Source organism: Pseudomonas imperatae, assembly GCF_057128625.1.
Genome location: NZ_JBSKHP010000002.1, coordinates 1 through 433,968, shown reverse-complemented (window position 1 = coordinate 433,968; position 433,968 = coordinate 1). Strand labels below are relative to the sequence as shown.

Annotated in this window: 412 protein-coding genes, 1 tRNA gene, 2 pseudogenes and 1 riboswitch; of the genes and pseudogenes, 209 read left to right on the top strand and 206 right to left on the bottom strand. The window is 65.2% G+C overall.

Features of this window, described 5'->3' with window-relative positions; genetic code table 11:
* Positions 1-329 precede the first annotated feature (329 nt).
* Positions 330-1,529: a tyrosine--tRNA ligase gene (gene tyrS, locus ACWKWX_RS04670; protein WP_483827111.1), complete on the bottom strand. Its 1,200-nt coding sequence runs from the start codon at positions 1,527-1,529 to the stop codon at positions 330-332.
* Between the two features lie 212 nt (positions 1,530-1,741).
* Between tyrS and ACWKWX_RS04665 the strand changes: the two genes are divergently transcribed.
* Positions 1,742-3,184, top strand: a complete 1,443-nt coding sequence (locus ACWKWX_RS04665; protein WP_483827110.1) for an OapA family protein — start codon at positions 1,742-1,744, stop codon at positions 3,182-3,184.
* Between the two features lie 3 nt (positions 3,185-3,187).
* Positions 3,188-4,279, top strand: a complete 1,092-nt coding sequence (locus ACWKWX_RS04660) for an anhydro-N-acetylmuramic acid kinase (RefSeq protein WP_416427134.1) — start codon at positions 3,188-3,190, stop codon at positions 4,277-4,279.
* Between the two features lie 58 nt (positions 4,280-4,337).
* Here the strand turns inward: ACWKWX_RS04660 and erpA are convergent, their stop codons facing one another.
* On the bottom strand, positions 4,338-4,688 hold the full coding sequence (gene erpA, locus ACWKWX_RS04655; protein ID WP_416427135.1) for an iron-sulfur cluster insertion protein ErpA: 351 nt from the start codon (positions 4,686-4,688) through the stop codon (positions 4,338-4,340).
* Between the two features lie 102 nt (positions 4,689-4,790).
* A complete protein-coding gene (argC, locus tag ACWKWX_RS04650) occupies positions 4,791-5,825 on the bottom strand; it encodes an N-acetyl-gamma-glutamyl-phosphate reductase (RefSeq protein ID WP_416427136.1) in 1,035 nt (344 codons plus the stop codon).
* A gap of 139 nt (positions 5,826-5,964) precedes the next feature.
* Between argC and hemJ the strand changes: the two genes are divergently transcribed.
* The 6 genes from hemJ to coq7 all read left to right on the top strand — a co-directional run bounded on the left by hemJ (position 5,965) and on the right by coq7 (position 10,237).
* Positions 5,965-6,390: a protoporphyrinogen oxidase HemJ gene (gene hemJ, locus ACWKWX_RS04645; RefSeq protein WP_416427137.1), complete on the top strand. Its 426-nt coding sequence runs from the start codon at positions 5,965-5,967 to the stop codon at positions 6,388-6,390.
* Between the two features lie 29 nt (positions 6,391-6,419).
* Positions 6,420-7,379 carry an NAD(P)H-dependent flavin oxidoreductase gene (locus tag ACWKWX_RS04640; RefSeq protein ID WP_483827109.1) on the top strand — a complete coding sequence of 320 codons (960 nt, stop codon included), beginning with the start codon at positions 6,420-6,422 and terminating at the stop codon, positions 7,377-7,379.
* A 33-nt stretch (positions 7,380-7,412) separates the two neighbouring features.
* Entirely contained in the window at positions 7,413-8,204 is a 792-nt protein-coding gene (locus ACWKWX_RS04635; protein WP_416427139.1) for a DUF805 domain-containing protein, read from the top strand.
* Positions 8,205-8,316: 112 nt separating this feature from the next.
* On the top strand, positions 8,317-9,090 hold the full coding sequence (locus ACWKWX_RS04630) for an SDR family NAD(P)-dependent oxidoreductase (protein ID WP_416427140.1): 774 nt from the start codon (positions 8,317-8,319) through the stop codon (positions 9,088-9,090).
* 45 nt (positions 9,091-9,135) lie between these two features.
* Positions 9,136-9,474, top strand: coding sequence for a histidine triad nucleotide-binding protein (locus ACWKWX_RS04625; RefSeq protein WP_027980374.1), 339 nt, complete (start codon positions 9,136-9,138; stop codon positions 9,472-9,474).
* 115 nt (positions 9,475-9,589) lie between these two features.
* On the top strand, positions 9,590-10,237 hold the full coding sequence (coq7, locus tag ACWKWX_RS04620) for a 2-polyprenyl-3-methyl-6-methoxy-1,4-benzoquinone monooxygenase (RefSeq protein WP_416427141.1): 648 nt from the start codon (positions 9,590-9,592) through the stop codon (positions 10,235-10,237).
* A 40-nt stretch (positions 10,238-10,277) separates the two neighbouring features.
* Here the strand turns inward: coq7 and ACWKWX_RS04615 are convergent, their stop codons facing one another.
* Positions 10,278-10,700 (bottom strand): OsmC family protein, encoded by a 423-nt coding sequence (locus ACWKWX_RS04615; RefSeq protein WP_416427142.1) that lies wholly within the window; start codon positions 10,698-10,700, stop codon positions 10,278-10,280.
* 209 nt (positions 10,701-10,909) lie between these two features.
* Here ACWKWX_RS04615 and crp point away from each other — a divergent pair, with 209 nt between their 5' ends.
* On the top strand, positions 10,910-11,548 hold the full coding sequence (crp, locus tag ACWKWX_RS04610) for a cAMP-activated global transcriptional regulator CRP (RefSeq protein WP_416427143.1): 639 nt from the start codon (positions 10,910-10,912) through the stop codon (positions 11,546-11,548).
* Here crp and ACWKWX_RS04605 read toward each other — a convergent pair.
* The 14 genes from ACWKWX_RS04605 to ACWKWX_RS04540 form a co-directional block, all read right to left on the bottom strand.
* Entirely contained in the window at positions 11,545-12,249 is a 705-nt protein-coding gene (locus tag ACWKWX_RS04605; RefSeq protein WP_483827108.1) for a lipoate--protein ligase family protein, read from the bottom strand. The two genes, crp and ACWKWX_RS04605, sit on opposite strands and share 4 nt — an antisense overlap.
* Before the next feature lie 103 nt (positions 12,250-12,352).
* Positions 12,353-13,156, bottom strand: coding sequence for an indole-3-glycerol phosphate synthase TrpC (gene trpC / locus ACWKWX_RS04600; protein WP_416427145.1), 804 nt, complete (start codon positions 13,154-13,156; stop codon positions 12,353-12,355).
* The gene (gene trpD, locus ACWKWX_RS04595) at positions 13,153-14,202 is read right to left on the bottom strand and encodes an anthranilate phosphoribosyltransferase (protein ID WP_483827107.1); all 1,050 of its coding nucleotides are present in this window, start codon (positions 14,200-14,202) and stop codon (positions 13,153-13,155) included. The genes trpC and trpD overlap by 4 nt, the downstream gene beginning before the upstream one ends.
* A 9-nt stretch (positions 14,203-14,211) precedes the next feature.
* Positions 14,212-14,811: an aminodeoxychorismate/anthranilate synthase component II gene (locus ACWKWX_RS04590; protein WP_416427147.1), complete on the bottom strand. Its 600-nt coding sequence runs from the start codon at positions 14,809-14,811 to the stop codon at positions 14,212-14,214.
* Positions 14,812-14,822: 11 nt separating this feature from the next.
* Entirely contained in the window at positions 14,823-16,313 is a 1,491-nt protein-coding gene (gene trpE, locus ACWKWX_RS04585) for an anthranilate synthase component I (RefSeq protein WP_416427148.1), read from the bottom strand.
* A 72-nt stretch (positions 16,314-16,385) separates the two neighbouring features.
* A complete protein-coding gene (locus ACWKWX_RS04580; RefSeq protein WP_416427149.1) occupies positions 16,386-17,201 on the bottom strand; it encodes a phosphoglycolate phosphatase in 816 nt (271 codons plus the stop codon).
* The gene (gene rpe / locus ACWKWX_RS04575; protein ID WP_416427150.1) at positions 17,198-17,872 is read right to left on the bottom strand and encodes a ribulose-phosphate 3-epimerase; all 675 of its coding nucleotides are present in this window, start codon (positions 17,870-17,872) and stop codon (positions 17,198-17,200) included. The genes ACWKWX_RS04580 and rpe overlap by 4 nt, the downstream gene beginning before the upstream one ends.
* A gap of 152 nt (positions 17,873-18,024) precedes the next feature.
* On the bottom strand, positions 18,025-19,173 hold the full coding sequence (locus ACWKWX_RS04570) for an iron-containing alcohol dehydrogenase (protein ID WP_483827106.1): 1,149 nt from the start codon (positions 19,171-19,173) through the stop codon (positions 18,025-18,027).
* A gap of 92 nt (positions 19,174-19,265) precedes the next feature.
* Positions 19,266-20,090 (bottom strand): ABC transporter permease, encoded by an 825-nt coding sequence (locus ACWKWX_RS04565; protein ID WP_416427152.1) that lies wholly within the window; start codon positions 20,088-20,090, stop codon positions 19,266-19,268.
* Between the two features lie 13 nt (positions 20,091-20,103).
* Entirely contained in the window at positions 20,104-21,351 is a 1,248-nt protein-coding gene (locus tag ACWKWX_RS04560) for an ABC transporter permease (RefSeq protein WP_476301379.1), read from the bottom strand.
* 66 nt (positions 21,352-21,417) lie between these two features.
* Positions 21,418-22,452 (bottom strand): ABC transporter substrate-binding protein, encoded by a 1,035-nt coding sequence (locus ACWKWX_RS04555; RefSeq protein WP_416427154.1) that lies wholly within the window; start codon positions 22,450-22,452, stop codon positions 21,418-21,420.
* Between the two features lie 51 nt (positions 22,453-22,503).
* Positions 22,504-23,613: an ABC transporter ATP-binding protein gene (locus tag ACWKWX_RS04550; RefSeq protein WP_483827105.1), complete on the bottom strand. Its 1,110-nt coding sequence runs from the start codon at positions 23,611-23,613 to the stop codon at positions 22,504-22,506.
* A 261-nt stretch (positions 23,614-23,874) separates the two neighbouring features.
* On the bottom strand, positions 23,875-24,504 hold the full coding sequence (locus ACWKWX_RS04545; protein ID WP_416427156.1) for a response regulator: 630 nt from the start codon (positions 24,502-24,504) through the stop codon (positions 23,875-23,877).
* Positions 24,501-26,894, bottom strand: a complete 2,394-nt coding sequence (locus ACWKWX_RS04540) for a PAS domain-containing sensor histidine kinase (RefSeq protein ID WP_483827104.1) — start codon at positions 26,892-26,894, stop codon at positions 24,501-24,503. Before ACWKWX_RS04540 ends, ACWKWX_RS04545 begins: the two co-directional genes overlap by 4 nt.
* A 92-nt stretch (positions 26,895-26,986) precedes the next feature.
* Here ACWKWX_RS04540 and ACWKWX_RS04535 point away from each other — a divergent pair, with 92 nt between their 5' ends.
* Entirely contained in the window at positions 26,987-27,967 is a 981-nt protein-coding gene (locus ACWKWX_RS04535; RefSeq protein WP_416427158.1) for an alpha/beta hydrolase family protein, read from the top strand.
* Positions 27,968-28,073: 106 nt separating this feature from the next.
* Here the strand turns inward: ACWKWX_RS04535 and ACWKWX_RS04530 are convergent, their stop codons facing one another.
* From ACWKWX_RS04530 to ACWKWX_RS04520, 3 genes are read right to left on the bottom strand one after another with little or no spacing between them, the layout of a single operon-like run.
* Positions 28,074-28,841 carry a TerB family tellurite resistance protein gene (locus ACWKWX_RS04530; RefSeq protein ID WP_416427159.1) on the bottom strand — a complete coding sequence of 256 codons (768 nt, stop codon included), beginning with the start codon at positions 28,839-28,841 and terminating at the stop codon, positions 28,074-28,076.
* Between the two features lies 1 nt (position 28,842).
* Positions 28,843-29,511 (bottom strand): N-acetylmuramate alpha-1-phosphate uridylyltransferase MurU, encoded by a 669-nt coding sequence (gene murU / locus ACWKWX_RS04525; protein ID WP_416427160.1) that lies wholly within the window; start codon positions 29,509-29,511, stop codon positions 28,843-28,845.
* On the bottom strand, positions 29,508-30,533 hold the full coding sequence (locus ACWKWX_RS04520; RefSeq protein WP_473004669.1) for an aminoglycoside phosphotransferase family protein: 1,026 nt from the start codon (positions 30,531-30,533) through the stop codon (positions 29,508-29,510). Before ACWKWX_RS04520 ends, murU begins: the two co-directional genes overlap by 4 nt.
* 129 nt (positions 30,534-30,662) lie before the next feature.
* On the opposite strand from ACWKWX_RS04520, the gene ACWKWX_RS04515 reads away from it, so the two are divergent.
* The 11 genes from ACWKWX_RS04515 to ACWKWX_RS04465 all read left to right on the top strand — a co-directional run bounded on the left by ACWKWX_RS04515 (position 30,663) and on the right by ACWKWX_RS04465 (position 44,656).
* On the top strand, positions 30,663-33,449 hold the full coding sequence (locus ACWKWX_RS04515; RefSeq protein ID WP_483827103.1) for an LPS-assembly protein LptD: 2,787 nt from the start codon (positions 30,663-30,665) through the stop codon (positions 33,447-33,449).
* Complete coding sequence (locus ACWKWX_RS04510; RefSeq protein WP_416427163.1) at positions 33,430-34,758, top strand: peptidylprolyl isomerase; 1,329 nt, start codon at positions 33,430-33,432, stop codon at positions 34,756-34,758. The genes ACWKWX_RS04515 and ACWKWX_RS04510 overlap by 20 nt, the downstream gene beginning before the upstream one ends.
* Complete coding sequence (gene pdxA / locus ACWKWX_RS04505; protein ID WP_416427164.1) at positions 34,755-35,744, top strand: 4-hydroxythreonine-4-phosphate dehydrogenase PdxA; 990 nt, start codon at positions 34,755-34,757, stop codon at positions 35,742-35,744. Before ACWKWX_RS04510 ends, pdxA begins: the two co-directional genes overlap by 4 nt.
* Positions 35,741-36,547: a 16S rRNA (adenine(1518)-N(6)/adenine(1519)-N(6))-dimethyltransferase RsmA gene (rsmA, locus tag ACWKWX_RS04500; protein WP_416427165.1), complete on the top strand. Its 807-nt coding sequence runs from the start codon at positions 35,741-35,743 to the stop codon at positions 36,545-36,547. Before pdxA ends, rsmA begins: the two co-directional genes overlap by 4 nt.
* 106 nt (positions 36,548-36,653) lie before the next feature.
* Positions 36,654-37,034, top strand: coding sequence for a Co2+/Mg2+ efflux protein ApaG (gene apaG / locus ACWKWX_RS04495; RefSeq protein ID WP_416427166.1), 381 nt, complete (start codon positions 36,654-36,656; stop codon positions 37,032-37,034).
* Positions 37,034-37,882 (top strand): symmetrical bis(5'-nucleosyl)-tetraphosphatase, encoded by an 849-nt coding sequence (locus ACWKWX_RS04490; RefSeq protein WP_483827102.1) that lies wholly within the window; start codon positions 37,034-37,036, stop codon positions 37,880-37,882. Before apaG ends, ACWKWX_RS04490 begins: the two co-directional genes overlap by 1 nt.
* 126 nt (positions 37,883-38,008) lie before the next feature.
* Positions 38,009-38,338, top strand: coding sequence for a thiosulfate sulfurtransferase GlpE (gene glpE / locus ACWKWX_RS04485; RefSeq protein ID WP_416427168.1), 330 nt, complete (start codon positions 38,009-38,011; stop codon positions 38,336-38,338).
* Positions 38,339-38,617: 279 nt separating this feature from the next.
* Entirely contained in the window at positions 38,618-40,540 is a 1,923-nt protein-coding gene (locus ACWKWX_RS04480) for a PrkA family serine protein kinase (RefSeq protein ID WP_158153224.1), read from the top strand.
* 124 nt (positions 40,541-40,664) lie between these two features.
* Positions 40,665-41,939: a YeaH/YhbH family protein gene (locus ACWKWX_RS04475; protein WP_416427169.1), complete on the top strand. Its 1,275-nt coding sequence runs from the start codon at positions 40,665-40,667 to the stop codon at positions 41,937-41,939.
* Complete coding sequence (locus ACWKWX_RS04470; protein WP_473004674.1) at positions 41,936-43,498, top strand: SpoVR family protein; 1,563 nt, start codon at positions 41,936-41,938, stop codon at positions 43,496-43,498. The genes ACWKWX_RS04475 and ACWKWX_RS04470 overlap by 4 nt, the downstream gene beginning before the upstream one ends.
* A 66-nt stretch (positions 43,499-43,564) precedes the next feature.
* Positions 43,565-44,656 carry a tRNA nucleotidyltransferase/poly(A) polymerase-related protein gene (locus ACWKWX_RS04465; RefSeq protein WP_483827101.1) on the top strand — a complete coding sequence of 364 codons (1,092 nt, stop codon included), beginning with the start codon at positions 43,565-43,567 and terminating at the stop codon, positions 44,654-44,656.
* A gap of 88 nt (positions 44,657-44,744) precedes the next feature.
* Here the strand turns inward: ACWKWX_RS04465 and folK are convergent, their stop codons facing one another.
* Together folK and folB are read right to left on the bottom strand one after the other, a co-directional pair.
* Positions 44,745-45,254: a 2-amino-4-hydroxy-6-hydroxymethyldihydropteridine diphosphokinase gene (folK, locus tag ACWKWX_RS04460; protein ID WP_483827100.1), complete on the bottom strand. Its 510-nt coding sequence runs from the start codon at positions 45,252-45,254 to the stop codon at positions 44,745-44,747.
* Positions 45,245-45,598 carry a dihydroneopterin aldolase gene (gene folB / locus ACWKWX_RS04455; protein WP_416427173.1) on the bottom strand — a complete coding sequence of 118 codons (354 nt, stop codon included), beginning with the start codon at positions 45,596-45,598 and terminating at the stop codon, positions 45,245-45,247. The genes folK and folB overlap by 10 nt, the downstream gene beginning before the upstream one ends.
* A 75-nt stretch (positions 45,599-45,673) precedes the next feature.
* Here folB and plsY point away from each other — a divergent pair, with 75 nt between their 5' ends.
* Entirely contained in the window at positions 45,674-46,243 is a 570-nt protein-coding gene (gene plsY / locus ACWKWX_RS04450) for a glycerol-3-phosphate 1-O-acyltransferase PlsY (protein ID WP_416427174.1), read from the top strand.
* A gap of 12 nt (positions 46,244-46,255) precedes the next feature.
* Here the strand turns inward: plsY and tsaD are convergent, their stop codons facing one another.
* Positions 46,256-47,281, bottom strand: a complete 1,026-nt coding sequence (gene tsaD / locus ACWKWX_RS04445; protein WP_416427175.1) for a tRNA (adenosine(37)-N6)-threonylcarbamoyltransferase complex transferase subunit TsaD — start codon at positions 47,279-47,281, stop codon at positions 46,256-46,258.
* Between the two features lie 201 nt (positions 47,282-47,482).
* On the opposite strand from tsaD, the gene rpsU reads away from it, so the two are divergent.
* From rpsU to ACWKWX_RS04420, 5 genes are all read left to right on the top strand, one after another.
* The gene (gene rpsU / locus ACWKWX_RS04440; RefSeq protein ID WP_002551877.1) at positions 47,483-47,698 is read left to right on the top strand and encodes a 30S ribosomal protein S21; all 216 of its coding nucleotides are present in this window, start codon (positions 47,483-47,485) and stop codon (positions 47,696-47,698) included.
* A gap of 384 nt (positions 47,699-48,082) precedes the next feature.
* Complete coding sequence (gene dnaG / locus ACWKWX_RS04435; RefSeq protein ID WP_473004677.1) at positions 48,083-50,065, top strand: DNA primase; 1,983 nt, start codon at positions 48,083-48,085, stop codon at positions 50,063-50,065.
* A gap of 67 nt (positions 50,066-50,132) precedes the next feature.
* Positions 50,133-51,980 (top strand): RNA polymerase sigma factor RpoD, encoded by a 1,848-nt coding sequence (rpoD, locus tag ACWKWX_RS04430; protein ID WP_416427177.1) that lies wholly within the window; start codon positions 50,133-50,135, stop codon positions 51,978-51,980.
* A gap of 165 nt (positions 51,981-52,145) precedes the next feature.
* Positions 52,146-55,880, top strand: coding sequence for a bifunctional diguanylate cyclase/phosphodiesterase (locus tag ACWKWX_RS04425; protein WP_483827099.1), 3,735 nt, complete (start codon positions 52,146-52,148; stop codon positions 55,878-55,880).
* A gap of 15 nt (positions 55,881-55,895) precedes the next feature.
* A tRNA-Ile gene (locus tag ACWKWX_RS04420) sits at positions 55,896-55,972 on the top strand.
* A gap of 54 nt (positions 55,973-56,026) precedes the next feature.
* Here ACWKWX_RS04420 and ACWKWX_RS04415 read toward each other — a convergent pair.
* Complete coding sequence (locus ACWKWX_RS04415; protein WP_416427179.1) at positions 56,027-56,971, bottom strand: NAD-dependent epimerase/dehydratase family protein; 945 nt, start codon at positions 56,969-56,971, stop codon at positions 56,027-56,029.
* Between the two features lie 28 nt (positions 56,972-56,999).
* Positions 57,000-58,154, bottom strand: a complete 1,155-nt coding sequence (locus tag ACWKWX_RS04410) for an acyltransferase family protein (RefSeq protein ID WP_483827098.1) — start codon at positions 58,152-58,154, stop codon at positions 57,000-57,002.
* Positions 58,155-58,396: 242 nt separating this feature from the next.
* On the opposite strand from ACWKWX_RS04410, the gene ACWKWX_RS04405 reads away from it, so the two are divergent.
* The 27 genes from ACWKWX_RS04405 to ACWKWX_RS04275 all read left to right on the top strand — a co-directional run bounded on the left by ACWKWX_RS04405 (position 58,397) and on the right by ACWKWX_RS04275 (position 89,383).
* The gene (locus ACWKWX_RS04405; protein WP_268147755.1) at positions 58,397-58,609 is read left to right on the top strand and encodes a CbtB domain-containing protein; all 213 of its coding nucleotides are present in this window, start codon (positions 58,397-58,399) and stop codon (positions 58,607-58,609) included.
* A 19-nt stretch (positions 58,610-58,628) separates the two neighbouring features.
* Positions 58,629-59,357 (top strand): CbtA family protein, encoded by a 729-nt coding sequence (locus ACWKWX_RS04400; RefSeq protein ID WP_416427182.1) that lies wholly within the window; start codon positions 58,629-58,631, stop codon positions 59,355-59,357.
* 273 nt (positions 59,358-59,630) lie between these two features.
* Positions 59,631-60,092, top strand: a complete 462-nt coding sequence (locus ACWKWX_RS04395) for an Lrp/AsnC family transcriptional regulator (protein WP_416427480.1) — start codon at positions 59,631-59,633, stop codon at positions 60,090-60,092.
* 143 nt (positions 60,093-60,235) lie between these two features.
* The gene (locus ACWKWX_RS04390; protein WP_483827097.1) at positions 60,236-61,918 is read left to right on the top strand and encodes a flavin monoamine oxidase family protein; all 1,683 of its coding nucleotides are present in this window, start codon (positions 60,236-60,238) and stop codon (positions 61,916-61,918) included.
* 10 nt (positions 61,919-61,928) lie between these two features.
* Positions 61,929-62,729 (top strand): carbon-nitrogen hydrolase family protein, encoded by an 801-nt coding sequence (locus tag ACWKWX_RS04385; protein ID WP_483827096.1) that lies wholly within the window; start codon positions 61,929-61,931, stop codon positions 62,727-62,729.
* Positions 62,730-63,388: 659 nt separating this feature from the next.
* Positions 63,389-64,159, top strand: coding sequence for a hypothetical protein (locus ACWKWX_RS04380; protein ID WP_416427185.1), 771 nt, complete (start codon positions 63,389-63,391; stop codon positions 64,157-64,159).
* 48 nt (positions 64,160-64,207) lie between these two features.
* A complete protein-coding gene (locus ACWKWX_RS04375) occupies positions 64,208-65,323 on the top strand; it encodes a DegT/DnrJ/EryC1/StrS family aminotransferase (RefSeq protein WP_416427186.1) in 1,116 nt (371 codons plus the stop codon).
* Between the two features lie 5 nt (positions 65,324-65,328).
* Positions 65,329-66,846: an oligosaccharide flippase family protein gene (locus tag ACWKWX_RS04370; RefSeq protein WP_483827095.1), complete on the top strand. Its 1,518-nt coding sequence runs from the start codon at positions 65,329-65,331 to the stop codon at positions 66,844-66,846.
* Entirely contained in the window at positions 66,843-67,772 is a 930-nt protein-coding gene (locus tag ACWKWX_RS04365) for a glycosyltransferase family 2 protein (RefSeq protein ID WP_416427188.1), read from the top strand. Before ACWKWX_RS04370 ends, ACWKWX_RS04365 begins: the two co-directional genes overlap by 4 nt.
* A gap of 7 nt (positions 67,773-67,779) precedes the next feature.
* Positions 67,780-68,226 carry a low molecular weight protein-tyrosine-phosphatase gene (locus ACWKWX_RS04360; RefSeq protein WP_416427189.1) on the top strand — a complete coding sequence of 149 codons (447 nt, stop codon included), beginning with the start codon at positions 67,780-67,782 and terminating at the stop codon, positions 68,224-68,226.
* A 2-nt stretch (positions 68,227-68,228) separates the two neighbouring features.
* Entirely contained in the window at positions 68,229-70,439 is a 2,211-nt protein-coding gene (locus ACWKWX_RS04355; protein ID WP_416427190.1) for a polysaccharide biosynthesis tyrosine autokinase, read from the top strand.
* A 70-nt stretch (positions 70,440-70,509) separates the two neighbouring features.
* Positions 70,510-71,022, top strand: a complete 513-nt coding sequence (gene rfaH / locus ACWKWX_RS04350) for a transcription/translation regulatory transformer protein RfaH (protein ID WP_416427191.1) — start codon at positions 70,510-70,512, stop codon at positions 71,020-71,022.
* Between the two features lie 36 nt (positions 71,023-71,058).
* On the top strand, positions 71,059-72,060 hold the full coding sequence (locus ACWKWX_RS04345) for a glycosyltransferase (protein ID WP_473004685.1): 1,002 nt from the start codon (positions 71,059-71,061) through the stop codon (positions 72,058-72,060).
* Complete coding sequence (locus ACWKWX_RS04340; RefSeq protein WP_416427193.1) at positions 72,057-73,304, top strand: glycosyltransferase family 4 protein; 1,248 nt, start codon at positions 72,057-72,059, stop codon at positions 73,302-73,304. Before ACWKWX_RS04345 ends, ACWKWX_RS04340 begins: the two co-directional genes overlap by 4 nt.
* Entirely contained in the window at positions 73,273-74,595 is a 1,323-nt protein-coding gene (locus ACWKWX_RS04335; RefSeq protein WP_416427194.1) for a hypothetical protein, read from the top strand. Before ACWKWX_RS04340 ends, ACWKWX_RS04335 begins: the two co-directional genes overlap by 32 nt.
* Positions 74,596-74,601: 6 nt before the next feature.
* On the top strand, positions 74,602-75,912 hold the full coding sequence (locus tag ACWKWX_RS04330) for a glycoside hydrolase 5 family protein (protein ID WP_483827094.1): 1,311 nt from the start codon (positions 74,602-74,604) through the stop codon (positions 75,910-75,912).
* Between the two features lie 31 nt (positions 75,913-75,943).
* Positions 75,944-77,050, top strand: coding sequence for a glycosyltransferase family 4 protein (locus ACWKWX_RS04325; protein ID WP_473004688.1), 1,107 nt, complete (start codon positions 75,944-75,946; stop codon positions 77,048-77,050).
* Positions 77,051-77,092: 42 nt separating this feature from the next.
* The gene (locus tag ACWKWX_RS04320; protein WP_483827093.1) at positions 77,093-78,295 is read left to right on the top strand and encodes a glycosyltransferase family 4 protein; all 1,203 of its coding nucleotides are present in this window, start codon (positions 77,093-77,095) and stop codon (positions 78,293-78,295) included.
* Positions 78,296-78,310: 15 nt separating this feature from the next.
* A complete protein-coding gene (locus tag ACWKWX_RS04315; protein WP_483827092.1) occupies positions 78,311-79,723 on the top strand; it encodes an undecaprenyl-phosphate glucose phosphotransferase in 1,413 nt (470 codons plus the stop codon).
* 52 nt (positions 79,724-79,775) lie between these two features.
* Positions 79,776-80,852: a polysaccharide biosynthesis/export family protein gene (locus ACWKWX_RS04310; protein ID WP_483827091.1), complete on the top strand. Its 1,077-nt coding sequence runs from the start codon at positions 79,776-79,778 to the stop codon at positions 80,850-80,852.
* 866 nt (positions 80,853-81,718) lie between these two features.
* A complete protein-coding gene (gene pqqF, locus ACWKWX_RS04305) occupies positions 81,719-84,172 on the top strand; it encodes a pyrroloquinoline quinone biosynthesis protein PqqF (protein ID WP_483827090.1) in 2,454 nt (817 codons plus the stop codon).
* A 172-nt stretch (positions 84,173-84,344) separates the two neighbouring features.
* Positions 84,345-84,416 carry a pyrroloquinoline quinone precursor peptide PqqA gene (gene pqqA, locus ACWKWX_RS04300; protein WP_010209364.1) on the top strand — a complete coding sequence of 24 codons (72 nt, stop codon included), beginning with the start codon at positions 84,345-84,347 and terminating at the stop codon, positions 84,414-84,416.
* A gap of 84 nt (positions 84,417-84,500) precedes the next feature.
* On the top strand, positions 84,501-85,412 hold the full coding sequence (gene pqqB / locus ACWKWX_RS04295; protein ID WP_416427201.1) for a pyrroloquinoline quinone biosynthesis protein PqqB: 912 nt from the start codon (positions 84,501-84,503) through the stop codon (positions 85,410-85,412).
* Positions 85,413-85,422: 10 nt separating this feature from the next.
* On the top strand, positions 85,423-86,178 hold the full coding sequence (gene pqqC / locus ACWKWX_RS04290; protein WP_416427202.1) for a pyrroloquinoline-quinone synthase PqqC: 756 nt from the start codon (positions 85,423-85,425) through the stop codon (positions 86,176-86,178).
* Positions 86,175-86,450: a pyrroloquinoline quinone biosynthesis peptide chaperone PqqD gene (gene pqqD / locus ACWKWX_RS04285; protein WP_416427203.1), complete on the top strand. Its 276-nt coding sequence runs from the start codon at positions 86,175-86,177 to the stop codon at positions 86,448-86,450. The genes pqqC and pqqD overlap by 4 nt, the downstream gene beginning before the upstream one ends.
* Positions 86,422-87,582 carry a pyrroloquinoline quinone biosynthesis protein PqqE gene (pqqE, locus tag ACWKWX_RS04280; protein WP_416427204.1) on the top strand — a complete coding sequence of 387 codons (1,161 nt, stop codon included), beginning with the start codon at positions 86,422-86,424 and terminating at the stop codon, positions 87,580-87,582. Before pqqD ends, pqqE begins: the two co-directional genes overlap by 29 nt.
* Positions 87,548-89,383, top strand: coding sequence for a S9 family peptidase (locus ACWKWX_RS04275; RefSeq protein ID WP_483827089.1), 1,836 nt, complete (start codon positions 87,548-87,550; stop codon positions 89,381-89,383). The genes pqqE and ACWKWX_RS04275 overlap by 35 nt, the downstream gene beginning before the upstream one ends.
* A 297-nt stretch (positions 89,384-89,680) precedes the next feature.
* Here ACWKWX_RS04275 and ACWKWX_RS04270 read toward each other — a convergent pair whose 3' ends face one another.
* Together ACWKWX_RS04270 and ACWKWX_RS04265 are read right to left on the bottom strand one after the other, a co-directional pair.
* Positions 89,681-89,839, bottom strand: coding sequence for a YqaE/Pmp3 family membrane protein (locus ACWKWX_RS04270; RefSeq protein ID WP_008365129.1), 159 nt, complete (start codon positions 89,837-89,839; stop codon positions 89,681-89,683).
* A 279-nt stretch (positions 89,840-90,118) separates the two neighbouring features.
* Complete coding sequence (locus tag ACWKWX_RS04265; RefSeq protein ID WP_483827088.1) at positions 90,119-90,619, bottom strand: hypothetical protein; 501 nt, start codon at positions 90,617-90,619, stop codon at positions 90,119-90,121.
* Positions 90,620-90,721: 102 nt separating this feature from the next.
* On the opposite strand from ACWKWX_RS04265, the gene ACWKWX_RS04260 reads away from it, so the two are divergent.
* A complete protein-coding gene (locus tag ACWKWX_RS04260; RefSeq protein ID WP_416427209.1) occupies positions 90,722-91,615 on the top strand; it encodes a LysR family transcriptional regulator in 894 nt (297 codons plus the stop codon).
* 226 nt (positions 91,616-91,841) lie between these two features.
* Here ACWKWX_RS04260 and ACWKWX_RS04255 read toward each other — a convergent pair whose 3' ends face one another.
* From ACWKWX_RS04255 to bioB, 9 genes are all read right to left on the bottom strand, one after another.
* Positions 91,842-93,620, bottom strand: a complete 1,779-nt coding sequence (locus ACWKWX_RS04255; RefSeq protein ID WP_483827087.1) for an acyl-CoA dehydrogenase C-terminal domain-containing protein — start codon at positions 93,618-93,620, stop codon at positions 91,842-91,844.
* 150 nt (positions 93,621-93,770) lie between these two features.
* Positions 93,771-95,042, bottom strand: a complete 1,272-nt coding sequence (locus ACWKWX_RS04250; protein ID WP_483827086.1) for a GGDEF domain-containing protein — start codon at positions 95,040-95,042, stop codon at positions 93,771-93,773.
* A 174-nt stretch (positions 95,043-95,216) separates the two neighbouring features.
* Positions 95,217-97,022, bottom strand: coding sequence for a phenylacyl-CoA dehydrogenase (locus ACWKWX_RS04245; protein ID WP_416427212.1), 1,806 nt, complete (start codon positions 97,020-97,022; stop codon positions 95,217-95,219).
* Between the two features lie 317 nt (positions 97,023-97,339).
* The gene (locus ACWKWX_RS04240; RefSeq protein WP_476300570.1) at positions 97,340-97,636 is read right to left on the bottom strand and encodes a pyrroloquinoline quinone biosynthesis protein PqqE; all 297 of its coding nucleotides are present in this window, start codon (positions 97,634-97,636) and stop codon (positions 97,340-97,342) included.
* A gap of 107 nt (positions 97,637-97,743) precedes the next feature.
* Positions 97,744-98,424 carry a dethiobiotin synthase gene (bioD, locus tag ACWKWX_RS04235; RefSeq protein WP_416427214.1) on the bottom strand — a complete coding sequence of 227 codons (681 nt, stop codon included), beginning with the start codon at positions 98,422-98,424 and terminating at the stop codon, positions 97,744-97,746.
* A 1-nt stretch (position 98,425) separates the two neighbouring features.
* A complete protein-coding gene (bioC, locus tag ACWKWX_RS04230) occupies positions 98,426-99,250 on the bottom strand; it encodes a malonyl-ACP O-methyltransferase BioC (RefSeq protein ID WP_473004698.1) in 825 nt (274 codons plus the stop codon).
* Positions 99,243-99,977 (bottom strand): alpha/beta fold hydrolase, encoded by a 735-nt coding sequence (locus tag ACWKWX_RS04225; RefSeq protein ID WP_473004699.1) that lies wholly within the window; start codon positions 99,975-99,977, stop codon positions 99,243-99,245. The genes bioC and ACWKWX_RS04225 overlap by 8 nt, the downstream gene beginning before the upstream one ends.
* Positions 99,970-101,142: an 8-amino-7-oxononanoate synthase gene (gene bioF, locus ACWKWX_RS04220; RefSeq protein WP_483827085.1), complete on the bottom strand. Its 1,173-nt coding sequence runs from the start codon at positions 101,140-101,142 to the stop codon at positions 99,970-99,972. Before bioF ends, ACWKWX_RS04225 begins: the two co-directional genes overlap by 8 nt.
* Before the next feature lie 6 nt (positions 101,143-101,148).
* On the bottom strand, positions 101,149-102,207 hold the full coding sequence (gene bioB / locus ACWKWX_RS04215) for a biotin synthase BioB (RefSeq protein ID WP_416427218.1): 1,059 nt from the start codon (positions 102,205-102,207) through the stop codon (positions 101,149-101,151).
* Between the two features lie 93 nt (positions 102,208-102,300).
* On the opposite strand from bioB, the gene ACWKWX_RS04210 reads away from it, so the two are divergent.
* From ACWKWX_RS04210 to rarD, 5 genes are all read left to right on the top strand, one after another.
* Complete coding sequence (locus tag ACWKWX_RS04210) at positions 102,301-103,038, top strand: double zinc ribbon domain-containing protein (RefSeq protein ID WP_483827084.1); 738 nt, start codon at positions 102,301-102,303, stop codon at positions 103,036-103,038.
* A 63-nt stretch (positions 103,039-103,101) separates the two neighbouring features.
* On the top strand, positions 103,102-103,866 hold the full coding sequence (locus tag ACWKWX_RS04205; protein WP_483827083.1) for a TOBE domain-containing protein: 765 nt from the start codon (positions 103,102-103,104) through the stop codon (positions 103,864-103,866).
* Positions 103,867-104,003: 137 nt separating this feature from the next.
* Complete coding sequence (locus tag ACWKWX_RS04200; protein WP_483827082.1) at positions 104,004-105,872, top strand: PhoX family protein; 1,869 nt, start codon at positions 104,004-104,006, stop codon at positions 105,870-105,872.
* A 64-nt stretch (positions 105,873-105,936) separates the two neighbouring features.
* Entirely contained in the window at positions 105,937-106,911 is a 975-nt protein-coding gene (locus tag ACWKWX_RS04195; RefSeq protein WP_473004705.1) for a serine/threonine protein kinase, read from the top strand.
* A 52-nt stretch (positions 106,912-106,963) separates the two neighbouring features.
* Positions 106,964-107,851, top strand: a complete 888-nt coding sequence (gene rarD, locus ACWKWX_RS04190; protein WP_416427223.1) for an EamA family transporter RarD — start codon at positions 106,964-106,966, stop codon at positions 107,849-107,851.
* Positions 107,852-108,064: 213 nt separating this feature from the next.
* Here rarD and ACWKWX_RS04185 read toward each other — a convergent pair whose 3' ends face one another.
* Positions 108,065-108,583: a glycine cleavage system transcriptional repressor gene (locus ACWKWX_RS04185; protein ID WP_416427224.1), complete on the bottom strand. Its 519-nt coding sequence runs from the start codon at positions 108,581-108,583 to the stop codon at positions 108,065-108,067.
* Between the two features lie 408 nt (positions 108,584-108,991).
* Here ACWKWX_RS04185 and ACWKWX_RS04180 point away from each other — a divergent pair, with 408 nt between their 5' ends.
* On the top strand, positions 108,992-111,169 hold the full coding sequence (locus ACWKWX_RS04180; protein WP_483827081.1) for a malate synthase G: 2,178 nt from the start codon (positions 108,992-108,994) through the stop codon (positions 111,167-111,169).
* A gap of 125 nt (positions 111,170-111,294) precedes the next feature.
* Here the strand turns inward: ACWKWX_RS04180 and ACWKWX_RS04175 are convergent, their stop codons facing one another.
* Positions 111,295-111,738, bottom strand: coding sequence for a response regulator (locus ACWKWX_RS04175; protein ID WP_416427226.1), 444 nt, complete (start codon positions 111,736-111,738; stop codon positions 111,295-111,297).
* 215 nt (positions 111,739-111,953) lie between these two features.
* On the opposite strand from ACWKWX_RS04175, the gene ACWKWX_RS04170 reads away from it, so the two are divergent.
* The 8 genes from ACWKWX_RS04170 to ACWKWX_RS04135 all read left to right on the top strand — a co-directional run bounded on the left by ACWKWX_RS04170 (position 111,954) and on the right by ACWKWX_RS04135 (position 120,786).
* On the top strand, positions 111,954-113,891 hold the full coding sequence (locus ACWKWX_RS04170; protein WP_483827115.1) for a putative nucleotidyltransferase substrate binding domain-containing protein: 1,938 nt from the start codon (positions 111,954-111,956) through the stop codon (positions 113,889-113,891).
* The gene (locus tag ACWKWX_RS04165; protein ID WP_473004708.1) at positions 113,888-114,595 is read left to right on the top strand and encodes a 3'-5' exonuclease; all 708 of its coding nucleotides are present in this window, start codon (positions 113,888-113,890) and stop codon (positions 114,593-114,595) included. Before ACWKWX_RS04170 ends, ACWKWX_RS04165 begins: the two co-directional genes overlap by 4 nt.
* Positions 114,596-114,766: 171 nt before the next feature.
* Positions 114,767-115,285 (top strand): RNA polymerase sigma factor, encoded by a 519-nt coding sequence (locus tag ACWKWX_RS04160; RefSeq protein ID WP_416427229.1) that lies wholly within the window; start codon positions 114,767-114,769, stop codon positions 115,283-115,285.
* Entirely contained in the window at positions 115,282-116,262 is a 981-nt protein-coding gene (locus ACWKWX_RS04155) for a FecR domain-containing protein (RefSeq protein WP_483827080.1), read from the top strand. Before ACWKWX_RS04160 ends, ACWKWX_RS04155 begins: the two co-directional genes overlap by 4 nt.
* An 89-nt stretch (positions 116,263-116,351) precedes the next feature.
* The gene (locus ACWKWX_RS04150; RefSeq protein WP_483827079.1) at positions 116,352-118,787 is read left to right on the top strand and encodes a TonB-dependent siderophore receptor; all 2,436 of its coding nucleotides are present in this window, start codon (positions 116,352-116,354) and stop codon (positions 118,785-118,787) included.
* A 62-nt stretch (positions 118,788-118,849) separates the two neighbouring features.
* The gene (locus ACWKWX_RS04145) at positions 118,850-119,950 is read left to right on the top strand and encodes a PepSY-associated TM helix domain-containing protein (RefSeq protein ID WP_483827078.1); all 1,101 of its coding nucleotides are present in this window, start codon (positions 118,850-118,852) and stop codon (positions 119,948-119,950) included.
* Positions 119,947-120,120, top strand: coding sequence for a hypothetical protein (locus ACWKWX_RS04140; RefSeq protein ID WP_416427233.1), 174 nt, complete (start codon positions 119,947-119,949; stop codon positions 120,118-120,120). Before ACWKWX_RS04145 ends, ACWKWX_RS04140 begins: the two co-directional genes overlap by 4 nt.
* 39 nt (positions 120,121-120,159) lie before the next feature.
* Positions 120,160-120,786, top strand: a complete 627-nt coding sequence (locus ACWKWX_RS04135; protein ID WP_416427234.1) for a glutathione S-transferase family protein — start codon at positions 120,160-120,162, stop codon at positions 120,784-120,786.
* A 12-nt stretch (positions 120,787-120,798) separates the two neighbouring features.
* On the opposite strand, the gene rloA2 is transcribed toward ACWKWX_RS04135, so the two are convergent.
* Positions 120,799-121,302 (bottom strand): retropepsin-like aspartic peptidase RloA2, encoded by a 504-nt coding sequence (gene rloA2, locus ACWKWX_RS04130; RefSeq protein WP_473004711.1) that lies wholly within the window; start codon positions 121,300-121,302, stop codon positions 120,799-120,801.
* Between the two features lie 148 nt (positions 121,303-121,450).
* Between rloA2 and ACWKWX_RS04125 the strand changes: the two genes are divergently transcribed.
* A complete protein-coding gene (locus ACWKWX_RS04125; protein ID WP_483827077.1) occupies positions 121,451-122,341 on the top strand; it encodes a 1-acylglycerol-3-phosphate O-acyltransferase, YihG family in 891 nt (296 codons plus the stop codon).
* An 87-nt stretch (positions 122,342-122,428) separates the two neighbouring features.
* On the opposite strand, the gene ACWKWX_RS04120 is transcribed toward ACWKWX_RS04125, so the two are convergent.
* A complete protein-coding gene (locus ACWKWX_RS04120; RefSeq protein WP_416427237.1) occupies positions 122,429-122,971 on the bottom strand; it encodes a DUF2780 domain-containing protein in 543 nt (180 codons plus the stop codon).
* Between the two features lie 194 nt (positions 122,972-123,165).
* On the opposite strand from ACWKWX_RS04120, the gene ACWKWX_RS04115 reads away from it, so the two are divergent.
* Both ACWKWX_RS04115 and ACWKWX_RS04110 read left to right on the top strand, forming a co-directional pair.
* Complete coding sequence (locus tag ACWKWX_RS04115) at positions 123,166-123,708, top strand: sigma-70 family RNA polymerase sigma factor (RefSeq protein ID WP_416427482.1); 543 nt, start codon at positions 123,166-123,168, stop codon at positions 123,706-123,708.
* Positions 123,705-124,379 carry an anti-sigma factor gene (locus ACWKWX_RS04110; protein ID WP_476299757.1) on the top strand — a complete coding sequence of 225 codons (675 nt, stop codon included), beginning with the start codon at positions 123,705-123,707 and terminating at the stop codon, positions 124,377-124,379. The genes ACWKWX_RS04115 and ACWKWX_RS04110 overlap by 4 nt, the downstream gene beginning before the upstream one ends.
* Before the next feature lie 82 nt (positions 124,380-124,461).
* On the opposite strand, the gene fdhA is transcribed toward ACWKWX_RS04110, so the two are convergent.
* The 7 genes from fdhA to glyA form a co-directional block, all read right to left on the bottom strand.
* Positions 124,462-125,661, bottom strand: a complete 1,200-nt coding sequence (gene fdhA, locus ACWKWX_RS04105; RefSeq protein WP_027980277.1) for a formaldehyde dehydrogenase, glutathione-independent — start codon at positions 125,659-125,661, stop codon at positions 124,462-124,464.
* A 108-nt stretch (positions 125,662-125,769) separates the two neighbouring features.
* Positions 125,770-126,627 (bottom strand): formyltetrahydrofolate deformylase, encoded by an 858-nt coding sequence (purU, locus tag ACWKWX_RS04100; RefSeq protein WP_416427239.1) that lies wholly within the window; start codon positions 126,625-126,627, stop codon positions 125,770-125,772.
* Between the two features lie 86 nt (positions 126,628-126,713).
* Complete coding sequence (locus tag ACWKWX_RS04095; RefSeq protein ID WP_416427240.1) at positions 126,714-127,346, bottom strand: sarcosine oxidase subunit gamma; 633 nt, start codon at positions 127,344-127,346, stop codon at positions 126,714-126,716.
* Between the two features lie 60 nt (positions 127,347-127,406).
* Positions 127,407-130,424 carry a sarcosine oxidase subunit alpha gene (locus ACWKWX_RS04090; protein WP_483827076.1) on the bottom strand — a complete coding sequence of 1,006 codons (3,018 nt, stop codon included), beginning with the start codon at positions 130,422-130,424 and terminating at the stop codon, positions 127,407-127,409.
* Positions 130,421-130,717 carry a sarcosine oxidase subunit delta gene (locus tag ACWKWX_RS04085; protein ID WP_027980273.1) on the bottom strand — a complete coding sequence of 99 codons (297 nt, stop codon included), beginning with the start codon at positions 130,715-130,717 and terminating at the stop codon, positions 130,421-130,423. Before ACWKWX_RS04085 ends, ACWKWX_RS04090 begins: the two co-directional genes overlap by 4 nt.
* A gap of 18 nt (positions 130,718-130,735) precedes the next feature.
* Positions 130,736-131,986: a sarcosine oxidase subunit beta family protein gene (locus ACWKWX_RS04080; protein ID WP_416427242.1), complete on the bottom strand. Its 1,251-nt coding sequence runs from the start codon at positions 131,984-131,986 to the stop codon at positions 130,736-130,738.
* A 16-nt stretch (positions 131,987-132,002) separates the two neighbouring features.
* Positions 132,003-133,256, bottom strand: a complete 1,254-nt coding sequence (gene glyA / locus ACWKWX_RS04075; RefSeq protein WP_416427243.1) for a serine hydroxymethyltransferase — start codon at positions 133,254-133,256, stop codon at positions 132,003-132,005.
* Positions 133,257-133,585: 329 nt separating this feature from the next.
* Here glyA and ACWKWX_RS04070 point away from each other — a divergent pair, with 329 nt between their 5' ends.
* Positions 133,586-134,623: a threonine aldolase family protein gene (locus tag ACWKWX_RS04070; protein WP_416427244.1), complete on the top strand. Its 1,038-nt coding sequence runs from the start codon at positions 133,586-133,588 to the stop codon at positions 134,621-134,623.
* 3 nt (positions 134,624-134,626) lie between these two features.
* On the opposite strand, the gene ACWKWX_RS04065 is transcribed toward ACWKWX_RS04070, so the two are convergent.
* The 4 genes and pseudogenes from ACWKWX_RS04065 to ACWKWX_RS04050 all read right to left on the bottom strand — a co-directional run bounded on the left by ACWKWX_RS04065 (position 134,627) and on the right by ACWKWX_RS04050 (position 137,216).
* The gene (locus ACWKWX_RS04065; RefSeq protein WP_475502981.1) at positions 134,627-135,355 is read right to left on the bottom strand and encodes a methyl-accepting chemotaxis protein; all 729 of its coding nucleotides are present in this window, start codon (positions 135,353-135,355) and stop codon (positions 134,627-134,629) included.
* A gap of 135 nt (positions 135,356-135,490) precedes the next feature.
* Positions 135,491-136,399 (bottom strand): annotated as a pseudogene (locus tag ACWKWX_RS04060) (HAMP domain-containing protein); the annotation flags it as partial.
* A 287-nt stretch (positions 136,400-136,686) separates the two neighbouring features.
* On the bottom strand, positions 136,687-136,989 hold the full coding sequence (locus ACWKWX_RS04055) for a cell division protein ZapA (RefSeq protein ID WP_416427245.1): 303 nt from the start codon (positions 136,987-136,989) through the stop codon (positions 136,687-136,689).
* Positions 136,986-137,216 (bottom strand): hypothetical protein, encoded by a 231-nt coding sequence (locus ACWKWX_RS04050; protein ID WP_416427246.1) that lies wholly within the window; start codon positions 137,214-137,216, stop codon positions 136,986-136,988. The genes ACWKWX_RS04055 and ACWKWX_RS04050 overlap by 4 nt, the downstream gene beginning before the upstream one ends.
* A gap of 195 nt (positions 137,217-137,411) precedes the next feature.
* On the opposite strand from ACWKWX_RS04050, the gene ACWKWX_RS04045 reads away from it, so the two are divergent.
* Complete coding sequence (locus ACWKWX_RS04045; RefSeq protein ID WP_483827075.1) at positions 137,412-139,127, top strand: methyl-accepting chemotaxis protein; 1,716 nt, start codon at positions 137,412-137,414, stop codon at positions 139,125-139,127.
* 111 nt (positions 139,128-139,238) lie between these two features.
* Here the strand turns inward: ACWKWX_RS04045 and gbcB are convergent, their stop codons facing one another.
* Positions 139,239-140,339, bottom strand: a complete 1,101-nt coding sequence (gene gbcB, locus ACWKWX_RS04040) for a glycine-betaine demethylase subunit GbcB (protein WP_416427247.1) — start codon at positions 140,337-140,339, stop codon at positions 139,239-139,241.
* Positions 140,340-140,623: 284 nt separating this feature from the next.
* Here gbcB and gbcA point away from each other — a divergent pair, with 284 nt between their 5' ends.
* The 4 genes from gbcA (at position 140,624) to ACWKWX_RS04020 (ending at position 146,376) form a co-directional block, all read left to right on the top strand.
* Positions 140,624-141,919, top strand: coding sequence for a glycine-betaine demethylase subunit GbcA (gene gbcA / locus ACWKWX_RS04035; protein WP_473004716.1), 1,296 nt, complete (start codon positions 140,624-140,626; stop codon positions 141,917-141,919).
* Between the two features lie 793 nt (positions 141,920-142,712).
* On the top strand, positions 142,713-142,973 hold the full coding sequence (locus ACWKWX_RS04030) for a hypothetical protein (RefSeq protein WP_483827074.1): 261 nt from the start codon (positions 142,713-142,715) through the stop codon (positions 142,971-142,973).
* A 530-nt stretch (positions 142,974-143,503) separates the two neighbouring features.
* Positions 143,504-144,703: a YcaO-like family protein gene (locus ACWKWX_RS04025; RefSeq protein ID WP_483827073.1), complete on the top strand. Its 1,200-nt coding sequence runs from the start codon at positions 143,504-143,506 to the stop codon at positions 144,701-144,703.
* Positions 144,700-146,376 carry an ATP-binding cassette domain-containing protein gene (locus ACWKWX_RS04020; RefSeq protein WP_483827072.1) on the top strand — a complete coding sequence of 559 codons (1,677 nt, stop codon included), beginning with the start codon at positions 144,700-144,702 and terminating at the stop codon, positions 146,374-146,376. The genes ACWKWX_RS04025 and ACWKWX_RS04020 overlap by 4 nt, the downstream gene beginning before the upstream one ends.
* A 91-nt stretch (positions 146,377-146,467) precedes the next feature.
* Here ACWKWX_RS04020 and etfB read toward each other — a convergent pair whose 3' ends face one another.
* From etfB to ACWKWX_RS03990, 6 genes are all read right to left on the bottom strand, one after another.
* Positions 146,468-147,238, bottom strand: coding sequence for an electron transfer flavoprotein subunit beta (gene etfB / locus ACWKWX_RS04015; protein ID WP_473004718.1), 771 nt, complete (start codon positions 147,236-147,238; stop codon positions 146,468-146,470).
* Between the two features lie 7 nt (positions 147,239-147,245).
* On the bottom strand, positions 147,246-148,466 hold the full coding sequence (etfA, locus tag ACWKWX_RS04010; protein WP_483827071.1) for an electron transfer flavoprotein subunit alpha: 1,221 nt from the start codon (positions 148,464-148,466) through the stop codon (positions 147,246-147,248).
* The gene (dgcB, locus tag ACWKWX_RS04005; protein ID WP_483827070.1) at positions 148,466-150,412 is read right to left on the bottom strand and encodes a dimethylglycine demethylation protein DgcB; all 1,947 of its coding nucleotides are present in this window, start codon (positions 150,410-150,412) and stop codon (positions 148,466-148,468) included. Before dgcB ends, etfA begins: the two co-directional genes overlap by 1 nt.
* Positions 150,413-150,571: 159 nt before the next feature.
* Complete coding sequence (dgcA, locus tag ACWKWX_RS04000) at positions 150,572-152,632, bottom strand: dimethylglycine demethylation protein DgcA (RefSeq protein WP_027980259.1); 2,061 nt, start codon at positions 152,630-152,632, stop codon at positions 150,572-150,574.
* A 15-nt stretch (positions 152,633-152,647) separates the two neighbouring features.
* The gene (locus ACWKWX_RS03995) at positions 152,648-153,178 is read right to left on the bottom strand and encodes a DUF5943 domain-containing protein (RefSeq protein WP_483827069.1); all 531 of its coding nucleotides are present in this window, start codon (positions 153,176-153,178) and stop codon (positions 152,648-152,650) included.
* Positions 153,179-153,229: 51 nt separating this feature from the next.
* On the bottom strand, positions 153,230-154,207 hold the full coding sequence (locus tag ACWKWX_RS03990; RefSeq protein ID WP_416427254.1) for a dipeptidase: 978 nt from the start codon (positions 154,205-154,207) through the stop codon (positions 153,230-153,232).
* 19 nt (positions 154,208-154,226) lie between these two features.
* On the opposite strand from ACWKWX_RS03990, the gene ACWKWX_RS03985 reads away from it, so the two are divergent.
* The 4 genes from ACWKWX_RS03985 (at position 154,227) to ACWKWX_RS03970 (ending at position 156,752) form a co-directional block, all read left to right on the top strand.
* Positions 154,227-155,159 carry a hypothetical protein gene (locus ACWKWX_RS03985; protein ID WP_483827068.1) on the top strand — a complete coding sequence of 311 codons (933 nt, stop codon included), beginning with the start codon at positions 154,227-154,229 and terminating at the stop codon, positions 155,157-155,159.
* Positions 155,160-155,287: 128 nt separating this feature from the next.
* Positions 155,288-155,713 carry a lysozyme inhibitor LprI family protein gene (locus ACWKWX_RS03980; protein WP_483827067.1) on the top strand — a complete coding sequence of 142 codons (426 nt, stop codon included), beginning with the start codon at positions 155,288-155,290 and terminating at the stop codon, positions 155,711-155,713.
* Between the two features lie 24 nt (positions 155,714-155,737).
* The gene (locus ACWKWX_RS03975; RefSeq protein WP_416427257.1) at positions 155,738-156,157 is read left to right on the top strand and encodes a DUF3010 family protein; all 420 of its coding nucleotides are present in this window, start codon (positions 155,738-155,740) and stop codon (positions 156,155-156,157) included.
* A gap of 334 nt (positions 156,158-156,491) precedes the next feature.
* Positions 156,492-156,752, top strand: coding sequence for a hypothetical protein (locus ACWKWX_RS03970; RefSeq protein ID WP_416427258.1), 261 nt, complete (start codon positions 156,492-156,494; stop codon positions 156,750-156,752).
* A gap of 184 nt (positions 156,753-156,936) precedes the next feature.
* Here ACWKWX_RS03970 and ACWKWX_RS03965 read toward each other — a convergent pair whose 3' ends face one another.
* Positions 156,937-158,103, bottom strand: coding sequence for an ATP-binding protein (locus ACWKWX_RS03965; protein WP_483827066.1), 1,167 nt, complete (start codon positions 158,101-158,103; stop codon positions 156,937-156,939).
* A 67-nt stretch (positions 158,104-158,170) separates the two neighbouring features.
* Complete coding sequence (locus ACWKWX_RS03960) at positions 158,171-159,118, bottom strand: GlxA family transcriptional regulator (protein WP_416427260.1); 948 nt, start codon at positions 159,116-159,118, stop codon at positions 158,171-158,173.
* A 166-nt stretch (positions 159,119-159,284) separates the two neighbouring features.
* Between ACWKWX_RS03960 and choX (ACWKWX_RS03955) the strand changes: the two genes are divergently transcribed.
* The 8 genes from choX (ACWKWX_RS03955) (at position 159,285) to ACWKWX_RS03920 (ending at position 166,508) form a co-directional block, all read left to right on the top strand.
* A complete protein-coding gene (gene choX, locus ACWKWX_RS03955) occupies positions 159,285-160,229 on the top strand; it encodes a choline ABC transporter substrate-binding protein (protein WP_483827065.1) in 945 nt (314 codons plus the stop codon).
* Positions 160,230-160,356: 127 nt separating this feature from the next.
* A complete protein-coding gene (cdhC, locus tag ACWKWX_RS03950) occupies positions 160,357-161,244 on the top strand; it encodes a 3-dehydrocarnitine:acetyl-CoA trimethylamine transferase CdhC (RefSeq protein WP_416427262.1) in 888 nt (295 codons plus the stop codon).
* A 9-nt stretch (positions 161,245-161,253) separates the two neighbouring features.
* Positions 161,254-162,219 (top strand): L-carnitine dehydrogenase, encoded by a 966-nt coding sequence (locus tag ACWKWX_RS03945; RefSeq protein WP_473004729.1) that lies wholly within the window; start codon positions 161,254-161,256, stop codon positions 162,217-162,219.
* Positions 162,216-162,671: a thioesterase family protein gene (locus tag ACWKWX_RS03940; protein WP_483827064.1), complete on the top strand. Its 456-nt coding sequence runs from the start codon at positions 162,216-162,218 to the stop codon at positions 162,669-162,671. Before ACWKWX_RS03945 ends, ACWKWX_RS03940 begins: the two co-directional genes overlap by 4 nt.
* Before the next feature lie 137 nt (positions 162,672-162,808).
* The gene (locus ACWKWX_RS03935; protein ID WP_483827063.1) at positions 162,809-163,618 is read left to right on the top strand and encodes a hypothetical protein; all 810 of its coding nucleotides are present in this window, start codon (positions 162,809-162,811) and stop codon (positions 163,616-163,618) included.
* 257 nt (positions 163,619-163,875) lie between these two features.
* Complete coding sequence (locus ACWKWX_RS03930; RefSeq protein WP_416427266.1) at positions 163,876-164,136, top strand: hypothetical protein; 261 nt, start codon at positions 163,876-163,878, stop codon at positions 164,134-164,136.
* A 166-nt stretch (positions 164,137-164,302) separates the two neighbouring features.
* A complete protein-coding gene (locus ACWKWX_RS03925) occupies positions 164,303-165,670 on the top strand; it encodes an MFS transporter (RefSeq protein ID WP_473004734.1) in 1,368 nt (455 codons plus the stop codon).
* A 7-nt stretch (positions 165,671-165,677) separates the two neighbouring features.
* The gene (locus tag ACWKWX_RS03920; protein ID WP_483827062.1) at positions 165,678-166,508 is read left to right on the top strand and encodes an amidohydrolase family protein; all 831 of its coding nucleotides are present in this window, start codon (positions 165,678-165,680) and stop codon (positions 166,506-166,508) included.
* A gap of 94 nt (positions 166,509-166,602) precedes the next feature.
* On the opposite strand, the gene gbdR is transcribed toward ACWKWX_RS03920, so the two are convergent.
* Both gbdR and ACWKWX_RS03910 read right to left on the bottom strand, forming a co-directional pair.
* Positions 166,603-167,706, bottom strand: a complete 1,104-nt coding sequence (gene gbdR / locus ACWKWX_RS03915) for a choline metabolism transcriptional regulator GbdR (RefSeq protein WP_416427269.1) — start codon at positions 167,704-167,706, stop codon at positions 166,603-166,605.
* Positions 167,707-168,082: 376 nt separating this feature from the next.
* Positions 168,083-169,459 (bottom strand): L-serine ammonia-lyase, encoded by a 1,377-nt coding sequence (locus ACWKWX_RS03910; RefSeq protein WP_416427270.1) that lies wholly within the window; start codon positions 169,457-169,459, stop codon positions 168,083-168,085.
* 446 nt (positions 169,460-169,905) lie between these two features.
* On the opposite strand from ACWKWX_RS03910, the gene choX (ACWKWX_RS03905) reads away from it, so the two are divergent.
* The 3 genes from choX (ACWKWX_RS03905) to choV all read left to right on the top strand — a co-directional run bounded on the left by choX (ACWKWX_RS03905) (position 169,906) and on the right by choV (position 172,943).
* Positions 169,906-170,853: a choline ABC transporter substrate-binding protein gene (gene choX / locus ACWKWX_RS03905; protein ID WP_483827061.1), complete on the top strand. Its 948-nt coding sequence runs from the start codon at positions 169,906-169,908 to the stop codon at positions 170,851-170,853.
* Positions 170,854-170,922: 69 nt separating this feature from the next.
* Positions 170,923-171,768, top strand: coding sequence for a choline ABC transporter permease subunit (gene choW / locus ACWKWX_RS03900; protein WP_416427273.1), 846 nt, complete (start codon positions 170,923-170,925; stop codon positions 171,766-171,768).
* On the top strand, positions 171,765-172,943 hold the full coding sequence (gene choV, locus ACWKWX_RS03895) for a choline ABC transporter ATP-binding protein (RefSeq protein ID WP_416427274.1): 1,179 nt from the start codon (positions 171,765-171,767) through the stop codon (positions 172,941-172,943). Before choW ends, choV begins: the two co-directional genes overlap by 4 nt.
* Positions 172,944-173,002: 59 nt before the next feature.
* Here choV and ACWKWX_RS03890 read toward each other — a convergent pair whose 3' ends face one another.
* On the bottom strand, positions 173,003-174,562 hold the full coding sequence (locus ACWKWX_RS03890) for a BCCT family transporter (protein WP_483827114.1): 1,560 nt from the start codon (positions 174,560-174,562) through the stop codon (positions 173,003-173,005).
* A gap of 334 nt (positions 174,563-174,896) precedes the next feature.
* Here ACWKWX_RS03890 and betI point away from each other — a divergent pair, with 334 nt between their 5' ends.
* The 7 genes from betI to yccS all read left to right on the top strand — a co-directional run bounded on the left by betI (position 174,897) and on the right by yccS (position 185,484).
* A complete protein-coding gene (betI, locus tag ACWKWX_RS03885; RefSeq protein ID WP_416427276.1) occupies positions 174,897-175,490 on the top strand; it encodes a transcriptional regulator BetI in 594 nt (197 codons plus the stop codon).
* Between the two features lie 53 nt (positions 175,491-175,543).
* Positions 175,544-177,016, top strand: a complete 1,473-nt coding sequence (gene betB, locus ACWKWX_RS03880; protein WP_483827060.1) for a betaine-aldehyde dehydrogenase — start codon at positions 175,544-175,546, stop codon at positions 177,014-177,016.
* A gap of 133 nt (positions 177,017-177,149) precedes the next feature.
* Entirely contained in the window at positions 177,150-178,844 is a 1,695-nt protein-coding gene (betA, locus tag ACWKWX_RS03875) for a choline dehydrogenase (protein WP_483827059.1), read from the top strand.
* Positions 178,845-178,989: 145 nt separating this feature from the next.
* Entirely contained in the window at positions 178,990-180,411 is a 1,422-nt protein-coding gene (gene mdtD / locus ACWKWX_RS03870; protein WP_416427280.1) for a multidrug transporter subunit MdtD, read from the top strand.
* A gap of 105 nt (positions 180,412-180,516) precedes the next feature.
* Positions 180,517-181,854 (top strand): ATP-dependent RNA helicase DbpA, encoded by a 1,338-nt coding sequence (gene dbpA / locus ACWKWX_RS03865; protein WP_416427486.1) that lies wholly within the window; start codon positions 180,517-180,519, stop codon positions 181,852-181,854.
* 141 nt (positions 181,855-181,995) lie between these two features.
* Positions 181,996-183,174 (top strand): BaiN/RdsA family NAD(P)/FAD-dependent oxidoreductase, encoded by a 1,179-nt coding sequence (locus tag ACWKWX_RS03860; RefSeq protein WP_483827058.1) that lies wholly within the window; start codon positions 181,996-181,998, stop codon positions 183,172-183,174.
* 117 nt (positions 183,175-183,291) lie between these two features.
* Positions 183,292-185,484, top strand: coding sequence for a YccS family putative transporter (gene yccS / locus ACWKWX_RS03855; protein ID WP_483827057.1), 2,193 nt, complete (start codon positions 183,292-183,294; stop codon positions 185,482-185,484).
* Here yccS and ACWKWX_RS03850 read toward each other — a convergent pair whose 3' ends face one another.
* The gene (locus ACWKWX_RS03850; RefSeq protein ID WP_483827056.1) at positions 185,485-186,225 is read right to left on the bottom strand and encodes a substrate-binding periplasmic protein; all 741 of its coding nucleotides are present in this window, start codon (positions 186,223-186,225) and stop codon (positions 185,485-185,487) included. It lies immediately after the preceding gene.
* Positions 186,226-186,382: 157 nt separating this feature from the next.
* Between ACWKWX_RS03850 and ACWKWX_RS03845 the strand changes: the two genes are divergently transcribed.
* Positions 186,383-186,838 carry a GNAT family N-acetyltransferase gene (locus ACWKWX_RS03845; RefSeq protein ID WP_416427285.1) on the top strand — a complete coding sequence of 152 codons (456 nt, stop codon included), beginning with the start codon at positions 186,383-186,385 and terminating at the stop codon, positions 186,836-186,838.
* Between the two features lie 82 nt (positions 186,839-186,920).
* Here the strand turns inward: ACWKWX_RS03845 and ACWKWX_RS03840 are convergent, their stop codons facing one another.
* The 3 genes from ACWKWX_RS03840 to ACWKWX_RS03830 are packed head-to-tail and all read right to left on the bottom strand — an operon-like array spanning position 186,921 to position 189,901.
* Positions 186,921-187,217, bottom strand: coding sequence for a winged helix-turn-helix domain-containing protein (locus ACWKWX_RS03840; RefSeq protein WP_483827055.1), 297 nt, complete (start codon positions 187,215-187,217; stop codon positions 186,921-186,923).
* Positions 187,218-187,234: 17 nt separating this feature from the next.
* Entirely contained in the window at positions 187,235-187,732 is a 498-nt protein-coding gene (locus tag ACWKWX_RS03835) for a YgjP-like metallopeptidase domain-containing protein (RefSeq protein WP_473004743.1), read from the bottom strand.
* A 48-nt stretch (positions 187,733-187,780) separates the two neighbouring features.
* On the bottom strand, positions 187,781-189,901 hold the full coding sequence (locus tag ACWKWX_RS03830; RefSeq protein WP_476299811.1) for a putative bifunctional diguanylate cyclase/phosphodiesterase: 2,121 nt from the start codon (positions 189,899-189,901) through the stop codon (positions 187,781-187,783).
* A 335-nt stretch (positions 189,902-190,236) separates the two neighbouring features.
* Between ACWKWX_RS03830 and ACWKWX_RS03825 the strand changes: the two genes are divergently transcribed.
* A complete protein-coding gene (locus tag ACWKWX_RS03825; RefSeq protein WP_473004744.1) occupies positions 190,237-190,908 on the top strand; it encodes a polysaccharide lyase family 7 protein in 672 nt (223 codons plus the stop codon).
* A 48-nt stretch (positions 190,909-190,956) separates the two neighbouring features.
* Here the strand turns inward: ACWKWX_RS03825 and ACWKWX_RS03820 are convergent, their stop codons facing one another.
* The 7 genes from ACWKWX_RS03820 to tkt form a co-directional block, all read right to left on the bottom strand.
* A complete protein-coding gene (locus ACWKWX_RS03820) occupies positions 190,957-191,973 on the bottom strand; it encodes a PI-PLC domain-containing protein (protein WP_483827054.1) in 1,017 nt (338 codons plus the stop codon).
* Between the two features lie 161 nt (positions 191,974-192,134).
* Complete coding sequence (gene fba / locus ACWKWX_RS03815; protein ID WP_416427291.1) at positions 192,135-193,199, bottom strand: class II fructose-bisphosphate aldolase; 1,065 nt, start codon at positions 193,197-193,199, stop codon at positions 192,135-192,137.
* Between the two features lie 103 nt (positions 193,200-193,302).
* Positions 193,303-193,626 (bottom strand): MliC family protein, encoded by a 324-nt coding sequence (locus ACWKWX_RS03810; protein WP_416427292.1) that lies wholly within the window; start codon positions 193,624-193,626, stop codon positions 193,303-193,305.
* Between the two features lie 99 nt (positions 193,627-193,725).
* A complete protein-coding gene (locus tag ACWKWX_RS03805; protein ID WP_416427293.1) occupies positions 193,726-193,944 on the bottom strand; it encodes a hypothetical protein in 219 nt (72 codons plus the stop codon).
* Positions 193,945-193,977: 33 nt separating this feature from the next.
* On the bottom strand, positions 193,978-195,141 hold the full coding sequence (locus tag ACWKWX_RS03800; protein WP_483827053.1) for a phosphoglycerate kinase: 1,164 nt from the start codon (positions 195,139-195,141) through the stop codon (positions 193,978-193,980).
* A 12-nt stretch (positions 195,142-195,153) separates the two neighbouring features.
* On the bottom strand, positions 195,154-196,212 hold the full coding sequence (gene epd / locus ACWKWX_RS03795; RefSeq protein WP_416427295.1) for an erythrose-4-phosphate dehydrogenase: 1,059 nt from the start codon (positions 196,210-196,212) through the stop codon (positions 195,154-195,156).
* A 169-nt stretch (positions 196,213-196,381) separates the two neighbouring features.
* Positions 196,382-198,379, bottom strand: coding sequence for a transketolase (gene tkt, locus ACWKWX_RS03790; protein ID WP_483827052.1), 1,998 nt, complete (start codon positions 198,377-198,379; stop codon positions 196,382-196,384).
* Positions 198,380-198,638: 259 nt separating this feature from the next.
* On the opposite strand from tkt, the gene ACWKWX_RS03785 reads away from it, so the two are divergent.
* From ACWKWX_RS03785 to ACWKWX_RS03765, 5 genes are all read left to right on the top strand, one after another.
* The gene (locus ACWKWX_RS03785; RefSeq protein WP_473004747.1) at positions 198,639-199,634 is read left to right on the top strand and encodes an ArsR/SmtB family transcription factor; all 996 of its coding nucleotides are present in this window, start codon (positions 198,639-198,641) and stop codon (positions 199,632-199,634) included.
* A gap of 18 nt (positions 199,635-199,652) precedes the next feature.
* Positions 199,653-200,843 (top strand): methionine adenosyltransferase, encoded by a 1,191-nt coding sequence (gene metK / locus ACWKWX_RS03780; protein ID WP_416427299.1) that lies wholly within the window; start codon positions 199,653-199,655, stop codon positions 200,841-200,843.
* Positions 200,844-200,953: 110 nt separating this feature from the next.
* Entirely contained in the window at positions 200,954-201,202 is a 249-nt protein-coding gene (locus ACWKWX_RS03775; protein ID WP_416427300.1) for a hypothetical protein, read from the top strand.
* 90 nt (positions 201,203-201,292) lie between these two features.
* Complete coding sequence (gene ligB / locus ACWKWX_RS03770) at positions 201,293-202,933, top strand: NAD-dependent DNA ligase LigB (RefSeq protein ID WP_483827051.1); 1,641 nt, start codon at positions 201,293-201,295, stop codon at positions 202,931-202,933.
* A gap of 155 nt (positions 202,934-203,088) precedes the next feature.
* Positions 203,089-203,487 (top strand): DUF1090 domain-containing protein, encoded by a 399-nt coding sequence (locus ACWKWX_RS03765; protein ID WP_416427302.1) that lies wholly within the window; start codon positions 203,089-203,091, stop codon positions 203,485-203,487.
* Between the two features lie 7 nt (positions 203,488-203,494).
* Here ACWKWX_RS03765 and ACWKWX_RS03760 read toward each other — a convergent pair whose 3' ends face one another.
* From ACWKWX_RS03760 to ACWKWX_RS03750, 3 genes are read right to left on the bottom strand one after another with little or no spacing between them, the layout of a single operon-like run.
* Entirely contained in the window at positions 203,495-203,944 is a 450-nt protein-coding gene (locus ACWKWX_RS03760; protein ID WP_473004751.1) for a c-type cytochrome, read from the bottom strand.
* Positions 203,945-203,954: 10 nt separating this feature from the next.
* Positions 203,955-204,341 carry an MAPEG family protein gene (locus ACWKWX_RS03755; protein ID WP_416427304.1) on the bottom strand — a complete coding sequence of 129 codons (387 nt, stop codon included), beginning with the start codon at positions 204,339-204,341 and terminating at the stop codon, positions 203,955-203,957.
* A 15-nt stretch (positions 204,342-204,356) separates the two neighbouring features.
* The gene (locus tag ACWKWX_RS03750) at positions 204,357-205,190 is read right to left on the bottom strand and encodes an EamA family transporter (RefSeq protein WP_416427305.1); all 834 of its coding nucleotides are present in this window, start codon (positions 205,188-205,190) and stop codon (positions 204,357-204,359) included.
* A gap of 202 nt (positions 205,191-205,392) precedes the next feature.
* Here ACWKWX_RS03750 and ACWKWX_RS03745 point away from each other — a divergent pair, with 202 nt between their 5' ends.
* On the top strand, positions 205,393-206,649 hold the full coding sequence (locus ACWKWX_RS03745; protein WP_416427306.1) for a cation:proton antiporter: 1,257 nt from the start codon (positions 205,393-205,395) through the stop codon (positions 206,647-206,649).
* 121 nt (positions 206,650-206,770) lie between these two features.
* Here ACWKWX_RS03745 and ACWKWX_RS03740 read toward each other — a convergent pair whose 3' ends face one another.
* On the bottom strand, positions 206,771-207,172 hold the full coding sequence (locus ACWKWX_RS03740) for an acyl-CoA thioesterase (protein ID WP_416427307.1): 402 nt from the start codon (positions 207,170-207,172) through the stop codon (positions 206,771-206,773).
* 210 nt (positions 207,173-207,382) lie between these two features.
* On the opposite strand from ACWKWX_RS03740, the gene ACWKWX_RS03735 reads away from it, so the two are divergent.
* The 7 genes from ACWKWX_RS03735 to rhlE2 all read left to right on the top strand — a co-directional run bounded on the left by ACWKWX_RS03735 (position 207,383) and on the right by rhlE2 (position 215,118).
* Positions 207,383-207,889, top strand: coding sequence for an inclusion body family protein (locus ACWKWX_RS03735; protein WP_416427309.1), 507 nt, complete (start codon positions 207,383-207,385; stop codon positions 207,887-207,889).
* A 60-nt stretch (positions 207,890-207,949) separates the two neighbouring features.
* The gene (locus tag ACWKWX_RS03730) at positions 207,950-208,396 is read left to right on the top strand and encodes a hypothetical protein (RefSeq protein WP_483827050.1); all 447 of its coding nucleotides are present in this window, start codon (positions 207,950-207,952) and stop codon (positions 208,394-208,396) included.
* 99 nt (positions 208,397-208,495) lie between these two features.
* Positions 208,496-208,600: riboswitch (S-adenosyl-L-homocysteine riboswitch) on the top strand.
* Positions 208,601-208,621: 21 nt separating this feature from the next.
* Positions 208,622-210,031, top strand: coding sequence for an adenosylhomocysteinase (gene ahcY, locus ACWKWX_RS03725; RefSeq protein ID WP_416427311.1), 1,410 nt, complete (start codon positions 208,622-208,624; stop codon positions 210,029-210,031).
* A 122-nt stretch (positions 210,032-210,153) separates the two neighbouring features.
* Positions 210,154-210,999 (top strand): methylenetetrahydrofolate reductase [NAD(P)H], encoded by an 846-nt coding sequence (gene metF, locus ACWKWX_RS03720; RefSeq protein WP_473004755.1) that lies wholly within the window; start codon positions 210,154-210,156, stop codon positions 210,997-210,999.
* An 80-nt stretch (positions 211,000-211,079) separates the two neighbouring features.
* The gene (locus ACWKWX_RS03715; RefSeq protein ID WP_483827049.1) at positions 211,080-212,144 is read left to right on the top strand and encodes a hypothetical protein; all 1,065 of its coding nucleotides are present in this window, start codon (positions 211,080-211,082) and stop codon (positions 212,142-212,144) included.
* 51 nt (positions 212,145-212,195) lie between these two features.
* Positions 212,196-212,978, top strand: coding sequence for a substrate-binding periplasmic protein (locus ACWKWX_RS03710; RefSeq protein ID WP_416427315.1), 783 nt, complete (start codon positions 212,196-212,198; stop codon positions 212,976-212,978).
* 220 nt (positions 212,979-213,198) lie between these two features.
* A complete protein-coding gene (rhlE2, locus tag ACWKWX_RS03705; protein ID WP_416427316.1) occupies positions 213,199-215,118 on the top strand; it encodes an RNA helicase RhlE2 in 1,920 nt (639 codons plus the stop codon).
* 161 nt (positions 215,119-215,279) lie between these two features.
* Here the strand turns inward: rhlE2 and ACWKWX_RS03700 are convergent, their stop codons facing one another.
* Together ACWKWX_RS03700 and ACWKWX_RS03695 are read right to left on the bottom strand one after the other, a co-directional pair.
* Entirely contained in the window at positions 215,280-215,876 is a 597-nt protein-coding gene (locus tag ACWKWX_RS03700) for a YceI family protein (RefSeq protein ID WP_158152935.1), read from the bottom strand.
* A gap of 29 nt (positions 215,877-215,905) precedes the next feature.
* On the bottom strand, positions 215,906-216,457 hold the full coding sequence (locus ACWKWX_RS03695) for a cytochrome b (protein ID WP_416427317.1): 552 nt from the start codon (positions 216,455-216,457) through the stop codon (positions 215,906-215,908).
* A 267-nt stretch (positions 216,458-216,724) separates the two neighbouring features.
* Between ACWKWX_RS03695 and ACWKWX_RS03690 the strand changes: the two genes are divergently transcribed.
* Positions 216,725-218,131: an adenosylmethionine--8-amino-7-oxononanoate transaminase gene (locus ACWKWX_RS03690; protein ID WP_416427318.1), complete on the top strand. Its 1,407-nt coding sequence runs from the start codon at positions 216,725-216,727 to the stop codon at positions 218,129-218,131.
* A gap of 102 nt (positions 218,132-218,233) precedes the next feature.
* Positions 218,234-218,953, top strand: a complete 720-nt coding sequence (locus ACWKWX_RS03685) for a 16S rRNA (uracil(1498)-N(3))-methyltransferase (RefSeq protein ID WP_483827048.1) — start codon at positions 218,234-218,236, stop codon at positions 218,951-218,953.
* Here the strand turns inward: ACWKWX_RS03685 and trhA are convergent.
* On the bottom strand, positions 218,950-219,567 hold the full coding sequence (gene trhA / locus ACWKWX_RS03680) for a PAQR family membrane homeostasis protein TrhA (protein ID WP_416427321.1): 618 nt from the start codon (positions 219,565-219,567) through the stop codon (positions 218,950-218,952). The genes ACWKWX_RS03685 and trhA overlap by 4 nt on opposite strands.
* 64 nt (positions 219,568-219,631) lie before the next feature.
* Between trhA and ACWKWX_RS03675 the strand changes: the two genes are divergently transcribed.
* Positions 219,632-220,552 carry a LysR family transcriptional regulator gene (locus tag ACWKWX_RS03675; RefSeq protein ID WP_483827047.1) on the top strand — a complete coding sequence of 307 codons (921 nt, stop codon included), beginning with the start codon at positions 219,632-219,634 and terminating at the stop codon, positions 220,550-220,552.
* A 3-nt stretch (positions 220,553-220,555) separates the two neighbouring features.
* Here ACWKWX_RS03675 and madM read toward each other — a convergent pair whose 3' ends face one another.
* From madM to pilG, 15 genes and pseudogenes are all read right to left on the bottom strand, one after another.
* Entirely contained in the window at positions 220,556-221,323 is a 768-nt protein-coding gene (gene madM, locus ACWKWX_RS03670) for a malonate transporter subunit MadM (RefSeq protein ID WP_416427323.1), read from the bottom strand.
* 1 nt (position 221,324) lies between these two features.
* The gene (gene madL, locus ACWKWX_RS03665) at positions 221,325-221,732 is read right to left on the bottom strand and encodes a malonate transporter subunit MadL (RefSeq protein WP_416427325.1); all 408 of its coding nucleotides are present in this window, start codon (positions 221,730-221,732) and stop codon (positions 221,325-221,327) included.
* A gap of 42 nt (positions 221,733-221,774) precedes the next feature.
* A complete protein-coding gene (mdcH, locus tag ACWKWX_RS03660) occupies positions 221,775-222,701 on the bottom strand; it encodes a malonate decarboxylase subunit epsilon (RefSeq protein WP_483827046.1) in 927 nt (308 codons plus the stop codon).
* Positions 222,698-223,297 (bottom strand): malonate decarboxylase holo-ACP synthase, encoded by a 600-nt coding sequence (locus ACWKWX_RS03655; protein ID WP_483827045.1) that lies wholly within the window; start codon positions 223,295-223,297, stop codon positions 222,698-222,700. Before ACWKWX_RS03655 ends, mdcH begins: the two co-directional genes overlap by 4 nt.
* The gene (mdcE, locus tag ACWKWX_RS03650) at positions 223,288-224,079 is read right to left on the bottom strand and encodes a biotin-independent malonate decarboxylase subunit gamma (RefSeq protein ID WP_483827113.1); all 792 of its coding nucleotides are present in this window, start codon (positions 224,077-224,079) and stop codon (positions 223,288-223,290) included. Before mdcE ends, ACWKWX_RS03655 begins: the two co-directional genes overlap by 10 nt.
* Before the next feature lie 12 nt (positions 224,080-224,091).
* Positions 224,092-224,892, bottom strand: a pseudogene (locus tag ACWKWX_RS03645) (biotin-independent malonate decarboxylase subunit beta); the annotation flags it as partial.
* A complete protein-coding gene (locus ACWKWX_RS03640; protein ID WP_416427328.1) occupies positions 224,885-225,184 on the bottom strand; it encodes a malonate decarboxylase subunit delta in 300 nt (99 codons plus the stop codon). The gene ACWKWX_RS03640 and the pseudogene ACWKWX_RS03645, both read right to left, overlap by 8 nt.
* Positions 225,184-226,056 carry a triphosphoribosyl-dephospho-CoA synthase gene (locus tag ACWKWX_RS03635; protein ID WP_483827044.1) on the bottom strand — a complete coding sequence of 291 codons (873 nt, stop codon included), beginning with the start codon at positions 226,054-226,056 and terminating at the stop codon, positions 225,184-225,186. The genes ACWKWX_RS03640 and ACWKWX_RS03635 overlap by 1 nt, the downstream gene beginning before the upstream one ends.
* Positions 226,056-227,732, bottom strand: a complete 1,677-nt coding sequence (gene mdcA / locus ACWKWX_RS03630; RefSeq protein WP_416427330.1) for a malonate decarboxylase subunit alpha — start codon at positions 227,730-227,732, stop codon at positions 226,056-226,058. Before mdcA ends, ACWKWX_RS03635 begins: the two co-directional genes overlap by 1 nt.
* 169 nt (positions 227,733-227,901) lie before the next feature.
* Positions 227,902-228,360 carry a chemotaxis protein CheW gene (locus tag ACWKWX_RS03625; protein ID WP_483827043.1) on the bottom strand — a complete coding sequence of 153 codons (459 nt, stop codon included), beginning with the start codon at positions 228,358-228,360 and terminating at the stop codon, positions 227,902-227,904.
* Positions 228,353-234,181, bottom strand: coding sequence for a hybrid sensor histidine kinase/response regulator (locus ACWKWX_RS03620; RefSeq protein WP_483827042.1), 5,829 nt, complete (start codon positions 234,179-234,181; stop codon positions 228,353-228,355). The genes ACWKWX_RS03625 and ACWKWX_RS03620 overlap by 8 nt, the downstream gene beginning before the upstream one ends.
* A 26-nt stretch (positions 234,182-234,207) precedes the next feature.
* On the bottom strand, positions 234,208-236,259 hold the full coding sequence (locus ACWKWX_RS03615) for a methyl-accepting chemotaxis protein (protein ID WP_483827041.1): 2,052 nt from the start codon (positions 236,257-236,259) through the stop codon (positions 234,208-234,210).
* Positions 236,260-236,289: 30 nt separating this feature from the next.
* On the bottom strand, positions 236,290-236,823 hold the full coding sequence (locus tag ACWKWX_RS03610; RefSeq protein ID WP_416427335.1) for a chemotaxis protein CheW: 534 nt from the start codon (positions 236,821-236,823) through the stop codon (positions 236,290-236,292).
* 9 nt (positions 236,824-236,832) lie between these two features.
* Positions 236,833-237,198 (bottom strand): twitching motility response regulator PilH, encoded by a 366-nt coding sequence (pilH, locus tag ACWKWX_RS03605; RefSeq protein WP_416427336.1) that lies wholly within the window; start codon positions 237,196-237,198, stop codon positions 236,833-236,835.
* A 20-nt stretch (positions 237,199-237,218) separates the two neighbouring features.
* A complete protein-coding gene (gene pilG / locus ACWKWX_RS03600; protein WP_416427337.1) occupies positions 237,219-237,617 on the bottom strand; it encodes a twitching motility response regulator PilG in 399 nt (132 codons plus the stop codon).
* A gap of 186 nt (positions 237,618-237,803) precedes the next feature.
* Between pilG and gshB the strand changes: the two genes are divergently transcribed.
* The 7 genes from gshB (at position 237,804) to ACWKWX_RS03565 (ending at position 243,700) form a co-directional block, all read left to right on the top strand.
* The gene (gshB, locus tag ACWKWX_RS03595) at positions 237,804-238,757 is read left to right on the top strand and encodes a glutathione synthase (protein ID WP_416427338.1); all 954 of its coding nucleotides are present in this window, start codon (positions 237,804-237,806) and stop codon (positions 238,755-238,757) included.
* A gap of 111 nt (positions 238,758-238,868) precedes the next feature.
* Entirely contained in the window at positions 238,869-239,774 is a 906-nt protein-coding gene (locus ACWKWX_RS03590) for an energy transducer TonB (RefSeq protein ID WP_416427339.1), read from the top strand.
* A gap of 65 nt (positions 239,775-239,839) precedes the next feature.
* Positions 239,840-240,409, top strand: a complete 570-nt coding sequence (locus ACWKWX_RS03585) for a YqgE/AlgH family protein (RefSeq protein ID WP_416427489.1) — start codon at positions 239,840-239,842, stop codon at positions 240,407-240,409.
* Positions 240,409-240,849: a Holliday junction resolvase RuvX gene (gene ruvX / locus ACWKWX_RS03580; protein ID WP_416427340.1), complete on the top strand. Its 441-nt coding sequence runs from the start codon at positions 240,409-240,411 to the stop codon at positions 240,847-240,849. The genes ACWKWX_RS03585 and ruvX overlap by 1 nt, the downstream gene beginning before the upstream one ends.
* 54 nt (positions 240,850-240,903) lie before the next feature.
* Positions 240,904-241,416, top strand: a complete 513-nt coding sequence (gene pyrR, locus ACWKWX_RS03575; RefSeq protein ID WP_483827040.1) for a bifunctional pyr operon transcriptional regulator/uracil phosphoribosyltransferase PyrR — start codon at positions 240,904-240,906, stop codon at positions 241,414-241,416.
* An 11-nt stretch (positions 241,417-241,427) separates the two neighbouring features.
* Positions 241,428-242,432, top strand: a complete 1,005-nt coding sequence (locus ACWKWX_RS03570) for an aspartate carbamoyltransferase catalytic subunit (RefSeq protein WP_483827039.1) — start codon at positions 241,428-241,430, stop codon at positions 242,430-242,432.
* Positions 242,429-243,700, top strand: coding sequence for a dihydroorotase (locus tag ACWKWX_RS03565; RefSeq protein WP_483827038.1), 1,272 nt, complete (start codon positions 242,429-242,431; stop codon positions 243,698-243,700). Before ACWKWX_RS03570 ends, ACWKWX_RS03565 begins: the two co-directional genes overlap by 4 nt.
* Positions 243,701-243,751: 51 nt before the next feature.
* Here the strand turns inward: ACWKWX_RS03565 and ACWKWX_RS03560 are convergent, their stop codons facing one another.
* The gene (locus tag ACWKWX_RS03560) at positions 243,752-244,171 is read right to left on the bottom strand and encodes an NINE protein (RefSeq protein WP_483827037.1); all 420 of its coding nucleotides are present in this window, start codon (positions 244,169-244,171) and stop codon (positions 243,752-243,754) included.
* Positions 244,172-244,420: 249 nt separating this feature from the next.
* Between ACWKWX_RS03560 and ACWKWX_RS03555 the strand changes: the two genes are divergently transcribed.
* Complete coding sequence (locus tag ACWKWX_RS03555; protein ID WP_416427345.1) at positions 244,421-245,107, top strand: C40 family peptidase; 687 nt, start codon at positions 244,421-244,423, stop codon at positions 245,105-245,107.
* 1 nt (position 245,108) lies between these two features.
* Here ACWKWX_RS03555 and ACWKWX_RS03550 read toward each other — a convergent pair whose 3' ends face one another.
* Positions 245,109-246,239 carry a PilT/PilU family type 4a pilus ATPase gene (locus ACWKWX_RS03550; protein WP_483827036.1) on the bottom strand — a complete coding sequence of 377 codons (1,131 nt, stop codon included), beginning with the start codon at positions 246,237-246,239 and terminating at the stop codon, positions 245,109-245,111.
* Positions 246,240-246,262: 23 nt separating this feature from the next.
* Positions 246,263-247,297 carry a type IV pilus twitching motility protein PilT gene (locus tag ACWKWX_RS03545; RefSeq protein ID WP_416427347.1) on the bottom strand — a complete coding sequence of 345 codons (1,035 nt, stop codon included), beginning with the start codon at positions 247,295-247,297 and terminating at the stop codon, positions 246,263-246,265.
* A gap of 66 nt (positions 247,298-247,363) precedes the next feature.
* Between ACWKWX_RS03545 and ACWKWX_RS03540 the strand changes: the two genes are divergently transcribed.
* The 9 genes from ACWKWX_RS03540 (at position 247,364) to ACWKWX_RS03500 (ending at position 254,037) form a co-directional block, all read left to right on the top strand.
* Entirely contained in the window at positions 247,364-248,053 is a 690-nt protein-coding gene (locus ACWKWX_RS03540; protein WP_483827035.1) for a YggS family pyridoxal phosphate-dependent enzyme, read from the top strand.
* Between the two features lie 34 nt (positions 248,054-248,087).
* Positions 248,088-248,906, top strand: coding sequence for a pyrroline-5-carboxylate reductase (gene proC / locus ACWKWX_RS03535; protein ID WP_483827034.1), 819 nt, complete (start codon positions 248,088-248,090; stop codon positions 248,904-248,906).
* A gap of 9 nt (positions 248,907-248,915) precedes the next feature.
* Positions 248,916-249,506 carry a YggT family protein gene (locus ACWKWX_RS03530; RefSeq protein ID WP_483827033.1) on the top strand — a complete coding sequence of 197 codons (591 nt, stop codon included), beginning with the start codon at positions 248,916-248,918 and terminating at the stop codon, positions 249,504-249,506.
* A gap of 179 nt (positions 249,507-249,685) precedes the next feature.
* Entirely contained in the window at positions 249,686-250,825 is a 1,140-nt protein-coding gene (gene metX, locus ACWKWX_RS03525) for a homoserine O-succinyltransferase MetX (RefSeq protein ID WP_416427352.1), read from the top strand.
* A 7-nt stretch (positions 250,826-250,832) separates the two neighbouring features.
* Positions 250,833-251,453, top strand: a complete 621-nt coding sequence (gene metW / locus ACWKWX_RS03520) for a methionine biosynthesis protein MetW (protein ID WP_416427353.1) — start codon at positions 250,833-250,835, stop codon at positions 251,451-251,453.
* A gap of 24 nt (positions 251,454-251,477) precedes the next feature.
* The gene (locus ACWKWX_RS03515) at positions 251,478-251,915 is read left to right on the top strand and encodes a DUF4426 domain-containing protein (protein WP_416427354.1); all 438 of its coding nucleotides are present in this window, start codon (positions 251,478-251,480) and stop codon (positions 251,913-251,915) included.
* Positions 251,912-252,505, top strand: coding sequence for an RdgB/HAM1 family non-canonical purine NTP pyrophosphatase (rdgB, locus tag ACWKWX_RS03510; protein ID WP_416427355.1), 594 nt, complete (start codon positions 251,912-251,914; stop codon positions 252,503-252,505). Before ACWKWX_RS03515 ends, rdgB begins: the two co-directional genes overlap by 4 nt.
* Positions 252,502-253,704 carry a radical SAM family heme chaperone HemW gene (gene hemW / locus ACWKWX_RS03505; protein WP_483827032.1) on the top strand — a complete coding sequence of 401 codons (1,203 nt, stop codon included), beginning with the start codon at positions 252,502-252,504 and terminating at the stop codon, positions 253,702-253,704. Before rdgB ends, hemW begins: the two co-directional genes overlap by 4 nt.
* 9 nt (positions 253,705-253,713) lie before the next feature.
* Positions 253,714-254,037, top strand: a complete 324-nt coding sequence (locus tag ACWKWX_RS03500; protein WP_416427358.1) for a DUF3392 domain-containing protein — start codon at positions 253,714-253,716, stop codon at positions 254,035-254,037.
* A 91-nt stretch (positions 254,038-254,128) separates the two neighbouring features.
* Here the strand turns inward: ACWKWX_RS03500 and trmB are convergent, their stop codons facing one another.
* From trmB to ACWKWX_RS03480, 4 genes are all read right to left on the bottom strand, one after another.
* Positions 254,129-254,776 (bottom strand): tRNA (guanosine(46)-N7)-methyltransferase TrmB, encoded by a 648-nt coding sequence (gene trmB, locus ACWKWX_RS03495; RefSeq protein ID WP_416427490.1) that lies wholly within the window; start codon positions 254,774-254,776, stop codon positions 254,129-254,131.
* A 101-nt stretch (positions 254,777-254,877) separates the two neighbouring features.
* Positions 254,878-255,672: a thiazole synthase gene (locus ACWKWX_RS03490; RefSeq protein WP_027980163.1), complete on the bottom strand. Its 795-nt coding sequence runs from the start codon at positions 255,670-255,672 to the stop codon at positions 254,878-254,880.
* Positions 255,673-255,718: 46 nt separating this feature from the next.
* Positions 255,719-255,919 carry a sulfur carrier protein ThiS gene (thiS, locus tag ACWKWX_RS03485; RefSeq protein ID WP_416427360.1) on the bottom strand — a complete coding sequence of 67 codons (201 nt, stop codon included), beginning with the start codon at positions 255,917-255,919 and terminating at the stop codon, positions 255,719-255,721.
* 83 nt (positions 255,920-256,002) lie between these two features.
* On the bottom strand, positions 256,003-256,380 hold the full coding sequence (locus ACWKWX_RS03480; RefSeq protein WP_483827031.1) for a DUF423 domain-containing protein: 378 nt from the start codon (positions 256,378-256,380) through the stop codon (positions 256,003-256,005).
* Between the two features lie 69 nt (positions 256,381-256,449).
* Between ACWKWX_RS03480 and mtgA the strand changes: the two genes are divergently transcribed.
* Positions 256,450-257,175 carry a monofunctional biosynthetic peptidoglycan transglycosylase gene (gene mtgA, locus ACWKWX_RS03475; protein WP_483827112.1) on the top strand — a complete coding sequence of 242 codons (726 nt, stop codon included), beginning with the start codon at positions 256,450-256,452 and terminating at the stop codon, positions 257,173-257,175.
* 72 nt (positions 257,176-257,247) lie between these two features.
* On the opposite strand, the gene ACWKWX_RS03470 is transcribed toward mtgA, so the two are convergent.
* The 6 genes from ACWKWX_RS03470 to ftsY all read right to left on the bottom strand — a co-directional run bounded on the left by ACWKWX_RS03470 (position 257,248) and on the right by ftsY (position 262,172).
* A complete protein-coding gene (locus ACWKWX_RS03470; RefSeq protein WP_483827030.1) occupies positions 257,248-257,541 on the bottom strand; it encodes a type II toxin-antitoxin system RelE family toxin in 294 nt (97 codons plus the stop codon).
* Positions 257,531-257,770, bottom strand: coding sequence for a type II toxin-antitoxin system RelB/DinJ family antitoxin (locus ACWKWX_RS03465; protein ID WP_483827029.1), 240 nt, complete (start codon positions 257,768-257,770; stop codon positions 257,531-257,533). Before ACWKWX_RS03465 ends, ACWKWX_RS03470 begins: the two co-directional genes overlap by 11 nt.
* 178 nt (positions 257,771-257,948) lie before the next feature.
* On the bottom strand, positions 257,949-258,803 hold the full coding sequence (rpoH, locus tag ACWKWX_RS03460) for an RNA polymerase sigma factor RpoH (protein ID WP_027980159.1): 855 nt from the start codon (positions 258,801-258,803) through the stop codon (positions 257,949-257,951).
* Positions 258,804-258,931: 128 nt separating this feature from the next.
* Positions 258,932-259,957: a permease-like cell division protein FtsX gene (gene ftsX / locus ACWKWX_RS03455; protein WP_416427362.1), complete on the bottom strand. Its 1,026-nt coding sequence runs from the start codon at positions 259,955-259,957 to the stop codon at positions 258,932-258,934.
* On the bottom strand, positions 259,954-260,625 hold the full coding sequence (gene ftsE, locus ACWKWX_RS03450) for a cell division ATP-binding protein FtsE (RefSeq protein ID WP_416427363.1): 672 nt from the start codon (positions 260,623-260,625) through the stop codon (positions 259,954-259,956). The genes ftsX and ftsE overlap by 4 nt, the downstream gene beginning before the upstream one ends.
* Positions 260,622-262,172 (bottom strand): signal recognition particle-docking protein FtsY, encoded by a 1,551-nt coding sequence (ftsY, locus tag ACWKWX_RS03445; protein ID WP_483827028.1) that lies wholly within the window; start codon positions 262,170-262,172, stop codon positions 260,622-260,624. Before ftsY ends, ftsE begins: the two co-directional genes overlap by 4 nt.
* Before the next feature lie 232 nt (positions 262,173-262,404).
* Between ftsY and ACWKWX_RS03440 the strand changes: the two genes are divergently transcribed.
* From ACWKWX_RS03440 to ACWKWX_RS03415, 6 genes are all read left to right on the top strand, one after another.
* The gene (locus ACWKWX_RS03440) at positions 262,405-263,760 is read left to right on the top strand and encodes a M16 family metallopeptidase (protein WP_416427365.1); all 1,356 of its coding nucleotides are present in this window, start codon (positions 262,405-262,407) and stop codon (positions 263,758-263,760) included.
* Complete coding sequence (locus ACWKWX_RS03435) at positions 263,753-265,210, top strand: M16 family metallopeptidase (RefSeq protein WP_473004779.1); 1,458 nt, start codon at positions 263,753-263,755, stop codon at positions 265,208-265,210. The genes ACWKWX_RS03440 and ACWKWX_RS03435 overlap by 8 nt, the downstream gene beginning before the upstream one ends.
* Positions 265,210-265,800 carry a 16S rRNA (guanine(966)-N(2))-methyltransferase RsmD gene (gene rsmD / locus ACWKWX_RS03430; protein WP_476300176.1) on the top strand — a complete coding sequence of 197 codons (591 nt, stop codon included), beginning with the start codon at positions 265,210-265,212 and terminating at the stop codon, positions 265,798-265,800. The genes ACWKWX_RS03435 and rsmD overlap by 1 nt, the downstream gene beginning before the upstream one ends.
* A 189-nt stretch (positions 265,801-265,989) precedes the next feature.
* The gene (locus tag ACWKWX_RS03425) at positions 265,990-266,133 is read left to right on the top strand and encodes a hypothetical protein (protein WP_483827027.1); all 144 of its coding nucleotides are present in this window, start codon (positions 265,990-265,992) and stop codon (positions 266,131-266,133) included.
* Positions 266,134-266,193: 60 nt separating this feature from the next.
* On the top strand, positions 266,194-267,198 hold the full coding sequence (locus ACWKWX_RS03420; protein ID WP_416427369.1) for a hydrolase: 1,005 nt from the start codon (positions 266,194-266,196) through the stop codon (positions 267,196-267,198).
* Positions 267,177-268,037 (top strand): helix-turn-helix domain-containing protein, encoded by an 861-nt coding sequence (locus ACWKWX_RS03415; RefSeq protein ID WP_483827026.1) that lies wholly within the window; start codon positions 267,177-267,179, stop codon positions 268,035-268,037. The genes ACWKWX_RS03420 and ACWKWX_RS03415 overlap by 22 nt, the downstream gene beginning before the upstream one ends.
* Here the strand turns inward: ACWKWX_RS03415 and ACWKWX_RS03410 are convergent.
* Together ACWKWX_RS03410 and ACWKWX_RS03405 are read right to left on the bottom strand one after the other, a co-directional pair.
* Positions 268,010-268,864 carry a sulfurtransferase gene (locus ACWKWX_RS03410; protein WP_476300183.1) on the bottom strand — a complete coding sequence of 285 codons (855 nt, stop codon included), beginning with the start codon at positions 268,862-268,864 and terminating at the stop codon, positions 268,010-268,012. The two genes, ACWKWX_RS03415 and ACWKWX_RS03410, sit on opposite strands and share 28 nt — an antisense overlap.
* Before the next feature lie 32 nt (positions 268,865-268,896).
* Positions 268,897-269,568 (bottom strand): TetR/AcrR family transcriptional regulator, encoded by a 672-nt coding sequence (locus tag ACWKWX_RS03405; protein WP_483827025.1) that lies wholly within the window; start codon positions 269,566-269,568, stop codon positions 268,897-268,899.
* 196 nt (positions 269,569-269,764) lie between these two features.
* Here ACWKWX_RS03405 and ACWKWX_RS03400 point away from each other — a divergent pair, with 196 nt between their 5' ends.
* From ACWKWX_RS03400 to ggt, 6 genes are all read left to right on the top strand, one after another.
* Positions 269,765-271,192 carry a coniferyl aldehyde dehydrogenase gene (locus tag ACWKWX_RS03400; RefSeq protein WP_483827024.1) on the top strand — a complete coding sequence of 476 codons (1,428 nt, stop codon included), beginning with the start codon at positions 269,765-269,767 and terminating at the stop codon, positions 271,190-271,192.
* 10 nt (positions 271,193-271,202) lie between these two features.
* Positions 271,203-271,721 (top strand): twin-arginine translocation pathway signal protein, encoded by a 519-nt coding sequence (locus tag ACWKWX_RS03395; protein WP_483827023.1) that lies wholly within the window; start codon positions 271,203-271,205, stop codon positions 271,719-271,721.
* 24 nt (positions 271,722-271,745) lie between these two features.
* Positions 271,746-273,347 (top strand): GMC family oxidoreductase, encoded by a 1,602-nt coding sequence (locus tag ACWKWX_RS03390; RefSeq protein WP_416427377.1) that lies wholly within the window; start codon positions 271,746-271,748, stop codon positions 273,345-273,347.
* Positions 273,348-273,627: 280 nt separating this feature from the next.
* Positions 273,628-274,107, top strand: a complete 480-nt coding sequence (gene coaD, locus ACWKWX_RS03385; RefSeq protein ID WP_416427378.1) for a pantetheine-phosphate adenylyltransferase — start codon at positions 273,628-273,630, stop codon at positions 274,105-274,107.
* A 105-nt stretch (positions 274,108-274,212) separates the two neighbouring features.
* Complete coding sequence (locus ACWKWX_RS03380) at positions 274,213-274,464, top strand: YfhL family 4Fe-4S dicluster ferredoxin (protein ID WP_003195146.1); 252 nt, start codon at positions 274,213-274,215, stop codon at positions 274,462-274,464.
* Between the two features lie 26 nt (positions 274,465-274,490).
* Positions 274,491-276,176, top strand: coding sequence for a gamma-glutamyltransferase (gene ggt, locus ACWKWX_RS03375; protein WP_483827022.1), 1,686 nt, complete (start codon positions 274,491-274,493; stop codon positions 276,174-276,176).
* Between the two features lie 12 nt (positions 276,177-276,188).
* Here the strand turns inward: ggt and ACWKWX_RS03370 are convergent, their stop codons facing one another.
* The 3 genes from ACWKWX_RS03370 to ACWKWX_RS03360 all read right to left on the bottom strand — a co-directional run bounded on the left by ACWKWX_RS03370 (position 276,189) and on the right by ACWKWX_RS03360 (position 278,276).
* The gene (locus tag ACWKWX_RS03370; RefSeq protein WP_416427380.1) at positions 276,189-276,533 is read right to left on the bottom strand and encodes a multidrug transporter; all 345 of its coding nucleotides are present in this window, start codon (positions 276,531-276,533) and stop codon (positions 276,189-276,191) included.
* Positions 276,534-276,620: 87 nt separating this feature from the next.
* Entirely contained in the window at positions 276,621-277,433 is an 813-nt protein-coding gene (gene mutM, locus ACWKWX_RS03365; RefSeq protein ID WP_416427382.1) for a bifunctional DNA-formamidopyrimidine glycosylase/DNA-(apurinic or apyrimidinic site) lyase, read from the bottom strand.
* Between the two features lie 30 nt (positions 277,434-277,463).
* On the bottom strand, positions 277,464-278,276 hold the full coding sequence (locus ACWKWX_RS03360) for an HDOD domain-containing protein (protein WP_416427493.1): 813 nt from the start codon (positions 278,274-278,276) through the stop codon (positions 277,464-277,466).
* Between the two features lie 344 nt (positions 278,277-278,620).
* Between ACWKWX_RS03360 and ACWKWX_RS03355 the strand changes: the two genes are divergently transcribed.
* The 4 genes from ACWKWX_RS03355 to ACWKWX_RS03340 all read left to right on the top strand — a co-directional run bounded on the left by ACWKWX_RS03355 (position 278,621) and on the right by ACWKWX_RS03340 (position 281,749).
* Complete coding sequence (locus ACWKWX_RS03355; RefSeq protein WP_008364826.1) at positions 278,621-279,817, top strand: class I SAM-dependent rRNA methyltransferase; 1,197 nt, start codon at positions 278,621-278,623, stop codon at positions 279,815-279,817.
* 131 nt (positions 279,818-279,948) lie between these two features.
* Complete coding sequence (locus tag ACWKWX_RS03350) at positions 279,949-280,167, top strand: hypothetical protein (protein ID WP_483827021.1); 219 nt, start codon at positions 279,949-279,951, stop codon at positions 280,165-280,167.
* Positions 280,164-280,427 carry a hypothetical protein gene (locus ACWKWX_RS03345; protein WP_483827020.1) on the top strand — a complete coding sequence of 88 codons (264 nt, stop codon included), beginning with the start codon at positions 280,164-280,166 and terminating at the stop codon, positions 280,425-280,427. The genes ACWKWX_RS03350 and ACWKWX_RS03345 overlap by 4 nt, the downstream gene beginning before the upstream one ends.
* A 155-nt stretch (positions 280,428-280,582) precedes the next feature.
* Positions 280,583-281,749 carry an MFS transporter gene (locus ACWKWX_RS03340; RefSeq protein ID WP_483827019.1) on the top strand — a complete coding sequence of 389 codons (1,167 nt, stop codon included), beginning with the start codon at positions 280,583-280,585 and terminating at the stop codon, positions 281,747-281,749.
* Between the two features lie 107 nt (positions 281,750-281,856).
* Here ACWKWX_RS03340 and mgtE read toward each other — a convergent pair whose 3' ends face one another.
* A complete protein-coding gene (gene mgtE, locus ACWKWX_RS03335; RefSeq protein ID WP_473004794.1) occupies positions 281,857-282,903 on the bottom strand; it encodes a magnesium transporter in 1,047 nt (348 codons plus the stop codon).
* A gap of 462 nt (positions 282,904-283,365) precedes the next feature.
* On the opposite strand from mgtE, the gene ilvD reads away from it, so the two are divergent.
* Entirely contained in the window at positions 283,366-285,207 is a 1,842-nt protein-coding gene (ilvD, locus tag ACWKWX_RS03330) for a dihydroxy-acid dehydratase (RefSeq protein ID WP_416427386.1), read from the top strand.
* Positions 285,208-285,313: 106 nt separating this feature from the next.
* Here the strand turns inward: ilvD and ACWKWX_RS03325 are convergent, their stop codons facing one another.
* The gene (locus ACWKWX_RS03325) at positions 285,314-286,369 is read right to left on the bottom strand and encodes an HAD family hydrolase (RefSeq protein WP_416427387.1); all 1,056 of its coding nucleotides are present in this window, start codon (positions 286,367-286,369) and stop codon (positions 285,314-285,316) included.
* 245 nt (positions 286,370-286,614) lie between these two features.
* Here ACWKWX_RS03325 and ACWKWX_RS03320 point away from each other — a divergent pair, with 245 nt between their 5' ends.
* Positions 286,615-288,006, top strand: coding sequence for an L-cystine transporter (locus ACWKWX_RS03320; RefSeq protein ID WP_483827018.1), 1,392 nt, complete (start codon positions 286,615-286,617; stop codon positions 288,004-288,006).
* A 92-nt stretch (positions 288,007-288,098) separates the two neighbouring features.
* Here the strand turns inward: ACWKWX_RS03320 and ACWKWX_RS03315 are convergent, their stop codons facing one another.
* On the bottom strand, positions 288,099-288,611 hold the full coding sequence (locus ACWKWX_RS03315) for a dihydrofolate reductase (protein WP_483827017.1): 513 nt from the start codon (positions 288,609-288,611) through the stop codon (positions 288,099-288,101).
* Between the two features lie 71 nt (positions 288,612-288,682).
* Between ACWKWX_RS03315 and ACWKWX_RS03310 the strand changes: the two genes are divergently transcribed.
* Both ACWKWX_RS03310 and ACWKWX_RS03305 read left to right on the top strand, forming a co-directional pair.
* Positions 288,683-290,056: a DUF2868 domain-containing protein gene (locus ACWKWX_RS03310; RefSeq protein ID WP_483827016.1), complete on the top strand. Its 1,374-nt coding sequence runs from the start codon at positions 288,683-288,685 to the stop codon at positions 290,054-290,056.
* A complete protein-coding gene (locus ACWKWX_RS03305) occupies positions 290,040-291,404 on the top strand; it encodes a DUF3482 domain-containing protein (RefSeq protein WP_473004800.1) in 1,365 nt (454 codons plus the stop codon). The genes ACWKWX_RS03310 and ACWKWX_RS03305 overlap by 17 nt, the downstream gene beginning before the upstream one ends.
* Before the next feature lie 102 nt (positions 291,405-291,506).
* Here ACWKWX_RS03305 and ACWKWX_RS03300 read toward each other — a convergent pair whose 3' ends face one another.
* The 6 genes from ACWKWX_RS03300 to ACWKWX_RS03275 form a co-directional block, all read right to left on the bottom strand.
* The gene (locus tag ACWKWX_RS03300; protein ID WP_483827015.1) at positions 291,507-292,658 is read right to left on the bottom strand and encodes a TIGR03364 family FAD-dependent oxidoreductase; all 1,152 of its coding nucleotides are present in this window, start codon (positions 292,656-292,658) and stop codon (positions 291,507-291,509) included.
* 18 nt (positions 292,659-292,676) lie between these two features.
* Complete coding sequence (locus ACWKWX_RS03295; RefSeq protein ID WP_416421410.1) at positions 292,677-293,702, bottom strand: putative 2-aminoethylphosphonate ABC transporter substrate-binding protein; 1,026 nt, start codon at positions 293,700-293,702, stop codon at positions 292,677-292,679.
* Between the two features lie 41 nt (positions 293,703-293,743).
* Entirely contained in the window at positions 293,744-295,456 is a 1,713-nt protein-coding gene (locus tag ACWKWX_RS03290) for a putative 2-aminoethylphosphonate ABC transporter permease subunit (RefSeq protein ID WP_476296481.1), read from the bottom strand.
* Between the two features lies 1 nt (position 295,457).
* Positions 295,458-296,519: a putative 2-aminoethylphosphonate ABC transporter ATP-binding protein gene (locus ACWKWX_RS03285; RefSeq protein ID WP_473004803.1), complete on the bottom strand. Its 1,062-nt coding sequence runs from the start codon at positions 296,517-296,519 to the stop codon at positions 295,458-295,460.
* Between the two features lie 215 nt (positions 296,520-296,734).
* Positions 296,735-297,604: a LysR family transcriptional regulator gene (locus ACWKWX_RS03280; protein WP_476296477.1), complete on the bottom strand. Its 870-nt coding sequence runs from the start codon at positions 297,602-297,604 to the stop codon at positions 296,735-296,737.
* Positions 297,605-297,614: 10 nt separating this feature from the next.
* Positions 297,615-299,876, bottom strand: coding sequence for a heavy metal translocating P-type ATPase (locus ACWKWX_RS03275; protein ID WP_483827014.1), 2,262 nt, complete (start codon positions 299,874-299,876; stop codon positions 297,615-297,617).
* Positions 299,877-299,958: 82 nt separating this feature from the next.
* Between ACWKWX_RS03275 and cadR the strand changes: the two genes are divergently transcribed.
* Positions 299,959-300,408: a Cd(II)/Pb(II)-responsive transcriptional regulator gene (gene cadR, locus ACWKWX_RS03270; protein ID WP_416421415.1), complete on the top strand. Its 450-nt coding sequence runs from the start codon at positions 299,959-299,961 to the stop codon at positions 300,406-300,408.
* Here cadR and ACWKWX_RS03265 read toward each other — a convergent pair.
* Both ACWKWX_RS03265 and ACWKWX_RS03260 read right to left on the bottom strand, forming a co-directional pair.
* The gene (locus ACWKWX_RS03265) at positions 300,379-301,152 is read right to left on the bottom strand and encodes an OmpA/MotB family protein (RefSeq protein WP_483827013.1); all 774 of its coding nucleotides are present in this window, start codon (positions 301,150-301,152) and stop codon (positions 300,379-300,381) included. The two genes, cadR and ACWKWX_RS03265, sit on opposite strands and share 30 nt — an antisense overlap.
* On the bottom strand, positions 301,149-301,961 hold the full coding sequence (locus tag ACWKWX_RS03260) for a motility protein A (protein WP_416421417.1): 813 nt from the start codon (positions 301,959-301,961) through the stop codon (positions 301,149-301,151). Before ACWKWX_RS03260 ends, ACWKWX_RS03265 begins: the two co-directional genes overlap by 4 nt.
* Positions 301,962-301,976: 15 nt before the next feature.
* Between ACWKWX_RS03260 and ACWKWX_RS03255 the strand changes: the two genes are divergently transcribed.
* From ACWKWX_RS03255 to ACWKWX_RS03235, 5 genes are all read left to right on the top strand, one after another.
* Positions 301,977-302,162, top strand: coding sequence for a hypothetical protein (locus ACWKWX_RS03255; RefSeq protein ID WP_416421418.1), 186 nt, complete (start codon positions 301,977-301,979; stop codon positions 302,160-302,162).
* 40 nt (positions 302,163-302,202) lie between these two features.
* Positions 302,203-303,294 carry a FliC/FljB family flagellin gene (locus tag ACWKWX_RS03250; RefSeq protein WP_416421419.1) on the top strand — a complete coding sequence of 364 codons (1,092 nt, stop codon included), beginning with the start codon at positions 302,203-302,205 and terminating at the stop codon, positions 303,292-303,294.
* A 110-nt stretch (positions 303,295-303,404) separates the two neighbouring features.
* Positions 303,405-304,283 (top strand): hypothetical protein, encoded by an 879-nt coding sequence (locus tag ACWKWX_RS03245; protein ID WP_473004812.1) that lies wholly within the window; start codon positions 303,405-303,407, stop codon positions 304,281-304,283.
* A gap of 36 nt (positions 304,284-304,319) precedes the next feature.
* Positions 304,320-305,504 carry a tetratricopeptide repeat protein gene (locus ACWKWX_RS03240; RefSeq protein ID WP_483827012.1) on the top strand — a complete coding sequence of 395 codons (1,185 nt, stop codon included), beginning with the start codon at positions 304,320-304,322 and terminating at the stop codon, positions 305,502-305,504.
* Positions 305,501-305,905: an adenylyltransferase/cytidyltransferase family protein gene (locus ACWKWX_RS03235; protein WP_483827011.1), complete on the top strand. Its 405-nt coding sequence runs from the start codon at positions 305,501-305,503 to the stop codon at positions 305,903-305,905. Before ACWKWX_RS03240 ends, ACWKWX_RS03235 begins: the two co-directional genes overlap by 4 nt.
* An 84-nt stretch (positions 305,906-305,989) precedes the next feature.
* On the opposite strand, the gene ACWKWX_RS03230 is transcribed toward ACWKWX_RS03235, so the two are convergent.
* The 13 genes from ACWKWX_RS03230 to fliE form a co-directional block, all read right to left on the bottom strand.
* On the bottom strand, positions 305,990-306,685 hold the full coding sequence (locus ACWKWX_RS03230) for an RNA polymerase sigma factor FliA (RefSeq protein WP_476296465.1): 696 nt from the start codon (positions 306,683-306,685) through the stop codon (positions 305,990-305,992).
* Between the two features lie 161 nt (positions 306,686-306,846).
* Positions 306,847-307,320, bottom strand: a complete 474-nt coding sequence (locus ACWKWX_RS03225; protein WP_416421424.1) for a hypothetical protein — start codon at positions 307,318-307,320, stop codon at positions 306,847-306,849.
* On the bottom strand, positions 307,313-309,496 hold the full coding sequence (flhF, locus tag ACWKWX_RS03220) for a flagellar biosynthesis GTPase FlhF (RefSeq protein ID WP_483827010.1): 2,184 nt from the start codon (positions 309,494-309,496) through the stop codon (positions 307,313-307,315). Before flhF ends, ACWKWX_RS03225 begins: the two co-directional genes overlap by 8 nt.
* Positions 309,496-311,586 carry a flagellar biosynthesis protein FlhA gene (flhA, locus tag ACWKWX_RS03215; protein ID WP_416421426.1) on the bottom strand — a complete coding sequence of 697 codons (2,091 nt, stop codon included), beginning with the start codon at positions 311,584-311,586 and terminating at the stop codon, positions 309,496-309,498. Before flhA ends, flhF begins: the two co-directional genes overlap by 1 nt.
* The gene (flhB, locus tag ACWKWX_RS03210; RefSeq protein WP_416421427.1) at positions 311,583-312,752 is read right to left on the bottom strand and encodes a flagellar biosynthesis protein FlhB; all 1,170 of its coding nucleotides are present in this window, start codon (positions 312,750-312,752) and stop codon (positions 311,583-311,585) included. Before flhB ends, flhA begins: the two co-directional genes overlap by 4 nt.
* 121 nt (positions 312,753-312,873) lie before the next feature.
* Positions 312,874-313,683 (bottom strand): flagellar motor protein MotB, encoded by an 810-nt coding sequence (gene motB, locus ACWKWX_RS03205; protein WP_416421428.1) that lies wholly within the window; start codon positions 313,681-313,683, stop codon positions 312,874-312,876.
* Entirely contained in the window at positions 313,680-314,555 is an 876-nt protein-coding gene (gene motA / locus ACWKWX_RS03200; RefSeq protein ID WP_483827009.1) for a flagellar motor stator protein MotA, read from the bottom strand. The genes motB and motA overlap by 4 nt, the downstream gene beginning before the upstream one ends.
* 139 nt (positions 314,556-314,694) lie before the next feature.
* Positions 314,695-315,249, bottom strand: a complete 555-nt coding sequence (flhC, locus tag ACWKWX_RS03195; RefSeq protein ID WP_416421430.1) for a flagellar transcriptional regulator FlhC — start codon at positions 315,247-315,249, stop codon at positions 314,695-314,697.
* Positions 315,242-315,589 (bottom strand): flagellar transcriptional regulator FlhD, encoded by a 348-nt coding sequence (gene flhD / locus ACWKWX_RS03190; protein WP_233270906.1) that lies wholly within the window; start codon positions 315,587-315,589, stop codon positions 315,242-315,244. Before flhD ends, flhC begins: the two co-directional genes overlap by 8 nt.
* Before the next feature lie 182 nt (positions 315,590-315,771).
* On the bottom strand, positions 315,772-316,143 hold the full coding sequence (locus ACWKWX_RS03185) for a flagellar protein FliT (RefSeq protein ID WP_473004822.1): 372 nt from the start codon (positions 316,141-316,143) through the stop codon (positions 315,772-315,774).
* A complete protein-coding gene (fliS, locus tag ACWKWX_RS03180) occupies positions 316,121-316,546 on the bottom strand; it encodes a flagellar export chaperone FliS (protein WP_416421432.1) in 426 nt (141 codons plus the stop codon). Before fliS ends, ACWKWX_RS03185 begins: the two co-directional genes overlap by 23 nt.
* 24 nt (positions 316,547-316,570) lie before the next feature.
* Positions 316,571-317,983: a flagellar filament capping protein FliD gene (fliD, locus tag ACWKWX_RS03175; protein ID WP_416421433.1), complete on the bottom strand. Its 1,413-nt coding sequence runs from the start codon at positions 317,981-317,983 to the stop codon at positions 316,571-316,573.
* Between the two features lie 363 nt (positions 317,984-318,346).
* A complete protein-coding gene (fliE, locus tag ACWKWX_RS03170) occupies positions 318,347-318,667 on the bottom strand; it encodes a flagellar hook-basal body complex protein FliE (protein WP_416421434.1) in 321 nt (106 codons plus the stop codon).
* A gap of 276 nt (positions 318,668-318,943) precedes the next feature.
* Between fliE and fliF the strand changes: the two genes are divergently transcribed.
* The 13 genes from fliF to fliR all read left to right on the top strand — a co-directional run bounded on the left by fliF (position 318,944) and on the right by fliR (position 329,848).
* Positions 318,944-320,641 (top strand): flagellar basal-body MS-ring/collar protein FliF, encoded by a 1,698-nt coding sequence (gene fliF / locus ACWKWX_RS03165; protein ID WP_416421435.1) that lies wholly within the window; start codon positions 318,944-318,946, stop codon positions 320,639-320,641.
* A 1-nt stretch (position 320,642) separates the two neighbouring features.
* Positions 320,643-321,629: a flagellar motor switch protein FliG gene (fliG, locus tag ACWKWX_RS03160; protein ID WP_483827008.1), complete on the top strand. Its 987-nt coding sequence runs from the start codon at positions 320,643-320,645 to the stop codon at positions 321,627-321,629.
* A complete protein-coding gene (locus ACWKWX_RS03155; RefSeq protein WP_483827007.1) occupies positions 321,622-322,341 on the top strand; it encodes a flagellar assembly protein FliH in 720 nt (239 codons plus the stop codon). Before fliG ends, ACWKWX_RS03155 begins: the two co-directional genes overlap by 8 nt.
* A complete protein-coding gene (gene fliI / locus ACWKWX_RS03150; protein ID WP_483827006.1) occupies positions 322,338-323,708 on the top strand; it encodes a flagellar protein export ATPase FliI in 1,371 nt (456 codons plus the stop codon). Before ACWKWX_RS03155 ends, fliI begins: the two co-directional genes overlap by 4 nt.
* A 12-nt stretch (positions 323,709-323,720) precedes the next feature.
* Positions 323,721-324,173 carry a flagellar export protein FliJ gene (gene fliJ, locus ACWKWX_RS03145; protein ID WP_483827005.1) on the top strand — a complete coding sequence of 151 codons (453 nt, stop codon included), beginning with the start codon at positions 323,721-323,723 and terminating at the stop codon, positions 324,171-324,173.
* A gap of 8 nt (positions 324,174-324,181) precedes the next feature.
* A complete protein-coding gene (locus ACWKWX_RS03140) occupies positions 324,182-325,438 on the top strand; it encodes a flagellar hook-length control protein FliK (protein WP_483827004.1) in 1,257 nt (418 codons plus the stop codon).
* Positions 325,439-325,645: 207 nt separating this feature from the next.
* Positions 325,646-326,101: a flagellar basal body-associated FliL family protein gene (locus ACWKWX_RS03135; RefSeq protein ID WP_416421441.1), complete on the top strand. Its 456-nt coding sequence runs from the start codon at positions 325,646-325,648 to the stop codon at positions 326,099-326,101.
* 3 nt (positions 326,102-326,104) lie between these two features.
* Positions 326,105-327,157: a flagellar motor switch protein FliM gene (gene fliM / locus ACWKWX_RS03130; protein ID WP_416421442.1), complete on the top strand. Its 1,053-nt coding sequence runs from the start codon at positions 326,105-326,107 to the stop codon at positions 327,155-327,157.
* Entirely contained in the window at positions 327,150-327,629 is a 480-nt protein-coding gene (gene fliN, locus ACWKWX_RS03125; protein WP_473004830.1) for a flagellar motor switch protein FliN, read from the top strand. The genes fliM and fliN overlap by 8 nt, the downstream gene beginning before the upstream one ends.
* On the top strand, positions 327,626-328,006 hold the full coding sequence (gene fliO, locus ACWKWX_RS03120; RefSeq protein ID WP_416421444.1) for a flagellar biosynthetic protein FliO: 381 nt from the start codon (positions 327,626-327,628) through the stop codon (positions 328,004-328,006). Before fliN ends, fliO begins: the two co-directional genes overlap by 4 nt.
* 101 nt (positions 328,007-328,107) lie before the next feature.
* Complete coding sequence (gene fliP, locus ACWKWX_RS03115; RefSeq protein WP_416427494.1) at positions 328,108-328,755, top strand: flagellar type III secretion system pore protein FliP; 648 nt, start codon at positions 328,108-328,110, stop codon at positions 328,753-328,755.
* A 25-nt stretch (positions 328,756-328,780) separates the two neighbouring features.
* Entirely contained in the window at positions 328,781-329,050 is a 270-nt protein-coding gene (gene fliQ, locus ACWKWX_RS03110) for a flagellar biosynthesis protein FliQ (protein WP_416421445.1), read from the top strand.
* 6 nt (positions 329,051-329,056) lie between these two features.
* Positions 329,057-329,848 carry a flagellar biosynthetic protein FliR gene (fliR, locus tag ACWKWX_RS03105; protein WP_416421446.1) on the top strand — a complete coding sequence of 264 codons (792 nt, stop codon included), beginning with the start codon at positions 329,057-329,059 and terminating at the stop codon, positions 329,846-329,848.
* Positions 329,849-329,854: 6 nt separating this feature from the next.
* Here fliR and flgL read toward each other — a convergent pair whose 3' ends face one another.
* The 11 genes from flgL to flgB all read right to left on the bottom strand — a co-directional run bounded on the left by flgL (position 329,855) and on the right by flgB (position 339,863).
* Positions 329,855-331,054 carry a flagellar hook-associated protein FlgL gene (gene flgL / locus ACWKWX_RS03100; RefSeq protein WP_416421447.1) on the bottom strand — a complete coding sequence of 400 codons (1,200 nt, stop codon included), beginning with the start codon at positions 331,052-331,054 and terminating at the stop codon, positions 329,855-329,857.
* Between the two features lie 16 nt (positions 331,055-331,070).
* Entirely contained in the window at positions 331,071-332,681 is a 1,611-nt protein-coding gene (flgK, locus tag ACWKWX_RS03095; RefSeq protein WP_483827003.1) for a flagellar hook-associated protein FlgK, read from the bottom strand.
* A 171-nt stretch (positions 332,682-332,852) separates the two neighbouring features.
* Positions 332,853-333,737, bottom strand: coding sequence for a flagellar assembly peptidoglycan hydrolase FlgJ (gene flgJ, locus ACWKWX_RS03090; RefSeq protein ID WP_483827002.1), 885 nt, complete (start codon positions 333,735-333,737; stop codon positions 332,853-332,855).
* Entirely contained in the window at positions 333,737-334,858 is a 1,122-nt protein-coding gene (gene flgI, locus ACWKWX_RS03085; RefSeq protein WP_483827001.1) for a flagellar basal body P-ring protein FlgI, read from the bottom strand. The genes flgJ and flgI overlap by 1 nt, the downstream gene beginning before the upstream one ends.
* 11 nt (positions 334,859-334,869) lie before the next feature.
* On the bottom strand, positions 334,870-335,529 hold the full coding sequence (locus tag ACWKWX_RS03080; protein WP_416421451.1) for a flagellar basal body L-ring protein FlgH: 660 nt from the start codon (positions 335,527-335,529) through the stop codon (positions 334,870-334,872).
* Positions 335,530-335,537: 8 nt separating this feature from the next.
* The gene (flgG, locus tag ACWKWX_RS03075) at positions 335,538-336,320 is read right to left on the bottom strand and encodes a flagellar basal-body rod protein FlgG (RefSeq protein WP_416421452.1); all 783 of its coding nucleotides are present in this window, start codon (positions 336,318-336,320) and stop codon (positions 335,538-335,540) included.
* Between the two features lie 18 nt (positions 336,321-336,338).
* Positions 336,339-337,094 carry a flagellar basal body rod protein FlgF gene (locus tag ACWKWX_RS03070; protein WP_416421453.1) on the bottom strand — a complete coding sequence of 252 codons (756 nt, stop codon included), beginning with the start codon at positions 337,092-337,094 and terminating at the stop codon, positions 336,339-336,341.
* Positions 337,095-337,096: 2 nt separating this feature from the next.
* Positions 337,097-338,266 (bottom strand): flagellar hook protein FlgE, encoded by a 1,170-nt coding sequence (gene flgE / locus ACWKWX_RS03065; protein ID WP_416421454.1) that lies wholly within the window; start codon positions 338,264-338,266, stop codon positions 337,097-337,099.
* Between the two features lie 83 nt (positions 338,267-338,349).
* Entirely contained in the window at positions 338,350-339,033 is a 684-nt protein-coding gene (locus ACWKWX_RS03060; protein ID WP_416421455.1) for a flagellar hook assembly protein FlgD, read from the bottom strand.
* Between the two features lie 3 nt (positions 339,034-339,036).
* Entirely contained in the window at positions 339,037-339,435 is a 399-nt protein-coding gene (gene flgC, locus ACWKWX_RS03055; protein ID WP_483827000.1) for a flagellar basal body rod protein FlgC, read from the bottom strand.
* 14 nt (positions 339,436-339,449) lie between these two features.
* Positions 339,450-339,863: a flagellar basal body rod protein FlgB gene (gene flgB, locus ACWKWX_RS03050; protein WP_416421457.1), complete on the bottom strand. Its 414-nt coding sequence runs from the start codon at positions 339,861-339,863 to the stop codon at positions 339,450-339,452.
* 162 nt (positions 339,864-340,025) lie between these two features.
* Here flgB and flgA point away from each other — a divergent pair, with 162 nt between their 5' ends.
* From flgA to ACWKWX_RS03035, 3 genes are all read left to right on the top strand, one after another.
* The gene (gene flgA, locus ACWKWX_RS03045; RefSeq protein ID WP_483826999.1) at positions 340,026-340,724 is read left to right on the top strand and encodes a flagellar basal body P-ring formation chaperone FlgA; all 699 of its coding nucleotides are present in this window, start codon (positions 340,026-340,028) and stop codon (positions 340,722-340,724) included.
* Positions 340,725-340,810: 86 nt separating this feature from the next.
* Positions 340,811-341,101 carry a flagellar biosynthesis anti-sigma factor FlgM gene (gene flgM, locus ACWKWX_RS03040; protein ID WP_416421459.1) on the top strand — a complete coding sequence of 97 codons (291 nt, stop codon included), beginning with the start codon at positions 340,811-340,813 and terminating at the stop codon, positions 341,099-341,101.
* Positions 341,082-341,570, top strand: coding sequence for a flagella synthesis protein FlgN (locus ACWKWX_RS03035; RefSeq protein WP_416421460.1), 489 nt, complete (start codon positions 341,082-341,084; stop codon positions 341,568-341,570). The genes flgM and ACWKWX_RS03035 overlap by 20 nt, the downstream gene beginning before the upstream one ends.
* Here the strand turns inward: ACWKWX_RS03035 and ACWKWX_RS03030 are convergent.
* Positions 341,556-341,987, bottom strand: coding sequence for an ANTAR domain-containing protein (locus ACWKWX_RS03030; RefSeq protein ID WP_416421461.1), 432 nt, complete (start codon positions 341,985-341,987; stop codon positions 341,556-341,558). The two genes, ACWKWX_RS03035 and ACWKWX_RS03030, sit on opposite strands and share 15 nt — an antisense overlap.
* Before the next feature lie 102 nt (positions 341,988-342,089).
* Positions 342,090-342,713: a LysE family translocator gene (locus ACWKWX_RS03025; protein ID WP_483826998.1), complete on the bottom strand. Its 624-nt coding sequence runs from the start codon at positions 342,711-342,713 to the stop codon at positions 342,090-342,092.
* A 128-nt stretch (positions 342,714-342,841) separates the two neighbouring features.
* On the opposite strand from ACWKWX_RS03025, the gene ACWKWX_RS03020 reads away from it, so the two are divergent.
* Positions 342,842-343,327, top strand: a complete 486-nt coding sequence (locus tag ACWKWX_RS03020) for an Lrp/AsnC family transcriptional regulator (RefSeq protein ID WP_416421463.1) — start codon at positions 342,842-342,844, stop codon at positions 343,325-343,327.
* Positions 343,328-343,410: 83 nt separating this feature from the next.
* Here ACWKWX_RS03020 and ACWKWX_RS03015 read toward each other — a convergent pair whose 3' ends face one another.
* Both ACWKWX_RS03015 and lgt read right to left on the bottom strand, forming a co-directional pair.
* A complete protein-coding gene (locus ACWKWX_RS03015; RefSeq protein WP_416421464.1) occupies positions 343,411-344,244 on the bottom strand; it encodes a thymidylate synthase in 834 nt (277 codons plus the stop codon).
* Between the two features lie 79 nt (positions 344,245-344,323).
* The gene (gene lgt, locus ACWKWX_RS03010; protein WP_416421465.1) at positions 344,324-345,136 is read right to left on the bottom strand and encodes a prolipoprotein diacylglyceryl transferase; all 813 of its coding nucleotides are present in this window, start codon (positions 345,134-345,136) and stop codon (positions 344,324-344,326) included.
* A 217-nt stretch (positions 345,137-345,353) separates the two neighbouring features.
* On the opposite strand from lgt, the gene ACWKWX_RS03005 reads away from it, so the two are divergent.
* Complete coding sequence (locus tag ACWKWX_RS03005; RefSeq protein ID WP_483826997.1) at positions 345,354-346,100, top strand: NRDE family protein; 747 nt, start codon at positions 345,354-345,356, stop codon at positions 346,098-346,100.
* A gap of 123 nt (positions 346,101-346,223) precedes the next feature.
* Here the strand turns inward: ACWKWX_RS03005 and ptsP are convergent, their stop codons facing one another.
* Complete coding sequence (gene ptsP / locus ACWKWX_RS03000; protein WP_416421467.1) at positions 346,224-348,503, bottom strand: phosphoenolpyruvate--protein phosphotransferase; 2,280 nt, start codon at positions 348,501-348,503, stop codon at positions 346,224-346,226.
* Positions 348,504-348,525: 22 nt separating this feature from the next.
* The gene (locus ACWKWX_RS02995) at positions 348,526-349,005 is read right to left on the bottom strand and encodes an RNA pyrophosphohydrolase (protein WP_008364786.1); all 480 of its coding nucleotides are present in this window, start codon (positions 349,003-349,005) and stop codon (positions 348,526-348,528) included.
* Positions 349,006-349,146: 141 nt separating this feature from the next.
* Between ACWKWX_RS02995 and ACWKWX_RS02990 the strand changes: the two genes are divergently transcribed.
* Complete coding sequence (locus ACWKWX_RS02990; protein WP_483826996.1) at positions 349,147-349,803, top strand: histidinol-phosphatase; 657 nt, start codon at positions 349,147-349,149, stop codon at positions 349,801-349,803.
* 68 nt (positions 349,804-349,871) lie between these two features.
* Here ACWKWX_RS02990 and ACWKWX_RS02985 read toward each other — a convergent pair whose 3' ends face one another.
* On the bottom strand, positions 349,872-350,321 hold the full coding sequence (locus ACWKWX_RS02985; RefSeq protein ID WP_416421469.1) for a DUF2269 family protein: 450 nt from the start codon (positions 350,319-350,321) through the stop codon (positions 349,872-349,874).
* Positions 350,322-350,364: 43 nt separating this feature from the next.
* Positions 350,365-351,879: a threonine ammonia-lyase, biosynthetic gene (gene ilvA / locus ACWKWX_RS02980; protein ID WP_483826995.1), complete on the bottom strand. Its 1,515-nt coding sequence runs from the start codon at positions 351,877-351,879 to the stop codon at positions 350,365-350,367.
* A 123-nt stretch (positions 351,880-352,002) separates the two neighbouring features.
* Here ilvA and rpiA point away from each other — a divergent pair, with 123 nt between their 5' ends.
* The gene (gene rpiA, locus ACWKWX_RS02975) at positions 352,003-352,671 is read left to right on the top strand and encodes a ribose-5-phosphate isomerase RpiA (RefSeq protein ID WP_416421471.1); all 669 of its coding nucleotides are present in this window, start codon (positions 352,003-352,005) and stop codon (positions 352,669-352,671) included.
* A 127-nt stretch (positions 352,672-352,798) separates the two neighbouring features.
* Here rpiA and ACWKWX_RS02970 read toward each other — a convergent pair whose 3' ends face one another.
* The 3 genes from ACWKWX_RS02970 to ACWKWX_RS02960 form a co-directional block, all read right to left on the bottom strand.
* Positions 352,799-353,725 carry an SdiA-regulated domain-containing protein gene (locus ACWKWX_RS02970; protein ID WP_416421472.1) on the bottom strand — a complete coding sequence of 309 codons (927 nt, stop codon included), beginning with the start codon at positions 353,723-353,725 and terminating at the stop codon, positions 352,799-352,801.
* A gap of 107 nt (positions 353,726-353,832) precedes the next feature.
* Entirely contained in the window at positions 353,833-354,498 is a 666-nt protein-coding gene (locus ACWKWX_RS02965; protein WP_483826994.1) for a fumarylacetoacetate hydrolase family protein, read from the bottom strand.
* An 18-nt stretch (positions 354,499-354,516) separates the two neighbouring features.
* The gene (locus ACWKWX_RS02960; RefSeq protein ID WP_483826993.1) at positions 354,517-355,911 is read right to left on the bottom strand and encodes an FAD-binding oxidoreductase; all 1,395 of its coding nucleotides are present in this window, start codon (positions 355,909-355,911) and stop codon (positions 354,517-354,519) included.
* A gap of 173 nt (positions 355,912-356,084) precedes the next feature.
* On the opposite strand from ACWKWX_RS02960, the gene serA reads away from it, so the two are divergent.
* Positions 356,085-357,314 carry a phosphoglycerate dehydrogenase gene (gene serA / locus ACWKWX_RS02955; protein ID WP_416421475.1) on the top strand — a complete coding sequence of 410 codons (1,230 nt, stop codon included), beginning with the start codon at positions 356,085-356,087 and terminating at the stop codon, positions 357,312-357,314.
* Between the two features lie 59 nt (positions 357,315-357,373).
* On the opposite strand, the gene ACWKWX_RS02950 is transcribed toward serA, so the two are convergent.
* The 3 genes from ACWKWX_RS02950 to ACWKWX_RS02940 form a co-directional block, all read right to left on the bottom strand.
* Entirely contained in the window at positions 357,374-357,811 is a 438-nt protein-coding gene (locus ACWKWX_RS02950; RefSeq protein WP_416421476.1) for a DUF4399 domain-containing protein, read from the bottom strand.
* A 183-nt stretch (positions 357,812-357,994) separates the two neighbouring features.
* Positions 357,995-358,489: a 2-thiouracil desulfurase family protein gene (locus ACWKWX_RS02945; protein ID WP_416421477.1), complete on the bottom strand. Its 495-nt coding sequence runs from the start codon at positions 358,487-358,489 to the stop codon at positions 357,995-357,997.
* Between the two features lies 1 nt (position 358,490).
* Positions 358,491-359,123 carry a 2OG-Fe(II) oxygenase gene (locus ACWKWX_RS02940; RefSeq protein WP_416421478.1) on the bottom strand — a complete coding sequence of 211 codons (633 nt, stop codon included), beginning with the start codon at positions 359,121-359,123 and terminating at the stop codon, positions 358,491-358,493.
* A gap of 142 nt (positions 359,124-359,265) precedes the next feature.
* Between ACWKWX_RS02940 and ACWKWX_RS02935 the strand changes: the two genes are divergently transcribed.
* Complete coding sequence (locus ACWKWX_RS02935; protein ID WP_473004848.1) at positions 359,266-360,030, top strand: DUF2059 domain-containing protein; 765 nt, start codon at positions 359,266-359,268, stop codon at positions 360,028-360,030.
* Between the two features lie 235 nt (positions 360,031-360,265).
* Positions 360,266-360,967: an Abi family protein gene (locus tag ACWKWX_RS02930; RefSeq protein ID WP_483826992.1), complete on the top strand. Its 702-nt coding sequence runs from the start codon at positions 360,266-360,268 to the stop codon at positions 360,965-360,967.
* 46 nt (positions 360,968-361,013) lie between these two features.
* Here ACWKWX_RS02930 and bipL read toward each other — a convergent pair whose 3' ends face one another.
* Positions 361,014-361,937 (bottom strand): phospholipase BipL, encoded by a 924-nt coding sequence (gene bipL, locus ACWKWX_RS02925; protein ID WP_483826991.1) that lies wholly within the window; start codon positions 361,935-361,937, stop codon positions 361,014-361,016.
* Between the two features lie 96 nt (positions 361,938-362,033).
* Here bipL and ACWKWX_RS02920 point away from each other — a divergent pair, with 96 nt between their 5' ends.
* Complete coding sequence (locus ACWKWX_RS02920) at positions 362,034-362,612, top strand: DUF6436 domain-containing protein (RefSeq protein WP_483826990.1); 579 nt, start codon at positions 362,034-362,036, stop codon at positions 362,610-362,612.
* Between the two features lie 22 nt (positions 362,613-362,634).
* Positions 362,635-365,010: a penicillin acylase family protein gene (locus ACWKWX_RS02915; RefSeq protein ID WP_483826989.1), complete on the top strand. Its 2,376-nt coding sequence runs from the start codon at positions 362,635-362,637 to the stop codon at positions 365,008-365,010.
* A 62-nt stretch (positions 365,011-365,072) separates the two neighbouring features.
* Here the strand turns inward: ACWKWX_RS02915 and ACWKWX_RS02910 are convergent, their stop codons facing one another.
* From ACWKWX_RS02910 to ACWKWX_RS02880, 7 genes are all read right to left on the bottom strand, one after another.
* A complete protein-coding gene (locus ACWKWX_RS02910) occupies positions 365,073-365,963 on the bottom strand; it encodes an ABC transporter permease subunit (RefSeq protein WP_416421485.1) in 891 nt (296 codons plus the stop codon).
* On the bottom strand, positions 365,960-366,877 hold the full coding sequence (locus ACWKWX_RS02905; protein ID WP_416421486.1) for an ABC transporter permease subunit: 918 nt from the start codon (positions 366,875-366,877) through the stop codon (positions 365,960-365,962). The genes ACWKWX_RS02910 and ACWKWX_RS02905 overlap by 4 nt, the downstream gene beginning before the upstream one ends.
* The gene (gene potA, locus ACWKWX_RS02900; RefSeq protein ID WP_416421487.1) at positions 366,874-368,016 is read right to left on the bottom strand and encodes a polyamine ABC transporter ATP-binding protein; all 1,143 of its coding nucleotides are present in this window, start codon (positions 368,014-368,016) and stop codon (positions 366,874-366,876) included. The genes ACWKWX_RS02905 and potA overlap by 4 nt, the downstream gene beginning before the upstream one ends.
* Positions 368,017-368,392: 376 nt before the next feature.
* Positions 368,393-369,490, bottom strand: coding sequence for a polyamine ABC transporter substrate-binding protein (locus tag ACWKWX_RS02895; RefSeq protein ID WP_473004854.1), 1,098 nt, complete (start codon positions 369,488-369,490; stop codon positions 368,393-368,395).
* A gap of 149 nt (positions 369,491-369,639) precedes the next feature.
* Positions 369,640-371,004 (bottom strand): aspartate aminotransferase family protein, encoded by a 1,365-nt coding sequence (locus tag ACWKWX_RS02890; protein ID WP_483826988.1) that lies wholly within the window; start codon positions 371,002-371,004, stop codon positions 369,640-369,642.
* Between the two features lie 34 nt (positions 371,005-371,038).
* Positions 371,039-372,397 (bottom strand): glutamine synthetase family protein, encoded by a 1,359-nt coding sequence (locus ACWKWX_RS02885; protein WP_416421490.1) that lies wholly within the window; start codon positions 372,395-372,397, stop codon positions 371,039-371,041.
* 14 nt (positions 372,398-372,411) lie between these two features.
* Positions 372,412-373,191 carry a gamma-glutamyl-gamma-aminobutyrate hydrolase family protein gene (locus ACWKWX_RS02880; protein WP_483826987.1) on the bottom strand — a complete coding sequence of 260 codons (780 nt, stop codon included), beginning with the start codon at positions 373,189-373,191 and terminating at the stop codon, positions 372,412-372,414.
* Positions 373,192-373,468: 277 nt separating this feature from the next.
* Here ACWKWX_RS02880 and ACWKWX_RS02875 point away from each other — a divergent pair, with 277 nt between their 5' ends.
* On the top strand, positions 373,469-374,845 hold the full coding sequence (locus ACWKWX_RS02875; RefSeq protein WP_416421492.1) for a glutamine synthetase family protein: 1,377 nt from the start codon (positions 373,469-373,471) through the stop codon (positions 374,843-374,845).
* Between the two features lie 159 nt (positions 374,846-375,004).
* Positions 375,005-375,631: a TetR/AcrR family transcriptional regulator gene (locus ACWKWX_RS02870; RefSeq protein WP_416421493.1), complete on the top strand. Its 627-nt coding sequence runs from the start codon at positions 375,005-375,007 to the stop codon at positions 375,629-375,631.
* 72 nt (positions 375,632-375,703) lie between these two features.
* Here ACWKWX_RS02870 and ACWKWX_RS02865 read toward each other — a convergent pair whose 3' ends face one another.
* The 15 genes from ACWKWX_RS02865 to ACWKWX_RS02795 form a co-directional block, all read right to left on the bottom strand.
* On the bottom strand, positions 375,704-376,858 hold the full coding sequence (locus tag ACWKWX_RS02865; RefSeq protein ID WP_483826986.1) for a glutathionylspermidine synthase family protein: 1,155 nt from the start codon (positions 376,856-376,858) through the stop codon (positions 375,704-375,706).
* 6 nt (positions 376,859-376,864) lie between these two features.
* Positions 376,865-377,614 carry a DUF1190 domain-containing protein gene (locus ACWKWX_RS02860; RefSeq protein WP_416421495.1) on the bottom strand — a complete coding sequence of 250 codons (750 nt, stop codon included), beginning with the start codon at positions 377,612-377,614 and terminating at the stop codon, positions 376,865-376,867.
* 14 nt (positions 377,615-377,628) lie between these two features.
* The gene (locus tag ACWKWX_RS02855) at positions 377,629-378,057 is read right to left on the bottom strand and encodes a DUF350 domain-containing protein (RefSeq protein ID WP_416421496.1); all 429 of its coding nucleotides are present in this window, start codon (positions 378,055-378,057) and stop codon (positions 377,629-377,631) included.
* Positions 378,058-378,077: 20 nt separating this feature from the next.
* Entirely contained in the window at positions 378,078-378,728 is a 651-nt protein-coding gene (locus ACWKWX_RS02850; RefSeq protein ID WP_476296401.1) for a DUF2491 family protein, read from the bottom strand.
* A 1-nt stretch (position 378,729) separates the two neighbouring features.
* Positions 378,730-379,275: a rhomboid family intramembrane serine protease gene (locus tag ACWKWX_RS02845; RefSeq protein ID WP_416421498.1), complete on the bottom strand. Its 546-nt coding sequence runs from the start codon at positions 379,273-379,275 to the stop codon at positions 378,730-378,732.
* A gap of 123 nt (positions 379,276-379,398) precedes the next feature.
* Complete coding sequence (locus ACWKWX_RS02840) at positions 379,399-380,103, bottom strand: PspA/IM30 family protein (protein WP_416421499.1); 705 nt, start codon at positions 380,101-380,103, stop codon at positions 379,399-379,401.
* Positions 380,104-380,121: 18 nt separating this feature from the next.
* Complete coding sequence (locus ACWKWX_RS02835; protein ID WP_416421500.1) at positions 380,122-380,778, bottom strand: YjfI family protein; 657 nt, start codon at positions 380,776-380,778, stop codon at positions 380,122-380,124.
* 160 nt (positions 380,779-380,938) lie between these two features.
* Positions 380,939-381,154 (bottom strand): TOBE domain-containing protein, encoded by a 216-nt coding sequence (locus tag ACWKWX_RS02830; protein ID WP_027980095.1) that lies wholly within the window; start codon positions 381,152-381,154, stop codon positions 380,939-380,941.
* 31 nt (positions 381,155-381,185) lie between these two features.
* Positions 381,186-382,001, bottom strand: a complete 816-nt coding sequence (gene ssuB, locus ACWKWX_RS02825; RefSeq protein ID WP_483826985.1) for an aliphatic sulfonates ABC transporter ATP-binding protein — start codon at positions 381,999-382,001, stop codon at positions 381,186-381,188.
* Positions 381,998-382,780 (bottom strand): aliphatic sulfonate ABC transporter permease SsuC, encoded by a 783-nt coding sequence (gene ssuC, locus ACWKWX_RS02820; RefSeq protein WP_416421502.1) that lies wholly within the window; start codon positions 382,778-382,780, stop codon positions 381,998-382,000. Before ssuC ends, ssuB begins: the two co-directional genes overlap by 4 nt.
* A 9-nt stretch (positions 382,781-382,789) precedes the next feature.
* Positions 382,790-383,938 (bottom strand): FMNH2-dependent alkanesulfonate monooxygenase, encoded by a 1,149-nt coding sequence (ssuD, locus tag ACWKWX_RS02815; protein ID WP_483826984.1) that lies wholly within the window; start codon positions 383,936-383,938, stop codon positions 382,790-382,792.
* Positions 383,939-383,996: 58 nt separating this feature from the next.
* Positions 383,997-384,962, bottom strand: coding sequence for a sulfonate ABC transporter substrate-binding protein (locus ACWKWX_RS02810; protein ID WP_416421504.1), 966 nt, complete (start codon positions 384,960-384,962; stop codon positions 383,997-383,999).
* Between the two features lie 160 nt (positions 384,963-385,122).
* Positions 385,123-385,716, bottom strand: coding sequence for an NADPH-dependent FMN reductase (gene ssuE / locus ACWKWX_RS02805; protein WP_416421505.1), 594 nt, complete (start codon positions 385,714-385,716; stop codon positions 385,123-385,125).
* Positions 385,717-385,961: 245 nt separating this feature from the next.
* The gene (locus ACWKWX_RS02800) at positions 385,962-386,600 is read right to left on the bottom strand and encodes a peroxiredoxin (protein ID WP_416421506.1); all 639 of its coding nucleotides are present in this window, start codon (positions 386,598-386,600) and stop codon (positions 385,962-385,964) included.
* A gap of 174 nt (positions 386,601-386,774) precedes the next feature.
* Entirely contained in the window at positions 386,775-388,148 is a 1,374-nt protein-coding gene (locus ACWKWX_RS02795; RefSeq protein ID WP_483826983.1) for an OprD family porin, read from the bottom strand.
* A gap of 416 nt (positions 388,149-388,564) precedes the next feature.
* Here ACWKWX_RS02795 and tauA (ACWKWX_RS02790) point away from each other — a divergent pair, with 416 nt between their 5' ends.
* From tauA (ACWKWX_RS02790) to tauD, 5 genes are all read left to right on the top strand, one after another.
* A complete protein-coding gene (gene tauA / locus ACWKWX_RS02790) occupies positions 388,565-389,530 on the top strand; it encodes a taurine ABC transporter substrate-binding protein (RefSeq protein WP_483826982.1) in 966 nt (321 codons plus the stop codon).
* Positions 389,531-389,713: 183 nt separating this feature from the next.
* Positions 389,714-390,688: a taurine ABC transporter substrate-binding protein gene (gene tauA / locus ACWKWX_RS02785; protein WP_483826981.1), complete on the top strand. Its 975-nt coding sequence runs from the start codon at positions 389,714-389,716 to the stop codon at positions 390,686-390,688.
* A gap of 124 nt (positions 390,689-390,812) precedes the next feature.
* Complete coding sequence (gene tauB / locus ACWKWX_RS02780) at positions 390,813-391,604, top strand: taurine ABC transporter ATP-binding subunit (protein ID WP_473004865.1); 792 nt, start codon at positions 390,813-390,815, stop codon at positions 391,602-391,604.
* Positions 391,601-392,434 carry a taurine ABC transporter permease TauC gene (gene tauC / locus ACWKWX_RS02775; RefSeq protein WP_473004867.1) on the top strand — a complete coding sequence of 278 codons (834 nt, stop codon included), beginning with the start codon at positions 391,601-391,603 and terminating at the stop codon, positions 392,432-392,434. Before tauB ends, tauC begins: the two co-directional genes overlap by 4 nt.
* 34 nt (positions 392,435-392,468) lie before the next feature.
* The gene (tauD, locus tag ACWKWX_RS02770) at positions 392,469-393,302 is read left to right on the top strand and encodes a taurine dioxygenase (protein ID WP_483826980.1); all 834 of its coding nucleotides are present in this window, start codon (positions 392,469-392,471) and stop codon (positions 393,300-393,302) included.
* Positions 393,303-393,394: 92 nt separating this feature from the next.
* Here tauD and ACWKWX_RS02765 read toward each other — a convergent pair whose 3' ends face one another.
* The 5 genes from ACWKWX_RS02765 to ACWKWX_RS02745 all read right to left on the bottom strand — a co-directional run bounded on the left by ACWKWX_RS02765 (position 393,395) and on the right by ACWKWX_RS02745 (position 399,676).
* Positions 393,395-393,637, bottom strand: coding sequence for a hypothetical protein (locus tag ACWKWX_RS02765; protein ID WP_483826979.1), 243 nt, complete (start codon positions 393,635-393,637; stop codon positions 393,395-393,397).
* 311 nt (positions 393,638-393,948) lie between these two features.
* Entirely contained in the window at positions 393,949-394,872 is a 924-nt protein-coding gene (locus ACWKWX_RS02760; RefSeq protein WP_476296382.1) for a sulfonate ABC transporter substrate-binding protein, read from the bottom strand.
* 51 nt (positions 394,873-394,923) lie between these two features.
* A complete protein-coding gene (gene mgrA, locus ACWKWX_RS02755) occupies positions 394,924-395,961 on the bottom strand; it encodes an L-glyceraldehyde 3-phosphate reductase (protein WP_483826978.1) in 1,038 nt (345 codons plus the stop codon).
* A gap of 140 nt (positions 395,962-396,101) precedes the next feature.
* Positions 396,102-397,430, bottom strand: a complete 1,329-nt coding sequence (locus ACWKWX_RS02750) for an LLM class flavin-dependent oxidoreductase (RefSeq protein ID WP_483826977.1) — start codon at positions 397,428-397,430, stop codon at positions 396,102-396,104.
* Between the two features lie 2 nt (positions 397,431-397,432).
* Entirely contained in the window at positions 397,433-399,676 is a 2,244-nt protein-coding gene (locus ACWKWX_RS02745; protein WP_483826976.1) for a TonB-dependent receptor, read from the bottom strand.
* 216 nt (positions 399,677-399,892) lie between these two features.
* Between ACWKWX_RS02745 and ACWKWX_RS02740 the strand changes: the two genes are divergently transcribed.
* Complete coding sequence (locus tag ACWKWX_RS02740; protein WP_483826975.1) at positions 399,893-400,918, top strand: LacI family DNA-binding transcriptional regulator; 1,026 nt, start codon at positions 399,893-399,895, stop codon at positions 400,916-400,918.
* A 75-nt stretch (positions 400,919-400,993) separates the two neighbouring features.
* Here ACWKWX_RS02740 and ACWKWX_RS02735 read toward each other — a convergent pair whose 3' ends face one another.
* The gene (locus ACWKWX_RS02735; protein ID WP_483826974.1) at positions 400,994-401,887 is read right to left on the bottom strand and encodes a LysR family transcriptional regulator; all 894 of its coding nucleotides are present in this window, start codon (positions 401,885-401,887) and stop codon (positions 400,994-400,996) included.
* A gap of 115 nt (positions 401,888-402,002) precedes the next feature.
* On the opposite strand from ACWKWX_RS02735, the gene ACWKWX_RS02730 reads away from it, so the two are divergent.
* The gene (locus tag ACWKWX_RS02730; RefSeq protein WP_483826973.1) at positions 402,003-402,731 is read left to right on the top strand and encodes an SDR family oxidoreductase; all 729 of its coding nucleotides are present in this window, start codon (positions 402,003-402,005) and stop codon (positions 402,729-402,731) included.
* Positions 402,732-402,816: 85 nt separating this feature from the next.
* On the opposite strand, the gene betT is transcribed toward ACWKWX_RS02730, so the two are convergent.
* Both betT and epsC read right to left on the bottom strand, forming a co-directional pair.
* Positions 402,817-404,781: a choline transporter BetT gene (gene betT, locus ACWKWX_RS02725; protein ID WP_416427495.1), complete on the bottom strand. Its 1,965-nt coding sequence runs from the start codon at positions 404,779-404,781 to the stop codon at positions 402,817-402,819.
* Positions 404,782-405,037: 256 nt separating this feature from the next.
* Positions 405,038-405,973, bottom strand: coding sequence for a serine O-acetyltransferase EpsC (gene epsC / locus ACWKWX_RS02720; RefSeq protein WP_416421523.1), 936 nt, complete (start codon positions 405,971-405,973; stop codon positions 405,038-405,040).
* 245 nt (positions 405,974-406,218) lie between these two features.
* Between epsC and ACWKWX_RS02715 the strand changes: the two genes are divergently transcribed.
* From ACWKWX_RS02715 to ACWKWX_RS02670, 10 genes are all read left to right on the top strand, one after another.
* Positions 406,219-407,217 (top strand): D-cysteine desulfhydrase, encoded by a 999-nt coding sequence (locus tag ACWKWX_RS02715; protein ID WP_483826972.1) that lies wholly within the window; start codon positions 406,219-406,221, stop codon positions 407,215-407,217.
* 121 nt (positions 407,218-407,338) lie between these two features.
* Complete coding sequence (gene tcyJ, locus ACWKWX_RS02710) at positions 407,339-408,136, top strand: cystine ABC transporter substrate-binding protein (protein WP_416421525.1); 798 nt, start codon at positions 407,339-407,341, stop codon at positions 408,134-408,136.
* Positions 408,133-408,801, top strand: coding sequence for a cystine ABC transporter permease (gene tcyL / locus ACWKWX_RS02705; protein WP_416421526.1), 669 nt, complete (start codon positions 408,133-408,135; stop codon positions 408,799-408,801). The genes tcyJ and tcyL overlap by 4 nt, the downstream gene beginning before the upstream one ends.
* Positions 408,802-408,805: 4 nt before the next feature.
* Positions 408,806-409,549: an L-cystine ABC transporter ATP-binding protein TcyN gene (tcyN, locus tag ACWKWX_RS02700; protein ID WP_473006915.1), complete on the top strand. Its 744-nt coding sequence runs from the start codon at positions 408,806-408,808 to the stop codon at positions 409,547-409,549.
* Between the two features lie 182 nt (positions 409,550-409,731).
* Positions 409,732-410,439 (top strand): hypothetical protein, encoded by a 708-nt coding sequence (locus ACWKWX_RS02695; RefSeq protein WP_483826971.1) that lies wholly within the window; start codon positions 409,732-409,734, stop codon positions 410,437-410,439.
* A 102-nt stretch (positions 410,440-410,541) separates the two neighbouring features.
* On the top strand, positions 410,542-411,903 hold the full coding sequence (locus ACWKWX_RS02690) for an LLM class flavin-dependent oxidoreductase (RefSeq protein ID WP_483826970.1): 1,362 nt from the start codon (positions 410,542-410,544) through the stop codon (positions 411,901-411,903).
* A 105-nt stretch (positions 411,904-412,008) separates the two neighbouring features.
* Complete coding sequence (locus ACWKWX_RS02685) at positions 412,009-412,800, top strand: MetQ/NlpA family ABC transporter substrate-binding protein (RefSeq protein ID WP_416421529.1); 792 nt, start codon at positions 412,009-412,011, stop codon at positions 412,798-412,800.
* A gap of 2 nt (positions 412,801-412,802) precedes the next feature.
* Complete coding sequence (locus ACWKWX_RS02680; protein WP_483826969.1) at positions 412,803-413,921, top strand: methionine ABC transporter ATP-binding protein; 1,119 nt, start codon at positions 412,803-412,805, stop codon at positions 413,919-413,921.
* Positions 413,911-414,555, top strand: coding sequence for a methionine ABC transporter permease (locus ACWKWX_RS02675; RefSeq protein ID WP_476296359.1), 645 nt, complete (start codon positions 413,911-413,913; stop codon positions 414,553-414,555). The genes ACWKWX_RS02680 and ACWKWX_RS02675 overlap by 11 nt, the downstream gene beginning before the upstream one ends.
* Positions 414,556-414,595: 40 nt before the next feature.
* Positions 414,596-415,228, top strand: a complete 633-nt coding sequence (locus ACWKWX_RS02670) for a class I SAM-dependent methyltransferase (RefSeq protein WP_483826968.1) — start codon at positions 414,596-414,598, stop codon at positions 415,226-415,228.
* A 389-nt stretch (positions 415,229-415,617) separates the two neighbouring features.
* On the opposite strand, the gene ACWKWX_RS02665 is transcribed toward ACWKWX_RS02670, so the two are convergent.
* The 11 genes from ACWKWX_RS02665 to ACWKWX_RS02615 all read right to left on the bottom strand — a co-directional run bounded on the left by ACWKWX_RS02665 (position 415,618) and on the right by ACWKWX_RS02615 (position 429,849).
* Entirely contained in the window at positions 415,618-418,668 is a 3,051-nt protein-coding gene (locus ACWKWX_RS02665) for an efflux RND transporter permease subunit (protein ID WP_483826967.1), read from the bottom strand.
* Positions 418,665-419,735 carry an efflux RND transporter periplasmic adaptor subunit gene (locus tag ACWKWX_RS02660; protein WP_483826966.1) on the bottom strand — a complete coding sequence of 357 codons (1,071 nt, stop codon included), beginning with the start codon at positions 419,733-419,735 and terminating at the stop codon, positions 418,665-418,667. The genes ACWKWX_RS02665 and ACWKWX_RS02660 overlap by 4 nt, the downstream gene beginning before the upstream one ends.
* Positions 419,732-420,823, bottom strand: a complete 1,092-nt coding sequence (locus ACWKWX_RS02655) for an efflux RND transporter periplasmic adaptor subunit (protein ID WP_483826965.1) — start codon at positions 420,821-420,823, stop codon at positions 419,732-419,734. Before ACWKWX_RS02655 ends, ACWKWX_RS02660 begins: the two co-directional genes overlap by 4 nt.
* A 389-nt stretch (positions 420,824-421,212) precedes the next feature.
* Positions 421,213-421,995, bottom strand: a complete 783-nt coding sequence (locus ACWKWX_RS02650; RefSeq protein ID WP_416421536.1) for a MetQ/NlpA family ABC transporter substrate-binding protein — start codon at positions 421,993-421,995, stop codon at positions 421,213-421,215.
* Positions 421,996-422,153: 158 nt separating this feature from the next.
* Complete coding sequence (locus ACWKWX_RS02645; RefSeq protein WP_476296347.1) at positions 422,154-423,104, bottom strand: sigma 54-interacting transcriptional regulator; 951 nt, start codon at positions 423,102-423,104, stop codon at positions 422,154-422,156.
* A 54-nt stretch (positions 423,105-423,158) separates the two neighbouring features.
* Entirely contained in the window at positions 423,159-423,740 is a 582-nt protein-coding gene (locus tag ACWKWX_RS02640; RefSeq protein ID WP_416421538.1) for an alpha/beta hydrolase, read from the bottom strand.
* Positions 423,741-423,946: 206 nt separating this feature from the next.
* Positions 423,947-424,348, bottom strand: a complete 402-nt coding sequence (locus ACWKWX_RS02635; RefSeq protein ID WP_416421539.1) for an ExbD/TolR family protein — start codon at positions 424,346-424,348, stop codon at positions 423,947-423,949.
* A gap of 1 nt (position 424,349) precedes the next feature.
* Positions 424,350-425,075, bottom strand: coding sequence for a MotA/TolQ/ExbB proton channel family protein (locus ACWKWX_RS02630; RefSeq protein ID WP_483826964.1), 726 nt, complete (start codon positions 425,073-425,075; stop codon positions 424,350-424,352).
* Between the two features lie 27 nt (positions 425,076-425,102).
* Positions 425,103-425,918 carry an energy transducer TonB gene (locus ACWKWX_RS02625; protein WP_416421541.1) on the bottom strand — a complete coding sequence of 272 codons (816 nt, stop codon included), beginning with the start codon at positions 425,916-425,918 and terminating at the stop codon, positions 425,103-425,105.
* A gap of 227 nt (positions 425,919-426,145) precedes the next feature.
* A complete protein-coding gene (locus ACWKWX_RS02620) occupies positions 426,146-427,480 on the bottom strand; it encodes an aryl-sulfate sulfotransferase (RefSeq protein ID WP_416421542.1) in 1,335 nt (444 codons plus the stop codon).
* Between the two features lie 17 nt (positions 427,481-427,497).
* Positions 427,498-429,849: a TonB-dependent receptor gene (locus ACWKWX_RS02615; protein ID WP_483826963.1), complete on the bottom strand. Its 2,352-nt coding sequence runs from the start codon at positions 429,847-429,849 to the stop codon at positions 427,498-427,500.
* 178 nt (positions 429,850-430,027) lie between these two features.
* Between ACWKWX_RS02615 and ACWKWX_RS02610 the strand changes: the two genes are divergently transcribed.
* The 3 genes from ACWKWX_RS02610 (at position 430,028) to ACWKWX_RS02600 (ending at position 433,843) form a co-directional block, all read left to right on the top strand.
* Positions 430,028-430,978 (top strand): LysR family transcriptional regulator, encoded by a 951-nt coding sequence (locus ACWKWX_RS02610; protein WP_483826962.1) that lies wholly within the window; start codon positions 430,028-430,030, stop codon positions 430,976-430,978.
* A gap of 194 nt (positions 430,979-431,172) precedes the next feature.
* Entirely contained in the window at positions 431,173-432,222 is a 1,050-nt protein-coding gene (locus tag ACWKWX_RS02605; RefSeq protein ID WP_483826961.1) for an ABC transporter substrate-binding protein, read from the top strand.
* Between the two features lie 16 nt (positions 432,223-432,238).
* Positions 432,239-433,843: an alkaline phosphatase family protein gene (locus ACWKWX_RS02600; RefSeq protein ID WP_483826960.1), complete on the top strand. Its 1,605-nt coding sequence runs from the start codon at positions 432,239-432,241 to the stop codon at positions 433,841-433,843.
* Positions 433,844-433,968: the final 125 nt, after the last annotated feature.

The following is a 433,968-nucleotide window of genomic DNA, read 5'->3' as shown; positions in this document are numbered from 1 at the left end:
CAGAGAATCTCTAACAACTTCAACCACTTGGCTCGCTTCGATCTCTCGTTAGCGGGAGGCGAATTCTACAGCAACTTGCGTTGCTGTCAACTGCCTTTTTCGCCGCTTTCGACGTTGATATCGAAACCTTCCAGAATCGCTTACTTCGGTTAACTCGTTGAATTTCAAGGAGTTTTCCGTTTCGGTTGCGCCGGAAGTGGGGCGAATTATAGAGAGATCCAGGAGCGGGTCAAGCGTTTATTTCAGAAATGTTTCAGCGTGGCTTTCGAGGCCGCCGATAAGCAAAAAGGCGGGCCTGCCGGCCCGCCTTCTATATAGCTAAGCAGCAATCAGCCCTGCTTGAGGGTAATCCGCGCGAAAGCCTTCTTGCCGGCCTGGCAGACATGGGTCGCTCCCAGCGCAAAGACAAAACCACGGTCAACCACCTCACCATCGATACGCACACTACCCGCCGACAACAGATCGCGAGCAGCCGCCGAGTTCTTCACCAGGCCAGCCTGGTTGAGGATCGCGGCGATAGGCATGTCTTCACCACCCGTGAGCTCCACCTCTGGGAGATCTTCCGGCAGCTCGCCATCCTTCATGCGGTTGCCCGCACCACGGTGCGCGTTGGCAGCGGCTTCTTCGCCATGGAAACGCGCGACGATCTCTTCCGCCAGCTTGATCTTGATATCGCGCGGGTTGGCACCGGCCTCGACCTCGGCCTTGAAGGCATTGATCTCTTCCATGGAGCGGAAGCTCAGCAGCTCGAAGTAACGCCACATCAGCGCATCCGGGATGGACACCAGCTTGCTGTACATAACGCCCGGCGCTTCCTGGATGCCGACGTAGTTGCCCAGGGACTTGGACATCTTCTTCACGCCGTCCAGGCCTTCGAGCAGCGGCATGGTCACGATGTTCTGGGCTTCCTGGCCGTAGGCGCGCTGCAGCTCACGCCCCATCAGCAGGTTGAACTTCTGGTCGGTGCCGCCCAGCTCGACGTCTGCCTTCAGGGCAACCGAGTCGTAGCCCTGCACCAGCGGGTAGAGGAACTCGTGGATGGCGATGGACTGGTTGGACTTGTAGCGCTTGTCGAAGTCATCGCGCTCGAGCATCCGCGCCACGGTGTATTGGGACGACAGGCGAATGAAGTCCGCCGGGCTCATGGCGTCCATCCAGATGGAGTTGAACGCCACCTCGGTCTTGGCCGGATCGAGGATCTTGAACACCTGGGCCTTGTAGGTCTCGGCGTTGGCCAGCACCTGCTCGCGAGTCAGCGGCGGGCGCGTGGCGCTCTTGCCGCTGGGGTCGCCGATCAGGCCGGTGAAATCCCCGATCAGGAAGATCACGTGGTGCCCCAGCTCCTGGAACTGGCGCAGCTTATTAATAAGCACCGTGTGGCCCAGGTGCAGGTCAGGCGCCGTTGGGTCGAAACCAGCCTTGATACGCAGCGGCTGCCCGCGCTTGAGCTTCTCGACCAGTTCAGCCTCGACCAACACCTCTTCCGCACCACGCTTGATCAGCGCTAGCTGCTCTTCAACCGACTTCATAACCTACCCGCAAGGCTTGGATTCAAATGGGGCCAACGATACAAGATCAGACACCAATTACAAGTTTTTGACTTGCGTGTGACCCCGGGGGCGGGTCGAGGCGTCTGCGAGCTTGCTTTGGCAAGGATTTGGTTATATTTTATACAGTTATTTCATCTTTATCATGTCATTCATCTTTTCCATTTCATCTTTTTTCAAAGTCAAAATTACCTATGACCAGCGAACCGCCTAAAGCGCCTCCGCTTTATCCGAAGAGCCACCTGCTGGCTGCAAGCGGCATCGCCGCCCTGCTCAGCCTAGCCATGCTGATATTTCCCTCCAGCGAAGTGGAAGCCAAGCGCAACTCCACGCCGCTGGAGCTGGAGACCCCAGCCGACCAGCTCAAGCAGGCGCAGAAAGACGCGCCAGCCACCGACCTTGGCGAAGAACAGGCCGCGCCAGCGCCCTTCGCGCATATAGACAACGAAGACGACCAGGACCAGGACACCGCACAAGACACCCCGGACAAGCCGGAACCGGTCGCCAGCGCCGCCGCCGACGCCCCCAAGAAGGGCCCGAACCACCGCGAAGTCACCGTGCGCAAGGGCGACACCCTGTCCAAGCTGTTCGACGAAGCCGGCCTGCCCGCCTCCGCAGCCCAGGAAGTCATGGCCAGCGACAAACAGGCCAAGCAGTTCGCCCAGCTCAAGAACGGCCAGGTGCTGGAGTTCGAGATCGGCCCGGACGGCCAGCTCGCCAGCCTGCACACCAAGCTCAGCAACACCGAGACCATCCGCCTGGTGCGCGGCGCCAAGGGCTTCGCCTTCAACCGCGACGTGATCAAGCCCGTCATGCGCGAGGCCTACGCCCATGGCGTGATCAAGAACTCGCTGTCGCTGTCCGGCCAGCGCGCCGGCCTGTCGCACAACCAGGTCATGGACCTGGTGCGCATCTTCAACTACGACGTGGACTTCGCCCAGGATATCCGCCAGGGCGACGTGTTCGACGTGATGTACGAACAGAAGGTGCTGAACGGCAAGGTGATCGGCACCGGCAACATCCTCGCCGCGCGCTTCAGCAACCGTGGCAAGACCTACACCGCGGTGCGCTACACCAACAAGCAAGGCACCACCAACTACTACAGCGCCGAGGGCAACAGCCTGCGCAAGGCCTTCGTGCGCTCGCCGGTGGACTTCGCCCGTATCAGCTCGCGCTTCTCGGTGGGCCGCTTCCACCCCATCCTGAACAAGATCCGCGCGCACCAGGGCGTGGACTACGCCGCCCCGCGCGGCACGCCCATCAAGGCCACGGGCGACGGCAAGGTCGAACTGGCCGGGCGCCGTGGCGGCTACGGCAACACCGTGATCATCGAGCACGGCAAGACCTACAAGACGCTGTACGCGCACATGCAGGGCTTCGCCAAGGGCATCCACGCAGGCTCGGTAGTGAAACAGGGCCAGGTCATCGGCTACATCGGCACCACCGGCCTGTCCACCGGCCCGCACGTGCATTACGAGTTCCAGGTGAACGGCGTGCACGTCGACCCGCTGGGGCAGAAGCTGCCCATGGCCGACCCGATTGCGCGCAACGAGAAGAGCCGCTTCATGCAAATCTCGCAGCCGCTGATCGCCCACATGGACCAGGAGAAATCCACCATGGTCGCGAGCAAGAAGTAAGTCATGGCCCTTTATATCGGCGTGATGTCCGGCACCAGCCTCGATGGGCTGGATATTGCGCTGGTTGAGCAAGGCGCCAGCGTGCGCCTGCTGGCCAGCCGGTACCTGCCGATGCCCAGCGGGCTGCGCGGCGACCTGCTGGCCCTGTGCGCCAGCGGCCCGGACGAGATAGCCCGCGCCGCCCTGGCGGAGAACCAGTGGGCCACCCTGGCCGCCGAGGGCATCCATACCCTCTTGCAACAACAGCACCTCACCCCTGCGGATATCCGTGCCATCGGCAGCCACGGCCAGACCGTGCGCCACGAACCGGCACGCGGCTTCACCGTGCAGATCGGCAACCCGGCGCTGCTGGCCGAGTTGACCGGCATCACCACCGTCGGCGACTTCCGCCGCCGTGACGTGGCCGCCGGTGGCCAGGGCGCGCCGTTGGTGCCCGCCTTCCACGATGCCATCTTCGCCAGCCAGGGCCGGCACCTGGCCGTGCTCAACGTAGGTGGTTTCAGCAACCTGAGCCTGATCGAGGCCGACAAGCCGGTCAGCGGTTTCGACTGCGGCCCCGGCAACGTGTTGCTCGACGCCTGGATCAATGCCCGCCAGGGCCTGGACTACGACCGCGACGGCGCCTGGGCTGCCAGCGGCAGCGTGCACCCGGCGCTGCTGGCCGAGCTGCTCAGCGACCCGTTCTTCGCCGGCACCGGCCCCAAGAGCACCGGCCGCGAGGTGTTCAACCTGCCCTGGCTGCAGGCACACCTGGCGAAGGTAAACGACGTGGCCGATGCCGACGTGCAGGCAACCCTGCTGGAGTTGACCGCCCGCACCATCGTCGACTCCCTACGCCACGCCCAGCCTCACACCGACGAGCTGCTGGTGTGCGGCGGCGGCGCCCACAACCGCGCGCTGATGCAACGCCTGGCGCAGCTGTTGCCCAACACCCGCGTCGACAGCACCGCTGGCCACGGCGTGGACCCGGACTGGGTGGAAGCCATGGCATTCGCCTGGCTGGCCCATTGCTGCCTGGAAGGCATCCCCACCAACCGCCCCAGCGTTACCGGCGCCCGTGGGTTGCGTGTGCTTGGGGCCATCTACCCCGCCTGAACGCCAGACAGCAAAACGCCGCGTATGAACGCGGCGTCTGGCCTTGCCCTGCAGGTGATCAGATCGAGAACGACTGACCGCAACCGCAAGTGGTAGAGGCATTAGGGTTGTTGATAACGAAACGCGAACCCTCCAGGCCTTCCTGGTAATCCACTTCAGCACCTGCCAGGTACTGGAAGCTCATTGGGTCGACCACCAGGCTCACGCCTTCGCGCTCGACAATGGTGTCATCCTCGGCCACATCTTCATCGAAGGTGAAGCCGTACTGGAAGCCCGAGCAACCGCCACCGGTCACGAAAACCCGCAGTTTCAGACGCTCATTGCCTTCTTCGTCGACCAGGCTCTTCACCTTGTGCGCAGCACCGTGGGTGAATTGCAAAGCCGTGGGTGTGAAGGATTCGACGCTCATGCTGACTCTCTCCCGGCGTAAGCCGCCATAAAACGTAATGGCAGCATTATCCGCTTCTCCTAGAAAAAGGGTCAACAATTGTGCGCTGACCGGCTTCGGGGCTTACGGCAGCATGCCGGCGTGGGACAGGCCCAGGCGCTCGTCGAGGCCGAAGAGGATGTTCAGGTTCTGCACGGCCTGGCCCGACGCGCCCTTGACCAGGTTGTCGATGACCGACAGCACCACCACCAGGTCACCGCCTTGTGGGCGATGCACGGCGATGCGGCAGACGTTGGCGCCACGCACGCTGCGGGTCTCCGGGTGGCTGCCGGCCGGCATCACGTCGACGAACGGTTCATCGGCATAACGCTTCTCGAACAGCGCCTGCAGGTCCACGGCCTTGTCCACCACGGTTGCGTAGAGGGTGGAATGGATACCGCGGATCATCGGCGTCAGGTGCGGCACGAAGGTCAGGCCCACGTCGCCACCGGCAGCGCGGCGCAGCCCCTGGGTGATTTCCGGCAGGTGACGGTGGCCCTTCACCGAGTAGGCCTTCATGCTTTCGCCGGCCTCGCAGAACAGCGAGCCCACGGCAGCGCCACGGCCAGCGCCGCTGACACCGGACTTGCAGTCGGCGATCAGGCGCGAGGCATCGGCCAGGCCAGCTTCCAGCAGCGGCAGGAAGCCCAGTTGGGTGGCGGTTGGGTAGCAGCCAGGCACGGCGATCAGGCGGGCGTTGCGGATCTGCTCGCGGTTTACTTCCGGCAGGCCGTACACGGCGTCCTTCAGCAGCTCAGGCGCGCCGTGAGGCTGGCCGTACCACTTGGCCCACTCTTCGGCGTCCTGCAGGCGGAAGTCTGCCGACAGGTCGATGACCTTGGTGCCCGCGGCCAGCAGCTCGCCCGCCAGGGAGTGCGCGACGCCGTGTGGGGTGGCGAAGAACACCACGTCGCAGGCGCCCAGGGTCTTGGTGTCCGGCACGCTGAAGGCCAGGCCATCGTAGTGGCCGCGCAGGTTGGGGTACATGTCCGCCACGGGCACGCCCGCCTCGGAGCGCGAGGTGATGACGGCGACTTCCGCCTGCGGATGCGACGCCAACAGACGCAGCAGCTCGACCCCGGTGTAACCCGTGCCGCCGACAATACCGACCTTGACCATATACCTGCCCCTTTCAACGAACCGACTAGGAAACCGCTGATAATACGGGGCCAGAGCATCTGCTAACAACCGTTGAGGTGACGTGCGGCAGCCTGGGGCACTACTATCGGCGCTACCGTGAACCTGGAAACTTCAAAAAATGCTCTATCTATGGATCAAAGCCCTGCACATCATCAGCATGGTCTGCTGGTTTGCCGGCCTGTTCTACCTGCCGCGCCTGTTCGTCTACCACGCCAGCAGCGAGGACGAGCCCAGCAAGCAACGCTTCATGGTCATGGAGCGCAAGCTGTACCGCGGCATCATGGGCCCCTCGATGATCGCCACCCTGGTGTTCGGCGCCTGGCTGCTGTACCTGCTCCCCGGCTATTTGAGCCAGGGCTGGTTGCACGCCAAATTGACCTTCGTGTTCCTGCTGATTGGCTACCATCATATGTGCGGCGCCCAGGTGAAGCGCTTTGCCCGTGGCGAAAACACCCGCAGCCATGTCTTTTATCGCTGGTTCAACGAAGTTCCCGTGCTGTTTTTGCTGGCTATCGTAATTCTGGTGGTGGTGAAACCGTTCTAGGATCAACCCAACCCACAAGAGAACCCATCATGTCGCTGCCCCCCTCGCTGGACCAACGCCTGCGCCTGCCCGTGGTGGCGGCACCGATGTTTCTCATCTCCAACCCGCAACTGGTGCTGGCCTGCTGCCGCAACGGCGTGGTCGGCAGCTTTCCCGCGCTGAACCAGCGTGACAGCGCCGGCTTCAAGGCCTGGCTGGTGGAAATCGAGGCAGGCCTGGCGGCGCTGGACAAGCCGGCGCCCTATGCCGTCAACCTCATCGTGCACAACAGCAACCCCCGCCTGGAAGCCGACCTGGCGATTTGCATCGAACACCAGGTGCCGATTGTCATCACCAGCCTGGGCGCGGTGAAGGAAGTGGTGGATGCCGTGCACAGTTATGGCGGCCTGGTCTTTCACGACGTCACTACCCGGCGCCACGCCGAGAAGGCCGCCCAGGCCGGCGTCGATGGCCTGATTGCCGTGGCCGCCGGCGCCGGTGGCCACGCCGGGACCTGGAGCCCGTTCGCGCTGGTGGCCGAGATTCGCCAGTTCTTCGACAAGACCCTGCTGCTGGCCGGCTGCATCAACCATGGCCGCGAGATTCTTGCCGCGCAGCTGCTGGGCGCCGACCTGGCGTACCTGGGCACGCGCTTTATCGCCTGTCAGGAAAGCCACGCACCCGCAGCCTATAAAGACATGCTGCTGGCAGCCCATGCCGCCGATATCATCCATACCCCGGCGGTGTCCGGGGTGCCGGCCAGTTTCATGCGCAAGAGCCTGGAAGATGCCGGTTTCGACCTGGCCACCCTCGCGGCTGCCGGTGCCCAGGCCAAGCTCAAGCCCATCGATGACGAGGCCAAGGCGTGGAAGACCATCTGGTCCGCCGGCCAGGGTGTCGGCGAGATCGACGATATACCCAGCGCCGATGAACTGATCGAGCGCCTCGACAACGAATACCGCAAGGCGCTGGTACGGGCCTGCCGCTTGCCCGACCACTGGCCGCGCTGAACCGGCCGCCACTTTCACGACAAGGATGCCAGCATGACAACACTGTTCAAGATCGTCTTCGAAGGCAGCACGCTGCCGGGGGTCGCCCTGGAAACTGCCAAGGCCAACCTGGCCCAGCTGTTCCGTAGCGATCTGTTGGCCGTGGAAAAACTGTTCACCGGGCGCAAAGTGGCGCTCAAGCGCAACCTGTCCCAGGAGACGGCCGAGAAGTACCTGGATGCGTTGCACCGTGCCGGCGTGGAGGCACGTCTGGAGGAGGAAGCGCCGTTGGAGCTGAGCCTGGAAGAAATAGAGCCCAGCCCTGCCCCGCCACCGTTTTCACCCTATGCGCCGCCGCAGTCGGAGGTCGGGCCACCAATTGCCGTCTACGGGCCGCTGAAAGTCATGACCGTACAGGGGCGCATCGGCCGGGTGCGCTACCTGGGCTGGACCATGGCCTTGGTACTGGCTGCTTGCGCCGCCGCGCTGGTGTTCATTCTGCTCATGTCGATTTCCCGCTACCTGGGCATAGGCTTCGGTGCCATCGCCCTGGCCGCCTTCATGACCATCAACGTGCAGATCACCGTGCAGCGCCTGCACGACGCCGGCTGGAGCGGCTGGCTGTGGCTGTTGAACCTGGTACCGCTGGTAGGCAACTTCTTCCCCATCGTGATCATGGCGGTTCCCGGCAACCCGGGCACCAACCAATATGGCCCGCCGGCGCCGCCCAACACCAAGGCGGTGAAAGTGCTGGCCTGGTTGTGGGTGGCCTTCCTGGTCCTGATGTTTATCATTGGCCTGAAGGGCGGCTTCAATTCGCTCGCCCATCATGCGCAGGCCGTGTAAGGACTCGGCACAACTGCGCGGCGCACGGTAGACTAGCGCCCCTGAGTAGACGCCCCTGTGCGCCCCGCCTCATCGACGAGCCGGGGCCGGGGGCGTTCGTATGGAGATTTGCATGACCCGTTACGCCTTGATCACTGGCGCCTCCCGAGGGCTGGGCCTGGCGCTGGCCGAGGCCCTGGCCCGGCGCGGCCGCAACCTGATCCTGGTAGCCCGCCAGCGCGACCCACTGGAAGCGGTGGCCATCGAGCTGACCCAACGTTTTGGCGTGGAGGTGCTGTTCCGTGCCTGCGATTTGAGCGAACCCCTGCGCCTGTCCGGCCTGCTGATGGAGCTTGAGGAAAGCGGCCGCCATATCGATCTGCTGGTGAACTGCGCCGGGCTGCGCTCCTACGGGCATTTCCTGGCCCAGGACTGGATGCAGGAGCAGGACCTGATCGAGGTCAACATCCTCGCCCTGGCGCGACTGTGCCATGTGGTCGGCAACGCCATGGCGGTGCACGGCGGCGGGCAGATCCTCAACGTCGCCTCGCTTGCAGCTTTTCAGCCTGGCCCGTGGATGAGCAGCTACGCGGCCAGCAAGGCCTATGTGCTGAGTTTCTCCGAAGGGCTGCGCGAGGAACTGCGCCAGTCGGGGGTCAAAGTGTCGGTACTGTGCCCTGGCCCGGTGCGTTCATCGCAGCGGGTGATAGAACGCCTGAACAACAGCCAACGCGTGCTCAGCCCGGAGGAAGTGGCGCTGTTCACCGTGCGCGCCCTGGCCCGCAACCGCGCGGTGATCATCCCCGGTCGGCGTAACCGCCTGCTCACCTACGGCGCCCGCCTGGGCTCGCGCTGGCTGGTGCGCAAGATCGCCGGCGCCATCAACCTCGCCTACCGCCCACGTTGAGCATTGAGTACACTCGAGCCCGACGTCAAACATGGAGCAACCGTTGTGGATACTCTGTTCACCAAGATCATCAACAGAGAAATACCCGCGAAAATCATCTACGAGGATGACCAGGTACTGGCCTTCCACGATATCGCACCCCAGGCACCGGTTCATTTCCTGGTGATCCCGAAGAAGCCGATCCGCACCCTCAACGACCTCACCGAGGAAGACAAGGGCCTGGCCGGTCACATTCTGTTCACCGCCCAGCGCCTGGCCAAGGAACTGGGCTGCGAGGAAGGTTTCCGCGTGGTCATGAACTGCAATGAATTGGGCGGCCAGACGGTCTACCACATTCACATGCATGTGCTGGGGCAGCGCCAGATGCACTGGCCGCCGGGCTGATCGCCTTGTGGCCGCTGCCTCGGGCAGCGGCCACAGGATTGTGTTGACGTGCCGCAGGCTCTGGCACGGTATTTTGAGTTAAACTGCACCCCGTGATTCTATCCGGAGGTGCCCAATGGCTACCGAACGTCACTACTCCCCCCTCGACCGACTGCTGCTGCAGGCCGACACGGCCATGCGCACGCTGCTGCCTTTCAGCGGCCAGCCGTCGCGGCCGTCCCCGGCCATTGTCCAGCCGGACCCCAAGCTCAGTGATGACGAAACCCGCCATGTGGCCGGCCTGATGCGCATCAACCACACCGGTGAAGTGTGCGCGCAGGCGTTGTACCAGGGGCAGGCGCTGACCGCCAAGCTGCCGCAGGTGCGCAAGGCCATGGAACATGCCGCCGAGGAAGAAGTGGATCACCTGGCCTGGTGCGAGCAACGCATCCGCCAGTTGGGCAGCCACCCCAGCGTGCTGAACCCGTTGTTCTACGGCATGTCGTTCGGCATAGGTGCCGTGGCCGGACTGATCAGCGACCGTGTCAGCCTGGGCTTCGTTGCCGCCACTGAACACCAGGTGTGCAAGCACCTGGATGAACACCTGGAGCAACTGCCCGTGGAAGACGAGAAGTCACGCGCCATCCTCGAACAGATGCGCGTGGATGAAGAGCAGCACGCCGATTCGGCGCTGGACGCCGGCGGGTTCCGCTTCCCGGCGCCGGTCAGGTTCGGCATGAGCCTGGTGGCCAAGGTCATGACCAAGAGCACCTATCGCATCTGACCAGCCCTGTGGGGGCGGGCCCTGCCCGCTCCCACACGCTTCAACCCAGCTCGACGATCTCGTAGTCGTGGGTGATCTCCACCCCGGCACGGCCCAGCATGATCGAGGCCGAGCAGTACTTCTCAGCCGACAGTTCCACTGCCCGCTTCACCTGGGCTTCCTTCAGGCCGCGGCCCTTGACCACGAAATGCAGGTGGATCTTGGTGAATACCTTGGGGTCCTCGGTGGCACGCTCGGCTTCCAGGAAGGCTTCGCAGCTTTCCACCGGCTGACGCGACTTCTTCAGAATGCTGACCACGTCGAAATTGCTGCAGCCACCCAGGCCCAGCAACAGCATTTCCATGGGGCGCACGCCCAGGTTGCGACCGCCGCTCTCGGGCGGGCCGTCCATCACTACCACATGACCGCTGCCCGACTCGCCAAGAAACATGGCTTCGCCTGCCCACTGGATACGTGCCTTCATCACCAGGACTCCACTGTAAAAAAGGCCGCCAGCTTAGCACAGCAGTTTGCATAAGCCCTGTAGCCCAGCCGTTGCCTGCCGATAAGGTGGTTAGTAAATTGCCTGATACAAACTTGCGTGTCTGATAAGCTGGCGCCAAATCAATGGCGCCTACGCCAGCACTCCTTACCGTTCACTTGCCGTAGACAGTCTTGCCCCGGGATTCAGCCATGGTTGCGCTCACGCGTCCGATCCAGAACATCGATAAACTCTTGGCTCATTGCCAGCGCCGCCGCTATGGCGCCAAGAGCAATATCATCTGCGCCGGCGACCAGTCCGAAACCTTGTCCTACATCATCAAGGGCTCGGTGACGATTCTGATCGAGGACGACGACGGCCGCGAAATGATCATTGCCTACCTCAACGCCGGCGACTTCTTCGGCGAGCTGGGGCTGTTCGAGTCGCCCAACCACGGGCCGCTGCGCAGCGCCTGGGTACGGGCCAAGACCGAATGCGAAGTAGCGGAAATCAGCTACGGCAGGTTCCGCGAAGTGGCGGTGCAGCATCCCGATATCATGTTCGCCCTGGGTTGCCAGATGGCCCAGCGCCTGCGCGACACCACGCGCAAGGTCGGCGACCTTGCGTTCTTCGACGTCACGGGCCGGGTGGCGCGCTGCCTGCTGGAACTGTGCAAGCAACCCGACGCCATGACCCACCCGGACGGCATGCAGATCAAGATCACCCGCCAGGAGATCGGCCGTATCGTCGGTTGCTCGCGGGAAATGGTCGGGCGGGTACTCAAGGACCTCGAAGAGCGCAACCTGGTGAACGTGAAGGGCAAGACCATGGTGGTCTTCGGCACACGCTAGGTCTTGGCGCGAATTTCGGCCAGCAACCGGCCATAGGCCTGGGCCAATTCGGCCAGCAGTTGCGGCGCTGGATAGTGTTCATGCAAGGCCACATGGCTCTGCGGGTCACAACGCTGGGGCAGGTCGCACGCCTGGTTGAAGCCATTCACCGCCGCCACCATCGACTCGCGCTGGTTGTCCATGAGCATCGCGCCGTGCACCAGCACTACCGGCCGCGTGCCGCTCAGGCCCTGGCGCCAGCGCTGCGCCGTGCCCACCCATTTGCGCCCACCGATGTTGACGTTGTAGCGACCATCGCAGAACGCCCCCGCCACCTCGCCCACCGACGCCTGCCCGCCCAACGCCGTGACGGCGTCGCACAGCGGCTGACACAGGCGCTGATAAGCGGTTTCGATGCGGTTTTGGTCGCCTTCGCTGCGCGGTGCCACGTACACCAGCGCGACATTGATGGTGGCCGGCGATTGCGGCACCGGCTCGCCGCCGGTTTCACGCAGCAGCACCGGCCAACCGGCTGCGGCCGATGCCGCGCAGGCGGCATCGAACGCCGGCAGGCGGTTCATGCGCCGGGGCATGACCAGGGTTTGATCAGTGGATTGCCAGAACAGCAGGCCATCAGGCTGCTCGCCGCGGCAAACGGCGGCAAGCAGCTCCTGTTCGGCCTGCAGCCCCGCCTGGGTGTCGATTCGCAGAGGGTGTTGCATGAGACCTCCGTAGCAGCGGCCGCGAGGCCGCGTCATGGGCCGCGCGATACATGACATCGTCCTGGCACCCCGACGCGGCCTGGCGGCCGCTGCTACGGGCGGGTCAAGACTGGAAGAACAGCCGTTGCAGCTCTTCGCCAGGATGCTCGGCGCGCATGAACGCCTCGCCCACCAGGAACGAATACACCTCGTTGATTTCCATCAGCTCCACGTCGGCGCGGTTGAGGATGCCGCTTTCGGTCACCACCAGGCGCTCACGCGGGATCAGCGGCAGCAGGTCGAGGGTGTTTTCCAGGCTGACTTCGAAGTTGTGCAGGTTGCGGTTGTTCACCCCCAGCAACGGCGACTTCAGGTGCTTGAGCGCACGCTCCAGCTCCTCGGCGTTGTGCACTTCCACCAGCACATCCAGGCCAACACCAAAGGCGACGGACTCCAGCTCGGCCATCTTCGCGTCGTCCAGCGCCGCGACGATCAGCAGGATGCAGTCGGCGCCCAGCGCGCGGGATTCGACGATCTGGTACGGGTCGACCATGAAATCCTTGCGGATCACCGGCAGGCTGCAGGCCGCACGGGCCTGCTGCAGGTAGGCGTCGGCGCCCTGGAAGTAATCGATGTCGGTGAGCACGGACAGGCAGGTAGCGCCGCCCTTCTCGTAGCTCTGGGCGATTTCGGCAGGCACGAAGTGCTCACGGATGACGCCCTTGCTCGGCGAGGCCTTCTTGATTTCGGCGATGACCGCCGGCTTCTTGGTCGCCGCCTGGTCGATCAACGCCTTGGCAAAGCCACGCGGTGCATCGGCGGCAGCGGCCAGGCGCTCCAGTTCGGCATAGCTGACACGCTGCAGGCGTTCGGCAACTTCCTGGGCCTTGCGCGCCAGAATCTTCTCCAGAACTGTCGGCACACTCATCCTTCATTCTCCTGCTTGAATACCGCGGTAAAGGCGCCCAGCTCGTCGAGCTTCTCGCGGGCCAGCCCGGTGTGCAGCGCATCGTGGGCCAGGGCCACGCCTTCCTTCAAGGAAGACGCGTGGTCGGCGGCATACAGGGCAGCGCCAGCGTTGAGTACGATCATTTCAGCGGCTTTCTGGCCGTTTTCGGTCTTGCGCCGGCCCAAGGCGTCGCGGATCAGTTCCAGCGAAGCCTGCGGGCTTTCCACGGCCAGGCCGTGCAGGGTCTGGCTCTTTATACCGAGGTCTTCGGGTTCTACCCAATACTCGGTTATTTCGCCATTTTTCAGCTCGGCCACGAAGGTTGGCGCGGCCAGGCTGAACTCGTCCAGCCCGTCCTTGGAATGCACCACCAGCACATGCTTGCTGCCCAGGCGCTGCAGCACCTCGGCCAGCGGCCGGCACAGCGCCTGGCTGAACACGCCGACCACCTGGTGCCTGACGCCCGCCGGGTTGGTCAGCGGCCCGACCATGTTGAACAGGGTGCGCAGACCCAGGTCGCGGCGCGGCCCGGCGGCGTGCTTCATGGCGCCGTGGTGCGCCTGGGCGAACATGAAGCCGATGCCCACGCTGTCGATGCAACGCGCTACCTGCACCGGCGTGAGGTTGAGGTACACGCCGGCGGCTTCCAGCAGGTCGGCGCTGCCGCTCTTGCCGGACACCGCGCGGTTGCCATGCTTGGCCACGGTGCAGCCGGCCGCCGAGATGACGAAGGCCGAAGCCGTGGACACGTTGAAGATGTTGGCGCCGTCGCCGCCGGTGCCGACGATGTCGACCACGCCGTCGAGGGTCTTGAGTTCAACCTGGCCTGCCAGCTCGCGCATCACCGAGACGGCACCGACGATCTCGTCGATGCTCTCGCTCTTCATGCGCATGCCCATCAGGAAGGCACCGATCTGTGCGTCGGTGCATTGGCCGGTCATGATCTGGCGCATCACATCGCGCATCTCATCCGTGCTCAGGTCCAGCTGCCCGACGATGCGGGTCAGCGCGCTCTTGATATCCATGATGGTTCCTTAGCCCTGACGGCTGCCGCCGGTCTGCTTGAGAAAGTTGGCGAACAGCTCGTGGCCCTGCTCGGAAAGAATCGACTCGGGGTGGAACTGCACGCCCTCGACGTTCAGCGTCTTGTGGCGCAGGCCCATGATCTCGTCCACGGAGCCATCGGCGTTGGCGGTCCAGGCGGTCAGTTCCAGGCAGTCGGGCAGGGTTTCGCGCTTCACTACCAGCGAGTGGTAGCGGGTCACGGTCAGCGGGTGGTTCAGGCCTTCGAACACGCCCTTGTCTTCGTGCACCAGCGGGCTGGTCTTGCCGTGCATGGCAACGCGGGCGCGCACCACGTCACCGCCAAAGGCCTGGCCGATGGACTGGTGGCCCAGGCACACGCCCAGGATCGGCAGCTTGCCAGCAAAGTGCAGGATGGCCTCGATGGAGATGCCCGCCTCGCTCGGCGTGCACGGCCCCGGGGAGACGACGATGCGCTCGGGGTTCATGGCCTCGATGTCGGCGATGGTCACCTCATCGTTGCGCACCACTTTCACGTCCGCGCCCAGCTCGCCCAGGTACTGCACGACGTTGTAGGTAAAAGAGTCGTAATTGTCGATCATCAGCAACATGGTCTGCTTCCTCAGGCGTCTTTCGGGGAGGTTTGTTCGGCCAGCGCTACAGCGCGGAACATCGCGCGGCGCTTGTTCAGGGTTTCCTCCCACTCCAGGGCCGGCACCGAGTCGGCGACGATACCGCCCCCGGCCTGCACATGCAGTTCACCGTTCTTGATCACTGCGGTACGGATCGCAATGGCGGTGTCCATGTTGCCGTTCCAGGCAAAGTAGCCAACCGCGCCGCCGTAGACGCCGCGCTTGACCGGTTCCAACTCGTCGATGATTTCCATGGCACGGATTTTCGGCGCACCGGACAGGGTGCCCGCCGGAAGAATCGCGCGCAGCGCGTCCATCGCAGTGAGGCCGCTCTTCAGCTGCCCGGTGACGTTGGAGACAATGTGCATGACGTTGGAATAGCGCTCGATGACCATCTTCTCGGTCAGTTTCACCGAGCCGATTTCCGAGACCCTGCCCGTGTCGTTGCGGCCCAGGTCGATCAGCATCAAGTGCTCGGCCAGTTCCTTGTCGTCGCTGAGCAGGTCCTTCTCCAGTGCCAGGTCAGCCTCGGCAGTGGCGCCGCGCGGACGGGTACCCGCGATCGGGCGCACGGTGATCTCGTTGTCTTCCACCCGCACCAGCACTTCCGGCGAACTGCCCACCACGTGGAAGTCGCCAAAGTTGAAGAAGTACATGTAGGGCGTGGGGTTGAAGCAACGCAGTGCCCGGTACAGGTCGATGGGCGCGGCCTTGAAGTCGATGGACATGCGCTGGGACGGCACTACCTGCATGCAGTCGCCGGCGAGGATGTATTCCTTGATGGTGTCGACGGCGCGCTCGTAGTCACCTTGGGTGAAGCTTGAGCGGAACACCGGATCCGCGGCAGGCGGACGATCCAGCTCCAGCCCACGACGCGGGGTGATCGGCTGGCGCAGTTTTTCCATCAGCTCATCCAACTGCGCCTGGCCTTGCTCGTAGGCCTCGGCCTGGGCCGGGTCGGCCAGCACGATGGCGTGCATCTTGCCGGCCAGGTTGTCGAACACCACCACGGCGTCGGAGACCATCAGCAGGATGTCAGGCACGCCGATCGGATCGGGGTTGGGGCACTTGCCCAGGCGCTTCTCGACGTAGCGCACGCAGTCGTAGCCGAAGTAACCCACCAGGCCGCCGTTGAAGCGCGGCAGGCCGGGGATGGTTGGCACGTTGTAGCGGGCCTTGAAGACCTCGACGAAATCCAGCGGGTCCTCGACATGGTCGTGGCGCTCCACTTCGATGCCGTCGCGGGTAATGATCACCTGATGGTCATGCACCCGCAGCACGGTGCGGCACGGCAGGCCGATGATGGAATAGCGGCCCCATTTCTCGCCGCCCTGCACCGACTCCAGCAGGTAGGAGTTGGGCGCATCGGCCAGTTTCAGGTAGATCGACAGCGGGGTGTCGAAGTCAGCCAGGGTTTCGCGGGCAAGCGGAATGCGGTTGTAGCCGGCAGCGGCCAAGCGCAGGAATTCTTCGCGGATCATGATCAGCCTCGTGGCATGAGGGACAAAACGGTCAGGTATGCAAACGCGCCGGCAGGGCCGGCCAGGTAAAAGTCAGGCGCGCCAACGCCAACGGGCCAGGGCCTTGATGACTTTCATCCAGAGTTTGCGAGTGACCACCACGATGGAATCTCTGCGAGGGGTAGGTGTGATATCCCCCAACGTTATCTCAGCTGTGGGATCTAAGCAACTGATCAGGCCCCGCAGGTTGTCAACAACCATTGCCGGGGACTCTTCGGCGATGGGCCTGCCGTGGTTGTAGCCATAGCTCAGGGCCACGCAGGCCACGCCCGCGGCCTTGGCTGCCAGCACGTCGCTGCGCGAATCACCGACGAACAGGGCATCGGCAGGTTTCACCCCGGCCATCTTCATCACGAACAGCAGCGCCGCTGGGTCGGGCTTCTGCTGGGGCAAGGTGTCGCCGCCGATGATCCACTTGAAGAAGCGCCCCAGTTTCAGCTCGTCGAGCAGCGGCGCGACGAACTGTTCCGGCTTGTTGGTGATCAGCGCCATCTTCACGCCGCGCTTCTGCAGCCATTTCAGGCTCTCGCGCACGCCGGGGTAGACCTTGGTCAGCGCGTGGCTGCCGGCATAGGCGTCCATGAACAGCGCCAGCGCCTGGTCGGTGTCGGCCTCGCCTATGGCGGCGTGGTCCATGCCGCCAGCCAGGCCACGGCGCACCAGCACCCGGGCGCCGTTGCCGACGTAGGTGCGGGCGGCGTCGAGGCCGGCCGGCGCGCGGCCGAGCTTGAGCAGCGTGGTGTCCAGGGCAGCCGCCAGGTCGGGGACCGAATCGATCAGGGTACCGTCCAGATCGAACATCACCAGGCGTGGCAGCTTGCCCGGGAACAGCTGCTCGAAGCCGCTCATGGGCGTGCCAGGGCCAGTTCGGCGCGCATCTTGTCGATGACTTCCTTGTAGTTCGGCGCGTTGAAGATCGCCGAACCGGCCACGAAGGTGTCGGCGCCGGCGGCGGCGATCTCGCGGATGTTGTTGACGTTCACGCCGCCGTCGATTTCCAGGCGGATGTCACGGCCACTGGCGTCGATCAGGGCGCGCGCCTCGCGCAGCTTGTCGAGGGTGCCAGGAATGAACTTCTGCCCGCCGAAGCCTGGGTTCACGCTCATCAGCAGGACCATGTCGACCTTGTCCATCACGTACTTGAGCACGTCCAGCGGCGTGGCCGGGTTGAACACCAGGCCGGCCTTGCAGCCGCTGTCGTGGATCAGTTGCAGGGAACGATCGACGTGCAGGGTGGCTTCGGGGTGGAAGGTGATGAAGCTGGCGCCGGCCTCGGCGAAGTCGCCGATGATGCGGTCGACCGGGCTGACCATCAGGTGCGCGTCGATGGGCGCGGTGATGCCGTACTTGCGCAGCGCGGCGCAGACCATCGGGCCGATGGTCAGGTTGGGCACGTAGTGGTTGTCCATGACATCGAAGTGAACGATGTCGGCGCCAGCGGCCAGGACATTGTCGACTTCCTCGCCCAGACGGGCGAAATCTGCGGAGAGAATGGACGGAGCAATTGCAAAGGGCTGCATGACGCACCTTTCTGGGCTGGAATCACGGTGGCGCGCATTGTACATCAGCTTGTAGGGATGGGGGCGCCAAGGTCGACCACCAACCCCGTAGCAGCTGCCGAAGGCTGCGTCCGGGCCCTGGACGCGGCCTGCGGCCGCTGCTACGGGGGTTGTCAGTAGGCGCTGCGGTAGATCTGCTCGATATCCCTGGCGCTGAGCTTGCGCGGGTTGTTGCGCATCAGCCGGTCGATGCCGCTGGCCTCCCGCGCCATGTCGGGGATGGCTGCCTCGGGCACGCCGAAGCTGCGCAAGCCCTTGGGTATTTCCACCGCCGCGCACAGCTCGGCCATGGCCCGCACCGCCGCGTCGGCGGCTTCCTGGTCGGACAAGCGCGCCACTTGTAGCCCCATGGCCACGGCAATATCCCGAAACCGTTCCAGGCAGGCGAGTTTGTTCCAGGCCATGACATAGGGCAGCAACAACGCGTTGCTTACCCCATGGGCGATGTTGAACTGCCCGCCCAGGGGGTACGCCAGGGCATGCACCGCCCCTACCCCGGCGTTGCCGAACGCCATGCCGGCCATCAGGCTGGCGGTGGCCATGTCCTCGCGGGCCTGCAGGTTGGCCGGGTTGGCGTAGGCCTTGGGCAGGGCGCGCACGATCAGGCGGATGGCGCCCAGCGCCAGCGAATCGGTGATGGGCGAGGCGTTCACCGAGATATACGACTCGATGGCATGCACCAGCGCATCGACGCCACTGGCGGCGGTAACCCCGCGCGGGCAGGTCAGGGTCATCTGCGGGCTGACCAGCGCCACGTCGGGCAGCAGGTAATCGCTGACGATGCCTTTCTTCAGGTGCGCGGCCTTGTCGGACAGGATCGCCACGTTGGTCACTTCCGAGCCAGTGCCGGCCGTGGTCGGAATGGCGATCAGCGGCGGCCCCTTGCGCGGCACCAGGCCCACGCCGAACAAGGCCTCCAGCGGGCCGTCGTGGCCGGCATAGGCGGCCACGCTCTTGGCGATGTCGATGGCACTGCCGCCGCCCACGCCAATCAGGCCGTCATGGCCGCCCTCGCGGTAGGCCTGCATGCAGTCCTCGACGATGGCGATTTCCGGCTCCGGACGCACGCGGTCGAACACGCCATGGCGGCGGCCGCCCAGTTGCGCCAGCGCCAGGGCGACAGTGCCGGACTCCACCAGGATGGCATCGGTGACAATCAGCGGGTTATGCACGTTCAGGCGGGTCAGTTCGCCATCCAGTTGCTCGATGGCGGCAGCGCCGGTGAGCAGTTTGCTGGCGATCTTGAAAGCGGAGAGGGTCATGAATACGGCCTTTTTTCCAGACAAGGGCTGTATTCAGACTAGCCGGGGTAGCCGGCCAACGAAGGATCATTGGCCGGCGTGATGACAATCGATCAGGCCTGGGCAGTACGCAGTTTCTCGCTGCGGCCGCGCAGCCATTCCAGGGTCAGCAACAGCACCACGGAGAAGGCGATCAGCAAGGTAGCCGCTGCGGCAATGGTAGGGCTGAGGTTCTCACGGATGCCGCTGAACATCTGCCGGGGCAAGGTGGCCTGTTCCGGGCCGGCCAGGAACAGCGTCACCACCACTTCGTCGAACGAGGTGGCGAAGGCGAACAGCGCACCGCTGATCACCCCCGGGGCGATCAACGGCAGGGTCACCCGGCGAAACGCGGTCAACGGCGAGGCGCCCAGGCTGGCCGCGGCGCGCACCAGGTTGTGGTTGAAGCCCTGCAGGGTCGCCGACACCGTGATAATCACAAACGGCACGCCCAGCACCGCGTGCACCAGAATCAGCGAAGTGAAGCTGTTGCCCAGCCCCAGCGGCGCGAAGAACAGGTAGCTGGCAACGCCGATGATCACCACCGGCACCACCATGGGCGAGATCACCAGAGCCATCACCAGCGACTTGCCGGGGAAATCCCCACGGGTCAGGCCGATGGCCGCCAGGGTGCCGAAGACCATGGCCAGCACGGTGGCGGCCGGGGCGACGATGATGCTGTTCTGCAGGGCGCGCATCCATTCGGGCGAGGCGAAGAAGTCCTGGTACCAGTGCAGGGAAAAGCCCTGCAACGGGTACACCAGGAAGCTGCCGGCGTTGAACGACAGCGGGATGATCACCAGCACCGGCAGAATCAGGAACAGCAGGATCAAGCCGCAGAGAATACGCAGGCTGTAGAACCACACCCGCTCCACGGGGGACATGTAAGGGCTCAGCATTTTCCTATTCTCCTCAGCTCAGGCGCAGGCGGCTGGCGCCCACCAGCTTGCTGTACACCAGGTACAGCAACACGGTGGCCAGCAACAGCAGGCCGCCCAGCGCGGTGGCCATGCCCCAGTTGATGCTGGTGTTGGTGTAGAAGGCCACGAAATAGCTGACCATCTGGTCGTTGGGGCTGCCCAGCAGCGCCGGGGTGATGTAGTAGCCGATGGCCAGGATGAACACCAGCAGGCAGCCAGCGCCCACGCCTGCATAGGTCTGCGGGAAATACACGCGCCAGAAGCTGGCGAACGGATGGCAACCCAGCGAGATCGCCGCCCGCATGTAGGTGGGCGAGATGCCCTTCATCACGCTGTAGATGGGCAGGATCATGAACGGCAGCAAGATATGCACCATGGAGATGTACACACCGGTGCGGTTGAACACCAACTCCAGCGGTTTATCGATGACACCCATGGCCATCAGCGCGCTGTTGATCAGGCCACCCGACTGCAGCAACACGATCCAGGCCGCCACGCGTACCAGGATCGAGGTCCAGAACGGCAGCAGCACCATGATCATCAACAAGTTGCTCTGGCGTGCCGGCAAGTTGGCCAGCAGGTAGGCCAGCGGGTACGCCAGCAGCAGGCAGATGACGGTGATCACCAGGCCCATCCAGAAGGTGCGAGCGAAAATATCCAGGTAGATGGCCTGGTCCGGGGTGGCCGGGGCCACTTCGCCGAGGTCGTCGATACGGTGGTCGACGGCCGCCAGCAGGTAATAGGGGGTGACGTTGCTGGTGTTGCGGCGGATGGCCTGCCAGTACGCAGGGTCACCCCAGCGCTCGTCGAGACTTTCCAGCGCATCCTTGTAAGAAGCCGGCGCAGGGGTGAACGGCAACGCCCGGGCGGTTTTCGACAGCAGGCTGCGGTAGCCGGCCAGTTCCATGTTCAGGCGCTTGGACAGGTCGCCCAGGGTCTGATTCTTGCGCGCGTCCACCAGGTCATCGCTCAAGGCCTTGAACACCGCCTCGTCGGGCAGGCTCTTGCCATCCCAGGCCTTCACCGCCACGACGGTACGCGGCAGGCCCTCGACCACTTCCGGGTTGCCGACGCTCTTGTACAACAGCACCGCAATCGGCACCAGGAACACCAGCAGCAGGAACAGCACCAACGGTGCTATCAGCGCCTGGGCCTTGAGACGGTTGAAGCGTTCGGCCCGGGCCAGGCGCTGTTTCAGGTTAGGGCTGGCGACCTCTTTGAGGGGCACTGCAAGGGCCATGGTCAACTCCGCGAATCTTTGAACTGAAGGCGCGCCACCCACCGGTGGCGCGCCGCCTGCTTGGGCTTACTTGGCAGCCCAGGCGTTGAAGCGCTGTTCCAGTTGCTCACCGTTGTCAGCCCAGAAGCCCACGTCGATCTGCACCTGGTTGGCGATGTTCTCCGGGGTGGTGGGCATGTCCTTCAGGATGCCCTTGTCCAGCAGCGGCACTGCCTGGCTGTTGGCCGGGCCGTAGGCGATGTTCTCGGAGTAGATCTTCTGCTGCTCGGGCTTGACCGTGTAGGCGATGAACTTGCGCGCCTCGTCGGCGTTCTTCGCGCCCTTGGGGATGGCCCAGGCGTCGAAGTCGTAGACGCCGCCGTTCCACACCACCTTCAAGTTGCTCTCTTTCTGCACCGCGGCGATGCGGCCGTTGTAGGCCGAACTCATGACCACGTCACCGGAGGCCAGGTACTGCGGCGGCTGGGCGCCGGCTTCCCACCACTGGATGCTGGGCTTGAGTTCGTCGAGTTTCTTGAAGGCGCGGTCCTGGCCTTCCTTGGTGCCCAGCACCTTGTACACATCCTTGGGCGCCACGCCGTCGGCCATCAGGGCGAATTCCAGGGTGTACTTGGCGCCCTTGCGCAGGCCGCGCTTGCCCGGGAATTTCTTCACGTCCCAGAAATCGGCCCAGCTGGTAGGCGCGGTCTTGAGCTTGTCGGCGTTGTAGGCCAGCACTGTGGACCACACGAAGAAGCCCACGCCGCAGGGCTGGATGGCGCCCTTCACGTAATCCGATTCCTTGCCGAACAGCGCCGGGTCGAGCTGTTCGAACATGCCTTCGTCACAGCCACGGGCCAGCTCCGGCGACTCCACTTCCACCAGGTCCCAGGACACGCTCTTGGTGTCGACCATGGCTTTGACCTTGGCCATCTCGCCGTTGTACTCACCGGCGACGATCTTGCCCTGCCCGGACTTTTCCCACGGCTGGTAGAAGGCTTTCTCCTGGGCGGCCTTGTTGGCGCCACCGAACGAAATCACGGTCAGGTCGGCCGCCGCCATGGCCTGGCCCGCGCCCATCAGGCCCAGGGCCAGGGCGGTGAACTGCAAGTGCTTGAGCATGTGTTGTTCTCTCCACAGGGTTAGTGTTGCTTCGGGCGATTGGGCTCGCCTCTAGTCGACTGACAACGGATCCAGCGCACGCGCGTGCTCGACCTGCCAGCCGAGCGGTACCACATCGCCCACCGCCAATGCCGGGTCCAGCTCGGCGATTGGCTGCTTCACGAAGAAATCCGACTTGCCGCACACCTCCAGGCGCACGCGTACGTGGTCGCCCAGGTAGATGAACTCGGCAACCCGGCCAGAGAATCGGTTGCTGCATTGCTCGCTGTGGCCGTTGAGGGACACCCGCTCCGGGCGAATCGACAGGGTTACCGGGTCGCCCGGTTCGCCGACGTTCACCGCCAGGGCGTGGATCTTCTCGCCACGCTCCAGGCCGACGATGCAACGGTCGCCGTCCTGGGTGATCAGGCGGCCGTTGAGGCGGTTGTTCTCGCCGATGAAGTTGGCCACGAAGGTGTTGCGGGGCTCTTCATAGAGCGTGCGCGGCGGGGCGATCTGCTGGATCTCGCCCTGGTGGAACACCGCCACGCGGTCGGACATGGTCAGCGCCTCGCCCTGGTCGTGGGTGACGTACACCACGGTGACGCCCAGGCGCTGGTGCAGGTGCTTGATCTCCATCTGCATGTGTTCGCGCAGCTGCTTGTCCAGCGCGCCCAGCGGTTCGTCCATCAGCACCAACTGCGGCTCGAACACCAGCGCCCGGGCCAGGGCCACGCGCTGTTGCTGGCCGCCGGACAGCTGCGCCGGGTAGCGCTGGGCGAACTTGCCCAGCTGCACCATGTCCAGCACGCGCTTCACCCGCTCGGCGATGTCGGTCTTGCTCAGGCCGCGCACCGACAGCGGGAACGCCAGGTTCTCGGCCACGGTCATGTGCGGGAACAGCGCGTAGTTCTGGAACACCATGCCGATATCGCGCTTGTGCGGCGGCACGTTGTTGATGGAGCGCCCGCCCAGCAGGATCTCGCCGGCGGTGGGTGTCTCGAAGCCGGCCAGCATCATCAGGCTGGTGGTCTTGCCCGACCCGGAGGGCCCGAGCAAGGTCAGGAATTCGCCCTTGCGAATGTCCAGGTTGAGGTCTTTGACGATCAGCACTTCACCGTCGTAGCTTTTCTGCACGCCACGGAAGCTGACCAGCACATCGCTCGAATTCACCTCGCTCATACCCCACGCCCTATGTGTTTGACTGCCGTGCATTAAGCCTAGTGAAGGCTGCAGGCCGCGCAAATCGGGGGCTGGGAGAGAATCGCCTCAGGGCGATGGAAGGCTTGCTGTAGGGATTGCCCTACACAGCTGGCGGGGATAGATATGTTTTTCCAGCAATGCCCTGAAACCGGCATTCGCCCTTGTCGCGAACAGACAAATCCCCCGTAGCAGCTGCCGCAGCCGGCGTCAGCAAACACCGCGGTGCGGGGCCGGGTGGCATCACACCAACTTGTGCTCCATGGCGTATTTCACCAGCTCCGCCAGGGAGCTGACGTTGAGCTTCTGCATCAACCGGGCCTTGTGGGTGCTGATGGTCTTGCTGCTCAGCGCCAGCTGCTGGGCAATGTCGTTGACGTTGGCGCCCTGGGCCAGGCGCTCGAACACCGAGAATTCGCGTTCCGACAGCAGCGAGTGCAGCGGCCGCGAGTCGGTGAGGCCCACTTCGAAGACCATGCGGTCGGCCAGGTCCGGGTCGATGTAACGCCCGCCATTGGCCACCCGACGAATGGCGGTCAGCAGCAACGCGGGGTCGCTGTCCTTGGTGGCATAGCCAGCGGCGCCCACCTTCAGCGCCCGCGCTGCCATCTGCGCTTCGTCGTGCATGGACAGCACCAGGATCGCCGGCGGGTTGTTCAGCGCGCGGATACGCGGTATCGCTTCCAGGCCGTTGACCCCGGGCATGGAGATATCCAGCAACACCACGTCGCAAGGCGTGTGCCGCAGCGTGTCGAGCAACTGCTCACCGTTGCTGGCCTCGCCCACCACTGCCAGATCCCGGGCCAGCCCGATCAACTGCTTGATGCCCTCGCGCACAATCGTGTGATCTTCCGCCACCAGTACCCGAATCACTGCCCTACCCCCGCTGCCACTCGCTCATGAACCGGTACGCGAACCCGCAGGGTGGTGCCCTGCCCTGGTTCGCTGTGCAACTGCAATTCCCCACCCAGCATCAGCACACGCTCGCGCATGCCCACCAGGCCAAACGAGGTGGAGGGCCCGTTGCCCACCACGAAGCCGCGGCCATCATCGCTGATGCTCAGCGCCAGCCAATCCTCTTCGACTTCCAGGGTAATGTCGACTGTGTGTGCCTGCGCGTGGCGCATGACGTTGGTCAGCGCCTCCTGCAGGATGCGGAACAGGCCCACGGCCTTGCCGTCGGACAAGGCCGGCACCTGTTCGGGCACCTGCACCAGGCAAGGGATCTGCGTGCGCGCCTCGAAGCGCCGGGCCTGCCATTCGATGGCCGAACCGATGCCGGCATCCAGGATCGGCGGGCGCAAGGCGGTGGCCACGTCGCGCACCAGCTGGAACAACTGGGCAATCAGGCGCTTCATGCTGTTGAGGCGCTCCTGCAGGCCCGGGTCGAGGCTGGCGTAGGCCAGTTCGCACATGGAGGTCTCCAGCTTGAGCACCGTGAGCATCTGCCCCAGTTCGTCATGCACCTCGCGGGCGATGCGCGCCTTCTCTTCCTCGCGCACGCTCTCCAGGTGCGCCGACAATTCGCGCAGCTGGTCCTGGGAACGCGCCAGCGCCAGCTCGGCCCGTTTGCTTTCGCTGATGTCCCAGACAATACCGTCCCACACCCGGCCCTCGCCCTGGCCCCGGGAGATGGCCTTGATCTCGGCCCAGCGCTCCAGCCCCTCGCGGGTGAGGATACGGCCCTGCCACGACCAGTCGCTGTCGGTGTCCAGCGCCTGGTCCTGGGTGCGGTGGTAGCTGGCGCGGTCCTGGGGGTGGACTAGGTTGCGCAGGCCCATGTCCGGGTGGCGCAGGGCCGCCGGCGAGTAGCCCACCAGGCTCTCGCTGCCCTCACTGATGTAGGCAAACTCCAGCAGGCCGCCAGCCTGCAGGCGCTCCAGGCGGAACACCAGGCCCGGCACGTTGGCGGCAATGCCCTGCAGGCGCGCCTCGCTTTCCTGCAGGGCGGCCATGGCCCGGCGGCGCTCGGTGACATCGGTGAGGTAGACCACCAGGTACTCGGCATCATGAAAGCGCAGGAAGCTCAGGGACACGTCCGCCGGCAGCCAACTACCGTCGCCCCGCAGGCACTGGCTCTCGAAACTCAGCGGCTCGCCATCGCTGGCGCGGGCGCGCTTCCACAGGTTCAGCCAGCGGTCCATGTGCAGGTTGGGCTCGAAATCGATCAGCGGGCGGTTCAACACGCCGCCCGCCGCATACCCCAGCATGCTCTCGGCGGCGCGGTTGGCGTAGCGCACGTGGCTGTCCCAGTTGACCCAGAGGATGCCCACGGTGCTCTGGTCGATGGAGAACTGGGTCAGGCGCAACGCTTCCTCCCCCGCCTGGCGCCGGGTCAGCTCATCCCGGGCTTCCATCAGGCGCCCCTCCAGCCAGTGCTGCTGGCGCCGCTGCCAGAACACGATGGCGATCGCCGAAAGGCCCAGCACCGCGAACAGCAGGCTCAGGTTCTGCCAGAAGCCTGGGGATTCGGTGAGCCTTGGGTAGCGCGGCTGCAACCAGCGGCCATGCAGTTGTTCCAGGTCCTTGCCGGGGATGGCCTGCAACGCAGCCTGCAGCACTGCGGCCAGCTGCGGCCAGTCGCGCCGCGAGGCAATGCGCAGTAGTTGCGGCAAGCCGATGTCGCCGACCACGACCAGGTCGGCAAAATCGCTTTCGCCCGACAACCGTCCCAGCTGCGCCTCATCGATGACCGCGTAGCGCGCCTGCTGGCCGACCAACAGCTGCAAGGCCTGGCGCTCCATGGGCACGCCCTGCAGGTTGAGGTTGGCGTAGGTGCTGCGCAGGTAGTCGGCCACTGCGCTGGGCATGCGCACCGCCACGCGGTCCTTGCTGTCGAGTTTTTCCAGGTCCACGGCCACGGCGCCAGTGCGCTCGCCCACCACCAGTTGCGGGATGCGCATGTAGGGGTCGGAGAACAGCCAGAGGCGCAGCCCCGCGGGGGTCTGGGTCAGGCCGGGAGCCAGGTCGATCTCGTCGTCACGCAGGGCCTGCTCCAGGGCGGCCTGGTCGGGGAAGTTGCGCCAGTGCAGCTCCAACTGCAGGCTCTTGGCCAGCCAGTTGATCACCTCCACGTTCACCCCGGACAGTTGCTGCAGGCGCCGGTCGTACTGGGCGAACGGTGCCTGCAGCACCACGCCCACGCGCAGTTCGCGGTGCTGGTCCAGCCACGCCTGCTGCTCGGACGTCAGCGTCACGGGGGCACCCCGGGCGATCAAGGGAATGAGCAAACAGCCGATAAGCACGCAGCACAGTCGAATCATCGCAACTCTCATCACCCATGAACGACGCTACATTTGGCGGTTCGGGACAAATACCATTAGGCTGCCAGCACTACCCTGGCGTGGAAAATCCGATGTCTTCAATCTACCGCACAACGCTGCCAGCGTTTTGCCTATCGCTGATGTTGCCCCTGGCACTGCCGGCGATGGCCGACGATGCGGCGCAGAAACCGGCCACCGAGAAGGCCGCCGAGCAACCGAAAGTCGAGCGTCAACCGCTGCTGGAACGCAGCCAGGAAGACGCCCTGGCCCTGGAGCGCCAGTTGCCCCAGGACGAACAGCAGCAACTGCAAGCCGGCAGCGACAGCTTCCTGGCCCTGTGGAAGCCGGCCAACAGCAGCAACCCGGCCGGCGCCGTGGTGATAGTGCCAGGCACTGGCGAGACCGCCGACTGGCCCAACGCCGTGGCCCCCATCCGCAATAAACTGCCGGACGCCAACTGGAGCAGCCTGAGCATCAGCCTGCCGGACCTGAGCACCGACGCTCCGCAGCCACGGGTCGAGGAAAAGCCGCCCGCGCCCAAGGAAGCCGACAGTAAATCAACGCCGCCGGCCAACCCGTCCGTGGAACAAGCCACTGCCACCGAACCGGACAAGGCTGCGCCGCAGTCGCCTGACGAGCTGGCCAAGGCCGACGCCGAGCGCATCTTCGCGCGCATCGATGCCGCCGTGACCTTCGCCCAGCAGCAGAAGTCGCGCACCGTGGTGCTGCTCGGCCATGGTACCGGCGCCTACTGGGCAGCCCGCTACCTCAAGGAACGCCCGCAGCCCCATGCCCAGCGCCTGGTCATGGTGGCGCCAATGACGCCGAACAATGCCAGCAAGACCCTGCAGGAACTGGCGCCCAGCCTGAAAGTGCCGACCGCGGACATTTACTACGGCGACAGCCCTACCGCCCAGGACGCCGCCCGCGTGCGCCTGCAGACCAGCAAGCGGTTGAAGGACACCGGCTACACGCAGATTTCCCTGAACGCCCTGCCAGCAGACAAGGCCGCCGAGCAGGAACAGCTGTTCCGCCGCGTGCGCGGCTGGCTCAGCCCCAAGCCTGTGGATTGATGCGGGCCTGTTGTGGGAGCGGGCTCTGCCCGCGAAAAGAACCCCGCGTTCCGTCAGACATATCGCGGTGTAACCTTCGCGGGTAGAACCCGCTCCCACAGGGCGCTCAACGAAAATCCCGACGCTCGCGGATCAAGGCATAGGCGCTCTGCAATTCCCGGGTACGCTCGGTCGCTTCACGCACCTGAGCCGGGGTCGCCCCGCTGCCCGCCAGCTTGTCCGGGTGGTGGCGGCTAAGCAGCCGGCGGTAGGCCCGCTTGATCTGCGCCGGCTCAGTGGTCGCCCCTACCCCCAGCAGGCGCATGGCCTCTTGATAGCTGCCGCCACTGGTGGCCAGCGGCTTGCGCGCCGGCTCGTAATCGGCGGACAGGCCCTGCACCTGCACTGAACTCCAGCCCAGCCACTTGCCCCATTGCAGGATCAGCTCGCGCTCGCTGCGGCTGGCCTTGCCATCTGCCCACACCATGCGCCAACAGGCGCGCAGCACGCCCTCCGCCGAATTGGGCTGCTGCCCCAGGCGCTGCAGGTGATGCTGCAACCGGTCGCGCCCGCCCTTGCCACGGTTGAACGCGGCAATGGCCACCCGCTGCTGCGCCTCGTTCAGCCCCAGCAGACGCATTTCGTGGCGCGCCTGCTGGATATGCTGCTGCACCACCCGTCCATCGCACTTGGCCAGGCGGCCCAGCAGCACGAACAGCACCTGGTCATCGCGCAGCTTCGGCTTGCCGCGCAGCCGGTCGAACAGCTCGCCCCAACTGTGCAACTGCAAGCGCCGGTCGAGCGCCTGCCCCAGCAAGGCGCCCAGCAGCGCCCCGGGGATGCTGGCAATGGCAAAGCCGGCGCCGGCGCCCACCACGGTCCCTGGCCAGAGCATCTCAGCGCTGCCCTTGCACTAGCGCTTCGACTTCCGCCAGGCGCTCGTGGGTGCCGACGTCCACCCAGTGGCCGGTGAAGCGTTCGCCACTGACCTTACCGCCGGCCATGGCCTGGCGCAGCAACGGCGCCAGCTTGAAGGCTCCCGCCGAGCAGCCGGCGAACAGCGCCGGGTGCAGCACGGCGATACCGCTGTAGGTAAAGCGCGCGCCGTCGGCCGTGTCGCTGACCGCCCCGGCCTGCAGCGCGAAGTCGCCGCCCGGGTGGTGCGCCGGGTTATCCACCAGCACCAGGTGCGCCAGGCCTGCCAGCGGCTGGCGCAGGCGGCTGAAGTCGTAGTCGGTCCAGATATCGCCGTTGACCACCAGGAACGGCTCCACACCCAGCAGCGGCAGGGCCTGGAAGATGCCGCCGCCGGTCTCCAGCGGCTCGCCCTCGGAGGAGTAGACAATGCTGAGCCCGAACTGCGACCCATCGCCCAGGTGATCCTCGATCTGCTGGCCCAGCCAGGCATGGTTGATGACGATCTCGGTGAACCCTGCCGCCGCCAGGGCGCGCAGGTGGTATTCGATCAACGGCACGCCACCGGCGCACACCAGCGGCTTGGGGGTATGCAGCGTCAGCGGGCGCAGGCGCTCGCCCTTGCCCGCCGCCAGGATCATCGCCTTCATGCCCGCGCCTCCGCGGCCGCGCGCAGGCTGGCGAGCAGTTCGCCCAGCTCGGCCAGCTCCGGCCGGCGGGCCAGCACTGCTTCTATATAAGCAAAGAAGCGCGGCACGTCGGCCACATAGCGGGGCTTGCCATCCCGGTGGCAGATGCGCGCGAAGATACCGATGACTTTCAGGTGGCGCTGCACGCCCATCAGGTCGCTGGCGCGCAGGAAGTCTTCGAACTGCTCCTGCACCGGGATGCCTGCGGCGCGGGCCTGCTGCCAGTAGCCCAGCAGCCAGGCGTCGACCCGCTCCAGTGGCCAGCTGAGGAAGGCGTCCTTGAACAGGCAGGTGATGTCATAGGTGACCGGGCCATACACAGCATCCTGGAAGTCCAGCACGCCGGGGTTGGGCTCGCTGCGCATCAGGTTGCGGGGCATGAAGTCACGGTGCACCAGCACCTTGGGCTGGGCCAGGGCGCTGTCGATCAGCAGGGCGCTGGCGCGTTGCCACTGTTGCTGCTGGGTTGCGCTGAACTGCAGGCCCAGCTCGCGCGCCACGTACCATTCGGGGAACAGCTCAACCTCGCGGCGCAGCAAGGCCACGTCATAGCTGGGCAGCGGCGCGTCCATGGGCAGCTGCTGGTAGGCCAGCAAGGCATCGATGGCGTCCTCGAACAGTGCGTCGGCATTGTCGCTATCGATCACGTCCAGGTAGGTCTGGTTGCCCAGGTCGTTGAGCAGCAGGAAGCCGCGCTCCAGGTCCTGGGCGTAAATATGCGGCACATTGATGCCGGAAGTCGCCAGCAGGGCAGCGATATCCACGAACGGTTTGCAGTTTTCCTGCGGGGGCGGTGCATCCATGACGATAAAACTGCGGCCACCACCTTCCCAGCGAAAATATCGGCGGAAGCTCGCATCGCTGCTAGCAGCGGTCAGCGAAGACGGGGGTACAGGGCCCCAGCCCCCGGCCACAAAGAGTTTCGACAGTTGCTCGGCGAGCCATGGCTGGAGCTGTTGCAGGCGTACATCTTGATCGGGCATTACAGAGGTCTCCGACGGCGCTAGCCGTCAAGCGGGTCATGCTTTATTATCCAGCATCTTTTTCAGACCATCGAGAGGCGTGCGGCCCCACCGCGGGCAGATGGCACGCAGGAAGCCCGGACTAATAAGATGGCATTGAAATCCCCCGCGTTTCGTAAAAAATTCCCGTTGCTGGTCACCGGCGGTTTGCTGGCGATGCAACCCCTGGCCGTGCCGTTCGCGGTGGCCGCCGAGCAGTATGACTGTACTGTCTCCGCGGCGGGAGCCTGGGATTGCAAACCCAAGGCCCCCGTTGGCGTCCTGCCGCCTCGCCCTGTCCATGACGGCAGCGCGGAATCGTCGGCGCCTGAAAGCGCCGGCGAGACCAAGCCTGGCGCCGAGGACAAGGCCAAGGGCCCGATGCTCGTTACCGAGAGCAAGGGCCGTGGCCTGAAATCGCGCAGCGCCGACTACAGCCATCTCGATTGGGTCCCCCGGGACAAGCTCACGGCCGCCCAGCTGGCCGAGACCGGCCCGTACTGCGAAGGCGCCTATGTGGAGCCGATCCGGCCCGGCATGGACGACAAGACGGCGAAGAAAGACGCGCCGACCTTCATTGGTGCCAAGGTATCGCGCTACGACCAGGAGCAGCAGACCGCTACCCTGGCCGGTGACGTGGTGATGCGCCAGGGCAGCATGCAGGCCGAAGGCGACGAGGCCAGCCTGCACCAGGCCGAGAACCGCGGCGAGATCACCGGCAACGTCAAGCTGCGCGACCAGGGCGCCCTGCTGGTGGGCGACCACGCCGAAATCCAGCTGGACACCGGTGCCGCCCAGGTCGACAACGCCGAGTACGTGATGCACAAGCAGCGCATCCGCGGCAGCGCCCTGTACGCCAAGCGTGGCGAGAACGCCATCATCCGCCTCAAGGACGGTACCTATACCACCTGTGAGCCGGCGAGCAACGCCTGGGAAATCAAGGGCAACAACATTACCCTGAACCCGGCCACCGGCTTCGGCACGGCGACCAACGCCACCCTGCGCGTGCACGACATCCCGGTCCTGTACACGCCGTACATCTACTTCCCGATCGACGATCGTCGCCAGTCCGGCTTCCTGCCGCCGAGCATCGGCAGCAGCAGCAAGACCGGCTTCTCGCTGGTCACGCCGTACTACTTCAACCTGGCGCCCAACTACGACGCCACGTTGTACCCGCACTACATGAGCAAGCGCGGCATGTTGACCGAGGGCGAGTTCCGCTACCTGACGCCGACCAGCGAAGGGCAGTTCGGTGGCGCGTACCTGAGCGATTCAGATACCGAGCGCCGGCAGCAGTCGGATTACTCGCAAGATCGCTACATGATCAACTGGCAGCACAAGGGTGACCTGGACAAGCGTCTGACCTACAAGGTCGACTACACCAAGATCAGCGACCCCTACTACTTCCAGGATCTGGAAACGAACCAGATCGGCGTGAAGAACGAGGACTTCCTGAACCAGCAGGCCGCTGCCTACTACCGCAGTGACAACTGGACCGCAGGCCTGAACGTACAGGGCTACCAGCTGACCACCGTGTCAGACATCACCCCGTACGACCGCCTGCCGCAGATCACCTTCAACGGTTCGTTGCCATACCACCCTGGCGGCCTGGATTTCACCTATCAGACCGAGGCCGTGCGCTTCCAGCGCAGCCTGCAGAACGGCACCTACAGCGACGAAGACGGCAACATCTCGTCGCGGATCGACAATAACGTCCAGGGCCTGGCTCGCGCCAACGGCGACCGCCTGACCCTGGCACCGGCAATGGCGCTGCCGATGACCGCCTCGTGGGGCTACATCAAGCCTTCCGTGCGTTTCATCTACACCGACTACCAACTTGACCTGGACAGCCAGGGCAAGCAGACGCTGGTGAACAACGGCGTGCAGACCGAGGTGTATCACAGCAACCTCGACCGCTCGATCCCGATCTACAGCGTCGACAGTGGCCTGTACTTCGACCGCAATACCTCAATGTTCGGCACCAACTACCGCCAGACACTCGAGCCGCGTGCGTACTATCTGTACGTGCCGTACGAAAACCAGAACAACATTCCGGTCTTCGACACCGCGGAAAACCAGTTCAGCTACTCTTCGCTGTGGCGTGACAACCGCTTCTCCGGCTATGACCGCATCGGCGACGAGAACAAGATCTCGCTGGGTGCTACCACCCGCTGGCTGGAAGACAACGGTTTCGAGCGCCAGAAGTTCAGCTTCGGTGAAGCCTTCTACATGCAGGACCGCAAGGTCCAGCTGCCAGGCATCTACTACAAGGACCGCGCCGAGGCTACCGCCAGCCGTTCCCCGTATGCCCTGGAGTACGAGTACCACTTCAACCGCGACTGGCGCTTCAATTCGGACTTCAACTGGGACCCGGACACCCACAGCACCCGTTCGGGCAGCGCGATGTTCCACTACCAGCCTGAGGACAACCCGAACAAGGTCATCAACGTCGGCTACCGCTACCGCGACGATATCGTTCACTACGATTCGGCCACCGGTAAATGGGGCTTCGGCGGCGACTACGGCACTCCGGGTACCGCGGACTACATCAAGGACTACTACAAGATCCAGCAGCATGACTTCTCGATCATGTGGCCGATCGTTCCGCAGTGGAACGCCATCGCTCGCTGGCAGTACGACTACAACCGCAGCCGTACACTGGAATCCTTCGCCGGTTTCGAGTACGACAACTGCTGCTGGAAACTGCGCTTCATCAGCCGCTACTGGGTCGACTACGACGACTTCAGCCAGTCGCTGCCGCAGAACGAAAAAGGCGACCACGGTGTCTTCCTGCAAGTCGTGCTCAAAGGGCTCGGCGGCGTAGTGGGCAATAAAGTCGAGTCTTTCCTCGACAAGGGCATTCAGGGTTATAAAGAACGTGAAGAGCAAGCTTACTAATTGTTTGCGCCCGCTGCTTCTGGGCGCACTGTTGTTGAGTGGCGCGGCTCATGCCGAGGTTCAACCGCTTGATAGCGTGGTGGCCATCGTCGATAACGACGTGATCATGAAGAGCCAACTGGACCAGCGCGTCCACGAGGTCCAGCAGACCATCGCCAAGCGTGGCGGCGCCAACATGCCGCCTACCGACGTGCTGGAGAAGCAGGTGCTGGAGCGCCTGATCGTCGAGAACCTGCAGCTGCAGATCGGCGAGCGCTCCGGCGTTCGCATCACCGACGAAGAGCTGAACCAGGCCATCGGCACCATCGCCCAGCGCAACAACATGAGCGTGGCGCAGTTCCAGGCGGCCCTGGCCCACGACGGCCTGTCGTACCAGGACGCCCGTGACCAGGTGAAGCGCGAGATGATCATCAGCCGCGTGCGCCAGCGCCGCGTGGCCGAGCGCATCCAGGTGTCGGAGCAGGAAGTGAAGAACTTCCTCGCCTCGGACCTGGGCAAGGCCCAGCTGTCTGAAGAGTTCCACCTGGCCAACATCCTGATCGCCACCCCGGAAAGCGCAAGCTCGGAAGCGATCCAGGCGGCGGCCCACAAGGCAGGCGACATCTACACCCGCCTGAAACAGGGTGCCGACTTCGGCCAACTGGCCGTGGCCAACTCGGGCAGCGACAACGCCCTGGAAGGCGGCGACATGGGCTGGCGTAAAGCTGCCCAACTGCCACCGCCGTTCGACGCCCAGGTCAGTGCCCTGAGCCAGGGTGACGTCACCGAGCCAACCCGCACCCCAGGCGGCTTCATCATCCTGAAGCTGCTGGAAAAACGCGGTGGCGGTACCGTTACCCGTGATGAAGTGCACGTGCGCCACATCCTGCTCAAGCCCAACGAAGTACGCAGCGAAGCGGAAACCAAGGTGCTGGCGGACCGTCTGTACGACCGCATCAAGGGCGGTGAAGACTTCGCCGAACTGGCGAAGAGCTACTCCGAAGACCCGGGTTCGGCCCTCAACGGTGGTGACCTGAACTGGGTCGACCCGCAGTCGCTGGTGCCCGAGTTCCGCCAGGTCATGGCTGACAGCCCGCAAGGCGTCGTGTCCAAGCCGTTCAAGACCCAGTTTGGCTGGCACATCCTGGAAGTGCTGGGCCGTCGTGCCACCGACAGCACCGAACAGGCGCGCGAGCAGCAAGCCATGATGATCCTGCGTAACCGCAAGTACGACGAAGAGCTGCAGAGCTGGCTGCGCCAGATCCGCGACGAAGCCTACGTCGAGATCAAGCTGCCTGGCGCCGAACAGGCTGCCCAGGCCGACCAGTGAAGCCCACGCGCTTCGCGCTGACGCCCGGCGAGCCGGCGGGCATAGGTCCTGACCTGTGCCTGCTGCTGGCCGCGCAACGCCAGCCACACCCCCTGATTGCCATTACCAGCCGCGACCTGCTCCTTGAGCGGGCCGCGCAACTGGGCGTGGCCGTCAGCGTGCTGGCGGTCGACCCCGATGCCCTGCCCGCCCAGCCCGCCGACGCCGGTAGCCTCTACGTGTGGGACACGCCACTGGCGGCGCCCGTCGTCACCGGCCAGCTGGACCGTGCCAACGCAGCCTTCGTCCTCGAAACCCTGACCCGCGCGGGCCAGGGCTGCCTGGACGGCCGTTTCGCCGGCATGATCACCGCCCCGGTGCACAAGGGCGTGATCAACGAGGCCGGCATCGCCTTTTCCGGCCACACCGAATTCCTGGCCGAGCTGACTCACACCGAACAGGTGGTGATGATGCTTGCCACACACGGCCTGCGCGTGGCCCTGGTGACCACTCACCTGCCCCTGCGCGCGGTAGCCGATGCAATCACCGAAGAACGCCTGGAGCGGGTGACCCGCATCCTGCACGCGGATCTCAAGGACAAGTTCGGCATCGCCCAGCCCCGCATCCTGGTCTGTGGGCTCAACCCGCATGCCGGCGAAGGCGGCCACCTGGGCCGTGAAGAGATCGAGATCATCGAACCGACACTGGAACGCCTGCGCAGCGAGGGCATGGACCTTCGCGGCCCGCTGCCAGCCGACACTCTGTTTACCCCCAAATATCTGGAGCATTGCGACGCAGTGCTGGCGATGTACCATGACCAGGGGCTGCCCGTACTCAAGTACAAAGGCTTTGGCGCCGCGGTGAATATCACCCTGGGCCTGCCGATCATCCGCACGTCGGTGGACCACGGCACTGCCCTGGACCTGGCCGGCAGCGGCCGGATCGACACCGGCAGCCTCAAGGTCGCGCTGGACACCGCCTACCAGATGGCCGAGACCCGTATATGACCGAGCAATACCAACACCGGGCGCGCAAGCGCTTCGGCCAGAACTTCCTGCACGATGCCGGCGTCATCGACCGCATCCTGCGTTCCATCCATGCCCGCGAAGGCGAGCGCATGCTGGAAATCGGCCCGGGCCAGGGCGCCCTCACCGAGGGCCTGCTGGGCAGCGGCGCACAGCTGGACGTGGTGGAACTGGACAAGGACCTGGTGCCTATCCTCAACCGCCAGTTCGCCGGCCGTGGCAACTTCAACCTGCACCAGGGCGACGCCCTTAAGTTCGACTTCACCACCCTGGGCGCCGCTCCCGGTACTCTGCGCGTGGTCGGCAACCTGCCGTACAACATCTCCACGCCGCTGATCTTCCACCTGCTGGCGAACGCCGAGCTGATCCGCGACATGCACTTCATGCTGCAGAAGGAAGTGGTCGAGCGCATGGCCGCAGGCCCTGGCGGCGGTGACTGGGGCCGCCTGTCGATCATGGTCCAGTACCACTGCCGCGTTGAGCACCTGTTCAACGTTGGCCCCGGCGCGTTCAACCCGCCGCCCAAGGTCGACTCGGCCATCGTCCGCCTGGTGCCGCACACCACCCTGCCGCACCCGGCCAAGGACCACCGCCTGCTGGAGCGCATCGTCCGCGAAGCCTTCAACCAGCGCCGCAAGACCCTGCGCAACACCCTCAAGGCCCTGCTCAGCAGCGAAGCCATCGAAGCCGCCGGCGTCGACGGCAGCAAGCGCCCGGAACAGCTCGACCTGGCCGCCTTCGTGCGCCTGGCCGACAAGCTGTTCGAGCAGACCAGCGCCAGCTGATCGCCCTCATCGTGCGTCCCGGACTACTGCCCGGGCGCACGATGGCCTAGACTCAAGACACCGGCACCCCGAATGCCCTTCGTTTTTTGCAATAAGGCCCCCTTGCATGTCCGATCCCCGCTATCAGATCGACGTCAGCGTCGTCACCCGCTTCCTCGCCGAACAATCGCAGCCTGAACACCAGCGGTTCGCGTTCGCCTACACCGTTACCGTGCGCAATAATGGCCAATTGCCGGCCAAGTTGGTCTCGCGGCACTGGGTCATCACCGACGGCGACGGCAAGGTCGAGGAAGTGCGCGGTGCCGGCGTGGTTGGCCAGCAACCGCTGATTGAAGCTGGCCAGAGCCACACCTACAGCAGCGGCACGGTCATGGCCTCCCAGGTCGGCACCATGCAGGGCAGCTACCAGATGGTGGCCGAGGACGGCAAACACTTCGACGCCATCATCGCGCCCTTCCGCCTGGCCGTGCCCGGGGCCCTGCACTGATGGCGGTGTACGCGGCCGGAGACCTGCAAGGCTGCCTGCAACCGCTCAAATGCCTGCTGGAAAAAGTGCGCTTCGACCCGGCCCACGACCGCCTGTGGCTGGTGGGCGACCTGGTCAACCGTGGCCCCGAGTCCCTGGAAACCCTGCGCTTCCTGTATGGCATGCGCGAGTCACTGGTGTGCGTGCTGGGCAATCACGACCTGCACCTGCTGGCCGCCGGCCGCAACATCGAGCGCCTGAAGAAAAGCGACACTCTGCGCGAGATCATCGAGGCGCCGGACGCGCCAGTACTGCTCGACTGGCTGCGCCGGCAAAAGCTGATGCACTACGACGAACAGCGCGACATGGCCCTGGTGCACGCCGGCATTCCACCCCAGTGGTCGCTGAAGAAAGCCCTGCGCTGCGCCGAAGAGGTGGAACAGGCGCTGCGCGACGACAACCTGTTCCCGCCGTTCCTGGACGGCATGTACGGCAACGAGCCGGCCAAGTGGCACAACGACCTGACTGGCGTCGAGCGGCTGCGGGTGATCACCAACTACTTCACCCGCATGCGCTTCTGCACCCCCGAGGGCAAGCTCGACCTCAAGGGCAAGGAGGGCGCCGACACCGCGCCACCGGGCTACGCGCCCTGGTTCAAGATTCGCGAGCGCAAGACCCGCGGCCTGAAGATCATCTTCGGCCACTGGGCAGCACTGGAAGGCAAATGCGACGAACCTGGCATCTTCGCCCTGGACACCGGCTGCGTGTGGGGCGGCGCCATGACCCTAATGAACGTCGACACCGGCGAACGCCACGGCTGCGCCTGTGACGAGCACGGCAACATACGCGGCTCGATAGGGCAACCCTGACGCGGTAGAATCGGTAACAAACGACCTGTGGGAGCTGGCTTGCCAGCGAGCTTTTCGGCGGCACAAAAAGCTCGCTGGCAAGCCAGCTCCCACGGGCTACAAGCCGATCATACCCAGGAGCCTGTCATGACCGAATTCAAACGCATCCCGCCGCAAACGGCCCATGAGCTGCTCGCCAATGGCGCGGCCATCGTCGACGTGCGCGACGCCCAGACCTTCGCCGCCAGCCACATCCCCAACGCGCAGCACCTGGACAACCACTCGGTGCAGGACTTCATCCGCGGCGCCGACCTCGACAAGCCACTGGTAGTGGTCTGTTACCACGGCAACTCCAGCCAGGGCGCCGCCGCCTACCTGGTCAGCCAGGGCTTTGCCGAGGTGTACAGCCTGGATGGCGGCTTCGAGCTGTGGAAAGTCACCTACCCCGAGCAAACCGCGCAAGGCATCGCGGAATAAATTTTTTCTGACGCCAAGCCCCCGCCCCACGGGGCTTCGCGCGGCCTGACGAACGGTCGGCCCATAACATATCGCTCATTGCACCTTGAAGTCTGAGATTCCCAACTATCCTTAGGTTCAGGCCATCCAAAACAGGGGAGAGCCGGTACACCGACGCGCGGGTCATCGGTAGCGACTTAGAGGTGTTCTGGGGGGTATACAGCGGCCGATCGTTTCGACTGCTGCCAGCATCAACTGATTGATCCGACGTCGGCTCCACGTATCGAGCGAGGTGACGTCATGAGTATTTTTAGCCACTTCCAACAGCGTTTCGAGTCCACTCGTCAGGAAGAACTCTCGCTGCAGGAGTATCTCGAGCTCTGCAAAAAGGATCGCAGTGCCTACGCTTCTGCCGCCGAACGCATTCTGATGGCAATCGGGGAACCGGAGTTGCTCGACACGTCGACCAATTCACGGCTGTCGCGCATCTTCTCCAACAAGGTGATCCGGCGCTATCCAGCCTTCGAAGACTTCCACGGCATGGAGGAGTGCATCGACCAGATCGTCTCGTACTTCCGCCACGCCGCGCAGGGCCTGGAAGAGAAGAAACAGATCCTCTACCTGCTGGGCCCGGTGGGCGGCGGCAAATCGTCCCTCGCCGAAAAACTCAAGCAACTGATCGAGAAAGTACCCTTCTACGCCATCAAGGGCTCGCCGGTGTTCGAATCGCCCCTGGGGTTGTTCAACGCCACCGAGGACGGTGCCATCCTGGAAGAGGACTTCGGCATCCCGCGCCGCTACCTCAACACCATCATGTCGCCGTGGGCCACCAAGCGCCTGGCCGAGTTCGGCGGCGACATCAGCCAGTTCCGCGTGGTGAAGCTCTACCCGTCCATCCTCAACCAGATCGCCGTGGCGAAGACCGAGCCGGGCGACGAGAACAACCAGGACATCTCCGCGCTGGTGGGTAAAGTCGACATCCGCAAGCTGGAGGAATACCCACAGAACGACGCCGACGCCTATAGCTACTCGGGTGCGCTGTGCCGGGCCAACCAGGGCCTGATGGAATTCGTCGAGATGTTCAAGGCGCCGATCAAGGTCCTGCACCCCTTGCTCACCGCCACCCAGGAAGGCAACTACAACAGCACCGAAGGCCTGGGGGCCATCCCCTACTCCGGCATCCTGCTGGCCCACTCCAACGAATCGGAATGGCACAGCTTCCGCAACAACAAGAACAACGAGGCGTTCATCGACCGGATCTACATCGTCAAGGTGCCGTACTGCCTGCGCGTCAGCGACGAGATCAAGATCTACGACAAGCTGCTGTTCAACAGCTCCCTGTCCAAGGCCCATTGCGCCCCCGACACCCTCAAGATGCTGGCCCAGTTCACCGTGCTGTCGCGCCTCAAGGAGCCGGAAAACTCCAACATCTACTCGAAGATGCGCGTCTACGACGGCGAGAACCTCAAGGATACCGATCCCAAGGCCAAGTCGATCCAGGAATACCGCGACAGCGCCGGCGTGGACGAGGGCATGAACGGCCTGTCGACCCGCTTCGCGTTCAAGATCCTGTCCAAGGTGTTCAACTTCGACCCGCATGAAATCGCCGCCAACCCGGTGCACCTGCTGTACGTGCTGGAACAGCAGATCGAGCAGGAGCAATTCCCGGCGGAGGTGCGCGAACGCTACCTGCGCTACCTGAAGGAATACCTGGCGCCGCGCTACATCGAGTTCATCGGCAAGGAAATCCAGACCGCTTACCTGGAGTCCTACAGCGAATACGGCCAGAACATCTTCGACCGCTACGTGCTGTACGCCGACTTCTGGATTCAAGACCAGGAATACCGCGACCCGGAAACCGGCGAAATCCTCAACCGCGTGGCCCTCAACGAAGAACTGGAGAAAATCGAGAAGCCGGCCGGCATCAGCAACCCGAAGGATTTCCGCAACGAGATCGTCAACTTCGTGCTGCGCGCCCGGGCCAACAACAACGGCAAGAACCCCACCTGGCTCAGCTACGAGAAGCTGCGGGTGGTCATCGAGAAGAAAATGTTCTCCAACACCGAGGACCTGCTGCCCGTCATCAGCTTCAACGCCAAGGCCAGCAAGGAGGACCAGCAAAAACACAACGACTTCGTTACGCGAATGGTCGAACGCGGGTACACCGACAAACAGGTACGGCTGCTCTCCGAGTGGTACCTGCGGGTCAGAAAGTCGCAGTGAAGCAGCGGTAAGCTTCAAGCTGCACGCCTTGGGGCACCGCCACCGCGCCGGTGCCCCGAGGTCGCGGCCTGTAGCTTTTGACTTGCGGCTTGCAGCTTAAGGCTTGCAGCTGCCCGGAGGGCCTATGAGCTACGTGATCGACCGACGCCTGAATGGCAAGAACAAGAGCACGGTGAACCGCCAGCGTTTCCTGCGGCGCTACCGTGACCACATCAAGAAGGCGGTGGAAGAGGCGGTCAGCCGTCGCTCCATCACCGACATGGAACACGGCGAACAGATCAGCATCCCCGGCCGCGACATCGACGAGCCGGTGCTGCACCATGGCCGCGGCGGCAAGCAGACCGTCGTGCACCCCGGCAACAAGGAATTCACCGCCGGCGAGCACATCGCCCGGCCCCAGGGGGGCGGCGGCGGTGGCAAGGGCCCCGGCAAGGCGGGCAATTCCGGCGAAGGCATGGATGAGTTCGTGTTCCAGATCACCCAGGAAGAGTTCCTGGAGTTCATGTTCGAAGACCTTGAACTGCCCAACCTGGTGAAACGCAACCTCAGCGGCACGGACACCTACAAGACCGTGCGCGCGGGCATCAGCAACGAGGGCAACCCCTCACGCATCAACATCATCCGTACCCTGCGTTCGGCCCATGCCCGGCGCATCGCCCTGTCGGGCAGCAGCCGTGCCAAGCTGCGCGAGGCCAAGGCAGAACTGGAGCGGCTGCGACGGGAAGAGCCGGACAACTTCGGCGATATTCAGGAAATGGAGACGGAAATCGAACGTCTCAGCGCGCGCATCCATCGCGTGCCGTTCCTTGATACCTTCGACCTCAAGTACAACCTGCTGGTCAAGCACCCAAACCCCAGCTCCAAGGCGGTGATGTTCTGCCTGATGGACGTGTCGGGGTCCATGACCCAGGCCACCAAGGACATTGCCAAGCGCTTCTTCATCCTGCTGTACCTGTTCCTCAAGCGGAACTACGACAAGATCGAAGTGGTGTTCATCCGCCATCACACCAGCGCCCGCGAGGTGGACGAGGAAGAGTTCTTCTATTCCCGGGAAACCGGCGGCACCATCGTCTCCAGCGCCCTGAAGCTGATGCAGGAGATCATGGCCGAGCGCTACCCCACCAATGAATGGAACATCTACGCGGCGCAGGCTTCGGACGGCGACAACTGGAACGACGACTCGCCCATCTGCCGCGAGATCCTGACCAAGCAGATCATGCCGTTCGTGCAGTACTACACTTACGTGGAGATCACCCCGCGCGAACACCAGGCATTGTGGTTCGAGTACGAACGCATCGGCGAAGCCTTTGCCGACACGTTCGCCCAGCAGCAACTGGTATCGGCCGGGGATATCTACCCGGTCTTCCGTGAACTCTTCCAGCGCAGGTTAGTGACATGACCGCCAGAGAGCAGAAACGCCAACCCCTGTCCACGGGCTCCGAGTGGACCTTCGAACTGATCCAGGCCTACGACCGGGAAATCAGCCGGATTGCCGAGCGTTATGCGCTGGATACCTACCCCAACCAGATCGAGGTGATCACGGCTGAACAGATGATGGATGCCTACGCCTCGGTAGGCATGCCCCTGGGCTACCATCACTGGTCCTACGGCAAGCACTTCCTCAGCACGGAAAAATCCTACACCCGTGGGCAGATGGGCCTGGCCTACGAGATCGTCATCAACTCCGACCCGTGCATCGCCTACCTGATGGAGGAAAACACCATCTGCATGCAGGCGCTGGTGGTGGCCCATGCCTGCTATGGCCACAACAGCTTCTTCAAGGGCAACTACCTGTTCCGCACGTGGACCGACGCCAGCTCGATCATCGACTACCTGGTGTTCGCCAAGCAGTACATCATGCAGTGCGAGGAACGCCACGGCATCGACGCGGTGGAAGACCTGCTGGACTCCTGCCATGCCTTGATGAACTACGGCGTGGACCGCTACAAGCGCCCCTACCCGATCTCTGCCGAAGAGGAACGGCGGCGGCAGAAGGACCGCGAGGAGCACATGCAGAAGCAGATCAACGATCTGTGGCGCACCATCCCGAAAAGCGCGGACAAGAACAGCGAGCGTGACAACGCCCGCTTCCCGGCCGAACCCCAGGAGAACATCCTCTACTTCATCGAGAAACACGCGCCGCTGCTGGAGCCCTGGCAGCGCGAGGTGGTGCGCATCGTGCGCAAGATCGCGCAGTACTTCTACCCGCAGCGCCAGACCCAGGTGATGAACGAAGGCTGGGCGACGTTCTGGCACTACACCCTGATGAACGACCTGTACGACGAAGGCCTGGTCACCGACGGCTTCATGATGGAATTCCTGCAGTCGCACACCAGCGTGGTGTTCCAGCCCGGCTTCGACAGCCCCTACTACAACGGCATCAACCCCTACGCGCTGGGCTTCGCCATGTACCGCGACATCCGCCGCATGTGCGAAGAACCAACGGAGGAAGATCGCCGCTGGTTCCCTGAAATTGCCGGCACGGATTGGCTTTCTACCATCAAGTTTGCCATGACCAGCTTCAAGGACGAGAGCTTCATCCTGCAGTACCTGTCGCCCAAGGTCATCCGCGACCTGAAACTGTTCAGCATCATGGATGACGACCAGCGCGATGACCTGTTGGTGCCGGCCATCCACGATGAGGGCGGCTACCGCATCATTCGCGAGACCCTGGCCGCGCAGTACAACCTGGGCAACCGCGAACCCAACGTGCAGATCTGGAGCATCGACCGCCGTGGCGACCGCTCGCTGACCCTGCGCCATCAACAACATGACCGCAAACCGCTGGGCGAGTCCACCGACGAGGTGCTCAAGCACCTGCACCGGCTGTGGGGCTTCGACATCCACCTGGAAACCCTGCAGGGCGACCAAGTCATGAAGACCCACCATGTTCCCCCAAAGACGGAACACAGCGAAGGTGACTACGGACGCCTTGACCTCGCTGTCGTTCACCTCTAACCAAGGCATCTGACCTCCCCGGGCCCGGCAGACAGGTTATCCTGTCGGGTCTACGGAGGTTTTTTCATGCAGATTTTCAAAGTCGGCGGCGCGGTGCGCGACCGTCTCCTGGGCCGCCCGGTCACCGACATCGATTGGGTGGTGGTGGGCGCCACCGCCGAGCAGATGCACGCCCTGGGCTACCGGCCGGTGGGCGCGGATTTCCCGGTGTTCCTGCACCCGAAGACGGGCGAGGAATACGCCCTGGCGCGCACCGAACGCAAGAGCGGCCACGGCTACGGCGGCTTTGTGTTTCACGCAAGCCCCGACGTTACCCTGGAGCAGGACCTGATACGCCGTGACCTGACCATCAACGCCATGGCCGAGGACGATGACGGCAATGTGGTCGACCCCTACCACGGCCAGGCCGACCTCGAACAACGAATTTTACGCCACGTTTCCCCGGCGTTCGCCGAAGATCCCCTGCGCGTGCTACGCGTTGCCCGCTTTGCCGCGCGCTACGCCGAGACAGGGTTCACCGTCGCCGCCGACACACTGGAATTGATGCGCGAGCTGAGCGAATCGGGTGAACTGCAAGCACTGACCGCCGAACGCAGCTGGAAGGAAATCGCCCGGGCGCTAATGGAAAACCAGCCACAGGTGTTTATCCAGGTGCTGCACGACTGCGGCGCCCTGAAGCAACTGATGCCGGAACTGGACGCCCTGCCAACTGTACGCCTGGGCGCCCTGGAACAGGCTGCACGCCACGAACAACCACTGACCGTGCGCTGGGCATGCCTGGCAGGTGGCCTGGGCAAGGCCATCAACGAACGCTTCAAGGTGCCCCGCGACTGCCAGGAGCTGGCGATGCTGGCGGGCCAGTACGGCGAGGATGGCCGCCGCGCGCTGCAACTGGAAGCCGCACAGCTGCTGGAACTGCTGCAGGGCTTCGACGTGTACCGTCGGCCGCAGCGCTTCGAGGAGTTCATCAGGGTGGGCGAGATGGAGGCGCTCGCCCGCGGCGAAAGTTGTCCACAGGCCGATTATCTACGCGGCGCAGCGGATGCAGCGCGCGGGGTAGCGGTGAAACCCCTGGTGGAAGCCGGATATACCGGGCAACAGCTGGGCGAGGCGCTGAAAGCCGAACGCCTGAAGGCCTTGCAGGCCTACACGGTTTGAAACCGTATCGCCTGCATCGCGACCAAGGTCGGCTCCTACCCAAATCGGCGTAGGAGCCGACCTTGGTCGCGATACAGGCGACGCCAATTCAGAGACAGGTCAACTGCCGGCCGCGCCACTCGAACGGCGCCGGTGCCAGCACCTGGTCAATCTGCGCCTCGGCCCACACCTGGGCCATGGACTTGCCCACGCCCGGGTGCAGCACATCCGGCGCAATCAACGCCAGCGGCCACAGCACGAAGGCGTTCTTGAGAATCTCCGCCCGTGGCAGCACCAGGCCGTCGAAATTGCCTGCCAGGTCGCCGTACAGCAGCACGTCGATGTCCAGCGGCAAGCCCTTGCGCTCCGGCGCATAGCGGCCGTTGTCGACCTCGATGAACTTCAGCCGGCGGTCCAGCTCGATCAACGGCAGGTCGGTCAGCGCGCTGACCACCAGGTTGAAGAACGGCCCGCTCTTGATGCCCACCGGCTGGCTTTCGAACACCGCCGAGCAGTGCATGTCCTGGAGGAAGCCGGCCAGCGCATCGAGGCCGGCGCACAGGTGCGCCTCGCGGTCGATGTTGCTGCCCAGGCCCAGGTAAATCCGCGTCAGCGACATCCGCGCTCGATCTCCACGCCAACGCCCTTGGCGGCCGCAACGGCGCCAGGCTTGGTCAGTTTCAGGTGCAGCCAGGGAATATTGAATTCGCTCATCAGCACCTGCGCCAGGCGTTCGGCGAAGGTTTCCACCAACTGGAACTGGCTGGCCTCGGCAAAGGCCTGGATGCGCGTGGAAACACTGGCATAGTCCAGCGCCAGGGTCAGGTCGTCGCCTGCGGCGGCCGGGCGGTTGTCCCAGGCAAAACTCAGGTCCAGGCGCAGGCACTGACGGATGCCACGCTCCCAGTCATAGGCACCGATCACGGTGTCGACTTCCAGACCTTCGATAAACACTCTGTCCAAGCACTTCTCTCCGCAGCACGACAAGGGCGCAATGCGCCGTTAGAATCAGGGGCGTCCTCGCCCGGAATAGTTAGCATGTTTTGGTTACTGGCGATTCTCGCCTACCTGCTCGGCTCGCTGTCCTTCGCCATTGTGCTTAGCCGCGTGACCGGTAACCCTGACCCGCGCATGAGCGGCTCCGGCAACGCCGGCGCCACCAACATGCTGCGCCTGGCCGGCAGGAAACTCGCCATCCTCACCCTGCTGGGCGACCTGTGCAAGGGCCTGCTGCCCGTGCTGGTGGCCCGCCTTGCCGGGCTCGACCTGCAAGCCCAGGCCTGGATCGGCCTGTGTGCGGTGCTCGGCCACATGTTCCCGCTGTATTTCCATTTCCAGGGCGGCAAGGGCGTGGCCACTGCCGCCGGCATGATCCTGGCGCTCTACCCGCCCGCCGCGTTGCTGGCGGTGGCCGCCTGGGCGCTGACGTTCTACCTCACCCGCACCAGCTCGCTGGCCTCGCTGATCGCCACGCCCCTGACCCTGCCATTGCTGGCCTGGCAGGAGCCCCAGGCGCTGCTGCCCATGAGCGTGCTGACCCTGCTGATCGTGTGGCGCCACCGCGGCAACCTGCGCGACCTGCTGGCCGGCCGTGAACGGCATTTCTGAGCCGGACGACGGTTACAGCGCCGGCAATTGTTCCATGGGCCAGCGCGCCTGCACGCTGATGGCCAGGCTTTCGTGCTGGCCGGCCTGCAGGCGCTGGCAACCGGCGTAGGCGATCATCGCGCCGTTGTCGGTGCAGAACTGCGGACGCGCGTAGAACACCTTGCCGTTGAACTCGCCCAGCATGCTGTCCAGCGACTCGCGCAGGGCCTTGTTGGCGCTCACGCCACCGGCGATCACCAGGCGGCTGAGGCCGGTCTGTTTCAGGGCACGGCGGCACTTGATGGTCAGAGTGTCCACCACCGCCTGCTGGAACGCCAGCGAGATGTCGCTACGGGTCTGATCGCTGTCGTCCCCAGCTGCCTGACAGTGCTGCCAGGTGTTCAGGGCCGAGGTTTTCAGGCCGCTGAAGCTGAACGTCAGGCCCGGGCGATCGGTCATCGGCCGCGGGAACGTGAACCGGCCGGGCACGCCCTGGGCGGCCATACGCGCGATCTCGGGACCGCCCGGGTAATTGAGGCCGATCATCTTCGCGGTCTTGTCGAACGCCTCGCCAGCGGCATCGTCCAGGGTCTCGCCCAGCAGCTCGTACTGGCCAATGCCGTCGACGCGCACCAGCTGGGTGTGGCCACCGGAAACCAACAAAGCGACGAACGGGAATTCCGGCGGTTGCGCCTCCAGCATGGGCGCCAGCAGATGGCCCTCCATGTGGTGCACGCCAAGGGCCGGGATACCCCAGGCGAACGCCAGCGCCTGGGCGCAGGACGCCCCCACCAGCAGCGCGCCCACCAGGCCCGGGCCGGCGGTGTAGGCAATGGCGTCGATCTCGGTGGCCACGCAGTCGGCCTCGGCCAACACCTGGCGGATCAAGGGCAGCATGCGCTTCACGTGGTCACGGGAGGCAAGCTCGGGCACCACGCCGCCATAGGCACGGTGCAGGTCGATCTGGCTGAACAGCGCGTCGGCCAAAAGCCCGCGTTCGCTGTCATAGAGGGCGACGCCGGTTTCGTCGCAGGATGTTTCCAATCCCAGTACTAACATGGGTCATGGCCTTGTTGAGGCTGAATTCGAAGGCGCGCATGATAGTCGCCACTCAGGGCCCCGGCCAGCGGTTTTCGATCAGAGGCTTTGCATTCCGGGCGGGTAAGGGTTAACATCCGCAACCCTTAAAAACCGACGTACTTCAGCGCATGTTTTTGCCATTGGCACGTCGATCCCGGTAATGAATGAAGGTAGCTCTAGATGCCAGCCGTCAAAGTTAAAGAGAACGAACCCTTCGACGTAGCTCTGCGTCGTTTCAAGCGCTCCTGCGAAAAAGCCGGTGTACTGGCTGAAGTTCGTAGCCGCGAATTTTACGAGAAGCCGACTTCCGAGCGTAAGCGCAAAGCAGCTGCTGCTGTTAAGCGTCACGCCAAGAAAGTTCAGCGCGAACAGCGCCGCGCCGTTCGTCTGTACTAATACAGACTGCGTCGCAAGCTTCTGCCTCGCCCGGCCCAAAGCCGGGCTGCCGGCAGTTGTTGCTGTTGCAAGAGCCGTTGTTGCAACACCCCGTTCTGGCCTGGCCCGAGCGGCTGCCGAGGTCGCCTTGTGCGCCGAAGCAAACCTGCCTGAAACGTCAGACCTGGCCTCATCGCCAGCGTGCACGTCAGAACTGACGAGCCTTCACGGGCTGCAGACGAGCACACCCCCTTTTTCCTGTTTTCAACGTCCCGCTTCGACACCAGCCCCGGCTGATCGGATGCGACGCCGTTTCCGACAAACAAACAGGAAGGCGATACCGGCACCACGACCGGGGCGCAGTTACACTCCAGCAATGCTTCCTAGCCTGATGATGAGAGAACCATGGCCGGGCTGATTCCCCAGGGCTTCATTGACGACCTTCTGAACCGCACCGACATCGTCGACGTGGTGACTTCGCGCATCCAGATGAAAAAGGCCGGCAAGAATTATTCTGCCTGCTGCCCGTTCCACAAGGAAAAGACCCCCTCCTTCACCGTCAGCCCCGACAAGCAGTTCTACTACTGCTTCGGCTGCGGCGCCGGCGGCAACGCCCTCGGCTTCATCATGGACCACGACAACCTGGACTTCCCCCAGGCCGTGGAGGAACTGGCCAAGGCCGCCGGCATGGAGGTGCCCCGCGAAGAAGGCGGGCGCGGCCACAAGCCCCGGCAGCCTACCGACTCGCCGCTTTACCCGCTGCTGACCGCCGCCGCCGAGTTCTATCGCCAGGCGCTCAAGGGCCACCCGGCGCGCCGCGCCGCCGTGGACTACCTCAAGGGCCGCGGGCTGTCGGGTGAAATCGCCCGCGACTTCGGCCTGGGCTTCGCCCCGCCGGGCTGGGACAACCTGTTCAAGCACCTGGCCAGCGACACCCTGCAGCAGAAGGTGATGATCGACGCCGGCCTGCTGATCGAGAACGCCGACTCCGGCAAGCGCTACGACCGCTTCCGCGACCGGGTAATGTTCCCCATCCGCGACAGCCGCGGCCGGGTGATCGCCTTCGGCGGCCGGGTGCTGGGCGACGACAAGCCCAAGTACCTCAACTCCCCGGAAACCCCGGTGTTCCACAAGGGCCAGGAGCTGTATGGCCTGTACGAGGCACGCAAGCACAACCGCAACCTCGACGAGATCATCGTGGTCGAGGGCTACATGGACGTCATTGCCCTGGCCCAGCAGGGCCTGCGCAACGCCGTGGCGACCCTGGGCACGGCCACCAGCGAGGAGCACCTCAAGCGTCTGTTCCGCGTGGTACCCAGCGTGCTGTTCTGCTTCGACGGCGACCAGGCCGGCCGCAACGCCGCCTGGCGCGCCCTGGAAGCTGCCCTGCCGAGCCTACAGGACGGCCGCAAGGCGCGCTTCCTGTTCCTGCCCGAGGGCGAAGACCCGGACACCCTGGTGCGCGCCGAAGGCACCGACGCCTTCAAGGCGCGCATCAACCAGCACGCCCAGCCGCTGGCCGACTATTTCTTCCAGCAGCTGACCGAGGAAGCCGACCCGCGCTCGCTGGAAGGCAAGGCGCACATGGTCACCCTGGCAGCGCCGCTGATCGACAAGGTGGCCGGCGCCAACCTGCGCCAGTTGATGCGCAACCGCCTCGGTGAAATCACCGGCCTGAGTGGCGAAGCCGTCAAGCAGATGGCCCAGAGCGCCCCGGCCGAGGCCCCGCCACCCAGCTACGACCCGGGCTTCGACTACGACTCGGTCCCCGACTACAGCCCCGACTACGGCGATTTCCACGCCCAGCACGCGCCCCAGGAGTTCCAGCCGCAACAGCAGCAGGCCTGGACACCCAACAAGGGCGGCGGCAAGAAAGACTGGAAAGGCAACAAGGACTGGAAGGGCAAGGGCGGTCGCAATTTCGAGCCCCGGGTGCCGCCACGCGTGCCGACTTCGGTGGAACCGCCCACCCTCAGCGCCCTGCGCACCCTGCTGCACCACCCGCAGCTGGCCGAGAAGGTGGAGAACGCCAGCCACTTTGCCGACGAAGAGCACGTCTACGCCCAGCTGTTGGTGGCCCTGCTCGAAGCCCTGCAAAAGAATCCTAAGCTACGCTCTCTACAGTTGATCGCGCGTTGGCACGGCACCGAGCAGGGCAAGCTGCTGCGCGCATTGGCCGAGAAAGAGTGGCTGATTGATGCCGATAACCTTGAACAACAGTTTTTCGACACCATTACTAGCTTGTCCGCTCGCCAACGCGAGCGCTGCCTGGAACATCTGCTCAGGAAAGCTCGTCAAAGTGAATTGAGCGCAGAAGAGAAAAATCAGCTGCGCGAGCTGTTAACTCGCAATGTTCACGCACAAACCCCGACCTCAACTGGCGCGTGAGGTCCTAGCTCGGGTATAATCCTCGGCTTGTTTTTTGCCCGCCAAGACCTTCAGTGGATAGGGTGTTATGTCCGGAAAAGCGCAACAGCAGTCTCGCATCAAAGAGTTGATCACCCGCGGTCGTGAGCAGGGCTACCTGACTTACGCGGAGGTCAACGACCACCTGCCAGAGGATATTTCAGATCCGGAGCAGGTGGAAGACATCATCCGCATGATCAACGACATGGGGATCAACGTATTCGAGAGTGCTCCGGATGCGGATGCCCTTTTGTTGGCCGAAGCCGATACCGACGAAGCCGCAGCTGAAGAAGCTGCCGCGGCGCTGGCTGCCGTGGAGACCGACATCGGTCGCACCACCGACCCGGTGCGCATGTACATGCGCGAAATGGGTACGGTAGAGCTTCTGACCCGCGAAGGCGAAATCGAAATCGCCAAGCGCATCGAGGAAGGTATCCGTGAAGTGATGGGCGCAATTGCGCACTTCCCTGGCACGGTCGACTACATCCTCGGCGAATACGATCGCGTCACCAGCGAAGGTGGCCGCCTGTCCGACGTTCTGAGCGGCTACATCGACCCGGATGACGGCATCGCGCCGCCGGCCGAAGTCCCGCCGCCGATCGACACCAAGGCGCCTGCCAAGGCCGAGTCTGACGACGAAGACGAAGAAAGCGAAGGCAGCGACGACGAGGAAGAGGCCGAAAGCGGTCCGGACCCAGTCGTGGCCGCCCAGCGTTTCGGTGCCGTGTCCGAGCAGTTGGACATCACCCTGAAGGCGTTGAAGAAGCACGGTCGCGACAGCAAGCAAGGCATCGCCGAGATGCTGGCCCTGTCCGAGCTGTTCATGCCGATCAAGCTGGTGCCAAAGCAGTTCGAAGTGCTGGTAGAGCGCGTTCGTGGTGCCCTGGACCGCCTGCGTCAGCAAGAGCGTGCCATCATGCAGCTGTGCGTGCGTGACGCTCGCATGCCGCGTGCCGACTTCCTGCGCCTGTTCCCCAGCAACGAAGTCGACATGACCTGGGCCGGTGACCTGGCCAAGCGCAGCACCAAGTGGGCCGAAGCACTGGGCCGCCTGAACGCCGACATCGTGCGCTGCCAGCAGAAGCTGGTCGACCTGGAGACCGAAACCGGTCTGACCATCGTCGAAATCAAGGACATCAACCGTCGCATGTCGATCGGTGAGGCCAAGGCCCGCCGCGCGAAGAAAGAGATGGTTGAGGCCAACCTGCGTCTGGTGATCTCGATCGCCAAGAAGTACACCAACCGTGGCCTGCAGTTCCTCGACCTGATCCAGGAAGGCAACATCGGCCTGATGAAGGCGGTGGACAAGTTCGAATACCGTCGCGGGTACAAGTTCTCGACGTACGCCACCTGGTGGATCCGTCAGGCCATTACCCGCTCGATCGCCGACCAGGCGCGCACCATCCGTATTCCGGTGCACATGATCGAGACGATCAACAAGCTCAACCGTATTTCCCGGCAGATGCTGCAGGAAATGGGTCGCGAACCGACCCCGGAAGAGCTGGGCGAACGCATGGAAATGCCTGAGGACAAGATCCGCAAGGTGCTGAAGATCGCCAAAGAGCCGATCTCCATGGAAACCCCGATCGGTGACGACGAAGACTCGCATCTGGGCGATTTCATCGAAGACTCCACCATGCAATCGCCGATCGACGTGGCGACCGTGGAAAGTCTGAAGGAAGCCACCCGCGAAGTGCTCGGCGGCCTGACCGCACGCGAAGCCAAGGTGCTGCGCATGCGTTTCGGCATCGACATGAATACCGACCACACGCTGGAAGAGGTCGGCAAGCAGTTCGATGTAACCCGTGAGCGGATTCGTCAGATCGAAGCCAAGGCGCTGCGCAAGCTGCGCCACCCGACGAGAAGCGAGCACCTGCGCTCCTTCCTCGACGAGTAACACCAGAACCCCCGGCCCTGCCGGGGGTTCTGCATTGTGGGAGCTGGCTTGCCAGCGAGCTTTTTGGCCCCCATAAGGCTCGCTGGCAAGCCAGCTCCCACAACTCCGCACTCGCTCATCTGCCGTCTACACTCGAAGAACCTTTCCCGGTGCAACGAGGCCCACATGCGCGTGCTGCTATTGCTGCTCCTGCTGTGTTGGACAGCAACAGCCGATGCCCTGACCCTGACCGATCAGGAACGGGCCTGGCTCAAGGACCATCCCGAGTTGCGCCTGGGCGTGGATGCGTCGTGGCCACCGTTCGAGTTTCGTGATGCCAGCGGCCTTTACCAGGGCCTGGCTGCCGACTACATCCACCTGGTGCAGCAGGCGTTGGACGTCAAGCTCACCCCCATCGAACCCACCAGCTGGACCGAAGTGCTGCACCTGGCGCAGAAAGGCCAGGTGGACCTGCTGCCGGGCGTGATGTCCACGCCCGACCGCCAGACCTACATGGCGTTCACCCGCCCCTACCTGGATTTCCCCATCGTCATCCTGGCGCGCAAGAACGGCGCCCAACCGCGCAACCTGACCGATCTCTACGGCCTGAAGGTAGCCGTGGTGGAGAACTACGCCCCCCACGAACTGTTGCGCACCCACCACCCGGACCTCAACCTCGACCCGCAGCCCAACGTCAGCTCGGCCCTCGAAGCCTTGGCCACGGGCCAGGTGGACGCGGTGGTGGGCGACCTGGCGTCCAGCGTCTGGAGCCTGCGGCAGTTGAAATTGCAGGGTATCTACGTCAGCGGCGAGACGCCCTACCGCTACCAGTTGGCCATGGGCGTGCCGGCGGACGAGAAAATCCTCGTGGGCATTCTCGACAAGGCCCTGGCCAGCCTGACCCCGGCGCAACTCAACCAGATCCAGGAGCGTTGGGTGGGCCAGGTCATCGACCACCGCACCCTGTGGCGCGACTACCTCACCTACGGCCTGCCCGCGCTGCTGCTTATCCTCGCCGTGCTGGCCATCGTCATCCGCATCAACCGCCGCCTGAGCTCCGAGATCTCACGGCGGGTAGCCCTGGAACAGGAGCTGCGCGCCAGCGAATATCATTACCGCGGGCTGGTGGAAAGCCTGTCGGCCATTGCCTGGGAGGCGCGCACCAGCGATTTCACCTACAGCTATGTATCGCCCCACGCCGAGGCGCTGCTGGGCTACCCGCTGACGGACTGGCTGAAACCGGGCTTCTGGCGCAGCATCCTGCACCCCGCCGATGCCGCCGGGGCCGAGACCTACTGCACCCGCGAGACCGAGGCCGGCCATGATCACGTGGTCGACTACCGCGTGGTCACGGCGGACGGCCGCCACCTGTGGGTGCGCGATATCGTCAGCATGATCCGCCAGGGCCACCAGCCGGTGATGCGCGGCCTGATGATCGACATCAGCGAGATGAAGCGCACCGAGGAAGCCCTGCGCCAGTCGGAGCAGAAATTCGCCTCGGTGTTCCGCCAGTGCCCCGACATCCTGGTGATCGCGCGCCTCAGCGATGGCTGCCTGCTGGAGGTGAACAAGGCCTTCGAGGAGCAGATCGGCCTGTACGCCACCGACGTGGTGGGGCGCACCGCCACCGACCTGAACATCTGGGGCATCGACGGCGCTGGCCCGGGCCTGCTGCAGCGCCTGCAGGCCGGCAGCATCCGCAACCTGGAAATGCCGTTCCGGCGCAGCAACGGCGACATGTTCACCGGCTTGATCTCCGCCGAACCCTTCGAGTTGGACACCATCCCGGCGCTGGTGGTGGTGGTGCGCGACATCAGCCAGCTGAAGGAAACCCAGAAGCAGCTGCAGATCAGCGAGGAAAAGTTCGCCAAGGCCTTTCACGCCTCGCCCGATGGCATGCTGCTGACCCGCCAGCGCGACGGCGTGCTGCTGGAGGTGAACGAAGGCTTCACCCGCATCAGTGGCTACGCCAACCATGTGTCCATCGACCACTCCACGCTCGACCTGGGCCTGTGGGTGGACCTTAACGAGCGCAAGCGCCTGCTCGACATCCTCGAACGCGACGGTTTCGTGCGCGACTTCGGCTGCCTGATGCGCCGCAGCGACGGCGCCATTCGCCTCTGCGAGGTGTCCACCAGCCCGCTGCCCATCGGCGGCGAGCCGTGCATGCTGACCATCGCCCGCGACATCACCGACCGCCACCTGATGCAGGAAAAGCTGCAACTGGCCGCCACCGTGTTCGAGAGCACTGCCGAGGGCGTGCTGATCACCGACACCCGCCAGCGCATCACCGCAGTGAACCGCGCCTTCACCGAGATCACCGGCTACAGCGAAAGCGAAGCCCTGGGCGCCACCCCTACCCTGCTCGCCTCGGGCCAGCACGACAGCGCCTTCTACGTCGCCATGTGGCACCGCCTGACCGCCGAGGGCCATTGGCAGGGCGAGATCCACAACCGGCGCAAGAACGGCGAGCTCTACCCCTGCTGGCTGACCATCAGCGCCGTGCGCAACCCCGACTCGGCGCTGACCCATTTCGTCGCCGTGTTCGCCGATATTTCCAGCCTCAAGCACGCCCAGGCCCGCCTCGACTACCAGGCCCACCACGACCCGCTCACCGGCCTGCCCAACCGCACCCTGTTCGAGAGCCGCCTGCAGGCCTCGCTCAACCGCGAGCACGACGTCAGCGGCCAGGGCGCCGTGCTGTTCCTCGACCTGGACCGTTTCAAGCACATCAACGACAGCCTCGGCCACCCGGTGGGCGACCTGCTGCTCAAAGGCATCGCCCAGCGCCTCAAGGAACAGGTGCGCGACATCGACACCGTGGCGCGCCTGGGCGGCGACGAGTTCATCATCCTGCTGCCCGGCTTGCAGCAGGCGGCAGACGCCGAGCACATCGCCAACAAACTACTGGCCTGCTTCGCCGCGCCGTTCCAGGCGGGCGAGCACGAGTTCTTCACCAGCGCCAGCATCGGCACCAGCCTCTACCCCCAGGACGGCACCGACGTGCCCACGCTGATCAAGAACGCCGACGCCGCCATGTATCGCTCCAAGGCCAAGGGCCGCAACCGCGTCGAGTCCTACACCCGCGACCTCACCGCCCAGGCCAGCGAGCGGGTCGCGCTGGAGCATGAACTGCGCCGGGCCGTCGAGCGCGGCGAACTGAGCCTGGCCTACCAGCCCAAGTTCAGCGTGCACGACCACAGCCTGGTCGGCGCCGAGGCGCTGATTCGCTGGGCGCACCCCACCTTTGGTGACGTGCCACCCGAACGCTTCATCCCCCTGGCCGAAGAGAACGGCATGATCCTGCAGCTCGGCGACTGGGTGCTGGACCAGGCCTGCCGCCAGCTGCACGCCTGGCAGCAGCTGTACGACGGCTTCGGGCCGCTGTCGGTCAACCTCGCCGGCGGCCAGCTGCGCCAGCCCAACCTGCTCAAGCGCATCGACCAGCTGCTGCGCCAGCACCACCTGGCCCCCGGCTGCCTGCAGCTGGAGATCACCGAGAACTTCATCATGAGCCAGGCGGAGGAAGCCCTGGCGGTGCTGCACGACCTCAAGCGCCTGGGCGTGCAGCTGGCCATCGATGACTTCGGCACCGGCTACTCCTCGCTCAGCTACCTCAAGCGCCTGCCCCTGGACATCCTCAAGATCGACCAGTCCTTCGTCCGCGGCCTGCCCGCCGACCCCCATGACGCCGCCATCGTGCGGGCGATCATTGCCCTGGGCCGCAGCATGCAACTGACCGTGATCGCCGAGGGCGTGGAGAACGACGCCCAGCAACAATTCCTGGCCCGCGAGGGCTGTGAACAGATCCAGGGCTTCATCTACAGCCTGCCCCTGAACGCCGACGAATTCGCCGCGCGGTTTCTTCGTATGCGTCTTTGTGACTTTTCGGATGGCACTGGCGCGAAACCGTCGTTATAATCCGCGACCTACTGGGGGCCTATAGCTCAGTTGGTTAGAGCAGGGGACTCATAATCCCTTGGTCGCAGGTTCGAGTCCTGCTGGGCCCACCACCTACGAAAAAGCCGCGCATCTGCGCGGCTTTTTGCGTTTCAGGCCAACGCTTTTCAGCCCAGCTGCTTATACGCCCTGCCCGTCTTGTGCAGCGCCTGCTCCAGCGTCAACGGGGGCACCCAGCCCAACAATCGCCGCGCCTTGCCCGAATCTACCTGCAGCGAGGCACACAAGGTGGTGTACATGTTCTGCTTGCCCGCCAGCCTGGCCCCCCACCGCATCAGCCCATCGGGCACCGGCACCAGCCGGGGCGAGCGGCCCATGCTGGCGGCCAGGTAGCGGACGATCTGCGCCGTGGAGGCATCCTCGCCATCGGATATCAGGAACAGCTGGTTGCCCGCCGCCGGGTGGCGGGTGCACAGCACGATGAAGTCCACCAGGTTCTCCAGGGCCACCATGCTGCGGCGGTTGTCCACCGCCGCAAACGGCAGCGGCAGGCCGGAGTCCACCAGCTTCAACAGCCGCGGGAAGTTGCGCCGGGCGTGGGCGGCGTAGATCAGCGGCGGGCGGATGATGACCACGTCCATGGTCGTGCCCTGCGCCAGCGCCCGCAGGCCCTCCTCGGCTTCGAACTTGGAAATGGCGTAGTCGCCGTCCGGCACCGGTACCGAGGTTTCGTCAAAGGGCGTGCCGGTGGTGAAGGAGCCATTGACCCCTACCGAACTGATGAAGATCAGCCTTCGCACGCCGGCTGCCAGCGCCTGGCGCGCCAGGGCCAGGGTGCCTTCGAGGTTGGTGCGGCGGTATTCGGCCAACGGGTCGGGACTGGTGTCGCCCTGCAAGTTGAGGCGCGCGGCGATGTGCACCACCACCTCGATGCCCTGCAACGCGCCGGACCAGTCGGTTGCAGCGGCGATATCACCCACGGCAACCAGCGGCACGGGCCCTGCGCCCGCCGAACGGCTGGTGCCCAGCACCTGGTTGTCGTGCTGCGCTGCCAAGGCCTCGCAGACCGCCTGGCCGAGGAAGCCGGTGGCCCCCGTGACGAGTATGTTCATGGCGCTCCTGAAACCTGTTGATTGAAAATCATGATCCACGTTCCTGCACCCCCACCTCGGTGACGCCCTTGCTGGGGGCCCGCTGCGCCAACCGTGCGCCCAGTTGCTGGCCCTTCAGTTCCACGTAGCGATACGTGAGCAAGGACAGCCCTACCACCATCAGCAGCACCGCCACTGCCAGCAGGTTGTTGAGCAACACGCTGCCGGTGTCCACGTAGCGCTTGGGGCCAATGAACGGGGCGAACGGCGTGCCGGTGAGCTTCTGCAGCACCATGAAGCAGGACACCACGCAGAACCACACTGCCGCGTGGGTCATGTAGATGGAGTAGGAAATCTTCCCGATCAAATGAAAGACCCGCCCCTGCAACAGTCGGGAAACGGCACCACCGTCAAACGCATACACAACCACCACCGCGCAGAACAGCACGCGGGCCAGCGGCATTTTGTTGTCGAGGCTGGAGATGAGTAACGCCACCACCAAGGCCACGGACAACAATTCAAGCCCGGTGAAGCAGGCAAAACCGGCGCGGATCCGCGTGCTCAGCCGGCGGTAGGCCATGTAGGCCAACGCCCCTCCGAAGAAGCACAACAGCCCACGCAGGGCCTTTGGCGTCAGCCCGCCGAGTTCCAGGTACAGCGCCAGCGCGGCCAGCGCGGCGATGGCTGCCCAGCCCCACAGCCGCGCGCTGCCGCGCAGCAACAACGCCGCCAGGAACACCATGTACAGGTAGTACTCGATGCTGATGCTCCAGGCCGGATAGTTGAACGACAGCGCTTCGGTAAAGCCGGTCCACGACTGGACCAGCAGGGCGTTGGGCAATATTTCCGAGAGCGCGGTGGCCCCGCTGAACGGCTTCGAGTTGAACGCGAGCCCCTTGCGCCAGGCAATCGCCTTGCCCACCTCCAGCACGATGAACACCAGCAGCATCACCCAGTGCAGCGGGAACAGGCGCAACGAGCGGGTGATGAAGAAACGGCTGAAGTCCACGCGGTCCTTGCTGCCGTAGGCGTGGGCCAGCACAAAGCCGCTAAGCACGAAGAAAAATTCCACGAACAGGTCGGCGTTGCGGAAAAACTCCAGTTCGGTGAAGCTGCCCGGCAAGCCGATGTGGTACGTCACCACCGCCAGCGCGAACAGGCCGCGAAAGCTGTCCAGCGCCTGGAACCTGTTTGCGCCTTGCATGGCTGCGCCCCATGTGGAACCTGCAAGCCAAGCGTAGCCGCTCAGGCCTGCCTCGCGCGGCCAATCTTCACGACGTTCATCGGGCAAACAGGTACACTGACGCAGCTGTATCAATGTGTTTCGAAAAAAGAAGACGGTCAAAAACCGCCGCGGTCGCGCCACTGTAGTCGGCACCATGCCGTAAGCCAGACCTTTTTTCGACCTATCCACCGTAACCGGGACGCGTAATCCCTGAGGTAATCATGGCCTATAGCACTACTTCGCAAACCGACATCTCGATTCCGACCATTCCCCTGGGTGAGATCCTGCCCTGGGCGATCTTCGGCGGCCTGCTGCTGATGCTGGCAATCTACTTCGTTGGCGCTGAACAAGGCGCCACCGCGCTGTTCAAGGGCATGTACGTCCACGAGTTCGTGCACGACGGTCGCCACCTGCTGGGCTTCCCCTGCCACTGATCCCTTCGAGGTGTTTCACATGACTGGTCGTTTACTCGTCAGGGGCATGCTCGTCGGTCTGTTGGCCGGCATCCTCGCCTTCGGTTTTGCAAAAATATTCGGTGAACCCCAGGTTGACCGTGCCATCGCCTTCGAAGAAGGCATGGCGCACATGCACGGCGACGCCGAGGAACCCGAGCTGGTCAGCCGCGAGGTGCAGAGCACCTTCGGCCTGCTGACCGGCGTGGTGGCCTACAGCGTTTCCCTGGGTGGCATCTTCGCCCTGGTGTTCGCCTACTCCCTGGGCCGCATCGGCAAGGTCGGCCCGCGTGGCCTGTCGGCGCTGCTGGCCCTGGCGGCCTTCGTGGTGCTGATCCTGGTGCCGGAAATCAAATACCCGGCCAACCCGCCGTCGGTAGGCAACCCCGACACCATCGGGCTGCGCACCCAGGTCTTCTTCATGATGCTGCTGGTATCGGTGGTGGCCGCGGTCATCGCCGTCAACGCCGCGCGCAAGGTCATCGCCACCTCTGGCGTGTGGGCTGGCGCCATCGCCGGCGTGGCCCTGTACCTGGTGATCATGGCCGTGGCCGGTGCGCTGTTCCCCACCATCAACGAAGTGCCGGCGAACTTCTCGGCCGACGTGCTGTGGAAATTCCGCACCTCGTCGCTGGGCATCCAGCTGGTGCTGTGGACCACCGTCGGCCTGGTGTTCGGGCCGGTGGCGGAGCGGTTGCTGCAACCCAAGGCGCGCTTTGCCCACGCCTGATCCACGCTGCTCGAAGAGAACCGCGCTCCGGCGCGGTTTTTTTATGCCTGCAGTCTCGCCCGGCTACCTCCCCGTAGCCGCTGCCGCAGGCTGCGCCGGCCCTAAGCCTCGACGCAAGCTCTCCAGCGTACGACATGGCCAGCGCAGCCTGCCGGCAGCGGCTACGGAGTGCAATCTGGACAGTGAGCCGATTAGCTGACTTAATCGGCTCACAAAATGAGCCGATTAGGGCGTCATTCAAGCCAGTATGGATGGCATATCCGCCACTACAACATGACCGACCTACGCACCCTCCCCCTCGACGAAATCGACCGCAAGCTGATCGCCGCCCTGCAGATCAACGCCCGCGAAAGCGTGGCCGTGCTCGCTCGCCAGCTGGGCATCGCCCGCACCACGGTGACCTCGCGCCTGGCGCGCCTGGAGAAAGGCAAGGTCATCACCGGCTACGGCGTGCGCCTGGGCCAACGCCTCGCCGATGGCGGCCTGCAGGCCTACGTGGGCATCACCGTGCAGCCGCGTTCGGGCAAGGAGGTGGTGCGCCGCCTCAGCGCCATGGGCCAGGTGCAACAGCTGTGCGCGGTGAGTGGCGAGTTCGACTACGTGGCCTGGCTGCGCACCGACTCGCCGGAGCAACTGGATCAATTGCTCGATCAGATCGGCAGCGTCGACGGGGTGGAAAAAACCACTACGTCGATCATTCTCAGCAGCAAGGTCGACCGCGGGCAACCAGTCTGATCAAGGCTTTCGTCATATTGCAGCGAATCACGTCATTACGACGACAATCTGCGCCTTAATTACGACACGACCGCTCCCTAAAATGGCTGGCATCCCTTTCCTATACTGAAAGATCCGCTCAGTAGCCGCCCATAAGGTCGACCATGACTCAGCACAACCGCCACCCCGCCGACGGCAAGAAGCCGATCACCATCTTCGGCCCGGACTTTCCCTTCGCCTTCGACGACTGGATCGAGCACCCGGCCGGCCTGGGTGTGATTCCCGCCGAGCACCACGGCGCCGAGGTGGCCATTGTCGGTGCGGGCATCGCCGGGCTGGTGGCGGCCTACGAATTGATGAAGCTGGGCCTCAAGCCGGTGCTGTACGAGGCCTCGAAAATGGGCGGCCGGCTGCGCTCGCAAACGTTCGAGGGCACCCAGGGCATCGTTGCCGAACTGGGTGGCATGCGCTTTCCGGTGTCCTCCACGGCGTTCTACCACTACGTCGACAAGCTGGGGCTGGAAACCCGTCCGTTCCCCAACCCGCTGACCGCCGCCTCCGGCAGCACCGTCATCGACCTCGAGGGCCAGACCCACTACGCCCGCAGCATCGCCGACCTGCCAGCGCTGTTCCAGGAGGTCGCCGACGCCTGGGCCGACGCCCTGGAGGCCGGCTCGCAGTTCAGCGAGATCCAGCAGGCCATCCGCGACCGCGACGTGCCGCGCCTGAAAAGCCTGTGGAACACGCTGGTACCGCTGTGGGACGACCGCACCTTCTATGACTTCGTCGCCACCTCCAAGGCGTTCGCCAAGCTGTCCTTCCACCACCGCGAGGTGTTCGGCCAGGTGGGCTTCGGCACCGGCGGCTGGGACTCCGACTTCCCCAACTCGATGCTGGAAATCTTCCGCGTGGTGATGACCAACTGCGACGACCACCAGCACCTGGTGGTGGGCGGCGTCGAGCAGGTGCCCCTGGGCATCTGGCGCCATGTGCCGGACAAATGCGCGCACTGGCCCGCCGGTACCAGCCTCAGCTCGTTGCACCACGGCGCGCCACGCTCGGGGGTGAAGAAGATTGCCCGCGACCCGGACGGCCGCTTCGCCGTCACCGACAACTGGGGCGACACCCGCCATTACGCCGCAGTGCTTGCCACCTGCCAGAGCTGGCTGCTGACCACGCAGATCGAGTGCGAGGAGTCGCTGTTCTCGCAGAAGATGTGGATGGCCCTGGACCGCACCCGCTACATGCAGGCGTCAAAAACCTTCGTGATGGTCGACCGGCCGTTCTGGAAGGACAAGCACCCGGAGACCGGCCGCGACCTGATGAGCATGACCCTGACCGACCGCCTCACCCGCGGCACCTACCTGTTCGACCACGGCGACGACAAACCGGGGGTGATCTGCCTGTCGTACTCGTGGATGAGCGATGCGCTGAAGATGCTCCCGCACCCGGTGGAAAAACGCGTGAAGCTGGCGCTGGACGCCCTGAAGAAAATCTACCCTGACGTCGACATCGCCGGGCATATCATCGGCGACCCCATCACCGTCTCCTGGGAAGCCGACCCGCACTTCCTCGGCGCGTTCAAGGGCGCGCTGCCCGGCCACTACCGCTACAACCAGCGGATGTACGCGCACTTCATGCAGCAGGACATGGCGGACGAGCACCGGGGCATTTTCATCGCCGGCGACGACGTGTCCTGGACCCCGGCGTGGGTGGAAGGCGCGGTGCAGACTTCGCTCAATGCGGTGTGGGGCATCATGAAACACTTCGGCGGCCACTGCCACGCGGACAATCCGGGGCCGGGCGACGTATTCAATGAAATCGGCCCCATCGCCCTCGCCGAATAAGGAGCGCCCCATGCATGTAGCCTTGTGCCAATGCACGCCGCAGCCGCTGGCCGTGATCGACAACCTGGCCCGCCTGCAGGCCCAGGTGCGCGCCGCCAAGGCGCTGGGCGTGGAGCTGCTGGTATTCCCGGAGATGTTCCTGACCGGCTACGACATCGGCGTGGCCGCGGTGCAACGCCTGGCTGAAGCTGCCAACGGCCCGTCGGCCCATGTGGTCGCTGGCATCGCCGAGGCACATGGCATGGCCATCGCCTACGGCTACCCGGAGCGAGGCGCCGATGGCCAGCTGTACAACAGCGTGCAGTTGTTCGACGGGCGCGGCAACAGCCGGCTCAATTACCGCAAGACCCATCTGTTCGGTGAACTCGACCGTGCCCTGTTCAGCCCTGGTGGCGACCACTACCCGGTGGTGGACCTGGACGGCTGGCGAGTCGGCGTATTGATCTGCTACGACATCGAATTCCCCGAGAACGCCAGAAGACTGGCTCTGGCCGGGGCCGAACTGATACTGGTGCCCACCGCCAATATGCTGCCATTCGAGTTTATCGCCGACGTGACAGTGCGCAGCCGCGCGTTCGAAAACCAGTGCTTCGTGGTCTACGCCAACTACTGTGGCGCCGAAGGTTCCCTGCGCTATTGCGGCATGAGCAGCATCGTTGGCCCCGATGGCAAACGCCTGGCCGATGGCGGCGCAGGCCCGGCGCTGAGCCATGCGTTGCTCGATAGAGAGGCATTGTCAAATGCACGCCAGGCCAATGATTATCGCCAGGATCGACGCCCCGAGTTGTACCGTCCACTCAGCGCGCAGTAGTCAATATACCGCCAAGTGCCCAGCCCTCATTCCGAGGGCTTTCGTTTTTTTGGCGTCGGTAAACAATCCGTCGCTGGCGCCCGCCCCCAATGGCCTGCAAGCCAGATGGCACGCCGCCCCCAGCAAATACACGGGTGGCGCCCCCCGAAGTTGGGGAAAACAGGGCAAAGCGCCATGGATCGGTGAAAAAGCCAGCAAAACGCCAGCGTCAACTTTCCTACCTCTATACATATCAATAACTTAACCAGCCCTAACCACCGATTTTACCGGCCGGGCGCATTTTTTGACAAAAGCCATTGACAGCCTGTTGAAGACGGTCGATATATCTCTTCACCCACCGCCAAAAAGTTGTGGGAGAGCCGCACCGAAGAGTACGGCCAGGCAGCAGTCCTGAAGTACTTTGTGTAGTCCTGCCAACACTTAACCTTAATTGCCTTGACTCGCCTTTTCGCGGGTCCGTATGGGTTTTGACAACGCACTGTGCAACAAGCTTGTTTTCACGAGCGGGCGGTAGCTTTGTCCAAATAAAACGTTTTTCGAGTGGGCCGTAAGTGTCGGACCGGGCGGTAGCTTTGCCCACTGAAAGTTGCAAAACAATAAAAGCGTCGTTGTCCCGCCTTCGCGACCTTCCTAATAAAAACCGCAGCGAGTTTGTTGCCATGTCGCCACTGATCCATATCGATGAAGCCACCTCGGCCCGCTTGGTCAATGACATGAACACCCAGGGGCATGCCACCCTGGAGGGCGCCTTGACCGAGGACGGCTTGAACCAACTGCGCGCCTACGTCGAGCAGCAGGCCGCGCGCCACAACAACCAGTACTTCGCCTACCACGGCTACCCGGCGCTGGCCGGCAGTGCCCTGGCGGCGCTGGGCAAGTCCCCGGAATTCAAGGCCATGCTGGCCCGCCTGCACGCCCAGGGCACCGGCCGCGAGGCTGCCAGCGACGAGATCTTCCCGGTGCTGCGGTGCGTGCAGGGCGGCACCGGACGCAAGGAATCCAACGCCTTCCACTACGACGCCACCCTGGTGACCATGCTGGTGCCCATCTTCACCCCCGACCAGGGCGAAGAGCGCGGCGACCTGATCCTGTTCCCCAACCTGCGCAAGGTGCGCTCATGGGTATTGGTAAATGTACTGGAAAAAACATTATTCCAGAATGCACTTTGCAGAAAGTTCATAAGTGCTTGTATTGATCGAAAAATACTAAAACCAAGCACATTGAGAGTTGTCCCCGGCAACGTGTATTTCTTTTGGGGTTATCGCTCTCTGCATGCCAACCAACCGTGTGACCCGGCGTTCCGCCGGGCCACGGCGTTATTCCACTTTGGCGACCCGCATGCCGGCAGCCTGGTAACGCGGTTGATATTGAAGCTGAACCAGCATCGCGCTCGCAAAGTTGTAGCGCGCACCGATGCCCCACTGTCCTGAGTACGCCTTGACGCTGCCACCCTGGGTGGCCCTTGCCGGGAGAATTCCATGATTAACGTGACCAAGTCCTATCTGGGCAACATCGACAAGTTCAAGGCGTACGTGGACCTGATCTACGCCTCGCACTGGATGACCAACCACGGCCCGCTGTGCTGCGAGCTGGAAGAGCGCCTGAAAGAGTTCCTGGGCGTGCGCAACCTGATCCTCACCAACAACGGCACCCTGGCCCTGCAAGTGGCCTACCGCGCCCTGGGCCTGAGCGGCAGCGCCGTGACCACGCCGTTCAGCTTCGTGGCCACCAGCAGCACCCTGCAATGGGAAGGCATCCGCCCGGTGTTCGGCGACATCGACCCACGCACCTGGAACATCGACCCCGAGCAGATCGAGTCGCGCATCGGCTCCGACACCAGCGCCATCGTCGCCACCCACGTGTTCGGCAACCCCTGCGACGTGGAAGGCATCGACGCCATCGCCAAGCGCCGCAACCTCAAGGTGGTGTACGACGGCGCCCATGCCTTCGGCGTGCGCCACGCCGGGCAGTCGGTGTTCAACTGGGGCGACGCCAGCACCCTGAGCTTCCACGCCACCAAGCTGTTCCACACCATCGAGGGCGGCGCCATCGTCACCCAGGACGATGACCTGGCGCGCGAAATCCGCAAGCTGTGCAACTTCGGCATCACCGGCGTGGACCGCATCGAAGGCCTGGGCACCAACGCCAAGCTCAACGAATTCTCCTCGGCCATGGGCCTGTGCGTGCTGGACGACATCGCGCACATCTTCGAGCAGCGCGCCGAGATGGGCCACTACTACGAGGAGAAGCTGCGCGGCCACGTCGACCTGCAAGGCATCAACGACGACAACGACATCAACTACAGCTACTTCCCGGTAGGCCTGCAGAACCAGGCCGAGGCGCTGGCAGTGCGCGACGCGCTGCAGGCCCAGGGCATCAACCCACGGCGCTACTTCTACCCGTCGCTGGACACCCTGGACTACCTGCAGCCCCAGGCCGCGCAGCCACACTCGCGCGGCCTGAGCCAGCGCATCCTGTGCCTGCCGATCTACCCGGGCCTGGAGCGTGCCACCCAGGACCAGGTCATCGACACCCTGCTGCGCCAGCGCGACCAGGCGCAGCCGCAGGATGCGTCGCTGGCCCACGCGGTATAACGGCGATGACCAAGCGCTCGGTGGTGCACAACACCACGATCAGCTACCTGGGCCAGGCCTATGCGCTGCTGGTGGGGATCCTGATCATGCCGTTCTACCTGCGCCACCTGGGCGCCGAAGTGTACGGGGTGATCGGTTTCTACACCGTGCTGCAGGCCTGGCTGACCCTGCTGGACGCCGGCATGTCGCCGTCGCTGGTGCGCGAGGTCGCCCACCATCAGGGCGCGGCCCGTGAACAGCACCTGGCCGGCTGGCTGTTGCGCTCCTTCGAGCTGATCTTCCTGCCACTGGCGCTGCTGTGCGTGCTGGGCACCTGGCTGGCCAGCCCGTGGATCGCCGGCGAATGGTTGAACGCCCAGCACCTGGCCCCGCACACCCTGGCGTTGTGCGTGGCACTGATGGGCCCGCAAGTGGCCTGCCGGCTCTACGCCACCCTGTACAAGAGCGGCCTGCAAGGCCTGGAACTGCACGCCTGGCTCAACGGTGCCAACGTCGCGGTCGCCACCCTGCGCTACTTCGGCGGCCTGGCGCTGGTGGCCTGGGTGTCCCAGGACCCGGTGGTGTTCTTCGTCTTCCAGGCGGCGGTGGGTGTGTTCGAAGCGCTGCTGTTCGCCGCCAAGGCCTGGCGCCGCCTGCCACCGCCACGGCTGGCGAGCGGCTTCAATTGGGCGCTGGTCAAGCCGGTACTGCCGTTCGCCGCCAGCCTGTCGCTCGCCGCGGTGCTGTGGATTCTGCTGACGCAACTGGACAAGGTGCTGCTGTCGTCGGCCCTGTCCCTCAAGGACTACGGCTACTTCTCGCTGGTGGCGCTGGTCAGCACCGGCATCCTGATGCTGATCAACCCGCTGGTACAGACCCTGCTGCCACGCATGACCGCGCTGATGGCCCAGGGCCGCGAAGCCGACATGCAGCAGCTGTACCTGGCCGCGCACCGCTTCGTCGCCACCTTCATCGTGCCCCTGGGCGTGGTGGTGGCCCTGCACGGCGGGGCGCTGATCTACGCCTGGAGCGGCGACCGCGAGGCCGCCAACTGGGTGGCACCGATCCTGTTCTGGTACGCGCTGGGCAGCGCCATCCTCTGCCTCAGCGGTTTTCAGTTCTACCTGCAATACGCCCACGGCCGCATGCACCTGCACCTGCGCTACAGCCTGGTGTCGGTGGCGGTCACCGTGCCGGTGCTGATGCTGGCCGTGCATTACCAGGGCGCCCTGGGCGCCGCAATTGCCTGGTTCGTGCTGCGCCTGGTGGCATTCGCGGTGTGGCCGGCCTTCATCCACCGGCGCCTGGCCCCTGGCATCCAGCGGTCGTGGCTGCTGGACGTGCTGCGCATCAGCCTGATGAGTGCCCTGGGCGTGGCCCTGACCCAACCGCTGGTCAGCGCCCTGGTCGGTGACAACCGCCTGCAGACCTTCTTCGCCCTGGCCCTGTGCGGGCTGGTCACCCTGCTGCTGGTGGCCGGCAGCTACCGGCCCTGGCTGCAACGGGCGGTCCTGATCTTCAACAAACCGAGCACGCAACGATGAACAGCAGACTCGAAAGCGACATCATGAAAAACTGGGGCCCTGCTCGCGACCCGCTGCTGAGCATCGTCTGCCCTACCTACAACCACGAGCGCTTCGTGGCCCAGACCCTGGACAGCTTCCTGGCCCAGCAGACCGATTTCCCCTTCGAGATCGTCATCAACGATGACTGCTCCACGGACGGCACCGCGGCCATCGTCAGCGAGTACGCCAAGCGCTACCCGAACATCATCCGCGCGCTGCTGCAAAGCGAGAACCAGTACCAGCAGGGCAACCACCCTTGCCCCGGGCTGTTCCGCCTGTCGCGCGGCAAGTACATCGCCTTCTGCGAGGGCGACGACTACTGGACCGACCCCTTCAAGCTGCAGAAGCAGGTCGACTTCCTGGAAGCCCACCTGGACTACGTGCTGACCTACCACGACGCCATGGCCTTCAGCGACCAGGGCCTGCAGGGCATCCAGTTGCAAGGCAAGGGCCAGAGCGACGCCACCAGCCTGGAGCTGATGAAGGGCCGGCCCATTTCCACCCTCACCACCTGCTTCCGCAACGTGCTGCACGACATGCCCCGCGAGCTGCGCGGCGCGCCGCTCAATGACCTGGTGTGGTGGTGCCTGCTGGGTGCCCACGGCAAGGGCAAGTACCTGGGTGACATCGCCCCGGCGGCCTACCGGGTGCACAGCGGTGGCGTGTTCTCCATGCGCTCGGACAAGAAAAAGCTGCAGATGACCCTCAACACCTACGGCGCGCTGGCCAACTACTACTTCCGCATCGGCAACCAGCCGCTGTACGAGCACTGCCTGGTGCAGGTGTTCGGGCTGTCGCTGTCGGCGATCTCGCCGGTGAAGAAGCTGCTGGCCCTGGCGCTGATGGCCCGCAACATCAGCGTCAACCTGTTCCGGCGCCTCACCGCGTCCACGGCGCGGGGCTGAGACGGCCATGTTCAGCAATGTCCTGTTTGTCTGCGTCGGCAACATCTGCCGCAGCCCCATGGCCGCCGCGCTGCTGCGCCACCGGGTGGCCGGGCGCCTGGCCGTGAATTCGGCGGGCGTGCAGGCCCACAACGGCGCACACATGGACGTCGAGGCCCGGGCCGTGCTCAAGCAGAACCGCATCAAGGGCGGCGACCACCGCGCCTGCCAGGTTACCCCCGAACTGCTGCACTGGGCCGACCTGGTGCTGCTGATGGAACACGAACAACTGCACCGCGTTGTACGCCTGGCCCCCGAAGTACGGGGCAAGGCGTTCCTGATCGGCAAGTGGCAGAACGACCTGCAGATCGCCGACCCCTACCGTCGCCCCAAGAACGCCTTTCAGCAGACCTACACGCACTTGTCGCGCTGCGTCGATGACTGGATGCCCTACCTGAGTATCGAGGACCAATAAAAATGACTGCAATGAGCCGCTCTTCACTGGAGTACTACCAGGATACTCAGCTGGACCTGGCCACCATCCTGCGCACCCTGTTCGACCACAAGCGCCTGATCGCCTCCGTGGTCGGCAGCTTCGCCGTGGCCGGCCTGGCGTTCGCCATCCTGGCCACGCCGATCTACCAGGCCAACGTGATGATCCAGATCGAACCCAAGCGCGTGGGCCTGGACGCCACTCCGGAAATCAACACCAAGCCCAATGCCGTGTCCCAGGCCACCGCCGAGATCGAACTGATTCGTTCGCGCTCGGTGCTGGGCCAGGTGGTCAGCGAGCTGAACCTGGACATCGTCCAGCAGCCCAAGCGGGTACCCGGCATCGGCGGCTACATGGCCCGTCACTTCAAGCCAACCGCAGAACAGCCAGTGGCCGCGCCAGTGCTGGGCCTGGACAGCTTCGCCTGGGGTGGCGAGAAGATCGCCGTGTCCACCCTCGAAGTGCCGGACAGCCTGCTGGGCAAGAAAATGACCCTGGTGGCCGGTGACAACGGTCAGTACCGCGTGCTCGACAGCGACGACAACCTGCTGCTCAAGGGCCAGGTCGGCGTGCTGGCCAGCGCCGGCGATATCAGCCTGAAGGTCGACACCCTGCAAGCCCGCCCGGGCACCGAGTTCAACCTGGCGCGCAACCGCGCCCTGGTGACCCAGCTGGCCTACCAGAACAAGCTGAAGGTGGTGGAAGCCGGCAAGGACTCGGGCATCGTCTACCTGTCGCTGGAAGACCCTGATCCGGTGCAGGCTAACACCGTGCTCAACGACGTCAGCCGCCTGTACCTGCAACAGAACATGCAGCGCACCTCGGCCGAAGCCGAACAGCGCCTGCAGTTCCTGCGCTCGCAACTGCCCATCGTGCGTGGCGAACTGACCAAGGCCGAAGACGCCCTGCATGACTACCAGATGCGCAGCAAGTCGGTGGACATCAGCCAGGAAACCACCGCCCTGCTCAACCAGGTGGTGTCGGTGGACAACACCATTTCCGAGCTCAAGCTCAAACGCCCTGACCTGGACCGCCTGTATACCCGCCAGCACCCCACCCAGGTGGCGCTGACCAACCAGATCAACCAGCTGGAAGCACAGAAAGCCGCCATGCAGGCCAAGGTCCGCGTGCTGCCTGAAACCCAGCAGGAACTGCTGCGCCTGACCCGCGAGCAACAGGTCACCAACCAGACCTACACCCAACTGCTGAACAAGACCCAGGAACAGGACATCATCCGCGCCGGCAACATCGGCAACGTGCGCATCATCGACAAGGCCGACGCCAACGTCGAAGAACCGGTGAAGCCGATGCGCAAGCTGATCGTGCTGCTCTCGGTGCTGCTGGGCGGGCTGGTGGCCGTGGCCATCATCTTCATTCGCCAGGCCTTCGACCGCGGCATCGTCAACCCCGACGACATCGAGAACCTGGGCATCCCGGTGTACGCCTCAGTGCCACTGTCGCGCCTGCAGGAACGCCTGAACAAGGGCCGCCAGCCACGCAGCGGCGGCGCCGACGCCAAGCTGCTGAGCGTCGCAGAACCCACCGAACTGGCGGTCGAGTCGCTGCGCAGCCTGCGCACCAGCTTGCACTTCGCCATGCTCGAGGCGCGCAACAATGTGCTGATGATCTCCAGCCCCAGCCCGGCGGTGGGCAAGTCGTTCGTCAGCGCCAACCTGGCGGTGATCATCGCCCAGACCGGGAAGAAAGTGCTGCTGATCGACGCCGACATGCGCAAGGGCTACCTGCATAAAGTGCTGGGCCTGCAACCGCGCCACGGCCTGTCGGATGCCCTGGCCGCACGCCTGAGCAATCGCGAGGTGATCAACGCCACGGCGGTGGACAACCTGCACTTCATCTCCTGCGGCTTCGCGGCGCCTAACCCGTCCGAACTGCTGATGCACGACAACTTCCACAAGCTGCTGCGCGAGCTGTCGCCCAAGTACGACCTGGTGATCATCGACACCCCGCCGATCATGGCGGTCACCGACGCTGCCCTGGTGGGCCGCCAGGCGGGCACCACGCTGCTGGTGGCGCGCTTCGGCAAAAGCTCGATCAAGGAAGTGGAAAGCGCCAAGCGCCGCCTCGCGCAGAACGGCGTGCTGGTCAAGGGCGCCATTTTCAACGGCATCCAACGCAAGGCCGCCACGGCCGAATACGACTGCTCTGCCTACAACTACGGCCCCTCCAAGAAGTGACCGGCCAGCCATGACCCCAGGCCTTTGACACCCCCCGCGCCACCGCCGGGGGGCAAGCGAGAACAGCACCATGAGCCACTTCACTGACAGTTCCAATTGGTACCTGATCCAGACCAAGCCACGCCAGGAAGGTCGTGCCGAAGAACACCTGATTCGTCAGCAGTTCGAGTGTTTTCGCCCGCTCAAGGCCAACCCCGATAGCGCCCGCAAGGCACGCAAGGCCGTCGAGGAAGAGCTGTTCCCCGGTTACCTGTTCATTCGCCTGGAAGAAGGCGACAGCTGGTACCCGATTCGCTCCACCCGTGGCGTCTGCCGCATCGTGGCCTTCGGCGGCGCGCCCTGCCCGGTGCCCGCCAGCCTGATCGCGCAGATCCGCCAACGCCTGGCCGCGCCGCAACCGGTGCCCAGTTTCAACCAGGGCGAGGCCGTGATGGTGCGCACCGGCAACAGCGAGATCCAGGCCATTTTCCTCAGCGACGACGGCCAGGAACGGGCGGTGATCCTGCTCAACCTGCTGCAACGCGAACAGCGCGTCAGCCTGCCCAAGAGCAGCCTGTCGCGCGTGGCCCTGCCAGCCTGCTGAACCTGCGCCAGCCAAACAACAAGAGGGGGATCCGCCATGCTTGCGACTACCACCCTGGTCACCCTGACCTACGGGGACCGGCTTCACTACCTGACAACACTGATTGAGCGCTCGCTGGCCTGCGCCGAGATCGCCCAGGTGATCGTGGTCAACAACGCCGCCAGCGCCGACCTGGGCCAACTGCTGCGCCGCTGGCCCGTCCAGGTGCAGATCATCGACCTGCCCAGCAACACCGGCTCGGCCAACGGCTACGCCGTGGGCATCAACGCCGCGTTGCAGGCTGGCGCCGAATACATCTGGCTGATGGACGACGACAACGCGCCAACCCCCGGCGCCATCGAATTGCTGCATCAACGCCTGGCCGAGTGCTCGCGCAAGCTGGGCCGCGCCCAGGTGGCCGTGCAGGGCTTCCGCCCTACCCACCAGGCCGACATCGCCGCCGGCGTGCCACGGCGCTTCGCCTTCCCGCACCGTTCCAGCTGCTTCGGCTTCCACATCGCCCAGCTGCCCTACAAGCTGTGGCGGCGCCTGCCCTGGGGCAAGCCCCACGCCGACAGCCTGCACCACAGCCTGGTGAAGCTGCCGTTCGCCACCTATGGCGGCCTGCTGGGCCACCGCGCCATGTACGAGAACATCGGCCTGCCGCGCACCGACATGATCCTGTACGCCGACGACACCGAATACACCCGGCGCATCACCGCCAGCGGCGGGCACATTTTCCTGGTCACCGACGCCCAGCTCGAAGACCTGGAGCACTCGTGGAACATCAAGGCCCGCACCGGCAACATCTACGAGGCGTTCCTGCTCGGCGATTCCGACCTGCGCGCCTACTACACCGCCCGCAACCAGGCCTGGTTCGACAAGTTCGTGTGGGCCCGCTGGGGCTGGATGTACAGCCTCAACCGCGCCGTATTCATGACCCTGCTGCACCTGGTGGCCTGGCGCCGTGGCACCCACGCCCGCTTCGCCCTGCTGCAGCAGGCCATCGCCGATGGCGAGGCCGGCCGCCTTGGCCTCAACAAGTTGTTCCCGCTATGAACGTGCTCTTCCTTTCCAGCCTGTACTCGCCAAACATTGGCGGCGGCGCTGAAATCGTGCTGCAACGCACGGTCGAAGGGTTACACCGGCGTGGCATGAGCGTGTGCGTGCTGACCACCGGCGCCGCGGCCGGCCTGGTCGAGGACCAGGTCAAGGGCGTGAAGGTGTACCGCGCCGGCGTGCTCAACACCTACTGGCACTTCAGCGACCAGCGCCCCAACGCCCTGGCGCGCCTGGGCTGGCACCTGCGCGACCGCTACAACATGGGCATGCGTGCCTATGTGCGGCAGGTGATGCAGCAGGAAAGCATCGACCTGGTGGTGTGCCACAACCTGGGTGGCTGGTCGGTGGCGGTGTGGGATGAAATCGCCAAGGCCGACGTGCCGATCGTGCAGGTGCTGCACGACATGTACCTGCTGTGCCCCGGCAGCCTGATGTTCAAGAAGCGCCAATGCTGCAACGGCCCCTGCACCCTGTGCCAGACCTTGCGCCAGGGCCACGCCGAACGTTCGGCGCAGGTGGACGCGGTGGTGGGCGTCAGCCACTTCCTGCTCGACCGCCTGCACAACGCGCGGTTCTTCCGCAACGCCTCGTCCCATGTGATCTACAACGCCAGCCCGCGGGTGGAAGAAGTCATGCCGCACTGGCCCAAGGGCCGCCTGGCCCACAGCGAGCCGCTGCGCTTCGGCTTCCTGGGCACGCTGTCGGACCACAAGGGCGTGCGCTGGATGATCGAGCAGTTCAAGCGCCTGCCGTTCAACGCCACCCTGCAGATCGCCGGGCGCGGGCAACAGGACTACGAGCGCGAGCTGCGCCAGCTGATCGGCGATGCCGAGAACATTCACCTGGTGGGCTACCAGTCGCCCGAGAGCTTCTACCGGCAGATCGACGTCGCCCTGGTGCCGTCCCTGTGGCACGAGCCCTTCGGCCTGGTCGCGGTGGAAGCCTGCGCGCACTCGGTGCCGGTGATCGCCAGCCACCGCGGCGGCCTGCCGGAGATCATCCGCGAAGGCATCAACGGCCTGCTGTGCAACCCCGACGAGCCCGACTCGCTGGGCCTGGCCATGCTGCGCCTGTACCGCCAGCCCGAGCTGCGCCGGCAACTGGCCGGCCAGGCGCGGGCCAGCGTGGCCCCCCTGCTGGACATCGATCGCATGCTCGACAGTTACCAACAGCTGTTCTTCCAGGTTTACCAGAACCGAGGCGCCCATCATGCAAACCAGCCTGCCTCCGAATCGCTCTAGCCGCGCACCGCGCATCGCGCTCAGCAAGTCGCTGATCGTGGTGCTGGTGGCCATCAGCCTGATCGTGGTGGAGACGTTCTCCGGCGCCCTGCGCTTCTACCTCGACCAGGCCGGCGCCTCGGCGCTGCTGTACCTGCCCAAGGCCGCCTGCCTGGCGCTGTTCGCCGTGGAGCTGCTGACGTTCAAGGGCAGCCGCAGCTTCTGGATCACCCTGTTGCTGTTGGTCAGCGCGGCACTGCTGGGCATGCTCCACGGGGCAGCGCTGAACAACGTCGGCTTCGCCTTCTACATGTACGCCCCGTTCCTGTTCGCCCTGGTGTGCGGCACGCACCTGGAGCACCGCAAGCGCCTGCTGGCGGTGGTGGTACTGCTGTGCCTGGCGGCGTCGCTGGCAGGCCTGGCCCTGGACAAGTACACCGCGGTGCCCTGGAAGGGCTACAGCTACAGCATCGGCGACACCGAGGTCAGCGCCAACATGAGCTGGAATGAAAACGGCGTGGACCGCATCGCCGGCTTCACCCGCATGTCCACGGTGCTGTCGGTGATGATCGCCGTCTTCAGCCTGTACCTGACCGCCTTCATGCGCTCCAACATCCTCAAGCTGCTGATGTTCGGCACCTGCATGGTGGCCATCTACCTCACCACCAACAAGTCCACCGCCGTGGCCTACGCCTGCACCGTGCTGATGTTGCCCCTGCTGCAACACCGCCTGACCTGCCGGGTGATCTTCACGGTAGTGGTGGCCATGGGCATCGCCCTGCCGGTGATGGGCCTGATGATGACCTTCGACAACAACGCCGATTCGGCCCAGAGCGGCGTACTGGCGTCGTTTTACGACCGCCTGATGAACACCTGGCCGAACCTGGTGTTCAACCAGTGGAGCCAGGGCTGGACCTGGCTGGGCGCAGGCTTCGGCATGGTCGGCAGCACTGCCAGCGCCTTCCCCATCTACAGCGCCAGCGCGCCGGTGGTGGCCGACAACAGCGCGCTGTACCTGTGGGCCACCTTCGGTGCCGCGGGCCTGGTGGTGTACTGCCTGATGATCGCGCTGATGATCGGCCTGCGTGACAAGAGCACGCGCCTGTCCAGGGCGCTGGTCAGCGTGTGCTTCTGCCTGACCCTGGTCAGCTGGACCACCGACGTGCCCGAAGCCTCGGTCGCCGCACTGTTCCTGGGCTTCGCGGTGTCGGTGGCCCTGCGCCGCAAGGCCATGCCTGCCGCAGCCCGTCGCGCCAACCCGCTGCCCAGACTCCGACCCCCAGCCCTTGCCCTGCCCGTGCGAGCCCTGTGAGCGATCATGCGAAGACTGCCTCTCTATCTGGCCCTGGCCGTCCAGGGCGCCATGACCACCGGAGTGGTGGCAGCCGCCGAGCCGTTCATCGTCGGTACCACCACCCATTTGATGGACGGCTCGCCGCTGCTGGCGCACCAGTTCCAGCTGGCCAGCGAAGCCGGCATCAACTCTGTGCGCGAGGACGCGTACTGGGCCCGCGTGGAACTGGCCCCGGGGCAGTTGCAGTTCCCCACCAGCTGGCGCGAGTACGACGCGGCCAGGACTGGCCGGGGCATGGCCAACCTGGTGATCCTCGACTACGGCAACCAGTTCTACGAGAACAACGCGCTGCCGCGTACCCCGGCGGTCAGCAATGGCTTCGCCAGCTACGTGGACTTCGTCACCCGCGCCATGGCCGGGCGGGTGAACCTGTACGAGGTGTGGAACGAGTGGGACCTGGCCGGCGCGGGCGACCGCAGGCTGAGTGACGACTACCTGGCCCTGGTCAAGCTGACCAGCCGGCAGATCCGCCAGAACGACCCCAAGGCCAAGGTGCTGGCCGGCGCCGTCACCACTGCTGGCATCAACGAAGGGTTTGCCGACCGGCTGGTGCAGGGCGGCGTCGCGGACTGGGTCGACGGCCTGTCCCTGCACCCGTACGTGCACTGCTACGGCGAGAGTGACGTGCGCAAGACGCCGGAAGGCTGGATTCAGTGGATGACCGCGGTGGACCAGCGCCTGACCCGCCTGGCCGGCAAGCCAGTGCCGCTGTACCTGACCGAGATGGGCTGGCCGACCAACACCGGCAAATGCGGCATCGATGAAGACACCCAGGCCCAATACCTGGCCCGCGCCTACTTCCTGGCCAAGACCCGGCCCAACATCCGCGGCATGTGGTGGTACGACCTGGTCGAGGACGGCACCGACGCGGAAGAGTTCGAGCACCACTTCGGTCTGCTGCGCCCCAACCTCGCGCCCAAGCCGGCCTACAACGTGCTCAAGGCCATCAGCCCGGTGCTCACCCAGTACCGCTACGACAGCCTCAAGAGCCTGCAGGCCGGTGACCTCTACCTGCTCAATTTTGCCAAGGGCGACGAGCAGGTGCTGGTGGCCTGGACCGTCGGCCAGCCGCGCCAGGTAAAGATCGAAGCCAACGGCCGTCAGCAGGGCCCGGTACAGACCCTGGACACCCGCCACCCCGAGCGTGGCCGGGTCACTTCGGGGCAATGGCAGTGCCCCAAGGCTGAAGAAGAACACTGCACCACGGTCATCACGCTGGACGTTTTCCCCCGAATCATCAGCCTGGGCACAGCCAGTTGGCTGTTCACCCGCTGAGCGACAAGGCCAAGCCTTGAAGGAACGAACGATGGTTGTCATCAATGCTCGTTTTCTCACCCAGGAGCTGCGCGGCGTGCAGCGCTTCGCCGAACAGGTGAGCCTGGCCCTGCAGGCCCGGCGCCAGGACGTGGTGTTCGTCTGCCCCGACCGCATCCAGATGCACGACACCGCCCGGCGCCTCAATGTACAAACCGTCGGCCGCCATGGCGGCCACCGCTGGGAACAGCTGGAGCTGCCGCGCTACCTGCGCAGCCAGGGCTCGCCGCTGCTGGTGTCGCTGGGCGCCACCGCACCGCTGATGTACCGGAACCAGATCGCCACGCACCACGACATCACCTACGTGCGCCACCCCAGGAGCTACACCTGGGCGTTCCGCACCAGCTACCGGGTGATGACGCCGATTTTGCTGCGGCACCTGAAAAACCTGATCACCGTGAGCGACTTCTCGCGGCGGGAAATCTCAGAGTTCTATGACTTTCCCAAGGAACGCATCCTGGTGGTGCCCAACGCCGTCAGCGACGAATTCCAGCCCGGCGTTGCCGGCAAGCAGCGCAGCCCCTACCTGCTGGCCGTGTCATCGCCCAGCGAGCACAAGAACTTCACCCGCATGATCCAGGCCTTCCTGCAGCTGCGGGGCCACGAGCGCGTGCAGTTGCGCATCGTCGGCGGTGCCAACGGCATCTTCGCCGACGCCAACCTGGAGCGCCTGGCCAACAGCGACCCGCGCATTCGCTTCCTTGGCCGCCTCAGCGACGAAGAGCTGATCACCCAGTACCAGGGCGCCGCGGCCTTCGTCTTCCCCTCGCTGTACGAGGGGTTCGGCATCCCGCCCCTGGAGGCCCAGGCCTGCGGCTGCCCGGTGCTGGCCGCCAACGCCGCCTCGATTCCCGAAGTGCTGCAGTCCAGCGCGCTGTACTTCGACCCCCTGGACGTGGAGCACATCAGCCAGGCCATGAACCTGGTGCTGACCAACCAGTGCATCCGCCAGCAACTGCGCACCCTGGGCCTGCACAACGTGTCGCGTTTCGACTGGGAGCGCTCGGCGGCGCTGGTCAGCGAACGCATCGACACCCTGCTCGCCGAACCGCCCCCACACCGCGGCGCACTGCCCTTGAACGCCAGCGTACCCAAATAATCGCGGGGCCCCGGCCCTGCCATAACAACAATTGGTGGCATCATGAAAATCGCAATCGTCCATGACTGGCTGGTGACTTACGCAGGTGCCGAGCGCGTGTTGGCCGCACTGCTGAAAATCTGGCCCGACGCCGACCTGTTCTCGGTCATCGATTTCCTCAGCGACGAGGACCGCGCCCACCTGGGTGGCAAGCGCGCCCAGACGACCTTCATCCAGCACCTGCCCAAGGCCCGTACCCGCTACCAGCAGTACCTGCCGCTAATGCCGCTGGCCATCGAGCAACTGGACCTGTCGGGCTACGACCTGATCATTTCCAGCAGCCACGCCGTGGCCAAGGGCGTGCTCACCGGCCCCGACCAGCTGCACATCAGCTACGTGCACTCGCCCATCCGCTACGCCTGGGACCTGCAGCACCAGTATCTGAACGAGGCTGGCCTGAGCCACGGCCTCAAGAGCAAAGTGGCGCGCATGATCCTGCACTACATGCGCATGTGGGACCAACGCACGGCCGCCGCCGTGGACGAGTTCATCGCCAACTCGCAGTTCATCGGCCGGCGCATCGACAAGGCCTACCGCCGCCACTCCACGGTGATCTACCCGCCCGTGGACACCCAGGGCTTCGACCTGCAACCGGTGAAGCAGGAGTACTACCTGACCACCTCGCGCATGGTGCCCTACAAGCGCGTGCCGATGATTGTCGAGGCTTTCCGTGCCATGCCCGACAAGCACCTGATCGTGATCGGCGACGGCCCGGAAATGGAAAAATGCCAGGCCGTGTGCGGGTCCAACGTCACCCTGCTGGGCTACCAGCCCTTCGCCGCCCTGCGCGAGTACCTGCGCAACGCCAAGGGCTTCGTCTTCGCCGCCGAGGAAGACTTCGGCATCAGCCCGGTGGAAGCCCAGGCCTGCGGCACGCCGGTGATTGCCTTCGGCCGCGGCGGCAGCCTGGAAACCGTGCACGGCCTCGATCACGAGCAACCCACCGGGGTGTTCTACCACCAGCAGACCATGGCCGCGATCATCGAGGGCGTCTGCGAGTTCGAGCGCAATGCCCACCGCATCACCCCCCAGGCCTGCCGCGAGAACGCCGAGCGCTTCTCCGAACAACGCTTCGAGCGGGAAATGCGCCAGTTCGTCGAGACCCGCTGGGCCCAGGAGCATCCGCCCGTGGCCCTGCCCCTGGCCGCCAATGGCCCGCGCCTGAGCCTGGCCCCCGTGCTGGCTGCCAGCGTGAAAACCTTGTGAGTGGGGAGGTCTGTCATGGCAACACCCTTCAAAGGCATCCTCCAGGCCCACCAGTCGGCCTTGTCCCTGGCCCATCGTGCCCTCGACCTGGCGGTGATCGCGGCCTGCAGCCTGTGGTTCGCCTGGCTGCAGGACCGCCTGCACGACAGCGACACCTGGCTGCGCCTGATGGCCACGGTGATGATCTTCCACTGGCTGTGCGAGTACCACCAACTGTACGGCTCGTGGCGCGGCGAGCGGGTCAAGCGCGAGCTGATGCGGGTCTTCAACTACTGGGCGCTGACCTTCTGCTGCGTGATGCTGGCTGACTACCTGCTGACCGGGCCCGAGATTGTCCTGGACCGCCAGCGCATCGCCTGGTTCGCCCTGATACTGTTCGCCCTGTGCGGCTACCGCCTGCTGATCCGCAGCACCCTGCAGGCCTTGCGCCGCCGCGGCTTCAACACCCGCAGCGTGGCCATCGTCGGCACCGGCACCGTGGGCGAGCGGCTGGCCTGCTCCATCGCCGCGGCGCCCTGGATGGGCCTGCGCCTGCTGGGTTTCTACGACGATGCGCCGCAGCAGATGGCCCTGGACCAGCTCAATCGCCGGATCCCCGTGCTCGGCGGCCTCGACCAGCTGGTGCTGGACGCCCGCGCCGGGCGCATCGACAAGGTCTACATCACCCTGGCCATGAGCTGCGAGCCGTCGCTGTGCACCCTGGTCAAGGGCCTGAGCGACACCACGGCCTCGGTCTACCTGATTCCCGACGTGTTCATGTTCGACCTGCTGCATGCCCGCAGCGAAAGCATCAACGGCCTGACCAGCATCAGCCTGGTGGACACGCCGATGGACGGCTCCAGCCAACTGGTGAAGCGCTTCGAGGACATCGTCGTCAGCAGCCTGATCCTGGCGATGATCGCCCTGCCAATGCTGTTGATCGCCCTGGGCATCAAATTGACCTCCGCTGGCCCCGTGTTTTTCCGCCAGACACGCTATGGTTTAGATGGGCGACCGATCATGGTCTGGAAGTTCCGCAGCATGACCGTGCAGGAAAACGGCCACGAGGTGGTGCAGGCCAGCCGCAACGATTGCCGGGTAACGCCTTTCGGGGCCTTCCTGCGGCGCACGTCCCTGGACGAGTTGCCTCAGTTTTTCAATGTGTTGCGCGGCGACATGTCGATCGTCGGCCCTCGCCCCCATGCAGTGGCGCACAACGAGCAGTACCGCAAGCAGGTCAACGGCTACATGTTGCGGCATAAGGTCAAGCCCGGCATCACCGGCTGGGCTCAAGTCAACGGATGGCGCGGGGAGACCACGACCTTGGACAAAATGCAGAAACGCATCGAGTTCGACCTCGATTACATCGAACACTGGTCCGTCTGGCTGGACCTGAAAATCATTGTGCTGACCCTGGTGAAGGGTTTCGTGCACAAAAACGCTTTCTGACTCCTATAAGACCAATGCCGGAGAAAATGCCTTCTCCAAGGAAGACTTTGCCATGAAGCGATCGATACTCGGCGTGTTGCTCATTACCGCGCTGGTCCAAGGGTGCGCTTTCGCCCCCGGCCAGCACATGACCCCCGATGATGCGCAAGACCAGGACACCGGGCCGGTGACAGTGGTGCCGATTACCTCGGCCACCGTCAACCAGCAGCGAACCATCTACAAGCCGCAGCCCATACCCGCTGCCCTCACCAGCTACCGGCCCGGTGACTACCGCATCGGCCCGGGTGACAACCTGATCATCACCGTGTGGGAACACGCCGAGCTGAACTCGCCCACCACCCAGACCCAGGTCGAGGCCAGCGCCCGCGTGGTGCGCCTGGACGGCACGCTGTACTACCCCTACATCAACTCGATCAAGGCCGGCGGCCTGACCGTGCCGGAGTTCCGTTCCAACCTGCAGAAAGCCCTGGGCCAATACCTGGCGGGCGCCCAGGTGGATGTCAACATCCAGGCCTACGACAGCCAGAAGGTGATCATCTCCGGGGCGGTGAAAAACCCCGGGCCGCAGTCGCTGAACAACATCCCGCTGAACCTGGTGAACGCCATCAGCCGCGCGGGGGGCGAGACCAGCGACGCCAACCTGGCCAACCTGATCCTCAAGCGTGATGGCCATGAATACGTCATGGACATCGACACCCTGAACCGCACCGACTCGCGCCTCAACGAGATCTACCTCAAGGACGGCGACCAGCTGCACCTGGGCAACGACCACGCCAACAAGGTCTACGTGTTGGGCGAGGTGCAGAAACCCCAGGTGATGAACTACGGCACCAGCACCTTCAACCTGATGGAAGCCATCGGCAACGCCGGCGGCCTGAGCCAGGAAACCGCCAACGCCGAGGCCATCTACGTGATCCGCGGCGCGCAGGATGGCAACGGCCAGCCGCCGACGGTGTTCTACCTCAACGCCAAGAAGCCCACGGCTTTCCTGCTGGCGCGCCAGTTTGACCTACGCACTTCGGACGTGGTGTTCGTCGGGCCGGCCAACATTACTCGCTGGAACCGCTTCATCAGCCAATTGCTGCCGTCGGCTACTGTCGTAGGGACGACGGCGGCGTTCAGCCACTAAGGCAGATGCTGGCCCGCGACTGATCTAGATCTGCCGTTGATCTGGCTTTTGATCTGCTGTTGATCTGGCTTTTGATCTGCTGTTGATCTGGCTTTTGATCTTGATCTGGCTGTTGATCTTGATCTTGGCCCCGTTAAGCGCCCGGGCCGACTGGAGGCGTCGATCAACGGGCTGCCCGAAGGGCCGAGGCCGCAGGCCGAAGAGACGGTAACCCGCAGGCTTCTATAGCGGGTGCCGTCTGCCCGTTGAGCGGCGCCGGAAGGAGGGGACCCGTAGCGCAGCGGAGGGCCCAAGCAGGGGCGAGCCCTTTTTGGTGACTTTTTGGGGCGACTGCCAAAAAGTTACTCGCCGTAAGGGCGAAACGGTCGGTGGTATCCCCGCGAAAATGGATATGTTCGAAATCGCCGAAGCGGGATTCGAAAGCCCTATGTATATCCAGCATTCAGGGTGATGCCACTTCACCTTTCCGGCCTTACGCCGGCTCACTTTTTGTCAAACGCCACAAAAAGTAAGCAAAAAAGGCTTGCCCCTGCTTGGTCCCTCCGCTTCGCTGCGGGTCCCCTCCTTCCGGCGTCGCCCAAGCGGACGACGGCCCGGAATAGAAGCGCCTCCGGTTCCGTCTTCCCCGGCTACGCCAGGGACCGCTCGGCCAACGCCTCCAGTCGGCCCTGGCGCTTTACGGGGCACACAATCAAGATCAAAAGCCTCACGGAAGCAAAAGCAGCCGGCGGTGTTTCAGCAATCGCGGCTCTATTACAAACACTCCATCGAAAAGCCCGCCGGCAACCCGGCGGGCTTTTTGCGTTATATGCCTTGGCAAACTTCCGCTAGCATTAGCCACATACCGCAATGCCAACGGAACCGTCATGCCCGATGCCGCCCCCCCTGAATTCGCCTCCCTGGTGCTGGACAACGGCCTGCGCGTGCAGCTGCGCCACGACCCGCGTCTGAAACGCGGCGCCGCCGCCCTGCGCGTGGCGGCCGGCAGCCATGACACCGACCCGGCGTTCCCCGGCCTGGCGCACTTCCTCGAACACCTGTTCTTCCTGGGCACCGCGCGCTACCACGACGACAACGCGCTGATGCCGTTCGTCCAGCGCCACGGCGGGCAACTGAACGCCAGCACCCGCGAGCGCACCACCGACTTCTTCTTCGAGTTGCCCACCGAGTCCTTCCCCGGCGCCCTCGAGCGCCTGTGCGAAATGCTCGCCCAGCCACGCCTGGAGCGCGAATACCAGCTGCGCGAACGCGAAGTGCTGCATGCCGAGTTCATCGCCTGGAGCCGCGACCCCCAAGCCCGTCACCTGCAGTGGCTGACCGCGCCGCTTGCCGCCAGCCACCCGCTGCGCGCCTTCCACGCGGGCAACCGCTACAGCCTGCCGGTGCCGCGCGAGGCATTCCAGTACAGCCTGCTGGCGTTCTACCAGCGCTTCTACCAGACCGGGCAGATGACCCTGTGCCTGGCCGGGCCGCAGCCGCTGGACGAGCTACGGCAACTGGCGCACAAGGCCGGCGCGCAGCTGCGTGCCGGCAGCCTCAGCCCGCGCAAGGCCAGCCCGGCCCTGCTGGACACCACGCCTACGGCCATGGACGTCTTGGACCCCAGCCGGCTGAACCTGGTGTTCGCCTGCCATGAGGTGCCGGGCGACAGCGCTACCGCCATCGACTTCCTGGCCACCTGGCTGACGTCGCAGCAACCCGGCGGCCTGCTGGCCGAGTTGCAGCGCCGCGGCCTCGCGGAAGGCCTGAGCCTGACGCCGCTGTACTGCTTCGACGACCAGGCGGTGCTGAACATCGAGTGCAAGCTGACCGCCGCCGGCGAGCCCATGCGCCCGTTGATCAGTGAGCTGTGCCTGGCCTGGCTGGAGTTTTTCCAGTCCCACGACGACTGGCAGAGCCTGCGCGAGGAATACCGCCTGCTACGCCAGCGCCGGCAGCTGGTGAGCACCGCCCTGGAACTGGCGCGCCATGACAGCGAGCATTTCGGCCAGGGCCACGACCTGGGCATCGGCCAGGCCGCCATCAACGCCCTGCGCGCCCTGCTCGGCCAGTTGCGCGGCGACACCATTCTGCATGGCCCGCTGGCACGCCTGGCCACCGACACCGACGTCAAATGGCGCCTGCCCCAGCGCAACCGCTTCCTGCGCCCCAGCCGCCGCCCGGACCAGATGGTGCCGCCACCCGCCTGCCTGGACGTGGTCAACACACCGCAGTCGGCCAGCGCCGAGGGCTGCCTGTACCTGCGCTGGCGGGTCAAGTCAGCCCAGCGCGCCAGCCTCTGGCGGCTGCTGGACCACAACCTGGCCAAGCTGCGCGCAGAGGCAAACCAGGCCGGCGTGCAGATGACCTTCACCAGCCTGGGCGACGACTGGCAACTGCGCCTGTGCGGGGTGCAGGAGCCCATGCCGGCGCTGGTCGAGCAGGCGCTGGAAAACCTTACGCAGCCGGCCCCCGAAGTGTGGCGCCAGGCCAGCCAGCTAAGCGCGCCTGCGCCCCTGATTCCCATCCGCGAGCTGCTCAAGCGCTTGCCGGAGCACAGCCTGGGTTATTTCCAGGCGCCTTCACGCGGCCGCGACGAGCAACTGCAACCGCCGTTGCTGCAGCGCCTGTGGCACGAAGCCCGCTGGGACGGGCTGGCCGTGGGCCTGGGCATGGGTGTCAGCCAGGCCATCAACGTGGCGCTGCTGCGCATGCCCGGCCGCGCCGACGGCCATTTGTGCCAGCCCCCGCTGCCGCTGCACGGCCGCACCTGGAGCCAGGTGGCCACCGAGTCCAATGAGCAGGCACTGCTGCTGTTCTGCCCGGCGGCCGGCGAAGACATCATCGACCAGGCCGCCTGGCAGATGCTCGGGCAACTGTGCCAGGCGCCGTTCTATCAGCGCATGCGCGTCGAGCTGCAGCTGGGCTACGCGGTGTTCAGCGGCTTCCGGCAGATAGCCGGGCGCCCGGGCCTGCTGTTTGGCGTGCAGTCGCCCAGCACGCCGATGGCCGAGATCCTGGGGCATATCGAGACGTTCCTGGCCGCGCTGCCAGCGCTGATCCGGGCCCAGTCCGGCACCTCGTTGAGCAACCAGTGCCGCGACCTGGCCGCGCGCACCAGCCTGGCCGACATGGAACTGGGCCAGGCCGCCGAAAGCCTTTGGCAAGCGCGTCTGGGTGGCCATTCGTCCGATTTCATCGATCAACTGCGCAAGGCCTTCGGGCGCCTGCGCAGCGATTCACTGCTGCAGGCCGCCGGGCAATTGCTGGAGGCTCAAGCTGGCTGGTTGTGCCTGGCCAACGGCCCGGCGGTGGGCGCGCAGTGGCAAGTGGCGGAGTGATCATTACGCAGGCTGTAATGAGCTTTCTCAGCCGTGTTAATGCAATTTAACGTTTCAGTACACCGGAATTTAGTAAGATAGGGCCCTAAGCAGATGAACATCTCCCAGCGGAGATGGCTCTGATGTGTTGCACCCGTACCACTTTCATCCATCACCCAGAAGGAGTCACCCTATGTGGACCAAACCAGCTTTCACCGACCTGCGCATCGGCTTTGAAGTCACCATGTACTTCGCCAGCCGTTGATTTTTATCGCAGTACAGCGCCTCGGTCAGCCGGGGCGTTTTTATTTTTGCTGTCCATCCTGAAGTCAGACGTCACAGGCCTCCCATGTACATCCAGATTCTAGGTTCTGCCGCCGGTGGCGGTTTCCCCCAGTGGAACTGCAACTGCGTGAACTGCAAGGGCTACCGCGACGGTACCCTGAATGCCAAGGCGCGTACCCAATCCTCGATCGCCCTGTCCGATGACGGCGTGCACTGGGTCCTGTGCAACGCCTCGCCAGATATCCGCGCCCAGCTGCAGGGCTTTGCGCCCATGCAACCGGCCCGCGCCCTGCGCGACACCGGCATCAACGCCATCATCCTGCTGGACAGCCAGATCGACCACACCACCGGCCTGCTGAGCCTGCGCGAAGGCTGCCCGCACCAGGTGTGGTGCACCGACATGGTCCACCAGGACCTGACCACCGGCTTCCCGCTATTCAACATGCTCAGCCACTGGAACGGTGGCCTGCAGTGGAACCGCATCGAGCTGGAAGGCAGCTTCACCATCCCCGCCTGCCCGAACCTGCGCTTCACCCCGTTCCCGCTGCGCAGCGCTGCACCGCCCTATTCGCCGCACCGCTTCGATCCGCACCCGGGCGACAACCTGGGCCTGCGTGTGGAAGACCTGCGCACCGGCGGCAAGCTGTTCTACGCCCCGGGCCTGGGCCAGGTGGACGACACGCTGCTGGGGCACATGGCCGATGCCGACTGCCTGCTGGTGGACGGCACGCTGTGGGAGGATGATGAGATGCAGCGCCGTGGCGTGGGGACCCGCACCGGCCGCGAGATGGGCCACCTGTGCCAGAACGGCCCCGGCGGCATGCTGGAAGTGCTGGACGGGCTGAGCAAGCCGCGCAAGGTGCTGATCCACATCAACAACACCAACCCGATCCTCGATGAAGACTCGCCCGAGCGCGCCGAAGTGACCCGCCGCGGCGTGGAAGTCGCCTTCGATGGCATGAGCATCGAACTGTAGGAGTGTGAGCATGACCGACGCCAAGGCAATGTCCCCGGCCGAATTCGAGCAGGCCCTGCGCGCCAAGGGTGCGTACTACCACATCTACCACCCGTACCACGTGGCGATGTACGAAGGCCGTGCCACCCGCGAGCAGATCCAGGGCTGGGTGGCCAACCGTTTCTACTACCAGGTCAACATCCCCATGAAGGATGCCGCGATCCTGGCCAACTGCCCGGACCGTGAAGTACGCCGCGAGTGGATTCAGCGCCTGCTGGACCACGACGGCGCCCCGGGCGAGGACGGCGGCATCGAGGCCTGGCTGCGCCTGGGCCAGGCCGTGGGCCTGGACCCCGACCAGCTGCGTTCCCAGGAACTGGTGCTGCCCGGCGTGCGCTTTGCCGTGGACGCCTACGTCAACTTTGCCCGCCGCGCCAGCTGGCAGGAAGCCGCCAGCAGCTCGCTGACCGAGCTGTTCGCGCCGCAGATCCACCAGTCGCGCCTGGACAGCTGGCCACAGCATTACCCGTGGATCGACCCGGCCGGCTACGAATACTTCCGCACCCGCCTGGGCCAGGCCCGGCGTGACGTGGAGCATGGCCTGGCCATCACCCTGCAGCACTACACCACTGCCGAGGGCCAGCAGCGCATGCTGGAGATCCTGCAGTTCAAGCTCGACATCCTGTGGACCATGCTCGACGCCATGACCATGGCCTACGAGCTGAACCGTCCGCCCTACCACAGCGTCACCGACCAGCGCGTCTGGCACAAGGGGATAGCCTTATGAGTTTCGATCGCAACCTGACACCCAAATGGCGCCCCGGCTATCGCTTCCAGTACGAGCCGGCGCAGAAAGGCCACGTGCTGCTCTATCCTGAAGGGATGATCAAGCTCAACGACAGCGCCAGCGCCATCGGCGGCCTGATCGATGGCCAGCGCAACGTCGCCGCCATCATCGCCGAGCTGGACAAGCAGTTCCCCGGCGTACCTGAGCTCGGTGACGACATCGAGCAATTCATGGAGGTCGCTCGTGCAGAGCACTGGATCGAACTTGCCTGAGCTGCCGGCCAAGCCTGCGGTCGGCCTGCCCCTGTGGCTGCTGGCCGAGCTGACCTACCGCTGCCCGTTGCAGTGCCCGTACTGCTCCAACCCCCTGGACTTCGCCGCCCAGGGCAAGGAACTGACGACCGAGCAATGGTTCAAGGTATTTCGTGAAGCCCGGGAAATGGGCGCTGCACAGATCGGTTTCTCCGGTGGCGAGCCGCTGGTGCGCCAGGACCTCGCCGAGCTGATCCGCGAGGCGCGGCAGCTGGGGTTCTACACCAACCTGATTACTTCGGGCATCGGCCTCACCGAGCAGAAAATCGCCGACTTCAAGACCGCCGGCCTGGATCACATCCAGATCAGCTTCCAGGCCAGCGACGAGCAGGTCAACAACCTGCTGGCCGGCTCGAAAAAGGCGTTCAAGCAGAAGCTGGAGATGGCCCGCGCGGTAAAAGCCCATGGCTACCCCATGGTGCTGAACTTCGTCACCCACCGGCACAACATCGACAAGATCGACCGCATCATCGAGCTGTGCATCGCGCTTGAAGCCGACTTCGTCGAGCTTGCCACCTGCCAGTTCTACGGCTGGGCCGAGCTCAACCGCCTGGGCCTGCTGCCCACCAAGGAGCAGCTGGTGCGCGCCGAGCGCATCACCAATGAGTACCGGGAAAAGCTGGCGGCCGAGGGCAACCCCTGCAAGCTGATCTTCGTCACCCCGGATTACTACGAGGAACGCCCCAAGGCCTGCATGAACGGCTGGGGCAGCATCTTCCTCACCGTGACCCCGGACGGCACCGCCCTGCCCTGCCACGGCGCGCGGCAGATGCCGATCCAGTTCCCCAATGTGCGCGAGCACAGCATGCAGCACATCTGGTACGAGTCTTTCGGCTTCAACCGCTTCCGTGGTTATGATTGGATGCCGGAGCCATGCCGCTCCTGCGACGAGAAAGAAAAGGACTTCGGTGGCTGTCGTTGCCAGGCTTTCATGCTGACCGGCGATGCCAGCAATGCCGACCCCGTGTGCAGTAAATCGGCGGACCACGGGATCATCCTCAAGGCCCGTGAAGAGTCCGAGACTGCCACGCAGACGATCGAACAACTGGCCTTCCGTAATGAACGAAACTCGAGAATCATCGCCAAGGCCTGACCTGTTCAGCGCCGCCCAGGCCGTTGCCGCCGGTACCGACTTCGCCGAACTGGCGGTCGGCCCGGCGGGGCTGTTCTGGAACGAATTCCGCCCCCAGGATGCCGCCTGCCGGATCTGGCGGTGGCAGGGCGAACAAGCGCGCTGCCTGACGCCTGATGGCTTCAGCGTGCGCAGCCGTGTCTACGAATACGGCGGTGGCTCGTTCTGCCTGGCCGGCGACGGCCTGGTGTTCGTCAACGAAGCCGACCAGCAGCTCTACTTCCAGGACCTGGCGGGCACCGTGCCCCGCCGCCTCAGCCACAACGACTGCCGCTACGGTGGCCTGCAGGCCAACGCCGAGTGGGTATTCGCCGTGGAGGAAAGCCACCACGGCGCGCAGGTCGAACACCGCCTGGTGAGCCTTGCCCTGGCCGACGGCACGCGCCAGGTGCTGGCCGCAGGCGCTGATTTCTACGCCACGCCCAGCGTCAGCGACGATGGCCAACGCCTGGCCTGGGTGGAGTGGAGCCGGCCCCACCAGCCCTGGACCCTTACCCGCCTGATGACCTGCCGACGGCTGCCTTCGGGCGCCTGGGGGCAGCCTGAGCAAGTGGGTGGCGATCACGAACAATCGCTGCAGCAGCCGCGCTTCGATGCCGACGGCCGCCTGTGCTGCCTGTCCGACGTGGATGGCTTCTGGCAACCCTGGGGCGAGACGGCAAACGGCTGGGCCTTGTTGCCCTCGCGCCGGGCCGACCACGCCGGCGCCCCCTGGCAGTTGGGCGCCAGCACCTGGCTGCCACTGGCGGGTGAGCGTTTTCTCGCCACGTGGTTCGAGGACGGCTTCGCCCGCCTGGGCATCTGCCAGCACGACGGCGTGATCCACGACTACAGCGGCGACTTCAGCCGCTTCCGTTGCCTGGCCATCGACGCGCAGTTCATCTACGCCATCGCCGCCTCTGCCACCTGCCCGCCAGCGGTCATCGCCATCGACCGCGCCAGCCGTCAGGCACGGGTGCTGGCCGGTGGCGTGCTACCGCTGCCCGCCGATCAGGTCAGCCGCCCGCAACCGCTGCGCTATGCCAGTGGCGACGGCCATGCCCACGGCTTCTTCTACCCGGCCATGAACGGTGACCGCCAGCCGCCGCTGGTGGTGTTCATCCACGGCGGCCCTACCTCGGCCTGCTTCCCGGTGTTCGACCCGCGCATCCAATACTGGACCCAGCGTGGCTTCGCCGTTGCCGACCTCAACTACCGCGGCAGCAGCAGCTACGGCCGCGCCTACCGCCAGGCCCTGCACCTGCGCTGGGGTGAAATCGACGTGCAGGACGCCTGCGCGGTGGTCGGCCACCTGGCCGACCGCGGCCTGATCAACCCGCACCAGGCGTTCATCCGCGGCGGCAGCGCCGGCGGCTACACCACCCTGTGCGCCCTGGCGTTTCACGACGTCTTCCGCGCCGGTGCCAGCCTGTACGGCGTCAGCGACCCGGTTGCCCTGGGCAAGGCCACGCACAAGTTCGAGGGCGACTACCTGGACTGGCTGATCGGCGACCCGCAGCGCGACGCCGCCCGCTACCGCGCGCGCACCCCGCTGCTGCACGCCGGCAGCATCAAGGCGCCGGTGATCTTCTTCCAGGGCGAACTGGATGCCGTGGTAGTGCCCCAGCAGACCCGCGACATGCTCAAGGCCCTGCAGGACAACGGCCTGCCCGCCGAGGCGCACTTCTACCCGGACGAACGCCACGGCTTCCGCAAGGCGGCGAACCTGGCGCATGCGCTGGAGCAGGAGTGGGGGTTTTATCGGCGGGTGATGGAGGGGTGAGGCAGGCTTGTGTCAGCCAACCGTGAGGGTGAAAGGCTTGCCAATTCTGCTGAGCATCTCGCTTTTTCCGAAAGGGCCTTCAGCCGGACCGCCTCATCATGGGGAAACCCAAGATCGACGAAGACATTGCCGTCGGCTTCCGTGACATGACTGATTACATTATCTATTTTCACTTCTTGCCCGCCTCAAAAGGCTTCACCTCTGTCTTATCGGAGAGGTGGAGCCTAATCGCGGGGATCGAAAATGAATGTCAGCCAGTTCGAGTTAAATCGTCAGGCATTTCCCAAATGAACGATTTCAACGTTTCGCGATGATGTACACCGCATGTACGATCCCGGGGATGTAGCCGCACAGCGTCAGCAGGATATTCAGCCAGAAGGCACCGCCGAACCCCACTTGCAGGAAGACACCCAGCGGCGGCAGCAGGATGGCGACGATAATGCGGATAAAGTCCATGGTACGGCTCCTGGAGGTTGATAACCAACTGACATCACCGTGGGCGTGGGGTTCCTACAACAGGGCGTGTCGAGCACACAAGGCTCACAGCGCCAATCTCACAGGCTACGGCGCATCGCGACCAAGGTCGGCTCCTACCGTTTGCTGCAACGCGCCATCGCCTGATGGACAGGCGCCGACAGTCATGCTTGCTCGCTTTTGTTAACAAAAAAAAACGCCCCGACCCAAGGGGGAATCCAGGCCGGGGCGTTGCGTAAACACGCAGACGGTACAGGGAAATCAGTGCAGGCGGTGGCTGCGCGCTCGGGCGAATGCCAGGCCCAGGCGCTGGAACAGCGGCGGCGCGGCCACCTCGTCGGGCGGCGCAACAGGCGCGCTCAAGTCGTCGATGATCAACAGGATGTCCAGCGCGCGGCACAGCTGTTCCACGCCCTTGAGGTAGGCATCGGTGCCAGGGCCGGCGGTGGGCTGGAGCATGATGGCCACGGTCTGTGAATCAACCGCGGCGTGCAGGGCCGGCAGGTCGCCGAAGGCCAGCGCATCGCCGGGCGCGTCGTCGCCTACGCGGATGATCTGGCCCGCGCGGCGGCGCCGCATCGCGCCCCAGTCGAGGGCCAGGGCCATGGCGGCCTCTCGGGCGCGGGCATCAGTGCCCAGCAACAGGGCCTGGTCACAGGCGGTGGCGTGGCACAGCTGGGCGAGGCTCGGCGCCAGGTTGAGCACGTCGGCCGGCTGCGTGGTCTTTCCTATGTAAACGCCCAGTTGTCTGTGACTACCCATTGCCATCAACCTACCTGCAACCCCTGTCAATGGCGCGTAGACTAGGCGTTTGCCGGCCACTCGGCCATTTCGATTTTCGAGCTTTTTCGATAAGTAGAACTTATGGATTTCCGCCAACTGCGCTATTTCGTCGCGGTCTATGAAGAAGGCCACGTAGGCCGCGCCGCCGAGCGCCTGTCGCTGTCGCAACCGGCCCTGTCGCAGCAGATTCGCCAGCTGGAACACAGCCTCGACGTCAGCCTGTTCGAGCGTGGCAACAAGCGCCTGCTGCCGACCCTGGCTGCCCACACCCTCTACAACCATGCACTGCCGTTGCTCGACGGCATGCAGAAGGCCCGCGAGGCGTTGCTGGGTTTCCGTGGCCAGGCGCTGCGCACCCTGGCCATCGGGGTGCTGCAGACCGTGCACCCGGCGCTGGTGCCGCAGTTGCTGGAACGGGTGCGCAAGGCCCAGCCACACCTGGTGATCCAGATCTACGAGCTGTCGGGGCTGGAGATCGAGAAACGCCTGCTCAACGGCACCCTGGACATCGGCATCAGCTACCTGCCGCCACGCCAGCCGGGCATGCACGGCGTGCTGCTGTACGAGGACGAGCTGCAACTGGTGATACCGGCGGACCACCCGTTGCGTGAGTTCAAGAAGGTCTCGGTGCGCCAGGCGGCCGAGCTGCCCATGCTGTTGCTGGGCGAGGAGTTCCAGGTGCGGCAGATCTGGCAGGCGCAGCTGGCCGCCCTGGGCCGGCGCGCGCAAGTGCAGGCCGAGCTGAACAACATGGCCGGCATCCTCGACAGCCTGCCCTACATGCGCCTGGCCACGGTGCTGCCCGGCCGCGCCCAGCAGATCGGCGAAGACCCGGAGCTGCTGTGGAAACCCCTCAGCGAACCGCGGGTGCCCTTGCAGGTGGGCCTGGTGTACCGCGACGCCCAGCGCCAGCAGGCCTCGGTGACGCTGCTGCGCCAACTGCTGGAAGACGTCATCGCACCCGCCCTGGGCTGAGCCACCGCAGGTAATAAAAAACCCCGCCGGGGCGGGGTTTCGCAGACTGTATCCCTGAGGTCCTTTTCAGCCCGCCGTCCAGTGGCGGGTTCCTTGCGTGTCCGTGTTCTGTTGGGCGCTTCCTGCGCGACGTCCATGAGCAAAGATTACCCTCTGGATCCATGGCATCGAAAGCGCCTAAAGCCGTCACGGCATGTAGGAGAAAGCCTACATGCCTGTCGGACTTTTAGAACTGCTCTGCATCCAGCAGGAACAACGACTCGCTGCCGCCCTTGACTGACGCGGTCAGCGAGTGGATGCGCGGCAACAGGCGGGCGAAGTAGAAGCGCGCGGTGCCCAGCTTGCTGGCGTAGAAGTCTTCCTGCCCTTCCTTGCCCAGCGCGGCCTTGGCCATCAGGGCCCACATGTAGGCGTAGGCGGTGTAGCCGAACACGTGCAGGTACTCCACCGACGCCGCGCCGATTTCGTTCGGGTCGTTCTTGGCGCGGTCCAGCAGCCAGGCGGTGAGGTCATCGAGGTTGGCCAGGGCCGCCGCCAGCGGCTTGGTGAACTCGGCCAGGGCCGGCGCGGCGGTGTCGATGAAGTGGCGGATCTCGTCGGCGAACAGCTGGTAGTACGCACCACCGCTGCCGATCACCTTGCGGCCGACCAGGTCCAGGGCCTGGATGCCGTTGGTGCCCTCGTAGATCTGGGTAATGCGCACGTCACGCACCAGTTGCTCCTGGCCCCACTCGCGGATATAGCCGTGGCCGCCAAACACCTGCTGGCCCAGCACTGTGGTTTCCAGGCCCAGGTCGGAAAGGAACGCCTTGGCCACCGGGGTCAGCAACGCCACCAGGTCCTCGGCGCGCTTGCGCACGGCCGGCTCTTCGCTGAACTTGGCGGTGTCCAGTTGCATGGCCACGTAGGTGGAGAAGGCGCGGCCGCCCTCGTTGCTGGCCTTCATGGTCAGCAGCATGCGGCGCACGTCCGGGTGCACGATGATCGGGTCGGCGACCTTGTCCTTGGCCTTGGGGCCGGTGGGCGAACGGCTTTGCAGGCGGTCGCGGGCGTATTCCACGGCGCTCTGGTAGGAGCGCTCGGCCGACGCCAGGCCCTGGATGCCCACGCCCAGGCGTTCGTAGTTCATCATGGTGAACATGGCCGCCAGGCCCTTGTTCGGCTCGCCGACGATGTAGCCCACAGCCTCGTCGAAGTTCATCACGCAGGTAGCCGAGCCCTGCAGGCCCATCTTGTGCTCGATGGAGCCACAGCTCACGGCGTTGCGCGCGCCCAGGCTGCCATCGGCGTTGACCATGAACTTGGGCACCAGGAACAGCGAGATGCCCTTGGGCCCCGCCGGCGCGTCCGGCAGCTTGGCCAGCACCAGGTGAATGATGTTCTCGGTGAGGTCGTGCTCGCCGCCAGTGATGAAGATCTTCGTGCCGCTGACCTTGTAGCTGCCGTCCGCCTGGGGCTCGGCCTTGGTGCGGATGATGCCCAGGTCGGTACCGGCATGGGCTTCGGTCAGGCACATGGAGCCGGCCCAGGTGCCGGCATACATGTTCGGCAGGTAGGTCTGCTTCAGTTCCTCGCTGGCGTGGGCGTGCAGCGACAGGCAGGCGCCGGAGGTGAGCATAGGGTACAGGCCGAAGGCCAGGCTGGAGGAGTTGATCATCTCCTCGACCTGGGCCGACACGGCCTTGGGCATGCCCATGCCGCCGTAGGCCGGGTCGCCGCCCACGCCTACCCAGCCGCCTTCGGCGTAGGTCTGGTAGGCCTGGGGGAAGCCATCGGGGGTGCTGACCACGGTGTCTTTCCAGCGGCAGCCCTGCTCGTCGCTGTTGCGGTTCAGTGGCGCGATGCTGCGGCTGGAGACCTTGCCGGCCTCTTCGAGGATGGCTTCCACCGTGTCCGCGTCCACCACTTCCGCCAGGGCCGGTAGCTGGGCCCAGAGGCTGGCCACATCGAAAACTTCATTGAGGACGAAGCGCATATCGCGCAGGGGCGCTTTGTAGTCAGCCATGGCAACCTCGCAAAGGGGGACTGGGACAGTGGATAAATCCAGTGTACCCCAACAACTTTTGCGACACATAGGGTCGTCATGTGACTGAACAGTCACCAGCAGTCATGATTCATACCCCCCGTAGCAGCGGCCAAAGGCCGCGTCCACGACCTAAGCCGAAGCCTGAGTACGCACCGCACCACGGCGAGTCTGGCCGTAGCCCATCACACAGTTACGCCCCGCGCCCTTCGCGCTGTACAGCGCTTCGTCGGCAGACTTGAGCACTTCCTCCGGTGTACGGTGGTCGATCAGCCGCTCCGCCACGCCAATGCTGATGGTCACCGACACGCTGGACGCACCGGCGCCATGGCGGCGCTGGCGTCCCTGCTTGTCGTCCTGGGGGCGGTCGGGGTTGCGCAGCTGGATGTTGTAGCTGGCAATCGCCTCACGGATGGCCTCCAGGTGCGGCATGCACTCTTCCATGGTCTTGGCCGCGAACACCAGTGCGAACTCCTCGCCGCCGTAGCGGTAGGCGCGGCCGCCGCCCGTCACCTTGGACAGCTTGCTGGCCACCAGGCGCAGCACCTGGTCGCCGACGTCGTGGCCATGGGTGTCGTTGAATTTCTTGAAATGGTCGACGTCAGTCATGGCCAGCACGTAGTTGCGACCCAGGCGCTGCATGCGCTCGTTGAGCGCGCGCCGCCCGGGCAGGCCGGTGAGCTCGTCGCGGAACGCCATCTGGTAGGCCTCGTGGGCCACGGCCGAAGCAATCATCAGCATCACCTGGCTGCACATGATGTTCAGCGTGAACGGCAGGATGAAGGTCTTGGGCAGCATCCAGAACAGCCCCAGCAGCCCCACCAGCTGCGCCGCATGCAGCGGCCGCGGCTCACGCAGGTACTGCACCAGCAGCAGCACCGCCGCCAGGAAGAACACCGGGTAGGCCATCTGGATCAGGCTCATCCATTGCCAGTGCCACGACGGCCAGCGAATTTCCGCCAGCCAGTTGAGCAGGGGCACCGGGAAGCTCTGTTCAAGCCCCAGGGCAGTGCTGCCCACCGCCAGCAGCACGGCGAAGCGCGCCACCATGTCCTGGAACAGGTGGGTGCGCTCCTGCCAGCCGCCGAACAGGCCGAACAGCGCCGGCAACAGCAGGCAGCACAGGTGGAAGGTCACGGCCGCGTCGTCGCGCACCCGGCCGTGATCACGGTAGTAGTCGGTCTGGGTGTCGAGCAGGAAATAGGCGATGTACACCGTGACCATCAGGAACAGCTCGCGCTGGCGGCGATACACCGCGCAGTAAGCGCCACCCAACAGCAACACCAGGGTGGGCAGCACGTTGAACAGCGAGGTGAAGAATACGTTGAGGTCCCTTACATAGGCAGCCGCGAGCCCTGCCAGCAACAGCAGCAGTGACGGTAGGAAATGGCTGAAATGGAACATGGGTGAACGTGACAAAACGAAAATCCGATACCAGGACGAAATTGTGGCATTGTGCCTTCACCTGTATCGGCCGTGATGCGGATTGTTTAATGTCCAAAACAATATTTTGAACCTTGGCGCCAAAAAAAAAACCGCTGCCCGAAGGCAGCGGTTTTCATCCAAGCGCGTGGCCGCTTAGTAGCTGAGGCCGAAGTGCTCTTCGTTCATTTCCATCAGGTTGTTGGCGCCCGACAGGATCGCCGCCACGTGGGTACGGGTACGCGGCAGGATGCGCTGGAAGTAGAAGCGCGCGGTCTGCAGCTTGGCGGTGTAGAACGCTTCCTCGGTGGTGCCGGCAGCCAGCTTCTCGGCGGCCAGGCGCGCCATGTCGGCCCAGAAGTAAGCCAGGCAGGCGTAACCGGAGTACATCAGGTAGTCCACCGAAGCCGCGCCCACTTCCTCGCGGTCCTTCATGGCGGCCATGCCGATCTTCATGGTCAGCTCGCCCCACTCCTTGTTCAGCTGCGCCAACGGGGTGACGAACTCGGTGACCGCTTCGTTGCCTTCGTTGTTCTGGCAGAACTTGTGGACGATCTTGGTGAAGCCCTTCAGCGCCTCGCCCTGGGTCATCAGCACCTTGCGACCCAGCAGGTCGAGGGCCTGGATGCCGGTGGTGCCTTCGTACAGCATGGAGATACGGCTGTCGCGCACGTTCTGCTCCATGCCCCACTCGGCGATGAAGCCGTGGCCGCCGTAGATCTGCACGCCGTGGTTGGCCGACTCGAAGCCCACCTCGGTCATGAACGCCTTGGCGATCGGGGTCATGAAGGCCAGCAGCGCGTCGGCCTTCTTCTTCTCTTCCTCGTCGGTGCCGTACTTGACGATGTCCACCTGCTTGGCGGTGAAGTACACCATGGCACGGTTGCCTTCGGCGAAGGCCTTCATGGTCAGCAGCATGCGGCGCACGTCAGGGTGCACGATGATCGGGTCGGCAGCCTTGTCGGGGGCTTTCGGGCCGGTCAGCGAGCGCATCTGCAGGCGGTCACGGGCGTATTTCAGGCCACCCTGGAACGCCACTTCGGCGTGGGCCAGGCCTTGCAGCGCGGTACCCAGGCGAGCGGTGTTCATGAAGGTGAACATGCAGTTCAGGCCTTTGTTCGCCGGGCCGATCAGGAAACCGGTGGCCGCGTCGAAGTTCATCACGCAGGTGGCGTTGCCGTGGATGCCCATCTTGTGTTCGATGGAACCACAGGTCACGGCGTTGCGCGCGCCCAGGCTGCCATCGGCGTTGGGCAGGAACTTGGGCACGATGAACAGCGAGATGCCCTTGGTGCCGGCCGGTGCATCGGGCAGGCGAGCCAGCACGATGTGGACGATGTTGTCGGCCATGTCATGTTCACCGGCCGAGATGAAGATCTTGGTGCCGGTGACCTTGTAGGTGCCGTCGGCCTGTGGTTCGGCCTTGGTGCGCAGCATGCCCAGGTCGGTGCCGCAGTGCGGCTCGGTCAGGCACATGGTGCCGGTCCACTCGCCCGACACCAGTTTGGTCAGGTAGGCGTCCTGCTGCTCGGCGGTGCCGTGCTCGGAAATGGTGTTCATGGCGCCGTGGGACAGGCCTGGGTACATGCCCCACGACCAGTTCGACTCACCCACCATCTCGCTGACCGCCAGGCCCAGGGACTCGGGCAGGCCTTGGCCGCCGTGCGCCACATCGTGGGCCAGGCTTGGCCAGCCGCCTTCGACGAACTGCTTGTAGGCTTCCTTGAAGCCGGTCGGCGTCTTCACGCCCGACTCGCTCCAGGTACAGCCTTCGGTGTCACCCACCCGGTTCAGCGGAGCCAGTACCTGCTCGCAAAACTTGGCGCCTTCCTCAAGGATAGCGTCGACCATGTCCGGGGTAGCGTCCTGGCAAGCCGGCAGGCTTTGATAGTGCGCTTCATAGCCAAGCAGTTCGTCACGTACGAAGCGAATATCACGCAAGGGGGCCTTGTAGTCAGGCATAGCGATAAACCTCTGCTGATGAAACTGGAATGTGGTGACCGCAACAGACCAACCAGCGGTGGATGGCTCTCTGTCAAACAGTTGTTTGAAACATACGTTTACGCCGAAAAGTTGTCAAGCATCCTTCGACCAGACTACACCCGGTGGCCAGGAAATGCGCGCGCAGGGGGGTACGCCGCAGGCCAGGCACGGTGCGGTGAATGATGGAAGATCAGCGAGGGAAGGAATGCAGGAAATTGTGGGAGCTGGCTTGCCAGCGAGCTTTGGTGGCCCCCAAAAGCTCGCTGGCAAGCCAGCTCCCACAGATAAGGCAGGGGTCAGGCGTAGGTGTCGATCAGGGTGCCGAGGGTTTCGTTGGCGGCCTTCTCGACCTTCAGGCCGGCTTCCACTTCAAGCTTGCCCTGGGTCAGCTGCACGGCACTGCCGGCCAGGTCTTGCTGGCTGCGGTCGACGCTCAGCAGTTGCTGCGCCTGCAGGTTGGTGGACTGGTTGCCGACGGACGGGCGGTCGGCCGAGTTGCTGGCGATCTGCGCGGCCGCCTGGTCGACGCGGTTCTGGCCATTCTGGATGGTGCTCAGGCCGGCGTAGTAGGCGCTGCTTCCCGAGATTTGCATCGGCAGGCTCCGGTAGAAAAAATGTATATGGGCGCCATTGAAGCAGACGGCGCCAATAAACTCACGTCAAAAACCCTAATGGCCTATTGCCCTGTCATAGCCACAGCCTAATCCAGTAGGTCCAGCTGCAGGTGCTCGGCAACCATGGCCGCCGAGTTGATCTTCAGCCGCGGCACCCGCCCCAGGCACGGTGCGGGCAGGCATTCGGCCAGGGTGGCGAGGTTTTCCTCCAGGCGCGAGGTGCGCCCATCGATGACGTTGGCCACCCAACCGGCCAGCTGCAAGCCGTCACGGGCGATGGCCTCGGCGGTCAGCAGGGCGTGGTTGATGCAGCCCAGGCGCACCCCCACCACCAGGATCACCGGCAGCTTCAGGGCGATGGCCAGGTCGGACAGGTTGGCCTGGCCGGACAACGGCACTCGCCAGCCCCCTGCCCCCTCGATCAGGGTGAAGTCGGCCTGCTGGGCGAGAATCTCGCGCATGGGCTCCAGCAGGCCCTGCACGCTCAGGCTGACCCCGGCTTCCCGGGCGGCCAGGTGCGGGGCGATGGCCGGCTCGAAGGCGATCGGGTTGACCTGTTCGTAGGGCAACTGGATCGAGCTTTCGGCGATCAGCGCCAGGGCGTCGGCGTTGCGCAGGCCCTTGGGCGTCACGTCGCAGCCAGAGGCCACCGGCTTCGCCCCCAGGGTGCTCAGGCCATTGAGCCGCGCGGCGTGCAGCAGGCCGGCGGCGATGGTGGTCTTGCCGACGTCAGTGTCAGTGCCGGCGATAAAGTAGGCTGGGCCCATTTCAGTTTCCCCCGTCCAGCGGCTTGCGCAACACCGCGTAGACCACCTGGTAAGTAGCCGGCAAGCCTTGTGGCTGGCGGAATTGCTCGTATGCCTGCAACAACCCGGTCATGCGCGCACGGCCGGTAAGGCCGCCGGGGCGGCCCGGGTTGAGGTTGTGGGCGCCCAGGGCCTTGAGCTCATGGGTCAGCCCACGCACATCAGGGTAGTACAACACATGGGGAACCTGTTCCAGACTTATAACCTGCAGGCCACTGGCGCCACACAATTGCTGGTAATCCTCGAAACGGCGGAAGCGGTTGACGTGAACCATGCCGTCCACGGCCTGCCAGCTGTCGCGCAGCTCGCCCAGGGTGCCCACGCACAGGCTGGCGAACGCCATCACGCCGCCAGGCTGCAGGCTGCGCCGGGCTTCACCCAGCACGGCGGCGAAATCGCTGCACCACTGCACGGCCAGGCTGGAGAACAGCAGGTCGACGCTGGCACTCGCCAGCGGCAGGCGCTCGGCGTCGCCGACTACATAGGCGTGGGCACCGCCCAAGGGGCGGGCGTGCTGCAGCATGCCCTCGGCAATGTCCACCGCCACGCCATAGGCGTCGGCATAGGTGCCGGCCAGGGCGCGGCTGAAATAGCCGGTGCCGCTGCCCAGGTCCACCCAGCGCCGCGGTTGCAGGCCTTCGGGCAGCCGTTCGAGCAGCGCGTTGCCGACGTTGCGCTGCAGTTCGGCAACGCTGTCGTAGCTGGCTGCGGCGCGGGAAAAGGACGCCGCCACCTGACGCTTGTCCGGCAAGGCGCCGGGCAACGGTGGCGTGGAGAGATCAGTCATCGGGGGACTCGTGCAGAAAGGCCTGGATGGCAGCCGCCAGTTCGTGGGGGTCTTCCAGGGGGAAAGCGTGGCTGGCCGCTTCAATGAGGCCAACTTCAATATCCGGCAGCAGCGCCAGCACGTCGCCGGCCACTTCGGCCGGTACCAGCGCGTCGTGGCCGCCGTACAGGTGCAGCTGCGGCCCGGCGTAGGCTTGCAGGGCGGCGCGAATGTCCAGCTGGGCCAGCAGCTCCAGGCCGTGCAACAGGTGCGCGGGCAGGGTTGCCGGCGCGCCGGCGGCCAGCAGCTTCGACAGGCTGCGCGGGTCGTCCGCCGCGCCCTGGGCGCACAGCAGGCTGAAGCGCTTCAAGGTGCTCTGCGGGTTGCCGCTGCAACCGGCCAGGAAGGCGTCGAAGGTCTGCGCCGGCATGGCGTTCGGCCACTCGGCGCGGGCCACGAAGCAAGGGTTGCTGGCCAGGGTCACCAGGCCGCAGCAACGGTCGCCACGGCGGGCGGCCAGTTCGGCGGCGAGCATGCCCCCCAGCGACCAGCCACCCAGCCAGCAATCCTGCGGCACGCTGGCATCCAGGGCGTCGAGCCAGGCCGCCAGGTCACTGCTGCCCGGCTCGGGCAAAGGTTCGATGTGCACGTGCAAGTGCTCATCCAACCCCTGCAACGCAGCCACTAACGGTTGCAAGGGCGCCGGGCCCATGCCCCAGCCCGGCAACAGAATCAGGCGATCACGCATCGCACGGCTCCAGCAACGGATAACAATCAGCCAGTGCATTCAACAATAGCTGCACCTGGGCTTCGCTGTGGGCCGCCGACAGGGTCACGCGCAGGCGCGCGCTACCCGCCGGCACGGTGGGCGGGCGGATGGCGCTGACCATGATGCCGCGCTCGCGCAGCAGCTGCGACAGGCGCACGGCCCGGCCGGCGTCGCCGATCAGGATCGGCTGGATGGGCGTGAAGCTGTCCATCAGTTGCAGGCCGATCTGCTCGGCGCCCTGGCGGAACTGGCGAATCAGGCTGGCCAGGTGCTCGCGGCGCCAGTGCTCGGTGCGCAGCAGTTCCAGGCTCTTGAGCGTGGCGCAGGCCAGCGCCGGCGGCTGGCTGGTGGTGTAGATGTAGGGCCGGGCAAACTGCACCAGCGCCTCGATCAGGTCATCGCTGCCGGCCACGAAAGCGCCGGCGGTGCCGAACGCCTTGCCGAGGGTGCCAACCAGCACGGGGACATCTTCAAGGCCCAGGCCGAAGTGCTCGACGATACCGGCACCATGGGCACCCAGCGGGCCGAAGCCGTGGGCGTCGTCCACCATCAGCCAGGCGCCCTTGGCCCGGGCAGCCTTGGCCAGGGCCGGCAGGTCGGCGATGTCGCCGTCCATGCTGAACACGCCATCGGTGACCACCAGGGTATTGCCGGTGGCTTTTTCCAGGCGATTGGCCAGGCTGGCGGGCTCGTTGTGCAGGTAACGGTTGAAGCGCGCGCCGCTGAGCAGGCCGGCGTCCAGCAGCGAGGCATGGTTGAGGCGGTCCTGCAGCACCGTGTCGCCCTGCCCCACCAGCGCGGTCACCGCGCCGAGGTTGGCCATGTAGCCGGTGGAGAACAGCAGCGCCCGCGGGCGCCCGGTCAGTTCGGCCAGGGCCAGCTCCAGCTCGTGGTGCGGGCCGCTGTGGCCAATCACCAGGTGCGAGGCACCACCGCCCACGCCCCAGCGCTCGGCGCCAGCGCGCCAGGCGGCAATCACCTCGGGGTGATTGGCCAGGCCCAGGTAGTCATTGTTGCAGAAGGCCAGCAGCGGCTGGCCGTCCACCACCACTTGCGGGCCCTGGGGGCTCTCAAGCAGTGGCCGCTGGCGGTACAGGTCGGCGGCGCGGCGCTCGGCCAGCCGCGCGCTGAGGTCGAAGGCCACCGGCGCTTACGCCGACGCGGCGTCGTAGAACAGCTCGCCGCTCTTCTGCTCTACCAGGGCCTGCTCGATGGCGGCCTGGTGAACTTCGTCAGCGTGCTCTTCGCGGGCTTCGGGCTGGATGCCCAGGCGCGCGAACAGCGCCATGTCCTTGTCGGCCTGCGGGTTGGCGGTGGTCAGCAGCTTGTCGCCGTAGAAGATTGAGTTGGCACCGGCGAAGAACGCCAGGGCCTGCATCTGTTCGTTCATGGCTTCGCGGCCGGCGGACAGGCGCACGTGGGACTGCGGCATCAGGATGCGCGCCACGGCCAGCATGCGGATGAAGTCGAACGGGTCGACGTCCTCGGCGTTTTCCAGCGGCGTGCCGGCCACTTTCACCAGCATGTTGATAGGCACCGATTCCGGGTGCTCCGGCAGGTTGGCCAGCTGGATCAGCAGGCCGGCGCGGTCGTCCAGCGACTCGCCCATGCCCAGGATGCCGCCCGAGCAGATCTTCATGCCGGCGTCACGCACGTAGGCCAACGTCTGCAGGCGCTCGCTGTAGGTGCGGGTGGTGATGATGCTGCCGTAGAACTCGGGCGAGGTGTCGAGGTTGTGGTTGTAGTAGTCCAGGCCAGCCTCGGCCAGGGCTGCGGTCTGCTCCTTGTCCAGCTTGCCCAGGGTCATGCAGGTTTCCAGGCCCATGGCCTTGACGCCCGCGACCATCTTCAGCACGTAGGGCATGTCCTTGGCCGACGGGTGTTTCCACGCCGCGCCCATGCAGAAACGCGTGGAGCCGATGGCCTTGGCCCGCGCGGCTTCCTCCAGCACCTTCTGCACTTCCATCAGCTTTTCTTTTTCCAGGCCGGTGTTGTAGTGGCCGGACTGTGGGCAGTACTTGCAGTCTTCGGGGCAGGCGCCGGTCTTGATCGACAGCAGGGTCGAGACCTGCACGCGGTTGGCGTCGAAATGCGCCCGGTGCACGGTCTGGGCCTGGAACAGCAGGTCGTTGAAAGGCTGGGTGAACAAGGCCTTGACCTCGGCCAGGGACCAGTCGTGACGAAGCGTTGCAGTTGTGCTGGCGCTCATGGGCGATTCCTTGGTTATGCTTGGGCTGGCGACCGGGATAAGGGATATATCCACAGGCGCCACACGGATAATGGGCATATTTAAGGAAGACGCATGGACTGTCAACCTGGTCACGGAAGGCTGGTTTACAAGTGGTTAAATAACAACCAACAGTGTTTGTTGTGCGACGAGCACGCCGATCAGCCCTACCCCCTGTGCAGCGCCTGCGAAGCCGAGCTGCCGTGGCTGGACGAGCGCTGCCTGTGCTGCGCCCTGCCGCTGCCGATCAACGGCATGCTGTGCGGCCAGTGCGCGCGCCGGGCGCCGCCGTTCAACCAGGTGGAGGTGCCCTTTCACTACGGGTTTCCGCTGGACAGCCTGATCAGCCGCTTCAAGCACCAGGCGCGCTGGCCGCTGGGGCGCCTGCTCGGGCACCTGCTGGGGCAGTGGCTGCTGGCCCGTTTCGACGATGGCCTGCCCCGCCCGGACCTGCTGCTGCCAGTACCCATGGGCCGCAAGCGCCTGCGCCAGCGCGGCTTCAACCAGGCGGCAATGCTGGCGCGCTGGCTGGGGCCGCAGTTGGGCCTGGCGGTGGACGAGCACATGCTCTTGCGGCCCCATGAAACCCTTGCCCAGCAGGACCTGGACGCCCGCCAACGGCAGCGCAACCTGTTGCAGGCCTTCACCCTGGTGCCGCGCGCGCGGGTGCAAGGCCGCCACCTGGCGCTGGTGGATGACGTGATGACCACCGGCGCCACGGCCCGCGCTCTGGCGCAACTGCTGCTGCGCGCCGGCGCCGCGCGGGTGGATGTGTATTGCCTGGCGCGCACGCCGAAACCGGGCGCGGCTTGACTTGCCTGGCGTCGGGGTTCAACGTCGTGGGCTCAATAAAACCGACACAGCACCACTACCGCCATGCCTTTGCCCAGCCTGCTGACCCAACACATCGCCCGCCGCCCGCAGCGCATCACCCTGCTGCAGCACATTGCCGAACAGGGTTCGATCACCCGCGCAGCCAAGGCCGCGGGGCTCAGCTACAAGGGCGCCTGGGACGCCATCGACGAGCTCAACAACCTGGCCCACACGCCATTGGTGGAGCGCGCCGTGGGCGGCAAGGGCGGTGGTGGCGCGCGCCTGTCCAAGGAAGGCGAGCGGGTGCTGCGCCTGTACCAGCGCCTGCAGGCGCTGCAGGCCCAGGTGCTGGAAGTGGCCGAGAACGTCAGCGACCTCGACCTGCTCAGCCGCCTGATGCTGCGCACCAGCGCACGCAACCAGCTGCAAGGCCGGGTGTGCGCCGTCACCCCGCAGGGCCGCAACGACCTGGTGGAACTGGACCTGGGCGCGGGCCTGAAACTGAGCGCGCAGATTACCCACGAGAGCACCGAAACCCTGGAACTGGCGGATGGCGTGCAGGTCTTGGCGCTGATCAAGGCCGGCTGGCTGCGCCTGCACGACGCCGCAGGGCCTGCACCTGCGGGCGACAACGGCCTGGTGGGCCGGGTGGAGCAGATCATCGACGACCCCGAGGGGCCTACCGAGGTGCGCGTGGGGTTGGCCAACGGGCAGACGTTGTGTGCGCTGGAGCATGCGGCGCGGGTCGAGGAGCTGGGGTTGGTGGAAGGCAAGGATGTGTTGGTGGCGTTTGCGCCGACGTTTGTGTTGTTGGGTACACCGCTTTAGATCCTGCAACGGCCGGACGCGGCCTGCGGCCGCTGCTACATGGGGATACGCCGTCATTATGTTGCGGGGTGTGTACTGCAACATCCCTGTCACACCCCCTGCCTAGCGTGATCCCCCTAACCGCAGGGAGCCTGATCATGCACCTCTTACAAGACCAAGAACCCACCGACCTTGAACGCCTGACCGGCCTCACCCGCCGCCACTTCCTCGGCGCCGGCGCCCTGGGCGGCGCGGCGCTGTTCCTGGGCGGCAGCCTGCTGGCGCGCAGCGTCAACGCCGCCACGGGCAGCGGCACCTTGCTGGGCTTCGACGGCATCGCCGCCGCCACCGCCGACAGCATCAGCCTGCCCCCTGGTTACCAGGCCCAGGTCCTGATCAGCTGGGGCCAGCCGCTGCAGGCCGACGGCCCGGCCTTCGACCCCAGCGGCCACGGCAGCGCGGCCCATCAGGAACTGCAGTTCGGCGACAACAACGACGGCATGAGCCTGTTCCCGTTCAAGGACCAGCCCGACCGCGCCCTGCTGGCCATCAACAACGAATACACCAACTACCGCTACCTCTACGCCCACGGCGGCCGCCCGCAGTCCGCCGAAGAGGTGCGCAAGGCCCTGGCCAGCGAAGGCGTGTCGGTGATCGAGGTGCAGCGCCAGGGCGGCCAGTGGCGCTTCGTCCAGGGCTCGCCCTACAACCGCCGTATCCACGGCAACTCGCCCATCGCCTTCAGCGGCCCGGCCGCCGGCCACGCGCTGCTGCAGACCGCCGCTGACCCGCAAGGCCTGAAGGTGCTGGGCACCTTCCAGAACTGCGCCAACGGCAAGACGCCCTGGGGTACTTACCTCACCTGCGAGGAAAACTTCAGCGACTGCTTCGGCAGCAGCGCGGCCACGCCCAGCTTCGACGCCGCGCAAAAGCGCTATGGCCTGAGTGCCGCCAGCAAGGAAGTCGACTGGCACCCCCACGACCCGCGCTTCGACGTGGCGCACACCCCCAACGAATTCAACCGCCACGGCTGGATCGTCGAAATCGACCCGTTCGATCCGGCCTCCACGCCCATCAAGCGCACCGCCCTGGGCCGTTTCAAGCACGAGAACGCCGCCCTGGCGCAAACCCGTGACGGCCGCGCCGTGGTGTACATGGGCGACGACGAACGCGGCGAGTTCATCTACAAGTTCGTCAGCCGCGACCGAGTGGACAGCGGCCAGCGCGACCTGCTCGACCACGGCACCCTGTACGTAGCGCGCTTCGACGCCGGCAGCCAGCACAAGGGCCAGGGCCAGTGGCTGGAGCTGAGCCACGGCCAGCACGGCCTGGACGCCGGCAACGGCTTCGCCAGCCAGGCCGAGGTGCTGATCCACGCGCGCCTGGCCGCCAGCCAACGCCAGGCCACGCGCATGGACCGCCCCGAATGGATAGTGGTGAGCCCGCGCGACGGCCAGGTCTACTGCACCCTCACCAACAACAGCAAGCGCGGCGAAGACGGCCAGCCGGTGGGCGGCCCCAACCCGCGGGCGAAGAACATCTACGGGCAGATCCTGCGCTGGCGCGAACAGGGCGACGACCATGGCGCCATGGCCTTCGAATGGGACCTGTTCGCCGTGGCCGGCAACCCCGCGGTCCACGCCGGCACGCCCGAGGGCGGCTCCGCCAACATCAATGCCATGAACATGTTCAACAGCCCCGACGGCCTGGGCTTCGACGACGCCGGCCGGCTGTGGATACTCACCGACGGCGACACCAGCAACAGCGGCGACTTCGCCGGCATGGGCAACAACCAGATGCTCTGCGCCGACCCGCACAGCGGCGAGATCCGCCGCTTCATGGTCGGCCCGGTAGGCTGCGAGGTCACCGGCATCAGCTTCGCGCCCGACCAGCGCAGCCTGTTCGTGGGCATCCAGCACCCCGGCGAGAACGGCGGCTCGACCTTCCCCGAGCACCTGCCGGGCGGCAAGCCGCGCTCGTCGGTGATGGTCATCAGCCGCATCGACGGCGGTGTGATCGGCGCCTGACCCCACGCCGCGTCTGGTACGATAGCCTGCCGGACGCGGCCACCTGCCGCACGCAGGAGTCAGCATGTCCCACCCGTTTGAAACCCTCACCCCCGACCTGGTGCTCGATGCCGTCGAAAGCATCGGCTTCCTCAGCGACGCCCGCGTGCTGGCGCTCAACAGCTACGAGAACCGTGTGTACCAGGTGGGCATCGAGGACGGCCAGCCGCTGATCGCCAAGTTCTACCGCCCGGACCGCTGGACCGACGCCGCCATTCTCGAAGAACACAGCTTCACCGCCGAACTGGCCGACTGCGAAGTGCCGGTGGTGGCGCCGATGATCCACGAAGGCAAGACCCTGTTCGAACACCAGGGCTTCCGCTTCACCCTGTTCCCCCGCCGTGGCGGCCGCGCGCCCGAGCCCGGCAACCTCGACCAGCTGTACCGCCTGGGCCAACTGCTGGGCCGCCTGCATGCCGTGGGCGCCACCCGGCCGTTCGAGCACCGCGAGGCGCTGGGGGTGAAGAACTTCGGCCAGGACTCGCTGGACACCCTGCTGGAAGGCAACTTCGTACCGCGCAGCCTGCTGCCCGCTTACGAGTCGGTGGCCCGCGACCTGCTCAAGCGCGTCGAGCAGATCTACCGCGACACCCCGCACCAGAACATCCGCATGCACGGCGACTGCCACCCCGGCAACATGATGTGCCGCGACGAGATGTTCCACATCGTCGACCTCGACGACTGCCGCATGGGCCCTGCCGTGCAGGACCTGTGGATGATGCTGGCCGGCGACCGCCAGGAATGCCTGGGCCAGCTGTCGGAACTGATGGACGGCTACAGCGAATTCCACGACTTCGACCCGCGCGAACTGGCGCTGATCGAGCCGCTGCGCGCCCTGCGCCTGATGCACTACAGTGCCTGGCTGGCGCGCCGCTGGGATGACCCGGCGTTCCCGCGCAGCTTCCCCTGGTTCGGCACCGAACGCTATTGGGGCGACCAGGTGCTGGCCCTGCGCGAGCAACTGGCGGCGCTCAACGAAGAGCCGCTGAAACTGTTCTGAAACCAATAATCAGCAACACCGTGACCACTGCCTGGAACAACAAGGACGCTACATGCAAGCCGCCAACCCGCGCCGCGGGTACCTGCTGGGCCTGACCGCCTACACCTGCTGGGGACTGTTCCCGCTCTACTTCAAGGCGATCGAGAGCGTCCCCGCCCTGGAAATCATTGTCAGCCGCGTGCTCTGGTCGGCGCTGTTCGGCTCCCTGCTGCTGGCCGCCTGGAAGCACCCCGGCTGGTGGCGCGAGCTGCGCGACAACCCACGCCGCCTGGCCATCCTGGCCGGCAGTGGCGCGCTGATCGCGGCTAACTGGCTGATCTACGTGTGGGCAGTGAACAACGGGCGCATGGTGGAGGCCAGCCTGGGCTACTACATCAACCCGCTGGTGAACGTGGTGCTGGGCATGCTGTTGCTGGGCGAGCGGCTGCGGCGCCTGCAGTGGCTGGCCGTGGGCCTGGCCGCGGTGGGCGTGGCGCAGCAGGTGTGGCTGGTGGGCAGCCTGCCCTGGGTGTCGCTGGCGCTGGCACTGAGCTTCGGCTTCTATGGCCTGATCCGCAAGCAGGCGCCAGTGGCCGCGCTGCCAGGCCTGGTGGTGGAAACCTGGCTGCTGGTGCCCCTGGCACTCGGCTGGCTGGCGTTCAACCCCGGCGTACCCAGCGCCCAGCCAGACTTCTGGTTGACCACCGACGGCCTCTGGCTGCTGGCCGCCGGGCCGATCACCCTGGTGCCGCTGGTCAGCTTCAACGCCGCCGCGCGCCATCTGCCCTACACCACCCTGGGCTTCCTGCAATACCTGGCACCGACCCTGGTGCTGTTGCTGGCGGTGTTCAAATACCATGAACCGCTGGGCGCCAACGCGCTGGTCGCTTTCGGTTTCATCTGGGCCGGCCTGATCCTGTACAGCATCGATGCGGTGGTGAATCTGCGTCGCAAAGCCTGATCAAAAAACGCTCAAACCTCTGCAGGCCACGGTTCTCATGGCCTGCAACGGATTACCCCAAGGTTATCCACAGCACGATCCCCGCCGTTTGTGCACAAGCCCCTGAAATTGCTCATTTTTTGCTCATACAGCCAGGAAGCCCGGCCCGCGTGCGTCTGCGCGGTGTTCCCCCAGCTTATCCACAGGCAGGTGCAAGATAAACATGAACAACTTTCACGGCTCGGTGCGCAGCACCAGCTCCACCATCAAATCATCGGCCAGGGCTTCGAGCCGCTGCTGCAACTGCTCCACCGCCAGGGTCAGCGGCAGGCCCAGCACCGCTTCGGCGTGAAACAGCGGCTCGCTGCTCATGGGCGCCGGGCGCACGTCGGTCACCAGCCGCTCGACGTTGACGCCCTGCTCGGCGAGCAGGTGGGTGATGTCACGAACGATGCCGGGGCGGTCGTTGCCCACCAGTTCCATGGCGATGGGCTTCCAGGTGCAGCTCTGCTCGATACCGGTCTCGGCGATCAGTACGCGGATGCCCTTGGCCGCCAGCGCCTGCAGCGCTGCCAGCAGCTCTTCATGGCTTTCAGCCGGCACCGCCACCCGCAGGATCCCGGCGAACTGCCCGGCCAGGCGCGACATGCGGCTTTCCAGCCAGTTGCCGTTGTGGTCCGCAACGCATTGGGCTATCCGTTCGACCTGCCCGGGCTTGTCCGGGGCAAAAACCGTCAATACTAAGTGCTCCACGCTGGCACCCTCTCGTTGTAGTCGGTTGAGTATAGGCAAGGGCACGGGCGACGCGCGGGTAGCAGCTCAGACGAAAAGCTGTGTACTGTTTTTAGATTTATCTGGAACAATTGGCCAAAGTTTTGAGAACATACGATTCGCAGTGTGACCGGTAGTCCAAAAACGGTCGCGGATCGACGTATTTAGTCTGATTTTCACAACCGCAAATCATCATGTAGTATGCCGCAGCGCGGACTACATAATGACAATCGATGTCTGCCGAAGGCGCCTGTGAAAATACGTGAAGCCTCTGGCACGCGCTTGAGGGTCTGCCCAGCCGCCCGTCAGGGCACGTTCTGGCAGCGTATTTAGAGAAGCGCTACAGGCTTTAATACAAGAGCTGAATAGCTGAGCAGAGTGAGGCAAGCAATGACTGAACACGTTCAAGTCGGTGGCCTTCAGGTCGCCAAAGTCCTGTTCGACTTCGTGAACAACGAAGCCATTCCCGGAACCGGCCTTGCGGCCGAGCAATTCTGGGTCGGGGCGGAAAAGATCATCAACGACCTCGCTCCGAAGAACAAAGCGCTACTGGCCAAACGTGACGACCTGCAAGCCCGTATCGACGGCTGGCACCAGGCACGCCAGGGCCAGGCTCATGACGCTGCGGCTTACAAGGCCTTCCTGCAGGAAATCGGTTATCTGCTGCCAGAAGCGGCGGACTTCCAGGCCTCGACGCAAAACGTCGACGAAGAAATTGCCCACATGGCCGGCCCGCAACTGGTGGTGCCGGTGATGAACGCCCGCTTTGCCCTCAACGCCTCCAACGCCCGCTGGGGCTCGCTGTACGACGCGCTGTACGGCACCGACGCCATCAGCGAGGAAGGCGGCGCCGAGAAAGGCAAGGGTTACAACAAGGTTCGTGGCGACAAGGTCATCGCCTTCGCCCGCGCCTTCCTCGATGAAGCCACGCCCCTGGCCGCCGGCTCCCACGTGGACTCCACCGGCTACAAGGTCGTCGACGGCAAGCTGGTGGTCAGCCTCAAGGGCGGCAGCAACAGCGGCCTGCGCGACGACGCCCAGCTGGTCGGCTACCAGGGCGATGCCAGCGCCCCGACCGCCGTACTGCTGAAGAACAACGGCCTGCACTTCGAGATCCAGATCGACGCCCAGAGCCCCATCGGCCAGACCGACGCCGCTGGCGTCAAGGACCTGCTGATGGAAGCGGCCCTGACCACCATCATGGACTGCGAAGACTCCGTCGCGGCCGTGGACGCCGACGACAAGGTGGTGATCTACCGCAACTGGCTGGGCCTGATGAAGGGCGACCTGGCCGAGGAAGTGTCCAAGGGCGGCAGCACCTTCACCCGCACCATGAACCCGGACCGCCACTACACCGCCCCCAACGGCGGCGAGGTGAAGCTGCACGGTCGCTCGCTGCTGTTCGTGCGCAACGTCGGTCACCTGATGACCATCGACGCCATCCTCGACGCCCAGGGCAATGAGGTGCCGGAAGGCATTCTCGATGGCCTGGTCACCAGCCTGGGCGCGATCCACAGCCTCAACGGCAGCAGCACCCGCAAGAACAGCCGCACCGGTTCGGTATACATCGTCAAGCCGAAGATGCACGGCCCTGAAGAAGCCGCGTTCACCAACGAGCTGTTCGGCCGCATCGAAGAGGTGCTGGGCCTGGCGCGCAACACCCTCAAGGTCGGCATCATGGACGAGGAACGCCGTACCACGGTGAACCTCAAGGCCTGTATCAAGGCTGCCAGCGAACGCGTGGTGTTTATCAACACCGGCTTCCTGGACCGCACCGGCGACGAGATCCACACCTCCATGGAAGCCGGCGCGGTAGTGCGCAAGGCTGCCATGAAGGCGGAAAAATGGATCGGTGCCTACGAGAACTCCAACGTCGACATCGGCCTGAAGACCGGCCTGCAAGGCCGCGCGCAGATCGGCAAGGGCATGTGGGCCATGCCTGACCTGATGGCCGCCATGCTCGAACAGAAGATCGCCCACCCGCTGGCCGGTGCCAACACCGCCTGGGTGCCGTCGCCGACCGCCGCCGCGCTGCACGCGCTGCACTACCACAAGGTCGACGTGTTCGCCCGCCAGGCCGAACTGGCCAAGCGCACCCCGGCATCGGTGGACGACATCCTCACCATCCCGTTGGCGCAGAACACCAACTGGTCGGCCGAGGAAATTCAGAACGAGCTGGACAACAACAGCCAGGGCATCCTCGGCTACGTGGTGCGCTGGATCGACCAGGGCGTGGGTTGCTCGAAGGTGCCGGACATCCATGACGTGGGCCTGATGGAAGACCGCGCCACCCTGCGCATCTCCAGCCAGCTGCTGGCCAACTGGCTGCGCCATGGCATTGCCAGCGAAGCGCAGATCCTCGAAAGCCTGAAGCGCATGGCACCGGTGGTTGACCGCCAGAACGCCAACGACCCGCTGTACCGCCCGCTGGCCCCGGACTTCGACAGCAACATCGCCTTCCAGGCGGCGGTGGAGTTGGTGATTGAAGGTGCCAAGCAACCGAACGGCTACACCGAGCCAGTGCTGCACCGCAAACGCCGCGAGTTCAAGGCCCGCAACGGGCTGTAAGCCGAAACCCGCCTGACGGCAGCGCTACACTGTAGCCGCTGCCGCAGGCTGCGCTGGCCCTGCGCCTCACTGGAAACCTCCAGCGTACAAACCGGCCAGCGCAGCCTCCGGCAGCGGCTACGGTTTTACTCCAGCCCCAGTTCCTTTTTCGCCAACGCCACCAGATGCTGGGTATCAATAGGCTTGAGCAGGAAATCCACCACGCTCAAGTGCATGGCCGCAATCGCATCCTTCACCCCCGCATCCCCCGACATGATGATGATCGGCATCGCCGCGCGATCGGATTCGCGCACCTTGCGGATCAGGTCCAGGCCGGTATGGGGCGACATGCGCAGGTCGGTGACCAGCAGGCCGATGGCCTTGTTCGAGGCGAGCAATTGCAACGCTTCGGTGGCGCTGCCCGCGGTCAGGCAGGCAATGCCCTGCAGGCCAAGGATCTCGGCCAGCAGCTCTCGCGAAACCTGGTCATCGTCGACGATCAAAGCCTGCTGCGGCGGCAAATCCGGCACCTGCATCACAGCACTCAGCGCCTCGCGCTCGGCATCGCTCAAAATATCGTGATCGGACATATGCCTCTCATCATAGGGAAAACCAGGTGCGTCACCTGGTTGAGACCGCAGACGAGTGGCATTACCTGTGCACTTCGTCGGGTCGTCACGTGAAGATCAGCATGATGTCGAGGAAACCCGCGCAGTTGAAGCATTTTTTTTAGACTTACGTCCAATGGGATCCCCAGCCCATCAGGCCGACCATGTTGAACGATAAGAACAATGCGGTCATGGACATGAGTAAACCGGACGCCTATGCCCTCGCGGGCAGGACAGCAGTGCAGCAGAACATTCAGGGAACCCTGCAATTCCTGCAGCGCTACGCGCCTTTCAACCAGCTGGACCAGGCCCACCTGGCCTACCTGGTGGAGCAGTGCCAGCTACGTTTCTACGCCGCCGGCGAGAGCATCATCAAGCCCGCCGACGGGCCGGTGGAACACTTCTACATCGTCAAGCAGGGGCAAGTGGTGGGCGAACGCCCGCACACCTCGAAACGCGGCACCGAGACCACCTTCGAAATCGCCACCGGCGAGTGCTTCCCCCTGGCGGCCCTGCTGGGCGAGCGGGCCACCCGCACCGAGCACCTGGCGGCCCAGGACACCTTCTGCCTGCAGCTGCCCAAGGCGGCGTTCATCAAGCTGTTCGCCCTGTCGGCGCCGTTTCGCGACTTCGCCCTGCGCGGGGTCAGCAGCCTGCTCGACCAGTTCAACCTGCAGGTGCAACGCCGCGCCGCGGAAACCCTGGGCACGCAGTATTCGCTCAACACCCGCCTGGGCGAGCTGGCCATGCGTCACCCGGTGACCTGCGACGCCCAGACCCCGCTGCGCCAGGCCGTGGCGCTGATGCACGAACAACAGGTGGGCAGCATCGTCATCGTCGACGAGCGCCGTTATCCACAGGGCATTTTCACCCTGCGCGACCTGCGCCAGGTGGTGGCCGACGTCGATGCCGACTTCACCCAGCCCATCGCCCGGCACATGATCGCCGCGCCCTTTTACCTGAGCCCCGATGCCAGCGCGTTCGACGCCGCCATGGCCATGACCGAGCGGCACATCGCCCACGTGTGCCTGGTGCGTGACGGCCGCCTGTGCGGCGTGGTCAGCGAGCGCGACCTGTTCTCCCTGCAGCGCGTGGACCTGGTGCACCTGGCGCGCACCATCCGCAACGCCGGGCGGCTGGAGCAACTGGTGAGCCTGCGCGGCGACATCAGCCAGCTGGTGGAACGCATGCTCGCCCACGGCGCCTCGTCCACGCAGATCACCCAGATCATCACCCTGCTCAACGACCACACCGTGTGCCGGGTGATCGAACTGGTGCTACAGGACAAGGGCGACCCCGGCGTGCCGTTCAGCTGGCTGTGCTTCGGCAGCGAAGGCCGCCAGGAGCAGACGCTGTTCACCGACCAGGACAACGGCATCCTGTTCGAGGCCCGCGATGCGGCCCACGCCGCCGAAATCCGCGGCAAGCTGCTGCCCATCGCCCACCAGGTCAACCTCAACCTGGCGCAGTGCGGCTTCGCCCTGTGCCAGGGCAACATCATGGCCGGCAACCCCGAGCTGTGCCTGTCGCGCAGCGAATGGGCGCGGCGCTTCGCCGCCTTCGTGCGCGAGGCCACGCCAGAGAACCTGCTGGGCTCCAGCATCTATTTCGACCTGCGCGTGGTGTGGGGTGATGAACAGGGCTGCGCGCAACTGCGCCGCCAGGTCCTTGATCAGGTGGGCGACAACCGCCTGTTCCAGCGCATGCTGGCCGAGAACGCCCTGCGCCAGCGCCCGCCGGTGGGGCGCTTCCGCGAATTCGTACTCAGCCGCAAGGGCAGCGACAAAGCCGGCACCCTGGACCTCAAGGCCCAGGGCCTGAACCCCTTCGTCGACGGCGCGCGGCTACTAGCCCTGGCCAACAACATCGAAGCCACCAACACCCTGCAGCGCCTGCGCCAGCTGGTGGCCCGGGAAGTCATCGACAAGCTCGACGGCGCTGCCTACGAAGAGGCCTACCACTTCATCCAGCAGACGCGCATGCAGCAGCACCAGCGCCAGACCCGCGACAACCAGGCCTGGTCCAACCGCATCGACCCTGACAGCCTCAACGACCTCGACCGGCGCATCCTGCGCGAATCCCTGCGCCAGGCCCAGCGCCTGCAGGCCAGCCTGGCGCTGAGGTACCAGCTATGAGCCTGTTTGCCTGGCTGCGCCCGGCCGCGCCCAGCCTCAACCCGGCGCAGCAGCTGGCGCTGCAGCGCTTGAGCGCCCCCGCTGTATTGGGTGATTGCAGCCTGCGCCAGCAACGCTGGGTGGTGCTGGACCTGGAGACCACCGGGCTCAACGTCAACCGCGACCTGCTGCTGTCCATCGGCGCGGTGGTGATCGAGGACGGCGCCATCGACCTGTCCCAGCAGTTCGAATGCACCTTGCAGCGCCCCGGCCACAAGCCCGGGCCCAGCGTGCTGCTGCACGGCCTCGGCCCCGACGCCATCGCCGCCGGCTGCGCCCCTGCCGATGGCCTGCTGGACTTCATGGACTTCGTCGGCGACAGCCCGGTGCTGGCCTTCCACGCCCCGTTCGACCAACGCATGCTCGGCCGCGCGCTCAAGGACACCCTGGGCTACAAGCTGCAGCACAGCTTCATCGACGTCGCCGAACTGGCGCCGCTGCTCAACCCCCAGACCGTGCTGCGCGAAGCCTCGCTGGACGACTGGATCGCCCAGTTCGGCCTGCAGGTGGACGAGCGCCACAACGCCAGCGCCGACGCCTTCGTCACCGCGCAACTGGTGCTGATCCTGCTCAGCCAGGCCCGGCGCCTGGGCCTGGACAGCCCGGCGCTGCTGATGGGGCGCCTGGCCCAATGGCGCCGGCGCCAGGCCATGCCTGGCCTGTAGGACACCTGTGGGAGCTGGCTTGCCAGCGAGCTTTTCAGCGGCACCAAGAGCTCGCTGGCAAGCCAGCTCCCACACATACCTACCGACGAACGCCAATTGCACAACGACATCATCCCTGACACAATCGCGAATAATTCTCGTTAGTTTGAACACTTGCATTCGGGGAACGTCTTGTCGTCAGCCCATAGCCCTCATGGTGAGCTGGTCGGTGCGCTTTATCGCGACCACCGTGGTTGGCTGTTGGCCTGGCTGCGACGCAATATCGCCTGCAGCCAGCGCGCCGAAGACCTCAGCCAGGACACCTTCGTGCGCCTGCTGGGCCGCGAGCAGCTCAGCGCGCCACGTGAGCCACGGGCGTTCCTGGCGGCCATCGCCAAGGGCCTGCTGTTCGACCACTTCCGGCGTGCCGCGCTGGAGCAGGCCTACCTGGCCGAGCTGGCGCTGGTGCCCGAAGCCGAACAGCCCTCCCCCGAACAGCAACAGCTGATCCTCGAAGACCTGCAGGCCATCGACCAGATGCTCGCCAAACTGTCGAGTAAGGCGCGCACCGCCTTCCTGCTCAACCGCCTGGAGGGCCTGGGCCACGCCGAAATCGCCGAACGCCTGGGCGTGTCGGTGCCGCGGGTACGCCAGTACCTGGCCCAGGGCATTCGCCAGTGCTACATCGCCTTGTACGGGGAGCCAACATGAGCCGCACCGGCCCGGTCTCGGCGCGTGTGCTGGACGCGGCCATCCAGTGGCAGCTGTCGCTGGAACCCGGCAACCCGGCGCAGCAGGCCGAGTTCGCCCGCTGGCACGCCGCCGACGAGGAACACGCCCGGGCCTGGCAGCAGCTGGGCATGCTCGACCAGCGCCTGCGCGTGGCCCCGGCTGCGGGCCGCAAGGCCCTGCTCAGCAGCGCCGGCAGCGCCCGCCAGCGCGTGCGCAAGCTGGGCAGTGGCCTGGCCAGCGTGGTGCTGGTGCTGGGCCTGGGCACCTTCGGCCTCAAGCAATGGCTGCCGCTGGGCTACTGGCTGGCCGACGCGCGCACCGCCACCGGCGAGCAGCGCACCCTGACCCTGGCCGACGGCACCCAGGTGGAGCTCAACACCCACAGCGCCATCGACGTGCGTTTCGACCAGCAGCAGCGCCTGATCGTGCTGCGCGAAGGCGAGATCCTGGTGCAGACCGGCCACCCGGCCGGCGAGCAGCGGCCCTTCATCGTCGAAACCCGCGACGGCCGCCTGCGCGCCCTGGGCACGCGCTTCCTGGTGCGCCGCGAAGACCAGGGCACGCGCCTGGGGGTGCTGAAGTCCGCCGTGGCCGTGCATGCCCAGGAACTGCCCGGCGAAATGGTCCTGCACGAAGGCCAGCAGATGCTGGTGCAGCGCGATGCGCTCGGTGAAGCCGTAGCCCTGCGGCCCGGCGCCGATGCCTGGACGCGCGGCATGCTGGTGGTGGACAACGCGCGCCTGGGCGACCTGGCCCACGAACTGTCGCGCTACCGCCCAGGCTTCCTGGAAGTGAGCCCCAACGTGGCCGACCTGCGCATTACCGGCAGCTTCCCGCTGAACGACACCGACCTGGCCCTGCGCGCCCTGCTGCCAACCCTGCCGATCCAGATCCAGCAGCACACCCGCTGGTGGGTCAGCCTGGAAGCGCGGCCTGAGACGCCGCCGAAGATCTAAATCTAAATTATTTTCGATCAGCCCTATCACTTTTGCGATTTCGTCCGGCACAGAGGCAATTGAGAAATATTCCCTGTCAGGAGTGCCCCATGTCCCGCCCGTTCCCCTCCCTGCTGCGACCCAGCCTCATGGCCGTCGCCATTGCCCTCGCCGTGCCGCTGAGCAGCACCGCGCTGCAAGCCGCCGAGCAGGCCAGCCAGCTGCGCAGCTACAACCTGCCAGCCGCGCCGCTGGCCAGCACGCTGAACCAGATCGCCAGCGGTGCCGGCCTGGTGCTGGCCATCGAGCCGGGGCTGGTGGCGGGCAAGACCAGCGCGCCAGTGAACGGGCAATTCGATGCCGCCGGCGCGCTGCGCCAGGCCCTGGCCGGGACCGGCCTGCAACTGGTGCAGACCAGCGCTGGCACTTTTACGTTGATCGCAGCCCCAGAAGGGACACTGGCGCTGCCTGACACCAACGTGAACGCGGCCAGCGACTCCGAAAGCGCCTGGGGCCCGGCCACCGGCTACCTGGCCACCCGCACTGCGGCAGGGACCAAGACCGACACCGCACTGGTGGAAGCACCGCGCTCGATTTCCGTGGCCACCCGCCAGCAGATGGAAGACCGCGGCGTGCAGACCCTGGAAGACGCCGTGAAATACATGCCCGGCATCGTCTCGGCCAGCTACGGCAGTGACACTCGATACGACTGGCTACGCGTGCGCGGCTTCGAGCCGACCCAGTTCCTGGATGGGTTGCCGCTGCCGAAGGGCACCTACGCCAACCCGAAAATGGAAACCTGGGACCTGGACCGCCTGTCGCTGCTGCGCGGCCCGGCTTCGTCGCTGTATGGCCAGACTCCACCCGGCGGCCTGCTGGACATGGTAAGCCGCCGCCCCAGCGAAGAGACCAGCCATGAGATCTCGCTGCAGTACGGCAGCGACAACTGGCGCCAGATCGACTTCGCCAGCACCGGCAAGATCGACGACGAAGGCAAGTTCCTCTACGGCGTCAGCGGCGTAATCCGCGACAGCGGCACCGAAATCGACCACGTCGACAACAAGCGCTACAACATCGCCCCCAGCCTGACCTGGAACATCGACCCGGACACCAAGCTGACCTTCCTCAGCCAGTTCACCCGTGACGATACCGGCACCACCAGCCAGTTCCTGCCGATCCAGGGCACCAAGATCAAGATGCCGTTCGGCGACATCTCTCATCACAAAGACCTGGGCGACCCGGACTACGACTACTACGACCGCACGTACTACGCGCTCGGCTACGCCTTTGAACATCGTTTCAACGATGTTTGGCAGTTCCACCAAAACCTGCGCTATACCAAGTCGGACCTGGCGTTCCAGACGGTCACGGTCAACAGTTACCTGCCGGCCTACGGCATGGTGGTGGACAACAACGGCAACGTGGGTCGCAGCAGCACCAACGTCGACGAAGACATCAGCCAGTTCGCCATGGACAGCAACTTCCAGGCTGACTTTGCCACCGGCGACATCAGCCATACCGTACTGATCGGTACCGACCTGCAACGCATCAACACCAACTACCTGTCCATCTTTGGCACAGCGTCCTCGATCAACGTAAACGACCCGGTCACCACCACGCCAACGGTGCGCCCTGCCCGCTCCACTGCCTATTACGACTACGACCAGAAGACCACCCAGACCGGCCTGTATGTGCAGGACCAGATGGCCCTGGACAAATGGCGCTTCACCCTGGGCGGCCGCGAGGACTGGGTGCACACCGGCACCAAGTTCCACAACCAGGGCAATGCCACCAACACCGAGCGTGACAGCAACTTCAGCCTGAACTCGGCCGTCAGCTACGTGTTCGATTCCGGCGTGGTGCCCTACCTGTCGTACGCGGAGTCGTTCCAGCCGACCATGGGCGCCGACATGACCGCCGTCAGCTCGTTCAAGCCAACCCAGGGCAAGCAGTGGGAGCTGGGCATCAAGTACCAGCCGCCAGGCAGCAAGACCTTGCTGACCGCCGCTGTGTATGACCTGACGCAGAAAAACGTCGCGGTCACCGACAGCTCCACCGGCACTGCCATCACCAGCCAGACCGGCGAGGTGAAGGTCAAAGGCCTGGAACTGGAAGCCGTATCCGACCTGACCGACAACCTCAAGCTGATCGCCGCCTACACCCTGGCCAAGTCCGAAGTGCAGAAAGGCGACTACAAGGGTAACCGCCTGCAGCTGATGCCTAACCAGACCGCTTCGCTGTGGGCCGACTACACCTGGCACCAGGGCCTGCTCGAAGGCTTCGGCATCGGCGGCGGCGCGCGCTACACCGGCAACACCTACGGCGACCAGGCCAACACCTGGCTGGGCAAGGCCGACGCCTACACCGTGTTCGACGCTTCTGCCCACTACGACCTGGGCGTGCTGTCGGGCTCGCTGAAGGGCGCGTCCCTGGGCCTGACCGCCAAGAACGTGTTCAACAAGGACTACATCAGCACCTGCGACAGTTACTATTGCTACTACGGCGACCAGCGCAGCGTGGTCGCCAGCGCCACCTACAAGTGGTAATGGCCTGACGCACCACACAAGCCGCCCCCCGGGGCGGCTTTGTCTTTTCGGACGCCTGTGAAATGAAAAGTAAAACAATTCGTCGCTGGTCCTTCGTGCACACCTGGTCCAGCCTCATCTGCACGCTGTTTCTGTTGCTGCTGGCCATCACCGGCCTGCCGCTGGTGTTCCATCACGAGATGGAAGCCCTGCTCGGCGACGCCCCGCATTACCGCGAGCTGCCGGCGGACACGCCCAAGCTCGACCTGCAACAACTGGTCGAGGCGGCTCTGGCCCACCGCCCTGGCGAGGTGGTGCAGTACTTCGGCTGGGACGAAGACCATCCCGAAGGCATGTTCGCCATCACCGCGGCCACGCCCGGCACCGAGCCCAATTCGTCGCACACCTTCAGCCTCGACACCCGCACCGGCGAGGTGGTGGAAACCCCGGCGGCCAATGGCGGCTTCATGATGGTCATGCTGCGCCTGCACGTGGACATGTACGCCGGGCTGCCGGGCAAGCTGCTGCTGGCGTTCATGGGCCTGCTGTTCGTGCTGGCGATAGTCTCCGGGGTAGTGCTGTATGCGCCGTTCATGGGCCGCCTGAAGTTTGCCAGCGTGCGCCGCGAACGCTCGCGCCGGGTGCGCTGGCTGGACCTGCACAACCTGATCGGCATCGTCACCCTGACCTGGGCGCTGGTGGTAGGCGTGACCGGCGTGGTCAACGCCTGCGCCGACCTGCTGATCGCCGCCTGGCGCAGCGACACGCTGAGTGCCATGGTCGCGCCCTATCACGACGCCCCGCCGCTGACCCAACTGGCCCCCGCCTCGCGCCTGCTGGCCATTGCCGAAGCCGCGGCGCCGGGCATGCAAGCCGATTTCATCGCCTTCCCCGGCACGCTGTTCTCCAGCACCCACCACTACGCAGTGTTCATGAAGGGCGCCACGCACCTGACCTCGCACCTGCTCACCCCGGTGCTGATCGACGCCAGCACCCTGGCCGTCACTGCCGTGGGCGAGCGGCCCTGGTACATGAACGCCCTGGGCCTGTCGCAGCCGCTGCATTACGGCGACTATGGCGGCCGGCCGATGCAGATCCTCTGGGCAGTGCTGGACGTGCTGACCATCGTGGTGCTGGGCAGCGGCCTTTACCTGTGGTGGGTACGCCGCAAGGTGAAAGCATGAGCCGCCGGCCGTCGCGGTTCTGGGCGACCTGGGGCATGCCGCTGCTGATCGCCGTGCTGGGTGGCGCCGGGCTGTTCGCGGCGTTGCTGGGGGACGGCGCCTGGGACGTGCTGTCGTGGATCGGCCTGGGCCTGCCGGCGGTGATCGGCGTGCATGCCTTGCGCCGGTAACGTGGGTAAGATGGCGGCTCGACAAGAAGAGGGTTTCCGATGTCCACCCCGCCTATCACCCTGTATTCCAACCCCGCATCGCCGTTCGGCCGCAAGGTCGCGGTGATGCTCCACGAGACCGGCCAGTTCGCCCAGGTGCAGATCCAGGCCTGCCTGCTTACGCCGGTTAACCCGGTGGCCGAGCTGAACCAGGAAAACCCGGCGGGCAAGATCCCCGCCCTGCGCCTGGCTGACGGCAGCGTGGTGCATGACAGCCGGGTGATCCTCGATTACCTCGACCACCAGCACAGCGGCACGCCGTTGATACCGCGCGACGGCCCGGCGCGCTGGCGGCGCCTGACCCTGGCCTCGCTGGCCGATGCGCTGATGGATGCGGCAGTGCTGATCCGCTACGAGACCGCCCTGCGCCCCGAGGCCAAGCACTGGGATGTGTGGTTGGGCAACCAGGCCGAGAAGATCCACCGCAGCCTGGCGTATTTCGAGGCGGTGGCGGGCGAGCTGGCAGAAGGCTTCGATGTTGCCGGTATCGGCGCGGCGTGCGCGCTGGGCTACCTGGACTTCCGTCAGCCGCAGCTGGAATGGCGTGCCGAGTTTCCGGCGCTGGCGGCCTGGTATGCCCAGGTCAGCCAGCGCGCGTCGATGCAGTTGACCCGGCCACCGGCGTGAGCCCTGACGCGGTCAGCAACCAGGCTCACCCGCGGTGTAACGGCGGGCCGGGTTCACCGCCGCGCCGAACTCGCGCAGGGCCTTGGCGCCAATCAGCAGCGGGTAGTTGAAGCTGCTGCGGTCAACCAGGTTGACCTCGATGGTGCGCTTGGTGTCGCCCAGGCACATTTCCAGGTCCACGACCGGGCGCTTGGCCACTTCGGTGGCCTCGCCGTCCTCTTCCTCGTCGGCACGGCTCTTGATTCGGCTGATACGCGCCACCTTGTGTTCGTACACCTTGCCGTCGGCGTCGCGGGTGGCCAGGCGGAAGCGCACCCAGTCCTCGCCGTCGCGCTGGAACAGCTGGATATCACGGGCCGACAGCGATGCGGTCAGCGCGCCGGTGTCCATCTTGGCCTTGAACGTGGCGCCGCCAATCTCCGGCAGCTTGATGTTTTCATAGCGCCCGTACAGGGTCGGCTCGGCGGCCATGACCGGCAGGGCCAACAGCGACAGCAATGCGATTACGGATTTCACCGGCGGGTTCCTCAAGGGCGGATGGGCTGCGCGCAGCATACCCAAAAAATCGTGAAACAAATGTCCATTACCATTCGGCAAGGTTGATTTGGTGTTATGCCCCGGCGTCTTTATCATTGCCGGCCACAATTACTCCAAGAGTCGTTTTATGCGTCGCCTGCTCGTCGGCAGCTTCACCACGCTGCTGTGTCTGCTCAATACCCTCGTGTTGATCGGCCCCCTCATGCTCTGCGCCCTGCTCAAGCTGATCGCCCCCGGCCGTTCCCGTGACCTGGCCTCCAAGGCGGTGATGTGGTTCGCCGAGACCTGGGCCGAAATCATCAAGCTGATCTTCCGCCTGTGCATCGGCACCCGCTGGGACATTCGCGGCGCCGAAGCCCTGCGCGGCGACACCTCGTACCTGGTGGTCAGCAACCACCAGTCGTGGGTCGACATCCCCGCGCTGATCCAGGCGCTGAACCGGCGCACGCCGTTCTTCAAATTCTTCCTCAAGAAAGAACTGATCTGGGTGCCGTTCCTGGGCCTGGCCTGGTGGGCGCTGGACTACCCCTTCATGAAGCGCTACAGCAAGGCGTTCCTGGACAAGCACCCGCACCTCAAGGGCAAGGACCTGGAAATCACCAAGGCCGCCTGCGAGCTGTTCAAGCGCCAGCCGGTGACCGTGGTCAACTACCTGGAAGGCACCCGCTTCACTGAAGCCAAGCGCAGCCAGCAGGCCTCGCCCTACCGCAACCTGCTCAAGCCCAAGGCCGGCGGCGTGGCCTTCGTGCTGGCCGCCATGGGCACCCAGCTCGAACGCATGCTGGACGTCACCGTGGTGTACCCGCAAGGCAGGATTCCAGGCTTCTGGAACCTGCTGTGCGGGGATGTGAAGCAGGTGATCGTCGACATCCGTGCCCGCCAGATCGACCCGGCGCTGCTGGCCGGCGACTACGAGAACGACCCGGCCTTCCGCCAGACCGTGCAGGATTGGGTAAACCGCTTGTGGGCGGACAAGGACGCGCGCATCGACGCGTTGCGCCTGGAGTTGAGCCAGTAGAACCTCCCCGGCCCCATCGCGACCAAGGTCGGCTCCTACACATGACCGCGTAGGAGCCGACCTTGGTCGCGATGGACTCGGCCCGGTTTAACCGCCCACGCCCCAGATGCCGCCCAGGCTCTTGAGCAGCGTGCCGCCCACGCCCTGTTGGCCCAGGTACTGCAGGATCACCGGGGCAAACTGGCCGACCATGCTGCTGTCCATGCCCAGCTTGCCGAACGCGTTGTTCAGGTCGCTGGTGTTCTTCACGTTGCCCAGGGCGCTGTCCAACGCGCCCTTGTCAGTGCCCGACTGCCCCAGCAGGCCGCCCAGGCCGCTCACCGCGTTGGCGCCAGCCAGCTTGTCGATGCCCGGCACCTGCTTGGCCAGTTCCGAATAGTCGGAGCTGCTGAGCTTGTTCTTGGCCAGGCCCAGCATGGCGCCGGTGCCGCCCACGGCCTGCTCGGGGGTAACGTTGAGCTGGGTGCCGACGTTGTTCAGCAGCCCGGCGGCCTGGGGCGCGCTGCTGCCCTGCTTGCCGTTCTGGATGCTGGACGCCGCGTTCACCGCATCGTTGAGGTTGAAGGCGAAGGCCGGGCTGGCCGCCAGGGCGGTCAGGGTGGCGAAGGTGATGGCGCGCATGGTGTTCATTTGATTCCCCTCGAAACAATGGTCGCGGCGCGCCTGGGCGGCCACGAAAGCCTGGTTTTGACTCGGTTTGGCCGATAGTGTTCCAAAGGCGAAATAATTTCGTACAAATCGCATCCGGTCACGCTTCCCCTGCGTATATCAGGCAACGCGGCGCAAGGTGGGCTAGGCTCAGACGGCCACCCAGCGGAGACCGCATCATCGACACTGAACTGCTCAGCCAGCTGCTGGCCGATTGCGCCAAGGGCAACCGCCGCGCCTTCGAGACCCTGTACCGCACCAGCAGCGCCCGCCTCCACGGCGTGGCGCTGCGCTGCGTGGGCCGCCGCGAACTGGCCGAGGAAGTGGTGCAGGAGAGCTTCGTGCGTATCTGGAACAACGCTTCGCGCTACGACGCCCGGCTGGCGGCGCCCATGACCTGGATGGTGAACATCACCCGCCACCTGGCCATCGACCTGCTGCGCCGGCGCCATGAAGTGCCCCTGGACGAACAACAGCTGGAGGCGCTGAGCGATGACGCGCCCTCTGCCCACGAACAATTGAACCAGGCCCGTGAAGCCGCGGCGCTGAACCGTTGCCTGGAAGACCTGGAGGGCATGCAGCGGCAGTCCATCCTCACCGCATATTTCCATGGCCTGTCCAACGCCGACCTGGCGCTGCAGCTGTCGGCGCCCCTGGGCTCGGTGAAGTCGTGGATACGGCGCGGCATGGAACGCCTGCGCAGGTGCCTTGAAGCATGAACTACCAGCACCCTGCCCTGCGCCGCGCGCTGGCGGCCGACTACGCGATCGGCCTGATGGCGCCTGCCGCGCGGCGGCGCTTCGAACGCCTGCTGGCGGATGACCGCGACTTGCAGGCGGAATTGGCCGGCTGGCAGGAAACCCTGGTGACCTTGACCGCCCCGGTGGCCGAGGAACCGGTGCCGGCGCGGGTGTGGGAGCGCATCGTGGCGCGCATCGAGCCGCAGCAGCTGCATGTGCCGCCGCCGTTGCGGGTGCGCGGTTGGTTGCGGGCGGTGGCCCTGGCGGCTGCCGTGGTGCTGGCCATCGGCATCGGCATGCTCTACACCGGCGATGAAGCGCACTACAGTGCGACGCTGGTGAGCGTCGAGAACCGGCCAGCTGTGAAAATCCAGGCCTACGCGCAATACCTGCAGGTGGAGCCGGTGGAACTGCCCAGCGCGCCAGCGAACCGCAGCATGGAGCTGTGGGCCATTCCCGCCAACGGCAAGCCGGTGTCGCTGGGGCTGATGCCGGTGGGTGGCAAGGGCCGGATCATGCTCGATGAAAGCCAGCGCAAGCTGCTGGGCGAGCCGATCGCGCTGGCCATCAGCCTGGAACCGGAGGGTGGCTCACCGACCGGGCAGCCGACGGGCCCGGTGCTCTACCACGGTCAGGTGGTTACCCTTTAAACGTCTGTGGGAGCTGGCTTGCCAGCGAGCTTTTTAAAAGCTCGCTGGCAAGCCAGCTCCCACAGGTTTATATCAAGTGCAGTCAGGCAGCGCTGAAGAGTTTGTGCGGGTCGATGACGAATTTCTTCGGCACGCCGGCATCGAACTCGCCGTAGCCTTCGGGCGCCTGGTCCAGGGTGATGACCTGCACGCCCACCACTTCGGCGATGTTGATGCGGTCCCACATGATCGCCTGCATCAGCTGGCGGTTGTACTTCATCACCGGGGTCTGGCCGGTGTGGAAGCTGTGGGACTTGGCCCAGCCCAGGCCGAAGCGAATGCTCAGGCTGCCCATCTTAGCGGCTGCGTCCACGGCGCCCGGGTCTTCAGTCACGTACAGGCCGGGGATGCCGATCTTGCCAGCCACGCGCACCACGCCCATCAACGAGTTCAGCACGGTAGCCGGCGCCTCGTGCTGGGCGCCGGCATGGCCGTGGCCGCGAGCTTCGAAGCCTACCGCATCCACCGCGCAGTCCACTTCCGGTTCGCCCAGCAGGTCGGCGATCTGTTCGTGCAGCGGGGTGTCCTTGGACAGGTCGGCGATCTCGAAGCCCTGGGCCTTGGCGTGGGCCAGGCGCACCGGATTGACGTCGCCGACGATGACCACCGCGGCGCCCAGCAGGCGTGCCGAAGCCGCAGCCGCCAGGCCGACTGGACCGGCACCGGCGACGTAGACGGTGCTGCCCGGGCCAACGCCGGCAGTGACGGCGCCGTGGTAGCCGGTCGGCAGGATGTCGGACAGGCAGGTCAGGTCACGGATCTTCTCCATGGCCCGGTCGCGGTCGCCCAGTTTCAGCAGGTTGAAGTCGGCGTAGGGCACCAGCACGTATTCGGCCTGGCCGCCCACCCAGTCGCCCATGTCGACGTAGCCGTAGGCGCCACCGGCGCGGGCCGGGTTCACGGTCAGGCAGACGCCGGTGTGTTGTTCCTTGCACGAGCGGCAGCGGCCGCAGGCCACGTTGAACGGCACCGAGACCAGGTCGCCGACCTTGAGGTTCTCGACGTCCTTGCCCACTTCCAGTACTTCGCCGGTGATTTCGTGGCCCAGTACCAGGCCGACCTGGGCAGTGGTGCGGCCGCGCACCATGTGCTGGTCGGAGCCGCAGATATTAGTGGAGACAACCCGCAGGATAACGCCATGTTCAATGCGTTTGCCCCGTGGATCCTGCATTTTCGGGAAGGGAATTGTTTGCACCTCGACCTTGCCGCCACCGAGATACACCACACCGCGATTACCAGACATGCTTTCACCTCATTGTTGTATTTATTGGATCGGTTGCCGTAGCAGCTGCCGAAGGCTGCGTCATGGCCGGACGCAGCCTTCGGCAGCTGCTACGGGGTTATTGCTCCTTTACAAGACGACTGTGCGGTTGGCGTTGAGGAACACCCGCCGCTCGATGTGATAGCCCACTGCCCGTGCCAGGGTCAGGCACTCGATGTCGCGGCCCTTGGCAATCAGGTCCTCGGCATAGTGGCTGTGGTCCACGACTTCGACGCCCTGGGCGATGATCGGCCCTTCGTCGAGGTCATTGTTGATGTAGTGTGCCGTGGCGCCGACCAGCTTCACGCCCTTGTTGTAGGCCTGGTGGTACGGCTTGGCGCCCTTGAAACCGGGCAGCAGCGAATGGTGGATGTTGATGGCCCAGCCATCCAGGCGGCGGCACAGTTCGGGCGACAGCACCTGCATGTAGCGGGCGAGAATCACCAGTTCCGCGCCCTTCTGTTCGATGACCTTGAGCACCTTTCGCTCCTGCGCGGGCTTGTCGTTCGGGTCCAGGGGGAAATGGTAGTAGGGAATTTCGTGCCAGCGCGCCAAAGGTTCCAGATCCGGATGGTTGGACACCACCGCCACCACGTCCATGGGCAGCTGGCCAATGCGCTGGCGGTACAGCAGGTCGTTCAGGCAGTGGTCGGCCTTGGAGACCATGATCACCACTTTGGGCCGGTACTGCGGCGGGGTCAGTTCGAAGACCATGCCGAAGGAGGCACCGCGCTCGGCCAGGCCGGCGCGGAAGCCCTGCTCGTCGAAGCCGTCGGGCTGGCGGAATTCGACGCGGATGAAGAAGCGTGCCGACAGGCGATCGTCGAACGAATGGTGTTCGGTGACGTAGCAGCCCTGTTCGAACAGGTAGCGGGTCACCGCGTCCACCGTGCCGAGCACGCTGGGGCAGTCGGCGGTGAGAATCCAGGTATCGGGGGCGCGGCTCATGGTAGGGCTCCAAATCGGGGGGACTGCGGACGCGGCCTGCGGCCGCTGATACGGGGTGTAGCAGCGGCCGCAGGCCGCGTCAGGCCTCAGCCAACAATCTCAAGGCCATACTCGGCCGACGCATCCTGCAGCCAAAGCCACCAGTAGTCCGAGAAGCTGCGGCGCACCACCAGCTCCCAGACGTCTTCGCTGGGGCGGCGGATTACCAGCTGCGACTTGGCGAACACCGTGCCCACGGCCTTGCCCACCGGAAAGTTGTCGGGGTGCACGTCATAGCTGGTGGACTTCATCAGCACTTCACGCACCTTGGGGCCGCTGAGCTCCAGCAGGCTCTGGCCGCCGCTGACGTTGACCACGGCGATGTGCTGGCCATCCAGCGCTTCACGCAGGCGGTTCTCGGTGGCCACTTCTTCGCCAGCCGGCACCACCAGCAGCCATTCATCCGGGCCCAGCCATTGCAGCGAAGTGTCGCCGCTGGCAACCATGGCCAGGGCACCTGGCAGCTCCAGGCCCAGGGCCTTGAACACGCCACCGGCGAAAGCCTGGTCGTGGCCGTTGCCACGCAGGGTCAGGTGGCCCAGCAGTTTCTTGTCGCGCAGCTTCACGCCGGCGTTCTTGCGGCCCTTGCCCACCAGCTTGTCGAGGCCGGCGTGATGCAGCGGCGACTCGACCTTGGCACCCGAGGCAGGGCGTTGTTCGTATACGTTGACTGTGGTCATGGGGACACCTGTCAAAAATCAGTGGCAATCTGCGGCCGCCATCGGCGGCCGCAGCCTTGATCAAACGTTCTGCTGCTCGCCTTTAGGGTCGAAGAACACCGAGCTGCAGATTTCAGCTTCCACGAAGCTGCCGTCCACCAGCGGGGCGTAGACCTTTTCGCCCATGCGCTTGAGGCCGCCCTTGACCACCGCCAGGGCAAACGAATGGCCCATGGTGGAGCTCATGTAGCTGGAGGTCACGTGACCGACCATGCTCATGGGGATGGCCTGCTTGGTGTCGAACACCAGCTGGGCGCCTTCGGGCAGCACCTTGTTCGGGTCCACGGGGCGCAGGCCCACCAGCTGCTTGCGTTGGTCGCGCACGCAGTCTTCGCGGTTCATGCCACGCCAGCCGATCCACGAGAACGGCTTGGTGCGGCCTACGCACCAGCCCATGTTCAGGTCGTCCGGGGTCATGGAGCCGTCGGTGTCCTGGCCAACGATGATGAAGCCCTTCTCGGCGCGCAGCACGTGCATGGTCTCGGTGCCGTACGGGGTCAGGTTGTACTGCTTGCCGGCCTCGACGATCTGTTCCAGCACGCCCATGGCGTAGTCGGCCTGGATGTTGACTTCGTACGACAGCTCGCCGGTGAACGAGATACGGAACACCCGCGCCGGCACGCCGCCGACCTTGCCTTCCTTCCAGGTCATGAACGGGAAGGCGTCCTTGTCCAGGTCGATGTCGGTGACGTGGCTCAGCAGCTTGCGGCTGTTGGGCCCCGACAGGGTCAGGGTGGCCCAGTGGTCGGTGACCGAGGTGAAGTACACCTTCAGGTCCGGCCATTCGGTCTGCTGGTAGATCTCCAGCCACTGCAGCACGCGGGCGGCGCCGCCGGTGGTGGTGGTCATCAGGAAGTGGTTGTCGGCGAGGCAGGCGGTAACCCCGTCGTCGAACACCATGCCGTCTTCCTTGCACATCAGGCCGTAGCGGGCCTTGCCCACGTCCAGTTTGGTCCAGGCGTTGGTGTAGATGCGGTTGAGGAACTCGCGGGCGTCCGGGCCCTGGATGTCGATCTTGCCCAGGGTGGAGGCGTCCAGCAGGCCCACGCTGTCACGCACGGCCTTGCATTCGCGGGCCACGGCGGAGTGCATGTTTTCGCCGCGTTGCGGGAAGTACCACGGGCGCTTCCACTGGCCGACGTCTTCGAATTCCGCGCCATTCTTCACGTGCCAGGCATGCAGGGCAGTGAAGCGCACCGGTTCGAACAGGTGGCCGCAGTGACGCCCGGCAATGGCACCGAAGGTGATCGGCGTGTAGTTGGGGCGGAACATGGTGGTGCCCATCTCGGTGATCGAGATGCCACGGCTGCGGGCCGCAATGGCCAGGCCGTTGATGTTGCCCAGCTTGCCCTGGTCGGTGCCGAAGCCCAGCGCGGTGTAGCGCTTCACGTGTTCCACCGACTCGAAGCCTTCGCGGGTCGCCAGTTCGATGGCGGCGGCGGTGACGTCGTTCTGCTGGTCGACGAATTGCTTCGGCGCCCGGGCAGTCGGCTTGTCGTGGGGCACCTGGAACAGCGCCACGGTCGGTTCTTCCTGACGGTTCAAGGCCTTCGGCACGGTGCCTTCGACAATCTTGAAGCCGGCCTCGGCAGCAGCGCGTGCGCCGCCTTCGAAACCGTCCGACAGCGCGTCGGCCAGGTTGAACACGCCATTGATGCCGCCCACGCACACGCGTTTCTGCGGAGCATCGCCGGGCACGAAGGCGAGGATATCTTCACGCCACACCGGCTTGCCGCCCAGGTGCGAGGCCAGGTGCACCACCGGGCTGTAGCCGCCGGAGCTGCCGATCAGGTCGCACTCCAGCCATTCGCCGGGGCTGGTGACTTTGTGGCCTTTGACGTCGATGGCGGCAACGCGGGCAGCGGTCACGTGCTTGCTGCCGCGCGACTCGATCACGGCGCTGGAGGTGAGGATGCGAATGCCCTTGGCACGCGCTTCTTCCACCAGGGCGCCACGCGGGTTGTGGCGGGCATCAGCCACGGCCACCACTTGCAGGCCGGCGTCGAACCAGTCCAGGGCCACGCGGTAGGCGTAGTCGTTGTTGGTGGACAGCACCAGCTTCTTGCCCGGTGCCACGCCGTAGCGGCGCACGTAGGTCGAGATGGCGCCGGCCAGCATGTTGCCCGGCACGTCGTTGTTGCCGTACACCAGCGGACGCTCATGGGCGCCGGCGGCCAGCACCACGCGCTTGGCGCGCACACGGTGGATGCGCTGGCGCACCTGGCCGATCGGCGCGCGGTCGCCCAGGTGGTCGGTGAGGCGTTCGTGAATGGTCAGGAAGTTGTGGTCGTGGTAGCCGTTGACGGTGGCACGCGGCAGCAGGGTGACGTTGGCCAGGCCCTTGAGCTCATTGACCACCTGCACCACCCACTCGGCGGCGGGCTTGCCGTCCAGGCTTTCGCGGGTGTCGAGCAGGCTGCCGCCGAACTCTTCCTGTTCATCGGCGAGGATAACGCGGGCACCGCTGCGCGCGGCTGCCAGGGCAGCGGCCAGGCCAGCAGGGCCGGCGCCGACGATCAGCACGTCGCAGTGCTGGTTGAAGTTGTCGTAGGTGTCCGGGTCGTTCTCGGTCGGCGAGCGGCCCAGGCCGGCGGCCTTGCGGATGTACTTCTCGTAGGTCATCCAGAAGGACTGCGGGTACATGAAGGTCTTGTAGTAGAAGCCCGGCGGCATCAGCTTGCCGCCGACCTTGCCGAGGATGCCCATCATGTCGTTGTTGACGTTCGGCCAGCCGTTGGTGCTGGTGGCCACCAGGCCCTGGTACAGCGCCTGCTGGGTGGCACGCACGTTGGGGATCTGGGTGGCTTCGGTGGCGCCGATCTGCAGGATGGCGTTCGGCTCTTCGGTACCGGCGGCGATGATGCCGCGAGGGCGCGAGTACTTGAAGCTGCGGCCGACGATGTCGACGCCGTTGGCCAGCAAGGCAGCGGCCAGGGTGTCGCCTTCATAGCCGGTGTAGCTCTGGCCGTTGAAGGTGAAGGTAATTTTCTTGCTGCGATCGATGCGACCGCCGCTGGACAGGCGATTGACCTGGCTCATGCTTTATCTCCCGCGGCCGTGAACTGGGGCTTGGTGCCGATCGGATAGGTTTCGAGAATCTCGTACGTCACCGTGTCGCGGGTGGCGTTGAAGTACTGGCGGCAGCCGGCCGCGTGAATCCACAGTTCGTGGTGCAGGCCACGGGGGTTGTCGCGGAAGAACATGTAGTCCCCCCACTGTTCGTCGGTGCAGGCGCCGGGGTCCAGCGGGCGCGGGATGTGGGCCTGGCCGGAGCTGTGGAACTCTTCTTCGGAGCGCAGTTCGCCGCAATGAGGACAGAAGATATGCAACATGAAGGACTTCTCCTGTAATTAGTGGGCGACCGCGGCAGCGCCGTGTTCGTCGATCAGCGCGCCGTTGTGGAAACGCTCGATGGAAAATGGCTTGGCCAGCGGGTGCATCTCGCCCTTGGCCAGGCTGGCGGCAAAGACGTTGCCCGAGCCGGGGGTGGCCTTGAAGCCGCCGGTGCCCCAACCGCAGTTGAAGAACATGTTCGGCACCGGGGTCTTGGAGATGATCGGGCAGGCATCCGGGGTGGTGTCGACGATGCCGCCCCACTGGCGGTTCATGCGTACGCGCGAGAGCACCGGGAACATCTCGACGATGGCCTGGATGGTGTGCTCGATCACCGGGTACGAGCCGCGCTGGCCGTAGCCGACCCAGCCGTCGATGCCGGCGCCGATCACCAGGTCGCCCTTGTCGGACTGGCTGATGTAGCCGTGCACGGCGTTGGACATGATCACGCTGTCGATGATGGGCTTGATCGGTTCCGACACCAAGGCCTGCAACGGGTGGGATTCCACTGGCAGGCGGAACCCGGCCAGCTTGGCCATGTGCCCGGAGTTACCGGCGGTCACCACGCCGACGCGCTTGGCGCCGATGAAGCCCTTGTTGGTCTCGACGCCAATGCACACGCCGTTTTCCTTGCGGAAGCCGATCACTTCGGTCTGCTGGATCAGGTCCACGCCCAGGGCGTCGGCGGCCCGGGCGAAGCCCCAGGCCACGGCGTCGTGGCGGGCCACGCCGCCGCGGCGTTGCACGGTGGCGCCGATGATCGGGTAGCGGGTGTTCTTCGAGCAGTCCAGGTACGGAATCTCGTCGGCCACCTGCTTGCCGTTCAGCAGTTCGCCGTCCACGCCGTTGAGGCGGTTGGCGCTGACGCGGCGCTCGGAGTCACGCATGTCCTGCAGGGTGTGGCACAGGTTGTAGACGCCGCGCTGGCTGAACATGACGTTGTAGTTGAGGTCCTGGGACAGGCCTTCCCACAGTTTCATGGCGTGTTCGTACAGGTGGGCCGATTCGTCCCACAGGTAGTTGGAGCGCACGATGGTGGTGTTGCGGGCGGTGTTGCCGCCGCCCAGCCAGCCCTTCTCCACCACCGCGACGTTGGTGATGCCGTGTTCCTTGGCCAGGTAGTAGGCCGTGGCCAGGCCGTGCCCGCCGCCGCCGACGATAACCACGTCGTAGACCTTTTTAGGGGTGGGCGTGCGCCACATGCGCTGCCAGTTCTCGTGGTGGCTGAGGGAGTGTTTGAGAAGGCCGAAGCCCGAATAACGTTGCATAGGGTTCTACTCCAGCTCAGCGGTAAACCGGGAAGTCAGCGCACAGGGCGGCGACGTTCTTGGCCACATCGGCTTCCACGTCGGCGTCGCCCAGGTTGTCGAGGATGTCGCAGATCCAGCCGGCCAGCGCGGTGCACTGGGCCACCTTGAAGCCACGGCTGGTGACGGCCGGGGTGCCGATGCGCAGGCCCGAGGTCACGAACGGCGACTGTGGGTCGTTGGGCACGGCGTTCTTGTTGACGGTGATGTGCGCGCGGCCCAGGGCGGCGTCGGCGTCCTTGCCGGTCAGGCCCTGGCGAATCAGGCTGACCAGGAACAGGTGGTTGTCGGTGCCGCCGGAGACCACGTCGTAGCCGCGGTCGACGAACACGCCGGCCATGGCCTGGGCGTTGTCGATCACTTGTTGCTGGTAGGCCTTGAAGCCAGGCTCCAGTGCTTCCTTGAAGCACACGGCCTTTGCGGCGATGACGTGCATCAGCGGGCCACCCTGGCCGCCGGGGAATACCGCGGCGTTGAGCTTCTTCTCCAGGGCTTCGTTGGCACGCGCCAGGATCAGGCCGCCACGCGGGCCGCGCAGGGTCTTGTGGGTGGTGGTGGTGACCACGTCGGCGAACGGAATCGGGTTGGGGTACAGGCCGGCGGCGACCAGGCCAGCCACGTGGGCCATGTCGACGAACAGGTAGGCACCGACCTTGTCGGCGATCGCGCGGAAGCGCGGGAAGTCCAGGGTCTTGGAGTAGGCCGAGAAGCCGGCGATGATCATTTTCGGCTGGTGTTCGACGGCCAGGCGTTCCACTTCGTCGTAGTCGATCAGGCCGGTGTCGGTGTCGATGCCGTACTGCACGGCGTTGTACAGCTTGCCGCTGAAGCTGACCTTGGCGCCATGGGTCAGGTGGCCGCCGTGGGCCAGGCTCATGCCCAGCACGGTGTCGCCGGCCGCCAGCAGCGCCAGGTACACCGCGGCGTTGGCCTGGCTGCCCGAGTGCGGCTGGACGTTGGCGTAGTCGGCGCCGAACAGCTGCTTGGCGCGGTCGATGGCCAGCTGCTCGACCTTGTCCACGTGCTCGCAGCCACCGTAGTAGCGCTTGCCCGGGTAGCCTTCGGCGTACTTGTTGGTCAAACCGCTGCCCTGGGCCTGCATCACGCGCTTGCTGGTGTAGTTTTCCGAGGCGATCAGCTCGATGTGATCTTCCTGACGCTGTTCCTCGGCATTCATTGCCGCCAGCAGTGCATCGTCATAACCCTGGATCTGGTCTTGCTTGCTGAACATCGCGATCTCCCAGCGGCGGCGCGGCGCCTGTCGTATTGGTCGGGAGCGGCCTTCTGGCAGCCCCCTTTGAGTGCGATGGTAGGGCTGGCGCCTATAGGCCAGATGCCTGCGCGCGCCACACAAAGGTGCGTTAACGACATACAGCTCATGTAGCCGCTGCCGAAGGCTGCGCTGGACGGTGTGAACCCTGAAAATCTCCAGCGGGGCGCAGGGCCAGCGCAGCCTGGCGGCAGCGGCTACGGTGGTTGGCGCGTTGTAACAAGTGCCCCATAGGCGCCGCGTGGACGGTGGTTTACAGTGACCGGCTAGACGATCACAAGGAACCGGCCATGAACGAGCAAAGCCAGCAGTTTGCCAGTGACAACTATTCGGGGATCTGCCCCGAAGCCTGGGCGGCCATGGAACAGGCCAACCACGGCCACGAGCGTGCCTACGGCGACGACCAGTGGACCGCCCGCGCCGCCGACCACTTCCGCCGCCTGTTCGAGACCGACTGCGAGGTGTTCTTCGCCTTCAACGGCACCGCCGCCAACTCCCTGGCGCTGTCGTCGCTATGCCAGAGCTACCACAGCGTCATCTGCTCGGAGACCGCCCACGTCGAGACCGACGAATGCGGCGCGCCGGAGTTTTTCTCCAACGGCTCCAAGCTTTTGACCGCCCGCAGCGAGAACGGCAAGCTGACCCCCGACGCCATCCGCGAAGTGGCGCTCAAGCGCCAGGACATTCACTACCCCAAGCCACGGGTGGTCACCCTCACCCAGGCCACCGAAGTGGGCAGCGTGTACCGCCCCGACGAGCTGAAAGCCATCAGCGCCACCTGCAAGGAACTGGGCCTGAACCTGCACATGGACGGCGCCCGCTTCGCCAACGCCTGCGCCACCCTGGGCTGTTCGCCAGCGGAGTTGACCTGGAAATCGGGCGTGGACGTGCTGTGCTTCGGTGGCACCAAGAACGGCATGGCGGTGGGCGAGGCCATCCTGTTCTTCAAGCATGAATTGGCGGTGGATTTCGATTATCGCTGCAAACAGGCCGGCCAGCTGGCGTCGAAGATGCGCTTCCTGTCGGCGCCCTGGGTGGGCCTGCTGGAAAACGACGCCTGGCTCAAGCACGCCCGCCACGCCAACCATTGCGCGCAGCTGCTGAGCCAGCTGGTGGCGGACATTCCCGGGGTGGAACTGATGTTCCCGGTGGAAGCCAACGGGGTGTTCCTGCAAATGTCCGAGCCAGCCCTTGAGGCGTTGCGTGGCAAGGGCTGGCGCTTCTACACCTTCATCGGCAGCGGCGGCGCGCGGTTCATGTGTTCGTGGGACACCGAAGAGGCGCGGGTGCGGCAGCTGGCAGCGGATATTCGCCAAGTGATGAGCTGATCCTCACAGCTTGAACCCACCCATCTGCCGCGCCAGGTCGTCGGCCAGGCGGCTCAGGGCCTGGCACTCTTCACGGCCGCTGCGCACCTCGCCGGCCGTGGCCCGTGCCAGGTCGGAGATGCCCTGGACGTTGCGGTTGATCTCCTCGGTCACCGCCGTCTGCTCCTCGGTGGCGGTGGCCACCTGGTGGTTCATGTCGCTGATGCGCTCCACCTGCCCGGTGATGGCGGTCAGCGACTCGCCGGTGCGCTGACTCGACGCCACGCCGGTCCCCGTGGCCGCCTGGCCGCTGTGCATGGACGCCACCGCGTGCTCGGCACCCTGTTTCAGGCGACCGATCATCTTCTGGATTTCGTCGGTGGAGGCCTGGGTGCGCTGCGCCAAGGTGCGCACCTCGTCCGCCACCACGGCGAAACCACGGCCCATCTCCCCTGCCCGCGCGGCTTCGATGGCTGCGTTCAGCGCCAGCAGGTTGGTCTGTTCGGAGATACCGCGGATGACCGCCAGCACTTGATCGATGGAGCCCACCTGCTCGGCCAGCTCGCTGACCGCCCCGGCGGCGCTGCCGATTTCCACCGACATGCCCTCGATGTGGGCAATCGAGCGGCCGACGATATCCCTTGCCTGCAAGGCTTCATCGCGAGCGGTCTGCGAGGCCTCGGCGGCGCTGCCGGCGTTGCGGGCGATCTCCTGCACGGTGAGGCCCATCTCGTGCACGGCGGTGGCTACCATGTCGGTCATTTCCTGCTGGCGGCCGGCACGATCGGCGGTGTTGTCCACCACTTTCGCCACCTGGCCGACGCTGCCACGCAGCCGTTCGCTGGTGGCCAGCACCTCGGCGATCAGGTCACGCTGGCTGCCCAGGAAGCGGTTGAAGCCGCGCGCCAGGTCGCCCAGTTCGTCGGCACGCGAATCGTCCAGGCGGTGGGTCAGGTCGCCGCCGCCACTGCCGATGGCCACCAGCGCGGCGGTCACCTGGCGAATCGGCCGCACCAGCCCGCGCGCCAGCAGCACCACCAACAGCAGGCACACCAGCGCCACCGCCAGGCCGATCAGGCTGGTCAGCCACAGGGCCTGGCGCGCCTGGGCATAAATCTGCGCTTCCGGCACTTCGGCCACCAGGCTCCAGTTCAGGTCACGCAAAGGCAAGGCCAGGGCCAGGTAGGCTTCGCCGTCACGCTGGAAGCGCCCGGTGGTCAGGCCGCTGTGGCCGAGCACGGCGTTGGCCGCGTCGGGGCCGATCTGTTCGGCCAGTTGGCGCTTGCCGCTGAGGTCGGCCTGGGGGTGCACCTGGATCAGGCCGTCGTTGCGCACCAGGAACACCTTGCCGCGCTCGCCGAAGCTGTAGTTGTGGATCAGCCCGGACAACTCGCCCAGGCTCAGGCCCAGGCCGGCGATGCCCAGGGTCTTGCCGGCCTGCTGCACGCGCAGGTCGATGAACAGCGTCGGTGCGCCGGTGGCGGTGTCATTATCGATATTGAGGGTGCGCGGCTTGCCGCTGTCGAGAAACTGGTAGAACCAGCTGTCCTGGGGATTGTTGCGGCTGAGGGTACGGTCCAGGCCCTTCTCGGTGTAGTAGTGGTTGCTGCTGGCGCTGGCGATCAGCGCGGTGAACGCCTGCTGCTGGCCACGCACGCCGTCGAGGTACTGGGTAAATGATGGCAATTGGGCACTATTTTCGCCCTCCGCCAGCCATTGCTGCACCAGGGTGTTGCTGGCGATGTCGTCGGCCGCGGTCAGTGGCTTGGCCAGGATGCGCTCGATGTCGTTGCGCATGGCCTCGATGCTGGCCGGCAAGGCTGTTTCCAATAGATACGTCTGGGCCAGGCGGTTGACCACCGCGGTGTAGATGCCCACCACGATGAGGATGCTGACCAGCAGGGCGCTGCCCATGCTGAGGATCAATTGCCATTGAATACTGCGGCGCCACAACTGCATGGGTGTAACCCTCTGAATGTCTACATCGGCAAGACTGCAACAGCCGTGCCGATTGTATACATTACCCAGACGAACGGTTACACAATAGTGCAAAGGCCCCGCCGCCGCTGGCGGGGCGCTTACCTTCAGCCGTGGCTGATGGTGTTCTTGATCACATCAACCGTGGCGTTGACTTGCTCTTGATAACGGTTGAGCGCCTCGCTGTGCTGCTGCTGCATTTCCAGCTGCTTGGAGCACAGGTTCAGCGCCGCCAGCACCAGCAACTTGTCGCCGATGAGGGAGGGGTACTTGCGTTTGGTCTCGGCCAACGACGCATTGAGCAGGCGAGTGGCGTCGAGCAGTTTCTGCTCTTCACCCGGCGGCGCCTTGAGCGAGTAGTCATTGCCCAGGATCGACACGACCTTGATCGACTCCTGGCCGGTACTCATGCGCTCACGGCACCAGCGCTAGCGCGCTGAACCAAGGCCTGGATACGCGAGACAGTGGAGGTCTGCTTCTCTTCCTGCTCCATCAGGGTCAGTTGCAGGGACTCGTTCTCTTCCTTGGCCTGGGCCAGTTGAGCGGTGATTTGAGCGTTGTTTTCGGTGAGGACGCGGTTCTGTTCAACCAGTTCGCTGACCAGTTGTTCCAGTTGGCTCAGAGTTGTTTCCAGCATGATGATTTCTCGGCAGGTTCAAAGGGCGGTAACGATAAAGAAAAGTCGCCGCGCAGGCCAGGGTTTATAAGGCTTGGGACCATGAAATACGCGGTTGCGACCTTCCCTGGCCAAGCTCCGGGCCAAACCCGAAACAGACCCTGATGGACCGGCATATGCCCATTCGGTTCCGGCCCGGGCCCATCCCTGCGACAAATGGCCCCTAAAGACTGGCGCCCAGCGTCCGATAGTCATGGCAAATCTGTTTGTGTCGCAAGGACCGCGCGCCCTCATCTGGAACCCGCCATGTCCCTACGCAACATGAATATCGCGCCCCGCGCGCTGTCCGGCTTCGCCTTCATCGGCGCGCTGATGATCATCCTCGGCGTCTTCGCCCTCGTGCAGATGGGTAACATCCGCAAGGCCGGCGAAGAGATCGAGGGCAACACCCTGCCCAGCATCGCCAACCTCGACCAGATCACCCAGATGACCCTGCGCATGCGGGTGCTGGCCTACCGCCTGCTGTCCAACCGCGACGCCCAGACCCAGGCCGACACCCTCAAGCTGCTGGACTCGCGCAACCAACTGATCGCCAAGGCCCAGGCCGCCTACGAACCGCTGATCGCCGGCCCTGAAGAGCGTGCGGCCTACGGGCAGCTGAAAAACGCGCTGGACGAATACCACGAGCTGGAAATGCGCATGCGCGCGGCCAACAGCGCCAACGACCTGGACACCCTGCGCAAGGTGGTCAACGGTGACCTGCAGGACAACTCGGCCCGGGTCAACACCGCCCTGGACAACCTGGTGACCATCAACACCCAGCAGACCGCCGACATGAACAACGCCGCGGCCGCCCAGTACTCCTCGGCCTTCACCCTGGTGGTGACGCTGCTGATCATCGCCGCGGTGCTGACCTTCCTGTTCGCCTGGCTGCTGACCCGCAGCATCGTCGGGCCGATCGACCAGGCCCTGGCCGCCGCCGAGCAGATCGCCGAAGGCAACCTGACCCGCCCGATCCACGTGGAAGGCCGCGACGAAGCCGCCCGCCTGCTGATCGCCATGGAGAAGATGCAGGAAAAACTGCGCGACACCCTGCAGCGCATCTCCGGCTCGGCCACCCAACTGGCCTCCGCTGCTGAAGAGCTGAACAGCGTCACCGACGAAAGCGCCCGTGGCCTGACCCAGCAGAATCACGAAATCGAGCAGGCCGCCACCGCCGTCAACGAGATGACCAGCGCCGTGGAAGAAGTGGCGCGCAACGCCGTCAGCACCTCGGAAGCCTCCAAGGACGCCACCAGCTCGGCCAGCGACGGCCGCGACCTGGTGCAGGAAACCGTGGGCGCCATCGAGCGCATGAGCGCCGACGTGCAGAGCACCGCCGACCTGATCGGCAACCTGGCAAACGAGTCCCGCGACATCGGCAAGGTGCTGGACGTGATTCGTGGCCTGGCCGACCAGACCAACCTGCTGGCCCTGAACGCCGCCATCGAAGCCGCCCGCGCCGGTGAAGCCGGCCGTGGTTTCGCTGTGGTGGCCGACGAAGTGCGCGCCCTGGCGCACCGCACCCAGCAGTCCACCGCCGAGATCGAACGCATGATCGGCAGCATTCAGGGCGGCACCGAGCAGGCGGTGAATTCGATGCGCAACAGCACCGAGCGCGCCGAGTCGACCCTGAACATCGCCAAGGGCGCCGGCATGGCCCTGGACACCATCAACGGTGCCATCGTGCAGATCAACGAGCGCAACCTGGTGATCGCCAGCGCGGCGGAAGAGCAGGCCCAGGTGGCCCGCGAAGTGGACCGCAACCTGGTGAACATCCGCGACCTGTCGGTGCAATCGGCCGCCGGCGCCACCCAGACCACCGCGGCCAGCGCCGAGCTGTCGCGCCTGGCGGTGGACCTGAACAACATGGTGGCGCGTTTCAGCCTGTAACAGAAACACCGTAGCCGCTGCCGTCAGGCTGCGCTGGCCCTCTGCCTCACTGAAGATCTCCAGTGTTCATCAGGGCCAGCGCAGCCTGGCGGCAGCGGCTACAGCTTTGGATCAGTACTCGATCCGCACATCTCCCTTCGGCACGCTGCAGCACGACAGGATGTAGCCATCGGCAACGTCTTCGTCGGTGATGCCGCCGTTGTGCTCCATCTCCACCTCCCCGCCCAGCTTCATCACCTTGCAGGTGCCGCAGATGCCCATGCCGCAGGCCTTGGGAATCATCAGGCCGAGCTTGGCTGCGGCCGCGTGCACGGTTTCCCCCGGGGCCACGCGGATGCTCTTGCCGGCGGCGGTGAACTCCACCTGGTGCAGTTCGCTGGCATCGGGCTCCGGTGCCTCGGCCGCCTGTTCGGCATTCTCCACCGCGTCGGCGCGGGCTTCGGGCGGCGTGGCGCCGAACGACTCCTCGTGGTAGCGCGACATGTCGTAGCCGGCCGCCTCCAGCAGGCGCTTGACCGCGTTCATGTACGGCGTGGGGCCGCAGCAGTAGATCTCGCGTTCCATGAAGTCGGCGGCAATCAGCTCCAGCAGCTTGTGGTTCAGGTAGCCGCGGTAGCCCGCCCACGGCTCGCCCAGCCCGTGCTTCTCGCAAATGATGTGTAGGCTGAAGTTGTCGATGCGCGACGCCATGTGTTCCAGCTCGCGGTGGTAAATGATGTCCTTGGGCGAGCGGGCGCTGTGCACGAAGACCATGTCGACGTTGGCGTTGGTGTCATAGAACCAGCGCGCCATGGACATCACCGGGGTAATGCCGACGCCGCCGCTGAGGTACAGCACCTTGGGCGCCGGGAAGTCGATGGCGTTGAACAGCCCCACCGGGCCGTGCACCGCCAGCTCCTGGCCTTCGTGCAGGGTGTCGTGCAACCAGTTCGACACACGCCCGCCGGGCACGCGCTTGATGGTAATGGAGAAGCTGTAGGGTACCGACGGCGAGCTGGAGATGGTGTAGGAACGCATCACCGGCTGGCCTTCGATTTCCAGCTCCAACGTCACGAACTGCCCCGGCTTGAAGAAGAACAGGATCGGCTGGTCGGCCATGAAACAGAAGGTGCGCACGTCCCAGGTTTCCTGGATGACCTTGACGCAACGGACCACATGGCGGCCATTGGCCCATGTCTGGGTGTTTACCGGGCTCAGGAAGCTGTTCGACATGCTCATCTCCACGGCCGACTGCCGGCCTCATGGGGAAGGATTCTGCGTGGGCCGTGTCGCTGTCACTTTCCTATCTGCGACATTCACATGCTTATGGCGACCAGCCCCATGGTGCAAGGGCTGGCGCGTCGGGAATGGATTGGGCCATGTCGCCCATGGATAAGGTTCGCGGCCACGGCGGACGCACACTCCACGGCAAATGAACCGCTGTAAATGAAGCCTTGCGTTGCAAACCGTATCAGCCACTTTTCGCGGCCGCACAGATGGCCATGAGGACACACACGATGGACGTTACCGCTACCCTGAGCCTGGGCGACCCGCTGGAACCCGCACGCAAGGCCACCGCTGAGATGCTCCAGACCCGGGAGCGCACGTTCTCGCTGCCGCAGCCGTTCTATAACGACGAGCGCCTGTTCGACATCGACATGCAGGAGATCTTCCAGAAGGAATGGCTGATCGCCGGCATGACCAGCGAGATTCCGGCCAAGGGCAACTTCATCACCCTGCAGATCGGCAAGAACCCGATCATCGTGGTGCGCGGCGCCGATGGCGTGGTGCATGCCTTCCACAACGTCTGTCGCCACCGCGGCTCGCGCCTGTGCACCAGCGAGAAAGGCAAGGTGGCCAAGCTGGTGTGCCACTACCACCAGTGGACCTACGAGCTGGACGGCCGCCTGCTGTTCGCCGGCACCGAGATGGGCGCCGACTTCGACATGAAGCAGTACGGCCTGAAACCGGTGAACGTGAAGACCGCCGGCGGCTACATCTTCATCAGCCTGGCCCAGAACCCACCGGCCATCGACGAGTTCCTGCGCACGCTCGAGCACTACATGGAACCCTATGACATGGAGAACACCAAGGTGGCGATCACCACCACCCTGGTGGAAAAGGCCAACTGGAAGCTGGTGCTGGAAAACAACCGCGAGTGCTACCACTGCGGCGGCTCCCACCCCGAGCTGTTGAAAACCCTGCTGGAGTGGGACGACGTCACCGACCCGCGCGCCGACCAGGCCTTCAAGGACCACGTGGCGGCCAGCGCCGCCGCCTGGGAAGCCGAGAAGATCCCCTACGCCCACGCCAGCTTCGGCCTGCGCAACCGCATCGTGCGCATGCCGCTGCTCAAAGGCACCGTGTCCATGACCCTGGACGGCAAGGTCGGCTGCAAGAAGCTGATGGGGCGCATCCAGAACCCGGACCTGGGTTCCATGCGCATCCTGCACCTGCCGCACTCCTGGAACCACTGCATGGGCGACCACATCATCGTCTTCACCGTGTGGCCCATCAGCGCCCAGGAAACCGTGGTCACCACCAAGTGGCTGGTACACAAGGACGCCGTGGAAGGCGTGGACTACGACGTGGACCGCATGCGCCAGGTGTGGGACGCCACCAACGACCAGGACCGCCGCCTGGCCGAGGAAAACCAGAAAGGCATCAACTCCACCGCCTACCAGCCCGGCCCGTACTCCAAGACCTACGAGTTTGGCGTGGTGAACTTCATCGACTGGTACAGCGAGCGCATGCTCAGCAACCTTGGGGCCGCGCCAGCGCCCTACCTGAAAGGCGTGGCGGTGCACGAGTAATCTGCGATCGAGGTGGGAGCTGGCTTGCCAGCGAGCCTTTCGGGTCCAACAGCTCGCTGGCAAGCCAGCTCCCACGCCTTGATCAATTAATGACCAACTGTAGGCAACGCCATACTGCACAAGGCCTGCAGCCTTGCACCAACATCTTATCCACAGCCAGGCCCACAGCAAATGTGGGCAACTGCTGCCCGCCTGTGCAAGAAACCCAAGAAAAACCGTGACTTATTCAGAATCACCTTCCCCAGCGCCAATTGATCAAAAATCGATCAAAGCTCCGTAGGCCACGCGTTACAAGGCCTGTAGCCATAGGCGAACACCTTATCCACAGTTACGCCAACAGACTTTGTGCGCAAGTTTGACGCCCTGCCCCAGGCCCTGTGGAAAACCGCTGAAACCCGCGGTTTATTGGGATTCCAGCGCCTGCATCAGCCAAAACCATCATTTTGCTCAAAAAACGACCAAACCTGTGCGAGCCTTGCCACGCAAGGCTCCCAGCGTTACGCGAACAGATTATCCACAGAGGCACCAACAAGGATTGTGGGAAACATTCGCTGGCCACCGGGTTTTACCCACAGCGAAAACTGCTAAAAAACAGCCACTTACCTTGCTCATTTAATGATCAAAGCGCTGCAGCCCTTGATCCGCCTGGATCCTGGCGAAGCACGAACAACTTATCCACACGCCCACGCACACGAAATGTGGGCAACTGGGGCCAACACCCCCTACACCTGTCGGGGTTGCCGCGCACCAGGTCCTTGATCAATCTGTTTGCACCAATAAAAAGGGATAGCCCATGCACTCGGATAGCCTCATCGCCGCCCTCGCCATCGCCCTGCTGCTGGGCATCAGCCTCGCCAGCGCCGAACCCCACACCGACTGGCAGGAGGTGCTCCAGGTAGGGCTGCCGCTGTGCCTGGCAGGGGTGGTGACGGTGGCCTACTGGTTGCGCCGCCAGCAGCCACGGCGTGCCAGGCCGGTGCAGCCACGGGGGTTGTTCATGGTGTGGGTGAATATTCGGTGGGAGGGGTTGGGGCGGCGGGATCAAGGCGCCTGAATCCCGATAGGTCATTACCTCAAGATCGGGTGATTGGGGTCGCGTGCCGATACTTGGATCTTCTGCGATCTTTTATCCCAGCCCCCCTCTCATCCCGGATTTTTCCTCTATTTTTTGGCGCATTGCCCGGCGAGGAAAATTCTCCATTCCTACAAGTAACCGTTTATAAATACTTTAATTTTTCTTCTTCTCCTACAGGCAAGGAAAATATTCCTACACCATCTCAGGAAACATCCTAGAAAAAACCCGTTGATACCGTTTAGAACCTAATGATACCTATAAGTCACTCGCGGAATCCTCTGCGGGTAAAAGAGGGAAATCCCTCATCACTAAAACTGCTAGGAGATACAAACCATGGGTAAAAAACGCTCTGAAATCGTAATCATTCCTTTCGCTCATAACGGCGACTTCTCAACCGGCATGCTAACCAGTGAAATGAAGTTCTTCTCAAACAACTGAGTTTGATTCGGCTTCATGCATGAACGGCTTGGGAGGAAACTCCCAAGCCCTTCCCAAAAAGGAGATACGCCATGTCAGAGCGAGAGTATTGCCCCACCGTTTCCGAGCACCTAATTCGAAAAACAATTGCATCACTAGATTTAACTGCAACCGTACTTTATGCAAATCACTCCGAGAGTGTAGCCACCTGCTTGCTTCATACTCAGGATGGTGAAATTGCCTCCGAAGGCGCAGGTAAGGGCCAGCATTGCTTGATAGGTGCACTCGCAGAAAGCGTTGAGCACTACGTCATGCAACAAGGCTACGCCCACGCGGTGGCCTCTTCAACATCGGAGATACTCAACCAACCCGCGCTTGCCTTGGATGGAATCATAGGCAGCCTTCCGGGGGGGCTCAGAGAACTGGATTGCGCCGTGATGAGTTGCATGCAGACTGGTGAGGAAGTGAAGGTGCCTTTGGCGCTGTTGCAACCCGACGAAAGCGTGGCAGCGAATTTGAGGAAAGACACAGAGCTTAGCTTTTTGACACGGTATTCAACCAATTCGGGGGCTGCTTTCGGCTGTTCGAAAAACGAAGCACTCCTGCATGGCCTGAATGAAGTAATTGAGCGCCACATCCTGTCTAAACTTTTCATGAGCGTGTGCGGTCACCATGACGGTCTTGCGCTGCACACTCTGACAGCCAGCACTCTAGAAGACATTTTTTCGGAATTACCGTCATTCATCCGATTGGCAAAGGAGATGAAAATATTCTATTGCGAATCCATATTCGGCACATTCTTCAGCATTGCAATCCCTAAACGACCTAAAGGTAGGCATCCCATCTGTCCAGTTGGCTCCGGCTGCTCAGTTGATCTAATAACTGCGATTCAACGCTCAACAACTGAACTGGCCCAGGCCCTGGAGCTATTTGACGAAACCGAAAAGGCCATGGACGAAAAAGCGTATGATTTACTCGACCCATGCCCCAGGCTTCGACCGCTGATCAAACTCGACACTTTGCGGAATAAAATAGTTGATAACTCACGCCTACCACCAACAACCACGTTGACGGTAGAGCAGCAGGTCGACGCCCTGACACACAGGTTGAGCCAAGCCGGTTTCCGTCCCCTTTTTAGACGACTAGCACAATTAGCCGATGGCTGCATGGTTACCCAAGTATATATCCCGGGTTTTGAGCGGTTCAATCTTATCAGATCAGGCTCGCCAGTCGTTCCACAGCGACACCTTTGGTCAGTGCGACCCGTGCCACAGGGCGGTGAAACCATATGATGGTCTTTTTGCTGGACTCCATAAGGTCAAGAAAGGCGCTATTTGCAAGCGCTGCCCTAATGGTCCTCCTGATGAAAGCATGCACCATAATCCCTGCCTTTATCTTGGGGAAAATAATCGACAGCCTAAGCGCCAGCTCAACTATGAGCCCGATCGGCATCACGTCATTATTGATCGCCTTCAGCACACTCATATTACTGCAATCGATCATCAACCCATTGCAAACCTATCAACTGGTCAAATTGGTTCAGCATACGATTAAAGACAAGTCCATAGCCTGGACCCGGTCAATCATCGCAAGGGACTTCCAGGAATTCTCATCACTCAAACTCGGCGGAATAACCAGATCGCTGGAACGGGGAATAACCGCACATGAAAAGCTCCTGACTTTTCTTGTCACCGCAATCATCCCACTCACCATAGAAATAATTTTAGTTTCTGCCATCTTACTGTACATTGCTGGCCTTACGGTATTCTTCGCAGTGGTCGTTTCGTCGATTATATACCTGAGCATATGCCACCTGCTCATCAACTGGAGAAGACCCCATCTGGCGGAGTCCAATGTTCAAGAGGACATAGTCTCCACGAGATTGGTCAATACACTCCACGCTGGGAAGCAGATAAAACTGGAGCAGGCTCAGTCTACCGCCACGGTTCCGCTTGACGATTCATTCCACGACTACGCAACAGCAGCTATTCGGGTGGCCGCTTCTGGTGCGACTCTGAGTTCAGCGAGAATTTTGTTCATTGGCCTGTGCACAGCCGGAGTTCTAGCCTGGGGCATTCACGATCAAACTTCCGGTTCAGCGATGCTGACGGTAGGTGAGCTCGTCGCAGTATTCTCGATTACGGGCGGCCTCTTGCTTAGCATTAGCGGGTTGGCTGAAGCCTATCGGACTCTAGATCAGTTCATGGTAGACAAGCAGCGCCTCTCGGCAGTGCTCGCACTGCCTGATATCGGAGATCTGAAACAACAACCAATGACCGAGCCCTTCGCTCGGATCTCGCTGCGCGGTCAAGCTGGGTTGAGCAACGGGCTGGCAGACTTCGATGCAAACGAATCGGTGGCAATAATTGGGGCCAGCGGCGCTGGAAAGACAACCTCGCTCGAGACACTTGCAGGCATTGTTCAAGCGCGACGCGGGGACTTGTTGGTTGAGGACGTGGCTCTGCAGCCCACACACCTTCGAAATTATTTGGCACGCGTCAGATATTGCCCTCAGCATCCGCAATTTCTGGAAGGGTCTTTTGCTCACTCGGTGCTTTTCGGGAGAGATAGTGCATCCACCCTAAGAGAGGCAATCAGCACGATGGGGCTTATTGATATCGTTGACAATCGTGCCATTGCCGAAGGTGCAAAGAACATATCCGGTGGCGAGGCGAAAAGGCTTTCCCTGCTCCGGCTAATCAATCGCCCCGGGGATTTCAACTTATTTGATGAGCCGACCTCTTCATTGGACAAGGAAACAGCCAATCAGGTCTGGGAACTGCTATTTTCTACCTTCCGTGGCAAGGGGTTGATTTGCGTAACTCACGACATAGACGCTTTGGCCCTTTTTGATCGGGTAATTGTCATGAGTGCAGGCGGCGTGCTGGCAGACGGCCCGTGGGCAAAATTAAAGGACGAGCACCTGATTCGCGAAACGCTCAAGCAACTCGCTGCCACGCTGTAGCCACCGCCAGGCAGCAGCTATGTCGGGGCTGCAGTCCACATCAAATTAGTTCGAACACCCACTAGCAGATGCCACTCCTGCCTGCAACGCCTCAGCGCACCACCCCCTCCTCCACCAACAACTTCAATATCGCCTGCGCGCCTTCCTGGGCACTCACGCCCTTGAGCACCTGCCCGCCGCCACCGCTGGCCTTGGCGGTGGCGGCTTTCATGCGGTCGGCGCCGCTCTTGGCCTTGATCACTTTCAGGCGCTTGGGCCGTGGCTTGGCGGGGTTGAGTTCGGCGCCTGTGGATAACGGGTCTTCGACGATTTCCACCCGGTCCACCTGGAACTGGCCGCGCTGGGCGGGGCCGTAGGCGCTCTGGCGGGCCTTGGGGGCGGCGTTGTCGACGGTGGCCAGCAGCGGCAGGCGCACCTTGAGGCGCCGGCGCTGGCCGCGCGGCAGGGCTTGCAGCACCTGGGCGACGCCGTTGCTTACCGACTCCACTTCGGCAAGACCCGTAACCAGCGGCCAGCCGAGCTGCTCCGCCAGCAGGAACGGCAGCATGCCCGAGCCTTCGCCGGTTTCCGCCTGGCTGCCGGCCAGCACCAGTTGCGCGCCAACGTCGTGCAGGTAGTTGGCCAGGGCCGGCAGCACGTCGCTGCCGGGCGGTTGTTCGAGCACGTCCATGTGCGCCAGGCCCATGCCCAGGTAGCTGCGCAGGGCCGGCTCGCGGACGTCGCCGGCGTGCACCACCTGCAAGTTATCCCCAGCCAGCTGCAGGCCCAGTTCTACCGCGCGGGCGTCCTGTTCGGCGCGGCGGCTGCGGCCGGAGGTAGGGTGGGCGCCGACGGAGACCAGGCTGACGACTTTCATGTTCATGTGCACCTCAGGCGGCATCGCGCTTGGCTTGGTTACGGTAGGCGTCCACGGCGGCGATCAGCGCCTTGAGCAGCTCGCCGCTGTCGCCGATCACCGAGAGGTCGGCGCGCTTGATCATGTCGCAACCGGGGTCGAGGTTGATGGCAATGACCTTGTCACAGGCGCCGATGCCCTGCAGGTGCTGGATGGCGCCGGAGATGCCGACGGCCACGTAGACCCGCGCGGTGACCCAGGTGCCGCTGGCGCCCACCTGGCGGTCGCGGGTCATGAAGCCATCGTCCACGGCCACCCGCGAGGCGCCCTCGGTGGCGCCCAGGGCCGCGGCGGTGCTGTGGAACAGCTCCCAGTCGCGCACGCCGTTGCCGCCGGAGAAGATGAACTCGGCCTCGGCCATGGGAATGGCGGCCGGGTCCACGGCTACCGCACCCAGGTCTTCGATGCGCGACAGGCTGCGCGCCACGCTTGTGGATAACTGCACCGGCAGCGCCTCGTGGCGGGTTTCATCCACCGGCTCGGCGCATTCGGCGGCGGCCAGGATCAGCCGCGGCAAGGCACGGCTAATGTCCTGCTGGCCGGCGCCAGCGCGGCCCACGCAGCGGCCGTCCTTGACCTGCCAGATGCGCGTGGCCGGGCGTTCGCCCAGGCTGGCACCCAGGCGCCGGCCCAGCTCGCCGCCACCGCTGCGGCTGTCGGGCAGCAGCCAGTGGCGCGGGTTGAACTGGTTATCCACGGCGCGCAGGCCCTGGATGCGTTGCTCGGGGGCGTAGCCGTCGTATTCGTCACCGCTGATTTCCAGCAGGCGATCGACGCCGGCGGTGGAGAAACTGGTTTCCTTGTGCTCGCCAAAGACGATCGCCAGCACTGCGCCGTCGCTGCCCGCCAGCTGATGGGCCAGGCCCAGCAGGTCGCGGTCGTGGCTGCTGAGGCGGCCACCGACCATGTCCGGCACCACCGCGATATAGAACGCCGGCTCCGGCACTCGATGCAGCGGCAACAGCACCTCCACGGCCGCTGAGCGCTTGCTCGTGCCGCCCTGTTGCGCGCCGCTGCGGTCAATGCGCTTGATGCCATTGGGGCCGATGAAGCCCACGGCATGGGGGTTCTTGCGGATGACGCCCGCAGGCCCCATCCAGGACGCCTGCACCGGCTGCATGGCCGCGTGCAGCGGGTGCAGGCGGTTGCGGGCAATTCTCTCGGCCCGCGGGTCGCGGCGAATAATGTCGCTCATCAGTGCACCTCCGCAGGGATACGTTTAGCCGGCATTGGCTTTGCCGTCGCTGCCTCTTCCACCAGCGCATCAGCCACCAGCTCGGCGATGTCCTTGATCAGGGGGCGGGGCTCGACCACGCCTTCGAGCATGGCCGTGCACTGTGGGCAACCCACGGCCACCAGTTCGGCCTGGGTCTCGCGGATGTCGTCCATGCGCATGTCGGGAATACGCTGCTTGCCGGGGATGTCGGTGATCGGCGCGCCGCCACCGCCACCGCAGCAGCGCGAGCGGAAGCCGGAACGCTGCATTTCGCGCACCTCGATGCCCAGGGCCTTGAGCACGTCGCGCGGGGCCTGGTATTCGCCGTTGTAGCGGCCCAGGTAGCACGGGTCGTGGTAGGTGACGCTGCCGCCCTTGTGCTGGCCCAGGGTGAGTTTGCCACTGGTGACCAGTTCGGCCATGAAAGTGCTGTGGTGCAGCACTTCGTACTTCCCATTGAACGCACCGTATTCGTTTTTCAGCACGTGGAAGCTGTGCGGGTCGCAGGTGACGATGCGGCTGAAGCTGTACTTGGCCAGGGTCTGGATGTTGCGCTTGGCCAGGTGCTGGAACGTCGCCTCGTCGCCCAAGCGGCGGGCCACGTCGCCGCTGTCGCGCTCTTCCAGGCCCAGCACGGCGAAGTCGACCTTGGCCGCCTTCAGCACTTTGACGAAGGCGCGCAGGGTGCGCTGGTTGCGCATGTCGAAGGCACCGTCACCGACCCAGAACAGCACGTCGGCGGTCTTCTTCTCGCTCATCACGTTGAGGTTCAGGTCGGCCGCCCAGTTCATCCGGCCGCCGGGGTTGAAGCCGCCGGGGTTGTCGGTGGCGATCAGGTTGTCGAGCACCTCGGCGCCCTTGTTCGGGGTAGCGCCTTTTTCCAGGGTGAGGTGGCGGCGCATGTCGACGATGGCGTCGACGTGCTCGATCATCATCGGGCACTCCTCCACGCAGGCGCGGCAGGTGGTGCACGACCACAGGGTTTCGGCGTCCACCAGGCCGTTGACGATGGGCTGGTGCGGGTTGCCGCCGTGCTCGCCAATCGGCTTGCCCGGGTACGGGCTGCCGGCGAAGTGAGCATCGGTGCCACCGGCCAGGCCCACGACCATGTCCTGGATCAGTTTCTTGGGGTTCAGCGGCTGGCCGGCGGCGAACGCCGGGCAAGCCGCCTCGCACTTGCCGCACTGCACGCAGGCGTCGAAGCCCAGCAGCTGGTTCCAGGTGAAGTCCTTGGGTTTTTCCACGCCCAGCGGCGCAGCCGGATCAGCCAGGTTCAGCGGTTTAAGGCCGGTGGAACGGCCGCCGCCAAAGCGCTCGGCGCGGCGGTGCCAGGCCAGGTGCAGGGCACCGGCGAAGGCGTGCTTCATGGGCCCGCCCCAGGTCATGCCGAAGAACAGCTCGGACACGCCCCACAGCACGCCCACCGCCAGAACCGCCGCCAACACCCAGCCGCCGAAATCGGCGGGCAGGATGCCAGCCACCGGCAGGGTCAGCAGGAAGAAGCTTGCAGAGAACGCCAGCAGGCTTTTCGGCAGGCGCATCCATGGGCCTTTCGACAGCCGCGAAGGCGGGTTCAGGCGGCGTTTGAAGACGAACACGGCGCCGACGAACATCACCACGGTAGCGAACAGCAGTGCGTAGCCAAGGATGCGGTTATGCAGGCCGAAGCCGTGCACCAGGATCGCCAGGACGATGGACAGCACCGCGCCACCGGCCGTGGCCACGTGGGTGTTGGCGATGAATTTGTCGCGCGCCACCACGTGGTGCAGGTCGACCATGTAGCGCCGCGGCATGGCCAGCAGGCCGCCCAGCAGGTCGACGGCAGCCGGCCGGCCCTGGCGCCACAGGCGCACCCGGCGCACGGCGCCGAGCACGCCGAGGGCCAGGGCGGCGAATAGCAGGATGGGGAGGATAGTGTTCAGCATGGGGGGGCTCCCACCAGTACAGCGAAATAAATGCGTTCCTGTAGGAGCTGCCGCCAGGCTGCGATAAAGGCCGCAGGACTTTCGTCCGGGTCAGGATCGCAGGGGCCGCGGTGCGGCCCGACGCCGCCTGGCGGCAGCTGCTACGCGGTTACGCCGAGCTTAGAAGTCCTTGCACAGGCGCAGGGCGTCGTAGATCGCCGCATGGGTGTTGCGCTGGGCCACGCAGTCGCCGATGCGGTACAGCAGGTAGCCATCGCCGGCCTGGCTCAGCGCCGGTTGCGGCTGGATGGCAAACAGCGCCTCGATGTCCATCTGGCCCTTGTTGCGCGACTCCTGCTTCAACTCGTAATAGAGCTTCTCGTCCGGCCGCACGCCGTTCTCCACCACCACCTGGTCCACCACGCGCTCTTCCTTGGCCCCGGTGTACTCGTTCTCCAGCACCGCCACCAGCTTGTCGCCCTCGCGGTAGACCTTTTCCAGCATGAAGTCGCCGGTCATGATCACTTCTTTCGGGTACATGCTGCGGTAGTAGGTGGGGAACGACGTACCTCCAATCGCCACGCCCGGCTTGATGTCGTCGGTGACGATCTCCACCTGGGCGCCCTTGTCGGCGAGGAAGTCGGCCACCGACATGCCGGTGAACTCGCAGATGGTGTCGTACACCAGCACGTTCTTGCCCGGTGCCACCTTGCCGTCCAGCACGTCCCAGCTGCTCACCACCAGGCCTTCTTCGGCGCCCCAGTGCTCGTTCTGCTCCAGGAACGGGTGGCCGCCCACGGCCAGCACCACCACGTCGGGGCGCAGGTCGCGAATGGTCGCCGCGTCGGCGGCAGTGCCCAGGCGCAGGTCCACCTTCAGGCGCGCCAGTTCCAGCTGGAACCAGCGGGTAATGCCGGCGATCTGGTCACGTTGCGGCGCCTTCGACGCCGTGGTGATCTGCCCGCCGATGAAGTCTTTCTTCTCGAACAGCGTCACGTCGTGGCCACGCTCGGCCGACACCCGCGCCGCCTCCATGCCCGCCGGGCCGGCACCGACAACCACCACCTTGCGTTTGGGCCCGGTGGATTTCTCGATGATGTGCGGCACGCCCATGTATTCACGCGAGGTGGCGGCGTTCTGGATGCACAGCACGTCCAGGCCCTGGTACTGGCGGTCGATGCAGTAGTTGGCGCCCACGCACTGCTTGATCTGGTCCACCTGGCCCATCTTGATCTTGGCGATCAGGTGCGGGTCGGCGATGTGCGCGCGGGTCATGCCCACCATGTCCACGTAGCCGCCTTCGAGAATGCGCGTGGCCTGGTTGGGGTCCTTGATGTTCTGCGCGTGCAGCACCGGCGCCTTGACCACTTCCTTGATACCAGCGGCCAGGTGCAGGAACGGCTCCGGTGGATAACTCATGTTGGGGATAACGTTGGCCAGGGTGTTGTGGGTGTCGCAACCCGAGCCCACCACGCCAATGAAGTCGATCATGCCAGTGTCGTCGTAATACTTGGCGATCTGCTTCATGTCCTCGTGGCTGAGGCCATCGGGGTGGAATTCGTCGCCGCAGATGCGCAGGCCCACGCAAAAGTCGGGGCCCACTTCCTTGCGCACGGCCTTGATCACTTCCAGGCCGAAGCGCATGCGGTTTTCAAAGCTGCCGCCCCATTCGTCGGTACGCTTGTTGACCCGCGGGCTCCAGAACTGGTCGATCATGTGCTGGTGCACCGCCGACAGCTCCACGCCGTCCAGGCCGCCGGCCTTGGCCCGCGCCGCAGCGCTGGCGTAGTTGCCGATCACGCGCCAGATTTCCTCGGGCTCGATGGTCTTGCAGGTGGCGCGGTGCACCGGCTCGCGGATGCCCGACGGCGACATCAGCGTGGGCCAGTGCTCGCCGTCCCAGCGCGAGCGGCGGCCCATGTGGGTAATCTGGATCATGATCTTGGCGCCATGCTTGTGCATGGCGTCGGCCAGGTTCTGGAAGTGCGGGATGATCTTGTCGGTGGCCAGGTTCACCGATTTCCACCAGCCCTGGGGGCTGTCGATGGCCACGCTGGACGAGCCGCCGCAGATCGCCAGGCCGATGCCGCCCTTGGCTTTCTCTTCGTAGTATTTGACGTAACGATCGGTGGTCATGCCGCCATCGGTGGCGTAGACCTCGGCGTGCGCGGTGCTGAGCACGCGGTTGCGGATCGTCAACTTGCCGATCTGGATCGGCTGGAACATCGCTTCGAAAGCCATGACGGTGTCCTCGACTTACAACGGCTTGACGGTGAACAGGCCATCTTCGTGGCCTTCTTCCGAACCGCCGTACACCTGCTCGGCGACGGTGCGGATGGCGCTGCCCTTGGCAGCCAGAATCTGGTCCATGGCGCCGGCGAACCAGCCGGTGAACATGTAGTCCACCTTGCGGCCGACCTTGCCGTACACGTACACGAAGCACGAGTGCTCAAGCTTGACGCTGGCGGTGCCTTTTTCCAGGTCGATGCCCTGGATCTTGAACAGGCCCCAGCCGCGTTGCGACAGGCGCTTCATGTAGTGCTCGAACACCGCCACGCCTTCCAGGCCATGGCATTCGGCTTCCTTCTCGCACCAGTGCCAGGCGGATTTATAGCCAGCCTTGTAGAGGATCTCGGCGTAGGCGTCGGCGCCCAGCACTTCCTCGATGCCCATGTGGTTGTTGACGAAGAAATGCCGCGGTACGTACAGCATCGGCAGGGCGTCTGAGGTCCAGACACCGGTCTCGCTGTCGACTTCTATTGGCAATTGCGGGGCGATCTTGGCCATGGAAACTTAACTCCAGAAATTTGAAATAAGGGGGTGAGGCGGGTTAAGGCGTTACTCGCCCCACACGTCCTTCAGAACGTTGACCCAGTTTTCGCCCATGATCTTGCGCACCACGCGTTCGCTGTGGCCGCGCTTGAGCAGGGTCTCGGTCAGGTTCGGGAATTCGCCCACGGTGCGGATGCCCAGCGGGTTGATGATTTTGCCGAAGTTGGTCAGGCGCCGGGCGTAGCCCTTGTCGTGGGTCAGGTATTCGAAGAAGTCCTGGCCGTGGCCTTGGGTGAAGTCGGTGCCGATGCCAATGGAGTCTTCACCGACGATGTTCATGGTGTACTCGATGGCTTCGGCGTAGTCGTCGATGGTCGACTCGATGCCCTTGGCCAGGAACGGCGCGAACATGGTCACGCCCACGAAGCCGCCGTGGTCGGCGATGAACTTCAGTTCCGCGTCGGACTTGTTGCGCGGGTGCTCCTTGAGCCCCGAAGGCAGGCAGTGGGAGTAGCACACCGGCTTTTTCGATTCGAGAATCACTTCCTCGGACGTCTTGGAGCCTACGTGGGACAGGTCGCACATCACGCCCACGCGGTTCATTTCGGCGACAATTTCGCGGCCGAAGCCCGACAGGCCGCCGTCGCGCTCGTAGCAGCCGGTGCCCACCAGGTTCTGGGTGTTGTAGCACATCTGCACGATGCCCACGCCCAGCTGCTTGAACACTTCCACGTAGCCGATCTGGTCTTCGTAGGCATGGGCGTTCTGGAAGCCAAAGAGGATACCGGTCTTGCCCAGCTCCTTGGCCTTGCGGATGTCGGCGGTGCTGCGCACGGGCATCACCAGGTCGCTGTTTTCGCGCATCAACTTCTGGCTCTTGCAGATGCTGTCGACGGTGGCCTGGAAGCCTTCCCACACCGAGACGGTGCAGTTGGCCATGGTCAGGCCGCCCTTGCGCATGTCCTCGAACAGCTCACGGTTCCATTTGGCAATGATCAGCCCGTCGATAACGATGCTGTCGGCGTGCAGTTCGGCTGGGCTCATCAGGCTGTCCCCTTTAGGTATGTACCTGCGCCGAATCGTCTGCCGGCGCTTTGGAGCCAGCATATGCCTGCGCGCCCCGGCAGCCGGATGCAAAAACGACAGGGGAATCACTGAAAGCGTCAAGCCGGGCGCCGGCCCCGAATTTCAAGGGCCGGAAGCCTTGCCGATTTACCTACCGGGCGGTCTGGCGTCTAGGGTGGCGCTGGCAAATATCAGTCGCAATCCGCGGCTGTTCCTGCGGCCTACGGATGAGGGCGATTGTATGATTACGGACGAGCGACACAGCTGCAAAAGGCCAAGTGCCTGCCACAACGACCTGGCCCTGGTGGTCGAGAGCAACATCATGACGGTGTCCCGCGGCATCAGCGACGAGCACCTGGACGGCATTGACCGGTGTACGTATCTGGCTGGGCTGCGAGCCGGCGAGCACCATCCGATTGGAAGCCTGGGCTGGCAGCAGGTATACCGCCAGACGCTGGTCACCTTGGGCTGGCAGGCATCAGGGAACGGCACCGTCACTCGTCGCGAGATGTATGGCCTGGATGAAGTGGAGCGGGTCGCAAGGCGAATGGCATCAGTCATAGGCTGCGCAGGGGCTAATACGCTGATCAGCAGGAGTATCGCCGCGCTACGCAGCTCTACCCCGGCCAGCGGGCTGCTGCGCGCCAGCAGCGCGGTCAGCGATAAACAGTTTGCGCTGAGAATTCTGCCCGTGCCCTCCCTCACCAGTCGCGGGGAGCTGTTGCTGGGCGCTGTGTTTGTGACGATCTACGGTGCGTTCACCCTGTCAGGCAAGCTGCTAGGCGCGTCAAGTTACCCTTCGGCCAGCGATGAACTTGCCAGGGGGTTCAGCGTGACGCTCCCCTTGGGCCGGTTCGACACCATGATGGCTACCCTCACGCCATGGTTTGAGGAGGAGCGCCGGCGGTTGTGGGAGCAGATCCACCTGTGAGCGACGCAGCAGAAGGGACAAAATGCCCCGCCTGACCACAGAGTTTCACTGACAGCCCCTGTTCTTTAGCCCCGCCGTGCGCCAAAATCCCCGCCATTGTTCTGCTCATCTTGGCGGGGATCTCGCACATGAAATCTTGGTTACTGGTATTGGCTCTGGCTTCCCTGGGTGCCCACGCGGCCGAAGACGGCCCTACCCCCTGCGACAACGTTGACGACAGCAAGGCCAGCCTGGCCTGCTCGGCGTACAACAAGAAAACCGCCGAAAGCGAGCTCAAGGATGCCTACAAGGACCTGCTCGACCGCGCCAAGACCAACTTCAGCGGCGAGCCGGCCAAGCAGGCGAAAATGAAGGACCTGATTACGGCCGCCCAGGCCCAGTGGGAGAAGACCCGCGACGCCGACTGCGCCATCGAGACCTTCGAAGCCAAGCCGGGCACCCCGGAATTCACCACTGCCCAGGACGACTGCATCGCACAGAAGAGCGACGAACGGTCGGAATACCTGCAGACCCTGGCCAACCCGGGTGACGAAGGCGATGTGCCCGAGCAGTAAGCCCCTCTTTCACCAAGGCATTTTATGAAAATCTGCGGTATCGACATCAAAGCCAGTGAAGCCATCTTCGCCCTGGCCAGCCACGCAAGCGGCACCCTTGAGCACCTGGCGTTGCCACTAAAGAAACTGGCCCTGGACGACGATGAGGATGCCGCGCAGGTGAAAGCCTTTGCCCGTCAGCTTGCCGAGTTCGTCAGCGCCAACGGCATCACCCACCTGGCCATCAAGAAACGCAGCAAGAAGGGCGAATTCGCCGGCGGCCCCATCACCTTCAAAATCGAAGGCATGCTGCAGCTGCTGGAAGGCTGCGACGTGCAGTTGGTGTCGCCGCAGACCATCAACGCCCAGGCGAAGAAACACGACCTCGCCCTGCCCGCCTCGCTGAACAAATATCAGCACGACGCCTACAAGGCCGCGTGCGCCCTGCTGCTCAAGACCCGCTGACGTCACCGCCCGTGGCGGCGTGCTTGCAGAATCGCGGTGCCCCGGACGCCGCCTGCGGCAGCTGCTACGGGGGTGATTGGGAACGGGACTACTGTATGATCGGAAATGCCTGACACGAGTCCCCCGGGGGGCGATGCTACTCTTCCGTCCGTCGTCAAACCTGACGGCCGGGTGTGAGAACCCGGAGGTAGATCGCGAAAGGCAGCCAGTTATGGCAGCTGCTCGCGGGCGGGCTTATGCCTGGCCGGTTCTATCTCCCGGTTTCTCACCCCGCGAACAGCTGCCACCTCTCCCGTGAGAAGGAAGGTGCCAGCCTTTGCCAGAGAGATAGCAAATGAACAACTGCCAGACCGGGACCGCCACCTTCGGCCCTCTCGACGCCAACAACCTCCCCCTCTTCACTATCACCCCAGGCTTCAGCGCCGAGGATGCCCTGGCGCACCTGAGCGTCTTGCTCAAGGGTGCCGAAGCCTGCGCCTTCGAACTCACCGAATGCCCCGGTGACACCGCCCACGGCCTGGCGCTGTCCTTGGCCCAACAAATCGACACGGCCCGCGGCCTGGTCCAAGCCCTGCTGAACAGCCAAACGTCTTGAAATGGCTTCGTCTGCATCGCGACTAAAGTCGGCTCCTACAGCGTTCGTGGTAGGAGCCGGCCTTGGCCGCGAAGCAGGCGACGCGAGCTAAGCGGTATAAGCATCCGCGTAGCAGCTGCCGAAGGCGGCGTCCGGCGGCGTGCCTGCAGGACCGCGGCGCCCCGGACGCAGCCTGCGGCAGCTGCTACGCCGGTTTGCGCAGGCTTAGCCAATGGGCAAAGGACTTGTCCTCCAACACATAGGCACCCCGGCTGGATTTCCACACCAGTTCTTTCTCGCGCAACGCCTCGATGCTGGCCTGGATGGTCTGGGTACCAGGCACCAGGTCACTGCCCAGTGTTTCCAGCACCTTGCTGACTGCAAGCACGGTGGCATCGGCGAAAGGCGCGAACGGTTCGCTGGCCAGCGAGCGATCCACCATCACCTGCAACACGGCGCGTTGCGGCAAGGTCAGGGTGTTCCACGCGCTTTCGAATTCGTTCCAGGCACCCGCGAGCACGGCCTCGGCGCCGCTGCGCAACAGCGCGCCAAGATTTCCGGCCTCTCCAAGTTCCAGCGCCACGGTACTGATGATCGCGCGCAGCATTTCCGGACGCCGCCCCACCTGCTCGAAGGCATGCTCCACGTCGGCAGCATCGAACTGGTTGCTCTGCGCCAGATGCTTGTTCAGCCATGCGGTATAGGCGCTGGTGAACTCTTTGCCGAGCAGCGGAAAAGTAGTGACACTGGAGCCAAAGAACGGCTGGCTGCGGCTCAGCACCAGATGCGCCAGCTTGTCCCGGTTCGAACCGGTGAAAACCATATACACGCCCGGCTTCTCACGCCCCTGGTTCAGCTCGTCCCGGGCAGCCTTCAGCGCGAACATGGCGTTGATGCCGCTATCAGTGCTGAGCGCGTGCTGGGCTTCATCGATCACCAGCGCCAGCGATTGCCCCGAAGCCTGGTGCAACAGTTCCAGCGCCTGGCTGAGCGTCGCGCCCGGTGGCAGCCGCGGCTGGGTGAAATCCCAGGAAAGCGTGCGCAGGAAATTGAGCTTATCCACCCCCAGGGATTTGGCGAGCTTGCGAATGCCTTTCTCAAACGGCACCAGCGCATTGGCGATGGCCGTGGCGATCAGCTCTGCCGGATCAGTTTCACGGTCGCTCCACAGGTCGACATACACCGCCAGCCAGCCACGTTTCTGGCACTCGGGGATCAAGTCCTCGCGCAGGAAGGTGCTTTTCCCGGTACGCCGGGGCGCGGCCAGGAACAGCCCGGAGCTGTAGTCCAGCAGGCCCGCACCGGTCAGCCCATCCGCAATCTGGCCGGCCAGCACGGGGCGACGAAAAACAAAGCCTGCAGAGCTACTCATGGTTTTACACTCAATTATAGACGCATGTATAAATTATACAGCCAAGTATAATTTACCATAATTCACCTCACACCACCCCCTCCCTGCGCCGCTCCTCCCGCGGGCACCGCCCGAACCGTGCGCGGTAGCTACGGGTGAAATACGACGCCGACTCGAAGCCGCAGGCAAGGCTTACCTCCAGCACGCTCATGCCAGTCTGGCGCAGGAGCTGCCGGGCTTTTTCCAGGCGCAGGCGCAGGTAAAAGGCGCTGGGCGTGTCGTTGAGGTGCAACTTGAACAGCCGCTCCAGCTGCCGGCGGGTGACGTTGATGCCTTCCGCCAAAGCCAGGGTACTGAGCGGCGGCTCGGTGTGCTGTTCCATCTCGCCAATCACCTGCACCAGCTTCTTGTTGCTGACGCCATAGCGCGAGGCGATCTGCATGCGCTGGTGGTCCTTGCGCGGGCGAATACGCCCGACCACGAACTGCTCCGACACCTCGATGGCCAGGGCACTGCCGTGGGCCTGGGCGATCAGGTCGAGCATCAGGTCGATGGAGGCGGTGCCGCCGGCCGAGGTGATGCGCCGGCGGTCGATCTCGAACAGTTCCTGGGTCACCTCCAGCTGCGGGAAGGTTTCCTTGAAGGCATCCAGTGCCTCCCAGTGCAGGGTGGCGCGGTAGCCGTCGAGCAGGCCGGCCCTGGCCAGCACGAAGGCACCGGTGTCGATGCCGCCCAGGCTCACGCCGTTATGGTCCAACCGCCGCAGCCACTGCTGCAGGGCCGGGGTGACCGCCTTGAGCGGTTCGAAGCCGGCCACTACCAGCAACGTCGCCCCGGGCCCCAGGGCCTCCAGCGCGGCGTCGGCGTTCACCGACATGCCGTTGCTGGCCAGCACCGGCCCACCGTCCAGGCTCAGCACATGCCAGCGGTACAGCTCGCCGCGAAAGCGGTTGGCCACCCGCAAGGGCTCTACCGCGGAGATAAAGCCGATGGCGGAGAAGCCGGGTAGCAAGAGGAAGTAGTAGTCCTGGGACATGGCCGCTCTCGTGCAGGGAAGCCTCGTTAATACGCCGCAGGTCGCCGCAGTGCAAGTGCGGGTCGCCGCAGTGCGAATTTACCGGCGCCGGGCAGGCTACCTTGTTGTCCAGGGTGCGCAGACGCCCTTCCCCCAATAACTAGAAACTACCGCGAGAGGAGCCATCATGAAAAGACTGATCAGCTGCTGTCTGCTGATGCTCACCAGTACCGCGATGCTGTCGGCCGCCCAGGCCGCCGAACCCGAAAGCTGCAAGAACGTGCGCCTGGGCGTGGTCAACTGGACCGACGTGATGGCCACCAGCGCCATGACCCAAGTGCTGCTCGACGGCCTGGGCTACCAGACCAAGCAGACCAGCGCCTCCCAGCAGATCATCTTCGCCGGCATCCGCGACCAGCGCCTGGACCTGTTCCTGGGCTACTGGAACCCGCTGATGACCCAGACCATCACGCCCTTCGTGGAACAGCAGCAGGTCAAGGTGCTGGCCGAACCCAGCCTCAAGGACGCCCGCGCCACCCTGGCCGTGCCCACCTACCTGGCCGACAAGGGCCTGAAGAGCTTCGCTGATATCGCCAGGTTCAAGAAGGAACTGGGCGGCAAGATCTACGGCATCGAGCCCGGCTCGGGCGCCAACAAGCAGATCAAGGACATGATCGCCAAGAACCAGTTCGGCCTGGGCGGCTTCCAGCTGGTGGAATCCAGCGAGGCCGGCATGCTCTCGGCCGTGACCCGCGCCACTCAGCGCAACGAAGCCATCGTGTTCTTCGGCTGGGCGCCGCACCCCATGAACGTCAACCTGAAGATGACCTACCTCAGCGGCAGCGAAGGCGCGCTGGGCCCCAACGAGGGCATGGCCACGGTATGGACGGTGACCGCGCCGGACTACGCCAGCCGCTGCCCCAACGTGGACAAACTGCTAACCAACCTGACCTTCAGCGCCGAAGACGAGAGCCGCATGATGCAGCCGCTGCTGGACCACAAGGACGCCCTGGAGTCCGCCAAGGCCTGGCTCAAGGCCCACCCTGAAGACCAGAAACGCTGGCTGGCAGGCGTGACGACTTTCGACGGCAAGCCGGCCGAGCAGAACCTGCAACTCACCACCAATCCCTAAACCCGTTCCTGTAGGAGCCGACCTTGGTCGCGATGCAGCCACCGCGCCCGACCAGGCACAGCGGTAATGCCATCGCGGCCAAGGCCGGCTCCTACGGGAGACGTGCGCCCGCAATAAAGGAGCCAACATGAACCACGACGTGATCATCACCTGCGCCCTCACCGGCGCCGGCGACACCACCGGCAAGAGCCACCTGGTGCCCATCACCCCGCAACAGATCGCCGCTGCCGCCGTGGAAGCCGCCAAAGCCGGCGCCACCGTGGTCCACTGCCACGTGCGCGACCCGCAAACCGGCAAGTTCAGCCGCGACGTGGCCCTGTACCGCGAGGTGATGGAGCGCATCCGCGAGGCCGACGTCGACATCATCGTCAACCTCACCGCCGGCATGGGCGGCGACCTGGAGATCGGCCCAGGCGAGTCGCCCATGGAGTTCGGCCCCAACACCGACCTGGTCGGCCCGCTGGCCCGCCTGGCCCACGTGGAGGAACTGCTGCCGGAGATCTGCACCCTGGACTGCGGCACGCTCAACTTCGGCGACGGCGACAGCATCTACGTGTCCACCCCGGCGCAGCTGCGCGCCGGCGCCAGGCGCATCACCGAGCTGGGGGTGAAAGCCGAGCTGGAAATCTTCGACACCGGCCACCTGTGGTTCGCCAAGCAGATGATCAAGGAAGGCCTGCTGCACGACCCGCTGTTCCAGCTGTGCCTGGGCATTCCATGGGGCGCGCCGGCCGACACCACCACCATGAAAGCCATGGTCGACAACCTACCGGCGGACGCCGTGTGGGCCGGCTTCGGCATCGGTCGCATGCAGATGCCCATGGCCGCACAGGCGGTGCTGTTGGGCGGCAACGTGCGCGTGGGCCTGGAAGACAACCTGTGGCTGGAAAAGGGCGTGCTCGCCAGCAACGGCCAACTGGTGGAACGCGCCACCGAGATCCTCACCCGCCTGGGCGCCCGCGTGCTCACCCCGGCCGAGGGCCGCGCGAAGATGAACCTCACCCGTCGCACCTAAGGAACCGCCATGACCTTCATTACCGAGATCAAGACCTTCGCCGCGCTGGGCAGCGGCGTCATCGGCAGCGGCTGGGTGGCCCGCGCCCTGGCCCACGGCCTGGACGTGGTGGCCTGGGACCCGGCCCCCGGCGCCGAGGCCGCGCTGCGCCAGCGCGTTGCCAACGCCTGGCCGGCCTTGGTGCACAATGGCCTGGCGCCTGGCGCCTCGCAGGAGCGCCTGCAGTTCGTCGACACCATCGAAGCCTGCGTGCGCAACGCCGACTTCATCCAGGAAAGCGCGCCCGAACGCCTGGAGCTGAAACTGGAGCTGCACGCGAAAATCAGCGCTGCCGCCAAGCCTGACGCCCTGATCGGCTCCAGCACCTCGGGCCTGTTGCCCAGCGAGTTCTACGAAGGCGCCACCCACCCCGAACGCTGCGTGGTAGGCCACCCGTTCAACCCGGTGTACCTGCTGCCGCTGGTGGAAGTGGTGGGCGGCCGCCAGACCGCGCCCGAAGCCGTACAAACCGCCATGCAGGTGTATGAGTCACTGGGCATGCGCCCGCTGCACGTGCGCAAGGAAGTCCCCGGCTTCATCGCCGACCGCCTGCTCGAAGCGCTGTGGCGCGAGGCCCTGCACCTGGTCAACGATGGCGTGGCCACCACCGGCGAGATCGACGACGCCATCCGCTTCGGCGCCGGCCTGCGTTGGTCGTTCATGGGCACGTTCCTGACCTACACCCTGGCAGGCGGCGACGCCGGCATGCGCCACTTCATGAACCAGTTCGGCCCGGCCCTGAAACTGCCCTGGACCTACCTGCCGGCACCGGAGCTCACCAACAAGCTGATCGATGACGTGGTCGACGGCACCACCACACAACTGGGCAACCACAGCATCGCCGCCCTGGAACGCTACCGCGACGATTGCCTGCTGGCGGTGCTGGAGGCCGTACGCGCGACCAAGGCGAAACACGGCATGGAGTTCGCCGAATGATCACCTACCGCACGCCGGTGCTGGAGGAGTGGGTGGACTACAACGGGCATCTGCGCGATGCCTTCTACCTGCTGATTTTCAGCTATGCCACTGATGCGTTCATGGCCGCCGTCGGCATTGATCCGGCCCGTGACCAGCGCTCGTTGTTTACCCTGGAGTGCCACCTCAACTATCTGCATGAGGTAAAGCTTGGGGCAGAGGTACAGGTATGCACGCATATTGTGGCGAGTGATCACAAACGCGTGCACCTCTACCACAGCCTGCACGTGCCTGGTTCGGATCAGCCCGTGGCCGCCTCCGAACAGATGCTGCTGCATGTGGACCTGGCTGGGCCACGCGCCGCGGCCTTCGACACCACTGTGCTTGATAAGCTGGCAACTTTCAGTTCGCACCAGGCAGCCCTTCCTGCAACGGCATTTATTGGCCGCATCATCAACTTGCCCCAGCGCTGATCGTGTCAGTTGGGTGTGATCCCTGCGCAGCGTTTTTTCCCTCTTCAGCGGTTCTACGAGGCAATCAATAATTACCTCACTGCCCGGCACAAACGTGTACCGGGCAGCTCGCCTACCACTGAAAGGGAATTTGAAACATGTCCATGATCGACTACAGCGAACTCTCCATCCGTGCGCGCCTGGCCGCGTTCGATGCCATTGAACTGGCTGAACCGGAAATTGCCGCCCCCTCTTTCAGCACCCTCAACAACCGTTACGATGACGAAGGTGATTATGTTCCGGCAGAGGGCGACAAGCATGCCAGCACCAGCGGCTCGAGCCTGATGACCTTTGAAGAGGACATGTCGCAACAGAACGTGTTTGATGTCGAAACCTGCACCTACTTCGCTCAACGCGCAGCCTCGAAGAAGTTCGATAAAAAAGCACAGATCGTGAAATGGTACGAAGAATACACCCACGTGCTGGGTGTCATCGGCTGGAACCTGCGCAGCTACCAGTTCCAGGAGATGAAAACCAACAACACCAGTGTCAGCATCGACCAGATGGCGGTGCGGCTGATGGCCGGGGCCGCGGCCGGTGGCGGCGGCATTGTTGCTTCGCTGCTTGCCTCGTTCAAGGAATCCCTCAACGCGCTGGCACAGAAGGATCAGCCGTTGAAGGCCTTCGAGAGGCACACCAGCACCGATCGCAATGGTGGTTTCCAGATGATGCCCTGTGGCGAGACCAAGGCCGGCCTGGTCAAGGCGTTATTGAACTGTAACTACTACGAAGCCAAGATCAACAAAGGCAAAGTGCTGTTCGTTTCGTGGAACAAATCCGATCTGCGCCTGTATGGCAGCGCGCAACTGTCGACGATGAACCCCACCGTATTTGCCAACTTCAGGGACGAAATTGAAACCAGGTTGGGCGAGCGCCGCCGCGAAGACTTCGAAAAGATTGAAATCTGACGGCCCCTGGTTTTCAACAAAAAAAGCCCCGATCCAGCCGTATCCGGATCGGGGCGCAGTGTACTGCGAACAGCGCGTCGAAGGTGACCAGACCCGCACGCTGGAAGCCGACGCCAGTGTGCCCTGCCCCGCCCCCCGGGATTTAGCCGAAAACGACACGCTCATGCCCACCGCGGCCATGGCGACGATCGCCCCTTGCCGCGCCGTGCCGGCGCTTACAGAATCGGCCAAAAGCCCCTCACCAAAGGACTCGCCTCATGATGCACGTGGATCTGATTGACCAGGATGACCTGCTCGGCCAACTCAAGGCCCTGGGCTTCGAGATGCCCGCCGGCGCCAGCGCCGAGCAGGCCTGCGAATGTGCGGTGCGCGGCCTCAGCGAGGCGCGCGCCAAGGCCCTGCGCAAAATGGTCGAGCAACTGCTGACCGGCAGCGCCACCATCCTGCCGGCCGTGCGCCAGGCCATCGACAAGCAACTACTGCCCGCCCTCGCCCACTTCCAGCAATCGCGCGCCTGAGCCCCTGCCTGCTGGCCCGCAAACCGCGGGCCAGACACCTCCCTGCTACCCCAACATAAACAAAACACATACCCGCATAACCGTTTCGCGGCAGACGGCCCGTTGATCCAGTCGTAACTTCTTTCCTACAGCGCCTTGGCGCCATGACAAGAAAGAGAGTATGCCGATGAACAACCGCCCTGCTGTAGACGTCAAGGCGTGGATCGACTCACGCGCCATTTCCCCCTACCAGTGGCTGGTGCTCGCACTGTGCTCGCTGATCATTCTGTTCGACGGCTACGACGCCGCGGTGATGGGCTTCATCGCCCCCGCCCTGGTGCAGGACTGGGGCCTGGCGCCAGCGCAAATGGGCCTGATCCTGGGCGCGGCGATGTTCGGCGTGGCCCTGGGCGCGCTGGTGGCCGGCCCCTACTCCGACCGCCTGGGCCGCAAGCGCGTGCTGCTGGTGTCGATCTTCTGCTTCGCGTTGTTCAGCGTGATGTGCACCTTCGCCCGCAACCCCTATGAAATGGCCCTGCTGCGCTTCCTCACCGGCCTGGGCCTGGGCGCGGTGATGCCCAACTGCGTGACCCTGGTGTCGGAATACATGCCCGAGCGCCGTCGTGGCCTGCTGATCACGCTGATGTACTGCGGCTTCAACATCGGCTCCGGCGCTGGCGGTTTCGTCGCCGCGGGGCTGCTGCCGGTGGGCGGCTGGAAGTCGGTGCTGCTGCTGGGCGGTATCTGCCCACTCATCGTGCTGCCGTTGCTGGTGTGGCTGCTGCCCGAATCGACCTTGTACATGGTGGTGCGCAACCACGCCCAGGGCAGCATCGGCGACATCCTGCGGCGCATGGGCGGCGCGTTTGCCGAGGGCACGCGCTTTACCCTCAAGACGCCGGCCCTGGACAAGAAGGCCCAGGTGTTCAAGCTGTTCTCCAACGGCTACGCCCACGGCACGCTGATGCTGTGGCTGACCTATTTCATGGGCCTGTTCGTGATCTACCTGCTCAACGGCTGGCTGCCGACCATCATGCGCGCCGGTGGCCTGAGCCTGGAGAAAGCCGCCATCACCGCCGGCCTGTTCCAACTGGGCGGCACCCTGGGTGGCCTGCTGGTGGGCAGCCTGATGGACCACTTCAAGTCGCGCAAGAAGGTCATCGGCCTGTTCTACCTGTTGGGCATGTGCTGCCTGCTGGCCGAGGGCATCTTCGGCTTCGGCCCTACCGTGCTGGGCATGCTGGTGTTCGTCAGCGGCATGTGCGTGAACGGCGCGCAGACCGGCCTGCAGGCGTTCTCACCGACCTTCTACCCCACCGAAATGCGTGCCACCGGTGTCAGCTGGATGCACGGCATCGGCCGCAGCGGCGCTATCATCAGCTCGTCCATGGGCGGCTTGCTGCTGGGCGCGTTCCCGGGCACCACCAGTATTTTCATCGTGTTGTCGATCCCGGCCCTGTTCGCCGCGCTGGCCATCGTCAACCACCGCAATGCCGTAGCCGAACCTGCGACCGACCGCGCTGCGCCACGCGTGGTCGAGGCGCCTAGCCAATGAGTGATTCATGAGTGTACTGACCCAACCCAAGATCGACTGCCACCACCACATCTTCGACCCGGTGCAGTTCCCCTACGTCGCCGACACCCAGTACCGCCCCGAGGGGCATGAGCTGGGTACCGCGCTGCAGTACGGCGCGGTGATGCAGGCCTACAACATTCGCCACTCGCTGATCGTCGGCCCTACTTCGGGCTACAACACCGACAACCGCTGCCTGCTGGCGGCGCTGGCGGCAAACCCCGGGCGCTCCAAGGGTATTGCCGTGGTGCCGCTGACCATCGGTAGCGACGAACTGGCGACGCTCAAGGCCCAGGGCGTGGTGGGCATCGCCTTCAACGTGGCCATGCTCGGCACCGCGCCGTTCCTGGACGTAGATGGGCTGATGGGGCGCCTGGCCGAGCTGGAGCTGTTCGCCCAGGTGCAGGTGATGGACGACCAGCTGCCCGCGCTGATGCCGCTGCTGACGCGCAACCGCACGCCCCTGCTGATCGACCACAGCGGCCGCCCGGACGTGACGGCGGGGCTTGGCCAGCCGGCGTTCCAGGCGCTGCTGTCGCTGGCAGACAAGGACCGTACCTTCGTGAAACTGTCGGGGCTGTCGAAGTTTTCCCGCCAGGCCTACCCGTGGGCCGACGGCCATCCCTACCAGCTGGCGCTGCTGGAGGCGTTCGGCGCCGAGCGCTGCATGTGGGGGTCGGACTGGCCGTTCCTGCGTGCCAACGAACGCATGGACATCGGCAGCCTGTTGCTGCTGGTGGAGCAACTGTTCCCGGATGAGAAGGTGCGCGAGCAGATTCTGTGGAGCACGCCGAAGCGGGTGTTTGGGTTTACCGAATGATCGGTTGTGCTGCCTGACGCGGCCTTCGGCCGCTGCTACGGGAATGTTTTTTTCGCATGCCATGGAGCAGCGGCCAAAGGCCGCGTCCGAGGCCCTAAATCCGCACGCTGGCAAACGTCGATTCGTTGCGCGCCTGGCTCAACGCCGACATCGGCCCCGACAACGGCGCCAGCACCATGGCCTGCGGAATCGGCATCATGGCCACCTGCTGGGCGGTGTTGGAGCCCACGCGCTCGTCGCGCGGCGGAATGCCGAAGTATTCGCGGTAGCACTTGGAGAAGTGCGGCGTAGACACGAAGCCGCACACCGACGCCACTTCGATGATCGACATGGGCGTCTGCTTGAGCAGCTGCCGCGCGCGAATCAACCGCAGCTTGAGGTAATAGCGCGACGGCGAGCAGTGCAGGTACTTCTGGAACAGCCGCTCCAGCTGTCGGCGCGACACCGACACATACACCGCCAGCTCATCCAGGTCGATCGGCTCTTCCAGGTTGGCTTCCATCAGCGCGACGATTTCCTGCAGCTTCGGCTGGTTGGTGCCCAGCATGTGCTTGAGCGGCACGCGCTGGTGATCCTGCTCGTTGCGGATGCGCTCGTAGACGAACATTTCCGAGATGGCCGCCGACAGCTCGCGGCCGTGGTCGCGGCTGATCAGGTGCAGCATCATGTCCAGCGGCGCGGTGCCGCCGGAGCTGGTGAAGCGGTTGCGGTCGAGGGTGAACAGGCGGGTGCTCATGGCCACCCGCGGGAAGGCTTCCTGCATCGACGCCAGGCACTCCCAGTGCACGCTGCAATCGAAGCCGTCGAGCAGGCCGGCGCAGGCCAGGGCCCAGCTGCCGGTGCACACCGCGCCCAGGCGCTTGGACTGGCGCGCCTGGCTCTGCAGCCAGGTCACGTGCTCGCGGGTCACGGTGCGTTGAATGCCGATGCCGCCACAGACAATCACGGTATCCATGGCCGGAGCCTTGTGCATTGCCGCATCCGGGGTGATCTGCAGGCCGTCGCTGGCCCAGACCTGGCCGCCGTCCACGCTCAGGGTGGTCCAGCGATACAACTCGCGGCCGGACAACTGGTTGGCCATGCGTAGGGGTTCTACTGCAGAGGCCAGGGAAATCAGCGTGAAATTATCCAGCAGCAAAAAGCCGATGGATTGAGGCGTACGGGTCTGGGGTTGGGCCCCGGAGTTGAACGACGTCATCGCGGTATCTCCTCACTCAAAGCGGGTGATGGCCTCAGGCGGAGGCTCTTGTTATGGCCCTGCTTGCTGGAGGGCTTTGCGATGACAACGCAAATGCCATGCCTAAAGTTGAATGGCTATTCAATAAATCCTGAAAACGACGTCGCTCTGCGGCCAGACGTCGCAGCCGGCAAGGTGCCATCCACTGCAGCCCTCAAGGGCTGTGAGCACTTCGGTAGCACTTGTGTGAAGCGACGGGTGGAAGGGGGGAAACGAGTGTCACCCCAAGCACGGGCCGGCGCCCTCCAGGGGAAGTACGCCGGCGCAGTGAACGGTAGGCGCTAAACGCGCCAAAAGGTTGCGAGGCCGCCGCGCCGTGAACGAAAACGGCGCAGGCTCAGCATTCGATGGCGCTGACCGCCAGGCCCCCGCGCGAAGTCTCCTTGTACTTGTCGTGCATGTCGGCGCCGGTGTCGCGCATGGTGCGGATCACCCGGTCCAGGGAGATGAAGTGCTGGCCGTCGCCGCGCAGGGCCATTTGCGCGGCATTGATGGCCTTCACCGCAGCGATGGCGTTGCGCTCGATGCACGGCACCTGCACCAGGCCACCCACCGGGTCACAGGTCAGGCCCAGGTTGTGTTCCAGGCCGATCTCGGCGGCGTTTTCCAGCTGCGCCGGGGTGGCGCCGAGGATCTCCGCCAGGCCTGCCGCCGCCATGGCGCAGGCCGAGCCCACCTCGCCCTGGCAGCCCACCTCGGCGCCGGAAATAGAGGCGTTTTTCTTGCACAGGATGCCGATGGCGGCTGCCGCCAGCAGGTAATCGACGACGTTGGCCTCGCTGACCTCGTCGCTGAACTTCATGTAGTAGTGCAGCACCGCCGGGATGATGCCGGCCGCGCCGTTGGTCGGCGCCGTCACCATGCGCCCGCCGGCGGCGTTCTCCTCGTTCACGGCCAGGGCGAACAGGTTGACCCATTCCATCGCACTGAGCGTGGAGCCGATGACGTTGGGCTTGTTCAGCTCTTGCAGGCTGCGGTGCAGGCGCGCGGCGCGGCGGCGCACGTTGAGGCCACCGGGCAGGATGCCTTCGTGCTTGAGGCCGTGTTCCACGCAGTCCTGCATGGCCCGCCAGAGCTTCATCAGGCCCGCGCGGATCTCCTCCTCGCTGCGCCAGGTCTTCTCGTTGGCCATCATCAATTGCGACACACGCAGGTCGTTTTGCTCGCACAACTCCAGCAGTTCCACCGCCGTGTCGAAGTCGTAGGGCAGCACGGTGTTATCGGCGTCGAGCACGCCGCTGGCGGCCTGGGCCGAGTCCACCACGAAGCCGCCGCCCACCGAATAGTAGGTGTCGCGGTGCAGCTCACCCAACGCGCCTTCGGCGATCAGGGTCATGGCGTTGGGGTGGTACGGCAGGTTCTCGTCGAGCAGCAGCATGTCGCGCTGCCACACGAACGGAATCGGCCGCTCGTTGCCCAATTGCAGGGTGTCGGTTTCACGCAGGGTGGCGATGTGCAGGCTGATGGTAGTGGGGTCCACCGCGTCCGGCCATTCGCCCATCAGGCCCATGATCACGGCGTTGTCGCTGCCATGGCCGACGCCGGTGGCCGACAGCGAGCCGTACAGGCGCACTTCCACCCGTTGCACCTGTTGCAGCTCGCCGCGTTCGCGCAAGCCCTGCACGAACAGCGCGGCGGCGCGCATGGGCCCCACCGTGTGGGAGCTGGACGGCCCGATGCCGATCTTGAACAGGTCAAACACACTGATTGCCATTGCCGCGCACCTCCTGATTTGGGCAGACCGGGCCGCCACGGGCGGCCGCTGGCGCAACTGCTACGCTTGAGCCGCGTGCGCCGGATTGCCTTCATCATCGGCTTTGCGGCGCAGGGCGCGACGTCTGCAACCGACCCGCTCATGCCCAGCAACGCCTGCGCCCCCAGGAAGGCGTTTTCAGCCATGCCGCTGGTCCAGAATCACGCTTGCAGGGTGCGGAAAATCTGTAAGCGACGTCACCGGCACTGGAAGCGACTCCCTATGTACTGGTTACGACCCCCCCTGTAGGCGCGGGATTTTCACTGGTCCATGATCAATCTCGACTCGATTGCAAGGCACCCGGTTAGCGCTGTCCCAGCGGCGCACCGCCCGCCACCCAACCGCGACCAGAAAGCGGGTCAGCCTGAGCAGGCCGCCCGAGAAAAAACATCCAGGAGCGCAACCCCATGAAAGGTTCACCATCGTTGTTGTTGGCCGCCATGTTGAGTCTGCCGATGCTGGCCCACGCCGCAGAACCGGCCCAATGCGACACCGTCAATTTCTCCGACGTCGGCTGGACCGACATCACTGTCACCACCGCCGTCACCAGCGCCGTGCTGCAGTCGCTGGGCTACAAGACCAACACCACCATGATTTCCGTGCCCGTGACCTACAAGTCCCTGGCCGACGGCAAGAACATGGACGTATTCCTCGGCAACTGGATGCCGACCATGGAGAACGACATCAAGCCGTACCGTGATGCCGGCACCGTGGAGACCGTGCGCGCCAACCTGGAAAACGCCAAGTACACCCTGGCCGTGCCCCAGGCGCTCTACGACAAGGGCCTGCATGACTTCAGCGACATCGTCAAATTCAAGAAGGAACTGGACGGCAAGATCTACGGCATCGAGCCGGGCAACGACGGCAACCGCCTGATCCAGAGCATGATCGACAAGAACGCCTTCGGCTTGAAAGACGCCGGCTTCAAGGTAGTGGAGTCGAGCGAGGCCGGCATGCTCAGCCAGGTGGACCGCGCCAACCGCCGCGGCACCGACGTGGTGTTCCTGGGCTGGGAACCGCACCCGATGAACACCCGCTTCAAGATCAAGTACCTGACCGGCGGCGACGACTACTTCGGCCCCAACTTCGGCCAGGCCACCATCTATACCAACGTGCGCAAGGGCTACACCCAGGAATGCAGCAACGTCGGCCAGCTGTTGAAGAACCTGGCCTTCACCCTGCCGATGGAAAGCTCGCTGATGGGCAATATCCTCGACGACAAGATGAAGCCTGACGCCGCCGCCAAGGCGTGGCTGAAGAAAAACCCCCAGGTGCTCGACACCTGGCTGGCGGGCGTGACCACCGTGGATGGCAAACCAGGCCTGGAAGCCGCAAAAGCCAAGCTTGCGCAGTAACCGCAGACCTTGCGGCGGGTGCGCCCGCCGCAAGTCGTTCTTTCAACTTGCATGCGGACGTTCACTACCATGCTGACAGATCATAAAATCCCGCTGGGCCAATACATCGCCAGCTTCGTCGACTGGCTGACGCGACACGGCGCCAGCACCTTCGACGCCATCTCCTCCTCCCTCGAAGCGATGATCCACGGCCTGACGTTCTGCCTGACCTGGTTCAACCCATTCGCCCTGATCTTCCTGATAGCCGCGCTGGCGCACTTCATCCAGCGAAAATGGGGGCTGACCGCCTTCGTGGTGCTGTCGTTCCTGCTGATCCTGAACCTTGGCTACTGGCAGGAAACCATGGAAACCCTGGCCCAGGTGCTGTTCGCCACCCTGGTGTGCGTGGCCGTGGGCGTGCCGCTGGGTATCGTCGCGGCACACAAGCCAATGTTCTACACCATGATGCGCCCCGTGCTCGACCTGATGCAGACCGTACCGACCTTCGTGTACCTGATCCCAACCCTCACTCTGTTCGGCCTGGGCGTGGTGCCGGGGCTGATTTCCACGGTGGTGTTCGCCATTGCCGCGCCCATCCGCCTGACGTACCTGGGCATCCGCGACGTGCCCCACGAGTTGCTGGACGCCGGCAAGGCCTTCGGGTGCTCGCGCAGCCAGCTGCTGTCGCGCATCGAACTGCCGCACGCCATGCCCAGCATCGCCGCCGGCATTACCCAATGCATCATGCTGTCGCTGTCGATGGTGGTCATCGCCGCCCTGGTGGGCGCCGACGGCCTGGGCAAACCCGTGGTCAACGCACTGAACACCGCCGATATCGCCCTGGGCTTCGAAGCTGGCCTGGCCATCGTGCTGCTGGCGATCATGCTCGACCGTATCTGCAAACAACCCGAGCCAAAGGTAGGGGGTGACGCATGAGCATAATCCGCTTCGACAAGGTAGACGTGGTCTTCTCCAATAAACCGCGGGAGGCCCTCAGCCTGCTGGACCAGGGCCTGTCGCGGGACCAGATCCTGAAGAAGACCGGCCAGGTGGTAGGCGTGGAAAAGGCCAGCCTGGACATCAACAAGGGCGAGATCTGCGTGCTGATGGGCCTGTCGGGCTCGGGCAAGTCCAGCCTGCTGCGCTGCATCAACGGCCTCAACACGGTAAGCCGCGGCAACCTGTTCATCGAGCACGAAGGTGCGCAGATCGACATCGCCAACTGCACCCCGGCCGAACTCAAGCTGATGCGCACCAAGCGCATCGCCATGGTGTTCCAGAAGTTCGCCCTGATGCCCTGGCTGACGGTGCGCGAGAACATCAGCTTCGGCCTGGAAATGCAGGGCCGTCCGGAGAAGGAACGCCGCCAGCTGGTGGACGAGAAGCTGGAACTGGTGGGCCTGACCCAATGGCGCAACAAGAAGCCCGACGAGCTGTCCGGCGGCATGCAGCAGCGGGTGGGCCTGGCCCGCGCCCTGGCCATGGACGCCGACATCCTGCTGATGGACGAGCCCTTCTCGGCCCTCGACCCGCTGATTCGCCAAGGCCTGCAGGACGAACTGCTGGCCCTGCAGAACAAGCTCAGCAAGACCATCGTCTTCGTCAGCCACGACCTGGACGAGGCACTGAAGCTGGGTAGCCGCATCGCCATCATGAAAGACGGCAAGATCATCCAGTACAGCAAGCCCGAAGAGATCGTACTCAACCCTGCCGACGACTACGTGCGTACCTTCGTTGCCCACACCAACCCGCTGAACGTGCTGTGCGGCCGCAGCCTGATGCGCACGCTGGACAACTGCAAGCGCATCAACGGCTCGGTGTGCCTGGACCCGGGTGGCGACTCTTGGCTGGACCTGGCCGAAGGCAACACCATCAAGGGTGCGCGCCAGGGCGCCGGCGTGCTGGACCTGCAGAACTGGGTGCCGGGGCAGGCCGTGGACGGCCTGGGGCGCCAACCGACGCTGGTGGGCGCCGACATCGGCATGCGCGACGCGCTGCAGATTCGCTACCACACCGGCAACAAGCTGGTGTTGCACGACAACAACCGGGTGGTGGGTATCCTGGGTGACAGCGAGCTGTACCACGCGCTGCTGGGTAAGAATCTAGGGTGAGCCTGACGCGGCCTGCGGCCGCTGCTACATGTAGCAGCGGCCGCAGGCCGCGTCCCCCATCAACGGCGAATAAACTCCCGCCCACCCAACGCCAGCAACTCCGCCTGCATCTGTTCCAGGCGGTCCTCTTCTTCTTTCGCGTCCTGCTTCATGGCCTTCACCAGGCCAAACATGAACAGCACCAGCACCACCGAGAACGGCAGGCCTGCCAGCACCACCATGGTCTGCATGGCTTCGAAGTTGCCTGCGAACAGCAGGCCGATGGTCACTAGCGTGATGATCGCCGACCAGAGGATACGCAACCAGTGAGGGGCATCTTCATCCACGTCGCCGCCTTTGCACGACAGGTTGGCCATCATCACCGCGCCAGAGTCGGCCGGGGTGAGGAACAGCACGAAGCCGACGAAAATAGCCACGCCGATGACAATCTTCGACGCCGGGTAATGGTCCAGCAACTGGTACATGGCCATCGAAGGCTGTTCCAGCGCCGTCTTGCCCAACTCCACCGCATTCTGGTTCATCACCAGGTCCAGTGCGGTATTGCCGAACACCGACAGCCACGCCAGGGTGAAGCCCAACGGAATCAGCAGCACGCCAAACACCAGTTCACGCACGGTGCGGCCACGGGAAATACGCGCGATGAACATGCCCACGAATGGCGCCCAGGAAATCCACCACGCCCAGTAGAACAGGGTCCACAGGCCCAGCCAGCGCTCGGACTTGGCGGTGTCGCCGGTGTACACGTACAGGTCGAAGGTCTTCAGCACCACGCCGTTCAGGTAGTCGCCGATGTTCTGGATGAAGCCGTTGAGCAGGTGCAGCGTGTTGCCGGCCAGCAGCACGAAAATCAGCAGGCCGCTGAACAGCACGATGTTGAGGTTGGACAGCCGGCGAATGCCGTTCTCCACGCCCGACACCGCGGCGATGGTGGCCACCGTGCTCATCACCAGGATCACGATCAGCAGGTTGGTGTTGCTGTGCTGCATGCCGAACAGGTGCTCCAGCCCCGACGACACCTGCATGGCACCGATGCCCAGGTTGGTCACCAGGCCCAGCAGGGTCACGAACATGCCGAAACCGTCCACCGCATCGCCCGCCAGGCCCTTGACCCAGCGCTGGCCCACCAGCGGGTACAGCGCCGAGCGCAGCGCCAGCGGCTGGTTGTGCCGGTAGGCGAAATACGCCACCGCCAGGCCCACCAGCGCATAGATCGCCCAGCCGTGCAGGCCCCAGTGCAGGAACGTCAGTTGAATGGACTGACGAGCGGCTTCATGGCTGGCCGAAACGCCCTCGGGCGGGTTGAAGAAGTGGTCCAGCGGCTCGGAAGCGCCGAAGTACAGCAGCGAAATACCGATGCCCGAGGAGAACAGCATGCCGGCCCACGCGCCGTAGCTGAAATCGGGGGTGTCGTCCTTGGTCCCCAGCTTGAGTTTGCCGAACGAGGTGAACGCCAGCGCCACCACGAACACCAGGTAGGCGCCGATCACCAGCATGTAGTACCAGCCGAAACTTTTCGACAGCCAGTCCTGGGCCACGCCCAGCAAATGCCCGGCCTGCTGGGGTGCGGCGATCAGCACCGCGGTGAGCAGCAATATCAGAATCGTCGATGCGTAGAACACGACGGGGTTGAGCCGAACCCTTTCGGTGGGGTTCTTGATCAAGGAGGCAGAACTCATGGCACAGATGCTCCAGGCAGTGCGAGAGAAGGACACACAGGGACTCATTCCTTTGGCGAATGGAGCAATTCCCACACGCCAAGGAGTGATATAAAGCACCTCGATTTTTTTCGGAGTGCCATTTGTGCCACCAGGACGCCCGCAAAGCATGTCAATGGCACAAATTGTCGCAGAGCTTATTCTTTGTTGATTGAACGTTCAATCAAAACAAAATAGACTGGTCTTCGCCGAGACGGGCGGCTTGCTGTCCGTCGCAAGGCCAAAGGAGAAGTTTTCAATGCCCAAGGTCGGTATGCAGCCCATACGCCGCCAGCAGTTGATCGAAGCCACTTTGCTTGCGGTCGACCAGGTCGGGATGGCAGATGCCAGCATTGCGCTGATCGCCCGCTTGGCAGGGGTGTCGAACGGAATCATCAGTCACTACTTTCAGGACAAGAACGGCCTGATCGCGGCGACCATGCGCTACCTGATGAACGCCCTGATCGAAAACGTCCGGGCCCGGCGCCAGGCACTGGGGGACGAAAGCCCCCGCACCCACCTGCAGGTGATCATCGAAGGCAACTTCGACGCCAGCCAGGTCAACGGCCCGGCGATGAAAACCTGGCTGGCCTTCTGGGCCGCCAGCATGCACCAGCCGTCTTTGCACCGGTTGCAGCGGATCAACGACCACCGCCTGTATTCCAACCTGTGCTGCCAGTTCCGCCGCGTCTTGCCGCAGGAACAGGCACGCACCGCCGCCCGCGGGCTGGCGGCGCTGATCGACGGGCTGTGGTTGCGCGGCGCGCTCTCGGGCGACGCCTTTGACACTGACCAGGCGGTGCAGATCGCCTACGAATACATGGATCAGCAACTGGCGAAGCAGATGAACTAGCGGCAAGCCGCTCGCATCTGCCCAGCTCCCAGACAAGCACTTGCGAGGACACTATGGCCCGTTTCGAACTGCAAAAACTCTACATTGACGGCGGTTACGTGGACGCTTCCAGCGACGCCACCTTCGACGCCATCAACCCGGCCAACGGCGAAGTCCTTGCCCAAGTGCAACGGGCGACCGAGGCCGACGTGGAGCGCGCCGTGGTCAGCGCCGAAAAGGGCCAGAAAGTCTGGGCCGCCATGACCGCCATGGAGCGTTCGCGCATCCTGCGCCGCGCCGTGGACATCCTGCGCGAGCGCAACGACGAGCTGGCCGCCCTGGAAACCCTGGACACCGGCAAGGCCTACTCGGAAACCCGCTACGTGGACATCGTCACCGGTGCCGACGTGCTGGAATACTACGCAGGCCTGGTGCCGGCCATCGAAGGCGAGCAGATCCCGCTGCGCGACACCTCGTTCGTCTACACCCGCCGCGAGCCGCTGGGCGTGACCGTGGGCATCGGCGCCTGGAACTACCCGATCCAGATCGCCCTGTGGAAATCGGCCCCGGCCCTGGCCGCCGGCAACGCGATGATCTTCAAGCCCAGCGAAGTCACCTCGCTGACCACCCTGAAACTGGCCGAGATCTACACCGAGGCCGGCCTGCCAGCAGGCGTGTTCAACGTGCTGACCGGCAGCGGCCGCGAAGTGGGCAGCTGGCTGACCGAGCACCCGCGCATCGAGAAAATCTCCTTCACCGGCGGCACCGACACCGGCAAGAAGGTCATGGCCAGCGCCTCCAGCAGCTCGCTGAAGGAAGTGACCATGGAACTGGGCGGCAAGAGCCCGTTGATCATCTTCGACGACGCCGACCTGGACCGCGCCGCCGACATCGCCATGATGGCCAACTTCTACAGCTCGGGCCAGGTGTGCACCAACGGCACCCGCGTGTTCGTGCCCAACGCCCTAAAGGCCGCCTTCGAAGCCAAGATCGTCGAGCGCGTGCAGCGCATTCGCGTCGGCAACCCGGAAAACGAAAACACCAACTTCGGCCCGCTGGTGAGCTTCGCCCACATGGAAAGCGTGCTGGGCTACATCGCCAAGGGCAAGGAAGAAGGCGCCCGCGTGCTGTGCGGCGGCCAGCGCCTGACCGAGGGCGAGTTCGCCCAGGGCGCCTACGTGGCCCCGACCGTGTTCACCGACTGCCGCGACGACATGACCATCGTCCGTGAAGAGATCTTCGGGCCGGTGATGGCCATCCTCGGCTACGACACCGAGGAAGAAGTGATCCGCCGTGCCAACGACACCGACTTCGGCCTGGCCGCCGGTATCGTCACCCAGAACCTGACCCGCGCACACCGCGTGATTCACCAACTGGAAGCCGGTATCTGCTGGATCAACGCCTGGGGCGAATCCGACGCCAAGATGCCAGTGGGCGGCTACAAGCAGTCGGGCGTGGGCCGCGAGAACGGCATCAGCTCGCTGAACCAGTACACCCGGATCAAATCGATCCAGGTCGAGCTGGGCGAGTACGCCTCGGTCTTCTAAAGCCGCCCCGCCACCCCGTAGGAGCCGACCTTGGTCGCGATGCAGACGCCGCGCGACCAAGTCGAACGCAGCGATGCCATCGCGACCAAGGTCGGCTCCTACAGTCCCCACATCCACCTGAGGATGCTATTTCATGTCCAAAGAATTCGATTACATCATCATCGGTGCCGGCTCGGCCGGTAACACCCTGGCCACCCGCCTGACCGAAGACAAAGGCGTCACCGTCCTGCTGCTGGAAGCCGGCGGCCCTGACTACCGTGCCGACTTCCGCACCCAGATGCCCGCCGCCCTGGCCTTCCCGCTGCAGGGCCGCCGCTACAACTGGGCCTACGAGACCGACCCAGAGCCGCACATGAACAACCGCCGCATGGAATGCGGCCGCGGCAAGGGCCTGGGTGGCTCGTCGTTGATCAACGGCATGTGCTACATCCGCGGCAACGCCATGGACTACGACGGCTGGGCCAAGCTGCCGGGCCTGGAAGACTGGACCTACCTGGACTGCCTGCCGTACTTCCGCAAGGCCGAAACCCGTGACATCGGCCCCAACGACTACCACGGCGGCGAAGGCCCGGTCAGCGTCACCACGCCCAAGGCCGGCAACAACCCGCTGTTCCACGCCATGGTCGAGGCCGGCGTGCAGGCCGGCTACCCGCGCACCGACGACCTCAACGGTTACCAGCAGGAAGGCTTCGGCCCCATGGACCGCACCGTGACGCCCAAGGGCCGTCGCGCCAGCACCGCCCGTGGCTACCTGGACACCGCCAAGCAGCGCGACACCCTGACCATCGTCACCCATGCGCTGACCGACCGCATCCTGTTCGACGGCAAGCGCGCCGTGGGCGTGGCCTACCTGGTGGGCGAGAGCAACACTCCGGTAGAAGCCCGTGCCCGCAAGGAAGTGCTGCTGTGCAGCGGCGCCATCGCCTCGCCGCAGATCCTCCAGCGTTCGGGCGTGGGCCCGAAAGACCTGCTCAAGAGCCTGGACATCCCGGTGGTGCACGACCTGCCTGGCGTCGGCCAGAACCTGCAGGACCACCTGGAAATGTACCTGCAGTACGCCTGCACCAAGCCGGTGTCGCTGTACCCGTCGCTGCTGTGGTGGAACCAGCCGGCCATCGGCGCCGAGTGGATGTTCAACGGCACCGGCATCGGCGCCAGCAACCAGTTCGAGGCCGGCGGCTTCATTCGTTCGCGCCCGGAATTCGAATGGCCGAACATCCAGTACCACTTCCTGCCGGTGGCGATTAACTACAACGGCAGCAACGGTGTGAAAGAGCACGGCTTCCAGGCCCACGTGGGCTCCATGCGCTCGCCGAGCCGTGGCCGCGTGCAGCTGAAATCGAAGAACCCGCGCGAATACCCGAGCATCCTGTTCAACTACATGGCCACCGAGCAGGACTGGCAGGAATTCCGCGACGGCATCCGCCTGACCCGCGAGATCATGCAGCAGCCCGCCCTGGACGAGTTCCGTGGCCGCGAGATCAGCCCGGGCATCGAGGTGCAGACCGACGAGCAACTGGACAAGTTCGTGCGCGAGCACGCCGAGACCGCGTTCCACCCGTCCTGCTCGTGCAAGATGGGCACCGACGAAATGGCCGTGGTCGATGGCCAGGGCCGCGTGCATGGCCTGCAAAGCCTGCGCGTGGTGGACGCCTCGATCATGCCGATCATCACCACCGGCAACCTCAACGCGCCGACGATCATGATGGCCGAGAAAATCGCCGACAAGATTCGTGGCCGCCAGCCGTTGCCGCGCAGCACTGCCGACTACTACGTGGCCGGTGATGCACCGGTGCGCAAGGCTCCGCTGCGCTCCGTCAGCCTGTAATCCTTGTGGGAGCTGGCTTGCCAGCGAGCTTTTGAGGCCTCAGAAGCTCGCTGGCAAGCCAGCTCCCACGTTGCCAGACAAACCCTTGCGACAAATCACCGCACCCACCTAAGCTAGGCACTCCCCCACACAAGCAAGGGATGTCATGCCGGCCCTTCTAGACCCCCGCACCGCCAAGCTGCTGCCCTGGGTAGTCGCCATCGCTTTCTTCATGCAGTCCCTGGACGGCACCATCCTCAACACCGCCCTGCCCGCCATGGCCCGCGACCTGGCCGAAGACCCGCTGCGCATGCAGTCGGTGGTCATCGCCTACATGCTCACCGTGGCCCTGCTGATCCCGGCCTCGGGCTGGATCGCCGACCGTTTCGGCACCAAGCGCGTGTTCTTCAGCGCCATCGCCCTGTTCAGCCTCGGCTCGCTGGCCTGCGCGCTGTCGGGCAGCCTCACGGTGCTGATCATCTCCCGCGTGCTGCAGGGGCTGGGCGGCGCCTTGATGCTGCCGGTGGGCCGGCTGGTGGTGCTGCGCGCCTACCCGCGCTCGGAGCTGGTGCGCATCCTCGGTTTCGTCACCATTCCCGGCCTGCTGGGCCCGCTGATCGGCCCCACCATGGGCGGCTGGATGGTGGAGTACCTGAGCTGGCACTGGATCTTCCTGATCAACCTGCCCGTGGGCCTGCTGGGCTGCTGGGCGGTGTGGAGCATCGTCCCGGACCTGCGCGGCAGCAGCCGCACGCACTTCGATACCCTGGGCTTCCTGATGTTCGGCGCCGCCATGGTGCTGATCACTATCGCCATGGAAGGCCTGGGCGAGCTGCACCTGCCGCACCTGCGGGTGATGCTGCTGTTGTTCGCCGGCATGGCCTGCCTGGCCGCCTATTGGGTGCGCGCCGCCCACGACCCGGAGCCACTGTTCTCGCCTACCCTGTTCCGCACGCGCACCTTCGCCGTGGGCATCCTGGGCAACCTGTTCGCCCGCCTGGGCAGCGGCGCCCTGCCGTTCCTGGTGCCGTTGCTGCTGCAGGTGGCGCTGGGCTATTCGCCAGCGCAGGCGGGCATGAGCATGCTGCCGCTGGCGGCCTCGGCCATGCTGGCCAAGTCGGTGGCGCGGCCGCTGATCGAGCGCTTCGGCTACCGCATCGTGCTCACCGCCAACACCCTGGCCCTGGGCCTGATGCTGGCCAGCATGGGCCTGGTGACGCCGGACACGCCCTACGTGGTGCTGCTGGTGCAGCTGGGCATCATGGGCGCAGTGAACTCGCTGCAGTTCACCGCCATGAACACCGTGACCCTGATCGACCTCGACGACGCCAGCGCCAGCAGCGGCAACAGCCTGCTGTCGGTGGTGGCGCAGCTGTCCCTGAGCCTGGGCGTGGCCTGCGCCGGGGCCCTGCTGGGCGGCTTCAGCACCGAGGCCGGCACCAACGTGCTGCAGGCGTTCCAGCTGACCTTCCTGACCATCGGCATCATGGCCATGCTGGCGGCGGCGATATTCGTGCAGCTGTCGAACAAGGACGGTAAAAAGGACAGCAGCAACGCTGTTCGTCCGGAACCGGAGATAGAGGCTTAGGGCCAAAGGCCATGGGGCTGGTACACTGCGCGACATTTTGTTTTGCAGGCCAGTCCCGTGACCACCATCGCCACCGCTTTTAACACTTTGCCTTTGTCCGCCGCCATGCTGGCCAACCTGGAATCCCTCGGGTATGCGCAGATGACGCCGATCCAGGCGCAAAGCTTGCCGGTGATCCTCAAGGGCATGGACCTGATCGCCCAGGCCAAGACCGGTAGCGGCAAGACCGCGGCCTTCGGCATCGGCCTGCTGAACCCGATCAACCCGCGCTACTTCGGTTGCCAGGCACTGATCATGTGCCCGACCCGCGAGCTGGCCGACCAGGTGGCCAAGGAAATTCGCCGCCTGGCCCGCGCCGAAGACAACATCAAGGTGCTGACCCTGTGCGGCGGCGTGTCGTTCGGCCCGCAGATCGCCTCGCTGGAACACGGCGCGCACATCATCGTCGGCACCCCGGGGCGCATCCAGCAGCACCTGCGCAAGGGCTCGCTGGTACTCGACGGCCTCAACACCCTGGTGCTCGACGAAGCCGACCGCATGCTCGACATGGGCTTCTACGACGCCATCGAAGACATCATCGAGCAGACCCCGGCGCGTCGCCAGACCCTGCTGTTCTCGGCCACCTACCCGGTGGGCATCAAGCAGCTGGCGTCGAAGTTCATGCGCGACCCGCAGACCGTCAAGGCCGAATCGCTGCACGCCGACAGCCAGATCGAGCAGCGTTTCTACGAGATCAACCCGGAAGAACGCCTGGGCGCCGTGACCAAGGCCCTGGGGCACTTCCGCCCGCAATCGTGCGTGGCGTTCTGCTTCACCAAGCAGCAGTGCCAGGAAGTGGTCGACCACCTGGTGGCCAAGGGCATCAGCGCCGTGGCCCTGCACGGCGACCTGGAACAGCGCGACCGCGACCAGGTGCTGGCGATGTTCGCCAACCGCAGCACCTCGGTGCTGGTAGCCACCGACGTGGCCGCCCGCGGCCTGGACATCGACGCCCTGGACATGGTGATCAACGTCGAGCTGGCGCGCGACTCGGAAATCCACATTCACCGCGTGGGCCGCACCGGCCGTGCCGGCGAGAACGGCCTGGCCGTCAGCTTCGTGGCCCCGGCCGAGGCCCACCGCGCCCAGGCCATCGAGCAGCTGCAGAAGGCGCCGCTCAACTGGCAGCCGCTGGACAGCCTGGTCGCCAAGGGCGGCGGCCCGCTGCTGCCGGCCATGAGCACCCTGTGCATCGCCGCCGGCCGCAAGGACAAGGTACGCCCAGGCGACATCCTCGGCGCCCTGACCGGCGATGCCGGCATCCCGGGCACCCAGGTCGGCAAGATCGCGATCTTCGACTTCCAGGCCTACGTGGCCGTGGACCGCGACATCGCCAAGCAGGCCCTGCAACGCCTGAACAACGGCAAGATCAAGGGCCGCTCGCTGCGCGTGCGTATTCTCTGATCACCTGAATCTCCGTAGCCGCTGCCGCCAGGCTGCGCTGGCCCTTTACCCCGCTGAAAATCTCCAGCGGGCACCCCGGCCAGCGCAGCCTGGCGGCAGCGGCTACGGTGTTGTGACACCCCCCATTTCGAGGATGATGTTGTGCGCTCTACCGACGTTGTGATCATTGGCGCAGGGGCCGCCGGCCTGATGTGCGCCTTCAGCGCCGCCGCCCGCGGCCGCCAGGTGCTGCTCATCGATCACGCCAACAAGGCCGGCAAGAAGATCCTGATGTCCGGCGGTGGGCGCTGCAACTTCACCAACATGTACGCCGAACCCGCCAACTTCCTCTCGCAGAACCCGCACTTCTGCAAGTCGGCCCTGGCCCGCTATACCCAGTGGGACTTCATCGCCATGGTGGCCAAGCACGGCGTGCCGTACCACGAGAAGAAGCTGGGCCAGCTGTTCTGCGACAACAAGTCCAGCGACATCCTGGAAATGCTCCTCGAAGAGTGCAACCAGGTGAACGTCGACCTGCGTCTGGACACCTCGGTGCAACACATCGAGAAGACCGCCAGCGGCTACCTGCTGAGCACCAGCATGGGCCAGGTGGGCTGCCAGTCGCTGGTGATCGCCACCGGCGGCCTGTCGATTCCGACCCTGGGCGCCACCGGCTTCGGCTACCAGATTGCCCGCCAGTTCGGCCACGACGTGCTGCCTACCCGTGCCGGCCTGGTGCCGTTCACCATCACCGACCAGCTCAAGGAGCTGTGCACCGAGCTGTCGGGCACCTCGGTGGACTGCCTGGTGAGCTGCAACGACCAGGCGTTCCGCGAGAACATCCTGTTCACCCACCGCGGCCTCAGCGGCCCGGCGATCCTGCAGATTTCCTCGTTCTGGCACCCCGGTGACACGGTGGAGATCAACCTGCTGCCCGACCACGACGCGCTGGACTGGCTGCAACAACAGCAGGCCGAGCGCCCCAACAGCGAGCTGAAGACCTTGCTGGGCGAACTCTTCACCAAGAAGATGGCCAACCTGCTGGCCGAGCACTGGTTCGCCTCCAAGCCGATGAAGCAGTACACCCCGGCCGAGCTGCGCGACGTGGCGCAGAAGCTTGGCGCCTGGCAGGTCATCCCCGCCGGCACCGAGGGCTACCGCACCGCCGAAGTGACCCTGGGCGGCGTCGACACCCGCGAAGTGTCGTCCAAGACCATGGAGTCGCTGAAAAGCCCGGGCCTGTATTTCGTCGGTGAAGTGCTGGACGTCAGCGGCCATCTGGGCGGTTTCAACTTCCAGTGGGCGTGGGCCTCGGGCTACGCCGCGGCGCAGTTCGTCTAAAACGGCGCGGGCAGTATCCCGGAACAAATTTTGCTGGTAATAAGGGAGCGGCGACAGAGAATCGCCGCTCGCCACGGCTCTATTTAGCTCATCTGCCCAACAGGTTCGCCCCCCTCTATGGCATCGACCTCGTTTCGCCAATCCATGCGCCGGCTTTGGGCGCTCGACAAGTTCAGCTACAGCGTGCGGGTGTTCATCGCCCTCACCGGCTCCATGGCGTTCTGCTGGTACCAGAAGGAAATGCATGCGCTGATCCCGATCTTCCTGGGGATTATTGCCTGCGCCCTGGCCGAGACCGACGACAACTGGCAGGGCCGGGTCAAGGCCCTGGCGGTGACGCTGGTGTGCTTCAGCTGCTCGGCGCTGTCGGTGGAGCTGCTGTTCCCCTACCCCTATTTATTCGTCTGCGCCCTGGCCCTGGCCGCCTTCGGGCTGACCATGCTCGGCGCCCTGGGCGAACGCTACAACGCGGTGGCCTACGCCACGCTGATCGTGGCGGTGTACACCATGATCGGCGTGGACCAGCGCGGCGGCGAGACCAGCAACTTCTGGGAAGAACCGCTGCTGCTGGTCACTGGCGCCGCCTGGTACGGGCTGCTGTCGGTGCTGTGGCAGGCGCTGTTCGCCAACCAGCCGGTGCAGCAGGCCCTGGCCAAGCTGTTCCGCGAACTGGGCTATTACCTCAAGCTCAAGGCCAGCCTGTTCGAGCCCATCCGCGGCCTGGACGTTGAAGCCCGGCGCCTGGAGCTGGCCAAGCAGAACGGCCGCGTGGTGGCGGCGCTCAACTCCACCAAGGAAATCATCCTGCACCGCGTGGGCGGCGGCCGGCCGGGGTCGAAGATCAGCCGCTACCTGAAGCTGTACTTCCTGGCGCAGGACGTCCACGAGCGCGCCAGTTCCTCGCACTACCCCTACAACGCCCTGTCCGAAGCCTTCTTCCACAGCGACGTACTGTTCCGCTGCCAGCGCCTGTTGCGCCAGCAGGGTGCCGCCTGCCGGCGCCTGTCGGAGTCGATCCAGCTGCGCCAGCCGTTCGTCTACGACGACAGCTTCGCCGAGGCCCTGGGCGACCTGCATGCCTCCCTCGAGCACCTGCGCATCCAGAGCAACCCGGCCTGGCGCGGCCTGCTGCGCTCGCTGCGCGCGCTGGCGGCCAACCTGGCTACCCTCGACCGCCTGCTCAGCGACGCCAGCAACCCCGACAAGCTGGCCGACGAAAGCGACAGCAGCCTGCTGGACCGCTCGCCACGCACGCTCAAGGACATGTGGGCGCGCGTACGCCAGAACCTGACGCCCACCTCGCTGCTGTTCCGCCACGCCCTGCGCCTGCCCCTGGCGGTGTCGGTGTGCTACGCCATCGTGCACCTGGTGCCCACCACCCAAAGCTACTGGATCATGCTGACCACAGTGTTCGTCTGCCAGCCCAGCTACGGCGCCACCCGCCGCAAACTGGGCCAGCGCATCGTCGGCACGGCCATCGGCCTGACCCTGGGCTGGGCGCTGTTCGACCTGTTCCCCAGCCCGCTGATCCAGTCGATGTTCGCCATCGCCGCCGGCCTGGTGTTCTTCGTCAACCGCACCACGCGCTACACCGTGTCCACGGCGGGCATTACCCTGATGGTGCTGTTCTGCTTCAACCAGGTGGGCGACGGCTACGGGCTGTTCCTGCCGCGCCTGGTGGACACCCTGATCGGCAGCCTGATCGCCATCATGGCGGTGTTCCTGTTCCTGCCCGACTGGCAGGGCCGCCGCCTGAACAAGGTGCTGGCCAACACCCTGAGCTGCAACAGCATCTACCTGCGGCAGATCCTGGAGCAGTACGCCCGGGGCAAGCGCGACGACCTCAGCTACCGCCTGGCGCGCCGCAACGCCCACAACGCCGACGCGGCGCTGTCGACCACGCTGGCGAACATGCTCATGGAGCCGGGGCACTTCCGCAAGGAAGCCGACGTCGGCTTCCGCTTCCTGGTGCTGTCGCACACGCTGCTCAGCTACCTGTCGGGCCTGGGCGCGCACCGCGCCACCGAGCTGCCGGAGCCGGTGCGCAGCGAGCTGATCGAGGGCACCGGCCTGACCCTGGCCGCCAGCATCGACGAAATTGCCACCAGCCTGGCGAACAAGACCCCGGTGGCGCTGCACAGCGACGCCGAGGAAGCCCTGGCCAACGCGCTGGAGCAGATGCCCGAGGAAATCGACGAAGGCCAGCGCCTGGTGCAGACGCAACTGGCACTGATCTGCCGCCAGCTGGGGCCGCTGCGCACCCTGGCGGCGCACCTGATCAAGGACAAGGCCGCGCCGGCGGCGGCCTGATCACATGCCGTACTGCTTGAGCAGGCGCGCGTAGCTGCCATCGGCCTGCATCTGGCCGATGGCCTTGTCGAAGGCGGCGACGATCTTGTCGTGGTCAGGGTTCTTCAGGCTGACCAGAATGTGCAGGTGGTTGAGGCTCAGCGGCTGCGGCAGGAACTCCACCTGGTCGCGCACCCGGGCCACCTCGTGGCTGAGGTAATAGCGCGCCACGTACTCGTCCTCCAACGTCAGCTCCACCCGCTGGGCCGCCAGCATGCGCACGCCCATGGAGAAGTTGTGTACCTGCACCTTCTGCAGCAGGTCGTCGTTGTCGAACGCGCCGGAGTAGGCATAGCCGCGCACCACCGCCACACGGTAGGGGTGCAACGCGTCGAGGTCGCCACTGAAGGTAATGGGCGAGCCCTTGCGCTTGAGGAACAGGATGCGGTTCTGCAGGTAGCTGCCGGAGAACTCGCCGATGTGCGTGCGCTCCTCGTTGTACCAGGCGTTGACCAGCACGTCGTAGTGGCCTTCCTCGATACCCAGCAACGCGCGCGCCCAGGGCACCTGCTCGAACTGGCTGGCGTAGCCGGCCCGGGCCAGCGCGGTGGTGACCAGCTCGGTGGCCAGGCCGCCGTTGACCATGGTGGCGTCGGTGAACGGCGGCCAGGCATCGGCCACCAGGCGCAATTTATCGGCCCAGGCCACCTGCGCGAACAACAGCAATCCAAGCAAATACGAGGCTCGAAGCAAGTGCAGCATGCTCAAGATCCTGTAGCGGGCTCCTGGCCCGTCGGCGTGGTGGTGCAGCCTGCATTCCCGTACAGAGCCTAGCTCAACATCGACGGAATTGGCCTTGATGCCCCCAGTCTCTTTATGATGACGGTTGGCGAGCGTTTCGTTTTTTCCAGGAGTACACATGACCACCCAATGGGTCTGCAAACACCATGGCGATCTAGGTATCGACCAGCTGTACCGAATTCTGCAATTGCGCACCCAAGTATTTGTGGTGGAGCAGCAATGTCCGTACCAGGAAGTCGACGGGCTGGACCTGGACGGCGACACCTGCCACCTGATGGGCTGGCAGGGCGACCAGCTGGTGGCCTACCTGCGCCTGCTGGACCCCACTGCCCATGACGGCGACGTGGTCATCGGCCGCGTGGTGACCGCGCCGTCCGCCCGCGGCCAGGGCCTGGGCCACGAGCTGCTGGTGCAGGGGCTGTGGCACGCCGACAAGCTGTGGCCGCAGACGCCGATCTACCTGTCGGCCCAGGCGCATCTGCAGGGGTACTACGGCAAGTACGGCTTCGTCGCCGAGGGCGAGGAATACCTGGAGGATGACATTCCCCACATCGGCATGCGCCGGGCCGTGTGATCGGCGTCGTCGCCATCGCGACCAAGGTCGGCTCCTACGGGTGTAGGAGCCGACCTTGGTCGCGATGGCCGTGACGCGCACCTCAGGGGTAGCCCAGGATCTGCTTGATCGCCACCAGGTTGCGGCCGATCCAGGCCTTATCAATCGCTCCCCAATCGCGCACCACGTACTGGCCAATGTGGTTGCGCTCCCCTTCCGCCTGCTCGAACTCGCAGACGATGTCCAGGTCGGCCAACGCCAGCAGCGTGTCCTGGGCGGTGCGCCGGGGCATGCCGGTAGCCTCGGTGATGGCCGGCACGCTGCGGGCGGTGCCGCTGTCGATCAGCCAGGCCACGTAGAGTCGGCGGTAAAAGCTGGTCTTGGTCTTGCTGACTTCCATCGAACGTTCCTTGTCGGTCATTGCGCCAGGTCGCGCCAGGTCAGGTAGATGCGCAGGTCGAATTCCAGCTGATGGTAACCCGGCTGCATGTATTCGCAGAGCTTGTAGAACGCCTTGTTGTGGTCCGATTCCTTCAGGTGGGCCAGTTCGTGCACCACGATCATCTTCAGGAACTGCGGCGCCGCGTCCTTGAACAGCGAGGCGATGCGGATCTCTTTCTTGGCCTTGAGCTTGCCGCCCTGCACCCGTGACACCGCCGTGTGCAGGCCCAGCGCACGGTGGGTCAGGTCCAGGCGGTTGTCGTATAGCACCTTGTCCAGGTTCGGCGCGTTGCGCAGGTGTTCCTGCTTGAGGTCCAACGCGTAGCTGTACAGCGCCTTGTCGCTCTGCACGTCGTGGCGGTCGGGGTAGCGCTGCTGCAGGTAGTCACCCAGGCGCTGTTCGGCCAGCAGGGTGCGCACCTGGTCTTGCAGGTGCTGGGGGTAGGCTTGCAGGTATTTGAGCGGGGTGGTCATGGCGGCGACACATCATCAAGTCAGCCGCCAGTGTACCCAATTGCGCGCCTACACCGTGGCCCAATCGAACTGGCCCGGGAAGCCGGTGGCGTCGTCGGCGGTCAACGGCTTGGCAACGATGAAGCCCTGGGCCAGCTCGCAACCGTTTGTGCGCAGCCACTGATACTGCTCGCGCGTCTCCACGCCCTCGGCGATCACGGTGATGCCGAAGTCGCGGCACACGCTGATCACGTTGCGGGCCAGGGCCGCGTCGCGCTCGGACTCGGGCAGGCGCGCCACCAGGTGGCGGTCGAGCTTGAGGGTGTCGATGGGCAGGTCGCGCAGCAGCTTGAGCGAGCAATGGCCGGTGCCGAAGTCGTCCAGCGCCACGCGCACGCCCAGGTTGTGCAGCTCGTGCAGCTGGCGCATGGCCTCCTCCTGATTGTGCATCAGCGAGGTTTCCACCACCTCCACTTCCAGCTGCTGGGCCTGCAGGCCGTTCATGGCGATGGCACGCTGCAGTTCGGGCACCAGGTTAGGCATGGCGAACTGGGCGTTGCTGAGGCTGATGCTGAGAATCAGCCCGTCATCGAAGCTGTCGCGCCAGGCATGGCGCTGGGCGGCGCCCTGCTGGTAGATCCAGCTGGTCAGGCGGCTGATCAGCCGGGCCTCTTCCAGCAGCGGAATGAACAGCCCTGGCGGCACGTCGCCGACGCTGGGGTGGCGCCAGCGCAGCAGCGCCTCGAAACCGCGCAGGCGGCCGTCGGCGATGGCCACCTGGGGCTGGTAGACCAGGGTGAAATCCTTTTTCTCGATGGCGCTGCTGACGCTGTCCTCGAGCATCAGCCGCGAGCGCGCCCGGCCATTCATGTCCTGGTCGTAGTAGCGGTACTGCTGGCGCCCGGCCTGCTTGGCCGCGTACATGGCGATGTCGGCGGCGCGCAGCAGGCTGTCGAGGTTGGAACCACATTCAGGGTATGTAGCGATGCCGATGCTGACGCCCAACGTCACGTCCAGGCCGTCGATCTGCTGGCACATGGAGACTCGGTCGATGAGCTTTTCCGCGACCTTGGCCGCCTGCTCGGGGTATTCGAGGGTGTCGAGCAGCGCGGTGAACTCGTCGCCGCCCATGCGCGCGACGATGTCATAGCTGCGCAGGCAGTCCTTGAGCTGCTCGGCCACCCAGCGCAGCACCCGGTCGCCGGCGTCGTGGCCGTGGTTGTCATTGATGCGCTTGAAGCCGTCCAGGTCCAGGTACAGCAGTGCCTGGGACTTGTCCGAGCGCTCGTTGCGCACCAGCGCGCTTTCCACGGTCTGGTAGAAGCCACGGCGGTTCAGCAGGCCGGTCAGCGGGTCGGTGACGGCCTGGTATTCCAGCTGCTGGTGCAGGTTGCGCACCACCGACATGTCCAGCACCGTCACCACCATGGCGTGCTGCTCGCCAGGCAGCGGCGCGCAGGACAGCGCCGCAGGCAGCTGCTGGCCCGACACCGTGCACAGCACCGCGTCGTGCACCCGGAAGGTCTCGCGGTTGGCGTAGGCGCGGTAGAACTCGGAGTCGGCCCACTGCCCTACCGTGGGCTTGACCACGAACTTGAGCAGCTCGGCGCCGGTAAGCTCGGCCACCGAGGCGTTGAGCAGGCGCGAGATAGCCGGGTTGGCGAAACTGATGCGGCCTTTCTCGTCGATCACCAGGATGCCTTCGGCAGCGTTCTCCAGCACCGAGGCGTTGAAGGCACGGGCGGTTTCCAGGTCGCGGCTCAGGCGCTGCAGGTCGCGGCGGTTGCGCTGCTGTTCGAGCAGGGCCTGCACCTTGGGCCGCAGGATCTGTGGGTCGAAGGGCTTGAACAGGTAATCCACGGCGCCGTTGGCGTAGCCCTTGAGCACCGAGGCCTGGTTCTGTTCGTTGGCGGTGAGGAAGATTATCGGGGTCAACCGCGTGCGCTGGCTGCCGCGCATCAGGCGGGCCACTTCGAATCCGTCCATGCCTGGCATCTGCACATCCAGCAGCACCAGGTCGACTTCATGTTCCAGCAGCATGCTCAGGGCTTCCACACCGGAAGCGGCCGTTACCACCCGCCAATCCTGACGCTCGAGCAAGGCCCGCATGCTGATCAGGTTTTCGGGGTAGTCATCAACGACCAGTAGCACTGAGCCGCCGTCATTTGGCTGGGATTGCGCGCATTCCATGCATGCTTCTCGTCAAGACATATGGCACCGGCCTTTATGACAAAAACCGGATACAGATCGTTCCTTACTCTAGACCGGGATCCAAAGAAGCGGGAGCCGTTAAAGTGCCAGCACCCTACCAAAGATCGCTTACCCGACTAACGGTAATTTTCCACAGCCCCCGAAATCAAAGGCCTGCAGGTAAATCGACGAAAGGTTGGCGCCAACTAATCGACGTGCCAGCATTAACAATTTAATTTCAGGTCTCTATAAAGAGCGCCCTCTTCAACCCCCGAGCTAAGCGGCCGGGTTGGTTTTCCGGCAGTCGACCGCCGCGATAAAAGGAAGGCAACAACATGATAGACCTATCGACCTGGATGCTCAGCGTTCCGGAAGGAACGCCAGCGCAGACCATCAGTACCCCGACCCTGGTAGCGGGCTTCAAGGACCAGTATTTCCATTCCGATACCGGCACCCTGTTCTTCTGGGCCCCGGTGACCGGCACGGTCACCGACAGCGCCATCTACCCGCGCTGCGAACTGCGCGAGGCCAACGCCGACGGTTCGGTGCGCAATTGGCAGTACCCCACCGCCGACAACACCCTGCGCGCCACCCTGGCCGTCGACCAGGTGCCGTCGTCGGGCAAGGTGGTGATCGGCCAGATCCACGTGTACGGCAGCAACCAGCCGCTGCTCAAGGTGGAATACCAGTACAAGACCAAGACCCAGACCGGCAACATCGTCGCCAAGGTGCGCTACCACCTGGACGATGACGAGCCCACGGTGATCCAGGTGGCCACTGGCGTGCCCATGAACAAGCAATTCAACTACCTGATCCACCTGAGCCCCGGAGGCCAGTTGAGCGTGGATGCCGCGGGCTACACCTGGACCGACCAGATCAGCGGCACCTGGAAGGCCTCGCAGCTGTATTTCAAGGCCGGGGTCTATACCCAGGACAACACCGGGGATGCCACCGAAGGCGGGACGGTGACGTTCTACAAGCTGGCGATTGCCCATACCTCCACGTAGCAGCTGCCGCAGGCTGCGTCAGGCCTTGGACGCGGCCTGCGGCCGCTGCTACGGGGCGGCGTCCTGGGGTGATTCGGCGTAACGCAGGCTCTGCGCGCGCAAGTGGTTGCCGTGGATGCAGTTGTCCACCAGCCGCTGGCGCAGCGACCAGTCGGTGTTGATGATGTAGTGGTTGAGTATCGGCTTGCCCGGCCCCGAGGCGAACCAGGTCATCAGGTCGCCGGATCGGTCATTGGGCACGAAGAACGGCAGCGCGTATTTGCAGGCCTGGACCGACTTGAGTTCCAGCTCGCCCTTGGTCTCGCGGCCCACCCGCGCGATGAAGTCGCGTAGCTGGTTGTTGGTGGGCGTGTTACTACCGATCCAGCGCTGGTTCACCCCGTCCCAGAATTTGGCGTCGCGCACCGCGCGCTTGTAGGCGATGACGGTATTGGCCGGGCCGGCATTCCAGATCTGGTTGATGGTCATGCGGGCCATGCTCGGGGTTACCAGGCGGTTCTCGCCCACCCGGGCCTTGATCAGCCCTGCAAGTTCCAGATGAGCGGCTTCGGTAAAATTCTTGAACTCATGGAAATCCAGAATCACGATTTCCTGCGAGGTGTTGAAACCAGTCGTAGCGCGGAACTGATCAAGCCCACCAAGAATGTCGTTCGCCACCGTACGGCCGGAGGTGGTGCTGTGGAAAATCGAAAAGCGTCGTGGATCCCCCGCCCCGTAACCAGAGAAAAACTGCACGCGCAGGTCCAGCACACGGATACCTGCCCGCAATTGCTTCAACGGCGATACATCCTGGCACGTCTCCATGGAGGGGGTATTGGCCGCCTCCTTGTCGAAACCCGAGTGGTGCGTGCCCGGCAGTATGCAGTCCTGAATGCGCAGCGAGCGGGCGCCGCTGTAGCGGCTCATCCAGTCTTCGCGCACGTTGTTGAACGGCTTGCAGACACCTCCCGACAGCCCGCCATTGGGGCACCAACCTGCCAGGGTTTCCTGCTCATCCTCGCTCAGCGAGCAGATATTGGCCGCTGGCAGCGGCTCCAGACCATCGAAATTGACGAGATTGTTCATGCTGCGTTCCTTCATTCACATGAGTAGTGCACGCGAACTTACGGAGTGTGCGAGGCCGATTTAATCCAGAAAGTCTTCAAGGCCCGGCAGTTGTTCTAGACCTGCCGGGCACAAAAAAGCCCCACCTTTTCGGGGCGGGGCTTCCGGGTGTTGCCAGGCGCTTAGTTGACCTTGGCGTTCAGCTCGCCCTTGGCGTAGCGCTGGAACATCGCTTCCAGGGAGATCGGCTTGATCTTCGAAGCGTTGCCGGCGGTGCCGAAGGCTTCGTAGCGGGCGATGCACACGTCGCGCATGGCCTTCACGGTTTCACCGAAGAACTTGCGAGGGTCGAACTCGCTCGGGTTGGTGGCCATCAGGCGGCGCATGGCACCGGTGGACGCCAGGCGCAGGTCGGTGTCGATGTTGACCTTGCGCACGCCGTGCTTGATGCCCTCGACGATTTCCTCGACCGGCACGCCGTAGGTTTCTTTAATGTCGCCGCCGTACTGGTTGATGATCGCCAGCCACTCTTGCGGTACCGAGGAAGAACCGTGCATCACCAAGTGGGTGTTAGGGATGCGCTTGTGGATTTCCTTGATGCGGTCGATGGCCAGCACGTCGCCGGTAGGCGGCTTGGTGAACTTGTAGGCGCCGTGGCTGGTGCCGATGGCGATGGCCAGGGCGTCCACCTGGGTCTTCTTGACGAAGTCGGCGGCTTCTTCCGGGTCGGTCAGCATCTGGCTGTGGTCCAGCACGCCTTCGGCGCCGATGCCGTCTTCTTCACCGGCCATGCCGGTTTCCAGGGAACCCAGGCAGCCCAGCTCGCCTTCTACCGACACGCCGCAGGCGTGGGCCATGGCCACGGTCTGCTGGGTGACGCGCACGTTGTACTCGTAGTCGGTGGGGGTCTTGCCGTCTTCGCCCAGCGAGCCGTCCATCATCACCGAGCTGAAGCCCAGCTGGATCGAGCGCTGGCAGACGTCAGGGCTGGTGCCGTGGTCCTGGTGCATGCACACCGGGATGTGCGGGAATTCTTCGATGGCGGCCAGGATCAGGTGGCGCAGGAAGGGGGCACCGGCGTATTTGCGAGCGCCGGCCGAGGCCTGGACAATTACCGGGGAGTCAGTCTTGTCAGCGGCTTCCATGATGGCGCGCATCTGCTCAAGGTTGTTGACGTTGAAAGCTGGGACGCCGTAGCCGAACTCTGCGGCGTGGTCCAGCATCTGGCGCATGCTAATGAGTGCCATCTTGTGTTTATCTCCCGGTCGAGGGTCGTTAATCGTGCAAGCCTGCCGAAGCGGCGGCTGCCATTCAAGTAGTGTAGATCGGGCCTGTGCCCGACCCGCTGCATCACTGGGCCTTGCAGGCCCGGCCAATCAGGTCGTTGGTCGCGACCCAGTACACCAGCCCTTCATTACCTTTGCTGTGGAAGGCCAGCACGCCGTCGCTGAACAGCTCGCCCGACGCGCCGGGCTCGGCTTTCAGGCGGTAGACCTGGTCGCTGCCACCCAGCTTCACTTCCACGCTGTTCTTGCCCGCATCCAGGAAGCGCCAATCGACGGTCGCCTGGCTGTCGCAGGTCCAGTGTGTCCAGTCAGCGGACACCGGGGCCTGGTTGAAACTTGCACATCCACCCAGCACTGCAAACGCCACAAGGGCCATGAAGCCTTTCATTGTACTTCCTCGGGTTGCAGCATGGCGGCAGGCACGCAGGCCCGCCGCTCAGTTCCATCGGACTGAAAAGCCCGCCAGTTGTTCCGACCCGCGGTCGGCTCAGGGGCAACCTTGCCCCGGGGCCTGGTGTTCAGGGTCGTACTTTTCCAGGCCATCCGGGCCCAGGCGCTTGTTGATGACCGGCGCGGTCTCGGCCTGCCAGTCAGCCTGGTAGCAGCCGCCCTTGCCGGGCACCTGCTCGGCTGCAGCGGGCGCCGGCTTGCCGGCGCACCCGGCGAGCACGCCAGCCAGCAACAACAGCGGCAATGCCTTGGTCATCTGGACGCTCCCTTTCCATTCGCGCATGGCGTATCAGGCCTTGGCCCGCTGCTCCAGCATCTCGACGGCCGGCAGCACCTTGCCCTCGACGAACTCGAGGAAAGCGCCGCCACCGGTGGAAATGTAGGAGATGTCCTTGGACACGCCGTACTTGTCGATGGCCGCCAGGGTGTCGCCGCCGCCGGCGATGGAGAACGCCGGGCTCTCGGCGATGGCCTTGGCCAGCACCTTGGTGCCGTTGCCGAACTGGTCGAACTCGAACACGCCCACCGGGCCGTTCCACAGGATGGTCTTCGACGATTTCAGCAGCTGGGCGAACTGCTCGGCGGTCTGCGGGCCGATGTCCAGGATCATGTCGTCATCGGCCACGTCGGCGATCAGCTTGACGGTGGCTTCGGCGGTTTCGGCGAACTGCTTGGCCACCACCACGTCCACCGGCAGCGGCACGCTGACCTTGGCGGCGATGGCGCGGGCGGTGTCCAGCAGGTCCGGCTCGTACAGCGACTTGCCGACCTTGTGGCCAGCCGCGGCCAGGAAGGTGTTGGCGATGCCGCCGCCGACGATCAGCTGGTCGCAGATCTGGCTGAGGCTGTTGAGCACGTCCAGCTTGGTGGACACCTTGGAACCGGCGACGATGGCGGCCATCGGCTTGGCCGGGGCGCCCAGGGCCTTGCCCAGCGCGTCCAGCTCGGCGGCCAGCAGCGGGCCTGCGGCGGCTACCTTGGCGAACTTGGCCACGCCGTGGGTCGAGCCCTCGGCGCGGTGGGCAGTGCCGAAGGCGTCCATGACGAACACGTCGCACAGGGCGGCGTATTGCTGCGCCAGCTCGTCGGCGTTCTTTTTCTCGCCCTTGTTGAAGCGCACGTTCTCGAACAGCACCAGGTCGCCGGCCTTGACGTCGACGCCGCCCAGGTAGTCAGCCACCAGCGGCACGTCGCGGCCCATGGCCTTGCTCAGGTAGTCGGCCACCGGCTTCAGGCTGTTCTCGGCGGAGAACTCGCCTTCGGTGGGACGGCCCAGGTGCGAGCAGACCATCACTGCTGCGCCTTTCTCCAGCGCCAGCTTGATGGTTGGCAGCGAGGCCAGGATACGCGCGTCGCTGGTGACCACACCGTCTTTCACGGGAACGTTGAGGTCTTCGCGGATCAGCACGCGCTTACCTTGCAGATCGAGGTCGGTCATCTTCAACACTGTCATGTGTTCAGTCCTTCAAGCCTGTTTTAATTGTTGGTTGACGACGTACAGGAAGTGCTCCGCGACGTCGAGCATCCGATTGGCAAAGCCCCATTCGTTGTCGAACCAGGCCAGGATGTTCACCAGGCGCGGGCCTGATACACGGGTCTGGCTGGCATCGACGATGGCCGAATGCGGGTCATGGTTGAAATCACAGCTGGCGTGCGGCAGCTCGGTGTAGGCCACCAGCCCTTTGAGCGGGCCAGTGAGGGCGGCGTCGTGGAGGATGCGATTGACCTCCGCGGCGTCGGTGTCCCGGCGCACCTGCAAGGTGATGTCCAGGCACGACACATTCACTGTCGGCACGCGCACTGCTTTGGCCTGGATTCGGCCGCCGAGTTCCGGCAGCAACCGCTCTATTCCGCGCGCCAGCCCGGTGGACACCGGGATGATCGACTGGAAGGCCGAGCGGGTGCGGCGCAGGTCCTCGGCATGGTAGGCATCGATCACCGGCTGGTCATTCATGGCCGAATGGATCGTGGTGATCGAGATGTACTCCAGGCCCAGGGCCTCATCCAGCAACCGCAGCAACGGCACGCTGCAGTTGGTGGTGCAGGAAGCGTTGGACACCAGCGTCTCGGTACCGGTCAATACCTGCTGGTTGATGCCGAACACCACAGTGGCGTCGACATCGGTCTCGCTGGCCATGGGCTGGGAGAACAGCACCCGTGGGGCGCCGGCGTCGAGGAAACGCTGGCCGTCGGCACGGGTATGCCACGCCCCGGAGCATTCTAGTACCAGGTCGACGTCAAGCGCCGCCCAGTCGATGCCCTCGGGGCTGGCGCTGCGCAGTACTTTCACGCAGTCGCCATTGATCATCAGACAGTCGCCTTCGCTGCGCACCTGGCCGGGGAAACGGCCGTGGGTGGAGTCGAAGCGTGTCAGGTATTCGAGACTGGCCATGTCGGCCAGGTCGTTGATGGCAACCACCTCGAAGCCCGCTTCGGCGCCGCGCTCGTACAACGCACGCATGACGCAACGGCCGATACGGCCGTAGCCATTGAGTGCAACTTTATAGGGGCGTGGCTGGGGCATGAGGTGCTCACTGAAAACAATGGTTCAAACCTTTATGCAAGCTGCAGTGCAAATGCTGTTGTGGGAGCTGGCTTGCCAGCGAGCTTTTCAGGGGCCCTAAAAGCTCGCTGGCAAGCCAGCTCCCACAAGAACCAGCATGGAGCACCTGCCCCGCAGGGCAGGCCTTACATCAGTCTTCCAGCAGTTCTTCGGCAGTACCGACGATGTTGTCGACGGTGAAGCCGAACTCTTCGAACAGGGCGGCCGCAGGGGCCGACTCGCCGAAGGTGGTCATGCCGATGACGCGGCCTTCCAGGCCCACGTACTTGTACCAGTAGTCGGCGTGCGCGGCCTCGATGGCGATGCGCGCGCTGACTTCCAGTGGCAGCACGGCCTGCTTGTAGCTGGCGTCCTGGGCTTCGAACACGCTGGTGCACGGCATCGACACCACGCGAACCTTGCGGCCCTGCTCGGTCAGCTTGGCCTGGGCCTTCACGGCCAGGTCAACTTCGGAACCGGTGGCGATCAGGATCAGCTCCGGCTCGCCGTCGCAGTCCTTGAGGATGTAGCCACCGCGGGCGATGTCAGCCAGTTGCGCGGCATCGCGCGGCTGGTTCTGCAGGTTCTGGCGGCTGAAGATCAGCGCCGAAGGACCGTCGTTGCGCTGGATGGCGTGCTTCCAGGCCACTGCCGATTCAACGGCGTCGGCTGGGCGCCAGGTGTCCAGGTTCGGGGTGCAGCGCAGGCTGGCCAGCTGCTCGATCGGCTGGTGGGTAGGGCCGTCTTCGCCCAGGCCGATGGAGTCGTGGGTGAACACGTACAGCACGCGCTTCTTCATCAGGGCCGACATGCGCACGGCGTTGCGGCAGTATTCCATGAAGATCAGGAAGGTGGCGCCGTAGGGCACGAAACCGCCGTGCAGGGCGATACCGTTCATGATGGCGCCCATGCCGAACTCGCGTACGCCGTAGTGCAGGTAGTTGCCACCTGGCTCTTCGGCGCTGACGCTCTTGCTGCCCTTCCAGAAGGTCAGGTTGGAACCGGCCAGGTCAGCCGAACCGCCCAGCAGTTCAGGCAGCAGCGGGCCGTAGGCGTTCAGGGCGTTCTGGCTGGCCTTGCGGCTGGCGATGGTCTCGCCCTTGGCAACCACTTCGGCGATCCAGGCGTCGGCCTTTGCGGCGAAGTCGGCTGGCAGCTCGCCGGCCATGCGGCGGATGAACTCGTTGGCCAGCTCAGGGTGTGCGGCGGAGTAGGCGGCGAAGCGCTGGTCCCAGTCGGCTTCCAGCGCGCGGCCGGCTTCCTTGGCGTCCCATTCGGCGTAGATGTCGGCCGGGATTTCGAAAGGACCGTGGTTCCACTTCAGCGCGGCGCGGGTCAGGGCGATTTCCTCGGCACCCAGTGGCGCGCCGTGGGACTCTTCCTTGCCCTGCTTGTTCGGCGAACCGAAGCCGATGGTGGTCTTGCAGCAGATCAGGGTCGGACGGTCGCTCTTGCGGGCGGTCTCGATGGCGGTCTTGATCTCGTCGGCGTCATGGCCGTCGACGTTGCGGATCACCTGCCAGTTGTAGGCTTCGAAACGCTTCGGCGTGTCGTCGGTGAACCAGCCTTCGACTTCGCCGTCGATGGAAATGCCGTTGTCGTCGTAGAAGGCGATCAGCTTGCCCAGGTCCAGGGTACCGGCCAGGGAGGCGACTTCGTGGGAGATGCCTTCCATCATGCAGCCATCACCCAGGAACACGTAGGTGTGGTGGTCGACGATGTTGTGGCCTGGGCGGTTGAACTGGGCGCCCAGGGTCTTTTCGGCGATGGCGAAGCCGACGGCGTTGGCCAGGCCTTGGCCCAATGGGCCGGTGGTGGTTTCCACACCCGGGGTGTAGCCGAATTCCGGGTGGCCCGGGGTACGGCTGTGCAGCTGGCGGAAGTTTTTCAGATCGTCGATCGACAGGTCGTAACCGGTCAGGTGCAGCAGCGAGTAGACGAGCATCGAACCGTGACCATTGGACATCACGAAACGGTCGCGGTTGGCGAACGACGGATTGGTCGGGTTGTGCTTCAAGAAGTCACGCCAAAGCACTTCGGCGATATCCGCCATGCCCATGGGGGCACCGGGATGGCCGCTGTTGGCTTTTTGCACGGCATCCATGCTGAGGGCACGAATGGCGTTGGCACGCTCACGACGGCTGGGCATCGCTTATCTCCTGGGCTTTATAAAAAGTACGGATTTCGAAAAGACCGGCATTTTCCCCCAGGCCACGTCTCTGGGCAATGACAGATAGTCATTGCGCAGCGTTTTTCCTGCCTTGCGGAGCCTAAATGTCGATCGGCCTGCAACGTATACCTGCAGTGGACCCCTTTTGCCGGCCAGGGATTCCATCCATCGACCAATATCAAAACTTTTTGATATTGGTCTTGCGGGGTGGCATTTCGCTGACTAGACTGCCGACCCTATGAATCTACCTGCGCCCGCGATCCGCCACGAATACAGCGACGAGCTGGCCGCCCTGTGCAAGGCCGGCGGCGACCCGCTGCGGCTGAACGTCTTGCGCGCCCTGGCCAGCGACTCGTTCGGCGTGCTGGAACTGGCGCAGATCTTCGCCATCGGCCAGTCGGGCATGAGCCACCACCTCAAGGTGCTGGCCCAGGCAGGCCTGGTGGCCACCCGCCGCGAAGGCAACGCGATCTTCTATCGCCGCGCCCTGCCCGACACCGGCGCGCTGGGCGGCCGCCTGTACGCGGCGCTGCTGGACGAGGTCGACGACCTCGACCTGCCGGCCGACGCCGAGGCACGCATGGCGTTGGTGCAGCGCCAGCGCGCGGCCACCAGCGAACACTTTTTCTCGCGCATGGAAGAGAAATTCCGTGCGCAGCAGGACCTGATCGCCGGGCTGGCGCAGTACCGCGACAGCGTGCTGGCGTTGCTCGACAAGCTCAGCTTCGATGCCCAGGCCAGCGCCCTGGAGATCGGCCCCGGCGACGGTGCATTCCTGCCCGACCTGGCCAGCCGCTTTGCCCAGGTGACGGCGCTGGACAACAGTGCCGAGATGCTCGACCTGGCCCGCCAGCTGTGCCAGCGCGAGAACCTGGACAACGTCCAGTTGCACCTGGCCGACGCCCTGGGCGACACCAGCGTGCAGGCGCACTGCGTGGTCTTGAACATGGTCTTGCACCACTTTCCGGAGCCGGCCCAGGCCCTCAAGCAACTGGCCACCCGGGTAAAACCGGGCGGTAGCCTGCTGGTGACCGAGCTGTGCAGTCACAACCAGAGCTGGGCCCGGGACGCCTGTGGCGACCTGTGGCTGGGTTTCGAACAGGAAGATCTGGCCTTTTGGGCCGCTGCTGCGGGACTGGTTCCCGGGGAAAGCCTGTATGTAGGCTTACGTAATGGTTTCCAGATTCAGGTCCGTCATTTTCAGCGGCCGGCTGGCGACACTCACCATCGGTAAATTTAGGAAACCGTCGAGATGAGCGAATATTCTCTTTTCACCTCCGAGTCCGTCTCTGAAGGGCACCCGGACAAGATCGCCGACCAGATTTCTGATGCGGTGCTGGACGCCATCATCACCCAGGACAAGTTCGCCCGCGTCGCGTGCGAAACCCTGGTGAAGACCGGTGTCGCCATCATCGCTGGCGAAGTGACCACTTCGGCCTGGGTAGACCTGGAAGACATCGTCCGCAAGGTGATCGTCGATATCGGCTACAACAGCTCCGAAGTCGGTTTCGACGGCGCCACCTGCGCCGTGATGAACATCATCGGCAAGCAGTCCGTGGACATCGCCCAGGGCGTTGACCGCAGCAAGCCTGAAGACCAGGGCGCCGGCGACCAGGGCCTGATGTTCGGCTACGCCAGCAACGAGACCGACGTGCTGATGCCAGCGCCGATCTGCTTCTCGCACCGCCTGGTAGAGCGCCAGGCCGAAGCGCGCAAGTCGGGCCTGCTGCCTTGGCTGCGCCCGGACGCCAAGTCCCAGGTTACCTGCCGCTACGAAGGCGGCAAGGTCGTGGGCATCGACGCCATCGTGCTGTCGACCCAGCACAACCCGGACGTTTCCTACGCCAACCTGCGTGAAGGCGTGATGGAAGAGATCGTCAAGAAGGTGATCCCGGCCGAGCTGCTGCACCGTGACACCCAGTTCCACATCAACCCTACCGGCAACTTCATCATCGGTGGCCCGGTGGGCGACTGTGGCCTGACCGGCCGCAAGATCATCGTCGACAGCTACGGCGGCATGGCCCGCCACGGCGGTGGCGCGTTTTCCGGCAAGGACCCATCCAAGGTTGACCGCTCGGCTGCCTACGCCGGTCGCTACGTGGCCAAGAACATCGTTGCCGCCGGCCTGGCCGACCGTTGCGAGATCCAGGTGTCCTACGCCATCGGCGTGGCCCAGCCTACGTCGATCTCGATCAACACCTTCGGCACCGGCAAGATCAGCGATGACAAGATCATCAACCTGGTCCGCGAGCACTTCGACCTGCGTCCGTACGCGATCACCACCATGCTCGACCTGCTGCACCCGATGTACCAGGCCACCGCGGCCTACGGCCACTTCGGCCGTACCCCGGAGCAAGTGACCGTGGGCAATGACACCTTCACCACGTTCACCTGGGAACGCACCGACCGCGCCGACGCGCTGCGTGCTGCTGCCGGCCTGTAACAAGACCGACACCAAATAAAAAGCCCCGGCCGGGAAACTGGCCGGGGCTTTTTCGCTCCTATGCCTGCCCTCTCCACGGGCAACGTTTATTTTCAGACTTTGAGGTTCCGATGCGCATTTCGCTGTTCGCCCCCGCCGCCGCCCTGCTGGGCCTGTTTGCCATCAACGCCCAGGCGGCCAACATGGCCACCATGGCCAACTCGCCTGACCGCCACGACAACGCCCAGGTGCAGGTGCACAAGGCGCCGCAGCACAAGATCGTCACCAAGAAGGCCCCGGCGCCCAAGCACAAGGTCCAGGCGCGCAAGGCGCCGGCCCACAGCAACCAGGAACACCGCGACACCCCGGCCAACCGCTGAGTCGGTAGCACCCGGTAACCAGACGGCTGGGCGCCGGTAGCAAAGCTTTCCTAGGCTTGGGGTTCGCCCAGTCGTGCAAGGACGCCGACGATGAAAGTCTTTTTGCTGCTGCTCGCCCTGCTGTTGCCCACTGCTCACGCCAGTGAGTGCCCGCCGTGGGACGCTGCCAAGGCCATCCGCCAGATGGGTGCCCTGCAGACGCAGGTGACCCAGTGGGACGATCGTTACCACCGCCAGGGCGCTTCGGCCATTGCCGACGAACTGTACGACCAGTCACGTCTGCGCCTGGAAAACTGGCGCCGCTGCTTCCCCGAACACGCCCCGGCCACCCCTTCCCCGCTGGCCACCGCCGCCGGCCCCGTACCTCACCCCATCGTCCACACCGGCGTGGGCAAACATGCCGAACAACACAGCGTCGCCGCCTGGCTCAAGGGCCGCGAAGAGGTGTGGGTGCAACCCAAGGTCGATGGCGTCGCCGTCACCCTGGTTTATCGCCAAGGCAGCCTGCACCAGTTGATCAGCCGCGGCGATGGCGTGCACGGGCAGGACTGGAGCATTGCCGCGCGCTCGATCAGCGCGATTCCGGCCACCCTGCCACAACCTGTCGACCTGGTGCTGCAGGGCGAGCTGTACTGGCGCTACGCAGGGCACGTGCAGGCCACCGCCGGCAGCGACAACGCCCGCAGCAAGGTGGCGGGGCTGATGGCGCGCAACACCCTGTCAATGGAAGACGGCGCCAACCTGGGGCTGTTTGTCTGGGACTGGCCCGAGGGCCCCGCCACACTGCCCGAGCGCCTTGCCGGCCTGCAGGCGCTGGGGTTTGCCGAGCCTGCCGCCTACAGCCAGCCGATCCAGACGGTGGCGGATGCCAGCCATTGGCGCGAGCAGTGGTACACCAGCCCCCTGCCGTTCGCCAGCGACGGCCTGATCCTGCGCCAGAGCCGCCGCCCGCCAGCCTCGCGCTGGCAGGCGAAGGTGCCGTACTGGATTGCCGCCTGGAAATACCCGTACGCCCAAGCCCTGGCCGAGGTGCGCGACGTGACCTTCAGCATCGGCCGCAGCGGCCGCATCACGCCCGTGCTCGAGCTGTTGCCGGTGCGCCTCGACGACCGCACCGTGAAGCGCGTCAGCATCGGCTCGCTGGCCCGTTGGCAGGCGCTGGACATTCGCCCCGGCGACCAGGTGGCCATTGACCTGGCAGGGCTGACCATCCCCCGTTTCAATAGCCTGGTCTGGCGCAGCCCGGACCGCGTCGCCGTCACCGCCCCCGACAGCAGCCGCTACCACGGGCTCAGCTGCTGGCAGCCCGAGCCGGGCTGTGAAGGCCAGTTCCTGGCGCGCCTTGCCTGGCTCAGTGGCAAGCAGGGCCTGGATCTGCCGCACGTGGGGCCCGGCACCTGGCAACGGCTGATCAACACTGGGCAGGTGCAGGGCTTGCTGGACTGGCTGGAACTGCGCGAACTACCCGGGCAACGCCTGCTCGCCAGCTTCACCCTGGCCCGCGAGCGCAGCCTGGAGCAATGGTTGCGGGCCCTTGGCATGCCTGCCGGAGCCAGGCTGGCCCCTCAGGACCGCTGGCAGACCCTGGCATCACGCACACCCGAACAATGGCGTGAACAGCCCGGCATCGGCGCCACCAAGGCCCGGCAGCTGCACGAGTTCTTCAACCACCCGCACGTGCAACTGCTGGCCGAACAGCTGCACAACGCCAACATCCCCGCATTCCCGTAGCAGTGGCCGCAGGCCGCGTCTTGGGAGCGCCGCAGGGTCCGGGACGCGGCCTGGCGGCCGCTGCTACGGGAATAATTACGGTACGGAAGGAAACTTCCTACAGACAAAGGCTTCAATTAGTTTTCCAATAGCGCAGTCCATCACATGGAGTCACCATGAAACCCTTACCTCTCCTCACAGCGCTCGCCCTGTGCTGCGCAGTAGCCACGCCGCTGCTGGCCGCCGACGAAGACGCCGCTGAACTCAAGGGCTGCGCGGCCAAGCAACAGGCCATCAACGAACAGATCGAGCAGGCCCGCGCCCACGGCAATGGCGCGCAACAGGCTGGCCTGGAAAAAGCACTGGCCGAGAACAAGGAACACTGCACCGACGCCGGCCTGCAGAAAGAGCGCGAGAACAAGGTGCTCGACGCCCGTCACGAAGTGGCCAAGCGCCAGGCCGACCTGGACAAGGCCATGAAGAAAGGTGACGCCGACAAGATCAACAGCCGCAAGGACAAGCTGGCGCAGTCCCGCAAGGAACTGCAGCAAGCCCTGGACGAGCTGGACAAATAACCCGCCCTCAGTGGTCGCGGAATTCCCGATGGCAGGCCTTGCAGGCGTTTTCCACCTTCTGCATCGGCCCGTCGAGGCTAGTAGCCGCCAGCGACTGCGCGCGGCTGGCTTCGACCAGCTCACCGGTTGACACCTCCAGCGCCTGGGCCAGCTGCTGGAACCGCGCCTGTTTCTCCCACACCTCGGGTTTGGCGCTGGTGTGGTCTTCCTCTCGCACCTTGGGAAAATGCTGCCAGGGCTGATGCGCCAGCTGGTCGAGCTTCACCGCACTGGCCGCGAACTGCGGGCCGTCGAAGCTCAAGCGGCCCAACAGCATGCCGTTCATGTCCTCGCTGGTGTGCAGCATCTGCTTGAAGATTGCCTTGCGCTGGCCCAGCGGCGAATTGGGGTCCACGCCGCCGCAGGCGCTCAGGGCCAGGCACGCCAGGGTCAGCACGGTGAACGTCTTGAGGGTCATGGGCGCCCGGTCACATGGAAATGAAGAAGAAACTGGCGATCAACCCAAGGCCGATGAACCACACCAGCGAGCGCAGCATGGCCCAATCGGCCAGGTAGCAGATGATGTATAGCAGGCGACTGGTGATGAACAACACCGCCAGCACGTCCATGGTCACCTGCTGGGCGTTGTGGCAGATGTCGGCGATGATCACCGCGGCCGCGAACGCCGGGAACGCCTCGAAACTGTTCAGCTGCGCGGCATGGGCACGCTTGGCAAAACCATCGAGGTTGGCCAGGAACGTGCGCGGGTCATGGTTTTGCCGCGGGCCGAACTTGCCGCCGCTGAACTTGGCGATGCTGGTGCACACGAACGGCAGCACCAGGGCAATCAGGACACACCAGAAAGCAACAGTCATTTAGCGGATCTCTTGTTAAAGTTTCATGATCAACATGCCCACCAGCACCAGCGCGCACGCCAGCAGCCGCGGGCGGCCAAAGGGTTCCTTCAGGTAACGCATGCCCAGCAGCACCACCAGGATCACGCTGATCTCGCGCAATGCCGCAGCCTCGGCGATGGAGCCCAACTGCATCGCCCACAACACCAGGGCGTAGCTCGCCAACACGAAGAAACCGACGCTCAGGCCAATGCGCCACTGGGTGCGCCAGAAGTGCCGGAAGCTGGCGCGCCGGGTGGTCACCGCCAGCAGCGGGAACGGCCAGGCGCTGATCAGCGTCAGCCAGGTCAGGTAGCCCAGCGGCTCCGGCCAGCGGCGAATCGCCTGCCCGTCCAGCCAGGTGTAGCAACCAATGCACAGGCCAATCAGCCCTACCACCGGCAGCATCCGCCAGGGCAGGCGATCACCGCCGCCGCCCTGCCACAGCAGGCACGCCATGCCGCACGGGATCAACAGGATTCCGACCACCTGATGGCCCGAGAGTGCCTCGCCCCCGGTCGCCAGGGTAAGCCCCAGCACGATCAACGGCGAAAGGCCGCGCATCAACGGGTACACCAGCCCCAGGTCGCCCACCTTGTAGGCCTGGATCAGCAGGTAGCGATACAGCAGCTCGAAGCCGGCGGACGCCAGCATCCACGGCCAGATCTCGGCGGGTGGCACGGGCACGAATGGCAGCAATACCGCCACCAGCAACAGCGCCACCGAGTCCATCGCCGCCACCACCAGCAGGCGCTCGGAGCTGAATTTCACCAGGGTATTCCAGGCCGCGTGCAGCAACGCGGCGAACAGCACCAAACCTGTGGCGAGCACGCGGGGTTTCCTTAGGCATCCGAGAGGCCGGGGAGAAATGAACGGGCCTATCTTAGCGTGGGTCCAAGGCTGCGGTGCGGGTCTTCGCAAGACTTTGTAACAAGTGCGACATTCGTGCCTGTGTCACAACGAGTTACGTGCTCGTCCAACCCCTACATGGCGCCTGCGCGCGCCACTCCGTCACACCACCATGGGAGCCCGGATGCTCGAGTTAGTCGCCGCCTTTATCTGCCTTACCACCCTTCTCACCTACGTCAATTTCCGCTTCATCGGCCTGCCCCCCACCATCGGCGTGATGGTCACGGCGCTGATGTTCTCCTTGTTGCTGCAAGGCTTGAGCGTGCTCGGCTACCCCGGCCTTGAAGCCCGGGTGCAGGGCCTGATCGGCCAGATCGACTTCGGCGACCTGCTGATGAACTGGATGCTGGCGTTCCTGCTGTTCGCCGGCGCCCTGCACGTTAACCTCAGCGACCTGCGCAGCTACCGCTGGCCCATCGGCCTGCTGGCCACCTTCGGCGTGCTGATTGCCACCCTGGTGATCGGCACGCTGGCGTTCTGGATCTTCGGCATGTTCGGCTGGCACGTGAGCTTCCTCTACTGCCTGCTGTTCGGCGCGCTGATCTCGCCCACCGACCCCATCGCGGTGCTGGGCGTGCTGCGGACCGCCAACGCCTCCAAGCCGCTGAAGACCACCATTGTCGGCGAATCGCTGTTCAACGATGGCACCGCGGTGGTGGTGTTCACCGTGCTGCTGGGCATCGCCCAGCAGGGTGCGACACCGACCCTGGGCGAAACCGCCATGCTGTTCGTGCACGAGGCCATCGGCGGCGTGCTGTTCGGCGCGCTGATCGGCTACGTGGTGTACCGCATGATCAAGAGCATCGAGCAGTACCAGGTGGAGGTCATGCTGACCCTGGCACTGGTGATCGGTGGCTCGGCCATGTGCTACGAACTGCACGTGTCGGCGCCCATCGCCATGGTCACCGCAGGGCTGATCATCGGCAACCTGGGGCGCAAGCTGGCCATGAACGACATGACCCGGCGCTACATGGACGGTTTCTGGGAACTGCTGGATGACATGCTCAACGCGCTGCTGTTCGCGCTGATCGGCATGGAACTGCTGCTGTTGCCGTTCTCGTGGATGCACGTGATCGCGTCCAGCCTGCTGGCGGTGGCGATCCTGCTGTCGCGGCTGCTCACCGTGGCCCCGGCGATCCTGCTGTTGCGCCGCTGGCGCAGCGTGCCCAAGGGCACCATCCGCATCCTCACCTGGGGTGGCCTGCGCGGTGGCGTATCGGTGGCGCTGGCCCTGGCGCTGCCGGTGGGCCCGGAGCGCGACCTGCTGCTGAGCATCACCTACATCGTGGTGCTGTCGTCGATCCTGCTGCAGGGGCTGAGCATCGGCAAGCTGGTGAAAAGCGTCACCCGCGATACCCCGCCCGAAGAGGCAACACACTGACCTACCGGGGAGCAGCTGTTTTTGTGGGAGCGGGCTCTGCCCGCGAAGCAAACGTTGCAGTGTTTCAGACACTATGCGGCGTTACGTTCGCGGGCAGAGCCCGCTCCCACATGGCCAAGGATTATTCCGCAGTCTCGGCGTCGAACTGGTCCTTGATGTAGCGGATCTCCGTGCGCCCGTGCGGCGCCGGCAGGCCGTCCTCGCCCAAATTGACGAAGACCATCTTGTCCACGGTGAGGATGCTCTTGCGGGTGATTTTGTTGCGCACCTCGCAGGTCAGGGTGATGGAGGTCCGGCCGAATTCGGTGGCCGTGATGCCCAGCTCGATGATGTCGCCCTGGCGCGAGGCGCTGACGAAGTTGATCTCCGAGATGTACTTGGTCACCACGCGCTGGTTGCCCAGTTGCACGATGGCGTAGATCGCCGCTTCCTCGTCAATCCAGCGCAGCAGGCTGCCACCGAACAGGGTGCCATTGGGGTTCAGGTCTTCGGGCTTGACCCACTTGCGGGTGTGGAAATTCATGCGTCGCTCCTGGCTCTTCGCCATATCAGGATGCCCCTATGATCCGCTTTTGCGCGGCGCCGGGGAACCCATGCCAGCGATAGCAAAAACTTTCTTGACGGCCACGGGTGCAAGGCTAGGCTGAAGCCCGGACCCAATGATTGGATCCAGTAATGGCAGTTTGGAACCAGAAAAGGGGTCCACCCCATTTCTTGCAAAGGACGCACGAACATGTCACGAGTTACCGATGTCATCTGCAACTTCGACACCGAGACCATCCTGCAGAAGTACTCGAACCCGAGCAAAGATCCAGGCAATCCGACCATGATTGACTGGAAGCACGTGTACATGATCACCAACCAGGACAACGTGGTCAGTGGCCAGGCCGGCGGCGAGCTGGACCTCAAGGCCCAGGTCGGCGACCTGATCCGCTGGCGCGAGACCAGCCTGTCCCTGGGCTTCGAGAAGGCGGTCATCTTCTACAAGTTCGAGACCAGCGACCCCAAGTATTTGCTGATCTCCCCGCCCACGCCGCGCAAGGCCACCGCCAGCATCGCCCTGCCCAACCCCAGCAACCCCAGCGTGCCCACCTGCCAGAAGGTGGATAACTTCTACTGGTCCAGCGAAACGCTGTCCGAGGGCCGCGTGACCTATCACTTCCACTTCATGATCGTGGACCGCGACTGCAAGCCTTGCGGCTACTTCAAGTGGGATCCGTTCATCAGCATCCACAACTGACCGGCACCCCACTGCCACGGCCGCCCCACCCTGCTGGGGCGGTCCGAAGGAGCGATGATCATGGACAGACACATCAGCTTCATTATCGACACCCAGGGCGCCCTCGACGCCACTGCGGCCGCCAGCACCTCGCCCGACCAGCCCAGCCCAATGGATCCAGTGCACTGCTTCGTGCTGGGCTGTGATGCCGTGGAAACCGGCGACACCCTGATACTACGGGCCACTGGCCTGGGGTTCCGGGGTGAGGATGCCCTGGTGCTGCAGGCCGTGGGCGCAAGCGGCGGGCTTTCACCACCACAGCTGCAAGTGCGCGAGGTCAAGGTGCCCGCCCCCGACTTCAACGAGCCGTTGCAACTGACCCTGCAGACCGTCAGCGACCATGCCTGGACCTGCCAGCTGAACCAGCCCGGCGCCTGCACATTGACCCTGAGCCTGGGGGTGGTGGCGCGCGACTGCACCCCCAGGGGTTTCTTCACCCTGACCCTGCAACTGCAGTTCGCGGCTTGAGCAGGACTTTCGACCATTGCCTCTTGGGCTGGCAGGCAAGCACGTCTATAATCCCTGCGCTTCAAACGGCGATGCACTGACGTGCGTCGCTCCCGCCACCCGTCCGAGGGGCGCTGCAGCAGGGATACCTGTCAGGCTCGGATGGGGCGTTGCCCGCACGGTTGGTCCGTACGGGCTCTAAACGCACAACGGCGCCCATTCGCACATTACGAATGGAGGCTCTTCATGAGCGCTGTACACACGCCTGCAGGTTTCACCGATTTCAAGGTTGCCGACATCTCCCTGGCCGCCTGGGGCCGCCGCGAGACCATCATCGCCGAATCGGAAATGCCAGCACTGATGGGCCTGCGCCGCAAGTACGCCGGTGAGCAACCGCTCAAGGGCGCGAAGATCCTGGGCTGCATCCACATGACCATCCAGACTGCCGTGCTGATCGAAACCCTGGTTGCCCTGGGTGCCGAAGTGCGCTGGTCGTCCTGCAACATCTTCTCCACCCAGGACCAGGCCGCTGCCGCCATCGCTGCCGCCGGTATTCCAGTGTTCGCCTGGAAAGGCGAGACCGAGGAAGAGTACGAGTGGTGCATCGAGCAGACCATCCTGAAGGATGGCCAGCCTTGGGACGCCAACATGATCCTGGACGACGGCGGCGACCTGACCGAAATCCTGCACAAGAAATACCCGCAGATGCTGGAACGCATCCACGGCGTGACCGAAGAGACCACCACTGGCGTGCACCGCCTGCTGGACATGCTGGCCAAGGGCGAACTGAAGATCCCGGCCATCAACGTCAACGACTCGGTTACCAAGAGCAAGAACGACAACAAGTACGGCTGCCGTCACAGCCTGAACGACGCCATCAAGCGCGGCACCGACCACCTGCTGTCGGGCAAGCAGGCCCTGGTGATCGGCTACGGCGACGTGGGCAAGGGCTCGGCCCAGTCCCTGCGTCAGGAAGGCATGATCGTCAAGGTCACCGAAGTCGACCCGATCTGCGCCATGCAAGCCTGCATGGACGGTTTCGAGCTGGTTTCGCCGTTCATCAATGGTGAAAACGACGGCACCGAAGCCAGCATCGACAAGGCCCTGCTGGGCAAGATCGACCTGATCGTGACCACCACCGGCAACGTCAACGTCTGCGACGCGAACATGCTCAAGGCCCTGAAAAAGCGCGCCGTGGTCTGCAACATCGGTCACTTCGACAACGAAATCGACACTGCCTTCATGCGCAAGAACTGGGCATGGGAAGAAGTGAAGCCACAGGTACACAAGATCCACCGTACCGGTGCCGGCGCCTTCGACGCCCAGAACGACGACTACCTGATCCTGCTGGCCGAAGGCCGCCTGGTGAACCTGGGCAACGCCACTGGCCACCCAAGCCGCATCATGGACGGTTCGTTCGCCAACCAGGTGCTGGCGCAGATCTTCCTGTTCGAGCAGAAATTCGCCGACCTGTCGCCAGCCCAGAAAGCCGAGCGCCTGACCGTTGAAGTACTGCCGAAGAAACTCGACGAAGAAGTGGCCCTGGAAATGGTCCGCGGCTTCGGCGGCGTGGTCACCAAGCTGACCAAGCAGCAGGCCGACTACATCGGCGTGACCGTGGAAGGCCCGTTCAAGCCGCACGCTTACCGCTACTGATCGCAGGCCCTGACGCCGCCTTCGGCAGCTGCTACGAGGATTTCCCTTGTAGCAGCCGCCGCCAGGCGGCGTCCGGGGCACCCACGATCCCACGGCTTTCGAGTTTCCAGATAGGTGTAATCATGTCTCAGGAACGCCGCTTCAGCTTCGAGTTCTTCCCCACCAAGACCGACGCTGGGCATGAAAAACTGCTGAACGTTGCCCGCCAACTGGCCGGCTACAACCCCGATTTCTTCTCCTGCACCTACGGTGCCGGTGGTTCTACCCGCGACCGCACGCTCAACACCGTGCTGCAGCTGGAGAACGAAGTGAAAGTCCCCGCCGCCCCGCACCTGTCCTGCGTGGGCGACAGCAAGGCCGACCTGCGCGCCCTGCTGGCGCAGTACAAGGATGCCGGCATCAAGCGCATCGTTGCCCTGCGTGGCGACCTGCCTTCGGGCATGGGCATGGCCAGCGGCGAGCTGCGCCACGCCAACGACCTGGTGGAATTCATCCGCGCCGAGACCGGCAGCCACTTCCACATCGAAGTCGCCGCCTACCCGGAGATGCACCCCCAGGCGCACAACTTCGAGGATGACCTGAAGAACTTCGCGCGCAAGGCCAACGCCGGTGCCGACAGTGCCATCACCCAGTATTTCTTCAACGCCGACAGCTACTTCAACTTCGTCGACCGCGTGCAGAAAATGGGCGTGAACATCCCGATCGTGCCGGGCATCATGCCCATCACCAACTACAGCAAGCTGGCCCGTTTCTCCGACGCCTGTGGCGCCGAGATCCCGCGCTGGATCCGCAAGCAGCTGGAAGCCTACGGCGACGACGTCACCAGCATCCAACAGTTCGGCGAGCAGGTGATCACCCGCATGTGCGAGCAACTGCTCGACGGCGGCGCTCCTGGCCTGCACTTCTATACGCTGAACCAGGCCGAGCCAAGCCTGGCGGTGTGGAACAACCTGAAGTTGCCCCGCTAGACGTTCACGAAGAATTCAGAAAGGCCTTGATACAATTAAAGGCCTTTTTTGTTTCTTCATCGTTTTGCGGGTGATACATCATGGCTTCTGCTGCACGCCCACAACTGGTCTACCTGGTGTTTGGTGCCCACACCTATCATCAGGAGGCGCTGTTCAGCATCGCCAGCGCCATCGCCAAGCTGGGTAACCCGCGCGAGTTGCCGCTCGACATCCAGGTATTCACTGACAACCCCGCCCCCTACGCCCAACTGCCCGTGCGCATTCGCCCGCTCAGCGCCGAAACCCGCAACGCCTGGAGCCAACCCCACGGCTACCACTTCCGCACCAAGCACGTGGCCATCCGCGAAGTGTTGAAGGACGCCGAGCTGGCGCTGCTGATCGACACCGACACCTTCTTCCAGGCCTCGCCCCTGGCGCTGTTCGAACGCATCCAGCCGGGCACGCTGCTGGTCAACGCGCGCACCATGCGCTACCGCCAGGGCGCTGCCTCGCCGCTTTATTCGGTGCTGGCACCGGAGCTCAAGGCGCAAGGCATGGCGGACGACGACATGTGGCTGCTCAACTCCGGGGTCATCGGCCTGTGCCAGTGCGACAGCGCCCTGCTCGACCGTTCCCTGGAGTTGATGGACCAGTACTACCCGCGCACGCCCACCGCCTATACGCTGGAAGAATTCTGCCTGACCCTGGCCGCCTACCAGCGTTACCAGGTCAGCGAATGCCCCGACCTGATCCACCACTACTGGAGCCGCAAGCAGCTGATGCGCGCCAAGGTCCAGGCCTGGGCCCGCAAGCACGCCGGGCAGCCGCTGAGCGCCGAAGCCCTCGCCGACGTGAGCCAGGTCAGCGACCACGTGCCCCGGCCGCCGGCCCTGCAACGCCTGCTGTATAAGGCCGCGACCCTGGCCCTGCCCGTGGAGCAGCGGCAGTTCATGCGCGAAATCCTCTACGGCTGCTACGACCACGCCAACGAGTTCGACCGCGCCTGTGCGCCGGTGTGGTGGGACAAGGCCCGGCAAAACCTGCAAGAGCGCCAGGCCACCCCGGTCGAGGCCGACCAGCTGCTGCATTGGCTGTCTTCGCCGCTCAACCGGCTGATCCTGGGCAAGCGCCGCCACACCATCTACCAGCACCTGATTCAGGCCTGACGTCGCTGATTGCGTTGCCAAACCCGCGACCGGCATCGTATCTTCGGATCCATGCCTGCCTACCTCTCCCTGCTGACAGCCGTGTGCCTGACGTGCCTGAGCCTTGCCGCCCAGGCCGAGAAGCTGCGCATTGTCACCGACTTCTGGGCGCCCTACGCCTACCAGCAGAACGGCCAGGGCATGGGCATCGACTACGAAGTGGCGGCCCAGGTGTTCGAACGCCTGGGCGTGGAGATCCAGTGGCAGTTCCTGCCATGGAAGCGCTGCCTGGCCATGCTCGACCAGGGCGAGGCCGATGGCGTGCTGGACATTTTCCGCACCAGCGAGCGCGAAACCACCCTGCTGTACCCCGACGAGCCGCTGTCCGACGTGCAGTTCGTGCTGTTCCAGGCCAACGCCAGGCCGCACCCGGCCGGCAGCCTCGATGACCTGCAAGGCCTGACCATCGGCACCTCGGCGGGCTACAACTACGGCGATCCATTCATGCAGGCCAGCGCGTTCCGCCGTGAGGCCGCCAGTAGCCAGGAGGCCAACTTCGGCAAGCTGGTGCGCAACCGGGTCGACCTGATCATCACCGACATTCGCGTGGGCAACTTCACCGCCCAGGCCATGGGCCTGGAGGGCCAGGTCAGCGCCCTGCCCCTGGTGGTCAACCGCGAGCCCCAGTACCTGGCCGTGCGCCGCGGCGCCGGCATGGACCAGCTGGCCCTGCGCTTTTCCATCGAGCTGCGGCGCTTCAAGCGCGAGCCTGCCTACGCGCAGTTGCTGGCCCGCTATGCAAGCCCGTCAACGGTAGTGAAAACCGTTGAGCAGCAGGAACGCAGCGCGCTGTGATTGCTCTGTTATACTCCGACCTTCCCGCCAGGCTTACGCCCGGACGCCCGGCCTTGCAAAAGGCATCCCGACCCGCTCGACCGCCAGGCTCACGCCCGCTCAGCCAGGTCCGGATGCGCATTGAAGGCCCGGCAGGACCGGACGCGACAGTGCCCCCACGCACGTGTCGCGCCAGGCAAGATTCCCATTGGGCAAAGCCCTCACTAGAACAGGATTACTCATGTCCTTTGCTTCCCTCGGTCTCTCCGAGGCTTTAGTCCGTGCCATCGAGGCGGCGGGCTATACCCAGCCTACTCCGGTGCAACAGCGGGCCATCCCCGCCGTGTTGCAAGGTCGCGACCTGATGGTCGCGGCACAGACAGGTACTGGTAAAACCGGTGGCTTCGCCCTTCCGATCCTGGAACGGCTGTTCCCCAACGGTCACCCGGACAAATCCCAGCGTCACGGCCCGCGCCAACCGCGCGTACTGGTCCTGACCCCCACCCGCGAGCTGGCGGCCCAGGTGCACGACAGCTTCAAGATCTACGCCCGTGACCTCAAGTTCGTCAGCGCCTGCATCTTCGGCGGCGTAGGCATGAACCCGCAGGTCCAGGCCATGTCCCGCGGCGTCGACGTGCTGGTGGCCTGCCCCGGCCGCCTGCTCGACCTGTGCGGCCAGGGCAGCGTCGACCTATCCCACGTGGAAATCCTCGTGCTGGACGAAGCTGACCGCATGCTCGACATGGGCTTCGTGCATGACGTCAAGAAGGTGCTGGCACGCCTGCCGGCCAAGCGCCAGAACCTGCTGTTCTCGGCCACCTTCTCCAAGGACATCACCGACCTTGCCGGCAAGCTGCTGCACAACCCCGAGCGTATCGAAGTCACCCCGCCGAACACCACGGTGGAGCGCATCGAGCAACGGGTCTACCGCCTGCCTGCCAGCCACAAGCGTTCGTTGCTGGCGCACCTGATCACCCAGGGTGCCTGGGAGCAGGTGCTGGTGTTCACCCGCACCAAGCACGGCGCCAACCGCCTGGCCGAGTACCTGGAAAAGCACGGCCTGAGCGCTGTCGCCATCCACGGCAACAAGAGCCAGAACGCGCGCACCAAGGCCCTGGCCGACTTCAAGGCCGGCTCGGTACGCATCATGGTTGCTACCGACATCGCCGCCCGCGGCCTGGACATCGACCAGTTGCCCCACGTGGTCAACTTCGAGCTGCCCAACGTCGATGAAGACTACGTGCACCGTATCGGCCGTACCGGCCGTGCCGGTCGCAGCGGCGAGGCCATCTCGCTGGTCGCCCCGGACGAGGAAAAGCTGCTCAAGAGCATTGAGCGCATGACCAAGCAGAAGATTCCTGACGGTGACCTGATGGGCTTCGACATCAGCGCCGTGGAGGCCGAGAAGCCCGAGGTGCGCGAGCGCCCGCAGGCCAACCAGCCGCGCAACACCCGCACGCCGCGCGAAGGGACCAAGGCCGCCGAAGGTGGTGGTGGTCGCAAGGACAAGGGCAAGGACAAAGGCAAGGAGCGCCGTGCTGCCGCGCCCCAGCAAGGTAGCGAACAGCGCAAGGAGCAAGGCAAGGAAAAGCCCGCCGGGGCGCGTTCTGAACGCCAACCCCGTGACCAGAAGCCACGTCAGGCCCAGTCCACTCCAAAGCCGCCGGTAGCTCCTGCCGACCGCGCGCCGGACGAGTTCCTGGATGACGAAGTCGACAACTTTGGTAACCGCGCTGACTACGTCAGCCCGTACCAGAACAAGAACCAGGGCCGCAACCGTCGCCCCGGCGCACCAGCCGCCGTCGGTGGTGCAGCCCCGGCCTCGGCGCCGCGCCCAGCTGGCCGTCCGGCTGGCAAGCCGGCCGGTGACAAGCGCAGCAGCGGCCCGCGCAGCAACGGTGGCGGTGCCCGTGATGGCCAGCCGCGTCGCGACAACAACGGTGGCGCTGGCCGCAACCGTCGTCCGGCCCGTGATGACCAGCCGCGTCAGGAACCAGCGGTGAGCAACTCGCGCGCACCGCAGAACCAGCCGCGCATCGTGCACAAGGAATCGAAGATCGATCGCTTCCCGACTGCCGAGCAGCTGGAACAGCTGGAGTCGCTGCCTAGCCGTCGCAACGGCGAGAAGCCGGCGCTGCTGACCCGCAACCGCGAAGGCTAAGTCAGGATCAGGCATCTGTGGGGGCCGAAAAGCTCGCTGGCAAGCCAGCTCCCACAGACAGCACCTGACCTTGTGGGAGCTGGCTTGCCAGCGAGTTTTTCAATTCCACAGGCACAAAAAAACCGCAGCCATTGGCTGCGGTTTTTTTGTGCGCCGAAGAATTACTTCTTCTGCACGCCCTCGAACGTGATGTCCAGGGTCAGGGTGTCGGACTGCGGGCCCAGGTCCATCATCTTGCCGAAATCAGAACGCTTGATGGTGGTGGTGCCTTCAAAGCCGGCACGGTAGCCGCCCCATGGATCCTTGCCTTCGCCCAGGAACACGGTCTTGACCACGACCGGCTTGGTCACGCCGTGCAGGGTCAGGTCGCCGGTCACGTCGGCGGTCAGCTTGCCATCAGCATTCTTGCCGGTTGGCTTGACGCTGGTCGACACGAAAGTAGCGGTTGGGTACTTGTCGGTCTCCAGGAAGTCCTTGCTCTGGATGTGCTTGTCACGCTCGGCGTGGTTGGTGTCGACGCTCTTGGTGTTCAGGGTGATGCTGATCTTGCTGTCTTCAGGCTTGGCAGCGTCGAAGCTGAAGGTACCGGTCCAGTCCTTGAAGGTGCCGTAGATGAAGCTGTAGCCCAGGTGGCTGATCTTGAAGTTGATGAAGGCGTGGTTGCCTTCCTTGTCGATGGTGTAGTCGGCAGCCATGGCCTGGCCGGCCGTCAGCAGTGCGGTGCCCAGAGCCAGAGCGGCCAGTGTCTTTTTCAACATGTGCGGTATTCCTTGGGTTGAGTTGAAGGTCAGCCTTTGCGGCCCAGCATGCGTACCAGGGTCGCATCACGATCGATGAAATGGTGTTTCAGGGCGGCCAGGCCATGGAGTACAGCGAAGATCACCAGGATCCAGGCCAGGTACAGGTGCACGTCACCCGCGGTTTCCGCCTGGTTGGGCAGGCCGCTGATCAGCGCGGGTACTTCGAACAGGCCGAACACCGGGATGCCCACGCCGTCGGCGGTGGAGATCAGGTAACCGGCCGCCATTACCAGGAACAGGTCCAGGTAAAGGAAGGCATGGCCCAGCTTCGCCGCGATGCGCGTCAGCCGGCCCTGGGTGGGCGGTGGCGGCGGCGGTGGGCTGATGAAGCGCCATACCACGCGCAACAGCATGAAGAAGAACAGGGTCAGGCCGATGCTTTTGTGCAGGTCGGGGCCGGCCTTGCGCCATGGGTCGTAGTAACCCAGGTCGACCATCCACAGCCCCAGGGCGAACAGGCCGAACACGGCCAGCGCCACGCCCCAGTGCAGGAGGATGCTGACCCAACCATAGCGAGAAGGTGAATTGCGTAGCTGCATCACGGTGTTCCTGTAAGTTCTTCGACAAAGACTAGCTTTTTATCTATCGAATTAAAGCGGAAAATTTCGCTTTGAAATATCTAGATACCCGATCAATAACTATAGATGCAAAGCGTTAAGCGAACGTTAATTGTGGGAGCTGGCTTGCCAGCGAGCTGTGCGGGCGATGAAAAACTCGCTGGCAAGCCAGCTCCCACAGTCTTGTTAGTTGCCCCCAGCCCATGCATTGCATAGGCTTGCGACCACGCTGCTGCCAGGAGAGAGAAAATGGGCCTCAACAATCAGTGGATGCAACGCGACCTCGCGGTCCTGTGGCACCCCTGCACCCAAATGAAAGACCACGAACAACTGCCGCTGATTCCGATCAAGCGCGGTGAAGGCATCTGGCTGGAAGACTTCGAAGGCCAGCGCTACCTGGACGCGGTCAGCTCGTGGTGGGTGAACGTCTTCGGCCACGCCAACCCGCGCATCAACCAGCGCATCAAGGACCAGGTGGACCAGCTGGAGCACGTCATCCTTGCCGGCTTCAGCCACCAGCCGGTGATCGAGCTGTCCGAGCGCCTGGTGAAGATGACGCCCGAGGGCCTGAACCGGGTGTTCTACGCCGATAACGGCTCGTCCTGCATCGAAGTGGCGCTGAAAATGAGCTTCCACTACTGGGTCAACCGCGGCCAGCCGAACAAGAAGCGCTTCGTCACCCTGACCAACAGCTACCACGGCGAAACCATCGCCGCCATGGCCGTGGGCGACGTGCCGCTGTTTACCGAGACCTACAAGGCGCTGCTGCTGGATACCATCAAGGTACCGAGTCCCGACTGCTACCTGCGCCCCGAGGGCATGAGCTGGGAAGAGCACTCGCGCAACATGTTCCTGGCCATGGAACAGACCCTGGCCGAAAACCACGACAGCGTCGCCGCCGTCATCGTCGAGCCGCTGATCCAGGGCGCCGGCGGCATGCGCATGTACCATCCGGTGTACCTCAAGCTGCTGCGCGAGGCCTGCGACCGCTACAACGTGCACCTGATCCACGACGAGATCGCCGTGGGCTTCGGCCGCACCGGCACCATGTTCGCCTGCGAGCAGGCCGGCATCCGCCCGGACTTCCTGTGCCTGTCCAAGGCGCTCACCGGCGGCTACCTGCCGCTGGCCGCGTGCCTGACCACCGACGATGTGTACAGCGCCTTCTACGACGACTACCCCACCCTGCGCGCCTTCCTGCACTCGCACAGCTACACCGGCAACCCGCTGGCGTGCGCGGCGGCCCTGGCGACCCTGGACATCTTCGAACAGGACAACGTGGTGGAGAACAACAAGGCCCTGGCCGCGCGCATGGCCAGCGCCACCGCGCACCTGGCCGACCACGCCCACGTCTCGGAAGTGCGCCAGACCGGCATGGTGCTGGCCATCGAGATGGTCCAGGACAAGGCCACCAAGACCGCCTACCCGTGGCAGGAACGCCGCGGCCTGCAGGTGTTCAACCACGCCCTGACCCGTGGCGCGCTGCTGCGCCCGCTGGGCAGCGTGGTGTATTTCCTGCCGCCGTACATCATCACCCCGGAGCAGATCGACTTCCTGGCCGAGGTGGCCAGCGAAGGCATCGACATCGCCACCCGCACCAGCGTCAGCGTGGCCGTGCCGAGCGACTTCCACCCCGACTTCCGCGACCCGGGCTAACCACACGACTTCGTAGCAGCTGCCGAAGGCTGCGTCCGCAGGCAACACAATAGTGCGCCCGGACGCAGCCTGCGGCAGCTGCTACGGCTACCGAGACTGAACATGAGACTCTCCCGTTTTTACATTGATGCCCCCCTGAGCCTGGGCGAGCACGAACTGCCCGAGGCCCAGGCCCACTACATCGGCCGCGTGCTGCGCATGGCCGAAGGCGATGCCGTGCAGCTGTTCGACGGCTCGGGCCAGGAATACCGTGGCGCCCTGCTGGAAGTGGGCAAGAAGCGCGTGCGCGTGCAGCTCGACGAAGCCTTCGCCGGCCAGCCTGAATCCAGCCTCAGGATTCACCTGGGCCAGGGCCTGTCCCGTGGCGAGCGCATGGACTGGGCCATCCAGAAAGCCACCGAACTGGGCGTCAGCGAGATCACCCCGATCATCAGCGAGCGCTGCGAAGTGCGCCTCAAGGACGAACGCGCCGAGAAGCGCCAGGCCCATTGGCAGCAGATCGCGGTCAGCGCCTGCGAGCAATGCGGGCGCTCCACGGTGCCGGTGATTCATGCACCGGTGCTGATGAGCGAATGGCTCAAGGCCTGCGACGCCGAGCTGAAGCTGGTGCTGCACCCGGTGGCCGAGCCGCTGGTAAGCCATGCCCGGCCTGCCAGCCTGGCGTTCCTGATCGGCCCCGAAGGCGGCCTGTCCGACGGCGAGGTTGGCCAGGCCCAGGCCGCCGGCTTCCACTCGGCACGCCTGGGCCCGCGGGTGCTGCGCACCGAGACCGCGCCAGTGGTGGCGCTGGCCGTGGCGCAGCAGCTGTGGGGCGACTTCTAGAGGACGTAGAAGAACACCGCCACGAAGTGCAGCAGGCTGCCGGCAATCACGAACAGGTGCCAGATGCCGTGCCAGTGGCGGAAACGCTGGTCGTAGGCAAAGAAGATGATGCCCACGGTGTACAACACGCCGCCGGTTGCCAGCCAGGCGAACCCGGCGGTGCCCAGCGTCGCCAGCAGCGGTTTGACTGCCACCAGCACGATCCAGCCCATCACCGCGTAGATGACGATGGACAGCACCCGCGCCTCCGAGCGCGGCTTGATCTCTTGCAACATGCCGATCACCGCCAGCCCCCAGACAATGCCGAACAGGGTCCAGCCCCAGGGCCCGCGCAACGTCACCAGGCAGAACGGTGTGTAGCTGCCGGCGATCAGCAGGTAGATCGAAAAATGATCGACCTTTTGCATGATCACCTTCGCGCGCCCCCGCACGCTGTGGTAAACCGTCGAAGCGCTATACAGAATCACCAGGGTCACGCCATAGATCGCCATGCTGACGATCTTCCACACGTCGCCCTGGAAACTTGCCAGCACCAGCATCCAGACAGCACCAATGGACGCCAGCACCGCACCGACCAGGTGTGTCCAGGCGTTGAATCGTTCGCCGTGATACATGCAGTCGTTTCTCCTTGGTCTCGATTGGTATGCAATCGCCCCCTACCCTAACAGAGCCAGTGTGATGTTGATTGATGAAGAGTTGACGTTGAAGAAGCTGGAAATCTTCCTGGCCTTCATGCGCACGGGCAACCTGGGCCGCGCGGCGGCCGAGCTCAATACCAGCAACGTCAGCGTGCACCGCGCCATTCATTCGCTGGAAAGCGCCCTGCGCTGCCCGCTGTTCAAGCACGAGGGGCGCAACCTGACCCCGCTGGAAAGTGCCTATGTGCTGGAAGAGCACGCACAGAAACTGGTGCAGGACGTGGTCGGCGCCGTGCGCCTGACCCGCGACGCGGCAGGTTTCTCGGCCGAGCGTTTCCGCCTGGGTTCGCTGTACTCGCTGACGGTGAAGACCGTGCCGCAGCTGATCATGGGCCTGAAGCTGCGGCGCAGCGAGCTGAACATCGACCTGATCCTGGGCTCCAACACCGACCTGCTATACAAGCTCAAGAACATGGAGGCGGACGCCATCCTGGTGTCCCTGGACGAGACCGTCAGCGACCCCGACTGCGAGCAGCTGCCGCTGTTCGCCGATGACATTTTCCTCGCCACCCCGGCCGACTCGCCCTTCGCCGGGCGCAGCGAGGTGGACCTGGCGGAGCTGCGCGAAGACACCTTCATCACCCTGACCCAGGGCTTCGCCACCCACCAGGACGGCGCCCGGGTGTTCCGCCAGGCCGGCTTCGAGCCCAAGGTGGCGATGCAGGTGAACGACATCTTCACCCTGCTGAGCATGGTCAGCTCCGGCGTGGGCTACGCCCTGCTGCCGGGGCGCGTGGCCGCGGTGTACGAGAACCGCGTGCGCCTGGTGCCGCTGCAGGCGCGGTACCACCTGCAGCAGCATATTGGCGTGGTGTTCCTGCGCGCCAAGGAGCGCGATCCCAACCTGCTGGCATTGCTGGCCGAATGCCGGATGTACACCAACCGCTTGAGCACCCCGTAACCCTCATCCCCCAACGATGGCGCGCACCGCCAGGTACAGCACCGAGGGGCCCAGCAGGCAGCCCAGCCCGGTGTGGAACGTGGCCGTCAGCGCGCCATAGGGCACCAGCCGCCGGTCCGTGGCTGCAAGGCCTGCAGTGACCCCACTGACCGTACCCGCCAGCCCGCCGAAGACCATCGCCGAACGCGGGTTGTCGAGGCCCATCCAGCGCGCCGCCAGGGGCGTGCCGACCATCACCAGGATCGCCTTGATCAGCCCCGTGGCAATCGACAGCGCCACCACGTCCGAACTGGCGCCAATGGCCGCACCGGTCACCGGGCCGACGATGTAGGTCACCGCGCCGGCGCCGATGGTGGTCATGCTCACCGCGTCGCGGTAGCCGAAGGCCCAGGCCACGCAGCAGCCGAAAATGAACGGCAGCAAGGTCCCCAGCAGCAACGAGAAGGCGCCGATGAAACCGGCCTTGCGCGCCTCGGTGGCCTGCACCTCGAAGGCGGTAGCGACGATGGCAAAGTCGCGCAGCATGGCGCCACCCATCAGGCCGATGCCGGAGAACAGCGACAGGTCGGCCAGGCCCTTCTGCCCGCCGGTCAGGGTGCCACCCACCCAGGCCAGCACCAGGCCGATGACGATGGCAAACGCCGAGCCGTGCACGCGGCCGAAGGTCAGGCGCCGCGACAGCTGCACCGAGACCCACATCACCACGCCGACGAAGGCGAACGCGGTGACCAGGCCGTTGTTTTCCAGGGCATGTTCGATGAGGTTCCACATGTCAGTGCGCCCCTACCGGTTCAACTGCTTCAGGCACTTCGGGCGGCAGCGGCTCGCCCTTGTGGGTGCGGCTGATCAGGGCGATGGTCGAGCCGCAGATCAGCACCGAGCCGATGGCCGCGATCACCGCCACCGGGCCGCCGTGCAGGGCGGTCACCACGTTCTGCTGGGCGGCCATGGCCACCACCACGGGTATGTACAGCGCGCCCCAGAAGCCCACGCCCATCTCGCAGTCCTTGCTCAGGCCGCCGCGCCGGGCCATGTACAGGCGCGCGCAGATCAGCAGGATCATGGCGATCCCCACCCCGCCCACGTTGGATTTGACCCCCAGCAGCACCCCGAGCAGGTCGCCCGTGATAACCCCGGCCAAGGTACAGATAGCCAGCAATGCCACACCGTAGATAATCATTGTCGTTGTCCTCGATTGTTGTTTTTGTCGGGCGGTTGCAGATTATTGGGGGCGCCGGGCTTCCTCCTGCATCAATGCCTGCAAGGTATCCAGGCGGGTGCCTTGCCAGGCAACCAGGGTGCCCTCGCTGAACGCGCGGCGGCTGAGGCCGGTGAGCACGGTGCCCGGCGGCATTTCGATGTGCAGGCGCACGCCGCGCTCGAAGGCGGTGCGGGCCAGCGCGCGCCAGTCAACGATACGGCACAGGTTGAAGGCCAGGTCATCGCGCAGCCGTTCCACTTGCACGATCGGCCGGGCGCTGGTGCCGCTGAGGTAGCGAATGCGCGGCGCCTGCAACTTGACCTGGGCGAACGCCGCGGCCAGCCGCTGCGCAGGCTCGGCCAGCAACGGGCAGTGCGACGGCACACTGACGGCCAGCGGCTTGGCCAGCCCGGCGCCCTCGGCCCGGGCCCGGGCAGCCACGGCAGCCATCGCCGCGTCGCTGCCGGCGATCACCAGTTGGTTGTCGGCGTTGATATTGGCCAGGTACACCGGGCCTTCGGCCTCGGCCAGCAGTTGTTCGACCCGCGCCAGCTCCAGGCCGACGATGGCGGTCATGCCGTAGCCGCGGGGATAAGCCGCCTGCATCAGTTCGCCACGCAGGGCCACCAGGCGTACCGCATCGGCAAAGTCCAGGGCACCGGCGACCACGGCGGCGGGATAGGCGCCGATGGACAAGCCCGCCACGTAATCGGGCAGCGGGCCGTTCTGCAGCAACAGCCGCGCGCTGGCCACGCCTGCCACCAGCAGGCACAGCTGCACGGCGCGGGTGTGGGCCAAGGCCTGGGCAGTGTCGAGGCCGAGTACATTCTCGCCCAACGCCGCGCTGGCCTCGTCGAGGCAGGCCTTGATCACGGCGTGATCCGGCAGGCCATGCAACATGCCGGGCTGCTGCGCACCCTGGCCGGGAAACGCCAGCAGGGTACTCACGAGGCCAGGCTCCAGGGATCACAGACCAACCGCGCGCCGTCGGCAGCCTTGAGCAGCACCTTGTGGCTGTTGCCGGCCCATTCGCGCAACGCCACCGCACCGGCAGGAGTCTGCAATTGCGGGTCTACGGCCGGTTCCAGCACGCTCAACAATCGTCGCGCCGCATTCCGCGACAGGGCCTGCGGCGTGCGCAGAATCAGGTCCAGGTCGCTACCTTCGTGCAGCGCAGCGCAACCGCTGGCCAGCTCGAACCCGGCGCTGCCGCTCACGCCCCATACCAGGCCGCAGGCATCCAGCCGGGGGCGCAGCCGGTACAGCGCCTGCAGGGCCGGCCAGTCGCGCTGGCCCACGCAATGAGTCAAGGCTTCCGGGCTGACCTGGCGGCTGACCGCCGCCAGGGGCATGGTGGTGGCGTAGCGCTGGTCACGACTGATGCCGCGCACGCCCACCGCCACCTGCCCGGCTGCCACGCTGGCGCGGCGCACCACCACCGGCTGCCCGTCGGCCAGCGCCGAGGCAGCCCAGGCGGGGGCGTCGGTCGGCAGCATCGCCGGCGTCAGGCCCCACAGCAGGTCGTGGGGGCGGATCACTGCCATTGCTCGCGCAGCAGCTGGCGCACCCGCGCCGAGGCCGCCCGGTTCGGCGCCCCCAGGCGGCCGGCAAGGTCGCGGTCATCCGCGCCGATATCCGCCAGCGCCTGGGCCAGGCAGGCTTGCACGCGGCTCACGTCGTCGGCCGTGGGTTGCTCTATCTGCGCCACCGACAGGGTTTCCCACAGCAGCCCCAGGCTGGCGTAGCTGTCGATGTCGTAGGCCATGGGCAGCACGCTGGCGGCCAGGGCTTCCAGCGCCTCGACACTGCGCTGGGTTACCCGCGCCGCCGAGGCCTTGCCCATGGCATGCACCTGCACGCCCGGGTCACGCAACGCGATGAGCCGGTTGGCCTGGTAGCCGTGGGCCAGGAACGCGCCGGACATGGCCTTGCCCACCAGCAGCGCCACCACCGGGTGGCCCGCCAGGCGTGCACGGGCGTAGGCGTCGGCCGCACCCGCCAGGGCCTGGTGAATGCCCAGCTCTTCCTCGCGGCGGCCATAGGCCTGGCTGGGCACATCGACGACGGCGACCAGCGCACGCTTGCGCGGCGCATCGCGGTCCGCGCTGATCACCTCGTCCACCGCCTTGGCCAGGCCCCAGCCTTCCAGCAGGCCGACTTCACCCTGGCGGGCGCGGGGGAACGGGTTGTCAGGGTTGGCAACGACTGCGATGAAGCGAGCGCTGTCACTGTCGGCGGCCAGGACAGAGTCCGGCAGGCCGGCGACCGAACGGGTGTTGGCTGTAAGGGCAGCAAACCAGCTGGCGCCACGGGTGGAGGCCGGCAGTGGTTGGCTGGCGGGCAGGCGCTCGACCGCCGCCAGCTGTTGCAGGAATTGTCCGTGCTGCTGGCTACGCAACTGCGCCGGCACGCCTTGGTCCAGGCAGTCCACCACGCTGGCCTGGATCTGCGCCACGTCGTCACGCACGTAGGTATCCGCCAGCCCCTGGTCGAAGCGCTTCTCGCCACCGCACAGGCTCCAGATAAAGGGCCGGTCGCGCGAATCGTATTCGCCGATGCCGGCTTCCTGCTCGATCACCTGCGGGCCGTTGAGCCCCAGGCGCGCCTCGCGCGTCACGATCAAATGGCTGCACAGCCCGGCGGCGATGGACATGCCGCCGAAGCAGCCGACGCTGCCGGCAATTACCCCGATCACCGGCTGGTACTGGCGTAGGTCGACAATGGCGGCGTGGATATCGGCAATCGCCGCCAGGCCCAGGTTGGCTTCCTGCAGGCGCACGCCACCGGTTTCCAGCAGCAGGATGGCAGCCGTGGGAATGCCCTTGCGGTTGTCGGCCGCGGCCAGTTCCAGCGCGCCGGCGATCTTGGCGCCGCTGACCTCGCCCAGGCTGCCGCCCTGAAACGCGCCTTCGATGGCGGCCAGCACCACCGGGCGGCCGTTGACCGTGCCCCTGGCGATGACCGCACCGTCGTCGGCCTGGGGCACCACGCCCTGGCGCGCCAGCCAGGGCGACATGACGCGCTGGAAGGGGTCGATCAGCTCGTGGAAGCTACCCTCGTCCAGCAAGGCCCTGGCCCGCTGGCGGGCGCCGAGTTCGATGAAGCTGTGCTGTTGCAGCAGGCGCGTGGTGTCAGTCATGGCCGATCTCCTCCAGGGCCTGTTCCAGGCGCAGGCGGACCACCCCCGGGGTGGCGCCGAAATCATTGATGTCGATGCGCAGGGCCGGCAGCGCCTGGCCGCTGAACAGCCGGGCGAACAGGTGTTCCCAGCGCTGCGCGGCGCCGTTGACCGAGGTCACCACCTGGATCGCCAGGGTGCCGGCGGTGCCCGGCTCCAGCAGCACTTCCAGGTCGCCCGAGCCTACGCAGCCCACCAGGGCGCGGCCACGGGCCGGTTGCCCGGCGGGGAATTCGAAGTTCAGGGTTTCCATCAGGCAAGGCTCCGTGAATGCTCGCCACGTTCCAGGCGATCGATGAACAGGCAGGCGGCCAGCAGGTCGGCGGCGCCACCTGGCGAGGCGTTGAGGGCCAGCAGTTGCTGGTCCAGTGCATGCAGGCGCCGGCGGCCCGCCAGGGTGGCACTGCCACCGGCCGCCAGCACGGCTTGCGCGCCTTGCTGCATGGCCGCAAGGCCCTCGGGGCCGGCGCGGTACAGCACGCAGGTGTCGGCCAGGGTGGCCATGATTGCCAGCAGCGCGTCCAAGCGCGCGTGCTGCTCGCCATGCCCGGCCAGGCGGCTGGCGCGCAACTGCGGCAGGCCGTGCTGGATGACCGTGGGGAACCCGGCCTGGGCTTCGGCGCGGGCACCGCCGGCGCCATAGCGCTGCTGCACCACTCGGCCGTGGCTCAGGGGTTGCGGCGCCAGGCGGTCCGGCAGGCGCGCCAGGGCGCCGGCGCGGTCGGCCAGCGCGGCCGCCGCAAGGTTGCCCGGTGCCAGGGCTGCCGCAGCCACCAACAGGCCCAGGGCCCAGATGGCGCCGCGGTGGGTATTGACCCCTGCCGTGGTGCGCAGCATGTCGGCCTCGCCCTCGCGGCCGTACTGCCCCAGGGCTTCGCGCAGGGGCAGGTCGACGCGGCCAGCCAACAGCGCCGCCCCGGCCATGGCCTGGAACGCCGGCCACAGGGCCAGCGCCGAGGCGTGCATCAGGCCCAGGTGCAGGTCGTCATGGGCGCCGCTGCCACGCCGGTCCACCAAGGCAGGCTTGGGCGACAGGTCGGCTTCGTCGATCAGCGCGTCCACCGCCAGGTCGGCCAGCCGCTCGGCCAGGTTCAGTGCGTTCGGTTGAGCTATGAGCGCATGCATCACCAGCTCCTGAATTTCGCAGGGGGGTTGTAGAGGCCGCCGGACCACTCCACCAGGTCGGCGATGCTCTTGGCCGCCAACCATTCACGGGTGGCGTCGGTGCGGCGGATGCCCAGGTCCTCGGGCAGCGCGATCAGCCCTTCGCGGCGCATGCGCGCGGTGTCGGCCGGGTTGTGGCGCAGGCCGATGGCGGTAACCCCGGCCACGGCTGCGATCATCGCCTGGCGCTCTTCCAGCGAGCGCGCCTTGTACAGGTAGGCGATGCCCTCTTCGGTGAGCAGGTGGGTGACGTCGTCGCCGTAGATCATGATCGGCGCCAGGGCCATGCCGGTCTTCTTCGCCACGTCCACCGCGTCCAGGGTCTCGACGAAGGTCGGTTTGCCGCCCTCCTGGAACGTCTCGACCATCTGCACCACCAGCTTCTGCCCGCGCTCCAGCAAGGTGGCGTTGGCATCGGCGCCAGGGCGGCGCATGTCCAGCCACGCCGGCGTGCCGTGGCGGCGCCCGCGGGGGTCGTGGCCCATGTTCGGCGCGCCGCCGAAGCCGGCCAGGCGCCCGCGGGTGACCGTGGAGGAATGGCCGTCGCCGTCCACCTGCAGGGTGGCGCCGATGAACAGGTCCACGGCGTACTGGCCGGCCAGCTGGCAGAACATGCGGTTGGAGCGCATGGAACCGTCGCGGCCGGTGAAGAACACGTCTGGCCGGGCGGCGATGTAGTTCTCCATGCCCAGCTCGGTGCCGAAGCAGTGCACGCTCTGCACCCAGCCGCTTTCGATGGCCGGGATCAGCGTGGGGTGTGGGTTGAGCGTCCAGTTGCGGCAGATCTTGCCCTTCAGGCCCAGGGACTCGCCGTAGGTGGGCAGGATCAGCTCGATGGCGGCGGTGTTGAAGCCGATGCCGTGGTTCAGCGACTGCACGTTGTGTTTTTCGTAGATGCCGCGGATCGCCATCATCGCCATCAGCACGTGCACCGGCTTGATGTGCCGGGGGTCGCGAGTGAACAGCGGCTCGATGTAGAACGGCCGGTCGGCCACCACCACGAAATCCACCCAGCTGGCCGGGATGTCCACGCGCGGCAGGTCGCTGACATCGTCCACCAGTTGGTTGACCTGGACGATGACGATGCCGTCGCTGAAGGCCGCCGGCTCGATCAGCGCCGGGCTGTCCTCGGTGCTGGCGCCGGTGTAGATGTTGCCTTGGCGGTCGGCCATGAAGCCGGCGGAAAGCACCACGTTGGGGATCAGGTCCACCACCAGCCGCGAGTAGAGTTCGATGTAGGTGTGGATGGCGCCGATTTCCAGCAGGCCGTCTTCCAGCAGCTGGCTGATGCGCAGGCTCTGGGTGCCGGCGAAGGAGAAGTCGAGCTTGCGGGCGATGCCCTTTTCGAACAGGTCCAGGTGCTCGGGGCGGCCGACGCTGGGCATGATCATGTGCAGGTCATGCAGCTTGCCGGGGTCGGCCTGGGCCAGGGAGCGCGAGAGAAAGTCCGCCTGCTTCTGGTTGTTGCCTTCCAGCACCACCCGGTCGCCGGGCATCAGCAGCGCTTCCAGCGCGGCGACGATGCCATCGGTGGGCAGCACCACGCCGTCGGCCAGGGCGCTTACCTGCGCCAGGCGCCGCTGCTTCTCGCTGCGCCGCCGCGACCACTGTGGCTCGGGGGTGTTTGTGATAGTCATGGGGCCTCCACGGCGGGGATGTCGTGGGTAGACCTTAGGCGCGTGGGGCGGGGGTATCAATCAAGCAGCGGGTGGAATCATTACCTTGGGGGTAATGATTGTGGGAGCTGGCTTGCCAGCGAGTTTTTGGTGGCCCCGAAAAGCTCGCTGGCAAGCCAGCTCCCACAAGTCACAGGGCGGCGGCATCCAACAGGCGTTCGATGCCTACCAGGTCGGGCACCTTGGCGACTTGTTCGCCCACTTGTACCGCTGCCACTTCCAGGGGCGCCAGCGGCACGTCGACGTAGCTCAGCTGGCTGTCCAATCGGCACGAACGCGGCACGCCCTGTACCAGCAGGCCGATGAAGCGCAGCGGGCTGCCACCCACCGCGTTGAGCACCACGATGCGCGCCTGCGGGCCCACCACTGGCGCCGCGCCGCAGGCGGCTTCGAAGCTCACCAGCGGCAGCACCTGGTTGCGCCAGGTAATGTGCCCCAGGTGCCAGGCCGGGCGGTCGGGGGCTGGCTGGCCGAACTGGTAGCCGATCAGCTCGGCCACCGCCACGTTGGGCAGCACCAGGGTGCGGTCCGCCAGCGGCAGCAGCAGCGCGGTGAGGGTGGTGCGGCGGCCGATGGCACGGTCAAGCATGGCTGCGGCTCCATTGGGCGATGCTGTCGAGCAGTACCGATTCCTGGTACGGCTTGCCCAGGTAGTCGTTGACGCCAATGGCCATGGCTCGCTCGCGGTGCTTCTGGCCGGTGCGCGAAGTAATCATGATGATCGGCAGGTCTTTCAGGCGCGGGTCATGGCGGATCTGCGTGGCCACCTCGAAGCCGTCCATGCGCGGCATCTCGATGTCCAGCAGCAGCACGTCAGGCACGTGTTCCTGCAGCAGGGCCATGGCATCGACGCCGTCCTTGGCCGTCAGCACGGTCATGCCGTGGCGCTCCAGCAGGCGGCTGGTGACCTTGCGTACAGTGACCGAGTCGTCCACCACCATCACCAGCGGTGGCCGGCTGCTGGCGGGCTCCGCCACTGGCAGCGGCGGCTGCACGCTGGCCGGTTGCGCCTGCGACTGGCGCGCATGCGCGGCGCGCACCTGGGCCAGCAGGTCGAGAATCAGCACCACGCGCCCGTCGCCCAGGATAGTGGCGCCGGACAGGCCCTGCACCGCCGCGAACTGCGGCCCCAGGTTCTTCACCACGATTTCCCGGGAACCGGCCAGGGCATCCACCTGCACGGCCATCTGGTGGTCGTGGCCATGGATCAGCAGCACCGGCAACGGTGCGGTCTGGCCCAGCAGGTTGGGCCGCGGCGTGTTGTACAGCAGGTCGCCCAGGTAGCGCAGGTCGTAGCTCTGGCCGCCATAGTGATAGCGCGGCGGGTCCAGGTGGTAATACTCTTCAAGCTCGGCAGGCATCACCCGCACGATGCCTTCCAGGCCATTGAGCGGCAACGCGTAGACCTCCTCGGCGCACTGCACCATCAGCGCGCGGTTCACCGACACGCTGAACGGCAGGCGGATCTGGAACCGTGCGCCCTGCCCCGCCCGCGAATCGATGATCATCGAGCCGCCCAGCTGCTTGACCTCCTCGTGCACCACGTCCATGCCCAGGCCGCGCCCGGAAATCTGCGTGACCTTGGCCGCCGTGGAGAACCCCGGCTCGAGGATGAACTGCAGCACCTCATGGTCGCTGATGTCGCTGTCGGCGCTGATCAGCCCACGCTTGACGGCCTTGGCCCGCACCGCGTCCAGCGGCACGCCGGCGCCGTCGTCGCTGAGTTCGATGACGATGTCGCCGCCCTCGTGCAGCAGGTTCAGGCTGATGCGCCCGCGTGCCGGCTTGCCCTTGGCCAGGCGCACCTCGGCCGGTTCCAGGCCATGGTCGACGGCGTTGCGCAGCATATGTTCCAGCGGCGCCAGCATGCGTTCCAGCACGCTGCGGTCCATCTCGCCCTCGGCGTTGCCGACGTCGAACTCGACCTCCTTGCCCAGCTCGCCCGCCACCTGCCGCACCAGCCGCTGCAGGCGTGGCAGCATGCGTTCGAACGGCACCATGCGCGTGCGCATCAGGCCTTCCTGCAGCTCGGTGTTCACCCGCGCCTGCAACTGCAGCAGCTTGTGCGCGTCCTGATTGCGGGCGGCCAGGGTTTCCTGCAGGTCGAGCAGGTCGGAGGCCGATTCGAACAGCGCCCGCGACAGCTGCTGCAGCTGCGAATGGCGGTCCATTTCCAGCGGGTCGAAGTCTTCGTAGCCCTGGCGCTCGCTGTCGGCGTGCTGCCTGCTGAGGATGCGCCCCTGGGTCTCGGTGTCCAGGCGGCGCAGCTGCTCGCGCATGCGCTCGATGGTGGTTTCCATTTCACCCAGGGCCACCTGCGCGTCGTTGACCTGCTGTTCGATGCGGCCGCGGAAAATCGAGGTCTCGCCAGCCAGGTTGCCCAGGTCTTCAAGCAGCTCGGCGGCCACCTTGACCATGTCGCCCGGTGCACGTTCCTGCAATGCCGCGGGCGGCTCGGGCAGCAGCACCGCGCGCTCGGGCTGCGGCGTGGCCGGCACCGGACTGACGAAACCGCGGATGGCAGCGATCAGCGTCGGGTCGGCGTTGACCGGCTGGTGCCGGCGCAGGGCGTCGAGCATGTTGCCCAGGCGGTCATGGCCGTTCTGCAGCAGGCTGAACAGCGGCGGGCTGGGCGCCAATACGCCGGCGGAGAGGTTTTCGTAGAGGAATTCCAGCTCGTGGGCCAGGTCGCCGATGGGCGCGATCTCGACCATGCGCGCGCCGCCCTTGAGGGTGTGCAGGTCACGCAGCAGGTTCTCGATTTCCAGCGTGTTGCGCGGCTCGGCCTGCCAGCGCTGCAAAGCGGCGCCGGAGCTTTCGACGATGTCGAAGCCTTCTTCGAGGAACACTTCCAGCAGTTCGTTATCACCCGCGCCGGCCGCAGGCTGGCTACTCTCCTCTGGCTCGGGCACGGCAGCGTGGCGGCTTGCGGCCAGGGCCTGCACCAGGTCTTCGGCGCTGCTGGCAGCCTGGCCACGGCGCAGCTGCTCGAGCATGGCCGCCAGCTGTTCGTGGCTGTCCAGCAGCAGCGTCGCCTGGGCTTCGCTGAAGGCCAGGCGGCGCTTGCCGAGGGCCTCGTAGTGCAATTCCAGTTGCTGCGCCAGCTCGTCGATGGCCGCCACGTCGGCCATGCGCGCCGCGCCCTTGAGGGTGTGCAGGTCGCCTTGCAGCGAGGTCAGCGGCGCCAGGTTGTCGGGGTCGGCCAGCCAGCGCTGCAGGGCCTGGTCGGCGCTCTCGAGCAGGTCGGCGCCTTCGTCGAGGAAGAACGCCAGCACGCTGTCATCGGCATGGCTGGCATGCGCCGGCAGTTCCGTGATGCCGTCGGCGCCCACGCGTCCCATGGCGCCGGGGGCCAGGCCCTGCTCCACCAGCGCGTGCAGTGCGCGGATGCGCTCGGGCTGGGGCGTCACGGCCTGGCCGGCGGCCACCTGGTCGAGCATGTCGATCAGGCCGTCATGGGCACGCTCGGCTTCGTCAAAGAACGCCGCGTTGACGTTGACGCTGCTTTCCTCGGCCGCGCCGTACAGGTCCAGCAGCGCTTCGCACAGCTCGTCCACGTCGGGCAGGTCGGCCCACTGCGCGCCCTCGCCCAGGCGCGTCAGCTCGTCCAGCAGGCGCACCAGCTCGTTGCGGTCGTTGGGCTGCTGGCGCCAGCGGCGCAGCAGGGTCTCGGTGTCGTAGAGAATGTCCATGGCCTGGCCCAGGAACGCCTGGGTGGCCTGCGGATCGCGCCGCGCCTGGGGCGCATCGCCCAGGGGGGCCAGGCGCTGCTCCAGGTGCGCGCTGGCCTCGGCGGCCAGCGCCGCGGCACCGGGGATTGCCGCCAGCGGCGTGCTGGCCAGCTGGGCCAGCCCGGCGTGCCAACAGGTTACGGCGCGACCGAGCAGGTCCAGTTCCAGCGCGTCCAGGTCCAGCTGGTGTGCCTTGTATTCGCGGGTCAGGGCATCGAGCGGCGTGGCCAGCTCGGCCATGGGCAGCACGCCGGCCATGTAGGCGCTGCCTTTAAGGGTGTGCAGGGCGCGTTGCAGGGGGTCGTCCACGGCCAGCGGCTGGCCGCCGGCAACGGCGAGGAAACGCTCGACGGTGGCCAGGTGGCCCAGGGCTTCGCTGCGGAAGATGTCCAGCAGCTGCGGGTCCAACTCGGCTTCATCGGCCTTGGCACCGGCCAGGGCATGGGCCTGGCCCGCCAGCAGGTCGACCTCGTCGCACTGGCGCTGGCGGTGGCTGGCGAAGTCGGCCGCCAGGCGTGGCAGCAGCGCCTGGGCCTGTTCAAGCAATTGTTGCACCTGGGCCGTGTCGCGCACGCTGTCGTCCAGCACGCGGTTGAGCAGGTTCTCGCAGGCCCAGGCCAGCTCGCCCAGCACCAGCGCGCGGACCATGCGGCCACTGCCCTTGAGCGTATGGAAGGCCCGGCGCAGTTCGGCCAGCGCGCGGCGGTCGGCGTGGTCGGCGGCCCAGCGCGGCAAGTATTCGCGCAGCACCTGCAAGACCTCGTCGGTCTCTTCCAGGAACACTTCGCGCAGCTCATCGTCCACCGGTGGCTCGTCGGCGGGCGGCGGCAGCAGGCTGCCGGGGGCCGACTGCGCCGGCGGGTTGAACGTGGGCACGGGGCTGGCCAGCACCTGGGCCAGGGACTGCGCCACCTGGGGGCTGGCCAGCGGCTGCAGGTCGCGCAGCACCAGGGCCTCGGCGGGGCTCAGCACTTCTTCCAGCACCGGCACGTCCAGCGCCGTGGGCAGGTAGCCCAGCGCGGCCAGGCCCTCCTCGGCCACGTCGAGCACACGCTCGCCTGGCGCCTGGGGGTCGTTGCTCAGGCGCTCCAGGTAATACTCGATGGCGCTCAGGGCATCGGCCAGGTTGTCCATCTGCCGGGCACCGGGCTGCTGCGGGTCGGCCAGCAGGTGCGCCTTGATGTAATCGTTGCAGGTCTCCAGCAGCGCTGCGGCGCGCACCAGCGGGATCATCGCCAGGGCGCCGCGCACCTGGGTGAGCAACGCCGGCAGGGGTTGCAGGCGCTCGCGGTCGCGGCCCGATTCCAGGTATTCGCTGATCATGTCCTTGGCCTGCTGCAGGCCGAAGCGCGCTTCCTTGATCACCAATTGGTGGATCTGGGTCAGGTCGGTGCTGGGCAGGTGGCTGTCGTCGGCGCGGCTTGGCTCGTCAGGGCCGACCATGCCCACCAGGGTCGATTCCACGTACAGCAGCGCCCCGGCCACGTCCATCAGCACCGAATCGCTGGGCTCGCGCAGGCCCTGGGCCAGGCCGTGGATCACCGCCATCTGGTCGAGGATGACCTTGCGCGGCTGGCCGAAGCCCAGCACCGCCAGGGTGTCGGTGACCTGGCGCAGCGACGGCACCAGGCCATCCAGCGCCGAGACCTGCTGGCGGTCGCCACGCACGAAGTGGTCGAGCTGTTCCTTGACCCGCACCAGCTCCTCGCACAGGGCGCTGACCACCGAACGCAAGGCGTCGGGGTCGGGCACCACCAGTTGCGCCTGCTCCTGGGCCAGGGAGCGCCCAGGCAGCGGCGGCTCGCCCAGCTCATAGGCCTCGCGCAGCACCTGCAGGCGCGGCGACTGGCCGCGGGCGGTGGCCACGTAGAACAGCAGGCCCTTGAGGAGTTGCGCCGGCGCGGCCTGGTTGATGCCGACCACGCCCTCTTCCAGCAGGCGCTTGAGCTCGCGGTCGCACTCCTTGAACAGGCTGTTCAGCGCCGGGCTGGGCAGCACGCTGCCGTGCTGCAAACCCTCCACCAGCGCCGCCGCCACCTGCCACAGGGGGCTGAGCGGCGCGCCGTGGCACAGGTTTTCCAGGCGGTCGAACACCCGCGCCATCTGCCCCAGGTGCAGGGCCACTTCCGGCTCGCGCACCAGGCCCACCAGGGCCTGCTGCAGGCTCTGGCGCAGCTTGCGCAGCCATTCGGGCCATTCCGGGCTGTCGAGTTGGGCCAACTGGTTCACGTCCAGGGCTTCGGGGGTGGGCAGGTCAACGCCGAACAGGCTGTTTTCCGCCAACGGCGCCGCACCACGTGCGCCGCGCAAATCATTGATCAAGGGCAATACCACCAGAGGCAGGTCGCGCCGGGCCAGGTGCACCTGGTCCAGGTAAAGAGGTAATTGGGTGAAGGCCAGCAGCAGCCATTTCACGGCTTCGGCCTGCTGGGTGACGCGGCCGTGGGCCAGGGCCCGGCCCAGATGTTCGATTTCCTCGGCGAACAGCGCCGCACCGTAGAATTCGACCATCTGCAGGCTGCCGTGCACCTGGTGCAGGTAGCCCAGGCAGCGGCCCATGGCCTCGCCGGCGTGGGGTTCGGCGATAAAGGTTTCCAGGGCCGCGCGGGCCTGCGCGAGGGTCTCGGCGATTTCGCCGCGGACCCACTCCAGCGCTACGTAATCGTGGCGGTCAGCCATGGCGCATCCCCTGGTGGTGCCTCAACTCAGCCCGGCTCCCTGGCCTTGGGCAAGGTAAAACCCGACACCGAGCGGCGCATCTCGCTGGCCATGTGGGCCAGGTTGCCGATGCTCTCGGCGGTGGTGGTGGTGCCGGACGAGGTCTGCTCGGTGATCTGCTGGATTACCGACATGGTATGGGAAATCTGCCCGGCCGAGCTGGTCTGCTGCTGCGCGGCGGCGGAAATGGTCTGGATCAACGCCGCCAGGTCCTCGGACACGCCTTCGATCTCCTCCAGCGCCACCCCGGCGTCGTGGGCCAGGCGCGCACCGCGCACCACCTCGAAGGTAGTCTGCTCCATGGAGATGACGGCTTCGTTGGTGTCGGCCTGGATGGCGCGCACCAGCATCTCGATCTGGCGGGTGGCCGACGATGAGCGCTCGGCCAGGCGCTGCACCTCGTCCGCCACCACGGCAAAGCCGCGCCCGGCCTCGCCGGCCATGGACGCCTGGATGGCGGCGTTCAGGGCGAGGATGTTGGTCTGGTCGGCGATGTCGTCGATCAGGCTGACAATGTCACCGATTTCCTGGGAAGACTCGCCCAGGCGCTTGATACGCTTGGACGTGTCCTGGATCTGCTCGCGAATGTTGTCCATGCCGCGGATGGTGTTGTGCACCACTTCGCTGCCCTTGCTGGCGATGGTCACCGAGCGCTCGGCCACCTTGGCCGACTCCCAGGCGTTGGTGGACACCCGGTCGATGGACTCGGCCATGTCGCTGATGGCCATGGACGCCTCGCTGATCTGTTGCGCCTGCATCTCCGAGGCGCGCGCCAGCTGGCGCGCGCTGGCCTGGGTGTCCTGCACGGCGGCGGCGACTTCCTCGGCGGTGAGGTTGATGGTGGCCACCAGGTCGCGCAGCTGGTCGATGGAATAATTGATGGAGTCGGCGATGGTGCCGGTGAAATCCTCGGTCACCGAGGCGGTCACGGTCAGGTCGCCGTCGGCCAGGTCCTCGATCTCGTCCAGCAGGCGCATGATCGCCGCCTGGTTGCGTTCGTTCTTCAGCGCGGTTTCGCGCAGCTGGCGGTTGGTCTCGCGCACCATCACCAGGCCGATGAGGATGATCGAGCCCAGGGCCAGCAGGCCCAGCACGTAGCCACCGACGGTATCCAGGGTGCGGCTGCCGGCCAGGTTCTCGAAGCTGATGGCCAGGTGCGAGGCTTCGTCCAGCAGGGTCTGGGACAGGCCGAAAATGGTGGTGGAGGCCTCGCGCACCTGGAACAGCTGCGGCGAGGTCTCGAGGATTTCGTCCACGGAGCCTGAGACGAATTCGAACAGCTCGGCAATTTCCTTCAGCCGCGCGCGGGCGTCGCGGTCCTGCACCTGGCTGATCTGGATGCTCGGGTCGCCATCGAGCATGCCGCGCAGCACCTGGCCGAAGCGGTTGGCGTCGCGGCCGAAGGACTCGGCAGCCGCCGCTGCCGTCTCGTCACCCGAGAGCACGGTGTTCACCGAGCCCAGGATACGCTCGGCCAGCAGCGACTGGCGCTGGGCCACGGCCACCTGGCTGGCGGGAGCGCCGCGCTGCAGGAGGATTTCCACCACCTTTTCGTATTCCACCTGCAACTGCGGCACCGTCTCGCCGAGGGTGGCAGCCACCTGGTGCAGCGACAGCACCGTCTGCTCGCTGGCGAGGATGGCGTCGGTGTTCTTGCGCAGGCTTTCCCAGTCGCGCTGCACCAGGCGCATGTCCTGGTGCACGGCGGCCGGCGCCGGCGGCAGGCCGGTGCTGGTGTCGCCGGACTTGAGCAGGCTCCAGCGGCGATCGAAGTCGTTGCGCGCCTCGGCCAACAGCTTGAACGCCTGGGGCTTGCCGGACGCGGCTTCGGTGGCGTTCTTGGCGATGTTCTGCGACAGCACCCGCAGTTCGCCGGCGTTGCCGATGTACTGCTTGTCGTAGTTGGACTGGGTGTTGAGGTAGGCGAAGTTGGCGAACAGCAGCATGATCGAGACGATCAGGGCGACGAACAGCCCCGCGATCTGCGCGCTGCTGCGCGAGCGCTGTGCCGGTTTGCCAGTGGTGTTTGCCTTGGTCATGGTCAGGCCCCCGCCTGTACTGGGAGCATATCAAAGAGCCACGTTCATGAACCCGGGCAGGTGGGCCAGCGCGAACGGGCTGAACACGTGCCACAGCTGGTCGCGCTGGAAGTGGCCCTGCACGAAGGCCGCCATGCCCGCCGGCAGGTCGCCGGCCACCGACAGGTCGAGGCTGTGCAGCGGAAAATGCTGCAGGCCGCCCACTTCGTCCACCAGCAACCCGGCAATCCATTCGTCACGGTCGATCACCAGCACCCGCCGGTGCTTGTGCACGGCCAGGGGCTCGTGGCCCAGCAGGCCGCTCAGGTCCAGCACCGGCAACAGCCGCCCGCGCACGTTGGCCACGCCCAGCAGCCAGGGCTTCACCCCCGGCACGCGGCTCAGGCGCGGCTCGTGCAGCACTTCGGCCACCTCGCCCATGGGCGCCACGTACCAGTGGCTGCCCAGGCGGAAGCCGATGCCGCTCCAGGTCTGCAAGTGGTTTTCCTGGGACGGCAACTGCGCCGCCAGCTGCCGGCAGCGCTGGTCGATGTCCAGCAGCAGTTCGAAGGCGGTCTGCGCCATGGCCGGCTATCAGCCCGCCAGCACGGCGTTCAGGGTCTTGATCAGGGTTTCTTCTTCCACCGGCTTGGTCAGGTAGTCCTTGGCGCCCTGGCGGGTGCCCCAGACCTTGTCGGTCTCCTGGTCCTTGGTGGTGATGATGATCACCTTGATGTGTGCGGTTTCGGCGTCCTTGTGCAGCTGGCGGGTGGCCTGGAAGCCGTTGAGGCCAGGCATGACAATGTCCATCAGCACCGCATCGGGCTTTTCCTGGCGGGCCAGGGCCACGCCATCGGCGCCGTTCTCGGCCTTGAGCACTTCATGACCGTGCTTCTCGAGCATGCTGGTCAGTTTGTACATTTCGGTCGGCGAGTCGTCGACGATCAGAATACGAGCCATGGTGTTCCCCATTTCATTGATTAGTGCGCGGCGGCGAAGCCCGGTACGTGCGCCCTGATGGCGCCCAGCAGTTCTTCCTTGCTGAAGGGCTTGGTCAGGAACTGGTCGGAGCCCACGATGCGCCCGCGGGCCTTGTCGAACAGGCCGTCGCGCGACGACAGCATGATCACCGGGGTGGCCTTGAACGCGCTGTTGTTCTTGATCAGCGCACAGGTCTGGTAACCGTCCAGGCGCGGCATCATGATATCGACAAAGATAATACGCGGATGATTGTCGGCGATCTTGGCCAATGCATCGAAGCCGTCGGTGGCCGTGATGACCTCGCAGCCGACGTTTTCGAGCAGCATCTGGGCGGTGCGACGAATCGTCTTGGAGTCGTCGATGACCATGACCTTGAGCGCTGCGGGGTGCTGTTCCATAAGGGTCTGCTTTGGAAGGCTGAAAAACTGGCCGGGAACCGGCTCCCACATCAACAAGCCTTTTTAGCACACTCGCTCGGTGCATTCCATCAAGCGCCCCCTTGACCCGGCGGCCCGTCGGCGCCACCCTGACGCCACTTTTCAAGACCTGTCCACGGCGGCCCAAGCCGCCCAAAGGAGCTTCCCATGAGCGTACGCCTCGGCATTGTCATGGACCCCATCGCCGAAATCTCCTACAAAAAGGACAGCTCGCTGGCCATGCTGCTGGCTGCCCAGGAGCGCGGCTGGACCCTGTTCCACATGGAAATCCAGGACCTCTACCAGGCCAAGGGCCAGGCCCGCGCGCGCATGCGCCCGCTGAAAGTGTTCGCCAACCCCGAGCACTGGTTCGAGTTCGAATCCGAAGTGGACGCGCCGCTGGCCGACCTCGACGTGATCCTGATGCGCAAGGACCCGCCCTTCGACCTGGAGTTCGTCTACAGCACCTACCTGCTGGAACAGGCCGAGAACGACGGCGTGCTGGTGGTGAACAAGCCGCAATCGCTGCGTGACTGCAACGAGAAGATGTTCGCCACGCTGTTCCCGCAGCTGACCCCGCCAACCATGGTCAGCCGCCGCGCCGACATCCTGCGCGAGTTCGCCGCCGAGCACGGCGACGTCATCCTCAAGCCGCTGGACGGCATGGGTGGCACCTCGATCTTCCGGCACCGCCCGGGTGACCCCAACCTGTCGGTGATCCTCGAGACCCTGACCGCCAACGGCACCCAGCAGATCATGGCCCAGCGCTACCTGCCGGCCATCAAGGACGGCGACAAGCGCATCCTGATGATCGACGGCGAGCCGGTGCCCTACTGCCTGGCGCGCATCCCCGCCGCCGGCGAGACCCGTGGCAACCTGGCCGCCGGTGGCCGTGGCGAAGCGCGCCCGCTGAGCGACAAGGACCGCTGGATCGCCGAGCAGGTCGGCCCTACCCTGCGCGCCAAGGGCCTGTTGTTCGTGGGCCTGGACGTGATCGGTGAAAACCTCACCGAGATCAACGTCACCAGCCCCACCTGCATCCGCGAGATCGACGCTGCGTTCGGCACCAACATCGGCGGCCAGCTGATGGACGCCATCGATCGCAAGCTCAAGGCCCGCTGAGCGACAAGCCGGGGGTTTTTCCGCCCAGTGCGTTATGATGCACGCCCTTTTTCAGCTGTGGGGCGTGCGCTGGCGGACTGACCCCCGCGCCGCATGACTGCCGGATACCCGATGACTGCCGTAACCGATCTTCCTGCCAAGTATTCCCGTGCTTCCGTGCGCCCGGCGGACCGGCTCGGCTTCACCCTGTTCGTCGCCGCCCTGCTGCACGTGGCGGTGATCCTGGGTGTGAGCTTCACCATGGTCAAGCCTGCGGAAATCCGCCAGACCCTGGAAATCACCCTGTCCACCTTCAAGGACGCCAAGGCGCCGAAGAAGGCCGACTACCTGGCCCAGGACAACCAGCAAGGCAGCGGCACCCTGGACAAGAAGGCACTGCCCAAGACCACCGAGGTGGCGCCGTTCCAGGACAACGTCATCAACAAGGTCACCCCGCCGCCCGTGGCCAAGCCCGAGGTCAAGCCCGAGACCGCGCCGGTGAAGAAGGCCGTGACCACCGTGGCGCCCAAGCCGCAGAAGGTCGACACCCGTCGCGATGCAGTCAAGCAGGAGGCCCAGCCGCAGAAGGCCACCCCCGACTTCGACAGCACCAAGCTGTCCAGCGAGATCTCCAGCCTGGAGGCCGAGCTGGCGCACGAGCAGCAGCTGTATGCCAAGCGCCCGCGCATCCACCGCCTGACGGCCGCCTCGACCATGCATGACAAGGGTGCCTGGTACAAGGACGACTGGCGCAAGAAGGTCGAGCGCATCGGCAACCTCAACTACCCCGAGGAAGCCCGCCGCCAGCAGATCTACGGCAGCCTGCGGCTGATGGTCTCGATCAACAGCGACGGCTCGCTGTACGACGTGATGGTGCTGGAGTCCTCCGGCCAGCCGCTGCTGGACCAGGCCGCCCAGCGCATCGTGCGCCTGGCCGCGCCGTTTGCGCCGTTCACCGGCGACCTGTCGGACGTCGACCGCCTGGAAATCATCCGTACCTGGCGCTTTGCCAAGGGCGATCGTCTTTCCAGCAACTGATTGGCACGAAAACAGTCTTGAAAGTCGGCTTGTCAGCCCGCCTGGGCGGCGCCACACTACAGGCCATGAAGAACGTCGATCCGAGTTACCTCAAGCATCAATTCCTGATCGCCATGCCCCACATGGCGGACCCGAACTTTGCGCAGACCTTGACCTACATCGTCGAGCACACGGCCAATGGCGCCATGGGTCTGGTGGTCAACCGGCCCCAGGAACTGAACCTGGCCGATATCCTCGAGCAACTGCGCCCGGACGTCGACCCGCCCGCCAGCTGCCAGCACATTCCCATCTACAGCGGCGGCCCGGTGCAGACCGACCGTGGCTTCGTGCTGCACCCCAGCGGCCCGACCTACCAGGCCACCGTGGACCTGGGCGGCATCTCGCTCTCCACCTCCCAGGACGTGCTGTTCGCCATCGCCGACGGCCTGGGGCCCAAGCAGAGCCTGATCACCCTGGGCTACGCCGGCTGGGAAGCCGGGCAGCTTGAAGCCGAACTGGCCGAGAACGCCTGGCTGACCTGCCCGTTCGACGCCGACATCCTGTTCGGCATGGAAAGCGAGCAGCGCCTGAGCGCCGCCGCCGCCCTGCTGGGGGTCAACCTCAGCCTGCTGACCAACCAGGCGGGGCACGCCTGATGGCCCAGGTTCGTCTATTGCTGGGCTTCGACTACGGCACCAAGCAGATCGGCGTCGCCGTGGGCCAGGTCATCACCGGCCAGGCCCGCGAGCTGTGCACCCTCAAGGCCCAGAACGGCGTGCCCGACTGGAACCAGGTGGAAGCCCTGATCAAGGAGTGGAAGCCCGACGCCATTGTCGTCGGCCTGCCCCTGAACATGGACGGCACCCCCAGCGAGATGTGCGAGCGCGCCGAGAAGTTCGCCCGCCGCCTCAACGGCCGCTACAACCTGCCGGTGCACACCCACGACGAGCGCCTGACCACCTTCGAGGCCAAGGGCCAGCGCCGCGACCGTGGCGGCCAGAAAGGCAGCTACCGCGACAACCCGGTGGACGCCATCGCCGCGGCGTTGCTGCTGCAGGGCTGGCTGGAGGAGCACGCCGGCCAGTTCGGTGCCTGAACATCCCCGTTGCACCGCCGGGCGCGCGCCGCCCGGTCTCTCAAGGAGCAAGTCATGAGCCTTCCAAACCCCGCCCAGCTGATCAGCCAGATGGCGGCCGACCTCACGGCGCACCTGGCCCGGCGCAACATCGCCGAGCCGCGCTTCATCGGCATCCGCACCGGCGGCGTGTGGGTGGCCCAGGCCCTGCTGCACGCCCTGGGCAAGGACGCGCCGCTGGGCACCCTGGACGTGTCCTTCTACCGCGACGACTTCAGCCAGAACGGCCTGCACCCGCAGGTGCGCCCCTCGGACCTGCCGTTCGAGATCGAAGGCCAGCACCTGGTGCTGGTGGATGACGTGCTGATGAGCGGCCGCACCGTGCGCGCCGCCCTCAACGAGCTGTTCGACTACGGCCGCCCGGCCAGCGTGACCCTGGTCAGCTTGCTGGACCTGGACGCCGGCGAGCTGCCGATTCGCCCCAACGTCGTCGGCGCCACCCTGTCGCTGGCACCGCACGAACGGATCAAACTGACCGGGCCCGCCCCGCTCGCCTTCGAGCGCCAGGACCTCGCTTCCGCCCTTTGAGAGTTCCCGTGATGACGCCTATCGACGCCAAGCGCCCGCTGCAGCTCAACGACCAGGGCCAGCTGCGCCATTTCCTTTCGCTCGACGGCCTGCCCCGCGAGTTGCTGACCGAGATCCTCGACACCGCCGATTCGTTCCTGGAAGTGGGCGCGCGGGCAGTCAAGAAGGTCCCGCTGCTACGCGGCAAGACCGTGTGCAACGTGTTCTTCGAGAACTCCACGCGCACCCGCACCACGTTCGAGCTGGCGGCCCAGCGGCTGTCGGCGGACGTCATCACCCTGAACGTGTCCACCTCCTCCACCAGCAAGGGCGAGACGCTGTTCGACACCCTGCGCAACCTGGAGGCCATGGCCGCCGACATGTTCGTGGTGCGCCACGCCGATTCCGGCGCCGCGCACTTCATCGCCGAGCACGTGTGCCCGGAGGTGGCGATCATCAACGGCGGCGACGGCCGCCACGCACACCCCACCCAGGGCATGCTCGACATGCTGACCATCCGCCGGCACAAAGGCGGCTTCGAGCACCTGTCGGTGGCGATCGTCGGCGATATCCTGCATTCGCGGGTGGCACGTTCGAACATGATCGCGCTCAAGGCCCTGGGCTGCCCGGACATTCGCGTGGTGGCGCCCAAGACCCTGCTGCCGGTTGGCGTGGAGCAATACGGGGTCAAGGTGTACACCGACCTGGAGCAAGGTCTCAAGGACGTCGACGTGGTAATCATGCTGCGCCTGCAGCGCGAGCGCATGGCCGGCGGCCTGCTGCCCAGCGAGGGTGAGTTCTACCGCCTGTTCGGCCTGACCACCGCGCGCCTGGCCGGCGCCAAACCCGATTGCATCGTGATGCACCCCGGGCCGATCAACCGCGGCGTGGAGATCGAATCGGCGGTGGCCGATGGCGCCCACTCGGTCATCCTCAACCAGGTCACCTATGGCATCGCCGTGCGCATGGCCGTGCTGTCCATGGCCATGAGCGGCCAGAATGCCCAGCGTCAACTCGACCAGGAGAACGCCCAGTGAGCCTCAGTATCCTCGGCGCTCGCGTCATCGACCCGGCCACCGGCCTGGACCAGGTCTGCGACCTGCACATCAGCGAAGGCAAGCTGCTGGCCATGGGCGCCGCGCCCGCAGGCTTCGTGCCCAGCCAGGTGCTGGAAGCCCAGGGCCTGATCGCCGCCCCGGGCCTGGTGGACCTGAGCGTGGCCCTGCGCGAGCCGGGCTACAGCCGCAAGGGCACCATCGCCAGCGAAACCCGCGCCGCTGCCGCCGGTGGCGTCACCAGCCTGTGCTGCCCGCCACGCACCAGGCCGGTGCTGGACACCCCGGCGGTGGCCGAACTGATCCTGGACCGCGCCCGCGAGGCCGGCCACACCAAGGTGTTCCCGGTCGGCGCCCTGAGCAAGGGCCTGGAAGGCGAACAGCTGGCCGAGCTGGTGGCGTTGCGTGACGCCGGTTGCGTGGCCTTCGGCAACGGCCTGGCAAGCTTCCAGAACACCCGCACCCTGTGCCGGGCGCTGGAATACGCCGCCACCTTCGACCTGACCGTGGTGTTCCACTCCCAGGACCGCGACCTGGCCCAGGGTGGCCTGGCCCACGAAGGCCCCACCGCCAGCTTCCTGGGCCTGGCCGGTATTCCGGAAACCGCCGAGACCGTGGCCCTGGCCCGCGACCTGCTGCTGGTGGAACAGAGCGGCGTGCGCGCGCACTTCAGCCAGCTGACCAGCGCCCGTGGCGTGGAACTGATTGCCCAGGCCCAGGCCCGTGGCCTGCCGGTGACGGCGGATGTGGCGCTGTACCAGTTGATCCTCACCGACGAGGCGCTGATCGACTTCTCCAGCCTGTACCACGTGCAGCCGCCGCTGCGCACCCGCGCCGATCGCGACGCCTTGCGTGAGGGGGTGAAGTGCGGCGTGATCCAGGCCATTTCCAGCCATCACCAGCCCCACGAGCGCGACGCCAAGCTGGCGCCGTTCGGGGCCACCGAGCCGGGCATCAGCAGCGTCGAGCTGCTGCTGCCACTGGCGCTGACCCTGGTGGAAGATGGCCTGCTGGACCTGCCCACCCTGCTGGCACGCCTGAGCAGCGGCCCGGCCGCGGCCCTGCGCCTGCCGGTAGGCGAATTGAAAGTGGGTGGCCCGGCCGACCTGGTGCTGTTCGCCCGCAACGTCTCCACCGTGGCGGGCGAGCGCTGGCTGTCCAAGGGCGACAACTGCCCGTTCATCGGCCACACCCTGCCGGGCGTGGTGCGCTACACCCTGGTGGACGGCCATATCGCCCACAACGGCTGACGCAAATCCCTGTAGCAGCGGCCGCCAGGCCGCGTCCCCAGGCGCCGCTGCTTACCGGTTCTGCGCGTTCTTCAGCGAAATCTGGTCATTCAAGGTCCAGAAGTCATACAGCACGCCAATCAGGAAGAACCCGCCCGTGAGCAGGTAGATCAGGCCACTGATCCATTTGCCCTGGTACATGCGATGCACCCCGAACACCCCCAGGAAGGTCAACAGGATCCAGGCCACGCTGTAGTCGGTGGGGCCGGCGAAGAAACGCATGTCCGCCTCGCGGTCCATCCCCGGTATCAGTAACAGGTCGATCAGCCAGCCAATGCCGAACAGGCCGAAGGTGAAGAACCACAACGTGCCGGTGATCGGCTTGCCGTAATAGAAGCGATGCGACCCGGTAAAACCAAAAATCCACAACAGGTAACCCAGCACCACGCTGTGGGTATCCTGGTACCGGCTGTCTTGCTGATAGCTGTTCATGAGCGGCTTCGTACCCTCTGATAATTAAATTTTCTAAACATTTATGTGACTTTTTTGTCCCGTGCCGACGTGTGGTTGTGTGACCACCGAGTCGAGCAAACCCTTGCCCCGCCTGACTTCCACGCAAAAATTGTGGGAATTTGCCGTAGATTGATCACTTTTCGATCAGGATCACTGCCGACCAGCGGGTTAAAAACTGATCAAAAAGCTGTTATAAAGTTGCGCGCTTACCCACAAGAGCCTTGCCGAATGCGTCCATTTTTGAAGACATGGCTAACCATTTGCCTTTTATTGCCACTGGCCGCCCACGCCACCAATCGTGAGCAACGACTACCCGCCGGCTTCACCGGTCACGCTGCCAAGACCGGCGCAGCAGAACATACATCCACCCCGGTAGAACGTACCGAGGTGCTGGCCAGCAAATCCACCAGCCGCAGCAAGAAGCAGTCGGGGCGCAACCGCCACGGCCGCAACAGCGGCAGCAGCAACAGCCCGGCAGCCAAGGCCGTGGCCCAGATGTCGCCCAAGCAGAGCAGCGAAGTGCTGTCGCGCGCGGTCAACGTCCTGGGTACTCCCTATCGTTGGGGCGGCAGCAGCCCAAGTAAAGGGTTCGATTGCAGCGGGCTGGTGAAATACGCCTTCAACGACGTGCATGCGGTGGACCTGCCGCGCACTTCCAACGCCATGGCCGCCGGCCACGGCCAGAAGGTAGACCAGAAGGACCTGAAGCCGGGCGACCTGCTGTTCTTCAACATCAAGAGCCGCCGGGTCAACCACGTGGCCATCTACCTGGGCAACGATCGCTTCATCCACGCGCCGCGTCGCGGCAAGTCGGTGACCATCGATACCCTGAACAAGCCGTACTGGCAGGAACACTACGTTGTTGCCAAGCGCGTCCTGCCAAAGGACCAGGCCATGCGCGTGGTCCAGCGCTGATTCACCGTGACCCTGGCGTCGGGCCCCGTTCCGGCGCCAGGTTCAACCCCTCCCTGGGCTCCGCGCCCGTGCTCGACTCCAGCTTGATCATCAACCGCAGGTCGTTCGCCGAATCGGCGTACGCCAGCGCGTCCTCGTAGCTGATCGCCTTCTCCCGGTACAACTCGTACAACGCCTGGTCCAGGGTACGCATGCCCTGGTCGTTGGTGCGGCGCATCAGGGTTTTCAGGCCCGGCACCTCGCCCCGGCGGATGCGGTCGGCCATCAGCGGCGTATTCACCAGGATTTCGACCACGGCACGCCGACTAGTTCCATCCGGGGTGGGCACCAGTTGCTGGGCGATGATGGCGCGCAGGTTCAGCGACAGCTCCATCCACACCTGGGTGTGGCGGTCCTGGGGGAAGAAGCTGATCACCCGCTCCAGCGCCTGGTCGGCGTTGGAGGCATGCAGGGTGGCCACGCACAGGTGGCCGGTTTCGGCGAAGCTCAGGGCCTGGCCCATGGTCTCGCGGCTGCGCACCTCGCCGATCATGATCACGTCCGGGGCCTGGCGCAGGGTGTTGCGCAGTGCCACTTCGAACGAGTCGGTGTCGATGCCCACCTCGCGCTGGGTGACGATGCAGTTCTGGTGTTCATGGAGGAACTCGATGGGGTCCTCGATGGTGATGATGTGGCCGGTGCTGTGCTTGCTGCGGTGGTCGATCATCGCCGCCAGGGTCGAGGACTTGCCGGTGCCAGTGGCGCCCACTACCAGCACCAGGCCGCGCTTGAGCATGGCCAGGCCCTTGAGGGTGTCGGGCAGTTTCAGCTCATCGAAGGTGGGAATGCGGCTTTCGATGCGGCGGATGACCATGGCCGGCAGGCTGCGCTGGCAGAACGCGCTGACGCGGAAGCGGCCGATGTCGCGGGCGTGGATGGCGAAGTTGCACTCGCGGTGCTCGACGAACTCCAGCCGCTGGGGCTCGCTCATCAGCCCCAGCACGGCCTCGCGCACCTGCTCGGGGCTCATGGCGTTCTTGGTGACCGGCATGATCTTGCCGTGCACCTTGAGCGAGGGTGGCAGGCCTGGCGTGATGAAAAGGTCGGAACCGGCCTTGTCGACCATCAGTTTCAACAGCCTTTCGAACTCCATGGCCTACACCTCGCATCCAGCGGTCAGAAATTGTCGGGGGACTTGGCCTTCTCGCGCGCCGCCTCGCGGCCGATCAGCCCGCGGGCCACCAGGTCCTTGAGGCACATGTCGAGGGTCTGCATGCCCAGCGCGCCGCCGGTCTGGATCGACGAGTACATCTGCGCCACCTTGTCCTCGCGGATCAGGTTGCGGATGGCCGGGGTGCCGATCATGATTTCGTGCGCCGCCACCCGGCCACCGCCGATCTTCTTCAGCAGGGTCTGGGAGATCACCGCCTGCAGCGATTCGGAGAGCATGGAGCGGACCATGGATTTCTCCTCGGCCGGGAACACGTCCACGACCCGGTCGATGGTCTTGGCCGCCGAGGTGGTGTGCAGGGTGCCAAACACCAGGTGGCCGGTCTCGGCCGCGGTCAGCGCCAGGCGGATGGTCTCCAGGTCGCGCATCTCGCCCACCAGGATGATGTCCGGGTCTTCACGCAGGGCCGAGCGCAGGGCGTTGGAGAAGCCCAGGGTGTCGCGGTGCACCTCGCGTTGGTTGACCAGGCACTTCTTCGACTCGTGGACGAATTCGATCGGGTCCTCGATGGTGAGGATGTGGTGGTGTTTGTTGTTGTTCAGGTAGTCGATCATCGCTGCCAGCGTGGTGGACTTGCCCGAACCGGTGGGGCCGGTGACCAGCACCAGGCCGCGGGGCACATCGGTAATCTTTCGAAACACATCGCCCATGCCCAGGTCTTCCATGGTCAGCACCTTGGAGGGGATGGTACGGAACACTGCGCCAGCGCCGCGGTTCTGGTTGAAGGCGTTGACCCGGAAGCGCGCCACGCCAGGTACTTCGAAGGAGAAGTCAGTCTCCAGGTACTCCTCGAAGTCCTTGCGCTGCTTGTCGTTCATGATGTCGTAGATCAGCTCGTGGACCTGCTTGTGATCCAGTGCTGGCAAATTGATTCTGCGTACATCACCATCGACCCGGATCATTGGCGGCAGCCCGGCGGACAGGTGCAGGTCGGAAGCGCCTTGCTTGGCGCTGAAAGCCAGCAATTCAGTAATGTCCATGAGACTCCCCAAAAACAGACAAGCAGGTAGAATGCCCCGGACCCCAAGACCCGCTGGCACAAATTAATGTCCACGATAGCAGACAACGTTTTACGGGTAAGCGCCCGAATCGACGCCGCCGCACAGGCCGTGCAGCGCGACCCTGCGAGCATCGGCCTGCTGGCGGTCAGCAAGACCAAGCCGGCCGAGGCCGTTCGCGAGGCGTTCGCCGCCGGAATCAGCGAATTCGGCGAAAATTACCTGCAGGAAGCCCTGGGCAAACAGGCGCAATTGACCGACCTGCCCTTGACTTGGCATTTCATCGGCCCCATTCAGTCGAACAAGACTCGTGCCATTGCCGAGCACTTCGCCTGGGTACATTCCGTGGACCGCCTGAAAATCGCCCAACGCCTGTCCGAGCAACGCCCGGCCGACCTGCCACCGCTGAACATCTGCATCCAGGTCAACGTCAGTGGCGAGGCCAGCAAGTCCGGCTGCACCGCTGCGGACCTGCCGGCGCTGGCCCAGGCCATTGCCGCCCTGCCGCGGCTGAAGCTGCGCGGCCTGATGGCGATTCCCGAACCTACCGAGGACCGTGCCGAGCAAGACGCGGCCTTCGCCACCGTGCGCAGCCTGCAGGCGAGCCTGAACCTGCCACTGGACACTTTATCCATGGGCATGAGCCACGACCTGGAAGCCGCCGTTGCACAAGGCGCCACCTGGGTGCGTATCGGCACTGCCCTGTTCGGCGCCCGCGACTATGGCCAGCAGCCCTAGCGCGGGTACCCCCGCAACCTCTCAAGGACCTGACATGAGCAAGACTCGTATTGCGTTTATCGGCGCCGGCAACATGGCCGCCAGCCTGATCGGCGGCCTGCGCGCCCAAGGCCTGGAAGCACAGCAGATCCGCGCCAGCGACCCGGGCGAAGAGACCCGCGCGCGCATCAGCGCCGAACACGGCATCGAAACCTTCGCCGACAACGGCCAAGCCGTGGCAGGCGCCGACGTGGTGGTGCTGGCGGTCAAGCCGCAGGCCATGAAGGCCGTGTGCGAGGCCCTGCGCCCCAGCCTTGCGCCCAACCAGGTGGTGGTTTCCATCGCCGCCGGCATCACCTGCGCCAGCATGACCCAGTGGCTGGGCCAGCAGCCCATCGTGCGCTGCATGCCCAACACCCCGGCGCTGCTGCGCCAGGGCGTCAGCGGCCTGTACGCCACCGCACAGGTCACGGAGCAGCAACGCCAGCAGGCCGAGGCACTGCTGTCGGCCGTGGGCATCGCCCTGTGGCTGGACGAAGAACAGCAACTGGACGCCGTCACCGCCGTCTCGGGCAGCGGCCCGGCGTACTTCTTCCTGCTGATCGAAGCCATGACCGCCGCCGGCGAGAAGCTTGGCCTGCCACGCGAGACCGCTGCCCAACTGACGCTGCAGACCGCCCTGGGCGCCGCCCACATGGCGGTTTCCAGCGACGTCGACGCCGCCGAGCTGCGCCGCCGCGTCACCTCGCCGGCCGGCACTACCGAAGCTGCAATCAAATCGTTCCAGGCCGGTGGTTTCGAAGCCCTGGTGGAAAAGGCGCTGGGCGCCGCTGCACACCGCTCGGCCGAAATGGCCGAACAACTGGGCAAGTAAGGAGCCGACATGATCGGATTGAACACCGCAGGTATCTACATCATTCAAACCGTCGGCAGCCTGTACCTGCTGATCGTGCTGTTGCGCTTCGTGCTGCAACTGGTGCGCGCCGACTTCTACAACCCGCTGAGCCAGTTCGCGGTGCGCGCCACCCAGCCGCTGCTCAAGCCTATCCGCCGCATCGTGCCCAGCCTGTTCGGGCTGGACATGTCGTCGCTGCTGCTGGCCATCGTTATCCAGCTGATCGTCATGGGCCTGACGCTGCTGCTGGCCTACGGCACCACCGGCAACCCGCTGCAGCTGCTGATCTGGTCGATCATTGGCGTCACCGCGCTGTTCCTGAAGATCTTCTTCTACGCCCTGATCATCAGCGTGATCCTCTCGTGGGTAGCGCCGGGCAGCCACAACCCGGGCGCCGAGCTGGTCAACCAGATCTGCGAACCGGCCCTGGCGCCGTTCCGCCGCATCCTGCCCAACCTGGGTGGCCTGGATATCTCGCCGATCCTGGCGTTCATGGTGCTCAAGCTGCTGGACATGCTGGTGATCAACAACCTGGCGGCCATGACCCTGATGCCGGGCGTGCTGCGCATGCTGATCTGATCATTCCGAAGCCATAGGCTGAGGATTGTGGGAGCTGGCTTGCCAGCGAGCTTTTAAGGCGCTGAAAAGCTCGCTGGCAAGCCAGCTCCCACAAGGTCAACAAGCCCCGCAATTCCATTGCTTGCCGCTAGCCCCCCCGCTCTTTAGACTTACGCCTCATTTATGCGAGAGCAGGGTCGATGTCCACTGTCTTCCCCGAAGATTCCGTCGGTTTAGTCACACCGCAAATAGCCCACTTCAGCGAACCCCTGGCCCTTGCCTGTGGCCGCGCGCTGAACGCCTACGACCTCATCTACGAAACCTACGGCCAGCTCAACGCCGCCGCCAGCAACGCGATCCTCATCTGCCACGCGCTGTCGGGGCACCATCATGCCGCCGGCTACCACTCGGCCGCTGACCGCAAGCCCGGCTGGTGGGACAGCTGCATCGGCCCCGGCAAGCCGATCGACACCAACAAGTTCTTCGTGGTGAGCCTCAACAACCTTGGCGGTTGCAACGGCTCCACCGGCCCCAGCAGCATCAACCCGGACACCGGCAAGCCGTTTGGCGCCGATTTCCCGGTGCTGACCGTGGAAGACTGGGTGCACAGCCAGGCGCGCCTGGCCGACTACCTGGGCATCCACCAGTGGGCCGCCGTGGTCGGTGGCAGCCTGGGCGGCATGCAGGCCCAGCAGTGGACCATCACCTACCCCGACCGCGTGCGCCATTGCGTGGCCATCGCCTCGGCGCCCAAGCTATCGGCGCAGAACATCGCCTTCAACGAAGTGGCGCGCCAGGCCATCCTCACCGACCCCGAGTTCCACGGCGGTTCGTTCCAGGAAGCCGGGGTCATCCCCAAGCGCGGGCTGATGCTGGCGCGCATGGTGGGCCATATCACCTACCTGTCGGACGACTCCATGGGCGAGAAATTCGGCCGTGGCCTGAAGAGCGAGAAGCTCAACTACGACTTCCACAGCGTGGAATTCCAGGTGGAAAGCTACCTGCGCTACCAGGGCGAAGAGTTCTCCGGGCGTTTCGACGCCAACACCTACCTGCTGATGACCAAGGCGCTGGACTACTTCGACCCGGCCGCCCAGCACGGCGACGACCTGGCCGAGACCTTCAAGCACGCCACGGCCGACTTCTGCGTGATGTCGTTCACCACCGACTGGCGCTTCTCCCCGGCCCGTTCGCGGGAGATCGTCGACGCGCTGATGGCCGCGCGCAAGAACGTCTGCTACCTGGAGATCGACGCCCCGCAAGGCCATGACGCCTTCCTGATCCCGATCCCGCGCTACCTGCAGGCCTTCACCCGCTACATGAACCGAATTGCGATCTGAGGAAGCCATGAGAGCCGATCTTGAAATCATCCAGGACTGGATTCCGGCCGGCAGCCGCGTGCTCGACCTCGGTTGCGGCGACGGTGAGCTGCTGGCCTGGCTGCGCGACAACAAGCAGGTGACCGGCTACGGCCTGGAAATCGACGCCGCCAACATCAACGAGTGCGTGCGCAAGGGCATCAACGTCATCGAGCAGGACCTGGACAAGGGCCTGGGCAACTTCGCCAGCAACAGCTTCGACGTGGTGGTGATGACCCAGGCGCTGCAGGCCGTGGAATACCCCGACCGCATCCTCGACGAGATGCTGCGCGTGGGCCGCCAGTGCATCATCACCTTCCCCAACTTCGGCCACTGGCGCTGCCGCTGGTACCTGGCCCGCAACGGCCGCATGCCGGTGTCGGAATTCCTGCCGTATACCTGGTACAACACGCCGAACATCCACTTCTGCACCTTCGAGGACTTCGAGGAGCTGTGCCGCGAGCGCAGCGCCCAGGTCCTCGACCGTCTGGCGGTAGACCACCAGCACAGGCATGGCTGGGCGAGCAAACTGTGGCCTAATCTGTTGGGTGAAATCGGCATCTACCGGGTCAACAGCCCGGGCCTGCAGGAGCATCGCCTGGCGGTGTGACCTGCCCACCCACGGAGATCGATCATGCGCCAGCTCGCCCTGCTCCTGCTTACCTGCTGCCTCGCCCTGCCGGCCTTCGCCGCCGATGCGGCCAGGGACAACCGCCAGGAACAGTTCGGCGAGCTGACGGTGCATTACAATGCGATCACCTCCAGCATCCTCCAGCCAGGCATCGCCAAGGCTGCAGGGCTGCTGCGCGGCAAAAACCTGGGCGTGCTCAACGTGGCACTGGAAAAGGCCGGCAAGTCCTTCCCCGCCGCCATCAGCGGCACCGTCAGCGGGCCGGGCGGCAAGAAAGAGCAGCTGACCTTCACCCAGGTAACCGAACAGGGCGCCGTGTCCTACGTTACACAGTTCCAGATTCCGCAGGACGCGACCTATACCTTTGACCTGAGCGTCAAGGCGGCCGGTGACGAACACCGCCTGACCTTCGACCAAGAACTCTTCCCGGGCGACTCATGAACTTCACGCAACTCGTGCTGGCCAGCCACAACGCCGGCAAACTCAAGGAACTCCAGGCCATGCTGGGCGGCAGCGTGCAGCTGCGCTCGGTGGGCGAATTCAGCCAGGTAGAGCCGGAAGAGACCGGCCTGTCGTTCGTCGAGAATGCCATCCTCAAGGCCCGCAACGCCTCGCGCCTGTCCGGCCTGCCGGCCCTGGCCGACGACTCGGGCCTGGCGGTGGACTTCCTCGGCGGTGCGCCGGGCATCTACTCGGCGCGTTACGCCGACGGCAAGGGCGACGCGGCCAACAACGCCAAGCTGCTGGACGCCCTGAAAGACGTGCCGGACGCCGAACGCGGCGCGCAGTTCGTCTGCGTGCTGGCCTTGGTGCGCCACGCCGATGACCCGCTGCCCATCTTGTGCGAAGGCCTGTGGCACGGGCGCATCCTGCACGCCGCCAGCGGCGACCATGGCTTTGGCTACGACCCACTGTTCTGGGTGCCCGAGCGCGACTGCTCGAGCGCCGAGCTGAGCCCGGTGGAAAAAAACCAGCTGAGCCACCGCGCCCGCGCCATGGCCATCCTGCGTCAACGCCTGGGCCTTGCATGACCACCACCACGCTGTTTGCCGGTGAGGATGGTTTTTCCTCGGTAGCACCGCGGGCGCCGCTGCCCGTGCTGCCGCCCCTGGCCCTGTACATCCATATCCCGTGGTGTGTGCGCAAATGCCCGTACTGCGACTTCAACTCCCACGCTGCCAGCCCGGAGCTGCCAGAAGAAGAGTACGTGGACGCCCTGCTGGCCGACCTGGACATCGACCTGCCGGCCGCCTACGGGCGCCCCCTGAGCTCGATCTTCTTCGGTGGCGGCACGCCCAGCCTGTTCAGCGCCAAGGCGCTGGGGCGGCTGCTGGAGGGCGTAGAGCAGCGCATTCCGTTCGCGCCCGACATCGAGATCACCCTGGAAGCCAACCCGGGCACCTTCGAGCAGGAGAAATTCCGCGCCTATCGGCAGCTGGGTATCAACCGCCTGTCCATCGGCATCCAGAGCTTCCAGGCCAGCAAGCTGGAAGCCCTGGGGCGCATCCACAACGGCGACGAGGCCATCCGCGCCGCCGACATGGCGCGCCAGGCCGGCTTCGACAACTTCAACCTGGACCTGATGCACGGCCTGCCCGACCAGTCCCTGGAAGAAGCGCTGGACGACCTGCGCCAGGCCATCGCGCTGAAACCCACGCACCTGTCCTGGTACCAGCTGACCCTGGAGCCCAACACGGTGTTCTGGAACCAGCCGCCGGTGCTGCCTGAAGACGACACCCTGTGGGACATCCAGGAAGCCGGCCAGGCACTGTTGGCCGAGCACGGTTACAGCCAATACGAAGTGTCGGCCTACGCCCAGCCGGGCAAGGCCGCGCGGCACAACCTGAACTACTGGAGCTTCGGTGATTTCATCGGCATTGGCGCCGGTGCCCACGGTAAGCTCAGCCACCCGGACGGGCGCATCGTGCGCACCTGGAAGACCCGGCTGCCCAAGGACTACCTGAACCCGGCCAAGCCGTTCCAGGCCGGCGAGAAACTGCTGGCGCTGGATGAGCTGCCGTTCGAGTTTCTGATGAACGCCCTGCGCCTGACCGCCGGCGTTGAAGCGCAGCTGTACCCGCAACGCACCGGCCTGACCCTGGAAAGCCTGGACGAGGGGCGCCGGCAGGCCGAACAAAAAGGCCTTTTGCAGGTCGAACCGTCGCGCCTGGTCGCCACGCCCCAAGGCCAGCTGTTCCTCAACGACCTGCTGCAGTACTTCTTGACCTAAGGATTGACCATGGAATTAGTGTTGAACCTGCTGGCTACGGCGTCCCGCTGGAGCCGTGGCAACCTGTCGGAAATCGCCCTGGCGCTGGTGGGCTGCCTGCTGGTGCTGTTCGGTGCGGATATCAAGGCCTGGCTGGACGCCCGCCTGGGGGGTATCGCCGGCGCGCTGCGCGTACCGGTGATGGCGCTGGTGTGCTGCATCGGCAGCGGCGCGGCGCTGATCTATGCCACGCCGTGGGTGGTGAAGGGGTTGAGCCAGTTCAACAACTACAGCCTGGCGCCGGTGCTGTTGGTGGTGCTGGTGATACTGGGCGTAGTCGCCGACCGCAAATAACCTGACCCCGTAGCAGCGGCCCTTAGGCCGCGTCCGGCGCAACACCGTGTTGATGCCGGACGCGGCCTAAGGGCCGCTGCTACGGGGGGTATCAGTCGAGCTTTTCGAACTTCAGGTCCCACACACCATGGCCCAGGCGCTCACCGCGGCGCTCGAACTTGGTGATCGGCCGCTCGGCCGGGCGTGGCACGCACTTGCCGTCTTCGGCCAGGTTGCGATACCCAGGCGCCACGTTCATCACTTCCAGCATGTACTCGGCATAGGGTTCCCAGTCGGTGGCCATGTGCAGCACACCCCCTACCTTCAGCTTGCTGCGTACCAGTTCGGCGAACGCCGGCTGCACGATGCGGCGCTTGTGGTGGCGGCTCTTGTGCCATGGGTCCGGGAAGAACAGCATCAGGCGGTCCAGGCTGTTGTCGGCGATGCAGCGCTTGAGCACTTCGATGGCGTCGGTGTCGTACACGCGCAGGTTCTTCAGGCCCTGGGTGAGCACGCCGTTGAGCAGTGCACCCACGCCCGGACGGTGTACTTCGATGCCGATGAAGTCCTGGTCGGGCGCCGCAGCGGCCATTTCCAGCAGCGAGTGGCCCATGCCGAAGCCGATTTCTACGGTGCGCGGGGCACTGCGGCCAAACACCTGGTCGTAGTCCACCGGCGCGTCGGCCAGGGGCAGCACGAACAGTGGCGCGCCCTGGTCCAGGCCGCGCTGCTGGCCTTCGGTCATGCGCCCGGCGCGCATCACGAAGCTCTTGATGGCGCGGTGTTGGCGCTGCTCGCCCTCGCCCTGCACGTCGTCGTTTTCCGGGGTCGGGGTATCTTGCGGTTCAGTCATGGTGGCTCTTACTTGATCAGACCATCCAGCGGCGAAGATGCGCTGGCATAGAGTTTTTTCGGCATGCGGCCGGCCAGGTAGGCCATGCGCCCGGCGACGATGGCGTGCTTCATGGCACCGGCCATCATGATCGGGTCCTGGGCGTGGGCGATGGCCGAGTTCATCAACACGGCCTCGCAGCCCAGTTCCATGGCGATGGTGGCGTCGGAGGCGGTGCCCACGCCGGCGTCGACCAGTACCGGCACCTTGGCTTCTTCCAGGATGATCTGCAGGTTGTAGGGGTTGCAGATGCCCAGGCCGGTGCCGATCAGGCCGGCCAGCGGCATCACGGCGATGCAGCCGATCTCGGCCAGCTGGCGGGCGATGATCGGGTCATCGCTGGTGTACACCATCACGTCGAAACCGTCCTTGACCAGCACTTCGGCGGCCTTGATGGTTTCAATCACGTTGGGGAACAGGGTTTTCTGGTCGGCCAGCACTTCCAGCTTCACCAGGTTGTGGCCGTCGAGCAGCTCACGGGCCAGGCGGCAGGTGCGCACCGCTTCCACGGCGTCGTAGCAGCCGGCGGTGTTGGGCAGGATGGTGTAGCGGTCCGGCGGTAGCACGTCCAGCAGGTTCGGCTCGCCAGGGTTCTGGCCGATGTTGGTGCGGCGCACCGCCACGGTGACGATCTCGGCCCCCGAGGCTTCGATGGCCAGGCGGGTTTCTTCCAGGTCGCGGTACTTGCCGGTGCCTACCAGCAGACGCGATTCGAAGGTGCGGCCAGCCAGGATGAAGGGCTTGTCGGTACGCGGATTGCTCATCGTCGTTCCTCTCGGGGGTTGAAGGGGCGGTGGAAGGCGGCGGCAGTCAGCCGCCACCGATGGCGTGCACCACTTCGACCTGGTCGCCTTCGCGCAGGGCAGTGGCTTCGTGCTGGCTGCGCGGCACGATATCCAGGTTCAGTTCCACCGCGACCCGGCGGCCGGTCAGCTCCAGGCGGGTCAACAGCGCCGCGACGGTCTCGCCGTCGGGCAATTCAAAGGATTCACCGTTCAACTGAATGTGCATGCAGGCAGCAGCCATCATTTCAAAGGGGCTGGCATTCTAGCCCGTTCGCCGCTGGCGACCAACACAAACGCGGCCCATTCGTCTCACGCCTTGCCCAGGTTCCAGGCAGCCATGCCCAGGCAGGCCCAGCCAGCCAGGAATGACAGGCCGCCGAACGGGGTGATCACGCCGAACACGCGCACGCCGCTGAGCGTCAGCAGGTAGAGACTGCCGGAGAACAGCACGATACCGATGCAGAACATTACTCCCGCAGCGTTCACCAGGCGGCTGGGCACCTGCACGCTGAGCACGGCCACGGCCAGCAGCGCCAGGGCGTGAATGAGTTGATAGTTGACCCCGGTGTGGAACACCGCCAGGTAGTCGCTGCTCAAACGATCCTTGAGGCCATGGGCGGCGAACGCGCCCAGCCCTACCCCGGTGAATCCGAAAAAGGCAGCCAGCATGAGAAATTGTCGCAGCATCCAGGAACTCCGGTTCGTTGGCACAGGGTCTGTATAATGGCCCGCTCAATGCGCCCGGCCAAGTCATCCATGCTCAATTCCGTGTTCACCCTGCTGCGTAAAGTGGCGATCTGGTTCGTCGTCGGCAGCGTCCTGCTGGTGGTGCTGTTTCGCTTCGTGCCGCCGCCCGGGACCATGCTGATGGTGGAACGCAAGGTCGAGTCCTGGACGGACGGCGAGCCCATCGACCTGCAGCGCAGCTGGCGCTCCTACGACGAAATCTCCGACTCGCTGAAAATCGCCGTCATCGCCGGCGAAGACCAGCGCTTCGCCCAGCACTGGGGCTTTGATTTCGACGCCATGCAGGCGGCCTTCCTGCACAACGAACGCGGTGGCTCCATTCGCGGCGCCAGCACCCTCAGCCAGCAGGTGGCGAAGAACCTGTTCCTGTGGTCGGGCCGCAGCTACTTCCGCAAGGCGCTGGAGGCCTGGTTCACCGCGCTGATCGAGACGTTCTGGTCCAAGCAGCGGATTCTCGAGGTGTACCTCAATAGCGTGGAATGGGACGACGGCGTGTTCGGTGCCGAGGCGGCTGCCCGCCACCACTTCGGCGTCGGCGCCGGCAGCCTGTCCACCCAGCAGGCCAGCCTGCTGGCCGCCGTGCTGCCCAACCCGCGGGTGTGGAGCGCCAGCCACCCGAGCACCTACGTGGCCCGCCGCGCCGGCTGGATTCGCACGCAGATGGGGCAGCTGGGCGGCTCGGCCTACCTGACCGACCTCAACCATTCGCGCAGTGCGACGCCTTGGGCGATGTGAGACGCCGATTCACAGGCAACGCAATATAACTGACAGAGCGCGTGCGCCGCGGACGCAGCCTGGCGGCAGCTGCTACCCGCGGCCAATTCTATCTGCGGCCTTGCGGTAAACCTGGTCATGCTCGCGCTTGTCTACTGCCACCACGAAAACCACGACTTCGCGATCAATTACTTGGTAGACCAAGCGATAACCAGAGCTTCGCAATTTGATTTTGTAGCAGTCCGGCAAAGCACTCAGGCGATTGGCTTCAACACGTGGATTCAGTAAGACCTCTGCGAGCTTTTTCTTCATCTGCTGGCGGATCGTATCCCCCAGCTTCTGCCACTCCTTCAGCGCCCGGGCATCGAACTCAAGGCTATAAGTCATCCAGCGAAACCTTGACGCGTTGCGGGGATGCAAGCCGCTCCCGCACGGTTGCGAGCAACGCCTCATCATCATCGGTCAGCAGCACGGGTTTGAAAGGCAGTTGCCCGCGCTCGGCAACATATTGCAGCGCCTGGCGCATCAGCTCTGAAGGGGTGACGCCCAATTTCTCGAGTTCGCGATAGGCACGAGCCTTGAGATCGTCGTCGATACGCACATTGATTGAGGCCATGACCGCCATCCGATGTAATGACATTAGTCTTTACATTGAAGCATTTGCGCGCGCAGTACAACCACCGACCGCCCGATGGTCAAACGTCCTCTCGTAGCAGCGGCCGCCAGGCCGCGTCATCTTCGCCCACAAAAAAAGCCCCGGCACATGGCCGGGGCTTTTTGATCAAGCGGGTGAATCAGGCTGCGATCGAGACCTTCAGCTTGTTCATCGCGCTCTTCTCGAGCTGGCGGATACGCTCCGCCGACACGTTGTACTTCTCGGCCAGCTCGTGCAGCGTGGCCTTTTCCTCGGCCAGCCAGCGCTGGTAGAGGATGTCACGGCTGCGGTCGTCCAGCACTTCCAGGGCTTCGTGCAGGTTGCTGTTGGAGTTGTCGCTCCAGTCGGCATCCTCCAGCTGGCGCGCCGGGTCGTAGCGGTGGTCTTCCAGGTAGTTGGCCGGCGATTGGAAGGCGCTGTCGTCGTCCGCTTCCGCGGCCGGGTCGAAGGCCATGTCATGGCCGGTCAGGCGGCTTTCCATCTCGCGCACTTCACGCGGCTCCACGCCCAGGCTTTCGGCCACGCGGTGGACTTCCTCGTTGTTCAACCAGGCCAGGCGCTTCTTCTGGCTGCGCAGGTTGAAGAACAACTTGCGCTGGGCCTTGGTGGTAGCCACCTTGACGATGCGCCAGTTGCGCAGGATGAACTCGTGGATTTCCGCCTTGATCCAGTGCACGGCAAAGGACACCAGGCGTACGCCCATTTCCGGGTTGAAGCGCTTCACGGCCTTCATCAGGCCGACGTTACCTTCCTGGATCAGGTCGGCCTGTGCCAGGCCGTACCCCGAATAGCTGCGTGCGATGTGCACGACGAAACGCAGGTGGGCGAGCACCATCTGCCGAGCCGCCCCAAGATCCTGCTCATAGTAGAGACTCTCGGCCAGTTCACGCTCCTGCTCCGGCGTCAGCAATGGAATGCTGTTCACCGTGTGCACATAGGCTTCCAGGTTCTGACCCGGGACCAAGGCATACGCAGGTTGCAAAGAAGTGGTCATACGAAAAAACCTCCGACTCACGAATTTGTGCATTAAAGCACAGACGCATAGACCGGGAACCGCTAAACAAGTTCCCTAAAGTTAATTTCACCAAAGGTCAATGCTGGCACACGAAATATTTCAAAATATTACCGAGGAGCGAGCTCTCGCAAATGGCGGGCTACCGCAATCCACGCACCGATATACCCCAACAACAAGGCACCTAGCAAGAGCGACAGACCATCGGACGACGGAACACCGGCCAAGGCAAAATCACTGCCATACAGCCCGGAAAGCCCTACGACGGCGTCATTCAGCCAATCCAGGCCGAAAGCCAGCACGCCCCAGGCAAAAACGCCGCCGCCCAAGCCATAAATCGCCCCCATGTAGAGAAACGGCCTACGCACGTAGGCGTCTGTACCGCCCACCAACTTGATGACCTCGATTTCCGTGCGGCGGTTCTCGATGTGCAGACGAATGGTATTGCCCACCACCAGCAACAGCGCCGATACCAGCAGCACGGTCAGGCCGAAGACGAAGCGGTCGCCCAGCTTGAGGATGGCCGCCAGGCGCTCCACCCACACCAGGTCAAGCTGCGCCTGTTGCACCTTGGGCAGGTCGGCCAGTTGCGAGCGCAGGGCCTCCAGCGCGGCCTTGTCGATCTCCAGCGGGGTCACCACCACCACGCCGGGCAGCGGGTTGTCGGGCAGTTCCTTCAGCGCTTCACCAAGGCCCGACTGCTGCTGGAACTCGGTGAGGGCCTTGTCCTTGCTGATGAACTCGGCATCGGCCACGCCGTTCAGGCCCTTGATCTGGGTGACCAGGGCGTCGCCGTCGCGGTTGCTGGCGTTCATGTCCAGGTACAGGGAGATCTGCGCCGCACGCTGCCACGAGCCGCCCAGGCGCTCGACGTTCTTGAGCAGCAGCGACAGGCCCATGGGCAGGCTCAGGGCCACGGCCATTACCAGGCAGGTGAAGAAGCTGCCGATAGGCTGCTTGCCCAGGCGCTTGAGGCTGTCCTTGAGGCTGGCGCGGTGGCTTTCCACCCACGCCTTGAACAGGGTGGCGAAGTCCGGGCCGTCGTCTTCCTGCTGCTTCTGCTGCTTCGACGGTGGCGGCTCGGCGGCCTTGGGGGCTACGCGGTCGGTGACCTTGGGGCTGCGGGTGGAGCTCATTCTGCTGCCTCCCCGTCGCCGATCAGGCGGCCGCGCTGCAGGGTCAGCATGCGATGGCGCATGCGCGCGATCAGCGCCAGGTCGTGGCTGGCGATCAGCACGCTGGTGCCCAGCCGGTTGATGTCTTCGAATACACCCATGATTTCCGCTGCCAGCCGTGGGTCGAGGTTACCGGTGGGTTCGTCCGCCAGCAGCAAGGCCGGGCGGTGAACGATGGCCCGGGCGATACCGACGCGTTGTTGCTGGCCGGTGGATAGGTCGCCCGGGTAGAGCTCGCCCTTGTCGGACAGCGACACGCGTTCGAGCGCCGAGTCCACGCGCTTGGCGATCTCGGGCTTGGACAGCCCGAGAATCTGCAGCGGCAGGGCAATGTTGTTGAACACCGTGCGGTCGAACAGCAACTGGTGGTTCTGGAACACCACGCCGATCTGGCGGCGCAGGAACGGGATCTGCGAGTTGCTGATCTGGCCCAGGTCCTGGCCGGCCAGCAGCAGCTTGCCGGAGGTGGGCCGTTCCATCGCCAGCAGCAGGCGCAACAGGGTACTTTTACCGGCACCGGAGTGCCCGGTTACAAACAGAAACTCGCCGCGACGCACTCGAAAGCTCAGCTCATGCAAGCCGACGTGTCCGTTCGGATAGCGCTTACCGACCTGTTCGAAACGAATCATGAACGCTCCCGCTCGGCAAACAGTGCCTGGACAAAGGGTTCTGCTTCAAAGGTACGCAGGTCGTCGATGCCTTCGCCCACGCCGATGTAGCGGATAGGCAGGCCGAACTGCTTGGCCAGGGCGAAGATCACGCCGCCCTTGGCGGTACCGTCGAGCTTGGTCAGGGCCAGGCCGGTCAGGGCCACGGTGTTGTTGAACTGCTTGGCCTGGTTGATGGCGTTCTGCCCGGTGCCAGCGTCCAGCACCAGCAGCACTTCGTGCGGCGCGTCGGCGTCCAGCTTGCCGATGACCCGGCGCACCTTCTTCAGCTCTTCCATCAGGTTGTCTTTAGTGTGCAGGCGGCCGGCGGTGTCGGCGATCAGCACGTCGATGCCACGGGCCTTGGCGGCCTGCACGGCGTCGAAGATCACCGAGGCCGAGTCGGCGCCGGTGTGCTGGGCGATGACCGGGATCTTGTTGCGCTCGCCCCACACCTGCAGCTGCTCGACGGCAGCGGCACGGAAGGTGTCACCGGCGGCCAGCATGACCTTCTTGCCTTCCAGCTGCAGCTTCTTGGCCAGCTTGCCGATGGTGGTGGTCTTGCCGGCGCCGTTGACGCCGACCACCAGGATCACGAACGGCTTGTTCTGCGACTCGATCTTCAGCGGCTGCTCCACCGGGCGCAGCAGGTCGGTCAGCTCGCCCTGCAGCGACTTGTACAGCGCGTCGCTGTCGGCCAGCTGCTTGCGCGCCACCTTCTGGGTCAGGCTCTGGACGATCACCGAGGTGGCCTCGACGCCGACGTCGGCGGTCAGCAGGCGAGTCTCGATCTCTTCCAGCAGGTCGTCGTCGATGACCTTCTTGCCCATGAACAGGCTGGCCATGCCCTCGCCCAGGCTGGCGCTGGTCTTGGCCAGGCCCTGCTTGAGGCGGGCGAAGAAGCCGACCTTGGCGGCTTCGGTCTGGGCGGCTGGCTGCGGGGCTGGCTCCGGGACAGGTTCAGGCTGGGGCTCGACCGCGGCAACGGGGGCCGGGGCGGCAACCACGGGCTCCGGCACAGGTGCAGGCGCTACCACCGGGGCGACGACGGCAACCGGCTCTGGTTGCGGCGCTGGGGCTGGCGCTGGCGCAGGCGCAGGCGCAACCACCACCGGCTCAGGCACCGAAGGCGCGACCACAGGCTCGGGCACGACTACTACCGGCTCAGGCACAACCTCTGGCTCGATCACCGGCACAACCACCGGGGCCTCGGCGACCGGTGCGATCGGCGGCGGCGCATGGGGCTCCAGGTCCGGGACCAGGGCCACCGGCTCTTCCGGCACCGGCAACTCCAGCACCACCGGCGCAGGCGCAGGCACGGGCACGGGCACGGGCACGGGTTCAGGCTGCGCCACCACGGGCGGTACAGGTGCCAGTACGGGCTCCGGCGCTACCTCGACGATGGTCTCGGGAGCGACGGTTTCAGGGGCTTTGGGCTGCTCGACCGCTTCTTGCGCAGGCTTTTTGCGCAGCCAGCCGAACAGGCCTTTCTTTTCGGGGGACTTTTTGTCGTCGTTGGAACCAAACATGGAAGACGGCTATCTCAAGGTAGCGACGCGCCAGAGCGGCGCCTCAGGAAATTCTAATAACGCAGAACAGACTGTATTTTTCCCGGCTCGTTCATGCGCAACATTTTGTAGAGAGCCCGCAGGCCATTCTCTGCAACCAGGCATGGTCGCCAGGTAACCGGATCAGTATCCTAGCACCTCCTCGCCCGTGGACGCTAAGACCAAGCGGGCAGTCCGACAGGTTAAAAAACGAATGAATGCTCTAGCCCGCCGTGCCGCCGGCCTGCTGCTCAGCTCGGTTTGTCTGCCATTTGCCGCCTTGGCCGCCGATCCCCAACCCACCACCGAGTTCACCCTCGACAACGGCCTGAAGGTCGTGGTGCGCGAAGACCATCGCGCGCCGGTGGTGGTTTCGCAGATCTGGTACAAGGTCGGCTCCAGCTACGAGACGCCGGGCCAGACCGGCCTGTCCCACGCCCTGGAACACATGATGTTCAAGGGCAGCGAGAAACTCGGCCCCGGCGAGGCCTCGCGGGTGCTGCGCGACCTGGGCGCCGAGGAGAACGCCTTCACCAGCGACGACTACACCGCCTTCTACCAGGTGCTGGCCAAGGACCGCCTGCCGGTGTCCCTGGAGCTGGAAGCCGACCGCATGGCCACCTTGAAGCTGCCGGCCGACGAGTTCAGCCGCGAGATCGAGGTGATCAAGGAAGAGCGGCGCATGCGCACCGACGACAAGCCCAGCGCCAAGGCCTTCGAGCTGTTCAAGGCCATGGCCTACCCGGCCAGCGGCTACCACACGCCGACCATCGGCTGGATGGCTGACCTCGACCGCATGAAAATCGACGAGCTGCGCGCCTGGTACAAGGCCTGGTACGTGCCCAACAACGCCACCCTGGTGGTGGTCGGCGACGTCACCCCAGACCAGGTCAAGGCCCTGGCCCAGCGCTTCTTCGGCAGCATAGCCCGGCGCGACACGCCGCCCAGCAAGCTCCCGCTGGAGCTGGCCGAGCCTGGCGAGCGGCAGATCACCCTGCACGTCAAGACCGAGCTGCCCAGCGTGGTCTACGGCTTCAACGTGCCGGGCCTGGCCACCGCCGCCAACCCACGCGACGCCCAGGCCCTGCGGCTGATCTCGGCGCTGCTGGACGGCGGCTACAGCGCGCGCCTGTCCACCCAGCTGGAGCGCGGCGAGGAACTGGTCACCGGCGCCTCCGCCAGCTACAACCCGTTCACCCGCGGCGACAGCCTGTTCATGTTGTCGGCCACGCCCAATACCCAGAAGAAAAAGACCCTGGCCGACGTCGAGAAAGGTTTCTGGCGCCTGCTGGACCAGCTCAAGACCAAGCCGCCCACCGCCGAGGAACTCGAGCGCGTGCGCGCCCAGGTCATTGCCGGGCTGGTGTATGAGCGCGATTCCATCAGCAGCCAGGCCACCACCATTGGCCAGCTGGAAACCGTGGGCCTGTCGTGGAAGCTGATGGACACCGAACTGGATGACATCAAGAGCGTCACCCCCCAGGACATCCAGAACGCTGCCCGTACCTATTTCACCCGGTCGCGCCTGAGCGTCGCCCACGTACTGCCAGAGGAATCGGCGCATGAATAAGCGCAACTCACCCCGCCGCGCCCTGCTGGGCGTGGCGCTGCTGGCCGCGCTGGTCACCGGCCAGGCGCTGGCCGCCGAAGCCCCGGCGCCGCTGGACAACCTGCAGACCCTGAAGGAACTGGACGGCAAGGCGCCCAGCCACCGCCTGATGGACATCCAGACCTGGCGCACCGCCGCCGGCTCCAAGGTGATGTTCGTCGAAGCGCACCAGCTGCCCATGTTCGACCTGCGCCTGACCTTCGCCGCCGGCAGCAGCCAGGACCAGAAAACCCCGGGCATCGGCCTGCTGACCAACGCCATGCTCAATGAAGGCGTGGCCGGCAAGAACGTCGAGGCCATCGCCCAGGGCTTCGAAGGCTTGGGCGCGGACTTCGCCAACGGCGCCTACCGCGACATGGCCATCGCCTCGCTGCGCAGCCTCAGCGCGCCCGACAAACGCGAGCCGGCGCTGAAACTGTTCGCCGAGGTGGTGGGCAAGCCGACCTTCCCTGCCGACTCCATGGCCCGCATCAAGAACCAGCTGCTGGCCAGCTTCCAGTACCAGAAGCAGAGCCCCGGCAAGCTGGCGGGCAACGAGCTGTTCAGCCGCCTGTACGGCGACCATCCGTACGCGCACCCCAGCGACGGTGACGCCAAGTCCATAAATGCCATCAACGCCCAGCAGCTGCGCGCCTTCCACAACCGCGCCTACGCGGCTGGCAACACGGTGATCGCCCTGGTCGGCGACCTGTCGCGGGAGGAAGCGGAAAAAATCGCCGAGCAGGTCTCGTCGGCACTGCCCAAGGGCCCAGCCCTGGCGCTGATGCCCGAACCCCAGGCGCCCAAGCCCGGCCTTACCCACCTCGAATTCCCCTCCAAGCAGACCACCATGCTGCTGGCCGAGCTGGGCATCACCCGCGACGACCCCGACTACGCGGCACTGTCCATGGGCAACCAGATCCTGGGCGGCGGCACCTTCGGCACCCGCCTGATGAGTGAAGTGCGGGAAAAGCGCGGCCTGACCTACGGTATCTATTCGGGCTTCACCCCGATGCAGGCCCGCGGGCCGTTCTCCATCAGCCTGCAGACCCGCGCCGAACTCAGCGAAGGCACCCTCAAGCTGGTGCAGGACATCCTGCGTGACTACCTGAAAACCGGCCCTACCCAGCAGGAACTGGATGCCGCCAAGCGCGAGCTGGCCGGCAGCTTCCCGCTGTCCACGGCAAGCAATTCGAGCATCGTCGGGCAATTGGGGGCCATTGGCTTCTATAATCTGCCCCTGAGCTTTCTGGAAGACTTCATGCAGCAGTCCCAGGACCTGACCATCGAGCAGGTCAAGGCCGCCATGAACCGCCACCTGGACGCCGACAAGCTGGTGATTGTCACCGCTGGCCCCACCGTGGCGCAGAAACCGCTGCCACCCCCTACAGACAAACCCCAGGAACAACCCATGGGCGTTCCGGAGCATTAATGGCACATCCCCCTGCAAAACCTGTGAAACACAACGGCCAGGGCCAGCTGCGCATCATTGGCGGCCAATGGCGCAGCCGCAAGCTGAGCTTCCCCGACGGCCCGGGCCTGCGCCCCACGCCGGACCGGGTGCGTGAAACCCTGTTCAACTGGCTGGCGGCCTACGTCAACGGCGCCAAGGTGCTGGACCCGTTCTGCGGCAGCGGCGCCCTGTACCTGGAGGCCCTGTCCCGTGGCGCCAGCATGGGCCTGGCGCTGGACAGCAATGCCCAGGCCATCGCCAGCCTGCGGGCCAACCTCGACCTGCTCAACTGCGCCACCGGCCAGCTGCTGCAAAGCGACGCCCTGCGCTACCTGGAAACCCAGGCGGCCAGCGCCTTCGACCTGGTGTTCCTCGACCCGCCGTTCCACCAGAACCTGCTGCCTGCCGCCTGCGCGCTGCTGGAAAGCCGTGGCTGGCTGAGCGAGCACGCCTGGGTCTACACCGAAAGCGAGACGCCGCCCTCCACCCTGGAGCTGCCGGGCAACTGGCGCCTGCACCGCGAGAAGAAGGCCGGCCAGGTCTACTACGCCCTGTGGCAGCGCGGCTGATACTGCCTTTCGCAACCGCGTAGCCGCTGCCGCAGGCAGCGGCTACATATATGTACCCCCTCCACCCTCCCCGCTTGCAAGACCCTGCCCCTCGTCATCCATCGATCACGAGGTGCAACCGTGATGTTCCCCAAGCCACAGCCCTATGCGCTACGCGTCCTGGCCAGCAAAGCCTCCAGGCGATATTTCATGAGCACGCCACACCTTTCGATCCTCATCGTGGTGCTTGGCGTTGGCCTGGCCGTGGGCCATGCACTGGGCTCCAGCGCCCCGGGCATCAAACAATGGTCCCACGGTAGTCCGGCCACCCTGCCGCTATCCGGCAATAAATAGGCCGATACAGGCGGCGACGATTGTGGCAACTTAGCCGGGTTACTGGAGGAAGAAACACCCGTGCACACGTCTACCGCGCAGGCTGCTGCGCCTTTCCACCCCGCCACGGGGCTGGGCAACCCGCATTTGCAAACCCTCTGGGGCCCGGTGTTGCGCCGTCAGCCCCCCCTGCAACGTGAACGCCAACGCCTGTGGCTGGCCGATGGCGACTTCATGGACCTGGACTGGCATGGCCCGCACAGCGCCGACAGCCCCCTGGTGCTGGTCCTTCACGGACTCACCGGCTCGTCGAACTCGCCCTACGTGGTCGGCCTGCAACGTGCGCTGGCGGCCCAGGGCTGGGCCAGCGTGGCGTTGAACTGGCGCGGCTGCTCGGGCGAACCCAACCTGCTGGCGCGCAGCTATCACTCGGGCAGCAGCGAGGACCTGGCGGAGGTCATCGCCCACCTGCGCAGCCGTCGGCCCATGGCGCCGCTGTTCGCCGCCGGCTATTCGCTGGGCGCCAACATCCTGCTCAAGCACCTGGGCGAAGTGGGCGCAAACAGCGAGCTGCAGGGGGCGGTAGCGGTCTCGGTGCCCTTCCGCCTGGACCAGTGCGCCGACCGCATCGCCATGGGCTTCTCCAAGGTGTACCAGGCGCACTTCATGCGCGAGATGCTGGCCTACGTGAAGGACAAGCAGCGGCGCTTCCTGCACGAAGGCAAGCACGATGGCCTGGCAACCCTGAGCAACCTGGGGCCGCTAAAGAACCTGCGCACCTTCTGGGACTTCGACGGCAAGGTCACCGCGCCGCTCAACGGCTTCACCGACGCCCACGACTACTATCGGCGCTCGTCCAGCGGCTACTACCTGGCAGCCATCGCCACGCCCACGCTGATCATCCAGGCCGCCGACGATCCCTTCGTGTTCCGCCACAGCCTGCCCCAGGCCAACGAACTGTCGCCCAGCATCACCTTCGAGCTGCACGAGCACGGCGGCCACGTGGGCTTCGTCGAGGGCAGCCTGCGCAAGCCCGCTTACTACCTGGAACGTCGCATCCCCCAATGGCTGACGGCACTGGCATGAGCCAGGAGTCGATCCACTTCTGGCAAACGCCACCGCTGGCGGGGGTGGAGTTGCTGTCGGCGCGCTACATCGAGCAGCGCTTCGTGCCCCATGTGCACGACGGCTTCGTCATCGGCATGATCGTCAGCGGCGCCCAGCGTTATCGCTACCGTGGCGCCGACCACCTGGCGCCCAGCGGCACCCTGGTGCTGATCAACCCCGACGAGGTACACACCGGCAGCAAGGGCCACGACCAGGGCTGGCTGTACCGGGCGTTTTACCCACAGAACGCGCGCCTGGAAAGCCTGCTGCAGGAGCTGGACATCAGCAGCAGCGCCACGCCGTCGTTCAGCGAGACCCTGTACCGCGACCCGGACCTGGTCAGCGGCTTCTACAGCTTGCACCAACTGCTGGAGCACAACGGCCAGGCCCTTGAGCAACAGACCTTGTGGCGGGAGATGGTAGTGGCGCTGTTCGCCCGTCACGCCAAGGTGCGGGTGCCCACCAGGATCGGGCGCGAGCCCCAGGCCATCGCCCGGGCCAAGGACCTGCTGCTGACGCAACTGGCCGAGCCGCCTTCACTGGAAGCACTGGCGGCCGCGGTGCACCTTTCACCCTTCCATTTCGCCCGCTGCTTCCGCAAGGCCACCGGCCTGCCGCCCCACGCCTGGCTGATGCAGCAACGCATCGCCCGCGCCCGGGCGCTGCTGCGCGAGGGCTGCCTGCCGCTGGCGGTGGCCACGCAGTTGGGGTTTGCCGACCAGAGCCACCTGAGCCGGCAATTCAAGAAGGTCTACGGCGTGGGGCCGCGGGCCTATCGCGACGCCGGGGCTCAGTCGCCCTTGGCCAGCGGCCGCTGAGCGTCGGTGATCCACTCGCTCCACGAACCGGCGTACAACGGCGCCAGCGGGTAGCCGGCCAGGCACAAGGCGAACAGGTTATGGCAGGCAGTCACGCCCGAACCGCAGTACGCCACCAGCGACTCCACGGGGCGCCCGCCCAGCTTCTCGGCGAAGCGCTGCTTGAGCGTGTCCGCCGGCAGGAAGCGGCCATCGGGCCCCAGGTTGTCGGTGAAGGCTGCGCACTGCGCGCCCGGGATATGCCCGGCCACCGGGTCGATGGGTTCCACTTCGCCACGAAACCGCGGCAATGCGCGGGCATCGAGCAAGGTCAGTTCGGGCTGGCCCAGGCGCTCCTGCAGTTGCCGGGCGGTCACCACCAGCTGTGCATCGGGCTTGCCATGCAGGTGCCCCGGCGTGGTGTGCGGGGCGTCGAGGCTCAGCGGCAGGCCGGCGGCGTGCCAGGCCTTCAGGCCACCGTCGAGGATCGCCACGCCACTGCGCTTGCCCAGCCAGGCCAGCAGCCACCAGGCGCGTGCAGCGAAGGCGCCGGGGCCGTCGTCATACAGCACCACCTCGCTGTCGGCATTGATGCCCCACTGTTGCAGGCGCTCCAGCAGGCGGCCCGGCTCCGGCAGCGGGTGGCGCCCGGTCACGCCCTTGACCACGCGGCCGCTCAGGTCACGCTCAAGGTCGGCGAAGTGCGCCCCGGCGATATGCCCCTCGGCGTAGCTGCGCTGGCCGTAGTCCGGGTCTTCCAGTGCAAAACGACAGTCCAGCACCACCAGCCCCGGTTGCTCGAGGCGAGCAGCCAGTTGCTGGGGGGTGATCAATTGCGCGATGGGCATGGCAGCCTCCCTGGGATATGAACAGTTAACGGTTAGTCCGACGGTTCCAGCGCCTGGTTCAGCGACACGTGGAACTCCTGGAACAGGCTGTCGACCGCCGCGCGGTAATCAGCGGTGACGTAGCCCCACTCCAGCATCAATACTTGATAGACACCACGCTTGATGGCTTCTTCGCTCATGCGCGCGGAGTTTTCCCGCGTGGTGCTGAGAAAACGCCCCCACGAACTGAGGATGATCCAGGCATTGAGGGTCACCACCTCGATCTGGGTGGGGTTCATGTCCAGGATCCCGGCCTCGACGAAGCCCTTGTAGATCAGTTGCGCCTGCACCATGCAACGCTGGGAGAAGCGCCGGTAGCGCTCGGCCAGTTCGGCGTCGCTGTCCAGCAGGTGCTCCAGGTCGCGGTGCAGGAAGCGGTAGTTCCACATGGCCGACAGCACCGCGCGCAGGTAATAGCGCTTGTCGTCCACCGTGGGCAGGCGCCCGGCCGGCGGGCGCAGGAAACCGTCCACCAGCGCCTGGTACTGGTCGAACAGCTCGCTGATGATTTCCTGCTTGTTGGCGAAGTGGTAGTACAGGTTGCCGGGCGATATCTCCATGTGCGCGGCGATGTGGTTGGTACTGACACTGCGCTCGCCCTGCTGGTTGAACAGTTCCAGGCTGTGCTGGACGATACGGTCACGGGTCTTGGGGCGGGCAGCCATGTGCGATTCCCTGGCCATGGTCTTGAATGAATGATCACAGTGTACACGTAGCGAGCCGCGCCGCAGCCTTCGAATGGCACCGCCCGTAGCAGCGGCCACAAGGCCGCGTCATTCACCCACCGAATACCCAGGCACCCCACACACGATTAGAGTATAAGCTCTACAAAGTACAATAATTAACCAGAGAGCCCACGCCATGTCCGCGCAACTGCAAGCATCGCCAGACGCCCTGGCCCTGCTGGAGCCCCTGTTCCAGGCCCAGCGCCAGGCCTTCACCGCCAACCCCATGCCGCCTGCCGCCCAGCGCCGGCAATGGCTCAAGAGCCTGCGCGAGGTGCTGGTGGCCGAGCAGCAGGCGTTGGTCGAAGCCCTGCGCCAGGACTTCGGCAACCGCAGCGCCGACGAGACCCTGCTGGCCGAGCTGATGCCCAGCCTGCAAGGCATCCACTACGCCAGCCGCCACCTCAAGGGCTGGATGAAAGCCTCGCGGCGCAAGGTCGGGGTGGCTTTCCAGCCAGCTTCGGCCAAGGTGGCCTACCAGCCCCTGGGCGTAGTCGGGGTGATCGTGCCGTGGAACTACCCGCTGTTTCTCGCCGTGGGGCCGCTGGTGGGCGCGCTGTCGGCGGGCAACCGGGTGATGCTCAAGCTCAGCGAGGCCACCCCGGCCACCGGCCTGCTGCTCAAGCGCCTGCTGGAACGGGTGTTCCCCAGCGACCTGGTGTGCGTGGTGCTGGGCGAGGCCGACGTGGGCATCGCCTTCTCACGGCTGCCGTTCGACCACCTGCTGTTCACCGGCGCCACCAGCGTCGGCCGCCAGGTGATGCGCGCCGCGGCCGACAACCTCACCCCGGTGACCCTGGAACTGGGCGGCAAGTCGCCGGCCATCGTCAGCCACGACGTGCCCCTCAAGGACGCCGCCGAGCGTATCGCCTTCGGCAAGACCCTGAACGCCGGGCAGACCTGCGTCGCCCCCGACTACGTGCTGGTGCCGGCCGAGCGCCTGGACGCCTTCGTCGACGCCTACCGCCAGGCCGTGCTGGGCTTTTATCCACAGGTGCACGGTAACCCGGACTACACCCACATCATCAACGAGCGCCAGCTGGCGCGGCTCAACCATTACCTCGACGACGCCCGGCGCAAGGGCGCGCGGGTAGTCGAGCTGTACCCGCAAACACCGGATGCGGGGCGCTGCCTGGCGCCGCAGGTGCTGCTCAACGTCAACGATGGCATGACGGTCATGCAGGACGAAATCTTCGGCCCGCTGCTGCCCATCGTGCCCTACGGCGAGCTGGACGAGGCCCTGGCCTACGTCAACGCCCGCCCTCGCCCGCTGGCCCTGTATTACTTCGGCTACGACAAGGCCGCCCAACAGCACGTATTGGCCCACACCCATTCCGGCGGCGCCTGCCTGAACGACACCCTGTTGCACGTGGCCCAGGACGACATGCCGTTCGGTGGCATCGGCCCCTCGGGCATGGGCCACTATCACGGCCACGAGGGCTTCCTGACCTTCAGCAAGGCCAAGGGCGTGCTGGTCAAGCAGCGCTTCAACGCCGCCCGGGTGATCTACCCGCCCTACGGCAAGGGCCTGCAGAAACTGGTGTACAAGCTGTTTATTCGCTGAGGGCGCCGCCATGCACAGCCTCGAACGCCGCGCCGTGCTCAAGCTGGGCCTGGGCGCGAGCGCTTTTCTCGCCGTGGCTGGCCTGGGCGCCAGCCTCAGCGGCTGCAGCCAGGCCACGCCGGCCAACGGCTTCGCGGTGCTGCGCGACAGCGACCTGGCGTTTCTGCGGGCGCTGGTCCCGGTCATGCTGGCCGGCAGCACCGACGCCATGCCGGTCGCCGTGGAACAGACGCTGCAAGGCCTGGATAGCAGCCTCGACCACCTGTCCGCGCCCATGCTCAAGCTCACCCAGCAACTGTTCGACGTACTCACCCTACCCGTTACCCGCGGCCCGCTGACCGGGGTGTGGGGCAGCTGGCAGCAGGCCAGCCCCGAGCAGATCGAGGCGTTCCTGCAACGCTGGCAAGGCAGCAGCCTGAACCTGCTGCGCCAGGGGCACGCGTCCTTGCTGCAACTGGTGCTGATGGCCTGGTACGGCCGCCCGCAAGCCTGGGCCCACTGCGGCTACCCAGGGCCACCCACCGTCTGAAAAACAACAATAAGAGAGCCTGTGATGCCTGTACCCGATCTGTTCCGCGACGGCATGGCCCGCGGCTGGAAAACCCATGACGGCTCACGCCTGCAGCAGGACCTGACGCTTGAAGCCGACGTGGTCATCATCGGCAGCGGTGCCGGTGGCGGCACCGCTGCCGAGATCCTCAGCGCCGCCGGGCTCAAGGTGCTGATCGTCGAGGAAGGCCCGCTCAAGACCAGCAGCGACTTCAAGATGATCGAGCCCCAGGCCTACGCCAGCCTCTACCAGGAAGGCATCGGCCGCATGAGCAAGGACGGCGCCATCACCATCCTCCAGGGCCGCGCGGTGGGCGGCACTACCCTGGTGAACTGGACGTCGAGCTTTCGCACGCCACCCCAGACCCTCGCGCACTGGGCCAGCGAGCACGGGGTGAAGGGCCATGGCGTGGATGACATGGCGCCCTGGTTCGAGCGCATGGAACAACGCCTGGGCGTGGCGCCCTGGCTGATCCCGCCCAACGCCAACAACGAGGTCATCAGCCGCGGCTGCGAAGCCCTGGGCTACAGCTGGAAAGTCATCCCGCGCAACGTGCGCGGCTGCTGGAACCTGGGCTATTGCGGCATGGGTTGCCCCACCAACGCCAAGCAGTCGATGCTGGTAACAACCATCCCGGCCGCCCTCGACAAGGGTGCCGAGCTGCTCTACCTGACCCGCGCCCAGCGCCTGCTGATCGACGGCACGCGGGTAACCGGCCTGCAATGCCTGGCCATGGATGAGCGCTGCGTGGCGCCCACCGGCACGACCATCACCCTCAAGGCCCGTCACTACCTGCTGGCCGGCGGCGGCATCAACAGCCCGGCCCTGCTGCTGCGCTCCAAGGCCCCCGACCCTCACGACCGGCTGGGCAAGCGCACCTTCCTGCACCTGGTGAATTTCTCCGCCGGGCTGTTCGAACAGGTGATCAACCCGTTCTACGGCGCGCCCCAGTCGATCTATTCCGATCATTTCCAGTGGCTCGACGGCACCACCGGGCCCATGGCCTACAAGCTCGAAGTGCCGCCCCTGCAACCGGCCCTGGCCAGCACCCTGCTGGGCGGCTTCGGTGAGGAAAACGCCGCGCGCATGGCGCAGCTGCCCCACACCCACATGATGCTGGCGCTGCTGCGCGACGGCTTCCACCCCGACAGCCAGGGCGGCAGCGTGGAGCTGCGCGACGATGGCTCGCCGGTGCTCGACTACCGGGTTTCCGACTACGCCTGGGACGGCGTGCGCCGGGCCTTCCTGAGCATGGCCGAGATCCAGTTCGCCGCCGGCGCGCAAAGCGTGCTGCCGCTGCACAACGACGCCCGCCCGGCGAAAACCCTCGACCAGGCCCGCCAGATGATCGCCGGGTTGCCCCTGGAGCTGTTCCGCACCCGCCTGGGCAGCGCCCACGTCATGGGCGGCTGCGCCATGGGCGAAGATCCGGGCCGCGCGGTCACTGACAGCCTGGGCCGGCACCACCAGCTGGAGAACCTGTCGATCCACGACGGCTCGCTGTTCCCCACCAGCATTGGCGCCAACCCGCAGCTGTCGGTGTACGGCCTCAGCGCGCAATTGAGCACCCTGCTGGCCCAGCGCCTGAAGCCAGAGCCCCCGTAGCAGCTGCCGCAGGCTGCGTCCGGATTCACCGCGGTGTGCCGGTAAAAGCACAGCGCCTTGGACGCGGCCTGCGGCCGCTGCTACAGAAACCGCGGTAGAAGCCGGCCCTGGCCGGGCGCCGCCACAGCGCCTGCGGCAGCAAACGAGGACAGATTTCCAGCTAGCAATCAGCGAACGGCAAACCTGTCTATAGTCCGATATACCCTGCACGCCGACTTGGCCGGCCGGGAATGCTGCGATACCATCCCAGTCCCCAACGGATTCCCGCCAGGACGACGCGATGAACCGAGTGTTGTACCCAGGTACCTTCGACCCCATCACCAAGGGTCACGGCGATCTGGTCGAACGCGCCTCGCGCCTGTTCGACCACGTGGTCATAGCCGTGGCCGCGAGCCCCAAGAAAAACCCGCTGTTCCCCCTGGAACAACGGGTCGAGCTGGCGCGCGAGGTCACCAAGCATCTGCCCAACGTCGAGGTGGTCGGCTTCTCTACCCTGCTGGCGCACTTCGCCAAGGAGCAGGGTGCCAACGTGTTCCTGCGCGGCCTGCGTGCGGTCTCGGACTTCGAGTACGAGTTCCAGCTGGCCAACATGAACCGCCAGCTGGCGCCCGACGTCGAGAGCCTGTTCCTTACCCCGTCGGAGCGTTATTCGTTCATTTCCTCGACCCTGGTCCGGGAAATAGCGGCATTGGGCGGCGATATCACCAAGTTCGTGCACCCGGCCGTGGCCGAGGCGCTGACCCTGCGCTTCAAGAAGTAGCCAGTGCCGGCCGCCTTGCATAAGCGTGCACTGCGCGCGCTTATGCGGCACAATTGCGCACATTAGTGTTCATATGCCCGGGCCAAGGCCCCGGCCGGAGTACCCATGTCCCTGATCATCACCGACGATTGCATCAACTGCGACGTCTGCGAACCCGAGTGCCCGAACGCGGCGATTTCCCAAGGCGAGGAGATCTACGTGATCGACCCGAACCTGTGCACCCAGTGCGTCGGCCACTACGACGAACCGCAGTGCCAGCAGGTGTGTCCGGTCGACTGCATCCCCCTGGATGAAGCCCACCCGGAAACAGAAGAACAGTTGATGGAGAAATACCGCAAGATCACCGGCAAAGCCTGATCTTGCCGCTCAAGGAGGAGCCGCCCATGCCGAACACCCGCTCACTGCTGTTCGGCGCGTTGCTGCTGTGCTGCTCCGCCCTGGCCCACGCCCAGCCGCTGCCGGCTGCGGCGGCCATCGCCAGCCCTCACCCGCAGGCCACCGCCGCCGGGCAGAAGATTCTCGCCGAGGGCGGCAACGCCTTCGATGCCGCCATTGCCATCAGTGCCGCCCTGGCGGTCGTGGAGCCCTACGCCTCCGGGCTGGGCGGTGGCGGCTACTTCCTGCTGCGCCAGGCCGGCAGCCCGGCCGCCTATCGCTTCCTGGATGCCCGGGAGAAAGCACCGCTCGCGGCCCGCGCCGACATGTACCTGCGCGACGGCAAGGAACAACCGGGGCTGTCCACCACCGGCGCACTGGCCAGCGGCATCCCCGGCCTGCCCGCGGCACTGGTGGAACTGGCCGGGCATTACGGCAAGCTGCCGCTGACGGACTCCCTGGCGCCGGCCATCCGCCTGGCCAACAAGGGCTTTGCCGTGGACCGCGTGTACCGCGCCTGGGCCACCGCGCGCCTGGCGGCCATGCGCGACGACCCGGAAACCGCGCGCCTGTTCCTGCGCGACGGCGAGGTACCGGCCGTCGGTGAAGTGCTGCGCCAGCCCGAGCTGGGGCAAACCCTCACCCGCATCGCCGAACAGGGCCGCGATGGCTACTACGCCGGCGCCACCGCCCAGGCGCTGGTCAAGGCGGTGCAGGCGGGCGGCGGCATCTGGACCCTGAAGGACCTGGCCGACTACCAGGTGGCCAGCCGCGCGCCGCTGCGCTTTGCCCTGGCCGACCAGCGCGAGCTGATCAGCGCACCGCCGCCTTCGGCCGGTGGCATCGCCCTGGCCCAGTCCCTGGCCATCCTGCAGCAGGTGCCGTGGCGCCAGGCCGAGCCGGTGCAGCGCGTGCATTACGTGGTGGAAGCCCTGCGCCGCGCCTACCGTGACCGCAGCCAGCTGGGCGACCCGGATTTCGTCAACAACCCGACCCAGGCGCTGCTGGCCCCCGCCTACCTGAAAAGCCTGGCCGCCAGCATCGCCCCGCAGCAAGCCACGCCCAGCGCCGACCTGCCGCCCGCCCCGGCCTGGCGCGAGGGCGAGCACACCACCCATTTTGCAGTGCTCGACAACCAAGGCAACGCCGTGGCCGCCACGCTGTCGGTGAACCTGCCGTTCGGCGCCGCCTTCACCGCCGCCGGCACTGGCGTAGTGCTCAACGACGAGATGGACGACTTCGCCGCCGACCCCCGCGGCAGCAACGCCTACGGGCTGGCCGGCAGCCAGGCCAACGCCGTGGCGCCGGGCAAGCGCCCGCTGTCGAGCATGAGCCCCAGCTTCATCGAAAGCCCGACGGATTTTGCCGCCTTTGGCACGCCGGGCGGCAGTCGTATCCCGAGCATGGTGCTGCTGGCGATGCTGCAGTACCTGGATGGCCAGCCGGTGCCAACCTGGCCAGCCGTGCCGCGCTACCATCACCAGTACCTGCCGGACGTGGTGGAGTACGAGCCGGGTGCGTTCAGCGCTGCCCAACTGGCCGAGCTGCAGGGCCGCGGCTACAGCCTCAAGCAGGCCGGCCGCGCCTACGGCAACCAGCAGGTGCTGCTGTGGCATAAGGATAATGGCAAGGTGGAAGCCGCCAGCGACCCGCGCGGCGTGGGTGTTTCCGAGGTGATGCCGGCCAACCCGTGACCGGCGCGGCGGTTACTGGCGCTTGCCGTAGCCGTCGCCGGTGCAGCCCAGGCACCGCACGAACGCCGCCTTGCCGGGGTCAACCACCAGCGCCTTGCCGGCGTCCTTGACGTTGCCGCCCAGGGCGGTGAACGGCAGTGACACCACGAACACCGCCGCACCGATGGCCGTGGCCGCAATCAGCAAGGGCCGGGCAATGACCAGGTCGGCGATCATCGAAAAAGCGGGCGGGCTCTGCACCTGGTACACCGGGTCGCCGCTGCCACTGCTTTCCTGCAGTTCGTCGGCCAGGCTGGGCAAGGCCTGCAGGCCCAGGCACAGCATCAGTACGAGGGACAGGGTACGGAAGCAATTCATGGCACAGTCCTTTTGCGGGCGTTTGCGGCTACTTGATTCTTCACTATATCAGCGTCTGCCGGGTTGTCAGGCCCGGCGCGTAACCGCTTACTTCTGGCAGCGCGGGCAGTACACGCTGGCGCGCTGGCCCAGCTTCACCTCGCGCAGGGTGCTGCCGCACACCTTGCACATCTCGCCGCCGCGCCCGTAGACGAACAGCTCCTGCTGGAAGTAGCCCGGCTGGCCGTCGCCGCCGATGAAATCGCGCAAGGTGGTGCCGCCGCGCTCGATGGCCATGGCCAGGATGCGCTTGATCTCGATGGCCAGCTTCAGGTACCGCGCCCGGGAAATGCCACCCGCCTCGCGGCGCGGGTCGATACCAGCGGCGAACAGCGCTTCGGTGGCGTAGATGTTGCCCACCCCCACCACCACGGCGTTGTCCATGATGAACGGCTTCACCGCCATGCTCTTGCCGCGCGACAGCTGGAACAGCCGCTCGCCGTCGAACAGCGCGGTCAGCGGCTCCGGCCCCAGGCGCACCAGCAGCTCGTGGTTGAGCGGGTCCAGGCTCCAGAGCATGGCGCCGAAGCGCCGCGGGTCGGTGTAGCGCAGCGCCAGGCCCGACTCCAGCTCGATGTCCACGTGCTCATGCTTGAGCGCCGGCAGCCCCACTTCCACCAGCCGCAGGTTGCCGGACATGCCCAAGTGGCTGATCAACGTGCCGACCTCGGCGTTGATCAGCAGGTATTTGGCCCGCCGCTCGACGCCGATGATCTTCTGCCCCGACAACCGCGTGTCCAGATCTTCGGGGATCGGCCAGCGCAGGCGGCGATCGCGCACGATCACACGGCTCACGCGCTGCCCTTCAAGGTGAGGCGCGATGCCCCGGCGGGTCGTTTCGACTTCAGGCAATTCAGGCATGGAAGGCTCGTTGCAGAGCGGCGGGAAGCGTCAGCGCGCGCCCAGCTCGCGGATGGATTCCTTCAGGTTCTCGAAGTCGTAGTCCGACAGGCCGACGTAATCGAGCACCAGATGGCTGATGGTGTTCCACTCGTGGTCTTCGTTCTGGTTGCCCAGCACCCGGTGCGACGAGCAGATGTGTTCGGCCATCTTCAGGATCGCCAGCAGGTTTTTCAACTGGCTGTTCTGGTTGGAGTCATCGCTGAAGATCGCCAGGGCATTGTGATGGTTGGCGATGGCATTGCCCAGGTGCTCGGGCAGGCGCCAGGACTTGGCGGTGTAGTAGCCCACCACCGAGTGGTTGGTGTTGTAGGCCTGGTTTTCGGTGTCCACCACGCGCAGCCCGGGGCCGGCGTTGGCGTAGGCGCGCTCCAGGGTGCTCATGTAGTCGGGGAAGCGTTTGAGCATCAGCGGGATGCCGCAGTCGTGGAACAGGCCCAGGGCATAGGCCTCGTCCACCGCCTGGGAGCCGATGCGCTTGGCCAGCGTCAGGCAGGTCATGGCCACGTCCTGGGCGGTGTCCCAGAAACGGTTGAGGGTGACGATGGTTTCGTCGCTCATCTCGCCCTTGATCGACTGGGCGTTGATGAGGTTGATGATGGAGCGGCTGCCCAGCAGGTTCACCGCGCGCTGGATGGAGGCGATCTTGTTCGACAGGCCGTAGTACGGCGAGTTGACGATTTTCAGCAGCGCCCCCGACAGGCCTGGGTCCTGCGCTATCAGACGAGCGATCACTTCCAGGTCCGGGTCGGGCATGTACTGCTCCATCTGCAGGTCTACCATGATCTGCGGTTGAGGCGGCACACTGATCCCCTGCAAGGCCTGCTGGATCTGTTCTTCTGAAAGCTCTTGGGACATAAGTACACACTCTGGACTGAGGCGCGATTTTAACCCCTGCGAGGGGCGACGGCACAACCGCTAGCGATATGATTCATGACAAGTGGCCACTATCTTTCACGTATCAAAACCGATACCCCGTGAAAATCACTGTCCTTGTGGGAGCTGGCTTGCCAGCGAGCTTTTCGGACCTCAACAGCTCGCTGGCAAGCCAGCTCCCACAGAGCGACGCAGGGGCTATTCGTCAAGCCGGCAAGCCTGCCATTTGCGTTCACGCTATACTCCCGCTCTTTTTTCCCCGGAGCGACTTCATGTCCCTGCCCAGCCTTCGCCTCAAAGCCAATGCCGACCGCCGCCTGCGCGCCGGTCACCTGTGGGTCTACAGCAACGAGATCGACGTAGCCGCCACGCCCCTGCATGGTTTCAAGGCCGGCGACCAGGCCGTGCTCGAAGCCGCCGGTGGCAAGCCGCTGGGCATCGTCGCCATGAGCCCCAACAACCTGATCTGCGCCCGCCTGCTGTCGCGCGACGCCAAGCTGCCGCTGGACAAGTCGCTGCTGGTGCACCGCCTGAACGTCTGCCTGTCGCTGCGCGAGCGCCTGTTCGACAAGCCGTTCTACCGCCTGGTGTACGGCGATTCCGACCTGCTGCCGGGCCTGGTTGTCGACCGTTTCGGCGACATTCTGGTGGTACAGCTGGCCTCGGCCACCATGGAACAGCACAAGGCCGACGTCATGGCCGCACTGATCCAGGTCATCAAGCCCAGCGGCATCCTGTTCAAGAACGACTCGGCCGCCCGTGACGCCGAAGGCCTGGAACGCTACGTGGAAACCGCCTTCGGCGTGGTGCCGGAGTGGGTCGACCTGGAAGAAAACGGCGTGAAATTCCAGGCCCCGGTCATGGAAGGCCAGAAGACCGGCTGGTTCTACGACCACCGCATGAACCGCGCCCGCCTGGCCCCGTACGTCAAGGGCAAGCGCGTGCTCGACCTGTTCAGCTACATCGGTGGCTGGGGCGTGCAGGCCGGTGCCTTCGGCGCCAGCGAAGTGTTCTGCGTCGACGCCTCGGGCTTCGCCCTGGACGGCGTTGAGCGCAACGCCGCCCTCAACGGCTTCGCCGAGAAGGTCACCTGCGTCGAAGGCGACGTGTTCGAAGCCCTGAAGCAACTGAAGGCCTCCGAAGAGCGCTTCGACGTGATCGTCGCCGACCCGCCCGCCTTCATCAAGCGCAAGAAAGACCTGAAAAACGGCGAAGGCGCCTACCGCCGCCTGAACGAACAGGCCATGCGCCTGCTCAGCAAGGACGGCATCCTCGTCAGCGCCTCGTGCTCCATGCACCTGCCTGAAGACGACCTGCAGAACATCCTGCTGACCAGCGCCCGCCACCTGGACCGCAACATCCAGCTGCTGGAACGCGGCGGCCAGGGCCCGGACCACCCGGTACACCCGGCCATCCCGGAAACCCGCTATATCAAGAGCATTACCTGCCGGTTGCTGCCGAATAGCTGATGCCCCACGCCCGCGCCGTTGCCGGCGCGGGCCTTTCGGAAAAGTCCGACATTAGCTTCGGAAGTGCCCGGATATCCCTCGCTTCCCCTCCACACCTATACTCCTGCACGCCCAAACACGCAGGAAGCGCCATGCCCACCTTTACCCTTGAACTCAGCGACGAAATCGATAACTGCCTCACGCAGATAGCGCAACGCAACTGCATTACCAAGGCAGAAGCGATGAAGCGTGCGTTCGCGTTGCTGGCAATAGCCGACGACCAGAAACAGCTGTGCGGCGGTGCGCTCGGCCTTATCCGAGAACGCGACGACCATACCTTTGAAGTCATGGGGCGGGTGACGGGCTTATGAACTCCCAGCCACCAAACCCGGATCGAAACCTTGTCAGCTTCTTCACCAGTGGCAGCGATGTACAACTGAAAGAGAACGATCGCTTGAGGTTTGCCCGACAAATCCTCATATCACTGCTAATGCTCTGCGCAGGGATATTCATCGCTTATGGCTTGAACCCGGAAAGCAAGGCGATGGAGCAAATGTTCGAATTGGTGAAAATCGGCGCCCTGCCACTCATCACGCTTGTCATTTCGTTCTACTTTCCCAAAACGTCGTAGCGGCTCCTTGCCGCACCGATATGCCTGCTCACGTAGCCGCAGCCTGCGGCAGCGGCTACGATTATTCCTACAAAAACTTGGGAAATTTCGTGATCTAGCCGCTATTGACCACGATTTGGATGCGAGTAGCCTTCGTCGTCAAAAAGGCTTGGCTCATGTCTGCTCCGCATAAACACTCCGTCATCGCACTGCTGCTGGCCATGGTTCTGCTCGCCGTCTTCCCCCTCGACGTCGTCCTGCCCTCCTTCCCCGCGCTGTCTGCTCATTTTGCCACACCCATCCACGACATCGCCCTGTCCATCAGCGTGTTCGCCATCGGGGTTGCCGTGTCGCAGTTATTCCTCGGCCCACTGTCTGACCGGGTTGGCCGCAAGGGGCTGCTGATCCTGGGGCTGGGGATTTCCATCATCGGCGCAATTGGCTGCGCGAGCGCCGACACCTTCGCCAGCTTCATAGCGTTCCGCGTAGTGCAAGCCATCGGCTGCGGCTGCTTCGTGCTGCTCAATGCACTGGTGCAGGATCTGTTCGAAGGCCGCGAGCGGGAACGCGCGCGCATCCTGGTCACCAGCGCCAGCGGCGTGCTGATTTCGCTTTCGCCCTTGGCGGGGGCGTTGCTGCAGCATCTGTTCGGCTGGCAGGCCAGCTTCCATGTATTCACGCTGATCGCCCTGGGCGTGCTGATACAGGCCATGCGCATCCTGCCGCCCGCCCGCGGCGCCGTTCGGAAAAGCCAAACCCTGCTGGCAACCTACAGCGAATTGTTCCTCAACCCGGCTTTCATGGGCTTCTCATTGATTGCGGCGATTGCCTTTACCTGCCACTTCAGCTTTATTGCCATCTCGCCGTTGATCTTCCTCGACTACTTCCAACTGTCGCAGCTTGAATTCGGCCTGACCCTGCTGGGCTACGGCGCGGCTTATGTGCTGGGCGGCCTATTGGCCAGCCGCATGAGCCGCAGCGTTAGCCACCGCCATCAGCTGTTCACCGGGTTGTTGCTGATCGGCGCCGCAGGCCTGGCCATGCTGGTGCTGGGCCTGGCCACCGAACGCAGCGTGGCGACCGTGCTGTTGCCGATGATGATCTGTACCGCCGGCACCACCATCGCCCGCCCGGCCGCCACCTCCCGCGCCATGGAGCTGGTGCCGGCCAGCGCGGGGGCGTCGGCGTCGGTGTTGAACACGCTGGTGTTGGTGGCAGGGGGTTCAGGCAGCGCGGCGATCAGCCTGGTGGCGGCGGATTTTGAAATGATGCTAGGGGTAGCCTTCCTGGCGTTATGCCTGATCGGCCTGATCACCACCCACCGCCTTTATACAAAACCATAGGGTAGGAGCAGAGCTTGCTCGCGATGAGGCCGCGCCTGAACAAACGCGTCGCCTGCATCGCGACCAAGGTCGGCTCCTACCGTGCGGCAAAACGCTGCAATCGCGTTTCAGAGATCCAGCACCATCGAAGCAATCCCGAAGTACACCAACACCCCCGCCGCATCGGCGATAGAGGTGATCAGCGGGCCGCTGGCCACCGCCGGGTCCATGCGCAGGCGGCTGAACATGAACGGCAGGCTCATGCCGATGAGGCTGCCGATCAGCACGATGACCAGCATGCTGCTGGCAACGATCAATGAAATGTCCCAGCCGCCGCGGATGGCGCCCAGCAGGGCCACGGCCACGGCCATGGTGACGCCCAGGAACAGCGCCACGGAGCATTCGCGCCACAGCAGGCGCAGCCAGTCGCGCATGACCACGTCGCCTGTCGCCAGGGCGCGCACCATCAAGGTGGCCGATTGCGCGCCGGCGTTGCCGCCGCTGTCCACCAGCAGGGGCAGGAAGAACACCAGCACGATGTTGGCAGCGATGACGTCTTCGAACGCGGCGATGCCGGCGCCGGAGAACAGGTTGCCGAACACCAGCAGCACCAGCCACAGTACGCGCTTGCGGTAGAGCACGCCCACCGAGGCGGTGGCGATGTTGCCCAGGTGCTTGCCGATCAGCGCGCCCTTGTGGAAGTCCTCGGTGGCCTCTTCCACCACCACGTCGATGGCGTCGTCACAGCTGACGATGCCCACCAGCGCGCCGTCGCCGTTGACGATGGGCAGGGCCAGCAGGTCGTGATGGCGGATCAGCCGCGCCACCTCTTCCTGGTCGGCATCGACCCGGGCGCTGATCACCGGGGTGATCATCAGGTCGCCCACCCGCACCTGCGGCGCAGCCAGGATCAATTCGCGCAGGGACAGGGTGCCCAGCAGGCAGCGCTGCTCGTCGAGTACGTAGGTCTGGTAGATGGTGTCGGCGTCGGCCGCCTCGCGGCGCAGGCTGTCGATGGCCTCGGCGGCACTGAGGTGCACGCCCACGGTGGAATAGCCGCTGGTCATCAGCGCACCGGCACTGTCTTCCGGGTAGGTGGCCAGCTTGCGCAGGTCTTCGCGCTCCAGTTGGGCACGGCTGCGTTGCGAATCGATTTCGTAGTTCAGGGTAGTCATGTGTTGCTCTCCAGTCAGCGGCGCAGGGCTGCCTGGCGAGCGGACGCGTCAGCTCACAGGCAGGCCCGCCGCCGCTGCGGTCGGGGCCAGAATGTGGTTCTCGAAGGAACTTAAACTGGGGTGGTCCATGGGGATTATTTCTCGTCAGCCGCACATGCGGCGCGGGGATAGTAACCATGTAGGCAAGGCTTAAATACCCCTTCCGGCAAAATCAGAAACGTCCTACAAATCGCCGGCCAGACGCACGTGGTCGTTCCTGGCATTCCATCCGGCCGCCAGCGGTGTAGAATCGAGCTATTCATCGCCAATCATCCCCCGGCGGGTTTATGAGCTCCGGTCGAGCGCGCAGCGATCCTGCAGCGTCACCGACCTCATCCGCAGTGGCAGCTACCTGTCGCCGCTGCAAAGGACAAGAGAAGCTCACTCCCTTACTGATACCTGATTAGCCGCCCGGAGTGCTCCATGCCTGACTATCGCTCGAAAACGTCCACCCACGGCCGCAACATGGCCGGCGCCCGCGCCCTGTGGCGCGCCACGGGGATGAAGGACGCCGACTTCAAGAAGCCGATCATCGCCATCGCCAACTCGTTCACCCAGTTCGTCCCGGGCCACGTGCACCTGAAGGACCTGGGCCAGCTGGTAGCCCGCGAGATCGAACGCGCCGGTGGCGTGGCCAAGGAATTCAACACCATCGCCGTCGACGACGGCATCGCCATGGGCCATGACGGCATGCTGTATTCGCTGCCGAGCCGCGAGATCATCGCCGACTCCGTGGAATACATGGTCAACGCCCACTGCGCCGACGCCATCGTCTGCATCTCCAACTGCGACAAGATCACCCCCGGCATGCTGATGGCCGCCCTGCGCCTGAACATCCCGGTGATCTTCGTCTCCGGCGGCCCGATGGAAGCCGGCAAGACCAAGCTCGCCAGCCACGGCCTGGACCTGGTGGACGCCATGGTCATCGCCGCCGACTCCAGCGCTTCTGACGAGAAAGTCGCCGAGTACGAGCGTAGCGCCTGCCCTACCTGCGGTTCGTGCTCGGGCATGTTCACCGCCAACTCCATGAACTGCCTGACCGAAGCCCTGGGCCTGGCCCTGCCGGGCAACGGTTCGACCCTGGCCACCCACAGCGACCGCGAGCAGCTGTTCCTGCAGGCCGGCCGCACCATCGTCGAGCTGTGCCAGCGCTACTACGGCGAGAACGACGAGTCGGTGCTGCCGCGCAACATCGCCAACTTCAAGGCGTTCGAGAACGCCATGATGCTGGACATCGCCATGGGCGGTTCGACCAACACCATCCTGCACCTGCTGGCCGCCGCCCAGGAAGCCGAGCTGGCGTTCGACCTGCGCGATATCGACCGCCTGTCCCGCGTGGTGCCGCAGCTGTGCAAAGTGGCGCCGAACATCCAGAAGTACCACATGGAAGACGTGCACCGCGCCGGCGGCATCTTCAGCATCCTCGGTTCGCTGGCCCGTGGCGGCCTGCTGCACACCGACCTGCCGACCGTGCACAGCCGCAGCATGGAAGAAGCCATCGCCAAGTGGGACATCACCCAGACCAACGACGAAGCGGTGCACCACTTCTTCAAGGCAGGCCCGGCCGGCATCCCGACCCAGACCGCCTTCAGCCAGTCGACCCGCTGGGAAACCCTGGACGACGACCGCGAGAACGGCTGCATCCGCAGCTTCGAGCACGCCTATTCGCAAGAAGGCGGCCTGGCCGTGCTGTACGGCAACATCGCCCTGGACGGCTGCGTGGTGAAGACCGCCGGCGTGGATGAGTCCATCCATGTGTTCGAAGGCAACGCCAAGATCTTCGAAAGCCAGGACAGCGCCGTGCGCGGCATCCTCGCCGACGAAGTGAAGGAAGGCGACATCGTCATCATCCGCTACGAAGGCCCGAAAGGCGGCCCGGGCATGCAGGAAATGCTGTACCCCACCTCGTACCTGAAGTCCAAGGGCCTGGGCAAGGCCTGCGCCCTGCTGACCGACGGTCGCTTCTCGGGTGGTACCTCGGGCCTGTCCATCGGCCACGCCTCGCCGGAAGCAGCGGCGGGCGGCGCCATCGGCCTGGTGCAGGACGGCGACAAGGTGCTGATCGACATTCCGAACCGTTCGATCAACCTGCTGGTCAGCGATGAAGAACTGGCGGCACGCCGCGTGGAACAGGACAAGAAAGGCTGGAAGCCCGCCGAAGTCCGCCCACGCAAGGTGACCACCGCGCTGAAGGCCTACGCCCTGCTGGCGACCAGCGCCGACAAGGGCGCGGTGCGTAACAAGGCGATGCTGGACGGGCTGTAATAGACGACCGGTGGGAGCTGGCTTGCCAGCGAGATTTTCGGGCCTCCCCAAAACTCGCTGGCAAGCCAGCTCCCACATCAGCGATCACCCCGGAGTTATGTGAACTTCACTGGATTTCCTCGGGTTTCACGATCACCCAATTCTTGTCCGCCGTCACCGGCAACCCTTCCTTGGCCTGCGCCGCCGCGTTCTTGCTGATCATGCCGTTCAGCTGGTCCATGTACTTGGCCTTGCGGTTCACCCACAGGTGCACCCCGCCCTTGGCCACGTCCACGCTGTGGAACAGCATGTAGCCGTCGCTCGACGGCGTGTCACCGCCTACCAGCACCGGTTTCTTCCACTGATCGATATAGGTCAGGATCGCCGCCTGCTTGCCTGCCATCCAGGTGGCCGGGGTCCACAGGTACGGGGTCAGCTCCATGCCCATGTTGGCCTTGGGGTCATACTTGCCGGCTTCGATCTGCTTGCGCGCGGTAGTCAGCTCGCCGGTCTTGGGGTCCTTGAGCAAGGTGCTCACGCCAATCACGTTCTGCGGCTTCACGTTGTAGCCATACTTGGGGTCGGCCGCCACCATGCGCACCAGCTCTTCCGAGGCCGCCGTCACCACGTACACCTCGATGCCGTTCTCCATTAGCTTGTTGTACAGCTCGGCCTGGCCGGTGAACACCTTGGGCGGCTCGACGTTCATGGTCTTCACCACATCGCCCTCGAAATAGGTGGCTGGCACCGGCTTGCCCGAAGCCATCATCTCGTCCACGTAGCCCTTGAGCTGGGTCAGGGTGAAGCCAGAGAACACCTGCGCCACCCACGGGTAGCAGACCATGTCATCCACTTCGCACAGGCGGTAGTAGTAGCTGAACAGGCTTTCCTTGTGGCCGGCAGTGTCCTTGAACGGGATCAGCTTCAGCGACGGGTCGAGTTTCTCGCGGGTCAGCACGCCCTTGTTTTCCAGGTACGGCAGCAGCGACTCTTCCAGGTCGTAGCGGTAACTGGTGTTGTCCATGTCGAACACCGCGTAGTTGCCCTTGTGGGCATTGGCCGCGATCATCGCGTCGAGCTGTTTGGCCTGGGCCTCAGGCCAGTGCTTGAGTTCGGTGGCGAAGACCGGGCTGGCCAACGCCAGGCCCAGGGTGACGGCAATCAGGTTACGCAGTGGCTTCATCGGTGGTGCTCCCCAGAGTGATGCACGGACCCTAGCAAATGCTCATGACAACTCTGGCGCGAACACGACCGCCAGGGGCCCGATCGCGCCACGCGCTTGCCTGTAAACGCCACCCTCTTATTCCAAAAACGACTTAGCTCATGCGAACTTCGTATAAATGACAGAAAATTCAGGGTGTTAGAGTTTGTGGTTGGCCAGCGCCCATCAGAGGCGCAAGCGCCGGAATAAATTCCCCTGGAGCTTCAATGAACCTGCCCTTGCTACTCAACCTGCTGGTGTTCCTGGCCCTGCTGCTAGGCCTGGCGCAAACCAGCCGCACCTCATTCAGCCTGGCGAAGAAGGTCCTCATCGGCCTGGCGCTGGGCGTGCTGTTCGGCAGCGCCCTGCACGCCATCTACGGCCAGGGCAGCCCGCTGCTGAAAACCACCATTGGCTGGCTGGACCTGGTGGGCAACGGTTATGTGCAACTGTTGCAGATGATCGTGATGCCGCTGATCTTCGCCTCCATCCTCAGCGCCGTGGCGCGCCTGCACAACGCCTCGTCCCTGGGCAAGATCAGCTTCCTGACCATCGGCGTGCTGCTGTTCACCACGGCCGTTGCCGCACTGGTCGGCGTGGGCCTGACCAACCTGTTCGGCCTCACCGCCGAGGGCCTGGTGGCCGGCACCCAGGAACTGGCGCGCATGCAGGCGATCCAGAGCGACTACGTGGGCAAGGTCAACGACCTCAACATCCCGCAGCTGCTGCTGTCCTTCGTGCCGCAGAACCCGGTGGCCGACCTGGCCCGGGCCAAGCCGACCTCGATCATCAGCGTGGTGATCTTCGCCGCCTTCCTCGGCGTGGCTGCCCTGCAACTGCTCAAGGATGACGCCGAAAAAGGCGCGAAAGTGGTCAGCGCCATCGAGACCCTGCAAGCCTGGGTCACGCGCCTGGTGCGCCTGGTTATGAAGCTGACGCCCTACGGCGTGATGGCGCTGATGGCCAAGGTGGTCGCCAGCTCCAACCTGCAGGACATCCTCAAGCTGGGCAGCTTCGTGCTGGTGTCGTACATCGGCCTGGCGCTGATGTTCATGGTGCACGGCGTGCTGCTGAGCATCGCCGGCGTGCACCCGCTGCGCTTCTTCCGCAAGGTGTGGCCGGTGCTGACCTTCGCCTTCACCAGCCGCTCCAGCGCGGCCACCATCCCGCTGAGCATCGAGGCGCAAACCCAGCGCCTGGGCATTCCGCAGGCCATCGCCAGCTTCGCCGCCTCGTTCGGCGCCACCATCGGCCAGAACGGTTGCGCGGGCCTGTACCCGGCCATGCTGGCGGTGATGGTGGCACCCACCGTGGGCATCAACCCGCTGGACCCGATGTGGATTGCCACCCTGGTGGCGATCGTGACCCTGAGCTCGGCCGGCGTGGCGGGCGTGGGCGGTGGCGCGACGTTCGCGGCGCTGATCGTGCTGCCGGCCATGGGGCTGCCGGTGTCGCTGGTGGCGTTGCTGATTTCGGTGGAGCCGCTGATCGACATGGGCCGCACGGCGCTGAACGTCAGCGGTTCGATGACGGCCGGCACCATCGCCAGCCAGGTGTTGCAGCAGACCGATCGGGCGCTGCTGGATGCCGACGAGCACGCCGAGCTGGCGCACCGGTAAACGCTTGTGGGAGCTGGCTTGCCAGCGAGCTGTTGAGGCCCCGAAAAGCTCGCTGGCAAGCCAGCTCCCACAAAGGCAGGCGCGGCGAAAGGTTAGCGGCGGTCCCAGACTTCGAAGGCGTACGCCGGGGCATCGCCCACCGCCGGGTTTTCGGTGTTCGAGACCAGCAGCCACTGGGTCTCGTCGTATTCAGGGAACCAGGCATCGCCCGCCGGGCTGGCCGCCACGCGGGTGAGGTACAGGCGGTCGGCCAGGTCCAGCCCTTGCGCATACAACTGCGCCCCACCAATCAACATCAGCTCCGTGGCGCCATTGGCCTGGGCCCAGGCTTCGGCGCGGGCGATGGCGGCTTCCAGCGAGGCGTACACCTCGGCGCCTTCCAGCACCAGGCCTTCCTGGCGGCTGACCACGATGTTCAGCCGGCCCGGCAGCGGCCGGCCCAGCGAATCCCAGGTCTTGCGGCCCATGATGATCGGCTTGCCCAGGGTGGTGGCCTTGAAGTATTTGAAATCACCCGGCAGGTGCCAGGGCATGCTGTTGTCGATGCCGATGACGCGGTTCTGCGCGAGCGCCGCGATCAGGCTGAGGGGGAGTGTATTTTTCATCCCGCGAGGATAGCAGAGCACGGGGCCTCGCTGGGTTATGCTCTGGGCTGGTTTGATCAATGGATGGTGGCGTGACAGCACTGGACACTCTCTGGCTTACCGAAGCCATACGCCTGCGCGAAGAGCAGGCCGGCCCCCTGGACGACCAGGAGGCCAACCGCCGCGCCCGCCAACAGGGCGGCGACCTGGCCGCGCGGGTGCAGCACCGGGCCCTGTGGCTGGCCGAACGCGACGGCCTGCTGCCCGCCCTGCGCCACTGGAAGCAGGGCGCGCGCCTGAGCGTGATGCTGCTGGCGGTGCTGGTTATTTTCAGCGGCGCCGGCCTGGCCTTCGCCGCCTTGGGCAACGGCCCGGTCAACGTCTTCTGGGCGCTGGGCAGCCTGCTGGGGCTGAACTGGATTCTGCTGCTGGGCTGGCTCAGCGGCCTGCTGCTGGCCGACGAACACACGGCCAGCCTGGGCCGCCTGTGGATGTGGCTCAGCGCCCGGCTGGCGCGCGACGCCAAGGCCGTGCACCTGGGTCCGGCACTGGTGGTGCTGTTGCAACGCCAGCGCCTCAACCGCTGGGTGCTCGGCGCGCTGGTGAATGGCCTGTGGCTGCTGGCCTTGAGCAGCGCGCTGGTGATCCTGCTGCTGTTGCTGGCCACCCGGCGCTACGGCTTCGTCTGGGAAACCACCATTTTAAGCCCCGACACCTTCGTGGCCATGACCCGCGGCCTGGGCGCCCTGCCCGCGCTGCTGGGCTTCAACGTGCCGGACATCGACACCATCCGCGCCAGCGGCGACAGCGTGCTGGCCGTGGACAGCGCTCGGCAAGCCTGGGCCGGCTGGCTGTTGGGCGTGCTGGTGGTGTTCGGCATCGTCCCGCGGCTGCTGCTGGCCCTGGCCTGCTGGGGGCGTTGGCGCCTGGGGCGCAAGCGCTTGCAGCTGGACCTGAGCCTGCCCGGCCACGCCGAACTGCGCGAGCAATTGATGCCCAGCAGCGAACGCCTGGGCGTCAACGACAGCGCCCCCGCGCAGTTGCACGAAGTGCCGGCGCCGCTGGCTGGGGCAACCACCGGCGGCGCGCTGCTGGTGGGCCTGGAACTCGACGACCAACAGCCCTGGCCGCCCGCCCTGCCCGCCACGGTGGGCGATGCCGGGGTCCTCGACAGCCGCGAATCACGCCGGCGCCTGCTCGACCAGCTGGCGCGCTACCCCGCCGCGCGCCTGGCCATCGCCTGCGACCCGCGCCGCTCGCCCGACCGCGGCAGCCTGGGGTTGATCGCCGAACTGGCGCGCAGCGCCGGCCATACCCGCATCTGGCTGCTACCCGCGCCTGCCGGCCAGCAGCTGGATGCCGAGCGCCTCGACGACTGGCACCAGGCCCTGGCCCGGCTGGGCCTCGACGTGGTGGCAAGCCTGCCCCTGACCTGGCTGGAGACCGGCAATGACCAAGCCTCTTAAGCTGGCCGTGGTCGGCCACACCAACGTCGGCAAGACCTCGCTGCTGCGCACCCTCACCCGTGACGTCGGCTTTGGCGAGGTCTCCCACCGCCCCAGCACCACCCGCCACGTGGAGGGCGCGCGGCTGTCGGTGGACGGCGAGGCGTTGCTGGAGCTGTACGACACCCCCGGCCTTGAAGACGCCATCGCCCTGCTCGACTACCTGGAGCGCCTGGACCGCCCCGGCGAGCGCCTGGACGGCCCGGCGCGCACCGAACGCTTCCTGCAGGGCAGCGAGGCCCGCCAGCGTTTCGAACAGGAAGCCAAGGTGCTGCGCCAGCTGCTGGCCAGCGACGCCGGCCTGTACGTGATCGACGCCCGCGAGCCGGTGCTGGCCAAGTACCGCGACGAACTGGAAGTGCTCAACGGTTGCGGCAAGCCGCTGCTGCCGGTGCTCAACTTCGTCGCCAGCCCCGGCCACCGCGAGGAACAGTGGCGCGAAGCCCTGGCGCGCCTGGGCCTGCACGCGCTGGTGCGCTTCGACAGCGTGGCACCGCCGGAAGATGGCGAGCGGCGCCTGTATGAAAGCCTGGCGCTGCTGCTGGAACATGCGCGCCCCAGTCTGCAACGGCTGATCGACGACCAGCAGGCCCAGCGCCTGGCGCGCCGCCAGCGGGCACGCGCGCTGATTGCCGAACTGTTGATCGACTGCGCCGCCTGCCGCCGCAGCGTGGCCGCCGACCGCGAAGGCGTGGACGCTGCCATCGCCGCCCTGCGCGAAGCCGTGCGCCAGCGCGAACAGAAATGCGTGCAGGCGCTGCTCAAGCTCTACGCCTTCCGCCTGGAAGACGCCGCCGCCAGCGACCTGCCCCTGCTGGACGGGCGCTGGGGCGACGACCTGTTCAACCCCGAGACGCTCAAACAGCTGGGCGTGAAAGTCGGGGGCGGGATAGCTGCAGGCGCGGCGGCCGGCGCCGGCGTCGATCTGCTGGTAGGCGGTATCACCCTGGGCCTGGCAGCCCTGGCTGGCGCCATCGCCGGCGGCGCGTTGCAGACCGCCCGCGGCTACGGCGGCCGGCTGTTGGGCAAGCTCAAGGGCCAGCGCGAGCTGACCGTGGACGACAACGTGCTACGCCTGCTGGCCTTGCGCCAACGGCAACTGCTGGAAGCACTGGACGCGCGCGGGCACGCGGCCATGGGCAGCATCGAGGTCGCCGTGCCCCAGGACAAGAGCTGGCGCGAGGGCAAGCTGCCCGAACCACTGGGCAAGGCCCGCGCGCACCCGCAGTGGTCCACCCTCAACCCCCACCCGCGCCCCAACCAGCCCGAACGCCACGAACAGATCGAGCACCTGAGTACAGAACTCTGACTCTGTAGCCGCTGCCGACAGGCTGCGCTGGCCATCACCCACACTGAAGATCTCCGGTGTACATGCGGGCCAGCGCAGCCTTCGGCAGCGGCTACGCGTTCGTTACAGGCCGTCCAGGCCGTGCGGGGCTTCGCCCAGCAGGTCGGCGACGTTACGCTCCGCCAGCGCCGGCCCCACGCTCATGCCCACGCCCGTGTGCATCAGCGCCGAACTCAAGCCCGGCGCCACCCGCAGCAACGAGAACGGCTTGCTGCCCTTGGCGCCATACACGCCCTGCCAGCGCTCCACCACCTTGAGCTTGCCACCCAGCGTGTGCTCGGCCAGCTCGATCATCCAGTCATCCACCTGTTCGGCGTTGAACGGCGACGCGTCACGGCCATAGTGGTGGGAGTCGCCGATGATCAGCTCGCGGTACGGCGTGGGGCTGACCAGCAGGTGAATGCCCTGCTCCACCAGGTGCGGGCTGTCCTGCTGCACCTGGGCCTGCAGGGCCCGGGTCTCCGGCAGGCCCTCGAACGCGCCGTAGTGCAGGCAGCTCAAGCCGGTGAGCACCGCCTGCTGCAGGTCCAGTTCGAACTGCGGGCGCACGCGCAGCATCTGCAGGCGGCACACCTGCGGCTGCAAGGCCGCCATGGCGTCGCTGAGCAGCGTCTGGTAGTCGTGGCCCGAACACACCACAATGTGCGAGCCGGTAAAGGTGCCCGCCGTGCTGCGCAGCTTGCCCGGTTCCAAGTCGCGCACCAGGGTGGAGAAGTGGAACTCCACGCCCTGCCCGCGCAGGAACTCCACCAGCGCCGGAATCGCCTCGCGCGAATACAGCTGCTGGTCATCCAGCCCCAGCAAGGCCGCGTGGTGGTGGCGGAACTGGCCGTTGTACAACTGGTTCAGGGCCTCGCCCTGCAACAGCTCCACCCGGTAGCCATGCTCCACCGCGCGCTCGGCGCAGAAGCGCTCAAGCAGCTGGTGCTCCAGCTCGTTGCGGGCAAACAGCAGCGAGCCGTTGCGTTTCAGGGCGAACCCGGCCTGCTCGGCCCAGTGCGCCCACAGGCTGCGGCTGGCCTTGGCCAGGGCATGCATCTGGCCCACGGGCTGGCCGGTGACCAGCGCCTGGCCGAAATTGCGCACCGACGCCCCCAGGGGCGTGGCGCTGCGTTCGAACACGCGGACCTTGAGGCCGCGCCTGGCGGCGGCGTAGGCATGGGACAAGCCCAGGATGCCGGCGCCGACGATGAGCATGTCGCTGTGTTGGGTCATGGGAACGCCTCCCTGGAATTACTGGGCCGCAACCTTCTCGGACTTGCCGTCATAGCGCTTGCGCCATTCGGTCAGGATGCTGTCGCGGTTCTTCGACGCCCAGCTGAAGTCGTTCTTGATCAGGCGCTGTTCGTAGTCGGCCGGCAGTTCGGTCTGCGGCTTGGCGATGCCCGGCTGGGCCAGCACGGCGAAGTTTTCCTTGTACAGTTCCATGGCCGCGGGGCTGGCGGAGAAGTCGGCGAGTTTCTTCGCGGCTTCTTCATGAGGGGTGCCCTTGATCACCGCGGTGGCTTCGATTTCCCAGCCCAGGCCTTCCTTCGGCAGGATGATGTCCAGCGGCGCGCCCTGGCGCTTGAGCTGCACGGCCGGGTATTCGAACGAGATGCCGATCGGGAACTCGCCCGAGGCCGCCAGCTTGCAGGGCTTGGAGCCGGAGTGCACGTACTGGCCGATGTTCTGGTGCAGGTCGTCCATGTACTTCCAGCCCTGCTTCTCGCCGTAGGTCTGCAGCCAGGCGCTGACGTCCAGGAAGCCGGTGCCCGACGAGGCCGGGTTCGGCATCACGATCTTGCCCTTGTACTCGGGCTTGGTCAGGTCCTGCCAGCTCACCGGCTTGGTCAGGCCCTGCTTCTCGGCTTCCACGGTGTTGAAGCAGATGGTGGCGGCCCACACGTCCATGCCTACCCACTTGGGTGGGTTGGCGGCGTCACGGTAGTTCGCGCCGATCTTGCCCAGGTCTTTCGGCGAGTAGGCTTCGAGCATGCCCTGCTGGTCGAGGATGGCCAGGCTGGAGGCCGCCAGGCCCCACACCGCGTCCGCCTGCGGGCGATCCTTCTCGGCCAGCAGCTTGGCAGTGACGATACCGGTGGAGTCACGCACCCACTTGATCTCGATGTCGGGGTTGGCTTTCTCGAACGCGTCCTTGTAGGTGGTCAGCTGCTCCGGCTCCAGGGCCGTGTAGACGGTCAGTTGGGTAGTGGCTGCGCTGGCCTGCAGGCTGAAAGCGGCAACAACGGCAGCGACAAGAGCAAGTGGCTTGAACATGGTGCGGTTCCTGAGTCAGTTGGAGGTCAGTGGGTGTGCAATCAAAGGCCCTGGCGCCAGGCCTGGGACCGGCGCAGCAAGCCGCGCGAGGCCCAGGCCAGCAGCAGCGACACGGCGGCCGAGGTCAGCAGAATCAAGGTGGACATGGCCGCGGCGCCGCCAACGTTGCCGGCGTCGTCCATGTTCAGCACCGCCACCGCCGCCAGGATGGTGTCGGGGCTGTAGAGGAAGATGGCCGCCGACACCGTGGTCATGGCCGAGACGAACAGGTAGCGGATGATGTCCAGCAGCGCCGGCAGGCAGATGGGCACGGTCACCCGCAGGTAGTGGCGGTACAGCGGCGCCTTGAGCGACAGCGCCGCGGCTTCGAACTCGCCGTCCAGCTGGCGCAGGGCCGTAGTGGCGGTCATTTGCGCGGTGGTCATGTAGTGGGCCACGGTGCACACGACCAGCAAGGTCATGGTGCCGTAGAACACATGCAGCGGGTTGCCGCCCAGGTTGAAGAAGAATACGTAGCCCAGGCCCAGCACCAGGCCGGGCACGGCCATGGGCACGAAGCTGAGCATGCGCAGCAGCAGGTTCAGGCGGCGCAGGCCCTGGGTTTTTTCCATCAGGTAGGCGCCGGTGAAAATCACCGCGCTGCCGATCAGCGCCGTGCCCACGGCCATCTTCACGCTGTTGCTGTAGGCCAACCAGCCGCCGCCGGCGGTGGTGTTGAACTGGTAATGCACCAGCGACAGCGACAGGTTGTAGGGCCAGAATTTCACCAGCGACGAGTACACCGCCATGCCCACCACCAGCAGCAGCGCCGCGCACACCAGCAACACCACCGCCAGGTAGCAGCCATCGCGCAGCCGCGAAGGCGCGGGGCGGAACACCTGGGCGCGGCCGCTCATGGCCTCGCCGTGACGGCGGCGCAGCCAGGCGTCGACGCCGAAGCTGAACAGCGCAGGCAGCAGCAGGATCATGCCGATCAAGGCGCCGCGGCCAAATTGCTGCTGGCCCACCACCGCCTTGTAGGCTTCCAGCGCCAACACCTGATAGTCGCCGCCCACCACTACGGGCACGCCGAAGTCGGTGATGGTCAGGGTGAACACCAGGCAGAACGCCGCGAACACCGCCTGGCGCGTGGCCGGCCAGGTGATGCTGCGGTAGGCGCGCCAGGGGCTGGCACCCATGCTCGAGGCGGCGTCGAACAGCCGCGCATCGGCCAACGACAGGGCCGACAGCAGAATCATCAGCGCATGCGGGAAGGTGTAGATCACCTCGCCCAGGACGATGCCCCAGAAACCGTAGATATTGTCAGCCACCAGCCCGCGCAGCAGGCCCTGGTTGCCGAACAGGTAGACCAGGGCAATGCCCGGCAGCATCGACGGCGCCAGCAGCGGCAGCAGGGATATGCCACGCCACACCGCCTTGCCGGGGATCAACGTGCGTTGCAGGGCGTAGGCGAACAGGTAGGCCAGCGGCACGACGATGGCGGCCACGCTGAACGACACCTTGAGGCTATTGCCCAGCAGCCAATGGAAATTGTCGCTGGCCACCAGGTCTTGTGCCGCCGCCCAGCCGCCGCCGGCCACCGGGGTGAAGCCGCGCCAGAAGATCGCCAGCAGCGGCATCAGCACTGCCACACAGAGGAACGCCAGCAACAGCAGTTTGCCGCCGACCACGAACAGACGGTCACCCAGGGCAGCCGACGAAGACTGGGCCGGCGCTTTCGCGTCCATCACCGGCAGGCTCATCTGCGCGGCCATCTCAGGCGAACACCTGGAGGCTGCGCGGCGGCAGGGCTACCCAGATGTCCGGGCTGCCCAGGCGCGGCATGGATTCGGGGGCCACTTCGGCCAGCAGCGCGTGGCCGGGGAACTGGTTGAATTCGAAGCTCATGCGGCAGCGGTTGCCCAGGAAGGTGATCTCGCGCACCCGCGCCTGGAACAGGTTTTCCTCGTGCACCGGCGGGTTGACGCTGATGGCCTCCGGGCGGCAGAACAGCCGGCCGCTGTTGGCGCGGCTGGCATCGGGGGCCAGGCGCATGTTCATCCCGCCCACCTGTGCATGGCTGTCGCTGCTGCGCTGGAACGGCAGCCAGTTGCCCTGGCCGACGAACTCGGCGACGAACGGCGTGGCCGGCTTGTCGTAGATCTCCTGGGCGGTGGCGTACTGCTCGACCTGGCCGTTGTTCATCACGGCGATGCGGTCGGCCATCAGCATGGCCTCGTCCTGGTTGTGGGTAACCATCAGCGTGGTGATACCCAGCTGGCGTTGCAGCTGGCGCAGCTCGGTGCACAGATGCTCGCGCACCCGGGCGTCGAGGGCCGACATAGGTTCGTCCAGCAGCAACAGCGACGGCGACGGCGCCAGGGCGCGGGCCAAGGCCACGCGCTGCTGCTGGCCGCCGGACAGCTGGCCGGGGAATTTCTTCTCGCTGCCCAACAGGCCCACCAGCTCCAGCATGTCGCCGACACGCTTGCGCACCTGGTCACGGCTCTGGCCCGACAAGCCGTAGGCAATGTTGGCCTCGACGTTGAGGTTGGGGAACAGCGCGTAGGACTGGAACAGAATGCCGTAGTCGCGGCCCTGGGGCGGCAGCTGGGAGATGTCGCGGTCGCCGATGTACAGCTGGCCCCGATCCTGGCGCTCCAGGCCGGCGATGCAGCGCAGCAGCGTGGTCTTGCCGCAGCCCGACGGGCCCAGCAGGCACACCAGCTCACCGGCGGCAACGTCCAGCGAGACGTCGTTGAGCGCGGTGAAGGCGCCAAAGCGCTTGTGGATACCACGCACGGACATGTGCGCGCCGTTAGCAGGGGAATGGTTCATGGACGGGACCTCATCTAGCAGATGGGGGTCATCCTAGGCAGCGAATGCGAACGTCCTGTGGCAGTAGGGCAAAAGCTGCCGATAGTGGTATTGGCGGATTTGGGTTGTAACAACGGATCCCGCAAAATCCCGTAGCAGCTGCCGAAGGCTGCGTCCGCGCACCACACGGCCGCCGAAGAGAACGCGGCGCCAGCGGACGCAGCCTTCGGCAGCTGCTACGGGGGGAGTCCCGAGACTTCCTGGGCCAGGCCCAGGAACGCAGCCGGCAGCCGCGCCTGGCGGCGTTCTTTCAGGCAGTAGAGGTATTCGTGCATCACCGGCGCGTTGTCGATGGTCAGCACCTTCAGCTCGGGGTTGTGCGGCACCTCGTGGCGGGCGATCAGGCTGACGCCGATGTTGCGCAGCACCGCCTCGCGGATCGACTCGCGGCTGCCGATCTCCAGCACCGTGCCAATGGCCACCTGCTCATCTTTCATCCACTGCTCGGTGAGGCTGCGGGTGGTGGAGCCGCGCTCGCGCATCAGCAGGCACTGCCCGGCCAGGGCGCTGAGCGGCACCTGGTTGTGCACCGCCAAGGGGTGATGCCGGTGCACCGCCAGCACCAGCGGGTCGGTGCCCAGCACCCGGCGGATCAGCCGGGCGTCGTCCACCAGCTGCGAGGACGCGGCCAGGTCCACGCGGTAGTCCTCGAGCATTTCCAGCACCTGCTGGGAGTTGCCGATCTCCATCGACACCTCCACCTGGGGCAGGCGCTCGCGGAAGATCTTCACCAGGTCGAGGATGTAGTAAGGCGCCGTGGCAGCGATGCGCAGGGCGCCCTCGCCCTGGCCGCTGTTGCGCAGGAAGAACTCGATGTCGGCTTCCTGCTGCAGCAGCGCCTTGACCATGGGCAGCAGGCGCGCGCCGTCGTCGCTCAGGGTCAGGCGACGGCCGCCGCGGTAAAACAGCTCCACCGCGTACTGGCTTTCCAGGTGGCGGATCTGCGTGGTCACGGTGGGCTGGCTGAGGCCCAGTTTTTTCGCCGCCAGGGTGATGCTGCCCAGCCGGGCCACCATGTAAAACGCCTTCAGCTCGGCACTCAGCATCACCACCTCATTACTTGCGCAGCAGCCTCAACCCGTTGAAGACCACCAACAGGCTGACGCCCATATCGGCGAACACCGCCATCCACATCGTCGCCACCCCGGCAAAGGTCATTGCCAGGAACACGGCCTTGATCACCAGCGCCAACACGATGTTCTGCATCAGTATCGACCGGGTCTGGCGCGAGAGCCTGACGAACGTCGGGATTTTTCGCAAGTCGTCGTCCATCAGCGCCACGTCGGCGGTCTCGATGGCAGTATCGGTGCCCGCCGCTGCCATGGCAAAGCCCAGCTCGGCCCGGGCCAGGGCCGGCGCGTCGTTGATACCGTCGCCGACCATGCCCACCCGGTGGCCCTGGGCATACAGCTCTTCGATGGCCTGCAGCTTGTCTGCGGGCAGCAGGTTGCCACGGGCCTGGTCGATGCCCACCTGGGCGGCGATGGCGCTGGCAGTGTGGGGGTTGTCGCCGGTCAGCATCAGGGTCTTGATGCCCAGGGCGTGCAGCTGGGCGATGGCCTCGCGGCTGCTGTCCTTGAGGGTGTCGGCCACGGCGAAGAAGGCCAGCGGGCCGCTGGCGTCCAGCAACAGCACCACGCTCTTGCCCTGGCGCTCCAGCACGTCCAACTGGGCCTCCAGTTGCGGCGAGCACAGGCCCAGCTCTTCCACCAGGCGGTGGTTGCCAAGGTGGTACAGCTGGCCGTTGACGCTACCGCTCACGCCACGCCCGGCCAGGGCCTGGAAGTCCATGACCTCCAGCAGCGCCTCGCCGGCTTCCAGCGCCGGGCGGGCAATGGCCTGGGACACCGGGTGGTCGGAACGCGCGGCCAGGCTGGCGGCGATCTGCTCGGCAGTGGCGGCATAGGCAGGGTCCAGCGGCACGAAATCGGTCTGCACCGGTTTGCCATGGGTCAGCGTGCCGGTCTTGTCGAGGGCCAGGAAGTCCAGCTTGTGGCCACCTTCCAGGTACACCCCGCCCTTGATCAGGATGCCCTTGCGCGCCGCCGCGGCCAGGCCGCTGACGATGGTCACCGGGGTGGAGATCACCAGCGCACACGGGCAGGCGACCACCAGCAGCACCAGCGCGCGGTAGATCCAGTCGAACCAGGCGCCGGCCATGAACAGCGGCGGCAGCACCGCCACGGCCAGGGCCAGGGCGAACACCGCCGGGGTGTACACCCGGGAGAAGTTATCCACAAAGCGCTGGGTTGGGGCGCGGGCACCCTGGGCCTGTTCCACGGCATGGATGATGCGCGCCAGGGTGGAGTTGCTGGCCAGCGCGGTGACCCGGTATTCCAGGGCGCCGGCCTGGTTGATGGTGCCGGCGAACAGCTTGTCGCCCACGGCCTTCTCCACCGGCAGGCTTTCGCCGGTGATGGCCGCCTGATCGACGCTGGATTGCCCGCTGACTACTTCGCCATCGAGGGCAATGCGCTCGCCAGGGCGCACCCGCACGACAGCGTCCAGGGCAATCTTGCGGGCGTCTAGTTCCAGCCACTGGCCGTCGGCCTGGCGCACGGTCGCTTGTTCGGGGGTCAGCTGCAGCAGGCCGCCGATGGCGTTGCGCGCGCGGCTCAGCGAGCGCGCCTCGATCAGCTCGGCCACGGTGAACAGGAACATCACCATGGCCGCCTCCGGCCACTGGCCGATCAGCACCGCGCCGGTGACAGCGATGCTCATCAGCGCGTTGATGTTCAGGTTGCGGTTCTTCAGGGCAATCCAGCCCTTCTTGTAGGTGGTCAGGCCGCCACTGGCAATCGCCAGCAACGCCAGCCCGGCGATCAGCCAGCTGGGCGCCAGGCCGCTGAAATGGGCGATTTCCGAGGCCACCGCGGCCACGCCGGACAGCGCCAGCGGCCACCAGGGCTTGCGCACCGGTGCCGGGGCTTCAGGGCTGGCCTGGCCTTGGGCGTCCAGGGGCTCGGCGCTCATGCCCAGGCCGGCAATGGCCTCGATAATTACGCCATCAGCGGCCAACGAGTGGCGAACGCCCAGCACCCGGTTGATCAGGTTGAACTCCAGCGCCTCGACGCCGGCCAGCTTGCCCAGGCGGTTCTGGATCAGGGTCTGCTCGGTAGGGCAGTCCATCTGCTCGATGCGGAAGCGGCTCAGGCGCGCGTCGGCACTGGCCTTGGCGCTCAGGCGCACGGTAGCGGCCGGCGCCGGCTGGTCGCTGGCGCAGCAGCTGCCGCCGTGGGCGTGGCCGCGAATGGCAGCGTGCTCATGGGCGTGGCCGTGGTCGTCGTGCTTGTGGCTATGGGTTGGCTGCTGGCTCATTGGTCAGGTCCGGTAAAGTGCCTGTTGCCAAGTGAACACCCTGTAGCCACTATAGGGTCAAGCACCTTTGGAGGGCGCAGCCATGAAAATCGGCGAACTGGCCAAGGCCACCGACTGCCAGGTCGAGACCATCCGCTACTACGAGCGCGAGCAATTGCTGCCGCCGCCCGCCCGCAGCGACGGCAACTACCGGCTCTACACCCAGGCCCACGTCGAGCGGCTGACGTTCATCCGCAACTGCCGCACCCTGGACATGACCCTGGACGAAATCCGCAGCCTACTGACCCTGCGCGACAGCCCCCAGGACCAGTGCGCAAGCGTCAACACTCTGATCGACGAGCACATCCACCACGTGCGTGCGCGCATCGACGGCTTGCAGGCCCTGCAAGCCCAGCTGCTGGAACTGCGCCAGCGCTGCGGCACCGTGGGCGAGAACGACCAGTGCGGCATTCTCCAGCGCCTGGAGATCAACGGCGCGGTGACAGCGCCCGAGGCCGAACACTCACATGTGGGCCGTAGCCACGGCCACTGACGGCGGCGGGCTGGGCACGGCTTCCAGCACCACTTCTACCCGGCGGTTTTCAGCCCGCCCGGCCACCGTGGCGTTATCCGCCAACGGATGGGTATCGCCAAAGCCCACCGCGCGCAGGCGCTGGCCATCGACGCCGTTGCCCTGCAGGTAGCGCACCACGCTGGCAGCGCGGGCGCTGGACAGCTCCCAATTGGACGGGAAACGCGGGTTCTGGATCTTCTCGGCGTCGGTGTGGCCTTCCACCAGGATCGGCTGGCTGTTCTTGCCCAGCACCGGCAGCAACTGCTGCAAGGCACCGATGCCCGCGCGGCTCAGGTCAGCCTGGCCGGACTCGAACAGCAGCTCGCTGCTCAGGCGAAAGCTCACGGTCTTCTGCGAAATATCCACCTGGATGTCCTTGCCCAGGGCGTCGATGCCCAGGTTTTTTGCCAGGTCCTCGGTGGTCGGCAACGGCGGTGGTGCAGGCGGCGCGGGCGCAGGCTCGGCCTTTGGCACCGTGGCCAGCACCGGCTTCACCACCTGCGGCCGCCCCAGTAGCGCCAGGCCGTGGGGCAGCAGGCCCTGGCCCATGAACGGCAGCGGCGCCACGGCTGGCGGCGGGTTGCCGTGCAGGCGCGTGGTAATCGCCAACATGGCCATGGTCACCACCAGCAGCAGGGTCATCATGTCCAGGTAGGTCATCATCCAGCTGTCGTCGTCGCCCTCGCCGCCTGTGCGCCCCAGGGCCTCCAGTGGCCGGCTCATGGCCGGGCGCTCTCGCCCAGGCGCGGGGTGATGCGCAGCTGTTCGCGGATCTCGTCGGGGTGGTGGCTGACGAAGGTGCCCAGGGTCTCGCGGATCAAGCCGGGGCTGCGCTTGTTGCACATCATCGCCACGCCCTGGATCACCATGTTCATCAGCAGCACGCGCTGCTCGGTGCGCCGCTCCAGCTTCACCGCCACCGGCTTGAGCACCAGGTTGGCCAGCAGCACGCCATACAGGGTGGTCATCAGGCCTACCGACATCTGGTGGCCGATGGTGACCATGTCGCCGTCGCCCAGCACGAACATCAGGTTCACCAGCCCCACCAGGGTGCCGAGCATGCCGAACGCCGGCGCATAGCTGGCCATCACCCGGAACAGCTGCGCCTCGGCGCGCTCCTTGGCGCGCATGCGCACGATGCGCCATTGCAGCAGCTCGATGATCTCGGCTTCCGGGGTCTTGTCGATGACCAACTGCACGCCCGAGCGCAGGAAGGGGTTGCGGGTGTTTGCCAGCACCTTCTCCACCGCCCGCAGGTCGTCGTCCACCCACAGCCGCGCCATGCTCACCAGCTGCTCGATGTCGTCATGGGCATGCACCGGCTCCTTGCGGATCACCGTGGCGAACAGCCCCAGCACCCGGCGCACCTCGCTCAGCGGGTAGCTCAGGCAGGTGGCGGCAAAGGTGCCGATCAGCACGATGCCCAGGCTCGGCAGGTCAAGGAACATCAGCGGGTGTTGCGCCGAAAACAGCAACAGCAAGGCCAGCAGGACCAGGCCTGACAACAGGCCGATCAGGGTCGAGGGATTCATCACGGGCTCCGGTAAATGAACAGCAACGGCCGGATTTATAACGCGCGCGTGGTGGATTCAATGCCGCTAACACAGCCCTTTTTCCCGTCGAAATCCAGCGACGAACGCCGCCGGGGAAAAAATTTTCGGGCATTTCTAAAGGTGGAAGGGGTGGTGCCGATCTTCGCGGTTAAAACCCAAGGGTTAGGCCAAAGCCGCTGAAACCCTGGGTTCCAGGCCCCTACACAGAAGGAAGTGCAGCATGTCCGTCATTAATACCAACATCACGTCGATGATCGCCCAGAAGAACCTGAGTTCGTCGGAAAGCTCCCTGAGCACTTCCATCGAACGCCTGTCCTCGGGCCTGAAAATCAACAGCGCCTCCGACGACGCCGCCGGTGAAGCCATTGCCAACCGCATGAGCTCGCAAATCACCGGCCTGGACCAGGCCAGCAGCAACGCCAGCGACGGCATCTCCCTGGCGCAGACCACTGAAGGCGCGCTGGACGAGGTGAACGACAACTTGCAGCGTATCCGTGAGCTGTCGGTACAGGCCGCCAACGGCACCAACTCGCAGTCCGACCTGCAGTCGATCCAGGATGAAATCACCCAGCGCCTGGACGAGATCGACCGCATCTCCTCGCAGACCGCGTTCAACGGCGTGAGCGTGCTGGACTCCGACCAGACCATCACCATCCAGGTAGGCGCCAACGATGGCGAGACCATCGACATCAAGCTGAGCGAAATCAACAGCTCCACCCTGGGCCTGAGCGGCTTCAACGTCAACGGCTACGACGGCTCGCTGAGCAGCGCTTCGGTGGAAGACGAAGGCGGCGCCTCGATGACGCTGTCCAGCACCACCACCACCATCACCGACAAGTCGGGCAAGGCCATCACCTACGGCGGCAGCGGTTCCACCGGCGGCACCCTGGTGCAGGACGACGACGGCGACTACTTCCTGCAAGTAGGCAGCGGTTCGACTGCCACCTACTACGCCGCCGACGTGACCGTCGATGGCAGTGGTTCCACCGCCACGGTCTCGGTGAGCATCGACACTGACAACGAAGTGACCAAGAAGTCCACCAACACCCTGACCACCCTGGACTCGGCGCTGAACACCGTGGACTCCATGCGTTCGGACCTGGGTGCGGTGCAGAACCGGTTCGACTCGGCGATCTCCAACATCTCCACCACCGAGACCAACCTGACCTCGGCACGTTCGGGTATCGAAGACGTCGACTACGCCACTGAAGTTTCGGCCATGACCAGCGCCCAGATCCTGCAACAGGCAGGTACCTCGGTACTGGCGCAAGCCAACTCCACTCCGCAACAAATGCTGTCGCTGCTGCAATAAGCGCCATAAGCGGAACAGGCCCCGTGGCGGGCCTGTTCTTGCCGCTTCACCCCAGGGCCGCGCGCCCTACCCTTGGCTTTCCCACAGAATTCCTTCAGGACCACCGGACCATGACGGCGATCACCTTCAACTGGAATTTCCAGGGCCGCCTGGTCACCCTCGACCACGGCGCCGGCCTTGCCAGCCGCCCCGACTTCGCCGAGCTGATGGCCCTGGACGCCCTGAGCGTCATCATTTTCGACCCCGCCAGTCTGCTGCACGGCTCGCCGCTGGCCGACCACCCCGAAGTGCAGATGATCAACGGCGTGGCCCTGGGCGATGGCCGCCCGCTGACCCTGCACGCCTGCCTGGACCCGCGCCAAAGCAGCAGCCGCGCGCCGCAGCCGCTGGTGCCGGTGCCCGCGCCGTTGCAGCGCGGTGCCCAGGTGCTGGCGCGCCTGCCTATCCGCAGCGCCCGCCTCGACCAGCTGCAAGGGCTCAAGGCCCTGGACTGGCTGGTGCTGGACGACCGCCACGACACCCTGGCCATCCTCGAACATGGCGCCGCCACGTTGCAGCAGGTGCTGCTGGCCCAGGTCAGCCTGTCGATGCTCACCCCCCACGCTGGCGATTTCGAGTTTGGCCCGCTGTGCCAGCGCCTGGCCGAGCATGGCCTGCAGTTCTACCGCTTCCATGCACCCAGCCACCTGAGCCAGTTCCCCGCCGACCTGCAGTTGGCCGAGCCACGCGCCACCCAGTTGCACACGCTGCAGGCGCTGTTCATCCCGACGCCTGCGCGCCTGGCGCAGCTGCCAGCGCAGCGGCGGCTGAAGCTGGCCTTTGCCCTCGATACTGCCTATGGGCTGCACGACCTGGCCTACCGCCTGCTGGCCGACATCGACCAGGGCCAGGCCGCGCGCTACCTGAGTGCCCGCCACTACGTGCCGGCAGCCAGCCTCGAGGCCACCACCTTCACCCTCACCGCCGAGTACAGCCCAGCGCCGTGGTAACGGCCTGCTCGTCCAGCCACTCAACCGGGGTCCATCATGTCTCGCACCGCCCGCATCCCCTTGCACAACAAGTCCGAAGCAGCGGCCAACGCCTACATCAACAGCGGCCGCGCCCTGCTCAAGCAGCAGCGCACTGACGAAGCCATCGCCAGCTTCCGCCAGGCCCTGCCCCTGGCGCCGCGCAACGCCCGCCTGCACGCCGACCTGGGCCTGCTGCTGAGCAAGCACAAACACACCGCCGAAGCGAAACCGCTGCTCGAGCGCGCCCTGGAACTGGACCCCGACCAGGTGCAGGTGCTGGTCAAGCTGGGCGAGATCCACAACCAGCAGGAAGACAGCGAGCGCGCCGAAACCCTGGTGGCCCGGGCCCTGCAACTGGCCCCCCAGAGCACATCGGCGCAGCTGGTGATGGGCGTGATCCGCCACCACCAGGTGCGCCTGCCCGAAGCCCTGGAGCACTACCGCCAGGCCCTGGCCCTGCGCCTGCAACAGCCGATCACGCAGACGCCCAAGGCGCCGCGCAGCGACTTCAACAAGCCCCAGGTGGAGCAACTGCTGTGGGACACCCTGGCGGCGCTGTGCCAGGCCGGCGTGCATGCCTTCGCCGCCTACGGCACCCTGCTGGGCCTGACCCGCGAGGGCGGCTTGCTGCCGTTCGACAAGGACATCGACTTCGGCCTGCCCCACTGCGAGATGGAGCGCGCCACCCACTGCCTGCTCCGCCGCGGCTGGGTGGAACCGGTGGGCTCGCACCGGCTGACCAACCCCAAGGCGTTCTACCATCCGCTGCACAAGGTGTCCCTGGACCTGTCGGGCTTCGTGGTCGACGGCGACGGCAACACCTGCACCGGCTTCTGGGTAAAGGACGGCCCGCGCGAATGGCACCGCCAGACCCGCTACCCCACCCTGCACCTGGACAAGGGCCAGGCGCCCGACGGCAGGCCGCTGTGGCAACTGCGCGACGCCGACACCTGGCTGACCGCCGTATATGGCGACTGGCGCACCCCGGATGCGCAGTTCGACACAGTGATCGCCGCCCGCAACCTCTGTGGTTTTGCCCTGCTGACCGAGTGCTACGCCGTGTCGCGGATCTACTCGCACATCGAAAGCGGCCACCTGCACAAGGCCCGCGCCCTGGCCGGCCACGCGCTGGTGCACCGCCCCGACGACAGCCTGCTGCTGCAGGCGCGCGCGGCCCTGGATGCGGTGCTGCCAGCATGAGCCGCATCGTCATCACCTACGGCACCTTCGACCTGTTCCACGTCGGCCACCTGAACCTGCTGCGCAACCTGCGCGCGCTGGGCGACACGCTGATCGTCGGGGTGTCCACCGACGAGTTCAACCTGCTCAAGGGCAAGCAGACGGTGATTCCCTTCGCCGACCGCCTGGACATCGTGCGCTCGCTCAAGTGCGTGGACATGACCCTGGCGGAAACCTGCTGGGCGCAGAAAGCCGACGACATTCGCCGCCTGGGCGTGTCGGTGTTCGGCATGGGGGATGACTGGAAGGGCCACTTCGACACCCTCAGGTCGCTGTGCGAAGTGGTGTACCTGCCGCGCACGCCGGGCATTTCCAGTTCAGCGCTAAAGCACTGCCTGGCCCGCCCCGCGCCGGCAGCGTAACCCTGTGGGAGCTGGCTTGCCAGCGAGCTTTTGAGGCCCTGAAAAGCTCGCTGGCAAGCCAGCTCCCACAGGATGTCAGAGATTCTAATCGGCCAGGGCGTCGCGCAGGCGCGACACCGCCAGGCTGTGCAGCTGGCACACCCGCGACTCGCTGACGCCGAGCACGGCGCCGATTTCCTTGAAGTTGAGCTTTTCCTGGTAGTACAGCGCCAACAGCATGCGCTCACGCTCGGGCAGCGCATCCAGGGCCTTGATGAAACGGTCGCGGTTGCGTTCCTGTACCAGCTCCACGAACGGCGAGGCGCCGTAGCCGCTGCTGATGCCGTTGGCTTCTTCCTCGCCCATGTCTTCGATGGGCATCAGCTGGCAGCCGTTGATGTCCAGCAGCAACTGCCGGTACTGCTCCAGCGACAGCTCCATGGCCTGGGCGATTTCACGCTCTTCGGGCGGGCGGCCCAGGGCCTGCTCCAGGCGCCGGATGATGCCCTTCATGGCGCGCGCGTTGCGGCGCACGCTGCGTGGCGCCCAGTCGCGGCTGCGCAGCTCGTCGATCATGGCGCCGCGGATGCGTTGGGAAGCGAAGGTGCCGAAGGTGGCGCCCTGGGTGGTGTCATAGCGGGCCAGGGCGTCCAGCAGGCCGATGCTGCCGGCCTGCACCAGGTCATCCAGCTCGACGTTGGCTGGCACCCTGGTTTTCAACTCAAGCGCGTGCCGCCGTACCAGTGGCAGGTACTGTTCCAGCAACTCGCTTGATTTTATTTTTCCCTGAGCTGTGTACATCCTGCAGGCCTGGTGTGATGAGGAAACTGAGGGCATGCCCTGCCCCACGTGGGGTCACGGCGTGGCTGGCGGGTCATGGGCGCGGGCATTATTACTGCTTACCCTGCGTGGGTAAGGGCGGAATAGCCGTGGCGTTTGGTGGCTTTTCGGTCGATTGAACTTTATCCAGGGGTGGCGGTCAGGGCCGGCGATACGGGGGTTTCGGCCACCATCAGCAGCTGCACGCCGAGCATCCGCAAGGCCGCGCCGCGCAGGTTTTCCAGCACGGTCGCCCGTGCAGCCACACCGCCATGCAGCATCAGCAGGCGCCGCGGGCCACCGGCGGCGACCAGCTGGCGCAGCTCCAGGCAGGCGCGGCGGTAATCGTCCGGGCCGGCCCCCAGCCACAGGGCCCAGCGCGGGTGCTGCCGCGCCAGCTCGGCGACGTTGCCAGCGCCAGCGCTCACCGTCAGCACCTGCCAGCGCGCCGGGTCACCCACCCATGGGTGGCCCAGGCCGGCCCAGCGGCGCAGCGTGGCCATGGCCGCAACCGCCACGGACGGCGGCCCCACGACCACCAGCGTCGGCACAGGGCGCTGGCTCTGCCGCGCCCGCAGCTCGGCCCAGCGGCGCAGGCCCTGGGCCTGGTCACTCATGAAGCAGGCCGGCCAGGGCGGCGCGGCTGGTGAGCATGTGCAGCAGGCTTTCCAGCAGCAACAGCGGGCTGCACACCCGGCGCTTGCCATACAGTTCCAGCAGTTGCTGGCGCACCACCGGCGCCCAGGGCGCGTCCTCCTGGTCCAGGCGGCAGGCGCAGGCCGCCAGCGCCGCGGCCAGGAACAGGCGCAGCTCCGCGTGCAAGGGCCCCTGGCGCTCGCCGAGGATGTTCCAGGCGCGCAGGGTCAGCGATGGCAAGGACTCGCACATCTGCAACCGGCCGATGCTGGCTGCCTGCTGCGCGACATCAGCATTGCCGTCCGCCAGCCAATAACGCTGGCCCAGCACCTGTTCGCTGTCGCAGTGGCGCAGGGTGCCGAACCAGGCCCGCACGGGCTGCTCCGGCAGGGCCGCCAGGGCCACCGGCAGGTGGCTGAGTTCGAACTTCACCCAGCGGCCGCGCTGGCGCAGGGCCTGGAAACCGTGGGCCTGGCCGCGCTCGGCAAGCTGCGCGAGGTTGCAGGCCTGGCCGCCCTGCACCACCCGCTGGCCACGCTGGGCGCCCGCCAGCCAGGCTTGCCCCGACTGCTGCAGGCGCTGCGCCAGGTCGCGCCCCGGGCAACCGGCCCACACATGGCTGCTGGCCTGCAACGTCGCCGCGCTCCAGTCCAGCCGCTGGCGCGCACCGATGGGCAACTGGTGGGCCAGCCACGGACGGATGCCCAAGGCGCCATCGGCGGTGAAACTCAACACCGGCATGCGCCAGGTGGCGCCCACCACCGGTCGCTCCGCCCCCCACAGCGCCTGGCGCGCCGAGCCGATGGCGAGCGGGGCTGCGGCCAGCAACCGGGCCAAGGCCTGGCCCTGGTCCGCGGGCGCCAGTTCGGCCATCTGCCAGGCGCTTTCCAGCAGGCCGAAATCCTCGACCTGCTGGTGCAGGCTGGCGCGCAGGGTGCCCAGCAAGCGGCCGTGGCCGAGCAGGTTGCGGGCCAGGGTGTCGAGCTGCTGCCCCTTGCCCGGCGCGGCGCCCGGCTGCGCGCTGTACAGGGAGGGCCGTTCGCGGGTCAGGGCCTGGCCCAGCAACTGCGCCGGGTCGGCCAGTTGCAGGTCCTCGGGCACCTGTTGGCCGCTGGCGGAGTAGTTCAGGCGCAGGTCGTGGCGGATCAGCACGTCCAGCACCGGCCCCAGGCGCGGGGCCTCGTCGCACTTGCTGATGATGCAGTCACGCAGGCGGGTGCCCGCACTCACGGCCGCGCGGCGGTAGGTGTCCACCACCTCGTCAAGGGTGTCGCCGTGGCTGGCGGCGTTGAGCACCAGCATCAGCCGCACCAGGCTGTCGCCGTTGGCCAGGCGCTTGATCTGCGCCAGCAGGCGCTGGTCGCGCTGGCTCATGCCAACGGTGTCGATGATCACCAGGCGCTTGTCGGCCAGGCTGGCCAGCAGCTGCTCGATGTCGTCCTCGGCGCCCAGCGCGTGCACTTCGCCGCCCAGCAGCTCGGCGTAGATGCGCAGTTGTTCATGGGCGCCGATACGGAAGCTGTCGGTGGTCACCAACGCCAGGCCGCCGGCGCCGTGGCGCATGACGAAACGTGCGGCCAACTTGGCGGTGGTGGTGGTCTTGCCCACGCCAGTGGGGCCGACCAGGGCGATGACCCCGCCCTCTTCCAGCAGCGCCGTGTCGTCCGCCAGTACCGACAACCGCGCGCCCAGGCGCTCGGCCAGCCAAGTGGCCCGGCCAGACGCGTCGAGCGGCGGCGCCACGGGGGCGGCGTCCAGCAGCTCCTGGCTCAGGCAGTGGCTGAAGCCGCTGGCCAGCAGGTCGCGCAGCAGGGCCTGGCGCGGCTCGTCGACGGGTGCCGGTTGCTGTTGCTTGAGCAGTTGGCGCACCTGCTCCATTTCACCGCGCAGCAGCTCGCCAAGGGCCGTGAAGTCATTGGCTGGCATGGGTGCCTGAACGGCAGGTGCAGGTACAGCAAGTTCCGGCGCTTGGCGGGCATAGGCGGCCGCCGCGCGGCGCGGGCTGAGCGGTGCCGGCTCGCCGTCGGCCACAGCCATGATCTCCACGCCCTGCTCGACGCTGCGGCTGGACAGAATCAGCGCATCTTCCCCCAGCACCAGGCGCACCTGGTGCATGGCTTCGCGGCTATTGGCGCCGACAAATCGTTGCACGCCCATCAGTTACCCCCTCCAATCAGGCTGGTTATACGCAAGGTCCGGCCCTCCGGAATCTCTGCCAGGGACATAACCACCAGCTGCCGCAGGCGCCGGCGCAGGAAGCGCGACAGCAGCGGCCGCAGCTTGCTCGGCACCACGACCACCGCCGGGTGGTTGCTGACCTCCTGGCGCGCCAGGGCGATTTCGGTCTGCTGCATCAGGTTGTCGGCCAGGCTCGGCTCCAGGGCGCCGCCGCTGGTGACGGCCTGCAGCAGCACCTGCTCCAGGTTCGAGCCCAGGCCAATGGCGTGCAGCTCGGTCTTGTTGGGGAACCACTGCTGGGTGATGGCGCGGCCCAGGGCCACGCGCACCACGGCGGTCATGTCCTGCACGTCGGCTTCGGGCTGGGCGGTGACGAACTCGGCCAGGGCATCGAGGATGCTGCGCAGGTCGCGGATCGAGACTTCCTCCTCCAGCAGGTTCTGCAGGATGCGCTGCAAGGTGCCCATGGACACCAGCTTGGGCACCACCTCTTCCACCAGCGCCTTGTTGTCCTTGCCCAGCTTGTCCAGCAGCTTCTGCACCTCGCCACGGCCCAGCATGTCCTTGGCGTGCAGGTACAGCAGGTGGTTGAGGTGGGTGGCGGCCACGGTGCTGGCGTCGACCACGGTGTAGCCGAAGATCTGCCCGTGTTCGCGCATGCTCGAGTCGATCCAGATGGCCGGCAGGCCGAAGGCCGGGTCGACGATCACCTCGCCCTCCAGCTTGCCGGTAACCTGGCCGGGGTTGATCGCCAGCCACTTACCGGGGAACAGCTCGCCGCGTCCCACCTCCACGCCGTTGAGGCTGATGACGTAGGTGTTGGGCAGCATGTCGACCTTGTCGCGCACCCGCACCACCGGCGGCAGGAAGCCCACGTCCTGGGCGAACTTCTTGCGCACGCTCTTGATGCGCACCAGCATCTCGCCCTGCTGGCGGCTGTCCACCAGCGGGATCAGGCGGTGGCCGACGGTGAGCGCCAGGGTGTCCACCAGGCTGACGTCATCCCAGCTGGCCTCGGAGCTTTGCGCGGCGGCCTTGGGCACCACCTGCTCCTGCGGCGCGGCGGCCTGCTGCTGGTCGCGCTTGTGCAGCCACCAGCCCAGGCCGCCGAGCAGCGCGGTGAACAGCAGGAACACCAGGTTGGGCATGCCCGGCACCAGGCCCAGCAGGCCGATCACGCCAGCGGTGAGAATCAGCACCTGCGGGCGAATGAACAGCTGGCCGATCATCTGCTGGCCAACGTCTTCCTCGGTATTGACTCGCGAGACGGTGACACCGGCGGCGATGGAAATCACCAGGCCCGGAATCTGCGCCACCAGGCCGTCGCCGATGGTGAGCATGGTGTAGGTGTGCGCGGCATCGGCGAAGGCCATGCCGTGCTGCAGCATGCCAATGATCAGGCCGCCCACCACGTTGACACCCATGATCACCAGGCCGGCCATGGCGTCGCCGCGCACGAACTTGCTGGCACCGTCCATGGAACCGTAGAAGTCGGCTTCCTGGGCCACCTCGCGGCGGCGCTTGCGCGCTTCCGGCTCGCCGATCAGGCCGGCGTTGAGGTCGGCGTCGATGGCCATCTGCTTGCCGGGCATGGAGTCCAGGGTGAAACGCGCGCCCACCTCGGCGATACGCCCGGCGCCCTTGGTGATGACCATGAAGTTGATGATCACCAGAATCAGGAACAGCGCCATGCCCACGGCGAAATTGCCGCCCACCAGGAACTCGCCGAACGCCTCGATCACGCGGCCGGCCGCATCCGGGCCCTGGTGGCCTTCCATCAGCACCACGCGGGTGGACGCCACGTTCAACGACAGGCGCAGCAAGGTGGTGAACAGCAGCACCGCCGGGAACGCCGAGAAGTCCAGGGGCTTCTCGGTGAACATGCTCACCAGCAGCACCATGATCGCCAGGGCGATGTTGAAGGTGAACAGCAGGTCGAGCACGAACGGCGGCAGCGGCAGGATCATCATCGACAGGATCATGACGATCAGCACGGGGCCGGCCAGCAGTTTCAGGTCGGCCCTGGCCAGCCAGGAATCGGGACCCAGCAGGTTGGTCATGGCGTTCATTGGTTCGGTGTTTCCTCGGCGGCAGCCCCCAGGGGGCCAGGCTGATCCATGCCGGCGGGTACCAGCAGGTTTTTCGGTTTGGGCGGCACCCGGCCACCGGCCTCACTGACGCGCTTGAGGCGCATGGCCCAGGCCAGCACCTCGGCCACGGCGGTGTAGAGGGTGGCGGGAATCTCGCGGTCGATATCCACGTGGAAATACAGGGCACGGGCCAGGGCCGGCGCCTCGAGCATAGGAATGCGGTGCTCATCACCCAGCTCGCGGATGCGCGCGGCCACCTCGTCGGCGCCCTTGGCGATCACCCGCGGCGCCGACATCTTGTCCTGGTAGGCCAGGGCCACGGCGTAGTGGGTGGGGTTGGTAACGATGACGTCGGCCTTGGGCACCTTGCTCATCATTCGCGAGCGCGCCATCAGCTGCTGCTGACGACGGATGCGCGCCTTGATGTGCGGGTCGCCGTCGGTGTCCTTGTGCTCCTGGCGCACCTCCTCGCGGGTCATGCGCAGCTTCTGGTAGTAGGTGTAGAACTGGAACGGCACATCCAGGCCCACCACCAGCACCAGCGAACCAATGACCAACGCGCAGGCCTTGGCCACCAGGCCCATGGCCGTGGCCAGCGCCAGCTCCACGGGCATGCCGGTGAGGTCAAGCAACAGCAGCGCATGGCTCTTGAGGAACAGCACCGCCACGCAACCCACCAGGAACGCCTTGGCCAGGGCCTTGCCCAGGTCTGCCAGGGCGCGCAGGGAAAACATGCGGCCCAGGCCGGCGATGGGGTTCATGCGCGAGAAATTCGGCTGCAGGGCCTTGAGGGTGATCACCAGCCCGCCCAGCAGCAGCGAGGCAGCGACACCGGCCAGCATCAGCACCAGCAGGAACGGCATCACCGTCAGCAACCCCAGCTGCGCCAGGCCCAGCGCGGCCTGGACCATGCGCGTGCTGTCGAAGGCCTGGGCGCGTTCGAACAGCAGCCCGTGCTCCAGCACCTGGCACAGCTGCCCGTAGAACCAGCCGCCACCGCCCCAAAGCGCAGCGACGCCAGTCAGCAGCACCAGGAAGGTGTTGAGCTCGCGGGAGCGCACCACCTGGCCCTGCTCGCGAGCTTTCTCGATTCTGCGCGCTGACGCCGATTCGGTTTTGTCTTCGTTGCTAGTGTCTTCCGCCATGGCGGTTCATCGGCTGGTGATAAGGGCGGTATTTTGCTTAGCCGCCTGCCGGCCCCATCGCTGGAACAGAAGCAGAAACCACGCTTATTTGTGCTGAACACCTGTGGGAGCTGGCTTGCGGTCACTCGTTGCGGGTGAGGATCTTCTGCGCCACCTGGCTATCCAGCACGGTGATCTCGATGCGCCGGTTCGCCGCGTCCGCCGGCTCGGCGTTGCGCGTGGGAATGCGGTCGGCCATGCCGGAGATGCGCAGCAGCTTGGCGGAGTCCAGGCCGCCGCTCACCAGTTCCAGCCGCGATGCCTTGGCGCGGTCGGCCGACAGCTCCCAGTTGCTGTAGCCGGCCTCGCCGCCGGCATAGGGGTGGCTGTCGGTGTGGCCGCTGATCTGCACGCTGTTGGGCAGTTCGTTGAGCACCGGCGCGATGGTGCGCAGCAGGGTGCGCATGTACGGCGCCACCCGCGCGCTACCCAGCTCGAACATGGGACGCTGCTCGCTGTCGATCAGTTGCAGGTTGAGCCCCTCGGGCGTCAGCTCCATGAGGATCTGCTTGCTCAGGTCCTTGAGCGCCGGGTTCAGCCGGATCACCCGCTGCAGGCGCTGGCGCAGGGCGTCCAGGCGTTTGAACTCCTCCTCGGACAACGGCCGCGCCGGCAGCTCGATGGGGTTGAGCGAAGTCTCCTTGAACGCCAGCGCCGGGGTGCCGCCGGGTATGGGGTTCTGGCTGCGGTTGATGGCGCTGAGCAGCGGCGTGCTGAAATAGTCGGCCACTGCGTTCTTCTGCGACTTGCTGGCGTTGGACAGCACCCACAGCACCAGGAACAGCGCCATCAGCGCGGTCATGAAGTCGGCGAAGGCGATTTTCCAGGCGCCGCCGTGGTGGCCGTGGCCGGCGCCCTTGCGCCGCCGCACTATGATCGGACGCTCGCTCATCCCAGGGCCATGGCGCCGACCGGCGTGCCGCGCAGGTAGCTTTCCAGTTCCAGGGCCGACGGCCGCTCGCCGTGGTGCAGGGCCTTGCGGCCGAACTCCACCGCCAGCATCGGCGCCAGGCCCTGCTGGCTGGCCAGCAACGTCATGCGCAGGCATTGCAGCATCTTCACCGCCTCGGCCACCTGGCGGTCGATGCGGCTGGCCAGCGGGGCGATCACGCCATAGGCCAGGTAGATGCCCAGGAAGGTGCCCACCAGGGCATGGGCAATCATTTCACCCATCAGGTCCGGGCCCACGTTGACGGCGCTCAGCGCCTTCACCACGCCCATCACCGCGGCAACGATGCCGAACGCCGGCAGCGCGTCGCTGACCTTGTACAGGGCATCGGCCGGGATATGGGCTTCATGCTCGAAGGCCTCGATCTCGTGCAGCATCAGCTCGTCCAGCTCATGGGCCTGCATCTGCCCGCTGAGGATCAGGCGCATGTAGTCGGTGATGAAGGTGAGGATCATCGGGTCGTCGAGCAACGCCGGGGAGTCGGCGAACAACGGGCTCTGCCCGGGCTCGTCGATGTCGCGCTCCACCGCCAGCATGCCCTCGCGGCGGGCCTTGCCCAGCAGGTGGTAGAGCAGCGCCAGCACGTCCAGGTACAAGGCCTTGTGGTAGCGGGTGCTGCGCTTGAGGCGGCCGACGGTGCCCAGGGTGGCCTTGATTGCCTTGCCGTTGTTGGCAGCGACGAAAGCCCCCAGGGCCGCGCCACCGATCATGAGCATTTCGGTGGGCTGGTACAGCGGCCCCAGGCTGCCGCCTGACAGCGCGTAGCCGCCGAAGACCGACAACAGGATACCGATGAGTCCTAACGCAATGAGCACGGGCCGTTCCTTTTTCAACGCCGGGAGTGGCCTTGGCGAAGATCGGCGTGGCGGGGGGCAACTTTAATCCGGGGCCTCGCGGCAATGACGCAGCCTTGTAGCAGCGGCCATCAGGCCGCGTCACAGGCACCGCGAATTCCTACGCCTGGCGCAAATCGTCCAGCTCTTCACTCTCGCGACGCTTGAGCGTCTTGCCCGCGCGCGACGGCGGCTGGCAGATCCCGCACACATAGCGTTGCGCCGGGCCATGGGAGTGGGCGACGAAATTGCCGCTGCAGGACGAGCAGCACACCAGCTCCAGCATGTCGCTTTCAAAGAAGCGCACCAGCGTCCAGGCGCGGGTCAGGCCCAGCACCACCTCGGACTCATCGTCGCCGCCTACCTGCTCCAGGTATAGGCGGTAGGCCTTGATGAACGCCTCGATGCGATCACAACCAATGCGCGTCAGCCGCAGATAAATGCCATAGAACAGCGACGAATGAATATTCGGCAGCCAGGTCACAAACCAGTCAGTGGAGAACGGCAGCATGCCCTTGGGTGGCGACACGCCACGCACTTCCTTGTACAGGCGGATCAGCCGGCCACGGCTCAGGCTGGTTTCCACCTCCAGCACCTGCAGGCGCGCGCCCAGCTCGATCAGCTCGATCGCCAGCTGCACCTGGAACATCTCCTCGACCAGACTTTTCTCAGACATGCGCCTGCCCCACGCGTCCCCCCGTGTCGCCCCCGGCGTCCACCGACGCCATCAGCAACGACGAATGAATTTCCACCAGGCCCAGCTCGCGGGAGTTCCCCAACACCCGCGACAGGCACTCGGCTTCATCGAACACCGGGCGGCACACCAGCTGGTTGATGCGCGCCAACTGGGTCAGCTGCTTGCTGGTCAGCTTTACCAGCAGGTCCGCCATGCCCTCGGTCAACTTGAGACGGAACATGGCGGTAGCACGGTCCTTGCGCAACAGCCGTTGTACCAGCAACAAATAAGAAAAATTCAGATCCTGAATGTCTTCCAGACCTCTATCGGCGTTCAACACTTGCTACTCCCCTGCACTTGTCGTATCAGTTGGCAGGTCCGCCTAGATATTACGGACCGATTTGCTATTTATAACCCTGGCCCACCAACCGGTATCAAGATGACAACAAAGTGTTGCCACGGCTGGTCGGCGGGTAATGTTGGAGATACATTTCTTATTGGTCGCGACATCCTGTCGCAGTATTAAACTTCCGGACGAACCACTGCCCTAAGTAGTGGCCTAACAGTGGCACTGGGCATATATGCCTTGCCTTGTCCGCGCTTCAAGCGGCCGGCAACTATCAGTGCACCCAGATGACTCTGGCGCTCGGCCAGGCATTTGCGAACCTCAACTTCCAGTTCGAGTATTCGCCTGATCAACTCGAACTTGCGACGACGATGTTCGTCGTCCAGCTGCACCCCGGCCTCTTCGCGCCGCAGGGTCTCTTCATCGATCAACCCTTCGGACTTCAACAACAGGATTTGCTCCCAGTCCCCCTGCAACGCGCACTCGTGCATGCGTTGCGACTGCGCCAGCAACCGCTCGTACGACTCAACCACCTGCGCTTGCGACATCGCCATCCTCCCCCTCGACTCGAGGTCCTATCTGCCGCCACGCGGAACCAATGTTTTCAATCAGGCTTGCTGCCACATCCAGGACCTCCTCGTCGTTATGCAGATTGGCCCGCAATAACAGCCGCACCACCGTGTCGTAGAGCTGGTCCAGGTTGGCGGCGATCTCGCCGCCGCGCTCAAGGTCCAGCGAGCCGCGCAGGCCGCGGCTGACGATCTTGATGGCCGACGTGATGGCCCGGCCCTTGCCGGCCATGTCGCCCGCCTGCATGTGCAGCCGGGCGGTACGGATGGCAGCCTGGTAGCTGTCGAACAACATCACGATTCGTTGGTACGGCGAGGCGGCCAGGATGCCGCTCTCCAACCCTACCGTCGCGTAGGCATTCGCTCCGCGCAATACACTCACAACCTCACTCCCATCTATCGAGGATTAATCATCACTGCTCAACGCATCGAACTGGGTAGTGAGGTAGTCCGCTGTCGAATCAAGCTCGGAAATCAGTGTGTCCAGGGCCGTGAATTGCTCGGTATAGCGGTCCATCACACTGTCGATGTAGTCCTGCTTGTCTTCGTACTTCTCTTCCAGGTCGTCGAGCTGGTCGTTCAGGTCGTTGACCACCGAGACGATCGAGCCGTCGTCCTCGTCCAGGAAGGTATCCAGGTCGGCGGCCATCTGGGTGGCGAAGCCCTCGCTGTCATCGGTGCCCACGAAAAAGTCGGTGACGTCGCTGAGGTTATTGGTCACCGCGTCTTCCAGCGTGTCGTCGTCGATGCTCAGGGTGCCGTCCACGCCCAGGCTGATCCCCAGCTGCGACAGGTAGCTGAAGGTGCTGTTGGAGATCGAGTTGTACAGGTCCTTGCTCAGGGTGCTGTCCACGCGGCGCGTGGTGGAGTCACCCAGCAGGGTGCCGGCGGTGTCGTCGTCGGCGTCGTAGGACGTCAGCGTGTCCATGGTCGAGGCGTACGAGTTGTAGGCGTCGACGAAATCGTTGATGGCATCGATGATCGAGTCGGTGTCGCGCTTCACCGTCAGGGTCGAGGTGCCGGTGTCGGTCAGGCTCAGGGTCACGCCCTGCAGGGCCTCCTCCACCGTGTTGCTCTGGCTGGTGACGCTCAGGCCGTTCACGGTCAGCAGCGCATCGGCGGCGGCCACGGTCTCGGTCATGGCGTTGCTGTCGCTGTCGGCGCTGTAGCCGAACAGGTCGGCGGCGTCGCCCGTGCCGTCGAAGGTCACGGTCATTTCCGAGTCGGTGCCGGTGTCGTTGGAGGTCAGCACCAGGCGGTACGGGGTGTCGCTGCCGTCGTTGACGATGGAGGCGGTTACCGAGCCGCCGGCGTCATTGATGGCGTCGCGGATACCTTCCAGGGTGTTGTTGCTCGACGTCAGGTCGATGCTGAAGCTTTCGTCGTCACCCACTGTAATAGTCAGGGTACCGGTGCCCAGGGCTGTTGTAGAATCGGCGACACCATCGGTGGCCAGGCTCTGCGCGCTGGCCAGCTGGCTGACCACGATCGAATAGGTGCCGGTCACTGCCTCGCTGGTGACGGCCGCGCTCGTGCCGGTGCCGCTGACGCTGCTGGTCAGGGCATCGTAGGTGTCGGGATCGGTCAGCGTCTCGATGGCCGTCTGCAGGCTGGTGAGGGAACTGGTCAAGGTGCCATACGCGGTGATTTCGGCGTTGATGTCGTCTTCTTCGTTCTCGATCGGCGTCAACAGGCTGGTTTCCTGGGCCTCTTCAAGGCTATCGAGAATCGAGTCCAGATCCAGCCCCGACCCCACGCCCAACGAGGTAATGGTTCCGCTGGTAGCAGAAGAGGAAGAAGTGGAAGTGGTCGTCGTCATATAGTCCTCACAGGTCCGCGCCTATTAAGCAGGGCCAATCAAAAGTCACCCCATCACGAATGAAACATTCGCAATGACGCAGAGGAAATCGGCAGCCGAATATAAAACTTTAACGACACATGTCTATTTATTTTTTAAGTAACGCCTTTTAAACAAAGGCTTTTTTTGCAACTTCCAGACTTGCAACGACCCATGTTGACGGCACTTTCGTCGCTACAACCTAAGTAATAAGCCAGTTACACACCTGAGCCCTCCGGGTATCCACCCGAGTACACCCTTAGTTCATTCCTGAATTTTTTTTCATCACGACCTTCAAACACTCGAACGTATCGACATACGTACAGACAGATACATTTCCCTCGTTCAAACCTGCATCGCCATCACATCTTTATAAGCCGTCACCAGGCGGTTACGCATCTGCACGCCCATCTGCAGGCTCACCGAGGCTTTCTGCATATCCACCATCACGTCATTGAGCGAAACGTCCGGGCTGCCGGCCTGAAAGGCGTTGGAGCGCTGCACGGCGGTGTTCTGCAGCTGGTTGATGCGCTTGAGCGAGGCCTGCAGTTCGCCGCCGAAGCCACCACCGGCGGCGCTGCTCGACAGAACAGAACTTGCGCCCTGGGACTCGTTGGCCATCAGGTTGAGTTGCTGCAGGGCGGCGGCAATTGCGGATGTATTCATGGCAAGAACTTGTCCAGACAGAAAAGAAGGCAAGGTGATAGCACCAAAGGTTAACAAGGTGGCCGTCTCTCACAAGCAACCAATTGGCTACAAAAGCGCTGGCTTTTCCGTCCTTTAGATCCGGGGCGGGTCGAGATAATAGCCGCCCTGCGATACCTGCCAGCGCTGGCAACAGGCTGCTCCGCCGCACCACTGCGGCGAGGCTTCTCGACCACTTTCGACACCGGAACGAGCAATGTCTTTTGTACCGCCCCTACCCTCGCCTGCGAGGTGCGTGTGAGTAACGCGGCCCAAGGGAAAGGCTCCGCCAAAGTCACCCCCGCCAAGAACAAGACCGGCGTCTTCGAACCGTTGCTGGCGCGCCTGCGCGGGCAACCGCTGCCCTTGGTACTGGCCGGCGCGGCCGCCGTGGCCCTGCTGGTGGTACTGGCCCTGTGGGCGCGCGAGCCTGAATACCGCGTGCTGTTCTCCAACCTCGGCGAGGCCGACGGTGGCCAGGTGATCAGCGAGCTGGAGAAGCGCCAGATCCCCTACCGCCTCAGCGAAGGTGGCCACGCCATCCTGGTGCCGGCCGCGCAGATGAACGCACTGCGCCTGCAGCTGGCCGAACAGGGGCTGCCCAAGGGCGGCAACGTCGGTTTCGAGCTGATGGACAAGCAGGCCTTCGGCGTCAGCCAGTTCGCCGAACAACTCAACTACCAGCGCGGCCTGGAAGGCGAACTGGCGCGCACCATCGAGTCCCTGGGGCCGATCGCCAGCGCCCGGGTGCACCTGGTGATGGCGCGCCAGTCGGTGTTCGTGCGTGAACGCGAACCGGCCCGCGCCTCGGTGATGCTCAACCTGCAGCCCGGCCGCGAGCTGGGCCAGAGCCAGGCCAACGCCATCGCCCACCTGGTGTCTTCCAGCGTCGCCGACCTGAGCATCGACGGCGTCACCATCGTCGACCAGAGCGGCCGCCTGCTGTCGCAGAACCCCAGCGACAGCAACGGCCTGGATGGCACCCAGCTGACCTACGTGCGCGACATCGAACGCTCCTACCAGCGCCGCATCGAGGACATCCTCGCGCCGCTGCTGGGCCGCCAGAACGTGCACGCGCAAGTGGTGGCCAAGGTCGACTTCGACAGCCGCGAGAGCACCGCCGAACACTACGAGCCCAACCAGTCGCCCGATCACGCCGCGGTACGCAGCAAGCAGGTCAACGAAAGCCTGGCCGGCAGCGATTCGGCCGCCCGCGGCGTGCCCGGCGCGCTGACCAACACCCCGCCCAACCAGCCACCGGCGACCCGCGCCACCGCGCCGGCGAAACCCGGCGAAGGCAGCCAGGCCGCCAACGACGACAGCGACACCAGCGCCTCGGCACGCAGCAAGACCCTGCACAGCGAGCGCATGACCAACTACGAGGTCGACCACAGCGTCGAGCACGTCAAGCAGGCCCAGGGCGAAGTCACGCGCCTGACCACCGCCGTGGTCATCAACTACCGCGCCACCGAGAAGGACGGCAAGCCGGCCCAGGAACCCCTGAGCAAGGAAGAACTGGCCAACATCGACAGCCTGGTGCGCCAGGCCATGGGCTTCACCGAAGCGCGCGGCGATGAATTGAAAGTGATCAACAGCCCGTTCGCCAGCGAAGACACCAGCGGCCCGGAACTGGCCTGGTGGCGCACGCCGGAGTTCTACGGCCTGGCCATGAGCCTGTCGCGCTACCTACTGGTGGCCCTGATCGCCCTGCTGCTGTGGCTGATGGTGCTGCGCCCGATGAACAAGCGCCACGCCCAGGCCCTGAAGGCCGCCCAGGAAGCCGAGGCACCGCCGACCATCGTCACCGCCAGCGGCGAGACCGTGGAAATGCCGGCCGGCCAGCGCAAGGCCCAGGGCTACGAGCAGAACATGAAACGCCTGCGCGAGATCTCCGTGGAAGACCCACGCCTGATCGCCATGATCATCAGGGGCTGGATGAAAAAAGATGACAAGTAAAATGACCGCTACCCGCCGCAGCGCCATCCTGCTGCTGTCGCTGGAGGCCGACGAGGCCGCCGAAGTGTTCAAGCTGCTGCCCAGCCAGGACGTGGAAAGCATCAGCATGGAGATGGCGCGCCTGAGCCAGGTGTCCCACGACGAGATGCGCAAGGTGCTCGAAGAGTTCATCGAGGAAACCGAGCAGTACGCGGCCATCAACATCCAGTCCAGCGACCACATTCGCGCGGTGCTGACCAAGGCCCTGGGCAGCGAGCGCGCCGCCAGCCTGATCGACGATATCCTGGAGGCCAACGATGGCGGTTCGGGCATCGACAAGCTGAACCTGATGGAGGCCTCGCTGGTGGCCGAGATGATCCGCGAGGAACACCCGCAGATCATCGCCACCATCCTCGTGCACCTGGACCGCCACCAGGCCTCGGACATTCTCGAACTGTTCGAGGAGCGCCAGCGCAACGACATCATCCTGCGCATCGCCACCTTCAGCGGCGTGCAGCCGGTGGCGTTGCAGGAGCTGACCGAAGTGCTGGGCGGCATGCTCGACGGCCAGAACCTCAAGCGCAGCAAGATGGGCGGCGTGCGCACCGTGGCCGAGATTCTCAACCTGATGAACTCGACCCTGGAAGAGTCGGCCATCCAGACCCTGCGCGCGCACAACGAAGACCTGACGCAGAAGATCCTCGACGAGATGTTCCTGTTCGAGAACCTGCTGGACATCGACGACCGCGGCATCCAGACCATCCTCCAGGAAGTGGAGACCAACTCGCTGTCCATCGCCCTCAAGGGCGCGCCGACGGCGCTGCTGGACAAGTTCCTGATGAACATGTCGCAGCGGTCCGCGCAGCTGTTCCGCGAGGACATGGAGGCCCGCGGGCCGACGCGCATGTCCCAGGTGGAGGCCGAGCAGAAAGCCATCTTGCAGGTGGTGCGCCGCCTGGCCGACAACGGCGTCATCGTGACCGGCAACGGGGACGACTCTTATGTCTGACGACCAGGCCTGGCCCGACGCGCCCGGGCAATGGCAGCCCTGGCGCATGGCCGTGCTGCCCAGCGAAGCGCCGCCTGCCCTGGAGTTGGACGAGGCCCAGGCCGAAGCCCAGCGCAAGCATGCCTTCCAGCGCAAGCTGGAGCTGCAGGCGCGGCGCGACCAGGTGCGCGAGGAAGCCCGGCGCCAGGGCCACGAGGCCGGTTTCAGCGCCGGTCAGGCCGAGGGCTATGCCCAGGGCCTGGAGCAGGGCCGGCTGGCCGGCGAGGCCGCGCTGCAGGAACAGATCCACGCCACCCTGGCACCGCTGCAGACCCTGTGCGACAACTTCGACCAGGCCCTGCGCCAGCTCGACGGGCAACTGCTGACCCAACTCACCGAAGTGGCCCTGGCCGCTGCCCGGCAGATCGCCGGCCAGGCGTTGCAGGCGCACCCCGAGCAGGTGATCCACACCGTGCAGGCGCTGCTGCAACATGAGCCGGCGCTGGCCGGCAAGCCGCGACTGTGGCTGCACCCGGACGACCTGGCGCTAGTGCGCGAAGCCCTCGGCGAGCCGCTGGAAGCCGCCGGCTGGAGCCTGCTGGCCGACGCCGGCCTGGCCCGTGGCGGTTGCCGGGTGAGCAGCGCCAGCGGCGAACTCGACGCCACCCTGGAAACCGCCTGGGCCGGCATCCGCAGCCGCCTGCACGACAACCTGCCGGCCGCCACGTCATGACCCCGGCCAACCCCATCACCGCGCGCTGGCAACAGCACTTCGACGCCCAGCGCCTGGCCCTGGGCCAGGCGCCGCGCTACGTGCACAGCGGGCGCATCGTACGCGCCACCGGCCTGGTGCTGGAGGCGGTGGGCCTGAGCATTCCCCTGGGCGGCGCCTGCCGCATCGAGACCCAGGCCGGCGAGTACGCCGAGGCGCAGGTGGTGGGCTTCGCCAGCGACACCCTGTACCTGATGCCCTTGGAAGAGATCGGCGACCTGCAACCCGGCGCCCGCGTACTGCCGCTGGACGAGCGCGAGACCGGCGGCGCCGCCAGCCGCCAGTTCCCGCTGGGCCCGGCGCTGATGGGCCGGGTGCTGGACAGCCGCGGCGAGCCGCTGGACGGCAAGGGCGCGTTGGCCGACGTGCGCCGCAGCCCGCTCGCCACGCCGCCGCTGAACCCGCTCAAGCGCGCACCCATCGACCGCCAGATCGACGTCGGCATTCGCGCCATCAACGCCCTGCTCAGCGTCGGCCGCGGCCAGCGCCTGGGCCTGTTCGCCGGCTCCGGGGTGGGCAAGTCGGTGCTGCTGGGCATGATGGCCCGCTACACCCGCGCCGACGTCATCGTGGTGGGCCTGATCGGCGAGCGTGGCCGCGAGGTGCAGGACTTCATCGACAACATCCTTGGCGAAGAGGGCCTGCGCCGCGCCGTGGTGGTGGCCGCGCCCGCCGACACCTCGCCGCTGCAACGCCTGCAGGGCGCCGCCTACGCCACCCGCGTGGCCGAGGACTTCCGCGACCAGGGCCTGGACGTGCTGCTGATCATGGACTCGCTGACCCGCTACGCCATGGCCCAGCGCGAGATCGCCCTGGCCATCGGCGAGCCGCCGGCCACCAAGGGTTACCCACCGTCGGTGTTCGCCAAGCTGCCGAAATTGGTGGAGCGCGCCGGCAACGGCCCGCCCGGCGGCGGCTCGATCACCGCGTTCTACACGGTGCTCAGCGAGGGCGACGACCAGCAGGACCCAATTGCCGACTCGGCGCGGGCGATTCTCGATGGCCACATCGTGCTGTCGCGCACCCTCGCCGAAGCCGGGCATTACCCGGCCATCGACATCGAGGCGTCGATCAGCCGCGCCATGACCGCCATCGTCAGCGACAGCCAGCAGCGCAAGGCCCAGCAGTTCAAGCAGGTGTTGAGCAAGTTCCAGCGCAACCGCGACCTGATCACCGTCGGCGCCTACGCTCCCGGCCACGACGTGCTGCTGGACCGCGCGGTGCAGCTCAACCCGCACCTGGAGCGCTTCCTGCAACAGCGCATCCAGGAACAGACCACCCTGGACGCCACGCTCCAGGCCCTCAACCAGCTGTTCCCGGGCAAATGACGAGACCCCCGCATGACTTCGTCCCTCGACCTGCTGTCTGAACTGGCGCACAAGGCCCAGGATGCCGCGGCCCGCACCCTGGCCCAGCACCGCCAGCAACTGCGCCAGCTGGCCGCCCAGCTCAAGACCCTGCAGCAGTACCAGCAGGAATACCGCCACGGCCTGCAGCACAAGCTGCACAAGGAAGGCATGAGCCCGTCCGGGCTGGCCAACTACCGCGCCTTCCTGACCTCGCTGGACACCGCCATGGACCGCGCGCGCGCGAGCATGGCCAAGCAGCAGGCCGAGATCGACAAGTGCCAGCTGGCCTGGCAGGCCGAATGGCGCAAGGCGCACGCCTACGACACCCTGCTGCAACGCCGCGCGGCACAGCTGCAACTGACCGCCGGCCGCCGCGAGCAGCGCCTGGACGACGAACTCGGGGCCCGGATGCGCCAGCAGCCCGGCACCTTTTCCCGCACTTGAGAGGCACCATGGACATCACCGCATTGCTGGCCAGCCCGGCAACCGCCAGCGCCACCCAGGCCCCGGCGGCCGAGAGCGACGGCAGCGTCTTCGCCCAGGCGCTGGACGCCGCCGTCCAGGTGCAGCCGGAGCCAGTGCAAACCGCGCCCGTAGCAGTAGAGGCGGCCGTGGAGACGCCACCCGTCTTGACCGAACCTGTTCCGCTCGAAACAGCCGACGTCGAGCTGCCGACCGAGCCTTTGCCGCAATTGCCTGAACCGGCTCCCGAGCCAGTGTCCGAACCAACGGCTCCCGTGGCGGCACCGGCGATCGCAGTGGCCAAGCCACAGCCGGTCGTGACGCAAGAGGAAACCGCAGACATCGAAGTGCCGCCTGCGCCCGCCGAGCCAGCCGACACTCAAGCCACCCCTGATACCGACGACAGCGTGGATACGCAGCTGCAGCATATCCGCGACCGAATGCACCTGATCGACACCGCCGGCACTCCGGACCCCAGCACGGTACAGGCCTACGCTGCACCCGCGCCTATGCCCGCGCCGGTCGTGACCACCCCTGAGGTTGCCGACACCGCAGCACAGACCACGCCCCTGGTGACCCAGCGCAGCACCGCCCTGCCCGGCGTGAAGACCACTGAACCGAAAACCGAGCCTGCCGTCAGCGAAGACGAAACCCCGCCCGTCGCCGCCGTACCCACCGATACCACCGCAGCCGTGATGCCCGCCCCGGCCCAGGACGACAACACCGCCACCGACAGCGACAGCTCCAGCCCACCGCCCATTGATGCCCTGAGCGCCTGGACACCCACCGCCAGCCCAGCGGTGAGCAGCGACACCGCGCAGGTCAACACCAACAACCCCAGCCTGACTGCTGCCGTCGGCAGCTCGCAATGGCAGTCGGGCCTCAGCCAGCAAGTCCTCAACCTGCACCAGCGCGGCAAGCACCAGGTCGACCTGCAACTGCACCCGGCCGACCTCGGCCCGCTGTCCATCAGCCTCAAGCAGGACACCAGCGGCACCCAGGCACAGTTCGTCTGCGCCCACCCGGCCGTGCGCAGCGCGGTGGAGCAGGCGTTGCCACAGCTGCGCGAAGCCCTGGCCGCCCAGGGCATCACCCTGGGCGATACCTCGGTCAGCGACCAGCCGTCGCGCCAGGCGCGGGACCAGCAGGCGCCGTATGTCCCGTCGTCGGGTGCATCCGTAGCCGAAGAAGAACCCAGCGAACCAATCGCCACGCCCTTGCTGACCCGCATCGACCTCTACACCTGAAGCAACGTGGCGCCTGCATCGCGACCAAGGTCGGCTCCTACGCCGATCGTGGTAGGAGCCGACCTTGGTCGCGATTGGGCCGCCGTCGATTCCAGACAGGATCAAAACCCGAAGATACGGGGCATTGCCTGCCCTTATCCGGCCATGGTCCGCAGGCCCCGGTGTTCATACTCGCGGCTTGTCTGATCAGACCTACGAAGACACCGGATGAGCACGACCCGCAAGACCCCCTGGCTGCTGATGATCCTCTGCGTTGTGGTGCTGGCCGCGGCCAGCGTCGCCGGTACCTGGTACTACGTGACCCGCATGGAAACCGCTACCGCGCCGGCTGCCCAGCCGCCTGCGGCGCCGGAGCTGGTGACCATCCCGCCGCTGACGGTGAACCTGCAGAACCCCCAGCACGAGCAGCGCCTGCTGTACATCGGCTTCAGCATCACCGTGGGCGACAAGGCTACCCAGGCGTTCCTGCAACCCTACGTGCCGCAAATCCGCAGCCAGCTGTTCAAGCTGCTGGGCGAACAGGACAGCACCGCGCTGATGACCAGCCAGGGCAAGAGCGCCCTGGCCGCCAAGGTGCTGGAGCTGGTCAAGCGGCCCCTGGCTACACCCCAACCCGAGCTTTCCATACTCGACGTCCTTTACACCGACTTCATCGTGCAATAGCCCATGGCCCTAGAAGACCTGTTGTCGCAGGAAGAGATCGATACCCTGCTCAAGGGCGTCAGTGGCGAGGACGAACACCCCGCCGATGGCGATGCCACCAGCTGGGACGCTCATATCCGCCCCTATGACCCGGCCACCCAGCATCGGGTGATCCGCGAGCGGCTGCATGCGCTGGATATCATCAATGAACGCTTCGCCCGCTATTTCCGCATGGGCCTGTTCAATTTGATCCGCCGCAGCGCCGACATCACCGTGGACAGCGTGCGCTACCAGAGCTTCAGCGACTTTTCCCGCCACGTGCCGGTGCCCACCAACATCAACCTGCTGGCGATGAAACCGCTGCGTGGCATCGTGCTGACGGTGTTTCCGCCCAACCTGGTGTTCATGGTGGTGGACAACCTGTTTGGCGGCGACGGGCGCTTCCTGGCCAAGTCCGAAGGCCGCGAGTTCACCCGCACCGAGCAGCGCATCATCCGCCGCCTGCTGAGCCTGGCCATCAGCGCCTACCAGGACGCCTGGAGCTCGGTGTACCCGCTGGAAATCGAATACCTGCGTTCGGAAATGCAGGCCAAGTTCGCCAACATCACCAGCTCGCCCAACGAGATCGTGGTCAACACCACCTTCCACCTGGAGGTGGGCAACCTCTCCAGCGATTTCAACATCGTCATTCCCTACTTGATGATCGAGCCGCTGCGCCAGCTGCTCAACGGCCCTCTGACCGACAGCGACCCGGACGCCGAGCGCGCCTGGAGCCGCAAGATGGCCGGCGAGATCACCCAGTCGCACATCGAGCTGGTGGCCGACTTCACCGAGCTGGACACCAGCATCGGCCAGGTCATGGCCCTGCAGGTGGGCGACGTGCTGCCCATCGAGCTGCCCGACACCATCGTCGCCAAGGTCGACGGCGTGCCGGTGATGACCTGTGAATACGGCAGCCAGGACGGCCTGTGCGCCCTGCTGGTGAAAGACCTGATCGACCACTCCCCCGCCGGCCCCGAAGCGGCCAGCTTCGTGAAAGGCCCCGTGCCCCCAGCCAAGGACTCCGCCCATGACTGACCCGAACACCCCCCAGGACAACCCGGCGGACGAACCGTCGCTGGAAGACGAATGGGCCAGCGCCATGGCTGAACAGGGCGACGACGCCGGCCTCGACGATCCGTGGGCTGAGGCCCTCGCCGAGCAGGAAGCCGCGCCCGTGGAAGCCCCGGCGCCGGCCGCCAGCAAGATGTTCCGGCCGCTGGCTGGCCAGGGCGGCGGCGCAGTGAGCCGCGACCTGGAAATGATCATGGACATCCCGGTCAAGCTCAGCGTCGAGCTGGGCCGCACCCGGGTCACCATCAAGCAGCTGCTGGAACTGGCCCAGGGCTCGGTGCTGGCGCTGGACGGCCTGGCCGGCGAGCCCATGGACATCCTCATCAACGGCTACCTGATCGCCCAGGGCGAAGTGGTCGTTGTGGACGAGAAGTACGGCATCCGCATCACCGAGATCATCACCCCGTCCGAGCGGGTGCAGAAACTCAACCGATGAGCAGCTCGTCCTCCCCCGACAACCTGCTGGGCCTGGCGCTGCTGGGCAAGACCGCGCTGGCGTTCGCCGTGGTGGTGGCCAGCATCCTGCTGTGTGGTTGGCTGGCCAAGCGCCTGCGCCCGGGCCACACCCGCCCTGGCGCGCACCTGCAACTGGTGAGCAGCACGTCGGTGGGCCAGCGCGAGCGCGTGGTCATCGTCCAGGTGCAGGAACGCTGGCTGGTGCTGGGAGTAACCCCACAGCACATCAGCGCGCTGGGCGAGATGCCCGCCCCCGAGCAAGCGCCGGCAGTGGCGCCCACCGCCCTGGCACCGGCGTTCGCCGAGCGCCTGGCCGCGGCCCTGAAGCAACGCCTGGGCGGGACGGACAAGCCATGAACCTGCGTCCCCTGCTGCTGGCCGCCTGCCTGCTGCCCGCCTGTATCGACAGCGCCTTCGCCCAAGGCACCCAGGGCCTGGAAGCCTTCACCAGCCAGGCCATGGGCAACGGCAGCCAGCAATGGTCGCTGAGCCTGCAGACGCTGATGCTGCTGTCGTCCATGGCGTTCCTGCCGGCGCTGCTGCTGATGATGACCGGCTTCACCCGCATCATCATCGTCCTGGGCCTTTTGCGCACCGCCATCGGCACCACCTCGGCACCGCCCAACCAGGTGCTGCTGGGCCTGGCGCTGTTCCTGACTTTCTTCGTCATGTCGCCGGTGCTGAACAAGGCCTACGACACGGCCTGGCAGCCGTTCTCCAGCAACCAGATCGGCCTGGAGGAGATGCTCGACAAGGGCAGCCAGCCGTTCCGCGGCTTCATGCTCAAGCAGACCCGCGAGACCGACCTGGCCATGTACGCGCGCATCGCCGACCTGCAGGACCTGGACAGCCCGCAGCAGGTGCCCATGCGCGTGCTGATGCCGGCGTTCGTCACCAGCGAGCTGAAGACCGCCTTCCAGATCGGCTTCAGCATCTTCGTGCCGTTCCTGATCATCGACCTGATCGTCGCCAGCGTGCTGATGGCGCTGGGCATGATGATGGTGCCACCGGCCACCATTTCCCTGCCGTTCAAGCTGATGCTGTTCGTGCTGGTGGACGGCTGGCAGCTGCTGCTGGGCTCCCTGGCGCAGAGTTTCTACACCTGACATCCACCTTCGGAGCCCCACCACGATGACACCGGAAATGGTCATGGACCTGGCCTACAGGGGCATGCGCGTCAGCCTGTTCGTGGCCGCCCCGCTGCTGCTCACCACCCTGGCCGTGGGCCTGGTGGTCAGCCTGTTCCAGGCCGCCACGCAGATCAACGAATCGACCCTGTCGTTCATCCCCAAGATCGTCGGCATCTGTGCCGTGCTGGTGCTGGCCGGGCCGTTGATGATGGATATGATCCTCGACTTCACCCGCGACCTGCTGGTGGGCCTGCCCCACCTGGTGGGCTGACGGCCGATGCTGGAGCTCGATCCGGGCCAGTTGCAACACTGGCTGGCACTGTTCTTCTGGCCGCTGTGCCGCATCGCTGCGTTCATGCTGGCCGACCCGCTGCTGGGCCACACCATCATTCCCAACACCGTGAAAGCCGGCCTGGCGGTGCTGCTCAGCGTGCTGATCGCGCCGGTGCTGCCGGCCATGCCCGACGTGCCGATCATGTCCTGGGAAAGCCTGGGCATCGCCGTCGAACAGCTGCTGATCGGCGCCAGCCTGGGCATGGTGATGCGCGTGACCCTGGCGGCGGTGGAGATGGCCGGCGAGATCTGCGGCATGCAGATGGGCCTGGCGTTCGCCAGTTTCTATTCGGCGGAAAGCAACACCAACACCATGGTGCTGTCGCGGCTGCTGAGCATGACCACCCTGCTGATGTTCCTCGCCCTTGACGGCCACCTGCTGGTGCTGCGCCTGCTGGCCAGCACCTTCCAGAGCCTGCCGGTGGGCAACCTGCATTTCGACCCGTCGTCGTGGGAGATGGTGGCGCGCTACGGCGGGCACATTTTCCTCACCGGCCTGCTGCTGGCGTTGCCCATGGTGGCGGCGCTGCTGATCATCAACCTGGCCATGGGCATTCTCAACCGTGCGGCGCCGCAGCTCACGGTGTTTGCCGTGGGTTTCCCGGTCACCCTGAGCACCGGCCTGGTGCTGATCATGGCGCTGACCAGCCACCTGGGGCACTTCATCCAGCTACTGCTGGATGAGTCCCTGCACTTCCTGCAGACCCTGGTCGGCAACATGATCGTGCCGGCCTGAGCCCCGTCAGATGTAGTCGAACAGGGTCATGCCCTGCACGCTGGAGAAGGTCTGCTGCGCCGCCTGCAACGCCACTTGCAGCGCGGTGTAGTTGGACACCGAGGTGGTGTAGTCGGCGTCGGTGAGGTTCGACAGGCTGGTGGCGTAGTTCAACGAGGCATCGTCGCCGACGGTATCCAGCACATCGATCTCGTTCATGCGCGTGCCCACCGAGGTGCGCACCGTCAGGACGTTGTCCAGGGCGTTGTCCAGTTCGCGGCTGCTGGTGGACAGGGTGTTGCTCAGCGCAGCCTGGTCGGCGTCATCCTCCACCGGCGTGTTCAACGCGGTGATGATGTTCTGCAGGGTGGTGAAGATGTTCGGGTCGGCGTCGCTGGCGGTGCTGACGCTGATGCTATCGCCGTCGGCCGGCTCGCCGTCCAGGGTCAGCGACAGGCCGTTGATTTCCAGGGTGTCGCCCGCCTCATAGGCCACCGCGTCGCCACCGTCGACGCTGTAGGTGGCCACGCCCTCGTCGTCCACGGCGAAGGTCAGGGTGAAACCGGTGCCGTAGTTGGCGTCGCTGGTATCGGTGATGTCCGGACCGTCGAAGGTCACCGAGCCGCTGTTGTCGGCGCTGGCCTGGGCCACGAAGCCGGCGGCGCTGCCGACGCTGAGGAACACGGTCTGGCCGGTGTCGCCGCTGGCCAGGGTCTCGGTGGCGCTGACCTGCTGCATCACCGCGTTGTCGTCGCCCTGGTAGGTCAGGTTGCCGTCTTCGTCGGTGACGAAGGTCTGGCTCTGGCTCTGGTAGCCGGAAAAGATGTAGTTGCCGCTGCTGTCGGTGGTGTTGGCCAGCGACACCAGGGTGTCGTACACCCCCTGCAGCGAGGTGGCGATGGACGCCCGGTCCTCGTCGCTGAGGGTGCCGTCGCCGGCCTGGATCAGCAGCGTCTTGGCGCTGGTGATGGCGTCGCTGACGCTGTCCAGGGCGCTTTCCTCGGTGGACAGCGAGGTGGTGACCGAGGTGCGCGAGGCGGCGTACTGGTCGTTGAGCGATGAACTCTGCTGCACGATCACCGCCTGGGCGGCGGCCGAGGAGTCGTCCGATGGATTCACCACGCGCTTGCCGCTGGAGACTTCGTTGCTGGCGTCCAGGTAGGCGGCTTCCTGGGTGAGCATGTTGCTCAGGCCCTGGCTGAAGATGGTCTGGGTGGAAATGCGCATTCGCTAAGCCTCCTGGTCAGGCGTCCATGCCGAGAATGGTGTCGAGGACGGTAGAGCCCACTTCGACGATCTTCGCGCAGGCCTGGTAGTAGGCCTGGTAGCGCACCAGGTCGGCGGCTTCTTCGTCCAGGTTCACCCCCGAAGAGGACTGCTGCAGCGTGGTCAACTGGTCGGTGACGCTGGTCTGGTTGTCCAGCCGCGTGCTGATGGAACTGGTGGTGCTGCCCACTTCGCTGACCAGCGAGGCATAGGCCTCGGCCAGGGTCGACTTGCCGCCCACCAGGTCCTGGTTCTGCAGGTCGAGCATCTGCAGGGCGATGGTGTTGTCGCTGTCGCCGCCGCCCGAACCGGCGGCAATCAGAGACGGGTCGTCGATCTCGGTGTCCAGGGTGCTGGCGGCGCTGGCCAGCGGCTTGACCAGGAAGCTGTCGCCATCATCGGCGGTGCCGCTGATGGTCACGGTCAGGCCGCCGAAGCTGAGGGTGCCGGCGTCGGCGTCGTAGGCGGCCGCCACGGCCGAGCCGGTGCTGGCGTCGGTGACGGTGTAGCCGTCGTCGTCCGAGTAGCTGACGGTGTAATTGCTGGTGGCCAGGCTGTCCAGGTCATCGGAGAACGTGGCGCTGAGGCTGGCACTGCCGGTGTTGCCGGTGTTGCTGTACACCACCGGGTCGCCCACCGAGAAGAACGCCGTGCCGGTGTCACCGTTGAGGTCGGTGCCGCTGGTCTGCAGGCTGTTGAAGGCGCTGGCCAGGGCCACGGCCATCTGGCCCAGCTGGTTCTGCGCGGTGTCCAGGGTTTCGCTGCGGAACGTCAGCAGGCCGCCCAGGGAACCGCCGCTGATGGTCGACTCGTCCAGTTCGGTCTGGTTGCCGGAGGCGTCGACGTAGCTGACGGTGGTCTGCGACGGGTCGCTGGACGAGGTGGTGGCGGCCAGCTCGAAGCTGTTGGAGCCGGACACCAGCGACAGGCCGTTGCTCAGGGAAATGCTGTAGCTGCCGTTGTCCTGCACGGTGAGGTCGACGTCCACCAGCTCGCTGAGCGAGGTCACCAGGGAATCGCGCTGGTCCATCAGGGTGTTGGCCGCGTCCGAGTTGCTGCCCAGGGCGCTGATCTGCTGGTTGAGCGTGGCGATCTGGTCGGTGAGGTCGTTGACCTGGCCGACCTGGTCGGTGATCTGCGACGAGACGCTGCTTTGCATGTCGTCCAGGTAGCTGCCCAGGGAGTTGAACTGGGCCACCAGGGTCTCGGCCGAGCCGATCACTTCTTCCCGCGCCGCCGAGTCGCTGGCGTCGCTGCTCATGGTCTGCACCGAGGAGAAGAAGTCCTGCATCAGGGTGTCGAGGTCCGAGGTGCTGTCGGCCAGCAGGTCGTCCACCTGGGAGACTTCCGTCGAGTAGGTGCTGAGCGCGCTCTCGGTGCTGGTGGACGCGTTGAGCTGGGCCGCGATAAACTGGTCGAACGTACGATCGACACTGGTCACCTCCACGCCCCCCGTGGAGCTCGCGGCAAGCGAGGTAGTCTCCAGGTTGTAGCCATCGGTATAGACGTTGGTGATGTTGTTGCTGCTGGTGCTGAGGGCCACTTGTGCCGCGTTCAGGCCGCTGACACCGATCGAAATGATGCTCATAAATAATTCCTGCACGACGTGCCACGTGTTATCGGCCGATTGCCCGAAATCTTGAAAAATCAGCCGGTTTTTTTTGCCGCGCTCAACAGTGTGGGAGCTGGCTTGCCAGCGAGCTCTTGAGGCCCCAAAAGCTCGCTGGCAAGCCAGCTCCCACAGGTCCATTCGATACCTTTATTCCAGCCGCGCGGTTTGCAGCGGCTGGCGCAGCGGGCCAATGGTGGCCATGACGGCGATCAGCTTGCTGGCGTAGTCGGGGTCGGTGGCGTAGCCGCCGCGCTGCAACGCGTACGCTGCATGCAAGGGGTCGCGGGCAGTGAGCACGCCGGCGTAGTTGGCGTTGTTGCCGATCAACTGGGTGTAGTCCGCTAATGCCGCGTCGTCGCTTTCGTAGGCGCGGAAGCTCTGCACTTGCTTGCGCATCTGGCCGTCCTCGAATTCGCTGGTCATGACCTCGGTGGTCGCGCCGCGCCAGCGCCCGCCAGCCTTGATGCCGAACAGGTTGTGGCTGTCCTCGCCGCTGGCGGTGGGGATCTTGCGCCGGCCCCAGTCGGTTTCCAGCGCGGCCTGGGCGACGATCAGCTCGGCGGGAATGCCGCTGCTGCGCGACGCCTGCTGCGCCGGGCCGGCCAGGCGCTGGACGAAGTCCTGCACATGGGCCGCACGGCTGCCGATATCGCCCACCGCGCGGCGCTGCCAGGCGGCGAACGCCTGCTGCACATTGCCAACCCTGCCCGACGGCGCCGTCACCCGCTGGCCACTGCTGACCCCCAGTTGCCGGTCCAGCACCTCGGCCAGGCCCAGGCCCTTGCCAGCCAGGTGCTGCGCCCACTGCTCATCGAGCATCTCGGTGTACATGGCGGTCTGCGAGTCGTTGTCCAGGTCGGACTTGGGAATGGCGGCGCGCATGCTCTTGAGCATCATCTGCAGGAACATGGCCTCGAACTGCTTGCTGGCCTCGTGGGCCCCGGCGTTGTGGTCCTGCGCCGCGGTGCGCCGCAGGTTGGCCAGGCCCTGCATGTCCAGGGCGAAGCCATCGGTGCTGCTGGCCAGGCTCATCAGATGATCTCCAGCTCGGCACGCAGTGAACCTGCGGCCTTCAGCGCCTGCAGTATCACCATCAGGTCCTGGGGCGTGGCGCCCAGGGCGTTGAGGCCCTTGACCACGTCCATCAGGTTGGCGCTGCCTTCCACCAGGTGCAGCAGGCCGCCCTGCTCCTGGATCGAGATGCTGCTGTTGGCGCTGCCGGCGGTCTGCCCCTGGCTGAGCGCACCAGGCTGGCTGACCTGGTTCCTGGTGTCGATGACCACCGACAGGTTGCCGTGGGCCACCGCCGCACGCCCCAGCTTCACCGCGCCGTTGAGCACCACCGAGCCGGTGCGCGAGTCGATGATGACCTTGGGCCTGGCGTCGGCAGGCAGCACCTGCACGCTCTCTACCAGGGCCATGAAGTTGACCCGCTCATTGGGCGACAACGGCCCCTGCAGCTGGATCACCCCACCGTTGACGGCCGAGGCCACGGTGCGGCGGAATTCGCTGTTGATCGCGTACACCGCGCGCTCGGTGGTGGCGAAATCGGCTTCGTTCAAATACAGGCTCAACACGCCGTCGTTGCCGCCCAGGCGCAGCGGCACCTCGCGCTCCACCACCGCGCCACGGGGAATGCGCCCGCCGGCCAGCTGGTTGACGGTGACGCTGCTGCCGTTGGCCGCAGCGCCGGCGCCGCCCACCAGCAGGTTGCCCTGGGCCATGGCGTAGACATCGCCGTCGGCGCCCTTGAGTGGCGTCATCAGCAAGGTGCCGCCGCGCAGGCTGCGGGCGTTGCCGATGGACGACACCACCACGTCGATCTGCTGCCCCGGCCGCGCGAACGGCGGCAAGGTGGCGGTCAGCATCACCGCCGCGATGTTGCGCATCTGCATGTTGGCGTTGGCCGGCAGGGTCAGGCCCAACTGCGACAGCATGTTGGTCAGGCTCTGCTCGGTGAACGGGCTCTGGGTGGTCTGGTCACCGCTGCCGTCCAGGCCCACCACCAGGCCGTAGCCCACCAGGCTGTTGGGGCGCACGCCGGCGAATTCGGCGATGTCGCGGATCTGCTCGGCCTGGGCGATGGTACCCAGGCCCAGCAACAGCAGGCCCACCAGGCAGCGGGCGAAGGTGGAGCGAATCAGGTCAGCCATGGCACCGGCCCTCAGAGCGGGGAAATGTTGAGGAAGAAGCGGTGCAGCCAACCCATGCGCTGCGCTTCGTTGATATAGCCGTCGCCGACGTACTCGATGCGCGCGTCCGACACCTGGGTAGACGCCACGGTGTTATCGCCGGTGATGGTGCGCGGGTTGACTACCCCGGAGAAGCGGATGTACTCGGTGCCCTGGTTGATGGCGATCTGTTTCTCGCCACGCACCCGCAGGTTGCCGTTGGGCATCACTTCCATCACCGCCACGGCGATGGTGCCGGTGAACGAGTTGGTGGCCTGGGAGCCGCCACTGCCGGTGAAGTCATTGTCCACCGAGGCATCCAGGCCATAGCTGCCCTCCTGGGACGCCCGGCTGGAGGTGGCCTTCATGCTCAGCCCCACCGTGCCGGTGCGCCCGGCGTTGGACGCCGAGTTCTTGCTGGCACTGACCTGCTCGTTAAGGGTGATGGTCAGGGTGTCGCCGACCATGCGCGGCCGGCGGTCCTCGAACAGCGGCTGCGCGCCACGGCGCACCTGGAAGATCGCGCCATCGGCCAAGCGCGGCGGCAACGGCGGCACCACCATGCTTTCGTCGGCCACCACCGGCTTGTGCGGCAGCACATCGCAACCGGCCAGCAGCACCAGCAGCAGGCCCACGCAAGGCTTCAGGTTCATGCCGTACCTCATAGCTGCGTCAGGCGCTGCAGCATCTCGTTGGACGCATCCACCGCCTTGCTGTTGATCTCGTAGGCGCGCTGCACCTGGATCATGCTGACCATCTCTTCCACGACGTTGACGTTGGAGGTCTCGACGTAGCCTTCCGACAGCGTGCCGGCGCCGTTGAGGCCAGGCGTGGTTTCGGTGGGCGCGCCCGAGGCGTCGGTCTCCAGGTACAGGTTCTGGCCGATGCTTTCCAGGCCGGCCGGGTTGATGAACAGCGCCACGTTCAACTGTCCCACCTGGGTGGAGGTGGCGGAGCCGGACTGCACCACCGAGACGATGCCGTCGTTGCTCACCGACACCGAGGTGGCGGTGCTGGGAATGGTGATGCCGCCCGTCAGGGTGTAGCCGTTGGACGTCACCATCTGGCCGTTGGCGTCGAGCTGGAAGCTGCCGTCGCGGGTGTAGGCGGTGCTGCCGTCGGGCATGTCGACTTCAAAGAAACCGTTGCCGTTGATGGCCAGGTCCTTGCTGTTGTCGGTCTCGGTGAGGTTACCCTGGGTGTGCAGGCGCTCGGTGGCCACCTGGCGCACCCCGGTGCCCACCTGCAGGCCCGAGGGCAGCTTGGTCTGGCTGGTGCTCTGGGCGCCGGGCTGGCGCATGTTCTGGTACAGCAGGTCCTCGAACACCGCCCGCGACTTCTTGAAGCCGTTGGTGCTGACGTTGGCCAGGTTGTTGGCGATCACGTCCATTTGCGCCTGCTGGGCTTCCAGGCCGGTCTTGGCCGTCCACAGTGATCGGATCATCGATCATTCCTCGTTCAATTAGCCCTGCAGGGACAGCAGGCTGTTGGCGCTCTTGGCGTTTTCGTCGGCGCTGCTGATGACCTTCATCTGCATCTCGTAGCGGCGGGAGTTGTCGATCATTGCCACCATGGCGCTGGTGGGGCTGATGTTGCTGCCCTCCAGGTTGCCGGGGCTCAGGCGCATGGTTTCGTCGGCGGGCAGCGGCTGCACCGAGCCGTCCGGGCCCGGCGGGGCACGGAACAGGCCATCGGTGCCGGCCTCGACCGTGCCCGGCAGGGCCGAGACCATCTTCAGCCGGCCCACCGTGGCCAGGCCCTTGGCGTCGCCGCCCTGCTCGCGCACGGTGAGGGTGCCGTCGCTGCCGATGCTGACTTCACTGCCCGGCGGCACGCTGAGCGGGCCGCCATCGCCGATCACCGGGCGGCCGCCCAGGGACAGGTTGCCGGCGCCGTCCACCTGCAGGTCGCCGCGGCGGGTGTAGGCCTCGCTGCCGTCGCTGGTCTGCACGGCCAGCAGGCCGTTGGCGTCCAGGGCCACGTCGAGGTTGCGGTCGGTGCGGGTCACCGGGCCCTGGTTCCAGTCCACGCCGACGCCGGTGGCGGCCACCGACACCCGCGTCGGCAGGCCTTCGCCGGGCACCGGCACGGCCTGCATCTGCGCCAGTTGCGCGCGGAAGCCGGGGGTGGACAGGTTGGCCAGGTTGTTGGCCACCACGGCTTGCTGGTCGAGGGCCTGGTTGGCGCCGCTCATGGCGGTGAAAAGCATGCGATCCATGATTACGACCCGAGGCTGACCGCTTGCTGGAGGACTTCGCTCTGGGTCTTCACCGATTGCGAGTTGGCCTGGAAGTTGCGCTGGGCAATGATCAGGTTCACCAGTTCGGTGGTCAGGTCGACGTTGGAGTCTTCGGTCACGCCGCTCTCGATCGAGCCCAGCTGGCCGGTGCCGGCGGTGCCCAGCAGGGCCACGCCCGACTCGCTGGTGGCGGTCCAGCTGTTGTCGCCAACGGCCTTCAGGCCCTGCTCGTTGTTGAAGGTGGCGAGCACGATCTGGTCGATGATCTGCGTCTGGTCGTTGGAGTAGCTGGCCACCACGTTGCCGCTGGAATCGATGGTGAAGCCGGTCAGGCTGCCCGAGGTGTAGCCGTCCTGGGAGCTGCTGGACAGCTCGAAGTCGTTGCCGAACTGGGTGGTGCCGGTCAGGTCGAGGTCGATGCTCATCTCGGCCGCGCCGTTGCCCGGGTCATAGGTGTAGGTCGACGTGGCGCCGCTGGTCAGCAGGCCGCTGGTGTCGAACGCCACTTCCTGGCTCAGGGCATTGCCGTCGTCATCGGTCAGGGTGTTGCCGTCGATGGCGCTGTAGACGTTCCAGGTGTTGGTGTCGTCGCTCTTGGCGAAGTACAGCGTCATGGTGTGGCTGTTGCCCAGCGAGTCGTAAACCGTGGCGCTGGTGGAGTACGAATAGGTGGTGGCGTCGGTCGAGTCGAAGGTGCTGGTGATGGCGTCCGAGCTGGAGTCCAGGTTCAGCGTGGCATCCAGTTCGCTGGTGGCGCTGGCCTGCAGGCCGCTGGACGGGATCTGGATCACGCCGTTGACGCCCACCAGCTTGGCGCCCGAGGCATTCTCCAGGTAGCCGTCCGAACTCAGGGTCAGCTGGCCGTTGCGCGAGTAGGTGGTGGTGCTGCCGTCGTTGAAGACGAAGAAACCGTCGCCGCTGATGGCCAGGTCCAGGTCGTTGTCGGTGGTGGTCAGGCTACCCGACTCGAAATTCTGCACCACGCCAGACACGGACGTGCCCAGGCCCACTTCGGCGTCGGCGTAGACGTCGGCGAACTCGGTGGTGGAGCTCTTGAAGCCCACGGTTTCGGAGTTGGAGATGTTGTTGCTGATCACGTTGAGGTCGGTGGACGCCGCGCTCAAACCGCTCAGTGCTTGGGAAAAGCCCATGTTTCGCTCCTTGAAGCCAATAAGGACCGGGCAGCCGCAAACGCCGCGAAGGTCACGTTTCTGTGAAAGGTCGCGCTGCGCTGCTACAGCAGCAGGCGGATGTCGCTGAGGCTGGCGCTGTCGGTGTTGGCGCCCAGTTCCAGCACCACGTCGCTGTCGTCGTCGGTGCTCACGCCCGAGACCAGCGCGTAGTTGAGCTCGGTGGCGGTCACGGCGGTGCCGCCGTCGGTGGCGGTGATGCTCACGGTGTAGGAGCCGTCCGCCGCGGTGCTGCCGTCGTCTTCCAGGCCATCCCAGGTCAGCGAATGGGTGCCTTCGTTCAAGGCGCCGACGTTGATGGTGCGGACCACGTTGCCGCTGCTGTCGGTGATGGTGGCGGTGACCGTGTCGGCGTCGCCGTCCAGGTTGACCCCGTAGGTGGTGGCGCTGCCGCCGTCCACGGTGATCGAGTCGCCGTCCACCAGCACGCCCTTGCCCACCAGCGCCGAGGCTTGCAGGGCCTGGCTGGTGTCGATCTGGCCGGAGATGCTGTCCAGCGTGTCACCCAGGTCGGTGATGCCGCTGATCATGTTGATCTGCGCCAGCTGCGAGACCATCTCGGTGTTGTCCATGGGCTCGGAGGGGTCCTGGTTCTGCAGCTCGGTCACCAGCAGGGTGAGGAACTGGTCCTGCAGGTCATCCGCCGTGGTCGTGGTGGTGCTGGTGGTGCTGCTGCTCGAACTGGTGTTCATCGACGACAGCACGGAACTGCTGATGGTGTTGGTCATGGATCAGGACTCTCCCAGGGTCAGGGTCTTAAGCATCAGTTGCTTGCTCGTGCTCATGACCTCGACGTTGGCCTGGTAGGAGCGCGAGGCGGAAATCATGTTGACCATCTCGCCCACCGGCTCCACGTTGGGCATGCTGACGTAGCCGTCGGCGTCGGCCATGGGGTCGCTGGGGCGGTATTCCTTGCGGAACGCCGACTGGTCCTCGACCACCTGGCTCACGCGCACACCGCCCAGGCCCTCGGCCTGGGCCTCGAACACGGCCTGGCGGGCACGGTACGGCTGGCCGTCGGGGCCGCTGACACTGTCGGCGTTGGCCAGGTTGCTGGCGGTCACGTTCATGCGCTGGGACTGGGCACTCAGCGCGGAACCGGCGATATCGAAGATGCTGAAAATCGACATGGTGGGTACCTGCTCTATTCGGACTGCATGGCGGTCTTGAGCGCTTGCAGCCGGCTGTTCAGAAACGTCAGGCTGGCCTCGTAGTGCACCGAGTTGTCACTGAACTGGGCGCGTTCGCGGTCCATGTCCACGGTGTTGCCGTCCAGGCTGGGCTGGTCGGGTACGCGATAGAGCAGTTCGTGCAACGAGGTGCCGCTGAAGGTCGCCGCCAGGTGCCGGTCCGAGGTGGTCGCCAGGCTCATGCCGCTGGCCTTGGGCATGCCCTGCCCCAGGGCGCTGGCCAGTTCGCTGGAAAAATCGAAATCGCGGGCGCGGTAGCCCGGCGTGTCGGCGTTGGCGATGTTGTTGGCCAGCACTTGCTGACGCTCGGCGCGCAGGCTCAAGGCGGCCTGCTGGAAGCTGAGCTCGTTGTCGAGCTTGTCGATCATGCTGGCGGCCTCCGACTCGGTTTGGGGGGTGAGGCGCGCAGAGTAGTCGCAAGGTTGCCAAGCCAAAGGCCGAAACAGACACGCATTTATCGAGCACTTCCGACCTTGCATCGCGGCGCCGCGCTCTAGAATCACCTGCACGACCCCTCGACGAATTCGCCCATGACGACTCGCCCTACCCGCGCCGCGCGCGCCCGGCTCGCCACTGCCAGCGCCTGCCTGAGTGCGCTGCTGTGGCTGCCGCAAAGCCCCCTGGCCGTGGCCGACCCGGCCCTGGAGCAGGCCCGTATCCGCGAGCTGCTGACCGCGGCCCTGCCGGCCCACGCCAACCACCCGCAGATCGAGCTGAGCAACCTGGCAGCGGCCTGCGAGGACCCGCGCCCGTTCCTCACCCACCCCGAGCAGCGCAGCTATGGCCGGGTGCTGGTGGGCGTGCGCTGCGGGCGCGCGTTGCACTACGTGCAGGCAAAGGTGTCAGTGATGGGGACCTACGTGGTCAGCCAGCAGAACCTGGCGGCCAACCAGGTGATCGAAGCCGACATGCTGGCCCTCAGGACCGGCGCCCTGGAGAAGCTGCCGGCCAACACTGCGCTGAGCGTCAAGGAGGTGGTGGGGCTACGCGCGGGCCACACGTTCAAGGCGTCGGCGCCGCTGATCACCACGGCGCTGCGCAAGACCTGGCTGGTGGAGCAGAACCATCCGGTGGCCATGCAGTTTCGCGGCGCCGGATTCACCTTGAGCCGCCAGGGCAAGGCCCTGGATAACGGTTACCTGGGCGACGAGGTGCGCGTGGTGGCCGAGCGCGGCAAGCTGCTGCGCGGCAAAGTGACCGGGCCTGATCAACTGCTGGTACGCGATTGAACGTGCCACATATTTGAAACACAGGCGTTCAAGTTCAATCACCCAATGCCGATAGTGGGCAAAAGGGACACTATGAAAATTCGACCGTGAAAATAATCAGCACTGCGCTCAGCAACACACTGCCCAATACCGACCTCTCGGCCAACAATCGGCTGCAGAAAAGTGAGGCCAGTGACACGGATCCGGCGGTCAGCAACACGCTGGAATTAAACGAAAGCCTCTACGGCTCGGACGCGTCCACTGCCGATATCGACATGAATCGGGTGAACGAGATTCGCCAGTCGATCAGCGATGGTTCGCTGCAGATCGACTCGTCGCGGATCTTCGATGGCATGGCCGAAAGTGTGATGGAAATGAATGGGCAAGCACCCGAGTGAAAAACGGCCGCCGGCCGGACAAGACATCGCCAGGGGCCTGGCGCGCCACCTGCAACGCCAGCAGGTGGCCGCGCAGCGCCTGCTGACGTTGCTGGAACAGGAACGCCTGGCGCTGGCCGGGCCGAAGATCGATGGCGAGCGGCTGACCGAGCTGAGCATCGCCAAGCAGACGATCCTAGAAGACCTGGAGCAGCTGGAAACCACCCGCCGCCGCGCCCAGCGCTCGCTGGGCCATGCGCCCGACCACCACGGCGCCATGCAGCTGGCCCGGGACCAGGGCTGCCTGCCCGCCTGGACGCGCCTGCAGGACCTGGCCGCCCGCGCGCAGCACCTCAACCAGTTCAACGGCGACATGCTGCGGGTGCGCCAGCAGCAGAACCAGCGCATCCTCAACTACCTCAACGAGGCCACCGGCCGCACCCTGTACGGCCCCGACGGCCGCCACGCCGGGCACTCAGGCCGGGCATGAACTGCCGGCCGCCAGCACGCGGTCGAACAGCGCGCGCATGGTGGTGGCCCGCAGCGGTTTCTGCACGATGCCCAGCAGTGGCTGGGCCGGGCGCCGCACCAGGCTGGCCAGCAGCGCCGGCGCCGGCACCTGGCCGTCGGACAGCAGAATCAGGTGCCTGACCTTGCGGTCGGCGTACACCAGTTCCGCCAGCTCCAGGTCGCTCATGTCGAAGGTCCCCACGCTGCAGATCGCCACGTCGAAGTGCTCGCGGCTGCTGCGCAGCACCCGCGCCAGTTCGTCCTGGCTCATGACCGGGGTCAGGTAGTGGCAGCCCAGGTCGTAGAGCAGGGTCTGGGTGTCGAACAGTTGGAAGGCGTGCGGTTCTATCAGCAGAATCCGTAGCCTGGAATTCTCTAGCAGCTCTCGATCAGTCACGGCAAACCCCGTATGCATGGATGGCTTGCGCACGGAGGTTAATGGCGGGTTGGCGCCAGCCATCGAAAGAACACGGGGCCAAAAACCCATCAGTTCGCGCCTCTACCCGCGCACCAGCATGGCGGCGGCAGCGGCGGCCATGATCAGGGCCGCGCCGCGAAACAGGCGCTGCTGGGCGCGCAGGCTCGACAGCAGGTGGCGGATGCGCACGGCGCCGAACACGAACAGCGCACCCACGGCCAGCAGCACGGCGATGGTCAGCGGCACCAGCATGAAGGCCCAAGCCTGCAATGACACCGCCTCCAGATTGATCACCAGCGGCAGCAAGGCCAGGTAGAAGGCGATGGTCTTGGGGTTGCCCAGGGTGATGGTCAACCCGGACAGGGCCGCCGACAGCAGTTCCTTGCGCGGCACCGCCCTGCCCGTCTCGATGGCCTGGTGCTGGGCGCGCCAGAACTGCCAGGCCAGGTAGGCCAGGTACAGCGCCGCGCCCCAGCGCACCAGCTGGAACAGGGCGTGGAAGTGTTCGGCGATCATCGCCAGGCCAAACACGGCCAGCGACAGGTAGGTCAGGTCGCCGAGAATCAGCCCGCCCAGCAGGCAGAAGCCCGACAGCGCGCCGCCGCTGACGCTGCGCGCCACCAGCGCGGCCATGCCGGGGCCGGGGATGGCGGCGGCCACGCCCAGGGCGGCGCTGTAGGTGAGTACTTGGGACAGGTCGAGCATGGGGCATTCCTCCTTGGCTGGGTGGGAAAAATGCTAGCGCGTGGCGGCTGGAAAATTATTCCTGTGTTTGCCCAGAAACCGGCTATTTTGGGCAGATGTTACCCGCCAGATGGATTGAGCAGGAATTTATGACCAACCAGACGTTAAGCGCCCTGGACGTGAAGCTGCTGACCGCCCTGCAGCAGGACGGCCGCATGACCAACCAGACCCTGGCCGATGCGCTGGGCGTGTCCGCCTCGCCATGCTGGCGGCGCGTGCGGCACCTGGAAGAGCACCGCTTCATCCTCGGCTACCGGGCGGTGCTGGACCGGCGCAAGATCGGCCTGGGGGTGATGGTGTTCATCCGGGTGAGCATCGACAGCCACAGCGAAGCCGAGGCCAGGAAGTTCGAGCAGGAGGTGATGCAGCTGGAGGATGTGGTGGCCTGCTACAGCATCGGCGGCGATGCCGACTTCCTGCTGCAGGTGGTGGCCCGCGACCTGGACCAGTTCGCCGACTTCGCCATGTCGGTGGTGCGGCGCCTGCCGGGCATCAAGGAGATGCAGAGCATGTTCGTGCTCAAGGAGATCAAGCCGTTCGTGGCGTTCCCGGTGAAGCGCCCCGCAACCGCGTAGCCGTAGCTGTCTTTGTGGGAGCTGGCTTGCCAGCGAGCTTTTAGGTCCTCAAAAGCTCGCTGGCAAGCCAGCTCCCACATAGGTCAGATGGCTACCGGGGCCTTGATGCCTGGGTGCGGGTCGTAGCCGACGATCTCGAAGTCTTCGAACTTGTAGTCGTAGATCGACGCCGGCTTGCGCTTGATGTTCAGCGTCGGCAGCTTGCGCGGCTCGCGGGCCAGCTGGGTCTGGATCTGTTCCATGTGGTTGGCGTAGGCGTGGGTGTCGCCGGTGGTGACGATGATCTCATGGGGGATCAGGTCGCACTGCTGCGCCAGCATGTGGGTCAGCAAGGCCAGGGCCGCGGTGTTGTACGGCAGGCCCAGGAACACGTCGGAACTGCGGATGTACAGCTGCATCGACAGGTGCCCTTCGTTGACGAAGGCCTGGTACAGCAGGTGGCACGGCGGCAGCGCCTGGCGGCCTTCGGCGGCGTTCTGCTGCGGGCTCTTGGCCTCGTCGGGCAGGTATTCCACGTTCCAGCCGTGGAACAGGATGCGACGGCTGTTGGGGTTGTTCTTCAGGGTGTCGACCATGTAGTCGATCTGGTTGATGGTCTTGCCATCCTTGGTCGGCCAGGCGGTCCACTGCTCGCCGTACACCGGGCCCAGGTCACCGCTCTCGGTGGCCCACTCGTCCCAGATGGTGACGCCGTTTTCGTTCAGCCACTTCACGTTGGTGTTGCCGCTGAGCATCCAGATCAGCTCGTTGGCGATGCTCTTGAAGTGCAGCTTCTTGGTGGTCAGCAGCGGGAAGCCATCGGCCAGGTTGTGACGGAACTGGCGCGCGAAGACGGCCTTGGTGCCGGTGCCGGTCCGATCACCCTTGGTCACGCCGTTGGTGATCACATCGGTCAGGAGATCCAGGTACGCTTTCATTGAGGCCTCAAGTCGGTCGCCAGCAGCAGCGACCGTTTGCAGAAAAAGAAAAAGGCGGGGCTTTCGCCCCGCCCGTCCATCATACCGCGGCGTTTTTCGGCGCGGTGGGCCGGTTGTAGGCCCACCAGATCAACCCTAGCCCACCGAGGATCATCGGGATGCAGAGGATCTGGCCCATGGTGACCCAGCCGAACGCCAGGTAGCCCAGTTGCGCGTCGGGCACGCGGACGAACTCGACGATGAAACGGAAGATGCCGTAGAACAGCGCGAACATGCCCGACACCGCCATGGTGGGGCGCGGCTTGCGCGAGAACAGCCACAGGATAATGAACAGCGCCACGCCTTCAAGGGCAAACTGGTACAGCTGCGACGGATGGCGTGGCAACTGGGCAGGGTCGCTCAGCGGCGGGAAGATCATCGCCCACGGCACGTCGGTGGGCTTGCCCCACAGTTCGCCGTTGATGAAGTTGCCGATGCGCCCGGCGCCCAGGCCGATCGGCACCAGCGGGGCAATGAAGTCCATCAGTTCGAAGAACGACTTGCCGTTCTTGCGCCCGAACCACCAGGTGGCCAGCATCACGCCGATCAGGCCGCCGTGGAACGCCATGCCGCCCTTCCACACTTCGAAGATCAGCGTGGGGTTGTCGATGTACACCTTCAGGTCGTAGAACAGCACGTAGCCCAGGCGCCCGCCGACGATCACGCCCATGGCGCACCAGAACACCAGGTCGGAGAGTTTCTCCTTGGTCCAGGTGGGGTCGAAGCGATTCAGGCGGCTGGAGGCCAGCAGCCAGGCGCTGCCGATGCCGATCAGGTACATCAGGCCGTACCAGTGGATTTGAAGCGGTCCGATGGCGACCGCCACCGGATTGATCTGCGGGTAAGGCAGCATTGCGACTCCTTGACGTGGACAGGCGGCGGGATCACCCCTGCGTTCCCGGATGGCCACGAGGGGCGGGAAAACCCGAGACTATGCCCGGCCCGACAGCCCGTTGCCATGAAACTTGTGTCAGTGAAAACTGGAGCGCATGGTAACGGATAGGACCCGTCGCCTCTACTGTGCAGGGACGGAGTGCGGGTACAGTGAAACAAAACACAAGGCTAACCTCATGTGTCTGATCGTATTCGCCTGGCGCCCCGGGCACCCCGTGCCGCTGGTGCTGGCCGCCAACCGCGACGAATTCTACGCCCGCCCCAGCCTGCCGCTGGGCCACTGGCAGGACGCCGAGGGCGTGCACGCCGGCCGCGACCTGGAAGCCGGCGGCACCTGGCTGGGGCTGGGGCCGAACGGGCGCTTTGCCGCCCTGACCAACATTCGCGACCCCGGCCAGCCCCTGGGCCGGCGCTCGCGCGGCGACCTGGTTGCGCGTTTTCTGACCAGCCAGGTGTCGATTGATCAATACCTGGACGACATCGGCAGCCGTGCCGGCGAGTATTCGGGGTTCAACCTGCTGCTGGGGGCGGCCGGGCGGCTGTGCTATTTCAACCAGCGTGAACGCCTGCCGCGGGACCTCGCCAGCGGCGTGTACGGGCTGTCCAACGCCGGGCTGGACACGCCATGGCCGAAACTGCTGAAGGCGAAGGCGGCATTGGCGGCGCAAGTGGATGATCCCCGGCCTGAAGGGCTGCTGGCCCTGCTGCGGGACCCGGAGCGCGCTGCCGATGGCGCCCTGCCCGACACTGGCGTGGGCCTGGCGACCGAGTCGTTGCTGTCGAGCGTGTTCATTGCCAGCGAGAACTACGGCACCCGGGCAAGCACGGCACTGATCGTGCGCGCCGAGGGTTCGCGGCGCATCGTGGAGCGCAGCTTCGGGCCGTATGGCGGGGCGTTGGGGGAGGTGGACCTGAGCCTGTAGTGCACACTGCGTAGCCGCTGCCGAAGGCTGCGCTGGCCCTAATCCACGCTGAAGATCTTCACGGGATTCACGGGCCAGCGCAGCCTATCGGCAGCGGCTACGGGGGTTGGGCTGCGTCAGGGCCTACAGGGTCTTCGGCGCAGCCGGGTTGATCATCCGCGCCAGGCCCAGGTTCTTCAGCGCCAACTGCAGCGAGCTGTGGATAACCTGCGGGTTGTCGATCTTCATCAGTTGCGCCAGCAGTTCCTTGGCCTTGCCCAGGCTGATCTGGCGCAGCATCCACTTCACCTTCGGCAGGTTGGTGGCGTTCATCGACAGGCTGTCGAAGCCCATGGCCATCAGCAGCACCGCGGCCGCCGGGTCGCCGGCCATCTCGCCGCAGATGCTCACCGGCTTGCCTTCGGCATGGGCCTCGGTGACCACGTGTTGCAGGGCCTGCAGCACCGCCGGGTGCAAGTAGTCGTAGAGGTCGGCCACCCGCGGGTTGTTACGGTCCACGGCCAGCAGGTACTGGGTCAGGTCGTTGGAGCCCACCGACAGGAAGTCCACCTGGCGCGCCAATTCACGGGTCAGGTACACCGCCGCCGGAATCTCGATCATCACGCCCACGGGCGGCATCGGCACGTCGGTGCCTTCGTCGCGCACCTCGCCCCAGGCCCGGTGGATCAGGTGCAGGGCTTCCTCGGTCTCGTGGGTGCCGGAGATCATCGGCAGCAGGATGCGCAGGTTGTTCAGGCCCTCGCTGGCCTTGAGCATGGCGCGGGTCTGCACCAGGAAGATTTCCGGGTGGTCGAGGGTAACGCGAATGCCGCGCCAGCCCAGGAACGGGTTGTCTTCCTTGATGGGGAAGTAGGACAACGCCTTGTCACCGCCAATGTCCAGGCTGCGCATGGTCACCGGCAGCGGGTGGAAGGCCGCCAGCTGCTCACGGTAGATGGCCAGCTGTTCCTTCTCGCTGGGGAAGCGCTGGTTGATCATGAACGGCACTTCGGTGCGGTACAGGCCCACGCCCTCGGCGCCGCGCTGCTGGGCACGGGCCACGTCGGCGAGCAGGCCGGTGTTCACCCACAGCGGCATGCGGTGGCCGTCCAGGGTCACGCACGGCAATTCGCGCAGGGCGTCGAGGCCCTGGGCCAGCTGGCGTTCTTCCTCGACCACTTCGGCGAACTGCTTGGCCAGCACCTCGCTGGGGTTGGTGTAGACCTCGCCCTTGTAGCCGTCGACGATCATCTGGATGCCGTCGACCTTGGAGTACGGCAGGTCCACCAGGCCCATCACCGTCGGGATGCCCATGGCCCGGGCCAGGATGGCGACGTGGGAGTTGCCCGAGCCAAGCACCGAAATCAGGCCCACGAGTTTGCCTTCCGGCACCTCGCCAAGCATGGCTGGCGAGAGTTCTTCGCTGATCAGGATGGTATTGTCGGGGTAAACCAGGGTTTGTTGCCGGGCTTCCTGCAGGTAGGCCAGCAGGCGGCGGCCCAGGTCCTTGACGTCCGAGGCGCGCTCGCGCAGGTAGGCGTCGTCCATCAGTTCGAAGCGGTTGACGTGCTCGGTGACCACCTGGCGCAGGGCGCCCTGGGCCCACTGGCCGGTCTTGATGACGTTGGTCACCTCGCTGCCCAGCGAGGCGTCGTCGAGCATCATCAGGTAGACGTCGAACAGGGCGCGCTCTTCGGGGCGCAATTGCGTGGCCAACTTCGCCGAAAGGGTGCGCATGTCGTTGCGAACGCCTTCGAGCGCGGTCTGGAACAGTTCCAGTTCGGCCTTGATGTCGGTGACGGTCTTGTCGGGCACCACGTCGAGGTCGGCCGGCGGCAGCATGACCACCGCGGTACCCACGGCGGCACCGGGCGAACCCGGCACGCCAACGAACTTGGCCTCCTGGATGCCCTTGCCCTGGCGCCCCAGGCCCCGGATCGAGCCGGTGGCCTCAGCGTGGGCAATGACGCCGGCCAATTGCGCGCTCATGGTGACCAGGAAGGCTTCTTCGCCCTCGTCGAACTGACGCCGCTCCTTTTGCTGGATAACCAGTACCCCCACCACGCGGCGGTGGTGAATGATCGGTGCGCCCAAGAAGGAGGCGAAGCGTTCCTCGCCGGTCTCGGCGAAGTAGCGATAACGGGGGTGGTCGGCAGCGTTTTCCAGGTTCAGCGGTTCTTCGCGCGTGCCCACCAGGCCCACCAGGCCTTCGTTGGGGGCCATGCTGACCTTGCCGATGGAGCGCTTGTTCAAGCCCTCGGTGGCCATCAGCACGAAACGGTTGGTTTCCGGGTCCAGCAGGTAGACCGAACAGACCTGGCTGCCCATGGCCTCTTTGACGCGCAGCACAATGATCCCCAACGCCGTCTTGAGATCCTTGGCGGAGTTGACTTCCTGGACGATCTTGCGCAGCGTATTGAGCATGGCTCGGGGTCGAACTCCGTCGTCAGTCGCGCGCCAGCAGGCGCGGGGCAAGCTCTTTGAGAGCGCGGCGATACACCTCGCGCTTGAATGTCACCACCTGGCCAAGCGGGTACCAATAACTGACCCAGCGCCAGCCATCGAATTCCGGTTTACCGGTCAAATCCATCCTCACGCGCTGTTCGTTGGAGACCAGGCGCAAGAGGAACCACTTCTGCTTCTGGCCGATACACAGCGGTTGGCTGTGGGTACGCACCAGGCGTTGAGGTAAACGATAACGCAACCAGCCGCGGGTGCAGGCAAGAATTTCAACATCTTGTCGCTCCAGCCCCACTTCTTCATTCAGCTCGCGGTACAAGGCCTCTTCCGGCGTCTCCTGAGGGTTGATACCTCCCTGTGGAAACTGCCAGGCATCCTGATTGATACGACGAGCCCACAGCACCTGTCCGGCATCATTGGTCAGAATAATGCCGACATTGGGACGGAAACCATCGGGGTCGATCACGGCAGCAACCTCGCAAACGCATGTCTTGGCATTGTTCCACAAAGATCGTCAAGGCAGCAACGCACCCGCATACCTTATGTGCACTGTTGTGAAAAGTCCGTATTCTGTGGGCCTTTTCCTGTTTTCAGACGAGTAACTTCCATGCGCCTGGCTTTATTCGACCTCGACAACACCCTGCTTGGTGGCGACAGCGATCACGCCTGGGGCGACTACCTGTGCGAGCGCGGCATCCTCGACCCGGTGGAATACAAGAACCGCAACGACGCGTTCTACCAGGACTACCTGGCCGGCAAGCTGAACCTGACCGACTACCTGAACTTCAGCCTGGAGATTCTGGCGACCACCGAGATGGCCCAGCTGGCCGAATGGCACGCCGACTTCATGCGCGACTGCGTGGAACCGATCATCCTGCCCAAGGCCCTGGCGCTGCTGCAGCAGCACCGTGACGCCGGCGACAAGCTGCTGATCATCACCGCCACCAACCGCTTCGTCACCGGCCCGATTGCCGCGCGCCTGGGCGTGGACACCCTGCTGGCCACCGAATGCGAGATGGTCGACGGCCGCTACACCGGCCGCAGCACCGACGTGCCGTGCTTCCGCGAAGGCAAGGTGACGCGCCTGAACCGCTGGCTGGAGGAGAACGGCTTCGACCTGGAAGACAGCTACTTCTATAGCGACTCCATGAACGACCTGCCGTTGCTGGAGAAGGTGACCCACCCGGTGGTGGTGGACGCCGACCCGAACCTGCTGGCCGAAGCGCAGCGGCGGGGGTGGAAGGTGATGTCGTTGCGCGATTGATGTGGGCCCTGACGCGGCCTTTGGCCGCTGCTACGGGTCCGTAGCAGCGGCCGAAGGCCGCGTCCAGCCTACACCGGCTTAGCCAGCATCAACGCCAGGATCGCCACCAGCACCACCAGCGACACCGCCGCGAACACCACGCTGAACTTGCGCTGCTTCACCACCTGCACCTGGTTGTAGGCCACGGCCGCCTGCCGCCAGCGAATGGTGCGGCGCACCAGCAGCAGGAACCCCGCCACCCCCACCACGTACAGCACCGAGGCGCCCAGCAGCCAGGCCTGGCCCAGCGGCCAGCCCACGGTGTGCATCATCCACCAGCCGGTGAAGGGAAAGCTCGCGACGCTGACGCCCATCAGAATCCAGGCGTACAGCCACGGCCGTTGCAGGGTCCTGGCGAAGGCCGACTTGTCGCCGCCGCGCCAGCCGCGCCAGGTCTGGAACAGCACCGCGGCCACGCTGCCCAACAGCAGCGCGGTGGCGATGCCGTGGAGCATTTTCAGCAGGCTCAGGGTTTCCATGGGGCAGCTCCTGTGCGGGTGTCGATGCTCTACAGTCTAGCAGTCAGCCCAGGAACAGGCGGTAGGCCGGGTTGTCGGTCTCGTCCCAGAACGGATAGCCGATCTCGGTCAGCGCGGCAGCCACTTCCCCACGCTGCTCGGCCGGCACCTGCAGGCCTGCTACCACGCGGCCATCGGCGGCGCCGTGGTTGCGGTAGTGGAACATCGAGATGTTCCAGCGCCCGCCCAGCTTGTTGAGGAAGTTGAACAACGCGCCCGGACGCTCCGGGAACTCGAAGCGCAGCACCATCTCGTCGCTGACCTGCACGGCGTGGCCGCCGACCATGTGGCGGATGTGCAGCTTGGCCAGTTCGTTGTCGGTCAGGTCCAGCACCGGGAAGCCCTGCTCGCTCAGGCTGGCCACCAGCGCCGCGCGCGGGTCGGTGTCCGGGTGGGTCTGCACGCCAACGAAGATGTGCGCCTCGCGGCCGGTGTTGTAGCGGTAGTTGAATTCGGTGATCTGGCGCTTGCCGATGGCCTCGCAGAAGGCCTTGAAGCTGCCCGGCTGCTCGGGGATGGTCACGGCGATGATGGCTTCGCGGCCTTCGCCCAGCTCGGCGCGCTCGGCCACGTGGCGCAGGCGGTCGAAGTTGACGTTGGCGCCCGAGTCGATGGCCACCAGGGTCTGGCCGCCGACGCCGCGCAGTTCCACGTACTTCTTGATGCCAGCCACGCCCAGCGCGCCTGCCGGCTCGGTGATCGAGCGGGTATCGTCGTAGATATCCTTGATTGCCGCGCAGATTTCGTCGGTGCTGACGGTGATCACTTCGTCGACGTAATCCTTGCAGATGTCGAAGGTGTGCTGGCCGATCTGTGCCACCGCCACGCCGTCGGCGAAGATGCCCACGGTTGGCAGCACCACGCGCTCGCCGGCAGCCATGGCCGCCTGCAGGCAGTTGGAGTCATCGGGTTCGACGCCGATGATCTTGATTTCCGGGCGCAGGTATTTCACGTACGCGGCGATGCCGGCGATCAGGCCGCCGCCGCCCACCGGCACGAAGATGGCGTCGAGCTGGCCAGGGTGCTGGCGCAGGATCTCCATGGCCACGGTGCCCTGGCCGGCGATGGTGTGCGGGTCGTCGTAGGGGTGGATGTAGACGTAGCCCTTCTCGTCCACCAGCTTCAGCGAATAGGCCAGCGCCTCGGGGAAGGAATCGCCGTGCAGCACGACCTTGCCGCCGCGCGAGCGCACGCCCTCGACCTTGATTTCGGGGGTGGTCTTGGGCATCACGATGGTGGCCTTCACGCCCATTTCCCGTGCGGCCAGGGCCAGGCCCTGGGCATGGTTGCCCGCCGAGGCGGTGACCACGCCACGGGCACGTTCTTCGTCGCTCAACTGCGCCAGCTTGTTGTAAGCGCCGCGAATCTTGAAGGAAAACACCGGCTGCAGGTCTTCGCGCTTGAGCAGAATATGGTTGCCAAGGCGTTTGGACAGCTGGCCGGCGGCCTGCAGGGGAGTTTCCACGGCAACGTCATAGACGCGCGAGGTGAGGATCTTCTTAACGTACTGTTCGAGCATCGGAAGCATCACTGGCGGTTGAGCAAGACCTGCGAGTCTACCCCAGCGTTCCAGCCAAGGACCACAGCAAAGGGGTATAATGCCGCCCTTCCCCCCGCCTTTTATGCCCGCTCCGGAGCCCGCATGACCCAGGACCAACTCAAACAGGCCGTCGCCCAGGCTGCTGTCGACTTCATTCTGCCCAAGCTGGACGACAAGAGCATCGTCGGCGTTGGCACCGGCTCGACCGCCAACTGCTTCATCGACGCCCTGGCCCAGCACAAGGGAGCCTTCGACGGCGCCGTTGCCAGCTCCGAAGCCACTGCCGCGCGCCTGAAGGGCCACGGTATCCCGGTGTATGAACTGAACACGGTCAGCGACCTGGAGTTCTACGTGGACGGCGCCGACGAGAGCGACGAGAAGCTGAACCTGATCAAGGGCGGCGGCGCGGCCCTGACCCGCGAGAAGATCGTCGCGGCCGTGGCCAAGACCTTCATCTGCATCGCCGACGCCAGCAAGCTGGTACCGGTGCTGGGCGCCTTCCCGCTGCCGGTCGAGGTCATCCCCATGGCCCGCAGCCACGTGGCCCGCGAGCTGGTGAAACTGGGCGGCGACCCGGTGTACCGTGAAGGCGTGATCACTGACAACGGCAACATCATCCTCGACGTGCACAACATGCAGATCACCGACCCGGTGGCGCTGGAAGCGCAGATCAACGCCATCGTTGGCGTGGTGACCAACGGCCTGTTCGCGGCGCGCCCGGCCGACCTGCTGTTGCTGGGGACTTCGGAAGGCGTGAAGAGCCTGCGCTGACGGGTACCGCACAAAACGTAGCCGCTGCCGCAGGCTGCGCTGGCCCTGATGAACACTGGAGATCTCCAGCGTGGCTGAGGGCCAGCGCAGCCTGCGGCAGCGGCTACGGGATGTTACGCGTCAGGCTTCAGAACTTGCGAAACACGTAGAACAGGTTCGGCTCGCTGACCATGTAGATAGTCCCGCTTTCGTCCATCGCCACGCCCTCGGCGCGGGGGATGGTGTCTTTCAGGCCGTTCATGCCGCCCAGCAGGGTCATGAAGCTGACCTGCTTGCCCGTAGGGTCCAGCTCCAGCAGCATGTGCGAATCCGCCGACAACACCAGGGTGTTGCCCGTGCGCGGGTCCACGCCCAGCGCCGACAGGTTGCGCAGGTTCAGCGTGGTGTAGGCCAGTTTCACCTTGTCACCCTGCCATTTGCCCTCGGCATCGCTCTTGAGGGTGAACATCGCCGCCGGGCGCTCTTCGCCCAGCAGGATCTGGCCGCGGCGCGGGTCCCAGGCGATGCCTTCGAAGCCCTTGTTCTGGTTGGCCGATGGCCCCAGGTCGAACTGCGGCCAGTCCGCCAGGTTCAGCGCCTTGGTGTCCGGGGTCACCTGCACCACGGTCATCAGGTGCTGGCGCTCGTCGGTAATGGCCATGCGGCCGCCGCTCAGGTAGGCCACGCCCTCGGGGTTGGACCAGCCGTTGAGCGGCATCTTGCGCAACACGTCGCCTTCCAGGTTCAGCTCCACCAGGAAGGCGTTCTTGCCCATCACCGAGAACAGGGTCTTGGTCTCGGGGTTGTAGGTCAGGTCCGAGGCTTCGTCCTTTTCCATGCCCGGCAGCAGCTTGCCGTCGATGAAGGCATGGTAGTCCGGCAGCCACACGGCGGCGTCGCGTTCAGCCTGCGGGGTCAGGCGCTCGACCACCCACAGCTTGGCGCGGGCGTCCCAGTGCATGACGGCGGCGACCACATAGGCCACCACCACCAGCAACAACCAGACGTACCAGCGCTGCAACAGGCGTGGCTTGCGCGAAGGCGCAGGCAAGGAATTGGAGGGGGATACGGCCATGTGGAGGGGTTCCTGAAAAATGCGGCGAGCCTGGCGCGCAAGGGGCGCGCCAGGCGATTAAGCCGCATTATCCAAATGGCGTGTTAAAAAAGTGCAAAAAGCGCCGATCAGGCAACAACCATCTCGAAGCGGCTGGCACCCGGCAGCTCCAGCACCAGCTGGTCGCCAGGGTTCAGCGCGCCCACGCCTGCGGGGGTGCCGGTCATGATCACGTCACCGGCCTGCAGCGAGAAGTGCGCGGCCATGTACTGGATCATCGGCACGATGGGGTTGAGCATCAGGTTGCTGTTGCCGTCCTGGCGCACTTCGCCGTTGATGGTCAGGCGCACCGGGATGTCGGTCACGTCCGGGAAACTGCTGGCCACCACGAACGGCGTCAGCACGCAGGCGCCGTCGAAGGCCTTGGCCAGCTCCCACGGCAGGCCCTTCTCCTTGAGCTTGCTCTGCACGTCGCGCAGAGTCAGGTCCAGGGCCGGGGCGTAGCCGGAAATGGCGTCCAGCACCTCTTCCTCGCTGGGCCTGGTGGACAGCGGCTTGCCCAGCAGCACGGCGATTTCCGCCTCGTAGTGCACCGAACCGCGCTCGGTGGGGATGCTGAAGCCGCCTTCGGCCGCCACCACGCAGCTGCCCGGCTTGATGAACAGCAGCGGCTCGGTGGGCACCGGGTTGTTCAGCTCCTTGGCGTGCTCGGCGTAGTTGCGCCCGATACACACCACCTTGCCCACCGGGAAGTGGATGCGGGTACCGTCAACGTATTGATGCTGATAGCTCATGACCGACTCCTTGATTGATCAAACCGGGAAGATCTTGCCTGGGTTCATGATGCCATTGGGGTCGAACACCGCCTTCAGGGCCTTCATGTAGTCGATTTCGGCGGGCGAGCGGCTGTAGTCCAGGTAGTCGCGCTTGACCAGGCCCACGCCGTGCTCGGCCGAGATCGAGCCGTTGTACTTCTGCACCGTCTCGAACACTGCGGTGTTCACCACCGCGCACTTGGCGAAGAACTCCTCCTTGCTCAGGTCCTCGGGCTTGAGAATGTTCAGGTGCAGGTTGCCATCGCCGATGTGGCCGTACCAGACCACTTCGAAGTCTGGGTAGCTTTCGCTGACGATCGCGTCGATGTCCTTGAGGAACGCCGGCACTTGCGCCACGGTCACCGAGATATCGTTCTTGTACGGGGTGCGGTGCGAGATGGTCTCGGAGATGTACTCACGCAGCTTCCACAGGTTGGCCAACTGTTGCTCGCTCTGGCTCATTACCCCGTCCACCACCCAGCCCTGCTCCACGCAGTGCTCGAAGGTGGCCAGCGCCTCGTTGGAGACCTCCTCGGTGGTGGCCTCGAATTCCAGCAGCGCGTAGAACGGGCACTCGGTGGCGAACGGCGGCGGCACGTCACCACGGGCCATGACCTTGGCCAGCGCCTTGTCGGAGAAGAATTCGAACGCCGTGAGATCCAGTTTGCCGCGGAACGCGTGCAATACCGGCATGATCGAGTCGAAGTCCGGGGTACCCAGCACCATGGCGGTGAGTTTCTTCGGCGCCCGGTCCAGGCGCATGGTGGCTTCCACCACGAAGCCCAGGGTGCCTTCGGCGCCGATGAACAGCTGGCGCATGTCGTAGCCGGTGGCGTTCTTGATCAGGTCCTTGTTCAGCTCCAGCAGGTCGCCCTTGCCGGTGACTACCTTGAGGCCGGCCACCCAGTTGCGGGTCATGCCGTAGCGAATCACCTTGATCCCGCCGGCATTGGTGCCGATATTGCCGCCAATCTGGCTGGAGCCCGAGGAAGCGAAGTCCACCGGGTAATACAGGTCGTGATCCTTGGCCAGGTTCTGCAACTGCTTGGTGATGACCCCCGGCTGGCAGACCACGGTCCGATCAACGGTATCCACCGCGCCGATGCGGTTCATGTAGTCGAACGACACGACGACTTCGCCATTGGCTGCCACGGCCGCGGCAGACAGGCCGGTGCGGCCGCCCGACGGCACCAGCGCCACCTGGTGGGCATTGGCCCAGCGCACGATGGCCTGCACTTGCTCGATGGTCTTGGGGAACACGATTGCACTGGGGGCCGGGGCGAATTGTTTCGTCCAGTCCTTGCCATAAGCCTCGAGAGAATCGGCGTCGGTGAGTACCTTGCCGGGTTCAACCAGGGTCTGAAGCTCTTCAAGAAACGCAGGATGGGTCATCGCAGAACTCTCGAACTATTCATAGTCACCCTGAGCACACTTCACGTCCCAGGGATGGGCTTATCAAGGGGGGGATATGCTAGCATACGCCCCCCGCTAACCGCGCTTGGCGCCGTTTCGCGACCCGCTTCATACCCCCTGCCATTTTTTCTCCGGGACACAGGTTTACGCAGATGAGCAAGACTTCTCTCGATAAGAGCAAGATCAAGTTCCTTCTTCTCGAAGGCGTCCACCAATCCGCCGTCGACGTCCTCAAGGCCGCCGGGTACACGAATATCGAGTACCACATCAAGGCGCTGCCTGAGGCCGAGCTGAAGGAAAAGATCGCCGATGCACACTTCATCGGTATCCGCTCCCGCACCCAGCTGACCGAAGAGCTCTTCGATTGCGCGAAAAAGCTGGTGGCTGTCGGCTGCTTCTGCATCGGCACCAACCAGGTTGACCTGGACGCGGCCCGCGAGCGCGGCATCGCCGTGTTCAACGCCCCGTACTCCAACACCCGTTCGGTAGCCGAACTGGTGCTGGCCGAGGCCATCCTGCTGCTGCGCGGCATCCCGGAGAAGAACGCTTCCTGCCACCGCGGTGGCTGGATCAAGAGCGCGGCCAACTCCTTCGAGATCCGTGGCAAGAAGCTGGGCATCGTCGGCTACGGCTCGATCGGTACCCAACTGTCGGTACTGGCCGAAAGCCTGGGCATGCAGGTGTTCTTCTACGACACCATCACCAAGCTGCCGCTGGGCAACGCCACCCAGGTGGCCAGCCTGACCGAGCTGCTGGGCATGTCCGACATCGTCTCGCTGCACGTGCCTGAGACCGCTGCCACCCAGTGGATGATGGGCGAGAAGGAAATCCGCGCCATCAAGAAGGGCGGCATCCTGATCAACGCCGCGCGCGGCACCGTGGTCGAGTTGGACCACCTGGCCGAAGCCATCAAGGACAAGCACCTGATCGGCGCCGCCATCGACGTGTTCCCGGTGGAGCCACGCTCCAACGACGACATCTTCGAAAGCCCGCTGCGTGGCCTGGACAACGTGATCCTGACCCCGCACATCGGTGGTTCCACCGCCGAAGCCCAGGCCAACATCGGCCTGGAAGTGGCCGAGAAGCTGGTCAAGTACAGCGACAACGGTACCTCGGTGTCGTCGGTCAACTTCCCTGAAGTGGCCCTGCCGGCTCACCCGGGCAAGCACCGCCTGCTGCACATCCACGAGAACATCCCGGGCGTGCTGAGCGAGATCAACAAGGTCTTCGCCGAAAACGGCATCAACATCTCCGGTCAGTTCCTGCAGACCAACGAGAAAGTCGGCTACGTGGTGATCGACGTCGACGCCGAGTACTCGGACCTGGCCCAGGCCAAGCTGCAACAGATCAACGGCACCATCCGTAGCCGCGTACTGTTCTAAGCAAGCCTGCGTCATGAAAAAGGGAGGCCCTCGGGCCTCCCTTTTTTTTGCCGTGACGCCTACTTCACGGTAACGGTGATCTTCTTCGATTCCACCGCCGGCTTGAACGGCACGTGGAAGCGGTCGGCCAGCAGCAGTTGCAGGGTGTGCTTGCCCGGGGCCAGGGTCAGGGTGGTTTCGGTCTGGGCCTTGCCGAAGTGCAGGATGTGGTCAGTCACGGCCAAAGGCTGGTTGGCTGGCGGCTGCTGGTCGACGTCTACCAGCAGGTGGTGGTGGCCGGTGTTGGGCGTGGGGTCGCCAGCGGGGGCCAGCTTCATGCCTTCGATGCCGAATTTCACCGTGAAGGTCTTGTCGACGGTGGCGCCGTCGGCTGGGGAAACGATGAACACCTTGGCGCCCGCCGGGGCTTCGACGCTTTTCAGGTCATCGGCAGTGGCCAGCAGCGAGGCACCCATCAGCAGGCCGGCAACGGCGGCGCGGGAAAATAGCGATTTCATTTGGGGTCTCCAGGAAACGGTTCTGGTTTTGTCTGGAATACCTTAGACGAAATAACCCACTTGGGCGCTCTGGAATGCGCCCCCGAAAGCATGTTTCATGCAAACCGGGGTGTGGGAGCTGGCTTGCCAGCGAGCTGTTGGAGCGGAACAAAATCTCGCTGGCAAGCCAGCTCCCACAGGTAATCAGCCAGCCATTTCGATGGCTTTCAAAGCCTTGTCAGCCTCAGCCAATTCAAGCTCGCTGAACACCTGCACGCCTTCACGGCGCAGCAACGCCGCCGTCACGCCCTCGCCTGTGACCTTGGTGGCGGTAAAACTGCCGTCGTAGGTCAGCAGGTTGCCGCACGACGGGCTGTTGGCCTTGAGCACCGCGATACGAATGCCGTGCCGGCGCACGGCCTCCAGCGCCAGCTGCGCGCCGCGCATGAACGCCTCGGTGAAATCCTCGCCCGCCTGGGTCAGCACGCGGGCCTGGCCTTCCAGCACCTGCACGCCCTGCCCGCCGGGAATCTCCGCTGCAGGGCGTGGGGTGGGCAGGCCGCCGGCCACTTCCGGGCACAGGCCGACGATGCGGCCCTCGGCAAGCCACAGGTCCAGCTGGTCGAACGGCCCGCTGGCACCGCCGTCGTAGCGCACGCGGTGGCCCAGCAGGCAACGGCTGACCAGGATCTTGTGCATGTCAGAACGGCTCGTTGCCACGGCGGCGGAACCAGCCGGTCAGCGACAGGCGGTCCTGGGCGGCGGGCAGCACTTCGTGGGGCACCTCGCCCGAGAGGAACACCACCAGACAGCCACCCACCGGCGCCACGTCGTGCTCGCGCCCTTCTTCCAGGTACATGCGCAGCTGGCCGCCATGCTCCGGCACCCAGGCGTCGTTGAGGTAGACCACGGCCGAAACCATGCGCCGGTCATCATCGCGGAAGCGGTCGACGTGCTTGCGGTAGAAGGCACCCGGCGGGTAGAGCGCGAAATGGCATTCGAAATCCTCCAAACCCAGGAACAGCCCGCGGTTCAGGGCCTCGCGCAGGGCGTCCATCAGCTCCAGGTAGCGGTCGCTGGGGGCCGAGTCCCCCGGCTCCAGCCACTGGATGCGATCGCCGCGAATGCCTTCGCGAATCTCCTGGGCCGGCCCCCGCCCAACCGCCGCAGGCGCCAGCTCGCCCTGCACGGCACGCCGGCGGCACTCGGCCGCAAGCTCACGGGTCAAAGCCTGTGGCAGGAAGATGTCTTGCTGCGACCAGCCGCGCTCGGCCAGGTCGTCGACGATACGTAACAGCAGCGGATGATCAGAGGATATTTGCATGCCGCGCATAGTATCCATGTGCCCGCAAAACCGACAGAGCCACTTGGCCCCCTGGCTGCAGCACGTCGTTTATGTTGCGCCGGCTGATACGAATTCTCGACAAGACCCCGCCCGGCCAAGGACAATGGCGGCCTGCCGACAGGAGTCCCTGATGCGCCGTTTGTTTTTCCTTTTGATCATGTGCTGCGCCCTGCCCGCGTGGGCAGACAGTCACGACCAGTTGTACAAGGTCGCCGGCTGGCCGGAGCAGCGGGCGCATTTCACCGACGCCCTTAAAGCGGCCCAGCAGCGCTACCAGAACAGTTTGCCCCCCGCGGTTTTCCAGGCCCTGGTCAACAACAGTGACCAGCGCTTCGCCCCCCAGGCCATGGACCAGCGCGCCGAGGCCAGGCTGCGCCAGACCCTGGCCGACCCGAACCCGGCCCTGGCCTTCTTCCAGTCGCCGCTGGGGCGCAAGGTGGTGGCCGCCGAACTGCTGGCCACCCGCCGCGACCAGCTGGCCAAGAACGCCCAGGGCCTGCCGCACATGACCGCCAGCGACACCCGCGCGCTGATCATCGGCCACTTGTCCCGCGCCCTGCCCGCCCGTGAGGCCGGTGCCGAAGTGAGCCTGGCCATCGCCGGCGTCGCCGCCGACAGCCTCAGCCAGATGATCCCCGGCCTGCTGGGTAGCGACCAGGCCCAGGGCATGCTCGACGGCCAGCGCCAGCGGCTGATGGCGCAGATCGGCAACGACCTGGATAACACCCTGCTGTACGTGTACCGCGACCTGTCCGACCCCGAGCTTGAAGAGTTCGCCAATTTCGCCGAGTCCCCCGACGGCCACGCGTATTACCAGGCCGCCCTGGCCGCCGTGCGCGCGAGCCTGGCCGTGGGCCAGAGCACCTCAAGCCTGAACCCACGCAAGGGCAACTGACACATCACCATCATCGGCCTGGCAGGATACAAACAATAGGAAACAAGATGGTGGGACAAGAAGGGCGAACGGGTCGCACGGACAGGATACCCTGCTGGAAACAGGTCCCCTGAAAAAGCGAAACCCCGGGAGAGGTTAACTGTCCCGGGGCTCTGTTTCCGTTGCCGAGAGCGCATGAATCGCGAAATTCAGAGGGGCCACATCAGCTGCTGGTTGGTCAGGAATATACGCGGGCATGGCAGAGAGTCAACACTCCTTTTCGTACAAGGCGCCTATCGCTCGCCTGTTGGAAGCGCAGCTCTCAAGCAAGCGTTACTCCACCTACCTGAAAAAAGCGGGCCATAGCGACACCTACGCCTTCGAGCTCTATCTCTACAATGCACGGTTGGCCAAAGCGTTTCTGTTCCCTCTGCATATCGTCGAGATCGTTCTGCGCAACGGCATTGATGAAACCTTGTGTGCACTATTTGGCAATCGATGGCATCTGGAGCCAGCCTTCCTGTCCCTGCTAACGCCACAAAGCCTGGCGGCTTTGAACAAAGCAAAGCTTCGAGCGGCAAAAAAGGGCAAACCTGCGCAAAAGGACGATGTGGTCTCGCGGCTGACGCTGGACTTCTGGTCGAACCTGTTCAGGGCAGAATATGATCGCAGCTTGTGGCAAACCAATATCAAGCGATTATTCCCTCGAAACCCGTCCATCACTCGGGCTTCATTGCAGCAGCTTGTGTCCAGCATCAACCGGTTTCGCAACCGCATCGCTCATCACGAACCCATCTTCAGCCAAAACGTCTCTTCTGCTTACAAGCAGTTGATCGAGATAGTGGGGTATCGATGCGCTACTGCAGAGGCTTGGTTAAAGAGCCACTCAACCGTTCATCAAGTGATGCGCTCCAAACCGAAACCCGCCAGCAGTGAGCCCATGCCCCTCCCCCCGTAGCAGCGGCCACAGGCCGCGTCCCCACACAACGCCGTGCCCGACGCTGTCAGAGGTTGGCGTCGATAAAGCTGAAATAGCGCTCGCGAATCGGCGCCACCTCGTTCGCCAGGTGGTGCCGCGCCCCCGGTAGCATCAGCACCTGGGGTGCCTGGAACTTGCGCTGCAACACCCCCAGGTTGTGCTCCCAATCCACGGTCATGTCGGCATCGCCCTGCAGTATCAACGGCGAACGCGGGCTGCTGGGCGCCGCTTCGATGCGCGGCACCCAGTTCACCAGCGCGCCCACCCAGGCCGTGGGCAGGCGCACGGGTTGCAGCGGGTCGGCCTGCAGGAACGGCATGAAATCGGGGTCGTTGGTGTTTTCGCTGAAACGCCGGGCGATGCCTTTGACGAACGGGCTCAGCAGCCGGTAGCTGACCTGCGACCAGCCCCAGCCACGCGGCCGCACCAGCGGCGCCAGCAGGATCGACTGGCCTTGGGCCGGGCTGGTGGTGCCGTGGTACAGCAGGTGGTCGAGCACGATGGCGCCGCCGGTGCTCTGCCCCAGCAGGTGCCAGGGCTGCGGCAGGCCCAGGCTGTCGGCCTCCTTGAACAGCGCAAACAGCGCCGCCTGGTAGTCCTCGAAGTCGTCGATGCGCGCCCGCTCGCCACTGGACAGGCCGTGCCCCGGCAGGTCTGCGGAGATCACCGCGAAGCCATGGCCCAGCGCCCAGCGGATCACGTGCCGGTACAGGCCCATGTGGTCATAGAAGCCGTGCAACAGAAACAGCGTGGCCACCGGCGCCGGCGGCAGCCACACCTGGCTCACCAGCTCGTAGCCCACCGCTTCGAAACGGCCCAGCCAGCGCTCGCACGGCAGGTCTATGCCGTAGAAGGCCTGGTAGGCCTGGGCTTCGGCAGACAAGGGCTGACGCGCGGCCAGGGGTTTGAGGCTGGCGCGTAGCGCATCCGGCCGAAATGTCGCGGGCATAAGGTCTCGCAGCTGAAAGCGAATAAACACACCCCTGATATTCATCTGTATGGCTGGGCATGGCAAGCTAGGCGTCCTGTCCCGGACCGAGCCTCTATGCCTGCCTCGCGCCGCAAAACCCTGTTCCTCACCCTCCTGGCACTGATCTGCGGGCTCACCCTGTGGACTGCATATGACTGGTTCCAGGGCCGATATATCCGTGTGTTCAGCGAACACGCCACGCTTTTCGAAGGCGACGCCCTGAAACTGCCCGACGCCCTGGCCGGCCCCGGCCCCATTCGCCTGGTGCACTTCTGGGACCCGGCGTGCCCGTGCAACGTCGCCAACCAGCAGCACCTGGGTGAACTGCAAGCCACCTACAGTGCCCGGGGCGTGGCCTTCTACGCCGTACAGAAAGCCGGCAGCCACGGCCGCCTGCCGGCCAATCTGGACAGTTTCAAGACCCTTGCGGCCATTGCCGGCAGCGACAGCATCCCGGCCAGCCCCGCCGTGGCAATCTGGGACCACCAAGGCCAGCTGGCCTATTTCGGCCCCTACAGCGAAGGCGCTACCTGCGATTCCAGCAACAGCTTCATCGAGCCCATCCTCAAGGCCCTGGCCGACGGACGGCCGGTGAACGCCACGCACACCCTGGCCCAGGGCTGCTATTGCGCATGGAGCAGCGCCGCCCAGTAACGGCCCCTCACAAGGAACCGCGATGAAACGCAGCCTCACCGCCCTTGCCGTGCTCATCGCCGCCGCTGCGGCCGGTGGCGCCTGGTACGTTCATTCCAAGCAGCCGCAGCGCAGCGGCGAGATCGCCCTCGCCCACCTGGCCGCACCGGTCAGCGTGCGCTACGACGACCGCGGCGTGCCGCACATCCAGGCGCAGAACCAGCAGGACATGTACCGCGCCCTGGGTTACGTGCAGGCCCAGGACCGGCTGTTCCAGATGGAGATCATGCGGCGCCTGGCGCGCGGCGAGCTGGCCGAGGTGCTGGGGCCCAAGCTGCTCGCCACCGACACCCTGTTCCGCAGCCTGCGCATTCGCGAGCAGGCCGAGGTGTACGTGGCCCGCCAGGACCAGCAGTCGCCCGCCTGGCAGGCGCTGCAGGCCTACCTGGACGGCGTGAACCAGTACCAGGCCGGGCACCCGCGGCCCATGGAGTTCGACGTGCTGGGCATCCAGCCCCGGCCCTTTACCGCCCAGGACACGTTCAGCGTCGCCGGCTACATGGCCTACAGCTTTGCCGCGGCGTTCCGCACCGAACCCATGCTCACCTACGTGCGCGACCAGTTGGGGCCCCGCTACCTGAAGATCTTCGACCTGGACTGGCACCCCCAGGGCGTGCTGCCGCTCACCGCCAGCGACTGGAAGAGCCTGGACACCCTGGCCCAGGTCAGCCACCAGGCCCTGGAACAGGCCGGCCTGCCGCAGTTCGAAGGCAGCAACGCCTGGGCGATCGCCGGCAGCCACACCGCCAGCGGCAAGCCGATACTGGCCGGCGACCCGCACATCCGCTTCTCGGTGCCGGCGGTGTGGTACGAGGCGCAGCTGTCGGCCCCCGGCTTCAACCTGTACGGCTACCACCAGCCGCTCAACCCCTTCGCCGCACTGGGGCAGAACATGGACTTCGGCTGGAGCCTGACCATGTTCCAGAACGATGACCTGGACCTGGTGGCCGAGAAGGTCAACCCGGCCAACCCCAACCAGGTGTGGTACCACGGCCAGTGGGCCGACCTTGAGAGCAGCACCCAGCAGATCGCGGTCAAGGGCCAGGCGCCGGTCACCATCACCCTGCACCGTTCGCCCCACGGCCCCATCGTCAACGACGCCCTGGGCAAGGTCGCGCCCAGCACGCCGATCGCCATGTGGTGGTCGTTCCTGGCCTCGGAGAACCCGATTCTGCAGGGCTTCTACGAGGTCAACCGCGCCGACACCCTGGAAAAAATGCGCAGCGCCGCGGCGAAGATCCAGTCACCGGGCCTGAACCTGATGTGGGCCAACGCCCGCGGCGACATCGGCTGGTGGGCCGCGGCGCAGCTGCCCATCCGCCCGGCCGGGGTGCAGCCGCAGTTCATCCTCGACGGCAGCACCGCCGAGGCCGACAAACTGGGCTTCTACCCGTTCAGCGCCAACCCCCAGGAAGAAAACCCGGCCCGGGGGTTCATCGTCTCGGCCAACTTCCAGCCGCTGTCGCCCACTGGCATCGCCATCCCCGGCTACTACAACCTGGCCGACCGCGGCCAGCAGCTGTTCAGCCAGCTCAGCTCACCTGGGGTGAAGTGGGACGCCGCCCACACCGAAGCGCTGCAACTGGGTACCCGCACCGGCTACGCCCAGCGCGTGCTGACGCCATTGCTGCCAGTGCTGCGCCAGGTGGTCACTGACCCTGGCGAAAAGGCTTTGGTCGAGCAACTGGCGCAGTGGCAGGGCGATTACCCGCTGGACTCCACCAGCGCCACGCTGTTCACCGAATTCCTCTACGACCTCACCTACGCAGCCATGCACGACGAACTGGGCAACGCCATGTTCGAAACCCTGCTGTCCACCCGCGACCTGGACTTCGCCCTGCCCCGCCTGGCTGCGGACCCGGACTCGCCCTGGTGGGACGACCGCAGCTCGCCCGAGCGTGAGAACCGTGCCGACATCGTGCGCATGGCCTGGCGCGTGGCGGTCGACCACCTCAAGGGCACGCTGGGCAAAGACCCGAACCAGTGGCAATGGGGCAAGGCGCACACCCTCACCCACGAACACCCGCTGGGTATGCAGCAGCCACTGGACCGGCTGTTCAATGTCGGGCCGTTCGCCATGCCGGGCAGCCATGAGGTGCCCAACAACCAATCAGCGAAGCTGGGCCCGGCGCCGTGGAAAGTGAGTTATGGGCCGTCCACCCGGCGCGTCATCGACTTCGCCGACCCGGCGCACGCGCACACCATCAACCCTGTGGGGCAAAGCGGTGTGTTGTTCGATGCGCACTATGGCGACCAGGCGAAAGACTACAGCGAGGGGAAATACCGGCAGGCGTTGTTGCAGGAGTGGGATGTGGCGAAGGGCACGGTGAGCACCCTGGAGTTGGTGCCTGGGAGGTAGGGACGCGGCCTGCGGCCGCTGCTACGGGTCTGTAGCAGCGGCCAAAGGCCGCGTCAGGGCACTCAAGCAGCCACTGGCTGTTGCGCGCGACGCGGGTCAGGCTGTTTCCAGCCATCGGCCGCGGCTTCTTCGATTGCAGCTTGAATCGCGCGTTTGCGGCGCTCTTCGTTGCGGCGGGTGAAGTACCACACCAGGAAGGTGACGATCGACACCGACAGCAGGATCAGGCTGGCCACGGCGTTGATCTCCGGCTTCACGCCCAGGCGCACCGCCGAGAACACTTCCATCGGCAGCGTCGTGGAGCCAGGGCCCGACACGAAGCTGGCCAGCACCAGGTCGTCCAGCGACAGGGCGAACGACATCATGCCGCCGGCTGCCAGCGAAGGCGCGATCATCGGGATGGTGATCAGCATGAACACCTTCCACGGCCGCGCGCCCAGGTCCATGGCCGCCTCTTCGATGGACAGGTCCAGCTCGCGCAGGCGGGCCGACACCACCACCGCCACGTAGGCAGCGCAGAACGTGGTGTGGGCGATCCAGATGGTGACGATGCCACGCTCTTCAGGCCAGCCCAGGGACTGGGCCATGGCCACGAACAGCAGCAACAGCGACAGGCCGGTGATCACCTCGGGCATTACCAGCGGCGCGGTCACCAGGCCGCCGAACAGCGTGCGGCCCTTGAAGCGGGTGACGCGTGTCAGCACGAACGCCGCCAGGGTGCCCAGCGCCACTGCCGCAATGGCGGTGTAGCAGGCGATTTCCAGCGAACGGCCCACCGAGCTCACCAGCTGGGTGTTGTCCACCAGGCCCACGTACCATTTCACCGACCAGCCGCCCCACACCGTTACCAGCTTGGAGGCGTTGAACGAGTAGATCACCAGGATGACCATGGGCAGGTAGATGAACAGCAGGCCCAGTACCAGCATCAGGTTGGAAAAACTGAAACGCTTCATGCCTTGCCCTCCATCTCTTTGGCCTGACTACGGTTGAAGAGCAGGATCGGCACGATCAGGATCGCCAGCATCACCACCGCCAGGGCGGATGCCACCGGCCAGTCACGGTTGTTGAAGAACTCTTGCCACAGCACGCGGCCGATCATCAGGGTTTCCGGGCCGCCCAGCAGCTCGGGAATCACGAACTCGCCGACCACCGGGATGAACACCAGCATGCAGCCGGCGATGATGCCGTTTTTCGACAGCGGCACGGTGATCTTCCAGAAGCTGTTGAAAGTGCTCGAACCCAGGTCCGATGCGGCTTCCAGCAGGCTTGGATCATGCTTCACCAGGTTGGCGAACAGCGGCAGGATCATGAACGGCAGGTACGAATAGACCACGCCGATGTACACCGCCAGGTTGGTGTTGAGGATCTGCAGCGGCTGGTCGATCAGGCCGGTCCACATCAGGAAGGCGTTGAGCAGGCCATTGTTGCTGAGGATGCCCATCCAGGCGTAGACGCGGATCAGGATAGCGGTCCAGGTCGGCATCATGATCAGCAGCAACAGCACCGTCTGCGCTTCCTTGCGGGCGCGGGCGATGGCGTAGGCCATGGGGTAGCCGATCACCAGGCACAGCAGCGTGCTGAAGAAGGCCATTTTCAGCGAGCCCAGGTACGCCGAGATGTACAGGTCGTCGTCGCCCAGCATCGCGTAGTTGCCCAGGTTCAGCAGCAACTGGATCTTCTGGTCGACGAAGGTGTAGATCTCGGTGTACGGCGGGATCGCCACGTCTGCTTCAGCGAAGCTGATCTTCAAGACGATGAAGAACGGCAGCATGAAGAACAGGAACAGCCACAGGAACGGCACGCCAATCACGAACTGGCGGCCGCCGGGGGTTATTCGTTGCAAGGCACGGGTCAGTTTCTTGTTCATGAGCGCAGTACCACGCCGCTGTCGTCTTCCCACCACACGTAGACCTGGTCACCCCAGGTAGGGCGCGCGCCACGGCGTTCGGCGTTGGCCACGAACGACTGGACCAGCTTGCCGCACGGCAGCTCGACGTAGAACACCGAGTGGCCGCCCAGGTAGGCGATGTCATGTACTTTACCGCGCGACCAGTTGTACTCGCCGGCGGGCGGCTCGACGGTCACCAGCAGCTTTTCCGGGCGGATGGCGTAGGTGATGTGCTTGTCCTGCACCGAGGTGCTGATGCCGTGGCCCACGTAGATGTTGCGCTCCAGCTCCGGGCTGTGGATCAGCGCGTGGCCTTCGGCGTCGTCCACCACTTCGCCTTCGAACAGGTTGACGTTGCCGATGAACTCACAGACCAGGCGGCTGGTCGGCGTCTCATAGATGTCGATCGGGCTGCCGATCTGGGCAATCCAGCCCAGGTGCATGATGGCGATGCGCTGGGCCATGGTCATGGCCTCTTCCTGGTCGTGGGTTACCATGACGCAGGTCACGCCAACGCGCTCGATGATCTCCACCAGCTCGAGCTGCATCTGCGAACGCAGTTTCTTGTCCAGGGCGCCCATGGGCTCGTCGAGCAGAAGCAGCTTCGGGCGCTTGGCCAGCGAACGGGCCAGGGCCACGCGCTGGCGCTGGCCACCGGACAGCTGGTGCGGCTTGCGCTTGGCGTACTGGCTCATCTGTACCAGCTTGAGCATCTCGGCCACGCGGGCGTCGATCTCGGCCGCGGGGATCTTGTCCTGCTTGAGGCCGAAGGCGATGTTCTGCGCCACGGTCATGTGCGGGAACAGCGCGTACGACTGGAACATCATGTTGATCGGCCGCTCGTAGGGCGGCATGTCGGTGATGTCCACGCCATCGAGGTAGATACGCCCCTCGGTTGGCCGCTCGAAGCCGGCCAGCATGCGCAGCAGGGTGGATTTACCCGAGCCGGAGCCGCCGAGCAGGGCAAAGATCTCGCCCTTGTTGATTTGCAGCGACACGTCATCGACTGCAATCGTCTCGTCGAACTTCTTCGTGACCCGGTCGATTTTGACCAGCACCTGTTTAGGTTGCTGATCGCCCTCGAGGGCTTTCTTATAGGCACCGGAGGCAACTGCCATTACGAAACTCCCAACAAAATTTTACAGCCCACCCCGGATAGGCGGGCCCTGGATTCTTGCAGCCTGGTCCTTCAGGTCGCCAGCCACAGGGTTTTGGCTGGCCTGACCGACTGAATCACGGACCTGAGCGATCACTTCAGGTGCATGTGACACGGCCAACAACGTCGGCTCCTAAGTTACAAATGCACGCACAAAAAAGGGCGAACACGGTGGTGCAAAAAACAAATTTCGGACGGCCGCGTGCCGACCGCTTGAAAAAGCCGGCGCGCAACTTAACAACTGTTACAGCAGTGTCGCAAAAACTATTTCTAATTCAGTCACCTGCGGTACTGCGCCGACTGGTGCGGCGCAGTACCCAGGGAACATCAGGCGGGGCTTACTTGCCCGACTTGATGGTGGTCCAGGTGCGCGTCAGGATGCGCTGGGTAGCAGCCGGCAGGTCGGCGATGGCGTACAGCTTGGCCTGCACGTCAGCCGGCGGGTAGATGCCCGGGTCGTTGGCGATGTCCTTGTTCACCAGCGGGGTGGCGGCGGCGTTGCCGTTCGGGTAACCCACGGCGTCGCTGATTTCAGCCATCACTTTTGGTTGCAGGATGAAGTTCATGAACTTGTAGGCACCTTCGACGTTCTCGGCATCTTTAGGGATGGCGACCATGTCGTAGAAGCTGCCGGCGCCTTCCTTCGGAATGCTGTAGCTGACGTGTACCTTGTCACCGGCCTCGTGGGCACGGGAGGCGGCTTGCTTCACGTCACCCGAGTAGCCCACGGCCACGCAGATGTTGCCGTTGGCCAGGTCCGAGATGTACTTGGACGAGTGGAAGTAGGCGATCGACGGGCGAATCTTGAGGAACAGGTCCTCGGCCTTCTTGATCTCGTCCTTGTTCTGGGTGTCGGTCTTGAAGCCCAGGTAGTGCAGCGCCGCCGGGATCATCTCGGTTGGCGAGTCGAGGAAGCTGATGCCACAGCCTTTCAGCTTGGCAGCGTTCTCGGGCTTGAACACCAGGTCCCAGGAGTTCACCGGGGCGTCGGCGCCCAGGGCAGCCTTGACCTTCTCGGGGTTGTAGCCAATGCCGATGGTGCCCCACATGTACGGGAAGGCGTGGGCGTTGTTCGGGTCGCTGACCGACACAGCCTTCAGCAGGTCCTTGTTCAGGTTGCCGTAGTTGCTCAGCTTGGACTTGTCCAGTTCCTGGTAGACGCCAGCCTTGATCTGCTTGGCCAGGAAGTTGTTGGACGGCACCACGATGTCATAGCCCGACTTGCCAGCCAGCAGTTTGGCTTCCAGGGTTTCGTTGCTGTCGAATACGTCGTAGACGACCTTGATCCCCGACTCCTTCTCGAAATCCGCGATGGTGTTCGGCGCGATATAGTCCGACCAGTTGTACACGTGCAGTACTTTGTCATCCGCGTGTGCAGCAGCGGCCACGACACCCATCAGGGACATGGCGAGGAGGGTCTTGCCAAATATCTTCATGCGTAAGGCTCCAATATTTTTTTAATTCCGTATGTGTCAGCGCCGGGGGCAACCGCACCACTTCCTAGTCTGGCAAGGACGAAGGCGCTGTTTCAATTAAAACAGCAACCTTTTCCTCCCCCCCTCCAAACAACCCCAAAGCCTAGCACTTAGCTGTTCAGCGCTTCCAAAGTCAGGTCCAGGCATTTGCGTGCTTTTGTAACCAACTCATCGATCTCTTCGTGAGTGATCACCAACGACGGCGCAATGATCATGGTGTCGCCCACGGCGCGCATGATCAGGCCATTGTTGAAGCAGAAATTGCGGCAGATCATGCCCACACCCATGCCTTCGTAGCGCTGGCGCGTGGCCTTGTCCTTGACCAGTTCGATAGCCCCCAGCAGGCCCAACCCGCGAACTTCGCCCACCAGCGGGTGGTCGCTCAGCTCACGCAGACGTTTCTGCAAATACGGTGCCGTTTCTTCACGTACGCGCTCGATAATTTTTTCGTCGCGCAGAATCCGGATGTTTTCCAGGCCCACGGCGGCGGCTACCGGGTGGCCGGAATAGGTGAAGCCGTGGTTGAAATCGCCCCCTTCGGACAGGGTCTTGGCCACCTCGTCACGCACGATCACCCCGCCCATGGGGATGTAGCCCGAGGTCAGGCCCTTGGCGATGGTCATCAGGTCCGGCTTGAGGCCGTAGTAATCGCTGCCGAACCATTCGCCGGTGCGGCCGAAACCGCAGATCACTTCGTCGGCCACGAACAGGATGTCGTACTTGGCCAGGATCTCTTTTACCCGCGGCCAGTAGGTTGCTGGCGGGATGATCACGCCACCGGCACCCTGGATGGGTTCGGCAATGAAGGCGCCGACAGTGTCCACGCCCAGCTCCAGAATCTTCTTCTCCAGCTGGTCGGCGGCCCACACGCCGAACTCGTCCTGGCCCATGTCACCGCCTTCGCCGAACCAGTACGGCTGGGCAATGTGGACGATGCCGGGAATCGGCAGGTCGCCCTGCTCGTGCATGCCCACCATGCCGCCCAGGCTGGCGCCGGCCACGGTGGAGCCGTGGTAGCCGTTGATGCGGCTGATGATCACCTTCTTCTCGGGCTTGCCCTTCAGCGCCCAGTAGTGACGGACCATGCGCAGCACGGTGTCGTTGCCCTCGGAGCCTGAGCCGGTGAAGAACACGTGGGTCATGCCCTCGGGCGCCACGTCGCTGACCGCCTTGGCCAGTTCCAGCGCCGGTGGGTGGGCGGTCTGGAAGAACAGGTTGTAGTACGGCAGCTCGCGCATCTGTTTGGCGGCCACGTCGGCCAACTCGTCACGGCCGTAGCCCACGGCCACGCACCACAGGCCGGCCATGCCGTCGAGGATCTTGTTGCCTTCGCTGTCCCACAGGTGCACGCCCTTGGCCTTGGTGATGATGCGCGGGCCTTTTTCCTTGAGCTGCTGGTAGTCGCTGAACGGCGCCAGGTGGTGCTCGCCGCTCAGGGCCTGCCACGCTTGGGTTTGCGAATTCTTGTTGCTCATTGCCTTCTCCTCATCGGGGCGGGCCCCGCGTTGATCACACCGCGAACAGCAGGAATTCACGTTCCCATGAGCTGATGACGCGCTTGAAGTTCTCGTGTTCGGCGCGCTTCACCGCGACGTAACCGATGATGAATTTGCTCCCCAGGTACTGCTCCACCGTCTTGCAGTTTTCCATGCGCTCCAGGGCGTCCTCGATGGTCAGCGGCAGGCGCAGGTTGCGCCGCTCGTAGCCACGGCCCTGCACCGGCGCGCTGGGCTCGATGCCCTCGACCATGCCGATGTAGCCACACAGCAGGCTGGCGGCGATGGCCAGGTAGGGGTTGGCGTCGGCGCCCGGCAGGCGGTTTTCTACCCGGCGGTTCTGCGGCACGGCGTCCGGCACGCGCAGGCCCACGGTGCGGTTCTCCTCGCCCCACTCCACGTTCACCGGCGCCGAGGTGTCGGGCAGGAAGCGGCGGAACGAATTGACGTTGGGCGCGAACAGCGGCAGCAGCTCGGGGATGAACTTCTGCAGGCCGCCCACGTGGTGCAGGAACAGCGTGCTCATGCTGCCGTCTTCATTGGAGAAGATGTTCTTGCCGGTCTCAAGGTCAACGATGCTCTGGTGCAGGTGCATGGCGCTGCCGGGCTCGCCGGTCATGGGCTTGGCCATGAAGGTGGCGGCCACGTTGTGCTTGAGCGCCGCCTCGCGCATGGTGCGCTTGAACACCAGGATCTGGTCGGCCAGGTGCAGGGCGTTGCCGTGACGGAAGTTGATCTCCATCTGCGCCGTGCCGTCCTCGTGGATCAGCGTGTCCAGGTCCAGGTGCTGCAGCTCGCACCAGTCGTAGACGTCCTCGAACAGCGGGTCGAACTCGTTCGCCGCTTCAATGGAGAACGACTGGCGGCCGGTTTCCGGGCGCCCCGAGCGGCCCACGGGGGCCTGCAGGGGGAAGTCCGGGTCTTCGCAGCGCTTGGTCAGGTAGAACTCCATCTCCGGCGCCACGATGGGCTGCCAGCCCTTGTCGGCGTAGAGCTTGAGCACCTTCTTCAAGACGTTGCGCGGCGACAGCTCGATGGGGTTGCCCTGCTTGTCGTAGGTGTCGTGGATCACCTGGGCGGTAGGCTCGATGGCCCACGGCACCACGAACACGGCGTTCTCGTCCGGGCGGCAGATCATGTCGATGTCGGCCGGGTCCAGCAGCTCGTAGTAGATGTCGTCTTCCACGTAATCGCCGGTCACGGTCTGCAGCAGCACGCTTTCCGGCAGGCGCATGCCTTTTTCGGCGATGAACTTGTTGGTGGGCGAGATCTTGCCGCGGGTGATACCGGTCAGGTCGGCGATCAGGCACTCGACCTCGGTGATCTTGTGTTCTTTCAACCAATCGGTGAGCTGGTCGAGGCTGGTACGCATAAATACCTCAGGGGCTAGATAGCAGGCCTGGACGCCGCGGCGTCGCGTTGGCTGGCACGTTGCCGGCAAGCGCTGCCGAAGGCCTGGAAGATGGCGAGGTAGTGCGGGTTATCCAGCACTTGCCATTCCGGGTGCCACTGCAAGCCTAGTGCAAAACCCCTGCCCCCCTGGGCGGAGACGGCCTCCACCAGGCCATCGGGTGCCACCGCCTCGACGCGCAAACCCGGGGCCACACGGTCGATACCCTGGGCATGAATGGAGTTGACCTGGAACTGCGCGGGCAAGCCGATGGCCTGCAACACGCCGCCGGGCTGGACATCCACCGCATGGCGCAGGGCATACTGGACCTCGACGGGCTGGTCCTTGGGTTCACGATGGTCCATGAAGGTTCCCGTTGCGTGAACCTGCTGGTGCAAGGTGCCGCCCAGCGCCACGTTCAGCTCCTGGAAGCCGCGGCAAATGCCTAATACCGGCACGCCAGCCGCCACGGCGGCGCGAATCAGCGGTAAGGTGGTAGCATCACGGGCAGGATCGTGCAGCGTGCCTGGCGCGCTTGCGGGGCCGGTATAGTGACGAGGGTCGACGTTGGACGGGGAGCCGGTGAAGAGGATGCCATCCAGGCCGTCAAGTATTTGGGTCGGTTCGAACAGCTCGCCCAGTGCCGGAATGATCATCGGCAAGCCTTCGGCGGCCACGGCAACTGCGCGGACGTATTTGTCACCACAAGTATGGCTGGCGTGCAGCCCGACTGGTTTTAAGCAGGCGGTGACGCCGATTGTCGGCAGGCGTGCCATGTGATCCCCCGGTATTATTGGCGTTATGGGTTGCGAACGAGCTTAGCGTTGTTCATTTTTTTTCACAACACCCCCGTAAAAAATACAACACGCCCCACCAAACAATTCATTTGAGGGTCTTCAGGGAAAGAAAAACCGCCCCAAAAAGCGGCAAAAACTGCCTCAAGGCGCCAATTCAGGGCAAACCGAGCCTCGCTTGACTTCAAGGTGGCTTTCGGATTGACTGAAACAGCAAAAGCCCAATGATTGATATTTTTAACAACAAAGGTGTTGCATCATGTCGGTACCCCCGCGTGCCGTTCAGCTCAACGAAGCGAACGCATTCCTTAAGGAACATCCTGAGGTTCTGTACGTCGACCTTCTGATTGCAGATATGAATGGTGTGGTGCGCGGCAAGCGCATCGAACGCACCAGCCTCCACAAGGTTTACGAGAAAGGCATCAACCTGCCCGCCTCGCTTTTCGCCCTGGACATCAACGGCTCGACGGTGGAAAGCACCGGGCTGGGCCTGGACATCGGCGACGCAGACCGCATCTGCTATCCGATCCCCGATACCCTCTCCAACGAACCCTGGCAGAAGCGCCCTACCGCGCAGTTGCTGATGACCATGCACGAACTGGAAGGCGAACCCTTCTTTGCCGACCCGCGCGAAGTACTGCGCCAGGTGGTGGCCAAGTTCGACGAGCTGGGCCTGACCATCTGCGCCGCCTTCGAGCTGGAGTTCTACCTGATCGACCAGGAGAACGTGAACGGCCGTCCGCAGCCGCCGCGCTCGCCTATCTCCGGCAAGCGTCCGCACTCGACCCAGGTGTACCTGATCGACGACCTGGACGAATACGTGGACTGCCTCCAGGACATCCTGGAAGGTGCCAAGGAGCAAGGCATCCCAGCCGACGCCATCGTCAAGGAAAGTGCCCCGGCGCAGTTCGAAGTGAACCTGCACCACGTGGCCGACCCGATGAAGGCCTGCGACTACGCCGTGCTGCTCAAGCGCCTGATCAAGAACATCGCCTACGACCATGAGATGGACACCACCTTCATGGCCAAGCCCTACCCGGGCCAGGCGGGCAACGGCCTGCACGTGCACATCTCGGTCCTGGACAAGGACGGCAAGAACATCTTCACCAGTGAGGATCCCGAGCAGAACGCCGCGCTGCGTCACGCGATCGGCGGTGTGCTCGAGACCCTGCCGGCGTCGATGGCGTTCCTGTGCCCGAACGTCAACTCGTACCGCCGCTTTGGTGCCCAGTTCTACGTGCCGAACTCGCCGTGCTGGGGCCTGGACAACCGCACCGTGGCCCTGCGCGTGCCGACCGGCACGCCGGACGCCGTGCGTATCGAACACCGCGTGGCCGGTGCCGATGCCAACCCGTACCTGCTGATGGCTGCCGTGCTGGCTGGCGTGCACCACGGCCTGACCAACAAGGTCGAGCCGAACGAGCCGGTGGAAGGCAACTCCTACGAGCAGAACGAGCAGAGCCTGCCGAACAACCTGCGCGATGCCCTGCGCGAGCTGGACGACAGCGAGATCCTGGCGCGGTATATCGATCCGAAGTACATCGATATCTTCGTGGCCTGCAAGGAAAGCGAGCTGGAGGAGTTCGAACACTCCATCTCCGACCTTGAGTACAACTGGTACCTGCATACCGTTTGATGGCTTGGTGTCGTACAAAAAAACCGCGCGCCTCCAAGGCCTGCGGTTTTTTTGTGGGAGCTGGCTTGCCAGCGAGCTTTTCCAGCGCCCTCAAAGCTCGCTGGCAAGCCAGCTCCCACAAGAAACCCTTACAATGCGGCTCGCCTTCCGGAGAAGCCCATGACCCGCACCGCCACGCCACGCAAACCTCGCGCCCGCAGCCAGGCACGGATCGACTCGATCCTCGAGGCAGCGCGCGCCCTGCTGGCCAGCGAAGGCGTGGGCAGCCTGTCGATCTACAGCGTGGCCGAACGCGCCGAGATCCCACCCTCTTCCGTGTACCACTTCTTCGCCAGCGTGCCGGCCCTGCTCGAGGCGCTGACCGCCGACGTGCACGCTGCCTTCCGCGCCTGCCTGCAAGCGCCGGTGGACCACGCCGCGCTGCGCAGCTGGCACGACCTGTCGCGCATCCTCGAAGAACGCATGCTGGTGATCTATAGCCAGGACGCCGCTGCGCGCCAGTTGATCCTGGCCCAGCACGGCCTGGCCGAAGTGACCCAGGCCGACCGCCAGCACGACCTGGAGTTGGGGGTGTTGATGCACCAGGTGTTCGACCGCCACTTCCAGCTACCGGCGCTGCCGGACGACGTGGACGTGTTCGCCCTGGCCATGGAGCTGGGCGACCGCGTGTACGCGCGCTCGGTGCAGCTGCACGGGCAGATTACCCCGCGGTTGGCGGAGGAAGGGATGCGGGTGTTCGATGCCTATGTGGGGCTGTACCTGCCGCCGTTCCTGCCCAAGCGCTGAACACTTGTGGGAGCTGGCTTGCCAGCGAGCTTTTATGCCCGCCGAAAAGCTCGCTGGCAAGCCAGCTCCCACCTAATCCAGGATCAAATGCGGAAGGAACCTGCTGGTATCCTTGGTTATCAGGCTGTCATCTTCGCGAATCCCGATACCCGCCGCGCAGTCGCCAATCACCCAAGAACCCACCAGCGTGTAGCTGTCGCCGAACTTCGGCAACGGCGCCAGTTGCTGCAGGATGTAGGGCGCGTCGTCGTAGGGGCCGTCGACCACGTGCAGCTGGTCATCCGCCGTGCGCAGCTCGATGTTCGCGCCCTCGCGGGAGAAATACGGCTTGCGCACCCAGCCCTTCGGCACCGCCGAGCGTGGGTTGGCGTCCAGGTGGCTTTCCAGCAGGTTCGGGTGGCCTTTGTGCGCCTCCCACAGCATCGGCAAAATGCCCTTGTTCGACAAAATGGCCTTCCACGCCGGCTCGATGAACTGCGTGTCGCACTGGGCAATGGCCGCGCCGAACGGCTCGTGGAAGATGAACTCCCAGGCGTGCAGCTTGAACAGGTGCGGGATCCAGCGGTCCTGCAGGTCGACGAAGCGGCCGTCCAGCAGGCCGATGTCTTCCAGGTCGATGTGCCGCGACTCGATGCCGACCTTGTCGGCGATCAGGCGCAGGTAATCGGTGGTGGCCTTGTCTTCCACCGAGCCCTTGATGGAGGCGAAGTAGAACGGCCGCTGGATGTTCAACGCGGCGAAGGCTTCGTGCAGGCGCGTGTCGATGCTGTTGAACTGGTCGACGCCGGCCGGCAGCTTGCCGCGCTCGATGCCCTGCTCCAGCCAGCCCCACTGGAAGGCCGCGGCCTCGTAGAGGCTGGTGGGGGTGTCGTAATTCAGCTCCAGCAGCTTCGCCGGGCCGTTGCCGTCGTAGGAAAAGTCCATGCGCCCGTACAGGTGCGGGTGGCCTTCCAGCCACGAGGTGCGCACCAGGTCATGGTAGGCGGCGGGGATGCTCAGGCGCTCCAGCAGCTCTTCGCTCTCCACCACCTTGGCCACCAGGTCCATGCACAGCTCGTGTAGCGCCTGGGTCGGGTCCTCCAGGTCGTCCTCGATCTGCTTGAGGCTGAACTGGTAATAGGCGCTTTCGTCCCAGTAGGGCTCGCCGTCGATGGTGTGGAACATGAAGCCCAGGCGCTCGGCGGTCTGCTTCCAGTCCGGGCGCTCGGCAATGGCGATTTTCTTCATGGCCGGTTATCCGCCAAAGCTGCTGCGCGAAGACGACGAGCCGCCCCAGCCGCTGCGCGCCGTGGCCGAGCTGCCGAAGCCACCACGGGTGGTGGCCTGGCGCACCGACACCGGGTTGGCGTTGATTCCCGCACGGCCGAAGCCGCCGCTGCCACCGCTGTAGCCGTTGCCGGATTCGCTCTGGCGCGAGCGCGAGAACGTGGCACCGCTGTTGATGCGCGAGCCCAGGGTGGAGCTGGCGTAGTTGCCGCGGTTGTCACGGTACTGGTAGACCGGCGCGGCGTTGAAGTTGCCGGTGCTGCTGCTGAGCATGTGGCCAATCAGCAGGCCGGTCAGCAGGCCGCTGCCGTTGAAGCCCCCGCCGCCACCGCCGCTTTCACCGCCCGAGCGCGCCACCTCGGCCTTGGCCGAATCAAGCTGCGACTGGGTGACGGTGCCGTTGGCGTCCAGCTCGAAACCGCCCAGCTGGGGCATGTACTTGCCGGCCGAGTCCACCTGGCAGTAGTCAGGCACGAAGTCCGCTTCGCAGTCGGCCTTGTTGTCGTACACCGGGGCAATGCGCCGGTGTTCGTTGAGCGCAGCGATGTAGGCGTCGGAGCACATGTCCACCGGAAACTTCTGCGCGGTGCATTCGGCCACGCTCTTGAAGTCGAAGGTCTTCTTGACCTGGTAGGTCTTCTCCGGCGCGCCGCAACCGGCCACCGCCAGCGCCACCGAGGCGGCCAGCGAGAGTTGTACGTACTTGCTTCGTTTCATCCCTGGCTCCGCGATCAGTTGGTGTTGGGCGTCATGCAGGCGGCATTGAGCATGCCCACGCTGATCGCCACCGCCGCCACGTAGATGCCGGTGGCCAGCTCGCCCCGCTGGATGCGCGCCGACACGCCCTTGAGCACCAGGCTCACCGCCAGGAACGCCAGCAGCTGCACTACGCCGGCGATCAGCGCCCACACCACGAAGTCCAGCAGGCTGATGGAATAGGCAATGACGTTGCTGGCCGGAATGGCGAAGCCGATGATGGCGCCGCCCAGGGCCACGGCCGCGGCGACGTTGCCCTCGCGGATCAGGGCGAATTCCTTGTGCGGCGTCATGCGCGTGTAGATGAACTGGAACAGCACGAGGAACATCGCCGCCCCCAGCAGGTACAGCAGGAAACCCAGCACGGCCGTGGGGTTCAGCGAAATCGAAAGTGCTTCTAGCATGGCATGTCCCTATGGATGAGTCAGAGGATGTGCAGGTCGGTGGGGTACAGCGACACGCCCAGCGAGGCGCTGAGGCTGACGGTGCCCTCCTCGTCCTGCTCGACGGAGAACAGCAGGAATTCGCGGCGGTCGGTCAGGCCGGTGTCGCGCGCGTACAGCATCGCGCGGTGCTGGATGACGTAGCTTTCCTTGGGGTTGCGCACCTGCTCGCGCAGGTCGGTCAGCTCGGTCTGCCCGGCCTCGGTGCCCCACTCGCGGGTGAACTGCACGCCGTCGAGGTTGTAGGTGGGCAGGCCGATGTCGCTATTGGGCCCGGCCAGGCGCTGCAGCTCGGCGTTGCTGCTGATGGTGGCGTAGCGCAGGTAGTTGAACAGGATCACCGATTCCACCTGGCCGTCCTGCTCGCCGCTGGTGTGCACCTGCAGCCAGTAGTCCTCGTCGTCCATGTAGTAGCGGCTCAGCCACTGCGACTGGCCGAGGTCGACGCTGCCCACCGCCCAGATCTGCTGGGTGGGCGGAATGATTACCCGGCTGTGGCCATCGAGCAGCAGCTTGAGCGTGCCGTCGAAACTCACCGAGCGGCCCTGGGCCAGGCCCAGCGCGCCTTCCACCGGTGCCTGGGGCTTGGCGGCAGGTGCCTCCAGGCCCATGAACTGCTTGAACCAACCCATATCAAACTCCTTCTTTGCGCAAAAGCATCCGTGCCGCCACCAGCCCCGCCGCCGCACCGGCGATGTGCGACTCGAACGACACGCCATGGCGGGGCAGGAAACCGAATACCAACCCACCATAGAGCAACAGCGCGGCCACGGCACAGAACAGATTGGCCCAGCTGTGGTGGAACCAGGCCCGGGCCAGCACGTACACCCACAGGCCGAACACCCAGCCACTGGCGCCCACGTGGTAGTAGCCCCGGCCGAACAGCCACACCAGCAGCCCGCCGATGACGATGATCAGCCCGCTGGCCGCCAGGAAGCGGCCGATGCCGTCCTTGGCCACCAGCGTGCCCAACACCACGAACGGCACCAGGTTGCCCAGCAGGTGCCAGATGGAACCGTGCAGGAACGGTGCGCTGACGATGCCCAGCAGGCCCTGCGGCGAACGCGGCAGCAGGCCGTAGGTGTTCAGGCTGTAGCCTGACAGCAGGTTGAGCACCTGCACCACGCACATCACTCCGGCAAGCCAGAGCACGGGTTTGAAATCCTTGGCGGCGATCACATGCGTCTCCCAGGGATATCCGTAGCCGCTGCCGAAGGCTGCGCTGGCCCCATGCCCCACTGAAAATCTGCAGTGAACATCAGGGCCAGCGCAGCCTGGCGGCAGCGGCTACGGGATTGCGCGTTACTCGCCGGCCTGCTGCTTGCGCAGGCGCTCGAGGATGGCGTTGGCGCTGCTGGTGTCCGGGGTAATGCCCGCTTCCTTCAGCTTGCGCTCCAGGTCGTTGCCGGTGGAGGCTTCGGCCAGTTGGTCCTGGGCCTCCAGTTCGGCAGCGCGCTGCTCCTGCTTGGCCTGCAGGCGGCTCAAGGTGCCTACCGCAGTCTCCAGCTTGCCGTTGGCACCGCCGCTGGCGATGGAGGCGCTGACCTGGGCTTTCTGCACGCTTTCGCGGGCCTTGGCCACGTCCACCTGCTGGCGCAGGCTCTTGATGCGCGCCTCGGCCTTGGTGATGTCCTTGCGCATCTTTTCCACGTAGCCGCCGAATTCCACGGCCTGCTTGTGCTCGGTCTCACGCTCGTTGACCTGCACGGCGATGGCCTCGGCCACTTCGTGGGCCAGGTCGTTGCGCTCGGCCTTCATGGCGGCCAGGGCCTTGCTTTCCAGGTCGCTGATGCGTGCGTCGTACTGGGCCACGCGGTCGGTGGCCAGCTTGTGCTTGGCCATGATGGTCACCAGCTCGCGCTTGGCGTTGGCCAGCGCGGTGTCGGCGTCGCGGATCTCCTGGTCGAGAATGCGCAGGGCCTGCTGGTCGACGATGGACTCGCCGACTTCGCTGGCACCGCCACGCAGCGCCGTGAACAACTTGCTCCAGATGGATTGATTACTCATGTCGTTACTCCTTGGCGATTACTTGAAGAAGCCCTGGAAGGCTTCGGCGGCGCGCTGCACGTTGTCCACCAGGGTGGACACTTCGGTGACCACGTTGGTCAGGCTCGAACTGGCACTCAGCGCGCCGAACATGTTGTAGACGGTCTGGCCGTTGGGCATCTGTTCAAGGCCGATGGACGACAGCGGGAACAGCTCGCGGCTGCGCAGCACAGCTTCGTTGAAGTGCGCCACGTCCTTGATCGAATCGACATCCACCAGCACGGTGTCGACGATGATCTGCTCGCCCACCACGGCAATGTGAATCGGCAGGCCGCCGTATTCGTTCATTTCCAGCTTCAGGCTCTGCTCGGCGCCCTGCACCAGGGTCAGGGTGATTTCCTTCGACACCACTTCGTCCAGGCCCTGGAAGGCCGAGTGAAGGCGGTCAAGGGTCCATTTCTCCGCTGTGGTCATGTGTTCCTCCAACTTGAAAGTGCCAGCCATGACAGGCTGGCGGAGCTGTTTTTCCACCTGCTTGAGCAGCCCGCGGTTCTCCGGGAGCACCCAGGCCTCGTGTTTCACGTAACCGGCATCGGCCAGGCCCGCACGCATCTTCTTCATGTAGAAGCTGGAGGTTTTCTTCTCCGCGGGGGCCTTTTTCCTGGCCGGCTTGGGGCTGTCTGGATTGCCTGTCATTTGTGTCTGTTCCGTATCACATGTGATAAACATACGCCTTCTGCAGCAGAGCGCAATACATCACGCGTGATGAATTTGTTTCCATTTGTCGCAAATGTTCCGGGCATAAAAAAACCCCACAGGGCGAACCCTGCAGGGCAAAAAACTGCCTGAACGGTGGTTACAGCTTGGCGATCGAGACCTCGGTGGACTTCACGAAGGCAATCACTTCGCTGCCGATCACCAGTTCCAGCTCGCGCACGGACCGGGTGGTGATCACCGAAGTGACGATGCCGGAGGCGGTCTGCACGTCGATTTCCGACAGCACCGGGCCTTCGATGATTTCCTTCACGGTGCCCTTGAACTGGTTGCGGACGTTGATCGCTTTGATAGTCATGTGATTCTTCCTGTTCAAACGAGGGTAAGGTTCAAAGTGCCCAGCGCAGTTGCGTGGGCAAGGGTGCCGTGGGCTCGGGTTCGGGCGGGGTGCCCGGCAACGCCAGCACACGGTTGAGGACTTCGGTTTCCAGCGCTGCCAGGCGGTGCGAGCCACGGGCGCGCGGGCGTGGCAGCTCGACGTGCAGGTCCAGGCCCACCTCGCCGTCTTCGATCAGAATCACCCGGTCGGCCACCGCCACGGCTTCCGCCACGTCGTGGGTCACCAGCAGCACGGTGAAGCCATGCTGCTTCCACAGGCGCTCGATCAGCTGTTGCATCTCGATACGGGTCAGGGCGTCCAACGCCCCCAGCGGTTCGTCCAGCAACAGCAGGCGCGGCTTGTGGATAAGCGCACGGGCCAGGGCCACGCGCTGCTTCTGGCCGCCGGACAAGGCCGCCGGCCACTCGTTGGCGCGCTCGGCCAGGCCTACCGCTTCCAGGGCTTGCAGCGCCTGCGGGCGCCAGTCGCCCTTGAGGCCCAGGCCGACGTTGTCGATCACCTTCTTCCACGGCAGCAGGCGCGCTTCCTGGAACATCAGGCGGGTATCGTCGCGGGCCTGACTCAGCGGTGCCGAGCCTGCCAGCAGCTCACCGCCGCTGGGCTTGTCGAGGCCGGCCAGCAGGCGCAACAAGGTGCTCTTGCCACAGCCACTACGGCCCACCACGGCGACGAACTGCCCGGCCGGAATGTGCAGGTCGATGTCCTTGAGCACCTGGCGGTTGCCGAAGGATTTCTGCAGTTTGTCCAGCGCCAGCGGGATGCCCTGCAGCAGGCGCGGCGGTTGGCTCTTCAATACGGCGGTCATGCGGCACCTCCCTTGGCGACCTGGTAGGCCGGGTGCCAGCGCAGCCACACGCGCTCCAGGCCACGGGCGGCCAGGTCGGCGAGTTTGCCGAGCACGGCGTAGAGGACGATGGCCAGCACCACCACGTCGGTCTGCAGGAATTCACGGGCGTTCATGGCCAGGTAGCCGATGCCGGAGCTGGCCGAGATGGTTTCCGCCACGATCAGCGTCAGCCACATGAAGCCGAGAGCGAAACGCACGCCCACCAGGATCGACGGCAGCGCGCCCGGCAGAATCACCTGGCGGAACAGCGCGAAGCCGCTCAGGCCGTAGCTGCGGGCCATTTCCACCAGCGCCGGGTCGACGTTGCGGATGCCGTGGTAGGTGTTCAGGTAGATCGGGAACAGGGTGCCCAGGGCCACCAGGAAGATCTTCGCCGACTCATCGATGCCGAACCACAGAATCACCAGCGGAATCAGCGCCAGGTGCGGCACATTGCGGATCATCTGCATGGAGCTGTCGAGCAGGCGCTCGCCCCATTTCGACAGGCCCACCACGAAGCCCAGGAACAGGCCCAGCGAACCGCCGATGACAAAGCCCACGCCCGCACGCCAGCCACTGATGGCCAGGTGCGTCCAGATCTCGCCGCTGCGCACCAGCTCGACACCCGCCGCCACCACGGCGCTGGGCGCCGGGAGGATGCGCGTGGACAGCCAGCCGGCGCTCACCGACAACTGCCACACCGCCAGCAACAGCACCGGCAGCGCCCAGGGCGCCAGCCTGTGGATAATCTTTTCCATGGTCAGCCCTCAGCTCTGCGACGCGGCTTTGGGCAGAATGTCGTTGGCGACCATTTCACCGAAGGGGCTCACGTAATTGGCGCCCTGGGGCTGTTCGGGACGCTGCACGTCCAGGTGCGGGAACAGCAGTTCGGCCACGCGGTACGACTCTTCCAGGTGCGGGTAGCCGGAGAAAATGAAGGTGTCGATGCCCAGCGCCGCGTATTCCTTGACCCGCGCCGCCACGGTCGGGCCATCGCCCACCAGCGCCGTGCCGGCACCGCCGCGCACCAGGCCCACGCCGGCCCACAGGTTGGGGCTGACTTCGAGGTTGTCGCGGCTGCCGCCGTGCAGCGCGGCCATGCGTTGCTGGCCCACCGAGTCGAAGCGCGCCAGCGACGCCTGGGCGCGGGCGATGGTGTCGTCGTCCACATGGGAAATCAGGCGGTCTGCCGCCGCCCAGGCCTCGGCGTTGGTTTCCCGCACGATCACGTGCAGGCGGATGCCGAAACGCACGGTGCGCCCCTGCTTGGCGGCCTTGGCGCGCACCTCGGCGATTTTCTCGGCGACGGCGGCCGGTGGCTCGCCCCAGGTCAGGTACAGCTCCACCTGCTCGGCGGCCAGGTCCTGGGCAGCGTCCGAAGAACCGCCGAAATACAGCGGCGGACGCGGCTGCTGCACCGGTGGGTAGAGCAGCTTGGCGCCCTTCACGGTGATGTGCTTGCCGTCGTAGTCCACGGTCTCGCCTTCCAGCACGCGGCGCCAGATGCGGGTGAATTCCACCGAGGCTTCGTAGCGCTCTTCGTGGCTGAGGAACAAGCCATCGCCGGACAGCTCCTCCGGGTCGCCACCGGTCACCAGGTTGAACAGCGCACGGCCGTTGGACAGGCGGTCCAGGGTGGCCGCCTGGCGCGCGGCCACGGTCGGCGAAATGATGCCCGGGCGCAGCGCCACCAGGAACTTCAGGCGCTGGGTCACCGGAATCAGCGATGCCGCCACCAGCCAGGAATCCTCGCAGGAACGTCCCGTGGGAATCAGCACGCCACCAAAGCCCAGGCGGTCGGCGGCCTGGGCGATCTGTTGCAGGTAGCCATGGTCCACGGCGCGCGCGCCTTCGGCGGTGCCAAGGTAATGACCGTCGCCGTGGGTGGGAAGAAACCAGAAAATATTGAGGCTCATTGGAGTTGTCTCCTAAGGGTGGCTAGGGCCGGCACGACGCGCCGGCCCGCAGTTCGAATCACGGGGCTGTCGCGACCTTGGCAGGCGGCGTCCAGATCACATCCTTGATGCTCAATGGCTTGGGAATCAGTTTCAGCTGGTAGAAGGCGTCGGCGATCTTCTGCTGCGCCGCGACCACGTCGGGGGTAATGAACTCGGCGCCGAAGCCCTGGCGTTTCACCGAGGTCAGGGTGATGTCGGCGGGCAGGCCCAGCAGCGGCGAGACTTCCTGGGTGACCTGCTCGGGGTTGGACTTGGACCACTCGCCCACCGAGCGCACTTCGTCGATCAGGGCGGCGATCACCTGCGGGTGCTGCTGCGCAAAAGGCTTGGTCGCCAGGTAGAACTGGTTGTTGTCCACCAGGCCCTTGCCGTCACGCAGGGTGCGCGCTTGCAGCTGCTGTTCGGCAGCGGCCTGGTACGGGTCCCAGATCACCCAGGCGTCCACGGCGCCGCGCTCGAAGGCGGCGCGGGCGTCGGCGGGCGGCAGGAACACGGTCTGGATATCGGTATATTTCAGGCCGGCGTCTTCCAGGGCGCGCACCAGCAGGTAGTGCACGTTGGAGCCCTTGTTGAGCACCACTTTCTTGCCCTTGAGGTCGGCCACCGATTTGATCGGCGAGTCCTTGGGCACCAGGATGGCTTCGCTGTTGGGAGCCGGTGGCTCATGGGCCACGTACAGCAGGTCGGCGCCGGCGGCCTGGGCGAACACCGGCGGGGTTTCGCCGGTGACGCCGAAGTCGATGGAGCCCACGTTCAGGCCTTCCAGCAGCTGCGGGCCGCCGGGAAACTCAGTCCATTGCACCTGCACGCCCTGGGCGGCCAGGCGCTTTTCCAGCGAGCCACGGGCCTTGAGCAGCACCAGGGTGCCGTATTTCTGATAGCCGATGCGCAGGGTGTCAGCCTGGGCTTGGGTGATGGCGCCGAACGACACAGCCGCAGCAAACAGAGCGACCAGCCCACGACGCAAAAAGACTGTGCGCATAGCGCCGCTCCTTTGCTTGGTTGGGTTTTGGCTGCACCTGCTTGCCCGTTGGCGGGCGAGTAAGGCGAGTGTTATCAGTGAGTTAACATGTGGGAGCTGGCTTGCCAGCGAGCTGTTGGGGCCTAAAAGCTCGCTGGCAAGCCAGCTCCCACAAGCGGCGTTAGATACTCCAGCGCGCGCTCAAGAGTCTTTCGTTCAAGATGCCGGGCTCCAGCGCCTGTGGCCGGCGGCTCAGGGCGTAGTGGAACTCTTCCAGGGCATTGCTCAGGCGCTGCTCCAGCGCCGGGGCCAGCTGCGCCGCGGCGCTGCCTTCGCCGTAGGCGATCTGGCTGTCGTCAGCAAAGATCCCCTGCAGCATTTCCTGGGCCTTCAGCGCGGCCAACACCGGCTTCAGGGCGTAATCCACCGCCAGCATGTGGGCGATGCTGCCGCCGGTGGCGATGGGCAGTACCACCTTGTTGGCCAGCGCCCGCTCGGGCAGCAGGTCCAGCAGGGTTTTCAGTGCGCCGCTGAACGAGGCCTTGTACACCGGCGTGGCGACGATCAGGCCGTCGGCCTTCTGCACCAGCTCCAGGAAGTCGAGCACCTTGGGGCTGTCGAAGCGGGCGTGCAGCAGGTCCTCGGCCGCGAAGTCGCGTACCTGGAACGTCGCCACTTCCACGTTGTGGCGCTGCAGCCAGAGCCGGGTCTGGTCCAGCAACACGCCGGACCGTGAACGCACACTGGGGCTGCCACCAAGAGATACAACCAGCATTGCCACCCTTCCTTCTTTGACCAAAAGGCCTCGCGATCGGCGAGATGGAACTGACCATAACAGGCCTTTTATATATCCATAAATCATATTTTTTCATGTGGTTAGACGCTGAAAGAATATGAGATTTCGGGTAAAAAAAAGGGCCGTGATCAACGGCCCTCAAACCCTGGTGGGAGCTGGCTTGCCAGCGAGCTTTTCAGCCTTCAACAGCTCGCTGGCAAGCCAGCTCCCACAAATACGGGTACTCAGCGGTTAGGCTGGGGCGTCAGGCGCAGGTACGGCTTCACCGCGCGGTAGCCCTTGGGAAAGCGTTGCTTGATCTCTTCCTCGTCCTTGAGCGACGGCACGATCACCACCTCGTCACCGTCCTGCCAGTTGGCCGGGGTGGCCACCTTGTGGTTGTCGGTGAGCTGCAGCGAATCGATCACCCGCAGGATCTCGTGGAAGTTGCGGCCGGTGCTGGCCGGGTAGGTAATGGTCAGGCGCACTTTCTTGTTCGGGTCGATCACGAACAGCGAGCGCACCGTGAGGGTGTCGTTGGCGTTGGGGTGGATCAGGTCATAGAGGTCGGCCACCTTGCGGTCGGCGTCGGCCAGGATCGGGAAGTTGACGATGGTGTTCTGGGTTTCGTTGATGTCCTCGATCCACTTGTGGTGCGAATCCACTGGGTCCACCGACAGGGCGATGGCCTTGACGTTGCGCTTGGCGAACTCTTCCTTGAGCTTGGCGGTGAAGCCCAGCTCGGTGGTGCACACCGGGGTGAAGTCCGCAGGGTGGGAGAACAGCACACCCCAGCTGTTGCCCAGCCACTCGTGGAAACGGATCTTGCCGGCGCTGGAGTCTTGTTCGAAATCGGGGGCGATGTCGCCGAGGCGGATGCTCATGAGAGGCCTTGCTCCTTGTTGAGTGCTTTATGGGAACCACTGTGCACTCAGCGTAGACGAAATAAAAAGAATAAATATCGATTTATTTAGCGTTAAAAGGCATAACAGATTTTGGATAAAACAAAGCCCGCCGCGGGATAGGGTCCGCGGCAGGCTTTGGTCTTTACAGCAGGGTTACAGCAGTGGGATCGAGTAGCTGACGATCACACGGTTTTCGTCCTGGTCGCGCTGGCCTGGAATGTCGTTGCGCCACATGGCGTTTTTCCAGGTGAAGCCCAGGCCCTTGAGGGTGCCGGTTGGCACGACGTAAGCCAGGGTCAGGTCACGTTCCCATTCGGAGCGGCCATTGCCGGTAACAACCTTGGAGGCGTTGACAGTGTCGATGTTGTCACCACGCAGGTAGACGATGCCGGCGGTGGCGCCTGGCAGGCCCAGTGCGGCGAAGTCATACGAGTAGCGTGCTTGCCAGGTGCGCTCGCCGGCACGGCCAAACTTCTGGATCTGCATGTCGGTGATGGTGTAGTTCGACGAACCGTCGCCCTGGTTCAGCCACGGGAAGTCCGAGCTGCCGTTGCTGACCTGGTAGCCGCCGCCGAAGGTGTGGCCGGCCACGGTATACAGGAAAAGGCCGCTGTACAGATTGTTGTCCACAGGACCACGACCACTGGCATTCCCACGGTAGTCACCCGAGCTGAAATGGTCGGTATCGGCGGCGCTGACACCGTCATCAGTGCTGTGGAACACGCGCAGGTCAGACTTCAGCACGCCCGGGCCGATAGCCCAGTTGTGTACCAGGCCCAGGAAGTGCTGCTGGTAGAAGTCGGTCAGTTCACCGTAGTAGTACTGGACCAGCAAGTCCTTGGTGATCTTGTAGTCAGCGCCAGCGTAGTAAAACTTGTTGCTGCGCGCGTTCAGGCCAGTAGCGTTGCTGTTGCCGCTGCCGTTCGAGCCGCTGATCGACAGGTTCTCGTTGTTGCTGGAGTTACGGCCTTTGGCCGTGTCGATCTGACCGGCGATCAGGGTCAGGTCCTTGATTTCGTTCGAGGTAACCTGGCCACCCTGGAAGGTCTGTGGCAGCAGGCGACCATCGTTGTACTGGATGACCGGCAGCTTGGGCATCAGGGTGCCCAGTTTCAGCTCGGTCTTGGAGATCTTGGCCTTGGCGGTCAGGCCCAGGCTGGAGAACTCGCTGGCAGGGTCGTTGCCATCGGTTGGGAACACGGTACCGCCGTCTGCCACGCCGCTGGTGTTACCCGACTTGGCACGCGAGGAGTCCAGGCGCACGCCCAGCAGCCCGATGGCGTCAACGCCGAAACCGACCGTACCTTCGGTGTAGCCCGACTGGAACTCCAGCTGGAAGCCCTGGCCCCACTCAGCCTGGTAGTTCGCAGCACCAGCAGCCTTGGTACCCGAGTCACGGTTATCAGTGTTGATGTAGTAGTTGCGCAGTTTGAGGACAGCCTTGCTGTCATCGATGAAACCTTCGGCGCCAGCGTGCGCGGCGAATACCCCTACAGCCACGGCCAGAGCCAAGGAAGACTTGTACATTGTGTTGCTCCTGTAATGATTCTAATTCTTGTCTGTCCCCAATCATGGATCTTCTGTCCATTGCGCTGGGGTTGTTGCGATTAATGCCAGTGGCGAACACCGCGTCAACCGCTCTAGGTCGGTTTACGACGATGGTCTATGTCCATTTTGTGACGGGCAAGAGTAAATAATATTTCATAACTCCAAAAAGAATTGTTTCATCTCTTTTCAGATCGTTTTGGAATAGAAAACCGGTTTTGCCAAACGCCACGTCGCTTAACCTGTATCGACCTCTAAGGTAATTACTAAACGGTCTTTGTAATTTATTTTTTAGATCGTTTAGCTTTCACCAACCGGACCACCGGACATTTCCCCACCCCCTTTGCAGAAGCCGCCCGAGCGGTCAGAGGTGCTCCGTGTCCGTAAACCGTCCGCACATGAAAAAGCTTTTAACCGTCGCCCTCAGCCTGTTCATCTGCCAGGCCAGCGCGCAAGCGGCCAACCTCACCATCGGCTACCAGACCGGCATCGACCCCAGCAAGGTGCCGCAGGCCGACGGCGCCTATGAAAAAGCCATCGGCGAGAAGATCGACTGGCGCCGTTTCAACAGCGGCCCGGAAGTGGTCACCGCCATTGCCTCGGGGGACGTGCAGATCGGCAACCTGGGTTCCAGCCCGCTGGCCGCTGCCGCTTCACGCAAGTTGCCGATCGTGGCCTTCATCGTCTCCGCGCAGATCAACGCCGCCGAGGCCCTGGTGGTGCGCAACGGCAGCGGCATCAACAATCCGCAGGACCTGGTGGGCAAGACCATCGCCACACCGTTCGTGTCCACCTCGCACTACAGCCTGCTGGGTGCGCTGAAGCACTGGGGGCTGGAAGGCAAGGTCAAGGTGGTGAACCTGCAGCCGGCGGAAATCGCAGCCGCCTGGAAGCGCGGCGACATCGACGGCGCCTTCGTCTGGTCACCCGCCCTGGGCGAGATCCGCAAGACCGGCAAGACCCTCACCGACGCCGCCCAGGTGGGCCAATGGGGCGCACCCACCTTCGAGGTGTGGGTCGCGCGCAAGGACTACGCCGACAAGCACCCGGAAGTGATCGCCCAGTTCGCCAGGGTGACCCTGGACTCGTTCGCCGACTATGCCGCGCACAAGGACGCCTGGACGGCTGACTCGGTGCCTGTGCAAAAAATAGCCAAGCTCACCGGCGCCAATGCCAGCGACGTACCCGAACTGCTGGCCGGCGCCGCCTTCCCCGACGCCAAGGCCCAGCAAACCCCGGCGCTGCTGCAAGGCGGCACCGCCAAGGCCATCGAGCAGACGGCGGAGTTCCTCAAGGAACAGGGCAAGGTCGAGAGCGTGCTGCCTGATTATTCCCCGTACGTAAGCGCCAGGTTCGTTAATTGAGTTGCCCCATGACGCGGCCTTCGGCCGCTGCTACGGGGCGCAAATCCCGTAGCAGCGGCCGAAGGCCGCGTCTGGCACGTCCAGCGCTAAGCTAATGCAAAACAGTTATTTATTTACTGATTCTTAGATCATTTAGTCTTCCCATCACCCAAGCCATCCGGCCGCCTGATGAGGAGCTGCACCATGTCCCGCTTCAACCCCCTTCGCCTGTTGGCGGCCATCTCCCTGGCAGGCGCCGCGTTCGTGGCGCAGGCCGCCGACTTCACCGTGGCCTACCAGACCACCGTCGACCCGGCCAAGGTCGCCCAGGCCGATGGCGCCTATGAAAAGGCCACCCAATCGAAAATCAGCTGGCGCAAGTTCGACGGCGGCTCGCAGGTGATCACCGCCGTGGCCTCCGGCGACGTGCAGATCGGCTACGTCGGCTCCAGCCCCCTGGCCGCTGCCGCTACCCGCCAACTGCCGGTGGAAACCTTCCTGATCGCTACCCAGATAGGCGCCGCCGAGGCCCTGGTGGCCCGCAACGGCGCAGGCATCAACAGCCCGCAGGACCTGATCGGCAAAAAAATCGCCGTGCCCTTCGTGTCCACCGGCCACTACAGCCTGCTGGCCGCGCTGAAGCAGTGGAAGATCGACCCCTCCAAAGTCACCATCCTCAACCTCGACCCGCCGGCCATCATCGCTGCCTGGAAGCGCGGCGACATCGACGCTACCTACGTCTGGGACCCGGCGCTGGGCGTGGCCAAGGAAAGCGGCAAGGTGCTGATCACTTCGGGTGAACTGGCCAAGCTGGGGGCGCCAACCTTCGACGCCTGGATCGTGCGCAAGGACTTCGCCGCCAAGCACCCGGAAATCGTCAAGGCCTTCGCCAAGGTGACCCTGGACGCCTACGCCGACTACCGCAAAGACCCCAAGGCCTGGCTGGCCAACCAGGGCAACATCGACAAGCTGGTGAAGCTGTCGGGTGCCAAGGCCGCCGACATCCCGCTGCTGCTGCAGGGCAACGTCTACCCACTGGCCGCTGACCAGGTGACCGCCCTGGGCGCCCCCACCACCCAGGCCATCACCGACACCGCCACCTTCCTCAAGGAACAAGGCAAGGTCGACGCCGTACTGCCCGACTACGCCCCCTACGTGAGCGCGCAGTTCGTTCAGTAACCATTTTCCGGCCCCCACGCCTTTGTGGGAGCTGGCTTGCCAGCGAGCTCTTCAAACAGCAACAGCTCGCTGGCAAGCCAGCTCCCACAAGGGCATCGGCGGCGCCACGCATAGGATCAATCTCATGGCCCTGCTGCAACTCGAGCGCATCAGCGCACAGTACCCCGGCGCCAGCACGCCGGTGCTGGCCGACATCAACCTGTCCCTGGGCCCGCAACAACTGCTGGTGGCTCTTGGCCCTTCGGGTAGCGGCAAGACCTCGCTGCTGAACCTGATCGCCGGCTTCGTCGAGCCCAGCGCCGGGCGCATCACCCTCGACGGCGTGCCGGTGAAAGGCCCCAGCGCCGAGCGCGGCGTGGTGTTCCAGGACGATGCCCTGCTGCCCTGGCAGGACGTGCTGGCCAACGTCGCCTTCGGCCTGGAGCTGGCCGGCGTGCCGCGTGAAAAGCGTGAACTGCGCGCCCGCGACATGCTCGCCCTGGTGGACCTGGCCGACTTCGGCAGCCGGCGCATCTGGCAACTCTCCGGTGGCCAAAAGCAGCGTGTCGGCCTGGCCCGTGCCCTGGCCGCCGACCCGCGCGTGCTGTTGATGGATGAACCCTTCGGCGCGCTGGACGCCTTCACCCGCGAGCAGATGCAGGAACTGCTGCTGCAAGTGTGGAAGCGCACTGCCAAGCCGGTGTTCCTGATTACCCACGACATCGAAGAAGCGGTGTTCCTGGCCACCGACCTGATCCTGCTGGCGCCCAACCCCGGCCAGGTGGTGGAACGCCTGAACCTGGACTTCGGCCAGCGCTACGCCGCCGGGGAATCGGCCCGCGCAATCAAGTCCGATCCGCGCTTCATCGAAACCCGCGAGCACGTGCTGTCGCGCGTGTTTTCGCAACGCACCGCACTGCAACAGGAGCCGGCATGAGCAGCTACCAAGCCCCCGTCACCGCCCAGGCTACCCTGGTCAAGCCGGTGAAACCGCGGCGCCCGTTGAGCACCCGCGCCATCAGCAGCCTTACCCTGCTGACCTTGCTGGCCCTGTGGTGGGCCGTCACCGCCAGTGGGCTGATCGAGCCGCTGTTCCTGCCCTCGCCCGTGGCCGTGCTGGAAAAAGGCTGGCTGCTGGCGACCAAGGGCTACATGGACGCCACCCTGTGGCAGCACCTGGGTGCCAGCCTGAGCCGCATCGGCCTGGCGCTGGGCTTCGCCATCCTGACGGCCATCCCGATCGGCATCGCCATCGGCACCAACCGCATCGCCCGTGGCATCTTCGACCCGCTGATCGAGTTCTACCGCCCTATCCCGCCGCTGGCCTACCTGCCGCTGATCGTGATCTGGTGCGGCATTGGCGAGCTGTCGAAAGTGCTGTTGATCTACCTGGCCATCTTCGCCCCCATCGCCATCGCCACCGCCACCGGCGTGCGCACCGTCGACCCGGCCAAGCTGCGCGCCGCGCAGTCGCTGGGCGCCACCCGCGCGCAATTGATTCGCCACGTGATCCTGCCCAGCGCCCTGCCCGACATTCTTACCGGCGTGCGCATCGGCCTGGGCGTGGGCTGGTCCACCCTGGTGGCCGCCGAGCTGATCGCCGCCACCAGCGGCCTGGGCTTCATGGTGCAGTCGGCTGCGCAGTTCCTGGTTACCGACGTGGTCATCCTGGGCATCCTGGTCATTGCCGTGATCGCCTTCGCCCTGGAAATGGGCCTGCGCGCCCTGCAACGCAAGCTGGTGCCCTGGCACGGCCAAAGTCATTGATCGATCACTGCTTACCTTGAATAACGAGATAGCCATGAGCCTGACCATCACCCCCATCAGCCCTGCCATTGGCGCCGTCATCAGCGGCGTCGACATCGCCCAGCCGCTGACCGCGGCGCACCGCGACGCCATCGAACAGGCGCTGCTGGCGCACCACGTGATCTTCTTCCGCGACCAGCCCATTACCCCGCAGCAGCAGGCGCACTTCGCCGCTCAGTTCGGCGACCTGCACATTCACCCCATCTACCCGAACGTGCCGGAACAGCCGGAAGTGCTGATCCTCGACACCGCCGTGACCGACGTGCGCGACAACGCCATCTGGCACACCGACGTGACCTTCCTGCCCACCCCGGCCATGGGCGCGGTGCTCAGCGCCAAGCTGATCCCGCCCTACGGCGGCGACACCCTGTGGGCCAGCGGCATCGCCGCCTATGAAGCGCTGTCGGCACCGCTGAAGCGCCTGCTGGACGACCTCACCGCCACCCACGACTTCACCAAGTCGTTCCCGCTGGAGCGCTTCGGCAGCACCCCCGAAGACCTGGCGCGCTGGGAAGAAACCCGGCGCAAGAACCCGCCCATCAGCCACCCGGTGATCCGCACCCACCCGGTCAGCGGGCGCAAATCGTTGTTCGTCAGCGACGGCTTCACCACCCGCATCAACGAACTGGAGCCGGCGGAAAGCGATGCGATTTTGAAGCTGCTGTTCGCCCACGCCACCCGCCCCGAATTCTTCGTGCGCTGGCGCTGGCAGGAAAACGACGTGGCCTTCTGGGACAACCGCAGCACCCAGCACTACGCCGTGGACGACTACCGCCCGGCCCGCCGCGTGATGCAGCGCGCCACCATCCTGGGCGATGCGCCGTTCTGACAGGCGCTCCGCCCCGTAGCAGCTGCCGAAGGCTGCGTCCGGCGCCATGCCTCCAATAACGCGGCGCCCGTGACGCGGCCTGGCGGCCGCTGCTACAGGGCCAGCTTTTTGCGCATGGCCTCCAGCACCTCACACCCCTCCTGCAACAGGTGATAACTCACCTCCGCCGCCACATTCAGGTCTTTGCCCTCGATGGAGCAGGAATTCATGCACGACAAGGACTCCATCAGGTTGCGCACGGTCTGGAAGCGGCGGGTGGCGAATTCGAAGAGGTCGAGGTCGGGGCAGTCGGGGTTGATGAGGAAGATGGGGGGTGAGGCGTCTTGGTAAGTCATGGCAAGTACTCTGGACAGTTGAGACAGCCACCCTCGCTTGCACGCGAATGGGGTGGCAGCTATGCGCAGGTGTGCAAGACCGGTCCAGAGCCGGCAGACCCGAAGATCTCCCACACATAGCCGCCATGACGAACACAGCAGGCATTCTACTGCCTGCTGTGCGGTTACGGGGACGACGTTTCTGGACAGGGCTTGCACGCCCGGCCGCTGATGGTCAGCGACGCAGAGGACTATAGGGCGTTGCCTGGGGCACAACTATCCGGCCACTTCCGATATGGATGTAGGAAGAATCCGTAGCTGCCCCCGCCAGACTACGGAATCGCTTTGCTCACATCCAACCGCTTCGGCAACAAATGGTTCTGCCAAAACAGATCCGCCGTCACCTGCTGCGCCGCCATCACCTTCGCGTCAACCGGCGCAATCGGCGATGGCGGGCGGTTGTCGATGTACTGCGCCACCACCGGCTTGGGCAGGCTCATGTTGGCCGCCAGCACGTTGATGCTGTCTTCACGCTGGCTGCGCGTCAGCGCTTCGGCCTGGCTGAGTTCGGCCAGCAGGTTGTGGATGAATGGGCCGTTCTGTTCGGCGTACGGGCGGCGGGCGGTGTACAGCGGGCCGGAGAGGCCCAGGCCGGTGCCGTCGGCGAGTTTGCGGGTGTGCCCTTCGCTCAGCGCCAGCGATGAGTACGGGTCCCAGATCACCCAGGCGTCGACGCTGCCTTGCTCGAAGGCGGCGCGGGCGTCGGCGGGGCTGAGGTAGATGGGCTGGATGTCCTTGTAGCTCAGGCCGGCCTGGTTCAGCGCGCGCAGGATCAGGTTGTGCGAGCTGGAGCCCTTCTGGAACGCGACTTTCTTGCCCTTGAGTTCGGCCACACTGTGCAGCGGGCTGTCGCTCTTCACCAGGATGACTTCAGCGGCCGGCTTGGCCGGTTCGGCGCCGATGTACACAAGGTCGGCGCCCGCAGCCTGGGCGAACAGCGGCGGGATGTCGCCGGTGGAGCCCACGTCCAGCGCGCCGACGTTGAGCGCTTCGAGCATCTGCGGGCCGGCGGGGAATTCCACCCACTGCACCTTGGTCTGCGGGAACTGCTTCTCCAGCAGGCCGTGCTCCTTGGCCAGCACCAGGGCGATGGAACCCTTCTGGTAGCCGATGCGCAGCGCGGCCGGGTCGGCCAGGGCGTTGAAAGTCAGGGCAAGCAGGGACAGGCCGGCCGCCAGGCGTGCTAGTGGTTTCATGGGCGTTCTCGCAATGCAGGGCCGGGGGCCGCAGCCCCCGGCTGGGAGGGGTTACTCAGCCAGGGACGGCTTTTCCCACAGGTTGACGCCGCCTTCGACGGCGAAGCGGTCGATGGCTTCCAGCTCTTCACGGCTGAAGGCCAGGTTCTTCAGGGCGCCGACGTTCTCGATGATCTGCTCGGGACGGCTGGCGCCGATCAGCGCCGAGGTCACGCGCGGGTCGCGCAGGGTCCAGGCCAGCGCCATTTGCGCCAGGCTCTGGCCGCGCTGCTGGGCGATTTCGTTCAGCGAGCGGATGTGCGCCAGGTTGCTTTCCGACAGGTGCGACTGCAGCAGCGAGCCACCGCCCGGCTTGTTCACTCGGGCATCCTTGGGCACGCCGTTGAGGTACTTGTCGGTCAGCAGGCCCTGGGCCAGCGGGGTGAACGCGATGACGCCGCTGCCCAGCTCGTCGGTGACGTCCAGCAGGTCCTTTTCCACCCAGCGGTTGAGCAGGTTGTAGGCCGGCTGGTGAATCAGCAGCGGCACTTTCCACTCTTGCAGCAGCTTGGCGATTTCGCGGGTTTTCACCCCCGAGTACGACGAGATGCCGATGTACAGCGCCTTGCCCTGCTGCACGGCGGTGGCCAGTGCGCCGGCGGTTTCTTCCAGCGGGGTGTCGGGGTCAAAGCGGTGCGAGTAGAAAATGTCCACGTAGTCCACGCCCAGGCGCTGCAGGCTCTGGTCGAGGCTGGCGAGGATGTATTTGCGCGAGCCGCCGCCCTGGCCGTACGGGCCTGGCCACATGTCCCAACCGGCCTTGCTGGAGATGATCAGCTCGTCGCGGTACTGCTTGAAGTCTTCGCGCAGCAGGCGGCCGAAGTTGATCTCGGCGCTGCCGTAGGGCGGGCCGTAGTTGTTGGCCAGGTCGAAGTGGTTGATGCCCAGGTCGAAGGCGGTGCGCAGCAGCGCGCGCTGGGTGTCGATGGGCGTGCTGTCGCCGAAGTTGTGCCACAGGCCCAGGGACAGCGCCGGCAGCACCAGGCCGCTGCGGCCTACGCGGCGGTAAGGGATGGACTCGTAGCGGTCTTGCGCAGCGATGTAGGTCATCGGTTCCTCTCTTGTTGAAATTGTGCACACCCAGCTGTGTTTGCTGACTGTTGTGGGAGCTGGCTTGCCAGCGAGTTTTTTTGCCGATCAAAAGCTCGCTGGCAAGCCAGCTCCCACAAAAGCATTCACACCGCTGGGTGTCAGAAGAATGGGTTCGTGGGTTTCTCCAGCCCCAGGTTCTCGCGCAGCGTGGTGCCTTCGTACTCGGTTCTGAACAACCCGCGGCGTTGCAGCTCGGGCACCACGTGGTCGGCGAAGTCTTCCAGGCCGCCGGGCAAATGCGGCACCAGCACGTTGAAGCCATCGGCCGCGCCTTGTTCGAACCATGCCTGCAACTGATCGGCAATCTGCACCGCGGTTCCGATCAGGCTGTAATGCCCACGGCCACCGGCGATCTTGCGGCCCAGTTCGGCCAGGCTCAACTGCTCGCGCCCGGCCAGTTCGGTCAGCAGTTTCTGCCGGCTTTGCTGGCCGCTGTCGGTCAGCGGCAGCTCGGGCAGCGGGCCGTCCAGCGGGTAGCCGGACAGGTCGAAGTTACCGAGCATACGCCCTAACAGCGCCACGCCGACCTCGGGTTCGACCAAAGCCTGGAACGCCTCGAATTTTTCCCGCGCCAGGGCTTCGGTCTCCCCTACCACCACGAACACGCCGGGCATGATTTTCAACGAATCGGCGCTGCGCCCGAACTTCGCCAGCCGGCCTTTCAAATCGGCGTAGAACGCCTGGGCATTGGCCAGCGAAGTCTGGGCAGTAAAGACCACTTCAGCGGTTTGCGCCGCCAGCTCGCGGCCGGTTTCCGAAGAGCCGGCCTGCACGATCACCGGCCGGCCCTGGGGCGAGCGGGCGACGTTGAGCGGGCCCTTGACCTTGAAGTGTTCGCCGCTGTGGTTGAGCACGTGCAACTTGGCGGGGTCGTAGTATTGGCCGCTGGCCTTGTCGCGGCTGAAAGCGTCGTCGCCCCAGCTGTCCCACAGGCCGGTGACCACTTGGTAGAACTCGCGGGCGCGGCTGTAGCGCTCGGCGTGGCCGATGTGTTCGTCACGGCCAAAGTTCAGCGCTTCGGCAGCGGCGTCCGAGGTCACCAGGTTCCAGCCGGCGCGGCCGCCGGACAGGTGGTCCAGCGAGGCGAACTTGCGCGCCACGTGGTAGGGCTCGTTGTAGCTGGTGGTGACGGTGCTGATCAGGCCAATGTGCTCGGTGACCGCGCTGAGCGCCGACAGCAGGGTCAGCGGCTCGAAGTGGTCGGAGCGCGCCATGCGGCTGGCGATGTCGCCGGTGGCCGCCGCCACGCTGTCGGCCACGAACAGCGTGTCGAAGCGCGCGCGCTCGGCCACCTGCGCCAAGTGCTTGTAGTGCTTGAAATCCAGCCCGGCGTTGGCCGGCACTTCTGGATGCCGCCAGGCGGCCACGTGGTGACCGGTTGCCATCAGGAACGCGCCCAATTTCAGTTGTCGTGGTGCCTGGCTCATGTTCAGAAGTCCTTGCGTACTTGAATGCCGAAGTAACGTTGGTCGTCACGCGGTACCGCGCGGTAGATGTAGCCGGTGCCGCTGGCCAGCAGTGGCGAGTAGGACTTGTTCGCCAGGTTCTTGCCTTCCAGCGATACGCGCCAGCCGCTGCCGTAGTCGGCCAGGGCGACGCTGGCGTTCCAGATGCCGTAGGCGCCCTGCTCGGTCAGCGGGTTCTGGCTGATGTCGTACTGCACTTTGCTCTGCCAGTTGAAGTCGGTGCCCAGCTCGATGTCCATGCCGTTGTCCAGCGGGATGTCGTAGTCGGCGCGCACGTAGGTTTTCCAGTCCGGGCTGAACGGCAGGGTCTTGCCGTTGACGTTGCACGAGGCGGCGGCGCCGGCCGGGCAGCTGAACTGGTCGATGCGGGCGTGGGTGTAGGCGAACGCACCCGACAGTTTCAGGCTGCGGGTAGCCTGCAGGGCCCAGTCGCCCTCCACGCCTTCGGTGCTGACCGTGCCGGCGTTGATCAGGCGGGTCACCACCTGGTTGGCCACGGTGTCGTAGAAGTTGGCCTGGTAGTTGTTGTACTGGCTGTGGAACACCGCAAGGTTGGTGGTCAGGCGGTTGTTCCAGCTGGTGGCCTTCACGCCCAGTTCCCAGGTGTTCGAGGTTTCCGGCTTGAGCGCGTCGGTGTCACGCGGCTGCATGTTGAAGAACACATTGTAGGCCGGGCCCTTGTAGCCGCGCGAGTAGGTCAGGTAGCTAGTGACGCTGTCGCTGAGGTCGTACTGCAGGCCCAGGCGGCCCGACCAGCCTTCGGCGTTGGTGTCGCCCGAGCTGCTGGTGGCCGGGTTGATGCCGTTCACCGCCACGGCCGAGGTGGAGGTGCGCTCGTGGTCGTACTTCAGCTCGTCGTGGGTCCAGCGCAGGCCGGCGATGCCGCGGAAGGTGGGGGTGAAGTTGAAGGTGTTCTCGCCGAACACCGCGTAGCTGTCGCTGGTGGTGCCGTAGTTGGCCAGGCCGCTGTTGGTGGCGGTCGGCGTGATGAGCGTGCGGCCGTAGGTTTCCTTGTCGCGGGCGTGCATGTAGTACAGGCCGGCCACGTATTCCATGAACTCGCCCTTGGGCGAGGCCAGGCGCAGCTCCTGGCTGTACTGGTCGTAGTCCAGCGTGCCCTTGTCCTGGATGCCCGGGTAGGCAGCGCTGATGGTGGCCAGGCGGTCGGCGTCCTGCCACTGGTCGTTGTTCCAGCCGCGCCAGGCGGTGATCGAGGTCAGGGTGTAGTCGCCCAGGTTCCAGTCTGCCTGCGCGGAGAGGCCCTTGTTGATGTCATCGACGTGGGTGCGGTAGTCACTGACGATGTCGCGGTTGTGCGAGCTGGCGGTGACCGGCGACAGCGCGCTGCCGAACGACGCCAGGGTGCTGGCGGCGACCACGCCGTTGGGGGCGTCGCTGGCGGCGTTCATGTAGTCGGCGGACAGGGTCAGTTTGAAGTCTTCGTTGGGGGTGAACTCCAGCTTGCCGCGCGCGCCCTTGCGGTTGTAGCCGTTGAGCTCCTGGCCGTTGGTCTTGTTGTGCACGTTGCCGTCGTAGTCGCTGACCAGCGCGGTGACGTTGCCCTTCAGCACGCCGGGGATCAGCGTGCCGCCGATACCGAAGCGGGTGCGGCTTTCGTTGCCCTGGTAGTAGGACTGTTCCACGTAGCCGTGGGTCTCGTCGGTGGGCGCCTTGGTGACGATGTTGAGCACGCCGGCCGAGGCGTTCTTGCCGAACAGCGTGCCCTGCGGGCCGCGCAGCACTTCGATGCGGTCCAGGTCCAGCAGGTCGAGGGTGGCCATGCCCGGGCGGCCGTACACCACGCCGTCGACCACGGTGGCCACGGTGGGCTCCACGCCCGGCGAGGTGGAGATGGTGCCCACGCCGCGAATGAACAGCGAGGTGTCCTTGTTCGACGCGCCGGTGCGGAAGTTAACCGTGGGGATCTGCTGCACGATGCTTTCGATGTTGGTGCGGTTCTCGCGCCCCAACTGCTCACCATCCACCACGGTGACGGCCACGGGCACCTTCTGCAGCGACTCTTCGCGGCGGGTGGCGGTGACGGTCACCGATTTCAGCACCGGTTCCGCGCTGCTGTCGGTGGCGGTGGTGGTGGCATCCGCTGCCTGCACCGCGCCCAGCGGCATGGCCGCGCAGGCGGCCAGGGTCCAGCCGAAGGCCTGTACCAGCGCGGTGGTTTTGAAACGATCCCCAAATCGGTTTTGCATGTCGGATGCCCTGCTCGAAGGTTGTGCCCTGGCCGTGGCTCTGCGGCCACTGCGTCTGTCGTTTCGCAGAAAAGGTGTCGTGGGCATTCGCTCGAGCGAGTAGCAGACAAAGCACTTTGTTAGCGCTAACATCGAAAGTATCGGCAATCCGGACATAGACCGTCCAATACTGAAAAATTACTTTTATATGCGTTTAGGTTTTATCAGGAGGTTGAAGTGAGCGACGACAAGCGCAAGCGCCGCGGCGCCGGTCGGGTCACGCTGAACACCGTGGCGCGCTACGCCGGGGTGTCGGCGATTACCGTGTCGCGCTATTTCAACCAGCCCGAGCAGGTGTCACCCGAGCGCCGCGAGCGCATCAAGGCGGCGGTGGATGAGCTGGGCTACGTGCCCAACCTGGTGGCCGGCGGCCTGGCCTCGGCGCGCGGGCGCATCGTCGGCATGGTGATTCCCAACATCTCCGGGCCGATCTTCGCCAACACCATCCAAGGCTTCAGCGACACCCTCAGCCGCCACGGCTACCAGCTGCTGCTGGCCTCCAGCTACTTCTCGGTGGAGCAGGAGGAAAGCGCCGTGCGCGCGTTCCTCGGCTGGTCACCGGCGGCGCTGGTGCTGACCAGCCATTTCCATAGCGAAGCCACCGAGAAGATGATCGCCGAGGCGGACATTCCGCTGATCGAGACCTGGGACTACCGGCCCGAACGCAGCCCCATCCAGATCGGTTTCTCGCACTTCCAGGTGGGGGTCACCGCCACCCGTTACCTGCATGGCAAGGGCTACCAGCGCATCGCCTTCGTGCAGAACAGCGCGGCCGGCGATTTCAGCGCCCTGGAGCGGCGCGACGGCTACAGCGCCACCATGGCCGAGTTGGGCCTGGCACCGCAGGTGTTCGCCCCGCAGGAAGGCCTGGCGCCGTTCGAAGCGGGCAAGCAGGCCATGCAGGCGTTGATGGAAGGCGCGCAGCCGCCCCAGGCGATCATCTTTGCCAATGACAACCTGGCGGCCGGCGGCATGCTGGCGGGGCAGCGCGCAGGGGTGAAGATCCCCGAGGATTGCGCAGTGGTGGGCTTCGGCGATTACCCGTTTGCGGAAATGCTGATGCCCAGCCTGACCACCATCAAGCCGCCAGCGCTGGAGATTGGCGTGCTGGCGGCGACGCGGGTGTTGGAGAGTTTGGGCGAGGTGGAAGTCGAACGCCTCAACCTGCTGGAGTGCCGCCTGATCGAACGCGAAAGCGCCTGATGAATTCAAACCCGTAGGAGCCGACCTTGGTCGCGATGGGGCCCTTGAGGACGCCATCGCGACCAAGGTCGGCTCCTACCAGGTTTTTCCTCCAAAGACCTCTGCCACCCAATCCACGAACACCCGCACCCGCGGCGCCATGTGGCGGTTCTGCGGGTACAGCACCGACACCGGCATGGGCGGCGGCGGGAACTGCGGCAGCACCTCGCGGAGCAAGCCCTGCTGAATCGGCAACGCCACCCGGTAGCGCGGCACCTGGAACAGCCCCAGCCCGGCAATCGCCGCTGCCGCGTAGATCTGCGTGCCGAACACCGAGATGGCCCCCGGCACCTGCACTTCCACCACCTCGCCATCGACCATGAACTCAAAGGGAAACGGCTTGTTCGAGGTGCGCGACACGTAGTTCACCGCCTTGTGCTGCTGCAAATCCGCCAGCACCTGCGGCTCGCCGTGCGTGCGCAGGTAGGCGGGGCTGGCGCAGGTCACCTGCGGCAGGTTCGCCACCCGCCGGCCGATCAGCGACGAGTCGCCCAGGTTGCCGGCGCGCACCACACAGTCCACGCCCTCCTCGATCAGGTCGACGAAACGGTCCGCCTCGCTGAACGACAGCTCGATATCCGGGTAGCGGGCGATGAACTCGGGCAGCGCCGGCACCACGAAATAGCTGGCCAGCGAGCCGTGCAGGTCCACCCGCAACCGGCCCTTGGGCGCCACCTGGCGGAACGCCAGTTCGGCCTCTTCCAGCTCTGCCAGCAGGCGCACGCAACGGGCGTAGTAGGCCTCGCCGTCCAGGGTGGGGCGCACGCGCCGGGTGCTGCGTTCCAGCAGCCGCGTGCCCAGCCAGGCTTCGAACTGGTTGAGGCTGTGGGTGAGGGTGGCGCGGGGCAGGTTCAGGTCTTCGGCCGCCAGGGTGAAGCTGCTGCGCTCGAAGATACGCACGAAGATTTTCATGGCGCGAACCTGGTCCATGCAGCCCCCTGATTGTTGGCGAAAGTTGAACAGTCAAGGCAACTCTGGCGCATTTATCAGGCTGGGTAAACCTGTGAACCTCTGCTCCACCCCTACCCGACACAGGACATCCCCCATGAGCAAAACAGCCATCGTCACCGGCGCCTCCCGCGGCATCGGCGCCGTGATCGCCCAACGCCTGGCCCAGGACGGCTTTGCCGTGGCCGTCAACTACGCCAGCAGCGCCGCCGAAGCCGAAGCCCTGGTCAGCCAGATCAAGGCAGCCGGCGGCCGCGCCATTGCGGTGAAGGCCGACGTGGCCAGCAGCAGCGACATGCGCCAGCTGTTCGACACCACCGAGCAGCAACTGGGCAAGGTCGACGTGCTGGTGAACAACGCCGGCATCATGAAACCCACCCCGATCGCCGAGACCTCGGACGAGCTGTACGAGCAGATCTTCGCCATCAACACCCGCGGCACCTTCAACGCCCTGCGCGAAGCCGCCACGCGCCTGAACGACGGCGGGCGGGTGATCAACTTCTCAAGTTCGGCGCTGGGCCTGAAACTGCCTGGCTACGCCATCTACAACGCCAGCAAGGCGGCAGTGGAAGCCATGACCCATGTGTTCACCAAGGAACTGCGCGGGCGCCGAATCACCGTCAACGCCGTGGCGCCGGGGCCGGTGGCCACCGAGTTGTTCCTGACGGGGAAAAGCGAAGAACAGATCCAGCACTTCGCCAAGCTGCCGCCGCTGGAGCGCCTGGGGCAGCCGGAGGATATCGCCGGCGTGGTGGCGTTCCTGGCAGGGCCCGACAGCGGCTGGGTCAACGGCCAGACCCTGCGCGCCAACGGCGGCATTGTCTAACTCACCCTCGTAGCAGCTGCCGAAGGCTGCGTCATGCACACAACCGCTTAGGCTGTGACGCGGCCTGCGGCCGCTGCTACGGGGGTTAGCGGACCATGTGCAGGAACTGCATATGCCGCTCGTACTGGTCGAGGATGTCGTTGATCACCTGCTCACGGGTGTAGCCCACCAGGTCGTAGTCCTGGCTACCCTCGGCCAAATGCACTTCGGCGCGGTAGTAACGACGGTTCTTCAGCTCCTTGGTGCCCATGCCGCCACGGGCAAACGACGGCGTGAAGTAGCCGCGCATCTGCACCTGATAGATGAACGGCCGCTCCTCGCCGTGGCCAATCTCCAGGCTGACCTGGTCGTGGCTGAGGTCTTCCTGGGTCACCACCTTCAGGCCTTTCTCGGTGAACACCGCCGAGACTTCCTCGATGGCCGGGCGCACCAGGGTGTCCATGAAGCGGTACACCTCGTCGCGCGAGGGGAAGTGCACGGCCTGGCTCAGGCGCTGGCGCCAGCCGCCACGGCCGCGGCGGGCGTTGGTGGCCACCGGGGCCAGGGAGTACATCTGCGCGATCTTGCGCTGGGACTCCAGGTAGAACGCCTTGTGCAGGCCCCACATCATCGCCAGCAGAATCAGCGAGAACGGCAGCGAGGTCAGCACCACCGCCGACTTCAGCGAGTCGATGCTGCCGGCGAACAACAGCCCGCTGGTGATGACCGCAGTCATCACGCCCCAGAACACGCGCAGCCACTTGGGCCCGTCTTCATCGGCGTTGCCGCCACGGGCCGACAAGGTCGACAGCACCACGGTGCCCGAGTCCGCCGAGGTGACGAAGAACACGAAGCTGATGAACACCGTCACGGCAATCACCGTGCGGCTCCAGGGGTAGGTTTCCAGCAGCAGGTACAGGGTCTTGGCCGGGTCTGCCAGGGCCGACTGGCCGAGGGCCGTCATGCCGTGGTTGAGCACCATGTCGATGGCGCTGTTGCCGAAGATCGACATCCACGCCAGGGTGAAGCCAAGCGGAATCAGCAGCACGCCGAAGACGAATTCGCGAATGGTGCGGCCACGGGAAATGCGCGCGATGAACAGCCCCACGAACGGCGCCCACGCGATCCACCAGGCCCAGTAGAACACCGTCCAGTTGCCCAGCCAGTCGCTGGGCTTGTCGTAGGCGTACACGTCGAAACTCTTCGACGGCAGCGCGCCCAGGTAGTCGCCGACGTTCTGGATCAGCGTGGTCAGCAGGTGCTGGGTGGGCCCGGCGAACAGCACGAACAGCAGCAGCGCGACGGCCAGCAGCATGTTGATGTCGGACATCACCCGCACGCCCTTGTCCACGCCGGAGACGGCAACGATGATCGCCGCGCCCATCATCAGCGTGATCAGGATCACCTGCACCCACTGGGTGTGCGGCACGCCGAACAGAATATCCAGGCCGGAATTGAGGTGCAGCACGCCAAAGCCCATGTCGGCGCCCAGGCCGAACACCGTGGCGATGATGCCGAAGCCGTCCACCGCGTAGCCGATGGGGCCGTTGATGCGCTTGCCGATCAGCGGGTACAGCGCCGAGCGTAGCGCCAGCGGCAGGTTATGCCGGTAGGCGAAGTACGCCAGGGCCATGCCCACGAACGCGAACACGCCCCAGCCGTGTAGGCCCCAGTGCAGGAACAGCAGCTGCATGGCCTGGCGCGCGGCCGCCTGGGTGCCGCCCTCGCCTTGCGGCGGGGTGAGCATGTGGGTCAGGGGTTCGGAGACGCAGAAGAAGAACAGGGTGATGCTGATGCCCGCGGCGAACAGCATGCCGGCCCATGACAGGTAACTGAATTCGGGCTCGTCGTGGTCGGCACCGAGCTTGATCTTGCCGTAGCCAGACAAGGCGGTGACCACCACGAAGACCAGATACAGGGTCATGGCCAGCATGTAATACCAGCCAACGGTGTTGGCGGCCCAGGTTTGCGCGGCGGTGAGCCAGGCCCCGGCTTGTTGCGGGAAGGCGATGACGACGATGCCGAACAGCAGGATGAAGCTGGCGGCGAAGTAGAACACCGGGGGGTTCATGCGGACGTTGCCGCTGGCGGGAGAAGACGAGGCACTCATTGGCAGTGCACCTCGAAAGGCGGGAAAGCAGCTGAATAGAGCGTTTTCAGCAAGGGATGACCTCCTGTAGAACGCGAATCGCGAACATCTTTTAAATTGAACAACCGTTCAATTTAACCACACAACCGCCCCGCCCTCCAAACCGGGCCCTGTGGGAGCTGGCTTGCCAGCGAGCTTTGCGGGCCTAAACAGCTCGCTGGCAAGCCAGCTCCCACGGTTACTTCTGCGTGCCGTCATCGTGCTGCAGATTCGCCTGCGTCAGGTTGCTGCCCGGCGCCACGTTGCGGGTCAGCCAGACGTTGCCGCCAATGGTCGAGCCCTTGCCGATGGTGATGCGCCCCAGGATGGTGGCCCCGGCATAGATCACCACGTCGTCCTCGACGATCGGGTGGCGCGGGTGGCCTTTCTGCAGCTGCCCCGACTCGTCCGCCGGGAAGCGCTTGGCGCCCAGGGTCACGGCCTGGTAGATGCGCACGCGCTCGCCGATGATCGCCGTCTCGCCGATTACTACGCCGGTGCCATGGTCGATGAAGAAGCTGGGGCCGATCTGCGCGCCGGGGTGAATATCGATGCCGGTAGCCGAGTGCGCCAGCTCCGAGCTGATGCGCGCCAGCAACGGCAGGCCAGCGCGGTACAGGTGGTGCGCCAGGCGGTGGTGGATGATGGCGAGGATGCCGGGGTAGCACAGCAGCACTTCGTCCACGCTACGCGCGGCCGGGTCGCCGTGGTAGGCGGCCAGCACGTCGGTGTCCAGCAAGATGCGCAGCCCGGGCAGCGCCGCGGCGAAGCCTTGGATCAGTTGCAGCGCATGGGCGTCCACGTCTTCCTGCTGTTGCTGGTGGCGCGCGGCATAGCGCAGCTCCAGCCGGGCCTGGGCCAGCAGCGCGTTGAGCGCGGCGTCCAGGGTGTGGCCGACGTAGAAGTCCTCGCTTTCCTCGCGCAGGTCCACCGGGCCCAGGCGCATGGGGAACAGCGCGCCGCACAGCTGTTCAAGAATGCAGCGCACCGCTTCGCGCGACGGCAGCTGCCGGCCCCCCTGCTCGCCACTGCTGCGCCCGTTTTCACGGCGCCACTGCTCACGCGCACCGCGCAACTGGCCGACGATGGACTGCAACTGCCAATGGCCGTTCGCCGCTTGGGGTTTGTCGCTCACGATGGGGTACTCCTGATATGGCCGCCTGTTCGGCGCCCACTGTACGGTAGATTGTCGCACCGCAAAAAGAACGGATTCTGATGGGCGGTGAGGTTATGAACATAAGCTTTGTGGGAGCTGGCTTGCCAGCGAGCTGTTCGGGCCCGCTAAAAAGCTCGCTGGCAAGCCAGCTCCCACAGGGATGTGGGGTTGCCCCCCAATCTGTGCCTGCCTATAGTCCTGTTTCCCCCAACACCGGATTTCCCATGATCACGCAATCGCTTGCCCGCTTCCCACGCCTCGACCTCCTGGGTGCCCCCACTGCACTGGAAAAACTCGAGCGACTGTCACAGTGGGTCGGCCGCGATATCTACGTGAAACGTGACGACCTGACCCCGCTGGCCATGGGCGGCAACAAGCTGCGCAAGCTTGAATACCTGGCCGCCGACGCCCTGGCCCAGGGCTGCGACACCCTGATCACCGCCGGCGCCATCCAGTCCAACCACGTGCGCCAGACCGCGGCCATTGCCGCCAAGCTGGGCCTGGGCTGCGTGGCGCTGCTGGAAAACCCCATCGCCACCGACGACAGCAATTACCTGGGCAACGGCAACCGCCTGCTGCTGGACCTGTTCGACGCCAAGGTCGAACTGGTGGAAAACCTCGACAACGCCGACGAGCAGCTGCAAGCCCTGGCCCGCCGCCTGGCCGACAGCGGCCGCAAGCCGTACCTGGTGCCGATCGGTGGCTCCAACGCCCTGGGCGCCCTGGGTTACGTGCGCGCCGGCCTGGAACTGGCCGAGCAAATCAAGGCCACCGGCCTGGACTTCGCCGCGGTGGTACTGGCCTCGGGCAGTGCCGGCACCCACAGCGGCCTGGCCCTGGGCCTGGGCGAGTCGCTGCCGCAGCTGCCAGTGATCGGCGTCACCGTGTCGCGCACCGACGAAGCCCAGCGCCCCAAGGTGCAGGGCCTGGCCGAACGCACTGCCGAGCTGCTGGGCGTGCCGCTGCCGGACAGCTTCAAGGTCACCCTGTGGGATGAATTCTTCGGCCCGCGCTATGGTGAACCTAACGCCGGCACGTTGTCGGCCATCAAGCTGGTCGCCAACCAGGAAGGCCTGCTGCTGGACCCGGTGTACACCGGCAAGGCCATGGCCGGCCTGCTGGACGGCATCGGCCGCCAGCGCCTGGACGCCGGCCCGGTGATTTTCCTGCACACCGGCGGCGCCCCGGCGCTGTTCGCCTACCCCGGCATCTGGTCGAACTGATATAGCTGGAACAGAAGAAAGCTGAATTTTTTATTATTTTCAGCCATAACGACAGGCGGCGATAATCAACCACCAACGCAAGGATGCGTGCCTTCCCTCACAACAACATATGGGGCATCACATGACTTTCTCTTCGTTGCGTCGCAATCTCCTCATTGCCAGCATGGGCCTGGTCATGGGTTCCGCTTTGATCGGCCAGGCCGTGGCCGGTGACGAGCTGAAATCCATCCAGGACAAGGGCAGCATCAGCGTCGGCCTGGAAGGCACCTACCCACCGTTCAGCTATGTCGACGAAAACGGCAAGCTCACCGGCTTCGAAGTGGAGTTCGCCCAGGCCCTGGCCAAGGAGCTGGGCGTGACCGCCAAGCTGCAGCCGACCAAGTGGGACGGCATTCTTGCAGCGCTGGAATCCAAGCGCCTGGACGTGGCCATCAACCAGGTGACCATCTCCGAAGAGCGCAAGAAGAAGTACGACTTCTCCGAGCCCTACACCGTGTCCGGCATCCAGGCCCTGACCCAGAAGAAAGACGCCGGCAAGATCGCCTCGGCCAACGACCTGAACGGCAAGAAGGTCGGCGTGGGCCTGGGCACCAACTACGAGCAATGGCTGAAGGACAACGTGCCGGGCGCGATCATCAAGACCTACGACGATGACCCAACCAAGTACCAGGACCTGCGCGTTGGCCGTATCGACGCCATCCTGGTCGACCGCCTGGCCGCCTTCGAGCTGATCAGCAAGACCAACGACACCCTGGCCGTCTCCGGCCCGGCGTTCTCCCGCCAGGAAGCCGGCGTGACCCTGCGCAAGGGCGAGCCTGAGCTGCTGGCCGCCATCAACAAGGCCATCGACAAACTGCGCGCGGACGGCACCCTGGCCAAGCTGTCGCAGAAGTACTTCAACGCTGACGTGACCAAATGATTGAAGAAAGTCTGAAACTGGCGCTGGATTCAGCGCCTTTCCTGCTCAAGGGCGCCGAATTCACGGTGCTCCTGAGCCTTGGGGGCATGTTTTTCGGTTTGCTGCTGGGCTTCGGCCTGGCGCTGATGCGCTTGTCGCGCTTCATGCTGGCGCGCGGCGTTTCGCGGGTGTACGTGTCGTTCTTCCGCGGCACGCCGCTGCTGGTGCAACTGTTCGTGATCTATTACGGCCTGCCGCAGGTTGGCATCGAGCTGGACCCGCTGCCGGCAGCCATGATCGGCTTCTCGCTGAACATGGCGGCCTACGTCTGTGAAATCCTGCGCGCGGCCATCAGTTCCGTGGACCGTGGCCAGTGGGAAGCGGCTGCCAGCATCGGCATGACCCGTGGCCAGACCCTGCGCCGGGCGATCCTGCCGCAAGCCGCGCGCACCGCCCTGCCGCCGCTGGGCAACAGCTTCATCTCGCTGGTGAAGGACACGGCGTTGGCCGCGACCATCCAGGTGCCCGAGTTGTTCCGCCAGGCGCAACTGATCACCGCGCGTACGTTCGAAGTGTTCACCATGTACCTGGCCGCCGCGCTGATCTACTGGGTACTGGCCAGCGCACTGTCGGCGCTGCAGAACCGTCTCGAAGCGCGGGTGAACCGCCATGACCAGGAGGCCTGACGCCATGATCGTGGTGGAAAAACTGACCAAGCATTTCAACGGCAACGCCGTGCTCAAGGGCATCGACCTGCAGGTGGATGCCGGTGAGGTGGTGGCCATCATCGGCCCCAGCGGCTCGGGCAAGACAACCTTCCTGCGCTGCCTGAACCTGCTGGAAACCCCGGACAGCGGACGGATCCGTATGGGTGACATCGAGATCGACGGCAGCCGCATCGCCCAGCAGCAAGGGCTGATTCGGCGCCTGCGCCAGCAGGTGGGCTTCGTGTTCCAGAACTTCAACCTGTTCCCGCACCGCACCGCGCTGGAAAACGTGATTGAAGGCCCGGTGGTGGTCAAGAAGACCCCGCGCGCCCAGGCCGAGGCCCTGGGCCGCAAGCTGTTGGCCAAGGTTGGCCTGGCCGGCAAGGAAGACGCCTACCCGCGCAGGCTGTCCGGCGGGCAGCAACAACGGGTGGCCATTGCCCGCGCATTGGCCATGGAGCCGGAGGTGATTCTGTTCGACGAACCCACCTCGGCGCTGGACCCGGAGCTGGTGGGCGAAGTGCTGGCGACCATTCGCAGCCTGGCCGAAGAAAAGCGCACGATGATCATCGTCACCCACGAAATGGCGTTCGCCCGTGACGTGGCCAACCGTGTGGTGTTCTTCGACAAGGGCGTGATCGTGGAACAGGGCGAGGCGAAAGCGTTGTTCGCCAACCCGCGCGAAGAACGCACCAGGCAATTCCTCAGCAAGTTCCTGGCCGGCTGACGGGCCTCGACGCTGCCTGGCGGCAGCTGCTACGCGGACCCGTAGCAGCTGCCGCCAGGCAGCGTCCGAGAGCCACACGGTCGCCGTAGGAACCGTCTGAACGCAACCAACGGCAATCCCCCCACCTTGACCCCACCCTAGCGAGCACCTATGAAGGACGCCGGCCTTCAAGGAGAATCGCCATGCGCCTGTTCAACGGATCTGAACTCTTGCCCCCTGCCCTGCCGCTGCTGGCCAACCACGGCCTCGGCCTGCATGCCAGCCGCCACCTGTGCGCCGCCATCGAACCCTGGGAACACATGGACCAGGGCGACCTGCTGGAGCTGTTCTGGAACAGCTGCTTTGTCACCGCCCACGTCGTGCAGCCCGGCGAGCCCGGCCGCACCCTGCAACTGCCGATCCCGGCCAGCTTCGCCCTGAACGGCGAGGCGCACCTGTATTACCGGGTGCTGCGCGTGGGGTATCAGGCGCAACGCTCACCGGCGCTGGCCTTCAGCGTGAAACTGCAGTGCCCGGGCAACCCGTTGCACGGCGCCGAGGAAAACCAGTTCCTCGCCCCGCTGGAACTGCCCGAGGCAGTCTGCCTGAACACCCTCAAGCGCGGCGTGCCGTTCAGTGTCGAGCCCTGGCAGCACATGGCTGCGCTGGATTGCCTGACCCTGCGCTGGGGCGACCTGCGCCTGGACCTGCCGCCCCTGCTGCCGTGCCAGGTAGGGCTGCCGGTGAGCGGCCGCATCCCCAAGAAGGTCATCCGCGAAGCCGGCCAGGACGACCACCTGGAAGCCACCTATTGCATCCTCGACCGGGTCGGCAATCCGTCTGGCTGGGCCCCTGCCCGGCAGGTGCGGGTGTACCGCGACGCCACTTCTATTGATATTCCTAAAGGTTAGTATATTTAAACTTTATACACGATTAGGGTATATGAACCGGACCACCGGACCTGCGCATTTTCCGCCGCGACAACGCGGCGCTATTCCGCCGAGGACTATCTGGTGACCGGTAAAAAGATCCTGCTCAACGCCTTCAACATGAACTGCATAGGGCACATCAACCACGGCCTGTGGACACACCCGCGCGACACCTCCAGCCAGTACAAGACAATCGAATACTGGACCGAGCTGGCGAAGACGCTGGAGCGCGGCCTGTTCGACGGGCTGTTCATCGCCGACATCGTCGGCGTGTATGACGTGTACCAGCACAGCGTCGACGTGCCACTGCGCGAGGCCATCCAGCTGCCGGTCAACGACCCGCTGCTGCTGGTGTCGGCCATGGCCGCCGTCACCCGGCACCTGGGCTTCGGCCTGACGGCCAACCTCACCTACGAGCCGCCGTACCTGTTCGCCCGGCGCATGTCCACGCTCGACCACCTGAGCCGTGGCCGCGTGGGCTGGAACATCGTCACCGGCTACCTGGACAGCGCCGCCAAGGCCATGGGCCTCAGCGAGCAGGCCGAGCACGACCGCCGCTACGACCAGGCCGACGAATACCTGCAGGTGCTGTACAAGCTGTGGGAAGGCAGCTGGGAAGACGACGCCGTGGTCAACGACCCGGCACGCCGGGTGTACGCCGAGCCAAGCAAGGTGCACAAGGTGCGGCACCAGGGCGAGTTCTACCAGGTTGACGGCTACCACCTGTGCGAGCCCTCGCCCCAGCGCACGCCGGTGCTGTTCCAGGCCGGCGCCTCGGACCGCGGCCTGCTGTTCGCCGGCCGCCACGCCGAGTGCGTATTCATCAGCGGCCAGACCAAGGCGGCTACCCGCGCCCAGGTGGACAAGGTACGCGCCAGCGCCGCTGCGGCCGGCCGCCGCGCCGAGGACATCAAGGTGTTCATGGGCCTGACAGTGATTGTCGCTGCCACCGAGGAAGCCGCCCACGCCAAGCACGCCGAATACCTGCAATACGCCAGCGCCGAGGCCGGCGTGGCGCATTTCGCCAGCTCCACCGGTATCGATTTCGCCCAGTACGCGCTCGACGAGCCGATCCAGTACGTGAAAAGCAACGCCATCCAGTCGGCCACCAAGAACCTGCAGAACAACGACTGGACCCGCCGCAAGCTGCTGGACCAGCACGCCCTGGGCGGCCGCTACATCACCCTGGTCGGTTCACCCCAGCAGGTGGCGGACCAGCTGATTGCCTGGCTCGACGAAACCGGCCTGGACGGCTTCAACCTGGCGCGCACGGTCACCCCGGAAAGCTACGTGGACTTCATCGACCTGGTGGTGCCGGAACTGCAGCAACGCGGGCGCTACAAGACCGCGTACGGCGACGGCACCCTGCGCGAAAAACTCTTCGAGCACGGCCCGCGCCTGCCCCACAACCACATCGCCAGCGAATTCAAACACCCTGCTGCCTGACTACGTACCTGTGGGAGCTGGCTTGCCAGCGAGCTTTTGAGGCCGCCAAAAGCTCGCTGGCAAGCCAGCTCCCACAGAATCCAGATGAATTCCGGAAGAACTGACATGAAAAAACTCACCACCCTGCTGCTCGCGCTCGGCCTGGCCACGGGGCTTGCCCATGCTGCCGACGCGCCGCTGAAAATCGGCACCACCGCCGCCTTCGCCATCCCGCTGGAAGCCGCCGTCGCCGAGGCCGACAAGCAAGGCCTGAAGGTGCAACTGGTGGAGTTCACCGACTGGATCGCGCCCAACGTCAGCCTGGCGGCCGGCGATATCGACGTGAACTACTTCCAGCACATCCCGTTCCTGGAAAACGCCAAGGCCGCTGCCGGCTTCGACCTGGTGCCCTACGCTCCCGGCATCATCAACAACGTCGGCCTGTACTCGAAGAAGTACAAGAGCCTTGACCAGCTGCCCGACGGCGCCACCGTGGCCATCGCCAATGACCCGATCAACAGCGGCCGCGGCCTGCAGCTGCTGGCCAAGGCCAAGCTCATCAGCCTCAAGGACGGCGTGGGCTACAAGGCCACCGAGGACGACATCACCGCCAACCCCAAGCACCTGAAGATCCTGCAGGTGGAAGCCGTGCAGCTGGTGCGCGCCTACGATGACGCCGACCTGGTGCAGGGCTACCCAGCCTACATCCGCCTGGCCAAGACCTTCGACGCCGAGTCGGCGCTGCTGTTCGACGGCGTCGACCACCCTGAATACGTGATCCAGTTCGTGATCCAGCCCAAGGAAAAGGCCGACCCGCGCCTGGCCAAGTTCGTCGATATCTACCAGCACTCGCCGGTGGTCCGCGCCGCCTTGGACAAGACCTACGGCAAGCTGTACCAGACCGGCTGGGGAGGCTGACCATGAGCAGCGCCCAGCGCCTGACTGCAACCCGCCCGCCGGCCAGCGCCGAGCGCACCCAGCTGCACCCGGAACTGGCCAACGCCCATGTGCGCTTCATCGGCCTGGGCAAGACCTACCAGGGCCAGCACGGTCCGGTGCAAGCGCTGCAAGGCATTGACCTGAACATCCAGCGTGGCGAGATCTTCGGCATCATCGGCCGCAGCGGCGCCGGCAAGTCGTCGCTGATCCGCACCATCAACCGTCTGGAGCAACCCAGCGTCGGTCGCGTGCTGATCGACCAGGTGGATATAGGCGAATTCGACGAAGACCGCCTGGTGAAGCTGCGTCGGCGCATTGGCATGATCTTCCAGCACTTCAACCTGATGTCGGCCAAGACCGTGTGGCAGAACGTCGAACTGCCGCTGAAAGTAGCCGGCATGAGCCAGGCCGAGCGTCACCGCAAGGTCACCGAACTGCTGGACCTGGTGGGCCTGGCCGACAAGCACCACGTGTATCCGGCGCAGCTGTCGGGCGGGCAGAAGCAGCGGGTGGGCATCGCCCGCGCGCTGGTGCATGACCCGGCCATCCTGCTGTGCGACGAGGCTACCTCGGCGCTGGACCCGGAGACCACCGAATCGATCCTGGCGCTGCTGCGCGACATCAACCAGCGCCTGGGCCTGACGATCATCCTGATCACCCATGAGATGGCGGTGATCCGCGACATCTGCGACCGCGTGGTGGTGCTTGAGCAAGGCCAGGTGGTGGAACAAGGCCCGGTGTGGCAGGTGTTCGGCGACCCGCAGCATCCGGTCAGCAAGACCCTGTTGGCGCCGCTGCAACACGGGCTGCCGGCCGAACTGCAGGCGCGCATCCAGGAACAACCCGGCTCTGCCGCCGCGGCGCTGGTGCTGGGCCTGCGCCTGAACGGCAGCGACGGCGAAGAGCCCGACCTGTCGGCGCTGTTCCACAGCCTGGGCGGCCGCGTCAGCCTGCTGCAAGGCGGCGTCGAACGCATCCAGGGTCGCGCGCTGGGGCAGCTGGTGATTGCCGTGGCGCACTCGCCGCTGGCACGTGAACAACTGATCGAGCGCGCGGCCTTGTGGGCCGACCGCGTGGAGGTGCTGGGCTATGTGGGCTGAACGGCTGTTGCAAGGGATTCTCGACACACTGTTGATGGTTGGCGTGTCTTCGTTCATCGCCTTGGTGCTGGGCATTCCGCTGGCGGTGGTGCTGGTCACCAGCAGCAAGGGCGGCATTTATGAAGCGCCCGCCTTGAACCGCGTGCTGGGCGCCTTCGTCAACCTGTTCCGCTCGGTGCCGTTCCTGATCCTGATGGTGGCGCTGATCCCCTTCACCCGCCTGATCGTCGGCACCACCTACGGGGTGTGGGCGGCCGTGGTGCCGCTGACCATTGCCGCCACACCGTTCTTCGCGCGCATTGCCGAAGTCAGCCTGCGCGAGGTCGACCATGGCCTGATCGAAGCCGCGCAGGCCATGGGCTGCCGGCGCTGGCACATCATCTGGCACGTGCTGCTGCCCGAGGCGCGGCCGGGCATCGTCGGCGGCTTCACCATTACCCTGGTGACCATGATCAACTCCTCGGCCATGGCCGGCGCCATCGGTGCTGGCGGCCTGGGCGACATTGCCTACCGCTACGGCTACCAGCGCTTCGACTCGCAGATCATGCTCACGGTGATCGTGCTGCTGGTGGTGCTGGTGGCGTTCATCCAGTTTGGCGGTGATCGGCTGGCGAAGGTGTTGAACAAGCGCTGAGGTATCATCGTGGTCATCACCTTTTTTGTTGGCGACCGCGATGAAACTCGATCCCCAGGCCCTGCAACAGATCACCCAGACCACCCTGGGCAACTACAACCAGACCGCCGAGAGCTTCCGCGAAGGCACCCGCGACCACGACGTCAGCCAGAACATCGACGCCCTGCTGCGCCACCTGCAGGTGCCGGCACCGGCGCAGATCCTCGATTTCGGCTGCGGCCCGGGCCGCGACCTGCGCACCTTCACCCGCCTGGGCCATATCGCCACCGGCCTTGACGGCAGCGAACGCTTCGCCGAAATGGCCCGTGCCGACAGCGGCTGCGAGGTGTGGCAGCAGAACTTCCTCGATCTGGACCTGCCCGCCGAACGCTTCGACGGCGTGTTCGCCAACGCCGTGCTGTTCCACATCCCCAGCCAGGAACTGCCACGGGTGCTAAGCCAACTGCACGCCACGCTGAAGCCGGGCGGCGTGCTGTTCAGCTCCAACCCCCGCGGCAACAACCAGGAAGGCTGGAAAGGCCCGCGCTATGGCGCCTACCACGATCTGGAGAATTGGCAGCGAGTGCTGGCCGAGGCCGGTTTCGTGGAGCTTGAACACTACTACCGCCCAACAGGGTTGCCGCGTGAGCAGCAACCCTGGCTGGCCAGCGTGTGGCGCAAGGACGCCGCCTGACGGCAGCTGCTACAGGTGCAGGCAAATGCCGAAGTCCCGTAGCCGCTGCCGAAGGCTGCGCTGGCCCCTGACTACACCCAAGAATCAGAGTTTGCAATGCCGGCCAGCGCAGCCTGACGGCAGCGGCTACATCGTACGTGGCTGGCTACGAGGAAGGACGGCCTAGCAAATAAGTCTTTTGCACCGAAGCAAAACAACCTTGCATCTGCGATTTCCCTTCATATGGTCCTGCTGAAACAGGCCTGCGCAGCACCGCCGATAAATTTTCTGCTGTCTCGTAACCAGCCGCAATGTTGATCGGAGGCCATCTCCACCGCAACAACAACACTGGGCTGACTAGGTATCAAATTATGTCTACTCCATAGCCGCTGTCGAAGGCTGCGGGTACATCACGCCGTCTTCTCCGGCTCCTTGACCTTGTACCAAGCCACATAAAGCGCCGGCAGGAACAGCAGCGTCAGCAGCGTGGCGCTGATGATGCCGCCGATCATGGCGTAGGCCATGGGGCCCCAGAACACTTCGCGGGCGATGGGGATCATGCCCAGGCTGGCGGCCGCCGCGGTCAGCAGGATGGGCCGGCGGCGGTGCTGGGTGGCTTGCACCACGGCGTCCCACGGGGTGTAGCCGTCCTTCTCGAAGATGTCGATCTGGGTCACCAGGATCACCGAGTTGCGGATGATGATGCCGATCAGCGCCAGAATGCCGAGGATGGCCACGAAGCCCATGGGCGTGCCGGTGGGCACCAGCGCCACCACCACGCCGATCAACCCCAGGGGCGCTACGCTGGCCACCAGGAACATCTTCTGCACGCTGTGCAGCTGGATCATCAGGAAGGTCGCCATCAGGAACAGCATCAGCGGCACGACGCGGGCAATGGGGCCCTGGGCCTTGCCGCTTTCTTCGACGGTGCCGCCGGTGGCCACTTTGTAGCCCACCGGCAGGCTGCTGGCGAACTGGTCGATGGTGGGCTTGAGCTGGGTGACCAGGTCGGTGGGCTGGATCTGGTCGCGCACCGAGGCCTTGATTGTGATGGTGGGGTGGCGGTCGCGGCGCCACACCAGCGGTTGTTCCAGTTCATAGCGTACGGTGGCGAACGCCAGCAGCGGAATCGATACGCCGTTGGGTGTCACGATCTGCAGGTTCTGCAGGGTTTCCGGCGAGCCACGCTCGGCGTTTTCGGCACGCCCCACCACGTTGATCAGGTAGATGTCGTCGTTGACCTGGGTCACCGCGGTGCCGCTGACGATGGTGTTCATCAGCTTGGCCACGTCTTCCGAGGACAGCCCCAGCTGCCGTGCCTTGTCCTGGTTGATGTCGATGCGCAGCACCTTGCCCGGTTCGTTCCAGTCATAAATGATCTGGCCGATGTGCGGGTTCTGGTCCAGCAGCGTGGCCAGGTCGATGGCGTGCTTGCGCACCTGGTCGATGTCCTTGCCGCTGACCCGGTACTGGATCGGCCGGCCTACCGGCGGGCCCATTTCCAGGGTCTGCACGTAGCTGCCAATGCCCACGAAGTCGTCGCGCAGGCGCTTGCGCAGGCGGTCCATCAGCGCCGCCCGCTCGTCCAGGCCCTTGCTGACGATCACCAGCTGGGCGTAGTACGGGTTCTCCAGCTGCTGGTCCAGGGGCAGGTAGAAACGAATCGCGCCCTGGCCGATGTAGGTGCTCCAGCGGGCGATGTCCGGGTCGTCCTTGAGGCTGGCCTCCAGCTTGTCCACCGCCTTGCGGGTCTCGTTGATCGACGAGTTCTGCGGCAGGTTCAGCTCCACCAGCACCTCGGGCCGGTCGGACGAGGGGAAGAACTGGTTCTGCACGAAGCGCATGCAGAACACCGACAGCAGGAATAGCCCCACGGTGATCAGGATGGTCAGCCAGCGGTGGCGCATGGCCCACAGCAGGCCGCTGTTGAACACCCGGCCAATGCGCCCCGGCTCGCTGGAGTGCGGCTTCACGTTGGTGCTGAGGATGTGCACGCCCAGCACCGGCGCGAACAGCACCGCCACCACCCAGGACACCAGCATGGCCACGGCGATGACCGCGAACAGGGTGAAGGTGTACTCCCCTGCCGAGCTGGCGTTGAGGCCGATGGGCACGAAGCCCGCCACCGTCACCAAAGTGCCGGTGAGCATGGGGAAGGCCGTGGAGGTGTAGGCAAAGGTGGCCGCCTGCTCCTTGGTCTCGCCCATTTCCAGGCGCGTGACCATCATCTCCACGGTAATCATGGCGTCGTCCACCAGCAGGCCCAGGGCGATGATCAGCGCGCCCAGGGAGATCCGCTGCATGGTGATGCCGCTGTATTCCATGAACACGAACACCATGGCCAGCACCAGCGGGATCGAGCAGGCCACCACCAACCCGGCGCGCACGCCCAGGCTGATGAAGCTCACCACCAGCACGATGATCACCGCCTCGAACAGGGCGCTGGTGAAGCCGCCCACGGCCTCTTCCACCACCTGGGCCTGGTCGGAGACGTTGTGGATGCCGACGCCCACCGGCATATCGGCGGTGATCTCGGTGATGCGCTGGTGCAGGGCCTTGCCGAACGACTGGATGTTGCCGCCGTCGCGCATGGCGATGGCCAGGCCAATGGCCGGCTGGCCGTTGAAGCGGAACATCGGCGTGGGCGGGTCGCTGTAGCCGCGCTGGATGTCGGCGACGTCGGCCAGGCGGTAGAAGCGGTCGTTGAGCCGCAGGTTCACCGCCGCCAGGTCTTTCTCGGAGGCGAACTGGCCGCTGGTGCGCACGGAAATGCGCTCGGGCCCGGCCTCGATCACCCCGGCCGGCGTCACCGCGTTCTGCGCCTGCAACGCCTGCACCACCTGGCGCTGGTCAATGCCCAGGGCCGCCAGCTTGCGGGTGGAGAAGTTCAGGTACAGCACCTCGTCCTGGGCGCCGATCATTTCGATCTTGCCCAGCCCCGGCACCTGGCGAATCTCGGCGCGGGCCTGCTCCACGTAGTCGCGCAGCTGGCGCATGCTCAGGCCGTCGGCGGTGAAGGCGTAGATCGAGCCGTATACGTCGCCGAACTCGTCGTTGAACGCCGGGCCCTGGATACCTTGGGGGAAACTGCTGCGAATGTCGTCGATCTTCTTGCGTACCTGGTACCAGATCTGCGGGATGGCCTTGCCGCTGGTGGTGTCGCGCAGGTACACGAAGACGGTGGATTCGCCGGGGCGGGTGTAGCTTTTCACGTAGTCGAGGGAGTCCAGCTCCTCGAGCTTCTTCTCGATACGGTCGGTCACCTGCAGCAGGGTTTCGTCCTGGGTGGCGCCCGGCCAGCGAGTCTGGATGACCATGGTCTTGATGGTGAAGCTGGGGTCTTCCTCGCGGCCAAGATTGAGGTAGGAAAACACCCCCATCAGCAGCGCCACGAACATCAGGTACCAGACGAAGGACTGGTGTTTCAGCGCCCAGTCGGACAGGTTGAAGCTTCCTTTCATTGCTTGCTGCCCTCGTCCACTTTGACCTTCTGCCCCGGTTTGAGACTGTTGACGCCGGCGCTGACCACGCGCTCGCCGGCTTGTACCCCGGCGCTGACAATGACCGAGTCCTGGTCACGGCTGATGACGTGCACCGCACGCGGCGCCACGGTGTGGTTCTGCATGTCGATGACCCAGATGCGTGACTGGCCCTCGGCCTCCTGGATGGCGCTGAGCGGCAGCTCCACCTTGGGTTCGATGGCGGTGCTCAGGGTCACGCCGATGGCCGTGCCCAGGCGGAACGCCGGCGGCGTGTCGGCCAGGGTCAGGCGTGCGCGGCGGGTGCGCGTGGCGCTGTCGGCCTGGGGTTCCAGTTCGCGCAAGGTGGCGGTGGTGCTGATGCTCGGCTCCAGCTGGTCGGCGACGGTGAAGGTCACGCCCGGCGGTAGCTGTTCGGCCAGGGACGACGGCAGGTCGATCACCGCTTCCTTGATATCGGGCCTCGCCAACGTCACCACTTCCTGGCCGGCGCTGACCACCTGGCCAGCCTCGACGTTCCAGTGGGTGACCACGGCGTCGTGGTCCGTGCGCAGTTCGCTGTAGTTGAGCTGGTCCTTGGCCTGGCTGACCGAGGCCTGGGCCTGGTCCAGCGACGCCTTGGTGGTTTTCAGGTTGGTCTGGGCCACGTCCAGTTGCGCCTGGGCGCCCACGCCACGGTCGAACAGCTCCTGCTGGCGGCGCGCGTCGGCCTGGGCGTTGATCCACTGCGCCTGCACCCGCGCCAGGTCGCCCTGGGTGGAACGCACCTGGTTCTGCAGGTCGGTGGGGTCGAGGGTGGCCAGCAGGTCGCCGGCCTTCACTTCGCTGCCCACGTCCACGGCGCGCCGGGCGATGCGCCCGGACACCCGGAAGCCCAGGGTGCTTTCGTAGCGGGCCTGGATGGTGCCGGCGAAGCGCCCCAGCTGCTCCATGTTCTGCGGGGTGATCTGCACCGACAGCACCGGGCGCACCGGCTCGGGCGGCGGTTCATTCTTCGAACAGCCCAGCAGCGCCAGGCCCAGGCACAGCGAGGTCAATGCACGGATCATGGCTTGTCCTCGGCAGTGGCCTGGGCAGCGATTTCGACCTGCATGTCCGGGTGCAGCAGTTGCACCCCGGCCACCACTATCTTGTCGCCATCCTGCAAGCCGTCGCCCACCACCACCTTGCCGGTGAGGTAGCGGGCGACGGTGACTTTCTTCAGGCTGACCTTGTTCTGCGCGTCCACCCGCCACACGGCCGGGTCGCTGCCGTCCTTGGTCAGGGCCGACCAGGGCAGCTCGATGCTGGGTTTGGCCGGCCCGCTAAGGGTGCCGCTGACCACCGAGCCCAGGTTCATGCCCGGCGGCAGGCCGGCCAGCGCCACTTTAACCTGCAGGGTGCCGGTCTGCGCCGACACCGCGGGGGTCACTTCGCGCACCTTGCCGGTGGTCTTCACCTTCGGGTCTTCGACCAGGCTGACCGGCACCTGCTGGTCGCCGGCAGGCTGCACGAACAGCGACTCATAGACGTTGAACACCGCGTCGCGCTCGCCGTCGCGGGCCAGGCTGAAGATCGGCACGGTAGCCTGCACCACCTGCCCGACTTCGGCCTGGCGGGCGGTGATGATGCCGGGCGCCTCGGCGATCAGGTCGGTATAGCTCAACTGCTCGCGGGCGCTGGCCAGCTGCGCGTTGGCGGCGGCCAGGGCGCTCTGGCTGCTGCGCAGCGCGGCCTGGGCGGAGTCGTATTCGCTCTGGCTGGTGTAGCCCTTGGGCAGCAGCTTCTGCTGGCGCACGAAGGCGGCCTGGGTCTGGGTGACCCGCGCCTGCTCGGCGAACACCGCGGCCTTGGCCGAGTCGACGTTGGTCTGCAGGTCCTTGGGGTCGAGCTGGGCCAGCACCTGGCGGGCGCTGACGCGGTCGCCGACGTCGACCATGCGCTTGATGATCTTGCCACCCACGCGGAACGACAGCTGGGTCTGCACCCGCGCCTGAATATCGCCGGTCAGGCTCACGGGCGCGGCAAAGTCGGTGCTCTGCACCGTCTGCACCTTCACCCTGGGCCGCTGCGGTTCCTCCGGCTTGCCCTGCCCACAACCGGCCAGGGTTGCCGCAAGGCAAGCACCCAACACCCAACCCAACCGAAGAGCAGCCATGCAGGCTCCTTTGCGTGCGCTGTTTTAGCTCAGATTCATTATGAGCCGTGAGGGTAGCTCAGTGTTCATCGTGCGGACAACTGCCATGTACGTGCGGTCATCCGCTGAAAACTTGTTCGAGGATTTTTCACCCCGGGTGGGATCTTTTTCGCACGGGCGTACTCGAAAACTTTCTGCCCGTGCCAAGGAAGTCCAATAATGAATAACAACACCGTGAAAAAGCTCGACCCCCAGGACGTGATCAAACTGCTGGCGGCCCTGCGCCGCGCAATAATCCCCGTAGCAGCGGCCGCAGGCCGCGTCCCAGGCGCCGCGTGACGGCGCAGGCAATAAAAAACGCCGACGCTGTGTAAGCCGTCGGCGTTTTTGCAGTGCAGCTCAGCTGGCGATCAGAACGCCGGCAGTACCGCGCCGTTGTATTTCTTGGCGATGAATTCCTTCACTTCCGGGCTGGTCAGGGCAGCGGCCAGTTTCTTGATGGCGTCGCTGTCCTTGTTGTCCGGGCGGGCAACCAGGTAGTTCACGTACGGCGAGTCGGCGCCTTCGATCACCAGGGCGTCCTTGGCCGGGTTCAGGCCGGCGTCCAGCGCGTAGTTGGTGTTGATCATGTCCAGGTCAACCTGGTCCAGGGCGCGTGGCAGCATGGCCGATTCCAGCTCCTTGAACTTCAGGTGCTTGGGGTTCTCGGCGATGTCTTTCGGGGTGGCCAGGGCGTTCTTCGGATCTTTCAGGGTGATCAGGCCGGCTTTCTGCAGCAGGATCAGTGCGCGGCCGCTGTTGCTGCCTTCGTTCGGAATGGCAACGGTAGCGCCGTCTTTCAGCTCGGACAGCGACTTGATCTTCTTCGAGTAGCCGCCGAAGGGTTCCACGTGCACGCCGACCACGGTCACCAGGTGGGTGCCCTTGCCGTCGTTGAAGTTCTTCAGGTACGGCAGGGTCTGGAAGTAGTTGGCGTCCAGGCGCTTCTGGTCAACCTGCACGTTGGGCTGTACGTAGTCGGTGAAGACCTTGATTTCCAGGTCCACGCCTTCTTTAGCCAGGACCGGTTTCACCAGCTCCAGGATTTCAGCGTGCGGGACCGGGGTAGCAGCGACCACCAGCTTCTCGTTGGCGTTGGCAACACCCATGGTCAGGGCGGCGGCCAGGGCAGTGAACAGCAGAGCCTTTTTCATGCAATGTCCTTGATCAATAAGGTGCCAGCTGCGTATTTGGCCGGCTTGGGGCGGACAATACCGATATTTTTTATACCAAGACAATATCTTTTATTTCACTGCTTATGCCTTTTTCGTCATTTCCAGGCAATTGGCCATGTCGGCGCCCCACGCATGGCTCAGCCAATTTGTTGCGCCACACGCAAGGCACTGCGCTCCAGCAACGCTTTCAGGCCCTGAAGTGCCGAGCCAGAGCCCTCGCCGAGCAGTGCGGCAATCTGCCGCTCGATGTCGGCCAGCGGTTCGGCCACCAGCGGCAGGTTCAGGTGCTCGGGCAGAATCTCGTCGCCGCTGCTGACCAGCAGGGCGAAATGAATGATGTTTTCCAGCTCGCGGGTGTTGCCCGGCCAGCTGTGGCGCTCAAGCAGCAGCTGGGCGCTTTCGCTGATCAACGGCACCGGCAGGTTCAGGCGCGCGCTGTAGATGCCGACGAAATATTCGGCCAGCGACAGGATGTCCCCCGGACGTTCGCGCAGGGCCGGCAGCACCAGGCGGCCTTCGCCCAGGTAATGGAACAGCCGCTCGTTGAACTTGCCGGCGGCCACGGCCTGGGCCAGGTCGATGCTGGTGGCGGCCACCAGGCGCACGTCCACCGGGCTTGGCTGCTGGGCACCGACGCGGGTGACTTCGTGGTTTTCCAGCGCTGCCAGCAGCTTCAATTGAATAGGCAACGGCAGGTCGCCGATCTCGTCCAGGTACAGGGTGCCGCCGTTGGCCGAACCGAACCACCCTGCCCGGCTGCTGGCCGAGCCGCTATAAGCCCCGGCGCTGTAGCCGAACAGTTCGGCGTCGGCGTAGGTGGGGCTGATAGCGCCGCAGTTCACCGACACGAACAGCCCGGCGCGGTCGCTGGCGCGGTGAATATGCCGGGCCAGCAGCTCCTTGCCGGTGCCCGTCTCGCCATGGATCAGCACCGGCAGGCTGCGCGGCGCCAGGCTTTCCAGCTCCTGGCGCAGCTGCCGCGAGCGCGGGTCGACGAACACCAGCGCCTTGGCGCGGATGCTCAGGGGGCTCTTGTCGGCTTCGGGGAAGGTCAGCAGCGGCTGGCCGAAATGTTCAGGATGACTCATGGCAATACTCCCGCCCGGGCGCATAGGCCCGGGCGTTTTTCGAATAAATGGCGGTCAGGCGCTGCGCAGTGCGTGGGCCTGCAGGCGGGTTTGCAGGCGGTACAGGTAGGCGAAACCCTGCTCCCAGCGCTGGTGGCCGGACTTGACATTGATGTGCCCAGCGCCCGCCAGGATGCCAGCCTCGGCGCCCCAGTCGCGGGCCATCTGCATGGCGCGCGGCACGCTTACGGCCGGGTCGTTGTCGGAGCTGACCACCTGGCTGGGGAACGGCAGCAAGTGGGTGGGCACGGGGGCGAAGTTGCGCAGCGCCGGCGAGCACGCCGGGCGCTCGACATCGGCCGGCGCCACCAGCAAGGCGCCCTGCACCCGGCGCAGCAGCGCCCGCGGTGCCTGCGCGGCCCAGTGGGCCACGGTGATGCAGCCCAGGCTGTGGGCAATCAGGATCACCGGATCGGTGCTGGCGCTGATGGCCTGCTCAAGGGCGGCCACCCAGTCCTGGCGTTGCGGCGCCAACCAGTCGGCCTGCTCTACCCGCGCGCTGTTGGGCAGGCTGTTGCACCAGTGGCTTTGCCAGTGGTCCTGGGGGGAACCTTGCCAGCCCGGCACAATCAGGTAGCGGATCGACTCGTTGCGCATGGCATACGCCTCCTGCATCGTTTGCGTTGAGGTCAGTATAGGGGCGGGTCATATATTCGTTAAGGAATAAGAAGCTATTTGTTAATAACTTATAACGATATAACTGTGGGGTGATTGGGGACGCGGCCGATGGCCGCTGCTACGGGGGCGCAAAAAAAAGGGCCGCCCCCTGCCTGAGGAGCGACCCAAGAAACCACTGAAAAACGTTACCGCTTGGTAATCACCGACAGCTTGGTGATGCCCGCCTTTTCAATCGACGCCATGGCCCCCGCCACCTTGCCGTAGCCCACGCCGTCGTCGGCCTGCAGCTGCACGCGCAGGTCCGGGTTCTTGGCCTTGGCCGCCTCCAGGTTCGACTCCAGCAGGTCGGGCTGCACTTCGTCCTTGTTGATGAAGAACTTGCCGCCACCGTCGATGCTCACCACCAGCGGGTCTTTCTGCTCAACCGGCGCCACCGAGTCGGTCTTGGGCAGGTTGATCGGGATCGAGTTGGTGAGCAGCGGCGCGGTAACGATGAACACCACCAGCAGTACCAGCATCACGTCCACCAGCGGCGTGACGTTGATCTCGCTCAGTACCTCATCACTGTCCTGGGTAGAGAAGGCCATATCAGGACGCCTCCTTCACTTTCTGGCCAGCACCGCCCTGGACGGTTTTGGTCAGGGCCGGGTGCAGCAGCACGCGGAATTGGCTCTTCTGGGCCAGGCTGTAGAAGTCGTGGGCGAAATCGTCGAGGTCGGCCACGGTCAGCTTCAGGCGGCGCAGGAAGTAGTTGTAGACCAGCACCGCCGGCACGGCGACGGCGATACCCACGCCGGTGGCCACCAGGGCCGAGCCGATGGGGCCGGCCACGGTTTCCAGGCTGGCGGAACCGGCGGCGCTGATGCCTTTCAGGGCGGACATGATGCCCCACACGGTGCCGAACAGGCCGATGAAGGGCGAGGTGGAACCGATACTCGCCAGCACCGCCAGGCCGGTTTCCAGGGAACGGCGCTCACGCACGATCTGTTGGCGCAGGGCGCGCTCCAGGCGGTCCTGGTGGTTGATGGCCTGGCTCAGGTCCGCGGCATGGCCGGGCTCACCGACCTGGATGGCGGCGTAGCCGGCCTGGGCGACGCGGGCGGCGGCGCCCGGCTGGGTCACGGTCAGTTCGGCGGCCGAATCCAGGCTCGACGCCGCCCAGAATTGCTTGTGGAACTTGCGGTCCTGGTTCTTCAGGCGGCCGAACTGCGCGCCCTTGGCCAGGAACAGGCCCCAGGTGGCGACGGAGAAGATGATCAACAGCCAGATTACCGCGCCTTCGATGGAGGCAAATGGGGAAGCCAAAGTACTCATGATGTGTATTCCTTGTGTTAGCGCGAATTAGCGGATCTTGAAGTCGATGGGCACGCTGACCCAGCCGTCCTGGGCGACATCGCCCTGCTTGGCCGGTACGAAACTCCAGCGTTTGACGGCGGCAAGCGCGGCGTCATCGAGCTGGTCGCGACCACTGCTTTTCTGGATCTGAATCTCGCCGGGCTTGCCGGTGGCCAGCACATGCACCCGCAACAGCACGGTGCCTTCCCAGTTGCGGCGCATGGCCAGGGCCGGGTATTCGGGCGCCGGGTTGTGCAGGTAACCGGCGTTCGCCGAGGCCGGGGTTACCGGTTTCGGTGCGGGGGGTGCAGGCGGTGCCGGTGGCGTCGGCGCGGCAACCGGCTGTGGCGGCGCTGGCGGTTGTTCCACCGGCTTCGGCACGGGCTTGGGCAGCGGCTTGGCGACCTGCTTGGGCTTGGGTTTGGGCTTGGGCGGCGGCTTGGTGGCCAGCTCGTCCTCGACCGGTGGCGGCGGCTCTACCGGCTGCGCCACGGGCGGTGGCGGCGGCGGTGGGGGCGTTTCAACCACCGGCGGTGCCGGTTGGGAAAACTCGATGGTCATTGGCGGGATTTCTGGCGGCTTGATCGGCAGCGCGGCCAGCGGTTCCTGGCTCAGCCAGTACATCACCGCGCCATGCAGCACCAGCGCAAACACGCCCAGCGCAATCCCTTCACGCCGGCTCAGTACACCCTTGGGGGTCGTGTGCAGACGCGACTGGGCCAGCGGCGCACGGTGCGCGCGGCCCAGGTCGACCAACTCGCCGCCCGGTGCCTGGCGCCGTAGCGCCTGGGGTGCACTGGCTGCGGTCTGGACATTGCCCATTGTTGTACTCCTGCGGTCTTCAGCGATAGTGCGAGGGAGGCCTCGCGAGGCGAATCATCGACGCCCCACGCTTAGCTCTGAAAGTAATCTTTAAAGTTATACATAGACCTGTATGGAATATGCAGAACCCTGGTTTAGCTCTGGCCCTTGCCCTGCAAGGCCTGTAGCAGAGCGCTCGGAAGCCGATGCCTTGGGGGCATTGAAAATATTCCCCCAAGGCATGGCTTTCAGCGGCTGGCGCTGGCGTTTTTCAGCGCCGCGTCGGGGGCCAGCACGGCGGTCTCGGCGTGGGGCGTGCCTTCGGGCACCCAGTCGTAGGCCACCGGCAAGGCGCGGTACACCCAATTGCTGATGGCGTCGCTACCCGGTGCCTTGCCCTGGTAGGGGCTCACGTACTCCCAGACGATCTCGCCCTTGTCGGTGACCTGGAAGAAGCGCCCGTTCATGCCTTCGTCGATCAGCGTGTTGCCGTTGGGCAGGCGCCGGGCGCTGCTGATGAACGAGCTGTAGAAGGCCCACGAAGGCTGTTTCGAGCTGGCGGCGGTGTACTGCCACACCACCTGCTGCTTGATGGGGTCGATCTCCAGCACGCGCGAGCCCGGGGTCAGGCCCAGGGGCGCCGAGGGGTAGCCGGCGGTGCCCTGGTTGTCGAACACCAGCAGGTTGCCGGCGCCTGGCAGCCCGGCCGGGATGATGTGCACGTCATGCTGGCCAACGAACTGGTCCAGCGGCCGCGGCACCTGCTGGGCGGTCTTGGGGTTGAGGGCCGGCAGGTTCGGGCCCAGGTGCCACACCACCTTGCCGCTGGCCTTGTCGATGATGGCGATGAAGTTGGAGTTGCGTGAGTCCAGCAGCAGGTTGTCGGGGGCGAAGCGCTTGTCGCCGGCGTCGAACCACTTGTTGGGCCCTACCACGCTGAGGTTGTTGATGTGCAGGTAGTCGGGGTTGTCGGTGGCGCGCACCAGCTTCAACTGCGCCGGGGTGAAGCCGAACTCGGTAAGGTGGTCGCTGGCCAGCCATTGCCATTTCACCTGGCCTTGCGGATCTACCTCGTACACCACGTCGTCGATCAGCTGCGGCACCTTGAAGCCGGCCACCTTGTGCACCTTGTTGGCCAGCACCAGGGTGTTGCCGTTGCCCAGGCGGCGCTGGTCATGGTGTTGCTGGGCGGCGCCACCGGGGGCCTTGTCGCCCCACTGCCACACCACCTTGCCGCTCCAGTCCAGCTCGCCGACGCTCTGGTTGGCCAGGCCGTTGCCGGCCGCCCCCAACGGGCCCGGCGCCTTGTCGCTGAGTTGCAGCAGCACGTGGCCGCGCTCGCCGCCTACCAGCCTGGGGTCGATGATGGCCGACGGGAAGCCGTTGTGCGGCCAGCTTTTCACCTCGTTGCCGTCCATGTCGATCAGGTGGGTCTGCTTGTCGGCACCAGCGAAAATCACGTACTGGTTGTAGGCCTTGGCCGGGTCGTAGCGGGTCACCCCGGTGGGGTACACGCTGGGTGCGGCCTGGGCCACGCTGGCGAACACCGCACTGGCCAGCAACGCTGTCTTGAAGGCTTTCATGATCACGTCCTTTGTTGTCAGAAGTCGTAGCGGGCGGTCACGCCCAGGGTGCGCGGGTCGCCAAGGATGCCGCTGTAGCCGCCGTTACCCTCGGCCCACAGGGTGGTGTAATAGGTCTTGTCGAAGGCGTTCTTCAGCCACAGCGAGACGTCCCACTGGCCCTGGCCGAGGTTGCCGCGAAAACCGGTGCTGAGGTTGACCAGGCTGTAGCCGGGGATCTGCGCGTAGGCGGAATCTTCCAGGGTACCCACGGCGTGGGAGCGGTACGAATAGCTGCCGGTGACGTACTCTTCCAGGCCGCTGGCCCAGTTCCACTTGTATTCGCCGTTGGTGTTGAACGTGTACTTCGAGGCGCCCACCACCTGGTGCCCGGACAGGCTGCACGAGGCCGGCGCACCGGTCTGCTCGCTGACTTCCGGCGGGCATGGGGCGTCCTTGTAGGACATGTACCGCACGTCGTTGTAGGCGCCGTTGAAGTTCAGGGTCAGCCCCTTGAGCGGCAGCACCGTGCCATCCAGCTCCAGGCCGCGGGAGCGCACGGTGCCGGCGTTGGTCAGGTAGGAGACGCGGTTGGCCGAGTCGTAGGCGTTGGCCTGGTAGCCGTTGACCGTGGTCCAGAACAGGTTGGCGTTGAGCAACAGGCGGCGGTCCCACAGGGTGCTCTTGAGCCCCAACTCGGCGTCGTTGGCGCGTTCGGCGCCAATCAGCAGCGAGTCGGCGCCGGCGGTGGGCGCGCTGCCGACGGCCAGGTTGACGCCGCCGGACTTCTCGCCGTGGGTCAGGGTGGCGTAGCCCATCAGGTCATCGGTGAAGTGGTAGCTCAAGTTGACCATGCCCGAGGGGCTGGCGCTGTACAGGCTCAGGTCGCCGGAGTTGTAGGCGCCGGCGCGGCCGTTGCGCGCGGTCAGGGCAGCGCCGGTCACGGCGCCGCCGCCCACCGGGGCGTCGCGTTCCACCCAGGCGCTCTTCTCTTCATAGGTGCCGCGCACGCCGGCGGTCAGGTCCAGCTTGGGCGTGAGGTGCCAGGTGCCCTGGGCGAACAGCGCGAAGCTGTCGGTGTCGATGTGGCCGTGGCCAATGCTGGTGACGTTGGCCAGCGCGCCCGTCGCGGTGCCGTTCCAGATATCGGCCTTGGGCCCGTAGTAGGAGAACGACTTGTTGTCGGTCTTCGAGCCGAAGTAGTAGCCACCCAGCACGTAGTCGAATGCCCCGCCGGTGGGCGATGCCAGGCGAAACTCCTGGGACCACTGCTTGTCTTCCACCGACACACCGGCGTTGTAGGCGGCAGGCACGTTGAGCCCGTCGTCGTTGCGCGGGGTGAAGTTCCAGAAGCGATAAGAGCTGATCGACGTCAGGGTGAAGTCGCTCGGCAGCTTCCAGTTGGCCTCCACCGAGCCACCGCCCTGGTGCACGGTCACGTGCTGGCTGTTGTCGAGGTTGACCTTGCGCGACCCCGGTTCCACCAGCGTGGCGCCCGCCGCCGCCGCGCGGGTTTCGTAGAGGTTGGAGCCGTTGACGGTCGGCCCGGTGTTGAACAGCGTGCGGGTGCCGGAACTGGAGTCTTCCTCGTTGTAGTCGACGATGGCGCGCAGGCTGAAGTCTTCGTTGGGCTTGAACAGCAGCTGCCCGCGCAGGCCGTCGCGCTCGCCGCCGCCCAGCTTGTGGCCGTTGTCTTCGTTGGTGATGGTGCCGCCGCTGTCGCTGCGGTACACCGACAGGCGCCCGGCCAGCTCATCGGTGATGGGCCCGGAGATAGTGCCCTTGGTCTGCACGTAACCGTGCTGGCCCACCGAGCTTTCAATGGTGCGCTCGGGGGTGAAGCTGGGCGCGCGGGTGGTGATGTTGATCACCCCCGCCGTGGTGTTCTTGCCGAACAGCGTGCCCTGCGGGCCGCGCAGCACCGCCAGCTGGTCGATGTCCATCAGGTCGAATACGGCCATGCCGGGGCGGCCCAGGTAGACGTTGTCGATGTACAGCCCCACGCTGCCTTCCAGGCCGTCGCTGGCGGGGTTGTTGCCCAGGCCGCGTATCGACACGCTGGACTGGCGCGCGTGCATGAACGCCACGTTGACGCTGGGCACCAGCTGCTGCAAATCCTGGATGCGGTACACGTGCTGGGCTTCCAGGGTGCTGCCGTCCACGGTGCTGATCGGCGTGGGCACGTCCTGGGCGCTTTCCTCCCGGCGCCGGGCGGTCACGGTCACGGTCTTGAGGTGGGTGCCATCGTCAGCCGCGGCGCTGGCCTGGGTGGGGTCGTCAGCCGCGTGGGCCAGGGAAAAACCGGCGCTGCCGGCCAACAGCATGGCCAGCGGCAAGCGCTTGAGACGCCTGGCTGAAGTGGGCGCTGCAGGGGGTGACTGACGACTCATGGCACGGCTCCTTGGTGAGGGAACGGGGGGCCGGCATTCGATGTGCCGACCACTCCGCATATTCCCTTCAGTTATTTGCATATGTTTTTCTAGAGATTTACTGCATAAGTGATTGCCTTTATAAGGAGTGCACCGGATGCATAGCAAATGCATTTGCCCGATACTTTTAATGTGAAAAATGCATATAGATCTGCGCCAACTTCGCCACCTGATCGCGCTCGCCGAACACCGCAGCTTCGTCGCCGCCGCCGTGGCCGTGAACCTGTCGCAATCGGCGTTCAGCCGGAGCATCCAGGCCCTGGAACACTCCGTGGGCTGCCAGCTGGTGGACCGCGGGCGCAAGGACCTGCCGCCCACCAAGCAGGGCCAGGTAGTGCTCGAGCATGCCCGGCGGCTGGTCAGCGGCGCGCGCCAGCTGAGCAACGAGATCAGCCAGTTCAATGGCCTGGAGGCCGGCGAGCTGCGCTTCGGCTGCGGCCCGGCACCGGCCTCCTGGCTGGTGCCGGCGGCGGTCGGCAGTTTCATTGGCCGCTACCCCAGGGCGCGGGTGCATTTCCACGTGGATGACTGGCACAGCCTGAGCAAGCGCCTGCTCAGCGAGGAGTTCGAATTCTTCGTCGCCGACACCCGCCAGTTCGAGGCCGACCCGGACTACCACACCCACCGCCTGCGCCCGCGCAAATGGCATTTCTGCTGCCGCGCCGGGCACCCGCTGGCGCAGCAGGAATGGGTCACGGCCGAGCAACTGCTCAGCTACCCGCTGGCTGCTACCCTGCGCCCGCCGAACCTGCGCAAGGTGCTGGCCGACCTCAGTGGCCGCCCCGACTTTGCCCCCAACGTGGAATGCGAAAGCAGCTATGCGCTGCTCAGCGTGGTGCTGCGCTCGGACGCCATCGGCATCAGCGGCAGCTACAGCGATGTCATGCGTGGCGCCGGCGGCGAACTGGTGCGGCTGCGAATAGAGGGGCTGGATGAGCAGCGCGAGGAGCTGTTCACCCGCTACGGCATCGTCAGCCGCGCGGGCTACCGGCTGTCGCCGCTGGCCGAAGCCATGATCGAGGAGATCAAGCTGGTGGATGAGCGCGATGAGGGCGGCACCACCTACGACATCCAGAACCTGGCGGTGTAGGTGCTTCGTGGGAGCTGGCTTGCCAGCGAGCTTTTTGGCCCCAACAACTCGCTGGCAAGCCAGCTCCCACAGGATCAAAGGCGAATCGTATGCAAGCAATGCATACAAAGTATTCATTGAATGCGCTTGCCGACTGGCCCTTCCCGATCGCGAAATAGTCGCTATTTCAGTGACTTGCGCAATCAGGAAGGCCCATGAAAAAGTTTTTCAAACCACTGCTCGGCATCGTCCTGGCCGGCCTGCTGGGCCACGCCCAGGCGGCCGACCCCGTCACCATCCGCATCGGCACGCCTGACCAGGGCGCCGGCAGCGCGCCGTTCATTGCCGGCCCCGTGGGCCTGGCGCATATCCAGAAGCAGCTGGAAAACGAATTCGCCGCCGATGGCGTGAAGGTGGAGTGGCACTTCTTCAAGGGCGCCGGCCCCGCGGTCAACGAAGCCCTGGCCAACCAGCAGCTGGACTTCGCCTGGCTCGGCGACCTGGCCGCCATCATCGGCCGTTCCAGCGGCCTGCGGACCCGCCTGCTGCTGGGCGCCCGCGGCAACAACATGTACCTGGCCACCCGCGCCGGCAGCGACATCCACAGCCTCGCCGACCTCAAGGGCAAGCGCGTGGCCGTGTACCGCGGCACCGCCGACCAGCTGTCGTTCGCCCGCGCCCTCGCCGCCCAGGGCCTGAAGGAACATGACCTGCAAATCATCAGCCTGGACTGGAGCGCCGCCCGCGCGGCCTTGGCCAGCGGCCAGATCGACGCCACCTGGTCGGGCATGGGCATTCTCGCCCTGGGCCAGCAAGGCGTGCAGTTCCCGCTCAGCACCAAGCAGCTGCCGCGCCTGGCCACCACCCAGGCCGGCCTTGTCGCCACCCAGGCGTTCATCGACCAGCACCCCGACCTGACCCAGCGTCTGATCAACGTGCTGGTTAAAAACGCTGCCTACCTCACCGAGCCGCAGAACCAGGCGCCCTACAACCAGCTGATGGCTGAGCAGAGCGCCATCCCGGCGCAGCTGTTCGAACAGGAAAGCGCCGGCGACGACCTGAAGTTCCGCGACTCGCCACGCATCGACGCCTTCCTGCGCGCCAGCCTGCAGGACAGCGTCGACCAGGCCAAGGCCCTGGGCCTGATCCGCCGCCCGTTCACCGCCACCGACTGGGTAGAGCCGCGTTTCGTCGACGCCGCCGTGCAGCAGCAAAATCTCGACGCCTTGTGGCCCGCCTTCGACGCCACCGGCAAAGCCCTCTGATACCCAGGTACCGACCATGACCGCGATCAAGAACGTGCTGTACATCATGTGCGACCAACTGCGCCGCGACTACCTGTCGTGCTACGGCCACCCGCACCTGCACACCCCCAACATCGACCGCCTGGCCGCCGCCGGCGTGCGTTTCAGCCGCGCCTACACCCAGGGCACCATCTGCGGGCCGTCGCGCATGTCGGCCTACACCGGCCGCTACGTCAGCAGCCACCAGGTGGCCTGGAACGGCGTGCCGCTGCCGCTGGACGAATTCACCATCGGCGATTACCTGCACCCGGCCGGCATTCGCACCGCGCTGGTGGGCAAGACCCACGCCACGCCCAACACCGACGCCCAGCAACGCCTGGCCATGGCGCCCGACAGCGCCCAGGCCGAGCAGTTGAACGAAGTGGGCTTCGAACCCTACGTGCGCCACGACGGCCTGTTCCCCGACGACCCGATCTTCGACGGCAAGCGCGAAGGCGCGCCCTACACCCATTACCTGCGCAAGCTCGGCTACGCTGGCCGCAACCCCTGGCACGACTGGGCCAACGCCGCCGAGGGCGCCAACGGCGAGATTCTCAGCGGCTGGAAAATGCGCAACGCCCACCTGCCCGCCCGCGTGCCCGAGCAGCACTCGGAAACGGTGTACACCACCGACCGCGCCATCGACTTCATCAGCGAGCAGGCCGAGCAGCCCTGGTGCCTGCACCTGTCCTACATCAAGCCGCACTGGCCCTACATTGCGCCTGCGCCGTACCACGCGTTGTATGGCAGGGACCAGGTAGTGTCCGCCGTGCTGCCACAGCCTGGCCAGGAGAACGACCACCCGGTGTACAACGCCTTCCGCCAGCACGAGGAAAGCCGCAATTTCTCCCGCGAGGAAGTGCGCCTCAACGTGATCCCCACCTACATGGGCCTGATCAAGCAGGTGGACGACCAGCTAGGCCGGCTGTTCGACTTCCTGCAAACCAACGGCCGCTGGGATGACACCCTGATCGTCTTCACCAGCGACCATGGCGACTACCTGGGCGACCACTACCTGGGCGAAAAGGAATTCCTGCTGGAGCCGGCCGTGGGCGTGCCGCTGATTGTGCGCGACCCGCGTGCCGCCGCCGATGCCACCCGTGGCACCGTGGACCCGCGCCTGGCCGAGACCATCGACGCCCTGCCCACCTTCCTCGACGCCCTGGGCCTGCCGGCGGCCGACCACCGCCTGGAGGGCCGCTCGCTGATCCCGCTGCTGCACGGCCAGCAGCCGGCCTGGCGCGACTTCGCCGTGGCCGAATACGACTACGCCTTCCAGGCCCCGGCCCGCGAGCGGCTGGGCCAGGCCATCGACCGCTGCCGCATGTACATGGTGCGCAGCGAACGCTACAAGTACCTGGCCTACGACGGCCACCGGCCGCAGCTGTTCGACCTGCTGAATGACCCGCAGGAACTGCATGACCTGGGCACCGACCCGGCTTTGGCCGCGGTGCGGGAGCAGCATCAGGGGTATCTGTTTGACTGGCTGCGCGGCTTGAAGCGCCGCACCACCATCAGCAATCGCGAGATTGATGTGCGTGGGCAGCGCTTCCGTTATGGCGAGCCTGAGGAGGAGAAGCTGGTGCCTATCGGCGTTTGGTAGACCGCGCCGGCCCTGGACGCGGCCTGGCGGCCGCTGCTACGCAGATCCCGTAGCAGCAACTGTCTTGAAATGGCGTCGTCTGCATCGCGACTAAAGTCGGCTCCTACACTATTCGTGGTAGGAGC

Excerpts from the sequence above, each read along its gene's own strand:
- ACWKWX_RS03245 (WP_473004812.1), top strand. The coding sequence starts at position 303,405 with ATGACGGCGATCACCTTCAACTGGAATTTCCAGGGCCGCCTGGTCACC.
- mgrA (WP_483826978.1), bottom strand. The coding sequence starts at position 395,961 with ATGACCTACATCGCTGCGCAAGACCGCTACGAGTCCATCCCTTACCGC.
- ACWKWX_RS03850 (WP_483827056.1), bottom strand. The coding sequence starts at position 186,225 with ATGCTGCACTTGCTTCGAGCCTCGTATTTGCTTGGATTGCTGTTGTTC.
- ACWKWX_RS04355 (WP_416427190.1), top strand. The coding sequence starts at position 68,229 with ATGACTGCAATGAGCCGCTCTTCACTGGAGTACTACCAGGATACTCAG.
- ACWKWX_RS04380 (WP_416427185.1), top strand. The coding sequence starts at position 63,389 with ATGTCGCCACTGATCCATATCGATGAAGCCACCTCGGCCCGCTTGGTC.
- ACWKWX_RS04365 (WP_416427188.1), top strand. The coding sequence starts at position 66,843 with ATGAACAGCAGACTCGAAAGCGACATCATGAAAAACTGGGGCCCTGCT.
- trhA (WP_416427321.1), bottom strand. The coding sequence starts at position 219,567 with ATGTATCACGGCGAACGATTCAACGCCTGGACACACCTGGTCGGTGCG.
- ACWKWX_RS03835 (WP_473004743.1), bottom strand. The coding sequence starts at position 187,732 with ATGACCACCCCGCTCAAATACCTGCAAGCCTACCCCCAGCACCTGCAA.
- ACWKWX_RS04515 (WP_483827103.1), top strand. The coding sequence starts at position 30,663 with ATGGCATTGAAATCCCCCGCGTTTCGTAAAAAATTCCCGTTGCTGGTC.
- ACWKWX_RS03060 (WP_416421455.1), bottom strand. The coding sequence starts at position 339,033 with ATGACCAACACCATCAGCAGTTCCGTGCTGTCGTCGATGAACACCAGT.
- pilG (WP_416427337.1), bottom strand. The coding sequence starts at position 237,617 with ATGGAACAGCACCCCGCAGCGCTCAAGGTCATGGTCATCGACGACTCC.
- ACWKWX_RS04345 (WP_473004685.1), top strand. The coding sequence starts at position 71,059 with ATGCTTGCGACTACCACCCTGGTCACCCTGACCTACGGGGACCGGCTT.
- crp (WP_416427143.1), top strand. The coding sequence starts at position 10,910 with ATGGTTGCGCTCACGCGTCCGATCCAGAACATCGATAAACTCTTGGCT.
- ACWKWX_RS02620 (WP_416421542.1), bottom strand. The coding sequence starts at position 427,480 with ATGAAAGCCTTCAAGACAGCGTTGCTGGCCAGTGCGGTGTTCGCCAGC.
- ACWKWX_RS02750 (WP_483826977.1), bottom strand. The coding sequence starts at position 397,430 with ATGAGCCAGGCACCACGACAACTGAAATTGGGCGCGTTCCTGATGGCA.
- ACWKWX_RS02735 (WP_483826974.1), bottom strand. The coding sequence starts at position 401,887 with ATGGACCAGGTTCGCGCCATGAAAATCTTCGTGCGTATCTTCGAGCGC.
- choX (WP_483827065.1), top strand. The coding sequence starts at position 159,285 with ATGAAAAGACTGATCAGCTGCTGTCTGCTGATGCTCACCAGTACCGCG.
- ACWKWX_RS02890 (WP_483826988.1), bottom strand. The coding sequence starts at position 371,004 with ATGAGCAACAAGAATTCGCAAACCCAAGCGTGGCAGGCCCTGAGCGGC.
- ACWKWX_RS04165 (WP_473004708.1), top strand. The coding sequence starts at position 113,888 with ATGAGCCTGTTTGCCTGGCTGCGCCCGGCCGCGCCCAGCCTCAACCCG.
- glpE (WP_416427168.1), top strand. The coding sequence starts at position 38,009 with ATGACCGAATTCAAACGCATCCCGCCGCAAACGGCCCATGAGCTGCTC.
- ilvA (WP_483826995.1), bottom strand. The coding sequence starts at position 351,879 with ATGCTCGAACAGTACGTTAAGAAGATCCTCACCTCGCGCGTCTATGAC.
- etfA (WP_483827071.1), bottom strand. The coding sequence starts at position 148,466 with ATGAGCGACATTATTCGCCGCGACCCGCGGGCCGAGAGAATTGCCCGC.
- trmB (WP_416427490.1), bottom strand. The coding sequence starts at position 254,776 with ATGCGCGCCGGGCGCATGACCGAAGGCCAGCAGCGCGGCCTGGACCAG.
- ACWKWX_RS03015 (WP_416421464.1), bottom strand. The coding sequence starts at position 344,244 with ATGAAAGCGTACCTGGATCTCCTGACCGATGTGATCACCAACGGCGTG.
- rfaH (WP_416427191.1), top strand. The coding sequence starts at position 70,510 with ATGAGCCACTTCACTGACAGTTCCAATTGGTACCTGATCCAGACCAAG.
- ACWKWX_RS03235 (WP_483827011.1), top strand. The coding sequence starts at position 305,501 with ATGAGCCGCATCGTCATCACCTACGGCACCTTCGACCTGTTCCACGTC.
- ACWKWX_RS04225 (WP_473004699.1), bottom strand. The coding sequence starts at position 99,977 with ATGCGTGATCGCCTGATTCTGTTGCCGGGCTGGGGCATGGGCCCGGCG.
- ACWKWX_RS04320 (WP_483827093.1), top strand. The coding sequence starts at position 77,093 with ATGAAAATCGCAATCGTCCATGACTGGCTGGTGACTTACGCAGGTGCC.
- ACWKWX_RS03710 (WP_416427315.1), top strand. The coding sequence starts at position 212,196 with ATGCCTGCCTACCTCTCCCTGCTGACAGCCGTGTGCCTGACGTGCCTG.
- rpoD (WP_416427177.1), top strand. The coding sequence starts at position 50,133 with ATGTCCGGAAAAGCGCAACAGCAGTCTCGCATCAAAGAGTTGATCACC.
- ACWKWX_RS02615 (WP_483826963.1), bottom strand. The coding sequence starts at position 429,849 with ATGAGTCGTCAGTCACCCCCTGCAGCGCCCACTTCAGCCAGGCGTCTC.
- ACWKWX_RS03020 (WP_416421463.1), top strand. The coding sequence starts at position 342,842 with ATGACCAACCAGACGTTAAGCGCCCTGGACGTGAAGCTGCTGACCGCC.
- ACWKWX_RS02665 (WP_483826967.1), bottom strand. The coding sequence starts at position 418,668 with ATGAAAGGAAGCTTCAACCTGTCCGACTGGGCGCTGAAACACCAGTCC.
- fliI (WP_483827006.1), top strand. The coding sequence starts at position 322,338 with ATGACCCCGGCCAACCCCATCACCGCGCGCTGGCAACAGCACTTCGAC.
- ACWKWX_RS03555 (WP_416427345.1), top strand. The coding sequence starts at position 244,421 with ATGCGTCCATTTTTGAAGACATGGCTAACCATTTGCCTTTTATTGCCA.
- ACWKWX_RS04245 (WP_416427212.1), bottom strand. The coding sequence starts at position 97,022 with ATGCCTGACTACAAGGCCCCCTTGCGTGATATTCGCTTCGTACGTGAC.
- ACWKWX_RS04315 (WP_483827092.1), top strand. The coding sequence starts at position 78,311 with ATGGCAACACCCTTCAAAGGCATCCTCCAGGCCCACCAGTCGGCCTTG.
- ACWKWX_RS03960 (WP_416427260.1), bottom strand. The coding sequence starts at position 159,118 with ATGTCCCAGGACTACTACTTCCTCTTGCTACCCGGCTTCTCCGCCATC.
- etfB (WP_473004718.1), bottom strand. The coding sequence starts at position 147,238 with ATGAACATGAAAGTCGTCAGCCTGGTCTCCGTCGGCGCCCACCCTACC.
- tkt (WP_483827052.1), bottom strand. The coding sequence starts at position 198,379 with ATGCCCAGCCGTCGTGAGCGTGCCAACGCCATTCGTGCCCTCAGCATG.
- ACWKWX_RS02625 (WP_416421541.1), bottom strand. The coding sequence starts at position 425,918 with ATGGGCAATGTCCAGACCGCAGCCAGTGCACCCCAGGCGCTACGGCGC.
- ACWKWX_RS04135 (WP_416427234.1), top strand. The coding sequence starts at position 120,160 with ATGTCCACCCCGCCTATCACCCTGTATTCCAACCCCGCATCGCCGTTC.
- ACWKWX_RS04175 (WP_416427226.1), bottom strand. The coding sequence starts at position 111,738 with ATGTCCGATCACGATATTTTGAGCGATGCCGAGCGCGAGGCGCTGAGT.
- flhC (WP_416421430.1), bottom strand. The coding sequence starts at position 315,249 with ATGTCTGAGAAAAGTCTGGTCGAGGAGATGTTCCAGGTGCAGCTGGCG.
- ACWKWX_RS04605 (WP_483827108.1), bottom strand. The coding sequence starts at position 12,249 with ATGCAACACCCTCTGCGAATCGACACCCAGGCGGGGCTGCAGGCCGAA.
- ACWKWX_RS03785 (WP_473004747.1), top strand. The coding sequence starts at position 198,639 with ATGAATCTACCTGCGCCCGCGATCCGCCACGAATACAGCGACGAGCTG.
- ACWKWX_RS03340 (WP_483827019.1), top strand. The coding sequence starts at position 280,583 with ATGTCTGCTCCGCATAAACACTCCGTCATCGCACTGCTGCTGGCCATG.
- ACWKWX_RS03300 (WP_483827015.1), bottom strand. The coding sequence starts at position 292,658 with ATGACCCAACACAGCGACATGCTCATCGTCGGCGCCGGCATCCTGGGC.
- ACWKWX_RS02835 (WP_416421500.1), bottom strand. The coding sequence starts at position 380,778 with ATGACAGGCAATCCAGACAGCCCCAAGCCGGCCAGGAAAAAGGCCCCC.
- ACWKWX_RS04335 (WP_416427194.1), top strand. The coding sequence starts at position 73,273 with ATGCAAACCAGCCTGCCTCCGAATCGCTCTAGCCGCGCACCGCGCATC.
- betA (WP_483827059.1), top strand. The coding sequence starts at position 177,150 with ATGTCCAAAGAATTCGATTACATCATCATCGGTGCCGGCTCGGCCGGT.
- trpD (WP_483827107.1), bottom strand. The coding sequence starts at position 14,202 with ATGGATATCAAGAGCGCGCTGACCCGCATCGTCGGGCAGCTGGACCTG.
- pqqF (WP_483827090.1), top strand. The coding sequence starts at position 81,719 with ATGCCCGATGCCGCCCCCCCTGAATTCGCCTCCCTGGTGCTGGACAAC.
- dgcA (WP_027980259.1), bottom strand. The coding sequence starts at position 152,632 with ATGGCTTTCGAAGCGATGTTCCAGCCGATCCAGATCGGCAAGTTGACG.
- rpoH (WP_027980159.1), bottom strand. The coding sequence starts at position 258,803 with ATGACCACTTCTTTGCAACCTGCGTATGCCTTGGTCCCGGGTCAGAAC.
- ACWKWX_RS04265 (WP_483827088.1), bottom strand. The coding sequence starts at position 90,619 with ATGGGTAGTCACAGACAACTGGGCGTTTACATAGGAAAGACCACGCAG.
- ACWKWX_RS04590 (WP_416427147.1), bottom strand. The coding sequence starts at position 14,811 with ATGTTGCTGATGATCGACAATTACGACTCTTTTACCTACAACGTCGTG.
- ACWKWX_RS02915 (WP_483826989.1), top strand. The coding sequence starts at position 362,635 with ATGAAACGCAGCCTCACCGCCCTTGCCGTGCTCATCGCCGCCGCTGCG.
- ACWKWX_RS02830 (WP_027980095.1), bottom strand. The coding sequence starts at position 381,154 with ATGACTATCAAAGCGATCAACGTCCGCAACCAGTTCAAGGGCACCGTG.
- ACWKWX_RS02680 (WP_483826969.1), top strand. The coding sequence starts at position 412,803 with ATGAGCAGCGCCCAGCGCCTGACTGCAACCCGCCCGCCGGCCAGCGCC.
- flgI (WP_483827001.1), bottom strand. The coding sequence starts at position 334,858 with ATGGCTGACCTGATTCGCTCCACCTTCGCCCGCTGCCTGGTGGGCCTG.
- flgA (WP_483826999.1), top strand. The coding sequence starts at position 340,026 with ATGACGACTCGCCCTACCCGCGCCGCGCGCGCCCGGCTCGCCACTGCC.
- ACWKWX_RS04210 (WP_483827084.1), top strand. The coding sequence starts at position 102,301 with ATGGACTGTCAACCTGGTCACGGAAGGCTGGTTTACAAGTGGTTAAAT.
- tcyJ (WP_416421525.1), top strand. The coding sequence starts at position 407,339 with ATGACTTTCTCTTCGTTGCGTCGCAATCTCCTCATTGCCAGCATGGGC.
- ACWKWX_RS04475 (WP_416427169.1), top strand. The coding sequence starts at position 40,665 with ATGAGCTACGTGATCGACCGACGCCTGAATGGCAAGAACAAGAGCACG.
- ACWKWX_RS03230 (WP_476296465.1), bottom strand. The coding sequence starts at position 306,685 with ATGTACACAGCTCAGGGAAAAATAAAATCAAGCGAGTTGCTGGAACAG.
- ACWKWX_RS03925 (WP_473004734.1), top strand. The coding sequence starts at position 164,303 with ATGAACAACCGCCCTGCTGTAGACGTCAAGGCGTGGATCGACTCACGC.
- ACWKWX_RS02765 (WP_483826979.1), bottom strand. The coding sequence starts at position 393,637 with ATGACTTACCAAGACGCCTCACCCCCCATCTTCCTCATCAACCCCGAC.
- ACWKWX_RS03005 (WP_483826997.1), top strand. The coding sequence starts at position 345,354 with ATGTGTCTGATCGTATTCGCCTGGCGCCCCGGGCACCCCGTGCCGCTG.
- ACWKWX_RS03025 (WP_483826998.1), bottom strand. The coding sequence starts at position 342,713 with ATGCTCGACCTGTCCCAAGTACTCACCTACAGCGCCGCCCTGGGCGTG.
- ACWKWX_RS03590 (WP_416427339.1), top strand. The coding sequence starts at position 238,869 with ATGACTGCCGTAACCGATCTTCCTGCCAAGTATTCCCGTGCTTCCGTG.
- ACWKWX_RS04025 (WP_483827073.1), top strand. The coding sequence starts at position 143,504 with ATGTCAGAGCGAGAGTATTGCCCCACCGTTTCCGAGCACCTAATTCGA.
- tyrS (WP_483827111.1), bottom strand. The coding sequence starts at position 1,529 with ATGAAGTCGGTTGAAGAGCAGCTAGCGCTGATCAAGCGTGGTGCGGAA.
- ACWKWX_RS03620 (WP_483827042.1), bottom strand. The coding sequence starts at position 234,181 with ATGGCTGACCGCCACGATTACGTAGCGCTGGAGTGGGTCCGCGGCGAA.
- ACWKWX_RS03400 (WP_483827024.1), top strand. The coding sequence starts at position 269,765 with ATGTCCGCGCAACTGCAAGCATCGCCAGACGCCCTGGCCCTGCTGGAG.
- ACWKWX_RS02920 (WP_483826990.1), top strand. The coding sequence starts at position 362,034 with ATGCCTGCCTCGCGCCGCAAAACCCTGTTCCTCACCCTCCTGGCACTG.
- ACWKWX_RS03740 (WP_416427307.1), bottom strand. The coding sequence starts at position 207,172 with ATGAATTTCCACACCCGCAAGTGGGTCAAGCCCGAAGACCTGAACCCC.
- ACWKWX_RS02965 (WP_483826994.1), bottom strand. The coding sequence starts at position 354,498 with ATGAGCTATCAGCATCAATACGTTGACGGTACCCGCATCCACTTCCCG.
- ACWKWX_RS04615 (WP_416427142.1), bottom strand. The coding sequence starts at position 10,700 with ATGAAGGCACGTATCCAGTGGGCAGGCGAAGCCATGTTTCTTGGCGAG.
- ACWKWX_RS03540 (WP_483827035.1), top strand. The coding sequence starts at position 247,364 with ATGTCCACGATAGCAGACAACGTTTTACGGGTAAGCGCCCGAATCGAC.
- ACWKWX_RS03775 (WP_416427300.1), top strand. The coding sequence starts at position 200,954 with ATGCGCATTTCGCTGTTCGCCCCCGCCGCCGCCCTGCTGGGCCTGTTT.
- ACWKWX_RS02885 (WP_416421490.1), bottom strand. The coding sequence starts at position 372,397 with ATGCGTACCAGCCTCGACCAGCTCACCGATTGGTTGAAAGAACACAAG.
- metF (WP_473004755.1), top strand. The coding sequence starts at position 210,154 with ATGTCTCAGGAACGCCGCTTCAGCTTCGAGTTCTTCCCCACCAAGACC.
- rarD (WP_416427223.1), top strand. The coding sequence starts at position 106,964 with ATGCAAGCCGCCAACCCGCGCCGCGGGTACCTGCTGGGCCTGACCGCC.
- ACWKWX_RS03035 (WP_416421460.1), top strand. The coding sequence starts at position 341,082 with ATGGGCAAGCACCCGAGTGAAAAACGGCCGCCGGCCGGACAAGACATC.
- ACWKWX_RS03975 (WP_416427257.1), top strand. The coding sequence starts at position 155,738 with ATGAAAATCTGCGGTATCGACATCAAAGCCAGTGAAGCCATCTTCGCC.
- ggt (WP_483827022.1), top strand. The coding sequence starts at position 274,491 with ATGCCGAACACCCGCTCACTGCTGTTCGGCGCGTTGCTGCTGTGCTGC.
- ACWKWX_RS04550 (WP_483827105.1), bottom strand. The coding sequence starts at position 23,613 with ATGAGCGAGGTGAATTCGAGCGATGTGCTGGTCAGCTTCCGTGGCGTG.
- lgt (WP_416421465.1), bottom strand. The coding sequence starts at position 345,136 with ATGCTGCCTTACCCGCAGATCAATCCGGTGGCGGTCGCCATCGGACCG.
- ACWKWX_RS03290 (WP_476296481.1), bottom strand. The coding sequence starts at position 295,456 with ATGGCCGCGCAGATGAGCCTGCCGGTGATGGACGCGAAAGCGCCGGCC.
- ACWKWX_RS02945 (WP_416421477.1), bottom strand. The coding sequence starts at position 358,489 with ATGCACAAGATCCTGGTCAGCCGTTGCCTGCTGGGCCACCGCGTGCGC.
- ACWKWX_RS04395 (WP_416427480.1), top strand. The coding sequence starts at position 59,631 with ATGACCGACCTACGCACCCTCCCCCTCGACGAAATCGACCGCAAGCTG.
- ssuD (WP_483826984.1), bottom strand. The coding sequence starts at position 383,938 with ATGAGCCTCAATATTTTCTGGTTTCTTCCCACCCACGGCGACGGTCAT.
- ACWKWX_RS04560 (WP_476301379.1), bottom strand. The coding sequence starts at position 21,351 with ATGGCCCTTGCAGTGCCCCTCAAAGAGGTCGCCAGCCCTAACCTGAAA.
- ACWKWX_RS03410 (WP_476300183.1), bottom strand. The coding sequence starts at position 268,864 with ATGCCCATCGCGCAATTGATCACCCCCCAGCAACTGGCTGCTCGCCTC.
- metK (WP_416427299.1), top strand. The coding sequence starts at position 199,653 with ATGAGCGAATATTCTCTTTTCACCTCCGAGTCCGTCTCTGAAGGGCAC.
- rhlE2 (WP_416427316.1), top strand. The coding sequence starts at position 213,199 with ATGTCCTTTGCTTCCCTCGGTCTCTCCGAGGCTTTAGTCCGTGCCATC.
- gbdR (WP_416427269.1), bottom strand. The coding sequence starts at position 167,706 with ATGACGTCGTTCAACTCCGGGGCCCAACCCCAGACCCGTACGCCTCAA.
- ACWKWX_RS04180 (WP_483827081.1), top strand. The coding sequence starts at position 108,992 with ATGACTGAACACGTTCAAGTCGGTGGCCTTCAGGTCGCCAAAGTCCTG.
- ACWKWX_RS03415 (WP_483827026.1), top strand. The coding sequence starts at position 267,177 with ATGGCTGACGGCACTGGCATGAGCCAGGAGTCGATCCACTTCTGGCAA.
- ACWKWX_RS03155 (WP_483827007.1), top strand. The coding sequence starts at position 321,622 with ATGTCTGACGACCAGGCCTGGCCCGACGCGCCCGGGCAATGGCAGCCC.
- ACWKWX_RS04150 (WP_483827079.1), top strand. The coding sequence starts at position 116,352 with ATGTCCCGCCCGTTCCCCTCCCTGCTGCGACCCAGCCTCATGGCCGTC.
- ACWKWX_RS03070 (WP_416421453.1), bottom strand. The coding sequence starts at position 337,094 with ATGGATCGCATGCTTTTCACCGCCATGAGCGGCGCCAACCAGGCCCTC.
- ACWKWX_RS03615 (WP_483827041.1), bottom strand. The coding sequence starts at position 236,259 with ATGACCAAGGCAAACACCACTGGCAAACCGGCACAGCGCTCGCGCAGC.
- ACWKWX_RS02640 (WP_416421538.1), bottom strand. The coding sequence starts at position 423,740 with ATGCGCAACGAGTCGATCCGCTACCTGATTGTGCCGGGCTGGCAAGGT.
- ACWKWX_RS04070 (WP_416427244.1), top strand. The coding sequence starts at position 133,586 with ATGAACGAGCAAAGCCAGCAGTTTGCCAGTGACAACTATTCGGGGATC.
- ACWKWX_RS03425 (WP_483827027.1), top strand. The coding sequence starts at position 265,990 with ATGAGCACGCCACACCTTTCGATCCTCATCGTGGTGCTTGGCGTTGGC.
- ACWKWX_RS02865 (WP_483826986.1), bottom strand. The coding sequence starts at position 376,858 with ATGAAGAAAATCGCCATTGCCGAGCGCCCGGACTGGAAGCAGACCGCC.
- dgcB (WP_483827070.1), bottom strand. The coding sequence starts at position 150,412 with ATGCTGAACACTATCCTCCCCATCCTGCTATTCGCCGCCCTGGCCCTC.
- ACWKWX_RS03910 (WP_416427270.1), bottom strand. The coding sequence starts at position 169,459 with ATGGCAATCAGTGTGTTTGACCTGTTCAAGATCGGCATCGGGCCGTCC.
- cdhC (WP_416427262.1), top strand. The coding sequence starts at position 160,357 with ATGAACCACGACGTGATCATCACCTGCGCCCTCACCGGCGCCGGCGAC.
- ACWKWX_RS04045 (WP_483827075.1), top strand. The coding sequence starts at position 137,412 with ATGGCCCCTAAAGACTGGCGCCCAGCGTCCGATAGTCATGGCAAATCT.
- ACWKWX_RS04540 (WP_483827104.1), bottom strand. The coding sequence starts at position 26,894 with ATGATTCGACTGTGCTGCGTGCTTATCGGCTGTTTGCTCATTCCCTTG.
- ACWKWX_RS04145 (WP_483827078.1), top strand. The coding sequence starts at position 118,850 with ATGAAAAGTAAAACAATTCGTCGCTGGTCCTTCGTGCACACCTGGTCC.
- ACWKWX_RS04490 (WP_483827102.1), top strand. The coding sequence starts at position 37,034 with ATGGCGGTGTACGCGGCCGGAGACCTGCAAGGCTGCCTGCAACCGCTC.
- ACWKWX_RS02895 (WP_473004854.1), bottom strand. The coding sequence starts at position 369,490 with ATGAAGATATTTGGCAAGACCCTCCTCGCCATGTCCCTGATGGGTGTC.
- ACWKWX_RS02850 (WP_476296401.1), bottom strand. The coding sequence starts at position 378,728 with ATGGGTTGGTTCAAGCAGTTCATGGGCCTGGAGGCACCTGCCGCCAAG.
- ACWKWX_RS03970 (WP_416427258.1), top strand. The coding sequence starts at position 156,492 with ATGAACAACTGCCAGACCGGGACCGCCACCTTCGGCCCTCTCGACGCC.
- betB (WP_483827060.1), top strand. The coding sequence starts at position 175,544 with ATGGCCCGTTTCGAACTGCAAAAACTCTACATTGACGGCGGTTACGTG.
- ACWKWX_RS02630 (WP_483826964.1), bottom strand. The coding sequence starts at position 425,075 with ATGAGTACTTTGGCTTCCCCATTTGCCTCCATCGAAGGCGCGGTAATC.
- choV (WP_416427274.1), top strand. The coding sequence starts at position 171,765 with ATGAGCATAATCCGCTTCGACAAGGTAGACGTGGTCTTCTCCAATAAA.
- ACWKWX_RS03305 (WP_473004800.1), top strand. The coding sequence starts at position 290,040 with ATGACCAAGCCTCTTAAGCTGGCCGTGGTCGGCCACACCAACGTCGGC.
- ACWKWX_RS03295 (WP_416421410.1), bottom strand. The coding sequence starts at position 293,702 with ATGTTCAAGCCACTTGCTCTTGTCGCTGCCGTTGTTGCCGCTTTCAGC.
- ACWKWX_RS04205 (WP_483827083.1), top strand. The coding sequence starts at position 103,102 with ATGCCTTTGCCCAGCCTGCTGACCCAACACATCGCCCGCCGCCCGCAG.
- mdcA (WP_416427330.1), bottom strand. The coding sequence starts at position 227,732 with ATGACTATCACAAACACCCCCGAGCCACAGTGGTCGCGGCGGCGCAGC.
- ACWKWX_RS02970 (WP_416421472.1), bottom strand. The coding sequence starts at position 353,725 with ATGGCCGTATCCCCCTCCAATTCCTTGCCTGCGCCTTCGCGCAAGCCA.
- ACWKWX_RS03675 (WP_483827047.1), top strand. The coding sequence starts at position 219,632 with ATGTTGATTGATGAAGAGTTGACGTTGAAGAAGCTGGAAATCTTCCTG.
- trpE (WP_416427148.1), bottom strand. The coding sequence starts at position 16,313 with ATGATCCGCGAAGAATTCCTGCGCTTGGCCGCTGCCGGCTACAACCGC.
- ACWKWX_RS03135 (WP_416421441.1), top strand. The coding sequence starts at position 325,646 with ATGAGCACGACCCGCAAGACCCCCTGGCTGCTGATGATCCTCTGCGTT.
- madM (WP_416427323.1), bottom strand. The coding sequence starts at position 221,323 with ATGTGGAACCTCATCGAACATGCCCTGGAAAACAACGGCCTGGTCACC.
- ACWKWX_RS03765 (WP_416427302.1), top strand. The coding sequence starts at position 203,089 with ATGAAACCCTTACCTCTCCTCACAGCGCTCGCCCTGTGCTGCGCAGTA.
- ACWKWX_RS03585 (WP_416427489.1), top strand. The coding sequence starts at position 239,840 with ATGAAGAACGTCGATCCGAGTTACCTCAAGCATCAATTCCTGATCGCC.
- ACWKWX_RS04240 (WP_476300570.1), bottom strand. The coding sequence starts at position 97,636 with ATGCAAATCTCGGGAAGCAGCGCCTACTACGCCGGCCTGAGCACCATC.
- proC (WP_483827034.1), top strand. The coding sequence starts at position 248,088 with ATGAGCAAGACTCGTATTGCGTTTATCGGCGCCGGCAACATGGCCGCC.
- ACWKWX_RS02855 (WP_416421496.1), bottom strand. The coding sequence starts at position 378,057 with ATGCTAGAAGCACTTTCGATTTCGCTGAACCCCACGGCCGTGCTGGGT.
- ACWKWX_RS04065 (WP_475502981.1), bottom strand. The coding sequence starts at position 135,355 with ATGGTAGCCACCGCCGTGCACGAGATGGGCCTCACCGTGCAGGAGATC.
- ACWKWX_RS04085 (WP_027980273.1), bottom strand. The coding sequence starts at position 130,717 with ATGTTGCATATCTTCTGTCCTCATTGCGGCGAACTGCGCTCCGAAGAA.
- betI (WP_416427276.1), top strand. The coding sequence starts at position 174,897 with ATGCCCAAGGTCGGTATGCAGCCCATACGCCGCCAGCAGTTGATCGAA.
- ACWKWX_RS03745 (WP_416427306.1), top strand. The coding sequence starts at position 205,393 with ATGCTCGAGTTAGTCGCCGCCTTTATCTGCCTTACCACCCTTCTCACC.
- ACWKWX_RS03685 (WP_483827048.1), top strand. The coding sequence starts at position 218,234 with ATGAGACTCTCCCGTTTTTACATTGATGCCCCCCTGAGCCTGGGCGAG.
- ACWKWX_RS04665 (WP_483827110.1), top strand. The coding sequence starts at position 1,742 with ATGACCAGCGAACCGCCTAAAGCGCCTCCGCTTTATCCGAAGAGCCAC.
- apaG (WP_416427166.1), top strand. The coding sequence starts at position 36,654 with ATGTCCGATCCCCGCTATCAGATCGACGTCAGCGTCGTCACCCGCTTC.
- tauA (WP_483826981.1), top strand. The coding sequence starts at position 389,714 with ATGTCCCGCTTCAACCCCCTTCGCCTGTTGGCGGCCATCTCCCTGGCA.
- ACWKWX_RS03470 (WP_483827030.1), bottom strand. The coding sequence starts at position 257,541 with ATGACTTATAGCCTTGAGTTCGATGCCCGGGCGCTGAAGGAGTGGCAG.
- ACWKWX_RS04375 (WP_416427186.1), top strand. The coding sequence starts at position 64,208 with ATGATTAACGTGACCAAGTCCTATCTGGGCAACATCGACAAGTTCAAG.
- ACWKWX_RS03700 (WP_158152935.1), bottom strand. The coding sequence starts at position 215,876 with ATGTTGAAAAAGACACTGGCCGCTCTGGCTCTGGGCACCGCACTGCTG.
- rdgB (WP_416427355.1), top strand. The coding sequence starts at position 251,912 with ATGAACTTCACGCAACTCGTGCTGGCCAGCCACAACGCCGGCAAACTC.
- glyA (WP_416427243.1), bottom strand. The coding sequence starts at position 133,256 with ATGTTCAGCAAGCAAGACCAGATCCAGGGTTATGACGATGCACTGCTG.
- ACWKWX_RS02730 (WP_483826973.1), top strand. The coding sequence starts at position 402,003 with ATGAGCAAAACAGCCATCGTCACCGGCGCCTCCCGCGGCATCGGCGCC.
- ACWKWX_RS03690 (WP_416427318.1), top strand. The coding sequence starts at position 216,725 with ATGGGCCTCAACAATCAGTGGATGCAACGCGACCTCGCGGTCCTGTGG.
- coq7 (WP_416427141.1), top strand. The coding sequence starts at position 9,590 with ATGGCTACCGAACGTCACTACTCCCCCCTCGACCGACTGCTGCTGCAG.
- pyrR (WP_483827040.1), top strand. The coding sequence starts at position 240,904 with ATGAGCCTTCCAAACCCCGCCCAGCTGATCAGCCAGATGGCGGCCGAC.
- ACWKWX_RS03840 (WP_483827055.1), bottom strand. The coding sequence starts at position 187,217 with ATGGAAGTCAGCAAGACCAAGACCAGCTTTTACCGCCGACTCTACGTG.
- fliE (WP_416421434.1), bottom strand. The coding sequence starts at position 318,667 with ATGAATACATCCGCAATTGCCGCCGCCCTGCAGCAACTCAACCTGATG.
- ACWKWX_RS03995 (WP_483827069.1), bottom strand. The coding sequence starts at position 153,178 with ATGGCCAAGATCGCCCCGCAATTGCCAATAGAAGTCGACAGCGAGACC.
- ACWKWX_RS04250 (WP_483827086.1), bottom strand. The coding sequence starts at position 95,042 with ATGTTCCATTTCAGCCATTTCCTACCGTCACTGCTGCTGTTGCTGGCA.
- fliJ (WP_483827005.1), top strand. The coding sequence starts at position 323,721 with ATGACTTCGTCCCTCGACCTGCTGTCTGAACTGGCGCACAAGGCCCAG.
- ACWKWX_RS04370 (WP_483827095.1), top strand. The coding sequence starts at position 65,329 with ATGACCAAGCGCTCGGTGGTGCACAACACCACGATCAGCTACCTGGGC.
- ACWKWX_RS02685 (WP_416421529.1), top strand. The coding sequence starts at position 412,009 with ATGAAAAAACTCACCACCCTGCTGCTCGCGCTCGGCCTGGCCACGGGG.
- ACWKWX_RS03320 (WP_483827018.1), top strand. The coding sequence starts at position 286,615 with ATGAACCTGCCCTTGCTACTCAACCTGCTGGTGTTCCTGGCCCTGCTG.
- ptsP (WP_416421467.1), bottom strand. The coding sequence starts at position 348,503 with ATGCTCAATACGCTGCGCAAGATCGTCCAGGAAGTCAACTCCGCCAAG.
- ACWKWX_RS03920 (WP_483827062.1), top strand. The coding sequence starts at position 165,678 with ATGAGTGTACTGACCCAACCCAAGATCGACTGCCACCACCACATCTTC.
- ACWKWX_RS04425 (WP_483827099.1), top strand. The coding sequence starts at position 52,146 with ATGCGCGTGCTGCTATTGCTGCTCCTGCTGTGTTGGACAGCAACAGCC.
- ACWKWX_RS03255 (WP_416421418.1), top strand. The coding sequence starts at position 301,977 with ATGAACAGCAACGGCCGGATTTATAACGCGCGCGTGGTGGATTCAATG.
- ACWKWX_RS03515 (WP_416427354.1), top strand. The coding sequence starts at position 251,478 with ATGCGCCAGCTCGCCCTGCTCCTGCTTACCTGCTGCCTCGCCCTGCCG.
- ACWKWX_RS03140 (WP_483827004.1), top strand. The coding sequence starts at position 324,182 with ATGGACATCACCGCATTGCTGGCCAGCCCGGCAACCGCCAGCGCCACC.
- metW (WP_416427353.1), top strand. The coding sequence starts at position 250,833 with ATGAGAGCCGATCTTGAAATCATCCAGGACTGGATTCCGGCCGGCAGC.
- ACWKWX_RS04090 (WP_483827076.1), bottom strand. The coding sequence starts at position 130,424 with ATGAGCCAGGTCAATCGCCTGTCCAGCGGCGGTCGCATCGATCGCAGC.
- ACWKWX_RS04580 (WP_416427149.1), bottom strand. The coding sequence starts at position 17,201 with ATGAGCGGCTTCGAGCAGCTGTTCCCGGGCAAGCTGCCACGCCTGGTG.
- ACWKWX_RS03625 (WP_483827043.1), bottom strand. The coding sequence starts at position 228,360 with ATGCTTGACCGTGCCATCGGCCGCCGCACCACCCTCACCGCGCTGCTG.
- ACWKWX_RS03545 (WP_416427347.1), bottom strand. The coding sequence starts at position 247,297 with ATGGACATTACTGAATTGCTGGCTTTCAGCGCCAAGCAAGGCGCTTCC.
- mgtE (WP_473004794.1), bottom strand. The coding sequence starts at position 282,903 with ATGACTACCCTGAACTACGAAATCGATTCGCAACGCAGCCGTGCCCAA.
- ACWKWX_RS04640 (WP_483827109.1), top strand. The coding sequence starts at position 6,420 with ATGTCGCTGCCCCCCTCGCTGGACCAACGCCTGCGCCTGCCCGTGGTG.
- gbcA (WP_473004716.1), top strand. The coding sequence starts at position 140,624 with ATGGACGTTACCGCTACCCTGAGCCTGGGCGACCCGCTGGAACCCGCA.
- ACWKWX_RS03490 (WP_027980163.1), bottom strand. The coding sequence starts at position 255,672 with ATGAGCAATCCGCGTACCGACAAGCCCTTCATCCTGGCTGGCCGCACC.
- gshB (WP_416427338.1), top strand. The coding sequence starts at position 237,804 with ATGAGCGTACGCCTCGGCATTGTCATGGACCCCATCGCCGAAATCTCC.
- hemW (WP_483827032.1), top strand. The coding sequence starts at position 252,502 with ATGACCACCACCACGCTGTTTGCCGGTGAGGATGGTTTTTCCTCGGTA.
- ACWKWX_RS03965 (WP_483827066.1), bottom strand. The coding sequence starts at position 158,103 with ATGAGTAGCTCTGCAGGCTTTGTTTTTCGTCGCCCCGTGCTGGCCGGC.
- ACWKWX_RS03810 (WP_416427292.1), bottom strand. The coding sequence starts at position 193,626 with ATGAAAGGCTTCATGGCCCTTGTGGCGTTTGCAGTGCTGGGTGGATGT.
- ACWKWX_RS03265 (WP_483827013.1), bottom strand. The coding sequence starts at position 301,152 with ATGAGCCGGCCACTGGAGGCCCTGGGGCGCACAGGCGGCGAGGGCGAC.
- ACWKWX_RS03940 (WP_483827064.1), top strand. The coding sequence starts at position 162,216 with ATGATCACCTACCGCACGCCGGTGCTGGAGGAGTGGGTGGACTACAAC.
- ACWKWX_RS03935 (WP_483827063.1), top strand. The coding sequence starts at position 162,809 with ATGTCCATGATCGACTACAGCGAACTCTCCATCCGTGCGCGCCTGGCC.
- ACWKWX_RS04520 (WP_473004669.1), bottom strand. The coding sequence starts at position 30,533 with ATGCCCGATCAAGATGTACGCCTGCAACAGCTCCAGCCATGGCTCGCC.
- ACWKWX_RS02675 (WP_476296359.1), top strand. The coding sequence starts at position 413,911 with ATGTGGGCTGAACGGCTGTTGCAAGGGATTCTCGACACACTGTTGATG.
- betT (WP_416427495.1), bottom strand. The coding sequence starts at position 404,781 with ATGAACCCCCCGGTGTTCTACTTCGCCGCCAGCTTCATCCTGCTGTTC.
- ACWKWX_RS02695 (WP_483826971.1), top strand. The coding sequence starts at position 409,732 with ATGCGCCTGTTCAACGGATCTGAACTCTTGCCCCCTGCCCTGCCGCTG.
- erpA (WP_416427135.1), bottom strand. The coding sequence starts at position 4,688 with ATGAGCGTCGAATCCTTCACACCCACGGCTTTGCAATTCACCCACGGT.
- ACWKWX_RS03560 (WP_483827037.1), bottom strand. The coding sequence starts at position 244,171 with ATGAACAGCTATCAGCAAGACAGCCGGTACCAGGATACCCACAGCGTG.
- dbpA (WP_416427486.1), top strand. The coding sequence starts at position 180,517 with ATGCTGGCCAACCTGGAATCCCTCGGGTATGCGCAGATGACGCCGATC.
- fba (WP_416427291.1), bottom strand. The coding sequence starts at position 193,199 with ATGGCACTCATTAGCATGCGCCAGATGCTGGACCACGCCGCAGAGTTC.
- ftsY (WP_483827028.1), bottom strand. The coding sequence starts at position 262,172 with ATGTTTGGTTCCAACGACGACAAAAAGTCCCCCGAAAAGAAAGGCCTG.
- ACWKWX_RS02940 (WP_416421478.1), bottom strand. The coding sequence starts at position 359,123 with ATGCGCGGCATGCAAATATCCTCTGATCATCCGCTGCTGTTACGTATC.
- ACWKWX_RS02910 (WP_416421485.1), bottom strand. The coding sequence starts at position 365,963 with ATGAAGCGTTTCAGTTTTTCCAACCTGATGCTGGTACTGGGCCTGCTG.
- flhF (WP_483827010.1), bottom strand. The coding sequence starts at position 309,496 with ATGGGCGTGCAACGATTTGTCGGCGCCAATAGCCGCGAAGCCATGCAC.
- ACWKWX_RS04195 (WP_473004705.1), top strand. The coding sequence starts at position 105,937 with ATGTCCCACCCGTTTGAAACCCTCACCCCCGACCTGGTGCTCGATGCC.
- ACWKWX_RS02715 (WP_483826972.1), top strand. The coding sequence starts at position 406,219 with ATGATCACGCAATCGCTTGCCCGCTTCCCACGCCTCGACCTCCTGGGT.
- ACWKWX_RS04110 (WP_476299757.1), top strand. The coding sequence starts at position 123,705 with ATGAACTACCAGCACCCTGCCCTGCGCCGCGCGCTGGCGGCCGACTAC.
- ACWKWX_RS03990 (WP_416427254.1), bottom strand. The coding sequence starts at position 154,207 with ATGAGCCCAGCCGAACTGCACGCCGACAGCATCGTTATCGACGGGCTG.
- ACWKWX_RS04325 (WP_473004688.1), top strand. The coding sequence starts at position 75,944 with ATGGTTGTCATCAATGCTCGTTTTCTCACCCAGGAGCTGCGCGGCGTG.
- tauD (WP_483826980.1), top strand. The coding sequence starts at position 392,469 with ATGAGCCTGACCATCACCCCCATCAGCCCTGCCATTGGCGCCGTCATC.
- thiS (WP_416427360.1), bottom strand. The coding sequence starts at position 255,919 with ATGCACATTCAGTTGAACGGTGAATCCTTTGAATTGCCCGACGGCGAG.
- ACWKWX_RS03440 (WP_416427365.1), top strand. The coding sequence starts at position 262,405 with ATGAATGCTCTAGCCCGCCGTGCCGCCGGCCTGCTGCTCAGCTCGGTT.
- cadR (WP_416421415.1), top strand. The coding sequence starts at position 299,959 with ATGAAAATCGGCGAACTGGCCAAGGCCACCGACTGCCAGGTCGAGACC.
- ACWKWX_RS03250 (WP_416421419.1), top strand. The coding sequence starts at position 302,203 with ATGTCCGTCATTAATACCAACATCACGTCGATGATCGCCCAGAAGAAC.
- gbcB (WP_416427247.1), bottom strand. The coding sequence starts at position 140,339 with ATGTCGAACAGCTTCCTGAGCCCGGTAAACACCCAGACATGGGCCAAT.
- serA (WP_416421475.1), top strand. The coding sequence starts at position 356,085 with ATGAGCAAGACTTCTCTCGATAAGAGCAAGATCAAGTTCCTTCTTCTC.
- flgB (WP_416421457.1), bottom strand. The coding sequence starts at position 339,863 with ATGATCGACAAGCTCGACAACGAGCTCAGCTTCCAGCAGGCCGCCTTG.
- ACWKWX_RS02870 (WP_416421493.1), top strand. The coding sequence starts at position 375,005 with ATGACCCGCACCGCCACGCCACGCAAACCTCGCGCCCGCAGCCAGGCA.
- ACWKWX_RS02760 (WP_476296382.1), bottom strand. The coding sequence starts at position 394,872 with ATGAAACCACTAGCACGCCTGGCGGCCGGCCTGTCCCTGCTTGCCCTG.
- bioB (WP_416427218.1), bottom strand. The coding sequence starts at position 102,207 with ATGAGCGCCAGCACAACTGCAACGCTTCGTCACGACTGGTCCCTGGCC.
- ACWKWX_RS02840 (WP_416421499.1), bottom strand. The coding sequence starts at position 380,103 with ATGAGTAATCAATCCATCTGGAGCAAGTTGTTCACGGCGCTGCGTGGC.
- fliP (WP_416427494.1), top strand. The coding sequence starts at position 328,108 with ATGGGCAACGGCAGCCAGCAATGGTCGCTGAGCCTGCAGACGCTGATG.
- ACWKWX_RS03350 (WP_483827021.1), top strand. The coding sequence starts at position 279,949 with ATGCCCACCTTTACCCTTGAACTCAGCGACGAAATCGATAACTGCCTC.
- ACWKWX_RS03500 (WP_416427358.1), top strand. The coding sequence starts at position 253,714 with ATGGAATTAGTGTTGAACCTGCTGGCTACGGCGTCCCGCTGGAGCCGT.
- ACWKWX_RS04050 (WP_416427246.1), bottom strand. The coding sequence starts at position 137,216 with ATGCTGGAAACAACTCTGAGCCAACTGGAACAACTGGTCAGCGAACTG.
- ACWKWX_RS02655 (WP_483826965.1), bottom strand. The coding sequence starts at position 420,823 with ATGGCTGCTCTTCGGTTGGGTTGGGTGTTGGGTGCTTGCCTTGCGGCA.
- choX (WP_483827061.1), top strand. The coding sequence starts at position 169,906 with ATGAAAGGTTCACCATCGTTGTTGTTGGCCGCCATGTTGAGTCTGCCG.
- fliQ (WP_416421445.1), top strand. The coding sequence starts at position 328,781 with ATGACACCGGAAATGGTCATGGACCTGGCCTACAGGGGCATGCGCGTC.
- ACWKWX_RS04155 (WP_483827080.1), top strand. The coding sequence starts at position 115,282 with ATGAGCCGCACCGGCCCGGTCTCGGCGCGTGTGCTGGACGCGGCCATC.
- rsmD (WP_476300176.1), top strand. The coding sequence starts at position 265,210 with ATGGCACATCCCCCTGCAAAACCTGTGAAACACAACGGCCAGGGCCAG.
- argC (WP_416427136.1), bottom strand. The coding sequence starts at position 5,825 with ATGGTCAAGGTCGGTATTGTCGGCGGCACGGGTTACACCGGGGTCGAG.
- ACWKWX_RS04120 (WP_416427237.1), bottom strand. The coding sequence starts at position 122,971 with ATGAACACCATGCGCGCCATCACCTTCGCCACCCTGACCGCCCTGGCG.
- ACWKWX_RS03825 (WP_473004744.1), top strand. The coding sequence starts at position 190,237 with ATGATAGACCTATCGACCTGGATGCTCAGCGTTCCGGAAGGAACGCCA.
- metX (WP_416427352.1), top strand. The coding sequence starts at position 249,686 with ATGTCCACTGTCTTCCCCGAAGATTCCGTCGGTTTAGTCACACCGCAA.
- ACWKWX_RS03735 (WP_416427309.1), top strand. The coding sequence starts at position 207,383 with ATGTCACGAGTTACCGATGTCATCTGCAACTTCGACACCGAGACCATC.
- ACWKWX_RS04415 (WP_416427179.1), bottom strand. The coding sequence starts at position 56,971 with ATGAACATACTCGTCACGGGGGCCACCGGCTTCCTCGGCCAGGCGGTC.
- ssuC (WP_416421502.1), bottom strand. The coding sequence starts at position 382,780 with ATGGAAAAGATTATCCACAGGCTGGCGCCCTGGGCGCTGCCGGTGCTG.
- ACWKWX_RS03405 (WP_483827025.1), bottom strand. The coding sequence starts at position 269,568 with ATGGCTGCCCGCCCCAAGACCCGTGACCGTATCGTCCAGCACAGCCTG.
- ACWKWX_RS04330 (WP_483827094.1), top strand. The coding sequence starts at position 74,602 with ATGCGAAGACTGCCTCTCTATCTGGCCCTGGCCGTCCAGGGCGCCATG.
- ACWKWX_RS04095 (WP_416427240.1), bottom strand. The coding sequence starts at position 127,346 with ATGACCACAGTCAACGTATACGAACAACGCCCTGCCTCGGGTGCCAAG.
- ACWKWX_RS03285 (WP_473004803.1), bottom strand. The coding sequence starts at position 296,519 with ATGAACCATTCCCCTGCTAACGGCGCGCACATGTCCGTGCGTGGTATC.
- ACWKWX_RS02745 (WP_483826976.1), bottom strand. The coding sequence starts at position 399,676 with ATGCAAAACCGATTTGGGGATCGTTTCAAAACCACCGCGCTGGTACAG.
- fliO (WP_416421444.1), top strand. The coding sequence starts at position 327,626 with ATGAGCAGCTCGTCCTCCCCCGACAACCTGCTGGGCCTGGCGCTGCTG.
- ACWKWX_RS03820 (WP_483827054.1), bottom strand. The coding sequence starts at position 191,973 with ATGAACAATCTCGTCAATTTCGATGGTCTGGAGCCGCTGCCAGCGGCC.
- ACWKWX_RS04270 (WP_008365129.1), bottom strand. The coding sequence starts at position 89,839 with ATGGACTTTATCCGCATTATCGTCGCCATCCTGCTGCCGCCGCTGGGT.
- mdtD (WP_416427280.1), top strand. The coding sequence starts at position 178,990 with ATGCCGGCCCTTCTAGACCCCCGCACCGCCAAGCTGCTGCCCTGGGTA.
- ACWKWX_RS03830 (WP_476299811.1), bottom strand. The coding sequence starts at position 189,901 with ATGGAATGCGCGCAATCCCAGCCAAATGACGGCGGCTCAGTGCTACTG.
- ACWKWX_RS04400 (WP_416427182.1), top strand. The coding sequence starts at position 58,629 with ATGACTGGTCGTTTACTCGTCAGGGGCATGCTCGTCGGTCTGTTGGCC.
- ACWKWX_RS04360 (WP_416427189.1), top strand. The coding sequence starts at position 67,780 with ATGTTCAGCAATGTCCTGTTTGTCTGCGTCGGCAACATCTGCCGCAGC.
- ACWKWX_RS04470 (WP_473004674.1), top strand. The coding sequence starts at position 41,936 with ATGACCGCCAGAGAGCAGAAACGCCAACCCCTGTCCACGGGCTCCGAG.
- ACWKWX_RS03805 (WP_416427293.1), bottom strand. The coding sequence starts at position 193,944 with ATGACCAAGGCATTGCCGCTGTTGTTGCTGGCTGGCGTGCTCGCCGGG.
- ACWKWX_RS03985 (WP_483827068.1), top strand. The coding sequence starts at position 154,227 with ATGTACCTGCGCCGAATCGTCTGCCGGCGCTTTGGAGCCAGCATATGC.
- ACWKWX_RS03570 (WP_483827039.1), top strand. The coding sequence starts at position 241,428 with ATGACGCCTATCGACGCCAAGCGCCCGCTGCAGCTCAACGACCAGGGC.
- ACWKWX_RS04140 (WP_416427233.1), top strand. The coding sequence starts at position 119,947 with ATGAGCCGCCGGCCGTCGCGGTTCTGGGCGACCTGGGGCATGCCGCTG.
- fliD (WP_416421433.1), bottom strand. The coding sequence starts at position 317,983 with ATGACGACGACCACTTCCACTTCTTCCTCTTCTGCTACCAGCGGAACC.
- ACWKWX_RS03465 (WP_483827029.1), bottom strand. The coding sequence starts at position 257,770 with ATGGCCTCAATCAATGTGCGTATCGACGACGATCTCAAGGCTCGTGCC.
- pqqD (WP_416427203.1), top strand. The coding sequence starts at position 86,175 with ATGAGTTTCGATCGCAACCTGACACCCAAATGGCGCCCCGGCTATCGC.
- ACWKWX_RS03080 (WP_416421451.1), bottom strand. The coding sequence starts at position 335,529 with ATGAACCTGAAGCCTTGCGTGGGCCTGCTGCTGGTGCTGCTGGCCGGT.
- purU (WP_416427239.1), bottom strand. The coding sequence starts at position 126,627 with ATGAGCCGCGCCCCCGATACCTGGATTCTCACCGCCGACTGCCCCAGC.
- ruvX (WP_416427340.1), top strand. The coding sequence starts at position 240,409 with ATGGCCCAGGTTCGTCTATTGCTGGGCTTCGACTACGGCACCAAGCAG.
- rsmA (WP_416427165.1), top strand. The coding sequence starts at position 35,741 with ATGACCGAGCAATACCAACACCGGGCGCGCAAGCGCTTCGGCCAGAAC.
- ACWKWX_RS03260 (WP_416421417.1), bottom strand. The coding sequence starts at position 301,961 with ATGAATCCCTCGACCCTGATCGGCCTGTTGTCAGGCCTGGTCCTGCTG.
- flgJ (WP_483827002.1), bottom strand. The coding sequence starts at position 333,737 with ATGAGCCTGGCCAGCAGCACCGATGGCTTCGCCCTGGACATGCAGGGC.
- flgK (WP_483827003.1), bottom strand. The coding sequence starts at position 332,681 with ATGAGCATCATTTCGATCGGTGTCAGCGGCCTGAACGCGGCACAAGTG.
- ligB (WP_483827051.1), top strand. The coding sequence starts at position 201,293 with ATGAAAGTCTTTTTGCTGCTGCTCGCCCTGCTGTTGCCCACTGCTCAC.
- ACWKWX_RS02985 (WP_416421469.1), bottom strand. The coding sequence starts at position 350,321 with ATGGAAACCCTGAGCCTGCTGAAAATGCTCCACGGCATCGCCACCGCG.
- ACWKWX_RS03655 (WP_483827045.1), bottom strand. The coding sequence starts at position 223,297 with ATGGCAGTGATCCGCCCCCACGACCTGCTGTGGGGCCTGACGCCGGCG.
- ACWKWX_RS04385 (WP_483827096.1), top strand. The coding sequence starts at position 61,929 with ATGCATGTAGCCTTGTGCCAATGCACGCCGCAGCCGCTGGCCGTGATC.
- tsaD (WP_416427175.1), bottom strand. The coding sequence starts at position 47,281 with ATGTTAGTACTGGGATTGGAAACATCCTGCGACGAAACCGGCGTCGCC.
- folK (WP_483827100.1), bottom strand. The coding sequence starts at position 45,254 with ATGTCGCTGACGCGGATTTACCTGGGCCTGGGCAGCAACATCGACCGC.
- ACWKWX_RS04480 (WP_158153224.1), top strand. The coding sequence starts at position 38,618 with ATGAGTATTTTTAGCCACTTCCAACAGCGTTTCGAGTCCACTCGTCAG.
- ACWKWX_RS04255 (WP_483827087.1), bottom strand. The coding sequence starts at position 93,620 with ATGGCTGACTACAAAGCGCCCCTGCGCGATATGCGCTTCGTCCTCAAT.
- ACWKWX_RS04410 (WP_483827098.1), bottom strand. The coding sequence starts at position 58,154 with ATGCAAGGCGCAAACAGGTTCCAGGCGCTGGACAGCTTTCGCGGCCTG.
- ACWKWX_RS03980 (WP_483827067.1), top strand. The coding sequence starts at position 155,288 with ATGAAATCTTGGTTACTGGTATTGGCTCTGGCTTCCCTGGGTGCCCAC.
- ACWKWX_RS02860 (WP_416421495.1), bottom strand. The coding sequence starts at position 377,614 with ATGAAACGAAGCAAGTACGTACAACTCTCGCTGGCCGCCTCGGTGGCG.
- ACWKWX_RS03550 (WP_483827036.1), bottom strand. The coding sequence starts at position 246,239 with ATGGAGTTCGAAAGGCTGTTGAAACTGATGGTCGACAAGGCCGGTTCC.
- ACWKWX_RS02660 (WP_483826966.1), bottom strand. The coding sequence starts at position 419,735 with ATGATCCGTGCATTGACCTCGCTGTGCCTGGGCCTGGCGCTGCTGGGC.
- pilH (WP_416427336.1), bottom strand. The coding sequence starts at position 237,198 with ATGGCTCGTATTCTGATCGTCGACGACTCGCCGACCGAAATGTACAAA.
- potA (WP_416421487.1), bottom strand. The coding sequence starts at position 368,016 with ATGGCAGTTGCCTCCGGTGCCTATAAGAAAGCCCTCGAGGGCGATCAG.
- tcyL (WP_416421526.1), top strand. The coding sequence starts at position 408,133 with ATGATTGAAGAAAGTCTGAAACTGGCGCTGGATTCAGCGCCTTTCCTG.
- bipL (WP_483826991.1), bottom strand. The coding sequence starts at position 361,937 with ATGCCCGCGACATTTCGGCCGGATGCGCTACGCGCCAGCCTCAAACCC.
- ACWKWX_RS04170 (WP_483827115.1), top strand. The coding sequence starts at position 111,954 with ATGAGTAAACCGGACGCCTATGCCCTCGCGGGCAGGACAGCAGTGCAG.
- ACWKWX_RS03225 (WP_416421424.1), bottom strand. The coding sequence starts at position 307,320 with ATGAGTGACCAGGCCCAGGGCCTGCGCCGCTGGGCCGAGCTGCGGGCG.
- ACWKWX_RS02935 (WP_473004848.1), top strand. The coding sequence starts at position 359,266 with ATGCGCCGTTTGTTTTTCCTTTTGATCATGTGCTGCGCCCTGCCCGCG.
- ACWKWX_RS02605 (WP_483826961.1), top strand. The coding sequence starts at position 431,173 with ATGAAAAAGTTTTTCAAACCACTGCTCGGCATCGTCCTGGCCGGCCTG.
- trpC (WP_416427145.1), bottom strand. The coding sequence starts at position 13,156 with ATGAGTGTGCCGACAGTTCTGGAGAAGATTCTGGCGCGCAAGGCCCAG.
- ACWKWX_RS03945 (WP_473004729.1), top strand. The coding sequence starts at position 161,254 with ATGACCTTCATTACCGAGATCAAGACCTTCGCCGCGCTGGGCAGCGGC.
- ACWKWX_RS03240 (WP_483827012.1), top strand. The coding sequence starts at position 304,320 with ATGTCTCGCACCGCCCGCATCCCCTTGCACAACAAGTCCGAAGCAGCG.
- ACWKWX_RS02960 (WP_483826993.1), bottom strand. The coding sequence starts at position 355,911 with ATGACCCATCCTGCGTTTCTTGAAGAGCTTCAGACCCTGGTTGAACCC.
- ACWKWX_RS04530 (WP_416427159.1), bottom strand. The coding sequence starts at position 28,841 with ATGCTCTGGCCAGGGACCGTGGTGGGCGCCGGCGCCGGCTTTGCCATT.
- madL (WP_416427325.1), bottom strand. The coding sequence starts at position 221,732 with ATGATTATCTACGGTGTGGCATTGCTGGCTATCTGTACCTTGGCCGGG.
- ACWKWX_RS02810 (WP_416421504.1), bottom strand. The coding sequence starts at position 384,962 with ATGCGCACAGTCTTTTTGCGTCGTGGGCTGGTCGCTCTGTTTGCTGCG.
- ACWKWX_RS03800 (WP_483827053.1), bottom strand. The coding sequence starts at position 195,141 with ATGACAGTGTTGAAGATGACCGACCTCGATCTGCAAGGTAAGCGCGTG.
- ACWKWX_RS02880 (WP_483826987.1), bottom strand. The coding sequence starts at position 373,191 with ATGGCACGCCTGCCGACAATCGGCGTCACCGCCTGCTTAAAACCAGTC.
- tauA (WP_483826982.1), top strand. The coding sequence starts at position 388,565 with ATGAAAAAGCTTTTAACCGTCGCCCTCAGCCTGTTCATCTGCCAGGCC.
- fliM (WP_416421442.1), top strand. The coding sequence starts at position 326,105 with ATGGCCCTAGAAGACCTGTTGTCGCAGGAAGAGATCGATACCCTGCTC.
- ACWKWX_RS04340 (WP_416427193.1), top strand. The coding sequence starts at position 72,057 with ATGAACGTGCTCTTCCTTTCCAGCCTGTACTCGCCAAACATTGGCGGC.
- ACWKWX_RS04660 (WP_416427134.1), top strand. The coding sequence starts at position 3,188 with ATGGCCCTTTATATCGGCGTGATGTCCGGCACCAGCCTCGATGGGCTG.
- mutM (WP_416427382.1), bottom strand. The coding sequence starts at position 277,433 with ATGCCTGAATTGCCTGAAGTCGAAACGACCCGCCGGGGCATCGCGCCT.
- ACWKWX_RS02650 (WP_416421536.1), bottom strand. The coding sequence starts at position 421,995 with ATGAAAAAGGCTCTGCTGTTCACTGCCCTGGCCGCCGCCCTGACCATG.
- ACWKWX_RS03435 (WP_473004779.1), top strand. The coding sequence starts at position 263,753 with ATGAATAAGCGCAACTCACCCCGCCGCGCCCTGCTGGGCGTGGCGCTG.
- tauC (WP_473004867.1), top strand. The coding sequence starts at position 391,601 with ATGAGCAGCTACCAAGCCCCCGTCACCGCCCAGGCTACCCTGGTCAAG.
- coaD (WP_416427378.1), top strand. The coding sequence starts at position 273,628 with ATGAACCGAGTGTTGTACCCAGGTACCTTCGACCCCATCACCAAGGGT.
- tauB (WP_473004865.1), top strand. The coding sequence starts at position 390,813 with ATGGCCCTGCTGCAACTCGAGCGCATCAGCGCACAGTACCCCGGCGCC.
- hemJ (WP_416427137.1), top strand. The coding sequence starts at position 5,965 with ATGCTCTATCTATGGATCAAAGCCCTGCACATCATCAGCATGGTCTGC.
- ACWKWX_RS02610 (WP_483826962.1), top strand. The coding sequence starts at position 430,028 with ATGCATATAGATCTGCGCCAACTTCGCCACCTGATCGCGCTCGCCGAA.
- ACWKWX_RS02990 (WP_483826996.1), top strand. The coding sequence starts at position 349,147 with ATGCGCCTGGCTTTATTCGACCTCGACAACACCCTGCTTGGTGGCGAC.
- ACWKWX_RS02795 (WP_483826983.1), bottom strand. The coding sequence starts at position 388,148 with ATGTACAAGTCTTCCTTGGCTCTGGCCGTGGCTGTAGGGGTATTCGCC.
- ACWKWX_RS02645 (WP_476296347.1), bottom strand. The coding sequence starts at position 423,104 with ATGAGTCATCCTGAACATTTCGGCCAGCCGCTGCTGACCTTCCCCGAA.
- ACWKWX_RS03390 (WP_416427377.1), top strand. The coding sequence starts at position 271,746 with ATGCCTGTACCCGATCTGTTCCGCGACGGCATGGCCCGCGGCTGGAAA.
- choW (WP_416427273.1), top strand. The coding sequence starts at position 170,923 with ATGCTGACAGATCATAAAATCCCGCTGGGCCAATACATCGCCAGCTTC.
- flhA (WP_416421426.1), bottom strand. The coding sequence starts at position 311,586 with ATGAACGCCATGACCAACCTGCTGGGTCCCGATTCCTGGCTGGCCAGG.
- ACWKWX_RS03480 (WP_483827031.1), bottom strand. The coding sequence starts at position 256,380 with ATGCTGCGACAATTTCTCATGCTGGCTGCCTTTTTCGGATTCACCGGG.
- mtgA (WP_483827112.1), top strand. The coding sequence starts at position 256,450 with ATGCTCAATTCCGTGTTCACCCTGCTGCGTAAAGTGGCGATCTGGTTC.
- ahcY (WP_416427311.1), top strand. The coding sequence starts at position 208,622 with ATGAGCGCTGTACACACGCCTGCAGGTTTCACCGATTTCAAGGTTGCC.
- flgC (WP_483827000.1), bottom strand. The coding sequence starts at position 339,435 with ATGTCGATTTTCAGCATCTTCGATATCGCCGGTTCCGCGCTGAGTGCC.
- fliN (WP_473004830.1), top strand. The coding sequence starts at position 327,150 with ATGACTGACCCGAACACCCCCCAGGACAACCCGGCGGACGAACCGTCG.
- ACWKWX_RS03185 (WP_473004822.1), bottom strand. The coding sequence starts at position 316,143 with ATGTCGCAAGCGCAGGTGGTTGAGTCGTACGAGCGGTTGCTGGCGCAG.
- ACWKWX_RS04405 (WP_268147755.1), top strand. The coding sequence starts at position 58,397 with ATGGCCTATAGCACTACTTCGCAAACCGACATCTCGATTCCGACCATT.
- ftsE (WP_416427363.1), bottom strand. The coding sequence starts at position 260,625 with ATGATTCGTTTCGAACAGGTCGGTAAGCGCTATCCGAACGGACACGTC.
- ACWKWX_RS04125 (WP_483827077.1), top strand. The coding sequence starts at position 121,451 with ATGCGTCGCCTGCTCGTCGGCAGCTTCACCACGCTGCTGTGTCTGCTC.
- rpe (WP_416427150.1), bottom strand. The coding sequence starts at position 17,872 with ATGCAGCCCTTTGCAATTGCTCCGTCCATTCTCTCCGCAGATTTCGCC.
- ACWKWX_RS03610 (WP_416427335.1), bottom strand. The coding sequence starts at position 236,823 with ATGGCGCAGACCGCCTTCGAACTGCTGCTGGACATCGACCAGCGCTGC.
- ACWKWX_RS04555 (WP_416427154.1), bottom strand. The coding sequence starts at position 22,452 with ATGCTCAAGCACTTGCAGTTCACCGCCCTGGCCCTGGGCCTGATGGGC.
- ACWKWX_RS04465 (WP_483827101.1), top strand. The coding sequence starts at position 43,565 with ATGCAGATTTTCAAAGTCGGCGGCGCGGTGCGCGACCGTCTCCTGGGC.
- ACWKWX_RS03370 (WP_416427380.1), bottom strand. The coding sequence starts at position 276,533 with ATGAATTGCTTCCGTACCCTGTCCCTCGTACTGATGCTGTGCCTGGGC.
- ACWKWX_RS04055 (WP_416427245.1), bottom strand. The coding sequence starts at position 136,989 with ATGAGTACCGGCCAGGAGTCGATCAAGGTCGTGTCGATCCTGGGCAAT.
- bioD (WP_416427214.1), bottom strand. The coding sequence starts at position 98,424 with ATGGGCCCAGCCTACTTTATCGCCGGCACTGACACTGACGTCGGCAAG.
- ACWKWX_RS03760 (WP_473004751.1), bottom strand. The coding sequence starts at position 203,944 with ATGACCCTCAAGACGTTCACCGTGCTGACCCTGGCGTGCCTGGCCCTG.
- dnaG (WP_473004677.1), top strand. The coding sequence starts at position 48,083 with ATGGCCGGGCTGATTCCCCAGGGCTTCATTGACGACCTTCTGAACCGC.
- pqqB (WP_416427201.1), top strand. The coding sequence starts at position 84,501 with ATGTACATCCAGATTCTAGGTTCTGCCGCCGGTGGCGGTTTCCCCCAG.
- ACWKWX_RS04630 (WP_416427140.1), top strand. The coding sequence starts at position 8,317 with ATGACCCGTTACGCCTTGATCACTGGCGCCTCCCGAGGGCTGGGCCTG.
- ftsX (WP_416427362.1), bottom strand. The coding sequence starts at position 259,957 with ATGAGCTCCACCCGCAGCCCCAAGGTCACCGACCGCGTAGCCCCCAAG.
- flgG (WP_416421452.1), bottom strand. The coding sequence starts at position 336,320 with ATGATCCGATCACTGTGGACGGCCAAGACCGGCCTGGAAGCCCAGCAG.
- ssuE (WP_416421505.1), bottom strand. The coding sequence starts at position 385,716 with ATGCTGGTTGTATCTCTTGGTGGCAGCCCCAGTGTGCGTTCACGGTCC.
- ilvD (WP_416427386.1), top strand. The coding sequence starts at position 283,366 with ATGCCTGACTATCGCTCGAAAACGTCCACCCACGGCCGCAACATGGCC.
- ACWKWX_RS03530 (WP_483827033.1), top strand. The coding sequence starts at position 248,916 with ATGATCGGATTGAACACCGCAGGTATCTACATCATTCAAACCGTCGGC.
- ACWKWX_RS04080 (WP_416427242.1), bottom strand. The coding sequence starts at position 131,986 with ATGCAACGTTATTCGGGCTTCGGCCTTCTCAAACACTCCCTCAGCCAC.
- ACWKWX_RS03325 (WP_416427387.1), bottom strand. The coding sequence starts at position 286,369 with ATGAAGCCACTGCGTAACCTGATTGCCGTCACCCTGGGCCTGGCGTTG.
- ACWKWX_RS03755 (WP_416427304.1), bottom strand. The coding sequence starts at position 204,341 with ATGACTGTTGCTTTCTGGTGTGTCCTGATTGCCCTGGTGCTGCCGTTC.
- ACWKWX_RS02670 (WP_483826968.1), top strand. The coding sequence starts at position 414,596 with ATGAAACTCGATCCCCAGGCCCTGCAACAGATCACCCAGACCACCCTG.
- yccS (WP_483827057.1), top strand. The coding sequence starts at position 183,292 with ATGGCATCGACCTCGTTTCGCCAATCCATGCGCCGGCTTTGGGCGCTC.
- ACWKWX_RS02635 (WP_416421539.1), bottom strand. The coding sequence starts at position 424,348 with ATGGCCTTCTCTACCCAGGACAGTGATGAGGTACTGAGCGAGATCAAC.
- ACWKWX_RS03280 (WP_476296477.1), bottom strand. The coding sequence starts at position 297,604 with ATGCTGAGTGCCGAGCTGAAGGCGTTTTACATGGTGGCCCGGCTGGGC.
- rpiA (WP_416421471.1), top strand. The coding sequence starts at position 352,003 with ATGACCCAGGACCAACTCAAACAGGCCGTCGCCCAGGCTGCTGTCGAC.
- ACWKWX_RS03345 (WP_483827020.1), top strand. The coding sequence starts at position 280,164 with ATGAACTCCCAGCCACCAAACCCGGATCGAAACCTTGTCAGCTTCTTC.
- ACWKWX_RS03730 (WP_483827050.1), top strand. The coding sequence starts at position 207,950 with ATGGACAGACACATCAGCTTCATTATCGACACCCAGGGCGCCCTCGAC.
- flgL (WP_416421447.1), bottom strand. The coding sequence starts at position 331,054 with ATGCGCATTTCCACCCAGACCATCTTCAGCCAGGGCCTGAGCAACATG.
- bioC (WP_473004698.1), bottom strand. The coding sequence starts at position 99,250 with ATGACTGATCTCTCCACGCCACCGTTGCCCGGCGCCTTGCCGGACAAG.
- ACWKWX_RS02930 (WP_483826992.1), top strand. The coding sequence starts at position 360,266 with ATGGCAGAGAGTCAACACTCCTTTTCGTACAAGGCGCCTATCGCTCGC.
- ACWKWX_RS02950 (WP_416421476.1), bottom strand. The coding sequence starts at position 357,811 with ATGAAATCGCTATTTTCCCGCGCCGCCGTTGCCGGCCTGCTGATGGGT.
- ACWKWX_RS04030 (WP_483827074.1), top strand. The coding sequence starts at position 142,713 with ATGCACTCGGATAGCCTCATCGCCGCCCTCGCCATCGCCCTGCTGCTG.
- fliG (WP_483827008.1), top strand. The coding sequence starts at position 320,643 with ATGACCGCTACCCGCCGCAGCGCCATCCTGCTGCTGTCGCTGGAGGCC.
- flgE (WP_416421454.1), bottom strand. The coding sequence starts at position 338,266 with ATGGGCTTTTCCCAAGCACTGAGCGGTTTGAGCGCGGCGTCCACCGAC.
- tcyN (WP_473006915.1), top strand. The coding sequence starts at position 408,806 with ATGATCGTGGTGGAAAAACTGACCAAGCATTTCAACGGCAACGCCGTG.
- ACWKWX_RS02875 (WP_416421492.1), top strand. The coding sequence starts at position 373,469 with ATGTCGGTACCCCCGCGTGCCGTTCAGCTCAACGAAGCGAACGCATTC.
- ACWKWX_RS04570 (WP_483827106.1), bottom strand. The coding sequence starts at position 19,173 with ATGACCCTCTCCGCTTTCAAGATCGCCAGCAAACTGCTCACCGGCGCT.
- ACWKWX_RS04390 (WP_483827097.1), top strand. The coding sequence starts at position 60,236 with ATGACTCAGCACAACCGCCACCCCGCCGACGGCAAGAAGCCGATCACC.
- ACWKWX_RS04020 (WP_483827072.1), top strand. The coding sequence starts at position 144,700 with ATGATGGTCTTTTTGCTGGACTCCATAAGGTCAAGAAAGGCGCTATTT.
- ACWKWX_RS04200 (WP_483827082.1), top strand. The coding sequence starts at position 104,004 with ATGCACCTCTTACAAGACCAAGAACCCACCGACCTTGAACGCCTGACC.
- pqqC (WP_416427202.1), top strand. The coding sequence starts at position 85,423 with ATGACCGACGCCAAGGCAATGTCCCCGGCCGAATTCGAGCAGGCCCTG.
- ACWKWX_RS04275 (WP_483827089.1), top strand. The coding sequence starts at position 87,548 with ATGAACGAAACTCGAGAATCATCGCCAAGGCCTGACCTGTTCAGCGCC.
- ACWKWX_RS03715 (WP_483827049.1), top strand. The coding sequence starts at position 211,080 with ATGGCTTCTGCTGCACGCCCACAACTGGTCTACCTGGTGTTTGGTGCC.
- ACWKWX_RS02600 (WP_483826960.1), top strand. The coding sequence starts at position 432,239 with ATGACCGCGATCAAGAACGTGCTGTACATCATGTGCGACCAACTGCGC.
- ACWKWX_RS03930 (WP_416427266.1), top strand. The coding sequence starts at position 163,876 with ATGATGCACGTGGATCTGATTGACCAGGATGACCTGCTCGGCCAACTC.
- ACWKWX_RS03845 (WP_416427285.1), top strand. The coding sequence starts at position 186,383 with ATGACCACCCAATGGGTCTGCAAACACCATGGCGATCTAGGTATCGAC.
- plsY (WP_416427174.1), top strand. The coding sequence starts at position 45,674 with ATGTTTTGGTTACTGGCGATTCTCGCCTACCTGCTCGGCTCGCTGTCC.
- ACWKWX_RS03355 (WP_008364826.1), top strand. The coding sequence starts at position 278,621 with ATGTCCCTGCCCAGCCTTCGCCTCAAAGCCAATGCCGACCGCCGCCTG.
- ACWKWX_RS03695 (WP_416427317.1), bottom strand. The coding sequence starts at position 216,457 with ATGCAGCTACGCAATTCACCTTCTCGCTATGGTTGGGTCAGCATCCTC.
- epd (WP_416427295.1), bottom strand. The coding sequence starts at position 196,212 with ATGCCCCAGCCACGCCCCTATAAAGTTGCACTCAATGGCTACGGCCGT.
- ACWKWX_RS03275 (WP_483827014.1), bottom strand. The coding sequence starts at position 299,876 with ATGAGCCAGCAGCCAACCCATAGCCACAAGCACGACGACCACGGCCAC.
- ACWKWX_RS03640 (WP_416427328.1), bottom strand. The coding sequence starts at position 225,184 with ATGGAAACCCTGAACTTCGAATTCCCCGCCGGGCAACCGGCCCGTGGC.
- ACWKWX_RS03380 (WP_003195146.1), top strand. The coding sequence starts at position 274,213 with ATGTCCCTGATCATCACCGACGATTGCATCAACTGCGACGTCTGCGAA.
- motB (WP_416421428.1), bottom strand. The coding sequence starts at position 313,683 with ATGAGCGAGCGTCCGATCATAGTGCGGCGGCGCAAGGGCGCCGGCCAC.
- ACWKWX_RS02905 (WP_416421486.1), bottom strand. The coding sequence starts at position 366,877 with ATGAACAAGAAACTGACCCGTGCCTTGCAACGAATAACCCCCGGCGGC.
- ACWKWX_RS04535 (WP_416427158.1), top strand. The coding sequence starts at position 26,987 with ATGTCTTCAATCTACCGCACAACGCTGCCAGCGTTTTGCCTATCGCTG.
- fliR (WP_416421446.1), top strand. The coding sequence starts at position 329,057 with ATGCTGGAGCTCGATCCGGGCCAGTTGCAACACTGGCTGGCACTGTTC.
- ssuB (WP_483826985.1), bottom strand. The coding sequence starts at position 382,001 with ATGACCGCCGTATTGAAGAGCCAACCGCCGCGCCTGCTGCAGGGCATC.
- ACWKWX_RS04565 (WP_416427152.1), bottom strand. The coding sequence starts at position 20,090 with ATGCTGAGCCCTTACATGTCCCCCGTGGAGCGGGTGTGGTTCTACAGC.
- ACWKWX_RS04260 (WP_416427209.1), top strand. The coding sequence starts at position 90,722 with ATGGATTTCCGCCAACTGCGCTATTTCGTCGCGGTCTATGAAGAAGGC.
- murU (WP_416427160.1), bottom strand. The coding sequence starts at position 29,511 with ATGAAGGCGATGATCCTGGCGGCGGGCAAGGGCGAGCGCCTGCGCCCG.
- ACWKWX_RS04635 (WP_416427139.1), top strand. The coding sequence starts at position 7,413 with ATGACAACACTGTTCAAGATCGTCTTCGAAGGCAGCACGCTGCCGGGG.
- rpsU (WP_002551877.1), top strand. The coding sequence starts at position 47,483 with ATGCCAGCCGTCAAAGTTAAAGAGAACGAACCCTTCGACGTAGCTCTG.
- ACWKWX_RS03315 (WP_483827017.1), bottom strand. The coding sequence starts at position 288,611 with ATGAAAAATACACTCCCCCTCAGCCTGATCGCGGCGCTCGCGCAGAAC.
- flhB (WP_416421427.1), bottom strand. The coding sequence starts at position 312,752 with ATGGCGGAAGACACTAGCAACGAAGACAAAACCGAATCGGCGTCAGCG.
- ACWKWX_RS03635 (WP_483827044.1), bottom strand. The coding sequence starts at position 226,056 with ATGCATGCGCTCATAGCTCAACCGAACGCACTGAACCTGGCCGAGCGG.
- ACWKWX_RS03395 (WP_483827023.1), top strand. The coding sequence starts at position 271,203 with ATGCACAGCCTCGAACGCCGCGCCGTGCTCAAGCTGGGCCTGGGCGCG.
- ACWKWX_RS04310 (WP_483827091.1), top strand. The coding sequence starts at position 79,776 with ATGAAGCGATCGATACTCGGCGTGTTGCTCATTACCGCGCTGGTCCAA.
- fdhA (WP_027980277.1), bottom strand. The coding sequence starts at position 125,661 with ATGTCTGGTAATCGCGGTGTGGTGTATCTCGGTGGCGGCAAGGTCGAG.
- ACWKWX_RS02800 (WP_416421506.1), bottom strand. The coding sequence starts at position 386,600 with ATGAGCATCCGCCTCGGCGACATCGCCCCCGATTTCGAACAAGACTCC.